420 protein-coding genes, 10 tRNA genes and 2 pseudogenes (2 of these 432 running past the window's edge) are annotated in these 443,594 nt (G+C 70.1%); 256 read left to right on the top strand and 176 right to left on the bottom strand.

The genetic code is table 11. The features are described from left to right. Both mmsB and hemA read left to right on the top strand, forming a co-directional pair. Nucleotides 1–435, top strand: the end of a protein-coding gene (mmsB, locus tag ACE3TA_RS02725) for a 3-hydroxyisobutyrate dehydrogenase (protein ID WP_374570202.1). The gene continues 453 nt to the left of window position 1, outside the view; 435 of the gene's 888 nt are visible here — the last part of the coding sequence; the start codon falls outside the window, past its left edge; its stop codon occupies nt 433–435. Between the two features lie 143 nt (nt 436–578). Next, nucleotides 579–1,808: a 5-aminolevulinate synthase gene (gene hemA, locus ACE3TA_RS02730; RefSeq protein WP_374570204.1), complete on the top strand. Its 1,230-nt coding sequence runs from the start codon at nt 579–581 to the stop codon at nt 1,806–1,808. Here hemA and ACE3TA_RS02735 read toward each other — a convergent pair. Further along, nucleotides 1,805–2,251, bottom strand: coding sequence for a MucR family transcriptional regulator (locus ACE3TA_RS02735; protein ID WP_374570206.1), 447 nt, complete (start codon nt 2,249–2,251; stop codon nt 1,805–1,807). The genes hemA and ACE3TA_RS02735 overlap by 4 nt on opposite strands. 176 nt (nt 2,252–2,427) lie before the next feature. Here ACE3TA_RS02735 and glyA point away from each other — a divergent pair, with 176 nt between their 5' ends. The 9 genes from glyA (at nt 2,428) to ACE3TA_RS02780 (ending at nt 10,155) form a co-directional block, all read left to right on the top strand. Beyond that, a complete protein-coding gene (glyA, locus tag ACE3TA_RS02740) occupies nt 2,428–3,726 on the top strand; it encodes a serine hydroxymethyltransferase (RefSeq protein ID WP_374570208.1) in 1,299 nt (432 codons plus the stop codon). 29 nt (nt 3,727–3,755) lie between these two features. Beyond that, nucleotides 3,756–4,229, top strand: a complete 474-nt coding sequence (nrdR, locus tag ACE3TA_RS02745; protein ID WP_374570210.1) for a transcriptional regulator NrdR — start codon at nt 3,756–3,758, stop codon at nt 4,227–4,229. Then, entirely contained in the window at nt 4,219–4,881 is a 663-nt protein-coding gene (locus tag ACE3TA_RS02750; protein WP_374570212.1) for a RibD family protein, read from the top strand. The genes nrdR and ACE3TA_RS02750 overlap by 11 nt, the downstream gene beginning before the upstream one ends. Further along, on the top strand, nt 4,882–5,472 hold the full coding sequence (locus tag ACE3TA_RS02755; RefSeq protein ID WP_374570214.1) for a riboflavin synthase: 591 nt from the start codon (nt 4,882–4,884) through the stop codon (nt 5,470–5,472). It begins immediately after the preceding gene. Nucleotides 5,473–5,508: 36 nt separating this feature from the next. After that, nucleotides 5,509–5,973, top strand: a complete 465-nt coding sequence (gene ribH, locus ACE3TA_RS02760; RefSeq protein ID WP_374570216.1) for a 6,7-dimethyl-8-ribityllumazine synthase — start codon at nt 5,509–5,511, stop codon at nt 5,971–5,973. Next, the gene (gene nusB / locus ACE3TA_RS02765) at nt 5,970–6,419 is read left to right on the top strand and encodes a transcription antitermination factor NusB (protein ID WP_374570218.1); all 450 of its coding nucleotides are present in this window, start codon (nt 5,970–5,972) and stop codon (nt 6,417–6,419) included. The genes ribH and nusB overlap by 4 nt, the downstream gene beginning before the upstream one ends. Continuing rightward, a complete protein-coding gene (thiL, locus tag ACE3TA_RS02770) occupies nt 6,406–7,365 on the top strand; it encodes a thiamine-phosphate kinase (RefSeq protein WP_374570220.1) in 960 nt (319 codons plus the stop codon). The genes nusB and thiL overlap by 14 nt, the downstream gene beginning before the upstream one ends. 41 nt (nt 7,366–7,406) lie before the next feature. Further along, nucleotides 7,407–7,844, top strand: a complete 438-nt coding sequence (locus ACE3TA_RS02775) for a hypothetical protein (protein ID WP_374570223.1) — start codon at nt 7,407–7,409, stop codon at nt 7,842–7,844. A 181-nt stretch (nt 7,845–8,025) separates the two neighbouring features. Continuing rightward, nucleotides 8,026–10,155 (top strand): sodium-translocating pyrophosphatase, encoded by a 2,130-nt coding sequence (locus ACE3TA_RS02780; protein ID WP_374570225.1) that lies wholly within the window; start codon nt 8,026–8,028, stop codon nt 10,153–10,155. Nucleotides 10,156–10,263: 108 nt separating this feature from the next. On the opposite strand, the gene ACE3TA_RS02785 is transcribed toward ACE3TA_RS02780, so the two are convergent. Continuing rightward, nucleotides 10,264–10,752, bottom strand: coding sequence for an outer membrane protein assembly factor BamE (locus ACE3TA_RS02785; RefSeq protein WP_374570226.1), 489 nt, complete (start codon nt 10,750–10,752; stop codon nt 10,264–10,266). Nucleotides 10,753–10,897: 145 nt separating this feature from the next. Between ACE3TA_RS02785 and ACE3TA_RS02790 the strand changes: the two genes are divergently transcribed. The 7 genes from ACE3TA_RS02790 to ACE3TA_RS02820 all read left to right on the top strand — a co-directional run bounded on the left by ACE3TA_RS02790 (nt 10,898) and on the right by ACE3TA_RS02820 (nt 15,093). After that, a complete protein-coding gene (locus tag ACE3TA_RS02790; protein ID WP_374570227.1) occupies nt 10,898–11,428 on the top strand; it encodes a ubiquinol-cytochrome C chaperone family protein in 531 nt (176 codons plus the stop codon). After that, nucleotides 11,425–11,955 (top strand): DUF177 domain-containing protein, encoded by a 531-nt coding sequence (locus tag ACE3TA_RS02795; protein ID WP_374570228.1) that lies wholly within the window; start codon nt 11,425–11,427, stop codon nt 11,953–11,955. The genes ACE3TA_RS02790 and ACE3TA_RS02795 overlap by 4 nt, the downstream gene beginning before the upstream one ends. 135 nt (nt 11,956–12,090) lie before the next feature. Continuing rightward, nucleotides 12,091–13,134 carry a phosphate acyltransferase PlsX gene (gene plsX, locus ACE3TA_RS02800; RefSeq protein WP_374570229.1) on the top strand — a complete coding sequence of 348 codons (1,044 nt, stop codon included), beginning with the start codon at nt 12,091–12,093 and terminating at the stop codon, nt 13,132–13,134. After that, complete coding sequence (locus ACE3TA_RS02805; protein WP_374570230.1) at nt 13,121–14,116, top strand: beta-ketoacyl-ACP synthase III; 996 nt, start codon at nt 13,121–13,123, stop codon at nt 14,114–14,116. The genes plsX and ACE3TA_RS02805 overlap by 14 nt, the downstream gene beginning before the upstream one ends. Before the next feature lie 90 nt (nt 14,117–14,206). Next, a complete protein-coding gene (locus ACE3TA_RS02810; protein WP_374570231.1) occupies nt 14,207–14,515 on the top strand; it encodes an integration host factor subunit alpha in 309 nt (102 codons plus the stop codon). A gap of 3 nt (nt 14,516–14,518) precedes the next feature. Beyond that, a complete protein-coding gene (locus ACE3TA_RS02815) occupies nt 14,519–14,938 on the top strand; it encodes a MerR family transcriptional regulator (protein WP_374570232.1) in 420 nt (139 codons plus the stop codon). Nucleotides 14,939–15,016: 78 nt separating this feature from the next. After that, a tRNA-Pro gene (locus ACE3TA_RS02820) sits at nt 15,017–15,093 on the top strand. A 9-nt stretch (nt 15,094–15,102) separates the two neighbouring features. On the opposite strand, the gene ACE3TA_RS02825 is transcribed toward ACE3TA_RS02820, so the two are convergent. Continuing rightward, nucleotides 15,103–15,300, bottom strand: a complete 198-nt coding sequence (locus ACE3TA_RS02825; protein WP_374570233.1) for a DUF2842 domain-containing protein — start codon at nt 15,298–15,300, stop codon at nt 15,103–15,105. A 67-nt stretch (nt 15,301–15,367) separates the two neighbouring features. Further along, a complete protein-coding gene (locus tag ACE3TA_RS02830) occupies nt 15,368–15,616 on the bottom strand; it encodes a GlsB/YeaQ/YmgE family stress response membrane protein (RefSeq protein WP_374570234.1) in 249 nt (82 codons plus the stop codon). Between the two features lie 143 nt (nt 15,617–15,759). On the opposite strand from ACE3TA_RS02830, the gene ACE3TA_RS02835 reads away from it, so the two are divergent. The 6 genes from ACE3TA_RS02835 to msrB (ACE3TA_RS02860) all read left to right on the top strand — a co-directional run bounded on the left by ACE3TA_RS02835 (nt 15,760) and on the right by msrB (ACE3TA_RS02860) (nt 19,945). Then, nucleotides 15,760–16,791 (top strand): COX15/CtaA family protein, encoded by a 1,032-nt coding sequence (locus ACE3TA_RS02835; protein WP_374570235.1) that lies wholly within the window; start codon nt 15,760–15,762, stop codon nt 16,789–16,791. Between the two features lie 175 nt (nt 16,792–16,966). Further along, entirely contained in the window at nt 16,967–17,440 is a 474-nt protein-coding gene (rplM, locus tag ACE3TA_RS02840) for a 50S ribosomal protein L13 (RefSeq protein ID WP_374570237.1), read from the top strand. Between the two features lie 3 nt (nt 17,441–17,443). Then, nucleotides 17,444–17,914 (top strand): 30S ribosomal protein S9, encoded by a 471-nt coding sequence (gene rpsI, locus ACE3TA_RS02845; RefSeq protein WP_374570239.1) that lies wholly within the window; start codon nt 17,444–17,446, stop codon nt 17,912–17,914. A gap of 92 nt (nt 17,915–18,006) precedes the next feature. Further along, the gene (gene argC, locus ACE3TA_RS02850; RefSeq protein WP_374570241.1) at nt 18,007–18,951 is read left to right on the top strand and encodes an N-acetyl-gamma-glutamyl-phosphate reductase; all 945 of its coding nucleotides are present in this window, start codon (nt 18,007–18,009) and stop codon (nt 18,949–18,951) included. Beyond that, complete coding sequence (locus tag ACE3TA_RS02855) at nt 18,948–19,385, top strand: N-acetyltransferase family protein (protein WP_374570243.1); 438 nt, start codon at nt 18,948–18,950, stop codon at nt 19,383–19,385. Before argC ends, ACE3TA_RS02855 begins: the two co-directional genes overlap by 4 nt. Before the next feature lie 59 nt (nt 19,386–19,444). Then, the gene (gene msrB, locus ACE3TA_RS02860; RefSeq protein WP_374570245.1) at nt 19,445–19,945 is read left to right on the top strand and encodes a peptide-methionine (R)-S-oxide reductase MsrB; all 501 of its coding nucleotides are present in this window, start codon (nt 19,445–19,447) and stop codon (nt 19,943–19,945) included. A gap of 10 nt (nt 19,946–19,955) precedes the next feature. Here the strand turns inward: msrB (ACE3TA_RS02860) and phaC are convergent, their stop codons facing one another. After that, on the bottom strand, nt 19,956–21,716 hold the full coding sequence (phaC, locus tag ACE3TA_RS02865; protein WP_374571107.1) for a class I poly(R)-hydroxyalkanoic acid synthase: 1,761 nt from the start codon (nt 21,714–21,716) through the stop codon (nt 19,956–19,958). 343 nt (nt 21,717–22,059) lie between these two features. On the opposite strand from phaC, the gene ACE3TA_RS02870 reads away from it, so the two are divergent. The 14 genes from ACE3TA_RS02870 (at nt 22,060) to ACE3TA_RS02935 (ending at nt 33,820) form a co-directional block, all read left to right on the top strand. Next, nucleotides 22,060–22,512 (top strand): hypothetical protein, encoded by a 453-nt coding sequence (locus ACE3TA_RS02870; RefSeq protein WP_374570247.1) that lies wholly within the window; start codon nt 22,060–22,062, stop codon nt 22,510–22,512. A gap of 113 nt (nt 22,513–22,625) precedes the next feature. Next, nucleotides 22,626–23,846: an LL-diaminopimelate aminotransferase gene (locus ACE3TA_RS02875; protein WP_374571109.1), complete on the top strand. Its 1,221-nt coding sequence runs from the start codon at nt 22,626–22,628 to the stop codon at nt 23,844–23,846. After that, nucleotides 23,843–25,132, top strand: coding sequence for a homoserine dehydrogenase (locus tag ACE3TA_RS02880; RefSeq protein WP_374570249.1), 1,290 nt, complete (start codon nt 23,843–23,845; stop codon nt 25,130–25,132). Before ACE3TA_RS02875 ends, ACE3TA_RS02880 begins: the two co-directional genes overlap by 4 nt. Before the next feature lie 58 nt (nt 25,133–25,190). Next, nucleotides 25,191–26,144 (top strand): class II fructose-bisphosphatase, encoded by a 954-nt coding sequence (glpX, locus tag ACE3TA_RS02885; RefSeq protein ID WP_374570250.1) that lies wholly within the window; start codon nt 25,191–25,193, stop codon nt 26,142–26,144. 52 nt (nt 26,145–26,196) lie between these two features. Continuing rightward, nucleotides 26,197–28,020: a single-stranded-DNA-specific exonuclease RecJ gene (gene recJ / locus ACE3TA_RS02890; RefSeq protein WP_374570252.1), complete on the top strand. Its 1,824-nt coding sequence runs from the start codon at nt 26,197–26,199 to the stop codon at nt 28,018–28,020. 82 nt (nt 28,021–28,102) lie between these two features. Further along, nucleotides 28,103–28,177: transfer RNA gene (locus ACE3TA_RS02895), tRNA-Glu, on the top strand. Nucleotides 28,178–28,322: 145 nt separating this feature from the next. Next, nucleotides 28,323–28,922 (top strand): cold-shock protein, encoded by a 600-nt coding sequence (locus ACE3TA_RS02900; protein ID WP_374570253.1) that lies wholly within the window; start codon nt 28,323–28,325, stop codon nt 28,920–28,922. Nucleotides 28,923–28,997: 75 nt separating this feature from the next. Beyond that, nucleotides 28,998–29,489, top strand: a complete 492-nt coding sequence (locus ACE3TA_RS02905) for a DUF192 domain-containing protein (RefSeq protein WP_374570255.1) — start codon at nt 28,998–29,000, stop codon at nt 29,487–29,489. After that, a complete protein-coding gene (locus tag ACE3TA_RS02910; protein ID WP_374570257.1) occupies nt 29,486–29,917 on the top strand; it encodes a PaaI family thioesterase in 432 nt (143 codons plus the stop codon). The genes ACE3TA_RS02905 and ACE3TA_RS02910 overlap by 4 nt, the downstream gene beginning before the upstream one ends. A gap of 104 nt (nt 29,918–30,021) precedes the next feature. Further along, nucleotides 30,022–30,098 (top strand) — tRNA-Pro (locus ACE3TA_RS02915). Between the two features lie 32 nt (nt 30,099–30,130). Beyond that, nucleotides 30,131–30,436, top strand: coding sequence for an ETC complex I subunit (locus ACE3TA_RS02920; RefSeq protein WP_374570259.1), 306 nt, complete (start codon nt 30,131–30,133; stop codon nt 30,434–30,436). A 14-nt stretch (nt 30,437–30,450) separates the two neighbouring features. After that, nucleotides 30,451–30,527: transfer RNA gene (locus ACE3TA_RS02925), tRNA-Arg, on the top strand. A gap of 83 nt (nt 30,528–30,610) precedes the next feature. Beyond that, nucleotides 30,611–32,071, top strand: a complete 1,461-nt coding sequence (locus tag ACE3TA_RS02930; protein WP_374570262.1) for an alpha/beta hydrolase domain-containing protein — start codon at nt 30,611–30,613, stop codon at nt 32,069–32,071. A 111-nt stretch (nt 32,072–32,182) separates the two neighbouring features. Then, the gene (locus ACE3TA_RS02935) at nt 32,183–33,820 is read left to right on the top strand and encodes an AMP-binding protein (RefSeq protein WP_374570264.1); all 1,638 of its coding nucleotides are present in this window, start codon (nt 32,183–32,185) and stop codon (nt 33,818–33,820) included. A 15-nt stretch (nt 33,821–33,835) separates the two neighbouring features. Here the strand turns inward: ACE3TA_RS02935 and ACE3TA_RS02940 are convergent, their stop codons facing one another. From ACE3TA_RS02940 to metC, 5 genes are all read right to left on the bottom strand, one after another. After that, nucleotides 33,836–34,462, bottom strand: coding sequence for a methyltransferase domain-containing protein (locus tag ACE3TA_RS02940; RefSeq protein ID WP_374570266.1), 627 nt, complete (start codon nt 34,460–34,462; stop codon nt 33,836–33,838). A gap of 11 nt (nt 34,463–34,473) precedes the next feature. Beyond that, a complete protein-coding gene (locus tag ACE3TA_RS02945; protein WP_374570268.1) occupies nt 34,474–35,361 on the bottom strand; it encodes an alpha/beta fold hydrolase in 888 nt (295 codons plus the stop codon). A 101-nt stretch (nt 35,362–35,462) separates the two neighbouring features. Further along, nucleotides 35,463–36,869: an aldehyde dehydrogenase family protein gene (locus ACE3TA_RS02950; protein WP_374570270.1), complete on the bottom strand. Its 1,407-nt coding sequence runs from the start codon at nt 36,867–36,869 to the stop codon at nt 35,463–35,465. Between the two features lie 56 nt (nt 36,870–36,925). Then, the gene (locus tag ACE3TA_RS02955; protein ID WP_374570272.1) at nt 36,926–37,810 is read right to left on the bottom strand and encodes a kinase; all 885 of its coding nucleotides are present in this window, start codon (nt 37,808–37,810) and stop codon (nt 36,926–36,928) included. Beyond that, a complete protein-coding gene (gene metC, locus ACE3TA_RS02960) occupies nt 37,807–38,970 on the bottom strand; it encodes a cystathionine beta-lyase (protein ID WP_374570274.1) in 1,164 nt (387 codons plus the stop codon). The genes ACE3TA_RS02955 and metC overlap by 4 nt, the downstream gene beginning before the upstream one ends. An 85-nt stretch (nt 38,971–39,055) precedes the next feature. Between metC and ACE3TA_RS02965 the strand changes: the two genes are divergently transcribed. Beyond that, nucleotides 39,056–40,159, top strand: a complete 1,104-nt coding sequence (locus ACE3TA_RS02965) for an amino acid ABC transporter substrate-binding protein (RefSeq protein ID WP_374570276.1) — start codon at nt 39,056–39,058, stop codon at nt 40,157–40,159. On the opposite strand, the gene ACE3TA_RS02970 is transcribed toward ACE3TA_RS02965, so the two are convergent. From ACE3TA_RS02970 to ACE3TA_RS02985, 4 genes are read right to left on the bottom strand one after another with little or no spacing between them, the layout of a single operon-like run. After that, nucleotides 40,156–40,662 carry a GNAT family N-acetyltransferase gene (locus tag ACE3TA_RS02970; RefSeq protein WP_374570278.1) on the bottom strand — a complete coding sequence of 169 codons (507 nt, stop codon included), beginning with the start codon at nt 40,660–40,662 and terminating at the stop codon, nt 40,156–40,158. The two genes, ACE3TA_RS02965 and ACE3TA_RS02970, sit on opposite strands and share 4 nt — an antisense overlap. Before the next feature lies 1 nt (nt 40,663). Next, entirely contained in the window at nt 40,664–41,506 is an 843-nt protein-coding gene (gene sseA, locus ACE3TA_RS02975; RefSeq protein WP_374570280.1) for a 3-mercaptopyruvate sulfurtransferase, read from the bottom strand. After that, nucleotides 41,506–42,507 (bottom strand): cysteine synthase A, encoded by a 1,002-nt coding sequence (locus ACE3TA_RS02980; protein WP_374570282.1) that lies wholly within the window; start codon nt 42,505–42,507, stop codon nt 41,506–41,508. The genes sseA and ACE3TA_RS02980 overlap by 1 nt, the downstream gene beginning before the upstream one ends. A gap of 44 nt (nt 42,508–42,551) precedes the next feature. Beyond that, nucleotides 42,552–43,811, bottom strand: coding sequence for a class I SAM-dependent methyltransferase (locus ACE3TA_RS02985; RefSeq protein ID WP_374570284.1), 1,260 nt, complete (start codon nt 43,809–43,811; stop codon nt 42,552–42,554). 225 nt (nt 43,812–44,036) lie between these two features. On the opposite strand from ACE3TA_RS02985, the gene kdsA reads away from it, so the two are divergent. The 8 genes from kdsA to ACE3TA_RS03025 all read left to right on the top strand — a co-directional run bounded on the left by kdsA (nt 44,037) and on the right by ACE3TA_RS03025 (nt 54,040). Next, entirely contained in the window at nt 44,037–44,906 is an 870-nt protein-coding gene (gene kdsA, locus ACE3TA_RS02990; protein ID WP_374570286.1) for a 3-deoxy-8-phosphooctulonate synthase, read from the top strand. Between the two features lie 33 nt (nt 44,907–44,939). Beyond that, the gene (gene rfaE2 / locus ACE3TA_RS02995) at nt 44,940–46,415 is read left to right on the top strand and encodes a D-glycero-beta-D-manno-heptose 1-phosphate adenylyltransferase (protein WP_374570288.1); all 1,476 of its coding nucleotides are present in this window, start codon (nt 44,940–44,942) and stop codon (nt 46,413–46,415) included. After that, nucleotides 46,412–47,413: an ADP-glyceromanno-heptose 6-epimerase gene (rfaD, locus tag ACE3TA_RS03000; protein WP_374570290.1), complete on the top strand. Its 1,002-nt coding sequence runs from the start codon at nt 46,412–46,414 to the stop codon at nt 47,411–47,413. The genes rfaE2 and rfaD overlap by 4 nt, the downstream gene beginning before the upstream one ends. Nucleotides 47,414–47,454: 41 nt before the next feature. After that, the gene (locus ACE3TA_RS03005; protein WP_374570292.1) at nt 47,455–48,636 is read left to right on the top strand and encodes a DUF3089 domain-containing protein; all 1,182 of its coding nucleotides are present in this window, start codon (nt 47,455–47,457) and stop codon (nt 48,634–48,636) included. Between the two features lie 69 nt (nt 48,637–48,705). After that, complete coding sequence (locus ACE3TA_RS03010) at nt 48,706–49,707, top strand: NADP-dependent oxidoreductase (RefSeq protein ID WP_374570294.1); 1,002 nt, start codon at nt 48,706–48,708, stop codon at nt 49,705–49,707. A 141-nt stretch (nt 49,708–49,848) separates the two neighbouring features. After that, nucleotides 49,849–50,880, top strand: a complete 1,032-nt coding sequence (locus ACE3TA_RS03015) for a helix-turn-helix domain-containing protein (RefSeq protein WP_374570296.1) — start codon at nt 49,849–49,851, stop codon at nt 50,878–50,880. 112 nt (nt 50,881–50,992) lie between these two features. Next, on the top strand, nt 50,993–53,158 hold the full coding sequence (locus ACE3TA_RS03020) for a TonB-dependent receptor (RefSeq protein WP_374570298.1): 2,166 nt from the start codon (nt 50,993–50,995) through the stop codon (nt 53,156–53,158). Between the two features lie 42 nt (nt 53,159–53,200). Continuing rightward, nucleotides 53,201–54,040, top strand: a complete 840-nt coding sequence (locus ACE3TA_RS03025) for an alpha/beta fold hydrolase (protein WP_374570300.1) — start codon at nt 53,201–53,203, stop codon at nt 54,038–54,040. Here the strand turns inward: ACE3TA_RS03025 and recG are convergent. Beyond that, nucleotides 54,037–56,109 carry an ATP-dependent DNA helicase RecG gene (recG, locus tag ACE3TA_RS03030; protein ID WP_374570303.1) on the bottom strand — a complete coding sequence of 691 codons (2,073 nt, stop codon included), beginning with the start codon at nt 56,107–56,109 and terminating at the stop codon, nt 54,037–54,039. The two genes, ACE3TA_RS03025 and recG, sit on opposite strands and share 4 nt — an antisense overlap. A gap of 2 nt (nt 56,110–56,111) precedes the next feature. Here recG and ACE3TA_RS03035 point away from each other — a divergent pair, with 2 nt between their 5' ends. From ACE3TA_RS03035 to aspS, 5 genes are all read left to right on the top strand, one after another. Beyond that, the gene (locus ACE3TA_RS03035; RefSeq protein WP_374570306.1) at nt 56,112–56,495 is read left to right on the top strand and encodes a succinate dehydrogenase assembly factor 2; all 384 of its coding nucleotides are present in this window, start codon (nt 56,112–56,114) and stop codon (nt 56,493–56,495) included. Nucleotides 56,496–56,523: 28 nt separating this feature from the next. Next, nucleotides 56,524–59,970, top strand: coding sequence for a transcription-repair coupling factor (gene mfd, locus ACE3TA_RS03040; RefSeq protein WP_374571111.1), 3,447 nt, complete (start codon nt 56,524–56,526; stop codon nt 59,968–59,970). A 74-nt stretch (nt 59,971–60,044) separates the two neighbouring features. Further along, entirely contained in the window at nt 60,045–62,300 is a 2,256-nt protein-coding gene (gene parC, locus ACE3TA_RS03045) for a DNA topoisomerase IV subunit A (protein WP_374570308.1), read from the top strand. 90 nt (nt 62,301–62,390) lie between these two features. Beyond that, nucleotides 62,391–63,716 carry a serine hydrolase domain-containing protein gene (locus tag ACE3TA_RS03050; protein ID WP_374570310.1) on the top strand — a complete coding sequence of 442 codons (1,326 nt, stop codon included), beginning with the start codon at nt 62,391–62,393 and terminating at the stop codon, nt 63,714–63,716. A gap of 101 nt (nt 63,717–63,817) precedes the next feature. Beyond that, nucleotides 63,818–65,650 carry an aspartate--tRNA ligase gene (gene aspS / locus ACE3TA_RS03055; protein ID WP_374570312.1) on the top strand — a complete coding sequence of 611 codons (1,833 nt, stop codon included), beginning with the start codon at nt 63,818–63,820 and terminating at the stop codon, nt 65,648–65,650. 43 nt (nt 65,651–65,693) lie between these two features. On the opposite strand, the gene ACE3TA_RS03060 is transcribed toward aspS, so the two are convergent. The 3 genes from ACE3TA_RS03060 to ACE3TA_RS03070 all read right to left on the bottom strand — a co-directional run bounded on the left by ACE3TA_RS03060 (nt 65,694) and on the right by ACE3TA_RS03070 (nt 69,744). Beyond that, the gene (locus tag ACE3TA_RS03060; protein WP_374570314.1) at nt 65,694–66,584 is read right to left on the bottom strand and encodes a pentapeptide repeat-containing protein; all 891 of its coding nucleotides are present in this window, start codon (nt 66,582–66,584) and stop codon (nt 65,694–65,696) included. Between the two features lie 86 nt (nt 66,585–66,670). Then, nucleotides 66,671–67,162: a pentapeptide repeat-containing protein gene (locus ACE3TA_RS03065; RefSeq protein WP_374570316.1), complete on the bottom strand. Its 492-nt coding sequence runs from the start codon at nt 67,160–67,162 to the stop codon at nt 66,671–66,673. Nucleotides 67,163–67,224: 62 nt separating this feature from the next. Continuing rightward, nucleotides 67,225–69,744 (bottom strand): ribonucleotide reductase, encoded by a 2,520-nt coding sequence (locus ACE3TA_RS03070; protein WP_374570318.1) that lies wholly within the window; start codon nt 69,742–69,744, stop codon nt 67,225–67,227. Nucleotides 69,745–69,933: 189 nt separating this feature from the next. On the opposite strand from ACE3TA_RS03070, the gene ACE3TA_RS03075 reads away from it, so the two are divergent. Together ACE3TA_RS03075 and ACE3TA_RS03080 are read left to right on the top strand one after the other, a co-directional pair. Then, on the top strand, nt 69,934–70,329 hold the full coding sequence (locus tag ACE3TA_RS03075; RefSeq protein WP_374570319.1) for an NADH:ubiquinone oxidoreductase subunit NDUFA12: 396 nt from the start codon (nt 69,934–69,936) through the stop codon (nt 70,327–70,329). 6 nt (nt 70,330–70,335) lie between these two features. Beyond that, nucleotides 70,336–71,001, top strand: a complete 666-nt coding sequence (locus ACE3TA_RS03080; RefSeq protein WP_374570321.1) for a DUF2155 domain-containing protein — start codon at nt 70,336–70,338, stop codon at nt 70,999–71,001. Here ACE3TA_RS03080 and aat read toward each other — a convergent pair. The 4 genes from aat to aroQ are packed head-to-tail and all read right to left on the bottom strand — an operon-like array spanning nt 70,956 to nt 73,978. After that, nucleotides 70,956–71,603: a leucyl/phenylalanyl-tRNA--protein transferase gene (gene aat / locus ACE3TA_RS03085; protein ID WP_374570323.1), complete on the bottom strand. Its 648-nt coding sequence runs from the start codon at nt 71,601–71,603 to the stop codon at nt 70,956–70,958. The two genes, ACE3TA_RS03080 and aat, sit on opposite strands and share 46 nt — an antisense overlap. Before the next feature lie 50 nt (nt 71,604–71,653). Continuing rightward, nucleotides 71,654–73,015: an acetyl-CoA carboxylase biotin carboxylase subunit gene (accC, locus tag ACE3TA_RS03090; protein WP_374570325.1), complete on the bottom strand. Its 1,362-nt coding sequence runs from the start codon at nt 73,013–73,015 to the stop codon at nt 71,654–71,656. Nucleotides 73,016–73,019: 4 nt separating this feature from the next. After that, entirely contained in the window at nt 73,020–73,508 is a 489-nt protein-coding gene (accB, locus tag ACE3TA_RS03095; RefSeq protein WP_374570327.1) for an acetyl-CoA carboxylase biotin carboxyl carrier protein, read from the bottom strand. Nucleotides 73,509–73,540: 32 nt separating this feature from the next. Next, on the bottom strand, nt 73,541–73,978 hold the full coding sequence (gene aroQ / locus ACE3TA_RS03100) for a type II 3-dehydroquinate dehydratase (RefSeq protein ID WP_374570329.1): 438 nt from the start codon (nt 73,976–73,978) through the stop codon (nt 73,541–73,543). Nucleotides 73,979–74,066: 88 nt separating this feature from the next. Here aroQ and thiS point away from each other — a divergent pair, with 88 nt between their 5' ends. Continuing rightward, on the top strand, nt 74,067–74,267 hold the full coding sequence (thiS, locus tag ACE3TA_RS03105) for a sulfur carrier protein ThiS (RefSeq protein WP_374570331.1): 201 nt from the start codon (nt 74,067–74,069) through the stop codon (nt 74,265–74,267). Nucleotide 74,268: 1 nt separating this feature from the next. Next, nucleotides 74,269–75,057 carry a thiazole synthase gene (locus ACE3TA_RS03110; protein WP_374570333.1) on the top strand — a complete coding sequence of 263 codons (789 nt, stop codon included), beginning with the start codon at nt 74,269–74,271 and terminating at the stop codon, nt 75,055–75,057. A gap of 4 nt (nt 75,058–75,061) precedes the next feature. Here the strand turns inward: ACE3TA_RS03110 and ACE3TA_RS03115 are convergent, their stop codons facing one another. The 4 genes from ACE3TA_RS03115 to ACE3TA_RS03130 all read right to left on the bottom strand — a co-directional run bounded on the left by ACE3TA_RS03115 (nt 75,062) and on the right by ACE3TA_RS03130 (nt 81,597). Next, on the bottom strand, nt 75,062–76,570 hold the full coding sequence (locus ACE3TA_RS03115) for an FAD-dependent oxidoreductase (protein WP_374570335.1): 1,509 nt from the start codon (nt 76,568–76,570) through the stop codon (nt 75,062–75,064). Nucleotides 76,571–76,673: 103 nt separating this feature from the next. Continuing rightward, nucleotides 76,674–77,402: a DsbA family protein gene (locus ACE3TA_RS03120; protein ID WP_374570337.1), complete on the bottom strand. Its 729-nt coding sequence runs from the start codon at nt 77,400–77,402 to the stop codon at nt 76,674–76,676. 23 nt (nt 77,403–77,425) lie between these two features. Then, nucleotides 77,426–78,838 carry a M48 family metalloprotease gene (locus ACE3TA_RS03125; protein WP_374570339.1) on the bottom strand — a complete coding sequence of 471 codons (1,413 nt, stop codon included), beginning with the start codon at nt 78,836–78,838 and terminating at the stop codon, nt 77,426–77,428. A 158-nt stretch (nt 78,839–78,996) separates the two neighbouring features. Beyond that, the gene (locus ACE3TA_RS03130) at nt 78,997–81,597 is read right to left on the bottom strand and encodes a ribonuclease E/G (RefSeq protein ID WP_374570341.1); all 2,601 of its coding nucleotides are present in this window, start codon (nt 81,595–81,597) and stop codon (nt 78,997–78,999) included. Between the two features lie 408 nt (nt 81,598–82,005). On the opposite strand from ACE3TA_RS03130, the gene ACE3TA_RS03135 reads away from it, so the two are divergent. From ACE3TA_RS03135 to prfB, 3 genes are all read left to right on the top strand, one after another. Beyond that, a complete protein-coding gene (locus ACE3TA_RS03135) occupies nt 82,006–83,184 on the top strand; it encodes an N-acetylmuramoyl-L-alanine amidase (protein WP_374570343.1) in 1,179 nt (392 codons plus the stop codon). Nucleotides 83,185–83,343: 159 nt separating this feature from the next. Next, nucleotides 83,344–85,683 carry a penicillin-binding protein 1A gene (locus tag ACE3TA_RS03140; protein WP_374570345.1) on the top strand — a complete coding sequence of 780 codons (2,340 nt, stop codon included), beginning with the start codon at nt 83,344–83,346 and terminating at the stop codon, nt 85,681–85,683. A 59-nt stretch (nt 85,684–85,742) separates the two neighbouring features. Continuing rightward, nucleotides 85,743–86,868, top strand: a protein-coding gene (gene prfB, locus ACE3TA_RS03145; protein WP_374570347.1) for a peptide chain release factor 2 whose coding sequence is annotated in 2 segments (ribosomal slippage) — nt 85,743–85,811 and nt 85,813–86,868 — 1,125 coding nt in all. Because the reading frame shifts where the segments join, the coding sequence is not laid out codon by codon here. A gap of 44 nt (nt 86,869–86,912) precedes the next feature. Here prfB and ACE3TA_RS03150 read toward each other — a convergent pair. The 4 genes from ACE3TA_RS03150 to tyrS form a co-directional block, all read right to left on the bottom strand. Continuing rightward, entirely contained in the window at nt 86,913–87,410 is a 498-nt protein-coding gene (locus tag ACE3TA_RS03150; RefSeq protein WP_374570349.1) for a polymer-forming cytoskeletal protein, read from the bottom strand. Continuing rightward, on the bottom strand, nt 87,391–88,554 hold the full coding sequence (locus ACE3TA_RS03155) for a M23 family metallopeptidase (RefSeq protein WP_374571113.1): 1,164 nt from the start codon (nt 88,552–88,554) through the stop codon (nt 87,391–87,393). Before ACE3TA_RS03155 ends, ACE3TA_RS03150 begins: the two co-directional genes overlap by 20 nt. Before the next feature lie 262 nt (nt 88,555–88,816). Then, nucleotides 88,817–89,281, bottom strand: coding sequence for a peroxiredoxin (locus ACE3TA_RS03160; protein ID WP_374570351.1), 465 nt, complete (start codon nt 89,279–89,281; stop codon nt 88,817–88,819). A gap of 75 nt (nt 89,282–89,356) precedes the next feature. Continuing rightward, nucleotides 89,357–90,682, bottom strand: a complete 1,326-nt coding sequence (gene tyrS / locus ACE3TA_RS03165; RefSeq protein WP_374570353.1) for a tyrosine--tRNA ligase — start codon at nt 90,680–90,682, stop codon at nt 89,357–89,359. Nucleotides 90,683–90,858: 176 nt separating this feature from the next. On the opposite strand from tyrS, the gene ACE3TA_RS03170 reads away from it, so the two are divergent. After that, nucleotides 90,859–91,974 carry an anhydro-N-acetylmuramic acid kinase gene (locus tag ACE3TA_RS03170; RefSeq protein WP_374570355.1) on the top strand — a complete coding sequence of 372 codons (1,116 nt, stop codon included), beginning with the start codon at nt 90,859–90,861 and terminating at the stop codon, nt 91,972–91,974. Here the strand turns inward: ACE3TA_RS03170 and ACE3TA_RS03175 are convergent. After that, nucleotides 91,971–92,618, bottom strand: a complete 648-nt coding sequence (locus ACE3TA_RS03175) for an alpha/beta hydrolase (RefSeq protein ID WP_374570357.1) — start codon at nt 92,616–92,618, stop codon at nt 91,971–91,973. The two genes, ACE3TA_RS03170 and ACE3TA_RS03175, sit on opposite strands and share 4 nt — an antisense overlap. A 158-nt stretch (nt 92,619–92,776) precedes the next feature. Here ACE3TA_RS03175 and ACE3TA_RS03180 point away from each other — a divergent pair, with 158 nt between their 5' ends. From ACE3TA_RS03180 to ACE3TA_RS03220, 9 genes are read left to right on the top strand one after another with little or no spacing between them, the layout of a single operon-like run. After that, on the top strand, nt 92,777–93,217 hold the full coding sequence (locus ACE3TA_RS03180; protein WP_374570359.1) for an Rrf2 family transcriptional regulator: 441 nt from the start codon (nt 92,777–92,779) through the stop codon (nt 93,215–93,217). After that, on the top strand, nt 93,214–94,356 hold the full coding sequence (locus ACE3TA_RS03185) for a cysteine desulfurase family protein (protein WP_374570361.1): 1,143 nt from the start codon (nt 93,214–93,216) through the stop codon (nt 94,354–94,356). Before ACE3TA_RS03180 ends, ACE3TA_RS03185 begins: the two co-directional genes overlap by 4 nt. A gap of 12 nt (nt 94,357–94,368) precedes the next feature. Continuing rightward, on the top strand, nt 94,369–95,838 hold the full coding sequence (sufB, locus tag ACE3TA_RS03190; RefSeq protein WP_374570363.1) for a Fe-S cluster assembly protein SufB: 1,470 nt from the start codon (nt 94,369–94,371) through the stop codon (nt 95,836–95,838). Further along, the gene (locus ACE3TA_RS03195; RefSeq protein WP_374570365.1) at nt 95,835–96,251 is read left to right on the top strand and encodes a hypothetical protein; all 417 of its coding nucleotides are present in this window, start codon (nt 95,835–95,837) and stop codon (nt 96,249–96,251) included. The genes sufB and ACE3TA_RS03195 overlap by 4 nt, the downstream gene beginning before the upstream one ends. Next, nucleotides 96,252–97,001 (top strand): Fe-S cluster assembly ATPase SufC, encoded by a 750-nt coding sequence (gene sufC / locus ACE3TA_RS03200; RefSeq protein ID WP_374570367.1) that lies wholly within the window; start codon nt 96,252–96,254, stop codon nt 96,999–97,001. After that, nucleotides 96,998–98,050 carry a Fe-S cluster assembly protein SufD gene (gene sufD, locus ACE3TA_RS03205; RefSeq protein ID WP_374570369.1) on the top strand — a complete coding sequence of 351 codons (1,053 nt, stop codon included), beginning with the start codon at nt 96,998–97,000 and terminating at the stop codon, nt 98,048–98,050. Before sufC ends, sufD begins: the two co-directional genes overlap by 4 nt. Beyond that, nucleotides 98,040–99,257 (top strand): aminotransferase class V-fold PLP-dependent enzyme, encoded by a 1,218-nt coding sequence (locus tag ACE3TA_RS03210; protein ID WP_374570371.1) that lies wholly within the window; start codon nt 98,040–98,042, stop codon nt 99,255–99,257. Before sufD ends, ACE3TA_RS03210 begins: the two co-directional genes overlap by 11 nt. 5 nt (nt 99,258–99,262) lie before the next feature. Continuing rightward, nucleotides 99,263–99,625, top strand: a complete 363-nt coding sequence (locus ACE3TA_RS03215; RefSeq protein WP_374570373.1) for an SUF system Fe-S cluster assembly protein — start codon at nt 99,263–99,265, stop codon at nt 99,623–99,625. Between the two features lie 4 nt (nt 99,626–99,629). Further along, on the top strand, nt 99,630–100,028 hold the full coding sequence (locus ACE3TA_RS03220) for a HesB/IscA family protein (protein WP_374570375.1): 399 nt from the start codon (nt 99,630–99,632) through the stop codon (nt 100,026–100,028). Between the two features lie 33 nt (nt 100,029–100,061). On the opposite strand, the gene ACE3TA_RS03225 is transcribed toward ACE3TA_RS03220, so the two are convergent. The 4 genes from ACE3TA_RS03225 to parE form a co-directional block, all read right to left on the bottom strand. Further along, nucleotides 100,062–100,862: an enoyl-CoA hydratase/isomerase gene (locus tag ACE3TA_RS03225; RefSeq protein WP_374570378.1), complete on the bottom strand. Its 801-nt coding sequence runs from the start codon at nt 100,860–100,862 to the stop codon at nt 100,062–100,064. An 80-nt stretch (nt 100,863–100,942) separates the two neighbouring features. Continuing rightward, complete coding sequence (locus ACE3TA_RS03230; RefSeq protein WP_374570380.1) at nt 100,943–101,998, bottom strand: diguanylate cyclase domain-containing protein; 1,056 nt, start codon at nt 101,996–101,998, stop codon at nt 100,943–100,945. A gap of 112 nt (nt 101,999–102,110) precedes the next feature. After that, on the bottom strand, nt 102,111–103,598 hold the full coding sequence (locus ACE3TA_RS03235; RefSeq protein WP_374570382.1) for a DEAD/DEAH box helicase: 1,488 nt from the start codon (nt 103,596–103,598) through the stop codon (nt 102,111–102,113). Nucleotides 103,599–103,764: 166 nt separating this feature from the next. Beyond that, nucleotides 103,765–105,819 carry a DNA topoisomerase IV subunit B gene (parE, locus tag ACE3TA_RS03240; RefSeq protein ID WP_374570384.1) on the bottom strand — a complete coding sequence of 685 codons (2,055 nt, stop codon included), beginning with the start codon at nt 105,817–105,819 and terminating at the stop codon, nt 103,765–103,767. Between the two features lie 251 nt (nt 105,820–106,070). Here parE and ACE3TA_RS03245 point away from each other — a divergent pair, with 251 nt between their 5' ends. After that, nucleotides 106,071–106,298 carry a hypothetical protein gene (locus ACE3TA_RS03245; protein WP_374570386.1) on the top strand — a complete coding sequence of 76 codons (228 nt, stop codon included), beginning with the start codon at nt 106,071–106,073 and terminating at the stop codon, nt 106,296–106,298. A gap of 121 nt (nt 106,299–106,419) precedes the next feature. Here ACE3TA_RS03245 and glnA read toward each other — a convergent pair whose 3' ends face one another. Continuing rightward, entirely contained in the window at nt 106,420–107,829 is a 1,410-nt protein-coding gene (glnA, locus tag ACE3TA_RS03250; protein ID WP_374570388.1) for a type I glutamate--ammonia ligase, read from the bottom strand. Nucleotides 107,830–107,867: 38 nt separating this feature from the next. Further along, nucleotides 107,868–108,206: a P-II family nitrogen regulator gene (locus ACE3TA_RS03255; RefSeq protein WP_374570391.1), complete on the bottom strand. Its 339-nt coding sequence runs from the start codon at nt 108,204–108,206 to the stop codon at nt 107,868–107,870. A 444-nt stretch (nt 108,207–108,650) separates the two neighbouring features. Here ACE3TA_RS03255 and ACE3TA_RS03260 point away from each other — a divergent pair, with 444 nt between their 5' ends. From ACE3TA_RS03260 to ACE3TA_RS03270, 3 genes are all read left to right on the top strand, one after another. Continuing rightward, complete coding sequence (locus ACE3TA_RS03260; RefSeq protein ID WP_374570394.1) at nt 108,651–109,220, top strand: histidine phosphatase family protein; 570 nt, start codon at nt 108,651–108,653, stop codon at nt 109,218–109,220. A 17-nt stretch (nt 109,221–109,237) separates the two neighbouring features. Beyond that, nucleotides 109,238–110,695, top strand: coding sequence for an NAD(P)H-hydrate dehydratase (locus tag ACE3TA_RS03265; RefSeq protein WP_374570396.1), 1,458 nt, complete (start codon nt 109,238–109,240; stop codon nt 110,693–110,695). Nucleotides 110,696–110,974: 279 nt separating this feature from the next. After that, entirely contained in the window at nt 110,975–111,595 is a 621-nt protein-coding gene (locus ACE3TA_RS03270) for a LysE family translocator (protein WP_374570398.1), read from the top strand. On the opposite strand, the gene ACE3TA_RS03275 is transcribed toward ACE3TA_RS03270, so the two are convergent. Next, nucleotides 111,582–112,820, bottom strand: a complete 1,239-nt coding sequence (locus ACE3TA_RS03275) for a glycosyltransferase (RefSeq protein ID WP_374570399.1) — start codon at nt 112,818–112,820, stop codon at nt 111,582–111,584. The genes ACE3TA_RS03270 and ACE3TA_RS03275 overlap by 14 nt on opposite strands. A gap of 86 nt (nt 112,821–112,906) precedes the next feature. On the opposite strand from ACE3TA_RS03275, the gene ACE3TA_RS03280 reads away from it, so the two are divergent. The 5 genes from ACE3TA_RS03280 to ACE3TA_RS03300 all read left to right on the top strand — a co-directional run bounded on the left by ACE3TA_RS03280 (nt 112,907) and on the right by ACE3TA_RS03300 (nt 117,230). Further along, nucleotides 112,907–112,991: transfer RNA gene (locus ACE3TA_RS03280), tRNA-Leu, on the top strand. Between the two features lie 54 nt (nt 112,992–113,045). Beyond that, nucleotides 113,046–114,434, top strand: coding sequence for an FAD-binding oxidoreductase (locus tag ACE3TA_RS03285; RefSeq protein ID WP_374570401.1), 1,389 nt, complete (start codon nt 113,046–113,048; stop codon nt 114,432–114,434). 119 nt (nt 114,435–114,553) lie between these two features. Beyond that, complete coding sequence (gene tig / locus ACE3TA_RS03290; protein ID WP_374570403.1) at nt 114,554–115,915, top strand: trigger factor; 1,362 nt, start codon at nt 114,554–114,556, stop codon at nt 115,913–115,915. A gap of 119 nt (nt 115,916–116,034) precedes the next feature. Beyond that, nucleotides 116,035–116,661 carry an ATP-dependent Clp protease proteolytic subunit gene (locus tag ACE3TA_RS03295; protein WP_374570405.1) on the top strand — a complete coding sequence of 209 codons (627 nt, stop codon included), beginning with the start codon at nt 116,035–116,037 and terminating at the stop codon, nt 116,659–116,661. Nucleotides 116,662–116,666: 5 nt separating this feature from the next. Further along, complete coding sequence (locus ACE3TA_RS03300) at nt 116,667–117,230, top strand: hypothetical protein (protein WP_374570407.1); 564 nt, start codon at nt 116,667–116,669, stop codon at nt 117,228–117,230. Here ACE3TA_RS03300 and ACE3TA_RS03305 read toward each other — a convergent pair. Together ACE3TA_RS03305 and ACE3TA_RS03310 are read right to left on the bottom strand one after the other, a co-directional pair. Then, a complete protein-coding gene (locus ACE3TA_RS03305; RefSeq protein ID WP_374570408.1) occupies nt 117,227–117,481 on the bottom strand; it encodes a hypothetical protein in 255 nt (84 codons plus the stop codon). The two genes, ACE3TA_RS03300 and ACE3TA_RS03305, sit on opposite strands and share 4 nt — an antisense overlap. Before the next feature lie 77 nt (nt 117,482–117,558). Continuing rightward, complete coding sequence (locus ACE3TA_RS03310) at nt 117,559–118,260, bottom strand: hypothetical protein (protein ID WP_374570411.1); 702 nt, start codon at nt 118,258–118,260, stop codon at nt 117,559–117,561. Between the two features lie 161 nt (nt 118,261–118,421). On the opposite strand from ACE3TA_RS03310, the gene ACE3TA_RS03315 reads away from it, so the two are divergent. Both ACE3TA_RS03315 and ACE3TA_RS03320 read left to right on the top strand, forming a co-directional pair. After that, a complete protein-coding gene (locus tag ACE3TA_RS03315; RefSeq protein ID WP_374570413.1) occupies nt 118,422–118,889 on the top strand; it encodes a hypothetical protein in 468 nt (155 codons plus the stop codon). Then, nucleotides 118,886–120,241: a GAF domain-containing protein gene (locus tag ACE3TA_RS03320; RefSeq protein ID WP_374570415.1), complete on the top strand. Its 1,356-nt coding sequence runs from the start codon at nt 118,886–118,888 to the stop codon at nt 120,239–120,241. Before ACE3TA_RS03315 ends, ACE3TA_RS03320 begins: the two co-directional genes overlap by 4 nt. Here ACE3TA_RS03320 and ACE3TA_RS03325 read toward each other — a convergent pair. Further along, a complete protein-coding gene (locus ACE3TA_RS03325; RefSeq protein WP_374570417.1) occupies nt 120,225–120,890 on the bottom strand; it encodes an HAD-IB family hydrolase in 666 nt (221 codons plus the stop codon). The genes ACE3TA_RS03320 and ACE3TA_RS03325 overlap by 17 nt on opposite strands. A 307-nt stretch (nt 120,891–121,197) precedes the next feature. Between ACE3TA_RS03325 and clpX the strand changes: the two genes are divergently transcribed. Further along, nucleotides 121,198–122,460 carry an ATP-dependent Clp protease ATP-binding subunit ClpX gene (gene clpX / locus ACE3TA_RS03330; protein WP_374570419.1) on the top strand — a complete coding sequence of 421 codons (1,263 nt, stop codon included), beginning with the start codon at nt 121,198–121,200 and terminating at the stop codon, nt 122,458–122,460. Nucleotides 122,461–122,524: 64 nt separating this feature from the next. Here the strand turns inward: clpX and ACE3TA_RS03335 are convergent, their stop codons facing one another. Continuing rightward, entirely contained in the window at nt 122,525–123,523 is a 999-nt protein-coding gene (locus ACE3TA_RS03335) for a 2OG-Fe(II) oxygenase (protein ID WP_374570421.1), read from the bottom strand. 289 nt (nt 123,524–123,812) lie between these two features. Between ACE3TA_RS03335 and lon the strand changes: the two genes are divergently transcribed. The 6 genes from lon to ACE3TA_RS03365 all read left to right on the top strand — a co-directional run bounded on the left by lon (nt 123,813) and on the right by ACE3TA_RS03365 (nt 130,179). Continuing rightward, nucleotides 123,813–126,209 (top strand): endopeptidase La, encoded by a 2,397-nt coding sequence (gene lon, locus ACE3TA_RS03340; protein ID WP_374570423.1) that lies wholly within the window; start codon nt 123,813–123,815, stop codon nt 126,207–126,209. A 160-nt stretch (nt 126,210–126,369) separates the two neighbouring features. Beyond that, complete coding sequence (locus ACE3TA_RS03345; protein ID WP_374570425.1) at nt 126,370–126,645, top strand: HU family DNA-binding protein; 276 nt, start codon at nt 126,370–126,372, stop codon at nt 126,643–126,645. A 114-nt stretch (nt 126,646–126,759) separates the two neighbouring features. Further along, a tRNA-Val gene (locus tag ACE3TA_RS03350) sits at nt 126,760–126,836 on the top strand. A gap of 23 nt (nt 126,837–126,859) precedes the next feature. Continuing rightward, nucleotides 126,860–127,780 (top strand): aldo/keto reductase, encoded by a 921-nt coding sequence (locus ACE3TA_RS03355; RefSeq protein ID WP_374570427.1) that lies wholly within the window; start codon nt 126,860–126,862, stop codon nt 127,778–127,780. A gap of 102 nt (nt 127,781–127,882) precedes the next feature. Then, complete coding sequence (locus ACE3TA_RS03360; protein ID WP_374570429.1) at nt 127,883–129,808, top strand: flavin-containing monooxygenase; 1,926 nt, start codon at nt 127,883–127,885, stop codon at nt 129,806–129,808. 86 nt (nt 129,809–129,894) lie between these two features. Further along, complete coding sequence (locus ACE3TA_RS03365; RefSeq protein ID WP_374570431.1) at nt 129,895–130,179, top strand: hypothetical protein; 285 nt, start codon at nt 129,895–129,897, stop codon at nt 130,177–130,179. Here the strand turns inward: ACE3TA_RS03365 and ACE3TA_RS03370 are convergent. Beyond that, nucleotides 130,176–130,739 carry a hypothetical protein gene (locus tag ACE3TA_RS03370; protein WP_374570433.1) on the bottom strand — a complete coding sequence of 188 codons (564 nt, stop codon included), beginning with the start codon at nt 130,737–130,739 and terminating at the stop codon, nt 130,176–130,178. The genes ACE3TA_RS03365 and ACE3TA_RS03370 overlap by 4 nt on opposite strands. Before the next feature lie 169 nt (nt 130,740–130,908). On the opposite strand from ACE3TA_RS03370, the gene ACE3TA_RS03375 reads away from it, so the two are divergent. After that, complete coding sequence (locus ACE3TA_RS03375; RefSeq protein ID WP_374570435.1) at nt 130,909–131,862, top strand: hypothetical protein; 954 nt, start codon at nt 130,909–130,911, stop codon at nt 131,860–131,862. Between the two features lie 7 nt (nt 131,863–131,869). On the opposite strand, the gene ACE3TA_RS03380 is transcribed toward ACE3TA_RS03375, so the two are convergent. Beyond that, a tRNA-Asp gene (locus tag ACE3TA_RS03380) sits at nt 131,870–131,946 on the bottom strand. A gap of 52 nt (nt 131,947–131,998) precedes the next feature. After that, nucleotides 131,999–133,540, bottom strand: a complete 1,542-nt coding sequence (locus tag ACE3TA_RS03385; protein ID WP_374570438.1) for an AbgT family transporter — start codon at nt 133,538–133,540, stop codon at nt 131,999–132,001. Nucleotides 133,541–133,763: 223 nt separating this feature from the next. Between ACE3TA_RS03385 and ACE3TA_RS03390 the strand changes: the two genes are divergently transcribed. The 23 genes and pseudogenes from ACE3TA_RS03390 to ACE3TA_RS03500 form a co-directional block, all read left to right on the top strand. Next, complete coding sequence (locus tag ACE3TA_RS03390) at nt 133,764–134,141, top strand: NADH-quinone oxidoreductase subunit A (RefSeq protein WP_374570440.1); 378 nt, start codon at nt 133,764–133,766, stop codon at nt 134,139–134,141. Then, nucleotides 134,111–134,692, top strand: a complete 582-nt coding sequence (locus tag ACE3TA_RS03395) for an NADH-quinone oxidoreductase subunit B family protein (RefSeq protein WP_374570442.1) — start codon at nt 134,111–134,113, stop codon at nt 134,690–134,692. Before ACE3TA_RS03390 ends, ACE3TA_RS03395 begins: the two co-directional genes overlap by 31 nt. Beyond that, on the top strand, nt 134,689–135,306 hold the full coding sequence (locus ACE3TA_RS03400; RefSeq protein ID WP_374570444.1) for an NADH-quinone oxidoreductase subunit C: 618 nt from the start codon (nt 134,689–134,691) through the stop codon (nt 135,304–135,306). The genes ACE3TA_RS03395 and ACE3TA_RS03400 overlap by 4 nt, the downstream gene beginning before the upstream one ends. Beyond that, the gene (locus ACE3TA_RS03405) at nt 135,306–136,520 is read left to right on the top strand and encodes an NADH-quinone oxidoreductase subunit D (RefSeq protein WP_374570445.1); all 1,215 of its coding nucleotides are present in this window, start codon (nt 135,306–135,308) and stop codon (nt 136,518–136,520) included. Before ACE3TA_RS03400 ends, ACE3TA_RS03405 begins: the two co-directional genes overlap by 1 nt. Beyond that, nucleotides 136,517–136,867, top strand: coding sequence for a nuclear transport factor 2 family protein (locus ACE3TA_RS03410; protein WP_374570447.1), 351 nt, complete (start codon nt 136,517–136,519; stop codon nt 136,865–136,867). Before ACE3TA_RS03405 ends, ACE3TA_RS03410 begins: the two co-directional genes overlap by 4 nt. Before the next feature lie 7 nt (nt 136,868–136,874). Next, complete coding sequence (gene nuoE / locus ACE3TA_RS03415) at nt 136,875–137,558, top strand: NADH-quinone oxidoreductase subunit NuoE (RefSeq protein WP_374570450.1); 684 nt, start codon at nt 136,875–136,877, stop codon at nt 137,556–137,558. Next, a complete protein-coding gene (gene nuoF / locus ACE3TA_RS03420; RefSeq protein WP_374570452.1) occupies nt 137,555–138,871 on the top strand; it encodes an NADH-quinone oxidoreductase subunit NuoF in 1,317 nt (438 codons plus the stop codon). The genes nuoE and nuoF overlap by 4 nt, the downstream gene beginning before the upstream one ends. 5 nt (nt 138,872–138,876) lie before the next feature. Next, nucleotides 138,877–140,919 carry an NADH-quinone oxidoreductase subunit NuoG gene (gene nuoG, locus ACE3TA_RS03425; protein WP_374570454.1) on the top strand — a complete coding sequence of 681 codons (2,043 nt, stop codon included), beginning with the start codon at nt 138,877–138,879 and terminating at the stop codon, nt 140,917–140,919. Between the two features lie 3 nt (nt 140,920–140,922). Beyond that, on the top strand, nt 140,923–142,002 hold the full coding sequence (gene nuoH / locus ACE3TA_RS03430) for an NADH-quinone oxidoreductase subunit NuoH (protein WP_374570456.1): 1,080 nt from the start codon (nt 140,923–140,925) through the stop codon (nt 142,000–142,002). 8 nt (nt 142,003–142,010) lie between these two features. Further along, nucleotides 142,011–142,211, top strand: a complete 201-nt coding sequence (locus tag ACE3TA_RS03435) for a hypothetical protein (RefSeq protein ID WP_374570458.1) — start codon at nt 142,011–142,013, stop codon at nt 142,209–142,211. Beyond that, on the top strand, nt 142,208–142,699 hold the full coding sequence (gene nuoI, locus ACE3TA_RS03440; protein ID WP_374570460.1) for an NADH-quinone oxidoreductase subunit NuoI: 492 nt from the start codon (nt 142,208–142,210) through the stop codon (nt 142,697–142,699). The genes ACE3TA_RS03435 and nuoI overlap by 4 nt, the downstream gene beginning before the upstream one ends. A 96-nt stretch (nt 142,700–142,795) precedes the next feature. Further along, nucleotides 142,796–143,413, top strand: a complete 618-nt coding sequence (locus tag ACE3TA_RS03445) for an NADH-quinone oxidoreductase subunit J (protein WP_374570462.1) — start codon at nt 142,796–142,798, stop codon at nt 143,411–143,413. Further along, the gene (gene nuoK / locus ACE3TA_RS03450; protein ID WP_374570465.1) at nt 143,410–143,718 is read left to right on the top strand and encodes an NADH-quinone oxidoreductase subunit NuoK; all 309 of its coding nucleotides are present in this window, start codon (nt 143,410–143,412) and stop codon (nt 143,716–143,718) included. Before ACE3TA_RS03445 ends, nuoK begins: the two co-directional genes overlap by 4 nt. 9 nt (nt 143,719–143,727) lie before the next feature. Continuing rightward, the gene (gene nuoL / locus ACE3TA_RS03455) at nt 143,728–145,818 is read left to right on the top strand and encodes an NADH-quinone oxidoreductase subunit L (protein ID WP_374570467.1); all 2,091 of its coding nucleotides are present in this window, start codon (nt 143,728–143,730) and stop codon (nt 145,816–145,818) included. Nucleotides 145,819–145,835: 17 nt separating this feature from the next. Continuing rightward, the gene (locus tag ACE3TA_RS03460) at nt 145,836–147,323 is read left to right on the top strand and encodes an NADH-quinone oxidoreductase subunit M (RefSeq protein WP_374570468.1); all 1,488 of its coding nucleotides are present in this window, start codon (nt 145,836–145,838) and stop codon (nt 147,321–147,323) included. A 14-nt stretch (nt 147,324–147,337) separates the two neighbouring features. Continuing rightward, nucleotides 147,338–148,768 carry an NADH-quinone oxidoreductase subunit NuoN gene (gene nuoN, locus ACE3TA_RS03465; RefSeq protein WP_374570469.1) on the top strand — a complete coding sequence of 477 codons (1,431 nt, stop codon included), beginning with the start codon at nt 147,338–147,340 and terminating at the stop codon, nt 148,766–148,768. Then, nucleotides 148,769–149,506 (top strand): biotin--[acetyl-CoA-carboxylase] ligase, encoded by a 738-nt coding sequence (locus ACE3TA_RS03470; protein ID WP_374570470.1) that lies wholly within the window; start codon nt 148,769–148,771, stop codon nt 149,504–149,506. It abuts the gene before it with no gap. Then, nucleotides 149,503–150,279 carry a type III pantothenate kinase gene (locus ACE3TA_RS03475; protein WP_374570472.1) on the top strand — a complete coding sequence of 259 codons (777 nt, stop codon included), beginning with the start codon at nt 149,503–149,505 and terminating at the stop codon, nt 150,277–150,279. The genes ACE3TA_RS03470 and ACE3TA_RS03475 overlap by 4 nt, the downstream gene beginning before the upstream one ends. After that, complete coding sequence (locus ACE3TA_RS03480) at nt 150,279–151,961, top strand: ribonuclease J (RefSeq protein ID WP_374570473.1); 1,683 nt, start codon at nt 150,279–150,281, stop codon at nt 151,959–151,961. The genes ACE3TA_RS03475 and ACE3TA_RS03480 overlap by 1 nt, the downstream gene beginning before the upstream one ends. Nucleotides 151,962–152,015: 54 nt before the next feature. Next, complete coding sequence (gene mce, locus ACE3TA_RS03485) at nt 152,016–152,438, top strand: methylmalonyl-CoA epimerase (protein ID WP_374570474.1); 423 nt, start codon at nt 152,016–152,018, stop codon at nt 152,436–152,438. A gap of 2 nt (nt 152,439–152,440) precedes the next feature. Then, complete coding sequence (locus tag ACE3TA_RS03490; protein ID WP_374571115.1) at nt 152,441–152,701, top strand: DUF1467 family protein; 261 nt, start codon at nt 152,441–152,443, stop codon at nt 152,699–152,701. A 403-nt stretch (nt 152,702–153,104) separates the two neighbouring features. Then, nucleotides 153,105–154,340 (top strand): lipoprotein-releasing ABC transporter permease subunit, encoded by a 1,236-nt coding sequence (locus ACE3TA_RS03495; protein WP_374570475.1) that lies wholly within the window; start codon nt 153,105–153,107, stop codon nt 154,338–154,340. Further along, nucleotides 154,333–154,863: pseudogene (locus tag ACE3TA_RS03500) on the top strand (ABC transporter ATP-binding protein); the annotation flags it as partial. The gene ACE3TA_RS03495 and the pseudogene ACE3TA_RS03500, both read left to right, overlap by 8 nt. Nucleotides 154,864–155,034: 171 nt before the next feature. Here ACE3TA_RS03500 and ACE3TA_RS03505 read toward each other — a convergent pair. Continuing rightward, nucleotides 155,035–155,451, bottom strand: a complete 417-nt coding sequence (locus ACE3TA_RS03505) for a VOC family protein (protein ID WP_374570476.1) — start codon at nt 155,449–155,451, stop codon at nt 155,035–155,037. A gap of 77 nt (nt 155,452–155,528) precedes the next feature. On the opposite strand from ACE3TA_RS03505, the gene sidA reads away from it, so the two are divergent. Both sidA and dnaE read left to right on the top strand, forming a co-directional pair. Further along, entirely contained in the window at nt 155,529–155,618 is a 90-nt protein-coding gene (gene sidA, locus ACE3TA_RS03510) for a cell division inhibitor SidA (RefSeq protein WP_374570477.1), read from the top strand. Nucleotides 155,619–155,643: 25 nt separating this feature from the next. Then, a complete protein-coding gene (gene dnaE, locus ACE3TA_RS03515; protein WP_374570478.1) occupies nt 155,644–159,081 on the top strand; it encodes a DNA polymerase III subunit alpha in 3,438 nt (1,145 codons plus the stop codon). Between the two features lie 11 nt (nt 159,082–159,092). Here the strand turns inward: dnaE and ACE3TA_RS03520 are convergent, their stop codons facing one another. After that, a complete protein-coding gene (locus tag ACE3TA_RS03520; RefSeq protein ID WP_374570479.1) occupies nt 159,093–159,452 on the bottom strand; it encodes a hypothetical protein in 360 nt (119 codons plus the stop codon). Between the two features lie 220 nt (nt 159,453–159,672). Between ACE3TA_RS03520 and rpsB the strand changes: the two genes are divergently transcribed. The 15 genes from rpsB (at nt 159,673) to lpxB (ending at nt 174,426) form a co-directional block, all read left to right on the top strand. Then, nucleotides 159,673–160,491 carry a 30S ribosomal protein S2 gene (gene rpsB, locus ACE3TA_RS03525; protein WP_374570481.1) on the top strand — a complete coding sequence of 273 codons (819 nt, stop codon included), beginning with the start codon at nt 159,673–159,675 and terminating at the stop codon, nt 160,489–160,491. A gap of 87 nt (nt 160,492–160,578) precedes the next feature. Further along, entirely contained in the window at nt 160,579–161,520 is a 942-nt protein-coding gene (gene tsf / locus ACE3TA_RS03530; RefSeq protein ID WP_374570483.1) for a translation elongation factor Ts, read from the top strand. Nucleotides 161,521–161,613: 93 nt separating this feature from the next. Continuing rightward, nucleotides 161,614–162,339: a UMP kinase gene (gene pyrH, locus ACE3TA_RS03535; RefSeq protein WP_374570484.1), complete on the top strand. Its 726-nt coding sequence runs from the start codon at nt 161,614–161,616 to the stop codon at nt 162,337–162,339. 31 nt (nt 162,340–162,370) lie between these two features. Then, a complete protein-coding gene (gene frr / locus ACE3TA_RS03540; protein ID WP_374570486.1) occupies nt 162,371–162,937 on the top strand; it encodes a ribosome recycling factor in 567 nt (188 codons plus the stop codon). Between the two features lie 39 nt (nt 162,938–162,976). Beyond that, nucleotides 162,977–163,753 carry a polyprenyl diphosphate synthase gene (gene uppS, locus ACE3TA_RS03545; protein WP_374570488.1) on the top strand — a complete coding sequence of 259 codons (777 nt, stop codon included), beginning with the start codon at nt 162,977–162,979 and terminating at the stop codon, nt 163,751–163,753. After that, a complete protein-coding gene (locus ACE3TA_RS03550) occupies nt 163,731–164,561 on the top strand; it encodes a phosphatidate cytidylyltransferase (protein WP_374570490.1) in 831 nt (276 codons plus the stop codon). The genes uppS and ACE3TA_RS03550 overlap by 23 nt, the downstream gene beginning before the upstream one ends. Further along, nucleotides 164,549–165,751: a 1-deoxy-D-xylulose-5-phosphate reductoisomerase gene (locus ACE3TA_RS03555; protein ID WP_374570491.1), complete on the top strand. Its 1,203-nt coding sequence runs from the start codon at nt 164,549–164,551 to the stop codon at nt 165,749–165,751. Before ACE3TA_RS03550 ends, ACE3TA_RS03555 begins: the two co-directional genes overlap by 13 nt. A 15-nt stretch (nt 165,752–165,766) precedes the next feature. Next, complete coding sequence (locus ACE3TA_RS03560; protein ID WP_374570493.1) at nt 165,767–166,984, top strand: RIP metalloprotease; 1,218 nt, start codon at nt 165,767–165,769, stop codon at nt 166,982–166,984. 32 nt (nt 166,985–167,016) lie between these two features. Next, a complete protein-coding gene (gene bamA, locus ACE3TA_RS03565) occupies nt 167,017–169,446 on the top strand; it encodes an outer membrane protein assembly factor BamA (RefSeq protein WP_374570495.1) in 2,430 nt (809 codons plus the stop codon). A 6-nt stretch (nt 169,447–169,452) separates the two neighbouring features. After that, a complete protein-coding gene (locus ACE3TA_RS03570) occupies nt 169,453–170,073 on the top strand; it encodes an OmpH family outer membrane protein (protein WP_374570497.1) in 621 nt (206 codons plus the stop codon). A 47-nt stretch (nt 170,074–170,120) separates the two neighbouring features. Further along, nucleotides 170,121–171,143 carry a UDP-3-O-(3-hydroxymyristoyl)glucosamine N-acyltransferase gene (lpxD, locus tag ACE3TA_RS03575; RefSeq protein WP_374570499.1) on the top strand — a complete coding sequence of 341 codons (1,023 nt, stop codon included), beginning with the start codon at nt 170,121–170,123 and terminating at the stop codon, nt 171,141–171,143. Next, the gene (gene fabZ, locus ACE3TA_RS03580) at nt 171,140–171,613 is read left to right on the top strand and encodes a 3-hydroxyacyl-ACP dehydratase FabZ (protein ID WP_374570501.1); all 474 of its coding nucleotides are present in this window, start codon (nt 171,140–171,142) and stop codon (nt 171,611–171,613) included. The genes lpxD and fabZ overlap by 4 nt, the downstream gene beginning before the upstream one ends. Further along, nucleotides 171,610–172,407 (top strand): acyl-ACP--UDP-N-acetylglucosamine O-acyltransferase, encoded by a 798-nt coding sequence (lpxA, locus tag ACE3TA_RS03585; RefSeq protein ID WP_374570503.1) that lies wholly within the window; start codon nt 171,610–171,612, stop codon nt 172,405–172,407. Before fabZ ends, lpxA begins: the two co-directional genes overlap by 4 nt. Before the next feature lie 7 nt (nt 172,408–172,414). Beyond that, on the top strand, nt 172,415–173,254 hold the full coding sequence (locus tag ACE3TA_RS03590; RefSeq protein WP_374570505.1) for an LpxI family protein: 840 nt from the start codon (nt 172,415–172,417) through the stop codon (nt 173,252–173,254). Next, complete coding sequence (lpxB, locus tag ACE3TA_RS03595; protein WP_374570507.1) at nt 173,251–174,426, top strand: lipid-A-disaccharide synthase; 1,176 nt, start codon at nt 173,251–173,253, stop codon at nt 174,424–174,426. Before ACE3TA_RS03590 ends, lpxB begins: the two co-directional genes overlap by 4 nt. Here lpxB and ACE3TA_RS03600 read toward each other — a convergent pair. From ACE3TA_RS03600 to gltX, 3 genes are all read right to left on the bottom strand, one after another. Beyond that, nucleotides 174,423–174,812, bottom strand: coding sequence for a hypothetical protein (locus tag ACE3TA_RS03600; RefSeq protein ID WP_374570509.1), 390 nt, complete (start codon nt 174,810–174,812; stop codon nt 174,423–174,425). The two genes, lpxB and ACE3TA_RS03600, sit on opposite strands and share 4 nt — an antisense overlap. Nucleotides 174,813–174,960: 148 nt before the next feature. Further along, complete coding sequence (gltA, locus tag ACE3TA_RS03605) at nt 174,961–176,241, bottom strand: citrate synthase (RefSeq protein WP_374570511.1); 1,281 nt, start codon at nt 176,239–176,241, stop codon at nt 174,961–174,963. Nucleotides 176,242–176,300: 59 nt separating this feature from the next. Next, complete coding sequence (gene gltX / locus ACE3TA_RS03610) at nt 176,301–177,710, bottom strand: glutamate--tRNA ligase (protein WP_374570513.1); 1,410 nt, start codon at nt 177,708–177,710, stop codon at nt 176,301–176,303. A 61-nt stretch (nt 177,711–177,771) separates the two neighbouring features. Here gltX and ACE3TA_RS03615 point away from each other — a divergent pair, with 61 nt between their 5' ends. After that, entirely contained in the window at nt 177,772–179,904 is a 2,133-nt protein-coding gene (locus ACE3TA_RS03615; protein WP_374570515.1) for a ComEC/Rec2 family competence protein, read from the top strand. On the opposite strand, the gene lexA is transcribed toward ACE3TA_RS03615, so the two are convergent. From lexA to ACE3TA_RS03635, 4 genes are all read right to left on the bottom strand, one after another. Then, nucleotides 179,885–180,580 (bottom strand): transcriptional repressor LexA, encoded by a 696-nt coding sequence (gene lexA / locus ACE3TA_RS03620; RefSeq protein WP_374570517.1) that lies wholly within the window; start codon nt 180,578–180,580, stop codon nt 179,885–179,887. The genes ACE3TA_RS03615 and lexA overlap by 20 nt on opposite strands. 155 nt (nt 180,581–180,735) lie before the next feature. Further along, nucleotides 180,736–181,527, bottom strand: a complete 792-nt coding sequence (gene trpC / locus ACE3TA_RS03625; RefSeq protein ID WP_374570519.1) for an indole-3-glycerol phosphate synthase TrpC — start codon at nt 181,525–181,527, stop codon at nt 180,736–180,738. After that, nucleotides 181,524–182,537, bottom strand: a complete 1,014-nt coding sequence (gene trpD, locus ACE3TA_RS03630) for an anthranilate phosphoribosyltransferase (protein ID WP_374570521.1) — start codon at nt 182,535–182,537, stop codon at nt 181,524–181,526. The genes trpC and trpD overlap by 4 nt, the downstream gene beginning before the upstream one ends. Nucleotides 182,538–182,541: 4 nt before the next feature. Further along, nucleotides 182,542–183,132, bottom strand: a complete 591-nt coding sequence (locus ACE3TA_RS03635) for an aminodeoxychorismate/anthranilate synthase component II (RefSeq protein WP_374570523.1) — start codon at nt 183,130–183,132, stop codon at nt 182,542–182,544. Between the two features lie 85 nt (nt 183,133–183,217). Here ACE3TA_RS03635 and ACE3TA_RS03640 point away from each other — a divergent pair, with 85 nt between their 5' ends. Together ACE3TA_RS03640 and ACE3TA_RS03645 are read left to right on the top strand one after the other, a co-directional pair. Then, nucleotides 183,218–183,421, top strand: a complete 204-nt coding sequence (locus ACE3TA_RS03640) for a hypothetical protein (RefSeq protein ID WP_374570525.1) — start codon at nt 183,218–183,220, stop codon at nt 183,419–183,421. A 26-nt stretch (nt 183,422–183,447) separates the two neighbouring features. Beyond that, entirely contained in the window at nt 183,448–184,659 is a 1,212-nt protein-coding gene (locus tag ACE3TA_RS03645) for a hypothetical protein (RefSeq protein WP_374570527.1), read from the top strand. Nucleotides 184,660–184,677: 18 nt separating this feature from the next. On the opposite strand, the gene trpE is transcribed toward ACE3TA_RS03645, so the two are convergent. Together trpE and ACE3TA_RS03655 are read right to left on the bottom strand one after the other, a co-directional pair. Beyond that, nucleotides 184,678–186,210: an anthranilate synthase component I gene (gene trpE, locus ACE3TA_RS03650; protein WP_374570529.1), complete on the bottom strand. Its 1,533-nt coding sequence runs from the start codon at nt 186,208–186,210 to the stop codon at nt 184,678–184,680. After that, nucleotides 186,207–188,168 (bottom strand): SurA N-terminal domain-containing protein, encoded by a 1,962-nt coding sequence (locus tag ACE3TA_RS03655; protein ID WP_374570531.1) that lies wholly within the window; start codon nt 188,166–188,168, stop codon nt 186,207–186,209. The genes trpE and ACE3TA_RS03655 overlap by 4 nt, the downstream gene beginning before the upstream one ends. A gap of 124 nt (nt 188,169–188,292) precedes the next feature. On the opposite strand from ACE3TA_RS03655, the gene tpiA reads away from it, so the two are divergent. Further along, nucleotides 188,293–189,036: a triose-phosphate isomerase gene (tpiA, locus tag ACE3TA_RS03660; protein ID WP_374570533.1), complete on the top strand. Its 744-nt coding sequence runs from the start codon at nt 188,293–188,295 to the stop codon at nt 189,034–189,036. Here tpiA and ACE3TA_RS03665 read toward each other — a convergent pair. After that, a complete protein-coding gene (locus tag ACE3TA_RS03665; RefSeq protein ID WP_374570535.1) occupies nt 189,033–190,742 on the bottom strand; it encodes a methyl-accepting chemotaxis protein in 1,710 nt (569 codons plus the stop codon). The genes tpiA and ACE3TA_RS03665 overlap by 4 nt on opposite strands. Nucleotides 190,743–190,830: 88 nt before the next feature. After that, nucleotides 190,831–191,370, bottom strand: coding sequence for a GNAT family N-acetyltransferase (locus ACE3TA_RS03670; RefSeq protein WP_374570537.1), 540 nt, complete (start codon nt 191,368–191,370; stop codon nt 190,831–190,833). 111 nt (nt 191,371–191,481) lie between these two features. On the opposite strand from ACE3TA_RS03670, the gene secG reads away from it, so the two are divergent. Together secG and ACE3TA_RS03680 are read left to right on the top strand one after the other, a co-directional pair. Further along, nucleotides 191,482–191,904, top strand: a complete 423-nt coding sequence (secG, locus tag ACE3TA_RS03675) for a preprotein translocase subunit SecG (protein ID WP_374570539.1) — start codon at nt 191,482–191,484, stop codon at nt 191,902–191,904. Nucleotides 191,905–192,056: 152 nt separating this feature from the next. Further along, the gene (locus ACE3TA_RS03680) at nt 192,057–193,694 is read left to right on the top strand and encodes a CTP synthase (RefSeq protein WP_374570541.1); all 1,638 of its coding nucleotides are present in this window, start codon (nt 192,057–192,059) and stop codon (nt 193,692–193,694) included. Nucleotides 193,695–193,701: 7 nt separating this feature from the next. On the opposite strand, the gene ACE3TA_RS03685 is transcribed toward ACE3TA_RS03680, so the two are convergent. Continuing rightward, nucleotides 193,702–194,343 (bottom strand): NrsF family protein, encoded by a 642-nt coding sequence (locus ACE3TA_RS03685; RefSeq protein WP_374570542.1) that lies wholly within the window; start codon nt 194,341–194,343, stop codon nt 193,702–193,704. Further along, nucleotides 194,340–194,882, bottom strand: a complete 543-nt coding sequence (locus ACE3TA_RS03690) for a sigma-70 family RNA polymerase sigma factor (RefSeq protein ID WP_374570544.1) — start codon at nt 194,880–194,882, stop codon at nt 194,340–194,342. The genes ACE3TA_RS03685 and ACE3TA_RS03690 overlap by 4 nt, the downstream gene beginning before the upstream one ends. Nucleotides 194,883–195,100: 218 nt before the next feature. On the opposite strand from ACE3TA_RS03690, the gene ACE3TA_RS03695 reads away from it, so the two are divergent. The 5 genes from ACE3TA_RS03695 (at nt 195,101) to rpmF (ending at nt 197,810) form a co-directional block, all read left to right on the top strand. Next, nucleotides 195,101–195,394 (top strand): DUF2282 domain-containing protein, encoded by a 294-nt coding sequence (locus ACE3TA_RS03695; RefSeq protein ID WP_374570546.1) that lies wholly within the window; start codon nt 195,101–195,103, stop codon nt 195,392–195,394. Nucleotides 195,395–195,399: 5 nt separating this feature from the next. Further along, nucleotides 195,400–196,248, top strand: a complete 849-nt coding sequence (locus ACE3TA_RS03700; RefSeq protein WP_374570549.1) for a DUF692 domain-containing protein — start codon at nt 195,400–195,402, stop codon at nt 196,246–196,248. Next, nucleotides 196,241–197,008 carry a putative DNA-binding domain-containing protein gene (locus tag ACE3TA_RS03705; RefSeq protein ID WP_374570551.1) on the top strand — a complete coding sequence of 256 codons (768 nt, stop codon included), beginning with the start codon at nt 196,241–196,243 and terminating at the stop codon, nt 197,006–197,008. Before ACE3TA_RS03700 ends, ACE3TA_RS03705 begins: the two co-directional genes overlap by 8 nt. An 18-nt stretch (nt 197,009–197,026) precedes the next feature. Continuing rightward, complete coding sequence (locus tag ACE3TA_RS03710) at nt 197,027–197,485, top strand: DoxX family protein (RefSeq protein WP_374570553.1); 459 nt, start codon at nt 197,027–197,029, stop codon at nt 197,483–197,485. A 142-nt stretch (nt 197,486–197,627) separates the two neighbouring features. Then, on the top strand, nt 197,628–197,810 hold the full coding sequence (gene rpmF, locus ACE3TA_RS03715) for a 50S ribosomal protein L32 (protein WP_091739612.1): 183 nt from the start codon (nt 197,628–197,630) through the stop codon (nt 197,808–197,810). Between the two features lie 88 nt (nt 197,811–197,898). Here the strand turns inward: rpmF and ACE3TA_RS03720 are convergent, their stop codons facing one another. After that, nucleotides 197,899–198,669, bottom strand: a complete 771-nt coding sequence (locus ACE3TA_RS03720) for an enoyl-CoA hydratase (RefSeq protein ID WP_374570556.1) — start codon at nt 198,667–198,669, stop codon at nt 197,899–197,901. Nucleotides 198,670–198,805: 136 nt separating this feature from the next. Here ACE3TA_RS03720 and eno point away from each other — a divergent pair, with 136 nt between their 5' ends. The 7 genes from eno to ACE3TA_RS03755 all read left to right on the top strand — a co-directional run bounded on the left by eno (nt 198,806) and on the right by ACE3TA_RS03755 (nt 206,410). Continuing rightward, nucleotides 198,806–200,086, top strand: coding sequence for a phosphopyruvate hydratase (eno, locus tag ACE3TA_RS03725; protein ID WP_374570558.1), 1,281 nt, complete (start codon nt 198,806–198,808; stop codon nt 200,084–200,086). A gap of 113 nt (nt 200,087–200,199) precedes the next feature. Continuing rightward, nucleotides 200,200–200,496: a septum formation initiator family protein gene (locus tag ACE3TA_RS03730; protein WP_374570560.1), complete on the top strand. Its 297-nt coding sequence runs from the start codon at nt 200,200–200,202 to the stop codon at nt 200,494–200,496. A gap of 70 nt (nt 200,497–200,566) precedes the next feature. Then, the gene (gene pdhA, locus ACE3TA_RS03735) at nt 200,567–201,601 is read left to right on the top strand and encodes a pyruvate dehydrogenase (acetyl-transferring) E1 component subunit alpha (RefSeq protein ID WP_374570562.1); all 1,035 of its coding nucleotides are present in this window, start codon (nt 200,567–200,569) and stop codon (nt 201,599–201,601) included. Next, a complete protein-coding gene (locus tag ACE3TA_RS03740) occupies nt 201,598–202,947 on the top strand; it encodes a pyruvate dehydrogenase complex E1 component subunit beta (RefSeq protein ID WP_374570564.1) in 1,350 nt (449 codons plus the stop codon). Before pdhA ends, ACE3TA_RS03740 begins: the two co-directional genes overlap by 4 nt. Nucleotides 202,948–203,000: 53 nt before the next feature. Continuing rightward, nucleotides 203,001–204,281, top strand: a complete 1,281-nt coding sequence (locus ACE3TA_RS03745) for a pyruvate dehydrogenase complex dihydrolipoamide acetyltransferase (RefSeq protein WP_374570566.1) — start codon at nt 203,001–203,003, stop codon at nt 204,279–204,281. A 10-nt stretch (nt 204,282–204,291) separates the two neighbouring features. Next, nucleotides 204,292–205,692 carry a dihydrolipoyl dehydrogenase gene (gene lpdA, locus ACE3TA_RS03750; protein WP_374570568.1) on the top strand — a complete coding sequence of 467 codons (1,401 nt, stop codon included), beginning with the start codon at nt 204,292–204,294 and terminating at the stop codon, nt 205,690–205,692. A gap of 109 nt (nt 205,693–205,801) precedes the next feature. Beyond that, entirely contained in the window at nt 205,802–206,410 is a 609-nt protein-coding gene (locus ACE3TA_RS03755) for a DUF6655 family protein (RefSeq protein ID WP_374570570.1), read from the top strand. 1 nt (nt 206,411) lies between these two features. On the opposite strand, the gene ACE3TA_RS03760 is transcribed toward ACE3TA_RS03755, so the two are convergent. The 3 genes from ACE3TA_RS03760 to ACE3TA_RS03770 all read right to left on the bottom strand — a co-directional run bounded on the left by ACE3TA_RS03760 (nt 206,412) and on the right by ACE3TA_RS03770 (nt 209,865). Then, nucleotides 206,412–207,089: a DedA family protein gene (locus tag ACE3TA_RS03760; RefSeq protein WP_374570572.1), complete on the bottom strand. Its 678-nt coding sequence runs from the start codon at nt 207,087–207,089 to the stop codon at nt 206,412–206,414. A 148-nt stretch (nt 207,090–207,237) separates the two neighbouring features. After that, the gene (locus tag ACE3TA_RS03765; protein ID WP_374570574.1) at nt 207,238–208,797 is read right to left on the bottom strand and encodes an AMP-binding protein; all 1,560 of its coding nucleotides are present in this window, start codon (nt 208,795–208,797) and stop codon (nt 207,238–207,240) included. Nucleotides 208,798–208,890: 93 nt separating this feature from the next. After that, nucleotides 208,891–209,865, bottom strand: a complete 975-nt coding sequence (locus ACE3TA_RS03770) for an alpha/beta fold hydrolase (protein ID WP_374570576.1) — start codon at nt 209,863–209,865, stop codon at nt 208,891–208,893. An 88-nt stretch (nt 209,866–209,953) separates the two neighbouring features. Here ACE3TA_RS03770 and lipA point away from each other — a divergent pair, with 88 nt between their 5' ends. The 3 genes from lipA (at nt 209,954) to ACE3TA_RS03785 (ending at nt 212,275) form a co-directional block, all read left to right on the top strand. Next, nucleotides 209,954–210,916: a lipoyl synthase gene (lipA, locus tag ACE3TA_RS03775; protein WP_374570578.1), complete on the top strand. Its 963-nt coding sequence runs from the start codon at nt 209,954–209,956 to the stop codon at nt 210,914–210,916. A 28-nt stretch (nt 210,917–210,944) separates the two neighbouring features. Then, nucleotides 210,945–211,397, top strand: a complete 453-nt coding sequence (locus tag ACE3TA_RS03780; protein ID WP_374570580.1) for a type II toxin-antitoxin system RatA family toxin — start codon at nt 210,945–210,947, stop codon at nt 211,395–211,397. A 236-nt stretch (nt 211,398–211,633) separates the two neighbouring features. After that, nucleotides 211,634–212,275 (top strand): AAA family ATPase, encoded by a 642-nt coding sequence (locus ACE3TA_RS03785; RefSeq protein ID WP_374570582.1) that lies wholly within the window; start codon nt 211,634–211,636, stop codon nt 212,273–212,275. Here the strand turns inward: ACE3TA_RS03785 and ACE3TA_RS03790 are convergent. Continuing rightward, on the bottom strand, nt 212,272–212,763 hold the full coding sequence (locus ACE3TA_RS03790) for a CinA family protein (RefSeq protein WP_374570584.1): 492 nt from the start codon (nt 212,761–212,763) through the stop codon (nt 212,272–212,274). The genes ACE3TA_RS03785 and ACE3TA_RS03790 overlap by 4 nt on opposite strands. A gap of 81 nt (nt 212,764–212,844) precedes the next feature. On the opposite strand from ACE3TA_RS03790, the gene ACE3TA_RS03795 reads away from it, so the two are divergent. Continuing rightward, nucleotides 212,845–215,079, top strand: coding sequence for a spermidine synthase (locus tag ACE3TA_RS03795; RefSeq protein WP_374570586.1), 2,235 nt, complete (start codon nt 212,845–212,847; stop codon nt 215,077–215,079). Nucleotides 215,080–215,106: 27 nt separating this feature from the next. Here the strand turns inward: ACE3TA_RS03795 and ACE3TA_RS03800 are convergent, their stop codons facing one another. Further along, nucleotides 215,107–216,252 carry a bifunctional 2-C-methyl-D-erythritol 4-phosphate cytidylyltransferase/2-C-methyl-D-erythritol 2,4-cyclodiphosphate synthase gene (locus ACE3TA_RS03800; protein WP_374570588.1) on the bottom strand — a complete coding sequence of 382 codons (1,146 nt, stop codon included), beginning with the start codon at nt 216,250–216,252 and terminating at the stop codon, nt 215,107–215,109. Between the two features lie 90 nt (nt 216,253–216,342). On the opposite strand from ACE3TA_RS03800, the gene dusB reads away from it, so the two are divergent. The 8 genes from dusB to hflX all read left to right on the top strand — a co-directional run bounded on the left by dusB (nt 216,343) and on the right by hflX (nt 226,080). Further along, on the top strand, nt 216,343–217,350 hold the full coding sequence (gene dusB / locus ACE3TA_RS03805) for a tRNA dihydrouridine synthase DusB (protein ID WP_374570590.1): 1,008 nt from the start codon (nt 216,343–216,345) through the stop codon (nt 217,348–217,350). A 29-nt stretch (nt 217,351–217,379) separates the two neighbouring features. Next, entirely contained in the window at nt 217,380–218,456 is a 1,077-nt protein-coding gene (locus ACE3TA_RS03810; RefSeq protein WP_374570592.1) for a nitrogen regulation protein NR(II), read from the top strand. Beyond that, the gene (gene ntrC / locus ACE3TA_RS03815) at nt 218,453–219,874 is read left to right on the top strand and encodes a nitrogen regulation protein NR(I) (RefSeq protein WP_374570594.1); all 1,422 of its coding nucleotides are present in this window, start codon (nt 218,453–218,455) and stop codon (nt 219,872–219,874) included. The genes ACE3TA_RS03810 and ntrC overlap by 4 nt, the downstream gene beginning before the upstream one ends. A 57-nt stretch (nt 219,875–219,931) precedes the next feature. Then, entirely contained in the window at nt 219,932–222,154 is a 2,223-nt protein-coding gene (locus ACE3TA_RS03820) for an ATP-binding protein (RefSeq protein ID WP_374570596.1), read from the top strand. 8 nt (nt 222,155–222,162) lie between these two features. Beyond that, nucleotides 222,163–223,554 (top strand): sigma-54-dependent transcriptional regulator, encoded by a 1,392-nt coding sequence (locus ACE3TA_RS03825; RefSeq protein WP_374570598.1) that lies wholly within the window; start codon nt 222,163–222,165, stop codon nt 223,552–223,554. Then, nucleotides 223,554–224,417 (top strand): D-amino-acid transaminase, encoded by an 864-nt coding sequence (locus tag ACE3TA_RS03830; protein WP_374570600.1) that lies wholly within the window; start codon nt 223,554–223,556, stop codon nt 224,415–224,417. The genes ACE3TA_RS03825 and ACE3TA_RS03830 overlap by 1 nt, the downstream gene beginning before the upstream one ends. A 104-nt stretch (nt 224,418–224,521) precedes the next feature. After that, the gene (gene hfq / locus ACE3TA_RS03835; RefSeq protein ID WP_332043542.1) at nt 224,522–224,767 is read left to right on the top strand and encodes an RNA chaperone Hfq; all 246 of its coding nucleotides are present in this window, start codon (nt 224,522–224,524) and stop codon (nt 224,765–224,767) included. After that, a complete protein-coding gene (gene hflX / locus ACE3TA_RS03840; protein ID WP_374570603.1) occupies nt 224,764–226,080 on the top strand; it encodes a GTPase HflX in 1,317 nt (438 codons plus the stop codon). Before hfq ends, hflX begins: the two co-directional genes overlap by 4 nt. On the opposite strand, the gene ACE3TA_RS03845 is transcribed toward hflX, so the two are convergent. After that, nucleotides 226,066–226,653, bottom strand: a complete 588-nt coding sequence (locus ACE3TA_RS03845; protein ID WP_374570605.1) for a TetR/AcrR family transcriptional regulator — start codon at nt 226,651–226,653, stop codon at nt 226,066–226,068. The genes hflX and ACE3TA_RS03845 overlap by 15 nt on opposite strands. Nucleotides 226,654–226,730: 77 nt before the next feature. Here ACE3TA_RS03845 and ACE3TA_RS03850 point away from each other — a divergent pair, with 77 nt between their 5' ends. Beyond that, entirely contained in the window at nt 226,731–227,165 is a 435-nt protein-coding gene (locus ACE3TA_RS03850; protein WP_374570607.1) for a PaaI family thioesterase, read from the top strand. Here the strand turns inward: ACE3TA_RS03850 and mazG are convergent. From mazG to ACE3TA_RS03880, 6 genes are all read right to left on the bottom strand, one after another. Beyond that, nucleotides 227,162–227,989 carry a nucleoside triphosphate pyrophosphohydrolase gene (gene mazG / locus ACE3TA_RS03855; RefSeq protein WP_374570609.1) on the bottom strand — a complete coding sequence of 276 codons (828 nt, stop codon included), beginning with the start codon at nt 227,987–227,989 and terminating at the stop codon, nt 227,162–227,164. The two genes, ACE3TA_RS03850 and mazG, sit on opposite strands and share 4 nt — an antisense overlap. After that, nucleotides 227,964–229,367 carry an MFS transporter gene (locus tag ACE3TA_RS03860; protein ID WP_374570611.1) on the bottom strand — a complete coding sequence of 468 codons (1,404 nt, stop codon included), beginning with the start codon at nt 229,365–229,367 and terminating at the stop codon, nt 227,964–227,966. The genes mazG and ACE3TA_RS03860 overlap by 26 nt, the downstream gene beginning before the upstream one ends. Before the next feature lie 65 nt (nt 229,368–229,432). Next, nucleotides 229,433–229,942 (bottom strand): hypothetical protein, encoded by a 510-nt coding sequence (locus ACE3TA_RS03865; protein WP_374570613.1) that lies wholly within the window; start codon nt 229,940–229,942, stop codon nt 229,433–229,435. 101 nt (nt 229,943–230,043) lie between these two features. Next, entirely contained in the window at nt 230,044–231,855 is a 1,812-nt protein-coding gene (locus tag ACE3TA_RS03870; RefSeq protein ID WP_374570615.1) for an acyclic terpene utilization AtuA family protein, read from the bottom strand. Between the two features lie 61 nt (nt 231,856–231,916). Beyond that, the gene (locus tag ACE3TA_RS03875) at nt 231,917–232,303 is read right to left on the bottom strand and encodes a DUF302 domain-containing protein (protein ID WP_374570617.1); all 387 of its coding nucleotides are present in this window, start codon (nt 232,301–232,303) and stop codon (nt 231,917–231,919) included. A gap of 23 nt (nt 232,304–232,326) precedes the next feature. After that, nucleotides 232,327–233,187, bottom strand: coding sequence for an MBL fold metallo-hydrolase (locus ACE3TA_RS03880; protein WP_374570619.1), 861 nt, complete (start codon nt 233,185–233,187; stop codon nt 232,327–232,329). Between the two features lie 68 nt (nt 233,188–233,255). On the opposite strand from ACE3TA_RS03880, the gene ACE3TA_RS03885 reads away from it, so the two are divergent. From ACE3TA_RS03885 to ACE3TA_RS03895, 3 genes are all read left to right on the top strand, one after another. Then, a complete protein-coding gene (locus ACE3TA_RS03885; RefSeq protein WP_374570621.1) occupies nt 233,256–233,582 on the top strand; it encodes an ArsR/SmtB family transcription factor in 327 nt (108 codons plus the stop codon). Nucleotides 233,583–233,584: 2 nt separating this feature from the next. Then, a complete protein-coding gene (locus ACE3TA_RS03890; RefSeq protein WP_374570623.1) occupies nt 233,585–234,364 on the top strand; it encodes a sulfite exporter TauE/SafE family protein in 780 nt (259 codons plus the stop codon). 67 nt (nt 234,365–234,431) lie between these two features. Next, nucleotides 234,432–235,712 carry a cation:proton antiporter gene (locus ACE3TA_RS03895; RefSeq protein WP_374570625.1) on the top strand — a complete coding sequence of 427 codons (1,281 nt, stop codon included), beginning with the start codon at nt 234,432–234,434 and terminating at the stop codon, nt 235,710–235,712. Between the two features lie 23 nt (nt 235,713–235,735). Here ACE3TA_RS03895 and ACE3TA_RS03900 read toward each other — a convergent pair whose 3' ends face one another. Beyond that, the gene (locus ACE3TA_RS03900; protein ID WP_374570627.1) at nt 235,736–237,679 is read right to left on the bottom strand and encodes an alkyl/aryl-sulfatase; all 1,944 of its coding nucleotides are present in this window, start codon (nt 237,677–237,679) and stop codon (nt 235,736–235,738) included. Nucleotides 237,680–237,884: 205 nt separating this feature from the next. Here ACE3TA_RS03900 and ACE3TA_RS03905 point away from each other — a divergent pair, with 205 nt between their 5' ends. Further along, nucleotides 237,885–239,513, top strand: coding sequence for an ABC-F family ATP-binding cassette domain-containing protein (locus ACE3TA_RS03905; protein WP_374570629.1), 1,629 nt, complete (start codon nt 237,885–237,887; stop codon nt 239,511–239,513). Nucleotides 239,514–239,744: 231 nt separating this feature from the next. On the opposite strand, the gene ACE3TA_RS03910 is transcribed toward ACE3TA_RS03905, so the two are convergent. Continuing rightward, nucleotides 239,745–240,788, bottom strand: coding sequence for a helix-turn-helix domain-containing protein (locus ACE3TA_RS03910; RefSeq protein ID WP_374570631.1), 1,044 nt, complete (start codon nt 240,786–240,788; stop codon nt 239,745–239,747). Nucleotides 240,789–240,964: 176 nt separating this feature from the next. Between ACE3TA_RS03910 and ACE3TA_RS03915 the strand changes: the two genes are divergently transcribed. From ACE3TA_RS03915 to ACE3TA_RS03940, 6 genes are all read left to right on the top strand, one after another. Next, nucleotides 240,965–243,169 (top strand): TonB-dependent receptor, encoded by a 2,205-nt coding sequence (locus ACE3TA_RS03915; RefSeq protein WP_374570633.1) that lies wholly within the window; start codon nt 240,965–240,967, stop codon nt 243,167–243,169. Nucleotides 243,170–243,175: 6 nt separating this feature from the next. Beyond that, nucleotides 243,176–244,042, top strand: a complete 867-nt coding sequence (locus tag ACE3TA_RS03920) for an alpha/beta fold hydrolase (RefSeq protein WP_374570635.1) — start codon at nt 243,176–243,178, stop codon at nt 244,040–244,042. Between the two features lie 17 nt (nt 244,043–244,059). Beyond that, nucleotides 244,060–245,250 (top strand): M20 aminoacylase family protein, encoded by a 1,191-nt coding sequence (locus tag ACE3TA_RS03925; RefSeq protein ID WP_374570638.1) that lies wholly within the window; start codon nt 244,060–244,062, stop codon nt 245,248–245,250. Then, complete coding sequence (locus ACE3TA_RS03930) at nt 245,247–245,684, top strand: Lrp/AsnC family transcriptional regulator (RefSeq protein ID WP_374570640.1); 438 nt, start codon at nt 245,247–245,249, stop codon at nt 245,682–245,684. Before ACE3TA_RS03925 ends, ACE3TA_RS03930 begins: the two co-directional genes overlap by 4 nt. 110 nt (nt 245,685–245,794) lie before the next feature. Continuing rightward, nucleotides 245,795–246,832: a homoserine dehydrogenase gene (locus ACE3TA_RS03935; RefSeq protein ID WP_374570643.1), complete on the top strand. Its 1,038-nt coding sequence runs from the start codon at nt 245,795–245,797 to the stop codon at nt 246,830–246,832. Next, nucleotides 246,829–248,241, top strand: coding sequence for an aldehyde dehydrogenase family protein (locus tag ACE3TA_RS03940; protein WP_374570645.1), 1,413 nt, complete (start codon nt 246,829–246,831; stop codon nt 248,239–248,241). Before ACE3TA_RS03935 ends, ACE3TA_RS03940 begins: the two co-directional genes overlap by 4 nt. Before the next feature lie 311 nt (nt 248,242–248,552). Here the strand turns inward: ACE3TA_RS03940 and ACE3TA_RS03945 are convergent. Next, nucleotides 248,553–248,723, bottom strand: a pseudogene (locus ACE3TA_RS03945) (acyl-CoA dehydrogenase family protein); the annotation flags it as partial. 54 nt (nt 248,724–248,777) lie between these two features. On the opposite strand from ACE3TA_RS03945, the gene ACE3TA_RS03950 reads away from it, so the two are divergent. The 14 genes from ACE3TA_RS03950 to ACE3TA_RS04015 all read left to right on the top strand — a co-directional run bounded on the left by ACE3TA_RS03950 (nt 248,778) and on the right by ACE3TA_RS04015 (nt 269,089). Beyond that, nucleotides 248,778–250,580: a PLP-dependent aminotransferase family protein gene (locus ACE3TA_RS03950; protein ID WP_374570647.1), complete on the top strand. Its 1,803-nt coding sequence runs from the start codon at nt 248,778–248,780 to the stop codon at nt 250,578–250,580. A 79-nt stretch (nt 250,581–250,659) separates the two neighbouring features. Next, nucleotides 250,660–251,580, top strand: coding sequence for a carbon-nitrogen hydrolase family protein (locus ACE3TA_RS03955; protein ID WP_374570650.1), 921 nt, complete (start codon nt 250,660–250,662; stop codon nt 251,578–251,580). Further along, nucleotides 251,581–253,938: a TonB-dependent receptor gene (locus tag ACE3TA_RS03960; protein ID WP_374570652.1), complete on the top strand. Its 2,358-nt coding sequence runs from the start codon at nt 251,581–251,583 to the stop codon at nt 253,936–253,938. A 7-nt stretch (nt 253,939–253,945) separates the two neighbouring features. Next, on the top strand, nt 253,946–255,337 hold the full coding sequence (locus ACE3TA_RS03965; protein WP_374570654.1) for a sulfotransferase: 1,392 nt from the start codon (nt 253,946–253,948) through the stop codon (nt 255,335–255,337). Nucleotides 255,338–255,423: 86 nt separating this feature from the next. After that, complete coding sequence (locus tag ACE3TA_RS03970; protein ID WP_374570656.1) at nt 255,424–256,986, top strand: hypothetical protein; 1,563 nt, start codon at nt 255,424–255,426, stop codon at nt 256,984–256,986. Then, entirely contained in the window at nt 256,983–258,176 is a 1,194-nt protein-coding gene (locus ACE3TA_RS03975) for an MFS transporter (RefSeq protein WP_374570658.1), read from the top strand. The genes ACE3TA_RS03970 and ACE3TA_RS03975 overlap by 4 nt, the downstream gene beginning before the upstream one ends. A gap of 23 nt (nt 258,177–258,199) precedes the next feature. Beyond that, a complete protein-coding gene (gene gabT, locus ACE3TA_RS03980; protein WP_374570660.1) occupies nt 258,200–259,480 on the top strand; it encodes a 4-aminobutyrate--2-oxoglutarate transaminase in 1,281 nt (426 codons plus the stop codon). After that, nucleotides 259,480–260,964: an NAD-dependent succinate-semialdehyde dehydrogenase gene (locus ACE3TA_RS03985; protein ID WP_374570662.1), complete on the top strand. Its 1,485-nt coding sequence runs from the start codon at nt 259,480–259,482 to the stop codon at nt 260,962–260,964. Before gabT ends, ACE3TA_RS03985 begins: the two co-directional genes overlap by 1 nt. A 361-nt stretch (nt 260,965–261,325) precedes the next feature. Then, nucleotides 261,326–263,653 carry a prolyl oligopeptidase family serine peptidase gene (locus ACE3TA_RS03990; protein ID WP_374570664.1) on the top strand — a complete coding sequence of 776 codons (2,328 nt, stop codon included), beginning with the start codon at nt 261,326–261,328 and terminating at the stop codon, nt 263,651–263,653. Nucleotides 263,654–263,765: 112 nt separating this feature from the next. After that, nucleotides 263,766–264,272 (top strand): RNA polymerase sigma factor, encoded by a 507-nt coding sequence (locus tag ACE3TA_RS03995; protein WP_374570666.1) that lies wholly within the window; start codon nt 263,766–263,768, stop codon nt 264,270–264,272. Next, entirely contained in the window at nt 264,269–265,297 is a 1,029-nt protein-coding gene (locus ACE3TA_RS04000; RefSeq protein ID WP_374570668.1) for a FecR domain-containing protein, read from the top strand. The genes ACE3TA_RS03995 and ACE3TA_RS04000 overlap by 4 nt, the downstream gene beginning before the upstream one ends. An 85-nt stretch (nt 265,298–265,382) precedes the next feature. Continuing rightward, complete coding sequence (locus ACE3TA_RS04005) at nt 265,383–267,923, top strand: TonB-dependent receptor domain-containing protein (protein WP_374570670.1); 2,541 nt, start codon at nt 265,383–265,385, stop codon at nt 267,921–267,923. A gap of 51 nt (nt 267,924–267,974) precedes the next feature. Beyond that, complete coding sequence (locus tag ACE3TA_RS04010; protein ID WP_374570672.1) at nt 267,975–268,379, top strand: hypothetical protein; 405 nt, start codon at nt 267,975–267,977, stop codon at nt 268,377–268,379. A gap of 152 nt (nt 268,380–268,531) precedes the next feature. Continuing rightward, nucleotides 268,532–269,089 (top strand): hypothetical protein, encoded by a 558-nt coding sequence (locus ACE3TA_RS04015; RefSeq protein ID WP_374570674.1) that lies wholly within the window; start codon nt 268,532–268,534, stop codon nt 269,087–269,089. A 160-nt stretch (nt 269,090–269,249) separates the two neighbouring features. On the opposite strand, the gene ACE3TA_RS04020 is transcribed toward ACE3TA_RS04015, so the two are convergent. Then, a complete protein-coding gene (locus tag ACE3TA_RS04020) occupies nt 269,250–270,560 on the bottom strand; it encodes an erythromycin esterase family protein (RefSeq protein ID WP_374570676.1) in 1,311 nt (436 codons plus the stop codon). A 144-nt stretch (nt 270,561–270,704) separates the two neighbouring features. On the opposite strand from ACE3TA_RS04020, the gene ACE3TA_RS04025 reads away from it, so the two are divergent. Then, entirely contained in the window at nt 270,705–271,388 is a 684-nt protein-coding gene (locus ACE3TA_RS04025; protein ID WP_374570678.1) for a dienelactone hydrolase family protein, read from the top strand. Here the strand turns inward: ACE3TA_RS04025 and ACE3TA_RS04030 are convergent. The 4 genes from ACE3TA_RS04030 to ACE3TA_RS04045 form a co-directional block, all read right to left on the bottom strand. Then, nucleotides 271,370–272,029, bottom strand: coding sequence for a phosphoribosyltransferase (locus ACE3TA_RS04030; protein WP_374570680.1), 660 nt, complete (start codon nt 272,027–272,029; stop codon nt 271,370–271,372). The two genes, ACE3TA_RS04025 and ACE3TA_RS04030, sit on opposite strands and share 19 nt — an antisense overlap. Before the next feature lie 31 nt (nt 272,030–272,060). After that, the gene (locus ACE3TA_RS04035; RefSeq protein ID WP_374570682.1) at nt 272,061–272,894 is read right to left on the bottom strand and encodes a universal stress protein; all 834 of its coding nucleotides are present in this window, start codon (nt 272,892–272,894) and stop codon (nt 272,061–272,063) included. A gap of 96 nt (nt 272,895–272,990) precedes the next feature. Beyond that, nucleotides 272,991–273,896 carry a copper resistance protein B gene (locus ACE3TA_RS04040; protein WP_374570684.1) on the bottom strand — a complete coding sequence of 302 codons (906 nt, stop codon included), beginning with the start codon at nt 273,894–273,896 and terminating at the stop codon, nt 272,991–272,993. Beyond that, the gene (locus ACE3TA_RS04045; RefSeq protein WP_374570685.1) at nt 273,893–275,713 is read right to left on the bottom strand and encodes a copper resistance system multicopper oxidase; all 1,821 of its coding nucleotides are present in this window, start codon (nt 275,711–275,713) and stop codon (nt 273,893–273,895) included. Before ACE3TA_RS04045 ends, ACE3TA_RS04040 begins: the two co-directional genes overlap by 4 nt. Before the next feature lie 140 nt (nt 275,714–275,853). Here ACE3TA_RS04045 and ACE3TA_RS04050 point away from each other — a divergent pair, with 140 nt between their 5' ends. Together ACE3TA_RS04050 and cueR are read left to right on the top strand one after the other, a co-directional pair. Continuing rightward, nucleotides 275,854–278,340 (top strand): copper-translocating P-type ATPase, encoded by a 2,487-nt coding sequence (locus tag ACE3TA_RS04050; protein WP_374570687.1) that lies wholly within the window; start codon nt 275,854–275,856, stop codon nt 278,338–278,340. Continuing rightward, nucleotides 278,337–278,756, top strand: a complete 420-nt coding sequence (gene cueR / locus ACE3TA_RS04055; RefSeq protein WP_374570689.1) for a Cu(I)-responsive transcriptional regulator — start codon at nt 278,337–278,339, stop codon at nt 278,754–278,756. Before ACE3TA_RS04050 ends, cueR begins: the two co-directional genes overlap by 4 nt. Here the strand turns inward: cueR and ACE3TA_RS04060 are convergent. The 6 genes from ACE3TA_RS04060 to ACE3TA_RS04085 all read right to left on the bottom strand — a co-directional run bounded on the left by ACE3TA_RS04060 (nt 278,753) and on the right by ACE3TA_RS04085 (nt 283,744). Then, nucleotides 278,753–279,370: a phosphoribosylglycinamide formyltransferase gene (locus tag ACE3TA_RS04060; protein WP_374570691.1), complete on the bottom strand. Its 618-nt coding sequence runs from the start codon at nt 279,368–279,370 to the stop codon at nt 278,753–278,755. The genes cueR and ACE3TA_RS04060 overlap by 4 nt on opposite strands. Continuing rightward, nucleotides 279,367–280,188 carry an MBL fold metallo-hydrolase gene (locus ACE3TA_RS04065; RefSeq protein WP_374570693.1) on the bottom strand — a complete coding sequence of 274 codons (822 nt, stop codon included), beginning with the start codon at nt 280,186–280,188 and terminating at the stop codon, nt 279,367–279,369. Before ACE3TA_RS04065 ends, ACE3TA_RS04060 begins: the two co-directional genes overlap by 4 nt. Beyond that, nucleotides 280,185–280,961: a TatD family hydrolase gene (locus ACE3TA_RS04070; protein ID WP_374570695.1), complete on the bottom strand. Its 777-nt coding sequence runs from the start codon at nt 280,959–280,961 to the stop codon at nt 280,185–280,187. Before ACE3TA_RS04070 ends, ACE3TA_RS04065 begins: the two co-directional genes overlap by 4 nt. 14 nt (nt 280,962–280,975) lie before the next feature. Continuing rightward, nucleotides 280,976–281,977: a DNA polymerase III subunit delta' gene (locus tag ACE3TA_RS04075; RefSeq protein WP_374570697.1), complete on the bottom strand. Its 1,002-nt coding sequence runs from the start codon at nt 281,975–281,977 to the stop codon at nt 280,976–280,978. After that, nucleotides 281,970–282,599 (bottom strand): dTMP kinase, encoded by a 630-nt coding sequence (gene tmk, locus ACE3TA_RS04080; protein ID WP_374570700.1) that lies wholly within the window; start codon nt 282,597–282,599, stop codon nt 281,970–281,972. The genes ACE3TA_RS04075 and tmk overlap by 8 nt, the downstream gene beginning before the upstream one ends. A 62-nt stretch (nt 282,600–282,661) precedes the next feature. Beyond that, nucleotides 282,662–283,744 carry a septal ring lytic transglycosylase RlpA family protein gene (locus tag ACE3TA_RS04085; RefSeq protein ID WP_374570702.1) on the bottom strand — a complete coding sequence of 361 codons (1,083 nt, stop codon included), beginning with the start codon at nt 283,742–283,744 and terminating at the stop codon, nt 282,662–282,664. 185 nt (nt 283,745–283,929) lie between these two features. Between ACE3TA_RS04085 and ACE3TA_RS04090 the strand changes: the two genes are divergently transcribed. Next, a tRNA-Ser gene (locus tag ACE3TA_RS04090) sits at nt 283,930–284,017 on the top strand. A 49-nt stretch (nt 284,018–284,066) separates the two neighbouring features. On the opposite strand, the gene ACE3TA_RS04095 is transcribed toward ACE3TA_RS04090, so the two are convergent. Further along, a complete protein-coding gene (locus ACE3TA_RS04095) occupies nt 284,067–284,426 on the bottom strand; it encodes a PadR family transcriptional regulator (protein ID WP_374570704.1) in 360 nt (119 codons plus the stop codon). 89 nt (nt 284,427–284,515) lie between these two features. Between ACE3TA_RS04095 and ACE3TA_RS04100 the strand changes: the two genes are divergently transcribed. Continuing rightward, complete coding sequence (locus ACE3TA_RS04100; protein ID WP_374570706.1) at nt 284,516–284,866, top strand: cupin domain-containing protein; 351 nt, start codon at nt 284,516–284,518, stop codon at nt 284,864–284,866. 56 nt (nt 284,867–284,922) lie between these two features. Beyond that, nucleotides 284,923–285,312: a cupin domain-containing protein gene (locus tag ACE3TA_RS04105; protein WP_374570708.1), complete on the top strand. Its 390-nt coding sequence runs from the start codon at nt 284,923–284,925 to the stop codon at nt 285,310–285,312. A 32-nt stretch (nt 285,313–285,344) separates the two neighbouring features. Here the strand turns inward: ACE3TA_RS04105 and ACE3TA_RS04110 are convergent, their stop codons facing one another. Next, nucleotides 285,345–286,088 (bottom strand): SDR family oxidoreductase, encoded by a 744-nt coding sequence (locus ACE3TA_RS04110; RefSeq protein WP_374570710.1) that lies wholly within the window; start codon nt 286,086–286,088, stop codon nt 285,345–285,347. A gap of 96 nt (nt 286,089–286,184) precedes the next feature. Between ACE3TA_RS04110 and ACE3TA_RS04115 the strand changes: the two genes are divergently transcribed. The 4 genes from ACE3TA_RS04115 (at nt 286,185) to ACE3TA_RS04130 (ending at nt 290,047) form a co-directional block, all read left to right on the top strand. Further along, nucleotides 286,185–287,099: an AraC family transcriptional regulator gene (locus ACE3TA_RS04115; protein WP_374570712.1), complete on the top strand. Its 915-nt coding sequence runs from the start codon at nt 286,185–286,187 to the stop codon at nt 287,097–287,099. A 98-nt stretch (nt 287,100–287,197) separates the two neighbouring features. Continuing rightward, a complete protein-coding gene (locus ACE3TA_RS04120) occupies nt 287,198–288,028 on the top strand; it encodes a cyclopropane-fatty-acyl-phospholipid synthase family protein (protein WP_374570714.1) in 831 nt (276 codons plus the stop codon). 92 nt (nt 288,029–288,120) lie between these two features. Next, nucleotides 288,121–288,981 carry a formyltetrahydrofolate deformylase gene (gene purU / locus ACE3TA_RS04125; RefSeq protein ID WP_374570716.1) on the top strand — a complete coding sequence of 287 codons (861 nt, stop codon included), beginning with the start codon at nt 288,121–288,123 and terminating at the stop codon, nt 288,979–288,981. A gap of 106 nt (nt 288,982–289,087) precedes the next feature. Then, nucleotides 289,088–290,047 carry a phosphoribosylaminoimidazolesuccinocarboxamide synthase gene (locus ACE3TA_RS04130; RefSeq protein WP_374570718.1) on the top strand — a complete coding sequence of 320 codons (960 nt, stop codon included), beginning with the start codon at nt 289,088–289,090 and terminating at the stop codon, nt 290,045–290,047. 33 nt (nt 290,048–290,080) lie between these two features. On the opposite strand, the gene ACE3TA_RS04135 is transcribed toward ACE3TA_RS04130, so the two are convergent. From ACE3TA_RS04135 to ACE3TA_RS04150, 4 genes are all read right to left on the bottom strand, one after another. After that, nucleotides 290,081–290,443 carry a YdbL family protein gene (locus tag ACE3TA_RS04135; protein ID WP_374570720.1) on the bottom strand — a complete coding sequence of 121 codons (363 nt, stop codon included), beginning with the start codon at nt 290,441–290,443 and terminating at the stop codon, nt 290,081–290,083. Nucleotides 290,444–290,453: 10 nt separating this feature from the next. Then, nucleotides 290,454–290,648: a YnbE family lipoprotein gene (locus ACE3TA_RS04140; RefSeq protein WP_374570722.1), complete on the bottom strand. Its 195-nt coding sequence runs from the start codon at nt 290,646–290,648 to the stop codon at nt 290,454–290,456. A gap of 44 nt (nt 290,649–290,692) precedes the next feature. Beyond that, nucleotides 290,693–293,617 carry a YdbH domain-containing protein gene (locus tag ACE3TA_RS04145; RefSeq protein ID WP_374570724.1) on the bottom strand — a complete coding sequence of 975 codons (2,925 nt, stop codon included), beginning with the start codon at nt 293,615–293,617 and terminating at the stop codon, nt 290,693–290,695. A gap of 67 nt (nt 293,618–293,684) precedes the next feature. Further along, nucleotides 293,685–296,165, bottom strand: coding sequence for an ATP-binding protein (locus ACE3TA_RS04150; protein WP_374570726.1), 2,481 nt, complete (start codon nt 296,163–296,165; stop codon nt 293,685–293,687). Between the two features lie 191 nt (nt 296,166–296,356). On the opposite strand from ACE3TA_RS04150, the gene ACE3TA_RS04155 reads away from it, so the two are divergent. Both ACE3TA_RS04155 and ACE3TA_RS04160 read left to right on the top strand, forming a co-directional pair. After that, the gene (locus ACE3TA_RS04155; protein ID WP_374570728.1) at nt 296,357–297,829 is read left to right on the top strand and encodes a CoA transferase; all 1,473 of its coding nucleotides are present in this window, start codon (nt 296,357–296,359) and stop codon (nt 297,827–297,829) included. A gap of 23 nt (nt 297,830–297,852) precedes the next feature. Beyond that, nucleotides 297,853–298,086 carry a sulfurtransferase TusA family protein gene (locus tag ACE3TA_RS04160; RefSeq protein WP_374570730.1) on the top strand — a complete coding sequence of 78 codons (234 nt, stop codon included), beginning with the start codon at nt 297,853–297,855 and terminating at the stop codon, nt 298,084–298,086. On the opposite strand, the gene ACE3TA_RS04165 is transcribed toward ACE3TA_RS04160, so the two are convergent. From ACE3TA_RS04165 to ACE3TA_RS04175, 3 genes are all read right to left on the bottom strand, one after another. Continuing rightward, entirely contained in the window at nt 298,058–299,023 is a 966-nt protein-coding gene (locus ACE3TA_RS04165) for a YihY/virulence factor BrkB family protein (RefSeq protein ID WP_374571117.1), read from the bottom strand. The two genes, ACE3TA_RS04160 and ACE3TA_RS04165, sit on opposite strands and share 29 nt — an antisense overlap. 220 nt (nt 299,024–299,243) lie before the next feature. Next, on the bottom strand, nt 299,244–300,389 hold the full coding sequence (locus ACE3TA_RS04170; RefSeq protein ID WP_374570732.1) for a CaiB/BaiF CoA transferase family protein: 1,146 nt from the start codon (nt 300,387–300,389) through the stop codon (nt 299,244–299,246). Nucleotides 300,390–300,446: 57 nt separating this feature from the next. Next, nucleotides 300,447–301,214 (bottom strand): SDR family NAD(P)-dependent oxidoreductase, encoded by a 768-nt coding sequence (locus ACE3TA_RS04175; protein WP_374570734.1) that lies wholly within the window; start codon nt 301,212–301,214, stop codon nt 300,447–300,449. Between the two features lie 120 nt (nt 301,215–301,334). On the opposite strand from ACE3TA_RS04175, the gene ACE3TA_RS04180 reads away from it, so the two are divergent. After that, on the top strand, nt 301,335–302,660 hold the full coding sequence (locus ACE3TA_RS04180) for a diguanylate cyclase domain-containing protein (RefSeq protein ID WP_374570736.1): 1,326 nt from the start codon (nt 301,335–301,337) through the stop codon (nt 302,658–302,660). On the opposite strand, the gene recO is transcribed toward ACE3TA_RS04180, so the two are convergent. Genes recO through lepB form a run of 4 tightly spaced genes read right to left on the bottom strand, consistent with a single transcriptional unit; the run spans nt 302,657 to nt 305,804 of the window. Further along, complete coding sequence (gene recO / locus ACE3TA_RS04185; protein ID WP_374570738.1) at nt 302,657–303,388, bottom strand: DNA repair protein RecO; 732 nt, start codon at nt 303,386–303,388, stop codon at nt 302,657–302,659. The two genes, ACE3TA_RS04180 and recO, sit on opposite strands and share 4 nt — an antisense overlap. A 9-nt stretch (nt 303,389–303,397) precedes the next feature. After that, entirely contained in the window at nt 303,398–304,330 is a 933-nt protein-coding gene (gene era, locus ACE3TA_RS04190) for a GTPase Era (RefSeq protein WP_374570740.1), read from the bottom strand. Continuing rightward, nucleotides 304,327–305,025 (bottom strand): ribonuclease III, encoded by a 699-nt coding sequence (gene rnc, locus ACE3TA_RS04195; RefSeq protein ID WP_374570742.1) that lies wholly within the window; start codon nt 305,023–305,025, stop codon nt 304,327–304,329. The genes era and rnc overlap by 4 nt, the downstream gene beginning before the upstream one ends. Next, complete coding sequence (gene lepB, locus ACE3TA_RS04200; protein ID WP_374570744.1) at nt 305,022–305,804, bottom strand: signal peptidase I; 783 nt, start codon at nt 305,802–305,804, stop codon at nt 305,022–305,024. Before lepB ends, rnc begins: the two co-directional genes overlap by 4 nt. A gap of 156 nt (nt 305,805–305,960) precedes the next feature. Between lepB and ACE3TA_RS04205 the strand changes: the two genes are divergently transcribed. Together ACE3TA_RS04205 and ACE3TA_RS04210 are read left to right on the top strand one after the other, a co-directional pair. Next, a complete protein-coding gene (locus tag ACE3TA_RS04205) occupies nt 305,961–306,857 on the top strand; it encodes an EamA family transporter (protein WP_374570746.1) in 897 nt (298 codons plus the stop codon). 150 nt (nt 306,858–307,007) lie between these two features. Further along, complete coding sequence (locus ACE3TA_RS04210; protein WP_374570748.1) at nt 307,008–307,574, top strand: TetR/AcrR family transcriptional regulator; 567 nt, start codon at nt 307,008–307,010, stop codon at nt 307,572–307,574. Here ACE3TA_RS04210 and acpS read toward each other — a convergent pair. From acpS to ACE3TA_RS04230, 4 genes are all read right to left on the bottom strand, one after another. Further along, nucleotides 307,571–307,975: a holo-ACP synthase gene (gene acpS, locus ACE3TA_RS04215; RefSeq protein ID WP_374570751.1), complete on the bottom strand. Its 405-nt coding sequence runs from the start codon at nt 307,973–307,975 to the stop codon at nt 307,571–307,573. The genes ACE3TA_RS04210 and acpS overlap by 4 nt on opposite strands. A gap of 13 nt (nt 307,976–307,988) precedes the next feature. Beyond that, nucleotides 307,989–308,747 carry a pyridoxine 5'-phosphate synthase gene (locus ACE3TA_RS04220; protein WP_374570753.1) on the bottom strand — a complete coding sequence of 253 codons (759 nt, stop codon included), beginning with the start codon at nt 308,745–308,747 and terminating at the stop codon, nt 307,989–307,991. Next, nucleotides 308,744–309,328, bottom strand: coding sequence for an orotate phosphoribosyltransferase (gene pyrE, locus ACE3TA_RS04225; RefSeq protein ID WP_374570755.1), 585 nt, complete (start codon nt 309,326–309,328; stop codon nt 308,744–308,746). Before pyrE ends, ACE3TA_RS04220 begins: the two co-directional genes overlap by 4 nt. 93 nt (nt 309,329–309,421) lie before the next feature. Beyond that, complete coding sequence (locus ACE3TA_RS04230; protein ID WP_374570757.1) at nt 309,422–309,724, bottom strand: ArsR/SmtB family transcription factor; 303 nt, start codon at nt 309,722–309,724, stop codon at nt 309,422–309,424. A 65-nt stretch (nt 309,725–309,789) separates the two neighbouring features. On the opposite strand from ACE3TA_RS04230, the gene ACE3TA_RS04235 reads away from it, so the two are divergent. The 3 genes from ACE3TA_RS04235 (at nt 309,790) to ACE3TA_RS04245 (ending at nt 313,598) form a co-directional block, all read left to right on the top strand. Beyond that, the gene (locus tag ACE3TA_RS04235; RefSeq protein WP_374570759.1) at nt 309,790–310,665 is read left to right on the top strand and encodes a PhzF family phenazine biosynthesis protein; all 876 of its coding nucleotides are present in this window, start codon (nt 309,790–309,792) and stop codon (nt 310,663–310,665) included. Nucleotides 310,666–310,738: 73 nt separating this feature from the next. After that, a complete protein-coding gene (gene ggt / locus ACE3TA_RS04240; RefSeq protein ID WP_374570762.1) occupies nt 310,739–312,424 on the top strand; it encodes a gamma-glutamyltransferase in 1,686 nt (561 codons plus the stop codon). Nucleotides 312,425–312,455: 31 nt separating this feature from the next. Beyond that, complete coding sequence (locus tag ACE3TA_RS04245) at nt 312,456–313,598, top strand: pyridoxal phosphate-dependent aminotransferase (protein WP_374570764.1); 1,143 nt, start codon at nt 312,456–312,458, stop codon at nt 313,596–313,598. Between the two features lie 113 nt (nt 313,599–313,711). Here the strand turns inward: ACE3TA_RS04245 and ACE3TA_RS04250 are convergent, their stop codons facing one another. Beyond that, nucleotides 313,712–314,494, bottom strand: a complete 783-nt coding sequence (locus ACE3TA_RS04250) for a DUF4350 domain-containing protein (RefSeq protein WP_374570766.1) — start codon at nt 314,492–314,494, stop codon at nt 313,712–313,714. 449 nt (nt 314,495–314,943) lie between these two features. Here ACE3TA_RS04250 and ACE3TA_RS04255 point away from each other — a divergent pair, with 449 nt between their 5' ends. After that, nucleotides 314,944–317,217 carry a calcium-binding protein gene (locus ACE3TA_RS04255; protein ID WP_374570768.1) on the top strand — a complete coding sequence of 758 codons (2,274 nt, stop codon included), beginning with the start codon at nt 314,944–314,946 and terminating at the stop codon, nt 317,215–317,217. A gap of 96 nt (nt 317,218–317,313) precedes the next feature. Here ACE3TA_RS04255 and ACE3TA_RS04260 read toward each other — a convergent pair whose 3' ends face one another. From ACE3TA_RS04260 to folK, 4 genes are all read right to left on the bottom strand, one after another. Then, entirely contained in the window at nt 317,314–318,549 is a 1,236-nt protein-coding gene (locus tag ACE3TA_RS04260) for an acyl-CoA dehydrogenase family protein (protein WP_374570770.1), read from the bottom strand. An 80-nt stretch (nt 318,550–318,629) separates the two neighbouring features. Further along, nucleotides 318,630–320,798: a bifunctional (p)ppGpp synthetase/guanosine-3',5'-bis(diphosphate) 3'-pyrophosphohydrolase gene (locus ACE3TA_RS04265; protein WP_374570772.1), complete on the bottom strand. Its 2,169-nt coding sequence runs from the start codon at nt 320,796–320,798 to the stop codon at nt 318,630–318,632. A gap of 95 nt (nt 320,799–320,893) precedes the next feature. Continuing rightward, nucleotides 320,894–321,253, bottom strand: a complete 360-nt coding sequence (rpoZ, locus tag ACE3TA_RS04270) for a DNA-directed RNA polymerase subunit omega (protein WP_374570774.1) — start codon at nt 321,251–321,253, stop codon at nt 320,894–320,896. Nucleotides 321,254–321,327: 74 nt separating this feature from the next. Further along, the gene (gene folK / locus ACE3TA_RS04275) at nt 321,328–321,828 is read right to left on the bottom strand and encodes a 2-amino-4-hydroxy-6-hydroxymethyldihydropteridine diphosphokinase (protein WP_374570776.1); all 501 of its coding nucleotides are present in this window, start codon (nt 321,826–321,828) and stop codon (nt 321,328–321,330) included. A 31-nt stretch (nt 321,829–321,859) separates the two neighbouring features. Between folK and ACE3TA_RS04280 the strand changes: the two genes are divergently transcribed. From ACE3TA_RS04280 to ACE3TA_RS04290, 3 genes are all read left to right on the top strand, one after another. Continuing rightward, on the top strand, nt 321,860–322,462 hold the full coding sequence (locus ACE3TA_RS04280) for an NYN domain-containing protein (protein ID WP_374570778.1): 603 nt from the start codon (nt 321,860–321,862) through the stop codon (nt 322,460–322,462). Beyond that, nucleotides 322,449–323,096, top strand: coding sequence for a uracil-DNA glycosylase (locus ACE3TA_RS04285; protein WP_374570779.1), 648 nt, complete (start codon nt 322,449–322,451; stop codon nt 323,094–323,096). The genes ACE3TA_RS04280 and ACE3TA_RS04285 overlap by 14 nt, the downstream gene beginning before the upstream one ends. A gap of 135 nt (nt 323,097–323,231) precedes the next feature. Then, nucleotides 323,232–324,176, top strand: coding sequence for an alpha/beta fold hydrolase (locus tag ACE3TA_RS04290; RefSeq protein WP_374570781.1), 945 nt, complete (start codon nt 323,232–323,234; stop codon nt 324,174–324,176). 218 nt (nt 324,177–324,394) lie between these two features. Here the strand turns inward: ACE3TA_RS04290 and ACE3TA_RS04295 are convergent, their stop codons facing one another. After that, nucleotides 324,395–327,400, bottom strand: coding sequence for a two-component regulator propeller domain-containing protein (locus tag ACE3TA_RS04295; protein ID WP_374570783.1), 3,006 nt, complete (start codon nt 327,398–327,400; stop codon nt 324,395–324,397). Nucleotides 327,401–327,690: 290 nt separating this feature from the next. Here ACE3TA_RS04295 and ACE3TA_RS04300 point away from each other — a divergent pair, with 290 nt between their 5' ends. Together ACE3TA_RS04300 and ACE3TA_RS04305 are read left to right on the top strand one after the other, a co-directional pair. Further along, complete coding sequence (locus ACE3TA_RS04300) at nt 327,691–328,326, top strand: response regulator (RefSeq protein ID WP_374570785.1); 636 nt, start codon at nt 327,691–327,693, stop codon at nt 328,324–328,326. A gap of 120 nt (nt 328,327–328,446) precedes the next feature. Beyond that, the gene (locus tag ACE3TA_RS04305; protein ID WP_374570787.1) at nt 328,447–328,983 is read left to right on the top strand and encodes a helix-turn-helix transcriptional regulator; all 537 of its coding nucleotides are present in this window, start codon (nt 328,447–328,449) and stop codon (nt 328,981–328,983) included. A gap of 48 nt (nt 328,984–329,031) precedes the next feature. Here the strand turns inward: ACE3TA_RS04305 and ACE3TA_RS04310 are convergent, their stop codons facing one another. After that, nucleotides 329,032–329,484 carry an Lrp/AsnC family transcriptional regulator gene (locus tag ACE3TA_RS04310; RefSeq protein ID WP_374570788.1) on the bottom strand — a complete coding sequence of 151 codons (453 nt, stop codon included), beginning with the start codon at nt 329,482–329,484 and terminating at the stop codon, nt 329,032–329,034. Nucleotides 329,485–329,592: 108 nt separating this feature from the next. Between ACE3TA_RS04310 and phhA the strand changes: the two genes are divergently transcribed. Continuing rightward, nucleotides 329,593–330,465, top strand: a complete 873-nt coding sequence (gene phhA, locus ACE3TA_RS04315; protein ID WP_374570790.1) for a phenylalanine 4-monooxygenase — start codon at nt 329,593–329,595, stop codon at nt 330,463–330,465. A gap of 8 nt (nt 330,466–330,473) precedes the next feature. Here the strand turns inward: phhA and ACE3TA_RS04320 are convergent, their stop codons facing one another. Next, nucleotides 330,474–330,842, bottom strand: coding sequence for a hypothetical protein (locus ACE3TA_RS04320; protein ID WP_374570792.1), 369 nt, complete (start codon nt 330,840–330,842; stop codon nt 330,474–330,476). Between the two features lie 157 nt (nt 330,843–330,999). On the opposite strand from ACE3TA_RS04320, the gene ACE3TA_RS04325 reads away from it, so the two are divergent. Further along, entirely contained in the window at nt 331,000–335,037 is a 4,038-nt protein-coding gene (locus ACE3TA_RS04325) for a hypothetical protein (protein ID WP_374570794.1), read from the top strand. A gap of 123 nt (nt 335,038–335,160) precedes the next feature. Continuing rightward, nucleotides 335,161–335,760: a hypothetical protein gene (locus ACE3TA_RS04330; RefSeq protein ID WP_374570796.1), complete on the top strand. Its 600-nt coding sequence runs from the start codon at nt 335,161–335,163 to the stop codon at nt 335,758–335,760. Nucleotides 335,761–335,805: 45 nt separating this feature from the next. Here ACE3TA_RS04330 and ACE3TA_RS04335 read toward each other — a convergent pair whose 3' ends face one another. Genes ACE3TA_RS04335 through dapA form a run of 3 tightly spaced genes read right to left on the bottom strand, consistent with a single transcriptional unit; the run spans nt 335,806 to nt 337,899 of the window. Further along, the gene (locus ACE3TA_RS04335) at nt 335,806–336,549 is read right to left on the bottom strand and encodes a GNAT family N-acetyltransferase (RefSeq protein WP_374570798.1); all 744 of its coding nucleotides are present in this window, start codon (nt 336,547–336,549) and stop codon (nt 335,806–335,808) included. Then, nucleotides 336,546–337,001 carry an SsrA-binding protein SmpB gene (gene smpB, locus ACE3TA_RS04340; protein ID WP_374570800.1) on the bottom strand — a complete coding sequence of 152 codons (456 nt, stop codon included), beginning with the start codon at nt 336,999–337,001 and terminating at the stop codon, nt 336,546–336,548. Before smpB ends, ACE3TA_RS04335 begins: the two co-directional genes overlap by 4 nt. A gap of 13 nt (nt 337,002–337,014) precedes the next feature. After that, nucleotides 337,015–337,899, bottom strand: a complete 885-nt coding sequence (gene dapA / locus ACE3TA_RS04345) for a 4-hydroxy-tetrahydrodipicolinate synthase (protein ID WP_374570802.1) — start codon at nt 337,897–337,899, stop codon at nt 337,015–337,017. A 122-nt stretch (nt 337,900–338,021) separates the two neighbouring features. Between dapA and ACE3TA_RS04350 the strand changes: the two genes are divergently transcribed. Beyond that, the gene (locus ACE3TA_RS04350; RefSeq protein ID WP_374570804.1) at nt 338,022–340,112 is read left to right on the top strand and encodes a lytic transglycosylase domain-containing protein; all 2,091 of its coding nucleotides are present in this window, start codon (nt 338,022–338,024) and stop codon (nt 340,110–340,112) included. 3 nt (nt 340,113–340,115) lie between these two features. On the opposite strand, the gene ACE3TA_RS04355 is transcribed toward ACE3TA_RS04350, so the two are convergent. Both ACE3TA_RS04355 and ACE3TA_RS04360 read right to left on the bottom strand, forming a co-directional pair. After that, nucleotides 340,116–340,487, bottom strand: a complete 372-nt coding sequence (locus ACE3TA_RS04355) for a hypothetical protein (protein ID WP_374570806.1) — start codon at nt 340,485–340,487, stop codon at nt 340,116–340,118. Between the two features lie 31 nt (nt 340,488–340,518). Then, entirely contained in the window at nt 340,519–341,151 is a 633-nt protein-coding gene (locus tag ACE3TA_RS04360; protein WP_374570808.1) for a TetR/AcrR family transcriptional regulator, read from the bottom strand. Between the two features lie 164 nt (nt 341,152–341,315). Between ACE3TA_RS04360 and ACE3TA_RS04365 the strand changes: the two genes are divergently transcribed. The 3 genes from ACE3TA_RS04365 to ACE3TA_RS04375 are packed head-to-tail and all read left to right on the top strand — an operon-like array spanning nt 341,316 to nt 343,507. Then, nucleotides 341,316–342,218, top strand: coding sequence for a class I SAM-dependent methyltransferase (locus ACE3TA_RS04365; protein ID WP_374570809.1), 903 nt, complete (start codon nt 341,316–341,318; stop codon nt 342,216–342,218). Further along, nucleotides 342,215–343,006 carry a TrmH family RNA methyltransferase gene (locus tag ACE3TA_RS04370; RefSeq protein WP_374570811.1) on the top strand — a complete coding sequence of 264 codons (792 nt, stop codon included), beginning with the start codon at nt 342,215–342,217 and terminating at the stop codon, nt 343,004–343,006. Before ACE3TA_RS04365 ends, ACE3TA_RS04370 begins: the two co-directional genes overlap by 4 nt. A 9-nt stretch (nt 343,007–343,015) precedes the next feature. Continuing rightward, a complete protein-coding gene (locus tag ACE3TA_RS04375) occupies nt 343,016–343,507 on the top strand; it encodes a flavodoxin family protein (RefSeq protein WP_374570813.1) in 492 nt (163 codons plus the stop codon). Between the two features lie 13 nt (nt 343,508–343,520). Here ACE3TA_RS04375 and ACE3TA_RS04380 read toward each other — a convergent pair whose 3' ends face one another. Then, nucleotides 343,521–344,141 carry a CAP domain-containing protein gene (locus ACE3TA_RS04380; protein ID WP_374570815.1) on the bottom strand — a complete coding sequence of 207 codons (621 nt, stop codon included), beginning with the start codon at nt 344,139–344,141 and terminating at the stop codon, nt 343,521–343,523. Nucleotides 344,142–344,228: 87 nt separating this feature from the next. Further along, nucleotides 344,229–346,673: an ATP-dependent helicase HrpB gene (hrpB, locus tag ACE3TA_RS04385; RefSeq protein WP_374570817.1), complete on the bottom strand. Its 2,445-nt coding sequence runs from the start codon at nt 346,671–346,673 to the stop codon at nt 344,229–344,231. A 146-nt stretch (nt 346,674–346,819) separates the two neighbouring features. Between hrpB and ACE3TA_RS04390 the strand changes: the two genes are divergently transcribed. The 5 genes from ACE3TA_RS04390 (at nt 346,820) to ACE3TA_RS04410 (ending at nt 351,659) form a co-directional block, all read left to right on the top strand. After that, the gene (locus tag ACE3TA_RS04390; RefSeq protein ID WP_374570819.1) at nt 346,820–348,361 is read left to right on the top strand and encodes an amino acid permease; all 1,542 of its coding nucleotides are present in this window, start codon (nt 346,820–346,822) and stop codon (nt 348,359–348,361) included. Nucleotides 348,362–348,464: 103 nt separating this feature from the next. Then, nucleotides 348,465–349,133: an MBL fold metallo-hydrolase gene (locus ACE3TA_RS04395; RefSeq protein WP_374570821.1), complete on the top strand. Its 669-nt coding sequence runs from the start codon at nt 348,465–348,467 to the stop codon at nt 349,131–349,133. Nucleotides 349,134–349,182: 49 nt separating this feature from the next. After that, complete coding sequence (locus ACE3TA_RS04400) at nt 349,183–349,923, top strand: response regulator (RefSeq protein ID WP_374570823.1); 741 nt, start codon at nt 349,183–349,185, stop codon at nt 349,921–349,923. Further along, entirely contained in the window at nt 349,920–351,266 is a 1,347-nt protein-coding gene (locus ACE3TA_RS04405; RefSeq protein ID WP_374570825.1) for an ATP-binding protein, read from the top strand. Before ACE3TA_RS04400 ends, ACE3TA_RS04405 begins: the two co-directional genes overlap by 4 nt. A 174-nt stretch (nt 351,267–351,440) precedes the next feature. Next, entirely contained in the window at nt 351,441–351,659 is a 219-nt protein-coding gene (locus ACE3TA_RS04410) for a general stress protein (RefSeq protein ID WP_374570827.1), read from the top strand. 27 nt (nt 351,660–351,686) lie between these two features. On the opposite strand, the gene egtB is transcribed toward ACE3TA_RS04410, so the two are convergent. Beyond that, entirely contained in the window at nt 351,687–353,954 is a 2,268-nt protein-coding gene (gene egtB / locus ACE3TA_RS04415) for an ergothioneine biosynthesis protein EgtB (RefSeq protein ID WP_374570829.1), read from the bottom strand. A 196-nt stretch (nt 353,955–354,150) separates the two neighbouring features. On the opposite strand from egtB, the gene ACE3TA_RS04420 reads away from it, so the two are divergent. Beyond that, nucleotides 354,151–354,684: a sigma-70 family RNA polymerase sigma factor gene (locus ACE3TA_RS04420; RefSeq protein ID WP_374570832.1), complete on the top strand. Its 534-nt coding sequence runs from the start codon at nt 354,151–354,153 to the stop codon at nt 354,682–354,684. An 11-nt stretch (nt 354,685–354,695) separates the two neighbouring features. Here the strand turns inward: ACE3TA_RS04420 and ACE3TA_RS04425 are convergent, their stop codons facing one another. From ACE3TA_RS04425 to ACE3TA_RS04435, 3 genes are all read right to left on the bottom strand, one after another. After that, nucleotides 354,696–354,869, bottom strand: coding sequence for a NepR family anti-sigma factor (locus ACE3TA_RS04425; RefSeq protein WP_374570834.1), 174 nt, complete (start codon nt 354,867–354,869; stop codon nt 354,696–354,698). Between the two features lie 134 nt (nt 354,870–355,003). Then, a tRNA-Ser gene (locus ACE3TA_RS04430) sits at nt 355,004–355,096 on the bottom strand. A 118-nt stretch (nt 355,097–355,214) separates the two neighbouring features. Beyond that, entirely contained in the window at nt 355,215–356,225 is a 1,011-nt protein-coding gene (locus ACE3TA_RS04435; RefSeq protein ID WP_374570837.1) for an SPOR domain-containing protein, read from the bottom strand. A 286-nt stretch (nt 356,226–356,511) separates the two neighbouring features. Between ACE3TA_RS04435 and ACE3TA_RS04440 the strand changes: the two genes are divergently transcribed. From ACE3TA_RS04440 to ACE3TA_RS04470, 7 genes are all read left to right on the top strand, one after another. After that, the gene (locus ACE3TA_RS04440) at nt 356,512–356,679 is read left to right on the top strand and encodes a hypothetical protein (protein ID WP_374570840.1); all 168 of its coding nucleotides are present in this window, start codon (nt 356,512–356,514) and stop codon (nt 356,677–356,679) included. A gap of 80 nt (nt 356,680–356,759) precedes the next feature. After that, a complete protein-coding gene (locus ACE3TA_RS04445) occupies nt 356,760–357,221 on the top strand; it encodes a VanZ family protein (protein WP_374570842.1) in 462 nt (153 codons plus the stop codon). A gap of 75 nt (nt 357,222–357,296) precedes the next feature. Then, a complete protein-coding gene (locus ACE3TA_RS04450) occupies nt 357,297–357,434 on the top strand; it encodes a hypothetical protein (RefSeq protein WP_374570845.1) in 138 nt (45 codons plus the stop codon). A gap of 349 nt (nt 357,435–357,783) precedes the next feature. Continuing rightward, on the top strand, nt 357,784–359,289 hold the full coding sequence (locus tag ACE3TA_RS04455; RefSeq protein ID WP_374570847.1) for an undecaprenyl-phosphate glucose phosphotransferase: 1,506 nt from the start codon (nt 357,784–357,786) through the stop codon (nt 359,287–359,289). A gap of 98 nt (nt 359,290–359,387) precedes the next feature. Beyond that, on the top strand, nt 359,388–360,833 hold the full coding sequence (locus tag ACE3TA_RS04460) for a polysaccharide biosynthesis C-terminal domain-containing protein (RefSeq protein ID WP_374570850.1): 1,446 nt from the start codon (nt 359,388–359,390) through the stop codon (nt 360,831–360,833). After that, the gene (locus ACE3TA_RS04465) at nt 360,830–361,765 is read left to right on the top strand and encodes a glycosyltransferase family 2 protein (RefSeq protein ID WP_374570851.1); all 936 of its coding nucleotides are present in this window, start codon (nt 360,830–360,832) and stop codon (nt 361,763–361,765) included. The genes ACE3TA_RS04460 and ACE3TA_RS04465 overlap by 4 nt, the downstream gene beginning before the upstream one ends. After that, entirely contained in the window at nt 361,765–362,532 is a 768-nt protein-coding gene (locus tag ACE3TA_RS04470; protein ID WP_374570854.1) for a polysaccharide deacetylase family protein, read from the top strand. The genes ACE3TA_RS04465 and ACE3TA_RS04470 overlap by 1 nt, the downstream gene beginning before the upstream one ends. Here the strand turns inward: ACE3TA_RS04470 and ACE3TA_RS04475 are convergent. From ACE3TA_RS04475 to ACE3TA_RS04485, 3 genes are all read right to left on the bottom strand, one after another. Next, on the bottom strand, nt 362,527–363,801 hold the full coding sequence (locus tag ACE3TA_RS04475) for an O-antigen ligase family protein (RefSeq protein WP_374570856.1): 1,275 nt from the start codon (nt 363,799–363,801) through the stop codon (nt 362,527–362,529). The genes ACE3TA_RS04470 and ACE3TA_RS04475 overlap by 6 nt on opposite strands. Beyond that, the gene (locus ACE3TA_RS04480; protein ID WP_374570859.1) at nt 363,798–364,361 is read right to left on the bottom strand and encodes a sugar kinase; all 564 of its coding nucleotides are present in this window, start codon (nt 364,359–364,361) and stop codon (nt 363,798–363,800) included. Before ACE3TA_RS04480 ends, ACE3TA_RS04475 begins: the two co-directional genes overlap by 4 nt. A gap of 206 nt (nt 364,362–364,567) precedes the next feature. Continuing rightward, nucleotides 364,568–366,067 (bottom strand): GumC family protein, encoded by a 1,500-nt coding sequence (locus ACE3TA_RS04485; protein ID WP_374570862.1) that lies wholly within the window; start codon nt 366,065–366,067, stop codon nt 364,568–364,570. 153 nt (nt 366,068–366,220) lie between these two features. On the opposite strand from ACE3TA_RS04485, the gene ACE3TA_RS04490 reads away from it, so the two are divergent. After that, on the top strand, nt 366,221–366,949 hold the full coding sequence (locus ACE3TA_RS04490) for a polysaccharide biosynthesis/export family protein (RefSeq protein ID WP_374570864.1): 729 nt from the start codon (nt 366,221–366,223) through the stop codon (nt 366,947–366,949). 15 nt (nt 366,950–366,964) lie between these two features. On the opposite strand, the gene ACE3TA_RS04495 is transcribed toward ACE3TA_RS04490, so the two are convergent. Next, nucleotides 366,965–367,240: a sel1 repeat family protein gene (locus ACE3TA_RS04495; protein WP_374570866.1), complete on the bottom strand. Its 276-nt coding sequence runs from the start codon at nt 367,238–367,240 to the stop codon at nt 366,965–366,967. Between the two features lie 312 nt (nt 367,241–367,552). On the opposite strand from ACE3TA_RS04495, the gene ACE3TA_RS04500 reads away from it, so the two are divergent. Continuing rightward, nucleotides 367,553–368,038 carry an RcnB family protein gene (locus ACE3TA_RS04500; protein ID WP_374570868.1) on the top strand — a complete coding sequence of 162 codons (486 nt, stop codon included), beginning with the start codon at nt 367,553–367,555 and terminating at the stop codon, nt 368,036–368,038. Between the two features lie 60 nt (nt 368,039–368,098). Here ACE3TA_RS04500 and gatB read toward each other — a convergent pair whose 3' ends face one another. Next, nucleotides 368,099–369,595 (bottom strand): Asp-tRNA(Asn)/Glu-tRNA(Gln) amidotransferase subunit GatB, encoded by a 1,497-nt coding sequence (gene gatB / locus ACE3TA_RS04505; RefSeq protein ID WP_374570870.1) that lies wholly within the window; start codon nt 369,593–369,595, stop codon nt 368,099–368,101. A gap of 122 nt (nt 369,596–369,717) precedes the next feature. Here gatB and ACE3TA_RS04510 point away from each other — a divergent pair, with 122 nt between their 5' ends. After that, a complete protein-coding gene (locus ACE3TA_RS04510; RefSeq protein ID WP_374570873.1) occupies nt 369,718–370,068 on the top strand; it encodes a hypothetical protein in 351 nt (116 codons plus the stop codon). A 48-nt stretch (nt 370,069–370,116) separates the two neighbouring features. Here the strand turns inward: ACE3TA_RS04510 and gatA are convergent, their stop codons facing one another. Both gatA and gatC read right to left on the bottom strand, forming a co-directional pair. After that, nucleotides 370,117–371,589, bottom strand: a complete 1,473-nt coding sequence (gene gatA, locus ACE3TA_RS04515; RefSeq protein ID WP_374570875.1) for an Asp-tRNA(Asn)/Glu-tRNA(Gln) amidotransferase subunit GatA — start codon at nt 371,587–371,589, stop codon at nt 370,117–370,119. After that, complete coding sequence (gene gatC, locus ACE3TA_RS04520; RefSeq protein ID WP_374570877.1) at nt 371,589–371,876, bottom strand: Asp-tRNA(Asn)/Glu-tRNA(Gln) amidotransferase subunit GatC; 288 nt, start codon at nt 371,874–371,876, stop codon at nt 371,589–371,591. Before gatC ends, gatA begins: the two co-directional genes overlap by 1 nt. A gap of 132 nt (nt 371,877–372,008) precedes the next feature. On the opposite strand from gatC, the gene ruvX reads away from it, so the two are divergent. The 11 genes from ruvX to rpmG all read left to right on the top strand — a co-directional run bounded on the left by ruvX (nt 372,009) and on the right by rpmG (nt 384,567). Continuing rightward, on the top strand, nt 372,009–372,482 hold the full coding sequence (gene ruvX / locus ACE3TA_RS04525) for a Holliday junction resolvase RuvX (protein ID WP_374570880.1): 474 nt from the start codon (nt 372,009–372,011) through the stop codon (nt 372,480–372,482). 45 nt (nt 372,483–372,527) lie between these two features. Further along, the gene (locus tag ACE3TA_RS04530; protein ID WP_374570882.1) at nt 372,528–373,505 is read left to right on the top strand and encodes an aspartate carbamoyltransferase catalytic subunit; all 978 of its coding nucleotides are present in this window, start codon (nt 372,528–372,530) and stop codon (nt 373,503–373,505) included. Beyond that, on the top strand, nt 373,505–374,095 hold the full coding sequence (locus ACE3TA_RS04535; protein ID WP_374570884.1) for a TIGR00730 family Rossman fold protein: 591 nt from the start codon (nt 373,505–373,507) through the stop codon (nt 374,093–374,095). Before ACE3TA_RS04530 ends, ACE3TA_RS04535 begins: the two co-directional genes overlap by 1 nt. Continuing rightward, nucleotides 374,092–375,384: a dihydroorotase gene (gene pyrC / locus ACE3TA_RS04540; RefSeq protein WP_374570887.1), complete on the top strand. Its 1,293-nt coding sequence runs from the start codon at nt 374,092–374,094 to the stop codon at nt 375,382–375,384. The genes ACE3TA_RS04535 and pyrC overlap by 4 nt, the downstream gene beginning before the upstream one ends. 102 nt (nt 375,385–375,486) lie before the next feature. After that, a complete protein-coding gene (gene plsY, locus ACE3TA_RS04545) occupies nt 375,487–376,164 on the top strand; it encodes a glycerol-3-phosphate 1-O-acyltransferase PlsY (protein WP_374570889.1) in 678 nt (225 codons plus the stop codon). Next, a complete protein-coding gene (dprA, locus tag ACE3TA_RS04550) occupies nt 376,161–377,267 on the top strand; it encodes a DNA-processing protein DprA (protein ID WP_374570892.1) in 1,107 nt (368 codons plus the stop codon). Before plsY ends, dprA begins: the two co-directional genes overlap by 4 nt. A 127-nt stretch (nt 377,268–377,394) precedes the next feature. Further along, entirely contained in the window at nt 377,395–379,995 is a 2,601-nt protein-coding gene (gene topA / locus ACE3TA_RS04555) for a type I DNA topoisomerase (protein ID WP_374570894.1), read from the top strand. Between the two features lie 9 nt (nt 379,996–380,004). Next, nucleotides 380,005–381,138 carry an AAA family ATPase gene (locus ACE3TA_RS04560; protein WP_374570896.1) on the top strand — a complete coding sequence of 378 codons (1,134 nt, stop codon included), beginning with the start codon at nt 380,005–380,007 and terminating at the stop codon, nt 381,136–381,138. Between the two features lie 53 nt (nt 381,139–381,191). Next, nucleotides 381,192–383,492: a ribonuclease R gene (gene rnr, locus ACE3TA_RS04565; protein ID WP_374570898.1), complete on the top strand. Its 2,301-nt coding sequence runs from the start codon at nt 381,192–381,194 to the stop codon at nt 383,490–383,492. Nucleotides 383,493–383,566: 74 nt separating this feature from the next. Continuing rightward, nucleotides 383,567–384,280, top strand: coding sequence for an NUDIX domain-containing protein (locus ACE3TA_RS04570; protein WP_374570900.1), 714 nt, complete (start codon nt 383,567–383,569; stop codon nt 384,278–384,280). Between the two features lie 119 nt (nt 384,281–384,399). Further along, nucleotides 384,400–384,567, top strand: coding sequence for a 50S ribosomal protein L33 (gene rpmG, locus ACE3TA_RS04575; RefSeq protein WP_111529313.1), 168 nt, complete (start codon nt 384,400–384,402; stop codon nt 384,565–384,567). A 68-nt stretch (nt 384,568–384,635) separates the two neighbouring features. On the opposite strand, the gene ACE3TA_RS04580 is transcribed toward rpmG, so the two are convergent. The 3 genes from ACE3TA_RS04580 to ACE3TA_RS04590 are packed head-to-tail and all read right to left on the bottom strand — an operon-like array spanning nt 384,636 to nt 386,804. Then, nucleotides 384,636–385,010 carry a hypothetical protein gene (locus ACE3TA_RS04580; protein WP_374570904.1) on the bottom strand — a complete coding sequence of 125 codons (375 nt, stop codon included), beginning with the start codon at nt 385,008–385,010 and terminating at the stop codon, nt 384,636–384,638. Between the two features lie 58 nt (nt 385,011–385,068). Then, nucleotides 385,069–386,433 (bottom strand): PleD family two-component system response regulator, encoded by a 1,365-nt coding sequence (locus ACE3TA_RS04585; RefSeq protein WP_374570907.1) that lies wholly within the window; start codon nt 386,431–386,433, stop codon nt 385,069–385,071. Nucleotides 386,434–386,438: 5 nt separating this feature from the next. Next, entirely contained in the window at nt 386,439–386,804 is a 366-nt protein-coding gene (locus ACE3TA_RS04590) for a response regulator (RefSeq protein WP_374570910.1), read from the bottom strand. A gap of 112 nt (nt 386,805–386,916) precedes the next feature. On the opposite strand from ACE3TA_RS04590, the gene ACE3TA_RS04595 reads away from it, so the two are divergent. The 6 genes from ACE3TA_RS04595 to ACE3TA_RS04620 all read left to right on the top strand — a co-directional run bounded on the left by ACE3TA_RS04595 (nt 386,917) and on the right by ACE3TA_RS04620 (nt 394,885). Then, nucleotides 386,917–387,606, top strand: coding sequence for a hypothetical protein (locus ACE3TA_RS04595; protein WP_374570912.1), 690 nt, complete (start codon nt 386,917–386,919; stop codon nt 387,604–387,606). Between the two features lie 29 nt (nt 387,607–387,635). After that, entirely contained in the window at nt 387,636–388,535 is a 900-nt protein-coding gene (locus ACE3TA_RS04600) for an ROK family protein (RefSeq protein WP_374570915.1), read from the top strand. Next, nucleotides 388,532–389,800: a DNA polymerase IV gene (locus ACE3TA_RS04605; protein WP_374570917.1), complete on the top strand. Its 1,269-nt coding sequence runs from the start codon at nt 388,532–388,534 to the stop codon at nt 389,798–389,800. The genes ACE3TA_RS04600 and ACE3TA_RS04605 overlap by 4 nt, the downstream gene beginning before the upstream one ends. A gap of 153 nt (nt 389,801–389,953) precedes the next feature. Continuing rightward, nucleotides 389,954–390,283, top strand: a complete 330-nt coding sequence (gene clpS, locus ACE3TA_RS04610; protein WP_374570920.1) for an ATP-dependent Clp protease adapter ClpS — start codon at nt 389,954–389,956, stop codon at nt 390,281–390,283. A gap of 10 nt (nt 390,284–390,293) precedes the next feature. After that, nucleotides 390,294–392,615, top strand: a complete 2,322-nt coding sequence (gene clpA / locus ACE3TA_RS04615) for an ATP-dependent Clp protease ATP-binding subunit ClpA (RefSeq protein ID WP_374570922.1) — start codon at nt 390,294–390,296, stop codon at nt 392,613–392,615. A 173-nt stretch (nt 392,616–392,788) separates the two neighbouring features. Then, nucleotides 392,789–394,885, top strand: coding sequence for a response regulator (locus ACE3TA_RS04620; RefSeq protein WP_374570925.1), 2,097 nt, complete (start codon nt 392,789–392,791; stop codon nt 394,883–394,885). Between the two features lie 21 nt (nt 394,886–394,906). Here the strand turns inward: ACE3TA_RS04620 and ACE3TA_RS04625 are convergent, their stop codons facing one another. Further along, nucleotides 394,907–395,344 carry an HIT family protein gene (locus ACE3TA_RS04625; RefSeq protein ID WP_374570927.1) on the bottom strand — a complete coding sequence of 146 codons (438 nt, stop codon included), beginning with the start codon at nt 395,342–395,344 and terminating at the stop codon, nt 394,907–394,909. A 282-nt stretch (nt 395,345–395,626) separates the two neighbouring features. On the opposite strand from ACE3TA_RS04625, the gene ACE3TA_RS04630 reads away from it, so the two are divergent. Beyond that, nucleotides 395,627–397,951: a TonB-dependent receptor gene (locus ACE3TA_RS04630; protein ID WP_374570929.1), complete on the top strand. Its 2,325-nt coding sequence runs from the start codon at nt 395,627–395,629 to the stop codon at nt 397,949–397,951. Here the strand turns inward: ACE3TA_RS04630 and ACE3TA_RS04635 are convergent. The 4 genes from ACE3TA_RS04635 to ACE3TA_RS04650 all read right to left on the bottom strand — a co-directional run bounded on the left by ACE3TA_RS04635 (nt 397,948) and on the right by ACE3TA_RS04650 (nt 400,889). Further along, the gene (locus tag ACE3TA_RS04635) at nt 397,948–399,108 is read right to left on the bottom strand and encodes a GNAT family N-acetyltransferase (RefSeq protein WP_374570932.1); all 1,161 of its coding nucleotides are present in this window, start codon (nt 399,106–399,108) and stop codon (nt 397,948–397,950) included. The genes ACE3TA_RS04630 and ACE3TA_RS04635 overlap by 4 nt on opposite strands. Continuing rightward, nucleotides 399,105–399,863, bottom strand: a complete 759-nt coding sequence (locus ACE3TA_RS04640) for a glycerophosphodiester phosphodiesterase family protein (RefSeq protein ID WP_374570935.1) — start codon at nt 399,861–399,863, stop codon at nt 399,105–399,107. Before ACE3TA_RS04640 ends, ACE3TA_RS04635 begins: the two co-directional genes overlap by 4 nt. Beyond that, nucleotides 399,860–400,321, bottom strand: coding sequence for a RidA family protein (locus tag ACE3TA_RS04645; RefSeq protein ID WP_374570936.1), 462 nt, complete (start codon nt 400,319–400,321; stop codon nt 399,860–399,862). The genes ACE3TA_RS04640 and ACE3TA_RS04645 overlap by 4 nt, the downstream gene beginning before the upstream one ends. A gap of 133 nt (nt 400,322–400,454) precedes the next feature. Next, nucleotides 400,455–400,889 carry a phasin family protein gene (locus tag ACE3TA_RS04650; RefSeq protein ID WP_374570938.1) on the bottom strand — a complete coding sequence of 145 codons (435 nt, stop codon included), beginning with the start codon at nt 400,887–400,889 and terminating at the stop codon, nt 400,455–400,457. A gap of 354 nt (nt 400,890–401,243) precedes the next feature. On the opposite strand from ACE3TA_RS04650, the gene ACE3TA_RS04655 reads away from it, so the two are divergent. Continuing rightward, entirely contained in the window at nt 401,244–402,467 is a 1,224-nt protein-coding gene (locus ACE3TA_RS04655; RefSeq protein WP_374570941.1) for a serine hydrolase, read from the top strand. Nucleotides 402,468–402,473: 6 nt separating this feature from the next. On the opposite strand, the gene ACE3TA_RS04660 is transcribed toward ACE3TA_RS04655, so the two are convergent. From ACE3TA_RS04660 to ACE3TA_RS04685, 6 genes are all read right to left on the bottom strand, one after another. Then, complete coding sequence (locus ACE3TA_RS04660; protein ID WP_374570943.1) at nt 402,474–402,902, bottom strand: molecular chaperone DnaJ; 429 nt, start codon at nt 402,900–402,902, stop codon at nt 402,474–402,476. Between the two features lie 5 nt (nt 402,903–402,907). Next, nucleotides 402,908–403,729, bottom strand: a complete 822-nt coding sequence (locus ACE3TA_RS04665) for a division plane positioning ATPase MipZ (protein ID WP_374570946.1) — start codon at nt 403,727–403,729, stop codon at nt 402,908–402,910. Between the two features lie 119 nt (nt 403,730–403,848). After that, a complete protein-coding gene (locus ACE3TA_RS04670) occupies nt 403,849–404,256 on the bottom strand; it encodes a DUF1489 family protein (protein ID WP_374570949.1) in 408 nt (135 codons plus the stop codon). Between the two features lie 9 nt (nt 404,257–404,265). Beyond that, complete coding sequence (locus ACE3TA_RS04675; RefSeq protein WP_374570952.1) at nt 404,266–406,152, bottom strand: biotin carboxylase N-terminal domain-containing protein; 1,887 nt, start codon at nt 406,150–406,152, stop codon at nt 404,266–404,268. A gap of 1 nt (nt 406,153) precedes the next feature. Continuing rightward, nucleotides 406,154–406,999: an enoyl-CoA hydratase-related protein gene (locus ACE3TA_RS04680; RefSeq protein WP_374570954.1), complete on the bottom strand. Its 846-nt coding sequence runs from the start codon at nt 406,997–406,999 to the stop codon at nt 406,154–406,156. 23 nt (nt 407,000–407,022) lie between these two features. Next, nucleotides 407,023–408,630: a carboxyl transferase domain-containing protein gene (locus ACE3TA_RS04685; protein WP_374570956.1), complete on the bottom strand. Its 1,608-nt coding sequence runs from the start codon at nt 408,628–408,630 to the stop codon at nt 407,023–407,025. A gap of 106 nt (nt 408,631–408,736) precedes the next feature. Between ACE3TA_RS04685 and ACE3TA_RS04690 the strand changes: the two genes are divergently transcribed. Further along, complete coding sequence (locus ACE3TA_RS04690; RefSeq protein WP_374570959.1) at nt 408,737–410,527, top strand: patatin-like phospholipase family protein; 1,791 nt, start codon at nt 408,737–408,739, stop codon at nt 410,525–410,527. 313 nt (nt 410,528–410,840) lie between these two features. Here ACE3TA_RS04690 and ACE3TA_RS04695 read toward each other — a convergent pair whose 3' ends face one another. The 7 genes from ACE3TA_RS04695 to ACE3TA_RS04725 form a co-directional block, all read right to left on the bottom strand. After that, nucleotides 410,841–411,941, bottom strand: a complete 1,101-nt coding sequence (locus ACE3TA_RS04695; protein WP_374570962.1) for a tetratricopeptide repeat protein — start codon at nt 411,939–411,941, stop codon at nt 410,841–410,843. Nucleotides 411,942–412,010: 69 nt separating this feature from the next. Beyond that, nucleotides 412,011–412,439, bottom strand: coding sequence for a DUF3574 domain-containing protein (locus ACE3TA_RS04700; RefSeq protein ID WP_374570964.1), 429 nt, complete (start codon nt 412,437–412,439; stop codon nt 412,011–412,013). Continuing rightward, the gene (locus tag ACE3TA_RS04705) at nt 412,436–413,602 is read right to left on the bottom strand and encodes an isovaleryl-CoA dehydrogenase (RefSeq protein WP_374570966.1); all 1,167 of its coding nucleotides are present in this window, start codon (nt 413,600–413,602) and stop codon (nt 412,436–412,438) included. The genes ACE3TA_RS04700 and ACE3TA_RS04705 overlap by 4 nt, the downstream gene beginning before the upstream one ends. A gap of 45 nt (nt 413,603–413,647) precedes the next feature. Beyond that, the gene (locus ACE3TA_RS04710; protein ID WP_374570968.1) at nt 413,648–414,730 is read right to left on the bottom strand and encodes a lysozyme; all 1,083 of its coding nucleotides are present in this window, start codon (nt 414,728–414,730) and stop codon (nt 413,648–413,650) included. Nucleotides 414,731–414,816: 86 nt separating this feature from the next. Continuing rightward, nucleotides 414,817–416,247, bottom strand: coding sequence for a magnesium transporter (gene mgtE / locus ACE3TA_RS04715; protein ID WP_374570970.1), 1,431 nt, complete (start codon nt 416,245–416,247; stop codon nt 414,817–414,819). Nucleotides 416,248–416,307: 60 nt separating this feature from the next. After that, nucleotides 416,308–416,392: transfer RNA gene (locus tag ACE3TA_RS04720), tRNA-Leu, on the bottom strand. A gap of 65 nt (nt 416,393–416,457) precedes the next feature. Further along, nucleotides 416,458–416,697 (bottom strand): FliM/FliN family flagellar motor switch protein, encoded by a 240-nt coding sequence (locus ACE3TA_RS04725; protein ID WP_374571119.1) that lies wholly within the window; start codon nt 416,695–416,697, stop codon nt 416,458–416,460. An 84-nt stretch (nt 416,698–416,781) separates the two neighbouring features. Between ACE3TA_RS04725 and lipB the strand changes: the two genes are divergently transcribed. Then, entirely contained in the window at nt 416,782–417,504 is a 723-nt protein-coding gene (lipB, locus tag ACE3TA_RS04730; RefSeq protein ID WP_374570972.1) for a lipoyl(octanoyl) transferase LipB, read from the top strand. Here the strand turns inward: lipB and ACE3TA_RS04735 are convergent. Together ACE3TA_RS04735 and ACE3TA_RS04740 are read right to left on the bottom strand one after the other, a co-directional pair. After that, entirely contained in the window at nt 417,501–417,995 is a 495-nt protein-coding gene (locus ACE3TA_RS04735; RefSeq protein ID WP_374570975.1) for a DUF805 domain-containing protein, read from the bottom strand. The two genes, lipB and ACE3TA_RS04735, sit on opposite strands and share 4 nt — an antisense overlap. Before the next feature lie 7 nt (nt 417,996–418,002). Further along, nucleotides 418,003–418,407 (bottom strand): DUF805 domain-containing protein, encoded by a 405-nt coding sequence (locus ACE3TA_RS04740; protein WP_374570977.1) that lies wholly within the window; start codon nt 418,405–418,407, stop codon nt 418,003–418,005. A gap of 100 nt (nt 418,408–418,507) precedes the next feature. Here ACE3TA_RS04740 and msrB (ACE3TA_RS04745) point away from each other — a divergent pair, with 100 nt between their 5' ends. Continuing rightward, a complete protein-coding gene (gene msrB / locus ACE3TA_RS04745; RefSeq protein WP_374570979.1) occupies nt 418,508–419,002 on the top strand; it encodes a peptide-methionine (R)-S-oxide reductase MsrB in 495 nt (164 codons plus the stop codon). Here msrB (ACE3TA_RS04745) and ACE3TA_RS04750 read toward each other — a convergent pair. The 5 genes from ACE3TA_RS04750 to ACE3TA_RS04770 form a co-directional block, all read right to left on the bottom strand. Continuing rightward, nucleotides 418,897–419,445 carry a hypothetical protein gene (locus ACE3TA_RS04750; protein WP_374570981.1) on the bottom strand — a complete coding sequence of 183 codons (549 nt, stop codon included), beginning with the start codon at nt 419,443–419,445 and terminating at the stop codon, nt 418,897–418,899. The two genes, msrB (ACE3TA_RS04745) and ACE3TA_RS04750, sit on opposite strands and share 106 nt — an antisense overlap. A gap of 58 nt (nt 419,446–419,503) precedes the next feature. Then, the gene (locus ACE3TA_RS04755; protein ID WP_374570983.1) at nt 419,504–420,295 is read right to left on the bottom strand and encodes an aminoglycoside phosphotransferase family protein; all 792 of its coding nucleotides are present in this window, start codon (nt 420,293–420,295) and stop codon (nt 419,504–419,506) included. A 50-nt stretch (nt 420,296–420,345) separates the two neighbouring features. Continuing rightward, entirely contained in the window at nt 420,346–421,053 is a 708-nt protein-coding gene (locus ACE3TA_RS04760) for a BON domain-containing protein (protein ID WP_374570985.1), read from the bottom strand. 81 nt (nt 421,054–421,134) lie between these two features. Beyond that, the gene (locus ACE3TA_RS04765) at nt 421,135–422,667 is read right to left on the bottom strand and encodes an acyl-CoA carboxylase subunit beta (protein ID WP_374570987.1); all 1,533 of its coding nucleotides are present in this window, start codon (nt 422,665–422,667) and stop codon (nt 421,135–421,137) included. A 77-nt stretch (nt 422,668–422,744) separates the two neighbouring features. Next, nucleotides 422,745–423,479 carry an ATP12 family chaperone protein gene (locus ACE3TA_RS04770; RefSeq protein ID WP_374570989.1) on the bottom strand — a complete coding sequence of 245 codons (735 nt, stop codon included), beginning with the start codon at nt 423,477–423,479 and terminating at the stop codon, nt 422,745–422,747. A gap of 83 nt (nt 423,480–423,562) precedes the next feature. On the opposite strand from ACE3TA_RS04770, the gene ACE3TA_RS04775 reads away from it, so the two are divergent. Together ACE3TA_RS04775 and ACE3TA_RS04780 are read left to right on the top strand one after the other, a co-directional pair. Next, nucleotides 423,563–424,984 (top strand): DUF1800 family protein, encoded by a 1,422-nt coding sequence (locus ACE3TA_RS04775; protein ID WP_374570991.1) that lies wholly within the window; start codon nt 423,563–423,565, stop codon nt 424,982–424,984. Continuing rightward, nucleotides 424,981–426,192, top strand: a complete 1,212-nt coding sequence (locus tag ACE3TA_RS04780; RefSeq protein ID WP_374570993.1) for a DUF1501 domain-containing protein — start codon at nt 424,981–424,983, stop codon at nt 426,190–426,192. The genes ACE3TA_RS04775 and ACE3TA_RS04780 overlap by 4 nt, the downstream gene beginning before the upstream one ends. Nucleotides 426,193–426,196: 4 nt before the next feature. Here the strand turns inward: ACE3TA_RS04780 and ACE3TA_RS04785 are convergent, their stop codons facing one another. After that, a complete protein-coding gene (locus ACE3TA_RS04785) occupies nt 426,197–427,693 on the bottom strand; it encodes a putative 2OG-Fe(II) oxygenase (RefSeq protein ID WP_374570995.1) in 1,497 nt (498 codons plus the stop codon). A 76-nt stretch (nt 427,694–427,769) separates the two neighbouring features. Then, nucleotides 427,770–428,738 carry an RluA family pseudouridine synthase gene (locus ACE3TA_RS04790; protein WP_374571121.1) on the bottom strand — a complete coding sequence of 323 codons (969 nt, stop codon included), beginning with the start codon at nt 428,736–428,738 and terminating at the stop codon, nt 427,770–427,772. Between the two features lie 168 nt (nt 428,739–428,906). On the opposite strand from ACE3TA_RS04790, the gene ACE3TA_RS04795 reads away from it, so the two are divergent. Next, the gene (locus tag ACE3TA_RS04795; protein ID WP_374570997.1) at nt 428,907–430,142 is read left to right on the top strand and encodes a hypothetical protein; all 1,236 of its coding nucleotides are present in this window, start codon (nt 428,907–428,909) and stop codon (nt 430,140–430,142) included. 2 nt (nt 430,143–430,144) lie between these two features. Here ACE3TA_RS04795 and ACE3TA_RS04800 read toward each other — a convergent pair whose 3' ends face one another. Further along, entirely contained in the window at nt 430,145–430,666 is a 522-nt protein-coding gene (locus ACE3TA_RS04800; protein WP_374571000.1) for a hypothetical protein, read from the bottom strand. Nucleotides 430,667–430,889: 223 nt separating this feature from the next. On the opposite strand from ACE3TA_RS04800, the gene ACE3TA_RS04805 reads away from it, so the two are divergent. Beyond that, nucleotides 430,890–432,056 (top strand): hypothetical protein, encoded by a 1,167-nt coding sequence (locus ACE3TA_RS04805; protein WP_374571002.1) that lies wholly within the window; start codon nt 430,890–430,892, stop codon nt 432,054–432,056. Here ACE3TA_RS04805 and ACE3TA_RS04810 read toward each other — a convergent pair. From ACE3TA_RS04810 to secY, 15 genes are all read right to left on the bottom strand, one after another. Continuing rightward, entirely contained in the window at nt 432,053–432,814 is a 762-nt protein-coding gene (locus ACE3TA_RS04810) for an RluA family pseudouridine synthase (RefSeq protein WP_374571004.1), read from the bottom strand. The two genes, ACE3TA_RS04805 and ACE3TA_RS04810, sit on opposite strands and share 4 nt — an antisense overlap. Further along, nucleotides 432,811–434,124, bottom strand: coding sequence for a replication-associated recombination protein A (locus tag ACE3TA_RS04815; RefSeq protein ID WP_374571006.1), 1,314 nt, complete (start codon nt 434,122–434,124; stop codon nt 432,811–432,813). The genes ACE3TA_RS04810 and ACE3TA_RS04815 overlap by 4 nt, the downstream gene beginning before the upstream one ends. A 31-nt stretch (nt 434,125–434,155) precedes the next feature. Next, nucleotides 434,156–435,571, bottom strand: a complete 1,416-nt coding sequence (locus ACE3TA_RS04820) for a Do family serine endopeptidase (protein WP_374571008.1) — start codon at nt 435,569–435,571, stop codon at nt 434,156–434,158. Between the two features lie 89 nt (nt 435,572–435,660). Further along, nucleotides 435,661–436,905, bottom strand: coding sequence for a TCR/Tet family MFS transporter (locus ACE3TA_RS04825; protein WP_374571010.1), 1,245 nt, complete (start codon nt 436,903–436,905; stop codon nt 435,661–435,663). A gap of 51 nt (nt 436,906–436,956) precedes the next feature. Then, nucleotides 436,957–437,424: an SRPBCC family protein gene (locus ACE3TA_RS04830; protein WP_374571012.1), complete on the bottom strand. Its 468-nt coding sequence runs from the start codon at nt 437,422–437,424 to the stop codon at nt 436,957–436,959. Further along, nucleotides 437,421–437,771, bottom strand: a complete 351-nt coding sequence (locus tag ACE3TA_RS04835; RefSeq protein ID WP_374571014.1) for an ArsR/SmtB family transcription factor — start codon at nt 437,769–437,771, stop codon at nt 437,421–437,423. The genes ACE3TA_RS04830 and ACE3TA_RS04835 overlap by 4 nt, the downstream gene beginning before the upstream one ends. Further along, complete coding sequence (locus ACE3TA_RS04840) at nt 437,762–438,223, bottom strand: VOC family protein (RefSeq protein WP_374571016.1); 462 nt, start codon at nt 438,221–438,223, stop codon at nt 437,762–437,764. The genes ACE3TA_RS04835 and ACE3TA_RS04840 overlap by 10 nt, the downstream gene beginning before the upstream one ends. A 10-nt stretch (nt 438,224–438,233) precedes the next feature. After that, nucleotides 438,234–438,686, bottom strand: coding sequence for a VOC family protein (locus ACE3TA_RS04845; protein ID WP_374571018.1), 453 nt, complete (start codon nt 438,684–438,686; stop codon nt 438,234–438,236). Between the two features lie 8 nt (nt 438,687–438,694). After that, on the bottom strand, nt 438,695–439,186 hold the full coding sequence (locus ACE3TA_RS04850; RefSeq protein WP_374571020.1) for a VOC family protein: 492 nt from the start codon (nt 439,184–439,186) through the stop codon (nt 438,695–438,697). Between the two features lie 157 nt (nt 439,187–439,343). Next, on the bottom strand, nt 439,344–439,760 hold the full coding sequence (gene rplQ, locus ACE3TA_RS04855; protein ID WP_374571022.1) for a 50S ribosomal protein L17: 417 nt from the start codon (nt 439,758–439,760) through the stop codon (nt 439,344–439,346). A 262-nt stretch (nt 439,761–440,022) separates the two neighbouring features. After that, nucleotides 440,023–441,039, bottom strand: coding sequence for a DNA-directed RNA polymerase subunit alpha (locus ACE3TA_RS04860; RefSeq protein ID WP_374571024.1), 1,017 nt, complete (start codon nt 441,037–441,039; stop codon nt 440,023–440,025). 79 nt (nt 441,040–441,118) lie between these two features. Next, nucleotides 441,119–441,508 (bottom strand): 30S ribosomal protein S11, encoded by a 390-nt coding sequence (gene rpsK / locus ACE3TA_RS04865; RefSeq protein WP_374571027.1) that lies wholly within the window; start codon nt 441,506–441,508, stop codon nt 441,119–441,121. 13 nt (nt 441,509–441,521) lie between these two features. After that, complete coding sequence (gene rpsM / locus ACE3TA_RS04870) at nt 441,522–441,890, bottom strand: 30S ribosomal protein S13 (protein WP_374571123.1); 369 nt, start codon at nt 441,888–441,890, stop codon at nt 441,522–441,524. A 228-nt stretch (nt 441,891–442,118) separates the two neighbouring features. Then, a complete protein-coding gene (locus ACE3TA_RS04875) occupies nt 442,119–442,685 on the bottom strand; it encodes an adenylate kinase (RefSeq protein ID WP_374571030.1) in 567 nt (188 codons plus the stop codon). A gap of 54 nt (nt 442,686–442,739) precedes the next feature. After that, on the bottom strand, nt 442,740–443,594 hold the 3' portion of the coding sequence (gene secY, locus ACE3TA_RS04880; RefSeq protein ID WP_374571032.1) for a preprotein translocase subunit SecY. 495 nt of this gene lie beyond the right edge of the window; only the last 855 of its 1,350 coding nucleotides appear in the window; its start codon lies beyond the right edge, outside the window; the stop codon is at nt 442,740–442,742.

A 443,594-nucleotide genomic window follows, 5' to 3' on the forward strand; every position in this document is an offset into this window, starting at 1 on the left:
TCGCGGGTGGTGTTCCGCGCCGGCGACCACGGAGCAGGGCAGGCGGCGAAGATCTGCAACAACATGCTGCTCGGCATTTCGATGATCGGGACGTGCGAGGCCATCGCGCTCGCCGAGAAGCTGGGCCTGGACCCGGCGCGGTTCTTCGACATCGCCGCCCAGTCGTCCGGCCAGTGCTGGAGCCTGACCAGCTATTGCCCCTGGCCGGGCCCGGTGCCCGCCGCCCCATCCAACCGCGACTACGCCGGGGGATTCGCCACGGCGATGATGTTGAAGGACCTGAAGCTGGCGCAGGAGGCCGCCGCCAAGTCGGGCGCCGCCGCGCCGATGGGCGCCCAGGCCGAGGGGCTCTATGCGCTGTTCGATCGTCTCGGCGGGGGCTCCAAGGACTTTTCCGCGATTCTGCAAATGCTTCGCGGCAACGCGCCGACCTAGCCGAACACCGTCGGCGGGCCCATTTTCTATTGATGCAGATCAAGCGCCCGCGACGCGCCGTCTTGTAGACAAGCCGGCATGGCGGTGCGAAAAGCCGTCACAAGGAAAAGGGGCCCGGCGCGCGCGACCGGAGTTTTTGTTCGATGGATTACAAGGCCGCCTTCCGTGACGCGCTGGACAAGGTCCGCGCTGAAGGACGTTACCGCGTTTTCGCCGATCTGAAGCGTCACCGAGGCGAGTTCCCCCGCGCCACCTGGACCCAGGCCGACGGCTCCCAGAGCGAGGTCGTGGTGTGGTGCTCCAACGACTACCTCGGCCAGGGGCAGAACCCGGTCGTGCTCGACGCCATGCACCAGGCCATCGAGGAAGCCGGCGCCGGTTCGGGCGGCACGCGCAACATCTCCGGCACCACCCGCTATCACGTCGAGCTGGAGCGCGAGCTCGCCGACCTGCATGGCAAGGACGCGGCGCTCCTGTTCACCTCCGGCTACGTCTCCAACGAGGCGTCGCTGTCGACCCTCTACAAGATCCTGCCGGGCCTGATCATCTTCTCCGACGAGTTGAACCACAACTCGATGATCTCCGGCATCCGGGCCGGCGGGCGCGAGCAGCGCCGCGTGTTCCGGCACAACGACCTGGAGCATCTGGAAAGCCTGCTGGCCGCCGCGCCGGCCGACGCGCCCAAGCTGATCGCCTTCGAGAGCGTCTATTCCATGGACGGCGACATCGCCGACATGAAGGGCACGGTGGCGCTGGCCAAGAAGTACGGCGCCATGACCTACCTCGACGAGGTGCACGCCGTCGGCATGTACGGCCCCCGCGGCGCGGGCGTGGCCGAGCGCGACGGGGTGATGGACCAGATCGACATCATCGAAGGCACGCTGGGCAAGGCGTTCGGCGTGATGGGCGGCTACATCGCCGCCGATCCGGTGATCGTCGACGCCATCCGCAGCTACGCCGACGGCTTCATCTTCACCACCTCGCTGCCGCCGGCCCTGGCCGCCGGGGCGGTGGCCTCGATTCGGTGGCTGAAGGAACACAACGAGGTGCGCGTCGCCCACCAGGCCCGCGCCGCGGCGCTGAAGGCGCGGCTGGCCCAGGCCGGCCTGCCGGTGATGCCCTCGGTCAGCCACATCGTGCCGGTGCTCGTGGGCGATCCCGTCCACTGCAAGATGATCTCGGACATCCTGCTCACCGACTACGGGATCTACGTCCAGCCGATCAACTATCCCACCGTGCCGCGCGGCACCGAGCGGCTGCGCTTCACGCCGTCGCCGGCGCACGACGACCGGATGATGGACGATCTGGCCGACGCGCTCGAGCGCCTGTGGGCGCACTGCAACATCAAGCGCGTGGGCGGCTACGCGGCCTAGCTGCGGCGGCGCACGCCCCGGCCCAGGCCGATCTTCTTGGCGAAATCGGAGCGGCGCGCCGCGTAGGCCGGCGCGACCATCGGATAGTCGGGCGCCAGGTTCCAGCGCCGGCGGTATTCCTCCGGGCTCATGTCATAGCGCGAGCGAAGGTAGCGCTTGAGCATCTTCAGGCGCTTCCCGTCCTCCAGGCAGACGATGTAGTCGTGCTGCACCGACTTGCTGATCGGCACGGCGGGGCGGGGGCGTTCTTCCGGCGTGGGGCTGGAGGCGGCGGCGGTCAGGCCCGAGAGCGCCTGATTCACCGAGCGGATCAGGTCCGGCACCGCTTCGGGCGCGACCGCGTTGCGGCTGACGAAGGCGGCCACGATCTCCGAGACCAAGCGGAGTTGATCCGCGCCAGAGGGCCCCTCGGCTTCGGCCTCCACACTCATCTGGTCCCCCATTGTCACTCCAGGGTTCGACTGCCTACGCGCGGGTCGACGGCGCCGCCATGCCGCCCAGCCACAACGTCGGCCACGTCCGATCGTTCCCGTGTTCAGTCGGCGGATTGGATCGCGGCCCGGTTGGGGGTAAAGAGCGCGCCTCAACGCGTTCCATGAATTCGCCTGAAAGGCCCGCCGTGACCGTCCATGCCCCCGCCGCGCCCTCGCTCGACGCCTTCTTCTCCGCCAACGTGGCCGAGACGGATCCGGCCCTGGCCGACGTGCTCGGTCGTGAACTGGCGCGTCAGCAGGACCAGATCGAACTGATCGCCTCCGAGAACATCGTCTCCCGCGCCGTGCTGGAGGCGCAGGGCTCGGTGCTCACCAACAAGTACGCCGAGGGCTATCCGGGCAGGCGCTACTACGGCGGCTGCGAGGTGGTCGACGTGGCCGAGAGCCTGGCCATCGAGCGCGCCAAGCAGCTCTTCGGCTGCGAGTTCGCCAATGTGCAGCCGCACTCCGGCAGCCAGGCCAACCAGGCGGTCTTCATGGCCACCATGCAGCCCGGCGACACCTTCATGGGCATGAACCTGGCCGCCGGCGGCCACCTGACCCACGGCATGGCGCTGAACCAGTCGGGCAAGTGGTTCCGGCCCGTGGCCTATACCGTGCGCACCCAGGATCACCTGATCGACTACGATCAAGCCGCCGAAATCGCGCTCGCCGAAAAGCCCAAGGTGATCATCGCCGGCGGCTCGGCTTACAGCCGTCACATCGACTTCGCCCGCTTCCGCGAGATCGCCGACAGCGTCGACGCCATCCTGATGGCCGACGTGGCGCACTACGCGGGCCTGATCGTGGCCGGCGCCTATCCCAATCCGTTCCCCCACGCCCACGTGGTCACCACCACCACCCACAAGACCCTGCGCGGGCCGCGCGGCGGGATGATCCTGACCAACGACAAGAAGCTGGCCAAGAAGATCGACTCGGCCGTCTTCCCCGGCCTGCAGGGCGGGCCGCTGATGCACGTGATCGCCGCCAAGGCGGTGGCCTTCGGCGAGGCCCTGCGGCCGGAGTTCAAGGTCTACGCGCGCCAGGTCAAGGAGAACGCCCAGGTCCTGGCCGAGGCGCTGGCCGCCGGCGGGCTGAAGATCGTTTCCGGCGGGACCGACAGCCACCTGATGCTGGTGGACCTGACGCCCAAGGAGGTGACCGGCGCGGCGGCCGAGGAAGCCCTGGAGCGGGCCCACATCACCTGCAACAAGAACGGCATCCCCTTCGACCCGCTTCCGCCCATGCAGACCTCGGGCCTGCGCCTGGGCACTCCGGCCGGCACGACCCGCGGCTTCGGGACCGCCGAGTTCAAGCGGATCGGCGAGATGATCGCCGAGGTGGTCGACGGCCTGGCCCAGGGCGGTGACAATTCCGCCGTCGAGGCCAAGGTGCGCGAGGAGGTGTTGGCGCTCACCAAGCGCTTCCCCATCTACAGCAGATAGTAGATGGTAGGCCGTAAGGGGGCTACATCATGCGCTGCCCATTCTGCGGCCACGCCGAAAGCCAGGTGAAGGACAGCCGCCCGTCCGAGGACGGGGCGGCGATCCGTCGTCGTCGTCTGTGCCCCGAATGCGGGGGGCGCTTCACCACCTTCGAGCGGGTGCAGCTTCGCGAGCTGACCATCGTCAAGCGCTCCGGGCGCCGCGCTCCGTTCGACCGCGAGAAGCTGCAGCGTTCGGTGGCCGTGGCCATCCGCAAGCGCGCCATCGAGCCGGAGCGGGTTGAGCGGATGATCTCCTCCATCGTGCGCCAGCTCGAAAGCATGGGCGAGACCGAGCTGCCGTCCTCCGTGGTCGGCGAGATGGTGATGAAGCAGCTCAAGGCCCTCGATGACGTGGCCTATGTCCGCTACGCCTCGGTCTATCGCGACTTCAAGGAAACCAGCGACTTCGCCCGCTTCCTCGGCGAGGAGGGCCTCAGCGAGGGCGCGGAGGATGACGACTGACGCGCCGGCGAGCCGGGCCGCGCACGTCACTCTCAAGCTCGCCACTTCCCTTGACGGCCGCATCGCCACCGCATCCGGCGAAAGCCGGTGGATCACCGGGCCGCAGGCGCGCGAGGCGGTGCATCGGCTGCGCGCCGAGCACGACGCGGTGGTGATCGGCGTGGAGACCGCGCTCGCCGACGATCCCGAACTGACGGTCAGGCTCGAGGGCTACGCCGGCCCGCATCCGGCCCGCGTGGTGCTCGACAGCCGCCAGCGCCTGCCGGCGCACAGCAAGCTGGCCGCCACGGCCAGGGTCACGCCCACCTATGTGGTCAGCTCGGCGCCGCCCCAGCCCGGCCTGGTGGAGAAGGGCGTCCGGGTGCTTGAGGTCCGGCGCATGGACAACCTGGACGCCGTGGTCGCCGCGCTGGCCGAGCAGGGGCAGAAGCGCCTTTTCGTCGAGGGCGGCGGGCGGGTCGCGGCGAGTTTCCTGCGCGCGGGCCTGGTCGAGCGGCTGGAATGGTTCCGCGCGCCGATGGTCATCGGCGGCGAAGGGCGGGCGGCGGTCGCCGATCTCGCCCTGGCGGCCCTGGCCGCCGCGCCCAGGTTCCGCAGGCTTGACGTCCGCAGCGTCGGCGACGACCTGTGGGAACGGTACGAAAGGATCTGAATGTTCACAGGCATCGTCACAGACGTGGGGCGCGTGCGCGCCGTGCGCGACACCAACCGCGACCGCCGTTTCGAGATCGAGACGAGCTTCGATGTCTCCACCATCGACATGGGCGCCTCGATCGCCCACGCTGGCTGCTGCCTGACCGTGGTGGAGAAGGGCGAGGGCTGGTTCGCGGTCGAGGTCTCCGGCGAGACCCTGTCCAAGACCACGCTGGGCGACTGGGACGAGGGGCGGGCGGTGAACCTGGAGCGCTCGGCCCGGGTGGGCGACGAGCTGGGCGGCCACATCGTCTCCGGCCACGTGGACGGGGTGGGCGAGGTGCTGTCGATCGACAGCGAGGGCGGCTCGCACCGCGTGCGCATCCGCGTTCCGCGGCCGCTGCACCGCTACATCGCGCCCAAGGGCTCCATCGCCGTGGAGGGCGTCTCGCTCACGGTCAACGAGGTGGACGACGACGTCTTCGGGGTGAACCTGATCCCGCACACCTGGGAGGTGACCACGCTCGGGGGGCTGAAGCCCGGTTCGCGCGTGAACCTGGAGATCGACATGTTGGCGCGCTATCTCGCCCGCTGGCGAGAAACGGCCTAAAGCGGTGCGGCGATCCGCGCCGGAAGGGACCTGCCGATGCTAGAAGACAAGATCCGCATCCTGATCGTGGAGGCGCGGTTCTATTCGGACCTGGCCGACGAGCTCTTGGCCGGCGCCGCCGAGGCGATCGAGGCCTTCGACGCCGAGTACGACGTGATCAGCGTGCCCGGCGCGCTGGAGATTCCGGCGGCGATCGCCTTCGCCGACGAGGGCGGCCATCGCCCGGCCGGCAAGTTCTATGACGGCTATGTCGCTCTGGGCACGGTGATCCGCGGCGAGACCTATCACTTCGAGGTGGTCTCCAACGAATCCGCCCGCGGGCTGATGGATCTGGCCGTCGCCAGGCGCCTGGCCCTGGGCAACGGCGTGCTGACCGTCGACGACGAAGAGCAGGCCTGGGCCCGCGCCCGGCGCAGCGAGGGCGACAAGGGCGGCGGCGCCGCGCGCGCGGCCCTCGACATGGTGGTGCTGAAGCGCCGCCTGCTGGGCGGCGCGCGATGAGCGTCAAGTCCGCCCGCAGCGTCGCCCGTCTCGCGGCCGTCCAGGCCCTCTACCAGATGGAGGTCTCCAGCGCCGGGGTCGAGGCGGTGATCCGCGAGTTCTCCGAGCATCGCTTCGACCGGGCGCTGGAGGACGAAGGCGATACTCTGGCGACGGCGGACGAGGCGTTCTTCGCCGAGCTGGTGCGCGGCGTGGTGAGCAGCCAGCGCGAAGTCGACGCCGCCGTGGTCAAGCGCCTGGCCAGCGGCTGGCGGCTGGAGCGGCTGGACGCCACGGTTCGGGCGATCCTGCGCGCCGGCGCCTACGAGCTCACCCACCGGGCGGACGTGCCGACCGAGGTGGTGATCAACGAGTACGTCGAACTGGCGAAGTCCTTCTTCGAGGGCCCCGAGCCCGGCTTCGTCAACGCGGCCCTGGACGGCGTGGCCCAGGATGTCCGGGCCTGATCAGCCGCCCGACGAGTTCGGCCAGATCGCGCGGTTGTTCCGCCCGCTCGCCCGCGGCGCGCCGGAGGCCCTGGACCTGTTGGACGACGCGGCGGTCATCCCGCAGCGGCCCGGCTTCGATCTCGTCGTCACCAAGGACGCGGTGGTCGAGGGCGTGCACTTCCCGAAGGGCGAGCGGCCGGAGCTGATCGCGCGCAAGCTGCTGCGGGTGAACCTGTCCGACCTGGCGGCCAAGGCCGCCGAGCCCTGGGGCTATTTCCTGGCCGTGAGCTGGCCGCCCGCCGCCGGCTGGCCGGCGCGCCAGGCGTTCGCCTCGGGGCTGGCGACGGACGGCGAAGCCTATGGCCTGACCCTGCTGGGCGGCGACACGACGTCCACGCCCGGTCCGCTCACGGCGTCGGTCACCATGCTGGGCTGGGTTCCGGCCGGCGCCATGGTGCGGCGCTCCGGCGCGCGGCCCGGCGACAAGCTGATGGTGTCCGGGCCGATCGGCGACGGCTGGCTGGGGCTGCGGGCCGCGCTTGGCGAGCTGGATGACCCGGACGGCTATCTGGCCGGCCGCTATCGCCTGCCCGAGCCGAGGGTGGACCTGCGCCAGGCGCTGCTGGACCACGCCAGCGCCGCGGCCGACGTCTCCGACGGCCTGATCGCCGACGCGGGCCACATCGCCGAGGCCAGCGGTGTGGGGCTGCGCATGGACCTGGACCTCGCGCCGTTGTCGGACGCGGCCCGCGCCTGGCTGGACCGCCAGCCCGACCGCGCCGCCGCGCGCCTGCGGCTCGCCAGCGGCGGCGACGACTACCAGGTGGTTTGCACCGCGCCTGCGGCCGACGCCCACGCCTTGGGCCTGACGGTGATCGGCGAGGTCACCGCCGAACCGGGCCTGGCCGTCGTGGCCGGTGGCGAGCGGATCGACCCCGGCCCGGGCGGATGGCGCCACGCCTGAGGCGCAAGTTTGCGGCAACCATATTCAGGCAGGATCTGCGCATGAACCGTCGCGCCCTGATCCTCGCCGCCGCCTTCGCCCTCAGCGGTTCGGCGGCCCTGGCCTCCGGCAAGCCCAAAGAAAAGCCGGCGCCCGTCGGCCAGTACGTGGAGCTGCTGCCGGTCGCCCTGCCGATCGTCGTCAGCGGCGTCGTGATCAACTACATCTTCGTCTACGTGCGCATCGACTTCGCCTCCAAGGCGGACGCGACCAAGCTGCGCGCGAAGGAGCCCTATTTCCGCGACGCGCTGGTGCGGGCGGCGCACCGAACGCCCTTCAATTCGGCCAAGACCTACGTCGGCATAGACGAGGCCAAGCTGAAGGCCGCCATGATGCGGGACGGCGCGGCGATCGCCGGGCAGGGGATGATCAAGGACGTGGTCGTGCTCTCCCAGTCGCCCAAGCGCACCACGGGCCTGCCCAAGCCGCCCGGCGCATAAGCATCCCCCAAGACGCTCGACATCGCGGCCCGTTGCGCCGGGCTGGCGTATTTGGCAAGGTCGCGCGTCAAATTAGGGGGGCGCTATTCCGGCGTCCCGTTGGGGAAACACGAGCCGGAACGCCGCCGCGTAATTAGAGCGGCTCCGGCTCGATGCGCAGTCGCAAAGGGGCGCTTACAACATGGGTCTTTCCACGCTTACGCTGGTGATTATCGCCGGCCTGCTGGCGGTGGTGTACGGCATCGTACAGTCCGCCTCGCTCCTGCGGGCGTCCGCAGGCAACGAGCGGATGCAGGAGATCGCAGCCGCCATCCAGGAAGGCGCGCAGGCCTACCTGAACAAGCAATACACGACCATCGCCGCCGTCGGCGTCGTGATCCTGGTCGCGGTCTTCTTCCTGATAGGCGCCCACGCGGCGATCGGCTTCGCGATCGGCGCCACCCTGTCGGGCCTGGCGGGCTTCGCCGGGATGCTGATCTCGGTGCGGGCCAACGTGCGCACCGCCCAGGCCGCTTCCGAGGGCCTAGCCAAGGGGCTGTCGCTGGCGTTCCGCTCCGGCGCGGTCACCGGGATGCTGGTCGCCGGCTTCGCGCTGCTTGGCGTGGCCGGCTACTACGCGATCCTCACCGGCCCCCTGGGGCTTGAGAACACCAGCCGCGAGGTGGTGGACTCCATGGTGGCCCTCGGCTTCGGCGCCTCGCTGATCTCCATCTTCGCCCGTCTGGGCGGCGGCATCTTCACCAAGGGCGCCGACGTGGGCGGCGACATGGTGGGCAAGGTCGAGGCCGGCATTCCCGAGGACGATCCGCGCAACGCCGCCACCATCGCCGACAACGTGGGCGACAACGTCGGCGACTGCGCCGGCATGGCCGCCGACCTGTTCGAGACCTACGCGGTGACCACGGTCGCCACCATGGTGCTGGCCGCGATCTTCTTCCGCGGCTCGGACGTGGTTGGGACCATGATGCTGCTGCCGCTGGCGATCTGCGGGATCTGCATCCTGACCTCCATCGTCGGCACCTTCTTCGTGCGCCTGGGCAAGTCCAACAACATCATGGGTGCGCTCTACCAGGGCCTGATCGTCACCGGCGTGCTGTCGGTGGGCGGCATCTGGTGGGTGACCAAGACGCTGGTCGCGGCGCCGGTCACGGTCAACGACCACACCTTCGACGCCACGAGCCTGTTCTACTGCGGCGTCGCGGGCCTGATCGTCACCGCCCTGATCGTGGTGATCACCGAGTACTACACCGGCACCGGCTTCCGCCCGGTGAAGTCGGTGGCCAAGGCCTCGGTCTCCGGTCACGGCACCAACGTGATCCAGGGCCTGGCCATGTCGCTGGAATCCACCGCGCTGCCGGCGCTGGTGATCATCGCCGGCATCATCGTCACCTACAGCCTGGCGGGCCTCTTCGGCATCGCCATCGCCGTCACCTCCATGCTGTCCCTGGCCGGCGTGATCGTGGCGCTGGACGCCTTCGGCCCGGTCACCGACAACGCCGGCGGCATCGCCGAGATGGCCGGTCTTCCCCCGGAAGTCCGGGTCTCCACCGACGCCCTGGACGCGGTGGGCAACACCACCAAGGCCGTGACCAAGGGCTACGCCATCGGCTCGGCCGGCCTGGGCGCCCTGGTGCTCTTCGCCGCCTACACCGAGGACCTGAAGTTCTTCTCGGCCAACGCCGCGCCGGGCTCGTTCTTCGACGGCCTGGGCACGGTGGCCTTCGACCTGTCCAACCCGTACGTGGTGGTGGGCCTTTTGTTCGGCGGCCTTCTGCCGTTCCTGTTCGGCGGCCTGTCGATGACCGCCGTGGGCCGCGCCGCTGAAGCGGTGGTCGCCGAGGTGCGCCGCCAGTTCAAGGAAAACCCCGGCATCATGACCGGCGAGGTCAAGCCCGAGTACGGCCGGGCGGTGAGCATCCTCACCGGCGCGGCTATCCGCGAGATGATCGTGCCGAGCCTGCTGCCGGTGGCCTCGCCCGTGGTGCTGTTCTTCGTGATCAACGCCATCGCCGGCAAGGTGAACGCCTTCGCCTCCCTCGGCGCCATGCTGATGGGCGTGATCGTCACGGGCCTGTTCGTCGCCATCTCGATGACCTCGGGCGGCGGCGCCTGGGACAACGCCAAGAAGCTGATCGAGGAAGGCAACTACGGCGGCAAGGGCTCCGAGGCCCACAAGGCCGCGGTCACCGGCGACACCGTCGGCGACCCCTACAAGGACACCGCCGGCCCGGCGGTGAACCCGATGATCAAGATCACCAACATCGTGGCGCTGCTGCTGCTGGCGGTGCTGGCCCACGGGGCGGTCGCCTAGGCCGCCGCGCCCGTCGCGGAAACGCGAACGCCCCGGAGAGCGATCTCCGGGGCGTTTTTCTTTGCGAAGCCGGCCGGCGCCGCGGCGCCGGACGAAAGGCCGGTCGGCCTAGCGGTTGTCGCCGGGGCGGTTGCCGGGCAGCGTCTCGTCGTCGTCGCGCGGCAGCAGGCCGCCGCGGCCGACGTTGCCGAGGATCTGCTCCAGGATCGTCATCTCGCGGCCGCGGGTCGGCGTCTCGCGGTTGTTGAAGGCCACCACCTTGCCGTCCTTCAGGCCCAGCACGTCGACGTGCGTCACCTGCTCGGTCTCCTTGTCGAAGGTGATGGCCGTCACCTGCCGGTCGGACACCTGCGGGCGGTGGAACGCGATGCGCTCCTTCACCTGGGTGATGTAGAACCAGACGTTCGGGTCGAAGGTCGAGGTGGTCGAGGGCGAGCCCAGGCGGGCGCGCACGCTGGACTTGGTGTCGGCGCCCACCTTCACGTCGGTGGGGCTGGCCTCAATCGCCTGGAAGCCGGAATAGCTGGTGATCGGGGCGCACGCGCTGACGGCGAGAAGGCTCGCGGTCAGGGCGGCGTAGGCGGCGCGACGAAGCATGGATGTTCCGAACCGGTTCGAACTAGCAGGCTTTGACCTATCGCCCGCCGGCCCTTAGTTCAATGGCGAGCGTTGACGCGGGCGCTGGGCCAAGTGGGCCTGCCGCTTGCGTCTAGCCGCGTTGCTGGGCGAAATCGAGGCCGAGATGATACTGGATCGACTGTTCCGCCCGCGGGGGCCCCAGGCCGCCGCCAAGCGCCTTTACGCCGCCGTGGTCGCCCAGGCGCGCACGCCCGGCCTCTATGTCGAGCTGGGCGCGCCCGACACGGTGGAGGGGCGATTCGAGCTCTACACCCTGCACGTCATGCTGCTGCTGGATCGCCTGCGCGGGCAGGGGCAGGCCGCGGCCGAGGCCTCCCAGGCCCTGTTCGACGCCTATGTCCAGGCGCTGGACGACGCCCTGCGCGAGATGGGCGTGGGCGACCTGTCGGTGGGCAAGAAGATGCGCAAGCTCGGCGAAGCCTTCTACGGCCGGGCCAAGTCCTATGAGGCCGCCTTCGCCGAGTTGCCGCAGACCGCGGCGCTGATCGCGCTCCTGGAGCGCACGGTCTATGCGGAGGCCGACATGGCCCAGGCGCCGCGGCTGGCCGACTATGTGCTCGCCCAGCGCGCCGGCCTCGCCGACCAGGAGTTGGGGCGGGTGATGTCCGGCGAGGTCGCGTGGGCGGTGCTGTGACCGATCTGCCGTGGGGCCGGCCGGTGGCCCTGCGCGAGCTGGCGCGCGGTCCGCTGCGCCTTCGCCTGGAGCCGGACGCCGCGACCCGCGCGTCCATCGCCCGGGAGCTGAGGCTGGAAAGCCTGCCCGCCTTGGTCGCCGAGGTGGAGGTTCGCCCCTGGCTTGACGGCGCGGAGATCGCCGGGCGGTTCGACGGGCGCGTGGAGCAGATCTGCGGCGTCAGCCTGGAGCCCTTCGAGCAGCCGATTTCCGGGACCTTCGACGTCAAGGCGCTGCCGCCGGGCAGCCCCAACGCTGTCGAGGAGGCCGAGCCGGGCGGCGAACTGACCCTGGACCTGGACGCCCCGGATCCGCCGGACCGCCTGGAGGGCGAGGAGCTCGACGTCACCGGCTATGTGCTTGAACATCTGGCCCTTGAGATCGATCCGTTCCCGAGAAAACCGGGCGCGACCTTCGACTATTCGCCGCCGCCGGACGAGGAATCGCCGTTCGCGGTGCTCAAGCAGTTGAAGAACAAGGAGGACTGACCCGCAGGTCGCAAGGCGGGCCGCTCTCGCGGCTGTGCTTTGCATTGCCGGAGGTGGACTGTATCGTCCGCGACTCTGACGGCGGAGGTCTTGAGTTTGGGGGGCTTATTGAGCGACGCCGCGAACAGATCCCTGGTGATTTCCGTTGATGCGATGGGCGGCGACCACGGCCCGCCCGTGGTGATCCCCGCCCTGGCGCTGGCCGCCAAGCGCGCGCCCGACGGCGTTCGCTTCCTGGCGCACGGCGACGAAGCCAGGCTCGCGCCGGAGATCGCGCGCCGGCCCGAACTGAAGGGCCGCGTGGAGATCCGCCACACCGACACCATCGTGGCGATGGACGAGAAGCCCGCTCAGGCCCTGCGCCGCTCCAAGGGCACCAGCATGTGGAACGCCGTGGAGTGCGTGAAGACCGGCGAGGCCGACGCGGCCGTTTCGGCCGGCAACACCGGCGCGCTGATGGCCATCTCCAAGCTGCAGCTTCGCATGAGCGTGGACATCGAGCGCCCGCCGCTGGTGGCCTCCTGGCCCACCGCCAACGGCGGCGTCTCCACCGTGCTGGATGTGGGCGCCAACGTCGATTGCGACGCCGAGCGGCTGGTGGAGTTCGCCATCCTGGGCGAGGCCTTCCACCGGGCGGCCCATGGGGTGGCCCGGCCGACGGTGGGGCTGCTCAACGTCGGCTCCGAGGACATGAAGGGCCACGAGGAAGTGCGCCAGGCCCACCGCATCCTGCGCGAGGGCCGCTTCGACATCGCCTACCACGGCTTCGTCGAGGGCGACGACCTGACCAAGGGCGTGGTCGACGTGGTGGTCACCGACGGCTTCACCGGCAACGTCGCGCTGAAGACCGCCGAGGGCGTGGCCCGTTTCATCACCGGCGAGCTGCGCGCGGCGCTTACGTCCTCGCCCCTGGCCACGCTCGGGGCGCTGCTGGCCCGCGGCGCATTGCGCGCGTTCCGGGCGAAGATGAACCCCGATCCGGCCGCGCCGCTTTTGGGCCTCAATGGCGTGGTGGTGAAGAGCCACGGCGGCGCGACCGATCAGGATTTCGCCGCCGCGATCCGCGTGGCCTGCACCCTGGCGAGAAGCGACTACGCAGCCGAGATCGAACGCAATATGAGGAAGCTGGTCGCCGCGGTGGGCGAGTCGTGTCCGCCGGCCGCCGATGGAGCCGGATGAATTGAGCCAAATCTTGCGTAGCGTCATCACCGGGGTGGGCGGCCACCTCCCGGCGAACGTGGTCACCAACGATGATCTGGCCAAGATCGTCGACACCAGCGACGAGTGGATCGTCGAGCGCACGGGCATCCGCAAGCGCTACAAGGCCGCCGACGACGAGCCGGTGTCCGACCTCGCCGTGGCCGCGGCGGAGAAGGCGCTGACGGCCGCCGGCCGCACCGCGGCCGACATCGACCTGATCATCGTCGCCACCACCACGGCCGACCTGACCTTCCCGGCCACCGCCGCGATCGTCCAGCGCAAGCTCGGCGCGCCGGTGGGCGTGGCCTTCGACGTGCAGGCGGTGTGCTCGGGCTTCGTCTATGCGCTGTCGGTGGCCGACGGCTTCGTCGCCCGCGGCCGGTCCAAGTGCGCCCTGGTGATCGGCGCGGAGACCATGACCCGGCTGATGGACTGGACCGACCGGGGCACCTGCGTGCTGTTCGGCGACGGCGCCGGCGCGGTGGTGCTGGAGCCCATGGAGGGGCAGGGCACGACCGCCGATCGCGGCCTTCTGGGCTTCGCCCTGCGCGCGGACGGGACCAAGCAGGACCTGCTCTACGTGGACGGCGGGGTCTCCACCAACGGCCGGATCGGCCACCTGCGGATGCAGGGCAACCAGGTGTTCCGCCACGCCGTGGTCAACATCTCCGAGGCCGTGCGGGCCGCCGCCGAGGACGCCGGCGTGGAGGTGGTCAGCGTGGACTGGTTCATCCCGCACCAGGCCAACCAGCGGATCCTGGAAGGCGTCGCGCGGCGGCTGGGAATCGACGAATCGAAGGTCATCTCGACGGTGGCCGAACACGCCAACACCTCGGCGGCCTCGATACCGCTGGCGCTGGCGCAGGGAATTTCCGACGGTCGTGTCAAACCAGGACAACTTCTGCTGTTGGAGGCGATGGGCGGCGGGCTCACCTGGGGCGCATGCGTGCTCCGGCTTTGAGCTGTCGCCGAAATTCGACGCAGAAGGTTTTGACCTGACGCGATAATCGCGTCATGACGGTTTGCCGACAAAATCCGGGGCAGGGGGATGATGAAAGGCGCTACCGTGACACGGGCTGACCTATGTGAGGCGGTCCACGAGGAAGTTGGTCTGACACGCCAGGATTGTGCAGAGCTGGTGGAGCGGACTTTGGAATTGATGGCCATGGCGTTGGAGAACGGCGAGCAGGTGAAGCTGTCCGGGTTCGGCGTCTTCCAGGTGCGCGCCAAGCGCGCGCGCATGGGCCGCAATCCGAAGACCGGCGAACCGGCGGCCATCGAGCCGAGGCGTGTGATCGGCTTTAGGGCTTCTCAGGTGATGAAGGCGCGCGTCGACGACGCGTTGTCCAAGGAGGACTAGGCCGTGGCGAAGGGCCCGGACGCCTTTCGCACGATCTCGGAAGCGGCCGACGAACTGGACGTGCCGCAGCACGTGCTGCGCTTCTGGGAGACCAAGTTCTCTTTCATCCGGCCGATGAAGCGCGCCGGCGGGCGGCGATTCTACCGCCCGCAGGACATCGCCGTGCTGCGCGGCGTGCGCCGGCTGCTGCACGACGAAGGCTACACCATCAAAGGCGTGCAGAAGCTGCACCGCGAGCATGGCCTGCGCCGGCTGGTCGCCGCGGGGGCCGTGGCTGCGTCCGCCGGCGATGCGGCCTCTGCCGAGCTGGTCGAGGTCACCGCCGCCGAGCTGGACGACGTCGGCCTGCGCCGGCTCGCCCTGGCGCTTCGCGACCTGGAGGCCGCCAAGCACCGGCTGGACGGGGCGCTGAACGGCCGCTGATCGGGCCGCCGCCGTCGCCCGGCTTTTTGCGATTGCCCCTCCTGAGGGCGCCGCCTATAAGGCGCGCCTTGCCGATGTCGGAGCGTAGCGCAGCCTGGTAGCGCACTTGACTGGGGGTCAAGGGGTCGTGGGTTCGAATCCCGCCGCTCCGACCATCGGCGGGCTCAGCGTCCCCGGTTCATCCACTTCACGAGCGGGATCATCGGGACGAACCAGCAGGTCCCCACCAGCACGAAATAGACGAGCTTCAGCACCGGCTGCTCGGGAACCTTGTCGGCCAGGGTGATCGCGGCCGCCACGTAGAAGAACAGGAACGCCAGGATCGCGACCATGCCGATCAGCTTGCGGACGCGCGCGCTCAAGTTCCTGCTCCACACCAGCCCCCGAAAGCGGGGGAAGGGGGCTCTATAGGCGCTTGGCCCGCGCGCGTCACCGTCGCTTGAGCGCGCCCAGGATCACCAGAAGCAGGATCGCCCCGAGGGTGGAGACCACCAGGCTGCCGACGAAGCCGGCGAAGTGGATGCCCGCCAGTCCGGCGACGAAGCCGCCCAGCAAAGCGCCCAAGAGACCCACGCCCAGATTCGTCCAAAGGCCGTGGTTGCGTTTCATCACCTTCTCGGCGATCCACCCGGCCAACAGGCCGATGATGATCGCGCCCAGGATTCCGACTCCGCTCATCGTGATTGCTCCTCCTCTCACGATCTTGATGGGGAATGCGGCCAAGCTTGGTTGGTTCCTGGGCGCGGCGCATGGACGCGAGGGCCGTATTGAGCTAGCCCGACGCCCAACTTAGGCCCTGAAAACGCGCAAATGCGGGCGTTATGACTTCATTCCTACGTTCCGACCGGTCACGTCCGGTCGCGATCTGGCTGTTCGCCGTCGCCGTCCTGGTGCTGGCCATGGTGATGGTGGGCGGCGCGACGCGGCTCACCGACTCCGGCCTGTCGATCACCCAGTGGAAGCCGGTGACCGGCGTCGTGCCGCCGATGTCGCAGGCCGACTGGACCGCCGAGTTCGTCCGCTACAAGCAGATTCCGCAGTACAAGCTCCTGAACCCGGACATGAGCCTGGCCCAGTTCAAGACCATCTACTGGTGGGAGTGGTCGCACCGGCTGCTCGGCCGGCTGGTCGGCCTGGTCTTCGCCGTTCCGTTCGTCTTCTTCCTGATCCGCGGCGAGATTCCGAGGCGGCTGATCCTGCGCTGCGTGGGCCTGTTCGCGCTCGGCGGGCTGCAGGGCCTGGTCGGCTGGTGGATGGTGGCCAGCGGGCTGGAGCATCGGGTCTCGGTGGCGCCGGAGCGTCTGATGACCCATCTGGGCCTGGCCTTCATCCTGCTGGCGGCCCTGGTCTGGACCGGCCTCGACGCCTGGTCGGGCCAGGCGCGGCAGACCCTGCCGAGCCCGTGGACGCGCCGCTCGGCCGCCTTCATCGGCCTCATCTATCTGCAGATCCTGCTGGGCGCGCTGGTGGCCGGCAATCACGCAGGCCTGGTCTATCGGGACTGGCCGCTGATGAACGGCGCCATTTTCCCGCGCGACTACCTGGGCGACGGCCTTTGGCAGACCATCGCGCACAGCCAGGCGGCCGTGCAACTGCACCACCGTGTGACGGCGTATCTGCTGACGGCGGCGGCGATCGCCCTGATCGTCGGCGCCAGGCGCTCGCGCTACCTGGCGCCGGAGGTGAAGGGCCTGGCGACGGTGGCCGGTTCGGCCGTGCTGTTCCAGGCGGCCTTGGGGATCATCACCTTGATGACCGGCGTGCCGCTGTGGCTCGGCATGCTGCACCAGGCGACCGCGGCGATCGTTCTGAGCCTGGCGGTGGCCTTCGCCTGGCGGGTGCGGCGGGTCTGACGAGGTTGGTGCGGTATTATAGTACCGCGCTCGCCAATCCCTTATCCCGTAAGGGTTTCCGCCGGGGTGCGCGCAAATCCTGTTGACAGGGCCGCGCGCGCGCCGTAACAGCCGCGCCTCACGCCGGATCGCGGGAATTCGCCCGTTCTCCGCTCAAGTTTACGGACCCGTTCCCATGATGAAGACCACGGCTTCGCTGAAGCCCGCCGAGGTCGAGAAGAAGTGGATCGTGATCGATGCGCAGGACGCCGTTGTCGGCCGTCTGGCTTCGTTCATCGCCATGCGTCTTCGCGGCAAGCACCGGCCCGACTACACCCCGCACGTGGACTGCGGCGACTACGTCGTCGTCGTCAACGCCGACAAGGTGAAGTTCACCGGCAAGAAGCTGCAGGACAAGACCTACTACTGGCACACCGGCTATCCGGGCGGCATCAAGGAACGCACCGCGGACAAGATCCTCGGCGGCAAGTTCCCCGAGCGCATCCTGGAAAAGGCCGTCGAACGCATGCTGCCCAAGGAAAGCCCCTTGGCCCGCAAGCAGATGACGCACCTGCGCATCTACGCCAGCGCCGAGCACCCGCACGAAGCGCAGAACCCCGAAGTCATCGCGTTCGCCGACCTGAACGCCAAGAACGTGCGGAGCCTCTAAGGCATGTCTGAAGCTCAAGGTTTCGAGGCCCTGCAAAGCCTCTCCTCGGCCCCGGAAGCCGCTCCGGCCGAGCCCAAGATCGACAAGTACGGCCGCGCCTACGCCACCGGCAAGCGCAAGAACGCCGTGGCCCGCGTGTGGATCAAGCCCGGCAAGGGCCAGATCACCATCAACGGCCGCGACCAGGAGGTCTACTTCGCTCGCCCGGTGCTGCGCATGATGATCGCCCAGCCCCTGCAGGTGACCGACCGCCTCGGCCAGTTCGACGTGATCGTCTCGGTGGAAGGCTCGGGCCTCTCCGGCCAGGCCGGCGCCATCCGTCACGGCCTGTCCAAGGCCCTGACCTACTACGAGCCGGGCCTGCGCCCGGTGCTGAAGCCGCACGGCTTCCTGACCCGCGACAGCCGCGTCGTGGAGCGGAAGAAGTACGGCAAGGCCAAGGCCCGACGCAGCTTCCAGTTCTCGAAGCGCTAGGATCGCGCGCGAAACATCGCGTGTTTGCGAAGGGCGCTTCGAGAGATCGAGGCGCCCTTTTTCCATGTCCGATCGGCTGGAGAGTTTGAAAGATGCGGACGGTATTCATCGACGGCGAGGCGGGCACCACGGGGCTGCAGATCCGCCAGCGGCTGGCGGGCCGCAAGGACCTGGAAGTCCTGTCCATCGACCCGGACAAGCGCAAGGACGCGGCGGCCCGCGCCGAGCTCCTGAACGCCGCCGACGCGGTGGTGCTGTGCCTGCCGGACGACGCGGCGCGCGAAGCCGTGTCGATGATCACCTCCAGCGCCGTGCGCGTGGTCGACGCCTCCACCGCCCACCGGGTCGCCGAGGGCTGGACCTACGGCTTCGCCGAGATGGACAAGGCCCAGCGCGCGGCCATCGCCGGCTCGACGCGGGTGTCCAATCCCGGCTGCTATCCCACGGGCTTCATCGCGCTCACCCGGCCGCTGACGGCCGCGGGGATGATCCCGGCCGACTGGCCGATCACGGTCAACGCCGTGTCCGGCTACTCCGGCGGCGGCAAGGGGATGATCGCCGAGTTCGAGGACGAGACGGCGGCCGACTACACCACCGCGCCCTATCGCATCTACGCCATGCCCCTGGCGCACAAGCACGTGCCGGAGATGGCCAAGTTCGGCGGCTTCACCCACCGGCCGCTGTTCGCGCCGGCCGTCGGCCGCTACGCCCAGGGCATGATCGTCGAGGTCCCGCTGCAGCTCTGGGCCCTGCCGGGCAAGCCGGGCCTGGCCGATGTGCACGCGGCGATCGCCGCGGCCTATGCGGGCGAGCCGTTCGTCGAGGTCGCCTCGCTGGAGGAGGCCGCCGCGGTCAAGACCCTGGATCCGGAGGGCCTGAACGGCACCAACCGCATGAAGCTCTACGTCTTCGGCAGCGTCGCCGAGGGTCAGGCGCGGCTGGTGGCCCTGCTGGACAACCTGGGCAAGGGCGCGTCCGGGGCGGCGGTGCAGAACCTCAACCTCATGCTGGGCCTCGACGAGGCCTCCGGGCTGTGATCCAGCGCCGCGCCCGGGCCGACGACGCCGAGGCCCTGGCGCGGCTGCACCGGCTGACGGTGCGCGCGAGCCTGCCGTTCCTGCCCGAGCTGCACACGCCCGAGGACGATCTGTGGTTCTTCGGCCATGAGCTGCTGCCCAAGCGCGAGGTCTGGCTTGCCGAGACCGAGGCGGCGGTCGTCGGCTACATCGCCTTCCGCCCCGGCTGGATCGACCACCTGTTCGTCCACCCCGAGCAGCAGGGCCGCGGGATCGGACCCCAGCTCCTGCGCCTGGCGCTGACCGAGGGCTCGGAGGTGCGGCTCTGGACCTTCCAGAAGAACCATCGCGCGCGGGCGTTCTACGAGGCGCGCGGTTTTGCGCTGGAAAAGCTCACCGACGGCGCCGGCAACGAGGAGCAGGAGCCCGACGCGCTCTACGTCTGGCGCGGCTGAAACGCGGATTTTGCGCTCGCCGCTGTAACCGAACGAGCGCCCGGGCCGTATTGGTAGGCATGACCCCCGCCCAAGCCCTCATCGACCGCCGCCGCTTCCTGATGGGATCGGCCTTTCTCGTGGCCGCCGCGCCTGGACTCGCCAGCGCCGCGTCCGATCCCTACGCCGGCGACAAGTGGCGCCAGCTCGCCGACGCCGATTGGAAGCAGCGCCTGCCTGAAGCCAGCTACGAGGTGCTGCGGCGCGAGGCGACCGAAAGACCCTTCACCAGCCCGCTGCTGAAGGAGCATCGCAAGGGGACCTTCGTCTGCGCCGGCTGCGGCCTGGCGCTCTTCAAATCGGACTGGAAGTACGACAGCGGCACCGGCTGGCCGAGCTTCTACACCGAGATCAAGGGCGCGCTCGGCAAGAAGAACGACTTCAAGATCGGCTACCTGCGCACCGAGTACCACTGCGCCCGCTGCCTGGGGCACCAGGGCCACGTCTTCAACGACGGCCCCAGGCCCACGGGCCTGCGCTACTGCAACAACGGCGTGGCGCTGAAGTTCGTCGAGGCGTGACGGCGCGCGCCTACGACTTCACCTTCACGTAGCTGCCCGGCGCCTCCTCGATCGGGTTGAACTTGCCGTGCGCCGGATCGCGCGCCGGGACCATCGGGCCGGAGCGGGACTTCAGCCATTCGGCCCAGTGCGGCCACCAGGAGCCGGGATGCTCGACCGCGCCGGCCTGCCACTCCTCCAGGGTAGGCGGCAGCTCCGGGTTGGTCCAGTGCTGGTACTTCTTGGCCGCCGGGGCGTTGATCACTCCGGCGATGTGCCCGGAGCCCGACATGGTGAAGGTGGTCGGCCCGCCGAACAGCCGCGCGCCCTTGTAGACCGAGCGGGCCGGCGCGATGTGGTCCTCTCGGGACGACTGCACGTAGACCGGCGTCTTGACCTTGGAGAGGTCCAGCTTGATCCCGCCCAGCTCCAGCTCGCCCTTGGCCAGGGCGTTGTCGCCGTAGAAGCGGCGCAGATAGAACATGTGCAGCGTCTTGGGCATGCGCGTCTGGTCGGAGTTCCAGAAGAGCAGGTCGAACGGCTTGGGCTCCTTGCCCATCAGGTAGTTGGACACGAAGAACGACCAGATCAGATCGTTGGAGCGCAGCACGTTGAAGGTGTCGGCCATGGCCTGGCCCGACAGCACCCCGCCGCCGGCGTCCATCTGCTGCTCCAGCGTCTTCAGCCAGTTGTCGTCGGTGAACAGCAACAGGTCGCCGGCCTCGGTGAAGTCCTGCTGGGCGGCGAAGAAGGTGGCCGAGCCGATGCGCTTGTCGTCGATGGCGGCCATGTGGGCCAGGGTCGCCGAGAGCAGGGTGCCGCCGATGCAGTAGCCGACGGTGTTCACCGTCTCCACGTCGCACTGCTTCATCACCGCCGAGGTCGCCGCGTAGATGCCCTCGACCATGTAGTCCTCGAAGGTCTTGGTCGCGAGCGAGGCGTCGGGGTTCACCCAGGAGACGACGAACACCGTGATCCCCTGGCCGGTCAGCCATCGGATCATCGAGTTCTCCGGGCGCAGGTCCAGGATGTAGAACTTGTTGATCCAGGGCGGGAAGATCACCAGCGGGATCTGGTGCACCTGTTCGGTCGTCGGATCGAACTGCAGCAGCTGGATGATGTCGTTCTGGAAGATCACCTTGCCCGGCGCGGTCGCGACGTTCTCGCCGATCTTGAACATCTCGTAGTCGGTCTGGCTGATCGCCAACTGGCCGCCGCCGCGCTCCAGGTCGCCGGCGAAGTTCTCCATGCCGCGCACCAGGCTCTCGCCGTGGCTGTTCATCACCTCCTTCAGGGCCGCCGGGTTGGAGACCAGGAAGTTGGAGGGCGAGAAGGCGTCGGTCAGCATCTTCATGAAGAACTCGACGCGCCGCTTGGCCATCGGCTCGATCTCGTCAACCTCCGAGATCAGCGTGTTCAGCCAGTCGGAGGTGAGCAGGTACGACTGCTTGATGGTGTCGAAGATTGGGTTCTCGGCCCACTGCGGGTCATTGAAGCGCTTGTCGCCCTTGGCCGGCGCGGCCACCGGCGCGCTGACCTCGCCGTCCATGGCGCGCTTGGCCGCCGACTGCCACAGGGCCATGTAGCGGGTGAACAGGTCGGCCTGGGCGCGCATCAGCCGGTCGGGCTGCGCCGCCAGGCGTCCCATCACCTGGTTAAACGCCGGCGCCACGTTGAACGGATCGGGCGACAGGGCCGAGGGCCGGTCGGCCTGGCGCAGGGCCGCCTCGGCGATCGCGCCCTGGGCGGTGAGGGCGGCCCGCGCCAGGTTCGCCGAGAGCTTCTCGATCATCTCCCGCTGCTGCGGCGTGAACGGCCCGGACGAGGAGGAGGCCGGCTCGGGCGCGGGCTCGGGCCGGGGCGGCGGCGCGGTTTGCGCCGCGGGGCCGGGCGCGGTCTCGACTTTGACCTCGACCTTCGGCTTGGTGGACGCCTTCGCCTCGCTCTTGGCCTTCGGCGCGGCCTTGGCCTTGCCGGGCTTCTTGGCGGCCTTCGGCTTGCCGGACGACGCCTTCGTCGGCCGCGACGGCTCTGCACTCATGTGGCCCTTCCTCCCAAGCCGGAACGCACGCTCTTTCGTTGAATGCGATCATCGCATAAGAGCAGCCCTAATGAACGCTCGGCGAGACCGATTTGTGAAGCCGTCACGGCGCGTTGCGGCGCCGATCGCGGCGCTGCGCGTCGGCCTGTGCCTGGGCGCGGCGATGCTGGCGGCCGGTTGCGCGGGCGCATCGGCCAACCCGTTCGCCGCCAAGCCGCTGGATCCGAACTCGCCGATCGCGCCGGAAGCGGCCAAGGCGGCGGCCGCCCGCGGGGCCTTTCCGAAGTTCTCCGACATTCCGAAGAAGCCCACGGACGACCGCTCGCCGAAGGCGTGGGGCCAGGCCGCCGCCAAGGTCGAGGCCGCGCGCGACAAGCTGGTGCGCGAGACCGCGCCGGACACCTGGAGCCTGGGCGGCACGGCCGCCTTCGCCGGCCAGGCCGCCAACACGGCCAACGCCGACACCGCTCCCAACGCCAACTCCGACGCCGAGGCTTTCGCCCGAGCCGCCCGCGAGCGAGCTACACCGCCTCCGTCGCCGAGATAACGGCCCGCGGAGGCGCAAAACCCACCGAACCTGCTTGGCGGACTCCCGGTCGGAGTCTATCCATGCGCGACTTCAGCTCCCACTCGCCGCCGGCCTGGCGGCCAGAGCTCAACATGACCCCCGAATTCCACCGCATCCGACGCCTTCCCCCCTACGTCCTCGAGGAGGTGAACCGCATCAAGGCGCGCTTGCGCGCCGACGGCGTCGACATCATCGACTTCGGCATGGGCAACCCGGACATGCCGACGCCCAAGCACATCGTCGACAAGCTGATCGAGACCGCCCGCGATCCGAAGGCCGGCCGCTATTCGGCCTCCAAGGGCATCATCGGCCTGCGCCGCGCCATGGCCGGCTACTATGACCGCCGCTTCGGCGTGAAGCTCAATCCGGACACCGAGGTGATCGCCACCCTGGGCTCGAAGGAGGGCTTCGCCAACCTCGCCCAGGCGCTGACAGCGCCGGGCGACGTGATCATCTGCCCGAACCCGGCCTATCCGATCCACGCCTACGGCTTCATCATGGCCGGCGGGGTGATCCGCCACGTGCCGGCGCTGTCGCCGGAGGACTATCTGTCGGGCATCAGCCGGGCGGTGAAGCACTCCGCGCCGCCGCCCAGCGTGCTCATCGTCAGCTATCCGTCCAATCCGACGGCGCAGTGCGTCGACCTGGACTTCTACCGCGAGGTCATCTCGCTGGCGCGCAAGCACGAGATGCTGGTGATCTCCGACATCGCCTATTCGGAGATCTACTTCGACGACAATCCGCCGCCCTCGATCCTGCAGGTCGAAGGGGCCAAGGACATCGCCGTGGAGGTCAACTCGCTGTCGAAGACCTACGCCATGGCCGGCTGGCGCGTGGGCATGGTCGTGGGCAACGAGCGCATGTGCAACGCCCTGGCGCGGGTGAAGTCCTACCTCGACTACGGCGCCTACACGCCGATCCAGGTGGCCGCCGCCACGGCCCTCAACGGCCCGCAGGATTGCGTCGCCGAGATCCGCGGCATCTACAAGGCCCGGCGCGACACTTTGGTCGGCGCCATGGCCCGCGCCGGCTGGGAGATCCCGTCGCCGGCCGCGTCGATGTTCGCCTGGGCGCCTGTGCCCGAACAGTTCAAGGAGGCCGGCTCCATGCTCTTCGCCAAGCTCCTGGTGGAAGAGGCCGGGGTGGCCGTCGCGCCGGGCGTTGGCTTCGGCGAATACGGGGAGGGCTATGTGCGCGTGGGTCTGGTCGAGAACGAGCACCGCATCCGGCAGGCGGCGCGCAACGTGAAGAAGTTCCTGGCCAACGCCGAGGAGATCCTGGGCCGCGCCCACAACACCATGGCCGCCCAATGAGCGGGACCTTCTGGCGCATCGGCGTCGCCGGCCTGGGCACCGTCGGCGGCGGCTTGCTCAACTTCCTGGCCGACAGTCCCGAGTTCGCCCCCGCCGGCGGGCGGGCCGCCGTGACCGGCGTATCGGCGCGCTCACGCTCGCGGCCGAGGCCCTTCGACATCTCCAACCTGCCGTGGTTCGACGATCCGGTGGCCCTGGCCCTGTCGGACGACAACGACATCTTCGTCGAGTTGATCGGCGGCTCCGACGGCCCGGCCAAGGCCGCGGTGGAGGCGGCCCTGAAGGCGGGCAAGCCCGTGGTCACCGCCAACAAGGCCCTGATCGCCGAGCACGGCGCCGAACTGGCGCGCCTGGCCGAGGAAACCGGCGCGCCGCTGCTCTTCGAGGCGGCGGTGATGGGCGGCACCCCGGCGGTGAAGATGCTGCGCGAGGCCATGGTGGGCGACACCGTCCGCTCGGTGGCGGGCATCCTCAACGGCACCTGCAACTACATCCTGACGGAGATGGAGGCCGGCGAGCGGGCCTTCGCCGACGTGCTGGCCGAGGCCCAGCGCCTGGGCTACGCCGAGGCCGAGCCGACGATGGACGTCGGCGGCTTCGACGCGGCGCACAAGATCTCCATCCTGGCCGCGCTCGCCTTCGGCTGCGCGCCCACCTACGCCGCCGCCGAGATCGAGGGGATCGACCAGATCGAGCTCCTGGACATCAAGCTGGCCAAGGACCTGGGCTACCGCATCAAGCTGGTGGCCTCGGCCGACTGGTCGCCGGACGGGGTTTCGGTGCGCGTGCATCCCTCGCTCGCGCCGCTCAGCCATCCGCTGGCCCAGGCGGGCGGGGCGCTGAACGCGCTGTTCATCGAGGGCGAGCGGATCGGCCGCATCTTCATCCAGGGGCCCGGCGCGGGCTCCGGGCCGACGGCCGCGGCGGTCGCCGCCGACATCGCCGACGTGATGACCAGGGCCGTGCGCCCGGTGTTCCAGAAGCCGGCCGCGGCGCTGCGCCCGTTCACGCCGGTCGATCCCAGCAAGACACAGACGCGGGCCTACGTGCGCTTCATGGTCAAGGACGAGCCCGGCGTGATCGCCGCGGTGTCCGAGACCCTGGCCGAGGCGGGCGTGTCGATCGAAAGCTTCCTGCAAAAGCCGGTCGAGAACGCCGACGGCGTGCCGATCGTGCTCACCACCCATGCCGTCAGCGAGTCCGTGCTGATGGCCGCGATCTTGCAGATCGAGCAGCTGCCGGCGGTCATCGCCAAGCCTCGGCTGTTGCGGATCGCGCGCATCTGAGAATCCTTCGATAATTCCGCGCTTGGGCAGCGCGGGCGGAACGTTCGGGAGACGTTTGATGAGTGGAGAGGTTTTGGACCGCGGTCTGGTGCTGGACGCGGTCCGGGTGACGGAGATCGCCGCCATCGCCGCCTGGAGCCTGGTTGGCCGCGGGGATGAGAAGGCCGCCGACCAAGCCGCCGTCGACGCCATGCGCACGGCGCTCAACGACCTCAACATCGACGGCGAGATCGTCATCGGCGAGGGTGAGCGCGACGAGGCGCCGATGCTCTACATCGGCGAGAAGGTCGGCGCGGGCAAAGGGCCGAAGATCGACATCGCCCTCGATCCGCTGGAAGGCACCACCCTGACCGCCAAGGCCATGGCCAACGCGCTGGCGGTGATGGCCTGGGCGCCCAAGGGCACGCTGTTGAACGCGCCCGACACCTACATGGACAAGATCGCCTGCGGTCCTGGCTATCCGGAGGGCGTGATCGACCTGGACGCCTCGCCGGCCGACAACGTCAAGGCGATGGCCAAGGCCAAGAAGGTCAAGCCGGAGGACATCACCGTCTGCGTCCTCGACCGGCCGCGCCACGCCGACATCATCGCCTCGGTGCGCTCGGTCGGCGCTCGGGTCTATCTGATCACCGACGGCGACGTGGCCGGCGTGATCAACACCGCCGACCCGGAGACGGGCGTGGACCTCTACATCGGCCAGGGCGGCGCCCCCGAGGGCGTGCTGGCCTGCGCGGCGCTGAAGTGCGTCGGCGGCCAGTTCCAGGGCCGCCTGGTGTTCCGCAACGCCGACGAGCGGGCCCGCGCCAAGCGCGTGGGCATCACCGACCTCGACAAGAAGTACGACCTGCACGAGATGGTCCGGGCCGACGCGATCTTCGCGGCCACCGGCGTGACCAAGGGCGCGCTGCTGGACGGCGTGCGCCTGTCCGGCGGCTTCGTGCACACCCACACGCTGGTCATGAACTCCTCCACGCGCACCGTGCGCGAAGTGCGGATGCGCAGAAAGGCCTGAGGCATGGCGCGCGCCGGCGCGGAGACGTCTGCGAGCGGGGAGGGCGGCTGACATGGCCGACGGCTCCCATCTGGCCGGCTACCTCGGCGTGGCGCGCTCGCTCTCGGGCCGGCGCTGGCGCGAGCGGGCGGCCGACCCGGAGACGGTCCGCCGCCATCAGCTCTCGCTCGGCCTGTCCGAGCCCCTGGCTCGCGCCCTGGCCTCCCGAGGCGTCGTCGAGGGGCAGGGCGAGGACTATCTCAGCCCCACGCTGAAGGCCCAGTTCCCCGATCCCTCCAGCTTCCTGGACATGGACCGGGCGGCCTCGATCCTGGTCGACGCCCTGGAGCGCGACCGGCCCATGACGGTCTTCGCCGACTACGACGTCGACGGCGCCTCCAGCGCCGCCCAGCTCGTGCGCTGGTTCCGCGCCATGGGCAAGGACCTGCCCATCTATGTTCCAGACCGCATCGCCGAGGGCTACGGGCCGTCTCCCGCCGCCTTCCGCCGCCTGAAGGAGGCCGGCGCGGAGCTGGTGGTCACGGTCGACTGCGGCGCGGCCGCCTACGAGGCGCTGGCCTGCGCCGCCGAGATCGGCCTGGAGGTGGTGGTGATCGACCATCACCTGATGCGCGGGGAGACGCCGGCCGCCGCGGCCCTGGTCAATCCCAACCGCCCCGGCTGCGCCTCCGGGCTCGGCCAGCTCGCCGCGGCGGGCGTGGCCTTCGTGCTGCTGGCGGCGATGAACCGCGAGGCCCGCCGCCGCGGCCTGTTCTCCGGGCGCGGCGAGCCGGACCTGAGGCAGTGGCTGGACCTGGCCGCCCTGGGCGCCATCTGCGACGTGACCCAGCTTGTCGGCTTCAACCGCGCCCTGGTGGCCCAGGGCCTGAAGGTGATGTCCGCCTGGCGCAATCCGGGCCTGAAGGCGCTGCTGGAGGTGGCCGCCAGCCAAGGGCCGGCCTCGACCTTCCATGCCGGCTTCATCCTCGGCCCGCGGATCAACGCCGGCGGGCGGATCGGCCGCGCCGACCTCGGCGCGCGGCTGTTGTCCACCGACGATCCACAGGAAGCCCACAACCTCGCCCTGGAGCTCGACGCGCTGAACGCCTCGCGCAAGGAGGTGGAGCGGCAGGTGCTGGACGAGGCCGTGCGCATCATCGAGCGCGAGAGCAACCAGGCCGAGGCGCCGCTGATCCTGGTGGCCGCCGACGACTGGCATCCGGGGGTGATCGGCATCGTCGCCGGGCGGCTGCGCGAGCGCTACCGCAAGCCGGTGATCGTCGCCGGGATCGACCGGGCGGCCAACGTCGCCAAGGGCTCGGGCCGCTCGCAGCCGGGGGTGAACCTGGGCCGCGCGGTCCAGGCCGCGTTCGAGGAGGGCCTGCTGCTCGCCGGCGGCGGCCACGCCATGGCCGCCGGCCTGACGGCGCGGCCGGACGTGATCCCCGAGCTGCGCGCCTTCCTGTGCGAGCGTCTCGCCGCCGAGGCCGACGCGGCGGCGGCCGAGGACGCGCTCGACATCGACGCCCTGGTCACGACGCGCGGCGCCGACCGGGCGCTGCTTTCGGATTTTCGCCGCCTGGAGCCGTTCGGTCCGGGCAATCCGGAGCCGGTGTTCGCCGCCGCCGACGTGCGCATCGAACGCCCGATCGCCATGCGGGGCGGTCACGTCCGCGTGACCTTGACGGACAACTCAGGCGGTCGGCTGAAGGCGGTGGCCTGGCGCTGCGAGGACACCGAGCTCGGCCGCCGGCTACTGGTGGAGGGGGGCGGGGCCGTGCACGTCGCCGGCCGTCTGAAGCCGGACGACTGGAAGGGCCGCGAGGGCGTCGAACTGGAGATCGAGGACGTCGCCGACCCCAGGGCGCGCCAGGGAGGCGCCTCGGCTGCGCAGTGATCCACAGGACGCGTCACATTTGCGAAACGAGGCGGGTTGCGCGCACTGGGGAAGGCGGATATAGAGCCGCCCTCGCGTCCGCGGTCCCTTCGTCTATCGGTTAGGACGTCAGGTTTTCAACCTGAAAAGAGGGGTTCGACTCCCCTAGGGACTGCCACGCAGAGTTCGCCCAAAGCGCGAAAAAATGCGGCAAACTCCTGCCTGCATTGAAAAAGCCCCATTGACGCCCGTTAACTTACGAGAACAGTGTTATAGCTGGTCCGTGTCCGTTCGGATCGGGGGAGGCCGGACCAGAGGGGCAAATGTCTGGTTACGACTTTGAAGGGGCTGGGACGCACGTAGAATCCGTGCGGATCAGCGGGCGCGTAAAGTGGTTCGACGCTGGGAAAGGCTACGGGTTCATCATTCCCGACGATCCCAGCCAGACCGACTTGAAGGACGTCCTATTGCATGTGACGTCGCTGCGCAACGCCGGGCGTGAGAGCGCGCTCGAAGGGGCGATCATCGTCTGCGACGTGGTTCGCCGTCCGAAAGGCTGGCAGGTGGCCGAGGTGGTCGAGCTCGACGAGAGCGCGGCGCCGCCGCCCACCGAGCGAAGACGGCAGGACGATCACGGCTTCCGCCGCGAGCGCGACAGCTTCGACCGCGGATTCCAGCAACGGCCGCCGCGCCGGCCGCTGGCCGCCCGCGGTCCGCTCGAGCGGGCGAAGGTGAAGTGGTTCAACCGGGCCAAGGGCTACGGCTTCGTCGTGCGCGACGCCGAGCCCGGCGACATCTTCGTCCATATCGAGACCCTGCGCCGCTCCGGCATCGAGGACCTGCAGCCCGGCGACGACGTGATGGTGCGTTTCGCCGAGGGGCCCAAGGGCCTGGTGGTCGCCGAGATCGAAGCGCACGCCTGACCGACGGACCGGGGCTCGCCCCGGCGCACGGCGCAGGCTAAGAGGGGCGGTCGTTCGATCGCCCCGAGGATGTCCATGTCCCTTCGATTGATGGGCCGCCGCGCCGTCCTGGCGCTCATGGCGGTCGCGGCGCTGGAAGCCGCATCCTGCGCCTCCGCCCAGCCGGCGCCCGCGCCGGGCCGGCTCGAGCCCCTGGAGGTGATCACGCCCCAGGGCCGCACGAAGTTCATGGTGGAGATCGCCGACACCGACGCTTCGCGCGAGCGCGGCCTGATGTTCCGCAAGTCGCTGGCGCCGGACCGCGGCATGCTGTTCGACTTCAAGAAGCCGCGCGAGGTGTACTTCTGGATGAAGAACACCCTGATCCCGCTGGACATCGTCTACATCAAGCCGGACGGACGGGTGCTCTCCATCGCCCACGCCCGGCCGATGGACGAGACGCCGCTGCCGTCCGGCGGCCCGATCCTGGGCGTGCTGGAGATCGCCGGCGGCCGCGCCGAGGAGATCGGCCTTCTGCCCGGCGACCGCGTCGTCCACCGCATCTTCGCCACGAGCAAGGCCCAGTGAGCGACAAGGATCAGGTTCCCGCGCCGCCCGAAGGATTCGTTCCGTCCTCCGGCCGGGGACCGTTCTCCAGCCACAACGGGCCGCTGTTCCACCGCGTGGTCGAGGGCGAGCCGGTCACCGAGCACGCCTTCTATGCGCTCACCCGCCACACCAACGGCGTCGGCCTGGTGCATGGGGGCATGCTCACCGCTTTCATGGACGGCCTTCTGGGCGCGGCGGTGTTCCGAGCCACGCGCAAGACCGGCGTGACCATCCACCTGTCGGTGGACTTCCTGCACATGGCCAGGGCCGGCGAATGGATTCTCGGCGAGGCCAAGGTGACGCGCGCCACCCGCGACGTCGTCTTCGTGGAGGGCCGCGCCCATGTGGGCCAGCGCGACGTGGTGCGCGCCTCTGGCGTCTTCAAGCTGATGCACAAGGGCGTCTAGGGGCGTTTAGGGGCGCCCGAGGGTGCTGGACGGCTTGCGGCCAAGCCGCGCGTTGCGGCGCAGCCGCTTGCATGGCAAGAGACGGCCGTCGCTGGCGCTTCACACGGGGCGTAGCGCAGCCTGGTAGCGCATCTGCTTTGGGAGCAGAGGGTCGCGTGTTCGAATCACGCCGCCCCGACCAGCGCGCCGGCGAGGTCTGAGGGTTGAACACGCATGCTCGCGCGCATCTATCGTCCATCCAAGAACGCCATGCAGTCCGGCAAGGGCAAGACCCACGACTGGGTCTTGGAGTTCGAGCCCACATCGGCCCGTGCTCCCGACCCCTTGATGGGCTGGACCGTCACCGCCGACACCGAAGGCCAGGTGCGCCTGAAGTTCGAGACCAAGGACGAGGCGGTCGCCTACGCCCAGGATCACGGCATCTCCTTCCAGCTCGTCGATCCCAAGCCGGTGAAGCGGATCATCAAGGCCTACGCTGACAATTTCGCCTTCAATCGCAAGATGCCCTGGACGCACTGAGCGCCGATCCAAGGGCGCCCGTAGCTCAACCGGATAGAGCATCCGCCTTCTAAGCGGACGGTTGCAGGTTCGAGTCCTGCCGGGCGCGCCAGGCTTTGAGCACCTGGCGCGAAAGCGGCTTTAGCCATCGTTCCCGGATCGGCTCTGGCGGGAGGCGCCACAAGGATTGTGTCGATGCAGTTCAGTCAAAGCCGCCGAGAGGCTCTGCTCGCCGGATCGGCGGCGTTGACCGCGCTCATGGCGACCGCATTGATGTCTACTGCTTCCCACGCCCAAACCGATTCCGCGGGCCCCGTCGTGACTGGTCCGATCACCGGCGGCGACAAGGGGTGGATTTACCGCGCCCCGGCGATGGACCTCGCAGCCGTCGGCTACGTCGTCGAGGAATTCTTCGTCTCGGGAACCGCCCGCTCGTTCAAATTCGCCGACGGCCATTCCGCCGAGTTCGACGGCGACTGGGCGGCCGAGCCGGATGAAGCGGCGCCGTTCGCGACGCGCATCTTCGTCGTGCGGCCATCCGACCCCGCCAGGTACAACGGCGTCCTGCTCGCTCATTGGCAGAACGTGTCGGCTGGCTACGAGAACGGCTGGCCCACGGGCGAGGAGATCTACAGCGGCTACGCCTGGATGGCCGTCTCGGCGCAGGCCGACGGCGTCAACGGCGGCCGCAACAAGGAGCAATACGGCCTTCGGCAATGGGACCCGGCGCGCTATGGCGCGCTCAGCCACCCGGGCGACGCCTATTCGTACGACATCTTCGCGAGCGCGGTGTCGCAGGCGCTGGCCCGATCGGCCGAGGGGCCCGGCGGTCCGCTGGCGGACCTGAAGACCGACAAGGTGCTCGCGCTCGGCGGCTCGCAATCGGCCCTGCGCCTGGCCACGTTCGTCAATGCGGTCCACCCGCACCGCAAGATCTTCGACGGCTTTCTCCTTCTGTCGCATTTTGGCGTGGCCTCGCCGCTGGAGGAGCGCAGCCTCGCCAGTCTCTTCGATCTGGCCGGCGGCACGCGCAACGCCGCGTGGAGCCGGGTCGCCGATCGCGGCGACGTGCCGGTGATGGTGGTCGACACTCAGGCCGAGTCCCTGATGCACTACCCGGCGCGCCAGCCGGACACCGACAGCTTCCGCACCTGGCAGATCGCCGGCGCGCCGCACGCCCCGCCTTCGGCGACGGCGATGAAGAACCGGGCGGGCGAGCGGGACGGCGTGGTCGACGCCGGCGGCGACCAGCAAGGCCGCAACCTCGTCGAGTGGGGCTATGTCTCTGACGCCGCGATCCGCTTCCTGGCGCGATGGATGAAAGAGGGCGAAGCCCCGCCGCGGTTCGATCTGCTGGCCATCGACGTCAGCGGCCCGCGGCCCGCCTACGCCCTGGACGCGGTGGGAAATGTGCTGGGCGGTATCCGACCGCCTGAGGTCGCCGCCGCGGTCGGCGTCCACTCCGCCGGCCTGGCTGACCTACTGGGGCGCAGCGTTCTCTTCGATCGCGCCCGGATGATCGAACTGCATGGCGATCGAGACGGCTTTCTGCGGTCCTGGGGCGCTGCGGTCGATGCGCTGCAGGAGGCTGGACTGCTCCTGCCGAAGCAGCGCGAGCCGCTGCTGGCTCGCGCCGGCGACTACTGGCCTGCCTGACGCACCATTCCCTCGAGCGCGCGCCTCTCCTCGCCGCGCTCTCCTCGCCGTTGACTTCCGTAGCGTGTTGTCCGCCAACTCGGACCCATAACGCGCCATAGGGAGGAGCGCATGACCGCATGGATGTTTGCGGACGTGTGGGAGGCGATCGCCGGGCGCACGCCGGATCGGCCGGCGCAGATTCAGGGCGAGCGGGTGGTGACGTGGGGCCAGTTCGACGCCCGCGCCGACGCCCTGGCGGCGGCCCTGGCGACCGCCCGGCTGGAGCGTCAATCCAAGGTCGCGGCCTATCTCTACAACGGCCCGGAGTACCTGGAGACCTACTTCGCCGCGTTCAAGGCGGGGCTGGCGCCGGTCAACACCAACTATCGCTACGGCGCCGAAGAGCTCTTCTACCTGTTCGACAACGCCGATGCGGAAGCCGTCGTCTTCCATGCGAGTTTCGCCGAGACGCTGGAGCCGATCCGCCCGCGCCTGACCAAGGTGAAGACCTGGATCGCGGTGGCCGAGCCGGGACACGCCGCGCCGGCCTGGGCCGCCGACTATGAGACCATCGTCGCCCGCCCGCCCGCCGAGCGGCCGTACCGCGCGCCGTGGGGCCGCTCGCCCGACGATCTGCTGCTGCTCTACACCGGCGGCACCACCGGCATGCCCAAGGGCGTGATGTGGCGCCAGGACGACCTCTTCAACGTGATCGGGTCCGGCGGTTACGCGGCGTTCGCGATCGAGCCGGTCGCCAGCCCCGAGGCGGCGGCCGCGCGCCTCGACCCGGCCGGGCCAAGCCCGTGGACCTCGCTGGTCGCCCCGCCGCTGATGCACGGCACAGGCCAGTTCTCCGCCTTCATCACCCTGAACCTGGGCGGGACCGTCGCCACCCTGCCGTCGCGCCACTTCAACCCCGTCGAGCTGTGGGACGAGGTGGTGCGCCTGAAGGCCGACGGCGTCGTCATCGTCGGCCTGGCCTTCTCCACGCCGATGCTGGAGGCGCTGCAGGCCAATCCGGGCCGCTGGGACCTATCCCACGTGCGTTCGATGAGCTCGTCCGGCTCGATGTGGAGCCAGGACAACAAGAAGGGTCTGCTGTCGTTCTGCCGCAACGCCATGATCTTCGACAGCCTGGGCTCGTCGGAGGCCGTGGGCCTGGGCGCGTCGGCCTCCACGGCGGGCGCCGAGGCGCAGACCGCCGCCTTCATGCTGGGGCCGACCTGCGCGGTCTTCACCGAGGACGGCCGGCGCGTGGAGCCCGGCTCGCCCGAGCGGGGGCAGGTGGCGGTGTCGGGCTTCCTGCCGGCGGGCTACTACAAGGACCCGGAAAAGAGCGCCAAGACCTTCAAGGTGATCGAGGGCGTGCGCTGGTCGGTGCCCGGCGACTGGGCCGAGGTCAATCCGGACGGCTCGCTCAAGCTTCTGGGGCGCGGCTCGCAGTGCATCAACACTGGCGGCGAGAAGGTCTTCCCCGAGGAGGTGGAGGAGGCGCTGAAGACCCATCCGGCCGTGCGCGACGCCGTGGTGGTGGGTGTGCCGGACAAGCGCTTCGGCGAGCGAATCTGCGCCGTCGTCGAGCTGGAGGAGGGCGCCGAGGCGCCCGACCTGCCGGAAATGGCCGAGCACGTCCGCGCCCACCTGGCCCACTACAAGGCCCCGCGCGAGCTGGTGCTGGTGGAGTCCATCGGCCGCGCGCCCAACGGCAAGGTCGACTACAAGGGCGTCAAGGCGCGGGCGCTGGAGGCCCTGGGCGCGCCGGCCTAGGGCGCTCGGCGGCGGCTATCGGCGCCGCGCCAGCCACACCGTGCGGCCGCCGCAGGCGGGATCTTCGGCCACGTGAGCCACGACATCGAAGTCGTGCTCCTCGAACAGGCGCCGGTACTCGGCCGGCGCCAGGCTGGCGTGGAACAGCGCCTCGCCCTCCAGGACGCCCATCGCCACCCCGTGCTTCGGGCCGCTGGTGAACATCAGCGGCGCGCCCGGCGCGGCGTGCGCGCGGAAGATCGGGAACATTCCGCGCTGGCTCGCGAAGTCCAGGTGGAAGAAGCTGTCCCAGGCGATCAGCCCGTCGAACTCCCGCCCGAGCGAAAGCGAGCGCATGTCGGCGATCTCGGCCCCTTCGTGCGGCAGGTTCGCTCGGAACAGCGCGATCATTTCGGGCGAACTGTCGATCCCGGTCACCCGATGGCCGTCGGCCGCGAAGAAGCGGGCGATCGGGACGCCGGAGCCGCAGCCGAGGTCGAGCACCCGCCCGCCGGCAGGAAGGAGACGCGTGAAGCGTTCCAGCCACCCGCCCTCGGCCAGGCGGTCGCCGCGCGCCGTGGTCCAGGCCAGGGCGTGGCGCCTGTAGATGCCGACGATCTCCGCGGCCGCGGAAAGCTCCGTCGCGTCCTCCGCGTCGTCCATATCTCGGCCCCTTACGCCACGCCGTGCTCATCGGCGAGGAAGGTCTCCACCTCGGCCATGAAGGGGTCGAGCTTGTCGTGGTGGACCCAATGGCCGGCGCCCTCGAAGTTCACAAGCCGGGCGTCGGCGAAGTTCTTGATGCGCCCGTCGACGACCGGGTCGGACGCCCAGGACTCGGCGCCGCGAACCAGCAGCACCGGGCAGGTGATGTTGCGCCACAGGGCGTGCTGGTCCTCGTGGGAGAGCCCGCCCACGCCGCCGCCCCAGCGCGCGTGGTTGTCGAACTTCCAGGAGTAGGTGCCGTCCTCGTTCTGGTGCGCGCCGTAGATCGTCAGGTGGCGCGCCTGTTCGGGCGACAGGTGGGGATTTTCCTCGGCCATGCGCGCGATCGCATCGTCCAGGCTCTTGTAGCGCCGCGGCGCGCGGCCGGAGTTCTCGCGCCGATCCTTGATCCAGGCGCGCAGGCGCTCGTCGATGGTGCGCTTGGCCTGCTCGGCCATCATCGCGGGCGAGGGGCCCAGGCCCTCGATGGCGACGATTTTCCTCACGCTGTCCGGGAAGGCGCCGCAGTAGTTCAGGGCGATGCCCGCGCCCAGCGAGTGGGAGATGATCGTCACCGGCGCCATGGCCTTCTGATGGACGATCTGGGCCAGGTCGTAGATGTAGGCGCCCATGTCGTAGCCGCCGCCGATCGCCCAGGCGCTGTCGCCGTGGCCGCGCAGGTCAGGCGCGATGACGTGGTAGCGGTCGCGCAGGCGCTCGGCGACCCAGTCCCAGTTGCGGCAATGGTCGCGCCCGCCGTGGACCAGCAGCATCGGCGGGGCGGTCTCGTTGCCCCAGTCCACGTAGTGCAGGCGAAGCCGCTGGGAGAAATAGAAGTGGGACGTGGGTCCTTCCATGGCGGCCTCCGGAAATGAACAGGCGCGTCCCTTAGCATCCGGGACGCGCCGGTCTCCAGGGCCGCGGGCCCGCCAGACGGAGCGTCTGGCGGGACCAGCCTCTACGCCCGCGCCATGTTGATCACGTGAGCCTGGGTGAACTCGGCCAGGCCGGCCTCGCCCAGCTCCGTGCCGATGCCGGACATCTTGGCCCCGCCGAACGGGATGTTGGGGGCCAGGTCGGCGTGCTTGTTGATCCACACCGTGCCGGTGTCCATGCGCGTGGCGAGGTCGTAGGCCTTGTCCAGGTCGGTCGACCAGATCGAACCGCCCAGGCCGTAGGACGAATTGTTGGCGCGTTTGAGGGCGTCTTCGCCGTCCTTGATCTTGATGAGCGGCAGCACCGGGCCGAACTGCTCCTCGTCCACCAGGCGCGAGCCGTCGTCGATGTCGCGCACGATGGTCGGGCGGATGAAGTAGCCCTTGCCGTCATGAGGCGCGCCGCCGGCGATGATCTTGCCGTCCTTGCGGCCTTCCTCGATGTAGGCCAGCACCTTGTCGTACTGGGCCTTGTTCTGCAGCGGCCCCATCTGCACGCCCTGCTGCAGGCCGTCGCCGACCACCGCCGCCTCGGCCAGCTTGGCGAGTTCGTCGCACATGGCGTCGTAGATGCTCTCGTGGACGTAGACCCGCTTCATGGCGATGCAGACCTGTCCGGAGTTCTGGAAGGCGGCGCCGAAGATCTTCGGCGCGGTCTCCTTGGGGTCGACGTCGCCCAGTACGATGCCGGCGTCGTTGCCGCCCAGCTCCAGGGTGATGCGCTTGAGCGCCTCGGCGGCGCCGGCCATCACCTTCTTGCCGGTCTCGGTGGAGCCGGTGAACGACACCTTGCGGATGTCCGGGTGCTTGGTGATCTCGCCGCCCAGGTCGTTGGCGTCGGAAATGACGTTGAGCACGCCCGGCGGCAGCAGGTCCTTGACCAGTTCGGCGATCTTCAGGGTCGACAGCGGCGTGGTCGCCGCCGGCTTCAGCACCACGGTGTTGCCGGCCAGCAAGGCGGCCGGAACCTTGAAGGCCATCAGGACCAGCGGGAAGTTCCACGGCACGATCGCGCCCACCACGCCCAGCGGACGGCGGCGCACCTCCACCTTCTTCTGCGGGCTGTCCTCGATCACCTGAGCGGGCAGGTCGAGGCTGGCGAAGTAGCGGAAGAAGGCCGAAGCGCCGAAGGCTTCGCCCATGGCGTCCTGCAGCGGCTTGCCCTGCTCCTGGGTCAGGATGCGGCCAAGCTCGGCCACATTAGCCTGGATCGCGTCGGCGATCGCGACAAGCGCGGCCTTGCGCTCGGCGATCGGCGTCGCCGCCCAGGCCGGGAAGGCGGCCTTGGCCGCGGCCACCGCCTCGTCAAGCTGAGCCTTGGAGGCGCGGGGACAGGCGCTCAGCACCTCCTCGGTGGCCGGATTGATGACGTCCATCGAAGACGCGCCGTCCACCAGACGGCCGTTGATCAAGAGCTTGAAGGGGCCCATGTGCGCTTGCTCCCATGATGTTTGGCCGCAACAGGGCGCCGATGACGCAGCGGCCGTCAAGGCCCGACGGGACGGCGATCGGCGTCCAGGCGGATCACCTCGTCGGCGCGGCCGGGCATTTCGGCCAGGATATGCCGCGTCACCCGCTCGTAGTACGCGATGAAGTCGGCGACCGCCTCGTCGCTCATGGCCAGCGCCGGGTCGCGCCCCTCGCGGGCCAGGCGTTCGCGCAGCTTGCGCTCCTGTTCCCGGCGCCAGGCGAGCACCGCCTTGAAGCCCGGGGCCTGGATCAGCACCAGGCGGTCGATCCGCTCGAACAGCTTGCGGTACGGCCCCTCGAGCTGGGCGTTCACATAGCCGCGCCATACGCCGTCCGGGTCGCGCTCGCGCTCCAGCGCGTTCACCGGCTCCGCCAGAGCCGCGCGCGGCTGGGCCCTGGCGCCGACGCACCAGCCTTCAAACAAGATCACGTCGACCGGGCCGCTCACCCGGTCCCACTGGTCTGGAGGCTTGCGGGTGTCGGCGGCCTTGTCGAACCGGGGCAGGGCCGTCTCGCCCGGCTTGGCGAGGGCGTCGAACACCGTGTGAGCGAGGGCGACGTCGTGGGCGCCGGGCGGGCCCCTCACCGCGAACAGGGGATGGACGCGCGCAGCCAGCTCCAGCCGCTCCTCGCGCGTCAGGTAGAAGTCGTCGATCGACAGGGAGACGGCCGTAAGGCCCTGGTCCTCGAGCAGGCGGACCAGGACCGCCGCGGCCGTCGACTTGCCGCTGCCCTGGGCGCCGCAGAGGCCCACGATGAAGCCGGGGCCGCGCCCCTCGGCCGCCTGGGCGATGCGCCCGGCCAGCGGGCGCCAGACCGCCTCGACGATATCGGCGAAGGCCGGCGGCAGGGCTTCGGCGGCCATGAAGGCGTCGAGCCAGGCGGCGTCGGCCGCGCTCACCGGGCCTGGGCGAAGGCGTCGAGCCCCCGGCGCAGGTCGGCGATCAGGTCGTCTGGGTCTTCCAGGCCCACGTGCAGGCGCACCAGCGGCCCGCCGTAGTCGCGCTTGACCACGCGATCCTTGAGCTGCGGGTCGACGGCGATGGCCAGGCTTTCGAAGCCGCCCCAGGAAAAGCCCAGGCCGAACAGCTCAAGCGCATCCAGCAGCGCGTTCACGGCCCCGGCGGGCGCAGGCGCGGCCAGGGCGAAGGCGAAGAGGCCGCAGGCGCCCGAATAGTCGCGGCTCCAGATCGCGTGGCCGCGATCGCCGGGCAGGGCGGGGTGCAGGACGGCGCTCACTTCGGGCTGCTCCGTCAGCCAGCGGGCGACCGCCAGGGCGCTCTCGCCGTGGCGGGCCAGCCGCGTCGGCAAGGTGCGCAGGCCGCGCAGCATCTGATAGGCGTCTTCGCCGTTCACCGCCCAGCCGATGTCGAGCACGCCTTCGGCCAGCCTGGCGGCGACGGCCGGATCGGCGGCGGACGCCGAGCCCATGAAGACGTCCGAATGGCCGCCGACGTATTTGGTGAGCGCCTGGACGCTGATGTCGACCCCATGCGCCAGCGGCTTGATGAGATAGCCCGCCCCCCAGGTGTTGTCGGCCAGCGTCAGCACGCCCCGCGCCTTGGCCAGGGCCGCGATCGCGCCGATGTCCTGCATCTCGAAGGTCAGCGAGCCGGGCGATTCCAGCACGATCAGCTTTGTCGCCGGCGTCGTCATGGCGATCAGCTCGTCCGGCGCCGTGTACGGATCGTAGTAGCGCACCTTGACGCCGTAGCGGCTCAGCACCCGGTCGCAGAACCGGCGCGTGGGCTTGTAGATGGTGTCGACCACCAGGACTTCGTCGCCGGCCGCCAGCACCGCGAGCATTGCGCCGGTGAGCGCGGCCAGGCCCGACGGATAGAGCGTGGTCGCGCTCGCCCCCTCCAGTTCGTTCATCGCCTCGATGAACGCGAACTGCGCCGACAGGCCTTGGCGGCCGTAGGTGAGGTGGTTGTGGTCGTCGTAGAGCGACGCGGCGTTGGGCAAGAGGACCGTGGAGCCCTTCTGCACGGGCGGGCCGACGGTCTTCACCAGGACGGGATCTGCCGATCCGGCGTGGATCAGGCGGGTTTCTTCTGACATGCGGGTTGACTGGCCGGAACGAACGGGGGCGAAACTGATCTTCGCAGTTAGACCCTCCCCAACCCCGGCGATCAAGGAGCCCGGCATGATCAGACGCCTTGCGGCGGTTCTGTCCCTCGCGCTGTCCCTCGGCGCCTGCGGAGAACAGGCCAAGAAGGCGCCCGAGCCGCCGCCCGCCCCGCCGCCGGCCGTCTCGACCACCACGACCGTGGAATACAAGGCCACGGCCAGCCCCACGCTGGAGGCGGTGAAGAAGCGCGGCTATCTGCGCTGCGGCGTGCATCCGGGCCTGCCGGGCTTCGCCTATCCCGACGTGAAGGGCGTGTGGCAGGGCTTCGACGTGGACGTCTGTCGCGCCGTGGCCGCCGCCGTGCTGGGCGACGCCGACAAGGTCCGCTTCACGGTCATCGACAACAAGAACCGCTTCGGGCCGCTGAAGAGCGGGGCGATCGACATCCTGTCGCGCAACACATCCTGGACCCTGGCGCGCGACGCGGGGCTGGGCCTCGACTTCGCCGCGATCACCTATTTCGACGGCCAGGGCTTCATGGCCCCGCGCTCGCTGAACCTGACCAGCGCCGACGAGCTGAACGGCGCGCGCATCTGCGTGCAGACCGGCACCGCCAGCGAGACGAACCTGGCCGACTATTTCGCCGCTCGCGGCCTGACCTACACCCCGGTGCCGGCCGCCTCGGAAGAGGAGGCGCGCAACGCCTATCAGGACGAGAAGTGCGACGTCTTCAGCGCCGACGTCTCGGCGCTGGCGGCCTCGCGCACCGTGCTGAACAACCCCGGCGCCCATGTGATCCTGCCCACGGTGATCTCGAAGGAGCCGTTGGGCCCGGTCGTGCGCGAGGACGATCCGGCCTGGACCGACATCGTGCGCTGGACGGTCTACGCCCTGATCCTGGCCGAGGAGCTGGGGGTCAACTCCAAGACGGTGGAGAGTTCGCTGCAGACCGTGTCCGATCCGCGCACGCGCCGGCTCCTGGGGCTGGAGGACGACTACGGCGCGCTCCTGGGCCTGAAGAAGGACTGGGCCTTCCAGGCGATCAAGCAGGTGGGCTCCTATGACGAGATATTCCGCCGCAACATCGGCGCGGATTCGGGCCTGAAGCTCGAGCGGGGGCTGAACGCCCTGTGGAGCGCGCCCAAGCCCGGCCTGATCTACGCCCCGCCGATCCGCTAGGCGAGGTCGCGCCGCATGGCGCAACGGCCGGTCAGGCCCCTGGCCGCCTCCCGCGCGAGCACGTCGCGCAGCCGTTGCGGCCGCTCGGCGCCGTCCAGCGCGCGGAAGCCAAGCTTGCGATAGAGCGGCGCGTTCCAGGCGATGTCGGCGAAGGTGGTCAGGGTGACGGCGGGCAGGCCCATCGTCCGGGCGGCGCGGACGGCGTCCTCGACCAGGGCCCGGCCGATGCCGCGCGCCTGATACGGCCGCGCCACCGCCAGCTCCCAGATGTGCAGGGCGTCGTCGAACGCCTCGCAGGCGGCGAAGCCGGCGATCCCGTCGCCGGCCTCGGCGACCCACACCAGGCCGGCCTCGGCGAGGGGGCGGTAGAACGGCGCCGGCGAGACCTCGCCGTCGGCGACGTGGTCCTGCGCTGATCCGCGGAACAGCTCGGCCGCCGAGCGCTCGACCGGCGGAAGCTGGTCGACCTCGTCGGGATAGGCGAGGCGGACCCTAAAGCCCATGTCAGGCGCCCGTGGCGACCGGCGTGTCCCCGCGCGCGCCCCATTCGGTCCAGGAGCCGTCGTAGACCGCCGCGCGATCATGTCCGAGACGGGCGAGGGCGAGCGCGACGCCGGAGGCGGCCACCCCGGAGCCGCAGGTGGTGATGATCGGCTGGTCGAGGTCGATCCCGGCCTCGGCGAACGCCTTGGCGAGCTCGTCGGCGGGCTTGAGCCGGCCGTCGGGCCCGAGGAGCGCGCTGAAGGGCAGGCAGGATGCGCCCGGCATGTGGCCGCCGCGCAGGCCCGCGCGCGGCTCCGGCGCCTCGGCGGTGAAGCGGGCCGCGGGCCTGGCGTCGACGATCTGGCGCGAGCGGTCCTCGACCACGGCGCGCACGTGCTCCAGGCTGCTCACCAGCGCCGGGTCGAAGGCGGCGGTGAACGTCTTCGGCTTGGGCTCGGCGGCGCCGGTCTCCAGGGGGCGGCCCTCGGCGATCCAGCGCGGCAGGCCGCCGTCCAGCACGAAGACGCGGCGAAAGCCCATGATGCGCAGGGTCCACCAGACGCGCGGCGCGGAGAACAGGCCCTGGGCGTCGTAGACCACCACCTCATGGTCGGGCGACAGGCCGAGCGCACCGGCGGCCTTTTCGAAGGCTTCGGCCGTCGGCAGCATGTGTGGCAGGTCGACGGTCTTGTCGGCGATCTCGTCGATGTCGAAGAAGACCGCGCCGGGGATGTGGCCCTTGAGGTAGTCGTCGCGGCCGAGGCGCTGTTCGGCCGGCATGTACCAGGTGGCGTCCACCACGCTGAGGTCGGCCGCGCCCAGGCGCGAGGCCAGATAGTCGGTGGAGACGAGCGGATCGGCCATCAGATGAGCCAGCCCGGCAGGGGCAAGCCCCGCTCCTTGAGGAACTCGGGATTGTAGATCTTGCTCTGGTAGCGCTGGCCGTAGTCGCAGAGCACGGTGACGATGGTGTGGCCCGGGCCGAGGTCCTTGGCCAGGCGGATGGCGCCGGCCACGTTCACGCCGGTGGAGCCGCCCATCACCAGGCCCTCGTGCTCGACCAGGTCATAGAGCGCCAGCAGCATCTCCTCGTCGCTGATGCGATAGGCGCGGTCGACGGAAAGCCCTTCCAGATTGGCGGTGATCCGGCCCTGGCCGATCCCCTCGGAGATCGACGAGCCCTCCGACTTCAGCTCGCCGGACGTGTAGTAGGAATAGAGCGCCGCGCCGTAGGGGTCGGCTAGTCCGATGGCGACGCCCGGATTGCGTTCCTTCAGGGCATGGGCGACGCCGGCCAGGGTGCCGCCGGAGCCGACCGCGCAGATGAAGCCGTCGACCTTGCCGCCGGTCTGCGCCCAGATCTCCGGACCGGTGGTCTCGATGTGCGCCTGGCGGTTGGCGACGTTGTCGAACTGATTGGCCCAGATCGCCCCGTTCGGCTCCTTGGCGGCCAGCTCCTCGGCCAGACGGCCGGAGTAGCGGACGTAGTTGGCGGGGTTGGAGTAGGGCGCGGCGTCCACCTGCACCAGCTCGGCGCCGAAGATGCGGATCGCGTCCTTCTTCTCCTGGCTCTGGGTGCGCGGGATGACGATGGTGGCCTTGTAGCCCAGCGCCATGCCGACCATCGCCAGGCCGATGCCGGTGTTGCCGGCGGTGCCCTCGACGATGCGTCCGCCCGGCCGCAACAGGCCCTTGGCCTCGGCGTCGCGGATGATGAACAGGGCCGCGCGATCCTTCACCGACTGGCCGGGGTTGAGGAACTCGGCCTTGCCGAGGATTTCACACCCGGTGGCCTCGCTGGCCCGGTTCAGGCGGATGAGCGGCGTGTCGCCGATGGCGTCCAGGACGCTGCGAGCAATGGTCATGGCTCGCTACTTAGGTGACGCTTGGCGATCCGGCCAGGGGGCGATCATCCCCGCGCGAGGCTCAGTTGCACGACATCGGTGCGCTCGGTGCGGAATCCGGCCTCGCAGTAGGACAGGTAGAATTTCCACAGGCGGCGGAACCGTTCGTCGAAGCCCAGGCGGCGGATGTCGTCCCAGGCGCCCTCGAACCGGCGGCCCCATTCGGCCAGGGTGTCGGCGTAATTCTGGCCGAACCGGCTGATCCCGCCCCAGGAGAGGCCGGCCTTGGCGGTCTCCTCCTTCAGCCGCCGCTCGGACGGCAGCATGCCGCCCGGGAAGATGTACTTCTGGATGAAGTCGGCGCGGCGGCGGTAGGTGGCGAACAGCTCGTTGCGGATGGTGATGATCTGCAGGCCCGCGCGGCCGCCGGCCTTGAGGGTGTCGCGCACCTTGGAGAAGTAGGCCGGCCAGTGCCGCTCGCCCACGGCCTCGAACATCTCGATGGAGGCGACGCGGTCGAACTGGCCCTCGACGTCGCGGTAGTCCACCAGCCGGATCTCGGCGCGCTCGGTCAGGCCCTGCTCGAACAGGCGCCTGGCGGCGAAGTCGTACTGTTCCTTGGAGATGGTGATGCCGGTGACCCGCGCGCCCAGGTCGCGGGCGGCGAACTCGGCGAAGCCGCCCCAGCCGCAGCCGATCTCCAGCACATGGTGTTCGGGGCGCAGGTCCATGCTCTGGGCGAGGGCCCGGTACTTGTTGCGCTGGGCCTCGGTGAGCGCCTGGCCCGGCCGCTCGTAGCGGGCCGAGGAGTAGGTCATGGTGGGGTCGAGCCAGCGCGAATAGAAGGCGTTGCCCAGGTCGTAGTGGGCGTGGATGTTGCGCTTGGAGCCCTTTCGCGTGTTGTCGTTCATCATGTGGGCGACGAAGTTGACCAGCCAGGCCAGCGGGCTGCCCAGGGCGACGCGCTGGATGCCGTCGAAGTTCAGGCTCATCGCCGACAGGAGGGCCGACAGATCGGGCGTGTCCCATTCGCCGGCCATGTAGCCTTCGGCGAAGCCGATGTCGCCGGCGCTCAGCACCCGGTTCATGAAGCGGTAGTCGTGGACCACGAGGCGGGCCTCGGGACCGGGCACTTCGCCCTCGACGCGCAGCTCGCGCCCGCTTGGCAGGACGAAGGACACCGCGCCGCGGGTCCAGCCCTTGGCGACCAGATTGACCGCGGTGCGGAACGCCGCCGGAGCCTTGGCCAGCTCCGGCGCTTCGGAGACCAGATTGGCCGTCGCTCCCCGAACGACGACGACTGATGGTTCATGCGCCAGCGCCATGGTCGCACCCCCTCATATGTTAAACGGACCATAACACTATTTCCGCGCGAGCGGCGAATCGGCTGGTCCGGGCGATCCAAGCGGGGCTTCGGCTTGGGTCCGGCGGATCGGCTTTCAGCCGGCCGGAGGAGGACGGCGAGGGGAGGCTCGGGGTCGCAGGTGGCGTTTCGGCCTTGTGAGCGCCACAGGTCCGGGCCACTTAAGCGCAAATCGCAAACCTGACGGATGGCGACCTTGACCCAGCCCAACGCCGTAATCGAGATCAAGACGCCGCAGGGCGCCCCGGTGCGCATCGGCAACGCCGAGCGCCTGTCGATCATCGCCGGCCCCTGCCAGATGGAGAGCCGCCAGCATGCGCTGGAGACCGCTCATGCGCTGAAGGAGGCGGCCCAGCGGCTGGGGATCGGGCTGATCTACAAGACCTCGTTCGACAAGGCCAACCGCACCTCGGGCAACGCCCAGCGCGGCATGGGCCTGGAAAAGGCGCTGCCGGTGTTCGCGGAGATCCGCGAGTCGGTGGGCCTGCCGACCCTGACCGACGTCCACGAGCGCGAGCAGTGCGCCGAGGTGGCCGAGGTGATCGACGTGCTGCAGATCCCGGCCTTCCTGTGCCGCCAGACCGATCTGCTGGTCGCCGCGGCCAAGACCGGGCGGGCGATCAACGTCAAGAAGGGCCAGTTCCTGGCGCCCTGGGACATGAAGAACGTGATCGCCAAGATCACCGACGCCGGCAACCCCAACGCCATGGCCTGCGAGCGGGGGGTCAGCTTCGGCTACAACACCCTGATCTCGGACATGCGCGCCCTGCCGATCATGAGCCAGATCGGCTGCCCGGTGGTGTTCGACGCCACCCACTCGGTGCAGCAGCCGGGCGGCCAGGGCGCGAGCTCCGGCGGCCAGCGCGAGTTCGTGCCGGTGCTGGCGCGCGCGGCGGTGGCCGTGGGCGTGGGCGCGGTGTTCATGGAAACCCATCCCGACCCGGACAACGCCCCTTCGGACGGGCCCAACATGGTGCCGATGAAGGACTTCGAGCCGCTGGTGCGCGAGCTCCTCGACTACGACGCCCTGGCCAAGCGCCGCGCGCAGGCCGCTTGACCCGCGCGGCGACGCGGGCGAGAGGCTGAGCCCATGGATCTATCGGCTCTGCAGCAGGTGCTGGCCGCCGTCTCCGGCGCGCGGGTGGTGTGCGTGGGCGACCTGATGGTCGACCGCTTCGTCTATGGCGAGGTCACGCGGGTCTCGCCGGAGGCGCCGATCCCGGTCCTGGCGCGCACGCGCGAGCTGGTGATGCTGGGCGCGGCCGGCAACGTGGCGCGCAACGTCGCGGCCCTGGGCGGCTCGGTGGCGCTGGTCGGCCTGATCGGCGGCGACGCCGAGGGCCACGAGGCGCTGCGCCTGGTGGGCGGCGAAAGCGGGGTCGAAGGCTTCCTGGTCAACGACCCGGACCGGCCGACCACCCTGAAGACGCGCTTCGTCTCCGGCGGCCAGCAGCTGCTGCGCGTGGACCTGGAAGAGAGCAAGCCGGCCGGCGGCGAGGTGGAGCAGCGCCTGGTGCGCACCATCCGCGACGTGGCTAAGGGCGCGGGCGTGATCCTGATCTCCGACTACGGCAAGGGCGTGGTGACGCCGGCGGTGATCGCCGCCTGCCATGCGGCCTCCAAGGACGGCGCCCAGGTGATCGTCGATTCCAAGGCGCGCAGCTTCGCCCGCTACGGCGAGGTGGACATCATCAAGCCCAACGCCGCCGAACTCGCCTACGCCACGGACATGCCGGTCTCCACCGACGCCGAGATCGAGGCGGCGCTGGCCAAGGCGCTGGAGCTTTGCGAGGCGCGCGCGGTGCTGGTGACGCGGGCGGCCAAGGGCATTTCGCTGGGCGTGCGCGGCGAGCCGGTGCGCCACTTCCCCGGCGTGCCGAAGGAGGTGTTCGACGCCTCCGGGGCGGGTGACACGACCCTGGCGGCGCTCGGCCTGGCGCTGGCCGCCCGTGCGCCCATGGAGGCGGCGGTGCAGTTCGCCCAGCTCGCCTCCGGCGTGGCCGTTGGAAAGATCGGCACGGCGACCGTTTCGCCCGAGGAGCTGGTGGAGGCCGCGCTCACCGCGCACATGGCCCCGGCCGAAGCCAAGATCGCCACGCCGCAGCGCATGGCCGAAGAGGTCGCCCGGTGGCGCGCCAAGGGGCTGAAGGTAGGCTTCACCAACGGCTGCTTCGACATCCTGCACCGCGGGCACGTGGCCTACCTGAACCAGGCCCGGGCCTGGTGCGACCGGCTGGTGGTGGGGCTGAACAGCGACGCCTCGGTGCGCGCGCTGAAGGGCGACGGCCGGCCGGTGAACGACCTGGAAAGCCGCGCCCTGGTGCTGGCGGGGCTCGGCGCGGTGGACCTGGTGGCGCCTTTCGACGAGGAGACGCCGATTAAGCTGATCGAGCTGGCGCGTCCGGACGTGCTCATCAAGGGCGCGGACTACACCGAAGAGCAGGTCGTCGGCGCCAGGGAAGTGCGCGGCTGGGGCGGCGAGGTGAAGCTGGCGCCGATCGTGGAGGGCTTCTCCACCACCGCGGCCATCGCCAAGCTCTCGAACAAGGAGACGGCCGGCTCATGAACCGCCGCATCGCATTCGTCACCGGCGGGGCCGGCTTCATCGGCTCCAACATCGTCGCCAAGCTGGCCGAGGATCGCGGCCTGGACGTGGTGGTGTGCGACCGCCTGCGCGAAGCTGAGCTCGGCAAGTGGCGCAACATCGCCAAGCATCCGATCGGCGATTTCGTCGCCCCGAACGACATGTTCGACTGGCTAGAGAAGCGCTGGCGCGAGGTGGAGGTGGTCGTCCACATGGCGGCGATCTCGTCGACCATGGAGCCGGACGCCGACAAGATCATCCATTCCAACTTTTCGCTGAGCCGCGACCTGTTCCGCTGGTGCACGGACCGCCAGCGCCGGTTCATCTACGCCTCCTCGGCGGCGACCTACGGCGACGGGGCGCTCGGCTTCGACGACGACGACAGGTACGACGCGCTGATGAAGCTGCGGCCGCTGAACACCTACGGCTGGTCCAAGGCGCTGTTCGACCTGTTCGCCGCGCGCCAGGCGGCCAGGGACTACGCGCCGCCGCAATGGGTGGGGCTGAAGTTCTTCAACGTGTACGGGCCCAACGAGGAGCATAAGCACTCGATGAAGTCCGTGGCTTCGCAGATCTGGCCGCATGTGCGCGACGGCCAGGGCGTGCAGCTCTTCAAGTCGTATCGCGACGACGTGCCGGACGGCGGCCAGAAGCGCGACTTCGTCTATGTGCGCGACGTGGCCGAGGTGGCCGAATGGCTGGTGGCCAATCCGCAGGTCAACGGCGTCTACAACCTGGGCTCGGGCCAGGCGCGGTCCTTCGAGGACATGGCCCGCGCGGTGTTCGCCGCCGCCGGCAAGAACGCGCAGATCGACTACACGCCGATGCCGCCGGCGATCCGCGACAAGTACCAGTACTTCACCGAGGCGAGGATGGAGCGCCTGCGCGCGGCCGGCTATCCGCGCGCCTTCACGCCGCTGGAGGAGGGGATCGCCGATTATGTGAAGGGCTACCTCTCCCAACCCGATCCGTATCGCTGACGGGGTTGGAGCGGTGGGGCCCCATCGTGTAGGCAGGGGCCATGGCTAAGCGGCCGAAGGGTTTCAGGCGCTGGCTCGTCATGAGCCTGACGGTGGTCGTCGCCGTGCTGGTCGCGGCGGGCTACGTCTGGCGTGACGACATCCAGCGCACGGCGCTGGATCCGAAGGTGCCGTTCCAAACCTACCAGCCGCCCCCGGCGCCCAACTACGCCATGCGTGCGTCCTGGTATCTGTTGCCCAATCCGGCCGACGCCGCGCGCCCGTCGGACCCGCCGGCAGACATCTTCTTCGTGTCGCCGACCACCTACGACGGCGGCGCCCAGTGGAACGCGCCGATCGACGACGATCAGGCCGAGCGCCTGTTCCGCCGCACCATGGCGCCGAACTACGCCGGCCCGTTCGTGCGGGTGGGGCGCCTGTTCGCCCCGCGCTATCGCCAGGCCAGCCTCTACACCCTGCTCACCCTGCGCGATGACGCCCGCGATGCGCGCGCGTTCGCCTATCGGGACGTGGCGGCGGCGTTCCGTCAGTACAGGGACGAATACAACAACGGGCGGCCCTTCATCGTGGTCGGGGTGGAGCAGGGCGGGACCCTGGCCGAGCGGCTGATCGCCGAGGAGATCGCCCCTGACGAGCGGATGCGCCGGCTGATCGCCGCCGCCTATCTGATCGACACGGCCGTGCCGGCGGGCGAAGCGCCGCTGCCGCCTTGCACGGCGCGCGGCCAGCCCGGTTGCCTGGCGGCCTGGACCTCGGTGCGCGAGGGCGACCTGGAAGGCGTGGCCGACATCCTCAACCGCTCGCTGGTGTGGGACAGGGCCGGCCAACTCGTGAACCTGAACGGGCGCAGGCCCATGTGCTTCAATCCGCTGCTGGGGAAGGTGAGCGACGAGCCGGCGCCGGCTCGGCTCAACCTGGGGGCCGCCAACGCCACCGGCCTGGAATGGGGCGCGCGCCCGCCGTTCATGACCCGGCAGGTCACGGCCGTGTGCAAGGACGGGGTGCTCAGGGTCTCTCGGCCGAAATCGACCTCGCTCAGGCGCATCGGCTCCTGGGCCGACCGGCGAAAGGCGCCCGGATACAATCTCTTCTATGGCGATCTTGAAGCCGACGCGAAGGCCAGGCTGGCGGCGCTGACGGCCGAGCCGGATTTTCCCAAGCCCGGCGCGGCGACCGCCGCGGCGCAGGCCATGGCCGATCACCCCTTGCGCCGCATCGATTGAGGGCTTGGCGGCGCCTGGCGCGCGGCCCATGTTCGCGCCCAATCAAGACCATGAAGGGAGGCTGGCGCCATGACCGCTTCGAACCGCCAGATCGTGCTGGACTCCATTCCGCAGGGAAGGCTCAGCCCTGAGCATTTTCGCCTGGAGGCGGCCGAACGGCCGAGCCCGGCGGAGGGCGAGCTCCTCCTGAAGGCCCGCTACATCTCGCTGGACGCCGCCAACCGGGCCTGGATGCAGGGGGCGACCTACCGCTCGGCGCTGACCTCGGGCCAGGTGATGGCCGGCGGGGCGCTGGCCGAGGTGGTGGAGAGCCGTGCGCCGGGGTTCTCGCCCGGCGACCTGGTGTTCGCCGACATGGGCTGGCGCGAATACGGAGCCGTGCCGGCCAAGGGACTTTCCAAGCTGCCGGCGATGGAGCCGCTCACCCACCTGCTCAGCGTCTACGGCGTGGCCGGGCTGACCGCCTATTTCGGCCTCCTGGAATGCGGCCGTCCGAAAGCGGGCGAGACGGTGGTGGTGTCGGCGGCGGCCGGCTCGGTGGGCTCGATCGTCGGCCAGATCGCCAGGATCAAGGGCTGCCGCGTGGTCGGCGTCGCCGGCGGGGCGGAGAAATGCGCCTGGCTGAAGGACGAGCTCGGCTTCGACGAGGCCGTCGACTACAAGGCCGGCGCCCTGCGCCAGGAGCTGAAGGCGGCGTGTCCGGGCGGGATCGACGTCTATTTCGACAATGTGGGCGGCGACATCTTCGAGACCTGCCTGTTCGCCATGAACACCCACGGCCGGATCGCCTGCTGCGGGGCGGTCTCGCAGTATGACGGCGCCGCGCCGGCGCACGGGCCCAGGGGCGTGCCCGGCCTGATCGTCACCAAGCGCCTGACCCTGCAGGGCTTCATCGTCTCGGACTTCTACGACAAGCGCGACGCGGCCCTGGCCGAGCTGAAGTCCTGGGTGGAGAGCGGCGAGCTGAAGGTGCAGGAGGACGTGATCGAGGGGCTGGAGAACACCCCGGCCGCTCTAATCGGCCTGCTCCACGGCGAGAACCGCGGCAAGCGCATGGTCAAGGTGGGCTGAGAACCTTCCGAACGCGTCGAATGTGAGGGGGTGTTCAAACCGGCGAGAAGGTGATCATCCTGTCCTCTCGAAAAGAGAGGCCGTGGCGCATGGGCCGGGCGCTCAAGCCACGCTCAGGCCAGTTGAGGGCGATCGGGAGGCATGACGTTTAGGCAGATCCCGCTGTCGTGGGCCGAGCGGCGCGCGGCCGGCGCCGTGGCGAGCGGGCTTTCGCTTGACGGCCTGTTCGAGCGCGCGCTGATCGCCCCGCGATTTGGCGACGATCGGGACCAGATCTCGCCGCTTCAGCTCATCCTGTTCTTCGCCGCGCTGGTGCTTGAAACCGATGACGGCACGCACGCGCTGCTGCGCCGGCGGGTGGCGCCGACGTTCGGCCCGCTTGGATTTCGCATCCTGTTCGGCGCGGCCAGCCTGGGCGACGGGCTGATCGCCCTGGCCAAATTCCATGAACTCTCCTCGTCTGCGATCCGGCTGCAGCTTTCCACCGAGGGCGAGCAGGCCTTCCTGGCGCTTCAGGTGGAGGACGACCGGGGCGGCGCGCATCTGCAGGAGGACATCCAGCTCACCTATCTCTACATGGGCCTGACCTGCTTCCTGGGGCGGCCTTTCCCGGCCCTGTGGGTCGGCACGCGCGACCCGGAGCACTGCTGCCTGGGCTCCACCCACTATGCGATCAGAGGGCCTGTGGGGGTCCACGCGTGCGCGGGCATAGCCTTTCCGAAGGCGCTGCTGGCCCGTCGCGCGGCCGGGCCGGGGCTGGACGAGTTCGCTTGGCGTCCGATGCAGGAGGCCATCAGCCTTCTGGAGATGACGCCGGACCATCCCCCGCCGGGCGTCAACAACCGTGATCTGCGCCTGGAGCGGCTCGCGGCCGAGCAGATGATGTCGCCGTCGACCTACCGGCGCATGCTGGTCAGGAACGGGTCGGGGTTTCGCCAGCTCCGAGAGCGCGCGCTGCTCGACGTCACCCTGGATCTGCTCAAGGCCGGGTCGCACAGCCTGGAAGCGATCGCGGCCGACCTCGGCTATGCGGACGCCCGCAGCCTCAGGCGGTTCGTGAAGCGCGCGACCGGGCGAACGCCAAGCGAGATACGGCAGGACTTCGCCAGCGCCGTCTCGCCGGAACTGCTGTGTGCGCGGATGAAGGAGATCGTCGGCCTCATGCAGCTTTGACCGGAAATGTCCCGGCTTTCCGCCGGGACCTGCGCGTTCCGGTCCTTTCTCGGCGCCCCAGCCGCCCTCATGGTCCCCGGCAAAAGACCAATGACGAGAGGGGAGGGCGTTCATGGGGGCGCACACGAAGATCCGCGCGCCGCGCAGGGCGGCGTTGCTGGCGGCGACCGCCGGCGCGGCGCTCGCCGCCGCGACTGGCGCGGCGGCCCAGACGGGCGGATCCGCCGATCATGCCCGGGAGCTGGGCGAGGTGGTCGTCACCGCCTCCCGGCGCGAGGCGAGCGTGCGCGACACGCCCATCGCGCTTTCCGCCTACGGCGGCGACCAGCTTGAGAAGGAGCACGTGGAGACGTTCTCGGCGCTGGTCACCCAAAGCCCGAACATCCAGCTCGGCACCAGCGGCGCGAACACCAACATCGCCATCCGGGGGATCGGCACGAACCTGCAGACGGCGGGCAACGATCCTGGGGTCGCGTTTCACGTCGACGGGATCTACGTGCCTGACACAGCGATCGCCCTGGCCTCGCTGTTCGACGTCAATCGCGTGGAAGTGCTGCGTGGGCCGCAGGGAACCCTGTTCGGCCGCAACGCCACCGGCGGCGCCGTCAACGTCATCTCCAATACGCCGACGGCGAGCCCGGCCTTCGGCCTCGACGCGTCGGTTGGAGCGCCTGTGGGCGAGCACGTCGCGATGTTCGCCAGCGGGCCGATCAACGCGGCCGGCACGCTGCTCGGCCGGGCGGCGGTGCAGCAGACCTACCGCCGCGGGGCGGTGGAGAACGTCGCTCCGGGCGGCCCGGATCGATTGGAGGGCAAGAACAACTACGGCGGCCGCCTGCAGTTAGAATGGAGACCCACGGCGGACTTCAGCGCCCGCCTGCTGGCCGACTACCAGAAGTCGGACGAGACGGGACCGGCCTACTATCTCGTCGGCACGCCGAACGCCGACCTGGGCTTGCCGGCCCTGCTTTCCAACACCTTCATCGCCACCCCGAGCGACGACAGGATCGCCGTCACCCATGGCGCCGCCAACCTGATGGAGAAGGGCGTGGCGCTGTTCGTTGATTGGAAGATCGTCGGCGGCGACCTGCGAGCCACCGTGTCCAGGCGCCATACGAAGGTCTACACGGAGAACGACGGCGACGGCACGGCGGTCGATTTCGACAGCACCATCTTCGACCAGTCCAGGGACACCACCTACGCCGAGCTGCTTTACAGCTCCGACGCAGACCGGCGCTTCTCCTACATCCTGGGCGCCAACTACATCGACGATTCCGAGACCCAGGCGATCGCCGTCCCCGTCATCTATCTGCCTGCGCCCGTCACCATCACCGGCGACGTCGACACCCGGTCCGCCGCCGTTTTCGGCCACGCCGAATACAAGCTGACCGACGCCTGGAAGGTCTTCGGCGGCGCGCGCATGTCGCGCGACAAGAAGCGGCTGACCGAAAGCAACAACTTCATCGGCGCGCTCACGCAGTCCGACCGCTGGTCGAAGCCCACCTTCGAGATCGGCACGTCCTACGAGTTCAGTTCGACCAGCACGGGATATCTGAAATACGCGACCGGCTATAAGAGCGGCGGCTACTCGGCGGGCGGCTTGGCCCCGGCGTTCGCGCCGGAAACCAGCAAGATGTGGGAGCTGGGCCTGAAGGGCGCCTATTTCGACGGGCGGCTGGAAGCCAATCTCGCGCTCTTCCGCACATCCTATCAGAACCTGCAGGTGAACCAGGTCGTAGGCGTCCTCTCGCAGGTCACCAACGCGGCGGCGGCGACCATCAACGGCGCCGAGATCGAGCTCGTCCAGCACGTGACGCCGGAATTCCGCATCGCCTTCGACGGCGGCTGGCTGGATGCGCGGTTTGATCGGTTCATCACTGAGGACAGCGCGCGTCCGGCGCTCGGCACGCTCAACCTGGAGGGCAACCGGCTGCCGCAGGCGCCTGAATTCACCGCCGGAATCGGCCCGGTCTACAGCCATGTCCTCGGCGACGGCGGCGAGCTCACCTTGGCGGCGCGATACGACTGGAAGTCGCGCGTCTATTTCTCCGAGTTCAACCTTCCGCTGATCTCCCAGGGCGCATCCGGCCGGGTGAACGCCTACGCGACCTACGAGGCGCCGGGCGGGCGGTGGCGGTTCGGCCTTTACGGGCGAAATCTGACCGACGAGCGCACCTACGCGACCATGGTGGTGGGCTCGGCCGTGATCAATTCGATCACCAACGGCACGATCCAGCCCCGGCGCGAGGTCGGGGTCGAGTTGCACTATCGGTACTAGGCGACAGACGGCGAAGCGAGGTGATCCGTGAAGGAAAGCGTGGTGGACCAGACGATCAGGACGATTTCGCTCAACGGCGTGACGCTCGGCTACAGCGTGCACGGCGACGGGTCCGGCAAGCCGCCGCTCGTGTTCGTGCACGGCTATTGCGTGCGCTCGACGGGCGGTCCCTATGAGCAGCTCATCGACCTGCTGGCGGACCGCTACACGGTCTACGCCCTCGACCTGCGGGGGCACGGCGCTTCGGCCGGGGCGCTGGAGGGCTGGTCGGTTGAAGCCCTCGCCGACGACGTCGTGGCCTTTTCACGCGCCCTCGGCCTCGGCGCGCCGGTCTACGTCGGCCATTCCCTGGGCGGCTTCACCGGCGTCTTCGCCGAAATCCGTCACCCCGGAGCCTTTGCGGCGCTATGTCTGCTGACCCCCGCGGCGGCGACCGTCACCGGCGACACGCCCGCCGAGACCATGCAGCTTCTCGTCGAGCACGGCCGCGACCGCGACATGATGCGCGAGATGTTCCGGCATATGTTCGTTCGCGCGCCGGGGCGGATGCTGGAGGCCGTGATCGACGCCGTGACCATGGTGGATGGCGAGGTGCATCGCATGTTCCTGGAAACCTCCGCGGACCTGTCGATCGACGAGCGGCTGGGCGAGGTTGAGGCGCCGGTGCTCCTGCTCAACGGCGAGCGCGACGTCGTCGTCGCGCCGGCCAGGCAGCACGACATGGCGCGCAGGCTCGCACGGTCCAAGGAGGTCGTGTTCTCGACCGAGGGGCACATGTTGCCGAATGAGGGCGCGGACGTGGCGGCGCGCGAGATCCTGTCGTTCCTGGACTTCGACCGCGCGCCGATGGCCGCCGCCGCCCTGGTCCCGGCGGCGGGCTAACCGGCGTCGTTCAGCTTGGCGCCCGGTCGCCAGTCGAACAGCTCCTGCAGGATGCGCAAGGCCTGGCCGCGCTCGCTGGTCAGGTCCGGATCGCGGGCGACGATCAGGCGCGCGTCGTCGCCGGCCGCGGCGATCAGGTCGCGGTGGGCGAAGGGGTCGGCGAAGACGTAGTCGGGAAATCCGGACTGGCGCAGGCCCAGCGCGTCGCCGCCGCCGCGCAGCTCCAGGTCGGTCTCGGCGATGACGAAGCCGTCGTCGGTGCGCCGCAGGATGTCGAGCCGCCGTTGGGCGATTTCCGACAGGGGCGGGTCGTAGAGCAGCACGCAGGCGCTCTCGCGATGGCCGCGGCCGACGCGGCCGCGAAGCTGGTGGAGCTGGGCCAGGCCGAAGCGCTCGGCCTGCTCGATCACCATGATCGTGGCGTTGGGCACGTTGACGCCGACCTCGACCACCGTGGTGGCCACCAGCACCTTGACCTCGCCGTCGGCGAAGGCGGCCATCACCGCGTCCTTCTCGGGGCCGGACATGCGCCCATGGATCAGCCCGACGCCGGGGCCGACGCGCTCGCGCAGCTCGGCGGCGCGGACCTCGGCGGCCTTCATGTCAACCACCTCGGACTCGGCGACCAGCGGGCAGATCCAGAAGGCCTGGGCTCCCTCGGCCACCGCCTTGCGCAGGCGCGCCTCGACCTCGGCGACGCGGGGCATGGGCACGGCGCGGGTGGCCACCGGCGTGCGGCCGGGGGGCTTTTCGTCGATGCGCGAGACGTCGAGGTCGCCGTAGACCGTCAGCTCCAGGGTGCGCGGGATCGGCGTGGCCGACATGGCCAGCAGGTGCACCGCCTGGCCCTTGGCCTGCAGGCGCTGGCGCTCGCCCACGCCGAACCGGTGCTGTTCGTCGATGACGGCGAGCTGCAGGCGCTGGAAATGCACGTCGTCCTGGAAGAGGGCGTGGGTGCCCACGGCCACCTGGATCGCGCCCGAGGCCAGGCCCCGAAGCTTGTCGGCGCGGCCCGCGCCCTTGTCGCGGCCGGTGAGCAGGACGGCGGCGATCCCATGGGCTTCAAGGGGTTGCGCCAGGGTCTCGAAGTGCTGGCGCGCCAGGATCTCGGTGGGCGCCATCAGGACCGCCTGGCCGCCGGAGGCGACCACGTCGGCGATGGCCAGCATGGCGACCACCGTCTTGCCGGAGCCGACGTCGCCCTGGAGCAGACGACTCATCCGCTCGCCGGAGGCGAGGTCGCCGCGGATCTCGCCGAGGGCGCGGTTCTGCGCCTCCGTGAGCTTGAACGGCAGATCGGCGCGGACGGCCTCGGCGACCGGGCTCGCCGGCGCCGGGCGGGCCGGCTCGGCCCGGCGGGCGGCCTTGCGCTGGGCCATGGCCAGTTGATGGGCCAGGAGCTCGTCATAGGCCAACCGACGCTGGTGCGGAGCCTGGGGCGAGAAGTCGGCCTCGCTCAGGGGCGCGTGCAGATGGGCCAGGGCCTCGCGCCAAGCTGGGAAGCGCTCGCGGGCGGCGAAGGCGGGGTCCTGCCACTCCGGCAGCTCGGGCGCGCGTTCCAGGGCCTCGTGGACGAAGCGGCGGACGCTGCGCGCCGGAAGGCCGGCGGAGGCGGGATAGACCGGCTCCAGCAGCGGGATGGCGTCGGCCTGTTCCGGCGGAACGATGTCCGGATGGGCGATCTGCAGCTCGGAGCCGAAGTGTTCCACCTTGCCGCTGACGACGCGCTTGGCGCCGATCGGATGGCGCGCCTCGAGCTGGCCGCCGTAAGCGCCGAAGAACACCAGCGTCAGGAAGCCGGTGCCGTCGTAGGTCCTGACCTTCCAGGGCTGGGAGGGCGAGCGGGGGCGCTGGTAGGCCTCGATCTCGACCTTGAAGATCTGCACTTCGCCTTCCACGGCCGTGGAGACCGTGGCCTGGTGGCGGCGGATCAGCCCGTGGGGCTTCAGGAACAGCACGTCGCGCACGACCGGCCCGGCGATCTTCTCCAGCACGGGCGCCACGCGCGAGCCCACCCCCTTCAGCGAGGTGATCGGCGCATAGAGCGGAAACAGAATCTCGGGCCGCATGGGTGCAGCTTATCGCCCATCCGCGGGCAAAAGGGCGCCGCCTGACGCGCGGGCTGGCGTTCGACCGCGAGCCGGCCTATATCCGCCGCTCCTTCATGACGATCGACGACGCACGCCTCCGACGACTGAAGTTCCGGGCCTGGCACCGTGGCTTCAGGGAAGCGGACCTCATTCTGGGGCCGTTCGCGGACAAGCACGCCTCGAGCCTGAGTCTCGAACAGATCGAGGAGTTCGAGCGCCTGATGCAGGCGCCCGACCACGACCTCTACAACTGGATCGTCGAGCGCGATCCGACGCCGCCGGAAATGGACGGCGAAATCATGCGCATGTTGAAGGCCTTCCGGGACGAGGCGCACAGCGCGCGGGGGCCGGACCGTGGCGGCTGACGACGCTCGGCCGGTCGGTCCCGGCCAGATGAAGCGGCTCGTGCAGGACGAGGGCCGCGTCGACCTGATCGGCGCGCCGGAAGGCTTCGACGCCCTGGTGATGGGCGACATCGCCCGGGGCCGGGGCGGGGTTTCGGTGTTCGTCGCGCGGGACGGCTCGCGCCTGTCGGCCTTCGTCGACGCGTTCGGCTTCTTCGCTCCCGAGATCGAGGTGCTGCCGTTCCCCTCGTGGGACTGCCTGCCCTACGACCGGGTGGGGCCCTCGCCGGCGATCGCCGCCCAGCGGATGACCACCCTGGCGCGCCTCGCGCACGGCTTGGATTCGGGCAAGCCGCAACTGATCGTCACCGCCGTGCCGGCGCTGATGCAGCGGGTGCCGCCGCGCTCGGCGATCAAGGACGCCAGCTATTCGGCGACCGTGGGCAATGCGGTCGAGATCGCCGACCTGGAGCGCTACTTCGCGGTCAACGGCTACACGCGAGCCTCGACGGTCTCCGAGCGCGGCGAGTTCGCCATCCGCGGCGGGGTGATCGACGTCTTCCCGCCTAACGCCGACGAGCCCGTGCGGCTGGATCTGTTCGGCGACACCCTGGAATCGATCCGCGCCTTCGATCCTGAGACCCAGCGCTCGACCAGGCAGCTCCGCGAGGTGCAGCTGCTGCCGGTGAGCGAGGCGTTGCTGGACGCCGACGCGGTGTCGCGCTTCCGCAGCGGCTACCTGGAGACCTTCGGCGCGCCTGGGGACGATCCGCTCTACGCCACGGTCAGCGAAGGCGGCCGGCGGGCGGGGATGGAGCACTGGCTGCCGCTGTTCTATCCGAAGCTCGAGACCCTGTTCGACTACCTGCCGGGCCACGCGGTGATCGGCGTCGACCACCTGGCCGAGGAGGCGAGGGACGAGCGCTGGGCGATGATCCAGGACGCCTTCGACGCCCGCGCCCAGGCCGAGCGGCGTGTGCACTACCATCCGCTGGAGCCGAAGGCGCTCACCCTGCCGGCCGAGGAGTGGAAGGCGCGCCTGGCCGAGCGCCCGACCCGGCGCTTCTCCGCCTTCCAGGAAGTGGAGAGCGAGACCGCGGTCGACATGGGCGCCAGGCTCGGGCGCACCTTCGCCGCCGAGCGCTCGCAGGACAGCGTGAATCTCTTCCAGGCCACGGCCGACCACGCCAAGGCGCTCTCGGCCCAGGGCAAGCGCGTCCTCTTCGCCTCCTGGACCGACGGCTCCTCGGAGCGGCTGGGGCTGATGCTGGCCGACCACGGCCTGACGCGCGTGCCCTTCGCGCCCTATTGGCAGGCGGCCAAGGCGGCAGACCCGAAGGTGCCGCAACGGGTGGTGCTGCCGCTGGAGTCCGGCTTCGAGACGCCCAATCTCGCCGTCATCTCCGAGACCGACATCCTGGGCGACCGGCTGTCGCGGCCCAAGCGCAAGCGCCGGGCGACCAACTTCCTGGCCGAGGCTTCGTCGCTGACGCCGGGCGACCTCGTCGTGCACATCGACCACGGCATCGGCCGCTATGAGGGGCTGAAGACCCTGGACGTGCAGGGCGCGCCGCACGATTGCCTGGAGCTGCAGTACGGCGGCGAAGCCAAGCTTTACCTCCCGGTCGAGAACATCGACCTTCTGACCCGCTACGGTTCGGACTCCGAGGGCGTGATCCTGGACCGGCTGGGCGGGGCGGCCTGGCAGGGCCGCAAGGCGCGCGCCAAGGCCCGCCTGCGGGAGATGGCCGAGGGCCTGATCCGCATCGCCGCCGAGCGGGCGACCAAGACCACCACGCCGGTGGATCCGCCGCATGGGGTGTTCGACGAGTTCTGCGCCCGCTTCCCCTACGAGGAGACCGACGACCAGCTCAACGCCATCGGCGACGTGCTGGAGGACCTGTCCGCCGGCAAGCCGATGGACCGGCTGATCTGCGGCGACGTCGGCTTCGGCAAGACCGAGGTGGCGCTGCGTGCGGCCTTCGTGGTGGCCATGAGCGGCGAGCAGGTGGCGATCGTCTGCCCGACGACGCTCCTGGCCCGCCAGCACTTCAAGACCTTCGCCGAGCGGTTCAAGGGCTGGCCGGTGCGGGTGCGCCGCCTGTCGCGCCTGGTTCCGGCCAAGGAGGCGGCCGAGACCCGCGACGGGCTGAAGAAGGGCGAGATCGAGGTGGTGGTGGGCACCCACGCGGTGCTTTCCAAGCAGGTCGAGTTCAAGAACCTCGGCCTCGTCATCGTCGACGAGGAGCAGCACTTCGGGGTCAAGCACAAGGAGAAGCTCAAGGAGCTTCGCGCCGACGTGCACATGCTGACCCTGACCGCCACGCCGATCCCGCGCACCCTGCAGATGTCGCTGTCGGGCATCCGCGAGATGTCGATCATCGCCACCCCGCCGGTCGACCGCCTGGCCGTGCGCACCTACGTCACCCCGTGGGATCCTGTGGCGCTGCGCGAGGCCCTGCTGCGCGAGAAGTATCGCGGCGGCCAGAGCTACTTCGTCACGCCACGGATCAATTATCTTCCGGAGCTGGAGCGTTTCCTGCGCGAGCAGGTGCCTGAGGTGAAGTTCGTGGTGGGCCACGGCCAGATGGCGCCGACCCAGCTCGAGGAGGTGATGAGCGCCTTCTACGACGGCCAATACGACGTGCTGCTCTCGACCACCATCGTGGAGAGTGGCCTCGACATCCCCACGGCCAACACCATGATCATCCACCGGGCCGACATGTTCGGCCTGGCCCAGATGTACCAGCTTCGCGGCCGGGTCGGCCGGGCCAAGGCGCGGGCCTACGCCTATCTGACCACGCCCGCGGAAAAGCCGCTGACCCTGTCCGCGGAGAAGCGGCTGAAGGTGCTGCAGTCGCTGGACAGCCTGGGCGCGGGCTTCCAGCTCGCCAGCCACGACCTGGACATCCGCGGCGGCGGCAACCTCTTGGGCGAGGAGCAGTCCGGCCACATCCGCGAGATCGGGGTGGAGCTCTATCAGCAGATGCTGGAGGACGCCGTCGCCGAGCTGAAGGAGCGCGGCGGCGAGGGCCTGGTCGACCGGGGCTGGTCGCCGCAGATCAACACCGGCGCGGCCGTGCTGATCCCCGAGGACTACGTGCCCGACCTCAACGTGCGGCTGGCGCTCTACCGGCGCCTGTCCGACGCCGAGAAGGCCGACGACCGCGAAGCCCTGGCCGCTGAGCTGATCGACCGCTTCGGCCCCTTGCCGCCGGAAGCCGGCCAGCTCCTGAAGGTGGTGGCGATCAAGGGCATGTGCCGCCAGGCGAACGTGGCCAAGATCGACGTGGGCCCGAAGGGCGCGGTGGTGAGCTTCCGCGGCGACGAGTTCAAGAACCCCGTCGGCCTGGTGGGCTACGTCCAGAGGCACGCGGCGGTCTGGCGCGTTCGTCCCGACAACAAGGTGGTCGTCAAGGGCGAGTGGGAGACCCCGACCGAGCGCCTGAACGCGGCCGAACGCATCCTGACCGAGCTGGCCAAGCTCGCGGCCTGAGGTCGCGCCCATTGCGGCTTTCGCCCGCGACGCGGGAAGGGCCTAATGCGAGCTGATTCTGAAATGACCCGCCCATGACCAAGCACACCCCGCCGCCGTCCGATGGGGACGGCGACCGCATCATCGAAGAGCCGCTTTCCGAGGCCCTGTCGCGGCGCTACCTGGCCTATTCCCTGTCGGTGATCACCGGCCGGGCGCTGCCGGACGTGCGCGACGGCCTGAAGCCCGTGCAGCGCCGCGTGCTCTACGCCATGAACGAGATGCGGCTGAACCCCGACACCGCCGCGCGCAAATGCGCCAAGGTGGTCGGCGAGGTGATGGGCCAGTACCACCCGCACGGCGACCAGGCGATCTACGACACCCTGGTGCGCATGGCCCAGACCTTCGCCCAGCGCTACCCGCTGGTGGACGGGCAGGGCAACTTCGGCAACATCGACGGCGATAACGCCGCGGCCATGCGCTACACCGAGTGCCGGCTGACGGACGCGGCCAAGCTGCTGCTCGACGGCATCGACGAGGACGCCGTCGATTTCAAGCCCACCTACGACGGCGAGGACGAGGAGCCCGTCGTCCTGCCCTCTGGCTTCCCGAACCTGTTGGCCAACGGCACCACCGGCATCGCCGTGGGCATGGCCACCTCGATCCCGCCGCACAACGCCGCCGAGCTGATCGACGCCTGCCTGGTGATCCTGGACAAGCCCGATTGCTCCACCGCCGACCTGATGGCCCACGTGAAGGGGCCGGACTTCCCCACCGGCGGGGTGATCGTCGAGCCGACGGCCTCGCTCCTGGAAACCTACGAGACCGGCCGCGGCGGCGTGCGCACCCGCGCGCGCTGGGAGAAGGAAGAGACCGGGCGCGGGACCTACCAGATCGTCGTCACCGAGATTCCCTACCAGGTGAAGAAGGCCGACCTGGTCGAGCAACTCGCCGGGCTGATCGAGGCCAAGAAGGCGCCGCTGCTGGGCGACGTGCGCGACGAGTCCGCCGAGGACGTGCGCCTGGTGCTCGAGCCGAAGAGCCGCAACGTCGAGCCCGAGATCCTGATGGAGAGCCTCTTCAAGCTCTCCGACCTGGAGACCCGGTTCTCGGTGAACCTGAACGTGCTGGACGCGCGGGGCACGCCCGGCGTGATGGGCCTCAAGCAGGCGCTGAAGGCCTTCCTCGACCATCGGCGCGAAGTGCTGGTGCGCCGGGCCCGCCATCGGCTCGGCAAGATCGAAGCGCGGCTGCACATCCTCGAAGGCCTGCTGATCGCCTACCTGAACCTGGACGAGGTGATCCGCATCGTCCGCTACGAGGACGAGCCCAAGGCCAAGCTGATCGCCGCCTTCGACCTTTCCGAGATCCAGGCCGAGGCGATCCTCAACACCCGCCTTCGCCAGCTCGCCAAGCTGGAGGAGATGGAGATCAAGCGCGAGCACGGCGAGCTTTCCGAGGAGCGCGACGGCCTGTTGAAGATGCTGGCCTCCGAGGCCCAGCAGTGGAAGCTGGTGGGCGTGGGGCTGAAGGACGTGCGCAAGGCGCTCTCGCCCGAGACCGAGCTGGGCCGCCGCCGCAGCCATTTCGCCGAGGCGCCGCAGGTGGACGCCGAGGCCGCCATCGAGGCGATGATCCCGCGCGAGCCGATCACCGTGATCCTGTCCGAACGCGGCTGGATCCGCGCGGCCCGCGGCAAGGTGGACGACCCGTCCGAGCTGAAGTTCAAGGAAGGCGACAAGCTGGGCTTCATCGTCCCGGCCGAGACGACCGACAAGCTGCTGATCTTCGCCTCCGACGGCCGCTTCTTCACCCTGGGCTGCGACAAGCTTCCCTCGGCGCGGGGCCATGGCGAGCCGCTGCGGCTGATGCTCGACCTGGACGACAAGGTCGAGATCATCGATGTCTTCGCGCACAAGCCCGGGACCAAGCGGTTCGTCGCCTCCCGGGCCGGCTATGGCTTCATCCTGCCCGAGGAGGAGGCGATCGCCTTCCGCAAGGCCGGCAAGCAGGTGCTGAGCGTCGACAAGAAGGGCTCGGCCTTCGCCATGCCGATCACCGGCGACCACGTCGCCGTCATCGGCGACAACGGCAAGATCCTGATCTTCGAGGTCGCCGAACTGCCGGAGATGCCGCGCGGCAAGGGCGTGAAGCTGCAGGCCTACCGCGAGGGGGGCTTGCGCGATGCGACGCTCTTCTCCGCCGAGGAGGGGGCGAGCTGGATCGACGGGGCCGGCCGCACGCGCACCTGGCCGGAGTGGGCCGAGTGGAAGGGCAAGCGCGCCGCCGCCGGCAAGCTCGCGCCCAAGGGCTTCCCGACGAGCAAGCGCTTCCGGCCGAAGGGCGCCTAGCCCTTCTCGCCCTTGCGGCCTCCGGTCGAGCCGATAAGGTCGGCGCAACCGCGCCGAAGTCGCGGAGCGTTCTTTTAGGGGCATTTTCAGATGATCGATTTTCGCGCGCGGCTGCTTGGCGCCGCCCTGGCCGCGAGCCTGGCGCTCGCGCCCGCCGCACCCGTCCTGGCCCGCGAACCGGCCGCCCTGCCGGCGGCGAGCCCCGAGAGCGTGGGCTTTTCCTCTGAGCGGCTGAAGCGCCTGGACGCGGCCATGCAGCAGGTGGTGGACGACGGCCGGGTGGCCGGCATGACCACGCTTCTGATGCGTCACGGCAAGGTCGTGGAGTTCAGGACCTACGGCAAGGCGAGCCTGGCCGCCGGCCAGGCCATGCCCAAGGACGAGATCTTCCGCATCTACTCGATGTCCAAGCCGATCACCGGCGTGGCGATGATGATCCTGTTCGAGGAGGGCAAGTGGAAGCTGGACGATCCGGTGACCAAGTTCATCCCCGAGCTGAAGGACCTGAAGCTCATGAAGATCGACGGGGCGGGTAATCAGACCCTTGTCCCGCTCGACCGGCCGCCGACCATGCGCGAACTGATGAGCCACACCGCCGGCTTCGGCTATGGCCTCAACGACAAGCACCCCGTGGACAAGATGTTCCGCGACAAGGAGGTGCTGGCCTCCAACGGCCTGCAGGACATGGTCGACAAGGTCGCGACCATCCCCCTGATGTTCGAGCCGGGGACCCAGTGGTACTACAGCGTCGCCGTCGACCTGCAGGGCTACATCGTCCAGAAGCTGTCGGGCGAGCCGCTCGGCCAGTTCATGGACGAGAAGATCTTCAAGCCCTTGAAGATGAACGACACTGGCTTCGTGGTTCCCAAGAGCCAGATCTCGCGGCTGTCGCCGGTCTATGTGGGCGATCCGAAGACCGGCAAGATCGAGGAGGCCAAGCAGCTCTTCGGCTATGACCTGCCCGACTACACCCAGCCCCCGCGCATGGAATCCGGCGGCGGCGGACTGCTCTCCACCACCACCGACTACGCCCGCTTCGCCCAGATGATCGCCAACGGCGGCGAACTCGACGGGGTGCGCATCCTCTCGCCGGCGACGGTGGAGCTGATGGGCACCAACATGATCCCCGACAAGGTGCTGGTCTCCTCCAACGGCACGGTCGCCACCAGCTTCAACGACGCGGTCGGCTTCGGCCTGGACTTCGCGGTGGTGAACGACCCGCGCAAGGCCGGGACCTTGCAGGGCAAGGGCACGATGAGCTGGGGCGGGGCGGCTGGCACCTGGTTCTGGACGGATCCGACCAACGACGTGGTGTTCGTCGGCATGATCCAGCGCCTGGGCGGCACCGGCGGCGAGGACCTGGGCACGGCGACGCGGACGCTGGTCTACCAGGCCCTGGTCGACCCGAAGAAGTAGGGGCGGGGGAAGGACGCGGGACGGCGGCCCCAGCGCCTTGACAAGGCGCCCCCTACGTGTCCCCTTCCGCGCCTCGATTTTCCAGACGTTTTGCGACTCCCATGCACGCCTACCGCACCCACACCTGCGGCGCGCTCCGCGCCGCCGACACGGGTTCCACCGTTCGAGTTTCCGGTTGGATCCACCGCAAGCGCGACCACGGCGGACTGATGTTCGTCGACCTGCGTGACCACTACGGCCTGACCCAGCTCGTCATCGACCCGGAGACCGCGGACTTCGCCGTCGTCGAGCGCCTGCGCGCCGAGAGCGTGATCCGCGTGGACGGCGACGTAGTGGCCCGCTCGCCCGAAACGGTGAACCCGAACCTGGCCACCGGCGAGGTGGAGGTGCGCGTGCGCGCCGTCGAGGTGCTGTCGGAAGCGGCCGAACTGCCGCTGCCGGTGTTCGGCGAGCCGGAATATCCCGAGGATATCCGCCTCAAGAACCGCTACCTGGACCTGCGCCGTGAGACCCTGCACCGCAACATCGTGCTGCGCTCCAACGTGATCGCCTCGATCCGCCGGCGCATGATCGAGCAGGGCTTCACCGAGTTCCAGACGCCGATCCTGACGGCCTCCTCGCCGGAAGGCGCGCGCGACTTTCTGGTGCCCTCGCGCATGCACCCGACGAAGTTCTACGCGCTGCCGCAGGCGCCCCAGCAGTTCAAGCAGCTCCTGATGGTCGCCGGTTTCGACCGCTACTTCCAGATCGCGCCCTGCTTCCGCGACGAGGACCTGCGCGCCGACCGCAGCCTGGAGTTCTACCAGCTCGACGTGGAGATGAGCTTCGTCACCCAGGAAGACGTGTTCGCCGCCATCGAGCCGGTGATGCACGGGGTGTTCACCGAGTTCGGCCAGGGCAAGCGCGTCTCGCCGATCGACGAGCCGATGTCCTACGTGGACGACTTCGGCAAGACCATCGAGCACAAGGGCTTCGAGCGGCTGACCTATCTGCAGTCGATGCAGCGCTACGGCACCGACAAGCCGGACCTGCGCAACCCCATCGTCATGCAGGACGTCTCCGAGCGCTTCCGCGGCGGCGGCTTCGGCCTGTTCGCGCGCATCCTGCAGGACGAGAAGAACGCCGTGTGGGGCGTGCCGGCGCCCAAGGGCGGCAGCCGGGCCTTCTGCGATCGCATGAACTCCTGGGCGCAGGGCGAGGGCCAGCCGGGCCTCGGCTACATCTTCTGGAGCGAGGACCAGGGCGGCTGGGGCGGCCCGATCGCCAAGAATCTCGGTCCCGAGCCCACCCAGGCGCTGATGGACCAGCTCGGCATGGGCAAGGGCGACGCGGCCTTCTTCGTGGCCGGCGATCCCAAGGTGTTCGCCAAGTTCGCCGGCCTGGCGCGGACCAAGGTGGCGACCGACCTTTCCCTGGTGGACGAAGACCAGTTCCGCTTCTGCTGGATCGTCGACTTCCCGATGTTCGAGTGGAACGAGGACGACAAGCGCGTCGACTTCTCGCACAACCCGTTCTCGATGCCGCAGGGCGGCCTTGAGGCCCTGAAGACGCAGGACCCGCTGACGATCCGCGCCTTCCAGTACGACATCGTCTGCAACGGCTACGAACTGTGCTCCGGCGCGATCCGGAACCACATCCCCGAGCTGATGCTGAAGGCGTTCGAGATCGCCGGCTACGGCGCCAACGTGGTCGAGGAGCAGTTCGGCGGCATGCTGAACGCCTTCCGCCACGGCGCGCCGCCCCACGGCGGCCTGGCGCCCGGCATCGACCGGATCGTCATGCTGCTGGCGGGCGAGACCGCCATCCGCGAAGTGATCGCCTTCCCGCTGAACCAGCAGGGCCAGGACCTGCTGATGAACGCGCCCTCCGAGGTGACGGACAAGCAGCTCAAGGAGCTCAGCATCCGCCTGGCCCCGCCGATCAAGACGGCCTGATCGCGCGGCGCCCGGCCGGCGGCGCGGAGCCAGCGCCAGCGGTCTACGGAATGTCGACGGCCACGAGGTGGCGGGGATTGGCCGGCGGCGCGGGCGGCGCAGGCGGGGCGGGCGGAGCCTCGGCGGCCTCGCGGACACGCACCATCACGCGCACCCCGCGGCAGCCGCGCGCCACGAGGCCCGAAGGCAGGCGCGTGGAGGCGTCCGCGCAGGCCTTGTCGATCTGTTCCTGGGTCAGATGCCGGGCGCGCGAAAAATCGGCGCCCGAGAGCATTGCGCCGCGCAGGTCCGTGTCTCGGAAGTCGGCGCCAACGAAGCTGGCCCCGGTGAGCGTCGCCCGGCGCAGGTCCGCGTCGCGGAAGTTCGCGCCGTCGAACCGGCTGCCGGACAGGTTGGAATCTTCGAGGTTGGCGTCGCTGAAGTCGGAATCGCGGCCGTCGGCGCGCACCATCATGACGCCTGGCAGGTTCGCGTCGGAGAACCTGGCGTTGCGCAGGCTGGCGCGCTCGAAGATCGAGCCCACGCCGGACAGGTCGGAGGCGTTGACGCCGTTCAGCGTGGCTTCGCGGAAGGAGGCGCCCTTGGCCTCGACGTCCTGAAGCTTGGCGTTGGACAGGGTGGCGCGGGTGAAGTCCGCGCCGAAGATCTGGGCGTCGCTGAGGTCGGCGCCGGAGAGGTCCGATCCGGTGAAGGCCGAGCCCATGAACTTGGCGTCGCGCAGGTCCGCGCCCACCAGGGACGCGCCGGAGAAGTCCGCGCCCATGAAGCGCGCGCCCGACAGCTTGCGTCCGGACAGCTCGCACTTGGCGCAGGACCCGCCGAACGCGACCACCCGCGCGACCTCCTTGTCGCCGGCGCCCATGGCCCGGGCCGCGCCGGGCGCGGCGAGCGCAAAGGCGCTGAAGGCCAGCAGGATGCGGACTAATCTGGTCATCTGCTCCATGGCGATTGGCTCATGACACCTTCGTGTGAGCTTTGCGCCGGCCGGACGCCACTTAATTCGCGGTAATTCTCAGCGGCTTAGCAGTGGGGAATATGCAATCCACGCGGGAGAAGCGTGCTTTCGTCGCCGCAGGCGTGGTTGAGCTGGGCCTGGGTCAGGCCGATCGCCCGGTTCATTTCGGCTCCGGCGAAGTTGGCGCCGTCCAGGATCGCGCCCTTGAAGTTGGAGCCCTGCAGGAACGCGCCGACGAAGGTGGCGTGGGTCAGGTTGGCGCCGGAGAAGTTGGCGCTGGAGAACACCGCGCCGTAGGCGTTGACGTCGCGCAGGTCGGCGCCGGCGAAGTTGGTGCGGTTGAGCACCGCAGCCGACATGTCCGCCTGCCGCAGCCGCGAGCCCGAGAAGTTGCGGCCGGCCATGTTCAGGCCGTTGAAGTCGGCCTGGAAGAGGTTGCACTTGGGGCAGCTCACGCCCTGGCGGGCCTTGGCGATCTGCGCGGCGTTCTGCGCGAAGGCGGGCGCGCCTGCGGCCAGGACGGCGGACAGGCCGACGATGGCGAGGATCTTCTTCACAGCTAACGCCTCCCGGGCTGGTGCATGGCTGAGCCGAGCGTGCAAGCTTGGGGCCAGCCGGATCAAGCGCTTGCGTCCCCGCCGCCATGGCGGCCGGCCCGCGCGCCGCACGTCTCGCAGATCAGGCTCATGCCCTTGCGCACCACCGCCACGTCGCCGCACTCGGCGCAGACGTCTGCGGCCTCGCGGTGCGTCGGTCCGCCCCCGCGCCGCGCCACGGGCGCCAGCATGACCAGGTTGTCCGGCGCCGCCCCGCGGGAAAAGCCGCGCGAGATGAACCGCGACGCCGGCTGCAGGGTCTCGCCCTCGGGATCGGGATCGGAATCGTCGGCCTTGCCCCGGCCCAGGCCGTCGGCGTTCAGCCGGGCGGGGTCGCCGTTGGCCAGGTCGTCGCGGCCCAGATAGGACACGCCGAGCTCGCGGAAGATGTAGTCCAGGATCGAGGTCGCCGACTTGACCGTGTCGTTGCCGGTCACCGGCCCGGCGGGCTCGAAGCGGGTGAAGACGAAGGCGTCGACGAATTCCTCCAGCGGCACGCCGTATTGCAGGCCGATGGAGATGGCGATGGCGAAGTTGTTCATCAACGAACGGAAGGCCGCGCCTTCCTTGTGCATGTCGATGAAGATCTCGCCGAGTTCGCCGTCGTCGTATTCGCCTGTGTGCAGATAGACCTTGTGGCCGCCGACGGCCGCCTTCTGGATGTAGCCCTTGCGCCGGTCGGGCAGCTTGCGGCGGGTGCGTTCGCGCTCGACGATGCGTTCGACGACGCGTTCCTCCACCTGCGGCGGCGGCGCGGGCTGGGCCTCGCGCCCCGGACGGGCGGCCGCCTCGGCGGGGCGGGGCAGGTCGAGCTTGAAATTGGCCAGCGGCGCGCTGCGGCGCACGCGCACGGCGCCTGCGCCGGCCTCGGCGGCGTCGGCGAAGAGCTGGCGGGCCTCCTCGGGCGAAGCGTCCCAGGACAGGGTGAACTCGGCCGTCCCCGGCCAGGCCAGGGTCGGCTGCAGGGTGGCGAGCATCGCCAGGTAGGGCCCGTGGCCCAGGTCCTCGCCGGTCTGCAGCACGCGCCGCTGCTCGGCCGTCAGGAACTCGGCGTCGGCGAGCGTGGGCCGGCCCAGCACGTGGGCCTCGGCCGCGGCGACGTCGGCCGGCGAGAAGCCCGCCGCGGCCAGCACGTCGAACCCCGGCGTCGTCAGGTCGTCCTCGGACAGGCCCAGCACGTCCCGCAGGAAGCCCTGGTCGATCACGTCGGGACCGAACGCCTCCGACAGGCCGGAGACGAAGGGCAGGGCGGCCTCGGCGGCCGAGATCTCGTGCTCGGTGAACCCGCGCGCGGTCAGTTCGCGATGGCTGACGCCCGGCGCCTGGGCCAGGTCCCCGGCGCCCAGCAGGTGGGCTCGCGCGGCGGCCGCGTCGACGCCCAGGCGCGCGAAGGCCTGCAGCGAGCTTTCCGAAAGCACGCGCACGATGCGCCCGTCCTCGGTCTCGGCCAGGGTGACGGGCCCCCGCCAGGGCTCGGCCGAAAGCTGGGCGCCGCCCAGCATGAGCTCCAGTTCGGCGTCCTCGAACACCGCCAGGCCGCCTTCGCCCTCCAGGCCGGCGGCGCGGATCACCGCCTCGGCGCGGGCGTGAAGGCCGCGCGCGGCGTTGCGGGCGGCTTCGGAATCGTAGGCCAGGCCCTGGGCCGCCAGCCATTCCGACAGGCCGCCGAGCGCCAGGGCGATCCGGCCGCCGGAAGCGCGCAGCGCCAGGGCCAGCAACCGCACGGCCGCCTCGAACCCCGCCGCGTCGAAATCGTCGCCGGCGCCGAAGGCCATCAGGTCCACCGCCCCGCGGACGACCCCGCCGGCCTGGGCCAGGCGCTGGGCGTCGGCGGCGGAGAAGCAGACGCTGAGCGCGCCCGTCTCCCATCCGGCCGCGGCGAGCGCCGCGCCGGCCTCGCCCGAGAAGGCGTTGCGCGCGGCCAGGACCACGAGGGCCTCATCCGGACCGAGCTCCGGGAGCTGCGCCTCGGCCACGCCGTCGCCGGCGCGCGCGCGGGTGATCGCCTCCAGGATCATCACGTCGGTGGCGCCGGCGGTGCGGGCCGCCTCGGCGGCGCGGGCGAGGCTCGTGTTGCGTTTCAGGTCGGCGCAGGCTTCGGCGTCGCCCTCGCAGCGCAGGATGGCGTCCATCACCGCCTGAAGGCGCGCGCCCAGTTCGACCGCGGCGGCCGCGGCGGCGATCCGGCCTCGGCGGCGCGCGCGGAACGCGGCGAGGGTGGCCTCGAACGCGGGGTCGCCGGCCTTGGCGACCAGCGGCGCATGGGCGGGCGAGGGGATGCGTGAAATGGCGAGCGCGCCGGACAGCATGGCCGCGCCCAGGTCGCGGCGGAAGGCGGCGCGCTCACGCGGCGCGGTGAACAGGCCCTGGGCGGCCGGGCGCTGGATCAGCTCCTCGGCGAAGCGGAACATGGCTTCGGGCAGGTCGGCCGCGCCATCGGCCCAGTCGACCCAGGCCTCGACCCTGGCGTCCGTCCAGGCCGACGGCGCCAGGACCTCGATCGCATCGCTCGCGCGTTCGAGAATTCGCCGTTCGATCCGCACCTTTTCGCCTCGCCGCAGCGTCCTGGTTGAACGCGCGAACAGCGTAAAGGATTCGTGGCAAGGTGAGGCAATAGATGTTGGGTGTGCGGCAAGACGTACGCCAAGATATGCGGCGCGAAGGCCGCTGGACCGCGTCGCCGACGGCGCCTATAGTCCGCGCCGTCTCCTGCCAGTCCGGGTTTTCCAAACGTGCTGAAAGCGATCTTCACCTGGTGGAACGGCGCAGCGTTCGGCGCTCGCTTCCACATCGGCCGCCGCGGCGTCCTCGTGGGCACGGACGATTACGGCAACAAGTACTACGAAGCGCGGGACGCCAAGGACAGCTACGACGGCCGCAAGCGCCGCTGGGTGATCTACGACGGCTACGCCGAGGCCTCGAAGGTGCCGCCCGAGTGGCACGGCTGGCTGCGCTACACCTTCGACGAGCCGCCCACCCGCCAGCCGCTGCTGCGCCGGGCCTGGGAGAAGGACCACATCCCGAACCTGTCGGGCACGGTCTACGCCTGGCGGCCGAAGGGCTCGCTGACGCGGGGCGGCGAGCGCGCCCGTGCGGCCGGCGACTACGAGGCCTGGAAGCCGGAGTAGGCGCCCGTGAAGCGGTCCGCCCTGCTTTCCATGGACCGGTCAAAGCTTCGCCGGATGCTGCCCGTGGCCGCCTGCGCCGCCGCCCTCGCGGCGGGCGCGGCGGGCGCTCAGACGGTCCCCGAGTCTTCAGCCCAGCCGCCGGCCGCCGCGCCCGCGGGCGAAGCCGCGCCGCAAAAGACTCTCGCCCTGCCGCCGGAAGAGCCGATTCCGTCCGCCGCGCTGAAGCCGGCCGAGCCGGCGCCGCCTCCCGCCGCCGAGCCGACGCCCGCGCCGGCCCCGGCGGTCGCAGTCCAGGCCGAGCCGGCGCCGCCGGCGGAGCCTGAACCGCCCGCCAAGCGCGCGCGCTACGACGTGGCCGTGCTGCAGGCGCTGGACAAGATCACCGCCGAGACCGTCCGCTTCGAGGCCGAGGTGGGCAAGCCGGTGCGCTACAAGAGCCTGGTGTTCACCGTGCGCGCCTGCGAGCGTTCCACGCCCGACGAAGAGACGCCGGACGCCATCGCCTATCTGACCATCCAGAGCCAGCCCAAGGCCGCGCCGGGCAAGCCGACGCCGGCCCCGCGCCAGGTGTTCCGCGGCTGGATGTTCGCCTCCTCGCCGGGGCTCGATCCGCTGGAGCACCCGGTCTACGACGCCTGGCTGATCACCTGCAGGGCCGCCGCGCCGTCATAGAGCGGCGGGGCGTTGAAGTCGGCGCTGACGGCAAGGGCCGCGCCCAGCCGGCGATGGTATTCGACGCGGGAGATCTCCTGGGCGCCGAACTGGGCCAGGTGCTCGGTGATGAACTGGGCGTCCAGCAGGACGAAGCCGGCGGCGATCAGGCGGGCCACCAGGTGCACCAGCGCCACCTTGCTGGCGTCGCGGGCGCGGGAGAACATGCTCTCGCCGAAGAAGGCGCCCGACAGGGCCACGCCGTAGAGCCCGCCGACGAGTTCGCCGTCCTTCCAGCATTCGACGCTGTGGGCGCAGCCGGTGGCGAAAAGGTCGGCGTAGAGCGACTCGATCGGCCGGTTGATCCAGGTCTCCGTGCGGCCCGGCCCCTCGGCCGCGCAGGCGCCGACCACCTCGGAAAAGGCCGTGTCCACCCGCACTTCGAACGGGTTCGAGCGCACGGTGCGCGCCAGCCGTCGCGAGACGTGGAAGCCGCGCAGCGGAATGACGCCGCGCCGCTCGGGGTCGATCAGGAAGATCCGCTCGTCTTCCCGCGCGTCGGCCATGGGGAACACCCCCCTGGCGTAGCAGGTCAGAAGCTCGCGCGGGCCGAAGACGGTCATCGCCAGAGCTTACAGTAAATCGGCCCGGCCGGCAGGCGCGGGGCGCGCGATCAGGCCGCCGCGTCTGCCGCGGCCTGGGCCTTCATCCAGTGTTCCAGCCAGTGGATGTTGTAGTCGCCGGCCAGGATGTCCGGGTTCAGCAACAGGTCCTGGAACAGGGGAATGGTGGTCTCCACCCCGCCCACGACCATCTCGCCGAGGCAGCGGTTCAGCCGCGCGATGCACTCCTCGCGGTCGCGCCCGTGCACGATCAGCTTGCCCGCCAGGCTGTCGTAGTAGGGTGGGATCGAATAGCCGGCGTAGAGCGCGCTATCGAGCCGCACGCCCAGGCCGCCGGGCGCGTGGAAGTCGGTCACCAGCCCCGGCGAGGGGGTGAAGGTGCGCGGGTTCTCGGCGTTGATGCGGCACTCGATGGCGTGGCCTTCGAAGACCACGTCCTTCTGGGCGAAGGACAGCGGCAGGCCCGCGGCGATGCGGATCTGCTCGCGCACCAGGTCGATGCCGGTGATGGCCTCGGTGACCGGATGCTCCACCTGCAGGCGGGTGTTCATCTCGATGAAGAAGAACTCGCCGTTTTCGTAGAGGAACTCGATGGTGCCGACGCCGAGGTAGCCGATCTTGCGGATCGCCTCGACGACGACGTGTCCGATCTTTTCGCGCGCCGCGGCGTCGATGGCCGGGGAGGGCGCCTCCTCCAGCACCTTCTGGTGTCGGCGCTGCAGGGAGCAGTCGCGTTCGCCCAGGTGGCAGACGTTGCCGAAGGCGTCGGCGATCACCTGGATCTCGATGTGGCGCGGGGTCTGGAGGTAGCGCTCCATGTAGACCGCGTCGTCGCCGAACGCCGCGCGGGCCTCGGCGCGGGCGGTGGCGACGGCCTCGGCCAGGTCTTCCTCGGTCTTGGCCACCTTCATGCCGCGTCCGCCGCCGCCGGCGGCCGCCTTGATCAGCACGGGAAAGCCGATCGCCTTGGCGGCGGCGAAGGCTTCTTCCTCGGTCGTGACCGCGCCGTCCGAGCCGGGGACCACGGGGATGCCGGCGTCCTTCACCGCCTGCTTGGCCGTGATCTTGTCGCCCATCATGCGGATGTGCTCGGGCTTGGGCCCGATGAACGTGAAGCCGTGCGCGCCGACGATCTCGGCGAAGCGGGCGTTCTCCGACAGGAAGCCGTAGCCCGGATGGATCGCCTGGGCGCCGGTGATCTCGGCCGCGGCGATGATCGAGGGGATGTTCAGGTAGCTCTTGGCGGCTGGCGCGGGGCCGATGCAGACGCTCTCGTCGGCGAGGCGCACCCACATGGCGCCGGCGTCGGCTTCCGAATGCACGGCGACGGTGGAGATGCCCATCTCCTTGCAGGCGCGGTGGACCCGAAGCGCGATCTCGCCGCGGTTGGCGATGAGGATCTTGTCGAACATCGTCCTACTCGATGACGACGAGCGGTTCGCCGAATTCGACGGGCTGGGCGTCCTCGACCAGGATTTCCACCACCTTGCCGCCCTTGGGCGCGGGGATCGGGTTCATGGTCTTCATCGCCTCGACGATCATGAGCGTCTGGCCGGCCTGGACCGTGTCGCCGACCTTGATGAAGGAGGGAGAGCCGGGCTGCGGCTGCAGGTAGACCGTGCCGACCATGGGCGAGTTGACCACGTCGCCCTTGCGCGGCGCCTCGGCGGCCGGCGCCGCCGTGGGCGCGCCGTCGACCACGGCCGCGGGGGCCGCCGCCGCGACGGGAGCGAAGACCGGCGCCTGCGCCGCGGCGGCGGCCATCAGCGTCTTGGCCACGCGGATTTTCAGGCCGTCGCGCTCGACCTCGATCTCGGACAGGCCGGTGTCGGTGAGGATGTCGGCCAGCTTGCGGACCAGACGCGCATCGATCGGATCGGCAGGGGCCTTGGGACTGCTGGCCATGGGAACTTCCTTAAAATTCGCGCGGAGCCCGCCTAGCGGGACTTGCCCGCCGCGGCCTCGACGGCCAGTTCATAGCTCGCCAAGCCGAAGCCGGAAACGACGCCGGTGGCGGCCAGGGACACATAGGTGTGACGGCGGAACGTCTCGCGCGCCGCCGGGTTGGACAGGTGGCATTCCACGATGGGAATGGAGAGCGTCTTCAGCGCATCGAGCAGCGCCACCGACGTGTGGCCGTAGCCGGCCGGGTTGATCACCAGGGCGCTGGCCGCCTCGCGGGCCTCCTGGACCCAGTCGATCAGGTCGCCCTCGTGGTTGGATTGGCGGAAAACGATGCTGCGGCCGAGCGCCTGCGCGCGCAGTTCGCAGGCCCTGCGGACATCGTCCAGGGTCTCTTTTCCGTAAATCTCGGGCTCGCGCTGGCCAAGGAGGTTGAGGTTCGGCCCGCTCAGCACATAGATCGGTTTCGACATTCGGCCCCATGGTCGATTCCGGGGTCTTGTACCGGGAGCGGGCGGGGGTCACAAGCGCTGGGGTCGAGAGGGAGCAGGAACGGGCTTGATGCAGCTCACGATCAACGGCGAGGAACGCAGCTTTTCAAGCGTCAGGGACGTGGCCGGCCTGGTGGCGGCGCTGGGGCTCGACGCGCGCAAGGTGGCCGTGGAGCGCAATCTGGAGATCGTGCCCAGATCGGCCTATGACACCACCGCGCTCGCCGACGGCGACCGGATCGAGATCGTGCATTTCATTGGAGGCGGCTGACATGGATGGCTCCGTTCACGCCGAGGACACCTGGAGCGTCGCCGGGCGCACCTTCCGCTCGCGCCTGATCGTCGGCACGGGCAAGTACAAGGACTACGCCCAGAACGCGGCGGCGGCGGAGGCGGCGGGGGCCGAGATCGTCACCGTGGCGCTGCGCCGGGTGAACCTGTCCGACCCCAGCCAGCCGATGCTGGTCGACTATGTGAAACCCGACCGCTTCACCTTCCTGCCCAACACCGCCGGCTGCTTCACCGGCGAGGACGCGGTGCGGACCCTGCGGCTGGCGCGCGAGGCCGGCGGCTGGGACCTGGTGAAGCTGGAGGTGCTGTCCAACACCAAGCACCTCCTGCCCGACATGGAAGAGACGCTCAGGGCGCTGAAGCTGCTGATCGCCGACGGCTTCCAGGTGATGGTCTACTGCACCGACGATCCGGTCTACGCCAAGAAGCTGGAGGAGGCGGGCGCTGCGGCGATCATGCCGCTGGGCGCGCCGATCGGCTCGGGCCGCGGCATCCAGAACCTGTTGAACCTGGGGCTGATCGTCGAGCAGGCCACGGTGCCGGTGCTGGTGGACGCCGGCGTCGGCACGGCCTCGGACGCGGCGGTGGCCATGGAGCTGGGCTGCGACGCGGTCTTGATGAACACCGCCATCGCCGAGGCGAAGGATCCGATCCGCATGGCCCGGGCGATGAAGCACGCGGTGATCGCCGGGCGCGAGGCGTTCCTGGCCGGGCGCATGCCCAAGCGGATGTACGCCGATCCGTCCTCGCCGCTGAGCGGTCTGATCTGAGGGTTCAGGACGCGCCGGCGGCCAGCCGCTCGACGTCGGCCTGCGGCGACAGGCCGAGCGCCCGCATCAGGGTCTCGCGCCCCGGACCGGGCCTGGGCGGATAGGCGGCCGCGTTGCGCGCCTTTCCGCGCGCCCAGTAGCCCAGCACCTTGGCGAGGTTGGCCGGCCGCCTGAGCCAGGCCGAGGGATGCTCCAGCATGTGGAAGCCGCGCAGGGCCTCGCGCAGGATGTCCGGGTCGGAGCGCACGGCGATGTTCACCCCGTCCTCGACGAAGCTCTTCAGCAGCCTGGCGCGCAGATCGGGGCTGTATCCGGGCGTCAGCATCCGCTGGGCGCGGCGCACGGCCGAGCGGTCCTGAGCGCGCATGGAGTCGTAGTAGGGGCGAAGCTCGCCGCGCACGGCCCGCTGGAACAGGACGAGCCGGTCGCCCGGATCGGCCGTCGCCTCGAGAACGTCGCGCAGGAGATAGGCCTCGATGGCGGCGAAGGAACAGCCGCGGCCGTAGAGCGGATTGGTGCGGATCAGGGCGTCGCCCACCGCGACATAGCCCAGCACCTGGGGCTCGCCGCGATCGACCAGCTCGCGCCAGCGGCTTTGCAGGTCGCCCATGCCGAAGACGCGGCTGACGCCCTGCGAGCGGGCCGGATCGATCCAGGGCGCCAGGCCCGGCATCTGGGCGCAGACCGCGTCGAACAGTTCGGGGCGCACGACGGCCTTTCTGAGCTCCATCTCGATCTCGGGCAGGCACAGGGTGATGGAGAAGCAGCCGTTGTCCGCGGGAAAGACGCCGAACTTCAGAAACCCCAGGTCCCCCGTGCCCGACGCCTTGCCGCGCGGCGGCTCGGCCTGGCCCGGCAGCAGCCGGTAGTGGCGGGTGAAGTAGAGGATGCCGCAGTCCTCGCTCTCTTCGCGGACCGAAACGCCGGCCTCGGCCAGTTGTTCGATCCCGGCGGCGGTGCGGCCGCCCGCCTCGACCACGAGGTCGGCCAGCACATGGCGCTCGCCGGAGCCGTCGGCCGCCGAGACGCCGGCGACCACCGGCGGCCCGAGGTCCGGGCGCTCGACCAGGAGGCGGCGCACGAAGGTCTCCGGGCGGATCTCGACGCCGGGCAGGCGCTCGACATAGCGGCGCATCACCGTCTCCAGCGTCGTGCGGCGGCTGGTGAGCACCACGAAGTCGGCGTCCTCAGGCCTGGGCGCATAGGTCTGGCGGTGCAGATCTGTGAGCATGCCGTCAAAGCCCAGCTCGCGGCAGCCGGCGGCGCGCAGGTCGGCCAGGAGCGCCGGGTGGGCGTCGCGGATGATCGCGCGCAGGCGGGCGAGGAAGGCGTGGCTGTGGCGCAGGTGCCCGACCCCTCGGCGCGCCCAGTCGGTGAAGGCCAGATCGGCGTCGCCCTCGGGCGGCGGCGGGTCGCGTTCGAGCAGCACGACCTGGCGGCCGGTCGGCGCGAGCGCGAGCGCCACGCTGAGGCCGGCCACGCCGGCGCCGATCACCAGCACACGTTCGGCCATCTCGCCTCCCTGCGTGGCCCAGGGGCGCATCCACGCCCCTGCGAGCCTAGGCATGAGCCGCGCCTTTGGGAAAGTCCTGGCGCGGAACAGGCGAGCCGATTCGTCAGGCGGGCTTGATGGTCTTCGCCCGGGCCTCGGCGATGGCGCGCTTGAGCGCGCCGATGTCCGCGCCGGAGATCATGGTGTCGCCGACCACGAAGGCCGGCGTGCCCTCGATCATCAGGTCCTGGGCGAGCTGGCGCACGTCGGCGATCTGCTTCTGCACGGCGGGCGTGGAGCCGCCCGCCTTGGCCGCGGCCGGATCGACGCCAACCTCGGTGAGGATGCGGTCGATGGCCGCCTCGTCGAGCGCCTTCTCGGCCATGAAGCGGCCGTAGAGCTCCAGGGACTTCGGCTTGGCCGCCGGCGAGAGCACGACCTGGGCGGCCAGGTCGGAGGCGTCGCCGAAGATCGGGAACTCCTTGAACACGAAGCGGACGTCCGGGTTCTCCTTGATCAGCTTGAGCACCTCGGGCGCGGCCAGCTTGCAGTAGCCGCAGCGGTAGTCGAAGAACTCCACCACCGTGATCGAGCCGTTGGGGTTGGCCACGAAGTCGCGGCTGTCGGCCACGAGCTCCTTGCGATACTTGGAGATGCCGTCCTGCGCGGCCTTGGCGGCGGCCGCCTGCTGCTTGGCCTGCAGCTTCTCCACGGCCTCCTGGATGACCTCGGGATGCTCCAGCAGATAGGCGCGGACCTTTTGGCCGAACGCCTGGTCGTCGATCTTCTGACAGCCGGAAAGAGTCAGGGCGGCGGTCGCGCCGAGCGCGATCAGGCGAAGGGTCTTGCGCATGTCTCTCGAAGTCTGGCCGCGGATCAGTGGATCGAACCGCGGGTGATGGAGCCCTCGCGGGCGAGGTCCTGCAGATCCTGCTTGGTGGGATCTGAGGTCAAGACGATGTCGGTGGCGCGCCGCCATTCGGGCGTGTCGCGCTTGAGCATTTCGCGCGCGCGCATGGCGAAGACGCGGGCCTGGCGGGAATCGCCGATGGCGAAGTTGTACTCGGCCGTGGCCAGCCGGGCGCGGCCGTCCTCGCCGAGCTTGTCATAGGCTTCGGCCAGCAGGCGCCAGGCGACGGCGTTGTCGCCTTCCTGGGTGAGGGCCTTCCTGAGCTCGGTCACGCCTTCCTCGGTCTTGGCCTTGTCGTCCAGGGCGATCAGCGTCTGGCCGAGATTGATGCGCAGCAAGGGGGCGTCGGGCTTCAGCTCCACGGACTTGCGCTGCGGCTCCTCGGCCTGATCGGCGTGGCCGTATTCGAAGAGGATCTGGCCTTTCAACTCCCACAGGTAGGGATTGTTCGGCTGCTCGGTGATCAGCTCGTCCACCCGCTTGATCGCCTTTTCGGGCTCCTTGAGCTGATAGTAGGCGATCGCGCGGGCGTACTTGGCCGGATAGGACTGGTCGGTGTCCGGGAAGTCGATCATCGCCTTCTGCGGCTCGATGAAGCCCTCGAGCTTGGCCTTCATGATGTTGTGCTCGGCGATGGCCTCGGGGCTGTCGACCTCGTTGTAGTGGGGCAGCTTCTCGACGCGGGCGCGCAGCGCCTCGATCCGGTCCGAGGAGATCGGGTGGCTGCGGAAGTAGGCGTACTTGCGCGCGTCCTGGAACACTTCCTGATAGCGGAAGTTGTCGAAGAACTCGACGAGGCCGCGGCCGGAAAGGCCGGCGTTCTCCAGGTTGGTGGCCCCGGCCTGGTCGGCGCGGGCCTCCTGTTCGCGGCTGTAGCCGAGCGCGCCGAGGGTGCCGAAATAGCTGGCGCTGCCTATCAGGCCCGCCGCCGCGTCGCCGGAGCCGGCGATGGCGGCCAGCACGCCCAGGCCCATGGTCAGCAGGAACGGCGTCATGCCGGCCTTGGTCATCTCTCCGGAGCGGGCGCTGTGGCCGCCGGCCAAGTGGCCGACTTCGTGGGCCATGACCCCCTGCAGCTCGTTGGGGTTCTTGGTCTCCATGATCAGTCCGGTGAACACCGCCATGGTGCCGGGCGCGGCGAAGGCGTTCAGCTCCTTGCTGCCGATCAGCAGGATGTTGATGTTGTCCGACGGAATGCCGGCCGCCTTGAAGATCGGCTCGGCGTCCTTGCGCAGGATCGCCTCGATCTCGGTGTCGCGGATCAGCGTCATGCCGCCGCTGCTGTCCTGGGCCTCGACGACGGCTGGCGCGGCGGCCAACCCGATCGACAGGACCGCGGCGAGCGCGGCGCGGGAGAAAGACCGGGCAGGGAAGCTCATGACTAAACTCCGAACGCCCCCTCCAGACCCAGATCAAGCATCCTAAAGCACGATGCGGTCAGGTGGAATCACCTGACCGCTGAATCGTACCCCCGAACGCAGGATCGAGGCGGCGTCCGGCGATCTGCTCACGCATTCGCCAGACGCGCCTGGACGCCTCAGCCCCGGCGCCACCAGCCCCGGCGCGGCTTGGCCGGCGGCGCGGTGATCTCGTTCGGGTCCGGTTCGGCCGGCTCCGGCGCGGCTTCGGCCATGGCCGGCTCCGGCGTCGGTTCAGCCGGCGCAGGCTCGGCCGGCTCGGCCTCGGCCGCGGCCGGCTCGGGCGCGGCTTCAACCGTCACAGTCTCGACGGCGGCTTCGGCCTTGGCGGCGGTCTTGCGGCGACGCGGCGCGCGGGCGGGCTTGGCCGGCGGCGGCTCGGCCGCAACCTCCGCCGCCAGCTCTGGGGCCGGTTCGGCGACGGCTTCGACCGCCTCGGCCGCGGGAGCTTCGGCCGCCGGCTCGGCGGCGGGCGCCTCGGCCGTCTTGCGGCTGCGCGAACGGCGGGCGCGCTTCGGCTTTTCCTCGACCGCGGGCAGTTCGACCCAGACTTCCTCGTCCTCGGACGACGCGGCGACGGCGGGCGGGCTCACGACCTCGGCGATCGTCTCGGCCTGCGGTTCGGGCGCGGCCGGAGCGACCGGCGCCTCGGCGGCGGCCTCGGGGACCGTCGGCAGGCGCATGTCTTCGGCCGGGTCGTACCAGACGAACGGATCGTCGCCGTAGGGCACCCACGGACGCACCCAGGAGAAGGCGTCCAGCGGACGCGATTCGTCGCGCATGCGCCGTCCGCCGCGCCGGCCTCGGCGCCGGCGGCGGCCGCCCGCGGCGGCATCCTCGGCGGTCTCGGCGGGCGTCGGGCGGCTCGCGGCCTCCTCGCGGCGGCCACGCCGACGGCGGCGGCGGCCGCGGCCGCCCCGGTCTTCGGCGTCTTCCTCGGCCTCTTCGGCTTCGGCGGCCTCCGGCTCTTCGTCCTCTTCCTCCTCCTCGAGCTCCTCGTCGAACTCGTCGAAGGCTTCAGCCTCGTCGGCGGCCGGCTCGTAGGCGGGCGTCGGGGCCGAGGCGTAGGTGATTTGGGCGTGCTCGGCGCGGGTCTCGCTGGCGGTGCGCTCGATCTCATGCTCGGCGTGGGGCAGGGCGTCGTCGATCTGCACCGTGACGAACAGGCCGAGCTTCTCGTGGATGCGGGCCAGGTGGCCGCGCTTCTCGTTGAGGATGTAGAGGCCCACCGCGCGCGGCACCTTCAGGGTCGCCTCGCCGCCGCCCTTCAGGGCTTCGATCTCCACCGCGCGCAGGGCCGCCAGGGCGCTGGACTCCACAGAGCGCACCCGGCCGGTGCCGCCGCAGTGTTCGCACACGTGCGTGGTGCCCTCCAGCACGCCGGTGCGGCGGCGCTGGCGGCTGATCTCCATCAGGCCGAAGGCGCTGATCTTGCCCATCTGCACGCGGGCCCGATCGTCCTTCAGGCAGTCCTTCAGCTTCTTCTCGACGGCCCGGTTGTTCTTGGCCTCGTCCATGTCGATGAAGTCGATGACGATCAGGCCGGCGAGGTCGCGCAGGCGAAGCTGGCGGGCGGCTTCCTCGGCCGCCTCCAGATTGGTCTTCAGCGCGGTCGCCTCGATGTTGCGCTCGCGGGTGGCGCGCCCGGAGTTGACGTCGATCGCCACCAGGGCCTCGGTCTGGTTGATCACCAGATAGCCGCCGGAGCGCAGGGGCACGACCGGGGTGTAGATCTGCGCCAGGTGGTCTTCGACCTTGTTCTTGACGAACAGCGGGACCACGTCGCGATAGGGCTGCACCTTCTTGGCCTGCGAGGGCATCAGCATGCGCATGAAGTCGCGCGCTTCCTTGAAGCCGGCCTCGCCCTCGACCCAGACCTCGTCGATGTCCTTGTCGTAGAGGTCGCGGATGGTCCGCTTCACCAGGTCCTCTTCCTCGTAGATCAGCGCAGGCGCGATCGAGTGGAGGGTGGTCTCGCGGATGTTCTCCCACAGGCGCAGGAGGTATTCGTAGTCGCGCTTGATCTCGGCCTTGGTGCGCTTGGCGCCGGCCGTGCGCACGATCAGCCCCATGCCCTCGGGCACGTCCAGGCTCTGCACCACGCCCTTCAGGCGCTTGCGGTCGGTGGCCGTGGTGATCTTGCGGCTGATGCCGCCGCCGCGGGCGGTGTTCGGCATCAGCACGCCATAGCGGCCGGCCAGGGACAGGTAGGTGGTCAGCGCCGCGCCCTTGTTGCCGCGCTCTTCCTTGACGACCTGCACCAGCATGATCTGCCGGCGGCGGATCACTTCCTGGATCTTGTAGCGACGCATCAGCCGCCGGCGACGCCGGGCGACCTCTTCCTCCATGACGTCGTCTTCGTCGTCGGAGACGGCGTCCTCGCCTTCCGCCTCGGCGTCGGCCTCGGCCGCCGAGATGGGCTCGTCGTCATCCTCCTCGGCTTCCTCGCGCAGCAGCGCTTCGCGGTCGGCCAGGGGGATCTGGTAGTAGTCGGGATGGATTTCGTTGAAGGCCAGGAAACCGTGCCGGTTGCCGCCGTACTCGACGAAGGCGGCCTGCAGACTCGGTTCTACGCGGGTGACTTTGGCGAGGTAGATGTTCCCTCGAAGCTGTTTGCGGTTCTGGCTTTCGAAATCGAAGTCTTCAACGCGGTTCCCGTCGACCACCACGACACGCGTCTCTTCGGCGTGTGCGGCGTCGATTAGCATCTTCTTTGACATTAAGCGGATCTCCAGGGCGCGCCACGGGCGCTAGGCCCAGGCGCTGCCGGAATGTGATGGGGGCGCGCGACGCCGCGCCGGCCGCGTCGTCGGGTCCGACGGCGCAGGCGGCCAAAAGCCGAAATGGGGCTTGAGCGGGGCGGCCCATGATGTGTTCCCAGGCGCGCCGCTATGGCGCGGATCGGATGATGATGCGCCGCCGCCGGGATCAATCGAACCCGACGCGGCCATGTCGCGCGGAACCGACCCTCGACTGGCGGGGCTCTTCTCGCGCGGCGCGACTTTGCAACACAAGGCGGAAAAAGAAAAGCCGCTGTCGCTCGCGCAGGGGGTTTAACCGTTTGTGCACAGAGCTGGAGCGTATATTCGTTCAAGGTTACTCCACATCGAGGCAGGGTTTTGCGGCGCATGTTGGCGCGCATCGGCGGGATGTTCAGGCGCAAGGGCGCGCGGGCGGCGGTCGTCGTCGGCGGCCTGATCTGCCTGGCCGCCGTGGCCGCTTCCCAGGCGGCGACGGCCGGCGCCGGCGTGCTGAAGGTGCGCCTGGGCGGCGACCTGAAGGAAACCCGTATCGTCATCGACCTGGACCGCTCGGCCTCCGGCAAGGTGGCTTCGGACGGCGCTGACGGGCAGGTGGTGCTCACCCTTGGCGGCGTGGACGTGCGCGGCGACCTGCAGGGCGACGGTCACGGCCTGGTCAAGAGCTGGACGCTGGACGACACGGCCGGCGGCGCGCGGCTGAAGGTCGAGCTGTCCGACGACGCCAAGATCAAGCGCCGGTTCCTGCTGCCGCCCGCCGACGGGGTGAACTTCTACCGCTACGTGATCGACGTGGCCGCGACGAACCCGCCGGCCAATCCCGACGTGAAGCTGACCTCGGCGCACATGACGGTTAAGGCTAAGGCCGTGTCGCTGAAGCGGGTCGTGGTGATCGACGCCGGCCACGGGGGCAAGGACCCCGGCGCCCAGGGCGCGCGCAGCCAGGAGAAGGACATCAACCTGGCCGCGGCCCGGGCCCTGAAGGCCCGGCTCGAGAAGTCCGGCCGCTACAAGGTGGTGATGACCCGCGACAGCGACGTCTACGTGCCGCTGGAAGAGCGCGTGCAGATCGCGCGGCGGGCCGATGCGGACCTGTTCATCTCGCTGCACGCCGACTCCGGGCCGACGACCGACATGCGCGGCGCCAGCGTCTACACCCTGTCCGACAAGGCCGCGAGCCGCTCGGCGCACTTCGTCAACCAGGACGACTGGTTCATGAAGGCCAGCCTGGCCGGGGGCGGCGTGAGCGACATCCTGCTCGACCTGACCCAGCGGGCCACCAAGAACCGCTCGGCCATGTTCGCCGAGGACCTGCTCGACCGGATCGACGACCACGTCCAGCTCCTGCGCCGCAGCCACCGCGAGGCGGGGCTGGTGGTGCTGCTGGCGCCGGACGTGCCGGCGGTGCTGCTGGAGATGGGCTTCGTCAACAACGACCAGGACGAGGCCTTGCTGCGCAGCGCCAAGCGGCGCGCGGTGTTCATGGATTCCGTCGGCGACGCGATCGACGACTACTTCAACCAACAGACGCGGCTGGCCGCGCGCTAGGGCCCGCCGGCCGACAGGCCGCGCGCCAGGGCGACGCAGGCCGCAAAACCGTCTTCCCCTTTGCCGGAACGCACTCTAGACCTCGGCGGGCGGGCGCAACACGCGCGCGGAGGTTTGCCAGTCTTGAATCCCCCTCAGAGATGGGTCGCGATCCTCGGCGTGGCCGTGCTGAGCGCTATCGCCGTGGCCGGTTTCGCCGTGGCGGTCTATGCGGCCTGGCTGTTTCGCGACATGCCCGACGCGGGCGATCTGGTGGACTATCGCCCGCCCACGGCCACGCGCGCCTATGCCTGGGACGGCACCCTGATCGGCGAGTTCTCGCGCGAGCGGCGCATCTACGTGCCCTATGACGCCATGCCGCCGCGGCTGGTCGAGGCCTTCATGGCCGCAGAGGACCGCAATTTCTTCCATCACGGCGGTGTCGACCCGATGGGCGTGGGCCGGGCGATGATCAAGAACGTGATGAACGCCGTGCGCGGGCGCCGGCTGGAGGGCGGCTCGACCATCACCCAGCAGGTGGCCAAGAACGTGCTCCTGACCAGCGACGCGACCATCGGGCGCAAGCTGAAGGAAGCGATCCTGGCCCAGCGCCTGGAACAGACGCTCGGCAAGACGCAGATCCTGGAGCTCTATCTCAACGAGATCTGGCTGGGCTATCGCTCCTACGGGGTCGGCGCGGCGGCCTACAACTATTTCGGCAAGTCGATCTCCGACCTTTCCCTGGCCGAGTGCGCCTATCTGGCCTCGCTGCCCAAGGGGCCGGACAACTACCACCCGATCCGCCACAAGGCCGCGGCCATGGCGCGGCGCAACTGGGTGCTTGGGCAGATGGCCGAGAGCGGCTGGATCACCCGCGCCGAGGCCGAGGCGGCGATGAAGGAGGACCTGAAGGTCCAGAACGCGCCGACGCGCGCCAAGTACCGGGACGCCGACTACTTCGTCGAGGAGGTGCGCCGCCGGGGCCTGGCGACCCTGGGCAAGCGGATCAACGAGGGCGGCTACTACATGCGCACGACGCTGGATCCGCGTCTGCAGACCGCCGCGCGCGTGGCCCTGATGCGCGGACTGGAGTCCTATGACCGCCGCCACGGCTGGCGCGGCGCCTGGGGCCATGTCGAGGTCGCGCCCGGCTGGGAGGCCCTGGCCAAGAAGACCTCTCCGCCTTCCGAGCGGCGTGGCTGGCGCGCCGCGGTGGTCACCCAGGCGCAAGGGGCCGTGCGCGTGCAACTGGCCGACAGCGGCGAGACCGGCGCGATCGTCGGCGAGGACGTGACCTGGGCCCGGGCGGGCAAGGGCTTGTCCGTGGGCGACCTGGTGTTCGTCGAGCCCGACGGGCAGGGGGGCTACCGCCTGCGCCAGGTGCCGACCGTCAACGGCGCCCTGGTGGCCATCGAGCCCTATTCCGGCCGCGTGCTGGCGATGGTGGGCGGCTATTCGTTCTCGCTGTCCAACTTCAATCGGGCGACGCAGGCGATGCGCCAGCCCGGTTCGGCCTTCAAGCCGATCGTCTACGCCACGGCGCTGGAGAACGGCTACACGCCCGCCAGCATGGTGCTCGACTCGGCCATCTCGCTGCCGGGCGCCAAGGAAGGCGAGGTCTGGAGCCCGGAGAACTACAATCGCAAGTACTACGGCGCGATGCCGCTGCGCCGCGGCCTGGAGCTGTCGCGCAACACCATGACCGTGCGCCTCGCCCAGGGCGTGGGCATGCGCAAGATCCGCGACATGGCCATCAAGCTGGGCGTGGTGAAGGACATGGCGCCGGTGCTGGCGATGTCGCTGGGCGCCGGCGAGACGACGCCCTTCAAGCTGACGGCGGCCTACGCCAGCTTCGTCAACGGCGGGCGCAAGGTCGATCCGCACCTGATCGAGCTGGTCGAGGACCGGGAGGGCAAGGTGATCTATCGCGCCGACCGCCGCGACTGCGATCGCTGCAAGGCCGGCTTCTCCGGCGAGGAGAGCCCGCACATTCCGCCCGAGGGCGAGCAGGTGATGGACCCGATCACCGCCTATCAGATCACCTCGATGCTGGAAGGGGTGGTGCAGCGGGGCACGGCCGTGTCCGCCCGGGTGCTGGACCGGCCGGTGGGCGGCAAGACCGGCACCACCAACGAGTACCGCAGCGCCTGGTTCGTCGGCTTCTCGCCGCAGATCGTCGCCGGCATCTTCGTCGGCTTCGACGACAACCGCTCGCTGGGCAATGCCGAGACGGGCTCGCGGGCGGCGGTGCCGATCTTCATCGACTTCATGAAGGAGGCGACCAAGGGCCTGCCCAAGACCGAGTTCAAGGCCCCGAAGAACGCAAAGTTCGCCTATGTCCACGGGATCGACGAGGCGTTCCGGCCCGGCACCGAGCCGCGGCTGGAGCCGATGGTCGTGCCCGAAGGGCCGCAGCCCTATTCGCAGGTATGGCCGGAGGGGCTGGTGACCGGCGCGCAATCGGGCGCGGCCGCCGTGCAGCCGAAGAAGCCCGTGGACGATATGAGCGGGTTGTATTGACCGGCCGGGCGCGCTATCCGGCCCGCCCTTGCTTCATGCAGGAATCCTGAGGAGTTTTCATGAGACCGGATGTCGAGGCCGCTGCGGCCGACATCGAGCAGTCGATCGGACTGCTCAGGAGGCGTCTTTGACTGGGAGCCTGCGCTCCGACGGCTCGATGAGCTGAACGCGCGGGTCGAGGACCCGACGCTCTGGGACGACGCCTCCGCCGCCCAATCCATCATGCGCGAACGCCAGCGCCTGGCCAGCCAGGTCGAGGCGGTGCAGTCGCTCGAGCGCGACCTGGCCGACGCCACGGGTTTCGCCGAGCTGGCCGACGAGGAGGGCGACGAGGCTTCGCTCGACGAGGCCCGCGCCCAGCTCAAGGCGTTGAAGGAACGCGCCGACCGGGCGGAACTGGAAGCCCTGCTGTCCGGGGAAGCCGACGGCAACGACGCCTTCGTCGAAATCAACTCCGGCGCCGGCGGCACCGAGTCCAACGACTGGGCCGGCATGCTGCTGCGCATGTACACGCGCTGGGCCAACGCCCACGGCATGAGCGTGGAGTTCCTGGAAGAGACGGCGGGCGAACAGGCCGGGATCAAGTCGGTCACCCTGCAGGTTAAGGGGACCAACGCCTACGGCTGGCTGAAGACCGAGGCCGGGGTGCACCGGCTGGTGCGCATCTCCCCGTTCGACGCGGCCGCCAAGCGGCACACCAGCTTCGCCTCGGTGTGGGTCTATCCGGTCGTCGACGACGCGATCGAGATCGACATCAATCCGGCCGACGTGCGCACCGACACCTACCGGGCCTCGGGCGCGGGCGGACAGCACATCAACAAGACCGACTCGGCCGTGCGCCTGACGCACATTCCCACCGGCGTGGTGGTGGCCTGCCAGGCCGGCCGCTCGCAGCACCAGAACCGCGACGAGGCCTGGAAGATGCTGCGCGCGCGGCTCTACGAACTGGAGCTGCAGAAGCGCGAGGCCGCCCAGCAGGCGCTGGAGGACCAGAAGACCGACATCGGCTGGGGCCACCAGATCCGCTCGTACGTGCTGCAGCCGTACCAGATGGTGAAGGACCTGCGCACCAACGTGGAGACCTCCGACACGCAAGGCGTGCTCGACGGCGATCTCGACCAGTTCATGGGCGCGTCGCTGGCCCAGCGGGTCGGCGCGACGCGGGACGGGGCGGCGGCCGGCTAGCCGGCGCCCGGTTCGGCCGGCGGCCAAGTCAGCCAGCGGCCAAGTCAGCCGGCGGGTTGCGTCGCCTTGCGCGCGGGCTCGGCGTCGGCCAGCAGGATTTCGCCCTTGGCTGGCGCGGCGGGGCCCGGCGTGGCGGCGGGCCGCTGGAACTTCAGGCTGCGGCCCTGGAAGAAGGCGCCGGCCTCGATCGATAGTTGCTCGTGGGTGATGTCGCCGTCCACGTAGGCGGTGCCGTACAGACGCACCTGCTTGGCGCTGAGCGTGCCGATCACGCGGCCGCGGATTTCGACCGTGTCGGCGACGATGGCGCCTTCCACGTGGCCGGTCTCGCCGATCGTGAGCTTGCTGACGCGCACGTCGCCGCGGACCGATCCGTCGAGGTGCAGTTCGCCGTCGCCGGCGATGGCGCCTTCGAGGGCCATGTGCTCGGCGATCAGCGAGGCCACCTTCGGCGCCTTGCGCGCGTTGTCGGAGGCCGACGCCGGCTGGCCCTCCGGCTTGGATTGGGCCTTGTCGCCGCCCTTAGCCGCTTTGCTGAACATACTCGCCGGCCCTCACGAAACGGTCCGGGTTTTGGGCGCGACCGTTCACCCAGACCTCGTAATGCAAATGGACGCCGGTCGAACGTCCGGTGGAACCCATGGCGCCGACGCGTTGGCCGACGGCGACGGGCTGGCCGGGGTGGACGGCGATCGCCGCCAGGTGGGCGTAGCGCGTCTTGAAGCCGTGCCCGTGGTCGATCTCCACGGTGTTGCCGTAGCCCGAGCGCACGCCGGTGAAGGACACGACGCCGGGGGCGGTGGAGAGCACGGGGGTCATGAAGCCGCCGGCGAAGTCCAGGCCCGAGTGGAAGGCCGGCCGGTGCGTGAACGGGTCGAGGCGCACGCCGAAGCCGCTGGAGCGCTCGCCGGCGCGCGTGGGCTTGGAGAGCGGCAGCTTGGCGGCGGCCTGGTCCAGGGCCTTGGCCTCGGAGATGTTCTGGGCGGCGTGCTGGATGCGCTCGGCGAAGCTCTCGTTCACGTCGAGCACGGCCGCCAGGGCGCGGGGATCCTTGGCCTCGATCAGCGGGCCGCCGAGGGCGCCGCCGCGGGGCATGAAGACGTCGGGCGACAGGCCGGCCAGGCGGAAGGCCAGGCGCAGGCGCTCGGCGCGGCCCTTGGCGTAGCTGTCGGCGGCGGCGATCAGGCGCTCCTGGCTGGTGCGCACCATCTCCACGCGATGCACCGGATCGGCGTCGGAGGGGATGGCGGCGGCCTTGTTGAGCGCGGGCGCGAGCGCCTTGGCCGCGCCGGGATCGTCCTTGAAGTCGGTCAGCAGCAGGGCCAGCGCCGCATGGCGCTTCTCGACCCGCGCGGCGAGATCGTCGATGGAGCCGTTGGCGGCGTTGAGCTGGGCCACGGCGCTGTTCAGCCGGGCCTGGCGGTCGGCGATCCAGCGTTCGTACTTGGCCTGGGTGCGCGCCACTTCCTGGTCGCTGGAGGACAGCGACATGGCGTTCACCAGCATGGCCGCCGTGCCCACGCCCAGCCAGAGCGCCGCGCCGGCCACGCACCCGGCGATCGTCAGTTGCCGACGAGTGGTGAGAACAAGCGCGCGCATTTCGCCGCGGGACCGAATGTAGAGGTGACGCTCCGGGAAGAGGTCCTCAAGCGATCGGCGAAGGCGCGCGAGGCGTGTCATGCGTATCGCTTCCCAACTGCACAACGGGTTTTGCGATATGCAATGACTTTTCTGAAACACGCAAGGGCCTTAAACGCCGCAACCGGGCGCAAGGCTGATTTGCCGAGTGTTCACTCGGGTGATGAACGAGAGCTTAACGCGGTCTGCCGACCGGCGAACGGCTCATCTGCGCCGCGACCCGAAAAGCCGCGAGCCGCGGCGTTTCTACAACAGTGGAATAGGGCGTCAGTTCCAGCGCGATGCTTCCATCTGCCTCGACGCACGAATTTTACAACTGGCGGGCGGCTTCAAGGACTGCCTCCACGTGGCCGGGAACCTTCACCTTCCGCCACACCCGGCGGACCTGGCCGGCCGAATCGATCAGGAAGGTGGAGCGGTCGATGCCCATGTACTTGCGCCCGTAGAGCGTCTTCTCGACCCAGGAGCCGTAACGCTCGATGACGACGCCGTCGGGATCGGACCCGAGCAGGACCTTCAGGTCGTACTTGTCGGCGAACTTGGCGTGGCGGGCGAGCGAGTCCTTGGAGACGCCGACGACGGCCGCGCCCGCGGCGGCGAAGTCGTCGATCGCGGCGGTGAATTCCTGGGCTTCGCGGGTGCAGCCGGAGGTGTCGTCCTTCGGATAGAAGTAGAGCACCAGGGCCTTGCCCTTGAAGTCGGCCAGACGGATCGGGCCGTTCACGCCCGCCAGTTCGAAGTCCGGCGCCGGCGCGCCCTCGACCAGATCGCTCATGGAATCCCCTTCGTCGTGCTGACGTGAGGAGTTAGGCGCGCCCGCCGCGCGCGGCAAGCGGGCGCGCCGATGAGCCTAGACGGGCTTGACCAGCACGATCTTCTTCTTGCCGGCGGCGAGCTTGATCACGCCGTCCTTCAGGTCGGCTGCGGTCACGACGCGGTTGGCGTCGGTCTCCTGCACGTCGTTCACGCGAAGCCCGCCGCCCTGGGCGAGGCGCCGCGCTTCCCCGCGCGAGCCGGCCAGGCCCGCGTCGGCGGCGAGCGCCGCCAGCACGATCCCGGCCTCGAGCTCGGCCTTCGGCGTCTCGTGGGTCGGCAGGTCGGCCGAGAGCTTGCCTTCCTCGAACGCCGCCTGGGCCGCCGCCGCGGCGTGCTGGGCGGCTTCCTCGCCGTGCAGCAGGGTGGTGGCGGCGTTGGCCAGCACCTTCTTGGCCTCGTTGATCTCGGCGCCTTCCAGGGCTTCGTACTTGGCGACCTCGTCCAGCGGCATGTCGGTGAACAGCCGCATGAAGCGGCCGACGTCGGCGTCCTCGGTATTCCGCCAGAACTGCCAGTAGTCGTACGGGCTGCGCATGTCGGCGTTCAGCCACACCGCCCCGCCCACGGTCTTGCCCATCTTCTGGCCCGAGGCGGTGGAGAGCAGCGGCGTGGTCAGGCCGAAGGCCGGCTTGGCGTCGACCCGGCGGATCAGCTCCACACCGTTGACGATGTTGCCCCACTGGTCGGAACCGCCCATCTGCAGCACGCAGCCGAATTTGCGTTCCAGCTCAAGGAAGTCCACCGACTGCATGAGCATGTAGTTGAACTCGAGGAACGTCATCGGCTGTTCGCGCTCAAGCCGCGTCTTGACGCTGTCGAAGGCGAGCATGCGATTGACCGTGAAGTGCACGCCGTAGTCGCGCAGGAACTGGACGTAGCCGAACTTGTCGAGCCAGTCGGCGTTGTTGACCATCACCGCGTCGGTGGGCCCGTCGCCGAAGGTCAGGAACCGGCTGAAGGTCGACTTGATCGAGTCGATGTTGGCCTGGATCTGCGCCTCGGTCAGCAGCGGGCGCTGGCCTTCCTTGTCAGTCGGGTCGCCCACCTTGGTGGTGCCTCCGCCCATCAGCACGATGGGCTTGTGGCCGGCCTGCTGCAGCCGCCGCAGCATCATGATCTGGATCAGGTGGCCCACGTGCAGGCTGGAGGCCGTCGCGTCGAAGCCGATGTAGGCGGTGATCACGCCGCTGACGCAGGCCTCGTCCAGCTCCGCCGGATGGGTGATCTGATGAATGTAGCCGCGATCCTGCATGGTGCGCAGGAACTGGGATCGGAAGGTCGGCTCAGCGGACATAGGCGATGACTCGGGCGAGGAAGGCTCGGCCTCTAGCATGCGGCCGGGCGGAATATCGAGGGGCATATGAGGTCTCCGGACGGGCGGCCGGGACCGATCTGATGGGGAAGGGCGCCGACCTGGGGTTGGCGCAAGGGATCGAGCTGCGCCTGCTTCAGGGCAGGCGGTAATAGCGGGCGACGAGGGCGCGGGGCTCGATCATGCGGCTAGCTACAAAGCCGGGGCCGTGGCAGTCAAGGCGAATGCGCGTTCTGGGATTCATGACTGGCACATCGCTCGACGCCGTCGACATGGCCGTGCTCGACACCGACGGCGAGACGATCGCCGGCTTCGGCCCGGCCGGGGAGCGCAAGCTGAGCGAGCCCCTGCGCGACCTGATGCTCAGGGCCACCGAAGTGGCCCTGAAGTGGGGGCGGGGCGAGCCCAGGCCCGACATCTTCGACGAGGCGGCGGTGGCCGGCGCCGAGGAGCACTACGTGGCCGGCGAGGCGTTCCTCAAGGCCAACGGCCTTTCCTGGAGCGACATCGACCTGATCGGCATGCACGGCCAGACCGTGCTGCACGAGCGGCCGAAGGACGGCGTCGTCGGCCGCACGGTGCAGCTCGCCGACGGCCAGTGGCTGGCGGACACGACCGGCGTCCCCGTGGCCTTCGATTTCCGCACGGCCGACGTGGCGGCGGGCGGCGAGGGCGCGCCGCTGGCGCCGGTCTATCACATCGCCCGCGCCCGGGCCTCGGGCATGGCGCCGCCGCTGGCGGTGCTGAATATCGGCGGCGTGGCCAATGTGACCTTCTGGTTCGGCGGCGACGACTTCGCCGCCTTCGACACCGGCCCCGGCAACGGCATGATCGACCTTCTGCTGCAAAGCCGCGGCGCCGGCCGCTATGACGAGATGGGGCGCTACGCCAGCGTGGGCATGGTGGACGAGGCGGTGCTGAACGCGCTCCTGGCCCATCCCTATTTCTCGGCGCCGCCGCCCAAGTCGCTGGACCGCTACGACTTTCCGCTGACGCCGCTGGAGCCTCTGAAGCTGGAGGACGCGGCGGCGACCCTGGTGGCCTTCACCGCCGAGGGCGTGCGCCGGGGCTTCGAGCTTGCGGGGGCCGATCCGAGCGAGGTGGTGGTGTGCGGCGGCGGCCGGCACAATCCGGAGATCATGAAGGCGCTGGCCCAGCGCCTCTCCATGCCGGTGCGCAAGGCCGAGGACGTCGGCTGGCGCGGCGATTCGATCGAGGCGGAGGCGTTCGCCTATCTGGCCGCCCGCACGGCCCGGGGCCTGCCGATCTCGTTTCCCAAGACGACGGGCGTTCCCAGGCCGCTGCCCGGCGGCCGGATCGTGCGGCCCTCGGCGAGCTAGGCTTCGACCGCCAGGCGGCGGTCGAGATAGGCGCCCACGCGCCGCTCCACTTCCGGCAGGTGCTCGGTCCAGAAGTGGTTGGCGCCCTCGACCAGCTCATGGTCGATGACGATGCCCTTCTGGGTGCGCAGCTTGGAGACCACGCGGTCCACCTCCACGGGCGGGACCACGGTGTCGGCCGCCCCGTGCAGGATCAGGCCGGAGGCCGGGCAGGGCGCCAGGAAGCTGAAGTCGTACATATTGGTCGGCGGCGAGACCGAGATGAAGCCGTCGGTCTCCGGCCGGCGCATCAAGAGCTGCATGCCGATCCAGGCGCCGAAGTCGTAGCCGGCGACCCAGCACTGCGCGGCGGCCGGATTGGTCGCCTGCAGCCAGTCGAGCGCGGTGGCCGCATCAGCCAGCTCGCCCACGCCGGCGTCGAACTCGCCCTGGCTGCGGCCCACGCCGCGGAAGTTGAAGCGCAGCACCGAAAAGCCGCGCTTCATGAACAGATGGAAGAGCTGCACGGCCACGGGATTGTTCATCTGACCGCCGGCCTTGGGGTGCGGGTGGAGGATTAGCGCGATCGGCGCGGTCTCGCTCTTGCCCTGCGAATATCGTCCTTCGATCCGCCCGGCGGCGCCGGTCAGAACCACTTCTGGCATGCCAACCTCTCTTGGTGCGCGCAGAATACTTGACTAGTGCGCTCGGTCTTCCTAGATCGCGACCATCCGGCCGTCTCGTCAGAGAGCCCCGCGCGAAGCCGCGGCTTGTAGCACAAGCGAAACCGGATGCGCGCGAAAACTGCAATCGGGTTCGCCAGATGCGCCTTAGCACAAAGGGACGATACGCGGTGATGGCCATGGCCGACCTGGCCCGGCGCGAGGACGACCGCGCCGTGTCGCTGGCCGAGATCGCCGTGCGTCAGGAAATCTCGCTGTCCTATCTGGAGCAGTTGTTCGCCCGCCTCAGGCGTCGCGGCCTGGTGAAGAGCTCGCGCGGCCCCGGCGGCGGCTACCGGCTGGCCAGGCCAGCCGAGGAAACCAACATCGCCGACATCGTGCTGGCCGTGGACGAGCCGCTGCGCGCCACCCGCTGCGGCGGCCAGGGCAGCCGCAAGGGCTGCATGCTGAAGGGCGAGCGCTGCCTGACCCACGACCTGTGGGAGCAGATGGGCCAGCGGATCCACGACTATCTGCAGTCGGTGAGCCTGGCCGACGTCGTCTCCGGGCGCCTGGCGGCCGACCACCAGGAGGCGGCATGAACGCCGTCTACCTCGACTACAACGCCACCGCTCCCGTCCGGCCCGACGCGGCTGCGGCGGTGGCGCGCGCGCTTGAGGTCGGGGGCAATCCCTCTTCGGTCCACGCCGCCGGCCGCGCGGCGCGGGCGATCGTCGAGGAGGCGCGCGGCGAGGTGGCCGCCCTGATCGGCGCGCCGGCGTCCACGGTCGTGTTCACCAGCGGCGGCACCGAAGCCAATGCGCTCGCCATCGAAAGCGCGGTCGCCGCCGGCTCGCGGCGGCTGATCGTCAGCGCTGTCGAGCACGCCAGCGTGCTGGAGGGCGCCAAGGCGACGGGCGTGGCGGTGGAGCTGGCGCCGGTCGATGTCCGAGGCGTGATCGACCTGGAATGGCTGAAGGCGCGCTTGGCCGGCTGGGACGCCGCGGACGGCCGCCCGTTCGTGGCGCTGATGGCGGCGAACAACGAGACCGGCGTGATCCAGCCGGTCGCCGAGACCGCGCGGATCGTGCGCGAGGCGGAGGGCTGGCTGCACGTCGACGCGATCCAGGCCGCCGGCAAGATCGCGCTCGACAGCCGCGCCATGGGCGCGGACACCCTGGTCGTCTCCTCCCACAAGCTGGGCGGCCCGCAAGGCGTCGGCGCGCTGACCTTCGGGCCGCGCGCCAGCCTGTCGCGCCGCCAACACGGCGGGGGGCAGGAGCGCGGCCGGCGCGGCGGCACCGAGAACACCCCCGGGATCGCCGGGTTCGGCGCGGCCGCCCGCGCGGCCCGCGAGGGCGTGGCGGCGATCCAGGCCCAGGCCGCCTGGCGCGACGCCGCCGAGGCCGAGCTCACCGCGATGGGCGCCGTCGCGATGGGGGCGGGCGCCGAGCGCGTCGCCAACACCCTGTGCGTGGCCTCTCCCGGCCATGGCTCGGAGCTGCAGGTGATGGCGCTGGACCTTGCCGGCGTGATGGTCAGCGCCGGCTCGGCCTGCTCGTCAGGCAAGGTCACGCCCAGCCACGTGCTCGCCGCCATGGGCCAGGGCGACCTGGCCGGCTGCGCCATCCGCGTCAGCGGCGGCTGGGCCACGACCAAGGAAGATTGGAACCGGTTCGTGGAGGCCTGGCGTCAGGCTCACGACCGCCACGCCGCGCGCCGCCGCGCGCCGGCCGCTTGAGGTAGTTCGCGTATGGCCGCCGTCAAACAGACCGTCGAGCACGTCGAAGCGCTGGAGAAGTACAAGCACGGCTTCGTCACCGCCATCGACCAGGAGTTCGCGCCCAAGGGGCTGAACGCCGACATCGTGCGCTTCATCTCGGCCAAGAAAAGCGAGCCGGAATGGATGCTGGCCTGGCGGCTGGAGGCGTTCGAGCGCTGGCAGGCCATGGACGAGCCGGACTGGGCCAAGGTGTCGTTCCCCAAGATCGACTACCAGGACGCCTACTACTACGCCGCGCCCAAGGAGAAGTCCGGGCCCAAGAGCCTGGACGAGGTCGATCCGGAACTCCTGGCCACCTACGAAAAGCTGGGCATCCCGCTGAAGGAGCAGGAGGTTCTGGCCGGCGTTCAGGGCGCGCCGCGCTACGCCGTCGACGCGGTTTTCGATTCCGTTTCCGTGGTGACCACCTTCAAGAAGGAGCTGGCCGAGGCCGGCGTCATCTTCTGCTCGATCAGCGAGGCGATCCGCGAGCATCCGGAGCTGGTGAAAAAGTACCTGGGTTCGGTCGTGCCGGTCTCGGACAACTACTTCGCCTGCCTGAACAGCGCGGTCTTCTCGGACGGCAGCTTCGTCTACGTGCCGCCGGGCGTGCGCTGCCCGATGGAGCTGTCGACTTATTTCCGCATCAACGCCGCCGAGAGCGGCCAGTTCGAGCGCACCCTGATCATCGCCGACAAGGGCGCCTACGTCTCCTACCTGGAAGGCTGCACCGCGCCGCAGCGGGACGAGAACCAGCTTCACGCCGCCGTGGTCGAGCTGGTCGCCCTGGACGACGCCGAGATCAAGTACTCCACCGTGCAGAACTGGTATCCGGGCGATCCGGAGACCGGCAAGGGCGGCATCTACAACTTCGTCACCAAGCGCGCCGACTGCCGCGGCGACCGCTCCAAGGTGTCCTGGACCCAGGTCGAGACCGGCTCGGCGATCACCTGGAAGTATCCGTCCTGCGTGCTGCGCGGCGAGGGCAGCGTCGGCGAGTTCTACTCCATCGCCATCACCAATGGCCGCCAGCAGGCCGACACCGGCACCAAGATGATCCACCTGGGGGCCAACACCCGCTCGCGGATCATCTCCAAGGGCATCTCGGCGGGCCGCTCGTCGAACACCTATCGCGGCCTGGTCTCGGCCCATCCCAAGGCCAAGGGCGCGCGCAACTTCACCCAGTGCGACAGCCTGCTGATCGGCAAGCGCTGCGCGGCCCACACCGTGCCCTACATCGAGGCCCGCAACGGCCACGCGGTGTTCGAACACGAGGCCACCACCACCAAGCTTTCGGAAGACCAGCTCTTCTATGCGATGCAGCGCGGTCTATCGCAGGAAGAGGCCGTCCAGTTGCTGGTCAACGGCTTCGTCAAGGACGTGCTTCAGGAGCTGCCGATGGAATTCGCCGTCGAGGCCCAGAAGCTCGTCGCCATTTCCCTGGAGGGTTCCGTCGGATGAGTTCTGACGCCGTCGCCAAGTCCCCGTCGATCTCGCTGGAGCAGGCGTTCGAGGCCGAGCACGCCCGGCGCGAGGCCGAGCGCCAGGCCCGGCTGGACGCCGAGCGCAAGCAGCAGGAGCTCGACCTGGCCAACGCCCAGGCGCTCTACGACCGCCTGAGCGGCGAGACCGCCTTCCTGGCGGAGAAGGGGCTGACGCTGCAGATGTCCGCCACCCGCTTCACGGTCACGCTGGAGCACGAGGAATTCCGCATCACTGCCTATTTCGAGGGCGGCAACGCCGACGTGCGCTCGGCCGACAAGCGCAACACCTCCGTTCCGGGCGCGAGCGCGCCGCGCAAGCAGCAAGCCGTGGAGGGCGTGGACGACGCCCTCCTGGTCATCGCCCAGTACCTCGCCGACGAGACCCGCTGAATGCTGAAGATCGAAAACCTCCACGCCTCGGTCGAGGGCAAGCCGATCCTGAAGGGCCTGTCGCTGGACGTGCCCGCAGGCGAAGTGCACGCGATCATGGGGCCGAACGGGGCGGGCAAGTCGACCCTGTCCTACGTGCTCACCGGCCGCGAGGGCTATGAGATCACCGAGGGCTCGGCCACCCTGGACGGCGAGGATCTCCTGGCCCTGGAGCCCAACGAGCGGGCGGCGCGCGGCGTCTTCCTGTCGTTCCAGTATCCGCTGGAGATTCCGGGGGTTCCGGCGCTGACCTTCATCCGCACGGCGATGAACGCCCAGCGCAAGGCCAGGGGCGAGCCGGAGATCACCGCGCCGGAGTTCCTGAAGCTCGCCCGCGAGAAGGCCGCGGCGCTGAAGATTGACTTCGACATGCTCAAGCGCGCGCTCAACGTCGGCTTCTCGGGCGGTGAGAAGAAGCGCATGGAAATCTTTCAGATGGCGATGCTTTCGCCGCGCCTGCTGATCCTGGACGAGACCGATTCCGGCCTGGACATCGACGCCCTGCGCATCGTCGCCGACGGGGTGAACGCCCTGCGCTCGCCCGAGCGCTCGATGCTGGTCATCACCCACTACCAGCGCCTCCTGGACTACATCAAACCCGACCGGGTCCACGTGCTGTCCGGCGGGCGGATCGTCGCCTCCGGCGGGCCTGAGCTGGCCCACGAGCTGGAGCGCGAGGGCTACGACAAGTACGCGAGGGCCGCCGCTTGAGTCTGGCCGCCGCTCTGCGCGATCGTGACGTCGCCCTGCTGCCCAGCCGCAGGGACGAGGACTGGCGCTGGACGGACCTGCGCGGCCTGCTGCGCGCCTTGCCGCCGGCCGCGCCGGCGTTCGACGGGCCGCTGCCCGCCGGGCCGTTCGGCGAGGCGGGCGAGGGCGAGGTCGCCTTCGTCAACGGCGTAGTCCGCGGCGACGCCGGCGCCCTGGCCGTGCCGGCGGGCGAGACGCGGGCGCTTCGCCTGCGCTTCGTGGCGGCCACCGCCGAGACCTCGCATGCAGTCGAGGCCAAGGTCCGGGTGGGCGCGGGCGCGCGCCTGATCCTGCTGGAAAGCCATGAGGCGCTGGGCGACGGCTATGTGGCCGACGTGGCGCTCGACATCGACATCGCCGAGGGCGGGGTGCTGGAGCGCGTCGTGCTGGCCGGCGACGGCGCCGAGGCCGTGCGCGTGGCCGCTGCCGACGTGGTGCTAGGACCGGACGCGAGACTCATGCAGACCAGCCTGACCGACGGGGCCAAGCGCCAGCGCCTGGAGACGCGGGTCACGCACCCCGGCGCCGGCGCGGAGGTGAGGCTCGACGCGGCCTATGTGCTGGCGGAGCGCCGGCACGCGGATCTGACCACCATCCTCGTGCACGCCGGGCAGGACGGGCGGACCGATCAACTCACCAAGGGCGTGGTCGACGGCCAGGCCCGTGGCGTGTTCCAGGGCCGCATCGTGGTCTCCGAAGGCGCCGACCAGACCGACGCGCGGATGGGCCACCATGCGCTGATCCTGTCGGACAGGGCCGAGGTCGACGCCAAGCCGGAGCTGGAGATCTATGCCGACGACGTGGCCTGCGCGCACGGCAACTCGATCGGCGCCCTGGACGAGGACGCCCTGTTCTACGCCCGCCAGCGCGGCATGCCCGAGGCTGAAGCCCGGGCGATGCTCACCAGGGCCTTCGTCGGCGAGGTGATCGAGCGCATCGAACACGAGGCCGCCCGCGAGGCCGCCCGCGCCTGGGCTGAGCGCAGGCTTGGAGGCGGCGATGGCGTTTGACGTCGAGGCCGTCCGGGCCGAGTTCCCGATCCTGCGCCGGCAGGTGAACGGCAAGCCGCTGGTTTACTTGGACAGCGCCGCCAGCGCCCAGAAGCCGCGGGCGGTGATCGAGGCCATGACCCGGGCGATGGAGCATTCCTACGCCAACGTGCACCGCGGGCTACACACCCTGGCCAACGAGACGACCGAGGCCTACGAGCAGGCCCGAAGGAGCGTCGCCCGGTTCCTGAACGCCGGGGAGGACGAGATCGTCTTCACCAAGGGCGGCACCGAGGCGATCAACCTGGTCGCCTCGGGCCTTGGGCTGTCGCTGCTGAAGGCCGGAGACGAGGTGCTGCTCACCGAGATGGAGCACCACGCCAACATCGTGCCCTGGCATTTCCTGCGCGAGCGGCAGGGCGTGGTGCTGAAGTTCATTCCGGTGACCGACGACGGCCGCCTGGACCTGGGCGCCCTGCCGCGCCTCCTGGGGCCCCGAACGAAGGTCGTGGCGGTCAGCCACATGTCCAACGTGCTCGGCACCATCAATCCGATCGCCGGGATCATCGCCCAGGCCAAGGCCGCCGGCGCCCTGACCCTGATCGACGGCTGCCAGGGCGTGGTGCACGCGCCCGTGGACGTGAAGGCGCTGGACGCGGACTTCTATGTCTTCTCGGCGCACAAGCTCTACGGGCCCACCGGGATCGGCGTGCTGTACGGCAAGGCCGGGCGGCTGGCCGCCCTGCCGCCCTATCAGGGGGGCGGGGAGATGATCGGTGCCGTCAGCCTGGAGGCGATCACCTACGCCGACCCGCCGCATCGCTTCGAGGCCGGCACGCCGCCGATCCTGGAGGCGATCGGCCTGGGTGCGGCGATCGAGTGGCTGTCGGGCCTGGACCGGGCGGCGATCGCCGAGCACGAAGCCAGGCTCTACGCCCGCGTGCGCGAGGGGCTGAGCGGCGCCAACTGGTTGAAGGTGATCGGCGAAGCGCCGGGGAAGGGGGCCGTGATGGCCTTCACCGTCGACGGCGCCCACGCCCACGACGTGGCGCAGATCCTGGACCGCTACGGGATCGCCGTGCGCGCCGGAACCCATTGCGCCGAGCCCCTGATGCGCCGCTTCGGGGTGACCTCGAGCGCCCGCGCGTCCTTCGCCCTATATAATACGGACGCGGAGGCCGACGCCTTCGTGGACGCGCTCAACCGAACTCAGGCTTTTTTCGCGTAGACGCCATGGATGACGCCGCCCACATCGAGCCGAACGCCCCGACGCCGCTGTCGCAGGCCGAACTGGACCAGATCACCGACCAGCTCATCGAGAAGCTGAAGACGGTGTTCGACCCGGAGATCCCCGTCGACATCTACGAGCTCGGCCTGATCTACAAGGTCGACGTGTCCGACGAGAAGGACGTGGCGATCGACATGACCCTGACCGCGCCGGGCTGCCCGGTGGCCGGCGAGATGCCCGGCTGGGTGCAGGACGCGGTCATGGAGATCCCGGGGGTGAAGTCGTGCACCGTCGAGCTGGTGTTCGATCCGCCGTGGGATCCCTCGCGCATGAGCGACGAGGCCAAGCTGCAACTGAACATGTTCTGACGCCATGAGCACCCTGCACGCCGCCCCGCAACCCCGCGCCCGCCGCCCCCGGCCCAAGGTGGTCACCCTGACCGACCGCGCCGCCGAACGCGTGCGCGAGATCATGGCCAAGGCCGAGAAGCCCTACGCCGGCCTGCGCGTGGGGGTGAAGAACGGCGGCTGCGCCGGCCAGGAGTACGTGCTGGAGTACGCCGAGACGGCCGACCCGCTGGACGAGGTGGTCGAGGACAAGGGCGTGACCATCCTGATCGAGCCCAAGGCGGTGCTCTTCCTGATCGGCACCGAGATCGACTACGAGGTCACGCGCCTGGCCGCCAAGTTCGTGTTCAAGAACCCGAACGAGACCGACGCCTGCGGCTGCGGCGAGAGCGTGACGATCCAGCCGGCGAAGCTGGAGAGCTGAGGCCGGCCCCGGCGGACCGGCCTCGAAGCGACCTCAGCGGCCCTTGAACTCGGCGGGGCGCTTCTGCAGGAAGGCGATCACGCCTTCGCGGGAATCCTCGGTGCGTCCGGCGTCGCGCTGGCCCATCCGCTCGGCCCAGAGCTGCTCGGCCCAGTCGGCGTCGAGACTGTCCCACACGAGCTTGCGGGTGGCCGCCAGCGACTTCGGGCCGGTGGCGAGCGCGCGGGCGATCTCCACGGCGCTTTCCATCAACTGGGCGTCGGGCACGCAGCGATTGATCAGGCCCCAGTCCAGCGCGGTCGCCGCGGGGATCTTGTCGCCCAGCAGCATCATCTCCATCGCCCGCGCCTTGCCGATCAGGCGCGGCAGCAGGTAGGTCGAGCCGCCGTCGGGCACCAGGCCGATGCGACGGAACGCCTGCAGGAAATAGGCGCTCTCGGCGGCCACGATGATGTCGCCCATCAGCGCCAGCGAACAGCCGACGCCCGCCGCCACGCCGTTGATCGCGGTGACGATCGGGGCGGGGAACTCCCGCAGCATCGAGACGAAGGGGTTGTAGACGGTGGCCAGGGCGGCGCCGGAATCCGGTCCCCCAGGCGGCGGCTCGGGCATGGCGCCGCCCCGGCCGGAAAGGTTCGCCCCGGAGCAGAAGCCGCGGCCCTCGCCGGTGATCACCAGGGCCCGCACGCCGGAGCCGTCCGCCGCGAAGGTCGCGCAGGCGTGCGTCAGCTCTTCCATCAGGTCCAGGCCGGCGGCGTTCAGCGTCGACGGGTCCGACAGGGTGATGATCCCGATGCCGTCGGCGACCTGCGCCTTGATCTTCTGATAGCCCAAGGAATCCTCCCGTTCAGATCGTCTTGCGGCGATCTTAAGGGGAGGCGCCCCCACGTCAGGCTAGCGGAAATCGCCCGCGGTCAGGCCGCGTTGGCGACCGGTTCGGCGTTGGTCACCCGGTTGCGGCCGCTGCGCTTGGAGGCGTAGAGCGCCGCGTCGGCCCGTTCCATCACGCTGTGGCCGTTTTCGCCCGGGCGGCGCTGGGCCACGCCCGCGGAGACGGTGATCGCGCCGAGGTCTTCGTTGGTGGAGCGGCGCTTGAGGATGCGCGAGGACACCTCTTCGCGGATCTCCTCGAGGGTGCCCGCGGCCATGTCCGCGCCCTCTCCCGGGAAGATCAGGGCGAATTCCTCGCCGCCGTAGCGGGCGGCGAAGCGGGGCGGGGCGCCCACGCGGCCGATCACGCTGGCGACGTAGCGGATCACCTGGTCGCCGGTCTGGTGGCCCCAGGTGTCGTTGAAGCTCTTGAAGTGGTCGATGTCGATCACCGCCAGGGTGAGCGCCTCGCCCTTGGCGTCGGCCTCGGCGCAGGCGCGGGCCAGTTCGTCGTCGAACGACTTGCGGTTGGCCAGGTTCGTCAGGCCGTCGGTCGTGGCGTCGCGGCGCACCTGCTCCAGGTGTTCGCGCAGCTTGGACACTTCGGCGCTGGACTCGGCCAGGCGCTTTTCCAGGGACTTGTTCTCGCGCTGCACGCGCTTGGTCGCGCTGGCCAGGTTGTCGACCGTCTTGCGCAGGGCGTCCACGTCGACCTGGGCGCCGAGGCTCTGGCTGGCGTCGGCCAGCGTCTGGCCATAGGCCTCGCTGGACTTCTGCGCCGACTGGATGGCCTGGGACACCGAGGCCAGTTCCTTGCTCAACTGGTCGCCCGCGTCGCGGATCTGTTCGTTCAGGCGGGCCTTGGGCAGATAGAGCGCGGCCAGTTCGTCGCTGACCTTGTCGGTGAAGGCTTCGCCCGTGGTGAGCAGGCGGGCCACCTCGCGGCCGAGCGCGCTGTCGGGCGCGGCCACATAGTACATCCAGATCTCGAAATTCAGCGCCGTCGGCCAGACGCCGTGCTTTTCCATCTGTTCGACAGCTTGGCGAGCCAAGGCGTAGGCGCCGGGCCCACGCAGCCTGATCTCGAGATCGTCCGACATCTTCGACTTTCCCCACCCTGCGGGGGCCGACGGATTCTCCGTCACGACCCAGCGTTCAGCTTGACGATAGGGGCGAGTCTCAAATGAGCGGTTAAAAGTCGCAGTGCGACGGTCAATTCTTTCCGGAGGTCGCCGGCGGCGGGCGCATCAGGAAGGCCGGCACGTCGGCGCCGAATCCCACGACGGAGTCGCGGTCTTCGTCGCGGCGACGCTCGCGCGGCGGGGCCTTGGCCTCGGCCGAACGCGCCTTGGGGGCCTCTTCGCGCCTGGCGCGGGCGGGCCGGGCCTCGGGCGCGGGGGCTTCGGCGGTCTCGGGCGCAGCGGGCGCCTCGGCGGCGGCTTCGCTGTCCTCACGGCGCGGGCGGCGCGAGGTGGTGCGGTCGCGATCGCGGTCGCGGGAGCGTGCGGAGCCGCGCTCGCGGGTGGAGGGGCGCCGGCTGCGGCCGCCCTCGTCCTTCAGGCTGTCCCAGTCCAGGTCCAGGCTCAGCGTCTCGGGCGTCTTGCCGATCAGCTTGAGCACCTTGTCCAGGTTCTTGGAGTCGGCCGGCGTGGTGATCATGTAGGCTTCGCCGGTGCGCCCGGCGCGCCCCGTCCGGCCGATCCGGTGGACGTAGTCGTCGGCGTGGTGCGGCACGTCGTAGTTGAAGACGTGGCCGACGGCGGGGATGTCCAGGCCGCGGGCGGCCACGTCGGAGGCCACCAAGAGCTTCAGCTCGCCCTTGCGGAAGCTGTCCAGGGTGCGCATGCGCGTGGCCTGGTCCAGGTCGCCGTGGATGGCCGCCGCGTCGAAGCCATGCTTCTTCAGCGACTTGGCGACGATGTCGACTTCGGACTTGCGGTTGCAGAAGACGATGCCGTTGACCACCTCGCCGCGCTCGATCAGGGCGCGCAGCGCCGTGCGCTTGGCCTTCGGCTCGGAGGTCGGCAGGGGAACGATGTGCTGGGCGATGGTCTCGGCCGTCGTGGCCGGACGGGCGACCTCGATCCGTGTCGGATCGTTCAGGAACTGCTTGGTGAGCCGGGTGATCTCCGGCGGCATGGTGGCCGAGAAGAACAGGGTCTGCTTCTTCGGCGGCGTCAGCTTGAAGATGCGCTCGATGTCCGGGATGAAGCCCATGTCGAGCATGCGGTCGGCTTCGTCGACCACCATGATCTGCACGCCGGTGAGCAGCAGCTTGCCGCGCTCGAAGTGGTCGAGCAGGCGGCCCGGCGTGGCGATCAGCACGTCGACCCCGCGGTCGAGCTTGGCTTCCTGGTCGCCGAAGGACACCCCGCCGATCAGCAGCGCCCACGAGAGCTTCTGGCCCGCGGCGTACTTCTCGAAGGACGAGGCCACCTGGTCGGCGAGTTCGCGGGTCGGCGCGATCACCAGCGAGCGCGGCATGCGCGCCTTGGAGCGGCCGGCGGCGAGCCGGTCGATCATCGGCAGGGTGAAGGCGGCGGTCTTGCCCGTGCCGGTCTGGGCGATGCCCAGCACGTCGCGGCCGGCGAGCGCGACGGGAATGGCCTGCTCCTGGATCGGAGTGGCGGTCGTATAGCCAGTTTCGGCGACAGCCTTGAGCGTCGCAGGCGAAAGGCCCAGGTCGGAAAAATCGGTCATCAGCGGCAATGTAGGCGGTCGGTCCGCCCAAGAAGGCATGCGATCCGCGGCGGCGCGCACGGCGATCGTCGCGCGGGCCGGAACATACGGGTTAGCACTTTCAAGTCAACGCGCTGAACGGAATTCTGCTGCGAAGACGCCGAAGGCGCCGCCAAAGCGGCAGACTTCAGACGTCCAGGTCGGCCGCAGCGAACTCGGCGTTCTCCTGGATGAAGCGGAAGCGCAGCTCCGGCTTGCGGCCCATCAGCGCCTCGACCAGCTCCTCGACCGCCTCTTCAGAGCGGGGCAGGGTGACCCGCGCCAGGATCCGCTTGTTCGGATCCATGGTGGTCTCCTTCAGCTGCGAGGGCATCATCTCGCCCAGGCCCTTGAATCGGCTGATCTCCGGCTTCTTGCCCTTGAACTCGCTGGCCAGCAGCTCCTCGCGGTGGGCGTCGTCGCGGGCGTAGACCACCTTGCCGCCGTGGCTCAGGCGGTAGAGCGGCGGCAGGGCCAGGTAGAGCCGTCCCGAGCGGATCAGGTCGGGCATGGTGCGGAAGAAGAAGGTGATCAACAGGCTGGCGATGTGCGCGCCGTCGACGTCGGCGTCGGTCATGATCACCACGCGCTCGTAGCGCAGATCCTCCTCGCGGAACTTCGAGCCGCCCTGGACGCCGAGCGCCAGCAAGAGGTCGGAAAGCTCGCGGTTGCCGCCGGTCTTGTCGCTGGAGGCCGAGGCCACGTTCAGGATCTTGCCGCGCAGGGGCAGGATCGCCTGGGTGCGGCGGTCGCGGGCCTGCTTGGCCGAGCCGCCGGCCGAGTCGCCTTCCACCAGGAAGATCTCGGTGCCGTCGGTCGCCTGGCCGGAACAGTCGGCGAGCTTGCCCGGCAGGCGCAGCTTGCGGGTGGCCGAGGCGCGGGCGACTTCCTTTTCGCGGCGCCGCTTCAGCCGCTCCTCGGCGCGGTCGATGACGAACTGCAGCAGCGCGCTGGCGGCTTTGGGCTGGGCGGTCAGCCAGTGGTCGAAGGGATCGCGCAGGGCGTTCTCGACCAGGCGCTGGGCGTCCGACGAGGAGAGCTTCTCCTTGGTCTGGCCCTGGAACTCCGGGTTGGCGATGAACACGCTGACCAGGGCGCCGGCCTGGGCGATCACGTCGTCGGCGGTGATCAGCCCGCCGCGCTTCTCGCCGGTGAGCTCTGCGTACTGCTTCAGGCCCCGGGTCAGGGCCGCGCGCAGCCCGGCCTCGTGGGTGCCGCCCTCGGGGGTGGGCACGGTGTTGCAGTAGGACTGCATGAAGCCGTCGGCCTCGCCGAAGCCGGCGCCGGTCCAGGTGACGGCCCACTCCACCTTGCCGGTCTCTCCCGGGCGCTCGTAGCGGCCGGCGAAGGGCTCGGGGGTGACGGTCTCCACGGACTTGACCCGCTCGGCCAGGAAGTCGGCCAGGCCGTTGGGGAAGCGGAACACCGCCTCGGGCGGCGTCTGGTCGTGGATGCGCGACGGATCGCAGGACCAGCGGATCTCCACCCCGCCGAAGAGGTAGGCCTTGGAGCGGGCCATGCGATAGAGTCTGGCCGGCTTGAAGGCGGTGTTGTCGCCGAAGATCTCCGGGTCCGGCTTGAAGCTGATCGCCGTGCCGTGTTTGCGGGTGGGGGCGAGTTTCTCGATCGCGCCCAGGGGCTTGCCGCGCGAGAACGACTGGCGCCACTCGAAGCCGTCCTTGAAGGCGACCACGTCGACGCGCTCGGACAGCGCGTTCACCACCGACACGCCCACGCCGTGCAGGCCGCCGGAGGTCTCATAGGCCTTGCCGGAGAACTTCCCGCCCGAGTGGAGCACCGTCATGATCACTTCCAGGGCGGACTTGCCTGGATGCTTGGGGTGCGGGTCCACCGGAATGCCGCGGCCGTCGTCCTTGACGGTGAGCACGCCCTCGGCGTCCAGGCGCACCTCGATCACCTTGGCGTGGCCGGCCACCGCCTCGTCCATGGCGTTGTCCAGCACCTCGGCGAACAGATGGTGCAGGGCCCGTTCGTCGGTGCCGCCGATGTACATGCCGGGGCGCTTGCGCACCGGCTCCAGGCCTTCCAGGACCTCGATGTCCTTGGCCGAATAGCCGCCCGACGGCTTGTCGCTCTGGGCCGGCGGCTCCGCGCGGGGCTCGTGGCTCTGCGCGAGCGGCGCGGCCGGCGCGGGGTTCAGGGCGTCGTCGAACAGGGAGGCTTGGGCGGTGGCCTTGGGCATGACTCTGGAAATTGATGCGATTCGGACCCCTGCCGTATGCGGCGCGCCGGCCGCCAGGGCAAGGGCCGCGCCGCGCCGCGGCGCCCGTCGCGCGGGCTTCTCGGTCGCGTCGCCCAGCGCACGTGCAAGGAACACTTGCCATGAGCGCTCGTTTTGCGTGACCATGCGTTAAGCGAACGGACATGCGTCGGCGTCCGCGTCCCCAGGGCGCGGCCGGACAAGAAGCGGCCGTCCGCGTTGGAGGAACATGAATGTCTGACGTCAGCAACCGCGGCCATCTTCAGCTCTTTCGCAGCCTGCCGCGCGAACTCATCAACATCATGGGCACGGCCCTGGCGATTTTCCTGACCGTGCTGATCGGCTCGACGATCGCGGCGGCGTTGCCGAGCAATCCGTCGCCCTGGCTGTTCGCCGGCTGCTACGCCGCGCCGGCGGCGGTGATGTTCGCCCTCTACTGGTACGTCGCCCAGAAGCTCTGAGCGCCTGGGCGGTCTGGGGGCGTCCGGAGGCGCGCGCCTGCGCGCGTCTCGCCTTTCGGCGATATGAAAAGGGCCGCGGATTGCTCCGCGGCCCTTCTCGCCCGACTTCAAGCGCTGAAGCTTAGCACTTGAAGTACATGTCGAATTCGACCGGGTGCGGGTGCAGTTGCAGCCGCATGACTTCTTCCATCTTCAGCTCGATGTAGCTGTCGATGAAGTCGTCGTCCATGACGCCGCCGGCCTTCAGGAAGGCGCGGTCCTTGTCCAGGTTCTCGAGCGCTTCGCGCAGCGAGCCGCAGACTTCCGGGATCTTCTTCTGCTCGCGCGGCGGCAGGTCGTAGAGGTTCTTATCGGCCGGGCCGCCCGGATCGATCTTGTTGATGATCCCGTCCATGCCGGCCATCAGCAGCGCGACGAAGGTCAGGTAGGGATTGCCCATCGGATCGGGGAAGCGCGCTTCGATACGCTTGCCCTTGGGGCTCTCGACGTGCGGGATCCGGATCGAGGCCGAGCGGTTGCGGGCCGAGTAGGCCAGCTTCACCGGGGCTTCGTAGCCGGGCACCAGGCGCTTGTAGCTGTTGGTGGTCGAGTTGGAGAAGGCGTTGATCGCCTTGGCGTGCTTGATGATGCCGCCGATGTAGTAGAGGCAGGTGTCCGACAGGCCGGCGTACTTGTCGCCGGCGAACAGCGGCTTGCCGTCGCCCCAGATCGACTGGTGAACGTGCATGCCCGAGCCGTTGTCGGCGAACATCGGCTTGGCCATGAAGGTGGCCGTCTTGCCGTAGGCCGCGGCCACGTTCTGGATGACGTACTTATAGAGCTGCAGACGGTCGGCCATGGTGATCATGGTGTCGAACTTCAGGCCAAGTTCGTGCTGGGCCGGCGCCACTTCGTGGTGGTGCTTTTCCGGCTTCATGCCCAGTTCGCCCATGACGGCCAGCATTTCGCCGCGCAGGTCCTGGCAGCTGTCGACCGGATTGACCGGGAAGTAGCCGCCCTTCGGGCCCGGGCGATGGCCCATGTTGCCTTCCGGATATTCCTTGGCTGAGTTCACCGGCAGCTCGGTCGAGTCGTAGGTGTAGCCGGTGTTGTTAGGTTGGACGGACCAGCGCACGTCGTCGAAGATGAAGAACTCGGCCTCGGGGCCGAAGTACACCGTGTCGCCGACGCCGGAGGACTTGACGAAATTCAGCGCCGCCTTGGCGATCGAGCGCGGGTCGCGGTTGTAGGGGGTGTTGGTGTCGGGGTTCAGTACGTCGCAGAACAGGCACAGCGTGGTCTGCTGGTAGAACGGGTCGATGTAGGCCGTGTCCAGGTCGGGACGCAGCTTCATGTCGGACTCGTTGATCGCCTTCCAACCCGCGATCGACGAGCCGTCGAACATCGTGCCGTCGGTCAGGAAGTCGTCATCGACGAGATCGATGTCGAAGGTGACGTGCTGCATCTTGCCGCGCACGTCGGTGAAGCGGACGTCTACGTATTTGACTTCCTTTTCCTTGATCAGGTGCAGGATGTCTTTTGCGGTGGCCATGTTGTCATCCCCTTTTGGAATTCGGTGTTCGTCTCAAATCAGATCGCTTGCGCGCCGCTTTCCCCTGTCCGGATACGCAGGACATTGGAAATCTCGGACACGAAGATCTTGCCGTCGCCGATGCGGCCCGTGCGGGCGGCCCCGGTGATGGCTTCGAGAACCGGCTCTAGCTGATCGTCAGCGATCACGATCTCGACTTTTATCTTGGGCAGGAAATCGACCACGTACTCGGCGCCGCGGTAGAGCTCGGTGTGCCCTTTCTGGCGCCCGTAGCCCTTGGCCTCCATCACCGTCATCCCCTGAACCCCAAGCTCCTGAAGGGCTTCCTTCACTTCGTCCAGCTTGAACGGTTTGATGATGGCTTCGACTTTTTTCATAGCTCAATTCGCACTCGGCCGACCGCCCCGAAACGGTCGCCGCGACGGAGCACGTCGCAGCCGGGCCGCGCAAGGGGGCGTCGGCGCCCCTCCTGGTCGGGATGGTTACGCTCCTGACTGGCGCCTATATGGCGGGCGCCAAGCGCACATAATTTGCTCATGTCGCAATTCGCCTCGGGTTTGGGCCGTGGAAGGGGTGCGAGCGGCTCTCAGCAGCGCTCCGCGCGGCTTGATCATGCAACTGGATGACCTGTCGGGCTCGCGAATCGGCGATCCGCTGCGCGGCCATGCGGCGCCGGGCGCATCGCCACAGTGAAAGTTGCTGAAGATTGCGGCGCGTAGGCTGCGTCGGGAAACCGACGGGCCGGCGCGAAACGGGGGTGACAAGCCGGCCCAGTCATGGCCCTTACGGCGCGTCCACGCCGCAAGACGCCGGAGCCCGCGATGCCGCGCCTGTATCTCATTCGCCATGGCAAGCCCGCCGCGACCTGGGGCGACGCGGACGAGGATCCGGGGCTCGACGACCAGGGCAGGGGCCAGGCGGAGGCGGCGCGCGACGTCCTGCTCGGCCTGCCGCCGGCCGAACGGCCCTCGCTGGTGGTCAGTTCCCCCCTGCGCCGCTGCCGCGAAACCGCCGCGCCCCTGGCCGCGGCGCTGGGCGTGACGGCCGAGGTCGACCCCAGGGTCGGCGAGATCCCGACGCCGGCTGCGGTGCCGATGAGCGATCGCGGCGCCTGGCTGCGCAAGGCGTTCGGCGGCCTGTGGCGCGAGATCGAGGGCGACCTCGACTACGACGCCTGGCGCCGCTCGATCGCCCAGTCGCTGTTGGCGCGCGGCGACACGGCGGTGTTCAGCCACTTCGTGGCGATCAACGCGGTGATCTCCACGCTCACGGGCGACGAGCACGTGGTCAACTTCCGGCCCGATCACGCCTCGATCAGCGTCCTGGAGACCGACGGACGGTCCTTGACCCTGATCACCAAGGGGCGCGAAGCCTCCACCCAGGTTCTCTGACGTCTGCGGAGCGGGCCGTGGCGGCGCGTACAATTCTCACCGTCGCGGAGATCGGCGCGGCGGACCAGGCGGCGATCGCGGCGGGAACGCCCGGAAGCGTGCTGATGGAGCGGGCCGGCGCGGCGGTGGCCGACGCGATCGTCGAGCGCTTCGCCCCCCGGCCGGTGACCGTGCTCTGCGGCCCCGGCAACAACGGCGGCGACGGCTATGTGGTCGCCAGGCTGCTGAAGGCGCGGGGCTGGCCGACCACCGTGAAGGCCCTGGCGGCGCCGGCCACGGCGGACGCCAAGGCGGCGGCCGCGCTCTGGGACGGCGAAACCGGCCCGCTGAACGGCTTCGTGGCGCAGGACGGAACGCTGGTGGTGGACGCCCTGTTCGGCGCGGGCCTGTCGCGTCCGCTCGACGGGGCGGCGGCGGCGGCGGCGCAGCGGCTGGCCGAGCATCCGGAGCGGGTGATCGCCGTGGACATGCCGAGCGGCGTGCGCGGCGACCTGGCCGAGACGGCCGGGCCGGCGGCGGCGGCGGCGCTGACGGTCACCTTCCATGCCAAGAAGCCGGCGCATGTGCTTGAGCCGGCGCGCGAACGGTGCGGCGAGGTGGTGGTGGCCGACATCGGCCTGGGGCCGACGCCGGCCACCCTGTTCGAGAACACGCCGGAGCTTTGGCTGACGCGCTTTCCCTGGCCCGACGCCAGCTCGCACAAGCATGCGCGCGGCCGGATGATCGTGGTCAGCGGGCCGGCCTGGCGCACCGGGGCGGCCAGGCTGGCCTCGCGCTCGGGCCTGCGGCTGGGGGCGGGGCTGGTCACCGTGCTGTCGCCCCCCGACGCGCTGGCGGTCAACGCCGCCCACCTGGAGGCGGTGATGCTGCAGCCGTTCGAGACCGACGGCGAACTGGAGGCCGCCGCCGCCGACGTCGACGCTGCGGTCATCGGCCCGGCGGCGGGCGTCAACGAGACGACGCTGCTGAACGTGCTGGCCCTGGCGCGCACCGGCTCGGCGCTGGTGATCGACGCCGACGCCATCACCGTGTTCCGCGACGATCCGGAGGAGCTGTTCTCCGTGCTCGACCGCGACGACGTGCTCACCCCGCATCCCGGCGAGTTCGAGCGGATCTTCCCCGGCCTCCTGAAGGCGGGGCCGGAGCGGATCACGGCGGCGCGCACGGCCGCGAAGCGCGCAGACGCGGTCGTTCTGCTCAAGGGGGCCGACACCGTGATCGCCGCGCCGGATGGGCGCGCGGCGGTGAACGTCAACGGCTCGCCGTGGCTGGCGACGGCGGGTTCGGGCGACGTGCTGGCCGGCTTCATCGGCGGACTGGTCGCCCAGGGGATGGAGAGCTTCGAGGCGGCCTGCGCGGCGGCCTGGATCCACGCCGAGGCGGCCGACCTGCACGGACCTGGCCTGATCGCCGAGGACTTGCCGGGCCTGGCGCCCGCGATCCTGCGCAGGCTCTATGGCGCGGGCGCGATCTGAAGGCTTGGCCGTGGCGCGCCGCCGCGGTTCGTGCTAGGCGGCTGAGCGACGCAGACGCGTCCTTCGGCCTAGAGACCATGCTCCGCACGACCGTATCCGCCGCCGCACTTATCGCCTGCCAGGCCAGCGCCTGGTGGATGGCGGCTGGCATGCGGAAAGGACGCGGACTCTAGGATCGATCCCACGATCATCAGTCATCGACCCCTTTCCGGCGACGGAACGGGGATCCTTGCGATGTTCGCTCCGCCGGACCGGCCAGCCCAGCGGAGCAATCCTGCCATGACCACACCGCCGACGTCCTTCACGCCCGACTTGCTCGCGGCGCTCGCCCTGTTCGCCTTCGTCTCGTCGATCACGCCGGGGCCGAACAACGCCATGCTGATGGCCTCGGGCGCCAATTTCGGCCTGAAGCGCACCCTGCCGCACATGGCCGGCGTGTCGCTGGGCTTTCTCGTGCTGATCCTGGCCGCGGGCTTCGGGCTGGGCGGTCTCTTCACCGCCTATCCGGTGCTGCACGTCGTCCTGAAGGCGCTGGGCGGCGCCTACCTCTTGTGGCTGGCCTGGAAGCTCGCCACCGCCAAGGGCCTGGGGCAGGCCGCGGCCGCGGGCCGGCCGATGAGCTTCCTGCAGGCGGTCGGCTTCCAGTGGGTCAATCCCAAGGCCTGGGCCATGGCGGTGAGCGCGGTGAGCGCCTACACGCCCCAGGCCGGATACCTGGTCAACCTCGCCATCATGGGCCTGGTCTTCTGGGCGGTGAACCTGCCCTGCATCGGCGCCTGGACGGGCTTCGGCGTGGGCATGCGGCGTTTCCTCGACCGGCCGGCGGCGCTGCGCGCGTTCAACCTGACGATGGCCGGCCTTTTGGTGCTGTCGCTCTGGCCGATGCTCAGCCACGCCTAGGCGTGGCCGTCACCTCGTCGATCAGCGAGAGCCAGGCCGCCCGGCCGGCTGCGGCGTCGAAATGCTCGACCGCCGTGGCGCGGGCGGCCGCGCGCAGGGCGCCGAAGGCCTCCGGCCGGCGGCAGGCGTCGATCAGGGCGGCGGAGAGCCCGTCCACGTCGAAGAAGTCGACAAGGCGGCTGTTCACCCCGTCCGCCAGCGCGTCGCGCACCGGCGCGGTGTCCGAGCCGATGATGTAGCAGCCGCTGGCCATGGCCTCCAGCAGCGACCAGGAGAGCACGAAGGGATAGCTGTAGTAGACGTGGGCGGTGGAGGCGCGCAGCACCGTCAGCATCTGGTTGTGGGGCAGGCGGCCCAGGAAGTGGACCCGCGACCAGTCGAGCCTGTCCTCCAGCCCGTCCAGGCAGACTTCCTTCCAACTGCGGCCGTCGAGCGGCGAGCCGCCGTAGCCGCGCTTGGCCTCGGCGCCCACGATCAGCACCCGGGCGTCGGGCGCCTCGTCCAGCACGCGGGGCAGGGCCCGCAGGAAGACGTGCAGCCCGCGCAGGGGCTCCAGGTTGCGGTTGACGTGGGTGATGAGCGGCGTCTCGGGCTCGATCGGCGTGCGGTCGGGCAGGATGATGCGGGTGCGCGGCGCCGGCCGGATCGCCTGGGTGTCGACGCCCTCGTGGATCAGGCGCATGCGCGGCCGGAAGATGTCCGGATGGGTCGAGGCCTGGAACTCGGTCGGGCAGACGATGGCGTCGGCCTGGGTCAGCGCCAGCGACAGCACGGCGTTCTTGGCGGTCGCGCCGATGATGGTCTCGAAGCTGGTGGGCAGGAACTCGTCGTCGAAGCCGACGTCCGCGCCGCGGCCCTTGTAGAAGAACTCCGAGAAGAGGATGCGCCGCGCCTTGGGGAACGGCTCTTCGAGGAACACGGTCTCGCCCCAGCCGGGATGGCCGATGATCAGGTCCGGCTCGAAGCCCTCGGCCTTCAGCTCCAGGGCCGCGTCCAGCGCCGCGCGACCTCGGATCAGGTCCGCTTCCGCGCGGACGGCCAGCGGCAGGATGCCGGGCGTCGAGGCCTTGCTGTTGGACCATTTGGCAAGGCGCACGCCCTCCAGGCCCGGCGAGGTCTGGCCGCCGATCGCCGCGCAGGCGACGCCCCGCGCGACCAGCTCGCGCGCCAGGTCGCGAAACTGGGCCGGGAAGTTGGAATGGACGAACAGCACGCGCTCAAGCATCGCCGCCTTCTGGCCGAGCCGTAGGGCGCTGTCATCTGCTATCGCGCTTGACGAGCCTGCCGCCGCCGTCGCAAGGCTGCGCCCGCGCGGGTGTGGCGGAACTGGTAGACGCACTGGATTTAGGTTCCAGCGCCGCAAGGCGTGGAGGTTCGAGTCCTCTCACCCGCACCATGGCGAGCGCGCCCGCCATCGGCCATAGTCCCCGGCAAAAGGGAGGACACGCCGATGGACAAGGTCATGGCCGACATCGCCGCCGCGCTCGGACCAGGGGGCCTCTTGACCGGCGAGGAGGCCAAGGCCGCCGCGCACAGCGTCTGGACCCGCCTGGGCGAGCCCGCCGCCGTGGCCCGCCCGAAATCGACCCAGGAGGTCGCCGCGGTGCTGCGCATGGCGAACGCCGCCGGGATCGCCGTCGTCCCCTGGGGCGGGCGAACCGGGCTGGTCGACGGCGCCTACGCCCAGGACGCGATCGCCCTGTCGCTGGAGCGGATGGCCGCCGTCGAGGAGATCGACCGCGAGGGGGCCACCATGACCGTTCAGGCCGGCTGCCCGGTGCAGGCCGCGGCGGAGGCGGCGGAAGGGGCGGGGCTCTTCCTGCCGCTGGACCTCGGCTCGCGCGGCTCGGCGACCGTCGGCGGGACCATCTCCACCAACGCCGGCGGCAACCGCGTGCTGCGCTTCGGCATGATGCGCGACATGGTGCTGGGGCTGGAGGCGGTGCTGGCGGACGGCACGGTGGTCTCCGCGCTCAACCCGCTGATGAAGAACAACACCGGCTACGACATCAAGCAGCTCTTCATCGGCTCGGAGGGTACGCTCGGCGTGGTCACGCGCGCGGTGCTGCGGCTGCGCCCGCAGGCGGCCAGCCAGAACACCGCCTTCCTGGCCGTCGGCGACTTCGAGGCCCTGCCTAAGCTCCTGCGCCGCCTGGAGCGGGACCTGGCCGGCGGGCTCTCGGCCTTCGAGGTGATGTGGCCGGAGTTCTATGAGCTGGTCACCACGCCGCCGGCGGCCGGCAAGCCGGTGCTGCCGCCCGGTTCGGCCTTCTACGTGTTGGTGGAGACTCTCGGCGGCGACCAGGCGGCCGACGCCGAGCGGCTGGAGGCCGTGCTCGGCGCGGCGCTGGAGGAGGGACTCGTCGAAGACGCGGCCATCGCCAAGTCCGAGGCCGAGCGGCGGAGGATGTGGGCCCTGCGCGACGACGTGGCCCAGGTCGCCCGCAACGGGCCGATCTTCACCTTCGACGTCAGCCTGAAGCTCTCGGCCATGCCGGATTACCTGGCCGGCCTGCGCCAGGCGCTGACCGCGCGCTGGCCGCAGGCGAGCCTGGTGGTGTTCGGCCATCTGGGCGACGGCAACCTGCACCTGATCGTCGGCGTCGGAAGCCGCGAGGCCCGCGACGAGGTCGAGGACATCGTCTATGGCCGGCTGGCCGAGGCGCACGGCTCGATCTCGGCCGAGCACGGCATCGGCCTGCAAAAGCGCGCCTATCTGGACCGTTCGCGCTCGCCTGCCGAGATCGCCCTGATGCGCACCCTGAAGAGCGCGCTCGACCCCAAGGACATCCTCAACCCGGGCAAGGTGCTGGCCCAACCTTTGGGCTTGGAGGCGTGAAGGCGGCGTGACATAAGGGCGCCGCCCGCCGCCGCTCGTCCGGCGGCGATCCTCTTTTCATGTGAAGGCGGACCCAGACGCGCGGCAGACGCGCCGAGTCCGAAAACTCAAGAATGTCGATGCAGATCGTTGAAAAGTCCGGTGAAGGCCTGAGCCGCGTCTATGGCGTCACGGTTCCCGTGGCGGAGCTCGCCCAGCGCCTCGACGCCCGGATCGCCGAGATCACCCCGCAGCTCCGGATCAAGGGCTTCCGCCCCGGCAAGGTGCCGCCGGCCCACGTGCGCAAGCTGCACGGCAAGGCGCTGATGGCCGAGGTGGTGCAGGAAGCGCTCAACGAGTCGACCCAGAAGGTCCTGAACGACAACAACCTGCGCCCGGCCGGCGAGCCGGACCTGAAGCCCGAGGGCGACATCGAGCAGGTGATCGAGGGCAAGGCCGACCTGGCCTATGAGCTGGCCGTCGAGCTGATGCCGGAGTTCGAGCCGGTCGATCCGGCCACGCTGGAGCTGAAGCGCCCGGTCTACAAGCCGAGCGACGCCGAGGTGGACGAGGCCGTCGAGAACCTGGCCAAGCAGAGCCGCAACTACGAGCCGCGCACCGGCAAGACCGTGAAGGCCAAGGACGGCGACCAGGTGGTCATCGACTTCATCGGCCGCATCGACGGCGAGGCCTTCGAGGGCGGCTCGGCCACCGACACCCCGCTGGTGCTGGGCTCGGGCCAGTTCATCCCCGGCTTCGAGGAACAGCTCGTGGGCGCCAAGCCCGATTCCACCGTGATGGTGAAGGTGAAGTTCCCCGACGACTATCAGGCCGAGACCCTGAAGGGGAAGGACGCCGAGTTCGAGGTCACGGTGAAGGAGGTCAAGGCCCCGGTCGAGACCGCCATCGACGACGAGCTGGCCAAGCGCCTGGGCCTGGAGAGCCTGGACGCGCTGAAGGACCTGCTGCGCAAGAACCTGGAAGAGCAGTACGCCGGCGCCTCGCGCTTCAAGGTCAAGCGCGCCCTGCTGGACGTGCTGGATTCCAAGCACGACTTCCCGCTGCCGCCGAAGATGGTGGACGCCGAGTTCGCCGCGATCTGGCAACAGGTGCAGCAGGACAAGGAAGCCGGCCAGCTCCCGCCGGAAGACGCCGACAAGACTGACGACCAGCTCCAGGCCGAGTATCGCAAGATCGCCGAGCGCCGCGTGCGCCTGGGCCTGGTCCTGGCCGAGATCGGCCGGGCCGCCAACGTCCAGGTGAGCGAGCAGGAACTGCTGCAGGCGATGCGCCAGGAAGCCATGCGCTACGGCGCCCAGGCCCAGCAGATCTTCGACATGTTCCGCCAGAACCCGAACTTCCAGGCCCAGCTTCGCGCCCCGATCTTCGAGGACAAGGTGGTCGACCTGATCGTCTCCAAGGCCAAGGTCGAGGACGAGGAGGTCTCCAAGGAGGAGCTCCTTAAGGAAGACGAAATGCCGGAAGGCTACGGGGCGGGCTGATCGGCTCCTGACGATCCCAGCGACGGCCGGCCGCCTTGCAACGGGGCGGTCCGCACGCGATATCGAAAGGGAGCACTGGCGCGACTCAACGCGCCCGCACGGAGAAGGGTTCTTTCCACATGCGTGACCCGCAAACCACCGCGCTGAACCTCGTGCCGATGGTGGTCGAACAGACCAGCCGCGGCGAGCGCGCCTTCGACATCTTCTCGCGCCTCCTGAAGGAGCGGATCATCTTCCTGAACGGCCCCGTCGAGGACGGGATGTCGGCGCTGATCTGCTCGCAGCTCCTCTATCTGGAGTCCGAGAACCCGAAGAAAGAGATCTCGATGTACATCAACTCCCCGGGCGGAGTGGTGACCTCGGGCCTCGCGATCTACGACACCATGCAGTACATCAAGAGCCCGGTCTCGACGGTGTGCATGGGCATGGCCGCCTCGATGGGCTCGTTCCTCCTGATGGCTGGCGAGAAGGACATGCGCGTCTCGCTGCCGAACGCGCGCATCATGGTGCACCAGCCCTCGGGCGGCTTCTCGGGCAAGGCCTCGGACATCGAGCGCCACGCCGAGGACATCATCAAGACCAAGCGCCGGCTGAACGAGCTCTACGCCAAGCACACCGGCCAGAGCGTCGAGGAGGTCGAGAAGACCCTCGACCGCGACTACTTCATGACCGCCGAAGAGGCCAAGGCCTGGGGCCTGGTCGACCACGTCTTCGAAAAGCGCGCCGACGCCGAAACCCCGGCCTAGAGGCCATGAGCGGCGCCGGCCACGCCTTGATGGTCGGCGCCACGGGCATGCTCGCGCCGGCCGCGCGTGAGCTGGCGGGGCGGGGCTGGCGCGTCAGCGTGCTCGCCCGCCGCGCCTCGGCCTTCGCCAGCCATGAGCCGGTCAGCGGCTACGATTGCGACTATTACGATGAAGCCTCCTTCCGGGCGGCGCTGGCCAGGGCCGTGGCCCGGGACGGTCCGGTCGGGCTCGCGGTCGCCTGGTTCCATGATGTGAAGCTCGCCGCCGCCCGGCGTCTGGCCGAGGCGGTGGGCGAGCCGGGCGCGCCCGGGCGCTACATCCAGGTGTTGGGCTCGGCCGTGGCCGATCCGGCTCGCCCGGACCGGCTGGCGACCGCGGCGGCTGTGGCCGAGGGGCTGGACGGGCGCCTGCTGCGCCAGGTGGTGCTGGGCTTCCGCGTCGAGGACGGCTGCGCGCGCTGGAACACCAACGCGGAAATCTCGGCCGGCGTGCTGGCGGCGATCGAATCCGACGCGCCGCTCGCCACCGTCGGCGTCACCAGTCCCTGGTCGATGCGGCCCGGCGGCTAGAGCCGCTCGCTCACCGCCGCGATCAGCGCGGCGCGCCCCGCCGCCTCGGTGACCTCCATTCGCACGAAGTCCGGATCGGCCGCGCCGCGCAGGTCGGCGAACAGGCCCGCGGGATCCTCGTGGAAGTGCAGGAACGCGCGGCCCTTTCGATAGAAGACCCCGCGCGAGGCCTCCTTCAGGCCGCCCAGCGCGCGGACCTGCGCCAACAGCGGCTCGAGCTGATCCAGGGCCTGGGCGCCGGCGTGCTTCATCCCATCCAACGAAAACGGAGTTCGGAACGGTCTGCGTTCCGAACTCCAGTCTAGGCCGAGGGACGGCGCCCGGCCAGTCAGGCGGCCAGGGCCAGGTCGCGGCCGAGCTCGGCGAATTCGCCGTCGCTGAGGGTCGGGCGCGCGGCCGCCTCCAGCACGGCGGCGAACGCCTCGGGCGGCGCCGAGGCCTTCACGCCGCCCAGCAGGGCCGCGCGCTCCTGGCGGTTCATCGCCGGGATCATCAGGCGCATGAAGCCCACGTTCTCCTCGGGCGAGAGCGTGGCGATGATGCTCATCTCGATCTCGGCCAGCTGTTCGTCGCTGAACAGCGCGCAGAGCAGCGGCCAGGTGACCGTCTCCTCCTCGTGCATGTGGACGAGGTCGTCGGCGACGAACGCCGAGAACGCCAGGTAGAGCTCGCGCATGCGCGCGGCCGCGGCGTGCGGAGCGGCCAGCGCCGCCGCGCCGATCAGGCGGTCGAGCTCGGCGAAGGCCGTGCGGTGATCGGCGTGCTGGCTTGAAAGCCGGGTCGCCGCCGCGGCGTTGCGTTCGGCCAGGGCCGGGTGGATGTGGGCTTCTTCATGGGCGAGGTGGGTTGCGGCCAGCGCCAGGTGCGCGGCGAGGTCGCCCAGCACCGCCTTCATCGCCTCTTCGTCGAGGGGATCGGCGCGGCCCAGCCGGATCATCAGGTCGGTGGCGGCCAGGCGGAGCCCCTTGTGGACGGGCCCGTAGATGTCCCACCGGCCGTGCGGCAGGCTCGTGGCGTTCGAATTGGTCATGGTGATCTCCCGATTGGCGCGGGCCGTCGTCGGCCGGCTTCGGGTCGAGGCTTCTAAGGTCGGCGAACGCCGTCAGCTTCCTAAATGGTTCCTAAGCGCACAGGCTGTTCCTAAGAGATTCCTATGCGGCTAGGGTCGCGCCGGATTCAATCGGTGCGGGCATGATCGACGATCGGCTGGGAGCCTTCATCGAAAGCTCGGTGATGATGGTGGTCGCCTCGCGGGGCGTCGACGGTCGCGCCGCGCTCGCCCGCGGCCTTGGCGCCCGGCGTGAGCCGGACGGCCGCCTGGGCGTCGTCACCTCCGAGACTCAGTGGCCGCGGGCGGTGACACACCTGGCGCCGGGCGCCGCCGTGGCCTTCACGGTGTGCCGTCCCACCGACTACGTCACCTATCAGATCAAGGGCGAGTTGGCCGACATCGCGCCGGCCGACGCGGCCGACCGCGACATGGCCGGCCGATACGTCGAGCGGATGACGGGCGTCCTGATGGGCCTGGGGGTCGGGCCCCGCCAGATCGCCTGCTGGCTGACGAGTGAAGGGCTGCTGCGCCTCACGCTTTCGCCTCGCATGGTTTTCCAGCAGACGCCGGGCCCCAGCGCCGGCGAGCCCATGGGGGCGGGCCGATGAGCGCCTCGCTGCGCGACATCCGAAACTGCTTCGAGGGCGTGATCCCCTCGATCATCGCGACGGTGGACGCCGACGGCCTGCCCAACGTCTCCTACCTGTCGCACGTGCACTTCGTGGACGACGAACACGTGGCGCTGTCCAACCAGTTCTTCTCGAAGACGGCGGCGAACGTCCGCACGACGGGCGGCGCGACGGTGCTGGTGGTCGACGCGCGCACAGGCGACCAGCACATGCTCGATCTGCGCTACGTGGGCGCGGTGGCCGAGGGCGAGCTCTTCCAGCGGATGGCCGCGCAGCTCGAGGCGGCCAGCTCCGAGCAGGGGATGGGCGAGGTGATGGCCCTGCGCAGCGCCGACCTCTACCGCGTCGTCGATCACTGGCCGGTGCCGAATCCTCAGGCGGCCGGCCCGACGCCATCGGAGCCGACCCGCCCGGACCGCCTGGCCGCCGCCGCCGACCTCGCGGCCGTGATCGCCGCCGAGCCCGACGCCGACGCCATGCTGGATCGGGCGCTGGACGGACTGGTCGAACTGTTCGGCTACGCCAACGCCATGGCCCTGACGCCCGATGAGACCGGCCGGAGGCTATTGACCCTGGCCAGCCGCGGCTACGCGACGGCGGGCGTCGGCTCGGAGGTCGAGGTGGGGCGGGGGGCCATCGGCATCGCGGCCCGGACGGGCCGTCCGGTGCGCTTCAGCGACATGAGCCGGGGGCGGCGCTTCAATGCGGCGGTCGCCGCCGAGCTGGACACCTCCCGGCTCATCCCCCTGCCGCGACTGGGCGAGGCCCAGAGCCAACTGGCGGTGCCGATGATCAGCCGCGAGCGCCTGTTCGGTGTGCTCTTCCTGGAATCGACGGAACGCTTCGCCTTCTCCCACGACGACGAGAACGCTCTGGTCCTGGTGGCCGGGCAGGTGGCCGCGGGGCTGCGGCTCCTGGAGCTGGAGGGGCGCGGTCCCGACGCCGCGCCGGCGGCGCGAGCGGCGGCGCGCGGCACGGGCGCGCCCTTCGGCGTGCGCCACTACAGCTTCGACGACAGCGTGTTCATCGACGGCGCCTATGTCATCAAGGGCGTGCCTGGCCGGCTGCTGTTCCACCTGCTGAGCGTCTATGTCGCCACCGGCCGGCGCGAATTCACGAACCGTGAGATCCGGCTGGAACAGAGCCTTCGCCTGCCGGACATCAAGGACAACCTGGAGACCCGGCTGATCCTGTTGCGCCGGCGCCTGGAGGAACGCGGCGCGCCGGTTCAGCTCCGCCGCCTGGGGCGCGGCCTGATCGGGCTGGAGGTGGTCGGGGCGCCGTCGCTGGAGACGGCCGAGGGGCCGGGGCGGCCTACGGCTTCTCCGTGAACACGCGGTAGCCCTTCTCCTCGGCGAGGGTGAGCATCTCGCGGTCGCCGCTGGTGTCGCCGTAGGCGGCCTTCAGGCGCAGGTCAGCGCCGAACACCTCGCGCAGGCGGCGCACCTTTTCCGCGGCGCGGCAATTCGCCCCATCGAAGCCGCCGGCCACGCGATCGTCGGCGTCGAAGGCGAGCTTGGTGGCGATCAGCGTGTGGGCGGCCAGGCCGCGCGCGAAGGGCGCCACCAGCACGTCCGGGGAGGCGGTGACGATGACGAGCTTGGCCTCGCGCGAGCGCCATTCGCGCCAGACCCGCAGGGCGTCGGGCCGCAGGAGGTCGCCCGAGGTGGTCTCGGCGAAGCGGCGCGCCTCCTCCTCCAGCGTCGCGCGGGGAACGCCCTTCAAGAACTCGCGCACGGCCGCGGCTTTCAGCCGCCCGCGGTTGCGGTCGAACAGATAGGCGAAGGCCGCCGGCGCAAGGCGTACAAGGCCGAGGGCGTAGCGCGCGCCGCCGGAGCGCCAGCGCAGGAAGGCCATGAAGCTGTCGCGGATCGTCAGGGTGCCGTCGAAATCGAAAGCCACCACGCCGCCCATCAGCGCCGGCTCGTTCACCTGACCGCCGCGCGCGTGAACGCCCCGCCGCAAGACGCGTCTGCCCATCACTATCCCCATCGCCCCCAGGCGGCCCCGTCCGCCGATCGCCCCGACCGACGCATCCCGAATTGGGGACGCAATCTTGTGCCGTATCGGCGCAACACCATCTATATCTCGGACGTGCCTGCCTGGCAGGCGCCACGAAATCACGCACCGAATGAGCGATCCAAGGGTTGTGATCGGGGCGTGGATCGAGGAATGTCAAGGATTAGACAACCTGCGGCGCGTATCCTGCATTGATGGGTTCAGGAACGCCTCGGGGGCGGGCCTGCGTCGGATCCCTCCGGCGTCGACCACAGAGTGAGAAACGACCATGACCAAGGCCGCGAGCGGGGATTCCAAGAGCACGCTGTATTGCTCCTTCTGCGGCAAGAGCCAGCATGAAGTCCGCAAGTTGATCGCCGGCCCGACCGTGTTCATCTGTGATGAATGCGTGGAGCTGTGCATGGACATCATTCGCGAGGAGCACAAGATCTCCTTCGTGAAGTCCAAGGACGGGGTGCCGACTCCCAAGGAGATCCGCGAAGTCCTCGACGATTACGTGATCGGGCAGGACCACGCCAAGAAGGTGCTCTCGGTCGCGGTGCACAATCACTACAAGCGCCTGAACCACGCGACGAAGAACAACGACGTTGAGCTGGGCAAGGCCAACATCCTGCTGATCGGCCCGACCGGCACCGGCAAGACGCTGCTGGCCCAGACGCTGGCCCGAATCATCGACGTGCCCTTCACCGTGGCCGACGCCACCACGCTGACCGAAGCCGGCTACGTGGGCGAGGATGTCGAGAACATCATTCTGAAGCTGCTGCAGGCCGCCGACTACAACGTCGAGCGCGCGCAGCGCGGCATCGTCTACATCGACGAAGTCGACAAGATCAGCCGCAAGTCGGACAACCCCTCGATCACCCGCGACGTGTCGGGCGAGGGCGTGCAGCAGGCGCTGCTGAAGATCATGGAAGGCACCGTCGCCTCCGTGCCGCCGCAGGGCGGGCGCAAGCATCCGCAGCAGGAATTCCTGCAGGTCGACACCACCAACATCCTGTTCATCTGCGGCGGCGCCTTCGCCGGCCTGGAGAAGATCATCTCCGCGCGCGGTCAGGGCACCTCGATCGGCTTCGGCGCCAAGGTGGCCGATCCGGACGAGCGGCGCACGGGCGAGGTGTTCCGCCAGGTGGAGCCGGACGACCTGCTGCGCTTCGGCCTGATCCCGGAATTCATCGGCCGTCTGCCGGTGATCGCCACCCTCGACGATCTCGACGAGACCGCCCTGGTGAAGATCCTCACCGAGCCGAAGAACGCCTTCATCAAGCAGTACCAGCGCCTGTTCGACATGGAGAACGTGGGGCTGACCTTCACTGACGACGCCCTGCGCGCCGTGGCCCGCAAGGCCATCGCCCGCAAGACCGGCGCGCGCGGTCTGCGCTCGATCCTCGAAGGCATCCTGCTCGACACGATGTACGAGCTGCCGACCTACGACGGCGTCGAGGAAGTGGTGGTCAACGCCGAGGTGGTGGACGGTCGCGCCCAGCCGCTGATCATCTACGCCGAGCGGCGCGACAAGGGCGGCGCGGCCTAAGCCTCGTCTCTCAACTGAACTTCGAGACGCCCGCGGCTCCGCCAGGACCGCGGGCGTTTTCGCATCAGGCCTTCACGCCGGTGAAGGTCTGGTTCTGGATCCACTGGGACAGTGTCCATTTCTCGCCGGTGATCGGCGGCACGCCGGCGTGCAGGGTGGCGCGGTCGGGCCGGCCCTCCAGGTCGACGTTGGCGAAGAACAGGGCGTCGCCCTTGGCCCCGCGGAACTTGACGCCCGCGCGCGGGAACTCGGTCTCGCCGCCGGTGAAGTCGTCGTTCAGATAGAGCAGGAACGTCACGATCCGCTGGCCCTCGTAGGGCGCGCCCGTGCGCACGTCGATCATCTCGCGCTTCTCCAGGAAGTCGAAGTGCGGGGCGATCTGCTCGCCGACCCGGTAGTGCAGCACCTGCGTCGGCTCGAAGCAGGCTTCCGGGATCTTCAGGGTCAGCGACATCTTCATCCGCACCAGCGAGATGACGACGTCGGTCGTGTGCACGTCCAGGAAGACGCCGCTGTTGGTGCGGCCCGGATGCGGCTCGTCCTGCTTGGTCTCTGGATTGTACATCATCGCCCGGCTCATCCGGTCGCGCACGGCGGTGATGATCCAGTCGCACACCTCCGGCGAGGCGAAGCCCTTGATCGAGCGGACCCGCGGCGCCTCGCAGACGGGAATGCGCTCGGCCGGCTGCATCCAGGCCAGGATGTCGATGTGGGCGCGCAGGTCGCGCCACGACGCGTCCGGCCCCGCGGCCGCGCCGAGGGCGCGAAGCTGGCCTTGGGCGCGCGGATCCCCGCGTTCGGCGCCGACGACCAGGAGGTCCAGCGCCTCGTTGAGCTCGCGCGGCAGGCCGATGCCTCCCGCCGACAGGGTGGCGGCCAGGCCGATGGCTTCCAGCGAGCCGGCGGCGGCCGCGCGTCGGACCCAGGCGGCGCCTTCCTCGGGCGCGAAGGCCGCGCCTTCGCCTGTGAGGAGAGCGCGGCCCAGGCGAAGCTGCGCCTGGGGATCGCCCTGTTCGGCCTCCCTGCGCGCGTCGGCGGCCAGGTCGCGGATGTCGGAAACCATGATGTCGCGGGCCTTTCACACGTCCGGGGCAGATTAGGACAGGCGCGCCGGCCTTCGCCAGGGCCGGCGGTCGCGCTCGCGGCGCCGGCGAACCGACGCGACGACGCTGCGCCGCAGCGAAACGGCTCGGCCGAGCTTGAACGCCCGCGCAAAACGTCCACATAAATGACCAACGAAGCCGTCGAAGCCCGGCGGACGGAACGCGCGACTCAGGCGCATCGTTTGAGTGACGGCGTTCCGAGGACCTGGTCTTTCGTGCGCGAGAGGCTGGTCAGGAGTGTGAAGCATCATGTCCGAGATTAAGACCCTACCGATTCTGCCCTTGCGCGACATTGTCGTGTTCCCGCACCAGCCGGTGCCGCTCTTCGTCGGACGCGACAAGTCGGTGCGCGCGCTCGAGGAGGCGATGCGCACCGAGGGCAAGGAAATCCTGCTGGCGACCCAGAAGGACAAGGACGACGACGATCCGGCCCCCGAGGCCATCTACGACGTCGGCGTCGTGGCCACCGTGCTGCAACTGCTCAAGCTGCCCGACGGCACCGTGAAGGTGCTGGTGGAGGGCAAGGCGCGCGCGGGCGTCGCGCGGTTCACCGACCGCGAGGAGTTCTATGAAGCCGAGATCGCCCTGATCTCGGAGGACGGCGGCGCGTCGGCCGAGGCCGAGGCGCTGTCGCGCGCGGTCGTCGAGCAGTTCGAAAACTATGTGAAGCTGAACAAGAAGGTCCCGCCCGAGGCGCTGGCCGCCATGCCGCAGGTGGACAACCCCGGCGAGCTGGCCGACCGCATCGCCTCGCACCTGTCGGTGAAGATCGGCGAGAAGCAGAACTTGCTCGAGATCTTCAACGTCGTGAAGCGCCTGGAGAAGGTCTACGCCCTGATGGAGGGCGAGATCAGCGTCATGCAGACCGAGAAGAAGATCCGGTCGCGCGTGAAGCGCCAGATGGAGAAGACCCAGCGCGAGTACTACCTGAACGAACAGATGAAGGCGATCCAGCGCGAGCTGGGCGAACAGGACGACGCGCGCGACGAACTGATCGAGCTCGAGAAGCGGATCAAGAAGACCAAGCTCTCCAAGGAGGCCCGGGCCAAGGCCGAGGCCGAGGTGAAGAAGCTGCGCAACATGAGCCCGATGTCGGCCGAATCCACGGTCGTGCGGAACTACCTGGACTGGCTGCTGTCGATCCCGTGGGGCAAGGCGCGCCAGAAGCCCATCGACCTGGTCAAGGCCGAGGCGATCCTGGAAGAGGATCACTACGGCCTGGAGAAGGTGAAGGAGCGCATCCTGGAGTATCTGGCCGTGCAGGCGCGCACCGGCTCGCTGAAGGGCCCGATCCTGTGCCTGGTCGGCCCGCCCGGGGTCGGCAAGACCTCGCTCGGCCGCTCGATCGCCAAGGCGACGGGCCGCGAGTTCGTGCGCGTGTCGCTGGGCGGCGTGCGTGACGAGGCCGAGATCCGCGGCCACCGGCGCACCTACATCGGCTCCATGCCCGGCAAGATCATCCAGTCGATGAAGAAGGCCAAGACGACCAACGCCTTCTTCCTCCTGGACGAGATCGACAAGATGGGCTCCGACTGGAGGGGCGATCCGTCCTCGGCCCTGCTGGAGGTGCTGGACCCGGCGCAGAACGGAACCTTCGCCGACCACTACCTGGAGGTCGACTACGATCTGTCGCAGGTGATGTTCGTCACCACGGCCAACAGCCTGAACATGCCCCAGCCGCTGCTGGACCGCATGGAGATCATCCGCATCCCCGGCTACACCGAGGACGAGAAGGTGGAGATCGCCAAGCGCCACGTGCTGCCGAGGCTGATGAAGGACCATGGCCTGTCGGCGAGCGAGTTCGTGGTGCCCGACCAGGCGATCCGCGACCTGATCCGCTACTACACGCGTGAGGCCGGCGTGCGCTCCCTGGAGCGCGAGCTGGGCAACCTGGCGCGCAAGACGGTGCGCGATCTAGCCCGCGAGAACGTCAAGTCGATCACCATCGACGACGAGCGGCTGGCCAAGTACGCCGGCGTTCGCCGGTTCCGCTACGGCGAGACCGACGAAGAGGATCAGGTGGGCATCATCACGGGCCTGGCCTGGACCGAATTCGGCGGCGACATCCTGACCATCGAGGCCGTCAAGATGCCGGGCAAGGGACGCATGTCCATCACCGGCAACCTGAAGGACGTGATGAAGGAGTCGATTTCGGCGGCGAACTCCTACGTGCGCAGCCGCGCGACCAAGTTCGGCATCCAACCGCCGGTGTTCGAGCGCACCGACGTGCACATCCACGTGCCGGACGGCGCCACGCCCAAGGACGGCCCCTCCGCGGGCGCGGCCATGGCCACGGCGATCGTCTCGGTGCTGACGGGCATCCCGATCCGCAAGGACATCGCCATGACCGGCGAGGTCACGCTGCGGGGCCGGGTGACCGCGATCGGCGGGCTGAAGGAAAAGCTCCTGGCGGCGCTGCGCTCCGGCGTGAAGACCGTGCTGATCCCGGAAGAGAACGAGAAGGACCTGGCCGACATCCCGGAAAACGTGAAGAAGGCCCTGGAAATCATTCCCGTCTCGACGATGGACGAGGTCCTGTCGCGGGCCCTCACCAGCCAGCCCGAGCCCATCGAATGGACCGAGCCCGAACCGTCCGCACGCGTCACAGCCGAGGACGATGGGGTGGAGTCCGTCGTCACGCACTAAATTGGGCACTTATCTACGTTAAATTTGGCGGCGCGGGGCGTTTCCCGCGCCGCTGTCGTTTGACGCGAACCGCGAAGCTCGCATAATCGCGCGAAGCGAAGCAGCGTCGTCAAAGGCGAGGCGCGACGCCATTTGCCAAAATGGGCTGGAGATACAACAAATGACCAAGGCCGAACTCGTGACGGCGATCGCCGACAAGGCGGGCCTCAACAAGGCGCAGGCGAAGGATGCGTTGGAAGCGTTCATCGACTCCGTCACGGCGTCGCTGAAAGCGGGGCAGGAAGTGCGGCTTGTCGGTTTCGGCAGTTTCGTGCCGGTGAAGCGCGCGGCCGGCACCGCGCGCAATCCGCGCACGGGTGAAACCGTGAAGCGGCCTGCGTCCTCCACGGCGCGTTTCCGCGTCGGCGAGGGCCTGAAGGGCGCGCTGAACAGCTAAGGCTTTCGAGCTCAGCGACACAGCTATCTTGGAAAGGGCGGTCGTCTCCGCGGCGGCCGCCCTTCTTCATGGGCGCTCCCCGCGGGCGCGAAATGCACTATGACGTGGCCCGACGGGCGGCTAGCTCAGCTGGTCAGAGCACCTGGTTTACACCCAGGGGGTCGGGGGTTCGAACCCCTCGCCGCCCACCACTTGCTCCACGCGGACGATTTCCATGCGCTATAGGCCGCTCGGCGCCACGGGACTTGCGGTCTCCGAGATCGGCTTCGGGGCGGCGAGTTACTGGGGGCTGAGGCGCTTCGACGAGGCCAGGGCCCTGTCCCTCGTCCACGCCGCCCTGGACGGCGGGATCACCTTCTTCGACACCGGCGCGGCCTATTCGCGGGGCGAGGCCGAGCCGCGCCTGGGGCGGGCGCTGAAGGGCAGGGCGACGGACGACCTGGTGGTCGCCACCAAGGCCGGCACGCGGCACGCCGGCGGGCGCACCGTGCGCGACTTCTCGCCCGCGGCCGTCGTCGCCAGCGCCGAGGCCAGCTTGAAGCGTCTGGGGCTGGAGCGGCTGGCGCTCCTGCAGCTGCATGGTCCGGCCGCGGTCGAACTCACCGACGATCTGCTCGAAGCGCTGGAGCGCCTGCGCGAGCGCGGCCTGGTGCGCGCCTTCGGCGTCAACAGCTTCGATCCGGCCGTGATCGAGCACGTGATCGGCCTGCCGACGTTCGACGCGGTGATGATCGACTACAACGTCCTGCGCCCCGAGCGCGAGCCGCTGATCGCCAGGGCCGCCGCGGCGGGGAAGGGGGTGCTCGCCGGCATGGCCCTGGCCATGGGCCATCCGGGCCGCCAGGCTCTGAGGCTGCGCGGGCCGCAGGACGTCTGGTATGCGCTGAGGGCCCTGAAGAACCATCGCGCCGACATCGGCCGGGGCGCACGCTTCTCCTTCCTGGAGCAGACCCCCGGCATGACCGGGGCCCAGGCGGCGCTGGCCTTCGTCTTGGCCAATCCGCACGTGGCCTGCGCGGTCACCGGCACCACGCGCCTGGCGCACCTTGAAGCCAACATGGCCGCCTCGGGGCTGGTCCTGCCTGACGAGGTCATGGCGCGCGTGCGGCAGGTTCAGGCGGGCCTCTCGTCCTGACGCCACGGAACCGCGCGGCTTTGTGTTCGGGCGAGACTTCCGTGATCCCGCGAGACGCGTATTCTGCTCCGCATAACAACGATAACTTAGGCAGGAAGCTCCATGACCCAGGTCCAGGCCACCCTCGACGAGGCGCTCGAGGCCGCCCACTTGCCCGCGCTTGTGATGAGCCTCGTCCACCTGAGCGGCGATGACCGCTACCTGCGCCCGGAGTGGCGGCCGCAATACGACCCGCTGGACCGCAACCAGATCGGCGTGAGCGCTGAGGAGCAGGCCAATATCCGCGCCGAGGCGCGCAAGCTGCTGCAGGCCTACCTGGACGGCGAGATCAAGCCTAAGGCCGACCTGCCGCTCGACCTCCTGCGCAAGATGATCGACTTCTTCATCGGCGCCGAGATTCCGGCGGGTTACAGCGACTTCCTGACCGACGAGCTGGCCATCACGGGGGCCAGTTCCAAGGACCCGCAGTTCGACGCGCCGAAGATCAGGGCCGCCGCCGGGCAGATGAAGGTGCTGGTGGTCGGCGCCGGCATGTCGGGCCTGCTCTCCGGCATCCGCCTCGCCCAGGCGGGCGTGCCGTTCGAGATCATCGAGAAGAACCCCGAGGTCGGCGGCACCTGGTACGAGAACACCTATCCGGGCTGCCGGGTCGACAGCTCCAACCACATGTACTCCTACTCGTTCGAGCCGAACCACATGTGGCCGCAGCACTTCTCCACCCAGCCGGTGCTGCTGGACTACTTCCGCGGCGTGGCCGACCGATACGATCTGCGCAAGCGCATCCGCTTCGAGACCACGGTCGTCGACATGGCCTGGGACGAGACGGCCATGGTCTGGAAGGTGCGCCTGAAGACCGGGGACGGCCGCGAGGAGGTGGTCGAGGCCAACGCCGTGATCACCGCCGTCGGCCAGCTCAACCGGCCGAAGATCCCCGACATCAAGGGCCGCGACAGTTTCGAGGGGATCGCCTTCCACTCGGCCGAATGGCGCCACGACGTCGACCTGACCGGCAAGCGGGTGGCGGTGATCGGCACCGGCGCCAGCGCCTTCCAGTTCGTGCCGGAGATCGCGCCGAAGGTGGCCGAGCTGACCGTGTTCCAGCGCACGCCGCCCTGGGCGTTCCCGGCCGAGCACTACCACGAGAACGTGCCGGAGGGCGTCAAGTGGCTGCTCGAGCACGCACCCATGTACGACAAGTGGTACCGCTTCTACCTGTTCTGGATGGCCACCGACGGGTTCCTGCCGGCGGTGAAGGCCGATCCGGGCTGGAACGGGCCGTCCAATGCGGTGGGGGCCGACAACGCCATGTTCGGCGAGATGCTGGCCCAGGCGCTGGCCGCCCAGGCCCAGGACCGCCCTGATCTGGTGGAGAAGATCGTTCCCCGCTACCCGCTGGGCGGCAAGCGCGCCCTGTTCGACAACGGCGTGTGGATCAAGGCGCTGAAGCGCGACAACGTCGAGCTGACCACTTCCAGGATCGTGGAGATCACGCCCAAGGGCGTCGTCACCGAGGACGGCGCGACCCACGAGGTCGACGTGATCATCTACGCCACCGGCTTCCACGCCAGCCGCTTCCTGTGGCCGATGAAGATCAAGGGGCGTGGCGGCAAGGACCTGCACGAGACCTGGGCGGGCGAGCCCCGCGCCTATCTGGGCATGACCGCGCCCGGGTTCCCGAACCTCTTCATGATCTACGGGCCCAACACCAACATCGTGGTCAACGGCTCGATCATCTTCTTCTCGGAGTGCAGCGTCCGCTACATCGTCGGCTGCCTGAAGCTCCTGGCCGAGACGGGCGCGGCGGCGCTGGAGCCGAAGCAGGCCGTGCACGACGCCTTCAACCGGAAGGTCGACGAGGGCAACAGGCTGATGGCCTGGGGCGCGCCGCAGGTGACCAGTTGGTACAAGAACGAGGCCGGCCGGGTGACCCAGAACTGGCCCTTCGCCCTGGTCGACTACTGGCGCGCCACGCTGAAGCCCAATCCCGACGACTTCATCCTCGAACGCAAGCCGGAGCTGGTCGCCTGAGGCCGGGGCGGCTTTGATGGCGGTCAAGGCCGCTGGGCGGTCTTGCGATGAGAATGGGCCTCACGGCGTCCGAGGGAGATCGCGCGATGAGCTACGACAAGACCCAATCCACGCCCGCGGCGACGGCAGGGGCGCAAGCGCCGGCCGTGCGGCCGGTCGCGGCGCCGGCCGGCGCCCTCGGGGCTGCGGCGGTCGGCGCGATGGCCCTGGGCGCCGTGGCGCTGGGAGCCTTGGCGATCGGCCGCATCGCGGTCGGGCTGATGGCTGTCGGCCGGCTGCGGGTGAAGCGTCTGGAGGTCGACGACCTGACGATCAAGCGCCTGCACGTGGTCGACCAGGCCGCCCCGCGCGACAAGAGGGCCAAGGCCTAGGGCGCGGCGGGAGCGGGCTGGCGTTGCGGGGCCGCGGGAGGCGTGCAGCCTTGCTTTTCACCCAGGCCCTTCAGGTAGGCGCGCCGCACCGCGCCGGCGAGCACGGCTTCGCGAACGGCCTCGGCGTGGGCTTCCGCCCCCGTCAGATGGCGCAGAACGCCGCGGAAGGGGATCCAGCCCGTGGTGAGGCTGCGCAGCGCGCCGGCGGCGAGCTTCACGCCCTGGCCGGGCTCCGCGGGCGCGGCGGCGTCGAGGTCGGGGCCGAGCGCCCCGTCCAGGCGGCCGATCTCCTCGGCGATGGCGGCGCAGGGACCGTCCGCCGGCGCGGCGTAGGGCGCCGCGGCGGCCTCTTTCAGCGCCGTCGGGATCTCTTCAGGGGCGATGTTGAGGTCGGTGAGCGGCTGGCGCATGGCGTCGCCCATGGTGTCCGTCGTGGTGGCCGCTTCAGGCGCGGGCGGCTCGCGGGCCTCGGCGCCCTGCGTCGTCTGGCAGGCGACGGCCAGCGCCGCGCCCGCCAGGATGATGAAAATGCGGGCGGAAGCGGCTCGGCTCGGGATCACTTCGTTCTCCTTGGCGGAAAGTCTTCCGCGCGGCTGCGACGCCTAGCGTCGCGAAGCGTTGCGCTAGCACGCAGGCGATCCCCAGGGGAGGGCGCGGCGGCGTTCGCGTGGCGATCGCCGTGCGGCCTCGCTTCGAACATTCGCCGTGTCGTCGATGATGTCTTTGAAAATGCGCAATGACCCGGCGGCGAGGGCCGCGATCTCCACGCTTCACGTCTCCTGCGACCTGATCCTGGACCTCTTGCGTGCGAGCCAGGGGCCGTTGAACGTGATCGACACGCTGATCCGCGCGGGCGTGGTGCAGGCCAACATCGCCGCGGCCACCGGCGAACTGGACGCCCAACTGCTCTATGGCGACCTCGACGCGATTCCGCCGGATGCGATGCGGCGGCCCGTCAGCATCTCGCGGCTCGCGCAGGGGCTGCGCCTTCCGTTCGAGACCGTGCGGCGGCATGTGAAATCGCTCTGCGACCGCGGATTTTGCGAGATGCATCGCCGGGGCGTGATGGTGCCGGCCGCCTATTTCGAGCAGCAGCAGAGCAAGGTCGCCGTCGCCGCCGTGAACGCCATGACGGCGCAGACCTTCCACCGGCTGGCCGCGGGGGGCTTCTTCGAGGCCCGCGCCCTGCCGGAGCCGTCGGGCCAGCCGGCCATGTCGCCGCCGCGCGCCGTCACGCGCCTGGTCACCGACTATTCGCTTCGGGCCGCGGAGATGTTGCGCGAGGCTTGGAGCGACAACCTCACGGCCCTGCTGCTGATGCAGATGATGCGGATGAACGCCACGGACGGCGCGGCCTTCGATCAGCCGGTGACGGCCTCGCGGATGGCCGAGGAGGTGGACATGAAGCTAGAGACCGCCCGCCGGCGGCTCGTTCGCCTCGCCGAGGTCGGCCTCTGCAAGCAGACCGGCGACGGCTACGTCGTGTTCGAAGGCACGTTCGCCCCGTTTTCGAGCGAGGCGCTGCAGACCAACGAGATGAACCTGTGGCGGCTCTACCGGAACTGCGCGCTGGTCGGCGCGGTCGAGGCCTGGCGCGCCGAAGGCGGACCGTCGACGGCGGATGCTCCAGACCAGGCCGATTCAGCAGAAGGAGGGCGGGGGCTTCGGGAAAGCGGCTCTTGAAGCCGAATGGCGCGAGTGACGGGGCTCGAACCCGCGACCTCCGGCGTGACAGGCCGGCGCTCTAACCAACTGAGCTACACCCGCGTAGGGCTCGCGAAGCGCGAGGCGCGCTTGATAGGTTCGCGCCGGAATCGTGTCAACCGGCCTTTGCGGGCGGAGCCGAATAATGCACAGGCGCCGCCGGGCCGGTCGGCAGCTCCAGGGCCGCCCAGACGCCGGTGAGCAGCATGCCCGCGGTCATCATGGCGATGGAGTAGGGCAGCATGGCGCTGATCAGGCCGCCGACGCCGAAGCCGGGCTTCCATCGCTGGCAGAAGCCGAGCACCAGGCCGAAGTAAGGCATCAGCGGCGAGGCCATGTTCACGCTGGAATCGCCCATCCGGTAGGCGGCCGTGGTCATCTCCGGGCTCACGCCCAGCAGCATCAGCATCGGCACCAGCACCGGCGCCAGCGCCGCCCACTTGGCCGAGGCCGAGCCGATCAGCATGTCCAGGGCCGCGGTCAGGATGACGATCGCCATCAGCAGCACCGGAATCGGCAGGCCCGAGGCGCGCAGGCCGTCGGCCCCGTGGATGGCGATGATCACGCCCAGGTTCGACCAGGTGAACATGGCGATGAAATGGGCCGCGGCGAAGGCCAGCACGATGTAGGGCGCCATCGCCGCCATGGATTCGGATGCCAGGCGCACGATGTCCCGGTCGCTCCTGATCACCCCGACGATGACGCCGTAGACGACGCCCGTCGCCAGGAAGAGGACGAAGAAGCCGGAGACCAGCGAGCGGAAGAACGGCGTCCAGCGGGCCGGCCCCTCGACGGCGTGGTCCACCAGGGGCGCCCCGGGCAGGAAGGCCAGGGCGGCCCAGAGGCCGGCGACGCAGAGCCCCGTCAGCGCGGCCCAGCCGAGGCCCCGGCGTTCCACCGGCGAAAGCGGCGTGTCGTGGGGCGTCACGCCGGCCGGCGGCTCCCAAGGGCCCAGGCGTGGTTCCACGACGTTGACCGTCACCCACCAGGCCACAGGCACGAACACCGCCGCGCCCGCGGCCGTGAACCACCAGTCGCCCACCAGGTTCGCGGTCCAGTGCGCGTCGATCAGCCGCGCCGCCGGTTCCGACAGGCCGAGGATCAGGGCGTCGAACTGGCCGGGCAGGGGATTGCCCGCGAAACTGCCGACCACGCCGGCGAAGGCCGCGGCGATCCCGGCGATCGGGTGGCGGCCCACCGCGGCGAAGGCCGCGCCGGCCAGCGGCAGCAGGATCACGAAGCCGGAATCGGCGGCGTGATTCGAAAGCAGGCCTAGCAGGATCACCATCGGCGTGACCAGCACGCGCGGGCTCGCGCCCATCATCACGCGGATCCCCGCCGACAACAGGCCGACCCGCTCGGCCACGCCCGCGCCCAGCATGATGAGCAGCACATAGCCCAGCGGCGCGAAGCCGGTGAGCGTCCTGGGCATCTCCACCAGGAGCGTGCGGATGTTCGCCGGATCGATCAGGCTCTGGGCGCGCAGCACCTCGCCGTCCACCGGATTGACCGCGCTGACGCCGAGGGCGGCGCACACAACGCTCGCCAGGACAAGGGCTGCGATGATCCAGGCGAAGATGAACACCGGGTCCGGCAGCCGGTCGCCGAGGCGCTCGATGGCGTCCAGCGCCCTGTGTACGACGGATTTTCGGCTCACACGCGCCTCCCCGGTGAGCGAAACCCTAGAGCGGTTTGTCGCCCGGTTGAAGGCCGGGCGCGGCCGCCCGAAGGCGCGGCGCCGCGGCGCCGAGAAACCGACCAATGTTCGTTGATCGGCCGGAATGAGCGTCGATAGTTGCGAGCGCTTCGCATCAACGCTTGGGGTGTTTGAACCCCGGCCATTGCTGGTCTAGAAGGTCCGCGACTCCGTCGAGGACTCCATGAACGCGTTTCTCCTGCAGTACCTGCCGATCGTGATCTTCCTAGGGATCGCGGGGGCTCTGGGGCTGGTCTTCGTACTGGCCGCCGCCGTCCTGGCGCCTAAGGCGCCCGACCCAGAAAAGCTCTCTTCCTATGAGTGCGGCTTCAATGCGTTCGACGACGCGCGCATGAAGTTCGACGTGCGGTTCTACCTGGTCTCGATCCTCTTCATCATCTTCGACCTCGAAGTGGCCTTCCTCTTTCCGTGGGCCGTGTCGCTGATGAAGTTGCCGGCCGAGGCCTCGCAGTTCGCCTTCTGGTCGATGATGACCTTCCTGGGCGTGCTGACCGTCGGCTTCATCTACGAATGGAAGAAGGGAGCCCTGGAATGGGAGTGATCGTTCCCGCCGGCTCCGCCGCGCGCTCGAGCGTCGAGGGCTATGATCCCAAGGTCCACGACCCGTTCTTCGACGGCGTGACCAACCAGCTCGCCGACAAGGGCTTCATCACCGCCGCGGCCGACGACCTGATCACTTGGGCCCGCACCGGCTCGCTGATGTGGATGACGTTCGGCCTGGCCTGCTGCGCCGTGGAGATGATGCAGGCGTCGATGCCGCGCTACGACCTGGAGCGCTACGGCTTCGCGCCGCGCGCCAGCCCGCGCCAGTCGGACGTGATGATCGTGGCCGGCACCCTGTGCAACAAGATGGCTCCGGCCCTGCGCAAGGTCTACGACCAGATGCCGGACCCGCGCTACGTGATCTCCATGGGCTCGTGCGCCAACGGCGGCGGCTACTACTACTTCAGCTATTCCGTCGTGCGCGGCTGCGACCGGATCGTGCCGGTCGACATCTACGTGCCCGGCTGCCCGCCCACCGCCGAGGCCCTGGTCTACGGGGTGCTGCAGCTGCAGAAGAAGATCCGCCGCACGGGGACGATCGAACGATGAGCCACTGGTTCACCCCCGACGTGGATTTCGACGCCATCGGCCAGAAGATCGTGGCCGAGGGGCACGGCTTCATCGGCCACCATGTGGCGTTCGGCGAGCTGACGCTCACCACCACGACCGCCCATGTGGTCGAGGCGCTGATCTGGCTGCGCGACGCGGCCGACCTGAAGTTCAACCTGCTGATCGACCTGACCAGCGTGGACTATCCGGACCGTCACGCCCGCTTCGACGTGGTCTATCACCTGCTGTCGATGGCCAAGAACCTGCGCGTGCGGGTCAAGCTGTCGGTGGACGAGGACACCGCCGTGCCGAGCGTGACCGGGGTGTTCCCCAACGCCGACTGGTACGAGCGCGAGGCGTTCGACATGTACGGGGTGTTCTTCGACGGGCACCCGGACCTGCGCCGCATCCTCACCGACTACGGCTTCCACGGCCATCCGCTGCGCAAGGACTTCCCGATGACGGGCTTCGTCGAGCTGCGCTACGACGACGAGCTCAAGCGCGTGGTCTATGAGCCGGTGAAGTCCGTCGAGTTCCGCAACTGGGACTTCCTCTCCCCGTGGGAGGGCGCTCACTACGCCCTGCCGGGCGACGAGAAGGCGGAGACCAAGTGATGGCCGACGACGCCAACATCCCGGCCGTGGCCGGCGAGACCAAGATCCGCAAGTTCAACATCAACTTCGGCCCGCAGCACCCGGCCGCGCACGGCGTGCTGCGTCTGGTGCTGGAGCTGGACGGCGAGGTGGTGGAGCGGGTGGACCCGCACATCGGCCTGCTCCATCGCGGCACCGAGAAGCTGATGGAGTACCGCACCTACCTGCAGAACATCGGCTACTTCGACCGCCTCGACTACGTGGCGCCGATGAACCAGGAGCACGCCTTCTGCCTGGCCATCGAGAAGCTGATGGACGTGGAGGTGCCGATCCGCGGCCAGCTCATCCGGGTGCTCTATTCGGAAATCGGCCGCATCCTGAACCACCTCCTGAACGTCACCACCCAGGCGATGGACGTCGGCGCGCTCACGCCGCCCCTGTGGGGCTTCGAAGAGCGCGAGAAGCTGATGATCTTCTACGAGCGCGCCTGCGGGGCCCGGCTGCACGCCAAGTACTTCCGTCCCGGCGGTGTCCACCAGGACCTGCCGCCGCAGCTCATCGAGGACATCGACGCCTGGGCCGAGCACTTCCCCAAGGTGTGCGACGACATCGAGGGCCTGATCACCGACAACCGCATCTTCAAGCAGCGCAACGTCGACATCGGCGTGGTGCCGAAGGACCAGGCCTTCGCCTGGGGCTTCTCCGGCGTGATGGTGCGCGGCTCTGGCATCCCCTGGGACCTGCGCCGCAACCAGCCCTATGAGTGCTACTCGGACCTGGAGTTCGAAATCCCGCTGGGCGTCAACGGCGACTGCTACGACCGCTACCTCTGCCGCATGGAAGAGATGCGCCAGTCGACCAAGATCATCCGCCAGTGCTGCGAGCGCCTGCGCAAGACGCCGGGGCCGGTGCTGAGCGAGGACAACAAGGTCGCTCCGCCTCGGCGCGGGGAGATGAAGCGGTCGATGGAATCGCTCATCCACCACTTCAAGCTCTACACCGAGGGCTTCTCCACGCCCGAGGGCGAGGTCTACGCCTGCGTCGAGGCGCCGAAGGGCGAGTTCGGCGTCTATCTGGTCTCCGACGGCACCAACCGGCCGTACCGCTGCAAGATCCGCGCGCCGGGCTATCCGCACCTGATGGCCATGGACTGGATGAACCGCGGCCACATGCTGGCCGACGTGTCCGCCATCCTCGGCTCGCTGGACATCGTGTTCGGGGAGATCGACCGGTGACGATCCAGACCGGCCTTTCGCCCGCCGACCTCGTCGCGTGCCAGCTCGACACCTACAACGCTCAGGACGTGGAGGGGCACTGCGCCTGCTACGCCGACGACCTGATCGCGACGAACCTGAACGGCGAGGTGACCTTGCGGGGCGTTCCGGCCCTGCGCGCCATGCTGGAGCAGATGTTCGCGGAGTTCCCTCAGAACCACGCCGAACTGAAGACGCGGATCGTGATCGGCGACGTCGTGATCGACCACGAGCACGTGACCCGCGGCCCCGACGGGCCGCAGTTCGAGGTCGCCGCCATCTACACCATCGCGAACGGCAAGATCGTCCGCGTCGATTTCGTGAAGTGAGGGCCTCTTGAGCGTCCGTCGCCTATCGCCGAACCAGCCGGAAAGCTTCGCCTTTTCGCCCGAGACCTTGAAGCTCGCCAAGTGGTGGATCGACAAGTTCCCGCCCGGGCGCCAGCGCTCGGCCGTGATCCCGCTGCTGTGGCTCGTCCAGAAGCAGGAAGGCTGGGTCAGCGAGCCGGCTATCCGCGCGATCGCCGAAATGCTGGACATGGCCCAGATCCGGGTGCTGGAGGTGGCGACCTTCTACACCATGTTCATGCTGGAGCCGGTCGGCTCCAAGGCGCTGGTTCAGGTGTGCGGCACCACGCCCTGCATGTTGCGCGGCTCGAACGAGCTGATGGCGGTGTGCAAGAAGAAGCTCGGCCCGAAGGACCACCTGTCGGCCGACGGCAAGTTCTACTGGCAGGAAGTCGAGTGCATGGGCGCCTGCGCCAACGCGCCGATGGCCGCCATCAACGACTACTACTACGAAGACCTGACGGCCGAGAGCTTCGAGGCCCTCCTGGACGACTTCGCCGCCGGCAAGTCGCCCAAGCCCGGTTCAGCGATCAAGCGCCAGGGCTCCGCGCCCGAGGGCGGCCCGCAGGCGCTGACCGATCCGAAGCTCTATGACGGCTCGCGTTCCAAGGCGATCAAGAAGCTGCCGAACGCCGAGCCCAAGCCCAAGGCCAAGAAGGAGCCCGCGGCGTGACCGGCGTTCTCGAAGACAAGGACCGGATCTTCACCAACCTCTACGGCCTGCATGATTTCGGGCTGGAGGGGGCCAAGGCGCGGGGCGCCTGGCACCTGACCCGGGAGATCCTGCAGCAGACGCCGGAGTGGATCTGCGACCAGGTCAAGGCTTCCGGCCTGCGCGGCCGCGGCGGGGCGGGCTTCGCCACCGGCCTGAAGTGGACCTTCATGCCCAAGCAGGAGAGCGAGCGGCCGCACTACCTCTTGGTCAACGCCGACGAATCCGAACCGGGCACCTGCAAGGACCGCGAGATCCTGCGCAACGACCCGCACAACCTGATCGAAGGCTGCCTCATCGCCGCCTACGCGATGCGGGCGCACACCGCCTACGTCTACATCCGCGGCGAGTACGTCTACGAGCGCGAGCGCCTGGAGGCTGCGATCAAGCAGGCCTACGAGGCCAAGCTGGTCGGCAAGAACAACGTCCACGGCTGGGATTTCGACATCCACGTCAGCCATGGCGGCGGGGCCTACATCTGCGGCGACGAGACCGCGCTGATGGAGAGCTTCGAGGGCAAGAAGGGCCAGCCGCGCCTGAAGCCGCCGTTCCCGGCCGGCGCGGGCATCTACGGCTGCCCGACCACGGTGAACAACGTCGAGACCATCGCCGTCGTGCCCACCATCCTGCGCCGCGGCGCCGAGTGGTTCGCCGGCTTCGGCCGTCCGAACAACACCGGCACCAAGCTGATGGCCATCTCCGGCCACGTGATGAAGCCCTGCGTCGTCGAAGAGGCCATGTCGATCCCGCTCAAGCAGCTCCTCGAGGACCACTGCGGCGGCGTGCGCGGCGGCTGGGGCAACCTCAAGGCGGTGATCCCCGGCGGCTCGTCGGTGCGGATGATCCCGGCGCACGAGGCCGAGACCGCGCTGATGGACTTCGACTCGCTGTCGGCCCTGAAGTCGGGCCTCGGCACGGCCGCCGTCATCGTGATGGATCAGTCCACCGACATCATCAAGGCGATCGCCCGGCTCTCCTACTTCTACAAGCACGAGAGCTGCGGCCAGTGCACGCCGTGCCGCGAGGGCACCGGCTGGATGTGGCGCGTCATGGAGCGCATGGTCACCGGCGAGGCGGAGATGAAGGAGATCGACATGCTCCTCGACGTCGCCAGCCAGGTGGAAGGTCACACCATCTGCGGCCTGGGCGACGCGGCCGCTTGGCCGATCCAGGGCCTTTTCCGCCACTTCCGCCACGAGGTGGAGGAGCGCATCACCCAGTACCGCGCCGGCAAGCCCCACGTGCAGGGCGCCAGCCTGGCGGCGGCGGAGTAACCGGGATGCCCAAAGCCAAGGTCAACGGGGTCGAGGTCGAGTTCGAACCCGGCATGAACGTCCTGCAGGTGGCGGAGCTGGCCGGGGAGGAAATCCCGCGGTTCTGCTACCACGAGCGCCTGTCCATCGCCGGCAACTGCCGCATGTGCCTGGTCGAGGTGAAGCCCGGCCCGCCGAAGCCGCAGGCGTCCTGCGCGCTGCCGGCCGCCGAGGGCCAGGAGATCTTCACCAACACGCCGATGGTGAAGAAGGCCCGCGAAGGGGTGATGGAGTTCCTGCTCATCAACCACCCGCTGGACTGCCCGATCTGCGACCAGGGCGGCGAGTGCGACCTGCAGGACCAGGCCATGGGCTATGGCCGCGACGATTCCCGCTACGCGGAGAACAAGCGCGCGGTCGAAGAAAAGCACATGGGTCCGCTGATCAAGACGGTGATGACCCGCTGCATCCAGTGCACCCGCTGCGTGCGCTTCATCACCGAGGTGGCCGGCACGCCTGAGATCGGTCTCATCTCTCGCGGCGAAGACGTTGAAATCACGACCTATCTCGGCTCGGCGGTGACGAGCGAGCTGTCGGCCAACGTCATCGACCTGTGCCCGGTCGGCGCGCTGACGTCGAAGCCCTACGCCTTCAACGCCCGTCCCTGGGAGCTGAGGAAGACCGAGAGCGTCGACGTGATGGACGCCCTGGGCTCGTCGATCCGCGTGGACGCTCGCGGCCCTGCTGTGCTGCGCGTGCTGCCGCGCACCAACGACGACATCAACGAAGAGTGGATCAGCGACAAGACGCGCTACGCCGTCGACGGGCTGTCCCGCCAGCGGCTGGACAAGCCCTATGTGCGCGAGGCCGGCAAGCTGCGCGCCGCGACCTGGGCCGAGGCCCTGGAGCTGGTGGCGTCCAAGCTGAAGGCCGCCCAGCCGGAGCGCATCGGCGTGATCGCCGGCGACCTGCAGGACGCCGAATCCATGAAGGCCGCGCTCGACCTGTTCGGCGGTCTCGGCGTGAAGAACCTCGATTGCCGCCAGGACGGCATGGCGCTGGGCGACGGCCCGCGCGAAAGCTGGCTCTTCAACTCCACCATCGCCGGGATCGAGGACGCCGACGTCATCCTCCTGGTCGGAACCAATCCGCGGCTCGAGGCCCCGGTGCTGAACGCGCGCCTGCGCAAGCGCTGGCTGGCCGGCGCCCTGCGGGTGGGCGTGATCGGCGAGCAGGCCGACCTGACCTATCCCTACGACTACCTCGGCGCCGGGCCTGACACCCTGGCCGGGCTTTCCAAGTCCCGCGGCGACTTCGCCAAGGCCCTGAAGGGCGCGAAGAAGGCGGCGATCATCGTCGGCGCCGGCGCGCTGAACCGTGCGGACTCCGCGGCCGTGCTCAAGGCGGCGGCCGGCGCAGCCAAGACCTTCGGCGCGACCTGGAACGTGCTGCACACGGCGGCGTCCCGCGTCGGCGGCCTGGATCTGGGCTTCATCCCCGGCGAGGGCGGCAAGAGCGCCAAGGAAATGGTCGCCAAGGGCGCGCTGGACGTCCTGTTCCTGCTGGGCGCAGACGAGATCGACGCGACCTCGTCCGACGCCTTCACCGTCTACCTCGGCACGCACGGCGACGCCGGCGCGCACAAGGCCGACGTGATCCTGCCGGGCGCGGCCTACACCGAGAAGAACGGCCTCTACGTCAACACCGAGGGCCGGGTGCAGATGGGCCAGCGGGCCGTGTTCCCCAAGGGCGACGCCCGCGAGGACTGGGCGATCCTGCGGGCGCTGTCCGAACGGGTCGGCGCCAAGCTGCCCTACGACAGCCTCGACGAACTGCGCGCCAAGCTGTTCGCCGACCATCCGAGCTTCGGCCAGATCGACTATGCGCCGGCGGGCGAGGGGGCCTCGCTCGACCTGGCCGCCCTCGGCGGCGCCGGCGAGCTTTCGGACGCGCCGTTCGAGAGCCCGGTCAAGGCCTTCTATCTGACCAACCCCGTCGCGCGCGCCAGCGTGACGATGGCCGAATGCCAGGCGCTGGCGTCCGGCCAGACCAAGATCGCGGCGGAGTAGGGCATGGACGCGACGACCAACTTCTGGGCCACGCCGGGCGGCTGGACCCTGATCACCCTGGGCCAGATCCTGGCCGTGATGATCTGGATCCTGCTGTCGCTGGCCTTCCTGCTGCTGGCCGACCGGAAGATCTGGGCCGGCGTGCAGATGCGCAAGGGCCCCAACATGGTGGGCCCGTTCGGCCTGCTGCAGTCCTTCGCCGACTTCCTCAAGTTCGTGCTGAAGGAGATCGTCATCCCCGACGGGGCCGACAAGGCGGTCTTCCTGCTCGCGCCCCTGATCAGCTTCACCCTGGCCTTCGCCGCCTGGGCGGTGATCCCGCTGGCGCCGGGCTGGGTGGTGTCGAACATCAACGTCGGCGTGCTCTACCTCTTCGCGATCTCCTCGCTCGGCGTCTACGGCATCATCATGGGCGGCTGGGCGTCGAACTCGAAGTACCCGTTCCTTGGCAGCCTGCGCTCGGCCGCGCAGATGGTCTCCTACGAGGTCTCCATCGGCTTCGTGATCATCACCGTGATCCTGCTGGCCGGTTCGATGAACCTGCAGACCATCGTTGAGAAGCAGGCCGGCGGCTTCTGGAACTGGAACGTCTTCGGCGGCGGCCTGCAGAACCTGCCGATGATCATCGTCATGGTGCCGATGATGGTGGTGTTCTTCATCTCGGCCTTGGCCGAGACCAACCGCCCGCCGTTCGACCTGCCCGAGGCCGAGTCCGAGCTCGTGGCCGGCTATCAGGTGGAGTACTCGTCCACGCCGTACCTGCTCTTCATGATCGGCGAGTACGCGAACATCGTCCTGATGTGCGCGATGATCTCGATCCTGTTCTTCGGCGGCTGGCAGGCGCCGTTCCCGACGCCGTTCCTCGATAGCTGGAACCCCACGGCGGCGAGCTTCTTCGCCTTCATGTGGTTCTTCCTGAAGATCATTTTCTTCTTCTTCATGTTCGCGATGGTGAAGGCGATCGTGCCGCGCTACCGCTACGACCAGCTCATGCGGCTGGGCTGGAAGGTGTTTCTGCCGACCTCGCTGGTGGCGGTGGCCCTGGTGGCGGCCTGGCGCGTGTTCGGACCGGGGGCGGCATGAGGGCGCTGATGATCCTCTCCGCGGCGCTGGCGCTCAGCGCCTGCGCCTCGTCGGTCGAGCCCAACGGCGGCTATGCGACCTATGACGACCTGGCGCGGGCGACGGCGGTCTGCAACGCCAAGGGCGGCCACCTGGCGCTGGTGAAGGACGGCAACGCCCGCAAGATCCAAGACTACTCGTGCGAGAAGACGAAGGCTGACGCGCAATGATGCAACGTATCGGACAAGCCATGCGGGGCGCGGCCCTGCTGGACTTCGCCGGCGCCTTCGGCCTGGCCTGGAAGTACATGCTGCGGCCCAAGGCGACGGTGATCTATCCCAACGAGCGCGGGCCCCAATCGCCGCGCTTCCGCGGCGAGCACGCCCTGCGGCGCTATCCCAACGGGGAAGAGCGCTGCATCGCCTGCAAGCTGTGCGAGGCGATCTGCCCGGCCCAGGCCATCACCATCGAGGCCGAGCCGCGCGCGGACGGCAGCCGGCGCACGACGCGCTACGACATCGACATGGTCAAGTGCATCTACTGCGGCCTGTGCCAGGAGGCCTGCCCGGTGGACGCCATCGTCGAGGGGCCGAACACCGAGTTCGCCACCGAGACGCGGGAAGAACTGTACTACGACAAGGAACGCCTGCTCGAAAACGGGGACCGTTGGGAGCGGGAAATCGCGAAGAATCTGGAACTCGACGCGCCGTATCGCTAAGACACGCGCGCGATTCCGGAGGCTGTTTTGATCCTCGACCAAGCCGGCTCGGCCGGCGCTGGACGGGCATCGCATTGAGGGGAGCTTGATCCGCCGATGGCCTTGCAGGCGATCGCTTTCTATCTGCTGGCGACGATAACCGTCGCGGCAGGGCTGGCCGTTGTGTCGGCGAGGAACCCCGTGCACTCGGTGCTGTTCCTGATCCTGGCCTTCTTCTCGGCCGCGGGGCTGTTCGTGCTCCTCGGCGCCGAGTTCCTGGCCATGCTTCTGGTGGTGGTCTACGTGGGCGCCGTCGCGGTGCTCTTCCTGTTCGTCGTGATGATGCTCGACGTGGACTTCGCCGCGCTCAGGCAGGGCTTCGCCCGCTACATGCCGCTAGGCGGCCTGGTGGGCGGGATCCTGGCCATCGAGATGATCGTCGTCTCCACGGCGGTGGCCGGGCACGGAGCCGCGGCCGCCAACGCCGCGCCGGCCGCCTCGCTGCCGGACGTGACCAACGCCGAGACGATCGGCCGGGTGCTCTACACCGACTACGTCTACTTCTTCCAGGCCGCGGGCCTGGTGCTGCTGGTCGCCATGATCGGGGCGATCGTGCTGACCCTGCGCCACAAGCCGGGGGTCCGCCGCCAGGTCATCGCCGACCAGGTGGCGCGCTCGCCCAAGACCGGCATGCGCGTGATCACCATCAAGCCCGGCGAGGGGATCGGCGAATGACCATCGGACTGGAGCACTATCTGGCGGTGGCCGCGATCCTGTTCACCATCGGGGTTTTCGGCATCTTCGTGAACCGCAAGAACGTCATCATCATCCTGATGTCGATCGAGCTCATTCTGCTCGCAGTGAACATCAACCTGGTGGCCTTCTCGGTCTATCTCCACGACGTGGTGGGCCAGATCTTCGCCATGTTCGTGCTGACCGTCGCTGCGGCCGAGGCCGCCGTCGGGCTGGCGATCCTGGTGACCTTCTTCCGCAACCGCGGCGACATCGCCGTGGACGACGCCTCGATGATGAAGGGCTGAGCCGAGCACATGACCCCTCAGTCCCTCGTCACGCTTCTCGTCTTCGCGCCGCTTACGGGCGCCGTCATCGCCGGCCTCTTCGGCCGCCGGATCGGCGACGTGGCCTCGCAGGCGATCACCACGGGCCTCTTGTTCCTGGCCTGCGCCCTGTCCTGGACCATCTTCTCGATGTGGACCTGGGGCGGGCTGGAGCCCTTCACCGTCACGCTCGCGCCGTTCATCGACGTGGGGGCCTTCCAGTCCAACTGGTCGATCCGCATCGACGCGCTGTCGTCGGTGATGCTGGTGGTGGTCACGTCGGTCTCGGCGCTCGTCCACCTCTATAGCTGGGGCTACATGGCCGAGGACGACTCCAAGCCCCGGTTCTTCGCCTACCTGTCGCTGTTCACCTTCGCCATGCTGTCGCTGGTGACCGCGGCCGACTTCATGCAGCTCTTCTTCGGCTGGGAAGGCGTGGGTCTGGCCAGCTACCTGCTGATCGGCTTCTGGTTCAAGAAGCCCAGCGCCAACGCCGCCTCGATCAAGGCCTTCGTGGTCAACCGGGTCGGCGACTTCGGCTTCGCCCTGGGCATCATGACCACCTTCTGGGCGTTCGGCTCGATCCAGTTCGCCGACATCTTCCCGCAGGTCGCCGGCGCGGCCGGCCGCACCTGGGAATTCGCCGGCCAGAGCTTCCACCTGATGGACCTGGCCTGCGCGCTGCTCTTCGTCGGCGCCATGGGCAAGTCGGCGCAGTTCTTCCTGCACACCTGGCTGCCGGACGCCATGGAGGGCCCGACCCCGGTCTCGGCCCTGATCCACGCGGCCACCATGGTGACCGCCGGCGTCTACATGGTCTGCCTGCTCTCGCCGATGTTCGAGTACGCCCCGGTGGCGCGCGAGATCGTCACCATCATCGGCGCGGTGACGGCCCTGTTCGCCGCCACGGTCGGCCTGACGCAGAACGACATCAAGCGGGTCATCGCCTATTCGACCTGCTCGCAGCTCGGCTACATGTTCTTCGCCGCGGGCGTCGGGGCCTATCAGGCCGCGATGTTCCACCTGTTCACCCACGCCTTCTTCAAGGCGCTCCTGTTCCTGGGCGCCGGCTCGGTGATCCACGGCATGCACCACGAGCAGGACATGCGGCGCTACGGCGACCTGGCCAAGTATCTGCCGATCACCTTCGCGGCCATGACCATCGGCACCATCGCCATCACCGGCCTCGGCATTCCCGGGCTGGAGTGGGGCTTCGCCGGCTTCTACTCGAAGGACGCGATCATCCACGCCGCCTTCGTCGCCGGCCAGGACAACCCGGTGGCCTACTTCGCCTTCGTCATCGGCGTGCTGGCCGCGGGCCTGACCGCCTTCTACTCCTGGCGCGTGGCCTTCTTCACCTTCAACGGCCACGCCCGCTGGGGCCATGAGGCCGAGCACGCGGCCGCCCATGGCGACCACGCTCATGACGACCACGCTCATGACGACCATGGGCACGACGCGCACGCGCACGACGATCACGCCGCCGCGCATGACGATCACGGCCACGGCCATGACCACAAGCCGCACGAAAGCCCCTGGACCATGCTGGTCCCGCTGATCCTGCTGTCGGTGGGCGCCGTCGCCGCCGGCTTCGCCTTCGAGGGCCGCTTCGTCGGCCACGAGCAGGCCGAGTTCTGGCGCGGCGCCATCTTCAACGCCCCGGCCAACCACGTGATGGAGCATCACGAGGCGCCGACCTGGGCGGTCTGGGCGCCGCTGGTGGTCTCGCTGATCGGTCTGGCCTACGCGGCCTACATGTACCTGATCAAGGAAGGCCTCGGCGCTCGCCTGGCCGCCCGCGGCGGGCCGCTCTACACCTTCTTCTACAACAAGTGGTTCTTCGACGAGCTGTACGACGCCACCTTCGTGCGCGGCGCGCGGCTGCTCGGCGACCTCTTCTGGAAGGGGGGCGATCAGAAGCTCATCGACGGCCTGGGGCCGGACGGCGTCTCGTCCGTGTCCTACGAGGTCGGCCGCCGGACCGGCAAGCTGCAGACCGGCTACGTCTATCACTACGCCTTCGTGATGCTGCTCGGCGTCGCAGGGCTCCTGACCTACGCCCTCTGGGCGTGGGCGGCCTGAGAAGGGGGCTCTAGGCCATGACCGGCATCCTGTCGCTCACCACCTACGCCCCGCTGGTCGGGGTCCTGGCGATCCTGATCCTGCGCGCGTTCGGCCGTTCGGACGACGCCAAGACGGTCGACGCGGCCAAGTGGATCGCGCTCGTCACCACCTTGGCGACCCTGGCGCTCTCCATCCTGCTCGTGGCGCAGTTCGATCCGAACGTGGCCGGCTTCCAGTTCCTGGAGGATGCGCCCTGGTTCGCGGGCCTGCGCTACACCATGGGCGTGGACGGCATCTCGGTGCTGTTCGTCCTGCTGACCGCGTTCCTGATGCCGCTGTGCATCGTGGCCTCGTGGAAGTCGGTGGAGAACCGCGTCCTTGAGTACATGATCGCGTTCCTGATCCTGGAGACGCTGGTCATCGGCGTGTTCTGCGCCCTGGACCTGGTGCTCTTCTACGTCTTCTTCGAATTCAGCCTGGTGCCGATGTTCCTGATCATCGGCATCTGGGGCGGCAAGCGGCGGGTCTACGCGGCCTACAAGTTCTTCCTCTACACCCTGCTGGGTTCGGTGCTGATGCTGGCCGCGATCCTGGCCATGATCGGCATTTCCGGGACCTCCTCGATCCCGGAACTGATGAACTACAAGTTCGATCCGGGCCTGCAGACCTGGCTGTGGCTGGCCTTCTTCGCCTCGTTCGCGGTGAAGATGCCCATGTGGCCGGTGCACACCTGGCTGCCCGACGCCCACGTCGAGGCGCCGACGGCCGGCTCGGTGATCCTGGCGGGGATCCTCCTGAAGATGGGCGGCTACGGCTTCCTGCGCTTCTCGCTGCCGATGTTCCCGCAGGCGTCGCTGGAGTTCACGCCGCTGATCTTCGCCCTGTCGGTGATCGCCGTGATCTACACCTCGCTGGTGGCGTTCCGGCAGACCGACATCAAGAAGCTGATCGCCTATTCGTCGGTGGCCCACATGGGCTTCGTGACCATGGGCATCTTCTCGGGGAACCTGCAGGGCGAGCAGGGCGCGATCTACCAGATGCTGAGCCACGGGGTGATCTCCGGCGCGCTCTTCCTCTGCGTCGGCGTGGTCTACGACCGCATGCACACCCGCGAGATCGCCTTCTACGGCGGGCTGGTGAACCGCATGCCCTGGTACGCGGCGGTCTTCATGCTGTTCACCATGGGCAACGTCGGCCTGCCAGGCACCTCCGGCTTCGTCGGCGAGATCCTGACCATGACCGGGACCTACCGCGCCTCGACCTGGACGGCGCTGTTCGCGGCCTCCGGCGTGATCCTGTCGGCGATGTACGCGCTCACCCTCTATCGGCGGGTGATCTTCGGGGAGATGACCAATCCGGCCCTGGCACAGATCACCGATCTGGACTGGAGGGAGGTGGCGATCTTCACGCCCCTGATCATCGCCACCCTCGTGCTGGGCGTGCAGCCCAATCTTATCACCAACCTGACGGCCGCGTCGGTCGACCAGCTCGTGACGGTCTATCAGGCCGCGATCGGCGGGTGAGGGGCTTCTAGGCTATGACGTTTCAAAATTCCCTCGGCCTTGCGGTCCCTGAGCTGATCCTCGCCGCCTCGGCGATGGTGCTTCTGGTGTGGGGCGCCTTCCAGCCGCGCGCCGGCGCGGTCTTCACCCTGGCGTCGGTGGCCGCCCTCGTGCTGGCGGCCGTGGCCGCGGCGATGAGCCCGTTCGGCCGCGCCTTCTCGGGCGGGCTGGTGACGGACGCGGCCTCCACCTTCGCCAAGGTGGCGATCTATCTGGCGAGCGCCGTGGCCATTCCGCTGGGCCAGGGCTGGTTCGCCCGGCGCAACATCAAGCACTTCGAGTTCCCGGTGCTGGTGATCCTGGCCGCGCTCGGCATGGGCATGATGGCCTCGGCCGGCGACCTGATCTCGCTCTACGTGGGCATCGAACTGCATTCGCTGGCGCTTTACGTCCTGGCCGCGATGAACCGCGACGACGCCAAGGCGTCCGAGGCCGGACTGAAGTACTTCGTGCTCGGCGCGCTCTCCTCGGGGATGCTGCTCTACGGCGCCTCGCTGGTCTACGGCTTCGCCGGCTCCACCCGCTTCGACGCCATCGCCGTGGCCGTGCACTCCGGCGCGGGCGTGGGCGCTCTGTTCGGCCTGATCTTCCTGATCTGCGGCCTGGCCTTCAAGGTGTCGGCCGCCCCGTTCCACATGTGGACCCCCGACGTCTACGAGGGCGCGCCCACGCCGGTCGTCGCCTTCTTCGCCGGGGCGCCGAAGCTGGCCGCCATGGTGCTGTTCGCCCGCTTGCTGGCCGAGGGCTTCGCCGGCGCGGTGGAGCAGTGGCGCCAGGTGCTGATCCTGCTGGCTCTGCTGTCGATCGGCTGGGGCGCCTTCGCCGGCCTCGTGCAGAAGAACCTGAAGCGCCTGTGGGCCTATTCGTCGATCGCCAACGTCGGCTACGCCGTACTGGGGCTCGCCGCCGGCGACACCCAGGGCGTGCAGGCCATGCTGATGTTCATGATCCTCTACATGATCGACGTCACCGGCTTCTTCGCCTGCCTGGCGGCGCTGTCGCGGCAGGGCAAGCCGATGGAGACGATCGAGGACATGGCCGGCCTCTTCAAGGAGCGGCCCGGCATGGCCCTGGCCATGACCGCCTTCTCGCTCTCGGCGCTGGGCCTGCCGCCGTTCTCCGGCTTCTGGGCCAAGGTCTATGTGTTCAAGGCCGCCATCGGCGCCGGCCTGGGCGCGCCGGCGGTGCTGGGCCTGATCGGCAGCGTGGTGGCCGCGTTCTACTACCTGCGCCTGATCAAGGTGATGTGGTTCGACGCGGCGCCCGGCGGCGTGGACGCCCCCGCGCCGGAAGCGCGCATCGTCGCCCTGGCTTCGGCGCTGTTCGCCTTCCCCGTGGTGATCGTGGCCCTGACGTTCCTGGATCCGCTCGCCAAGGCCGCGGCGGCCGCGCTCGGCCTGGCCTAGGTGGCGCGTCCGCCCGTCGAGGCTTACGAGGAACTGGACTCCACCAACGCGGAGGCCCGCCGCCGCGCCGAGGCGGGGCAGGGCGGGCCGGTCTGGATCACGGCCGCCCGCCAGACCGCGGGCCGGGGCCGGCGGGGCCGGGCCTGGTCCACCGTGACGGGCAACCTGGCGGCCACCTTGCTCTTCCTCACCGACAAGCCGGCCGCCGAGGCCGCGCAGGTCTCGTTCATCGCGGCGCTGGCGGCGACCGATCTGGCGGACGCCTGCCTCGGCCCCGGCGCGGCGCGGCTGAAATGGCCCAACGACGTGCTGGTCCATGGCCGCAAGGCCGTCGGCATCCTCATCGAGTCCGGCGCGCGGCCGGACGGGAAGCTGTGGATGGCCGTGGGCATCGGCGTGAACCTGGCCCACGCGCCCGATGACGTCGAGCGCCCGGCCACGGCCTTCGCCGACTTCATGACCGGCCCGCCGCCGAAGCCGCTCAACGCCCTCGAGGTGCTGGCCGGCGCCTTCGAGCGCTGGCGCGCCCTTTGGGAGCAGAAGGGCTTCGCGCCCATCGCCGAGGCCTGGACCGAGCGTGCCATCGGTCTTGGCGAACATTGCCTCGCACGCCTGCCCAACACCACATTGAGCGGCGTGGCCGAGGGGCTGGAGGGCGACGGCGCCCTCAGGCTGCGGCTCGACGACGGAGCCGTGGCGCGCGTCACCGCAGGCGACGTCTTCTTCGGAGAAGCTTGATGCTGCTGGCCATCGAACAGGGCAACACCAACACGCTGTTCGGCGTGCACGACGGAACCGAGTGGATCGCCCAGTGGCGCTCGGCCACCGATTCCAGCCGCACGGCCGACGAATACGCCGTCTGGCTCGCCCAGTTGCTGTCGATGAACGGCCTGCAGCTCTCCGGGCTGAACTCCTGCATCATCTCCAGCGTCGTGCCGCAGTCGATCTTCAACCTGCGCAACCTGTCGCGGCGCTACCTGCACGTGGAGCCGCTGGTGATCGGCGAGAACGCCGAGCTCGGCATTCCGATCCGCATCGACAAGCCCTCGGAGGCCGGCGCGGACCGCCTCGTCAACGCCATCGGCGCGCACGTCGTCTATCCGGGCACGCTGATCGTCATCGACTCCGGCACGGCCACCACCTTCGACGTCATCGCCGAGGACGGCGGCTTCGAGGGCGGGGTGATCGCGCCCGGCATCAACCTGTCGATGGAAGCCCTGCACCAGGCCGCCGCCAAGCTGCCCCGCGTCGCCATCCAGAAGCCGCAGCGGGTGCTGGGCAAGGACACCGTCGGCGCCATGCAATCGGGCGTCTTCTGGGGCTATATCGCCCTGATCGAGGGGCTGATCTCGCGGCTGAAGGCCGAATGGGGCGCGCCGATGACCGTGGTCGCCACCGGCGGCGTCGCCTCGCTGTTCCACGGAGCCACCATGGCCATCGACCACTTCGACCCCGACCTGACGATCCGCGGCCTGCTGGAGATCCACCGCCGCAACTCGGCCGCGGCCTGATGGCCAGATCCGAGGCCCCCGACGAACTCGTCTTCCTGCCGCTCGGCGGGTCGAACGAGATCGGCATGAACTTCAACCTCTACGGCTTCGGCCCGCCGCACGCGCGCAAGTGGATCGTGGTGGACCTGGGCGTCACCTTCGGCGACCTGACCACGCCCGGCGTGGAGGTGATCCTGCCGGACCCGCAGTTCATCGCCGAATACGCCGACGACATCCTCGGCATCGTCCTGACCCACGCCCACGAGGACCACATCGGCGCGGTGGCCTGGCTGTGGCCCAAGCTGCGCGCGCCGCTCTACGCCACGCCGTTCACCGCCTTCCTGCTGCGCGAGAAGCTGCGCGACGTCGGGCTGGAGGGCGAGGCCCAGATCACCGAGATTCCGCTGGGCGGCAAGCTGACGCTCGGCCCCTTCGATCTGGAGCTGATCACGCTCACCCACTCGATCCCCGAGCCCAACGGCCTGGCGATCCGCACGCCGCTCGGCTCGGTGCTGCACACCGGCGACTGGAAGATCGACCCGGACCCGCTGCTCGGCGGCGTGACCGACGAGGACGCCATCCGCCGCCTGGGCGACGAGGGCGTGCTGGCGATGGTGTGCGATTCCACCAACGTCTTCGTCGACGGGACGGCGGGCTCCGAGGCCGACGTGCGCACGGCGCTCACCGAGCTGATCGGCGGGCTGAAGGGCAAGGTGGCCGTGGCCTGCTTCGCCTCCAACGTGGCGCGGATGGATTCGGTGATCCGCGCGGCCGAGGCGGCGGGACGGCGCGTGTGCCTGGTGGGGCGCTCGATGCACCGCATGAGCGCGGCGGCCAAGTCGGTCGGGCTGATGGCCGACGTGCAGCCGTTCCTCAGCGAACAGGACGCCGGCAACGTGCCCGAGGACCGCATCCTCTATCTGTGCACCGGCAGCCAGGGCGAACCGCGCGCGGCGCTGTCGCGCATCGCCGCCGGCGCGCATCCGCTGGTGAACCTGGGGGCGGGGGACGCCTGCATCTTCTCCTCGCGGGTGATCCCGGGCAACGAGGTGGCGATCCGCAAGCTGCAGGATCATCTCGCCGACCGCGGCGTGCGCCTCTACACCGACCGCGACCACCCGGGCATCCACGTCTCCGGCCACCCGTGTCGCGACGAGCTCGCCCAGATGTACCATTGGGCGCGCCCCGAGATCGCCGTGCCGACCCACGGCGAGCGCCGCCACCTTCTGGAGCACGCCGCCTTCGCCCGCGATCTGCAGGTGCCCCAGCAGGTCACCCCGCGAAACGGCGACATGGTGCGCCTGGCGCCGGGACGCGCCGAGATCGTCGACGAGGTGCCGGCCGGCCGGCTGTTCGTCGACGCTGGCGTGCTCACGCCCGAGAACGGCGAGGCGCTGCGCGAGCGGCGCCACGCCGCGCACAACGGCGTCCTCAGCGTCGCCATCGCGCTCGACGGGCGCAACCGGCTGATCTCCGGGCCGCAGTTGCGCGCCATCGGCCTGCCGACCGAGGAGGACTATCCCCTGGATGAGGCGCTGGACGACTTGGCCGATGCGGCCGAGACGGCGCTCGGGCGGCTGAGCGGCGGCGAGCGCGACGACGACGAGGCCGTCGAGACGGCGGTGTCGCGGGCCGTGAAGAAGGCGAGCCAGCGGATCTGGGGGCGGCGGCCGGTCGTGGAGACCATCGTCCTGCGCACGTGAGACCTGTCGTCGCGTGATCTCGCGCCCGCCCGCGGAGAGGTCTATAGGAAGCCCATGATCGGCAAACTCAATCACGTGGGCGTGGCGACGCCCTCCATCGACGAGTCGGTGAAGCTCTACCGCGACGTTCTCGGCGCGACCTCCATCGGCGAGAAGTTCTCCATGCCCGAACAGGGCGTGTGGGTGTGTTTCGTGAACCTGCCCAACAGCCAGATCGAGCTGATCGAGCCCTATGGCGAGGCCTCGCCGATCCACGGCTTCCTGGCCAAGAACCCGGCCGGCGGGCAGCACCACGTCTGCTTCGAGGTCGAGGACATCATCGCCGCGCGCGACGACATGCGCGCCAAGGGCGCCACGGTGCTGGGCACGGGCGAGCCGCGTATCGGCGCGCACGGCGTGCCGGTGATCTTCATCCATCCGAAGAACATGGGCGGCGTGCTCGTCGAGCTCATGGAGACGCCGAAGGAGCCGCACTGATGATCACCCCGTTCACGGGCGTCGCGCTCTATCTGACCATCTGGTGGACGGTGCTTTTCGCCGTCCTGCCGATCGGCGTGCAGAGCCACTACGAGGCCGGCATCGACCGCGGCGACGGGACCGATCCGGGCTCGCCGGTGGACCCGAAGCTGAAGCGCAAGTTCATCACCACCACCTGGGTGTCGGCGGTCGTCTTCGTCTTCATATGGCTCCTGGTGCACTTCAAGGTGATCCCTCTGCCCAGCCTGCCGTCCGGCCGCTGAAACGCCCGTTCGTTCCGCAGGGGCGCTGGCGGGCGCGCTCAAAAGTTGAGCGAACGACCAGTTCCTACGCCATCGAGCCGTCACATTCCGCGGCGGGACCCGTAACCTGCGTTACGACGGAGCCACCGCGACGGATCAAGTACGGTTCGTCCCGTGGCGTTTTCCCCGATGACCTTGAGGGCCGCCCGCCAAGAGCAGGCGGCCCTCTTTCTTGGCGAACGCCATCATTTCGCCCGCGACATTGCCAAGGTGTTCGGCCCGGCGCTATCTGGCGCGCCATGGAGGGCAGAAACGCCGACATGCCTGAGTCCAATCGCACAAAGCGTCTGAAGGTCCGCCGCGGAGCCGAGCGCGCGTGAACGGGCTGAGCGGGCGCGCGCCGCCCTTCGGACAATGGGAGCGCATGCTCGCGGGGCGCTACCTGCGGGCCAAGCGCAGCGAGGGCGGGGTGGCGATGATCTCCATCATCGCCTTCATCGGCATCATGCTGGCCGTCGCCGTGCTGATCATCGTCATGTCGGTGATGAACGGCTTCCGCGCCGAGCTGCTGGACCGGATGCTGGGCTTCAACGGCCACCTCTACATCTCCGGCGACATCCTCTCCACGCCGGACCGCGACCGCATCGTGCGCGACGTGCGCAAGCTGCCCGGCGTCGTCCAGGTCACGCCCGTGGTGGAGGCCCAGGCCATGGCGCTCGGCATGGGGCAGATCTCCGGCGCCATCGTGCGCGGCGTCACGCCCAAGGACCTCGCCGACACGACGATCATCTCGCACAACATCGTCCAGGGCTCGCTCGACGGCTTCGGCGAGGGCGAATACGGCGGCGACCTGATCGTGGTGGGCCAGAAGCTGGCCGAAACCCTCGGCGTGCAGCCGGGCGATCCGCTGACGCTGATCTCGCCCACCGGCGGGGCGACCGCCTTCGGCGCGACGCCGCAGCGCAAGACCTACACCGTGGCCGCCACCTTCAGCGTCGGCATGAGCGAGTACGACGCCTCGTTCATCTACATGCCCCTGGAGCAGGCCCAGCTCTTCTTCGGCCGCGACACCGCCATCGACTTCGTCGAGATCCGCGTGGCCGACGCCGACCGGGCGATCGCCATGAAGCCGCAGGTCGCCCGCGCCGCCGGTCCGGCGGCGGTGATCACCGACTGGACCGAACGCAACGCCGCCTTCTGGGGCGCGCTGAAGGTGGAGCGCAACGTCATGCGCCTGATCCTGATGCTGCTGGTGGCGATCGCGGCCATGAACATCATCTCCGGCCTGATCATGCTGGTGAAGAACAAGGGCCGCGACATCGCCATCCTGCGCACCATGGGCGCGGGGCGCGGGGCGATCCTGCGCATCTTCTTCATGGCCGGCGCCTCGATCGGCGCGCTCGGCACGCTCGCCGGCTTCGGCCTGGGCACGCTCTTCTGCATCTTCATCGAGCCGATCCAGAAGGCCGTGGAGTGGGTCACCGGCGCCCAGGTGTTCAATTCCGACGTCTATTTCCTCTCGCACGTGCCGGCCAAGGTGGACTGGACCGAGGTGGCGGTGATCGTCGGCTTCTCCCTGGCCATGTCGTTCCTGGCCACCCTACCGCCGGCCTGGCGGGCCTCGCGCCTCGATCCGGTGGAGGCGCTCCGCTATGAGTGAGCACGTCCTGTCCATCCGCGGCCTGGAGCGCACCTATACGACCGGGGCGGGGCCGCTGACCGTGCTGCGCGGCGTCGATCTGGACGTGGCGCCGGGCGAGATCGTCGGCCTCGTCGGGCCGTCGGGCTCGGGCAAGTCCTCGCTGCTCCACGCCGCCGGGCTCCTGGAACATCCCAACGCCGGCCGCATCATCATCCAGGGGCGCGACTGCTCGGACCTGGGCGATCGGGCGCGCACGCGCGTGCGGCTCGCCACCATCGGCTTCGTCTACCAGTTCCACCACCTGCTGCCGGAGTTCTCGGCGCTCGACAACGTGGCCCTGCCGCAGATGATCGCCGGCGCCTCGCGCAAGGCCGCGCGCCGGCGGGCCGCCGACCTGCTGGGCGAACTGGGCCTGGCCCAGCGCGTGACGCACCAGCCGGCCCAGCTTTCCGGCGGCGAGCAGCAGCGGGTGGCCATCGCCCGGGCCCTCGCCAACGGCCCGCGCCTGCTCCTGGCCGACGAGCCCACCGGCAACCTCGACCCGCACACCTCAGCGGGCGTGTTCGAAAGCCTCTATGCGCTCGCGCGGGAGGAGGGGGTCGCCGCCGTCGTGGCCACCCACAACTTCGAGCTCGCCCGGCACATGGACCGCGTCTACGCCCTGACCGACGGCCGCCTGGAGCCGCATCGGTTCTAGGTGCCCGCGCGGCGCCTAGAATGTCGTGCGCCCGTCCGGGTGGATGGTGCAGCCGGGGTTGTGCGCCACTTCCCAGACGTGGCCGTCCGGGTCGGCGAAATAGCCCGAATATCCGCCCCAGAACACCGGCTCCGGCGGCTTGAGCGCCGTCGCGCCGGCCGCCAGGGCCTCGGCGAACAGCCGGTCGACGTCGGCCGGGGAGGGCTCGTTGATGGCGATGGTCACGCCGCTGAAGCCGCCGTCGACCGGGCGGCGCGCGTCCTCGGCCAGCGCCTGGCGGCCGAACAGCGCCAGGGCCAGCCCCGGCAGCTGGTAGAAGCACACGTCGTCCTGGGCCTGCAGCGGGCTCCAGCCCAGGCCGTCCTCGTAGAACCGCCGCGCGCGGGGCAGGTCGTCCACGCCAAGGGTGATCAGGCTGAGCCGTTGGTCCACGTCGCGTCTCCGGGCTTGACGATGAGAACAAAACCAGAATAAGAACATACAAGGAACATTTTCAAGGGGGTTCGGCCATGGTTCGTCTGGCGCGGGAATCGCTGGCATTTGCGTCTGTGACGGGGTTCGTTTGGATGGTCTGCACGATGGCCCACATGGTGGGCTGAGCGTGTCAGCAGCGAGGAGGCGGCGATGAGCGCGGGCGGCGAGGGATTTGTCCATCTGCGCGTGCGCTCGGCCTATTCGCTGCTGGAAGGCGCGATCAAGGCCGACGCCATCGGCAAGCTCGCCGCCAAGGGCGAGATGCCCGCCGTCGCGCTCACCGACCGGGCCAATCTGTTCGGCGCGCTGGAGTTCTCCGTCGTCACCAAGGATGTGGGGGTCCAGCCGATCGTCGGCTGCGCCCTGCCGGTCAGCGGCATCGGCGAAGGCCCGCCCGAGCGCTGGGCGCGCACGCCGACCATCGTGCTGCTGGCCCAGAGCGAAGAGGGCTATCTGAACCTGTCGGCCCTGTCCTCGGCCGCCTTCCTGGACGTGGAGGCGCACGAGGAGCCGCATGTGCCGTGGGAGAAGGTGGCCGCCCATTCGGCCGGCCTGATCCTCTTGTCCGGCGGGACCGACGGGCCGGTCGATCCCTTGATGGCGGCCGGCAAGGTCGAGGAGGGCCGCGCAGCCCTGGCCGAGATGGCCGCGGTGTTCGGCGACCGCTTCTATGTGGAGCTGCAGCGCCACGGCCTGCCGGTGCAGGCGGCCGCCGAGCCGGAGCTGGTGGCCTGGGCCTACGAGTTCGACGCGCCGCTGGTCGCCACCAACGACGCCTATTTCGCCACGCCGGACATGCACGCCGCGCACGAGGCGCTGCTCTGCATCGCCGACGGCGCCTTCATCGGCCAGGACGAGCGCCGGCGCGTAACGCCCGAGCACTGGTTCAAGCCAGCCCACGACATGCGGGCGCTGTTCGCCGACCTGCCCGAGGCCTGCGACAACACCCTCGACATCGCCCGGCGCTGCGCCTTCATGGTCAAGAAGCGCAACCCGATCCTGCCGCGCTTTCCCACCGAGGGCGGGCGCAGCGAGGACGAGGAGCTGGCCCACCAGGCGCGCGAGGGCCTGAAGGCCCGGCTGGCCTCGGTCCGCCAGACCGCCGCCTCGCTGGACGACTATGAGGCCCGGCTGGAGCGCGAGATCGGCGTGATCTGCCACATGGGTTTTTCCGGCTACTTCCTGATCGTGTCGGACTTCATCAAGTGGGCCAAGGCGCGCGGGATTCCGGTGGGGCCGGGACGGGGCTCGGGGGCCGGCTCGCTGGTGGCCTGGTCGCTGACGATCACCGACCTGGACCCGTTGCGCTACGGCCTGCTGTTCGAGCGCTTCCTGAATCCGGAGCGGGTGTCCATGCCCGACTTCGACATCGACTTCTGCCAGGAGCGGCGGGAGGAGGTGATCAGCTACGTGCAGCAGCACTACGGTCGCGACCGGGTGGCCCAGATCATCACCTTCGGCACCCTGCAGGCGCGCGCGGTGCTGCGCGACGTGGGCCGGGTGCTGCAGCTTCCGCTCGGGCTGGTGGACCGCCTGGCCAAGATGGTGCCGGCCAACCCGGCCAATCCGGTGACGCTCGCCAAGGCCATCGAGATCGAGCCGCGCCTGCGTCAGGCCAAGGACGACGACGAGGCCGTCGCCCAGCTCCTGGACATCGCCCTGCAGCTCGAGGGGCTCTACCGCAACGCCTCGACCCACGCCGCCGGCGTGGTGATTGGCGACCGCCCGCTCACCGAGCTCACCCCGCTCTATCGCGATCCGCGCTCGGAGCTGCCGGCCACCCAGTTCAACATGAAGTGGGTGGAGAGCGCCGGCCTGGTGAAGTTCGACTTCCTGGGCCTGAAGACGCTGACGGTGATCGACCGGGCGCTGAAGTACCTGGAGCAGCGCGGCGCGCGGGTGGTGATGTCCGACCTGCCGCTGGACGACGAGAAGACCTACGAGCTGATGAGCCAGGCCCAGACGGTCGGGGTGTTCCAGCTTGAAGGGCAGGGGATGCGCGACACCCTGCGCCAGCTGCGGCCGAACTCCATCGAGGACGTCACCGCCGTGGGCGCGCTCTATCGCCCGGGCCCGATGGACAACATCCCGGCCTTCATCGACTGCAAGTTCGGCCGCAAGCCCATCGACACCCTGCACCCGTCGCTGGCGCCGGTGCTGAAGGAGACCTACGGCATCATCGTCTACCAGGAGCAGGTGATGCAGATCGCCCAGATCCTGGCGGGCTACTCCCTGGGCGAAGCCGACCTTCTGCGGCGCGCCATGGGCAAGAAGAAGAAGGAGGAGATGGAGCAGCAGCGCGCCCGCTTCGTCTCCGGCGCCGCCGAGAAGGGGGTCAGCGCCGACCAGTCCGGCGCGATCTTCGACCTCGTCGACAAGTTCGCCGGCTACGGCTTCAACAAGAGCCACGCGGCCGCCTACGCCGTCGTCAGCTACCAGACCGCCTGGCTCAAGGCGAACGCGCCGGTGGAGTTCTTCGCCGCCTCGATGAGCCTGGACATCTCCAACACCGACAAGCTGGCGGTGTTCTACCAGGACGCCAAGCGCTTCGGCGTGAAGATCCAGCCGCCCTGCGTGAACCGCTCCGGCGCCGACTTCGAAGTGGCGGGCGGCGAGGTGCTCTACGCCCTGGGCGGGGTGCGCAACGTGGGCCTGCAGGCCATGGAGCACCTGGTCGAGGTGCGCCGCGCGGGCGGGCCGTTCCGCGACCTCTTCGACTTCGTCGAGCGGGTCGACCCCAAGCTGGTGAACAAGCGCGCCCTGGAGACCCTGGCCCGGGCTGGCGCCTTCGACAACATCCACCCCAATCGCGCCCAGATCGTCGCGGCCGCCGACGCCCTCACCGCCTACAGCCAGAGCGTGGCGGCCGAGCGGGCCTCGGCCCAGGCGAGCCTGTTCGGCGGCGATCAGGCCGAGGCGGGCCGCCCGCGCCTGCCCAAGATCGAGCCCTGGAACCCGGTGCAGCGGCTCGACGAGGAACTGGCCGCGGTGGGCTTCTATCTCTCCGGCCATCCCCTGGACGACATGGTCGAGGCGCTGCGCCGCAAGCGCACTGACCTCTACACCGACGCGGTGACCAAGGCTGAGGCCGGGGCGGAGGCCTTCCGCATGGCCGGCGTCGTGCGTCGCAAGCAGGAGCGGGCCTCCCAGTCCAGCGGGGAGAAGTTCGCCTTCGTCACCTTCTCCGACCCGACCGGCGAGTACGAGGTGCTGTTCCCGCCGGAGTCCCTGCGCAAATGCCGCGACCTGCTGGAGCCGGGCAAGGCGGTGGCCATCCGCGTGCGCGCCAAGGCCCGCGACGGGGAGGTGCGCTTCTTCGGCGATGACGCCGAGCCGGTGGACCGCGCGATCGAGAACGCCGTCGCCGGGCTTCGGGTGCACATGACGCCGCGTAGCGCCGAGATCGACGTGCTGAAGAGGCGCCTGGAGGAGATGAGCAGCCAGCGGGGCGGCGAGATCGTGCTGGTGGCCGGCGTCGGCGGCGGGCGCGAGGTCGAACTGAAGCTGCCCGGCCGCTACAGCCTGAACGCCAATGTGCGGGGGGCCTTGAAGGTCACGCCGGGCGTGTCGTTCATCGAAGATCTCTAGGCGCGGACCGGTCAGTAGGTGCTGGAATAGCCCTTCGGCCTGGGCGCGCCTGGCGAGTTGCTGGACCGGCCGGGTTCATCATAGGTCGAGCGGGCTTTGAACGGCTTGAAGCCGGCGGCGGGCTGAGGCTCGGGGATCTTGGCGATCGGAGCGGCCGGGGCGTAGTACGGTCGGCGGGTCGGCAGGTTGGACGAGTCGGCCGGTTGAGCGCGCGGCGCAAGCGGCGCGCCGAGGCCGGGCGAGGAACGTCCTGACGTTCCAAGGCCCGGCGAAGGCTGGCCGGCGGTGCCCAGGCCCGGTCCGGCGGCGGTCGCGGCCGAAGCGGCCGTCAGGGCCATGGCGCCCGCCGCGAGGATGAGTGAAATGCGCATGCGCCCTCCGATCGCGCATGGGTATAGTTCGTGCGCCAATACCCGTACAGAGGGTTCGCGCCTGGCGGGTGCGGCTTGCATTGACGGCGGTTTTCGCCTAAATGCGCGCCCATTCCACACGCAGGCGTTTGGGTATCACGGGGAGACATCCCGCGGTTTCCATTCCGGTCCTCATTCGAGGGTTGCCTGCGGAGGCCAACCGGAAAAAGGACAAAGCCCGATGGCGCTTCCTGAATTCTCCATGCGTCAGCTCCTGGAAGCTGGCGCCCACTTCGGCCACCAGACGCACCGCTGGAACCCGAAGATGGACCGCTACATCTTCGGCAGCCGCTCGAACATCCACATCATCGACCTGTCGCAGTCGATCCCGCTGCTGCACCAGGCCCTGGTGAAGGTGCGCGAAGTCGCCGCCTCGGGCGGCCGCGTGCTGTTCGTCGGCACCAAGCGCCAGGCGTCCGAGCCGGTGGCGACCGCCGCCAAGCGCTGCGCCCAGTACTACGTCAATCACCGCTGGCTGGGCGGCACGCTCACCAACTGGCGCACCGTGTCCCAGTCGATCGCGCGCCTGCGCGAACTGGAAGGCGTGCTCGACGGCGAGGCCCTGGGCCGCTCCAAGAAGGAGCTGCTGCAGCTCACCCGCGAACGCGACAAGCTGGAGCTGTCGCTGGGCGGCATCAAGGACATGGGCGGCATCCCCGACCTGATGTTCGTGATCGACACGAACAAGGAAGCGATCGCCATCCAGGAAGCGCGCAAGCTGAACATCCCGGTGATCGCGATCCTGGACACCAACTGCGATCCGGACGGCATCACCTACCCGATCCCGGGCAACGACGACGCCGCGCGCGCCATCCAACTCTACTGCGACCTGATGGCCGATTCGGTGCTCGACGGCCTGGCCGCCGGCCAGGTCGAGGCCGGCGTCGATCTCGGCGCCTCCGAGGCTCCCGTCGAGCCGACCCTGGCGCGCGAACTGACGCCGGAGGCCCCCGCGGCCGAAGAGGCGGCGCAAGCTCCCTCCGAAGAAGCCGCCGGCTGACGCCCAATTTCACGGGCGTCGTGAAATCGTTATGGCGAGGCCCCATCTAGGGCCTCGCCGAACACCATTAGACTGAAGGAGCTGACCATGGCGGAGATCACCGCTGCGCTGGTCAAAGACCTGCGCGAGAAGTCCGGCGCAGGCATGATGGACTGCAAGAAGGCCCTGCAGGAGACGAGCGGCGACATGGAAGCCGCCATCGACTGGCTGCGCACCAAGGGGCTGTCGAAGGCCGCCAAGAAGGCCGACCGCGCCGCCGCCGAGGGCCTCGTGGCCGGCAAGGTCAGCGCCGACGGCAAGACCGGCGTGCTGGTCGAGCTGAACGCCGAGACCGACTTCGTCTCCAAGAACGAGATGTTCCAGACCGCCGCGCGCGACTTCGCCGACGTGGCCCTGGGCGTCGACGGCGACGTGGACGCGATCCTGGCCGCCAAGACCGCCAAGGGCGAGGTTGTCTCCGACACGATCACCAACCTGATCGCCACCATCGGCGAGAACATGCGTCTGCGCCGCTCGGCCCGCCTAAGCGTCGGCTCCGGCGCGGTCGCGCTCTACCTGCACAACAGGCAGGGCGACGACGTGGCCAAGCTGGCCGTGCTGGTGGCGCTCGAGTCCGCCGGCGACGCCGAGGCGCTGAAGGACGTGGGCCGCAAGATCGCCATGCACGTGGCCGGCACGCCGACCCCGCCGCTCGCGCTGACCACCGCCGAGCTTGACCCGGCGGTCGTGGCCAAGGAGCGCGAGATCCAGACCCAGACGGCGATGGAATCGGGCAAGCCCCGCGAGATCGCCGAGAAGATGGTCGAGGGCCGCATCCGCAAGTGGCAGGAAGAAGTGGTCCTGCTGCAGCAGCCGTTCGTGATGAACCCCGACCAGACCATCGCCCAGCTCGTCGAGGAAACGGCCAAGGCCGTCGGCGCGCCGGTGGCGGTGAAGGGCTTCGTCCGCTTCGCCCTGGGCGAGGGCGTCGAGAAGGCCCCGGAAGGCGACTTCGCCGCCGAAGTGGCCCAGATGACCGGCCAGGCCTGAGCCCGGCCGATCTAGCCGAATAGGGGCGCGGCGCGTTCGACGCGCGCCGCGCCCTTGCGCTATCTTGCCCTCCAGAATCGGAAAGCCGCCGCGATGCCCGAACCCGCCCTGAACCTCCGCTACCGCAAGATCCTCTTGAAGGTGTCGGGCGAGGTCCTGATGGGAGAGTCCAAGTTCGGCATCGATCCCAAGACCCTGGAGGCGGTGGCCGAGGACATCGCCGAGGTGGTCCGCCACGGGGTGGAGCTCTGCCTGGTGATCGGCGGCGGCAACATCTTCCGCGGCGTGTCGCTGGCCGGCAAGGGCATCGAGCGGGCCAGCGCCGACTACATGGGCATGCTCGCCACGGTGATGAACGCCCTGGCGCTGCAGGGGGCGCTCGAGAAGATCGGCGTCTTCACCCGCGTGCAGTCGGCGATCCCGATGGACGCGGTCTGCGAGCCCTACATCCGCCGCCGGGCCATCCGCCACCTGGAGAAGGGCCGCGTGGTGATCTTCGCCGCCGGCCTCGGCGCGCCGTTCTTCACCACCGACACGCCCGCCGCGCTTCGGGCGGCGGAAATGGGCTGCGACGCCCTGTTCAAGGGCACCAGCGTCGACGGCGTCTATACGGCCGACCCGAAGAAGGATCCGTCCGCCGAGCGCTACGAGAGCCTGAGCTATCAGGAGGTCCTGGCCAAGGACCTGCGCGTGATGGACGCCTCGGCCATCAGCCTGATGCGCGACAACCAGATCCCGATCGTGGTCTTCTCGATCCGCGAACGGGGCAACTTCCTCAAGGTTTTGAAAGGCGAGGGGGTCTACACCACCATCGCCTGAGCCAACGACCTGCAAGATTGGAGAAGCGCCCATGGCCACCGCAGAAAAGCCGGTGCTTTCGAAATACAAGGCCCGCATGGACAAGGCCGTCGCCGCCCTGAAGGAGGAGTTCGGCAGCCTGCGCACGGGCCGCGCCTCCGCCAGCCTGCTGGACCAGGTGCACGTCGAGGCCTACGGGTCGACCGTTCCGCTCAACCAGGTGGCCGCCGTCAGCGTGCCCGAACCGCGCTCGATCTCCGTGAACGTCTGGGACCGCGGCGTCGTGGTCTCGGTCGAGAAGGCGATCCGCGCCTCCGGGCTCGGCCTCAACCCGGTCGTCGAAGGTCAGAACCTGCGCATCCCGATCCCGCCGCTCACCGAGGAGCGCCGCCGCGACCTGGCCAAGCTGGCCGGCAAGTACGCCGAGCAACAGCGCGTGGCCGTGCGCAACGTGCGCCGTGACGCCATGGACGACCTGAAGAAGGCCGAAAAGGACGGCGTCATCACCCAGGACGAGCACAAGCGCATGGAGGGCGAGGTCCAGAAGATCACCGACGAGGCGATCAAGCGTGTGGACGAAGCCTTGAAAACCAAAGAACAAGAGATCATGCAGGTCTGACCGTCGGCAGACGTTGAGAAAGGACGCCCGGGACTCCCCATGGCCGTCGCCCGAACACAGCCGTTGACCGGTGCGCCCGCCGCCCGCGAAGCCCCGGCGCCGCTGCATGTGGCGATCGTCATGGACGGCAACGGCCGCTGGGCCAAGCGCCGCGGCCTGCCGCGCACCCTGGGCCACCGGGCCGGGGTGGAGGCCCTGAAGCGCACCGTGGCCGCCGCGCCCGATCTCAACATCCGCTGGCTGACGGTGTTCGGCTTCTCCACCGAGAACTGGAGCCGGCCGGCCGCCGAGGTGGCCGAGCTGATGGCCCTGCCCAAGCGCTACTTCGAGTCCGAACTGGGCCGGCTGGAGCGCGACGGCGTGCGCGTGCGCATCATCGGCCGCCGCGAGGGCCTGTCGCAGGATCTCGTCGACATCTGCGACGAGGCCGAGGCGCGCACGGCCGCCAACGACCGCTTCTTCCTGCAGATCGCCTTCAACTACGGCGGACAGGCCGACATCTCCGAGGCCGCGCGCAAGCTGGCCGGGGACGTGGCCGCCGGCAAGGTGGCGGCCGACGACATCGACGAGGCGCTCTTCGCCAGCTACCTCAGCACCCGCGACACGCCCGCGCCCGACGTGATCGTGCGCCCCTCCGGCGAGCAGCGGCTCTCCAACTTCATGCTCTGGGAAGCCGCCTATGCGGAGTTCGTGTTCCAGGACGTGCTGTGGCCCGACTACGGCCCTGAGCACCTGAAAGCCGCGATCGACGAGTTCCACACCCGCGAGCGGCGATACGGCGGAGCCGTCGCCGATGACGTTCTTGCCACAGGCTAAGCGTTTCGACTGGTCCAACCTCTGGATCCGCGTCGCCTCCGCCGCCGTGCTGGTGCCCGCAGTGCTGTGGGCCGTGTGGACAGAGGCGAGCTGGCCCTTCCTGCTGATGGTCTCGATCGCCGCGGCGCTGCTGGCCATCGAGTGGGGCGGCATGAGCGCACCGCGCGCGCCGGCCCGCGTGTCGGCCGCGATCACCGTGGCGGTCCTGTGCGGCGTGTTCCTGGCCCATGACGGCCAGTTCCCGCTGGGCTGGGCGGCGGTCGGGGTGGGCGCGCTCCTGGCCGCCCTGATCGCGCGGGGCATCTCCGAGCATCCGGCCGACGCGGCCTTCGGCGTGGTCTATGTGGGCGCGCCGTGCCTGTGCCTGATCTGGGTGCGCTCCACCCCGCAAGGCCAGTGGTGGACCCTGATGCTGTTCGCGGTGACCTGGGCCGCCGACATCGCCGCCTTCGGCGTCGGCAACGCCCTGAAGGGCCCCAAGCTCTGGCCGCGCTTTTCGCCCAACAAGACCTGGTCCGGCTTCGTCGGCGGGCTGATCGGCGCCTTCGCCGTCGGGGCGCTGATGACCTTCGCCCCCCCGTTCCGGCTGAACCCGGTGGCCGCCGGCGTGATCGGCCTGCTCGGCGGCCTGGCGACCATGGCCGGCGATCTTTGGGAATCCATGCTCAAGCGCCGCTTCGGCGTGAAGGACTCCGGCGACCTGATCCCCGGGCACGGCGGTCTTCTGGACCGGGTCGACGGGCTGATGTTCGCCGTCGTCGTCGTGGCCGCCGCGCGCCTCGTCAACCACCTGGGATGGGACCATTGAGCCTGCCGCGCAAAGTCACCGTCCTGGGCTCCACCGGCTCGGTCGGCGTCAGCACCCTGGACCTGCTGGAGCGGGCGGGGGGAGAGGTCGAGATCGTCGCCCTGGTGGCCGGCCGCAACGTCGAGAAGCTAGCCGAACAGGCGCTGAAGTGGCGCCCCGCCGTGGCGGTCATCGAGGACGAGGCGGCGCTGCCGGCCCTGCGCGAGCGGCTCGCCGGCTCCGGCGTCCGTTCGGCGGGCGGGCCGGCGGCGGTGATCGAGGCGGCCGCCATGGAGGCCCAGTGGGTGATGTCGGCGATCGTCGGCGTCGCGGGCCTTGCGCCCACCCTGGCCGCGACCGCCACCGGCGCGATCATCGCCCTGGCCAACAAGGAAAGCCTCGTCTGCGCCGGGCCCGAGCTGCTGCGGATCGCCAAGCTTGCCGGCGGGATGGTGATCCCGGTCGATTCCGAGCACTCGGCGATCTTCCAGGTGTTCGAGCGCGAGAACGTCCAGCGTATCGCGCGGCTGATCCTGACCGCCTCGGGCGGGCCGTTCCGCACCTGGAGCCGACAAGCGATGGCGTCGGCGACACGTGAACAGGCCATCGCCCATCCAAATTGGTCGATGGGCGCCAAGATTTCGGTCGATTCAGCAACCATGATGAACAAAGGCCTGGAGATGATCGAGGCCGCCTACCTGTTCGCCATGCCGCCGGAGCGCGTCGACGTCTTGATCCATCCGCAGTCCATAATTCACAGCATGGTCGAGTACGCCGACGGATCGACGCTGGCCCAAATGGGCGCGCCGGACATGCGCACCCCCATCGCCTGCGCCTTCGCCTGGCCGGACCGGCTGCCTTGGGACGCCCCGGCGCTGGACCTCACCAAGAGCGGCCCGCTCACCTTCGAGACGCCCGACCTGGACCGCTTTCCGGCCCTGGCGCTGGCCAAGCACGCCCTGCGCACGGGCGGGATGGCGCCGGCGGCGATGAACGCGGCCAACGAAGTGGCCGTGAGCGCCTTCCTTGACCGCCGGATCGGCTTTCTCGATATTGCCGCCACCGTAGCCGAGACCCTGGAACGTCTCGATGCGGATGGCGCTCTCGACGGAGGCGGCGACGCCTTGGAGCGGGCCCGGGATGCCGATGCGGCGGCGCGACGCGTGGCCGGCGGCCTCGTGGCGGCTCCGCTCCGGTCGCAGACAGCCTAGAGGAGCACTCGCCGCATGCTCGGCTTCGCACAGGGCGCGCTGACCTACATCATCCCGTTCCTGCTGGTTCTCACGCTGGTGGTGACCGTCCACGAGCTGGGCCACTTCCTGGCCGCGCGCGCGTTCGGCGTGGCGGTGGACCGCTTCTCCATCGGCTTCGGCCGCTCGATCGCCAAGTGGACCGACAGGGCCGGCGTGCAATGGCGCATCGGCTGGGCGCCGCTGGGCGGCTACGTGCGCTTCGCCGGCGACGCCAATGCGGCCAGCGTGCCGGATGGCGACGACCTGGAGGCGCTGCGCCGCGAGATCGTCGCCCGCGAGGGCGTGGGCGCGGAGAAGCGCTACTATCATTTCAAGCCGATCTGGCAGCGCGCCGTGATCGCCGCGGCCGGCCCCCTGGCCAACTTCGTCCTGGCGATCGTGCTCTTCGCCCTGCTGCTGACCGCCTTCGGCAAGGTCATCTATCCCGCGCGCGTCGACGGCGTCGTCCCCGGCAGCCCGGCCGAGCGCGCCGGCTTCCATGTGGGCGATGTGGTGGTGCGCGCCGACGGGCGGCGCATCGACAGCTTCCTGGACCTGCGCCAGGTCGTGTTCCTGCGCGCCGGCGCGCCGACGGCCTTCGTCGTCGAGCGCGATGGCCGCAAGCTGACCCTCACCGCGACGCCGCAGCGCCAGACGGTGAGCGACGAGATGGGCGGCCAGGCGCGGGTAGGGGTGCTCGGCATCGAAAGCCGCGAGAGCCTGCGCGACCGGCAGGTGCGCCGCTACAATCCCGTCCAGGCCGTCGGCGGTGGCGTCGAGATGACCTGGAACATCCTCGACACCACGGTCTACTACCTGGGCCGGCTGGTGAGCGGCCAGGAGACGGCCGACCAGCTCGGCGGCCCGCTGCGCATCGCCCAGGCCTCGGGCCAGGCGGCGAAGGAAGGCGCGGCCGGCGCGGGCGACGTGGGCTCCATGCTGCTGGGCGCCGGAGTGGCGCTGTTGAACCTGGCGGCTGTGCTTTCAGTGGGAATCGGCTTCATGAACCTGCTTCCGGTGCCCGTGCTCGATGGCGGCCACCTCCTGTTCTACGCCTACGAGGCTGTCGCGCGCCGCCCCTTGGACGCCAGGGTCCAGGCCGCCGGCTATCGCGTAGGTCTTGCGCTGTTGGTGGGATTGATGTTGTTCGCCACCTGGAACGATCTGCAACAACTGCGCGTGTTCAAATTCCTCGGCGACCTTCTCTCCTGAAGCCCGCCCTTTTCCCTTTGACGGCTGACCCGATGCATAGACCTAGCGCCCGCCGCGCCGCGCTCGCCACTGGCCTCGCCCTGTTGTTCGGGTCGACCGCGCTTGCAACGCCGCAACTGGCCCTGGCGCAGGACGCCGGGGCCGCGCCCCCCGAAGCCGCGCCCGAGTCCGCGCCAGAAGCTGCCGCCCCGCCTCAGGCGCAGGGCCAGCAGAGCGGCGTGGTCCAGCGGATCCTGGTGCAGGGCAACGAGCGGATCGAGCAGAGCACGATCGTCTCCTACCTGCCGATCCAGCCCGGCGACACGGTCGACGCGGCCCGCCTCGACCTGGCGCTGAAGACGCTCTACCGCACCGACCTGTTCTCGGATGTGAAGATCAACCTGAACAACGGGGATCTGACCATCACCGTCGTGGAGAACCCGATCATCAATCGGGTGATCTTCGAGGGCAACAAGGGGATGAAGGAAGACAAGCTGCGCGACGAGGTGACCGTGCGCCCGCGCGGCATCTTCACCCGCGCCAAGGTGCAGCAGGACGTCCAGCGCATCATCGAGCTCTACCGCCGCTCGGGCCGGATCTCGGCGACGGTGACGCCGCAGATCGTCGAGCTGCCGCAAAAGCGCCTGGACCTGATCTTCAAGATCGACGAAGGCCCCAAGAGCGGCGTGCTGCGGGTCAACTTCCTCGGCAACAAGGAGTTCTCCGACAACGACCTGCGCGACGTGGTCGTGACCGAGCAGAGCACCTGGTACAAGTTCTTCTCGAACAACGCCAACTACGACCCCGACCGGATCGAGTACGACAAGGAGCAGCTGCGGAAGTACTACCGCAATCGCGGCTTCTACGACTTCCGCGTCATCTCGGGCGTCGCCGAGCTGTCTCCCGACAAGAACGGCTTCGTGGTCACCTACACCCTGGACGAGGGTCCGGAGTACAAGTTCGGCAAGGTCACCGTCGAGACCGAGCTGAAGAAGCTGAACAAGGACATCCTGCAGCAGCTCCTGCCGATCCATTCCGGCGAGACCTACCAGGACGAGAAGATCGAGCAGGCGACCGACGCCCTGACCTTCGCCGCTGGCGCGGCCGGCTTCGCCTTCGTCGACGTGCGGCCCCGCTACACGGCCAACAAGGAGACCAAGACGGTCGACGTGACCTTCGACGTGAAGGAAGGCCCGCGCGTCTACGTCGACCGCATCGACATCGTCGGCAACACCCGCACCCTCGACTACGTGATCCGCCGCGAGATGAACGTGGTGGAGGGCGACGCCTACAACCGCGCCCTGGTCGACCGCTCGCGCAATCAGATCCGTGCGCTGGGCTTCTTCAAGGACGTCACCATCGACGAGACGCCCGGAACCGCGCCCGACCGCACGGGGCTGCAGGTGAAGGTCGAGGAGCAGCCCACCGGCGAGCTGTCGTTCAGCGCCGGCTACAGCTCCGTCGACCAGGTGGTGCTCGACCTGGGCGTCACCGAGCGCAACTTCCGCGGCCGCGGCCAGAACGTCCGCGCCCGGGTCTCGGTCGGCTCCCTGCGCAAGCAGGTGGACTTCTCGTTCACCGAACCGCGCTTCCAGGGCCGCGACCTGCAGGCCGGCTACGACCTCTACTACTACGTCTACGACCTGACCGACTATTCGGCCTACAAGACCAGCACCGTCGGCACCGGCCTGCGGTTGGGCTTCCCGCTGACGCTGAACTCGCGGCTGGGCCTGCGCTACACCCTGCGCTCGGACGACGTGGAGATCGACGCCAGCTACTGCGATCCCTCGGCCCTGCTGGTCTCGCTGGCCCTGTGCTCGCAGCGCGGCTCCTACCTGACCTCGCTGGTCGGCTACAGCTGGAGCCTCGATCGCCGCAACGACCCGGTCAATCCGACCCGCGGCTTCTACACCAACTTCAGCCAGGACCTCGCCGGTCTCGGCGGGGACGTGAACTACCTGCGCACCGAGGCCCAGGCCGGCTGGTATCACGGCTTCAACAAGGACTTCATCCTCAGCCTGACCGGCTCGGCCGGCTACATCGAGGGCTGGAACGGCGACGTGATCCGCGTGAACGACCGCTTCTACAAGGGCGGCAACAGCTTCCGCGGCTTCCAGACCGCCGGCATCGGGCCGCGCGACACCACCTACAGCCGCTCCGACGCCCTGGGCGGCAAGGCCTATGCGATCGGCACCGTCGAGCTCACCGTGCCGACGTTCCTGCCTGAGCAGTACGGCATCAAGGCCGCGCTGTTCAGCGACTTCGGCTCGCTGGGCGTGCTCGACGACAAGGACAAGCGCGCCGCCGACGGAACGATCGACCCGAACATCAAGGACGACTTCTCGCTGCGCGCCTCGGCCGGCATCAGCATCTTCTGGAAGTCGCCGATGGGTCCGATCCGTTTCGACATCAGCCAAGTTTTGGCCAAAGAAGACTACGACAAGACCGAAACCTTCAAGTTCTCCACCTCAACCAGGTTCTAGACTCTCATGATCAACAAACCGCTCGTCGCGGCGACTCTGGTCGCGGCCCTATCGCTGTCCGCCGGTTCGGCGGCGCTGGCCCAGGCCGCCGCGCCGGCCGCCCCGGCGGTGACCCACGGCCCGGCGATCCCCGGCGTCTGCATCTTCTCCATGGAAGGCGCCATCGCCTCCTCCACGGTGGGCAAGTACGTCAACACCCGGATGGAGCAGATCATCACCCAGGTGAACTCCGAGCTGAACGCCGAGAAGACCGCAATCGACAACGAGGCCAAGGCGCTCGACGGCCAGCGCGCCACGATCGACCAGAACGCCTACGAGCAACGCGCCGCGGCCCTGCAGGTCCGCGCCAACGCCCTGCAGCGCAAGGCTCAGCTTCGTGACCGCGAAGTCCAGGCCACCCAGCAGAAGGCCGTCGGCCGCGTGGTGCAGGAACTGGAGCCGTTCATCCGGCAAGTCTACGAGCAGAAGAAGTGCAGCATGCTCGTGTCGCGCGACGCCCTGGTGATCGCCAATCCGGCCATGGACATCACGCCGCAAGTGATCACCGGCCTCAACGGCAAGATCACCCAGTTCGCTTTCGACCGCGAGCATCTGGACCAGCCGGCCGCCCCCGCCCAGACTAAGTAATCGGCGACTCGCTGCTTCAGCGAGGCGGGTCGCGTTCAGGGAACTGCATGCCCGATCCGCGCTTCTTCGAAAACCTGGGCCCCGTGTCCCTGGCCGAGCTGGCCGAGGTCACGGGCGCCCGGCTCGCCCGGCCCGAGCTGGGCGAGGCCCTGGTGCAGTCCGTGGCGATCCTGGCCAAGGCGACCGCCGACAGCGTGACCTACCTGTCGGATCGCAAGCTGGCCGGGCTCTTGTCCGAAACGCATGCGGGCGCCTGCTTCGTCACCGAACGCGACGCCGCCGCCGTGCCCGAGACCTGCGCGGCGCTGGTCACGCCGGCGCCCCAGGCGGCCTACGCCCTGGCGGCGGGCCGGCTGCATCGGCCGCGGCTCCTGGGGCCGGGGCCCGCCGTTTCGCCGGAGGCCGTGCTCGAGGAGGACGTCGTCCTCGCGCCGAACGTGGTGATCGGGCCGGGCGTGCGGATCGGCGCGCGCACGACGATCGGCGCCGGCGCTGTCATCGGGCCCGGCGTGGCGATCGGGCGCGACTGCATGATCTCGGCGGGCGCCGTGATCGGCTTCGCCCTGATCGGCGACCGGGTGAAGATCCTCGCCAACGCGGCGATCGGCGAGGCCGGCTTCGGCGCGACGCCGGGACCCAAGGGGCTGATCGACATTCCCCAGCTCGGCCGCGTGATCCTGCAGGACGGCGTGACGATCGGCGCGACCAGTTGCGTCGACCGCGGGGCCTGGGAGGACACGATCGTCGGCGAGAACACCAAGATCGACAATGTCGTGCATATCGCCCACAACGTGCGGGTGGGTCGCAATTGCGCCATGGCCGCCTACACGGGCATTTCCGGAAGCGTGACGATCGGCGACGGCGTCATGTTCGGCGGTCGCGCCGGCGTGGCCGATCATGTGAACATCTCCTCCGGCGCGCGCGTGGGCGCGGCGGCGGGCGTCATGCGGGACATCCCTCCGGGCGAGACCTGGAGCGGATACCCCGCCAAGCCGCTTAGGGAATGGATGCGCGAAACCGCCTGGCTGACGAAGATGGCCCGGCGCCGCAAGGAAGGATCGGAGGAATGAGCCGCAAGGCCCCCGTCAACGAAACGCCGGACGTGATCGACATTTCCGAGATCCTCGCGCGCATCCCGCACCGCTATCCCTTCCTGCTGGTCGACCGCGCCGAGGAGTATCGGCCCAGCCAGTCGATCGTCGGGATCAAGTGCGTGACCTTCAACGAGCCGTTCTTCCAGGGCCACTTCCCGGGCTTCCCCGTGATGCCGGGCGTGCTGATCGTCGAGGCCCTAGCCCAGACCGGCGCGGTGCTGATGTCGAAGTCCCTGGACGTGGACGTGGCCGGCAAGACCATCCTGTTCATGTCGGTGGACAACTGCCGCTTCCGCCATCCGGTGCGGCCGGGCGACGTGGTGCGCATGCCCGTCGAGGTGCTGCGCGCGCGCGGCGACGTGTTCAAGTTCCGGGGCCAGGCCCTGGTCGGCGACAAGCTGGCCGCCGAGGCCGAGTTCGCGGCGATGGTGGTGGAGACCCAGTGAGCGCGAACATCCATCCCACTGCGCTCGTCGCGCCGGGCGCGGTCCTGGCCGACGACGTGAGCGTGGGGCCCTATTGCGTGATCGGCGAGCACACGGTCATCGGCCCGGGCACGCGGCTCTTCTCCCACGTGGTGATCGAGGGGCGCTGCGAGATCGGCGCGGGCAATTCGATCTATCCCTTCGCCATGCTGGGCGGCCCGCCGCAGCACACCGCCTACAAGGGCGAGGACACCCGCCTGGTCATCGGCGACAACAACATCATCCGCGAACACGCCACCATGAACATCGGCACGGCGGCCGGCGGCGGCGTGACCTATGTGGGGTCCGACGGCTTCTACATGATCGAGTCCCACGTGGGGCACGACTGCAAGGTCGGCGACAACGTCATCCTCACCAAGCAGGCCACCCTGGGCGGGCACTGCCAGATCGGCGACTTCGTGATCGTTGGCGGGCTGGCGGCGGTGCACCAGTACACGCGCGTCGGCCGTCATGCGATGATCGGCGGCCTCGCGGCCGTGGTGAAGGACGTCATCCCCTACGGTTCGGTGTGGGGCAACCACGCCCACCTGGAGGGGCTGAACCTGGTGGGCCTCAAGCGCCGCGGCTTCTCGCGCGAGACCATCAACACCATGCGCGCGGCGTACCGCCTGCTGTTCGCCGACGAGGGCACCTTCCAGGAGCGGCTCGACGATACGGTCGAAACCTATTCGGACTGCGCCGAGGTGATGGAGATCATCGACTTCATCCGCGCCGAGGCGGGCCGTCCCCTCTGCCTGCCCGAGCGCGAGGTGTGAGGCCGCCATGCGAAAGCTCGGCCTGATCGCCGGCGGCGGTTCGCTTCCCGTCGAGATCGCTGAAGCCTGCGAGCAATCGGGGCGCCCGTTCTTCGTCGTGCGCCTGAAAGGCATCGCCGGGACCGAGCTCGACGCCTTTCCGGGCGCGGAGGTGGGCCTCGCCGAACTCGGCAAGTGCTTCAAGACCTTGAGGCGCGCCGGCTGCCAGGCGGTCTGCCTGGCCGGCAATGTGGCGCGGCCGGACTTCGGCGCGCTTAAGCCCGACCTGCGGGGCTTGGCGCTGCTGCCCCAGGTGATCGCCGCGGCGCGCAAGGGCGACGACGCGCTCTTGCGCATGCTGATCGGCGAATTCGAGAAGGAGGGCTTCTCGGTCGAGGGGGCGCACCAGGCCATGGGCGAGCTGGCCCTGCCGGCCGGGCCGCTCGGCCGCCATGCGCCGAGGTCCGACCAGATGGCCGACATCGACCGGGCCCTGACGGTGGCGCGCGAAATCGGGCGGCTGGACGTGGGGCAGGGCGCCGTGGTCTGCGACGGCCTCGTCCTGGCCGTGGAGGCCCAGGAGGGCACCGACGCCATGCTGCGCCGCGTGGGCGAGCTGCCGAGCCAGCTCCGCGGCACGGCGGAGCATCCGCGCGGCGTCCTGGCCAAGACGCCCAAGCCGATCCAGGAAAAGCGGGTGGACATGCCCACCATCGGGCTCAGCACCGTCCAGCGCGCCGCCAAGGCCGGCCTGGCGGGCATTGTCGGCGAGGCCGGCCACATGCTGGTGCTCGACCGCGAGGCCGTCGTCGAGCTGGCCGACGACCTGGGCCTTTTCATCTACGGCGTGGAGCCGCAGGTCCCGTGACCCGGCCCCTGTGCGTCATGCTGGTGGCGGCCGAGGCGTCGGGCGACGACCGCGGCGCGGGCCTGGCGCGGGCGCTGAAAGCCCGGCTCGGCGCCGACGCCGTGCGCTTCGTCGGCGTCGGCGGCGCGCGCATGGCCGAGGAGGGGGTGCAAAGCCCGTTCGACATCTCCGAGCTGTCGATCCTGGGGCTGCTGGAGGGCCTCCTGGCCTATCGCAAGGTGGTGCGCCGGGTGGCCGACACCGTGGCCCTCGCGGCCCGTGAAAAGCCCGACGTGGCGGTGCTGATCGATTCCTGGGGCTTCACCCTGCGCGTCGCCCAGGAGCTGCGCCGGCTCGATCCGGCCCTGCCGCTGATCAAATACGTCGGCCCCCAGGTCTGGGCCTCGCGCGCGGGGCGCGCCAAGACCCTGGCCAAGACGGTGGATCATCTGCTCTCGATCCACGTCTTCGACGCCCCCTATTTCGAGAAGGAGGGCCTGCCGGTCACCTTCGTGGGCAACGCGGCCCTGGCGGTGGACTTTTCCCGCGCCGATCCGCAGCGGCTGCGCGACGGCCTGGGGATCGCCGCCGGCGAGCCGATCCTGCTGGTGCTGCCGGGCAGCAGGCCCAGCGAAATCAAGAACGTGCTCCCGGCTTTTGAAGCGGCGCTGAGCATCCTCAAGGAGCGCCGGCCGGACCTGCAGATCGTCATCCCTGCCGCGCCGACGGTCGCCGAGACGGTCAAGGCCCGCGTCGCCGGCTGGCCCCATCGCGTCTTCGTCGTCGAGGGCGAGACGGCCAAGCGCGACGCCATGCGCGCGGCGACGGTCGCGCTGGCGTGCTCGGGCACCGTGACCACGGAGCTGGCGATCGCCGGCTGCCCGATGGTGATCGGCTACCGGCTGGGCCGGATGACCCATGCGATCATGCAGCTCCTGATCCGCACGCCCTACATCACGCTTTTCAACATCGCCGCCCAGGACTTCGTCGCGCCCGAATTCGTCCAGAACCACTGCAACGGCCCCGAACTGGCTGCGGCGCTGGCCGCGCGGCTGGACGATCCGGCGCTGCGCGCGCGCCAGGTCGCCGCCCAGAACGCGGCGCTGGACAAGATGGGGCGCGGCGGGCCCGATCCCTCGGACGCGGCGGCCGAGGCCGTGCTGAAGGTCCTGGAGGCCCGCGCCGGCGGCTAGATCGGGCGTTCCGGCGTCGAGGTCTGGAAGGCGGCGAGGTCGATCGCGTGATGCGGCGCCGAAACGCGCGGCGGCGTGAACACCGGCAGGATGAAGGTGTCGATGTCGGGTGAAGCCGCCGCCACGGCGATCTCATAGATCTCGGGCGCCGGCGAGACGACGCCGAGCTTACGCACGGTCGGCTCGAACCGGTCGTGCAGGTACGCCTCCAGCCGCTCGCGCGAGTCCCACAGGTCGACCGACTGCAGGCCGCCCGCCTCGTCGAAGGCGGCGAGGTGAAGCAACGCGCCCGCGGGCGGATCGGCGTCCCAGTTGATGGCTTTACGGACCGACGCATAGACGTCGCGCGTGACGTTGGGCGCGGCGTACTTGACCATGATCGTCATGGCCGCCTCCTGTCAGCTTGGCCGGGCTGCACGCCCGACAAGGCGAGCCTACGCCCGTTTCGCCCGGTCGTAACGCCGCGGCGCGCATGAAAAACCCCGCCTGGCGGAACCAGGCGGGGCTTGTTCGAGGCGAAGGCGCCGGAGCGGCTTAGCGCTTGTCGACCGCCACGTAGTCGCGATGCGTCGCGCCCGTGTAGATCTGGCGCGGACGGCCGATCTTCTGGTTCGGGTCCTCGATCATCTCCTTCCACTGGGAGATCCAGCCCACGGTGCGGGCCAGGGCGAACAGCACCGTGAACATCTCCGGCGGGAAGCCGAGGGCGCGCAGGGTGATGCCCGAGTAGAAGTCGACGTTCGGATAGAGCTTGCGTTCGATGAAGTAGGGATCGTTGAGCGCGATCTTCTCCAGCTCCATCGCCACCTTCAGCAGCGGGTCGTCCGAATGGCCGACCTCGGCCAGCACCTCGTGGCAGGTCTGCTGCATGACCTTCGCGCGCGGGTCGTAGTTCTTGTAGACCCGGTGGCCGAAGCCCATCAGGCGATAGCGGCGGTCCTTCACGCCCTGCACGTACTCGGGGATGCGGTCCACCGAGCCGATCTCGGCCAGCATGTTCAGCGCCTCTTCGTTGGCGCCGCCATGGCTGGGGCCCCACAGGCAGGCGATGCCGGCCGCGATGCAGGCGAACGGATTGGCGCCCGACGAGCCGGCCAGACGCACCGTCGAGGTCGAGGCGTTCTGCTCGTGGTCGGCGTGCAGGATGAAGATCCGGTCCATCGCCCGGGTCAGCACCGGGTTCGGCTTCCAGTCCTCGGCCGGCACCGAGAAGCACATGCGCAGGAAGTTCTCCGAGTAGGAGAGGTCGTTGCGCGGATGCACGAACGGCTGGCCGCGGAAGTACTTGAAGGCCCGCGCGGCGATCGTCGGCATCTTGGCGATCAGGCGGTGCGAGGAGATCATCCGCTGCTGCGGATCATCGATGTTGGTGCTGTCGTGGTAGAAGGCGCTCAGCGCGCCGACCGCGCCCACCATGATCGCCATCGGGTGGGCGTCGCGCCGGAAGCCCATGAAGAAGCGATCGAACTGCTCGTGCAGCATCGTGTGGTAGGTGATCGTGTGCTCGAACTCGGCGAGTTCGGCCGCGTTGGGCAGCTCGCCGTGCAGCAGCAGGTAGCAGACTTCCAGGAAGCTGGACTGCTCGGCCAGTTGGTCGATCGGATAGCCGCGGTGCAGCAAAACGCCCGCATCGCCGTCGATGAAGGTGATCTTGCTCTCGCAGCTCGCAGTCGAGGTGAAGCCCGGGTCGTAGGTGAAGACATCAGCTTCGGCGTAGAGCTTTCGCACGTCGACGACCTCAGGGCCGGCCGAACCCTTCAAGACCGGGAGTTCAACGGTCTTCGAGCCGATGCTCACTTTCGCCGTATCGCCCATGCCATCCCCTTTCAGATCTGCGGAAAATCAAACACGAGTTTGGGTCGCCTTATAGCGCTTTACGCCGCGTGGGAAAGGGCGTCGTCGATCCGGCCCAGGCTTTCGTCCCGCCCGGTCGCCACCAGGGCGCTGGCCAGGTCCGGCGCCGGCGAGCCGCCCGACAGGCAAGCGCGCAAAGCCGGGCCGAACTTGCCGATCCCGACGCCTTCGGCCTCCGCGAAGCCCCGGATCAGGGCCTCCAGCGACGTTACGTCCCAGTTCGCACTCGCGGTAAGTTGATCTCGCAGGCGCGAGAGCCGCGCCCGGGTTTCGTCGGTCAGCAGGCCCTTGGCCTTGTCCGGCAGCGCCAGCGGCCGGCGCTTCAGGACGAAGACCGTCATGTCGGCCAGCTCCAGGGTGGTCTTGGCGCCGTCGCGCACCAGCGGGATCGTGCGGGCCAGGCGCGCGCGGTCGCCGTCGTGCAGCGGCCAGTCGCGGCTGGCGTGCACCTTCATCACCAGGTCGGTCAGCCGCTCGGGGTCGGCCTGGCGGATGTAGTGGTTGTTCAGGTGGTTGAGCTTGTCCCAGTCCAGGCGGGAGGGGGCGGCCACCACGTCGCGGATGTCGAACCAGTCGATCGCCTGGGCGTCGCCGAAGATCTCGTCGTCGCCGTGGCCCCAGCCCAGCTTGGCCAGGTAGTTGCGCATGGCCTCGGGCAGATAGCCCATGTCGTCGAATTCGCTGACCGCCTGGGCGCCGTGGCGCTTCGACAGCTTGGTCCCGTCCGGGCCGTAGATCAGCGGCAGGTGCGCCCACACCGGAACGTCCCACCCCAGCGCCTGATAGATCAGCGTCTGGCGCGCGGCGTTGGCCAGGTGGTCGTCGCCGCGGATCACGTGGGTGACGCCCATCTCGTGGTCGTCCACCACCACGGCGAGGTTGTAGGTGGGCGTGCCGTCCGAGCGCAGCAGGATCAGGTCGTCCAGGTCCTTGTTGTGGAAGGTGACTTCGCCCTTCACCTGGTCGTCGATCACCGTCACGCCCTCCAGCGGGCTCTTCAGGCGCACGACGTAGGGCTGGGTCTCGTCGTAGTTGCCCGGCCCGCGGTCGCGCCACGGCGAGCGGATCACCCGGCCCTCGGCGCGGGCGAGCTCGCGTTCGTGCGCCAGTTCGTCGGGGGTCATGTAGTCGCGGTAGGCCGCGCCGCGCTCCAGCATGGCCTGCGCGGCCGCCACGTGCCGGTCGGCGCGCTGCGCCTGGAACACCGGCTCGGCGTCGGCGTCGAGCCCCAGCCAGGCCATCCCGTCGAAGATCACCTGCACGGCCTCGGCCGTGGACCGCTCTCTGTCGGTGTCCTCGATGCGAAGAAGGAACTTCCCACCCGTATGGCGGGCATATAGCCAGTTGAACAACGCCGTGCGGGCCGTGCCGATGTGCATCATGCCGGTGGGCGAGGGGGCGATACGGGTGACGACGGGGCGGTCGGACATCGAACTCGAGATTGCAGAGGGTGGCGAGGGCCATGGGCCCGAAGCGGCGGCTCTTAGCACGTTGCGCCGCGGCCCTCCTAGCCTGGGGGCTGTTACGGCATGGCTGCGGGCGCAGACCCGGCTGCAGGCCGACCGCTGGACCTTGTGGACGCCGGTGGCGCTCGGCGGCGGCGCGGCGGTCTATTTCGCCCTGCCGAGGGAGCCCGTCGCCGCCGTCGCCTGGGGCCTGCTCGCCCTGGCCGCGGCGGGCCTGCTGGCCGCGCGCAGGCTCGCGCCCAATCGCGCGGTCCTGGCGCTCGGCGTGCTCTGCGCCCTGTTCGCGGCGGGCTTCGGCGCGGCGAAGCTGCGCACCGAGCGGGTTCGCGCGCCGGTCGCGCCGGCGGACCTGCGCGTGACGAGCCTGGAAGGCTGGGTGGTCGATGTGGCGAGCCCTGGCCGCGGGGGACAGCGGCTGCTGATCGCGCCCGTGCGGATCGCCGGTCTCGCGCCGGAGGCCACCCCCATCCGCGTGCGCGTCACCTTGCGCGGCGACGTCCCGGTTCCGACGCCGGGGTCGGCGGTGCGGATGCGCGCGCTGATCAACCCGCCGCCGCCGCCGGCCTCGCCCGGCTCCTACGACTTCGCCCGCGACGCCTTCTTCGAGGGCGTGGGCGGGGTCGGCCTTGCGCTGACGCCGCCGGCGCCGGCGACGCTGGATGCGCCGCCCTGGCGTCTTCGCGTGCAGATGGCGGTCAACCGGGCGCGCTGGAATCTGGCCCGGCGGATCGTCGAGGAGATGGGCCCGCAGACCGGCGGCCTCGCCGCCGCGATGGTCACCGGGCACAAGGCGTTCATCCCCCAGGCCCAGGTCGACGACATGCGCGCGGCGGGGCTGGCGCACATCATCGCCATCTCCGGCCTGCACATGGCGATCGTCGGCGGCTTCGCCTTCGCCGCGGTGCGCCTGCTGGTCGCCGCCTGGCCCTGGGCCGCCCTCAGGGTGTCCGGCAAGAAGGTCGCGGCCCTGGCGGGGCTCGCGGCCGTCTGCGGCTATCTGGTGATCTCCGGGGCGCCGCCGCCGGCCGAACGGGCGGCGATCACCGCCGCCGTGGCGTTCGGCGCGATCCTGGCGGACCGGCGGGCGATCAGCCTGCACGCCCTGGCCCTGGCGGCCATGGCGATCCTGATCCTGCAGCCCGAGGCGGTGACCGAACCGGGCTTCCAGATGTCGTTCTCGGCGACGGCGGCCCTGGTGGCGCTGGCCGAGGCCTGGCGCGCGCCGGCGCGGGAGATCAACACGCCCTGGCCGATCCGCGCCGTGCAGGCCGTCGGCGTCTGGATCGCCGCGAGCCTGGCGGCGAGCTTCGTGGCGGGCCTGGCCACCGGGCCCTTCGCCATCCAGCACTTCAACCGCGTCGCCACCCTGGGCCTCCTGGCCAACCTGGCGGTCGCGCCGATCGTCTCGTTTCTGATGATGCCCGCCCTGGCCCTGGGCGCGGCGCTGGCGCCCCTCGGGCTCGGCGCCTGGCCCCTGGCGGCGGCGAGGTTCGCCATCGGCCTGATGACGAAGGTGGCCGCCACGGCCGCCGGCGCGCCGCATTCGGTGCTGCTGGTCCCCAGCGCGCCGAACTGGGCGCTGGCGGCGGCGTTCCTCGGCATCCTCTGGCTATGCCTGTGGCGCGGCCCGCTCAGGCTGGCGGGCCTTCCCCTGGCGCTGGCGGTCAGCCTGGCGCCGCGCGGGCCGCCGCCGGACGCCTGGGTGGCCGCCGACGGCGCGGCCATGGCGGTGCGCGTCGGCGGCGAGGCGGTGCTGTTGAGGCCGGACGTGAAGCGCTTCTCCGCCGAGGCCTGGGCGCAGCGGCGCGGCCTGCAGGTGCGGGAGACCGACGCGCGGGAAGGGCGTTTCGCCTGTACGCGCTGGAGCTGTTCGCCGCTGGCCGGGGTCTCTCCCGTCGCCGCCAGTTGGTCGGTGCGCCCGCCGGGCCTGCGCGGCCAGGAATCCCTGTGCGCCGGCGCCGAGGTGCTGGTCATGCGGGCGAAGGCCAATCCGCGCGGCTGCGTCGGCGTGGCGGTGCTCGCCGCCGACGACTTCCGCCGCGGCGGCGCGGTGGAGCTCTATCGCACGGCGGGCGGCTGGCGCGCGCTCTGGGCCCAGGACCTGCGCGGGGACCGGCCCTGGACCGCCCGAGGCGGGCTTAGTGATAGCGGCGGATGAGGCCCACCAGCTTGCCCTGCACCGAGACCTGGTCGGGCCCGAAGATGCGGGTTTCGTAGGCCGGGTTGGCGGCTTCCAGCGCGATCGAGGCGCCCTTGCGCCGCAGGCGCTTCAGGGTGGCTTCCTCGCCCATCACAAGGGCCACGACGATGTCGCCGGAATTGGCGGTGTCCGTGCGCCGGATCACCACGTAGTCGCCGTCGAGGATGCCGGCGTTGATCATGGAATCGCCCTGGATCTCCAGGACAAAGTGCTCGCCGGCGCCCAGGATGGCCTCGGGCACAGGCAGGCGGTCGCGCTCCTGCTGGATCGCCTCGATCGGCGTGCCGGCGGCGATGCGGCCCAGCACCGGAAGTTCGCGGGTGTCGTTGGCGGCCGGCGGCAGCGCCGGCGCCTCGCCCGGCTCGACGAGTTGCGGCTTGAAGGGCGCGCGGCCCTTGGGCGGCGCGGCGGTCGTGGCCTGCTGCGGCAGCTTCACCACCTCCAGCGCGCGGGCCCGGTGGGGCAGGCGGCGCAGGAAGCCCCGTTCCTCCAGCGCGGTGATCAGCCGGTGGATGCCCGACTTGGAGGCCAGGTCGAGCGCCTCCTTCATCTCGTCGAACGACGGCGAGACGCCGGTTTCCTTGATCCGCTCATGGATGAACATAAGCAGTTCATGTTGCTTGCGGGTGAGCATGGCTGTCGAGCCCTCGAAGAACAAAGCGCAAACGCTGACGATGTTCTCTAGGTGTTCTTGTTTAATGTCAAGTTACCGCCGACCGCATTGTTTTTATGAGGGATTTTTGACGGCTTGCGCGTCGCTTCGCGGTCGCGCGCGGCCCAGGGGCCGACTCAGGCGCCGGTGAGGATTCGCGCGGCGGCGGCGACGTCGGGCTGGCGCATCAGGCTTTCGCCCACCAGCATGGCCTTGGCGCCGCTCCTTTCCAGGCGAACCACGTCGTCGCGGGTGAAGATCCCGCTCTCGGTCACCAGCAGGGCGCCGCTTGGCGCGGCGGCCGCCAGGCGCTCGGTGATCGACAGGTCCACCTCGAAGCTGCGCAGGTCGCGGTTGTTCACGCCCACCAGGTCGGCGCCGAGCCGGCCGGCCCGTTCCATCTCGGCGGCGTCGTGCACTTCCACCAGGGCGTCCATGCCCAGCCGGCGCGCCTCGCTCATCAGCGCCGCGGCCAGGGCGTCGTCCACCATGGCCAGGATCACCAGGATCGCGTCGGCGCCGAGCGCGCGCGACTCGGCCACCTGCCAGGGATCGACCAGGAACTCCTTGCGGATGGCCGGCAGGGCGCAGGCCTCGCGCGCGGCCACGAGATAGGCGTCCGCGCCCTGGAAGCTTGGCGCGTCGGTGAGCACCGAAAGGCAGCTCGCGCCGCCCTCGGCGTAGGCGCGCGCCAAGGCCGGCGGATCGAAGTCCGCGCGGATCAGGCCCTTCGACGGCGAGGCCTTCTTGATCTCGGCGATCAGCGCCAGCCGGCCCGGGCCGTGGCCCCGCTCCAACGCCGCGCGAAAGCCGCGGGGCGGGGAGGCGGCGGCCGCGACGGCCTCCACCTCGGCGCTGGTGCGTGCGGCCTTGCGCTCGGCGACTTCGTCGCGCTTGTAGGCGGCGATGCGCTGCAGGATGTCGCTCATGCCGACGTCGCCGCGGCGAGGCGCTCCAGCGCTTTGAGCGCGCGTCCGTCGTCGATCACCTGGCCGGCCAGTTCGACGCCCTCGCGCAGGGTCTCCACCTTGTCGCCGATCAGCAGCGCGGCGGCGGCGTTGAGCAGCACGATGTCGCGGTACGCCCCCTTGCGGCCCTCCAGCAGCTCGCGCAGCGCCTTGGCGTTGACGCTCGCGTCGCCGCCCTTCAGCTCGGAGATGTCGGCGCGCGGCAGGCCCACGGCCTCGGGGGTGATGCGGAACAGGCGCACCTGGCCGTCGCGCCATTCAGCCACCTGGGTCTCGCCCGTGGTGGTCATCTCGTCCATGCCCGCGCCGTTGACCACCCAGGCGCGCTCGGAGCCCAGCGCCCCCAGCACGTGGGCCAGCGGCTCCACCCAGCGCTCGGCGTAGACGCCCAGGAGCTGGCGCTTGGCCCGCGCGGGGTTGGAGATCGGTCCCAGCAGGTTGAAGACCGTGCGGAAACCGAGCTCGGCGCGGATCGGCGAGACGTGCCGCATGGCGCCGTGGTGCGCCTGGGCGAACAGGAAGCAGATGCCGGCCTCGTCAAGGGCGCGCAGTTGCCGCTCCGGCCCGGCGTTGATGTCCACGCCCAGCGCCGTGAGCACGTCTGCGGTGCCGGTCTTGGATGACAGCGCCCGGTTGCCGTGCTTGGCCACCTTCAGCCCGCCGCCGGCGACCACGAAGCCCACGGCGGTGGAGATGTTGTAGGTGTGCAGCCCGTCCCCGCCGGTGCCGCACACGTCGATCACGTCGAACGGATGCTCCAGGATGACCGCCGCGCCCAGCATCGCCTTGGCGCAGGCGGTGATCTCGCCCACGGTCTCGCCGCGCATGCGCATGGCCGTGATCGCCGCGGCCACCTGGGCCGGCGTCGGCTCGCCGCGCAGGCAGGCGCCGAAGAAGGCCTCGGCGTCCTCGCTGGACAGCGTGGCGCCGTCGGCGAGGCGGCCGAGGAGCGGCTTGAAGGCGTCGGACATGCCGCTAAGCGTCGGCCAGGCGCTTGGCGCCCGCAAGCTCGAGGAAGTTGGCGAGAAGCTGGTGGCCGCCCTCGGTGGCGATGGATTCGGGGTGGAACTGCACCCCGAAGATCGGCCGGGTCTTGTGCTGGAAGCCCATGATCTCGCCGTCGTCGGTCCAGGCGGTCACCTTCAGCACGTCGGGCAGGGTGTCCTTGGCCACCGACAGGCTGTGATAGCGCGTGGCCGTGAACGGGTTGGGCAGGCCCTTGAAGACGCCTTCGCCGGTGTGGTGGATCGGGCTGGTCTTGCCGTGCATCAGGTGCTGGGCGCGCACGACCTGGCCGCCGAAGGCCTGGCCGATCGCCTGGTGGCCCAGGCACACGCCCAGGATCGGCAGCTCCTGCGGCGCGCCGGCGATCAGGTCCAGGCAGACGCCCGCCTCGTTGGGCGTGCACGGGCCCGGCGACAGGAGCACGCCTTCGGGCTTCAGGCCCAGCGCCTCCTGAACGCTGATCGCGTCGTTGCGATAGACGTCCGTCTCCGCCCCAAGCTCATTCAGATAGTGGACGAGGTTGTAGGTGAAGCTGTCGTAGTTATCGATCACCAGGATCATGCCGGTTCTCTAGAACGCCTATGCCCAAAGGGGAAGCCGCTTTGGCCGCATTGCGCGGGGCCGACGATGAGGCGATCCTGAAGCCATGCCTCCCGCCGACTCGACGCTCGACCGCCAGGAACTGAACCGCGCCCGCGCCCTGCTGCGCCAGCCTCAGGAAAAGGCTTCGGCGCTGCCCGCGCTCGGGGCGGCGGCCTTCATGGCGCTTTGCGCCCTAATGCTCGCCACGGCGATGGTCATGGCGCCGCCGACCACGCTTTCGCACACGGTCAAGGACGCGGCGCCCTAGGGCGCCGTGCGGGCGGGGCTCCAATCATGACGGCGACGAACGTCACCCTGATCGTCGCCTCGCTGATCCTGGCGGGCGCGCTCTTCCAGCCTCGGCTGCTGAAGGCCGAGCTGTGGCAGGCCACGGTCACGCCGCTGGCCTCGATCATCGGCTCCGGCTTCCTGGTGGCCGGGCCGATCCTGGCCCACGCCTCGGGCAACGCGGCCTGGGCGGCGATGCTCGGCCTGTGCGCCGTCGGCTACCTGTTCGGGGCGGCGATCCGGCACAACATCCGCTACGTCGAGCCGCATCTGGCCCACGACGCCACCAAGCTGGAGGCCGGCCTGGAGCGGGCCTCGGAGCTGACGCTGTCGCTCGCCTACTTCGTGTCGGTCGCCTACTACCTCAACCTGTTCGCCGCCTTCGGCCTGCGCGTCGGCGACATCGTCAACCCCGTCTGGATCAAGATCGCCGCCTCGGTCGTGATCGCCGTGGTCGGGACGGTGGGCCTGCGCGGCGGGCTGGACGCGCTGGAGCGGCTGGAGGTGGGCGCGGTGGCGCTGAAGCTGTCGCTGATCGGCGGCCTCTTCGTGGCCCTGGGCTTCGCCGCGTTCATGGCCGTGCGGGGCGGAACCTACGGCTGGGCGCACGAGCCCCATCCGCACGGCTTCGACGAGGCGCGCATCCTGTTGGGCCTGGTGATCCTGGTGCAGGGCTTCGAGACCTCCCGCTACCTGGGCGCGGCCTACGACGCCGACACGCGCATCAAGACCATGAAGTGGGCCCAGTGGATCGCCACCGGCGTCTATCTGACCTTCATGCTGCTGATCACGCCCTATTTCCGCGACGGCCTGCCGGCGGAGGGCGGCGAAACGGCGATCATCGACATGCTCAAGCCGATCGGGACGGCGGTCGGCCCGCTGATCATCCTGACGGCGCTGGCCTCCCAGCTCTCGGCGGCTGTCGCCGACATGAACGGCGCCGGCGGGCTCCTGGCCGAGGCGTCCGGCCGGCGGCTGAAGGTGCGGCTCGGCAACCTGATCACCGCCGTCGCCGCCATCGGCGTGACCTGGTCGGGCGACATCTACGAGATCATTACCTACGCCTCGAAGGCGTTCGTCGCCTACTACGCCCTGCAATGCCTGCAGGCGACGGTGTCGGCCGTAAAGCTGCGCCGCCCCTGGACCGCGGGGCTCAGCGCCTTCGGCCTGGTCCTGGCCGTGATCGTGATCGTCTTCGCCGTGCCGGCCGAGGCCTAGGGCCGGACCGGGCGCCGTTCAGATGAAGCGCCAGGACTCTTCGACCGCTTGGCGGATCGAGCGGGCCTTGTGCAGGGTCTCGTCGTACTCGGCGTCGGGATCGGAATCGGCCACCACCCCGCCGCCGGCCTGGACGTAGATCTGCCCGTCCTTGAAGGCGGCCGTGCGCAGCACGATGCAGGTGTCCACCGAGCCGTCGGCGCCGAAGTAGCCCACCGCGCCGGCGTAGGTGATGCCGCGCTTTTCGATCTCCAGCTCGTCGATGATCTGCATGGCCCGCACCTTGGGCGCGCCGGAGAGCGTGCCGGCGGGCAGGGCGGCCATCAGCACGTCCACCGGGTCCAGCCCCTCGGGGGCGTCGCCCTCGACGTTGGAGACCAGGTGCATCACGGTGCTGTAGCGCTCGACGAAGAAGCTGTCGGTGACGCGCACGCGCGGGCCGGTCTGCTTCTCGCGCGGCGCGTTGGCGCCGGGGTGCTTGAGCATGGCCACGCGGCCCACGTCGTTGCGCCCCAGGTCCAGCAGCATCAGGTGCTCGGCGCGCTCCTTCGGATCGGCGATGAGCTCCTGCTCCAGCGCCAGGTCTTCCTCGGGCGTGGCGCCGCGCCGCCGGGTGCCGGCGATCGGGCGGATCGTGATCTTGCCGTCGCGCAGCCTCACCAGGATCTCCGGGCTGGAGCCGGCGAGCTGGAAGTCGCCGAAGTTCAGGTAGAACAGGAACGGCGAGGGGTTCATCCGCCGCAGCGAGCGGTAGAGCGCGAAGGGATCGTGCGCGAAGGGCGCGCGGAACCGATGGCTGGGCACCACCTGGAAGATGTCGCCCGCGCGGATGTAGGCCTTGGCCTTCTCCACGATCTCCCTGTAGGCCTCGCGGCTCACCGGCGTGGTGAAGCGGTCCGGCTCGGGGCTGCCGGCGTGCGACAGCGGCGGCGCCGGCTTGCGCAGATCCATCATCACCGCGTCGAGCCGCGCCTGGGCCGCCTCGTAGGCTTCGCGGGCGGTGATCGCCGTCGGGCGCACCGTGGTGGCCAGCAGGATCTCCTGGGCGATGGCGTCGAACACCGCCACGATCGAGGGGCGCGTCATGAGGCCGTCCGGCAGGCCCAGCGGGTCCGGATTGATGTGGGGCAGGCGCTCCACCAAGCGGATCATGTCGTAGCCGATGGCGCCGAACACGCCGGCCACCATCGGCGGCAGGCCCTTGGGCAGGTCGATGCGCGAGGCGGAGACGAGGTCGCGCAGGGATTCCAGCGCCCCGCCGGCCTGCTCGGTGAAGCGGCCCGCGGCGATGTCGTCGCCCTCGGCGATCTCGGCCTTGTCGCCCCAGCAGCGCCACACCAGGTCCGGCTTCAGCGTGACCACCGAGTAGCGGCCGCGCCAGGCGCCGCCTTCCACTGACTCGAAGAGGAAGGCGTAGGGCCGCCCGTGGCCGATCTTCAGATAGGCCGAGACGGGCGTCTCCAGGTCGTCGATCAGGCGCGTCCAGACGACCTGGGGCGCGCCGCTGCGATATCGAGCCTCGAAGTCGTCGAAAGCGGGCTCCAGGGTCACTTGCTCTTCTCCGGCGCCGCCTTCTTCGCGGGCTCGGCCGTGGAGGCGGCGGGCGCCGCCTTGGCCGGCTCGATCGGATCCAGGCCCAGCGCCTGGCGGGCGCGGTTCTGGTTGGTCTGCACCTTGGTCAGCGTGCGCGCGCCGCGCTCGGCGGCCAGGCCGAACTCGCGGAACAGCGCCATGGTCACCTGCGGACGGCTCTGCTCGGTGAGCCTGGCCACGTCCTCGCCGGTGGGTTCGCGGATCGCCTCGAGCTTGGCGACGATGATCTCGAACTGCTGGCCGCGGGCGGTGAACACGTCGCCGGCCTTGACGCTGAAGGTCTCGTTGATCGCCTCGGGCGCCAGCGACTTGTTGTTCTCGGCCGTGGCGCGGTCCAGGCCCACCGTGCGCGTCACGTGCGAGCCGACGGACGCGGCGACCTTCTCCAGGCTCTCGCCCTTGCGCACGCGCTCGGCCAGCTCGTCGGCCTTGGCCTGCATGCGCTCGACCATCTGGCGCACCATCCAGGCGCGAGTCAGGTCCGGCTTGACCTCCTCGAGCGGTGGCAGGGCGGAGGGCGTGATCCGGTCGACCTTGAGGGCGTAGTAGGCGCCGTCGCCGTCCTCCTCGATGTCGCTTTCCTCGCCCTGGCTGAGCTCGAAGGCCTTCTTGACGATCTTCGCCGAGAGCCCGGTCACCGGCGCGCCGTCGGGACCGCGGCCCTGTTCGGAGAACGGACCGATGGTGAGCGCCGCCACGCCGGCCTTCTGCGCCGCCTCGGTCAGGCTGGCGCCGCCGGTCTGGGCGTCCTCGAACTTTTGGCTTTCGGCGTAGACCTTCTCGGTGGCCGCGTCCTTGCGCAGTTCCGCCTCGATCTGCGGGCGCACTTCCTCGAGCGTGACCTGATGGCCGGGATTGACCTTGGTCACCTTGATGACGGCGTAGCCCAGGTCGCCCTGCACCGGCCCGCTGACCTCGCCGTCCTTCAGGGCGAAGGCGGCGGCGGCCGCCTTGTGGTCGACGATGGCGCTCTGCGGCTTGTCCTCATAGGTCACGGCGTCGACGCCCAGCGACTTGGCGACGGCGGCCGGATCCTCGCCCTTCTTCAGGCGATCGGAGATGGTCTGCGCCGTGGCGGCGTCCTTGGCGGGGATCTGGACCAGCGAGCGCGTCTCCGGCTTGGACAGCGTGTCCTTGCGGAAGTCGAAGCGCTTCTTCACGTCCTCTTCGTTCACCTTCATCGACGAGGCGAACTGCGCCGGATCGAAGCGCACCAGGGTGACGATCCGCGTCTCCGGCCGCATCAGCCGCGCGGCGTTGTCCTGCATGAACTTCTTCAGCTGCTCGTCGGTGGGCAGGTCGGGCTGCTTCACCATCGCCGCCGTCACCGGGAAGCTGCCCACGTCGCGGGCCTCCAGGCCGTAGAGCGCCCCGAGGGCGGTGTAGGCGCGCGGAACCTTCAGGCCGTTCACGACGGCGGTGGCGAACTGATTCTGCGCCAGCTCGTCGCGCAGCGTCCGCTCGAAGGACGCCTCGGTCATGCCGTTTTCGGCCAGGCGCTGCTGGTACTGGGCCTTGTCGAACTGGCCGCTCACCGGATTGAAGAAGCCCGGGATCTGCTTGAGCTGCTCGGCGACGAGCTTGTCGGACGGGCGCACGCCGGCCTTGTCCAGCGCCCCGGCGAAGGCCGCCTGGGTGGCCAGCTCGTCCAGCAGGCGGATGTCGAGCCCGGCGTCGGCGGCCTGTTGGGCGCTGATCTGCTGGCCGTACTGCTGCTCGGCCTGCTTGCGGAAGTTGTCGAACGCCTGGCGGAACTCGGTCGGGCTTACCGTGCGCGATCCGGCCTGGATCACCCAGGTGCTGAGCTTGGCCCGAAAGACGTCGCGAACGCCGAAGACGGCGAAGCTGATGATCAGAAGGCCGATGAGGAGCCCTGCGACCCAGGTCTTGGCGAGAGCGCGGATGGTGGAGAGCATGTGACCCTTTCCGGGGCGAGCGAGCGTCTGGCGGGTATAGTGGAGGCCCCTTCGCCACTGCAAGCACGTGACAGACGCCGCCCGGCGCCTTAACCGGCCCGAGAACACGACGAAGGTGAAGCTGATGACCGCTCCAATCCCCCTCATCGCCGGCAATTGGAAGATGAACGGCCTGGCTGCGGCCCTGGGCGAGGCGCGCGCGGTGGCCGCCGGCCTGGGCTCCGCCGCCGCGCGGGTGGCGCTGTGCCCGCCGGCGACGCTCCTGGAACGGATGAGTTCGGCGCTCTCCGGAACGGCCGTGCTGACGGGCGGGCAGGACTGCCACGCCGAGGCGTCCGGCGCCTTCACCGGCGACGTCTCGGCCGAGATGCTGGCCGACGCCGGCGCTGCGCTGGTGATCCTCGGCCACTCCGAGCGCCGCGCCGGCCACGGCGAGACCGACGCGATCGTCGCGGCCAAGGTGCGCGCGGCCCTGCGTGGCGGCCTGGAGCCGATCATCTGCGTCGGCGAGACCCTGGAGGAGCGCAAGGCCGGCTGGGCGCTGGCGGTCGTCACCGGGCAGGTGAGGGGCTCGCTGCCCGCCGAACTGGCCGGGAAGGACTTCGCCGTGGCCTATGAGCCGGTGTGGGCGATCGGCTCGGGCCTGACGCCGAGCCTGGCCGAGATCGAGGAGATGCACACGGCGATCCGCGCGGCCCTCCTGGAGCTGTTCGGCGACGAAGGCGCGGCGCGGCCGATCCTCTACGGCGGCTCGGTGAAGCCGGCCAACGCCGCCGAGATCCTGAAGGTCAAGGACGTGGGCGGGGCCCTGGTGGGCGGCGCCTCGCTGAAGGCCGCCGACTTCCTGGGGATCGTCGGCGCGCTCTAGGCGCGGCCGCCCGCGGCGAAGCGCTCGATTCGCGACCGGGCCGCGTGCACCTGGTTGCCCGAGGGCTGGACGACCTCGACCTTGAAGCGGCGCACCAGGCTGGTCAGCTCCTCGGCCTCGGTGTTCAGCGCATGGGTGGCGGCCGTGGACTGCTGCACGACCGCGGCGTTCTGCTGCACCACATGGTCCATCTCGGTCACCGCCGAACTCACCTGATTGACGCCGACCGCCTGCTCCTGGGCCGAGCGGCTGATCTCGGTGACGAGTTCGTGGATCTCGGCGACCTGGCCGACGATACGCTGCAGGGCCTCGCCCGTGCGGCCCACCAGCTCTACGCCGGCCTCGACCTGGGCGGTGGACGCGCTGATCAGGTCCTTGATCTCCTTGGCCGCTTCGGCCGAGCGCTGGGCCAGCGCGCGAACTTCCGAGGCGACCACGGCGAAGCCGCGCCCGGTCTCGCCGGCGCGGGCCGCCTCGACCCCGGCGTTCAGGGCCAAAAGGTTGGTCTGGAAGGCGATCTCGTCGATCACCCCGATGATCTGGTTGATCTGGTGCGAGGACTGCTCGATCTGGCCCATGGCCGCCACGGCCTGGGCGACCACCTGGCCGGACTCCTCGGCGTCGCGGCGGGCGGCCTGCACCACGCCGGCGGCCTGCTGGGCGCCTGAGGCGGTGCGCTTGACCGTGGTGGCGATCTCCTCGAGCGCCGAGGCGGTCTCCTCCAGGCTGGCGGCCTGGCGCTCGCTGCGGCGGGAGATCTCGTCGGACGCCTGGGCGATCTCGCCGGCGCCGGAGCGGATGCCGCCGGTGGCCGAGACGACCGCGCCGATCGCCGCCTCCAATTGCGCGATGGCGCTGTTGAAGTCGCGCTTCAGCTCGTCGTACTCGGCGGCCACGTTCTCGTTCAGCCGGGCGGAGAGGTCGCCGTCGGCGAGGCGCAGGAACTTGTGGGCCAGGGCGTCGACCACCCGCTTCTGTTCGCGCCCGGCCACCTCGAAGGCGGCCTCGGTCTCCTTCAGCTTGCGGTCCAGGTCGTCCTGGAAGCGGGCGGCTTCGGCCTCCAGCTTGGCGCGGGCCTGGCCGTTCTCCTTGAACACCAGCACGCTCCTGGCCATGTCGCCGACCTCGTCGCGGCGATCGGCGCCTTCCACGGCCACGCTGTAGTCCGCGCCGGCCAGCTTGCGCATCGTCGCCGCCAGCCGCACCAGCGGGGCGACCACCAGCCGTTCGAAGAAGGCCGCGCCGACGACGACGCCGATCGCCATCAGCACCCCCGCGGCGATCGCCAGGCTGAAGACGCGCTTGTAGAGCGTGTCGCCCGCCGAGGCCGCGGCGGCGGCCCTGGTCTCGGCCTTGCCGGACAGGTCGGACAGGGCTGCGCGCACCGGGGCCAGCGCGGCCGGATTCTTCGCCTCGACGAAGCCGTCCCAGGCCGTCTGGAAGCTGGCTGCGTCGTCGTGCAGCGCATCGCCGCGGAGGGTCTCCTCCAGGCGTGCGACGTGAGGCCGCACGGTCTCGTCGAGCTTGGCGATGTCGCTGGTCTGACCGGCGTCCAGGGCGATGGAGATCGAATCGAGGTCGCGCAGGGCCGGCAGCCACCGCGCATTGACCTCCTGGCCGCGTCCGTGGACGCCGCTCAAGGCCATCAGACTTGCGACAAGGACGGCGATGATCGCGAGAAAGCCGCCCGTCCACGACGCGCGCATACGCGTCTTGATCGTCGAAAGCATAAGCATCCCCAGGAACCTGATCGGAAGGTGCCCCGGTAGGCTTAAGCAGGCGTGAACACCGGGGCTAAAGCAGCAGGCCGAACAGGCGGCAGTCGCGCCGCTCGCCGTCGCGCAGGACATGGCCGCGCAGAAGGCCCTCGCCCCTGAATCCGAGCCGCTCCAGCAGGGCCTCGGAGCGGCGGTTGCCCAGGTGCGTGCGCGCCGCCAGCCGGCGCAGCCCGGACACCGCCGCATAGGCCACGACCGACTGCATGGCCTCCAGCGCGTAGCCGTAGCCCCAGGAGCCGCGCTCCAGCATGAAGCCGACTTCGGCCCGGCGGTGCCAGCGGTCGATCTCGCTGAGGTCGCAGCAGCCCTTGAAGGCGTCGTCATCCAGGGTGCGGATCGCCCAGTAGATGGCGCGGCCCTCGCGCATGGCGGCCACCTGGCTTTCCACGATGGCCGCCACCAGGGCCGGATCCTCGATCTCGGGCACGTCCCAATGGGCCATGACCTCCGGATCGCTCATGATCGGAAACAGCAGTTCGGCGTCTTCCTGCGCCAGGGGCTGCAGGCGCAGACGCTGGGTCTCCAGGATGGGCGGGTTGTCGAAGCCGAGAATCATGGCTTGCCTGCGGGCTTGAACGTCCTAGCTATGGCCTTTGCGCCCTCGCAGTGGTAGAGCGCCCGCTTCTTTTCGGCGGGCTGTGTCCGCCCGAACGCACCGGAACTGTTCATGCTCCTCGGCATCCTGCTTACGATCCACATCCTGGTCGCCATTCTCCTGATCGGCGTGGTGCTGCTTCAGCGCTCCGAAGGCGGCGCCCTGGGCATGGGCGGCGGCCCGTCGGGTTTCATGACGGCGCGGGGCGCGGGCGACCTTCTGACGCGGACCACCTGGGTGCTGGCGGCGATCTTCTTCGGGCTGAGCCTGCTGCTGACCATGCTGGCGGGCCGCGAACACGGCGCGACCTCCGTGGTGGACCGGGTGAAGATCGACGCGATCGACCCGAGCAAGCTCAATCAGCCGGCCTCTCCGGCCGCCGCCGCGCCCGCTCAGAATGGCGGCGAGGCGCCGATCGAGGCGCCGACCCCGCAGGTGCGCAACCCGCTGCTGGGTGAAGGCGGCGGCTCCGACTCCGCGCCCGCCAAGCCCTGATCCCTTTGACACGACGCCCCCGTTCCGGACCGCGCCAGCGGCCCGAGGAGACCCTGCTGTTGCCTGACCGTCCCGACGCCGCCCGCCCATCCACAGACACTGGCGAATCGACGCAGGGCGCCCGGCCCGAATCACGGCTAATCTGAACGCCCATGGCCCGGTACATCTTCATCACCGGAGGCGTGGTCTCCTCCCTTGGAAAAGGTCTAGCGTCCGCCGCTCTCGGCGCGCTGCTGCAGGCTCGCGGCTACAAGGTCCGCCTGCGCAAGCTGGACCCCTATCTGAACGTCGATCCGGGGACGATGAGCCCCTATCAGCACGGCGAGGTCTTCGTCACCGACGACGGCGCCGAGACCGACCTGGACCTGGGCCACTACGAGCGCTTCACCGGGGTGAACGCCACCAAGGCCGACAACATCACCACGGGCCAGATCTACAAGACCATCATCGAGAAGGAGCGCCGGGGCGACTACCTGGGCGCGACCGTGCAGGTGATCCCGCACGTCACCGATGAGATCAAACGCTTCGTCCTGTCCGATCCGGGGGAGGGGGTGGACTTCGTCCTCGTCGAGATCGGCGGCACGGTCGGCGACATCGAGGGCCTGCCGTTCTTCGAGGCGATCCGCCAGCTCGGCCAGGAGCTGCCCCGCGGCCACGCCTGCTACATCCACCTCACCTTGCTGCCGTTCATCAAGACCGCCGGCGAGATGAAGACCAAGCCGACGCAGCACTCGGTGAAGGAGCTGCGCTCGATCGGCATCCAGCCGGACGTGCTGCTGTGCCGCTGCGAGCAGCCGATCCCGCCCGGCGAGCGGCGCAAGATCGCGCTCTTCTGCAATGTGCGCGAAACGGCCGTCATCCAGGCGATGGATTCGGCCAACATCTACGCCGTGCCGCTGGACTACCACGCCCAGGGTCTGGACGCCGAGGTGCTGGACGTCTTCGGCCTGACCGACGCGCCGGCGCCCGACCTGTCGCGCTGGGAGAGCATCTCCAACACCCTGTCCAACCCGGACGGCGAGGTGAACATCGCCATCGTCGGCAAGTACACGGGCCTGACCGACGCCTACAAATCGCTGGTCGAGGCGCTGGTGCACGGCGGCGTGGCCAACACCGTGCGGGTGAAGTTCGACTGGATCGAGGGCGAGGCCTTCGAGCGGGACGTCGAGATGATCAGCGAGCGGCTGACCGGCGTGCATGGCGTCCTGGTGCCCGGCGCCTTCGGAGAGCGGGGATCGGAGGGGATGATCCGCGCCGTCCAGTTCGCCCGCGAACACGCCATCCCGTACTTCGGCGTGTGCTTCGGCATGCAGATGGCCATGATCGAGGCCGCGCGGAACCTGGCGGGGATCAAGGACGCCTCGTCCACCGAGTTCGGCCCCACCTCCGAGCCCATCGTCGGGCTGATGACCGAGTGGACCCGCGGCAACAACCGCGAGTTCCGCCGCGCCGGCGACGACCTGGGCGGCACCATGCGGCTGGGCGCCTACGAGGCCGTGCTGAAGCCGGGCTCCAAGGTGGCCGCGATCTACGGGACGACCACCATCAGCGAGCGCCACCGCCACCGCTACGAGGTGAACATCACCTACCGCGAGGCGATCGAGGCCACGGGCCTGGTGTTCTCCGGCCTGTCGCCCGACGGGGTGCTGCCGGAGATCTGCGAGCGCGAGGACCATCCCTGGTTCGTCGGCGTGCAGTACCATCCGGAGCTGAAGAGCCGCCCGTTCGCGCCCCATCCGCTGTTCGCCAGCTTCATCGGCGCGGCCAAGGAACGCAGCCGGCTGGTCTAGCCGGCGCCTACCAGCGCAGCAGCCTGGGGCCGGTCAGCGCGCCGAGCAGGCCGGCCGCCGCCATGCCCAGGGTGTACCAGATGGCCAGGAACGCGGCGGCGTATTCGGTGCAGGCCAGGCCGTAGACCGTCGCGCCGACCGCCCCGGCCGTCAGCCCCGCGGCCAGGCCGGCCAGCCGCAGCCGCGTCGGCGCCAGCCGGCGAAACGCCCAGATGAGCCCGACGAACACCGGCGCGGCGAATCCCAGGATGCGCCAGGGGCAGAGCATCCAGCTATGGCCCATCATCAGCCCGTGGCGCGCCGCCGGCGCGGCGGACGCCAGCTCCAGCGCGGCCAGGGCGAACACCAGCACCGGCAGCGCCGCCACGGCGATCCAGGCGGCCCCGCCGCTTCCGCCCGGCCGGGCCACGCGCATCAGGGTCAGCAGGGCGGCGAGCGACAGCGCGCCGGTATAGCCGGCCTTCATCCAGAACGAGCCTTCGCCCATCGCCTGGGCCAGGTCCGGCCTTGGACCAAGCACGACGAGCAGGGCGACGAGCGCCGCCGCCGCGCCCAGGCAGATGGCCATGAGCAGCCGTCCCAGCGCCGCGTTGGGCGGCGTGCGCGCCGTATCGGCGCTCAGGCGCGAGATCAGGTCGTCGGTGTTCACGAGCCGTCTCCGCGCAGGCGCGCCATCAGGGTCTTCAGTCCCCGGTGCACGCCCACCTTGACCGAGGATTCCGACTGGCCGCTGCGCTCGGCCGCCTCGGCGACCGACAGGCCCTCCAGGCGCGTCAGCCGGATCGCCTCCTGCTGCTTGGGCGGCAGCTCGCCCAGCAGCCGGTCCACGTCGGCGCCGGCGGTGGCGGCCTCCGTGTCTTCCGGCGCGAACAGCGCGCCGGCGTCCTCCAGCGGCACGGCCCTGCGGGTGCGGCGGCGGCGGTAGTGGTCGATCAGCTTGTAGCGCGCCATCGCATAGGCCCAGGCCGTGAACGGCTGGGCGCGGTCGTAGCTCGCGCGGCGCACATGGACGGCGATCAGCGTCTCCTGCACAAGATCCTCCAGGTCCGCCGTCTCGTCGCCGAGCCGACGGGCGTAGTAACGGCGCAGCAGACGCGCCAGCTCGCTGAGCAGCTCACGCTGAGCGGCCGCGTCGCCGTCCAGGCCGCGGAGCATCAGGGACTTCAGTCGGTCCTCGACAGCCGTCACTCGAGCTCCTCGCCCCCCAATTCGCGCGTGCGCGGCCTTTGGTTACACCGCGCGCAGCCTGCGGCCAGTGTTTCCCGCTGGCCGAAGATTCTTCCAGGGCCAATGTAACCGATCCGGACGGGGCGCCGAATTGGCGAAGGTGACCGCCGTGGCCCGCTGGGCCGGGCGGCGCCGCGGCGGCGAACAGTCGGCGCGCCAACCTCACGGAGACAGACCCCATGAAGACCGCCCAGACCGCGCTCGCCGCCGCCGCCTTCGCCGCCCTGGCCTTCGGCGCCGCCCACGCCGCCGAGAAGGACAAGATGGCGTCCGACAGCATGGCTCCGGCCATGGAGAAGTGCTACGGCGTGGCCAAGGCCGGCCACAACGACTGCAAGGCCGGAGCCGGCACCACCTGCGCCGGCACCTCCAAGGCCGACTACCAGGGCAACGCCTGGAAGAACGTGCCGGCCGGCACCTGCACCTCGATCAAGACGCCGAAGGGCATGGGCTCGCTGACGCCCAAGGCCTGACGACGATGACCCCGACCGCCGGACTGGGCTTCAAGCCCGAACATTTCAAGACGGCGCTGGCTTCGCCGGCGGTCGGCCTCTGGTTCGAGGTTCATCCCGAGAACTACATGGCCGCCGGCGGTCCGCGCCCGGCCATGCTGGAGGCGCTGCGCCGGGAGCGGCCCCTGTCGCTCCACGGCGTGGGCCTGTCCCTCGCCGCCGACGCCGATCCCGACGCCGACCACCTGGCCAGGCTGAAGGCCATGGTCGACCGCTACCAGCCCCAGCTCGTGTCCGAGCACCTGGCCTGGAGCGCCTGGCGCGGCGCCTACCACCCGGACCTGTTGCCATTCCCGCGGACCCGCGCGGCGCTGGAGCGGATCGTGCGTAACGTCGACATCGTCCAGACGGCCTTGCGCCGCCCGATCCTGGTGGAGAATCCCTCGCTCTATATCCCGCTGGAGGGCCACGAGCTCTCCGAGACCGAGTTCCTGGCCGAGCTCGCCCGCCGCACCGGCTGCGGCCTCCTCATGGACGTGAACAACGTCCACGTCAGCGCGAACAACCTCGGCTTCGACCCGCGAGCCTATCTGGACGCCATCCCCGCCGCGGCGGTGGGCGAGATCCATCTCGCCGGCCACAGTGCCGATCCCAACCTCGGCGAGGCGCTGCTGATCGACACCCACGGCGCGCCGATCGCCGAAGCGGTCTGGGCGCTCTACGAGCGCCTGATCGGCCGCATCGGGCCCAGGCCGACGCTGATCGAGCGCGACGACGACATTCCCGCCTTCGAGGTGCTGCTGGCCGAGCGCGACCGCGCCCAGGCTGTGCTGCACGCCTGCGAGGCCCTCTCCCGCGAGCCAGCCCATGTCTGAACTGGCGAAGTTCCAGGACGCCTTCGCCAAGGCCCTGCGCGGCGACGACGCCTTGCCCGGCCAGCGCGACGTGGCCGCCGTCGCCGCGGGCCTGCGCGTCTACCGCAACACCACCTTCAAGGGCATGGTTGACGCGCTCGCCGCCAACTTTCCGACGGTCCGCCGGCTCGTCGGGGAAGACTGGTTCGCCGACTGCGCCAGGCTCTACGCCGCTTCCAGCCCGCCGGCCATTCCGCCGCTCCTGGCCTATGGCGAGGACTTTCCGAGTTTCCTGGCGCGGTTTCCATCGGCCGCCGAACTCGCCTACCTGCCGGACGTGGCCTTGCTCGACCGGCTCTGGAGCGAGACCCACGCCGCCGCCGACGGCGTCGCCCTGGACGGGGAGGCCGCATCCACGCTCGGACCGGAGCGCCTCTTCGGCCTGCGCCTTGGCCTGCACCCGGCCGCGCGCTTCGCCTGGTCGCAGACCCCGGCGGCGACCATCTGGCGGCTGAACCGTCCGCCGGCCGAGCCGACCGGCGAGGAACTGCAGATCGAGTGGCGCGGGGAGGGGATGCTGCTCACCCGGCCGCACGGCGAGGTGTTGAGCATGGTGCTCGACCGGCCGGCCTTCGAGTTCCTCGACGCCGTCGACCAGGGCGCGCCCTTGGGCGAGGCGGCGCAGATCGCGCTTTCCGTCGATCCGGCCTTCGACCTCGGCGCGCGCTTCGCCGAGTTCATCTCACACGGGGCTTTCGCCAGGCCCCACGATTTGCTTTAGGAACAAGGACATAGCCCCATGACTTCCGTCGTCGCGGGCGCCGCCTGGCGCGCGCCGTTCTCCGGTCTTGGCCGCATCGCCTCGAAGGTGCTGCCGGATTCGCTGCTGCTGCTCGCCGCGCGCCTGGGCGCGGCGGCCGTGTTCTTCCAGTCGGGACGCACCAAGGTGGAGGGGATCCTGACGATCACGCCCTCGACCTACGAGCTCTTCCGCACCGAATACGCCTTGCCGCTGATTCCGCCTCAGATCGCCGCCCACCTGGCGGCCTATTCGGAGCACCTGTTCCCGATTCTGCTGGTCCTGGGCCTCTTCACCCGCGTCGCGGCTGCCGCGCTCCTGGGCATGACCCTGGTCATCGAGATCTTCGTTTATCCGGACGCCTGGCCGACGCACCTGAGCTGGGCGGCGCTGTTCCTGCCGCTGATCGCCAAGGGCGGCGGGGCCTGGACGCTGGACCGTCTGCTGCGGATTCCGTAGGGGCGGGGCCGCGCCGCCCGGCCGCCTTGTCAAAGCGCAAGGCGATGCTTGATCCGGCGCGGCGTTTGCGGCATACACCCGCGCTCACGTCGGCGGCCCGCACGGCCGCCGTCTCCATTTTTCACGCCTGAGAGATTCTCCCGTGGCCGTTCCTAAAAGAAAAGTCTCGCCCTCGCGTCGCAACATGCGTCGTTCGCACCATGCCCTGGGCGCCAACTCCTACGTCGAAGACAAGGAAACGGGCGAACTGAAGCGGCCGCACCACGTCGATCTGAAGACCGGCATGTACAAGGGCCGCCAGGTTCTGACGCCGAAGGAAGACTAAGGGCCGGGCGCGAGCGCGCCTTGCCTTCGGTCTGACGAGTCCAAGCGCACCCGTCCGGGCGACCGGGCGGGTGCGTTCGTTTGTCCGGCTACTGCGTGCGTCCCCGCGCCAGGATGCCGGCGCGGCGCGCCTCGACCATCTGCGGGCTCACCGCCTTGTTGTGCGCGCGCGAGCGGGTGTCCTCCAGCGCCAGGCCCTCGCCGAAGGCCAGGGCGTAGCCGTCGTCGATCATCGCCTTCAGCTCGGCCAGCATGTCCGGCTCGACCTGGCTCATGTCGCGGGCCAGGCCCATGGCCGCCTCCATCAGCTCGCCCGGCGCCACCACCCGGTTGACCATGCCCCAGTCGAGCGCCGTGGCCGCGTCCAGGAAGTTGCCGGTCAGCGACAGCTCCTTGGCCCGATAGGGGCCGATCACCCGCGACAGCCGCTGCGACAGGCCCCAGCCGGGGGTGATGCCGACCCGCCCGTGGGTGTCGGCGAAGCGGGCGTTGGTCGAACAGATCAGGACGTCGCAGGCCAGCGCCAGCTCGAACCCGCCGGTGATCGCCACCCCGTTGATCGCCCCGATCACCGGCTTGCGGCAGGCGTTGAGCGCGGTGACCGGATCGGGGCTCGTCCCGTCCGGGTTGGCCGCCGACAGCGCGCCGGGGTCCGTCCCCAGCTCCTTCAGGTCCAGCCCCGCAGTGAAGGCCCGCTCGCCAGCCCCCGTCAGGATCATCACCCGCACCGCCGGATCGGCGTCCATCGCGGCCAAGGCGCCGGCCAGCTCCGCGCGCAGCCCCTTGGAGAGCGCGTTCATCGCCTCCGGCCGGTTCATGGTGATGATCGCGATCGCGTCGATGATCTCGGTCTTGAGCATGCGGTCCTCCTTCGGGCGGCGCAGCCAGCCCGCCGCGCGCCGCGGAAGTCAACCGCCACATACGCGAGGTTGCGAAGCCGGCGGACGGCGCGCTAAAGCCTGCGCGCCGGAAAACCTAGCCGCGACAGGACCCTCCATGACCGAGATCGTCGACATCACCGCCCGCGAAATCCTGGACAGCCGGGGCAACCCGACGGTCGAGGTCGACGTGGTGCTGGAGGACGGCTCCCTCGGCCGCGCCGCGGTGCCCTCCGGCGCGTCCACCGGCGCCCACGAAGCCGTCGAAAAGCGCGACGGCGACAAGTCGCGCTATCAGGGCAAGGGCGTGCTCAAGGCCGTCGAGGCCGTGAACGGCGAGATCTTCGACGCCCTGTCCGGCATGGACGCCGAGGACCAGCGCCGCATCGACAACCTCCTGATCGAGCTGGACGGCACGCCGAACAAGAGCCGGCTGGGCGCCAACGCCATCTTGGGCGTCAGCCTGGCCACGGCCAAGGCCGCCGCCGGCAGCGCCGCCCTGCCGCTCTACAAGTATGTCGGCGGGGTCTCGGCCCGCGCCCTGCCGGTGCCGATGATGAACATCATCAACGGCGGCGCCCACGCCGACAATCCGATCGACGTACAGGAATTCATGATCCTGCCCACCGGCGCGCCCACCTTCGCCGAGGGGCTGCGCATGGGCGCGGAGATCTTCCACGGCCTGAAGAAGGCCCTGAAGGACGCCGGCCACAACACCAACGTCGGCGACGAGGGCGGCTTCGCGCCCAACCTCGCCAGCGCCGAGGACGCGCTGGCCTTCATCGTCAAGGCGGGCGAATCGGCCGGCTACAAGGCCGGCGAGGACTTCCATCTCGGCCTGGACGTGGCCTCCACCGAGTTCTTCAAGAACGGCAAGTACGTGATGGAAGGCGAGGGCAAGACCCTCGATCCGGCCGGCATGGTCGACTACCTGGCCGGCCTGGCCGCCAAGTTCCCGATCGTCACCATCGAGGACGGCTGCGCCGAGGACGACTTCGACGGCTGGAAGATCCTCACCGACAAGCTGGGCGGCAAACTGCAGCTCGTCGGCGACGACCTGTTCGTCACCAATCCCGTGCGCCTGGCCGATGGCGTCGAGCGGGGCCTGGCCAACTCGATCCTGGTCAAGGTCAACCAGATCGGCACCCTGTCGGAGACCCTGGACGCGGTCGATATGGCCCACCGCGCCGGCTACACGGCGGTGATGAGCCACCGCTCGGGCGAGACCGAGGACTCCACCATCGCCGACCTGGCCGTGGCCACCAACTGCGGGCAGATCAAGACCGGCTCGCTGGCCCGCTCGGACCGCACGGCCAAGTACAACCAGCTCCTGCGCATCGAGGAGGAGCTGGGCGACCAGGCCATCTATCCCGGCCGCAAGGCGATCAAGCGCCTCTGAGCTTCCGGCGGCCCGGGTTTCTGGCGGGCAGGGCGCCGAAAGGCGCCCGCTCGCAACCCAAAATTAAGCATGGCGGCGCGAAATGGGCGGGTCCAGGAGCTGCTCGATTCGCCGTGCTCGCCCGTCTTCGTCCATATCTGCCGACGGCCGCCCTGGCCTTCCTGATCTTCTACTTCGGATTCCACGCCTTCACCGGCGACCGCGGGATTCTGTCCACGCGCCAGCGCGACGAGACCCTGGCCGTGAAGACCAAGGAACTGGCCGATCTGCGCAAGCAGCGTGAGTCCCTGGAGGCGCGCGCCCATCTCTTGCGCGACACGAGCCTGTCCGCCGACTTGTTGGAAGAACGGGCGCGGTCTCTGCTAGGCTTCTCCGACCCGAAAGATTATGTGATCCGCCTGAAGCGTTGAGGCGCCTTGCTCGTTTCACAGGCGTGACGCCTGGCGAGGCGCAACGACGACGGCATCGACGGAGAAGCGGATGGCGCGCGGGCAAGAGAGCTCAACGTCGCGGAAAAAGAAGGCCGATGAGGCGGTGTCCGCCGAGTGGGGCAAGGACGAGCTGATCGGCGCCTATCGCAACATGCTGCTGATCCGCCGCTTCGAGGAGCGCGCGGGCCAGCTCTACGGCATGGGCCTGATCGGCGGCTTCTGCCACCTCTACATCGGCCAGGAGGCGATCGCGGTCGGCGTCCAGTCGGTCAAGCAGCCGGGCGACCAGGTGATCACCGGCTATCGCGACCACGGCCACATGCTGGCCTGCGGCATGGACCCGCGCGAGGTGATGGCCGAGCTGACCGGGCGCTCGGGCGGCTCGTCCAAGGGCAAGGGCGGCTCGATGCACATGTTCTCGACCGCCGCCGACTTCTACGGCGGTCACGGCATCGTCGGCTCCCAGGTCAGCCTGGGCACGGGCCTGGCCTTCTCCAACCACTATCGGCAGAACGGCAAGGTCGCCTTCGTCTACTTCGGCGACGGCGCCGCCAACCAGGGCCAGGTCTACGAGAGCTTCAACATGGCCGAGCTCTGGCGCCTGCCGGCCATCTACATCATCGAGAACAACCAGTACGCCATGGGCACCTCCATCGAGCGGGCCTCCTCGGAGACGCACCTGTTCAAGCGCGGCGCCTCGTTCCGCATTCCCGGTGAAGAGGTCGACGGCATGGACGTGCTGGCCGTGCGCGAGGCGGCCGGCCGCGCCGCCGAGCACGCCCGGAACGGCGGCGGGCCCTACATCCTGGAAATGAAGACCTACCGCTATCGCGGCCACTCCATGAGCGACCCGGCCAAGTACCGCACCCGCGAGGAGGTCGAGGCCGTCCGCAAGACGCGCGATCCGATCGACCACCTGCAGGAGCGCCTGGTCAACGAAGGCTACGCCGACGAAGCCGCGCTCAAGGCGATCGACGCCGAGGTCAAGAAGGTGGTGGCCGACGCCGCCGAATTCGCCCGCACCAGCCCCGAACCCGAAGCCTCCGAGCTCTACACCGACGTCTACGTGGAGGCCGCGCAGTGACCGACGTACTGATGCCCGCGCTGTCTCCGACGATGGAGGAGGGCACGCTGGCCAAGTGGCACGTGAAGGCCGGCGACAAGGTGTCCTCCGGCGACGTGATCGCCGAGATCGAGACCGACAAGGCGACCATGGAGGTCGAGGCCGTCGACGAAGGGGTGGTCGAGGCCATCCTCGTGCCCGAGGGCTCCGAGGGCGTGAAGGTCAACACCCCCATCGCCAGGCTTTCCGGAGACTCCGCGCCGGCCGCGGCTCCGCCGCCGCCCGCCGCCGTGGAGGCGCCGGTTCCGTCCGCCGCCGAGCCCGCGGCGGTCGCGCCGCCGCCGGCCCCCGCGCCGGCCGATCCGGAGCTGCCGGACGGCGTGAAGATGGTGAAGATCACCGTGCGCGACGCCCTGCGCGACGCCATGGCCGAGGAGATGCGCCGCGACGAGGCGGTGTTCCTGATGGGCGAGGAAGTCGCCCAGTACCAGGGCGCCTATAAGGTCAGCCGCGACCTCTTGCAGGAGTTCGGCGACCGCCGCGTGGTCGACACCCCGATCACCGAGCACGGCTTCGCCGGCATGGGCGTCGGCGCGGCCATGGGCGGGCTCAAGCCGATCGTCGAGTTCATGACCTGGAACTTCGCCATGCAGGCGATGGACCAGATCATCAATTCGGCGGCCAAGACCCACTACATGTCCGGCGGCCAGGTGCGCTGCTCGGTCGTCTTCCGCGGCCCCAACGGCGCGGCCGCCCGCGTGGCCGCCCAGCACAGCCAGGACTATTCGTCGTGGTACGCCCACGTGCCGGGCCTGAAGGTGGTCGCCCCCTATGACGCGGCCGACGCCAAGGGCCTGCTCAAGGCGGCCATCCGCGACCCGAACCCGGTCGTCGTGCTGGAGCACGAGATGCTCTACGGCCACGAGTTCGAGATCCCGGACGTCGAGGACTGGGTGGTGCCGATCGGCAAGGCCAAGGTGCGCCGCGTCGGCGCCCATGTGACCATCACCGCCCATTCGCGCATGGTCGGCCTGGCCCTGGCGGCCGCCGAGCAGCTCGCCGCCGAGGGCCTGGAGGCGGAGGTCGTCGACCTGCGCAGTCTGCGCCCGCTGGATCACGAGACGATCGTCGAGAGCGTCAAGAAGACCAACCGCCTGGTCACGGTGGAGGAAGGCTGGGGCCCGATGGGCGTCGGCGCCGAAGTCGTCGCCCGGGTGCTGGAGCACGCCTTCGACTACCTCGACGCCCCGCCGGCCCGGGTCTGCCAGGCCGACACGCCCTTGCCCTACGCGGCGAACCTTGAAGCCATGGCGCTGCCGTCGGTCGACCAGATCGTCGCCGCCGCCAAGGCCGTCGCCTATCGCTGAGCCCGGCGGCCCCGGCCGCCGACGCCTGATGAACGCCTGACGGAAACGGATTCATGTCGATCGACGTACTGATGCCCGCGCTGTCCCCGACGATGGAGGAGGGCACGCTGGCCAAGTGGCACGTGAAGGCCGGCGACAAGGTGTCCTCCGGCGACGTGATCGCCGAGATCGAGACGGACAAGGCGACCATGGAGGTCGAGGCCGTCGACGAGGGGGTGGTCGAGGCCATCCTCGTGCCCGAGGGCTCCGAGGGCGTGAAGGTCAACACCCCCATCGCCAGGCTCTCCGGCGAAGGCGACGCCGCCCCGGCGCCGGCGCAAGCCCCGGCCGATCCGCCCAAGGCGCCGGCGGTGGAAGCGCCCAAGGCCGCCGCGCCGGATCCCGCGCCCGCGGCCAAGCCGGCGCCGGCCGCGCCCAGCCGGGCGGGGGGGCGCATCTTCGCCTCGCCGCTCGCCCGGCGGCTGGCCGAGCAGAAGGGGATCGACCTGGCCGTGGTGCAGGGCTCGGGCCCGCACGGCCGGATCATCAAGCGCGACATCGACGCGGCCAAGCCGGGCGCCCGCGCCCCGTCCGCCGCTCCAGGCGCCGCGCCGGCCGCCGCGCCGCGCCCGGTGCTGTCGCTGCAGCAGATGGGCATCCCCGAGGGCAGCTACGACCTGATCCCGCTGGACGGCATGCGCAAGACCGTCGCCCGGCGCATGGCCGACAGCTTCCGCGACGTGCCGCACTTCCCGCTGAACATCGACATCGAGATCGACAAGCTGCTGGAGGGCCGCACGCGCATCAACGCTATGCTTGAGAAGCAGGGCGTGAAGGTCAGCGTCAACGACATGGTGATCAAGGCCTCGGCCATCGCCCTCAAGCAGGTGCCGCAAGCCAACGCCTCCTATTCCCCCGAGGGGATCGCCATGCACCACCACGCCGACATCGCCATGGCCGTGGCGATCGACGGCGGGCTGATCACGCCGATCATCCGCGCGGCCGAGACCAAGGGCCTGGCGCAGATCGCGACGGAGGCCAAGGACCTGGCCGAGCGCGCCCGCACCCGCAAGCTCAAGCCCGAGGAGTTCCAGGGCGGCACCTTCTCGGTCTCCAACCTGGGGATGTTCGGGATCAAATCGTTCGGGTCGATCATCAACGAGCCGCAGGGCTGCATCCTGTCGGTCGGCGTGGGCGAGAAACGGCCCGTGGTGCGCGGCGACCAGATCGCCATCGCCACGGTGATGACCGTCACCTTGACCTGCGATCACCGCGTGGTGGACGGCGCCACCGGCGCGCGCTGGCTGCAGGCCTTCAAGATCCTGCTGGAAGACCCGATCACGATGATCGTCTGAGGGAGTGCTTATGGATTTCGACCTCATCGTCGTCGGCGCGGGGCCGGGCGGCTATGTCACGGCCATTCGCGCCGCTCAGTTGGGCCTGAAGACCGCCATCGTCGAGCGCGAGCTGCTGGGCGGGATCTGCCTGAACTGGGGTTGCATCCCCACCAAGGCGCTCCTGAAGTCCGGCGAGGTCTATGAGCAGCTCGGCCATCTGGCCGACTACGGGCTGAAGGTGGAGAAGGCGAGCTTCGATTTCGCCAAGGTGGTTGAGCGTTCGCGCAAGGTGGCCGCGCAGCTCAACTCCGGCGTCGCCTTCCTGATGAAGAAGCACAAGATCGAGGTGATCGAGGGCTCGGCCCGGCTGGAGAAGGGGCAGGGCGCGCCCAAGGTGGTCGTCGCGCTCAAGGCCGGCGGCTCGCGCTCGCTGCAGGCCAAGCACGTGATCCTCGCCACCGGCGCGCGGGCCCGCACCATCCCGGCGATCGGCCTGGAGCCGGACGGCGAACGCGTCTGGACCTACCGCGAGGCGCTCGCGCCCAAGGCCGCGCCCAAGTCGCTGGTGGTGATCGGCTCCGGCGCCATCGGCATCGAGTTCGCCAGCTTCTACCGGGCGCTGGGGTCCGACGTGACGGTCGTCGAGGCGCTGCCGCGCATCCTGCCGGTGGAGGACGAGGAGGTCTCCAAGGCCGCGCACAAGGCGTTCGAAAAGCGCGGGATCAAGTTCCGCGTGGGCGCCGGCGTCAAGCAGCTCTCCAAGTCCAAGACCGGCGTCACCCTGGCCCTGGAGGCCGGCGGCAAGGCCGAGACCCTGGAGGCCGAGGTGGCGATCGTCGCCGTCGGCATCGTCGGCAACGTGGAGAACCTGGGGCTGGAGGCCCTGGGCGTGAAGATCGAGAAGACCCACGTGGTCACCGATTCCCACGGCGCCACGGGCGTGCCCGGCCTCTACGCGATCGGCGACGTCGCCGGCCCGCCCTGGCTGGCGCACAAGGCCAGCCACGAGGGCGTGCACTGCATCGAGCACATCGCCGGGCTGAAGCCGTCGAACCTGACGGCTCCGATCCCCGGCTGCACCTACGCCCAGCCGCAGATCGCCTCGGTCGGCCTGACCGAGGCCCAGGCCAAGGAGAAGGGGATCGCCGTCAAGGTCGGCCGCTTCCCGTTCCGCGTGAACGGCAAGGCCATCGCCGCCGGCGAGACCGAGGGCTTCGTCAAGACCGTGTTCGACGGGGCCACCGGCGCCCTGATCGGCGCGCACATGATCGGCGCCGAGGTGACCGAGATGGTGCAGGGCTTCGCCATCGCCATCACCATGGAAGCCACGGAGGCCGAGCTGCAGGGCACGGTCTTCCCGCATCCGACCATGAGCGAGGCCATGCACGAGGCGTCCTTGGACGCTTTCGGCAAGGTGCTGCACATCTGAGCCGGCGGCGTGTCGCCCAGCGACAGCGCCGCCAATCGCCTTCAAACCGCCCAAGACCAGTGGGAGGCACGCCCCCGTGTTCCGCCCAAACGCCCCTTGCAGCATCCGCTTGGCCGCGCTCGGCGCCGCCGCCCTTGCGCTGAGCGCCTGCGCGACGGCCACCCAGACCACGCCGCCCCGCACGGCCACCGAACAGCTCCTGATCTCCCACGCCGCCGAACAGGCGGCCAAGAAGCTCGACATTCCGCTCAAGCCTGGCACGCGGGTGTTCCTGCGGCCGGCCGGATTCACCGGCTCGGAAGGCGACTATGCGGTCAGCGCCCTGCGCGCGGCCCTGTCGGCGCGGGGCATGGCCCTGCCGCCGCGGCCCGAGGACGCCGACGTGGTGCTGGAGGTGCGCGAGGCGGCCCTCTCCATCGACGAGATGAACCGGCTGGTGGGCGTGCCGTCGGTGACATTGCCCAACATCTCCACCCTGGGCCTCTTCACCATCCCCGAGCTGCCGCTCTACGCGCGCCGCGACCGCACCGGGATCGCCGAATTCCTGCTGTTCGCCTACGACGCCAAGACCGGCGCGCCGCTGCACATGGCCGACCGGGTCGAGGGCGCGACCATGATCCGCGCGCACAAGGCGTTCATCGTCTTCTCCTGGGGCAAGCAGGAGGTGCGTCCGGGCGACCCGGCGCTGGAATCGGCGCCCTGGTGGAAGGTCTGGTGAGTTAGCCGGCCTCGACCGCGCGCGCCGCCGCCAGCGCGGCCGCGGCGGCCTCCCGCCGCACGTGGCGCGCCCGAAGCACGCCCAGCAGCGCGAAGGCGCCGACCAGCATGGCGACGCCGGCGATGATGGCGATGGTCATCGGGTCGGCCTCGCCCAGCGCCTCCAGATGGGCCAGGCCCTTGGCCGCGAAGTAGCCGGGCGCCAGCACCGCGGGGACCCACACCGCCGCGGAGACGGCGTTGGCGGCCTGGAACGTGCTGCGGCGCATCTGCAGCATCCCCGCCAGCAGCGGCACGAACGCCCGCGCCGGGCCGAAGAAGCGGCCGATGAAGATCGACGCGGTGCCATGGCGGCGCGTGAAGAGCCGCGTGCGCGCCAGCTTGCGGCGATGGCCGCGGAACAGCCGGCCGCGCAGCGCCCTGGGGCCCAGCCGCCGGCCGAGCGCATAGGAGAAGGCGTCGCCCAGGATCGCCCCGGCGATGCACCAGGCCAGCACCGAGGCCGGATCGAGCACGCGCGCGGCCACCAGCCCGCCGGCCATGACCAGCAGCGGCGTCGCCGGCACGAAAGCGCCCACAAGAACGATCGATTCCAGAAGCGTCACTGCGCCCAATACGGGCCCCGCCCACAGATGATGCCTGGCGATGAACTCGGCTACGGTTTGAAACAGGACGTCCATGAGGCTCCTTACGCCGCCTCAAGATGGGAACGCGAATGAGTCGGCGCGAGGGCGCCTGCGTCTATTCCTTCGCGCCGTTGCGTCCGTGCATCAGGCGCCCCTCAGCGCGAGCCCCCGACAACCGCCGCTTGCGCCCGCCGAGCGGCCGTTACGCCGCCCGCGACCGCCCGTCGGCCTCGGCCATCCGCTGGATCGCCACATAGTCGGTCTTGCCGGTGCCCAGCACGGGCACCTCGGGCACCTTGATGATCTTGCGCGGCACCGCCAGCTCCGGCGCGCCGATCGACTGGGCGTGGCGCACCAGCGGCGCGGCGGCCGCGTCGCGCCGGTCGGTCACCAGCACCAGCCGCTCGCCCTTCTTGTTGTCGGGCATGGCGATCACCGCATGGCGCGAGTCCGGCCAGACCGCGGAGGCGAGGTCCTCGGCGGCGGTGAGCGAGACCATCTCGCCGGCCACCTTGGCGAAGCGCTTCACCCGCCCCAGGATCGTGATCCAGCCGTCCTCGGTCAGGTCGACGACGTCGCCGGTGTCGTGCCAGCCGTCCGCCGGCGCCTCCAGCGCCCCGTCGGCGTTGATGTAGCCGGTCATCACATTGGGGCCGCGCACGAACAGCCGCCCGCCGCCCGGAATGCCTTCCACCGGCTCCAGGCGGGTCTCGATCCCCGGCAGCAGGCCGCCCACCGTGCCCCGGCGGTTGTCCTCGGGCTTGTTCACCGCGATCACCGGCGCGGCCTCGGTGGCGCCGTAGCCTTCCAGCACCGGCACCGCGCCGAATCGCTCGTTGATCAGGTTGTGCGTCTCGTCGCGCACCTTCTCGGCGCCGCAGACGATGAAGCGCAGGCCCGACAGCTCGTCCGGCTCGGCCGAGCGGGCGTACTGGTTCACGAAGGTGTCCGTGGCCAACAGGATCGAGGCGTGCGTGTCCTTCACCAGCGGCGGGATCTGCTTGATGTGCAGCGGCGAGGGGTACTGGAACGCCTTCATGCCGGTCAGCACCGGCAGCAGCGCCCCGCCGGTCAGCCCGAAACAGTGGAAGGTGGGCAGGGGATTGAACATCACCCAGTCCGGGTCCAGCGCGATGTGGGCGGCGATCTGCTCGACGTTGGCGATCAGGTTGCCCTGGCTCAGCACCACGCCGCGCGGCGCGCCGAAGCTGCCCGAAGTGAACAGGATCACGCCCGGATCGTCCGGCCCGGTCTCGGCGCGGAAGCGCTTGGGGAAGAGGGCGGCGGCGGCGGCGAACGCCTTGTCGGCCAGACCGACCTTCTCGCGCACGTCCTCCAGGTAGGTGACGACGGCGATCTGCTCCAGGGCGTCGGTCAGGTCGTGCAGCTTGCCCTGTTCGATGAAGCGATGGGAGGTCAGCACGCGCTTGACCTTGGCCGTCGCGCAGGCGGCCTTCAGGTTCCGGATGCCGGCGGTGAAATTGAGCATGGTCGGCACGCGGCCGAAGGCGTGCAGGGCGAAGAAGGTGACCACCACGGCCGAACTGGCCGGCAGCATCACGCCCACCCGTTCGCCGGGCTGGGTCATGGCGGCGATCTTGCGGCCGAGCGCGAACGCGGCTCGCACCACGTCGGTGTAGCTGAGCGGATTGCGCTCCTGGTCCTCGAGGATCAGCTTCTTGGCGCCGTACTTGGCGCGGGCGTCGAGCAGGGCGTCGAACAAGGAACGCCGGCTGGAAGTCAAGTCAAACGAACGCGGCAAAAGCGAACGCCTCCCAATTGTTACGCCGTTGTTTTTCGTCGGAGCCTAGCCATAGGCTCAACCATTGAAAAGATCGGTTACGATACGTGAAACCTAGCGCAAGGGCTCGTCGTCCACCATCGGCGATCTGCTGAGCGCGAAACCGGCCACCGCCTTGAGCCAGGCGGAGCGCGCCGCGTCGTCCGCCAGGTGCGGGCTGGATGCGGGCCTGACGGAGGCGTGCAGGCAGCGGGGAAGGCGCTCGCACGGATCGCTCCCGCTCGCCGCGCCCACCTCGAGCACGGGCGTGCGCACCTCGCCGGCCCTGTCGAGCGCGGCCCTGCTCGCGGCCTGCAGCGCCAGCCGCCAGCCGCGGCTGGGCCCGGCCATGCGCAGGTCCGGGTTGGCGAGCTGCCAGTCGGCGGCGAGGTCCGCGCGCGAGGCCCAGGGGCGGGACCGGCGCCACGGCCGCCAGCCAGCCGGCGGCCGTTGGTCGCTGCGCAGCAGGCGCTCCAGCATGGACAGCGGCCGCTCGCCGGAGGGCCGCACGAGCGGGGCGCTGAGCACTGCCCCGTCCGCCGGCAGGCCGTCCTCCAGCGCGAGCAGGGCGACGACCGCCCCGTCGCCGTGGCTGAGGATCGTCACCGGCGCGTCCGGCGTTGGACGCACGATCTGGCGCACCAGGGCCTCCAGCGCGCGGCGGTCGGGATCGAAGCTCGGAGCGTGGCCCAGGTCGCGCGGTTCGACGAACCGCTGTGAGCCGCCTTGGCCGGCGCGGTCCAGCACCCAGACTGTCAGCCCGGACGCCTCCAGGTCGCGCACGGTCTCGAACCAGATCTCTGCGGTCTCGCCGTAGCCGGGCACGATCACCACCTGGCCCTTGGGCACGACGTCGGGACTGGCCACGCCGTAGCGCTGCACCGGATCGTCGCCCACCTGCAGCGCCCCCCAGGCCCACCCCTCGGGCTCCAGGTAGCGGGTCGCCAGGCCCGGCGGCGCCCGGCTTTCGATGAACGCTTCGCGCGAGCCGCCCCGGTCGCAGGCGGCGAGCAGCAGCAGCGCAGCGACGAGTCGAAACGCGCGGTTCATGGCCAAATCTGTTCCCGTCCCGCCATTGGAACGCAAGGGCGCGCATTCGCGCCTTGATCCGCGCCTCGCGACGGACGATTTAGACTCCATGACCGTCGTCATCGACCGCCTGGGGCCCGGCCGGCCGCGCCACCCGGAAAAGCAGCACAGGCCGGACACGCCCATCCTGCGCAAGCCTGAGTGGCTGCGCGTCCGCGCGCCCGGTTCCGCCGGCTATTCGGCGACGCGGGACATCGTCAAGACGCACGGCCTGGTCACGGTGTGCGAGGAGGCGGCCTGTCCCAACATCGGCGAGTGCTGGACCCAGAGCCACGCCACCATGATGATCATGGGCGAGGTCTGCACGCGGGCCTGCGCCTTCTGCAACGTCACGACCGGCAAGCCCCAGCCGCTGGACCCGACAGAGCCGGCGCGCGTCGCCGACGCCGTCGCCAAGATGGGCCTGAAGCACGTCGTCATCACCTCCGTCGACCGCGACGATCTCGATGACGGCGGGGCGGCGCACTTCGCCGAGGTCGTGCGCGCGATCCGCGCGGCGGCGCCCGGCACGACCATCGAGATCCTGACGCCCGACTTCCTGCGCAAGCCCGCCGAGGCCGCCGCCCTGGTGATCGACGCCAGGCCGGACGTCTTCAACCACAACCTGGAGACCGTGCCGCGGCTCTACCTGTCGATCCGCCCCGGCGCGCGCTACTACCACTCCCTGCGCCTGCTCGAACGCGTGAAGGAACGCGATCCGCAGCAGTTCACCAAGTCCGGCCTGATGGTCGGGCTCGGCGAGGCCAAGGAGGAGGTGATGCAGGTGATGGACGACATGCGTTCGGCCGGCGTCGACTTCCTGACCATCGGCCAATACCTGCAGCCGACGCGCAAGCACGCCGCGGTCGACCGCTTCGTCACGCCCGAGGAGTTCAAGGCCTACGAGGAGATCGCCCGGGCCAAGGGCTTCCTGATGGTCTCGGCGAGCCCGCTGACGCGCTCCTCGCACCATGCCGGCGAGGACTTCGCCAAGCTGCAGGCGGCGCGGCGCGCGCGCGAGGCCGCGGCCTAGACGCGCCTTGCGCCACCAGCTCTCAAAGATGCTGCCCTACCGGCCGGACGACCTCTTCCGGCTGGTCGGCGACGTGGAGGCCTATCCCGAGTTCGTCCCCTGGGTGCAGGCGATGCGCGTCTGGAACAAGCGGCCGGAAGGCGAGGGCGTCGAGGGCCTGGACGCCGAGGTCCGCGTCGGCTTCTCCGTGCTGAAGGAGAAGTTCGCCACCCACGTGCGGCGCGACGCCGCCGCGCGCACCATCGACGTCACCCTGCTGTCCGGTCCCTTCCGCAAGCTGCAGAACCATTGGGCCTTCCACGAGGCCGAGGGCGGAACCCGCGTCGAGTTCGATATCGACTTCGCGTTCAAGTCGCGGTTGCTCGAGGCGGTGCTGGCGGCGAATTTCCATACCGCCGTGGAACGACTCATGGGTTGTTTCGAGGCGCGGGCGCGGACGCTCTATCCGCCGAATGCTGCCGAGGAACTGTGCAACTCCTAGACTTGTCGCGACTTTCCTCAGCGATTGAATCCCGACTCGCCTGACGGTTGCGCGGTGTAGTTCGCCAGCTCGCCTCAAATCAGAGCGCGCTCGTCAAGATAATGACGTGAAGATACAGTATCCAAGTACGAGCAATTATTGAGCAGTGCTAATGCAGATTGCGGCTAGGGCGGCTGCAATCTGTTGTGCTGTTTGGTTCTGTTTGCCCGCTGCGGGTGAGGGGGACAGCCGGGCAGATGCGAACGATCGCCGTGATCGCCCGCAAAGGCGGATCGGGGAAGACGACGCTTGCGACGCACCTGGCGTTGGCGGCCCATCTGCGGGGGCGCCAGGCGATGCTCGCGGACGCCGACCCCCAGCGCTCCTCCACCGAGGTGCTGAGGCTTCGCCAGATTCCGGGTCCGCAGGTGGTCGAGACCGCCGGGCCCAAACTCTTCGCCCTGAAAGTGGCCGCGCTGCGCGACGGCGTCGAAACCCTGGTGATCGACACCCCGGCCGGCCCGGAGACCGAGGTCTGCCACGCGATCGTGCTCGCCGAGCTGTCCCTGGTGGTCGTCCGCCCCACCTACCTGGATCTCGTCATGGCCGTGCGGACGGTCGAGATCCTGCATCGCCTGGGCCGGCCCGGGCTGATCGTGCTGAACCAGGCGCCGTTCTCCCGCGCCGGGGCCGAGCCGCCGCCGGTGCGCAAGGCGCTGGACGCGCTGAAGCTGCTGCACACGCCGATCGCGCCGGTGATCATCCGCGCGCGCATGGCCTATCAGGAGGCGCTCAGCATGGGCCTGTCGGTGGAGGAGCTCACGCCCCCCGGACCGGCGGCCCAGGAGATCGACCAGCTATGGAGCGCGGTGGAGGACCGCATGGCCGGTCGGCTCTAGCGCATCCGCTCGCGCAGCATCTCCAGCGCCGATTGCACGGCGGCCAGTTGCACGGCCTGGCGGGTCTCGCCCTCGAACAGCTCGGCGCGGTGCATCAGCCCCTGGTTGGCCCGCGCGGTGGCGATGTGCACCGTGCCCACCGGCTTCATCGGCGTGCCGCCGCCGGGGCCGGCGACGCCGGTGATCGCCACGGCGACGTGGGCGTTGGAGTTCTCCAGCGCGCCCTCGGCCATCATCCGCGCCACCGGCTCGGACACCGCGCCCAAGTCGGCGATCAGGTCTCCGGGCACGCCGAGCAGCTCCTGCTTGGCGCGATTGGTGTAGGTCACGTAGCCGCGCTCGAACACGTCCGAGGCCCCGGCGATGGAGCAGATCGCCCCCGCCACGAGCCCGCCGGTGCAGCTTTCGGCGGTGACGATCCGCAGTGAACGCGAGCGCGCCTCGTCGATCAGCAGCCGGGCCAGGGTTTCGATCTCGAGAGGAAACATCGACGCGCGCTCCGGAGCTAGGCAATCTGGAGGCGTGACCAGAGCATCGCGCCGCCCTCCAGTTCAAGCCGAAAGCCGCCCATGACCGCGCTGGACGCCTCCCAGGCGCCCGCCCCCAGGGGCGCCCAGGCCCTTTTCGCCGCGACCGTGTTCGCCAGCGCCCTGCTGGTGTTCCTGGTCGAACCGATGATCGCCAAGCTCGTGCTGCCCCTGCTGGGCGGCGCGCCCTCGGTGTGGAACACCAGCCTGGTGTTCTTCCAGGCCTGCCTGCTGGCCGGCTACGGCTACGCCCACGCCGTCCAGAAGATTCGCAGCCTCAAGGCGCAGGCGGCGCTGCACGGGGCGGTGCTGCTGCTCGCCGCGCTCGCCCTGCCGCTCCGGGTCACGGGCCTCTTCGGCGAGCCGTCGTCCGCGCATCCGGCGCTCTGGCTGCTGGGCGTCTTGACCGTGTCGGTGGGCGCGCCGTTCGCCGCGCTCTCGGCCACTGCGCCGCTGGTGCAGGCCTGGCACGCGCGCATCATGCCCGCGGCCGACGCCAAGGAGCCCTACAGCCTCTACGCCGCCAGCAACCTCGGCAGCCTGATCGCGCTCTTGGCCTATCCGGCGCTGGTGGAGCCCACCCAGACGCTCGGGGCGCAGAGGACCGAGTGGTCGATCGGCTACGGCGGCTTCGTCCTGGTGATCGCCGCCCTGGCCCTGGTGGCGCTGCGCGTCCGCGCCGTCGCCGCGCCGGCCGAGCACGCGAGCGGGCCGGCCACGCCCTGGCGCGAGCGGGCGCTGTGGGTGGTCCTGGCGGCGATCCCCTCCAGCCTGATGCTGGGCGTCACCACCCACATCACCATGGACGTGGCCTCCGCGCCGCTGCTCTGGGTGCTGCCGCTCGCGCTCTACCTCGTCACCTTCATCATCGCCTTCCAGGACCGCCCGCTGATCTCGTCCGACAGCGTGCTGCTGTTCCAGGCCGCGGCGCTCGCCGGCTGCGTGATCGAGCTGCCGTTCGCCGGCACCGAGATCCTGCTGGTCCTGTTCCTCAACCTCACGGCCTTCTTCTTCACCGCGCTGATGTGCCACCAGGCGCTGGTGGCCCGCCGGCCACCGCCGTCGCGGCTGACGGACTTCTACCTGTGGATGTCGGTGGGCGGCGTGCTCGGGGGCGCCTTCAACGCGCTCCTGGCGCCCGTGATCTTCAACGCGGTCTACGAGTATCCGCTGGTCCTCGCGCTCGCCTGCCTGGTGCGTCCCTGGGGCCGCGGAGGGCTGGAGGCCTGGCGCTGGGCCACGATCGCCGTCGGCGTCGCGGCGGGCGTGGCCGCGCCGATCTGGACGACGTTCCACGGCGTGGACCTGGTCGCCAAGCTGCTCTTGGCCACGGTGACAGTGATGGCGTTCATCGTGCGCCGCCGGGCGCTGGCGTTCTTCTGCCTGATCTCGGTGCTCGTCATCAGCGCCAACGGCGTCGGCGACCGGCGCGACGTGGAGCATAGCTGGCGCAGCTTCTTCGGCGTCCTGCGCCAGTCGGTCTACAACTCTCCGCCGATGGGCGGGACGGTGCGGATGCTGTCGCACGGCACCACCCTGCATGGCGCCCAGGCGCTCGATCCGCGCTACCGCTGCCGGCCTCTGACCTACTACGCGCCGGAGACCCCGATCGGCCAGGTGTTCAGCGCCATGCGCACCATCCACGCCGACTTCACCGCCGGGGCCGTCGGCCTGGGGACGGGGTCGGTGGCCGCCTACACCCGGCCCGGCGATTCCCTGACCTTCTTCGAGATCGACCCCCAGGTGGTGCGCGTCTCCACCGACCCCAAGCACTTCAGCTACACGACCGCCTGCGCCAAGGGCACGATCCGCTACGTGCTGGGCGACGCGCGCCTGACCCTGGCCAAGCAGCCGAAGGACAAGTTCGACGTCCTGCTGATCGACGCCTTCTCGTCCGACAGCATCCCCACGCACCTGCTGACGACCGAGGCGATCCGGGGCTACCTGACGCACATCAAGCCGGACGGCTTGCTCATGCTGCACCTGTCCAACCGCCACCTGGAGTTGGTCGAGCCGGCGGTGGCCGCCGCCAAGGCGGCCGGCGGCCTGGCCATGGTGCAGAACCATACCGCCGCCGCGTCCTCGCCGCCGCTCTGGGAATCCTCGGAGGACGTGGTGATCATCGCCCGCGGTCCCGCCGGCCTGTCGCCGTTCGAGAACGACGTGCGCTGGGACTACGCCCATCCCACGCAGGTCCGCCCCTGGACCGACGACTATGTGAACCTCGTCGGCGCGGTCTACCGGCGCCTGCAGCAGCGCTGGACCTGGCTGCCCTGAACGGAGGGCCGGATACGGAGGGCCGGATCAGGCCGGGGTCTCGACCGCCACGACCGCCTGGGCGAGCAGGCCCTCCTGGCGTCCGGTGAAGCCCATGCCCTCGGTCGTGGTGGCCTTCACGCTCACGCGGTCGACCGGCAGGCCCAGCAGTTCGGCCAGGCGCGCCCGCATGGCCTCGCGGTGCGGGCGGATCTTCGGCCGCTCGCACACCAGGGTCACATCGGCGTTCAGGATCCGCGCCGAGCGGGCGTGGGCCAGCGCCACCGCGTGCGCCAGGAAGCGGTCGGAGGAGGCGCCCTTCCATTGCGGGTCGCTCGGCGGGAAGTGCTCGCCGATGTCCCCCGCGCCGATGGCCCCCAGGATCGCGTCGGTCAGGGCGTGCAGGCCCGCGTCCGCGTCGGAGTGGCCGATCAGGGCCTGGTCGTGGTCGATGCGCACGCCGCACAGCCAGACGGCCTCGCCAGGGCCCCAGCGGTGGGCGTCCACTCCCTGGCCGATCCGCGTGATGCGCGCCGCGCCCGCCAGCCGCTCGGCCATGGCGAAGTCCTCCGGATAGGTGAGCTTCAGCAGCATCGGATCGCCCGGCGCCAGGGCGACGCGCCCGCCGAACCGTTCCATCACGCCGGCGTCGTCGGTCGGCTCCTCGCCGGGCGGCCAGGCCTGATAGGCGGCGCGCAGCCGTTCCAGGTGGAAGGCCTGCGGGGTCTGGGCGCGCCACAGGCCCTCGCGCGGGACCGTCGCGCTGATCACGCCGTCCCCCCGCTTGAGCGTGTCCGGGACGGGCAGGGCGGGAACGGCCCCGTCGCAGCCGTCCAGCGCGGCGACCAGGGCCCTCACGTGCGCGGACGTGACAAACGGTCGCGCCGCGTCGTGGATCAGCACCGCCTCGGGGGCGTCGTCGCCCAGAGCGGCCAGCCCGGCCTGCACCGAAAGCGCTCGGGTGGCCCCGCCCGCCACGCACGCCGCGCCGGGGATGTTCGCGATGAGCCGCTCGGCGTCGGCGACGCGGTCCAAGGCCGCCACCACAACGATCCGCCGCGCCCCGGCCGCGTTCAGCGCCTCCACCGACCAGGCCGCGACAGGGCGGCCGGCGAGGTCCCGCCAGGCCTTCGGCGCGCCGGGGCCGGCCCGGGTCCCGCTGCCGGCGGCGACGATGACGGCCGAGAATTCCATGCCGGCTGTTTAGTTCACGGCGGTCACTTGTCCAGGCTTTACGGCGGTGCACAAATTGCCTAAAAAGCCGGCGGTGGGGATGATCATAAAATGAGCAATGCGCTCAGCGTAGGTAAAATCGAAGTTTCCGGGCGGACCTGGATCGCGCCGATGACCGGCGTATCCGACCTGCCGTTCCGGAAAGCCGCGAGTCGCCTGGGGGCGGCCTATACCGCGACCGAGATGGTGGCTTGCGCCGAATTCGCGCGCGGCCGCCCGGACGTGGTGCGGCGCGCGGCGGTGGGCGAGGGCCTGCCGCTGATGGTGATGCAGCTCATCGGCCGCGAGCCGGAGCAGATCCGCCAGGGCGCGCGCCTGGCGGCCGAAGCCGGCGCCCAGATCATCGATCTCAATTTCGGCTGCCCCGCGCGGGAGGTCACCGGCGCGCTCTGCGGCTCGGCCCTGATGCGCGACCTCGACCTGGCCGAGCGCCTCGTCGGCGCGGCGGTGGACGCCGTCGACCTTCCCGTCACGGTGAAGATGCGCCTGGGCTGGGACGACGCCTCGAAGAACGCCCCGGAGTTCGCCGCGCGGGCCGAGGCCCTGGGCGTGGCCGCCGTCACCGTCCACGGGCGCACCCGCTGCCAGTTCTACAAGGGCCGGGCCGACTGGGCCGCGGTCCGCGCGGTGAAGGACGCCGTGTCCATCCCGGTGATCGTCAACGGCGACATCGTCGACGGCGCCAGCGCCCGCCAGGCCCTGGCCGCCTCGGGCGCTGACGGGGTGATGATCGGCCGCGGCGTCTACGGCCGGCCCTGGATCGCCGCCGAGATCGACGCGGTCCTGGCCGGCCGGCCCTACGCCGCCCCGGACGCGGAGACGCGGCTGGGCGTCGTGCTGGATCACTTCAGAGACAGTCTCGCCTTCTACGGCGAGCGGCTGGGCCTGCGGATCTTCCGCAAGCACCTGGCCGCCTACATCGAAAACGCGCCTTGGCCCACGCAGGCCGAGGCCAGGCGCACGGCGCGCTCCGCCCTGTGCCGCACGGAGGAAGCCCGGGAGGTCGAACGCAGCCTGGTCGCGCTCTGGCGCGACCCTCAAACGAGATTGGCGGCATGAACGGCCAAATCAAAACATCAAAATCGGGGATGAGCCTGGACACGTTGAAGGCCGCGGCCTTCGACCTCAGTCCGGAACCGGCCATGGTGGTCAGCGCCGACGGCGCGCTGGTCGCGGCGAACGAGGCGGCGGAGGCCCTGTTCGGCCAGGGCCTGGGCCTCCTGGCGCGCGGCCGCTTCCTGGCGGCCCTGCCGCCGGGCTCGGCGCTGGTCTCGCTGATCAATCGGGCGGTGGAGGAGGGCGGCCCTGTCCGCGAGCGCGGGGTGGAGATCTCGCTCTTCGGCCTGCCGCCCTTCGAGGCCGACGGCGCGGCCGCCCCGCTGGGCGACGGCTCGATCCTGCTCAGCCTGCACATCAGGGCCAACAACCTGGGCGCCGAGCGCGCCGAGAGCCTGCGCTCGATCGTCGGCCTGGGCCGGATCATGGCCCACGAGATCAAGAACCCGCTGGCCGGCATCCGCGGGGCCGCGCAGCTCCTGAAATCCGGCGCCAAGGCCGAGGACGCGCCGCTCGCCCAGCTCATCGTCGATGAGACCGATCGCGTGCGCCGCCTGGTGGACCGCATGGAGGCCTTCTCCGACGACGCGCCGCCCGTGCGCGCGCCGGTCAACATCCACCAGGTGCTCGACCGCGTCCGCGCCCTGGCCGCCAACGGCGTCGCCGACGGTCTGATCCTGCGCGAGACCTACGACCCCTCGCTGCCGCCCACCCTGGGCGACGAGGACCAGCTCATCCAGATCTTCCTGAATCTGGTGAAGAACGCGGCCGAGGCGGCCCATTCGCGGGGCGATGGCCGCGGCGCGATCACCATCACCACAGCCTATCGCCACGGGGTGCGGGTGCGCGCGGCCAAGGGCCAGGCGCTCCACGGCGCGCCGCTGGAGGTGCGGGTGGTGGACAACGGGCCGGGCGTGCCGCCGCACCTGCGCGACAGCCTGTTCCAGCCCTTCGTCACCACCAAGACCTACGGCGCGGGCCTGGGCCTTGCGCTGGTGGCCAAGCTCGTCGCCGGCCACGGCGGCCTGATCGACTTTGAATCCGAGCCTGGGCGCACCTCTTTCCGGGTGCTGTTGCCCATCGCTTCCCAGGAGGACCTCACGGCATGAACGCCGCGACCAAGAAAATCCTGATCGCCGACGACGACTCGTCCATCCGGCTGGTGCTGAGCCAGGCCTTCACCCGCCTGGGCTATCAGGTGCGCGCCACCGGCAACGCCTCGACGCTGCTCAAGTGGGTGTCGGACGGCGAGGGGGACCTCGTCGTCACCGACGTGGTGATGCCCGACGAGAACGCCTTCGACGTGCTGCCGCGCATCCGCAAGGAGCGCCCCAAGCTGCCCGTCATCGTCATGAGCGCCCAGAACACCTTGCTCACGGCGGTCAACGCCGCCGAGATCGGCGCCTTCGACTACGTGCCCAAGCCGTTCGACCTGGACGACATGACCTCGGTCGCGCGCCGCGCGCTCGCCCGGCCCGCCGACGCCGAGGCGTCCAAGGCCCAGGCCCGCGCCCTGCGCGACGAGCGTCTGCCGCTGATCGGCCGCTCAGGGCCGATGCAGGACGTCTACCGCACCATCGCCCGGCTGGTCGGCGCGGACCTGACGGTGCTGATCCTCGGCGAATCCGGCACCGGCAAGGAGCTGGTGGCCCGCGCCCTGCACGACATGGGCCGCCGCCGCGACGGCAAGTTCGTGGTCATCAACCTGGCCGCCGTGCCGCGCGAGCGGGTCGAGGCCGAGCTGTTCGGCCGCGAGGACGGGGCGCCGGGCAAGCTGATCGAGGCCGACGGCGGCACCCTGTTCCTCGACGAGATCGGCGACATGCCGCTGGACGCCCAGACCCGCCTGCTGCGCGTGATCGACGGCTCCGAGCAGGCGATCAATCCCAAGACCGGCCGCCGGCCCAACGTGCGCATCATCGCCGCCACCAACCGCGACCTGCGCGCCCTGATCCAGCACGGCCTGTTCCGCGAGGACCTGTTCTTCCGCCTGAACGTCGCGCCGATCCGCCTGCCGCCCCTGCGCGACCGGGTGGAGGACATTCCCGACCTCGCCCGCGCCTTCCTGCTGCGCGCCAACCGCGAGGGCCTGCCGGCCAAGACCATCGACGCCAGCGCCCTGGAGCGGCTGAAGCTGCACGCCTGGCCGGGCAACGTGCGCGAGCTGGAGAACCTGATCCGCCGGATCTGCGCCCTCTACGCCGAGGAGCTGATCACCGCCCGCATCGTCGAGCGCGAGCTGCAGGACCACACCCCGGCCGCGCCTGGCCAGGAAGGGCCGGTCACGCTCTCCACCCTGGTCGAGCGCCACCTGGCGGGCCACTTCGCCGAGCAGCCGGACGGCCTGCCGCCGCCGGGGCTCTATGATCGCGTGCTCGAGGAGGTGGAGCGTCCGCTGATCCAGCTCACCCTGGCCGCGACCCGTGGCAATCAGGTGCGCGCGGCCGAGATTCTGGGCCTGAACCGCAACACCCTGCGCAAGAAGATCCAGGATTTGGGCGTGGAGATGAATCGCGGCCGTCGCTGAAGCTTCAGCGCAACAACGCTGTTGAATTTGAGGCACAGTCACGCCTAATCTGCGCCTATGGCGTCGCCGGCTCCCGATGGTGGACCTGATGATGCGCCGACCACGAATCTGTGGCGTGCGCTCCAGTCCCGCTATGTGGTCGGCGGCGGCTACGCCTTCGCCGCGATCCTGACGGCGATCGCCATTCTCATGGCGGCTTCGCCGCCGGAGACGGGGCCGCTGGGCCCGGCCAGCCACCTGATCCTGACGATCCTGGGCTTCAATCTGATCCTGATCCTGGGATTGGCCGCGCTCACGGTGCTGCGCCTGCGCGACCTCTTGCGCGCCCGCGCGCGGGACGCCGGCGCGCGGCTGCACCTGCGGTTCGTCACCCTGTTCGCCCTGGCCGCCGTCGCGCCCGCCGTCGTCGTCGCCTTCTTCTATGGCGTCCTCGTCAACCGCGGCGTGGAGAACTGGTTCAGCCAGCGGGTGCAGACCGTGGTGGAGAACTCCGCCACGGTGGCGCGCTCCTACTTCGAGGACCAGACCGCCTACATTCAGCACCACATCGGCCTGATGGCGGTGGACCTCAACCGCGCCGCGCCGGCGCTGGGCTCCAGCCCGATCACCTTCAGCCAGTTCCTGGCCTACCAGGCTTCCTACCACGCCTTTCCGGCGGCCTATCTGATCGACCGGGACGGGCGCGTGCTGGCCCGGGCCGAGACGCCGGACGCCCCGGCCTTCGTCGTGCCGCCCGAGCGCAGCTTCAAGGCCGCGGACGACGGCGAGATCTCGCTGCGCGCCTTCGATTCGGCCGACCTGATGCGCGCGCTCTACCGGCTGAAGGACTATCCGGACGCCTATCTCTACGTGGCTCGCCCCGTGGAGCGGGGGATCATCGCCCACCTGAAGGAGACGCAGGATTCGCTCGCCTCCTACCGCGAGGCCGAGCAGAACCGCGCGCGGATCCAGGCGGCCTTCGCCCTCAGCTATTTCGAGACGGCCCTGCTGGTGCTCGTCGGCGCGGTGCTGCTGGGCATGTCCGCGGCCAACGCCATCGCCCGGCCGGTGGCGCGGCTGGTGCAGGCGGCCGGGCGCGTGGCCGCCGGCGACCTCACCGCGCGCGTCGACGCCGAGCACGACCCGCCGGAGATCGGCGTGCTCTCCCACGCCTTCAACAGCATGACCAACGACCTGCAGGTCCAGCAGGCCGCGCTCAGCCGCGCGCGGGAGGAGGCCGAGACCCGCAGCCAGTTCATCGAGACCGTGCTGGCCGAGGTCAGCGCCGGCGTGATCGGCCTGGACGTGGACGGCCGGATCTCGGCGGTCAACCGGGCCGCGGCGGCGCTGCTGCACCTGCCGCGCGACCAGGGCCGCGGCCGCGCGCTGGCGGACGTGGCGCCCGAGCTGGCGGGCGTCGCCGAGCGCGCCGGCGCCACCGGCGAGGCCGAGGAGGAGGTCGACGTCTCGCGCGACCGCGAGACCTATCGCCTGCGCGTGCGCGCCAACCAGAGCGAGGGCGGCCTGGTGTTGACCTTCGACGACATCACCCGGCTCGTGGCCGCCCAGCGCAACGCCGCCTGGAAGGACGTGGCCCGGCGCATCGCCCACGAGATCAAGAACCCGCTGACCCCGATCCAGCTCTCCGCCGAGCGCCTGCGCCGCAAGTTCCGCAAGAATGTGGCCAGCGGCGACCTGGAGACCTTCGACCGCTGCACCGACACCATCGTGCGGCAGGTGGGCGACATCGGCCGCATGGTGGACGAGTTCTCGGCCTTCGCGCGGATGCCGGCGCCGGTGTTCGCCGAGCAGGACGCCGCCGAGCTGCTGCGCGCGGCGGTGTTCGCCCGCCGCGTGGCCTCGCCGGACATCAAGGTCGAGCTGGTCGAGCCGACGCCCGAGGCGACCATCGTCGCTGATGGCCGCATGCTCTCCCAGGCCCTGACCAACGTCCTGAAGAACGCCGCCGAGGCGGTCGCCGCCCGGCGCGAGGCCGAGCCGAAGCTGAAGGGCCAGATCACCGCCCAGCTGGTGGTGGACGACGACGGCGTGGCGTTCGAGATCGAGGACAACGGCGTGGGCCTGCCCCCCAAGGACCGCGACCGCCTCACCGAGCCCTATGTGACGACCCGCGAGAAGGGCACCGGCCTTGGCCTGGCGATCGTCAAGCGGGTCATGGAGGACCACGGGGGCGAACTGATCCTGACCGACGCGCGCGGCGGGCAGGGGGCCCGGGCGATCCTGCGGGCGCCGACGACGGCCCGGGCGGCCCAGGCCGCGCGCACGACTGAAACTGTCTGAGGTGGATGATGGCGGCTGACATCCTGGTGGTCGACGACGAAGCGGACATCCGCGAGCTCGTGGCGGGCATTCTGTCGGACGAGGGCTACGCCGTGCGCACGGCCGCCGACTCCGAACAGGCGCTCGGCGCGATCCGCGCGCGCAAGCCGTCGCTGCTGATCCTGGACATCTGGATGCAGGGCGGAGGGATGGACGGCCTGGAGCTTCTAGATCTGGTCAAGAAGCTCGACGCCGACCTGCCGGTGATCATGATCTCCGGTCACGGCAACATCGAGACGGCGGTGTCGGCGATCAAGCGCGGGGCTTACGAGTTCCTGGAAAAGCCGTTCAAATCCGACCGCTTGCTGCTGGTTGTGGAACGCGCGCTTGAAGCGGCGAACCTGCGCCGGGAGAACCGGCGCCTGCGCACCCAGGCGATCGAGCCGGAGGGCCTGCTCGGCCGCTCGATGGCCGCCCAGCAGATGCGCCAGATGATCAGCAAGCTCGCCTCGGCCAACAGCCGCGTGCTGATCGCCGGCCCGCCCGGCTCGGGCAAGGAGACGGTGGCCCGCCTGATCCACCAGGACAGCCCGCGCGCCCATGGCGAGTTCGTCGCCATCAGCGCCGCCGGCATGACCCCCGAGCGGATGGACGTGGAGCTGTTCGGCGAGGACGCCGCGGGCGGCCGCCCCGCCAAGATCGGCGTGTTCGAACGCGCCCACGGCGGCACGCTCTACCTCGACGAAGTGGCCGACATGCCGCGCGAGACCCAGAGCCGCATCCTGCGCGTGCTGGTCGACCAGCGGTTCCGCCGGGTGGGCGGGGATTCCGACGTGCAGGTCGACGTGCGCGTGATCTCCTCCACCTCGCGCGACCTGCGCGAAGAGATCGAGGCCGGTCGCTTCCGCGAGGACCTGTTCCATCGCCTCAACGTCGTGCCGGTGAACGTGCCGGGCCTGGCCGAGCGGCGCGAGGACATTCCCGAGCTGGTCGACTACTTCATCCAGCGCATCTGCGAGGCCACCGGCATGGCCCGCCGCCAGCTCGCCGACGACGCCCTGGCCGCCTTCCAGGTCCGCGCCTGGCCCGGCAACCTGCGGCAACTGCGCAACAACGTCGAGCGCATGCTGATCCTGGCTTCGGGCGATCCGGCCGAGCCGATCACCGCCGACATGCTGCCGCAGGAGCCCGCCCAGACCGAGCAGGGCTCGACTCTGGGCGCCGAGCGCATCATCGCGCTGCCGCTGCGCGAGGCCCGCGAGGTGTTCGAGCGCGAGTACCTGAACGCCCAGATGCTGCGCTTCTCGGGCAACATCTCGCGCACGGCGGCCTTCATCGGCATGGAGCGCTCGGCCCTGCACCGCAAGCTGAAGTCATTGGGTCTGTCCGGCGCGCGCGCCGTTGAAGAGGATGTCGGTTGATGGGGCGTGTCGCCTATGTGAACGGACGGTTCGTTCCCCATGCCGAGGCCGCGGTGCACATCGAGGATCGCGGCTACCAGCTCGCCGACGCGGTCTATGAGGTCTGGGCCCTGTTCGACGGCAAGATGGGCGACGCCGAGGGCCACTTCGCCCGCCTGGAGCGCAGCCTGGCCGAGCTGCGCATCCCGATGCCGATGAGCCGGCGGGCGCTGACGATCGTCCTGCGCGAGACCGTGCGCCGCAACCGCGTGCGCGAAGGACTGCTCTATCTGCAAATCAGCCGCGGCGTCGCGCCGCGCGACCACGCCTTCCCCGGCGCGGAGACGCCCCCCTCGATCGTCATCACCTGCAAGGCGGTCGACCGGTCCGCGGCCCAGGCCAAGGCCGAGAAGGGCTGCGCCGTGATCACCGTGCCGGAGAACCGCTGGGGCCGCTGCGACATCAAGACCGTGGGCCTGTTGCCCAACGTCCTGGCCAAGCAGGCCGCGCGCGAGCGCGGCGCGGTGGAGGCCTGGTTCGTCGACGAGCTCGGCCTCGTCACCGAAGGCGCCTCGTCTAACGCCTGGATCCTCGATTCCGACGGCGTGCTGCGCACCCGCGACACCAACGCCAACATCCTGCGCGGCGTCACCCGGCGCACCTTGATGGACGTGATCGCCGAGACAGGCCTGAAGGTTGAGGAGCGCCCCTTCACCGCCGAAGAGGCGCTGCACGCCCGCGAGGCCTTCATTACCGGCGCCGGCAGCCTGGTGACGCCGATCACCGCCATCGACGGCAAGCCGGTGGGCGACGGCGCCGTGGGCGAGGTGGCGCTGAGGCTTCGCAGCCTCTATATCGAGCGTGCGAAGGCCACGGCTGTCTGAACGGCGCGCCTGCGATTGCGCCGGTCACGAAACACGGTCTAGCCTCAACTTGCGTGTGTGGAGGGCGGTGTCGTCCTCCGATCAAAACAAAGGGCGAAAAGCCAATGAGCGACAAGAAACAGAACCTGCAGGACACGTTCCTCAACAGCGTGCGCAAATCCAAGACGCCGCTGACCATCTTCCTGGTGAACGGCGTGAAGCTGCAGGGTGTGGTGAGCTGGTTTGACAACTTCTGCGTGCTTCTGCGCCGGGACGGCCAGTCGCAACTGGTCTACAAGCACGCCATTTCCACCATCATGCCGGCCCAGCCCGTGCAGCTCTACGAGCCGGCGGAAGACGAGGCGGATTGACCGCGAAATTCATTGACCGCGAGGCGCCGCCCCAGCGCGCCCTCGTGATCCACCCGGACCGGGAGGAGCGTGGCTTCTCCCGCACGGCTGAGGCCCGGCTCGAAGAAGCCGTCGGCCTGGCGATGGCGCTCGACCTGGTGATCGAGGGGCGTCTGATCGCGCCCCTGCGCCGGCTGACGCCCGCCACCCTGTTCGGCAAGGGCAAGGTCGCCGAGATCGGCGAGGCCGTTGAAGCCGACGAGATCGACGTCGTGGTCGTCGACGACGCGCTGACGCCGGTGCAGCAGCGCAACCTGGAACGCGCCTGGAAGGCCAAGGTGATCGACCGCACCGGCCTGATCCTGGAGATCTTCGCCCGCCGCGCGCGCACCCGCGAGGGCCGCCTGCAGGTGGAGCTGGCGCGCCTGTCCTACGAGCGCTCGCGCCTGGTGCGCACCTGGACCCACCTGGAGCGCCAGCGCGGCGGCTTCGGCGTGATGGGCGGGCCCGGCGAAACCCAGATCGAGACCGACCGGCGCCTGCTTGCCGAGAAGATCGGCAAGCTGAAGCGCGACCTCGTCGAGGTGCGCCGCACGCGCACCCTGCAGCGGGGCGCGCGCCAGCGCCACCCGTACCCGGCCGTGGCCCTGGTCGGCTACACCAACGCCGGCAAGTCGACCCTGTTCAACCGGCTCACCGCCGCCGAGGTGGTGGCCCAGGACATGCTGTTCGCCACCCTGGACCCCACCTTGCGGATGCTGAAGCTGCCCGACGGCCGCCCGGCGATCCTGTCCGACACCGTGGGCTTCATCTCCGACCTGCCGCACGAGCTGGTCGAGGCCTTCCGCGCCACCCTGGAGGAGGTGCGCGAGGCCGACGTGATCCTCCACGTTCGCGACATCGCCAGCGAGGAAAGCGATGCGCAGGCGCAGGACGTGCGCGGCGTGCTCGATCGCCTGGGCGTGGACATCGAGGAGCGCAACGTCCTGGAGGTCTGGAACAAGATCGACCAGGTTCCGGCCGATCAGCGGGCCCTCTTGGAAGGCGACGCGCGCCGCGCCCATCCGCCGGCGATCCTGGTCTCGGCGGTCACCGGCGAGGGCTGCGACGCCTTGCTGGCCGCCGTCGCCGACCTGGTCGACGAAGCCGCCCCCGTCGAGGCGCACGTGCCGGTGGGCGAGGGGGCGGCCATCGCCTGGCTCTATCGCCACGGCCGGGTGATCGACCGCACCACCGAAGACGACGGCGCCGTGCGCCTGGCCGTGCGGCTGACGCCCCAGGCCCTCGGCCAGTTCGAGCAGCTCTTCCCCAGCGCCGAGCTACGCGGCGGCTGACCGCGCCGCCGCAAGCGCCCGCACGCCGTCCACCAGGGTCATCAGCGCCTCTTCGAACTCGGGCTCATAGAGCTCGGGCCGCTCCTCCAGCACCGCCGCGCGGATCGCGCCGATGACCGCGCGGCTGATCGCGTAGGCTTCGGTCCTGGTCAGCCCCTCGATCGGCGGCAGCAAGGCGCGCGTGCGGTCGGTCTCGCCGCCCAGGGCGCGTGCGCTCTCCTCGGCCATCGCCGCGCGCACGACCGCCTTGCGCAGGGTCGGCCGGCCTTCGAAGGCGTGGATCTGGCGATGGATGATCACGCGCACCGGATCGGCCGCCCCGGCGATCTCCGCCGCCATGCGCTCGCGCATCCGGCCGACCTCGCGGCGCGACAGGGCCACCAGAATCGCCTGCTTGTTGGGGAAGTACTGGTAGAGCGAGCCGATGCTCACGCCGGCCCGCTCGGCGACCCGGTTGGTGTTGAAGCCGGCCTCGCCGGCCTCCTCCAGAATCTGAGCCGCCGCCTCCAGCACGGCCGTCTCGGTGGCCTTCGAGCGCTCCTGCTTCGGCCTGCGCCTTGGCTCCGCGGCCATCGTCCCTCCCACGCGCTCAAAGGCGAGTTTCGAAACCTGAGCTTAGCTCGGAAAGTCGCCGCGCAAAGGAGACCCGCATGAATTGGTGGACCGAACGGCTCGACGCCCTGAAGGCCGGCGCGGCCGATGTTCCCCTGGTGACCCGCACCCTGCGCATGGGCCTGCTGGACGACTGGGGCGAGGGCTGGACACGCAAGACCTGGGAGCCTGACCCGGCGGTGATCGGGCCTGACGGGACGCTGTTCGGCGGCCACCTGGCTGCGCTCGCCGACCAGTCGGCCGCCTTCGCCGCCATGACCGTGATGGCCGAAGACGAGGTGTTCCGCACCACCAATCTGGCGGTGCAGTACTTTCGCGTCAGCCCGGCGCTCGCCCTGCGGATCGAAGGGCGCGTCGTGGCCCGCACCAGGCGGCTGGTCTCGGTGGAGGTGGATTTCCGCCGCCCCGACGGCCAGCTTGTCGCCAAGGCCACGGCGCAGCAGGTCGTGCTGCCGGCCGGCGCGCCGCCCTAGGCTTTCTCGGCCGCCTTGGCCGCGTTCCAGAGGGCGTCCATCTCCTCCAGGCTCGACTCGTCCGGCGTCTTGCCGCGCTCGGCCAGCGCCGCCTCGATGAAACGGAAGCGGCGCACGAACTTGGCGTTGGTGAAGCGCAGGGCGTCCTCCGGCTCGATGTCGAGCTTGCGGGCGAGGTTGGCCATCACGAACAGCACGTCGCCCAGCTCCTGGCGGGCGAGCTCGGCGTCGCCGGCGGCGATCTCGGCGCGCAGTTCGCCGATCTCCTCCTCCAGCTTGGCCAGCACGAAGTCCACGTGCGGCCAGTCGAAGCCGACGCGGGCGGCCCGCTTGGTCAGCTTCACCGCGCGGGTGAGGGCGGGCAGGCCGGCCGGCACGTCGTCCAGCAGGCTGCCGTCGCGGCCCTTGCCGGCGCGCTCGGCGGCCTTCACCACCTCCCAGGCCTCGGTCTGCTCGGCGCTGGTGCGATAGTCGGCCTCGCCGAACACGTGCGGGTGGCGGCGGATCATCTTCTCGGAGATGACCTCGGCCACGTCCTCGAAGTCGAACTGGCCGGCCTCCTCGGCCATGCGCGCATGGAACACCACCTGCAGGAGCAGGTCGCCCAGCTCCTCCTTCAGGTCCTTCAGGTCGCCGCGCTCGATCGCGTCGGCCACCTCGTAGGCTTCCTCGACAGTGTAGGGCGCGATGGTGGCGAAGGTCTGCTCCAGGTCCCACGCGCAGCCGCCCTCGGGATCGCGCAGCCGCGCCATGATGGCCAGCAGGCGATCGATCGGGCGCTCGGCCTCGGCCTGCGCCCTATTCGGCGAGGCGGGCGGCGACATGGATCTCCTCGGTGACGACGACTTCGCTCATGGCCAGCGCCTCGCCTTCGGCCAGGTCGCGCTCGGCCAGGGCCATGCGGATCTCGGCGTGGCGCTCGGCGGTGAGCGGGAAGCCGATGACGATCCAGCTCGCCATCAGGGCCAGGGCCGCCGGGATCGCCGCGAACAGGAACGACAGGCCGGCCAGGCCGGTGTCGACGCCCTCGGCCTTGGCGTCGAAGCCCATGGCCTGCAGCGCGGTGAAGCTCGCGCCCACGGCGGCGGCGGCGGCCACCTTCACCGTGCCGTTCAGCAGGGCGTAGAGCAGGCCCGTGCGGTCCTCGCCGCTCTCGAGCCGCTCCTCGTCGCCGATGTCGGCCATCATCGCCCGCAGCAGGAAGGCCCCGGCGGCGTAGGGCACGCCGATCATGAACATCAGGATCGCCGCGATCGGCAGGTTGCCCGGCGGGATTAGCAGGGCCGACATGGTCATGGTCGCGTAGACCACCCCGGAGATCGCCAGCGCCCGGTGCTTGCCGATGCGCATGGAAAGCCAGGTCCACACCGGCGCGCCGACCAGCCCGCCGATGAAATAGATCAGCAGCAGCGCGCTCGCCTCGCCCTTCTCGAAGTCCTTCACCCGCTGGAAGAAGAAGAAGAACAGCGCCCCGGTGATCGACGGGCCCGTGCCGATCAACAGGTCGGCGACCAGGATGCGCACCACGGACGGCCGACGGATCAGCGCCAGGTATTCCTTGAGGCCGGCGTGCTTGGGCTTGGTGGTGATCCGTGGCTCCGGCACGCGCCACAGCGCCAGGCCCACGAACACCGGCATCAGGATCACGATGAACCAGCCCATGGCCGCCACGCCCTGGGCGTGGCCCTTCACCCCGACCAGCGGCAAGAGCGCCGGCAGGGTCAGCACCAGGATCATGCCCACGACGTTGCCGGCTTGCCAGAAGCCGTAGATCCGCGACCGCTGGTCGTAGTTGGGCGACAGCACCGCGGCCCAGGCCAGGTGGGCGAGGGTGGCGATCGAGAAGCCGGCGTAGACCACCAGCAGCCAGAACCACAGATAGAGCTCGCTGACGCCCGCCTTGGCCATGAACAGCATGTACGAGGCCAGCATCAGCATCGGCGTGGCGATGGCGAACCACAGCTTGAAGCGGCCGAGCGGCGTGCGCGTGCGGTCCATCACCGAGCCGATGAACGGGTCGAATCCCATGTCAAGGAAGCGCACCGCCATGAAGGCCGTGCCGACCGCGGTCAGGCTGAGCCCCAGCTCGCTGGCGTAGAACTCCGGCAGATAAACCACCAGCGGCAGGCCAAGGCCGGCCAACGGAAGACAGGGGGAGGCCAAAGCCGCCAGGGTCCAATTCGACCGCCGCTCGTTCGTCATGCAAATCCCTCAATGAACGCGCGGATCAGACCCTGCGGCGCTCGCTGGGGCAAGCCATATCGGCGTTATCGGGACGCGAGCAGCTCCCCGCGCGCCACGCGGCGGGCGAAGCGGTCGATGGTCCAGTTGGCGTCCGACCAGGTGGTTTGCATCGGCGCGTTGCGGATGTCGGTCTCGTACCAGCTGTACTTGATCGGCGTCTCCACGCCGTCGGCGCTCACCGCCTTGCCCTCGATCCGCGCGCCGCCGACGCCGAAGCTGAGGAACGACAGCCCGGGCTTGTCGGAAAGCTGCTTGAAGGTCGGCCGGTTCGGCACCGCGTCCACCAGCACCAGGTCCACGTGGCCGCCGGCCAGGGCGCCGGTGCGGCCCAGTTCGCGCTGCACGTCGCGCTGCAGTTCGGCGGCCAGCTCGTTGATGTCCCGCTCGCCGTACTTGTCGTGCGCCAGCTTCTGCAGCTTCGGCCCGACGGAGACGGTGACCTCAGGCGCCGGCGCCTGGCTGGAATAGACCTCGGCCGAGGCGCTGGTCGCGAAGGCGACGGCGGCGAGGGCGGCGATGGGCAGGACACGCATGGCGGACTCCTGAAACGCGTTCGATCGGCCCTGAACATAAGGCGTCGCTCGCGGCCAAACGAGGGCCGGCTTGTTTCATGACCGCGATTTCATTTCGCCGGTCAGGTCTGCGGCGCCAGCTCCGCGGGAACCGCCAGCTCCATGTCCAGAAGCTGCTGGGCCTTGCCCTTGGCGAGCGGGTCGAGCCGCAGGCTGGCGAACTGCCCGCCGCCCAGCGCCTGGATGCAGTGGAGATTCAGCGCGTCCAGGCCGGGAACCTCGTAGCGGATCACCTGCGGGTTCGGCGCGCCCTCGAACTCGTGCGCGAAAAAGGTCTTCACCGCGGCCTCGCTCAGCGCCTCGCGGATCCAGGGCAGATATTCGGGGCGTCGGGCGATCACGCCCACGTTGAAGGCGTCGCCCTTGTCGCCGGACCGGGCCCAGGCCAGGTCGATCAGCCGCACGCTCGCCATCTCGCCCTCGGCCTTCGGCGCGGCCGGCGGCTGCGGCCGCTCGACCATCTCGGCGCTGAACGGCGTTTGCGGCGGCGTCACCGCCACCTCCAGGCGCTCGCCGTCCAGGTCCACGGCGGCGGGAACGTCCTGTCGCGGGATCAGCACCGAGAACACCCGGCTCACCGGCGAGATCGTCGGCTGGCCGCCGAACCAGCCGGTCGAGCCCACGCTCATCGAGGTGGTCGGCGAGGCGAATTCGCGGGTCATCAGCTTCAGGGCGGCGGCGTCCTCGTGCTCCGCGCCCACGCGGCAGACCACCTCGCGGGTCGCCCGGGCCTCGGGCCGGGCGTTGGCGCCGTAGCTCGACTCAGCGCCCAACACCTCGATGCGCGTGTCGCGGAACGGCGGCAGGTTGCGGTCGCGCAGCATCTCGCTCACCCGCTCCAGCACCGCGGCCGCCTGGCGCTCGGCCTTCCTGGCCGCGTCGCGCCCGACGACCGGCATGGCGCCCAGGAAGCGCGAGCCGTCCTGGAAGGTGACGCACACCTTGTAGCTTCCGCTCGGCGGATAGCCCTTGGCGCCGGTCACCCGCACCCGCTGCGGCCCGGCCGCCTCGACCTTCACCTGGGCGAAGTCGCACACCACGTCGGGCAGGGCGTAGGCCTGGGGATCGCCCACCTCGTAGAGGATCTGCTCGGCCACCGCCGCCGGCGACACCAGCCCGCCGGTCCCGGCCGGCTTGGTCACCACGAAGCTCCCGTCGGCGTGGCATTCGATGATCGGATAGCCGATGTGCGCCCAGTCCGGCACGTCCTCCCAGTCGGTGAAGAGCCCGCCGGTCGCCTGGGCGCCGCACTCGATCACGTGGCCGGCCAGCGATCCGGCCGCCAGCCGGTCCAGGTCGGCCTCGGTCCAGCCGAACTCGTGCATCAAGGGGCCCAGGGTCAGGGCGCTGTCGACCACCCGTCCGGTGATCACCATGTCCGCGCCGGCCGCCAGCGCCGCGGCGATCGGCTTGGCGCCCAGATAGGCGTTGGCGGTGAAGACCTTGGCGGTGTCGGGGAAGGGCGCGCCGGTGAACATTTCGGTCAGGCCCCGGCCGGCCAGCTCCGCCAGCCGCGGGGTCAGGTCGTCGCCCTCGACGACCGCGATCTTGAAGTCCAGCCCGGCCTCGCGGGCCAGGGCCTCCATCCGCGCGCGGCAGGCCCGCGGGTTCACCCCACCGGCGTTGGTGACCATGCGCACGCCCTGCGCCTTCAGCTCACGCAGGTTGTCCTTCCACACCCATTCGGTGAAGTCCCGCGCATAACCCTCGTCAGGACTTGCGGATTTCATCCGGCCGAGCGCAGCCATCGTCGCTTCGGCCAGGTAGTCGAGGATGATGTAGTCGAGGCCGCCGGCGGCCAGCAGTTGCGGCGCGGCGACCGAGGAATCGCCCAGGAATCCGCCCCCGCCGCCGATCTTCACCACCCTGGCCATGCCGCATCCTCCCTGTGTGCGCCAAGGAGACCGCGGCTGCCCGCACGGAAGGCAAGCCGGCTCAGAGCCGGGCGATCGCCGCCTTCAGCTTGTCGGCGACGAGTTGGGCCTTCTCCTTCAGCGCCGGATTGTCGATCGCCTGCATCGAGGCCACCGGGTCGATCGCGGCCACCTCCGCGCGGCCTTCGCCCAGGTCCTGCACCACGACGTTGCAGGGCAGCATGGCGCCGACCTTGTCCTCCAGCTTCAGCGCCTCGTGGGCCAGCCCCGGATTGCAGGCGCCCAGGATCAGATACGGCCGGAAATCGACGCCGATCTTGGTCTGCAGGGTCTTCTGCACGTCGATCTCGGTGATCACGCCGAAGCCCTCGGCGGCCAGGGCCTCGCGGGCCTTGGCGACGGCGTCGGCGAACGGCGCCTGCAGCGTCTTGGCGAAATAGTAGCTCATGGCTTGCTCCTGGGATCGGGGGCTCAGACGACCTTGACCGGCAACCGCAGGAAGACCTTGCCGTCGGCGGCGGGCGGGGGCAGGGCGCCGGCGCGGATGTTCACCTGCAAGGAGGGCAGGATCAGGACCGGCGGCGCAAGGGTCGCGTCGCGCGCCTGGCGGCGCTGCACGAACTCGGCCTCGCTCACCCCCTCATGGACGTGCACGTTCCTGGCCCGCTCGTCGGCCACCGTGGTCTCCCAGGCGAAGCTCTTGCGCCCCTCGGGCAGGTAGTCGTGGCCGACGAAGATCTTCGTCTGCGGCGGCAGCGACAGGATCCGCTGGATCGACCGGTAGAGCGTGGTCGCGTCCCCGCCGGGAAAGTCGGTCCGCGCCGTGCCGTAGTCAGGCATGAACAGGGTGTCGCCGACGAACGCCGACCCGTCGATCAGATAGGTCACGCAGGCGGCGGTGTGTCCGGGCGTGTGCATCACGCCGATGGTCGATTCGCCGAGCTGCAGCTCGTCGCCGTCGGCCACCAGCCGGTCGAACACCGAGCCGTCGGGCGTGACGTCGTCGGCGTCGAAGATCGGGGCGAAATGGGCCTGCACCTGGCCGATGTGGTCGCCGATCACCACCTTCGCGCCGGTCGTCTTGCGGATGTGGTCGGCGGCCGACAGGTGGTCGGCGTGGGCGTGGGTCTCCAGCACGTAGCGCAGCTTCAGCCCGCGCTCGGCTGCGTATGTCATGACGGCGTTGGCCGAGACGGTGGAGACGGTCGCCGACTTCGGCTCGTAGTCGAGCACCGGATCGATGACGGCGGCGTCCTTGGTCTGCTCGTCCCACACCAGATAGGTGATGGTCGAGGTGGCCTCGTGGAAGAAGGCGTGATGCTGAACGGACATGCCAGGCTCCTTTTCACCGCCAATATATGCACCATTGCTAAATTAGCAACATGGCATATATTCGTCACATGGCGAAACCAACGCACGTCGTCAGCGACCTGGAAACCAACGCCCGCGAGGCGGCCGATCTCCTGCGCGTGATGGCCAACGAGCATCGCCTGCTGGTGCTGTGCGCCTTGCGTGGCGGAGAGCTTTCCGTGGGACAGCTCGCCGAGCTGGTCGGCCTGTCGCAATCGGCCCTGTCGCAGCATCTGGCCCGCCTGCGCAGCGACCGCGTCGTCGCCACCCGCCGCCAGGGCCAGACGATTTTCTACAGCATCGCCGACGAGGACGCCGCCGCCCTGCTCGAGGCCCTGGCCGGCGTGATGAGCCGGCGGCGGGAGAGGGGCGCCTGACCATGGACCTGACCGTCACGACGATCGTGCTGGCCGTGCTCAGCGGCTCGGCGGTGGGCCTGCTGCTCGCCCTGTTCGGCGGCGGCGGCTCGGTGCTGGCCACGCCGCTGCTGCTCTATGTAGTCGGCGTGAAGGACCCGCACGTGGCCATCGGCACCTCCACCGCCGCCGTGGCGGTCAACGCGGCGATGAACCTGATGGGGCACGCCCGCGGCGGGCGGGTGAAGTGGCCCTGCGCCAGCGTGTTCGCCGCGGCCGGGCTCGCCGGCTCCTTCGCCGGCTCGACCGTCGCCAAGATGGTCGATGGCCAGCGGCTCTTGCTCTTCTTCGCCTTCGCCATGGCGGCCATCGCGCTTTCGATGCTGCGCAGGCCGAAGGACGAGGGCGACCCGGCCGTCCACATCACCGCCCGGCTGATGGCGCGGCTCGCGCCCATGGGCCTGGTCACCGGCTTCGCCGCCGGCTTTTTCGGCATCGGCGGCGGCTTCCTGATCGTGCCGGGCCTGATGGCGGCCACTGGCATGACCCTGGCCAACGCCACGGCCTCCTCGCTGTTGTCGGTCGCCATCTTCGGCGCGGCGACCTCCACCAACTACGCCCTGTCGGGCCTGGTCGACTGGCCGGTGGCCGGCCTCTTCATCGCCGGCGGCGCGGTCGGCGGCTGGATCGGCCTGCAGGGCGCGCGGTTCCTGGCGGGCAGGGCCCTCTTGGGCCGCCGGCTGTTCGCCGCCCTGGTGCTCGTCGTCGCCGTCTACGTCGCCTACCGCGCGCTCGGCGGGTGACGCCCGCGGCGGGCTCGGCTACTTCGGCGGGGCGGCGAGGCGAAGCGCCGCGTTTCGGGGATGAGCCATGGACCTGATCGCCTTGTCGGCGTTCGACGCGGCCGCGATCGTCATCGTGCTGGTCGCGGTGCTCGGCTATCTGAACCATCGCTTCCTGCGCATGCCCCAGACCATCGCGCTCACCATCGTCGGCGCGCTGGCCTCGCTGGTGGTCATCGGCATCGACCGCGCCCTGCCGGGCAGCGACCTGGCGGGCCTGACCCGCGACTTCCTCGAGCGCGTCGACTTCCAGTCGACCCTGATGGACGGGATGCTCTCGTTCCTCCTGTTCGCCGGCGCCCTGCACGTGGACCTGGCCCAGGTGCGCCTGGGGCGCGGCCCGATCATCGCGCTCAGCACCCTGGGGGTGGTCGTCTCCACCGTGCTGATCGCCGCCGGCTTCAAGCTGATCAGCCTGCTCATCGGCGTCGAGGCGCCGTTCATCTGGTGCCTGGTGTTCGGCGCCCTGATCAGCCCCACCGATCCGGTCGCCGTGCTCGGCATCCTGAAGGGCGCCAGCGTGCCGCCCACGCTCGAGGCCACCGTCGGCGGCGAGAGCCTGTTCAACGACGGCGTCGGCGTGGTGGTCTTCACCATCCTGCTCGCCGCCGCCACCGGCGGCGAGGCGCTGACCTTCAGCCACGCCGGCCAGCTCTTCCTGGAGGAGGCCGGCGGCGGCGCGCTCCTGGGCCTCGTCATCGGCTGGATCGCCTTCCGCGCCATGCGCTCCATCGACAACTACAACGTCGAGGTGCTGATCAGCCTGGCCGTGGTCATGGGCGGCTACGCCCTGGCCCATCCGCTGCACGTCAGCGGCCCCGTCGCCATGGCCGTCGCCGGCCTGGTGATCGGCAACCACGGGGTCGCCTACGCCATGAGCGACACCACCCGCGACTACCTCATCAAGTTCTGGGCGCTGATCGACGAGATCCTGAACGCCGTGCTCTTCCTGCTGATCGGCCTGGAGGGCGTGGCGCTGAGCGCCCGCGTGGGCCTCTTGGGCGCGGGCCTGCTGGCCGTGCCGATGATCCTGCTGGCCCGCGGGCTTTCGGTCGCCGGGCTGCTGGTCTTCTGGCGAAAGCTGCTGCCGTTCAACCTGTCCCTGCCGATCCTCACCTGGGGCGCGCTGCGCGGCGGCATCTCCATCGCGCTCGCCCTGTCGCTGCCCGCGGGGCCGGTGAAGGACCTGATCGTGGCGACCACCTACGTCGTGGTGATGTTCTCGGTCGTCGTCCAGGGCTCGACCATGGGCCCGCTGGTCGGCCGGCTGACGGCCAGGGCGCAGAAGGGCGCCGGGCAGGGGGCCTGAGCCCCCGCCGCGGCTGAGCGCCGCTAGGGCGTGACGATCGCGAAGCCGGGCGTCGGCTTGTCGAGCCAGCTCACGAACTTGGCCAGGGCCGCCGGATCGCCGGAGATCTTCGCCTCGCCCGAGGCGATCTTGCCGGCCAGCGGCTCGCCCGTCACCAGCGCCTTCAGAAGATCGCCGCGGTTGACGGTGAGGGTGGCGTCCACCGGACCCTTGGGCGGCGCCTCGCGGTGGATCAGCACGCCGTTCTCCACCGTCACCGAGACCTGCTCGTTGCGGTTGGGGAAGACGAAGGCGAGCTTGACCGCGCCGTCGCCGGCCTTGGCCGGATCGATGCGCGTCGCCATCAGGCTGAAGATGTCCGCCGTGGGCAGGGCCGCGGCCATGCCGCCGCCGGCCAGGCCCTGGGCCTTGGCCACGCCTTCACGCAGTTCCTGAGAAGCCGTCAGGTACATGTTGCGCCACAAGGCGTTTTCGCTTTGCCAGGCGAGCTGGTCGTACGACCGGGCCAGGAGCTCGCGCGCCGCCTTGTCCCCGGCGTCGGCGAACACCTCGCGGTTCAGCAGTTCGGCCGCCCAGGCGTAGTCGCCCTTGTCGAAGGCGGCCTTGGCCAGCTCGCGCACCCGCTCGGCGCCGCCCAGCGCCTCCACATAGCGCTTGCCGCCGTCCTGCGGCGTCAGCGGCGCCAGGTGCACCGGATTTCCGTCGTACCAGCCCATGTAATACTGGTAGACGGCCCGCGAATTGAAGCTGAACGAGCCGTAGTAGGGGCGGTCGTACCAGGCCTGCTCGAGCGCCGGCGGCAGCTTGATCGCCGCGGCGATCTCGTCGCCCGTCATGCCCTGGTTCATCATCCGCACGGTCTGGTCGTGCAGATAGGCGTAGGCGTCGCGGTGCTTGGCCAGGAACTGGGCCACTGCGTCGGCGCCGAACCGCGGCCAGGCGTGGCTGGTGATCATCACGTCGTAGCCGGCGAACATGTCGGCCGCCTCGGTCAGGCCGTCGGCCCAGCGCTTGGCGTCGCGCACCACGGCGCCGCGCGGGGTCAGGATGTTGTGCTGGGTGGCGTTGGCGTTCTCGGCCATGTCCACGACCTTCCAGTCGGGGAAGGCGATGTTCATCTCGGCCGGCGCCTCGGTGCCCGGCGTCACCTGGAACAGGAGATGTACGCCGTCCAGGGTCAGTTCGGTCCCGGTCGTCTCGATCTCCCGGGTCGGCGGCAGCAGCGACTGCGTGCCGATCGCCAGCCCCTGGCCGATGCCGGAGTTGACCGTGCCGGTCGGCCCGCGCGCCAGCGGCGTGCCGAGCTGGTACTGGGCGCGGCGGCCCATGGCCGGGCCGGCGATCACGTTCTCGCTGACCGCGGCCTCCATGAAGCCCTTGGGCGCGATGATCGGCGCGTCCGCCGTCATGAACGGCTTCAGACCGCCCGTGCCGCCGAAATGGTCGCCGTGCGAATGGGTGATGATGATCGCCGTGATCGGCCGCTTGCCGAGCTTCTCGCTGACCAGGTCATAGGCCGCCTGCGCGGTTTCCTCGGACGTCAGGGTGTCGATGACGATCCAGCCGGTGTCGCCCTGCACGAAGGTGATGTTGGCCAGGTCGAAGCCGCGCACCTGGTAGATGCGGTCGGTCACCTTGAAGAGGCCGCTCTTGGCCAGCAGCTCGGCCTGGCGCCACAGGCTGGGGTTCACCGTCGCCGGCGCGTCGCCCTTGGCGAAGGAAAAGGCGTTGAGATCCCACACGACGCGTCCGTCCGCCGCGCGGATCAGCGGGTCCTTCAGCGTGCCCATGTAGCCGCGGCTGGCGAAATCGAAGTCCTGGCGGTCGGCGAAGGGGGCGGCGGCCGCCACGGCCTTGTTGTGGGCGATCGTCGCGGCGGTCGGCGGATCGCTCTCAGCCAGCGCCGGCGCGCCGAGGACGAAGACGGATGCGCCGGCGACAGCCGTCGCGGCCAGGGAACGAAGCACGGGCGTTTCTCCCAGATCTCATTGTCGGCGCGACGCAGGCGCGCGAGCGCATCAAGCCGAAGTCGGCGGTGGAGAATGTCCAGGAAGTGACAATTGAGCCGAGGGGACGTCCGAGGGATGGGGGCGGTCGCGCTGCGGCCCTGGGGCGATCTGCCCATAGGCTGAGGGTGGTGTTCGCCTCGCTCCCGCGCTAGCAGGCCGACCCATGATCCGCCTCGACAATATCTCCAAGCAGAACGGCCACCAGATCCTGTTCATCGAAGCCTCGATGGGCGTCCAGAAGGGCGAAAAGGTCGGGCTTGTCGGCCCCAACGGCGCGGGCAAGACGACGCTCTTCCGCATGATGACCGGTCAGGAGCAGCCCGACGACGGCTTGGTCGCGATCGATCCTGGCATGACGATCGGCTATTTCAGCCAGGACGTCGGCGAGATGGCGGGCCAGAGCGCGGTCGCCGCGGTGATGGATGGCGTGGGTCCCGTCAGCGCGCTGGCCGCCGAAATGGCCAGGCTCGAGGCGGCCATGGTCGATCCGGATCAGGCCGACGACCTTGACGCCAACATGGAACGCTATGGCGAGGTGCTGGAGCGCTTCCAGGAAATGGACGGCTACGCCCTGGAAGCACGGGCGCGTGAAGTGCTGGCCGGCCTGAGCTTCAGCCAGGAACGCATGGACGGCGATGTCGGCCTGCTGTCAGGCGGCTGGAAGATGCGGGTGGCGTTGGCCCGCATCCTGATCATGCGTCCCGACGGCATGCTGCTGGACGAACCCAGCAACCACCTCGACCTGGAAAGCCTGATCTGGTTGGAGGCCTTCCTCAAGACCTACGACGGCGCGCTGCTGATGACGTCGCACGACCGCGCCTTCATGAACCGCATCATCGGCAAGGTGGTGGAGATCGACGCCGGTTCGCTCATCACCTATTCGGGCGATCTCGACTTCTACGACCAGCAGCGCGCGCTCGGCGAGCAGCAGCGCCAGGCGCAGTACGAGCGCCAGCAGGCCATGCTGGCCAAGGAAATCAAGTTCATCGAGAAGTTCAAGGCGCGCGCCTCGCACGCCGCCCAGGTCCAGAGCCGCGTCAAGAAGCTCGACAAGATCGAGCGCGTAGAGCCTCCGCGCCGCCGCCAGTCGGTTCGGTTCGAGTTCAGGAGCCCGCCGCGGTCGGGTGAGGACGTGATCAGCCTGCGCAATGTCCACAAGGGCTACGGCGCCCAGCCGATCTATGAAGGCCTCGATTTCCTGGTGCGCCGCAAGGAACGCTGGTGCGTGCTCGGCGCCAACGGCGCCGGCAAGTCGACGCTGTTGAAACTGGTGGCCGGCGCCACCGCGCCCGACCAGGGCGCGGTCAACATCGGCGCCAGCGTCAAGATGGGCTATTTCGCCCAGCACTCGATGGACCTGCTGGACGGCGAGGACACCATCTTCGAGTCTCTTGACGACGCCTTCCCGCAGGCGGGGCAGGGCGCGTTGCGCACGCTGGCGGGGTGTTTCGGCTTCTCCGGCGACGATGTCGAAAAGCCTTGCCGCGTCCTGTCCGGCGGCGAGAAGGCGCGTCTGGTCATGGCCAAGATGCTGTTCGATCCGCCGAATCTGCTGGTGCTCGACGAGCCGACCAATCACCTCGACATGGCGACCAAGGAGATGCTGGTCGCGGCCCTGGCGGACTTCGAGGGCTCCATGCTCTTCGTCTCGCACGACCGCCATTTCCTGGCGGCCCTGTCGAACCGCGTGCTGGAGCTGACGCCGGAGGGCGTCCATCAGTACGGCGGCGGCTACACGGAATATGTCGCCCGCACGGGCCAGGAAGCGCCGGGTCTGCACCCTGAAGGGTGAGCGGCCGACATCCGGCCCATGCTCGAAGTCCGGACCTGGCGCCCGGCCTCCATCTCCCGAGGTTCGATTCCCCCGGGCTGGTCAGGGATCGAACCTGCGGCTTCGGACACTCGACAAGGCCGACCGATGGCGATCCGCGGGGACGGGTTCCTGTTCAGCCCGGCGGCGGGCCGACGCCGTGGGGCTCAGCGAGGTCGCAGAGCCAATCCTGCGCGCGCCCGGCTCGGCGCGTCATGCCTGCAGTTCGGGCGCGCGCAGGATCGGACGGGGCGGGCGGCCTTGCTGGCGAAAGACGATGGGCGAGACGCCATATCGCGCCTTGAACGCCGTGGAGAAGTTGCACTGATGGCGGAAGCCCGCCATCGCGGCGATGTCGGAGACGGGCACGTCGGTCGTCGCCAGCAGGTTTCGGCCCAGCTCGATCTTGCGGCTCTGGACGTACTCCGAAACGCTCATCTGGAAGAGGTTCTTGAAGCCGTAGTACAGCTTGTTGCGATTGATCCCGACCCGCTGGCTCAGCGCCTTCATCGTCGGGGGATGGGCCAGGTTCTCGTCCAGGATCATGCGCGCGGCCTGGATCGCCTCGAGGTCGCGATCCGTGAGCCGCACCTGCAGCGACTCGATGCTGTGATCATTGAGCAGGTGGTCCAGCGCAAGGATCAGCAACTCGTCGGCCTTGCGCGCCACGTAGGCGCGGCCCAGTCCGCCGCGCGGCCGCACGCCGCCAATGAGATTGGTCGTCAACGCCTTCAGCGCCGGCGTGAGCGCGAACGGCCGATAGATGATGTCGTCGTCCGCGGTCGGCGCGCCCTTCAGGCGGAACGGCAGATCGTCAGGGTCGATGCCCGCCAGATGGCTCAGCCGTTCGGGCTTGCAGCAGATGGTCACCCACTGCAGACGCGAGCTGGGTGAGACGACCTCCACGGCCACGTCGGTCGGCGGCATGCGGATCAACCGCCAGGACGGCTGCAGCTCCTGGACGCTGAGCTGCGAGCCGAACGCCATGTCGATGTAGATGTCGAGGCTGAAGTTCAGCCGGATCCAGTCGCCGTCGCGCACATAGAAGGTGCGGCCCGCGCGAAAGGCGCAGTCGAACATAAGGACGCGCAGATCGTCGTCGGCGTAGTACTCGATCTCCCCGGCGCCGTCCTGAGGGTGCAGTTCGATGCGGCTGAGGCTCGAGCCCTGACCTTCCTCGCTGCTGGTCGTGGAGAACTCGCCGACCTTGGCGCAGGCCAGCAGGTCGTCGATATCTCCCCATTGGAACTCGTGCATCGCGCGGCGGCTTTCGGCTGATGTCGTCATCAAGCTGACGATAGCCGACCGGCGCGCGCAATCGATCCAGGCGAAAGAGTGGCGCGCCAAAAAAAGGTAGTGTGACAGCCAAAAGACGCCGTGACGACAGATGTGCACCCTGGCTCGGCTTAAAGCGCCGAAGGGGGATCCTCACCATGCGTCTGCCAACCGAACTCGTCGTGCCGCATCGCAAGGCCATGCTGATGCTGGGCGTCAGTCTGGCCGCCTGGCTGGGCGCGGCGCAGATGGCGGCCGCCCAGTCCGCGCCGGCCGAGGCCGGTCAGGTCGAGGAGATCGTCGTCACCGCCCGCAAGGTGACCGAGCGTCTCCAGGATGTGCCGGCGTCCATCAGCGCGATCACGGCCAAGCAGATCCAGGCGGCCGGCATCAACGACTTCCAGCATCTCACGGCCACCTTGCCCAACGTGGCGATGAGCGGCGGCATCGCCGGCGTTCTGCAAGGCCAGGTCGGCATCCGGGGCATATCGACTTTGGTGCGCAACATCGGCGTGGAATCCGGGGTCGGCTTCTATGTGGACGGCGTCTATCTGGGGCGGCCGGACAACTACAATCAGGAACTGATCGACGTGGACCGCGTCGAGGTCCTTCGCGGCCCGCAAGGCACGCTGTTCGGCAAGAACACCATCGCCGGCGTCTTCAACATCACCACCAAGACGCCTTCCAGCGTTCCCGAGGGCGAGCTGAAGGTGGAGGTCGGCGACTACGGCCTCTTCCGCGCGCAGGGCTATGTCATGGGCCCGCTGATCGCCGACACGCTCTCCGGGAAGCTGTCCGTGGGCTACGTCAAGCGCGACGGGGTCTATAAGAACCTGTCCGGCGGCCAGGATGGCGACGCGCTGGACCTGGCGTCCTATCGCGCGCAGCTCTACTTCACGCCGAGCGACCGGGCCGAGGTCGTCCTGTCGCTGGACGGGCTCAACGACAGAGGCAATCCGGCCTTCTTCCAGGTCACGGATCTGGCCGGCTACACCTCGCCCAACGCGACGATCCAGGAGACCACGCCGCACAAGATCGACAACAACCGCCCCGATTCACTGTCGCGGGACAACTACGGCGCCTCGCTGACGGGGACCTACAGGTTCGACTTCGGGACCCTGACGTCGATCACCGCCTACCGCACCTCGTCCTATGACGCCTCGCTCGACGACGACCAGAACCAGGTCGACTACCTGTCGTCCGACCTGTGGAGCGACACCACCAAGGTCTTCTCCCAGGAGCTGCGCCTGGCGGGGAACCTGGGTGAGCGGGTCAACTACATCGTCGGCGCCTACTACGCTCGCCAGACCATCAAGACCGATCGCATCCTGACCATCGGCCTGGGCTTCGGCATTCCGGGCGATCCGGCGTTGACCACGGTGGGCTCGGTCAAGACCACCAGCTACGCGGCCTTCGGCAATGTGGACTACCACGTCACCGATCGCCTGACCGCTTCGCTCGGGCTGCGCTATTCGAAGGAGGACAAGTCGGTCGACTTCGTTCAGGACGACCGCGACGGCGTCTTCCAGCTGCTCGGCCTGCCCAGCCTGAGCTACGCCAACGATACGTCGGACGAAGACCTGTCGCCCACGGTCTCGCTCTCCTACAAGTTCAACGACGACGTCATGGCCTATGGCCGCGTCGCCCGCGGCTTCAAGAGCGCGGCGTTCAATGTGGACCTGGTCAGTTCCACCCAGGGTCTCGCGGCGGGACCGGAGAGCGCCACGACGACCGAAGCCGGCGTCAAGTCTGACCTGTTCGGCCGGCGCCTGCGCGCCAACGTCAGCGTCTTCACGACCAAGTACGATGACCTGCAGGTCTCCCAGCTCCTGGGGTCCGGCGTGACGCTCAGCAACGCCGGCAAGGCCACGATCAACGGGGCGGAGGTCGAGCTGACCGGCTATGTCTCTCCGGCCCTGCGCTTGGAGGCCTCCGCGGGCTACATCGACGCCACCTACGACAGGTTCCAGAACTGCGGGGTCCCGACCTCTCTGGGCGGCGGCTCGACCGACTGTTCGGGCAATAGGGTCATCGGCGCCCCGGAGTTCACCTTCCACGCGGCGGCCGAATACACGCATCCGGTTTCGATGGGCGACGTGGTGGCGCGCGTCGACTTCAATTCGCAGTCGTCGACCTACTTCGAGGCGACCAACTCGACGCGGTTCGAGAGCGACGCGCGCAGCGTCGTGGACGCCCGGATCGGCCTTCGGACCGAGCGCTGGGACGCCTTCGTCTGGGGCAAGAACCTGACCGACGAGGTCTATGAGACCTACAAGGACGACCGTTCGTCCGTCGGGGTGCTGCAGACGACCGCCTACGGCGAGCCGCGCACCTACGGCGTCACCCTGACGGGGCGGTTCTAGACGGTCATGAGCGTGCAGGGCGACCTCGTCGAAACCCCGCCGGCCGGCGTCACGGCCCGCCGGCTCGAAACCTCCGCGGGCCCCGTCGCGGTGTGGGACCGGCCCGGAGCCGGGCCGACGCTGCTGATGATCCACGGCAACAGCGCGTCCAAGGGCGTCTTCGCCGGGATGTTCGAGGCGCCGGCGCTCAGCGGGCGCCATCTGGTCGCCATGGACCTGCCCGGGTGCGGCGAGGCGGCGAACGCCGCCGACCCGCAGAGCGCCTACACCATCCCCGGCATGGCCCGGACAGCGGCCGAGACGATCGCGGCGCTGGGGCTCGCCAATCCGGTGGTGCTCGGCTGGTCCCTGGGCGGGCACGTGGCGATCGAGGCGGCCGGACAGGGCGTCGGCATGGCCGGCATGATCCTGACCGGCACACCGCCGTGCGGGCCCGGTCCTGACGAGGTGGCCGAGAGCTTTCACGAGAGCGAGGAAATGGAGGTCACCTTCATGGAGGACCCGTCCGCCGACCAGCTGAGCGCCTATGTGCGGCATGTCTACGGGCCGCGCCGGCCGATCCCGGAGGCCTTCTTCGCCGCCGCGCGCCGAAGCGACGGGCGCTTGCGTTCCCGCTTCGCCGAGCACTGGCTGGCGGCCCAGGAGGGGTTTCATCAGCGCACGGTTGTGGCCGAGTGGGCGAACCCCATCGCGGTCATCCAGGGTGAGCTGGAGCCGTTCTTCGATCCCTCGCGTCTCGACGACCTGAGCTGGAAGAACCTATGGCGCGGCGCGGGCCAGATGGTCGCCGGCGGCGGCCACGCGCCGTTCTTCGATCAGCCGCAGGCCTATAGCGAGCTGGTCGCGCAATTCCTCGACGACCTCGGCGCCTGAACCGCGGGAGGCTTGGCATGGACGACTTTCGCCGTTGGTACGAGGAGCGCCGCGACGAGATCGTCGCCTGGCGGCGTGACCTGCACGCGCATCCGGAGCTGGCCTTCGAGGAGACCCGCACCGCCGCCTTCGTCGCCGAGCGGCTGAACGCCTGGGGCCTGGAGGTCCATACGGGCGTGGCCCGGACCGGCGTGGTGGCGGTCCTGCCGGGCGGCCAGGCGCCGGCGATCGGTCTTCGCGCCGACATGGACGCCCTGCCCATCGAGGAGGCCAACAGCTTCGCGCACGTCTCGCGCCACCCCGGCCGAATGCATGCCTGCGGCCACGACGGCCACACCACCATGCTGCTGGCGGCCGCGCGCTATCTGGCCGAGCATCACGCCCGCGTCGGGCCTCCGCCCGGACCGATCCGCTTCGTCTTCCAGCCCGCCGAAGAGAATGAAGGCGGGGGCCGTCGCATGGTGGAGGAGGGGCTCTTCGAGCGCTTTCCCATGCAGAGCGTCTTCGCCATGCACAACATGCCCGGCCTGGAGGTGGGCAGGTTCATGGTTCGGGGCGGACCTGTCGCGGCCGGCTTCGACACCTTCGACATCGTCATCGGCGCGCCCGGCGGACATGCGGCGATGCCCGCGGAGGGCGGCGACGCCGTCACGGCCGCCGCGGCCCTCGCGCTCAACCTGCAGACTATCGTGCCGCGCCACGTCGACGCCAATGAGGCTGCGATCCTGGCGGTGACCCGCATCCACGGCGGCTCGGCCTACAACGTGCTGCCCGACGAGATGCGGCTCGCCGGCTCCGTCCGCTGGTTCAATCCGAAGGTCCGCGACGAGATTCGCCGCCGCATCGAGATGCAGTGCGCCGGCCTGGCCCAGGCCTACGGCGTCGCGGCGTCCCTGACCTATCAGCTGCGCTATCCTTCCGTGATCAACGCCGAGGCCCCCGCGGCCCTGGCCGCGCGCGCCGCAGTCGACGTGGTCGGGCCCGAACGGGTCGCCACGGAATTTCCGCCGCTCATGGGCTCGGAGGACTTCGCCTTCCTGCTGGAGCGAAATCCCGGCGCCTACTTGCTGCTCGGCAACGGCTCGGGCGAAGGCGGATGCCTGCTCCACAACCCGCACTTCGACTTCAACGACGAGGCCATCGGCCACGGCGCGGCCCTGTGGGTCGCCCTGTGCCGGCGCTTTTTCGACGAAGCCCAGGCCGGGTGACGGCGCTCGACGCCTACGACCGCGAGATCCTGCGGGAGCTGGCCCGCAACGCCCGCTTGCCCGTCCAGACCCTGGCCAACCGAGTGGGGCTGTCGCGCAACGCGGTGCGCTTGCGCATCCAGCGGATGGAGCGCGACAAGGTGATCGGCGGCTACACCCTGCGCGCGCCGCCGCCGACCGCCGAGGTGCTGACCTCGGTCCTGCTGATCCAGCGCCGCGACCGCATGCGGGGCGGCGACGTGCTGGCCTTTCTGAAGAAGACGCCGGAGGTCCGGGGCTGCTGGGTGCTGAGCGGCCAGCTGGATATCCTGGCGGTGCTGCAGGCGCCGTCACAGCAGCGCCTGCGCGAGATTTGGCAGGGCCTGGCGCGGCTGGAGGGCGCCGCAGACATCACGACCGCCTTCGCCCTGGACAGCCCGGTCGAACTGACCTGATCCGAGCGGATCGCTCATCGGCGGTGCGGTGATGAGCGCATCGCTCGGCGTTCACGGTCGTGTCCGCGCCGCAAGCTCAAGCCTTCGATCCATCAGCGGAGGAGAGGGCGATGACCATCCGTCTTGGACTTGTGGGCTTTGGCGGCGTCAATCGGGCGCTGGTCGACATGCTGCGCGCGCGCCGCGACGACGTGGGCCGGGATTTCGCTGTGACGGCGGTGTCGGATCTCTACCAGGGGTCGGCGTTCGCCGCCGGCGGGTTGGACCTCGACCTGCTGCGCGAGGCGCCGCTCCAGCGGGGCGGTCTGGAGTCGGCGCCGGGCGGCTCGGCCGAAGCGGACAACGCCGCCCTGGCGTCGAGCCCGGATGTGGACGTCGTCGTCGAAGCCTCGGTCACCGACCCGCTGCGCGGCGAACCGGCGCTGGCGCTCTGCCGGGCCGCGCTGTCGGCCGGCAAGTCGGTCGTCGCGGCCAACAAGGGGCCCGCGGTGTTTGGCGCGGGGGAGCTCCTGGCTCTCGCTGCGGCGCGGGGCGGCCACTTCCTGTTCGAGGGCGCGGTCATGAGCGGCACGCCGGTCCTGCGCTCGGCGCGCCTGGCCTATCCCGGCGCGCGGTTCCGCGGTTTCTGGGGCGTGCTCAACGGCACCTCCAACTACGTGCTGGGCCGCATGGAGGCTGGCGCGTCCCTGGCTGAGGCGGTCGCGGAGGCGCAGCGCGAGGGCTACGCCGAGGCCGACCCCACGGCCGACATCGAAGGATATGATGCGCGGCTGAAGGTGGTCATCCTGGCCAATCTGCTGCTGGGCGCCGACCTTCGGCCCGACGACGTGGCCTGCACGGGGCTGAGCGGCCTTGATCCGCGTCAGGTGGCCGACGCGCCCCACGGCGCCCCGCCCGGACGCTGGAAGCTGATTGGCCGGGCGTCGCGCCGTCCGGACGGGCGGATCGAGGCCGAGGTCGCGCCGATGCGGCTGGAGCTCAGCGATCCCCTCGCTGGCGTTAGCGGCCCGACCAACGCCTTGACCCTGGACGCCGACGACCTGGGCCCGACGACGATCGTCGGGCCGGGCGCGGGGCGGGCCCAGACCGCGTTCGCGCTCCTCTCCGACCTTCTGGAGTTGAAAGCCCGGATCGGGGGACGTTCATGACCGCGCCGGCCTGCGTTTCGCGTCCCGGCGTCATGGTCGTCCGCAATCCCTGGTCCGGCGCGGTGCTGGCTGAACTGCCGGCGGCGGGCGCACCGCAGGTCGAGGCCGCGCTCGAGCGCGCCCGCGCCGGCGCCGTCGCCGCCGCCGGTCTCAGCCGCGCCGCCCGGGGCGACATCCTCGATCGCACGGCCGCCAGCCTGGAAGCCGACGCCGAGGGGGCCGCATGCCTGATCACCCAGGAGGCGGGCAAGCCGATCGCCCAGGCGCGCAAGGAGGTGCGCCGAGCCGTCAATACGCTGCGTCTCTCGGCCGCCGAGGCCCGGCGCCTGTGCGGCGAGACCCTGCCGTTCGATTCCTTCGCCGGGGCCGAAGGCGTGACGGGCTTCTTCGAGCGCGAGCCCCTGGGGGTGATCCTCGGCGTCACACCGTTCAACGATCCGCTGAACCTGGTCTGCCACAAGGCCGGCCCAGCCATAGCCGGCGGCAACGCCCTGATCCTCAAGCCGTCGGAGCTCGCGCCGCTCAGCGCCATGGCCCTGGCCTCGCGTCTGGAGGCGGCCGGGTTGCCGCCGGGCGTCTTCACGGTGATCAACGGCGGTCCCGAGGCGGTGCGCCATCTGGCGGGCGATCCCTGCGTGCGCATGATCTCCTTCACTGGGGGAACGGCGGCGGCCGAGGCGATCGTCAGGGCGGGCGGCGTGAAGCGCTACGCCATGGACCTGGGGGGCGTCGCGCCAGTGCTGGTGATGGCCGACGCCGACCTGGACGCCGCGGTCGCGTCCTGCGTGTCTGGAGCCTTCTGGGCCGCAGGCCAGAACTGCGTGGGCGTGCAGCGCATCCTCGTCGAGCGCCCGATCGCAGAGGCGTTCACCAGCGCCTTCGCCGCGGCGGCCGGCGCGCTCAGGCTGGGCGATCCCATGGACGAAACCGTCGACGTCGGCCCGATGATCAACGCCGACCACGCCAGCCGGGTGGAAACGCTGATCGGCGAGGCGACCGGGCTGGGCGCGCGGCTGCTGACGGGCGGCGCGCGGCGCGGCGCCCTGCTGGCGCCCGCCGTGCTCGCCGACACGCCGGCGCAGGCCAGGCTGTCAGTTGAAGAGGCGTTCGGCCCGGTGGTCTCCATCGTCGCCGCGGACGATCTCGACGAGGCGCTCGCTCTGGCCAATTCCACCGAGATCAGCCTGCATGCGGCGATCTTCACCGGCAGCCTCGATCAGGCGCTGGCGGCCACACGCCGGCTTCAGGCGTCCAGCGTCATGGTCAACATGTCGTCGGACTTCCGGCACGACGCCATGCCGTTCGGCGGTTTCAAGGCCGGCGGCTTGGGGCGCGAAGGCGTCCGTTTCGCGCTCGAGGAAATGACCCAGACCAAGGTGACGGCGTTCGCGCCGCTGACCCGCCGTTGATCTTCGCCGCGCGCGCCGCCAGGCCGCCGGCAAGCCCTCGACCTCGGCCATGGACGCGTCGAGCCTATCGTGGTGGACCCCGTGGCTGGCGCCGCGCCTAGGGTCGACTGAGACCGATCAGCGAGCGCCGCTGCTGGGGCCTCGGTCCGCCTGGGCGGTGACGGCGACCATGACGACAGGAAGACAGGTTCGACACGGTCCGAATATCTTGGAAGTTGCGCGATCACGAGGCGCCGGATATCGGACGCGCCTTCGTAGACTTGGCGAACGCGCAAGTCGCGATAGATTCTGGCGAGGTCGAACTCCTCCAACTAGCCGTAGCCGCCCAGCGTCTGCAGGGCGCCGCGCGCGACGGCTTCCGCCGTTTCCGAAGCGAAGAGCTTGGCCATGGACGCTTGGACGGGGCAGGGTTGGCCGGCGTCCTTCAAAGCAGCCGCCGGCGGCACGAGCTGACGGGCGGCCTCAAGGCGGATGGCGAGGCGTGCATGGCGGAAGCTCTATTCCATTTGGACAGGGATGGGCCGCAGAGCCTGCAGATGCAGCTGCGGCAACGGGTGATCGACGCCATCGTCTCCGGCAGCCTGCAGCCGGGGGTGCGAATGCCCTCGACGCGCCGCCTGTCCGTCGACCTGGGGATCGCGCGCAATACGGTCTCGCTCGTCTATCAGCAGCTGGTCGCCGACGGATATCTGACCGGCCGCGAGCGCAGCGGCGTGTTCGTCAGCGACGCCCTGTTCGAAGCGGTGCGCACGGGACGCTATCGCGAGGAGCGCCACCCGCCGGCCGCTTCGCCCTGGCGTCCGCGGCTGCAGGCTGTGGTCCGAGCCGAGGGGGAGGGCCGCGCGCCGCCAAGCTGGGAGCTCAATCCCTATCCGTTCTTGGATGGGGCCTATGACGCTTCGCTGTCGCCGGGCTCGGAATGGCGTGATGCGGTGCGTTCGACCTTGAGCACGCGGGAGTTCGCCGAGTGGAGCCAGGATGGCGGAGAACTCGACGATCCGCGCCTGATCCACGAGATCCGCACCAAGATCCTGCCACGACGCGGCGTCCAGGCGGGCGCTGACGAGGTGCTGGTCGTGGGCGGGCGACGCGCGGCGTTCAGCCTGCTGATCCGAGCCTTTGTGAACCGGGGCACGCGAGCGGCGGTCGAGGAGCCAGGCTTCCCCGACCTTGTGCAGCTTCTGCGGCTGCAGGGCGCCGAGGTCGCGCCGACGGCGGTGGACGCCGAAGGGATCGTCGAGGATGAAGTCGACCGCGGCGCTGGGCTCGTCTTCGTCACCCCAGCCTGCCAGTTCCCGACCGGCGCGCGTCTTTCGCAGAAGCGCCGACGGCGTCTGCTGGAACAGGCCGAGGCCGACGACCGGCTCATCATCGAATACGACCTGGCGGCCAGCGGCGGCTTCACCGACCAGGCCGCGCCGGCGCTGCGCGGCATGGATCAAGCAGGGCGGGTGATCTACGTCGCCGATCTTTGTGACGTCCTGGGGCCCGGATTGGGCCTCGGCTTCATAGTCGCCGACGCCGACCTCGTGCGCGAGCTGCGACGCCTCAGGACCCTGATCGCCGGACCGGCGCCCCGCGCGGCGCAGCGGACGGCGGCCTTCTTTCTGTCGCTCGGCCACTACGACGCCATCCTGGGCCGGCAGCAGCGGGTGCTGCGCGAGCGGCTGAACGCCCTGCGCGACGCCCTGAACTACCACCTGCCGCAGCTGGTCGCGATCGACCCACGTTCGAACGGCACGGCGATCTGGGTGGAGGGGCCGGCGGAGCTGTCGGCGCGCCAGCTCGCCAACGAGGCGGCCAGGCGCGGGGTGCTGATCGAGCCGGCGGACCGCTTCTACGCTACGCCGGGAGCGGCTCCGAACCAGTTCCGCATGGGGGTGACCGCCATTGCGGCCGGCAACATCCGCGATGGCGTCGCCATCCTGGCCGAGGTGATCCGAAGCCTGACGCAACCCAGCCTCGACCAGCTGGACCCGCAGGCCCACGCCTGGATGGACGGGGACGCGCTGCGAACGAAGATGTCGGGCGCCAAGCTTCTGTGCCGCACGGCCTATGGCGATCCCTACGAGGTCGACGTGCTGCCGGACGGGCGGCTGATCGGCAAGGCGGGCTACGCCCACGAGGACTGCGACGTCGGCTCCTGGTGGATGGAGGGCGACTTCTGGTGCCGGCGATGGAAGGAGTGGTCCTACGGCGAGACCGCCCGGTTCCTGACCGTGGTCGAGGGTGACCAGATCCGCTGGTATCGATCCGACCGGCTTCTTTTCAACCGCGGCGTGATCAAGCCGAACGCCGCGACCGATGACGACGCGCTTAGGGCGAATCTGGCGCCATAGATTTCGAGAACTGGACCTACGCTGAAGCGCTCAAGGCCGTCACCTTCCCTTCACATCACGCGGGTGGAGGGACTTTCGCATGTCGCATCTGGCCGTCGCCGGGCTTCAGCTCGACCTTCAGGCCGGCGACAACCTCGATAGGATTTCGGACGAGGTCGCGGCCGCCAAGCGGCGGCTGTCATGGGTGGATCTCATCGTCCTTGGCGAACTCGCCGCCTACGGGCCTTCGGTGGCCTACGCCCAGGAGCCCGGCGGTCCGGCCGAGACGCGGCTGCGCGCCGTGGCCCGGGACAACCGTGTCTGGCTGGTCGGCGGATCGATCTTCGAGCGGGTCGGCGACCAGGTCTTCAACACCTGCCCGGTGATCGACCCGACCGGCGAGGTGGTGCTGAAGTACCGCAAGATCTACCCGTTCCGGCCCTATGAGGCGGGCGTCGCCGGCGGCTCGGAATGCATGACCTTCGATATCCCGAAGATCGGGCGGGTCGGCGTCTCCATCTGCTACGACATGTGGTTCCCGGAGACCTCGCGCACGCTCGCCTGGATGGGCGCGGAGGCGATCGTCCATCCGGGTCTGACCAACACCATCGACCGCGATGTCGAGCTCTCGATCGCCCGGGCGAGCGCGGCGCAGAACCAGTGCTACTTCGTCGACGTGAACCTGGCAGGCCAACTGGGCAACGGCCGCTCGGCCGTCTACGGGCCGGGCGGCGAAGTGATCTATCAGGCTGGCTCCGGCCGCGACGTCATCGCCGCAGAGCTCGATCTCGGTTACGTGCGCCGCGTGCGCGAGCGCGGCTGGCACGGCCTGGGCCAGGTGCTGAAGAGCTTCCGCGACGGCCCGTCCACCTATCCGCCCTACCGCGAGGGCGCCGTCTCGGCGCCGCTGACCGCGCTGGGGCCGCTGGAGAAGCCCGGGGCGAACCTTGACCGGGCGGGCGGTGCAGACGCCCCCGCGTCGTCGCCCCGGCCAAGCCAATACGACAAGAAGGAGGGGTAGATGTTGAGGTCCATTCTGATGACGACGACCGCAGTGTCGTTGTCGCTCATCGCCTCCCAGGCGATGGCCCAGACGGCGGCGAAATCCGGCGAGCCGTCGATCGTCTCGGAAATCGTGGTCACGGCCACCCGGCGCGAAGAGCGTGTGCTCGACGTGCCCTACAACATCTCGGCGGTGTCCGGTCAGGCGATCGACCAGGCCAAGGTGCAGAACTCGGCGGAACTGCTGCGCACGGTGCCGGGCGTGTCGGTCGTCGACCGCGGCTACCGCAATCAGGGCGTTTCCAACAGCATCCAGATCCGCGGGTTGAACGTCGACAGCGCCATCCTCGGCGACTACGCGGTCTCGGCGGTCGCGCCGGTGTCGAGCTACGTCAACGACACGCCGGTCTATGCGAACTTCGCCCTGAAGGACGTCGACCGGGTCGAGGTGCTGCGCGGCCCGCAGGGCACGCTCTACGGCTCCGGCTCGCTGGGCGGCACGATCCGCTACATCCTGCGATCGCCGCAGCTCGGCGAGTTTGGCGGCAAGGCCAGCGCCACGGCCTCGAAGGTCGATGGTTCGGGCGGCGTGGGCTGGGCCGGCGACGTCACGCTGAACATGCCGCTCGGCGAGAAGGCCGCGCTGCGGCTGACCGGCAGCGTGCAGGACTATCCGGGCGTCACCGACTACGTGAACGTCTACAAGCTCGACGCCTCGGGAATTCCGGTGGCCCCGTCGGGCGTGCTGTCGCCCGACGCCGTCTACGAGCGCCACAAGGACGCCGACACGGTCAACATCTGGTACGGCCGCGCGGCCCTGCGCCTGCAGCCGACCGATTGGCTCGACCTGACGCTGTCCTACACCCAGCAATCCGACGAGATCGGCGGCCGCCGCCAGGTGACGCGCGGGGTCGACGGCTATGGCCGGCCCTATGGCAAGTACGACAACGGCTCGGTCCAGCTGGAGCCCTCGTCGCGCGACGTCGCCCTGACGGCGCTGGAGGCCACGGTGGACCTTGGCTTCGCGACCCTGACCTCGTCCACCTCGTCGTACGACCACCACGGCGAGAGCGTCAGCGAGAACACCGGCTACTACGCCCAGAACGGCTGGCTGAGCTTCTACTACAACTTCCCGCGGCCGATGGCCTCGGCGGTGCGCACCTATTCCGACAAGGCCTTCATCCAGGAATTGCGGCTGGTGTCGAACACCGAGGGGCCGGTCGACTACGTGGTCGGCGCCTTCTATGCGAAGCAGAAGCTGGGCGCGACGCAGGCGAGCTATCTGCGCGGCTTCAAACGCTGGTGGGACGCCGCCTATCCGGCGTACGCCTCGGCGGTGCAGTCGGATCAGGACTTCATCTACAACCGCCACGAGGACTTCACGGACAAGGCGCTGTTCGGCGAGCTGACCTACCACTTCACCGACCGCCTGCAGGCGACTGGCGGGGTTCGCTGGTTCGACAACGAGTCGAAGAGCGCGACCTTCATGGACGTGCCGGTCTACACGGCGCTTTCGGCGCCGACGAACGCGCGCTTCCAGTCCTCGGACAGCAAGGCGCTCTTCAAGGCCAATGTCTCCTGGAAGTTCGGCGCGCGCGGGTTGGCCTACGCCACCGTGTCGGAAGGCTACCGGCGTGGCGGGGCCAACGCCGTGCCGACAGTGGGCCGCTACGCCGAGGACCCGCTCTGGCAGCAGTACGGGCCCGACCGGGTCGTCAACTACGAGGCAGGCTTGAAGGGGATCTCCCACGGGATCACCTACAACGCGGCCCTCTTCTACATCGACTGGAAGGACATCCAGATCAACACGGTGACGCCGAACTGGGGCTTCTTCGTCGCTCAGAACGGCGGCAAGGCCCGCTCAGCGGGGCTTGAGGCGCAGGTCGACGGCCGCCTGGCCGGCGTCCACTACAACCTCGGCTACACCTACACCGACGCCAAGCTCACCGAGGACACCTATCCTCCGACCGGCGGAACCCGCCCCGTCGCGCTGAAGGGCGCGCGTCTGCCGGGCGCGCCCGAGCACGCCGTGACCTTCGCGGTCGACCACTCCACGACCCTTTCGAACGGGGTGGTCCTGACCGGCCGGCTGAACGGCTACTACCAGTCGTCGACGCGGAACGCGGTGACCACCTCGACCCGGATCAATGTCGGCCTGCCGCCGTTCCAGATCTGGAACGCATCGGCGACGGCCGCCTTTGACAAGTGGTCGGCGACGCTTTTCGTGAAGAACATCTTCAACGCCGACGGCGTGACGGGGCGCTTCACCGAGAGCTACATGGGCACGGATCCTGCGGCGGGCTACTACGGCGACGGCGCGAAGGATCTGATCACCCTTCCGCGCACGGTCGGGCTGACGCTCGACTACGCATTCTGACGCCGCGATGACCCAGCCAGGGCTCTCACCGCCGATCCGCCATGGCGCCGCCTCCTGGGGCGGAGCGGGGTTGGACGCCGTGCGGGCCCTGACGCAGCGAGGCCGGCGCGGCGAGGCCGACGAGGCGCTGCGCCGGCTGGAGCCGTCCCTGGCGGGCGACGCCCAGGCCTTGCAGGGCGCAGGCGAAATCCACCTGGCCAACGGCCGCTACGCCGACGCCGTCCGGTGCTACAGGCAGGCCGTGGCGCTCGCCCCGAATTCGGCGGGCGCGCTCTACAACCTGGCCGCCGCGCTGGTGGCCACGGGCGACCACGCCGAGGCCGAAGCGCTTTTCGATCGGGTGATCGTGCTCGATCCGTCCGACGCCGACGCCTTCTACAACCGCGCGATCCTCAAGCGCTGGACGCCGGAGACGAACCATGTGGCGGCGCTGATCGAGGCCGTCTCGCGCGCGCGGCGTCCGGGGGGCCAGGCCGTGCTCAGCTATGCGCTCGCCAAGGAGCTCGAGGATCTGGGCGACCATCCGGCCGCATGGGAGTGGCTGGCGCGTGGGGCGGCCCTCCGCCGCAGCCTTCTGAGCTACCGGGTCGAGGCCGACCTGGAGACCATGGCCCAGATCGCAGAGGCCTTCAGCGCCGAGCTCCTGAAGTCTGCGCCGACGCCGCAAGGGGGGGCGGGGCCGATCTTCGTGCTGGGCCTGCCGCGCTCGGGCACGACGCTGGTCGATCGCATCCTGAGCGCCCACAGCCAGGTGGAGAGCCTGGGCGAGATCAGCGACTTCGCCCTGGCGCTGACCGAGACGGCGGGGCCGGCGCCCGACAAGGCCGCTCTGGTCGCACGGTGCGCGCGGCTCGACTTCGGCGCGCTCGGGCAGACCTATCTTGGTCGACAGCGGACCTACGGGGCCAGGGCGCCGTTCCTGATCGACAAGACGCCGGCCAACTTCCTCTACATCGGCCTGATCGCGCTCAGTCTGCCGAACGCGCGGATCGTGCATGTGCGGCGCGACCCGATGGACAACGGCTATGCGCTGCTGAAGACGATGTTCCGCACGGGCTGCCCCTACTCCTACAGCCAATCGGACATCGCCCGGTACACCGGCGCCTACCGGCGGCTGATGGAGCACTGGCGGACAACGCTGCCTGGCCGGATGATCGAGATCGACTACGAGGCGCTCATCGACAACCAGTCCGGCGAGAGCCGACGGCTCGTCTCGGCGGCGGGGCTGGATTGGGAGCCCGGGTGCCTAGCGTTCCACGCCAACCGGGCGCCGGCGGCGACGGCGAGCGCGGCCCAGGTGCGCCGGCCGATCTATCGGGACTCGCTCGGATTGTGGCGGCGCTACGAGGCGCAGCTTGCGCCCCTGGCCCAGGGGCTGCGGGCCGAGGGCGTGCTGTGAGGCGCTGGCTCGCTATCGGCGTGGCGCTCGCGAGCGCGGGCTGGGGAGCCTTCGCCTGGGCCACGCCGGCCTCGCGCCCGGAGCCCATGGCCGCGTTCACCCCGCCTCCGGGCGCCGAGGCGCCTGCCTCGCCGCTGGAGGGGCGGCTTGAGGTCGTCTTCGGCCCCGCGCCCGACGGGATGAACGTGCTGCGCGACGACACGCCGCCGCTGGGGCGCGACCCGCGGTCGGCTTGGCCGGCGTTCGTCGCCGACGTCGTCGAGGATGGCGGGCGGCTGATCCCCAGGGTCGTCCACGTCGACGCGGCGGCGGGCGAATGGGACTGGTCGGCGGGGCCAGGGCGGATCTGGGCGGCGGGCGAAGGGAGCGTCGCCGTCTTCCCGGTGGCGCTTCGCGAGATCAACGCCAACTGCGTGCACAACGGCCTTCTGCGGCTGGAGTTGGCCTCCGGCGGGGCGGTCCGAAGCGCCAAGGTGCAGATCGGGGCGGAGACCTGCGTCTATTACAAGTTCGACGCCTGGGCGGCGGGCGCGGCGCACTTCGTCGCCGGACCGGTCGACGGCCGCCAAGCCCTGGTCGCGCGCGACCGGGAGAACCGCGTCGCGCAGTTGCCGGTCGCACCGATCGCTGCTCTCCCCGAGGCCTACCCGGGCGTCGACCTGGCGAGGCTGGCCAAGGCGGCGGGCGACGACCAGGCCGTCTACGGTCTGGTGGTCGACGGAGTGAACTACGCCGCGCCCTGCCGGATGAGCTTCGGCGAAGACCCCTACTGCGAGGGCCGGACCCTGCCGTCCTATTCGCTCGCCAAGTCGCTCGTGGGCGGACTGGGGCTGATGCGGCTGGAACGGCTGCAGCCGGGCCTGGCCGGGCGGGCGGTGGCCGAACTCGCGCCGGACTGCCTGGCGCATGAGCCTTGGACCGACGTGCGCCTTCTCGACCTTCTCGACATGGCGACGGGCCGTTACCGCTCGGCCGCCTTCGAGGCTGACGAGGACGCCGCCGGCACGCTGCCGTTCTTCCTGTCGCGCACGCACGCCCAGAAGCTGGCCTTCGCTTGCCGACGCTTTCCTCGGCGCGAGCCGGCCGGCCGGACGTGGGTCTACCACACCTCCGACACCTACCTCCTGGGGACGGCGATGACCGGGGCGCTGCGCGCCGGCGGGAAGGCCGACCTTTACGACGACGTGCTGCGCCCGATCTGGCGGGGGCTGAAGCTCAGCCCCGCGCTCGACGAGACCCGGCGCACCCTCGACGAGGCCCGTCAGCCTTTCACCGGCTGGGGATTGTTCCTCACCCGTGACGACGCCGCGCGGCTCGGCGTGTTCCTGTCGCGCGCCAACGCCGCCGAGCAGGACCGATTGTTCGATCCGGCGCTTATCGGCGAGGCGCTGCAGCGGCCCGGGCAGGAGAGGGGGCTGGCCGCTGGCTCGACGGGCCTGCGCTACGCACACGGCTTCTGGGCGCGGGACGTGGCGCCGCTGGTCGGCTGCGCGCGGCCGGTGTGGACGCCGTTCCTGTCCGGCTACGGCGGAATCTCCATCGTGGTCTTTCCCAACGGCGTGGTCTTCTACGCCTTCGGCGACGAGAACGTGTTCGACTGGGGGCCGGCCGCCGAGGTGGCGAACCAGGTGAAGGCGCTCTGCTCATGACGGCGCGGCTGAACACTTCGCCCAGCCGCTTCGCGGTGCGGAAGGTCGCGCCCGATGGGCTGGTCGCCAGCATCCTGCTGTCGTTCATCGCCACGGCGGGCCTGTTCTACGTGAACATCATGGCCGCCCTTGTCAGCGGCCTGCAGGACGGACTTGGCTTCTCGGCCCGCAGCGCGGGACTAGTGGCTTCGATGAACGTCTACGGCGCCGCGATCGGCGCCTTGGCCGCGGTCTTTTTTGTCGCGCGGGTCCGTTGGAAGCCCGTCGCGCTCGTGCTGATCTGCGCCCTGATTTGCATCGACCTCGTCTCGACTCGAGTCACGAGCCCCGGCGCGCTGATGACGCTGCGCTTCGTGCATGGCCTTGTCGGCGGCATGCTGGTCGGCATCGGCTTCGCGGTCATCGCCCGCACGCGGACGCCGGACCGGACGTTCGGCATGCTGCTGGTGGTGCAGTTCGGCCTGGGCGGGCTGGGCCTGCTGGTGCTTCCGGGGCTGGTGCCCAAGTTCGGAACGCCGGTGCTGTTTCTAGCGCTCGCGGCCTTCAGCCTCTGCGCGGGCCTCATGCTGCCCTTCACGAGCGACTATCCGCCCCGCGAGGCGTCGCCGTCGCCCGCGGCCTCGCCCGCGGCGGCTTTGGCCCGATGGGCGCCGCTCAGCGCGGCCCTGCTGGCGGTGTTCACCTTCCAGGCGGCCAACATGGCGCTCGGCGCCTATATCATCGGCCTTGGCCGCCACTACGGCCTGTCGCTGCGCTTCATCAGCGACACGCTGGGCGCGGCTAACTGGATTGGCGCGCTGGGCTCGGCGCTGGTGGTCGCCGTAGGGCTGCGCTGGGGACGGCTTTGGCCGATAGTGCTCGGCGCGGCGGTCACGGTCGCCGGCACGCTGGCGTTCCTGCGCAGCGACCTGGCCTGGGTGTTCGTCGCGGCCAACATCGTCACCGCCGCCGTCTGGGCGTTCGTCATCCCCTACCTGCTCGGCCTGTGCGCGGCCTTCGACGTCGGCGGTCGCAGCGCGACCTTGGCGGGCTTCTCCTCCAAACTCGGGCTCGCCTCCGGGCCCGCGCTGGGCGGCGTGCTCTTGGGCGAGACCCATTTCCCCCGCCTGGTGGTCCTCGCTGTTGTCGGCCTCTGCCTTTCCGCGGCGTTCGCCTCGCCGCCAGCCCGCAGGCTCGACCAAACCACCTGACCTCAAGAATGCGAGTATCCGATATGACTGCAAACTCGGACCTGCTGGCCCGCCGCGCCGCCGCCGTGCCGCGCGGCGTGTCGACCGCCGCTCCGATCTTCGCCGCCCGCGCCGAGAACGCGGAGCTGTGGGACGCGGACGGACGGCGCTTCATCGACTTCGCCGCCGGGATCGCGGTGCTCAACACCGGGCACCGCCACCCCAAGGTGATGGCCGCCGTCGCCGAACAGCTCGGGCTCTATACCCACACGGCCTTCCAGGTCGCCGCCTACGAGCCCTATGTGGCGCTGGCCGAGCGGCTGAACGCGCTGGCGCCCGTGGCGGGGCCGGCCAAGACGATCCTTTTCACCACGGGCGCCGAGGCGGTGGAGAACGCCGTGAAGATCGCCCGCGCGGCCACCGGCCGGTCGGCCGTGATCGCCTTCACCGGCGGATTCCACGGCCGAACCATGCTGACCATGGCGATGACCGGCAAGGCTCTGCCCTACAAGCATAAGTTCGGGCCGATGCCGGCCGAGGTGTTCCACGCCCCGTTCCCGATCGCCCACTACGGCGTGACGGTCGAGGACAGCCTGCGCGCCTTGGAATTCATCTTTCGCGCCGACGTGGAGCCCGGCCGGGTGGCTGCGATCACCCTGGAGCCGGTGCAGGGAGAGGGCGGCTTCCATCCGGCGCCGCCGGAATTCCTGCGCGCGCTGCGCGAGCTGTGCGACCGGCATGGGATACTGCTGATCGTCGACGAAGTTCAGGCAGGTTTCGCGCGCACGGGCCGGATGTTCGGCGTCGAGCACAGCGGCGTGAAGCCGGACCTGATCACCGTGGCCAAGGCGCTGGCGGGCGGCTTCCCCTTGTCGGGCGTCGTGGGGCGCGCCGAGGTGATGGACGCGGCCGAGCCGGGTGGGCTCGGCGGCACCTACGCCGGCTCGCCGGTGGCCTGCGCCGCCGCTCTGGCCGTGCTTGACGTGATCGTGGAGGAGGGGCTCCTGGCTCGCGCCGAGGCCTTGGGCGAGCGCACACGGGCGCGTTTGGCCTCGTTCGAAACGCGCAACGACCTTCTACCCATCGCCGGAATTCGCGGCCCTGGCTCGATGGTCGCCTTCGATCTTGTGGCGTCGCGGGGCGGGCGCGAGCCGGACGGCGCCGCAGCCAAGCGGGTGACGGGCAGGGCGCTGGAGGGTGGGCTGATCCTGCTGTCGTGCGGCGTCCACGGCGAGACGATCCGACTGCTCTATCCGCTGACGATCCCCGACGCCCTTCTTGACGAGGGCCTGGATCGCCTCGAAGACGCGTTGAGGATGGACTGATGCCTGAGACAATGGAAACTGCCGCCGAGCGCACGCGCCTGGCGCTGAAGCGCACGGATCTGCTGCGCGAGGCGGGATACGTGGGCGGTCGCTGGGTCGAGGCTGGGCAGACGATCGTCGTGGTCAATCCAGCGACGGGCCGGCCGATCGGCCATGTGCCGGACCTGGATGGCGCAGCCACCGAGCGGGCGGTCGCGGCGGCGGCCGAGGCGCAAGGGGCTTGGGCGGCCCGGTCGGCCAAGGCGCGGGCCCAGGTGCTGCGCCATTGGTTCGACCTGATAATGGCCCACCAGGAGGATCTCGCCCGCCTGATGACTGCGGAGCAGGGCAAGCCGCTGGCCGAGGCGCGCGGCGAGGTCGCCTATGCCGCCTCCTTCATCGAGTGGTTCGGCGAGGAGGCCAAGCGGGCCTACGGCCAGGTGATCCCGGGCCATCAGGCCGACCGCCGCATTCTGGCGCTGAAGCAGCCGGTGGGCGTGGTCTCGGCCATCACACCCTGGAACTTCCCGGCGGCGATGATCACCCGCAAGGTGGGGCCGGCGCTGGCGGCGGGCTGCACAGTGGTGCTGAAGCCCTCGGAACTGACGCCGTTCTCGGCGCTGGCGCTGGCCGTGCTGGCCGAGGAGGCGGGCGTGCCGCCGGGCGTCTTCAACATCGTCACGGGGCGGGCCGCGCCCATCGGCGAAGTGCTCACCGCCGATCCCCGTATCGCCAAGTTCACCTTCACCGGCTCCACGCCCGTTGGGAAGATGCTGGCGGCCCGGTGCATGGAGACGGTCAAGCGCGTTTCGCTGGAGCTGGGCGGCAACGCGCCTTTCCTCGTGTTCGACGACGCCGACCTGGACGCCGCGGTCGAGGGCGCGATCGCGTCCAAGTTCCGCAACACCGGCCAGACCTGCGTCTGCGCCAACCGCTTCTACGCCCAGGAGGGGATCGCCAAGGCCTTCGCCGAGAAGCTGGCCGCGCGCGCGGCGCAGCTCCGCGTGGGCGACGGCCTGGCTGGCGAGACCGACCAGGGGCCGCTGATCGACGACCGGGCCCTGGCCAAGGTGGAGCGCCACGTGGCCGACGCCGTGGCGGGCGGTGCCCGGGTGTTGACCGGCGGCGAGGCCAGGCCTGGCCCCGGGGACTTCTACGCCCCCACGGTGCTGGCCGGGGTGGATCCCTCGGCCCTGCTGGCGCGCGAAGAGACCTTCGGCCCGGTGGCCGGGATCGTCACTTTCAGGACCGAGACCGAGGCGGTCGCGCTGGCCAACGCCACGCGGGCCGGACTCGCCTCCTACGTCTACACCACCGACGCCAAGCGCGCCTGGCGCGTGCCCGAGCAGCTGCAGTACGGCATGGTGGGCCTCAACACCGGCCTGATCTCCACGGAAGTCGCGCCCTTTGGAGGGGTGAAGGAATCCGGCCTGGGCCGTGAGGGCTCGCACTTCGGCCTCGATGAATACCTCAACCTCAAGGCCGTCGTCGCGGCGCTGGACTGATTGGGGCATGCGCAGCCTCAAGCCTGCCGCCGCCGCCGCCGTGGAAGAGTTGGCCGCTCTCCGGTCTGACCCCAACGTCCGCTCATGGCGCATCGCCGAAATGTTTACGCCCGAAAGAGGGGGCGCAGGCTGTGATCCATGGGTTCGAATCCCCACAAGCGGGAGCTGAGGAATTCCGGCGTCTGTTCGCCGAGCCCGGATGGAGCAAACAGGGCCAGGCGGACGAAGAGCGCTTAGCCAACTCACCTGATGGCCGGCGACCGCTTTGCACGCGCCTGTGCATTCGCCCCCGTCGCCCGTCTAAGCCCCTAGGCGGGACGCAGCTTCGACTGCAGCCGCCCTTGCGCCGGCTGGAGACTCCATGCGTCCACACTTCCGATCGACATTCGCCCTTTGCGCCGCTGCGGCCATGACCTTCGCGGGCGCGGCCCTCGCCAGTCCGCCGCGCGCCTTCACGGTGGCTGACGACGTCGGCTATTCGACGTTCCTGCCGCCCGAGAACGAGAACCTGCAGGCCACGCCCAGAGTCGTGCGATCGCCCGATGGCAAGCGATATCTGGTTGTCACCCTGAAGGGGGACCTGTCGCAGGACCGGCGCGTGGCGAGCTTCTGGGTGTTCGACGCCGCCGCCATGGCCGGGCCCGGAGGCGCCGGGGCGGCGCCGGAGCCGGTCGGGCGATGGGCGAGCGCCTCCAACATCGCTCCGGTGAGCCACTTCCGTTGGAGTTCCGACGGCGAGGCGATCGTCTTCCTGGGAGCTGACGACGACGGGGCGCGGCGCGTCTATCGCCTTCCCGTCAGCGGCGGGGAGATCACCCCTCTCACCCCGAAGGGGCAGGATGTCACCGCCTATGACGAGCGGGCAGGACAACTCGTCTTCCTGTCCCATGACGCCGTGCCCGCCGAGGCGCTCCTGCAGACGGGCGGCCAAGGCCTGGCTGACGTGGTCGAAGCCCGTGGCGAGAGCCTTCTCAGCCTGCTCTTCCCGACAGCCCTGGACCAGTTGCTGGACACCTGGACCGATACGCTCTGGCAGGCGGGCCCCGACGGTCAGCCGCACCCGCTCGCCGACCCTGACGGGGCGCCCATCCATCTGAAAGGCTCGCGGCTGGTCCTGTCCGCCGACGGGCGAAAGCTCCTCGTCACGCCCTTCGCCAAGGTCGTCCCGGCCTCCTGGGAGCGCTACCGGCCGCCCGGCTACGCCACCCCGGCCTTCAAGGCGGACAAACCCGGCGAGCCGGTTGTCGAGGGGGTCTTTCGTCCACGGCGATACGCCGTCCTCGACCTGGACACCGGTCGGGTGCGGCCCGTGCTGGACGCGCCCTTCGATATCGACGCCACGTTCGTCGACATCGGCGCGGCCTGGGGCCCTGGCGGGCGCCTGGCCCTGGTGGGCGCCTATCCGCGGCTCGCTCCGGCCACGAACGGCGATGACGGGGGCGTCCTGCCGTGCGCGCTCGCCGTCGTCGAGGCCTCCGGCGAAGGCTTCAGCTGTCTTCAGACGGCCCATGCCCGCCCGCCAGGGGGGCCTGGATGGGGTGATCGTCCGCAGATCGTGGCCATGGCCTTCTCCGCCGACGGCCGCGCCCTGACCGTGCGGCGCGCCACAGCAAACGCGCCCCACGAGGTTGAAACGAGCGTCTATGTCGAGCGAGGCGGGCGATGGGCGCGCACGCCGGACAGGGCGCGGGCCGGGGGGCTCCAGGTCGAGATCGAGGAGGCGATGGACCGCCCGCCTGTGCTGAGCGTCAGGACGGGGGAGGGCGATCTGCGCACGGTCTTCGATCCCAACCCGCAACTGGCGGGCGTCGCGCTCGGCGCCGTCGAGCCCTACGCCTGGACCGCGCCGGATGGGCGACGATGGGAGGGGGCCCTGGTGAAGCCCGCGGGGTTCGAGCCGGGGCGGCGCTATCCGCTGGTCGTCCAGAGCCACGGCCTGGATCGCTCGCGTTTTCTCATCGACGGGCCCTCGGCCACCGGCTTCGCCGCCCAGGCCCTGGCCGGTCGCGGTTTCCTCGTGCTGCAGGTCAGTGAACCGAGCCAGGGCGCTGGAACGCCGCAGGAATCGGAGATCGCCTCGGCCGGCTACAGGGCCGGCGTGCGTAGCTTGGTGGAGCAGGGCCTGGCCGATCCCAAGCGCGTGGGGATCAGCGCCTGGAGCCACTACGGCCCCCATGTGATGTCGGCCCTGCTTGACGACCCTTCCGGTTTCGCCGCGGCCGTGTTCGCCGAGGCCTCCTACAACTCCTATCCGATCTACCTGAACAACATCGACTACATGGGCCAGGCCCGCGAACGGATGTTCCGCGACGTGATCGGCGCCAAGCCCTTCGGGGCCGGCCTCAAGCTCTGGCTCGATCGGGCGGAAGGTTTCCGCACCGAGGGGCTCTGCACGCCCTCGCTCATCGAGATCAACAGCCCCGTGGCCCTGGCCTACGGCTGGTCGAGCTACGCGGCGCTTCGGGCCCAGGACAAGCCCGTGGACCTGCTCTACATCCGCAACGGCGCCCACATGCTGGTCCGGCCGTCGGAGCGCCTGGCGGCGCAGGGCATGCTGGTCGACTGGTACGACTACTGGCTGAACGGCCACAAGGACCCGGACCCGGCCAAGGCGGCCCGCTACGCACGCTGGGACGCCATGGCCGCCCCGCCGCGATGCGGCGCCCCGGCGCCTGCCAAGGCGCCCTAGACGGGCGCACCGGCCCGATCGTGCGCGCGCAGGCGTTTTCTGATGCGCACTTTGGGGGGATGGTCGTCTTACCCCATGCGGCGCCCTCAGCGCTGCGGGGGCGAGGTGAAGCGTGCGGCCGAGCGCGGAACAGGAGCTGGAGGCGCTGGATCGACGGTTTCGACCGGCGCTGATGGGGTTTTTCCTGCGCCGGCTGCGCAATCACGCCGACGCAGAGGACCTGACGCAGGAGGTTTTCATCCGCCTGGCCCGCACCGGCGCCCATATCGAACAGCCGCAGGCCTTCGTCTTCCAGGTCGCCGCAAATCTCCTGCGCGATCGCCTGCGCCACGACCATGTGCGCCGCGAGCACCGTCAGGGCCTTGGCGCGCTGGAGGCGCGGCGGGTCGAATGGCTCGATCCGGCGCGGGTGCACGCCGCGCGTGAGGACCTGCAGATCCTCACAAGGGGCCTGGCGGAGCTTCCAGAGCGAACGCGCAACATCTTCCTGCTCTACAGGCTGGAGAAGATGACGCGCATCGAGATCGCCGCCGAACTGGGGGTCAGCGTCAGTGCGGTGGAGAAGCACTTGGCGCGGGCGATGGCGCACCTGACCTTGAAGCTGGAGGGCCGGCCATGAGCTCGCCCGGCGACCGCGAGGAGCGTGCGCGGCTCGAAGCCGCGGGGCTGTGGCGACTGCGCCTGGACGCCGGCGACCTTGCGCCCGACGAGCGCGCGGAGCTGGAGGCCTGGCTTCAGGCCGACCCGGCGAACGCCGAGGCCTTCGGCCGGGCGTCGGCCGTCGCCCAGGCCCTGGACCAGATCGCCGCTTCGCCGGAGCTGACGGCGATGCGCCGCCGCGCCGTCGGCTCCATCGCCCGTCCCCGCCTTGGCCGGGGGCGGCGCGCATCGGTCGGCTGGGCCGTCGCCGCGGCCGTGCTGTTGATGCTCGGCGCCGGCGTCTGGGTCTGGCTCGCGCCGACCCGCTACGCCACGGCCGTCGGCGAGCGCCAGGTCGTGGTGCTTGGCGACGGTTCGCGCCTCAACCTGGATGGAGACAGCCGCGTCGACGTCAGGCTGCGACCGCACCGGCGCGAGCTGTGGCTGCGCCGCGGGCGCGCGACCTTCACCGTGGCGAAGGACCCGCTGCGTCCGTTTTCGGTAGCGGCCGGGGGACGCGTCGTCGTGGCGACCGGCACCGAATTCAGCGTTGAGCTCCTGCGCCAGGACGTGCGGGTCGTTCTCTTCCAGGGCCAGGTGGCGGTCCTGCACGACGCGGGCGGGCCGAAGCCGGCGGCTTCGGCGTCGTCGCGCCCGCATCGCCGCGACGAGCTGACGCTCAGACCCGGTCAGGAGCTGATCGCATCCACGACGGCGGACGAGGTCAAGATCGCTCCGGCAGATCCCGCGCGAGCCCGGGCCTGGGAGACCGGCCAGCTGATCTTCGATGACGAGCCCCTCGGCTCGGCCGTCGAGCGGCTGAACCGCTACAGCGCCGAGCAGTTGTCGATCGGTGACGCCGCCGCCGCCCAGGTGCGCGTCAGCGGGGTGTTCGCCGCCGGCGACACGGCCGCGTTCGTCACGGGTGTCACAACCGTCTGGCCGGTCCGCGCCGAGCCCACCGAGGACGGCGGCTGGCGCTTCGTGAGCGTCGATCGCGGGTAGGGGGGTGTGCAGTTGGCGTTGAGCCACGTCTCACGTGCCGAGAGCGTCATCTGATCGTCATGATGGCCTCGGGGGATCTGTCTTGATGAACCATCACCCGCTTTCCGCCGCCGCCGTCGTCGCCGCCGTCGGCATGGCCGCGCCCGCCATGGCCCAGGCGCAGACGCATAGTTTCAACATTCCCGCCCAGGACCTGGGCTCGGCGCTGCGTGCCTTTGGTCAGCAGTCCCGCCAGCAGATCGCGTTCGACGCCGCCGACGTCGGCGCGCGCAAGAGCGTCGCGCTCGTCGGCGAATTCACCGCCGAGGACGGGCTCGCCCGGCTGCTCGAGGGCAGCGGTCTGAAGTCTCGACGGGTCGGGGCGGTCATCGTGGTCGGATCACCCGCGCGCCTCAAGGGCGGTTCGGCCTCGGCCGACGAACTCTCGGCCGTGGTGGTGACCGGCACCCGCATCCGAGGCGCGCCGCCCACCTCGCCGGTGATCGTGCGCTCGCGCGAGCAAATGCGCGAGGAAGGACAGAACACCCTTGCCGATCTCCTGCGCGACATCCCGCAGAACTTCGGCGGCGGGCAGAACCCTGGCGTCGGCGTCGGCGTGCCGGCCGCCAACGGCGTGAACGTCAACGGCGCCTCATCCATCAATCTGCGCGGGCTGGGATCGGACGCGACCCTGACCCTCCTCAACGGTCGTCGCTTCTCCTACGCCGCTTCGCGCCAGAGCGTGGACGTGTCCACCATCCCGATCGACGCGGTCGATCGCATCGAGGTCGTCGTGGACGGCGCCTCGGCGCTCTACGGCTCGGACGCAGTCGCCGGCGTCGCCAACATCATCCTCAAGCGCGACTACGATGGCCTGGCCGTCTCGGCGCTCCTTGGCGGGTCGACCGACGGCGGCGGCTTCCAGCAGCGTTATGGAGTGACGACAGGGCGCAGATGGGGCTCGGGCGGGGTCATCGCGGCCGCCGAATACGGCCGGCAGGAGCCCGTGGTGTCCTCGCAGCGCGACTATTCAAGCCAGAAGCCCGGGATCACGCTCTATCCGCTGATGGAGAACTACAATCTCCTTGTCAGCGGCCATCAGGACCTGACCGAGGTCCTGACCTTCGAGCTCGACGCGCTCTTCAACCACCGCCGCAGCAGTTTCGATTTCCCCACCGACACCAGCGGACAGCCGCTCTACAACGGCCAGACGGTCTGGTCCGACACGCGCTCGATCCTGATCGCCCCGGCGCTGAAGGCCGAACTCGGGGGCGGCTGGCAAGGCGAGGTCTTCGGCGCCTACGGGGACGACAGGGCGCGCTTCGCGAACCGCTCGCACGTGCAGGGCGTGATGAGCGAATACAACGGCTGCTACTGCAACAACTCCACCCAGCTGGAGGCGACCGCCGACGGCCCGCTCATGTCATTGCCCGCGGGGCCCGTGCGGGCCGCCTTTGGCGGCGGCTACCGCAGCAACCACTTCGACGCGCGCCGGCCGATCTATCCGATCCTGAAGACGCAGGAGGACTACTACGCCTATGGCGAGCTGAACCTGCCGCTGGTCTCGGAGGCGCAGGACCTGGCCTATGTGCGGCGGCTGTCGCTGAACCTCGCGGCCCGGTACGAGAAATACGTCGACATCGACGAAGTGGTCACGCCAAAGATCGGCCTGTCCTTCGCGCCGACGGACGCGCTGGAGTTCAAGGCGGCCTGGGGCAAGTCCTTCAAGGCCCCGACGCTCTTCCAGCAATACAATGTGCGTCAGACGATCATCTATCCGGTGGCGCGCCTGGGGGCGAGCGGCTACCCGGCCGGCGCGACGGCCGTCCTGCTGTCGGGCGGCAACGCCGACCTCAAGCCCGAGCGGGCGACCACCTGGACCGCGGGCGTGGTCTGGAGGCCGGATGCGGTCCCGGGGCTCAAGCTCGAGGTCAGCTACTTCCACGTGGTCTACAAGGACCGCATCGTCACCCCGATCCCGTCCTCCTCGCAGGCGCTGGCCAGTCCGATCTACGGCTCCCTCGTCACCTACGCGCCCACGACGGCGCAGGTGGCGGCGGCCATGGCCACCACGGAGCTGACCACCAGCCTTGTGGGGACACTGGATCCCGCGACCGTCGTCGCCCTCATCGACAACACCAACCGAAACGCAGCCGAACAGCGTATCCAGGGCGTCGACGTGAACTTCCGATGGAGCCTGGAGGGGCTGACCTCTGGGGCCCTGACGGTCCTGGGCGACGCGAGCTACCTGGACAGCCAGCAGGACCTCCTGGCAGGCGCACCCACAGAGTCTCTGTCGGGCCAGGTGTTCAATCCGCCAAAGCTGCGCGGCCGCGTGGGTCTGCTATGGCGGCGCGACGCCCTGGCCCTGAGCGGCTTCGTCAACTACACCGGCGCGCTGAAGGACCAGCGGGGCGCCGTGGCCGCCGACGTCAAGGCCGTCGCGACCCTGGATCTCAACGCCGTCTACCGCTCCTCACGCGACGGGCCGCTGCACGGCGTCGAGCTGACCGCGTCGGTCCGCAATCTCTTCGATACGGATCCCGACACCATCGCCACCACCTTGCCCTACGAGCCGCCATTCGACTCGACCAACTACACCGCCCTTGGCCGGGTGGTCAGCGTGTCGGCGACCAAGCGCTGGTAGCCGCATGGCCCGTTCCGCGCCCAACCTGACGCTCCGCTGACGGCGCTCGGGTTGGGCTGGCGCCAGGCGCGCTTTGATTTCGAAAATCGCGGCGAGGGTGTCGAGGCGGCGGCAAGCCACGAACTGGCGGTCGCCGACGTCACGAGGAGGCCGGCTCAGGCCGAACGGGGCGGCCTCGAGCATCCGCATCATCGGGAATGGCGCTGGGCGCATTTGGCCGTCCTCCGCCGAGGTGATTGTCGGCTTCTGGTCCCGCAGGCTTGGGAGTTCCGCAGCGTCATCCGCTCGGGTGCTTCGGAAGGGGACGGATGGCAGGCGGCGCGCGGATTCGACTGCCTGCAGCGCAGCGCTCGCGTCTCGGGCGCGCGGGTATTGGAGTCGGAATTTTCCGGATTCGAGAACGCCAGGGCGACTCGTGGCGGCGAGGGGGCGATTCGCAGCTTTTGGAGTCGGTGACAGCCGACGCGGGCGCGTCACCACGCCAATATCTCGCCTAAGGAAGATTATCGGAAATATGAGCTATCGACGAAATGGAACTTGATCCCGCTCAATGTCTTTTCGCCACGCAATCTCATTGTGACGCCGCAATCATTCAACGGAGCCGATCTATGCCTCAGTTCAAGGTAGCCTACACCGTCGCCGCCGCCACGGCGCTGCTGGCCGTGGCCGGATGCGGTCCCAAGGCCGCCAAGACCGAAGCCGCCGCGGAGTCGACGGCGCCGCTCGGCGCCGTGCCGCCGAATCTCTGGCGCGTCGACGTGATGGATGGCGACAAGGTCACCGACACCATCGACATCTGCGCCGACAAGGACACCCAGGCCGGCTTCATCCGCCCGGCGCCCTCGGTCGACGGCAAGGAATGCGTCCGTGTCGACGACGCCGTGGAGACCGCCGACACCTATTCGGTGCGCTGCCGCGTCGGCGACCAGCTCTATCGCGCCGGCTCCTCGGTCACCGGCGACCAGGCCAAGGACTTCACCGTCGACATGGCGGTCACCCGCCAGGACGAAAAGGCCCCGATGTACGAACAGGTGCGCCACTACACGCTGCAGGGCGCGTGCCCGGCCGGCTGGCGCGTGGGCGATTCCGGCAAGCCCGGCGCCACGACCGTCACCGACGGCGTCACCGGCCAGCCCCGCGCCCTGGAGCCCGCCAAGGGCGAATGAACAAACGGCCGCAAGGCCCGATTCCGACCCAGGAAGCGTCCGGCCCGTCCGGGCGCTTCTTTGCGTTCTGGGCCCGCTTCACGCAGGACATGAAGTCGCCTGAAGACGCAGGAATATCCAGTAAATACAAAATACTTTGAGGTGATCCTCAAATCGCGCGTCACACGCCGAACGGATAGATGTCGGGCGCGCCCTCGGGCGGCGCGCCGGCCAGGGGCGTCACCGGCGCCGTCTCCTCGAACCAGAGGAAGGCGTCGAACTGCCGCGACAGCCGCGCGTTGAAATAGTGGCTCTGCAGTTCGGTTTGCGGCCGATAGATCACCCCGATCGCCCGTTCCAGCCTGGGCCGCGACAGGGCCGCCGCCAACTCGCGATCGCGCCGCCAGTCCACCAGGGCGCGCGGATGGCCCGCCTGCAGGAACGCGTGCTCCCAGCTTCCGCGCCGGCTGGGCAAGATGTCCTTGATCCGCACCGGCCCGCCCCAGTCGTCGGCGGCCGCGACCCGGCCGTGGTCGGTCCCAAGGCCGATGGCCACGCAGCGGGGTCCGAACGCCTCGCGGCAGAGCTGGCCGATATTGAACTCGCCCGCCTCGCCCATCGCCGTGGCCGAGGCGTCGCCGATGTGGGAGTTGTGCGCCCAGACGACCGCCTTGGCCTCGGGCCCCCTCGCCTCCAGCAGCCGCAGCAGGGTGGCGAACATGTGCCCGTCGCGGCGGTTCCAGCTCTCGATCGAGCTGCGGTACATGGCCCGGTAGTAGGTCTCGGCGGCGGCCACGACCCGGGCGTTCTGCTCGGCGTCCAGATAGTCCTCGCCGTCGAGCGCGGCGTAGGCGTAGCGCTGGCCGACCACGGCGACGAGCTGGTCGACGACGGAGTCCTCGCAGTCCGCCTCCCCCAGCCGCGCGGCCGCGCCATAGAGCTGCGGCTCGCTCATGAACGGCGTCAGGCAGCCGTAGCGCGCCCTCGCCTGCGCGGCGGCGGCCGGGTCCACGCGGTCGAGGTAGCGGATCACCTCGGCGGCCGACTGCGACAGGCTGTAGACGTCCAGCCCCCGCACCTCCACCCGGTCCTGCGCCGGCCGGTGCAGATTCCAGGCGCGCAGCCCGTGCAGAAAGGCGCCGAACTCGGCGTTGCGCCACATCCAGCGCGGAAAGTTGACGAAGCTGTCGTGCTGGCCCCAGACGCCGCGGTTGCGCGCGAACCGGTCCAGGTCCGCCACGTCGGGCCAGTCCGCCTCCAGGGCCACGATGCGGAAGCCGTGGCGCTCCACGAGCCGGCGGGTGATCGCCGCCCGCGCCCGATAGAACTCGGCCGTGCCGTGGGTGCATTCGCCGAGCAGCACGACGCGCGCGTCGCCGAAGGAGTCGAACGCGGCGGCGAAGTCCGGGTCGTCGATGTCGGGCAGCGGCCTGGCGGCCGAACGCAGCACCCCGGCGAGATCCAGGACGGCTGGCGCAGCGGGCGTCGACATGGCGGCCTCCTTCGGCGCCCTCCCCGCAAGCAGGGCCCTTTCCGGCCGCCCACCAGAGCGCGATCGGCGACCGCAAGCCTTGACGACGGTCAAAGCTCCGGCCCGCCGGATTGATTAACGTGATGAGCGGAGAGGAGACGCTCAATGACCATGTCGGCCCGCTTCGTCCGCATCCCGCCGCTGCAACTGGGTGCGGAGCTTCGCATCCCCGACAAGCCGCGCGGCTTGGTGATCTTCGCCCACGGCAGCGGCTCCAGCCGCTTCAGCCCGCGCAATCAGAGCGTCGCACAAGCTCTTGTCGCGTCGGGATTTTCAACTCTCCTTCTGGATCTGCTGACCGAGGACGAAGCCCAGCATCGCGCCAATGTCTTCGACATCGACCGCCTGGGCGCGCGCCTGGTGGATGCGATCGACTGGGCCGGCTCTCAGCCCGAGCTCGCCGACCTGCCGATCGGCCTGTTCGGCGCCAGCACCGGCGCGGCCGCGGCGTTGCAGGCCGCGGCCCTGCGTCCTCGCCGGGTGCGCACGGTGATCTCGCGCGGCGGCCGGCCGGATCTGGCGCACGACCGCCTGGCCGAGGTCGAGGCGCCCGTCCTGCTGATCGTCGGCTCCCAGGATGAGCCGGTGCTCACCTGGAACCGCGAGGCGCTGATGGAGCTGAACGCCGCCTCGCGGCTGGAGGTGGTGGACGGCGCCACGCATCTCTTCGAGGAGCCCGGCGCGCTCTACGAGGTCGTGCGCCTGGCCATCGACTGGTGCCAGGACACCCTGGCCTCGCCCGCCCGTCCCGGCCGCCAGCAGCCCGGCGCTCAGTCGGCCGCGTCCTGAGCGAGCAGCCGCACCACGTCCTCGTCCGATAGCTGGTGGAAGTCGCGATAGAAGCCGCCGACGCCGAAGAACGGCTGCGGCTGCTCCAGCACGGCCACCTCGTAGCCCGCCGCCTCCATCTCGGCCACGGTGTCCGGCGGCGCCACCGGCGCGGCGATGATGACGCGGGCCGCCCCCTGCGCGCGCAGGGCCGTCGCCGCCGCCCGCGCCGTGGCGCCGGTCGCCAGGCCGTCGTCGACGATGACCGCCGTGCGCCCGCGCGGATCGATCCTGGGGCGGTCGCCCAGATAGAGCGCCCTGCGCCGCTCGATCTCGGCCAGTTGCTCGGCCCGGGCGCGCTCCAGATAGGCGTCGCTCGCGCCGGTCATCCGCTTGACCTCGGGATTGACGACGGTGAACGGTTCCGCGCCGTCGGCGACGGCCCCAAGGGCCAGTTCGGGCGAGCCGGGCGCGCCGATCTTGCGCACCAGCACGAGATCGACCGGCGCCTTCAGCCGCCGGCCGACGGCCACCGCCAGCGGCACGCCGCCGCGCGGCAGGGCGTAGACGGCCGGGTGGTCCAGGGCGAGCCCGCCCAGGGCCTCGCCCAGTTCCCGGCCCGCCTCCTCCCGGTCGGCGAAGATTCGGCTCTGCTCACGCATGATCGCCCTCCCCGCCCCGCCTGCGCGGGGGCTAGTGCGACACGAACACCGGAATCGGCGGCCGGCTGAGCACGTGCCGGCTCACGCCGCCCAGCACCAGCTCCTGCAGCCGCGAATGGCCGAACAAGCCCATCACCAGGAGATCGGCGTCGTATTCGGCGATGTTCCTCTCGATCACCTCGGCGGCGGTCTCGTCGGGGCCCGGATCGACGATCAGGTTGGCCTTGCAGCCGTGACGCTCCAGATAGCGCTGCAACATGCCGTCCGGCCCGGCTTCGCTCTGCGGCGATACGGCCAGCACATGCACCTCGTCGGCCTCGGCGATCAGCGGCCAGGCGTCGCGCAGGGCCCGCGCGGCCTCGCGCTTGCCATTCCAGGCGACGAGCACCCGCTTGCCCACCGGCGGCGCATAGCCCTGCGGCGGCAGGATCAACGCCGGCCCGCCGCTGGCCAGCACCACCCGCGCGGCGGCCACCGCATGTTCGCTGAGGCAGGCGCGGGCGGACAGCGGCATGATCGTAAGGTCGGTGCGCCGCGTGCAGGCGATCAGGTTCTCGGGGTTGTCGCCGCCGATCTTCATGAAGTCGATCTTCGCGCCGGTCTCGCCGGCCGCGGCCTCCAGGCGCTGGCGGGCCGTCTCGCTGGCCGCGTCGATCGCCTTGGCGTGGTCGCTGAGCACCTGTTCGACGGTGTCCGGCGGCAGGAACGACAGCCCGTCGGCGGCCATGTATTGGCGCAGGAAGTCGCTCGTCAGGAACACGCCCGTGAGATGGGCGCGCCAGCGCGCCGCCAGCTCCGCCGCGGTCCGCGCCCGGACGATGCACTCCTCGGTCTCGTCGACCACCACCAACATGTCGCGGAACACCGGCCGCCTCCTTGCTCTTGATTTGCACAATCCTCGGGCCCGACGGCGGGGCCCGCCTTGACTGGCGTCAAGCGCGCAGGCGGTTCCGGCCGGCGGTCAGAACCAGGCCCGCACCCCGACGACCAGCGAGGTCCGTGTCGGATCCTCGCCGGCGGCGCGGGCAAGGTCCGCGGTTCCGCCGTATCTGCGCAGATGCACGACGCCGATGTAAGGGGCCAATTCCCTGGCCAGGTGATAACGCAGGCGCAGTCCGTACTCGGCGTCGCTGAGCCCCGAGGCCAGGCCGCGTTCGGGCGCGTCGCGCGCGACCAGGTTGATCTCGGTGCGGGGCTGCAGGACGAGCCTCTGGGTGATCCTGAAGTCGTAGGCCGCCTCCAGCCGCGCTGAGGCCTCGCCGCGGTTCGAGACGAAGCCGGCCAGCGACAGTTCCGCGCCATAGGGCGTCAGCCCTTCCAGGCCGAGCACGGCGAAGGTGCGCGACGGCTCGGGCCGGAAGTCCTGCCGAAGCCCCGCCTGCAGGTCGAAATAGGGGCTGATCGCGCGCGAGTAGACCGCCTGCGCCTCGGCCGCCTCCGGCCGCTCGCCGGACGCGCCCTCCCCCTCGGACTTGACCACGAGGCGGTTGATGTCGCCGCCGATCCAGGCCTCGCCGCGCCAGGCGTAGTCGTCCGTCCCCGAATGCGCGCGCATCTCGGCGGTGTTGACCATCACCTTCCAGAAGGGATGGCCGCCGTGCTCGTCGGTCAGCACCGCCCGGGCGTGGGCCATCCGGCCGGCGGGGAACACCGTGTCGGCGGCATGGTCCTTGGGCGCCGGCGGCGGCGCGGCGGCGGACGCGCTTGGGGCCTTCATGGACGACATGTCGTGGTCCATCGCCGGCATGTCGTCGCCCATGGCGCCTCCCATGGCGCTCATGTCGTGGCCGGCGTGCGGATCGGTCTGGGCCAGCGCCGGAGCGGCGGCCGCGGACGACAACAGAATCAGGAAAATCAAACGGTTCACGCCGCTTCTCCATCCAGCGGCCGAACCGTGACCACGTTAAACATGCCCGCGTGCATGTGGTAGAGCAGGTGGCAGTGGAAGGCCCAGTCCCCGGGAGCGTCGGCGGTCAGGTCGAACGTCGCCTTGGCGCCCGGCTGCACCGTCACGGTGTGCTTGCGCGGATGGCGCCCGTCATGGCCGTTCACCACCTCGAAGAAGTGGCCGTGCAGGTGGATCGGGTGGGCCATCATCGTGTCGTTGACCAGGGTGACGCGCACGCGCTCGTCGCGCCGGAACGGGATCGGCTCGGTGAAGGGCCCGTAGCGTTCGCCATCGAAGCCCCACATGAAGCGGTCCATGTTGCCGGTCAGGTGGATCTCCATCTGTCGGGACGGCGGCCGCGGGTCGGGCCCCGGCTCCAGGGCCACGAGGTCGGCGTAGACCAGGACGCGGTGACCGACGTCCCGCAGGCCGACGCCGGGCTCGCCCGTGCGATCCGCGGGCATGGGCGAAATCATCTGCACGCCCGGCCCCGGCTTGACCTCGGGCGCGGCGGAGAGGTCGCGCATCGACATCGTCCCATGGCTCATCGCCGTCTGCGCCGCCCCATGATCCATCGAGGCGTGATCCATCGCGCCATGGTCCATGCCGCTCATGGTCCCGTGGTCCATCCCGGCCATGTCCATTCCGGGCATCTCCATCCCGGCCATGCCGCCCTCCATGCCGGTGGTCATGTCCATGCCCATGTCGCGCATGCCCAGCACCGGCCGCGCGCGCAGCGGCGGGACGGCGGCGGTCATTCCCGGGCGCGGCGCAAGCGTCGCCCGGCCCATGCCGGAGCGGTCCGCGCTCTCGGCGACGAGGGTGTAGGCGCGATCGCCAGGCGTTACGACGATGTCGTAGGTCTCGGCCGGTGAGATTTGAAACTCATCGATTTCTACTGGCACGACGTTCTGTCCGTCGGCCTGGACGACGCTCATCGCCAGGTCCGGAATGCGCACGTTGAAGATGGTCATGGCCGCCGCGTTGATGATGCGCAGGCGCACGCGCTGGCCCGGCTCGAACAGGCCCGTCCAGTTGTCCTGCGGCCCATGGCCGTTGATCAGATAGGTGTAGGCCGAGGCGGTGACGTCGAGGATGTCGGTGGGGTCCATGCGCATGCCCGCCCAGGTCACGCGCTCGGCCAGCGGCTGGTCCCGCCCCGCCAGCAGGCCGGCGATCGTCTGGCGCTGGCGGTTGAAGTAGCCGGGCTCGGCCTTCAGCTTGCGCATGATCTCCTGCGGCCGCATGAAGCTGTAGTCCGACAGCACGACCACATGTTCGCGATCGGCGGCCACCGGATCGTCCCCCGCCGGGTCGATGATGATCGGCCCGTAGTGGCCCTCCTGCTCCTGCAGGCCCGAGTGGCTGTGGTACCAGTAGGCGCCCGACTGCCGCACCGGCAACTCGTAGACGAAGGTCTCGCCCGGCCGAATTCCCGGAAAGCTCAACCCCGGCACGCCGTCCATCTGGAACGGCACCAGCAGGCCGTGCCAGTGCACCGAGGTGTCTTCGGCCAGGTCGTTGGTGACGGCGATGCGCACCGTGCGGCCTTCCTTCAGGCGCAGCAGCGGCCCCGGGATCGCGCCGTTGAGCGTCACCGCCGTGCCCTTGCGGCCGTCGATGCGCACCGGCGTGCGCGCGATCTTGAGGGCGATGTCGTCGCCCGAGAGCGTGGCGCCCGGCCCCGCCTGCGCGTCCGCCGCCCTCGCCCAGGCCGGCAGCAGGCCGGCCAGCGCCGCCGAGCCGCCGAAGGCGGTGGCCGCACGCAGCAGGCGCCGGCGATTCAGGTCAGTCATCTTCGACAATCCCAGTTCTGGTTCGCCGACCTGATGCAGGTTCCCGCCGTTGGAAGGTCAAGCCGCCTTCCGGCCCTTGACCTTCCCATGATGGGAATCCCTAGCTTGTCGAGGACGGCCAGTTCCAGGAGCGTCCAGACATGCCGAATTCGCCCACCGCCCCGCTCGACATCGCCATCCGCGGCATGACCTGCGCCGGATGCGTCAGCCGCGTCGAGCGCGCCATCAAGGCCGCGCCCGGCGTCACCGACGCCAGCGTGAACCTCGCCACCGAGCGCGCCCACGTCGAGCTCGCGAGCCAAGGCGACGCCGCCGCCGTGGTCGAGGCCATCCGCAAGGCCGGCTACGAGCCGCAGGTCGACACCGTCGACCTGAAGATCGGCGGCATGAGCTGCGCCAGTTGCGTCAACAAGGTCGAGGCCGCGCTGCGCAACGCGCCGGGCGTCGTCGGCGCCTCGGTCAACTTCGCCACCGAGCGCGCGCAGGTCTCCGTGCTCCACGGCGCGGCCACGGAAAAGGCGCTGGAGGCCGCCGTGGCCAAGGCCGGCTACAAGGCCCATGCGCCGCACGCCGGCGGCCACATGCACGACCACATGGGCGGCGACGACGCCTCCCGCGCCAGGGAGATCGCCGGCCTCAAGCGCGACACCCTGATCGCGGCCCTGGCGACGGCGCCGCTGCTCGTCGTGGAGATGGGCGGCCACGTCGCGCCGGCCATCCACCACTGGATCGCCGCCTCCATCGGCGAACAGACCTGGAGCTATGTCAGCTTCGCGCTCGCCGCCGTGGCCCTGTTCGGCCCGGGGCTCAGGTTCTTCAAGGCTGGCCTTCCCAACCTCCTGCGCCTGTCGCCGGAGATGAACTCCCTGGTCGTGCTGGGCACGAGCGCGGCCTTCCTCTATTCGGCCGCCGTCACCTTCGCGCCGGGCCTGTTCCCGGCGAACGCGCGCAACGTCTACTACGAGGCCGCCGCGGTCATCGTCACCCTGATTCTCCTGGGCCGCCTGTTCGAGGCCCAGGCGCGCGGCCGCACCGGCGTGGCGATCCGCAAGCTCATGAAGCTGCAGGCCAAGACCGCCCGCGTGGTCCGCGACGGCGCCGAGCAGGAGGTCCCGATCGACCAGGTCGTGGCCGGCGACGTGGTCGCCGTTCGCCCGGGCGAGCGCGTGGCGGTGGACGGCGAGGTGGTCGACGGCGGCTCCTTCGTCGACGAATCCATGGTCACCGGCGAGCCGATCCCGGTGGAGAAGGCGCCCGGCGCCAAGGTCACCGGCGGCACGCTCAACACCACGGGCGCCTTCCGCTTCCGCGCCGAGAAGGTCGGCGCCGACACCATGCTGGCCCAGATCGTGCGCATGGTGGAGCAGGCCCAGGCCGGCAAGCTGCCGGTGCAGGCGCTGGTCGACAAGGTCACCGGCTGGTTCGTCCCCGCGGTGATCGCCGCGGCAGTGCTCACCTTCGCCGTCTGGCTGGTGTTCGGCCCGGCCCCGGCGCTCACCTTGGCCCTGGTCAACGCCGTGGCGGTGCTGATCATCGCCTGCCCCTGCGCCATGGGGCTGGCCACCCCCACCTCGATCATGGTCGGCACCGGCCGCGCCGCCGAGCTCGGCGTGCTGTTCCGCCGGAGCGACGCGCTGCAGGCCCTGCAGGGCGTCAAGGTGGTCGCCTTCGACAAGACCGGCACCCTCACCCTGGGCCGCCCGGCCCTGACCGACCTGGAGCCCGCCGAGGGCTTCGGCGAGGCCGAGGTCCTCGCCCTGATCGCGGCCGTGGAGCGCCGCTCCGAGCATCCGATCGCCCGCGCGGTGGTCGAGGCCGCCGACGCCCGCCAGCTGCAGATCCCCGAGGTCGAGGGCTTCGAGACCACGACCGGCGCCGGCGCCCAGGGGAAGGTGGGCGGCAAGCGCGTGCAGATCGGCGGCGCTCGGTTCATGCAGGATCTGGGCATCGACGTCTCGCCGCTGATCGGGCGCGCCGAGGCCCTGGCCGGCGAGGCCAAGACCGCCCTCTACGCCGCGGTCGACGCCCGCCTGGCCGCCGTGGTCGCCGTGGCCGACCCGATCAAGCCCAGCGCCGCCGAGGGCCTGAAAGCGCTGAGCGCGCTCGGCGTGAAGATCGCCATGGTCACCGGCGACGGCGCGGCCACCGCCGCCGCGGTGGGTCGCGCGCTCGGCGTCGACGACGTGGTCGCCGAGGTGCTGCCCGCCGGCAAGGTCGAGGCGATCGAGAACCTGCGCCGCCGCCACGGGCCGATCGCCTTCGTCGGCGACGGGGTCAACGACGCTCCGGCCCTCGCGGCCGCCGACGTGGGGATCGCCATGGGCGCGGGCACGGACGTGGCCATCGAAAGCGCCCAGGTGGTGCTGATGCGCGGCGATGTGCGGGCGGTGGCCGCCGCCGTGGCGCTGAGCCGCGCGGTGATGGGCAACATCGGCCAGAACCTGGCCTGGGCCTTCGGCTACAACGCCCTGTTGATCCCGCTGGCCGCGGGCGCCCTCTATCCGGCGTTCGGCGTGCTGCTCTCGCCGGTGTTCGCCGCCGGCGCCATGGCGCTCTCCAGCGTCAGCGTGGTGCTGAACGCCCTGCGCCTGCGCGCCTTCAAACCGCCTGTCGGGAGTCTTTCATGAACATCGGCCAGGCCGCCAAGGCCAGCGGCGTCACCGCCAAGATGATCCGCTACTACGACGAGATCGGCCTGGTGCGGCCCACCAGCCGCACCGACGCCAACTACCGCGAATACGGCGAGCGCGAGATCAATGAGCTGCGGTTCGTGCGGCGGGCGCGCAGCCTGGGCTTCTCGGTAGCCGAGATCACCCTGCTCCTGTCCCTGTGGCGCGACCGCAACCGGCCGAGCCGCGAGGTCAAAGCGATCGCCGACCGCCACCTGGCCGATCTCGACACCCGCATCGCCGAGATGACCGCCATGGCCGACACCCTGCGCGAGCTCTCGCGCTGCTGCGCCGGCGACGACCGGCCCGACTGCCCGATCCTGGCCGATCTCACCGGTGAAGGCCGCGTCACGGCGGCCGCGGACCAGGGCTAGGCGGCCGGCAGTTCGAGCGCGCCGCTGGCGATCTTCTTCAGGGTCTCGACGAAGAACACCGGCTCCAGCGCGGTGATCCGCGCCTCCAGGCTCTCGGCCGTCTCGCCGGGCTCGAGCGTCAGCACGCGCTCGGCGACCACCGGGCCGTGATCGTACTCCTCGTCCACCAGGTGGATGGTCGCCCCGCTCTGGTTCGCGCCGGAGCCGATGATCGCCTCGTGCACCCGCCGGCCGTACATGCCCTCCCCGCCGAACCGCGGCAGCGGCCCGGGGTGGATGTTCAGCACACGGTTGCGGTAGCGCGTCAGCGTGCGCGGCCCCAGCCGCCGCAGGTAACCGGACAGCACCACCAGATCGACCCCGGCGGCCTCCAGCGTCTCGCAAAGCCGCGCGTCGGCGGCCTCGGCGTCGTCCTTGGTGGGGATGCAGACGGCGCTCACCCCGTGCTCGCGGGCGAACTCCAGCGCGGCGGACGAGCGGTTGTTGCTGATCACGACGGCCGCTTCGGCGGGCAGCTCCCCCGCCTCGATGGCGGTGACGACCGCGCGCAGGCTCGAGCCGTTGCGCGACGCCAGGAATCCGAGGCGAAGGGGCTTTCTATTCAACGCGTTCATTCGTCCAGCTCATGCACGAACGAAAGTCCGTCGAACGCCGGCTCGACCCCGCTCGGCAGCCTGGCGGCCAGGTCGGCGAAATCCAGGTCGATGTGCATGTTGGTCAGGATCGCCCGTCGCGGCCTGACCCGTTCGATCCATTCCAGCGCCAGCTCCACATGGGCGTGGGTCGGGTGCGGACGCCAGCGCAGGGCGTCGAGGATCCACACGTCCAGGTCCGCCAGCGCCTCGAAGGCCGCCTCGTCCAGCCCCACCACGTCGCTGGAATAGGCCACCCCGCCGAAGCGGTAGCCGACCGAGCGGATCGCGCCATGGTCCTGGTCGAAGGTCACGACCGGCACCGCGCCGGACGGCCCTTCGATCGCGAAGCTCTGGCCGTGCGGCGGCAGGCGATGATCGGTGCAGATCGCCGGATAGCCGGCCTCCGGCGCGAAGATGTAGCCGAAGCGCCGGTGCAGCGACACGTGGGTCGCCTCGTCCATCCAGCAGGGAATGCGCGCCCGCTGGCGGATGAAGAAGGCGCGCACGTCGTCCAGCCCATGCGTCTGGTCGGCATGGTCGTGGGTGATCAGCACCGCATCCAGCCGCTTGGCCCCAGCCCGCGCCGTCTGCAGCCGCAGGTCCGGCGAGGTGTCCACCAGCACGGTGGTCTGCTGCTCGGCCTGCCCCGCCTCGTCCAGCCGCCGCACCAGGAGCGAGCAGCGCGAGCGGGCGTTGCGCGGATCGTTCGGATCGCACGCGCCCCAGTCGCCGTCGGCCCGCGGCACCCCGCCCGAGGAGCCGCACCCGAGAATGGTCACCTCCAGCGCGCCGGTCATGGGCGCGGGATCCTGTCGAACAGGGCGAAGAAGGCGTCCTCTGTCCGCGCCTCGGCCTCGGCCATCGACCAGCCGCGGATCTCCGCCAGCTTGGCCAGCACATGCGGCAGGAACGCCGGCTCGTTGCGCCGGCCGCGGAACGGCACGGGCGCCAGATAGGGGCAGTCGGTCTCCACGATGATCCGGTCGGCCGGCATCTGCGCCACCACCTCGCGCACGTCCTCGGCGGCCTTGAAGGTGGCGATGCCCGACACCGAGAACCAGGCCCCCAGCGCCGCGGCCCGCGCCGCCAGCTCCGCGCCGGAGGTGTAGCAGTGCATCAGCATCCGGAACGGGCCGCGCGCGTACTCCTCCTCGATGATCTGGCTCATCACCGCGTCGGCCTCGCGGGTGTGGACCACCAGCGGCAGGCCGGTCTCCCGCGCCGCCGCCACGTGGGCGCGGAACACCTGCGCCTGGATGTCCCGCGGGCTGAGGTCGTAGTGGAAGTCCAGGCCCGTCTCGCCGACGCCCACCACCTTGGGATCGCCTGCGACATCGATCAAGGTTTGCGCCGCAAGCTCAGGATTTTCCTTGGCTTCGTGTGGATGCGTACCGATCGTGCACCAGATGTCGTCCGCCTCGGCCACGGCGCGCACGGCCGCGTAGTTCGACACCCGGTCGCAGATGTTGACCATCAGCGCGATCCCGGCGGCGCGCGCCCGCTCGATCACCTCGGCCCGGTCCTCGTCGAACTGCGGAGCGTGGAGGTTGACGTGGCTGTCGATCAACATGCGGCGAAAGGGGTTCAGGCGCGCGCGGCGGCGCGCAGTTCGGCTAGGGCGGTGAAGAAGGCGTCGGTGCGGTCGAGATTGACCGCCTCCACCTCGCGGGGCAGGCGCTGGAGCGTCTCCCACGCCGCGGCCCATCGATCAAGCGTCGGCGCGCCCTGCTGGGCCCGGTCCACCAGATGGTCGTGCACCCGGTCGGCCAGCCGCTCGAGGAGCAGGTTGAACTGGGCCTGCCCCTCCCCCCCGCGGAACTTGTCGGCCAGCGCCAGGGCGGCGGCCTCGTCCAGCGCCGGCAACTCGTGCAGAATGTGGCGCGCGGCGTCGTCCAGGCCGATGGCGTCGGCCGCCGCCAGCGCCACCGCCCGGCCCGGCGCGCCGCCGCTCATCGCCGCCAGCCGCAGCGCGTCCTCCGCGGTCACGTCGGCGCGCGCCCGCACGAAGTCGGCGACCACGTGCTCGTCCAGCGGCTGGAAGGTCAGCCGGCGGCAGCGCGAGCGGATCGTGGCCAGAAGCCGGCCCGGCGAATGGGAGATCAGGAAGAGCACGCCCCTGGGCGGCGGCTCCTCCAGGGTCTTCAGCACCGCGTTGGCCGCGTTGATGTTCAGGTCGTCGGCCGCGTCGATGATCGCCACCCGGTGCGCGGCCACGGCCGGCGACTTGGAGAAGAACTCCGAAAGCGCGCGCGCCTCGTCCACCGGGATCGCCCTGCGCGGCTTGCCATCCTCGCCGACGCGCTCCAGCACCATCAGGTCCGGATGCGAGCGGGCGATGATCTGGCGGCAGACCGGATGGGCCGGATCGGCGCCCAGCGCCCCATGCCCGTACGGCGGCGCGCCCAGCAGCCGCCGCGCCGCGCGATAGGCGAAGGTCGCCTTGCCCACGCCCTCCGGCCCCACCAGCAGCCAGGCGTGGTGCAGCCGCCCGCGCCGCCGGGCCGCCTCGAACGCGTCCTCCGCGCCGTCGTGGCCCATGAATTCGAAGGTCTCGCGCGGATGGGGCATGGCCGGCCGCTCAGCCATGGCCCCGCGCCTCGACGACGCGCCAGATCGCCGCGCCCACCGCGTCCATGTCGGCGCCGGCGTCGATCACCGCGCAGCGCTGCGGCTCGGCCTCGGCGATCGCCAGGAAGCCCTGGCGCAGCCGCTCGTGGAAGGCCGCGCCCTTGGATTCGAAGCGGTTCTCCCCGCCGGCGCGGCTGGCGGCCCGCGCCAGGCCCGTCTCCACCGGCAGGTCCAGGATCAGCGTCAGGTCCGGGCGAACCTCGCCCAGCACATGGGCCTCCAGCGCCGCGATCAGCCCCGAATCGGCGCCGCCCGCCGCCCCCTGGTAGGCCCGCGTGGAATCGGCGAAGCGGTCGCACACCACCCACTCGCCCCGCTCGAGGGCCGGGGCGATCACCCGCTCGATGTGGTCGCGCCGCGCGGCGTACATCAGCAGCGTCTCGGTCACCGGCGACCAGCGGTCGGCCGCGCCGTTCACCAGCAGGCCCCGGATGGTCTCCGCCCCTGGCGAGCCGCCCGGCTCGCGCGTGGCGACGACCGTGCGCCCGGCCGCGCGCAGCCGTTCGACCAGCCGCTTCACCTGGGTGGACTTTCCGCCCCCCTCGCCGCCTTCGAAAGTGATGAACCGCCCGCGCGCCACGGGCTCAAATTGGCCCGTTCGCCGGCAAAGTCCAGAGCCGGGCGGCCTGGAACGGGCCCCGCCTAGAAGGGCCCGATGACCTTGGCGTCGAAGAAGCCGTTGTCGGCGATCAGGTCGCGGGTGGCCCAGGCCTGGGCCTCGTCCGGCCCGGCCGGCGCGACCACCCGGTAGAGCGTCGTGCCGCCGCGCTCCATCGGCTCGATCACCGCCTGCACCCCTGCCTTCGAAAGGGCCGCGGCCGCGCGCTGGGCGTTGACGAGCTGGCCGAAGGCGCCGGCCTGCACACGAAAGCCGTTCGAGGCGGCCTCAACCGGCCTCGGCATGGAAATGACGTGCTCGTCCGGCGGATTGATCGGCGGCGGCGCCATCGAGGCCACAGGCGGCAGCTCGGACTGGGTGATCGCCATATCCGGCGCGGCGGGCGCCGCCGGCTCGGCCCAGGCCACGTCACGCTCCGGCGCCGCCTCGGCCGGCGCGCTCACCTGCGCCACGGGCGGCGGGGCGATCGGCGGGACGACGGCTGGCGCAGCCGGCGGCGGAGAGGTGGGCGCGGCGGCGCGCCAGGCCTCTTCCTCCATCCGGGCCGAGCGCTCGCCCTTCAGCGGCGCGGGCCCGACATAGCGCACGCGCACCTTGGCCAGTCCCTGGCGGTCGTAGCCCAGTTCGCGCGCGGCCTCGTGCGACAGGTCGATGATGCGCCCGCCCACGAACGGGCCGCGGTCGTTCACCCGCACCCGGATCGAGCGGCCGTTCTCCAGATTGGTCACCTCGACGATGCTAGGCAGCGGCAAGGTCGGATGGGCGGCCGACAACTGGTTCTTGTCGAAGATCTCGCCGTTGGCGGTCTTCTGGTTCTGGAACTGGTCGCCGTACCAGGAGGCCACGCCGCGCTTGTCGTAGTTCGGGTCCTCGCGCGGCACGTACCAGATGCCGCCCACCTGATAGGGTTTGCCCACCTTGTAGCGGCCGCCGGCGCCCGACGGCATGGCGCCGGGCGTCCGCCCCGCGGGGCCGGCCCCGCTCGCCTGCGGGAACCGCGCCGGATATTCCGGCCGCGGCGTGGCGCAGGCCGCCAGACTCGCACCGGCCAGCAGGACGATCGCCAGGTTGCGAGACGCAGCGACGGACCTGGGTAGCGCGATCATGAGCCATCCTTCACGGCGCGCCGTTCAGGCGCAGGTGAAGCCTCATGATGGCCCGGCTGCGTTTGGTTGACGTTAAGGCGGATGGTTAACGGCTAGGCTGTGGAGGCGCGCCCGCCGGGCTGCTATAGCGCCGGGTCCGGACGGGTGGCCGAGTGGTTTAAGGCAGCGGTCTTGAAGCCTAATGCGGATGGGTGGCCGAGCGGTTTAAGGCACCGGTCTTGAAAACCGGCGAGGCGCAAGCCTCCGTGGGTTCGAATCCCACCCCATCCGCCAGCGCCGATCTTGCCGCCGCGCCCTGGTGGAATCGCAGACCTCGCGGCTGTCAGTCCCCGCGTCCCGGCGGTAGCTGCTCATAAGCCTCGATGAAGCGGTTGAGGTTCTCCAGCCGCTCGGCGATGTCCGCGCGCCAGTAGTCGAGCTTGTCCCAGCCCGCGATGGTGAGCTTGTAGACGCGGATCGCCGGGCCGCTGTCGGCCGTCACCCAGGCCGATTCCACCTCCCCGTCCTTCTCCAGTTGCTTGAGCGTTCGATAGACCGCCGCCGAGTCCGCCTTCAGGGACGGAAGCTTCTCATTCAGGGCGGACTGCAGCGCGCCCCCGTGCATCGGGGTCTCCGCCAGAAACAGCAGGACGAAAGCGGGAAGGTGCCGCGACTGCTGTCGTGTCGACCTGCTGTTTGACATAGTACTGTTTCTCGCAGTATGCTGTTTCAATCATACATCGGCGGGGCGCATCGCGCTCGTGAGTCCAGCCAACATCCGGAAGCCCCATCATGCCCGATCTCATTTCGCGCGCCGACAGCCAGATGGTTTGGGTTCCCCACCCTCGCTTTCCTGGCGTGCGCTTCTCCTGGCTGATGGAAAAGGCGCGCGGCGAGGCGCCGTTCGACTGCGCCCTGGTGCGGATGTCCCCGGCGGCGGAGGTCTTCGAGCACGTCCACGAGACCGAGAGCGACGTGCTCTACGTGCTTTCCGGCGCGGCGGTCATGTCGGTGGCCGGCGTCGGCGACATCCCCCTCCGCCGGGGCGCGTTCCTGCGCATCCCGCCGGGGGTCGCGCACCGCCCGCACAGCTTCACGGACGACTTCACCCTCTTCAACTTCTGGCCGGCGACGCCGGCGTGACCACGGACGGGCCGCCATCGGCGAGCCCGCGCCCATTCAAGCCCATGGAGTGACAGATGATCAGAAAGCCCTACGCCCAGGTTCCCGGCGTCGCGATCGACAAGCCCGGATTTCAGGGGATGACCGCCCGCTTCGCGCTCACCGGCGACGACGGCATGCCGCACTACGCCCTGCGGGTCATGGAGTTCGCCCCGGGCGGCCACACCTCCCTGCATGCTCACGCCGAGGAGCACGAGTTCTTCTTCCTCGAGGGCGAGCCCGCGATCGTCGACGGCGAGGGCAAGGAAACCCGCCTCGCCCCCGGCGACGCCGTCTACACCGCCCCTCACGAGGCCCATCAGATCCGCAACGTCGGGGACACCGTGATGCGCATGGTCTGCACCATCCCGATCCTGGCCGGCGGCGACGGAAAGACCACCACCCAGCAGAGCGGCGGGACCTACTAGGTCCGCCCGCGCCGGCCGGGTTCTCCCGCCGCTCAGGCCGCCCCGGCCAGGGCGACGGCGTCGGGCCCGGCCGGATAGCGCAGGCGGTCGGTGGCGTCGGTCGCCGCGCGCCAGACCGCCTCGGCCACGTCGGCCTCCCTGGTCGTCAGCGCGGGATTGGCGAAGCCCTCGAACACCGGCCCGGCGTAGGCGGCGTAGGCCTCGGGGATGAGATCGGCGACGGGAACGTCGGTGTTCTGCGCGAACCGCGTCGTCGGCGCATAGCCGGGCTCCACCAGCTTGACCCGCACGCCGAAGGCGCCGAGCTCATGCGCCAGCGAACCGCTGAACCCTTCAATCGCCTGCTTGCTGGCCGTGTAGGCGGCGACTAGCGGCATCGGCGCCAGCGTCGCGCTGGAGGTCACGTTCACGATCACGCCCGAGCCGCGCGCGCGCATCTGCGGGATCACCGCCTGGGTCATCGCCATGACGCCGAAGGTGTTGGCGTCGAACACCTTGCGCACCAGCGCCATCGGCGTCGCCTCGAACGCGCCGGCCAGGCCGATCCCGGCGTTGTTGACCAGCACGTCGATCCGCCCCGCCGCCTCCAGGGCCGCGGCGATGCTCTCCGGCGCGGTGACGTCGAGCGCCAGCATGCGCATGCGCTCCGAGGCGGGCAGCAGTCCCTCGCGCGGGCGCCGCATCGTGGCGATCACGCTCCAGCCTTGCGCATGGAACCGCAGCGCGGTCTCCAGCCCGTAGCCGGACGAGCAGCCGGTGATGAGGACGGTGTTCATGTCGATCTCCGCTTTCATGTTGACGCCGCGGAGATAACCGGCACGATCAGGATCATCATCAATCGATAGTCTGGTTTTCGTTGGCGATAGTCCGAAATGACTGATCCGCTGTCCCAGGTGATCGCGCTGCTGCGCCCCCGCGCCGTCTTCGCCAAGACGATCAGCGGCGCCGGTCGCTGGGCTGTGCGCTACGCCGCATTCGGCCAGCCCGGCTTTTGCGCCGTCACCGAGGGCCGCTGCCGCCTCCTCGTCGACGGCGAAGAGCCCGCCGTGCTGGAGGAAGGCGACTTCGTGCTCCTGCCGGCGACGCCGGCCTTCACCATGTGCGGCTTCGAGCCGGCCGCGCCCGTGCGCCTCGATCCCGACCTGCAGCTCGCCGCGGGCCAGGAGGTGCGCCACGGCCGCCCGGACGGGCCCGCCGACGTGCGCCAGTACGGCGGCTATTTCGCCTTTGAATCGCCCGACGCCGCGCTGCTGGTCTCGTTGCTGCCGCGGATGATCCATGTCCGCGGCGTTCCCAGGCTGGTGCAGTTGGTCCGCCTCGTCGGCGAGGAGGCGGCCAGGGACGGGATCGGCCGCGAGCTGATCCTGGAGCGCCTGGTGGAGATCCTGCTGATCGAGGCGCTGCGCTCGGTCCCGGCCGAGGCGGCGCAGCCGGGCCTGCTGCGCGGCCTGGCCGATGCTCGCGTCGCCGCCGCCCTGCGCGGCATGCATGGCCAGGCCGCTCGGCCGTGGACCGTGACCGACCTGGCGCGCGAAGCCGGCATGTCCCGATCCGCCTTCTTCGAGCGCTTCGCCCGCACGGTCGGGGTCAGGCCGATGGAATACCTCCTGGCCTGGCGCATGGCGGTGGCCAAGGACCTGCTGCGCGCCGGCGGAGTGGCGCTCGACGAGGTGGCGCAGCGGGTCGGCTATGGATCGGCGAGCACCTTCAGCACCGCCTTCAGCCGCCATGTCGGGCTGCCGCCCGGCCGCTTCATGCGCACGGCCGCCCTGCGCGAGGCGGCGTAGCGCCCATTGGCCAAGACGGGCGCGCCGCGATGGCGTAACAAGGATGATCGCGCCCGTCCGGCGGGGCCGGCGCGTCCTGACGGGACGGGAGGCCTGCGATGGACAACGAACGCTCGGTCGCCGCGCACTACGCCCACGGGGCGCTGGAGGAGGCGATCCTCGGCGGGCTCCAGGCGGCCGGCAAGGACCTGGCCCATCTGGTCCCCGCCGACCTTTCCCCCGTCGACGAGTTCCACATGGGCGGGCGCCAGGCCACCGAGGACGTGGCCGCCCAGCTCGACCTGAAGCCGGGCATGCGCCTGATCGACATCGGCTGCGGCCTGGGCGGCGCCTCGCGCTACTTCGCCGAGACGCACGGCTGCCAGGTGAGCGGCGTCGACCTCACCGAGGAATATGTCGCCACGGCCCGCGCCCTCGCCGCCCTGGTCGGCCTGCAAGGCAAGGTGAGCTACGAACAGGCCAGCGCCCTCGCCCTGCCCTTCGACGACGCGGCGTTCGACGGCGGCTACATGTTCCACGTCGGCATGAACATCGCCGACAAGCCGGCCCTGTTCGCCGAGATCCGGCGGGTGTTGAAGCCCGGCGCCGTCTTCGCCGTCTACGACGTGATGGCCGAGCCCGGCGAGGGCGAGGTCGCCTACCCCGTCGCCTGGGCCTCCAGCCCGGCGACCAGCTTCCTGGCCGACGCCGCCGGCTATCGCCGGGCGCTGGAGAACGCGGGCTTCGCCGTCGACGCCACGCGCAGCCGCCGCGCGTTCGCCCTGGAGTTCTTCAAGGCCATGCGCGCCCGCATGGCCGCCAACGGCCCGCCGCCGCTCGGCCTGCACATCGTCATGGGCGCCGACGCCGGCGTGAAGTCGGCGAACATGGCCGCCAACCTCGAGCGCGGGGTGATCGCGCCCACCGAAATCTTCGCCCGGGCGGTCTAGCCGGCCGCGCCTGTCCGAGCGGGAACTTGACCGCGGCGGCCCGCAGCCGTCATTGCGCACGCCAGTAAGCCGTAACGACCGCCGCGAGTCCCATGAAAGACGTCTACATCCTCACCCTGTCCTGCGACGACCGGCCCGGCCTGGTGGCCCAGGTCACCGGCCTCCTGTTCGAGCTGGGGGGCAACATCATGGAGGCCCAGCAGTTCAACGACCGCGAGACCGGCCGCTTCTTCATGCGGGTGGTCTTCGACCTCGGCGCCAATCCGGGGATCGTCGGCGAGCTGCGCCTCAGGCTCGGCGTCCTGGCCGGGCCTCTGGGCCTGACCTGGCGGCTGCGTCCGGCCGACGAGCGCCCGAAGGTGCTGATCCTGGTCTCCAAGTTCGACCACTGTCTGGTCGACCTGCTCTATCGCCGGCGCACAGGCGAGCTGCGCATGGACGTGGCCGGCGTCGTCTCCAACCACCCGCGCGAGGCGCTCAGGCACGCGGTCGGCGACGACGCGCCCTACCACCACCTGCCGATCACCCGGGAGACCAAGGCCGAGCAGGAGGCCCAGATCAAGGCGATCGTCGAGGAGAGCGGCGCCGAGCTGATCGTCCTGGCCCGCTACATGCAGATCCTCTCCGACGACTTCTCGCGCTACCTGGCCGGCCGCTGCATCAACATCCACCACAGCTTCCTGCCGGGCTTCAAGGGCGCCAGGCCCTACCACCAGGCCCACGCCCGCGGCGTGAAGATGATCGGCGCCACCGCCCACTACGTGACGCCCGACCTCGACGAGGGTCCGATCATCGTCCAGGACGTCGAGCCGATCAGCCACGCCGACAGCCCCGACGACCTGATCCGCAAGGGCCGCGACATCGAACGGCGCGTGCTGGCCAGGGCCGTGGCCTACCACCTGGAGGACCGCGTCCTCCTGAACGGCGCCAAGACCGTGGTCTTCACCGACTGACGGCCCCGAGGCGGCTGCGTCCCAAGACACCCTCGGCGCGACGCGCAAGCTGGTGTAAGGAAGCGCCCTTCCCGGCCGGAGGTGAATTCGATTCATGGATTTGGCGGTGCTTCGCGCCCACGCGCATCAGGTTCTGAACGACGCGACCATTCCGGAGCTGCCCGGCGCCTATCACGGCAAGGTGCGTGACAACTACGACCTGCCCGACGGGCGGCGCATCATCATCGCCACCGACCGGATCAGCGCCTTCGACCGCATCCTGGCGGCGATCCCCTTCAAGGGACAGGTGCTGACGCAGACGGCGCGGTTCTGGTTCGAGGCGACCGCCGACATCTGCCCGAACCACGTGCTGGACTATCCCGACCCCAACGTGGTGGTCGGCCGCCGCCTGGACATCCTGCCGGTGGAAATCGTCGTCCGCGACTATCTGGCGGGCACGACCGGCACCTCGATCCTGACGCTCTACAAGACCGGCGCGCGCCAGATGTACGGCGTCACCCTGCCGGACGGCCTGAAGCCCAACCAGCGCCTGCCCGAGCCGATCATCACCCCCACCACCAAGGCCTTCGACGGCGGCCACGACGAGCCGCTGTCGCCCGAGGAGATCCTGGACAAGGGCCTGCTCACGGCCGAGCAGTGGGAGACCTTGAGCCGCTACGCCTTCGCCCTCTTCGCGCGCGGCCAGGCGATGGCCGCCGAGCGCGGGCTGATCCTGGTGGACACCAAGTACGAGTTCGGCCTGGACCCGGAGGGCCGCATCGTGCTGGCCGACGAGATTCACACGCCGGACTCCAGCCGCTACTGGTTCGCCGAGGGCTATGAGGCGGCGTTCGAGGCCGGCGGCCGGCCGCCGAGCTTCGACAAGGATTTCGTGCGCAGTTGGGTCGCCGACCGCTGCGATCCCTACAAGGACCCGATCCCGGAGATTCCGGCCGAGCTGATCCTGGAGACCGCCGCGGTCTATGTGCGCGCGTTCGAGATGATCACCGCAAAGGCGTTCGAGCCGCCGGCGCCGGACGAGCCGATCCTTCAGCGCATCCGGCGCAACCTGGCGGCCTATTTCTGAACTGAGCCTACGAACTGGGCCTACGAACTGGGCCTACTTCTTCACCCAGGCGCCCTCGGGGGTCTTGTAGTACTCGCCAGGCGCGAGCTTGGCCTGCACCACGGTCTTGAAGGCCGAGATGCCCGCGGCTTCGGGGGTCACGTTGTTGCGCGCGGCCGCCTCGCGGTAAAGCTGGGCGCGGCCGGCGTTGATCTCGGCGACCGCGGCCTTGAGCGCGGCGTCCGACGCCGGCTTCACGAAGCCCAGATAGCCGTCGTATTGCTCGCCCACGTCGCCACGGCTCTTGGCCGCGTCGACCAGCGCCTTGGACTGCGCCGGGTCGGCCAGGGCCGCGCCCGTCAGCATCAGCGCGCCGACGGCGCCGGCGAGGATGGCGGTGAAGGTCTTGCCAGTCATCAGCAGGTCCTCAGAACAGATTGGGGTTCTGCTGGATCAGCGCCTTGACGTCCTCGTCGAGGCGCACGCGGACGTCCGCATCCAGCTTGGCGTAAATGGTGATCGGCTGCACGTCGAGCTTGACCGTGTAGGCGCATCCCGCAAGCGCGGTTCCCGCACCTGCGACAGCCAGGCTCAGGGCCAGCGATCTCCGCGTCAAATTCATCTGCCTCGCCCTTTCCCTGGGGTGGTTGCGCTGGTTCTCGCAGGTCACGGCTGAACGGAGCCTGAACCGGCTCGCTGAGTCTGCGCGAAGTCCTGCAGCAGTTGATCGAGGTTCAGCGTGGTGTCGAGCGTCAAATTCACCTTGGTGTGCGACGGCAATGGCAGGCGCCGATTGAGGAAGTCCTTCTTCAGGAGATCCCCCACCCGGATCTTCAGGTCCTGCTCCTTGGGCGGCTCATAGGCGCCCTGGATCTTGAACAATACGCCCAGGCGCCCGTTCGGCAGGCTGTTCACCTCGGCGGCCAGATCGTCGAAGGCCAGGTACTCCAGCGCCTGGAAGGCGAACTCGGTCACCGTGTTGGTCTCCTGCGGCGCGGCCGGCGCGGGCAGTCCGTCGGCCACCGCCGCCTGCCCGCCCTTCGCCGCCACGTCCACCAGGGCCTCGCGGTGGATCGACAGCCGTCCGGGCTGGTCGGCGTCGAGCTTGCCTTCGATGAACCGCACGCCGTCCTTGGAGATCACGAACGGCAGCCGCCCGCTGACCTTGGCGTCGATGGAGACCCGGTCGGCGAAGGGCGACTTGGCGACGATCCCGGCCAGTTGCACGCCCTCGATCTTCGCCGCGCCCTCGAACGGCTTGCCGTCCAGCGGCGCGGTGGCGGGCTCCAGCTCCACGCGTCCGCCGCCCACGTCGACCGAACCGGCCGCGATCTTGAGCTCGGTGTCCACCAGTTGGAAATCCAGCGAGGCGTTGGTCAGGGCCGCCATGCTGTCGATGCGGTCGACGTGCAGGTGCTGGCCCGGCGCGGTGACCAGGGGAATGAGGCTGTCGAAGCGGACCGTTCCGGAAAGGCCGGCGACGGGGCCGGCCACGCTCTTGAAGTCGAGCCCCGGCACGGTGAGCACGCCCTGGCTCGTCGTCGTTTCGCCCGCCCAATGCAGCCCGCCCTCGAAGCGCGCCTTGCCGGTCGTCGGCGAGGCGATCATCGAGGCCGCCAGCGGCGACAGCGCGCCCGGCTGCAGGCCGCCCTCGGCGAAGGTCAGCTCGCCGGTGTCGAAGGTGACGCCGCCCGAGCCGTCGACCAGGCTGGTGTCCAGCTCGGCCTTGCCGAGCGCGCGCCCGGCCCCGTCGGACACCTGGAATGCGCCGCTCACCGCCTTGGTCGTCATCGTGGCCTCGCCCGCGGCGCGCACCGGATGGAAGCGGGTCTCCTTGGCCGTGTCGATGAGGCGCGCGGCGGCCAGGTGCAGGCTGGCGCCCAGCGTCTCCCCGCGCCCCTTGGCGTCGAAATCGGCGCTCACGTCCTCGGCGCGGGCCTCAAGGAACGGCGCTAAGCCCTTGCCTTCGCTCAGCCTGCCCCGCGCGCGCCAGGCGCCGGCCTTGCTGATCGTCAGCAGCGGCGCGTCCGCCGGACAGAGGCTCGCGTCCAGGCGCTCGACGTCGTTGTCGCCCATCTCCAGCTTGGCGATGCTCACCGGCCGGCAGTCCTCGGCGGCGTAGGTCGTCTCGCCGTTCTTCAGCGTCAGGGCGCCGGCGGTCTCGATGGTCGCATCCTGCGCCGGGCCGAACGAGCCCGCCGCCTTGGCCGACAGGTTGGCGACCAGGCCGTCGGAGGTGAGCCTGTAGCGCTCGACGGCCAGGTCGACGTCCGGCGCGCCGCCCCCGCGCACCTGGGCGTTGAAGGCGCCACGGTCAGCGTTGAACAGCGGACTGCGCGGCCGCGACGACAGGGTCGCCGTCAATCCGGACCGGGCGTTCACGCGCACCGGCGCGGGCACGCTCAGCTGCAGCATCCTCGGGCTCGCCGAGACCGCCAGGGCCGGGGCGGACAGGTCGAAGTCGGCCGCCGCCCGCTTGACCGCGGCCACCGCCGGCTCGTCCCCGCGCGCGGGCGCGCCGAGCCCGCTCCACGAGCCGCGCGTCGCGCCCGAAAGCGTCCCCTGCGCCAGCCAGTCGGCCTTGGCCACCCGCACCTGGCCGGCGAAGCCCATCTTCAGGCCCGAAGCCTTGGCGTCGGCGCCTTCGAGCTGGGCGGCGCTCAGGCTGGCCTGCAGCGGTCCGGCCAGCGCGACGGTCGCGAAGGGACCGCTCGCGCGGCCGTCGAAATTGGCGGTGACCGCCACGTCGCGGGCCGAGGCCTCGGCGTCGCGCGCCTGGCCGATCTGCGCCTCGGTCGTCAGCGAGACCGGGCCGTCGGCGCGGCCGGCCTGAAGATCCGGATAGGGCAGCCGTCCGGTCACGCTCACCGTGGCGTCGTCCGCCTGATAGGGCCCCGAGGCCAGGCTCTTGGCCTTCAGCGAGACGGCCGCGTCCACCGACGCGCCGCGGCTGACCATGGACAGGCTGCCGCCCTCCACCTCGGCCTTGAAGTCGTCGCCGCCCAGCACCGCCGGCCCGAGCCGCGCCTCCAGCCGCTCCAGCTTGTCGTCGGCGATCCGCGCGTCGCCCTGCAGCGCGACCGCGCCATAGGGCGTGGAAAGCCGCGCCTTGGCGTCCTCGATCAGGATCAGCGGCTTCACCGCCTGCGGCTCCGGCGGCAGCTTGCGCAGTTCCTCGATCACCGGATCGAGCGACCCCAGGCTCAGGGTTCCGTCGCGCCAAGCCGCGCGCAGCACCGGCCGCACCAGCCGCACCCGGCTCACGTCGGCGCCCAGCGGGCGGCCGGACCAGAAGCCGCGCAGCCGGTAGTCCGCCTCGACGCGCTCGATGCTCAGTTCCGGGTCGTCCGGCGAGCCGACGCGCACGCGCGCGACGGCCCCGTCCAGATCAAGCTTCTCGAAGGTCACCTCGGAGCGCACGCCCCGCGCCTCGAGCCAGCTGATCAGCACCTCCTTGGCCACCAGCCGCCGGGCCAGGTAGAGCGCCAGCACGGCGACCACCAGCAACGTCAGGATCGCCGCGGCGAGGCGCAGAGCGCCAAAACGCCGGGCGCGCCGCGCGCGCGGTGAAGAAGTCGGTACGTCGCTCAAGATACGCCTGCTGGACTGAGGCGACGAGCTTAACGCATGAGCCGAGCCAAGAGGCCAGCACCAAAGCTCAGGCGGCGCCCGCGGCGCGCTCCGGATCGGCGTCCTTCGCCGCCACCGCCGCGATCGCCGAGATCAGGCTCGCCGCCCGGATCGGCTTGGACAGATGCAGGTCCGCCCCCGCTTCCAGGCTCGCGCGAACATGTTCGTCCAACGCATTGGCGGTCAACATGATCACCGGCGTGCGCGGCAGGCCCTTGGCCCGCTCCATCCGCCGAAGCTCGGTGGTGGCCGACAGGCCGTCCAGCTCGGGCATCTGCATGTCCATCAGCACCACGTCGAAGCGCCCGGCGGCGAGCCGCTCCAGCGCCTGGACGCCGTTTTCGACGATCTCCGGCTCCACGCCCATCGACTGCAGGATCAGTTGCACCACCTTCTGGTTGGTGGGGTGGTCCTCGGCCAGCAACACGCGAAGGCCGGTGATGTCGCCGGGCGCCGGCGCGTCGGCCCGCTGCGGCGCCGCGCCCTCGCCGCCCCGCTCGAGCGGCAGGGTGACGACGAACGTCGAGCCGCGCCCGGGCTTCGAGGCCACCTCGATCCGTCCGCCCATCAGCTCGATCAGCGAACGGCTGATGGCCAGCCCCAGGCCGGTGCCGCCGAACCGGCGCCTGATCGAGGCGTCGGCCTGCTCGAACCTGCGGAACAGACGGGCCTTGACCTCGTCGTCGAAGCCGATGCCCGTGTCGGTGACGGTGAACCGCGTCTCCTCGCCGCTGCGGGTCACCGCCAGGCGCACCGCGCCGGTTTCGGTGAACTTCACCGCGTTGCTCAAGAGGTTCGACAGCACCTGGGTCAGGCGCACCGCGTCGCCGATGAAGGCGCCGCTGGCCTCGGGCGCCACGCTCCACTCCAGCGCCAGCCCCTTGGCCTCGGCCGCGGCCCGGTGCAGCTCGGCGATGCGGCTCACCAGGCGCTCCATCGAGAACTCGTCGCGGCTGAAGGTGATCTCCCCCGCCTCGATCTTCGAGAAGTCCAGGACGTCGGTCAGCACCCGCTCCAGGAGGCGGCCGGACGAGACGATCAGCTCGGCCAGCTCGCGCCCGCGCTGCGTCGTCTGCTCGCGCGCCAGGGTCTCGGAAATGGCGATCACGCCATTAAGCGGCGTGCGAAGTTCGTGACTCATATTCGCGAGAAAACGGGACTTTTCCGCGTTGGCGCGTTCCAGTTCGGCGGTCCGCTCGTGCACCCGGTCCTCCAGCGAGGCCAGCACGTCCTCCACCTTCTCGCGCTCGGCGCGCAGGGCCGTGGCCAGCACGCCGATCTCGTCGTTGCGCCGCTCGACGTCGCTCACGTCGACGCGCTCGGCCTGCCCGGCGTCCTCGGCCTCGCAGGAGGCGGCCAGCCGGCTGATCGGCCGCACGATCGCCCCGCGCGCCAGCCCCGTCGCCAGCACGGCCTGGACCAGCGAGGCCAGGGCGCCCAGCAGCAGCACCCACGAGGCCGACCAGGCCGCCGAGGCGGCGACGGCGGCCTTGGGATAGCTCAGCAGCAGATACCAGTTGGGCCCCGAAAGCCGGCCGTAGGCGACGATGTTCTTGCCGTCGCCGCCGTCGATCACGCCGTAGGGCGCGTCCTGCTTGCGGATCCGGGCGATCACCTCCGCCAGGCCGAGCCGCTTCTCGACGCCGGCGATCACCTCGTCGGACACGCGCCCCGAGCCGGCCTTGCCCGGCACGATCAGCCCCGGATAGGCGATCAGCTTGCCGGCGTCGGTGACGATCATGCTGGAAGCCCCTGGCAGCGTGTTCTCCACCGCCTCCAGGAAAAAGCCGGTCAGCTCGATCGACGAGCCGAACGCGCCGATGTAGCGGCCATGCACATAGGCGGGCGTCACGCAGCCGGTGCCGACGCGCACGCCCTCCTTGTCCTGCACCAGGCGCTGCAGGTTGGTGCAGCGGGTGAGCCGGCGCGGGTTGTTCTCCGGCAAGGCGATCTGCGCCATCTCCTCGTGGCTGACGTCGAGGTCCGGCGGCGCGTCATGGCGATAGAACATCAGCCGGTCGGGCCGGTCCGGGCCGTACATCACCAGCCGCGTGGCCGGCGTGAAGAAGTAGAAGTTGTCGTAGTCGTGCCGGGCGGCCTGGCCGAAGCTGGCCACCAGCGGAAAGGCCGCCACCAGCGCCTTCAGTTCCTCCGGCGGGGTGGAGTCGGCGTGGGCGAGGTAGGCGCCCATGCCGGACACGTAGCCGCCGGCTGCGTCCTTGGCGCCGTCGAAGTATTCCGGCCGGCTGCGGCGCGTGCCGTCCGGCTGTCTTGGGAAATAGGCGTCGGCGAGCCGGCGGGCCTCGTCGTCCGACAAAAGGTCCACGCGCCGCTCCAGCTCCTGCGCGGCCGAGCGCTGCAGCGACGCCAGGTTCGAAAAGCGGCGGTCGATGTTGTTGCTGCGCTCGCGCACGTAGTCGGCCAGATAGGCGATCTGCCGGTTCGACAGCTCGCGCTGGAACACGACGAACGCGCCCACCGTGGCCAGCACCGTCACGGCCAGGGACATCAGCCCAACGCTGATCAGGAACCGTCTTGAGAGTGAATTCATTCCGTGGAGTCGCCCCAAGTCGTTGGTGACGTTACGGAACCATTCTTGCAGACCTGTTTACGCGGCCCTCGCGGCCCGCCCCTGCGACGATTGTGCTCAGGTGCGCCCTCCGCCCATACTGGCGCGACAGCCAGTCGCCGGAGCCGAACATGTCCCCAGCCTACGCCGCCCTGGACGCCCTGATGCAGATCGCCGGGCGCGAGCGTCCGCAATGGGCGGTGATCGAGGGCGGCGCCAACGCGATGAAGACGCGCTTCTACGCCGAGGAGGCCGCCGCGGCGGCCCTGGCGGCGATCGGCGTCGCGGCGGCCGACCTCTGGACCCTGCGGACCGGCGAGACCCAGGAGGTGCGCGTCTCCACCCGCGAGGCCGCCGCCGCCCTGGTGAGCTTCGCCCTGCAGACCTTCGGCGATCCCGCCCTGGCGCCGCCGGCCCGCCCGGACGACGCCGGCGCCGGCTCCGCGCGCGGCACCCCGGCCATGGGCTTCTTCCCCACCAGCGACGGCCGCTGGGTCTTCCTGCATCCGAGCTTTCCCGATAGCGCCGCCCGGCTGCACGCCATGCTGGGCGCGCCGGCCGACCGCGACGCGGTGGCGGCCGAGGCCATGCGCTGGACCGCCCAGGACCTGGAGAACGCCATCGCCGACGCCGGCTTGTGCGGGGCCATGGCGCGCAGCCCCGAGGAATGGGACGACAGCGAACAGGGCCGCATCCTGGCGGCCACGCCGGTCGTCGAGGTCGTCCGCTTCGCCGACAGCCCGCCCGAGGCGCTCTCGCCCGCCCCCGACGCGCCCCTCTCGGGCTTTCGCGTGCTGGACCTGACCCGCGTGCTGGCGGGCCCGACCTGCGCGCGCACCCTGGCCCAGCATGGCGCGGAGGTGCTCTACGTCTCCTCGCCGAACCTGCCGACGACGGAATGGTTCGTCTCCGACACCAATCCGGGCAAGCGGGCCTGCTATCTGGACCTCGCCGCGCCCGGCGACGCCGACCGCCTGCGCGAGCTCGTCCGCGGCTGCGACGTGTTCAGCCAGGGCTACCGCGCCGGAGCGCTGGCGCGCATGGGCTTCGGCCCGCTGGAGCTGGCGCGGCTGCGCCCGGGGGTGATCTGCACCTCGGTCAACGCCTATGGCCACGAGGGCCTCTGGGCCGGACGCCCCGGCTGGGAGCAGCTCGCCCAGACCGTCACCGGCATGGCCGTCGAGCATGGCCAGGATCTGTTCGACAGCGCCCGCGGCCCGGTGCTGCAGCCGGGCGCCGTGACCGACTACACCACGGGCTTCCTGGCGGCCCTGGGCTCGATGATCGCGCTTCGGCGGCGTGCGCTCTATGGCGGCAGCTATCTCGTGCGGGTGTCCCTGTCGCGCACCGCCATGTGGGTGCGTTCGCTCGGCCGCGGGCCGGCCTCGCGCCTCCAGACGGCCGAGGCGCACGCGCCCGCCGAGCTCGCGTCCTGGATGATCGACATGCCGCAGGGCGGCTTCGGGCCGATCCGCCGCCTGCGCCCGACCGTGCGGATGTCGAAAACCCCGGCCGAATGGCGCCTGCCCGTCTCGCGGCTGGGCGCGCACCCGGCCGAATGGGAGCGCGAGCGCGCCGCCGCGTCGGCCGCATCGCCAAACTGAGCAAAACCGCCTAGTGGGGCGCCATGGACGACGATGAGATCCTGGTGGACGCCCGCGGCCACCGCTGCCCCGTGCCCACCCTTCGCCTGCGGCGCGCCCTGGAGCAGGCCGGCCCCGGCGCGCGCCTGCGCCTGCTGGCGGACGATCCCCTGGCGCGGATCGACGTGCCGCACTTCCTGAGCGGCGTCGGCGCCGAGCTCCTGGAGACGGCGGACGCGGACGGCGTCCTCAGCTTCCTGATCGCGAAACCAGCCTAGGCTTGGCCTCGTCGGCCGCCTGGGCGTCCTCCGGGACCGGCGGCGTCACGTGGAAGGTGTCCAGCGCGATCTCGATCTCGGTAGCCAGGGCGCCGCCGAAGAACACGGCGTTCACGTTCCACGACAGCCAGATCAGGAACACCACGACCGCCGCCACCGAGCCGTAGGTCGCGCCCAGGTGGGCCACCTGCTCCACGTAGAAGGCGCTCGCCCACGAGGCCCCCAGGCACAAGAGCGTCGCGCAGGCCCCGCCCGCGATCGCCGCGCGCCAGGCCACCGGCGAGCTCGACATGGCGAAGCGGTAGATCAGGCTCATGGCCAGGGTCAGGCTCGCGCTGGTCCAGGTCCATTCGCTGTAGAGCCAAGAAACCCCGGCGAGCGGGCGAAGGTCGAAGGTGGCCGAGATCAGCCGCAGCCCCAGGAACAGGGCCGAGACCAGCGCCATCAGGGCGAAGGCGGCGATCAGCACGCCGAGCGCCAGCAGATTGAAGCCCACGAAGCCGCGCGGCCGATCCTCCTCGTGGATGAACGACAGGCCCGCGAGCAGCGCCTTGAAGCCGCGGTGCGCGGCGTAGCCGCCGATCACCAGCGCCAGGCCGCTCTGCGTCGACACCGCCTGGCTCGGCGCGTGCGTCAGCCGGGTGAGTTCGGCCTCGAACAGCGCCCTGGCCCCCGCGGGCATCAGCCGGGTGACCACCTCGGCCTCGGCCGCCGCCCGCGAGGGGTCGGCCAGCAGGCTGTAGAGCCCGATCAGGATCGCCAGTCCCGGGAACACCGCCAGCATGACGAAGAACGAAACGCCGCCGACGTAGAGCATCACGTCGCGGCCCCACAGGCGCACCAGCGCCTTGCCGAAAATCTGCAGGGCCCGTCTCAGCCAGTGGATCGGATCCCATTCGATCCGGCGCGCTCGCTCAAGAATCCTCGGGATCGCCATGGCCGGACCGTGGGCAACTCGGGCCTGCAACGCAAGCCGAGACTCCAAAATGGACACGGCGCGCCGCCCGCGAGAGAGGCGACGCGCCGCCGATGGGCGTGTCTGTCCACCGGGCCGGGCGTCGCTTCGAGGGACGAGAGATCGCGACGACCAACCTGGGTCGAATTTGAGACTCCCCGCCTGAACCCTGCCTGAACGCGGCTGACAGGCGTTGGAGGGGCTAGGCGCCCACCGGCTCGCCGATCGCGCCGGCCGCTTGCAGCGCTTCGATGTCGGCCGCCGAGAAGCCCCAGTCGCCCAGCGCCTCGCGGTCGTGCGCGCCGATCGCCGGCGGCGGGCCCTGGATCGCTCCGGGCGTCGCCGAGAACCGGGGCGCCGGCGCCGGCTGGGTCACGCCGCCGATCTCCACGAACGTCTGGCGCGCCACGTTGTGCGGATGCTTCGGCGCCTCGTCCAGGTCGAGCACGGGCGCGAAGCACACGTCGGTGCCGCCCATGATCTCGGTCCACTCGGCCTGGGTCTTGGTGGCGATCGCCGCGGCGAGCTTGGTCCGCAGGTCGTCCCAGCCCTCGCGCTTCATCTGCGCCGCGAACTCAGGATCCTTGACCCCTGTTTTTTCGAGCAAAAGCGCGTAGAACTGCGGCTCGATCGAGCCGATCGACACCCACTTGCCGTCCTTGCACTGGTAGGTGTCGTAGAAGTGCGCGCCGCCGTCGAGCAGGTTGGCCCGGCGCTCTTCCTTCCAGGCGCCGCCGGCCTTGAAGCCGTAGAACATCGACATCAGCGAGGCCGCGCCGTCGCTCATCGCGCAGTCGATCACCTGGCCCCGTCCCGTCTCCCGCGCGTGGATCACGCCGGCCAGCAGGCCGAAGGCGAGGTAGAGCGCGCCGCCGCCGAAATCGCCCACCAGGTTGAGCGGCGGCACCGGCTTGTCCTTGGTGCCGATGGCGTTCAGCGCGCCGGTGATGGCGATGTAGTTCATGTCGTGGCCGGCGGCCTGGGCGTAGGGGCCGAACTGTCCCCAGCCCGTCATCCGGCCGTAGACCAGCTTCGGATTGCGCTTCAGCGCGACGTCGGGCCCCAGGCCCAGGCGCTCCATCACCCCCGGCCGGAAGCCTTCGAACACCGCGTCGGCCGTCTCCATCAGCTTCAGGCAGGTCTCGGTCGCCGCCGGGTTCTTCAGGTCCAGGCCCACCGAGCGGCGGCCGCGGCTGGTGATGTCGCTCGGCGAGGCGCGCCCGGCGCCCTTGCGGTCGATCCGCACCACGTCGGCGCCCAGATCGGACAGCAGCATGCCGCAGAACGGCCCGGGGCCGATGCCGGCGAATTCGACCACCTTCAGTCCGGTCAGCGGTCCCTGGCGCATGGCTTCCTCCCTTTGTTCGCGGCCATCTAAGCGGACTGACGCGCGGTCAACCAAGCCTCAGGACAGGGACTGGCCGTCGTCGATGGTGATCAGCGTGCCGGTGATCGCTCGCGCCGCCGGACCGGCCAGCATCAGCAGCGCCGCGTCCAGATCCTCCGCCTCGGCCAGGCGGCGGCGCGGAAAGCTCTTGAGCTGCTTCTGGCCGCCCTCGGTCTTGAACCAGTCGGCGTTGATGTCGGTTTCGATGTAGCCGGGGCAGATCGCGTTCACCGCGATCATCTGGCGGGCCCATTCGCGCGCCAGCACCTTGGTCATCATCCCCACCGCCGCCTTCGAGGCGCAGTAGGCGGCCAGCCCGCCCTTGGGCTCGAAGGTGTGGATCGAGGCGATGTTGACGATCCGCGCCTGCCCGCGCGCGGCCACGCCCGAGGCGATCATCCGCCGGGCCGCCTCGCGGGCGCATAGGAAGACCCCGCGCACATTGACGTCGAAGGTGCGGTCCCAGTCCTCCACCGAGATCTCCAGCGCCAGCCCCTCGCCGCCGACGCCGGCGTTGTTCACCAGGATCGCGATGGGGCCGAGCCGGGCCTCCACCTCGTCCATCGCCGGGCCGATCGCCGCCGCGTCCGACACGTCCAGAGGCAGGGCGATCGCCTGGCCGCCCGCCGCGCGGATCGCCTCGGCCCGCGCCTCCACCATCGACACGCGCCGCGCGGCGAGCGCCACCGACGCGCCCTGGGCGGCGAGGAATTCGGCGAAGTGCGCGCCCAGCCCGCCCGAGGCTCCAGTCACCAGCGCAGTCAGGCCCTTAAGCGTCGATTCCATCCCCATCTCTCAATCTTCCATGCCTGTCACACTTGCATCGCCGCGTATAAGCTGCGTTTCGATTCTCCAACGGCGCAAGCGCGTGTGGAGACCGCAGGGGCGTGCGTCAAGGATGAGGCAATGGCAGGGATCCAAGCGCGGGTTCTAATCGTCGCGCGCGACGATGCGCTCGCCGGTCCCCTGGCCGAGGGACTTGACCGCCTGGGCTGGCGCACGATCACGGCGCGCGGTCCCTACGCGGCGGTCGCCGCCCTCGCGGATCTGAAGATCGAGGCGGCCATCGTCGACCTGGCCAGCGCCGGGCACGAGGCGATGAACCTGCCCAAGCGCCTGCGCGAGGTCTACGCCCCGCGCCGCCTGCCGGTGATCGCCATCGGCGACCTGGAGACCGACGCCGCCCACGACTTCGACCTGGTGCTCTCCGCGCCGCTGCACCCGGCCCAGGCCGTCATGCGCCTGGAAAGCCTGGTGCGCATGGCCGTGGCCGAAGAGGAGTTCGAGCTGCGGGCGCAGACCCTGGCCGAACGCGGCCGCAGCCTGGATCCGATCGAGACGGACGACGCCCCGTTCCGCGTCCTCGCCATCGGCGAGCCGGCGCCCCAGTTCCTGGCGCTCTCCAACGCCCTGTCGCGCAGCGGGGCCGAGATCGTCGGCGCCTTCACCGCCTACACGGCCTTCGACTATCTGCACGAGCGGCCGTTCGACGCCGTGGTCCTGTGGGCGGGCGACAATTCCCAGGAAGCCCTGTCGATCGCCGCGGGCATGCGGCGCAACACGCGCCTCTACCACGTGCCGGCGCTGCTCTACATGCGCGAGGAATCCTACGTCACCGCGGCGGAGGCTTATCATCGCGGCGTGTCCGACGTGGCCTCGCCCGAGACGCCGGAGCGCGACACCGCCCGGCGCGTGATCGAGCTGGCCCGCTGCTATCGCCGCCAGATCTCGATCCGCAAGGCGCTGGAGAAGGCGCGCAGCTCCGGCCTGATGGATTCCGCCACGGGCCTGTTCACCCGCGACCTCTTCGCCCACCACCTCATCCGCCTGGCCGTGGCGGCCAAGGAGCGCAGCCGGCCGCTGTCGGTCTGCGTCCTGCGCGTCGCCGACCGGCCGGAGGTGGCCGCCGCCCGCGCCACCGGCTGGCTGGACCGCGCCATCCCCCAGATCGGCTCGATGATCGGCCGCCTCGTGCGCGTGGAGGACACCGCCGCGCGCCTGGGACCGGAGGTCTTCGCCCTGGCCCTGCCGGCCACGCCCCAGGCCGCCGCGCGTTCGGCGGGCGAGCGGATCGGCGCGGTGATCGGCTGCACCGCCTTCGAGGCCGGCGACGGCAAGCCGCCGTTCGTGGTGGAGTTCGACATCGGCGTCGCTGAGGTCGCCTCGCCCGAGGCGGCCGGCCGCGCGCTGGAGGAAGCCGCCGCCCGCGCCCTCACCCGCCAGGCCAGCTAGAGCTTTCCGGCCTCCGAAAGCCGGTCGATCAGCCACAGCCGCGCCGGCGGCAGCGGCCGGTTCAGCGGGCCGAAGACGAACGCCTCCAGGAAGTGGGCCGTCAGGTCCAGCCCCGCGCGCACGTCGCCGGGCATCAGGCGCGACTGCGCTCCCAGCATGAACGGCGGCAGGGTCAAGAGCCGGTCCTTGTAGGGCTCGCCCGCCTGCCGGCTCACCGCCCGGCCGGTGCGCGGGCTCACATAGATCAGCTCGTCCACCGCGCCGGTGGCCGCGCACTTGGACAGGTCCAGGCCGAAGCCCAGCTCCTGCAGCAGGCCCGCCTCGAACCGCACGAACACCGCCGGCCAGATGTCCGGATCGGCGAGCGCCAGGCTCAGCGCCTCGAAGGCGAGGAAGGCGCCCGGGTGCGGCTCGCGTTCCGGCAGCGCGCCGGCCGCCACCGCCGCGGCGGCCGACAGCCCCGCCAGCGCCATGGCGTCGTCGAACAGCGCCGCCGGCCCCTCGCCCACCGGCTCCAGGCTGGCCGCGCCGAGCTGGTCGGACACCCGCGAGCGGTAGCGCACCCGCGCCCGCGCCCCGGCCTGCAGGAACGGGCGCAGCCGCCGCGAGCCGCCGCCGGCCACGTGGGCGGCGTACTTGCCGTGCTCGGCGGTCAGGAACTCGACGATCGCGCCGGACTCGCCGAAGGCGCGGGCGGAGAGCACGAAGGCGTCGTCTTCGAATTCCATCGCGCGGCCTCAGGCGTCGAAGTCGAGCCCCACGTCGCCGTAGAGCTCGCGCCGGTCCTGCCAGCGCTCGTCGACCTTCACGTGCAGGAACAGGTGCACCTTGCGCTCCAGGAGCTGCTCCAGCTCCTCGCGGGCGTGCTGGCCGATCCACTTCAGGGTCTGGCCGTTCTTGCCCAGCACGATCGGCCGCTGGCTCTCGCGCTCGACGTAGATGTTCTGCTCGATGCGCACCGAGCCGTCCTTGCGCTCCTGGAAGGCGGCCGTCTCCACCGCCGCCGCATAGGGCAGCTCCTCGTGGACGCGCAGGTAGAGCTTCTCGCGGGTGATCTCGGCGGCCAGCAGCCGCGCCGGCAGGTCGGCGGTCTGGTCCTCCGGATAGAGCCAGGGCCCCTCCGGCATCAGCGCCGCGAGCCTCGCCTTCAGGTCGTCGACCCCCGATCCGGTGCTGGCGGAGATCATGAAGGCTTCGGAATAGACGCCTGTATCGAAAAGACTCTGGGCCACTTCGAGCAGCCGTTCGCGCTTGACGCTGTCGACCTTGTTCAGCGCCAGGATCGCGGTCTGGCCGTTGGCCTTCAGCCCCTCGATGATCGACTGCACGTCGTGCACGGCGCGCTTGTCGGCCGACTTCGCGCCCGGCTCACGCGCGGCCAGCTCGGCGGCGGCGTCGACCAGGTGCACGATCGCGTCGGCGTCCTGCGCCCCGGTCCAGGCCGACTGCACCATCGCCCGGTCCAGCCGCCGGCGCGGCGCGAAGATGCCGGGGGTGTCCACCAAGATGATCTGCGTGTCGCCGGCCATGGCCACGCCCCGCACCGGAAAGCGCGTGGTCTGCACCTTCTGGGTGACGATGGAGACCTTCGCCCCCACCAGCCGATTGGTCAGGGTCGACTTGCCGGCGTTCGGCGCGCCGATCACGGCCACGAAACCTGCTCGCGTCATAGGCCCGCCTCCCGCAGGTCCAGCATTCGTCGGGCGGCGGCCTTTTCCGCCGCCTGCTTGGACGTTCCTTCCGCCGAGACCGGCGCGAAGCCCTCCACGGCCACCTCCACCGTGAAGGTCGGCGCATGGTCGGGGCCCGACCGCTCAGCCACGCGGTAGGCCGGCAGGCCGAGCCCGCGGCCCTGCGCCCATTCCTGCAGGGCGGTCTTGGCGTCCTTGGCGCGCGGCTCGTCCAGCCGCGACACCTCCTCGCCCCAGAAGCGGGCGAAGAAGTCGCGCGCCGCCTCCAGGCCGGCGTCCAGGTAGATGGCGGCGATCACCGCCTCGCAGGCGTCGCCGAGCACCGCGTCGCTGTCGCGCGCGCCGACCTTGGTGGCGCTGGCCGACAGGCGCAGCGCCTCCGAAAGGCCGATCCGCCGGGCCACCCTGGCGCAGGCCTCGTAGTTCACCAGCGCCGCCACCATGCGCGACAGCTCGCCCTCCCGCGCCTCGGGCCGCTCGCGCATCAGCGCCTCGGCGGCCAAGAGGTTCAGCACCCGGTCGCCCAGGAACTCCAGTTGCTCGTTGTGGGCGACCTTGACCGCGCCCTCGCCGACGCTGGCGTGCGTCAGGGCGCGCTCCAGCAGCTCCGGATCGCCGAAGGAGCGGCCGATCCGCGCTTCCAGCGCCGAGACCGCGGCTTCGCGCCTGTTCATTTCAGGATGTTGAAGAACCGGCCGGGCCGCGCGTCGGTGAACCAGGTCCAGGGTTTGAACACCGACACGCCCTTGTTCCACGACAGCAGGATGATCTGCGCCTTGCCCACAAGGTTCTCGGCCGGCACGTAGCCCACCCCCTCCTCGGCCGGCGGCACGCGGCTGTCCAGCGAGTTGTCGCGGTTGTCGCCCATGAAGAAGTAGTGGCCTTCGGGCACCACGTAGACGCCGGTGTCGTCCTCCTGGCCGTCGGGCCCGAAGTCGTAGGTCACATAGGTCTTGCCGTTCGGCAGGGTTTCGCGAAAGCGCTCGACCTCGCGGGAGAAGCCGTAGCCGGTATCCACCATCTCCGGCGACATCGGCGTGCGCGGCACGGCCTTGTCGTTGATGAACAGCACCCCGCCCTTCACCTGGATGTGGTCGCCGGGCAGGCCGATCAGGCGCTTGATGTAGTCGGTGTGGCCGTCGCGCGGCAGCTTGAAGACGATGATGTCGCCGCGGGTCGGCGTGCGCTCGAAGATCCGGCCGTGGAAGATCGGCGGGCTGAACGGGATCGAATGGTGCGACCAGCCGTAGGAGTACTTGGAGACGATGATGTAGTCGCCCTCCAGGAGCGTCGGCTCCATGGAAGCGGAGGGGATAGTGAAGGGTTGGAACAACACGACGCGCAGGAACAGCGCGATCAAGAGCGCGTAGACGACCGTCTTCACGATCTCGATGAGTTCATTCACCGCGCCGGACTTCTCGGAGTGCTCGGCGCTCTGCGCGTGTTCGCTCATGAAGGTACCTTGATAGCGGCCGGGAACGCCGGACCGGCAGTTAGCTAGACGCTCGATACGCCAGGAGCAAGCTTGGCGCCCGTGAACTCTCCGACATGGGGCGCTTGGCCGCGATGAGTGGCGAAAGCGTGGCCGCGGCTCTATCTAGCCGAAATCATGAGTCGCTCCGCCCTGCCCTGGCCGCATGTCGTTCTCGCCCTGGCCGTCGTGGCGGTCTGGGGGACCAATTTCGTGGTGATTAAGGCGGCGCTGGCGCATCTGCCGCCGCTCACCCTGGCCACGCTGCGCTTCACCCTGGTCATTTTCCCGGCGATCTTCTTCCTGAAGCGCCCGCCGGTGTCCTGGCGCAACCTGGCCGGCTACGGCCTGTTGATCGGCGCGGGCCAGTTCGGCCTGCTGTTCCTGGCGATGAAGGGCCACATCTCGCCGGGCCTGGCCTCGCTGGTCATCCAGATGCAGGTCTTCTTCACCATCGGCCTGTCCATGCGCCTGACCGGCGAGCAGGTGCGCCCGTTCCAGCTCGCCGCCCTGGGCCTGGCGGCGGCGGGCCTCGTCGTGATCCTCACCCACACCAACGGCGACGTGACCCCGCTGGGCCTCGTCCTGGTGCTGGCCGCCGCCATGAGCTGGGCCGGCGGCAACACCGTTTCGCGCGCGGCCGGGCCGGTGAACACGGTCGCTTACGTGGTCTGGTCGAGCCTTTTCGCCGTGCCGCCGCTGTTCGCCCTGTCCCTGGCGGTCGAGGGCTGGCCGGCCATCGCCGCCGGGGTGCGCGCCGCCGACGCGGCCACCTGGGCGGCGGTGATCTGGCAGTCGGTGGGCAACTCGCTGTTCGGCTACGCGGCCTGGAGCTGGCTCTTGGCGCGCCACCCGGCCGCCACCATCACGCCGATGGCCCTGCTGATCCCGGTGTTCGGCATGGGCGCCTCGACGCTGGTCCTGGGCGAGCCCATGCCCGTCTGGAAGATCGCCGCGGCGGGGCTGGTGATGAGCGGGCTCGCCGTCAATCTGCTCTGGCCGATGCTGCGCCGGGTGATCCGCACGACCGTCTAGCAGGCGTCGGCGCCGCCAACGGTCGCGCCGACGGCGAAAATCACCTGTCCGTTGGGGCGGTTGCTCGCAATTTCCCCGGACCGCGGGCTAAGCTCCGCCGTCCGGACCTTCCCGGACCAGACTACAGACCACGTGTCGCGGGGGCGAGACATGGGCACACGCCTGGCCATGGTCGAGGCCGCCGCGGGCTTGCTTGATCGCGAGGGGCCCGCGGGCGTCACCCTGCGCGCCGTGGCCAAGGCCGTCGGCGTCTCGCACAACGCGCCCCTGAAGCATTTCCGGGACAAGGAAGCCCTGCTCGCCGCGGTGGCCGCCGCCGAGCTGCGCAAGCTCGCCGAGGCCCGGCTCGCGGTCTCGCCCACCCTGGCGCCGCTGACCCGCGTCAAGCGCATGCTGATGGTCAAGATGCGCTGGGCGCTGCTGCGCCCGCAGCGCTTCAAGCTCACCTACGGCGCCTGGAGCCGCCCGGACGAGGACCTCAGCCACGCCGCCCACGAGGCCCGCGAGATCTTCGTGCAGGCCGTGGCCAACGCCCAGAGCGCGGGCGAGCTGCCCAAGGGCGATCCCGAGCGCGTCGCCTCGCTGATGCGCGCCATCACCCACGGCGCCGTCGACCTGGCCCTGTCCGGCCACCTGGACCGCAAGGGCAAGGGCCGCGCCGATCCCCAGGACCTGATCGAGGATCTGTTCGTGCTGCTGGCCGCCCGCAAGGGCTAGCCGTTCGCCGGCCGCGCCTCGATGATCACGAACGCCTGGGCGTAGGGATGGTCGTCGGTCAGCGACAGGTGGATCACCGCCTCCATCCCCGCCGGCATGATCTCGTTCAACCGCGCCAGCGCCCCGCCGGTCAGCGCCATGGTCGGCTGGCCCGAGCGCATGTTCACCACGCCCATGTCGCGCCAGAAGACGCCCCGGCGCATGCCGGTGCCCAGCGCCTTGGCGCAGGCCTCCTTGGCCGCGAACCGCTTGGCGTAGCTCGCCGCTGCGTCCGGCTTCCTGTCCGAGCGGGTGCGCTCGATCTCGGTGAACACCCGGCGCCTGAACCGGTCGCCGAAGCGATCCAGGCTCGCCTGGATCCGGCGGATGTCCGACAGGTCCGAGCCGATCCCGACGATCACGACGGACGCCCCGTCACGCCGCCCGCTCGGCGCGGGCCTCGTCCATCAGCGCGCGCATCCGCTGGATCGCCGCCGGCAGGCCCATGAAGATCGCCTCGCCGATCAGGAAGTGGCCGATGTTCAGCTCCATCAGCTCCGGGATCTCCGCCACCGGCTTGACCGTCTCGTAGTCGATGCCGTGGCCGGCGTGGACCTCCAGGCCCAGCCGCGCGGCCTCCTTGGCGGCGGCCTTCAGCGCCTCCAGCCGGGCCTCGGCGTCGGGCCGGCGATGACGCACGGCGTCGCAGTAGGCGCCGGTGTGCAGCTCCACCACCTGGGCGCCGACGCTCTTGGCGGCCGCCACCTGGGCCACGTCCGGATCGACGAACAGCGACACGCGGATGCCCGCCGCGGCCAGGCGGCCCACCACGGGCGCGATCGCGTTGTGGCCCTTCACCACGTCGAGGCCGCCCTCGGTCGTCACCTCCTCGCGCCGCTCGGGCACCAGGCAGGCCGCGTGCGGCCGGTGGGCCAGCGCGATGGACTCCATCTCGGCGGTCACCGCCATCTCCAGGTTCAGCGGCCGGCCGCGGCGCTTCACGATCACCGCCAGGGCGTCGATGTCCGCGTCGGAGATGTGCCGGCGGTCCTCGCGCAGGTGCGCGGTGATGCCGTCGGCGCCGGCGGCGATCGCCATCTCGGCGGCCCGCACCGGGTCCGGATAGCTCTCGCCGCGGGCGTTACGGATCGTCGCCACGTGGTCGATGTTCACACCCAGGCGCAGGCGGCTCATGCGTGCAGTCTCCGGCTGCCGGGATCTTCCACCGGAATGGCGGCCAGCTCCGGCGGAAGCTGGTCGGCCGGATAGGCCGGCACGTCCAGCCGCGCCAGGGCGACCATCGGCGCGCCGGGATCTGCCCGCCCGCCCGAACGGTCCACCAGGCAGGCCGCGCACACCACGTTCCCGCCCGCCGCCTTGATGGCGTCCACGCACTCGCGCGACGACAGGCCCGTGGAGACGATGTCTTCCACCATGGCGATCCGCGCCCCCGGCTTGATCGAGAAGGCCCGGCGGAACTTGAAGACGCCCCCTTCCCGCTCGACGTAGATCGAGGGCACGCCCAGGTGCCGCGCGGTCTCGTAGCCGGGGATGATCCCGCCCACCGCCGGCGAGACGCACACGTCCACCTCGCCCACCGCCTCGCGGATCTTCGCCGCCAGCGCCTTGCACAGGCGCTCGGTGCGGTCCGGATACTGGAACACCAGGTTCTTCTGCAGGAAGACGCCGGAGTGCAGCCCCGAGGACAGCACGAAATGGCCTTCGCGCAGCGCGCCCGCCGCACGGAATTCCTCAAGGACCTCTTCAGTCGTCATGCGCATCCTCCTGGCCTGACGCCGATTAGCGAACCCGGCCTCGCCTGTCATCTGGGATGCGGGCCCAAGCGGCGCAATCGAGCCCCGCGCGGCTCAGACGCCCGCGGCGATGGCCTGCTTGACCTCGGCGATGCGCGCTTCGTTGCGCCGATAGAACGTCCACTGCTTGATGCGCTTGGGCGTGACCAGGCCCGCGGCCGCCAGCACCCTCATGTGCTCGCTGAGCGTGGGGTGCGAAACCCCAAGCTTTTCGGCCAGGAACACGCCGCACACGCCGTCCTCCACGAGGTCGCCGTCCACCTGCGGCGGAAAATTCGCCACCGGGTCCTTCAGCCAGTCCAAAATCTGCAGGCGCCGCTCGTTGGCCAGGGCGCGCAGGGTGTCCGCCATTTCCATTTTGGCACTTTGCCAACTGACTAAATCATGTCAACTAGGCCGCCTCCCATTGCAGAGGTTTGGCCATGCCGAGCTATCCCTTCGTCACCGTCGACGTGTTCACCGACACCCGCTTCGGCGGCAACCCGCTGGCCGTGTTCACCGACGCCCGCGGCCTGTCGGACGCCGACATGCAGTCTCTGGCCAACGAGATGAACCTCAGCGAGACCACCTTCGTCCTGCCGCCGTCCGATCCGGCCCACACCGCGCGGGTGCGCATCTTCAACACCACGGCAGAGATGCCCTTCGCCGGCCATCCGATGATCGGCACGGGCTGGGTGCTGGCCCAGCGGGGCCTTGGCCAGGACGGCCTCCTCACCTTCGAGGTGCCCGCCGGCCTGGTGGAGGTGCGCGCCGGCCCCCAGGGCGCCGACATCTCCGCCCCGCGCCCGCTCGCCACCGGCCTTGAGCTGCCCGTCGAGGCGATCGCCGCCTGCGCCGGCCTGTCACCGGGCGATCTGGTGACCTCCAACCACAAGCCGGTCGTCGCCTCCGTCGGCATCGACTTCGTCTTCGCCGAGGTCGCGGCCGAGGCCCTGTCCCGCGCCACGCCGGACGTGACCGCCTTCCGCAAGACCGTCGCGGCGACGGCGGGCCTCGATCCCCAGCGCCTGTCGATCCACCTCTACGCCCACGACGGCGCCGGCAAGCTGCGCGCGCGCATGTTCGCGCCCCTGGCCGGCACCTTCGAGGATCCGGCCACCGGCAGCGCCAACGCCACCCTGGCGGCCCTGCTCCTGTCGCTCAGCGAGGCCGAGGCGGCCGAGTTCGACATCGTTCAGGGCGTGGAGATGGGCCGGCCGAGCCGCCTGCACGCCGCCGCCCGCTGGACCGCCGACGGCGTGCGCGCCACCATCGGCGGCGGCTGCGCGCCCATGCTGCGCGGCGAAGCCGAGCTCTGATCGTCACCGGCGGGCTGCGGGACGCGCCCGGCCGGGCTAAGGTCGAACGATTCCAACGAGGAGCGTTCACGCCTTGAAGCTTCTAGCCCGCCTCGCCTTCGCCCTGATCCTGGCGCTCGCCGCGCCCGCCGCCGCCGTCCTGGCCGCCGAGGCGCCGAGCCCGCTGTCGGCCGGCGCGGTCGCCGCCCCCGACCGCTACGGGGCCGAGGCCGCCGAGGAGATCCTCAAGGCCGGCGGCAACGCCGTGGACGCGGCCGTCGCCACCGCCTTCGCCCTGGCCGTCACCTATCCGGAGGCCGGCAACCTCGGCGGCGGCGGGTTCATGACCCTCTACGTCGACGGCAAGCCCTACTTCCTGGACTATCGCGAGCGCGCGCCCGCCGCCGCGACGGCGACCATGTACCTGGACGACAAGGGCGAGGTCGTGCCGGACCTCAGCATCATCGGCGGCCTGGCCTCCGGCGTGCCCGGCACGGTCCGGGGCCTGGCCGAGGCGCACGCCCGCTTCGGCAAGCTGCCGTGGAAGCGCGACCTGGCCCCGGCCATCCGCCTGGCCCGGCGCGGCTTCCAGGTCTCGCCCCAGCTCATCGGCATCCGCGACGAGGCTCACGCCGAATTCAACGGCAAGACCAACTTCGACGGCTACTTCGGCGCCATGAAGGCCGGCCAGACCTTCAAGCAGCCCGAGCTGGCCGCCACCCTGGAGCGCATCGCCAAGCTGGGCGCCGACGAGTTCTACACCGGCCAGACCGCCGACCTGCTGGTGGCCCAGATGGCCCGTGGCGACCGGCCCGGCCTGATCACCAAACAGGACCTGGCCGACTATCGCGCGGTCTGGCGCGATCCCCTGCTCGCCACCTGGAACGGCTATCAGGTGATCACCGCCCCGCCGCCCAGCTCCGGCGGGATCGCGCTGATGCAGCTCCTGACCATGAAGGCCGACGCCAAGGACCTCTTCAAGGACGTCCCGCTCAACTCGGCCCAGTACATCCACCTGGTCGCCGAGATCGAAAAGCGCGTCTTCGCCGACCGCGCCCAGTACCTCGGCGATCCGGACTTCGTGAAGGTTCCGGTCCAGCGCCTGCTCGATCCGGCCTACCTGGCCAAGCGCGCCAAGGCGATCAGCCCGGACCGGCCCTCCCCCATGAAGGCGATCTCGCCGGGCCTGGAAAAGCCGCAGACCACCCACTTCTCCGTCGTCGACCGCTGGGGCGACGCGGTCTCCAACACCTATACGCTGAACGGCTGGTACGGCTCGGGCGTGGTCGTCGAGGGCGCGGGCTTCCTGCTCAACGACGAGATGGACGACTTCTCCTCCAAGCCTGGCGCGCCGAACATGTACGGCGTGGTCGGCGGCGACGCCAACGCCATCGCCCCCGGCAAGCGGCCGCTCTCCTCCATGACCCCGACGATCCTGGTCAAGGACGGCCTGCCGGCCATGGTGCTGGGCACGCCGGGCGGCTCGCGCATCTTCACCTCGGTCTTCCAGGTGCTGGCCAACGTCTACGACTTCGACCTGCCGCTCGACGCGGCGGTGACGGCCATGCGCTTCCACCACCAGCTCCTGCCGGTGAACACCATCTTCTTCGAGCCCTACGCCCCCGCCCGCGGCGACGTGGCCCGCCAGCTCATCGCCCGCGGCTACCGCATCCAGACCCAGGACTTCAACGGCGACATCGAGGCGGTTCAGGTGCTAGGGCGTACGCCGGTCGTCGCCCCCGATCCCCGGGCCCGCGGCTACGGCATCGTCATCCCCTAACCGGCTCCTCCCGGCCTGCGAGTTCCTGCCCATGCGCCTGTCCCGCCGCGGCGACATACCGCCCTTCGTCGTCATGGAGATGAGCAAGGCCGCCTTCGAGATGCAGCGCGCCGGCCGCCGCGTCTTCCACATGGAGGTCGGCCAGCCCTCCACCCGCGCCCCGGTGCTGGCGCGCCAGGCCGCCGCCAAGGCGCTGGACGAGGATCTGTTGGCCTACACCGACGCCCACGGCATCCCGCCGCTGCGCAAGCGCATCAGCCGCTTCTACGCCGAGCGCTACGGCGTCAGCGTCCCCGCCGACCGGATCATCGCCACCACGGGCTCGTCGGCCGCCTTCGTGCTGACGTTCCTGGCCGCCTTCGACGCCGGCGCGCGGGTGGCCATCGCCGCTCCGGCCTATCCCTGCTACCGCAACGTCCTGGGCGCGGTGGACGTGGAGGTCGTGCCGATCCCGGTCGGGCCGGAGACCCACTACCAGGTCACGCCGCAGCTTCTGGAATCGGTCGGCCCGCTGGCCGGCGTGATGGTCGCCAGCCCCTCCAACCCCACCGGCTCGATCATCGACGACGCGGCGATGAAGGCCCTGGCCGGCTACTGCGCCGCCGCTGGGATCACCCTGATCTCCGACGAAATCTACCACGGCCTGGAATACGCCGCCCCGGCCGTCACCGCGGCCGCCTATGACGAAAACGCCATCGTCATCAACAGCTTCTCGAAATACTTTTCCATGACGGGTTGGCGCATCGGCTGGATGATCGCCCCGCCCGCCTTCGTGCGCCCGATCGAGAAGCTGGCGCAGAACCTCTTCATCTCCCCGCCGACCATCTCCCAGATCGCCGCCACGGCCGCCTTCGAGGCGTCCGAGGAGCTGGACGGCCACGTCGCCCGCTACCGCGAAAACCGCCAAATCGTGCTCGCCGGCCTGCCGGACCTGGGCGTGACCACCTTCGCCCCGCCCGACGGCGCCTTCTACGTCTACGCCGACGTCAGCCACCTGACCGGCGACAGCGTGCAGTTCTGCAAGGACCTCCTGGACGCCACCGGCGTCGCCGTCACCCCCGGCGTCGACTTCGACCGCGAGCGTGGCCACACGAGCATCCGCATCAGCTACGCCCGCGATCCGGCCACGGTCGCCGAAGCCATGCGCCTGATGGCCGAGTTCAGCCGGCGCTGACGGCGCCGACCAGATGCTCCCCCTCTGGGGAGCTGTCGCTCAGCGACTGAGGGGGACTTTGACCCTGCTCGGCCTCCCTTCGAGAAACGCCAGGGTTTTCTCGCCCGGCCCACTTATGGCGCGCGCCCGAGCCATTCGACCACGTTGAGCAGGAACTGCTTGTCCTGCGCCGCCGTGGGCAGGCCGAAGCCGTAGGGCGCGCCGTTGACGATCTGGTTGGTGAGGAACGCCGCCTCGCTGATCACGACCACGCGGCCCTCGCCAAACGCCAGCGCGGCGCCGCGCAGGTCCTGGCTCGTGGCGGCGCGGCGGGGCGTCGTTTCGTTGAACTTGCCCGCCGCGCTGGGCTCGAAGAGCGTCCAGCCGTCGTCCATCAGCATGAGCGGGATCGCGCCCGCCGGCGCCCGGAACGACGAGCCGATGAAGGTCTGCACCTCGGTCACCCCGGCGCCCCCGCGCGTGCCGCGCGTGATCTCGTTCTCAGGCAGCGTCCCCGCCGAGCGGGAGAACACTTCGGGCGCCGATCCGTCGCCCTTCGCCGCATAGTCGTTGTCGAACGCGAAGCCGAACGCCGCCGCGAGCTTCTGGATGGCTCCGGCGAACGGCATGTGGTCGGCGATGACCAGCACGGAGCCGCCCTCGCTCACCCACTGGCGAAGCGTCTCCACCTCCTCGTCTGTGAAGGCCGACGGCGTCGGCAGCTTCCAGCTCTTCACATTGGACGCGTCGAGCGCGTTGGCGATCACCAAGACCTGGACTGGCGCCAGGCTGGCGCGCGTGATCGTTTCGTCGAGGGAGACGACCCTGAAGCCGTCGTTCCTCAGCACCGTGGCGAACGGCGCGTAGCGCCCGTCGGCGGTGTGGAAGTTATGGTGCGCGGCGTCGATCGCGACCACGGGACCTTGCCCTCGCCCATACTTCGCCGCCGCGACGGACAGGTCGCCGCCCATGTCCGCGGTCTGCTCCGCCACGGCCGTGGAACAGGGCAACGCAAGGAAGAGAGCGATCAGCCACCTGCGCACGGTCCGCCTCCAGGTCTCTGGCGAGGCTAGCGGAGGAAAGCCGATCGATACAACCGGGCATGGTGAAGAGCTGACTTGGCCACGGTCAGGTGAGCACGGATAGGCGGCATGCGAGGGGCCGTCTCCCGCAACAGGCGACAAAGCGACTCTAGCGACGATTGCAACCCCTTCCCGTTGCAACAATAGCGCTGCATGGGTCGCTTGGCCGTCGATTCTGACGGGTGGGGCGTCGCACTTGTCCGCCGAATTGGCGCGGATCGCGGCGAGTGGGTGGGCGACGGCGCTTGGACGCTCCGCCTCGAGGCGAATACGGGGGAAGTCCTTTGAGCACCATTGTCGGCACCTCGGGCGATGACTCGCTGACGGGCAGCGCGGACGGCCCCGGCAACAACATGGACTACCTCATCGGCCTGGAGGGGAACGACACCCTGACCGCAGGGGGCATCTTGCACACGCTCGACGGCCAGGCCGGCGACGACGTGCTCATCGGCACTCAGGGAACGACCGGCTTCGGCGGCGACGGAAACGACCTGATCCAGAACGTCGAGAGCGGCTATGGCGACGCCGGAAACGACACCCTTATAGCTGCGGAGCCCTGGCACGGCGTCTTTGGCTCCAACCTGCACGGCGGTGCGGGCGACGACAGCATCATCGGCAGCAGCGGCGAGGATTTCCTGTCCGGCGGCGGCGGATCCAACGTGATCGACGGCGGCGACGGGAATGACGTCTTCATGCCGTTCGACACCTACTTCCATACCGCGATGTCCGGCTACGGCAGTCCGGTGAACGGGGACGGCGATCCAGGCTTCAGCACGATCGACGGCGGCGCGGGCAGCGATGACCTGCGGCTGTCCGCGTTCTGGAGCTACAACAGCCCGACGTCCGGGAACATGACGGTCGACATGGAGGCCGGCGTCGCCACCACGTCGGCCTTCACCCATGGGGACGCCGTCATTCCGGCAGGCCGCATCACCTTCACGAATATCGAGGTGGTTGAAACCGGCTCCGGGAACGACTCCATCAATGGGTCATCGGCCGCCGACTCCCTGAACGGCGGGCTCGGCTCCGACACCGTCACTGGCGGAGCGGGCGACGATTCCATCGACGGCGGCGGCGGCGCCGATCGGCTGGAAGGCGGGTCGGGCTCGGACAAGCTCGTGGGCCATGACGGCGCCGACGTGCTCCTGGGCGGAGATGGCGACGACACTCTGGACGGCGGCACGGGCGCAGACACCCTGACGGGCGGCGCGGGCGACGACACCTTCACCTTCACCTACACCGACGATCGGGACGCGCACGCGGCCGCCGCCAAGGTCGTCACCGACTGGTCGCCGGGCGACATTTTGGACTTCACGAACTCCGGCGGCTACACGGAACGCACGGCGGCGAGCTTCCAGGCCGCCTACGATGACGCCCAGAACCTGGTCCGCAATGCGCCGGTGACCTTTGTCGCAACCCAGGTGGGCTCTGACGTCATTGTCTTCGCCAACAACAACCACGCCGACTCTTCGACCTATGTGCGGCTGCCGAGCGCCGGGGGCTACGCCGTGGGCTACTACGTCTATGACGAGTCGCCGGACAAGCCGCTCGACGTCGCCGTCATCCTGCAGGGGCGCACTCTCGACGACATATCCGCCGCCAATGTCGTGGACGCCGTCCAGGTGGACGTCGGCGCCGTGCCGACAAGTCCGCCCTCCACCCCCAGCCAGCCGACCAGTCCGCCATCCACCCCCGACCAGCCGGCCGAGACATCGGCGTTCTCCAGCATCGCGTCCTCCGCGGCGCTGAACATCAGCGCGACGGACAAGGTCTCGTTCCCGGACGGCGCGACAGGGCTCAGCATCCAGTATGGGACCGACACCATCACCGTGACGATGGCGGGAACGACCGTCACCTTCGGAGCCAACATCTCGGCGGTCTCCAAAGCCGGCGGCCTGTTGATGGCGGACGGCTCGAAGGTCTTCATCGGCGATACGGGCGATGAGAGCTTCACGGGCGCGGCGACCGGTGACGCGGCCTTCGGCGGCCAGGGAAGCGACACGTTGGATGGGGGCGCCGGCGGCGACGTGCTGCAGGGCAACCAGGGATCGGACCATCTGCTGGGCGGCGATGGGAACGACACCATCTACGGCGGCCAGGACGCCGACTACCTCAGCATGGGATCGGGCGCGAACTTCGGCCAGGGCAACCGCGGCGATGACCTTGTCGTGGGCGGCGAGGCGACGGACACCCTGTTGGGCGGAAAGGACAACGACACGGTCCAGGGGGAAGCGGGGAACGACTACCTGAACGGCAACCGGGGCGACGACTCCGTATCGGGCGGCGCCGGCAATGACACCCTCTTTGGCGAGAGCGGCGCCGACACCCTGGCCGGCGGCGCTGGCGCAGATGTATTCCACGCCTTCGCGGGCCAAGAGATCGACCGGATCATCGACTTCAGCCGGGCGGAAGGCGATCGCATCGTTCTCGACCCGGGAATGACGCACAGCGAGAGCCAAGTCGGCGACGACGTGGTGGTCGATCTCGGCGGCGGGGACGAGTTCGTGCTGGTCAACGTCACGCTTGCCGAACTCACGGGTGAGTGGATCGGGACATAGGGCGTGTCGCCGTGGGGTCGCTTCGCCGAGCCCGATGGGCGCCCGCCCCCTGGCCTCGCCCCCTCCCCCGAAAGGGAGGGGCCAGGTCACCCGCTCCTACAATAGATCCCCGCCCGCCGCTGCGGCCGTCGTGCCGTCTCGCTCGAACGCCTTGATCACGTTGCGGCCCACGGTCCAGCGGTGCACTTCGTCCGGGCCGTCCACCAGGCGCTGGGAGCGGATGTGCGTGTACCAGCGGGCCAGCGGCGTATCCATCGAGTAGCCGAGCGCCCCGTGAAGCTGGATCGCCGTGTCCACCACCTTGTGCACCATGTGCGCCAGGAACACCTTGGCGATGGAGTTCTCCTGGCGCAGGTCCATGCCCTTCTCGGCCTTGTAGGCGATGTGCAGCAGCATCAGCCGGGCCATGTAGAGCTCCGAGGCGCAGTCGGCGAGCATCCACTGCACGCCCTGGCGCTCCGACAGCTTCTTGCCGAAGGTCGAGCGCTGGGTCACGTGCGCCGTGGCCATGTCCAGCGCCCGCTGGGCCATCGCCACATTGTGCATGCCGTGGCGCAGCCGCCCGTAGGCGAGGCGATGCTGGCCCATGTTGAAGCCGGCGCCCTCCCCGCCCAAGAGGTCGTCGGCCGGCACCACCAGGTCCTTGATCTCCACCTCGGAATGGCCGCCGCCCATGATGTGCGAGAGCGGCCCCTCGGCGGCCATGGTCTCGATGTCTCGCACGATGCGGTAGCCGGGGTTGGGCAGCTCGACGATGAAGGTGGAATAGCGCTGGTGGCGCGGGGCGTCCGGGTCGGTCATGGCCATCACCAGGGCGATGTCCGCCACGCTGGCCGCCGATGAGAACCACTTCTCCCCGTTCAGCACATAGTTCTCGTTGCCGTCCTTCACCGCGCGGGTCTGCATGCCGGTGGCGTCGGCGCCGGCCGCCTTCTCGGTCATCGAGTAGCAGATGCGCTTTTCGCCGTTCAGCAGCGGCTTCAGGTACTTTTCCTTCTGGTGCTCGGTGCCGTGCGCCAGAAGCGTCATCATGGTCGCGTCGTCCGGCCCCTGGGTGTTCATCGACAGGGCGCCCAGGTGGCTTTGGCCCAGCTCCATCTGCACCAGGGCGTTGGCCAGCGGCCCCAGCCCCATGCCGCCGTACTCCTTGGGGATGAACGGGCACCACAGGCCCTGGGCCCGGGCCTTGGCGCGCAGCTCGGCGAGCACGGTCTTGTAGTCCGCCCCCTCGATCAGCCGCTGCTCGGCCGGGATGCACTCGTCCTGCACCCACTGGCGCACCTTCTCGCGCACCGCCTTGGCCTCTTTCGGGATCTCGAAGTCGATCGACATGCCTGCTTCCTCGCCTTGCGTTCTTGATTGGGCGGCAGGCTCGCGCGTTACGGCGCGTCAACGCAAGGCCGGCGGGGGCGTCAGCCCTTGGCGCGCTCGACGGTCTCCACGCTGGGATTGGCCCGCAGCGCGGCGGCGATGTTGGTCAGGTGCTTGGCGTCGCGCACGTCGATGTCGAAATCGACGTCGAAGAAGTGCTGCTGGCGGTGATGCATGCGCAGGTTGACGATGTTGCCGCCGGCCTCGCCGATGATGGTGCAGGCCTGGCCCAGCACGCCCGGCGCGTTCTTGATCGTCGCGGTCAGCCGCGCCCGCGCCACGGTGTTGCGCTCGGCCTCCGGCGTCCATTGCAGGTCGCGCCAGAGCTCCTCCTGGTCCTCGAACTCGGCCAGCCGCTCGCAGTCGATGGTGTGCACCGCCAGGCCCGAGCCGTCGTGCTGCAGGATGCCGACGATCCGGTCGCCCGGCACCGGACTGCAGCACTCGGCGAAGTGCAGCGAGACCCCCGGCGTCAGGCCGCTGCCGCGCACATAGAGCCGGGCGCCCTTGCCGTCCTCGATCCGCCGCAGCGCCGCGGCGGCCTCGCGCTCGGCGCTGTTGAGGCCCGGAAAGGCGATGTCGAGCAGTTGCGAGGGCGTCACCCGCCCGCGGCCGACCGCCTCGAACAGCTCGTCCTCGCCGCTCACGGCGAAGCGTTCGATCGCCGGCCGCAGCGACACGTCCCGGCGGCTCTTGCCGGCCCGCTCGAAGGTCTGGTCCACCGTCGCCCGGCCGAGCCTGGTGAACTCCTCCTTCTCGGTCTGGCGGATGTGCCGGCGGATCGCCGAGCGGGCGCGCCCGGTCACCGTCAGCGAGCGCCAGTCGGGCGGCACCACCGGCTTCGGCCCGCGGATCACCTCCACCACGTCGCCGTTGGAAAGCTGCGTGCGCATCGGCTTCAGCTCGCCGTTGATCTTCACGCCGATGCAGGTGTCGCCCACGTCGGTGTGCACGGCGTAGGCGAAGTCCAGCGGCATCGCCCCGCGCGGCAGGCTGACCAGCCGGCCCTTGGGCGTGAACACGAACACCTGGTCGAGGAACATCTCGAGCTTGGCGTGCTCCATCAGTTCCTCGGCGTCGCCGCCGTGCTCCAAGACCTGCACCAGGTGGCGCAGGTTGACCAGCGGGTCGCGCCCGCCGGCCGCCGCCTGGGCCTCGGCGTCGAAGCCGTAGGACTGGTCCTTGTAGCGCCAGTGCGCGGCCACCCCCTCCTCGGCCACCCGGTCCATGGCCTCGGTGCGGATCTGCATCTCGATGCGCATGCCCTTGGGACCCACCACGGTGGTGTGCAGCGAGCGGTAGTTGTTGCGCTTGGGCGTGGAGATGAAGTCCTTGAACCGCTCGGGCACGCTCGGCCAGGCGCGATGGATCACCCCCAGCGCCCGGTAGCAGTCGTCCTCGGTGTCGACGATCACCCGGAAGGCGTAGATGTCCGAAAGCTGCGAGAAGCCGATCGACTTGCGCTGCAGCTTGCGCCAGATCGAATAGGGATGCTTCTCGCGCCCGAAGACGCGGGCCGGAACGCCGGCGTCCTCGAGCCGCGCGGCGATCTCCTGGGAGACCAGCGACACCGCCCCGCCCTGTTCGAAGCGCAGCGCCTCCAGCCGCCGGCCGATGGCGTCGCGGGCCACCGGGTTGAGGTGCTCGAACGCCAGCTCCTCCAGCTCAGAGCAGATGCGGTGGCAGCCGATCGAGCGCGCCAGCGGCGCGTAGATGTCCAGGGTCTCGCGGGCGATGCGCTCGCGCTTGGCGGGGCTGGGGATGTATTCCAGCGTGCGCATGTTGTGCAGCCGGTCGGCCAGCTTGACCATCAGCACGCGCACGTCCTTGGAGATGGCCAGGATGAACTTGCGCAGGTTCTCGGCCTGGCGCGTCAGCTCGCTGGAGAGCTCCAGCTTGGAGAGCTTGGTGACGCCCTGCACCAGCTCGCTGATCTCCGCGCCGAACAGCTCCTCGATGTCCTGCGGCGTGACCGGGCAGTCCTCGATCACGTCGTGCAGCAGGGCGGTCACGATCGTCGCCGTGTCCAGCCGGTAGTCGGTCAGGATGCCCGCCACCTCGATCGGGTGGGCGAAGTAGGGGTCGCCCGAGGCGCGCTTCTGCGAGCCGTGCATGCGCATGGCGTAGACGTAGGCGCGGTTCAGCAGCGCCTCGTCGGCGGTGGGATCGTAGGAGCAGACCTTTTCGATCAGCTCGTACTGGCGGAGCATCTTCGGCCGCTTGGACGCGGCGGGCGCGCCTTTAGCGGGCGCGGCGACGGGTTGCGCCGCCGTGTCTATGGAGAGGGGTTCTGCGCCTTCAGGGCTCAGTACCGCTCCTCCTGGCCGCCGTCGCGGTCGCTCTGCAGCGCGCGCACCAGCTCCAGCTCGCTCATCTGCATGTGCGTCGGATCGGCCAGCAGCGCCAGGGTTTCGGCCTCTTCCTCGGCTTCGGAGCGCTCGTCGACCCGCTGCAGCGTGCCGATCAGGTTTTCGCGCAGGTCCTCGGCGTCGACCACGTCGTCGGCGATCTCGCGAAGGGCCACCACCGGGTTCTTGTCGTTGTCGCGGTCGACCAGGAGCTGGGCGCCGGCCGAGATGGCGCGCGCGCGATGGGCGGCCAGCAGCACGAGGCTGAAGCGGTTCGGGACCTTTTCGATGCAGTCTTCGACGGTGACGCGAGCCATGGAGTCTCTCAGAAGCGGGATAGAACAGTGGAAAATAGAGACTCCCGGCCCATTGTGCAATGCCGCGAACGTGCTCAGAGCGGCCGGGCGTCGGCGCCCACGCTCGCCTGGGCGGCGAGTTCGGCCGCCGTGCGGCCCAGCACCGGATGACGCCAGCCCGGCGCCACTTCAGCGAGCGGTCCCATCACGAACAGCCGATCGTGCGCGCGCGGGTGCGGCAGCGCCAGCTCGGGGGTGTCCAGCACCGTGCGGCCATGGGCGATCAGGTCCAGATCCAGCGTACGCGGAGCATTGGCGGCGCCGCGGCGGCGCTTGAAAGCCGCCTCGATCCTGAACAATGTTCGAATCGTTTGTTCCGCGTCCATCTGCGCCTCGACAAGGACGACGCCGTTGCGATACTCAGGCTTGCGAGGATCGGGCCAGGCGGTGGAAACCCACCACCTCGAACGACTTAACACAGGCAATCCCGCCTGGGCGAAACGCGCGAGCGCAGCTTCGAGTAGAGCTTCGGACGAACCATAGCCGCCGGCGAGATTGCTGCCCAAGGCGACGACGACTGCTTCGTCCAGATTCATCAGCCCGCCCATTAAAGGAATTTCCGATCTAATGACTTTCTACCCCACGGACAGGTTGGCGCTCTTCATCGACGGGGCGAACCTCTATTCCGCCGCGAAGGGGCTGGGGTTCGACATTGACTACCGCAAGTTGCTTGAAGAGTTCCGCAAGCGCGGCGTGCTGGTGCGCGCCTACTATTACACCGCCCTGGTCGAGGACCAGGAGTACTCCCCCATCCGCCCCCTGGTCGATTGGCTCGACTACAACGGCTTCCGCCTGGTGACCAAGCCGGCGCGCGAATACACCGACAGCCAGGGCCGCAAGCGCTGGCGCGGCGACATGGACGTGGAGATCGCCGTCGACATGCTGTCGATGGCCGACCACGCCGACCACATGGTGCTGTTCTCCGGCGACGGCGACTTCCGCTGCCTGGTCGAGGCGGTGCAGCGCAAGGGCGCGCGGGTGACCGTGGTCTCCACGGTCAAGTCGCAGCCGCCCATGGCCTCCGACGACCTGCGCCGTCAGGCGGACAACTTCGTCGACCTGGCCGACCTGGCCGACATCATCGGCCGGCCCTCGCGCCTACCCAAGTTCATCCAGGAAAGCCGCACCAACCTCACCGACCGCGAGAGGGAGGCGGATGCCGACGTCTAGGACGCCGGCCGAGCCGCCTCGCGACTGCCCGCTCTGCCCCAGGCTCGTGGCCTACCGCGAGGCGAACCGCGCCGCCCATCCCGATTGGTTCAACGGCCCGGCGCCCTCGTTCGGCGATCCGGCCGCGCGTCTGCTGGTCACGGGCCTGGCCCCCGGCCGCACCGGCGCCAACCGCACGGGCCGCCCGTTCACCGGCGATTTCGCCGGCGTGTTGCTCTACGAAACCCTGATCAAGACCGGCTTCGCCGAAGGCCGCTATCAGGCGCGCCCCGACGACGGCCTGAAGCTGGTCGACTGCATGATCACCAACGCCGTGCGCTGCGCCCCGCCCGGCAACAAGCCGGAGACGGCCGAAGAGGCCCATTGCCGCCCCTTCCTGACCGCCCGCATCGAGGCCCTGCCCCGCCTGAAGGTGATCGTCACCCTGGGCGACGTCGCCCGCCGCAACGTCCTGCGCGCCCTCGGCCTGAAGGCCTCCGCCGGCGTCCCCGGCCACGGCTCCGAATTCCGGGCCGGCCCCTACGTGGTGCTCAACAGCTACCACTGCTCGCGCCTCAACACGAACACCGGCCGCCTGACGCCGCAGATGTTCGAGACCGTCTTCGCCCGCGCCCGCGCGCTGCTCGACGGCTAGACGGCAGACGGGCGTCGCCCTCCACGCCCGACGCGGGAGATTGCAGGGCAGACCGTGCCAAATACGCGAAGCGGCGTTCAATACCCGCCGGACGGGCAAGGCGAGATTGCGAGGCTCTAACAAGAGGAGTCTCCAATGTCCCAAGACCAATCGGGCGCGACCCGGCGTACGGTGTTCGCCGTGGGGGCCGCGGGAGCGGCGCTCTCCGTCGCCGCCTCCGCCGCGGAGGCCGCGCCGTCGAAGCCCGCGGCCGGCAGCGGCTACGTCACCGCCGCCGACGGCGCCGAGATCTTCTATAAGGACTGGGGGTCGGGCCAGCCGATCGTGTTCAGCCACGGTTGGCCGCTGACGGCGGACGACTGGGACCCCCAGATGATGTACTTCGCCGACAAGGGCTATCGCGTCGTCGCCCATGACCGCCGCGGCCACGGCCGCTCGACCCAGACCTGGGGCGGTCACGACATGGACACCTACGCCGACGACCTGCGCGCCGTGGTCCTGGCGCTTGACCTGAAGGACGCCATCCACGTCGGCCACTCCACCGGCGGCGGCGAGGTCGCCCGCTATCTGGGCCGTCACGGAACCGATCGGGCGGCCAAGGCCGCGCTCATCGGCGCGGTGCCGCCGGTGATGGTGAAGAAGGACAGCAACCCCGAGGGCCTGCCGATCGAGGTGTTCGACGGCTTCCGCCAGGCGCTGCTCGCCGATCGCTCGCAGATGTTCCTCGACGTGCCGGCCGGCCCGTTCTTCGGGTTCAACCGGCCGGGCGCCAAGGTCAGCCAGGGCCTGATCCAGAAGTGGTGGCTCCAGGGCATGGTCGGCAGCGTCAAGGCCCACTACGACTGCATCAAGGCCTTCTCCGAGACCGACTTCACCGAGGATCTGAAGAAGATCGACGTGCCGGTGCTGGTCATGCACGGCGAGGACGACCAGATCGTGCCCATCGCCGACTCCGCGCTCAAGACCATCAAGCTGGTGAAGCACGGCACGCTCAAGACCTACCCCGGCTATCCGCACGGCATGGCCTCGACCAACCCCGACGTGATCAACGCCGACCTGCTCGCGTTCATCCGCTCCTAGGCGCGGGCGATGCGCGGCGCCGGCCAAGGAGCTTCCCGGCCGGGCCCGATCTGGGCCTGGCGTCAGGTCGGCGTGGCCCTGTGCCGCGTCGACGGGCGCACCCTGGTCGGCGCCGTCGAGATCTGGTGCTCGGCCCCTGATCTTTCCGGAGAGGCCGGGCGGGGCGCCGCGGCGCCGTTCGCCCGGCCTCGGCGCGGTCCCTCCCCGCGCCTGGACGCCTAGGCTTCGCCGCCGAACCGGCGCCTTCGGCCCTTCGACGGCCGAAGGCGCGCCACGCGCATGGGCACGACGAGCCGAACCAGCGTTCCGCCGGGCGCGCTGGCGATCTTCAGCGTCGCGCCGAGCTGGCGCGTCCGCTCCTCCATGCCCCGCAGCCCCCAGTGGCCGTCGCGCCCGCCGGCGCGCAGCAGCGCCGGGTCGATCCCCACCCCGTCGTCGCGGCATTCCAGCACCAGCTTGCGTCCGGTGGCGGTCAGTTCGCAGACGATCTCCTGCGCCCGCGAATGCCGGCAGGCGTTGGTCAGCGCCTCGCGCGCGATCGCCAGGATCTCGCGATGGGCGTCGACGTTCAGCGGCTCGGCCAGGCCCGAGGCGCGGATGTCGATCGGGATCGCATAGTCGCGCTCGAGCTCGTAGGCGAGCCGCTCCAGTTGCCGCGTCAGCGGCGAGGCCGAATCCTCCTCCGTGCGCAGGTCGCGCACCCGGTCGCGGCCCTCGACCAGGATCTCGTCCGCCCGATCCAGCACCGAGTCCATCATCGGCTTGGCCGGGTCGCCCTCGGCCATGGCGTTGGCCACCACCTGGAAGCGCACCAGCAGCCCCTGGAAGCCCTGCAGCAGCGTGTCGTGCAGCTCGCGCGCGATGCGCACTCGTTCGGCCTGGCGCTCGGACAGCCGCGCCACCGCCGCCGCGGTCTCCGCCCGCACCCGCCAGCGCAGCCCGAGCCAAAGCGCCAGCGCCGCGAGCGCGGCCAGCGCGCCGCGGAACCACCACGACTGCAGCAGCGTCGGCGGAATCCTCAGCTCCACGCTCGCCCCGGACGGATTCCAGACCCCGTCGTTGTTCATCGCGGTCACCTGGAACCGGTAGCGCCCCGGCCCCAGCCCCGCGTAGAGCGCGCTGCGGCGCGCCCCCGCCTCCACCCAGCCGCGGTCCACCCCCTGCAGCCGGTAGCGGAAGCGCACGCGGTCGGGCGCCGAGAGGCTGGGCGCGGTGTAGTCGATCGTCACGCTGGTCGCGCCGGCCGGCAGCACCGCCGACGCCGGATCGGCGAAGCGCCGCGATCCGGCCGAGACCGCGCGGATATGGACCGGCGGCGCCAGCCTGTTGACCGCCAGCCGCGCCGGATCGATCCGCACCACGTTGCGCCGGGTGAGGAACCAGACCCGGCCGTCGCCGCCGACCGCCACCTGCGCCCCGGGGGCCTTCTGCACGAAGCTGTTCAGCCCGTCGCGGAAGTCGAACACGCGGTGCGGCAGGGCCCCGCCGGAATCGAAGGCCCGGCCCAGGTCCTCGGTGGACATGCGCACGATGCCCGCGTCGCCGATCGTCCAGGTGTCGCCGGCCGGCGTCTGCACCAGGCCGTTGACCGAGGCCAGCCAGGGATAGCGCTCGGCCGACAGCGTCCGCACCTGGCCGTTGCTCAGCCGCGCCAGCCCCTTCGCCCCGCCGACGAACAGCCCGTCGCGCCCCTCGGCCAGCCCTTCGACGCCGCCCACGCCGAACCGCTCGGCGAACACCGGCGTGAAGAGCTCGCCCGCCGGCGCCGGCGGGCGGCGGCGAAAGACCACGGCCGCCTTGCCGGAGGGATCGACCGCGGCGTTGGCCGGCAGCCCCGCCTCGCCCCCCTCGGCCGGCCAGCGGCGCCAGGCGCCCTTCTCCCATCGGAAGAGCCCCTGCTCGAGCGCCGGCATCCAGAGCCGCCCCGCCCCGTCCTGCGCGCAACCCAGGGCGCGGGTCGAGGGCGGCGTCGGCGTCTCGGTCGCGTGTCCGTCGCCGATCCGCAGCATCCTGTCGGCGAGCGCCACCCACACCGCCCCGTCCGAGCCGGCGCACAGCGCCTGCGCCGGCGATCCGGTCCGCATCACGCGGCTGGGCGCGGCGCCCGGCCGGATGGCGTAGAGCGCGGACGCGTCGGCGATGTAGACCACGCCGTCGTCGGCGGCGGCCATGCGGTAGCTGGTCGGCGAGTTCGCCGGAACGCCCGGCTCGACGATCACGCTCGCCGGCCGGAACATGTCCAGGCCAAGCTCGGTCCCGACCCAGATGTTCCCCTCGCGGTCCTGGAACACGGCCCGCGTCTGCTCCGAGGTCAGCCCGTCCCCGGCCGTATAGGTCTGCAGGCTCGCCGGCCCCGCGCCGGGATCGGCCAGCGCCGCGGCGGGATCGGCCAGGCGGAACACGCCCTCGTTCCAGGTCGCGCCCCACAGGTCGCCGGCCTCGCCGATGATCGTCCAGACCCCGCCCACCTGCCCCACGGGCGAGCGCGCCGCCAGGCCGAACCGGCGCCCCTTCGCGGAATCCGACAACAGCCGCACGCCCGTGGCGTCGGTCAGCCAGACCCGCCCGCGCGGGTCCTGCGACAGGCTGGCCCGCGGCGAAGTGCTGACGCCGACGTCCTCGAACCGCTCCGCGCCGGGCCGCAGCACCATCACCCGGTCGCTGAGCGCGGCCCACAGGGCGCCGTCGCGCGCCGCCAGGAGCCGCCAGACCTCCTGCGCCGGCAGGCCCGAGGCGGGGCCGAACTCGCGCCAGCGTCCGCGCCAGTAGCGGGCGAGCGTGTTGCTGGTGCGCCCGCCGCGCGCCACCCAGAGGCCGCCCGCGCCGTCCTGGGCCAGGTCGTTCACCTGGCGCGAGGGATTGGGCAGGCCCGCGTCCGCCAGCCGCCCGTTCCGGTAGACGGCCACGCCGCCGCCGCGCGCGAGCCCCACCCACAGCGCCCCGTCCCGCGCGCCGAGCAGGGCCGAGACCACCAGCCGCCCGGCGCCCTTCGGCCGCTCGCCCACCGGCTCGAAGATCACCCCGTCGAAGCGGAACAGCCCCTCCACCCCGCCGATCCACAGATAGCCGTCCGTGGTCTGGGTGATGGCGTTGATCCGGCTCGGCGCGCCCTCGCCATAGGCCCAGCGCACGTGCTTGAAGTCGCCCAGCGGCCCGGCCGCCGCGGCGCCGCAGATCCCGGCCGCCAGCGCGAGCGCCAGGGCTAGGCGCGCCAGGCCCGTCACCGGCCTCGCCTCCGGGCCTTGTCGTGCGCCCTCGCCATGCCGCGGCGTGTCCCCCGATCGCTGCAATGGACTCCTTCCTAGGCCGACGGCGCCGGTCCGCGAAGCCGCCGCCCGAAATGACTATCCGCGAATGGGGCTTTGGAAGCAGCCGGCGGGCGGGCCTCGGGCTAGGCTGCCTGCGGCGGGCGCGCAGAACCCGGGGGCGAGTGATGCTAGCTCCCCCGAGCGACGGAGGGCTAGTCTCCGCACATGACGACCACGCTTCGTCCCGAACCGGGCCCGAACCCGCCATGAGCCAACGCGATCAGAAGATCCGCGTGCTGGCGGTGGACGACCACGCCATCCTGCGCGAGGGCGTCGCCGCCCTCATCAGCAGCCAGTCCGACATGGAGCTGGTGGCCGAAGCCGCCAGCGGCCGCGAGGCGCTCGCCCTGCATCACGCGCACAATCCGCATGTGACGCTGGTGGACCTCGCCCTGCCCGACATGAGCGGCGTCGACGTGATCCGCGCCATCCGCCAGCAGCTGCCCAAGGCGAAGTTCGTCGTGCTCACCACCTTCCGCGGCGACGTCCAGGCGCTGCGCGCGCTCAAGGCCGGCGCCTCCGGCTATCTCTTGAAGAGCATGCTGCGCAAGGACCTGCTGGAGACCATCCGCACCGTCCACGCCGGCGGCAAGCGCATCCCGCCGGAGATCTCCTTCGACATCGCCGCCCACGCCACCGGCGAGGAATTGTCGGAGCGCGAGATCGAGGTGCTGGCCTGGGTGGCCGAAGGCTCCTCCAACAAGGTCGTGGCCGCGCGCCTGGGCATCAGCGAGGACACCGTGAAGAACCACATGCGCACGATCCTGGCCAAGCTGGGCGCCAACGACCGGACCCACGCGGTCACCATCGCCATCCGCCGGGGTTTTCTCGACCTGCGTTGACCCGGCCGCCCGCATGGGCGTCTACTCGAATTAGCTATTGCGGATCAGTCGCTCCGAGCGAGGCGGCGGCCGCGGCCATGGTTAGCCTTGTCGGTGAGTTCGCAGACTGGGAGCCTGGGGATGAGCGTGCAATCGGCCGTCGTGACGACCACAGCGGGGCCGCGCCCGCCCGGCGACGCCGCGCCGCCCGTGATGGTGCTGCGACGCCTGATCGACGAGGCCACCCGCGCCCTGGACGCCGACCGCGACGCCGCGCGGGGCCTGCTGCATCGGGCCGCCGCCCTGCTGGGCCCCGAGCCCTCGGCCGCCGACCTGCCCAGCGGCCTGGCGCCCTGGCAGGCGCGCAAGGTGCTCGCCCATATCGACGACAATCTGGACGGGCCGATCGCGGTCGGCGACCTGGCGCGCGCCGCGCGCCTCAGCGTCAGCTACTTCTCCCGGGCCTTCAAGGAGACCTACGGCGAGCCGCCCCACGCCTTCATCCTCGGCCGGCGCGTCTCGCACGCCCAGCTCCTGATGATCTCCGGCGACGAGGCGCTCAGCCAGATCGCCGTCGCCTGCGGCTTCGCCGACCAGGCCCACTTCTCCCGCGTCTTCAAGCGCGCCACCGGCGCCAACCCCAAGGCCTGGCGCCGCACCCGCCGCTGCGCGCCCTAGGCGCGGCCGCCGTCCGCCTAAAGCCCACCGCCGGCCTCGGCCCTCCGATCAGACCGGAACCGCGGTCGTGTACTTGACCCGGCTGAGCGCGAAGTGGGACGCCGAGGTGGCGACGTTGGGCTGGTTCAAGAGCTCGCGCATGAGGAAGCGCTCATAGGCCGTGACGTCGGCGGCGACCACGCGCATCAGGTAGTCCCACTCGCCCGACATCGAATAGCATTCCATGATCTCGGGCCGGCGCTCCACGAAGGCCTCGAAGTCCCGCCGCGCGTCCATGGAGTGGGACTTCATGCGCACCTGCAGCATGACGTTGACGCCCCGTCCCACGCTTTCGGGATCCACCAGCCGCACCTGCCGCAGCAGCACGCCCGCCGCCTCCAGCGCGCGGATCCGCCGCCAGCACGACGTCGGCGCCGCCCCCACCCGTTCGGCCAGCGCGGCGTGGCTCAGGCTCGCGTCGTCCTGCAGGGCGCGGAGAATCTTCCTGTCGACCTCGTCCAAGACGGATTCCTTTCACATTCCCGCACGACGCGGAACGTTCGTTCTCCATCAGCTCACCCTGAGCGTCGATTGAAAAGAATATCCAGCGGATTCGGTCATTTTATATCCATGACCCAGACCAAGGCCTCGCCGCCGCAACCGCCGCCTGGCGCGGCCGCCGATTGGACCATCCCGCAGGCGTGGGAGAGCTACACGCCGGCCGAGCACGCCATGTGGGACCGCCTGTTCGAGCGCCAGTCGCGCCTGCTGCCCGGGCGCGCCGCGCCGGAGTTCCTGCGGGGGATCGAGGTGCTGCGGATGTCGAGGCCCGGCATCCCCGATTTCGCCGAGCTCTCCGACCGGCTTCACGCCCTGACCGGCTGGCGCGTCGTCGCCGTCCCCGGCCTGGTGCCCGACGAGGACTTCTTCCGCCATCTCGCCAACCGCACGTTCGTCGCCGGCCGGTTCATCCGCACGCCCGCGCAGATCGACTACCTGCAGGAGCCCGACGTCTTCCACGACGTGTTCGGCCACGTGCCGCTCCTGGCCGATCCGCGGTTCGCCGACTACATGCAGGCCTACGGCGAGGGCGGCCTGCGCTCGCTCCGGTTCGACGCCATGCCCCGGCTGGCGCGCCTCTACTGGTACACCGTCGAATTCGGCCTCGTCCGCTCCGACGCCGGCCTTCGCATCTTCGGCGCCGGCATCGTCTCCAGCTCGGGTGAATCGGTGTTCGCCCTGGACGATCCCTCGCCCAACCGGATCGGCTTCGACCTCCGGCGCCTGATGCGCACGCGCTATCGCATCGACGACTACCAGCAGACCTATTTCGTCATCGACAGCTTCGAGGACCTGCTGCGCCAGACCCTGGAGACCGACTTCGCCCCGCTCTACGCCGAGCTCGCCGAAGCCGCCGACCTCGACACCGACGCGGTGCTGCCGACCGACGCCGTGCTCCACCTGGGCACGCAGGCCTACGCCCGCTCGCGCAAGGCGTCCTGACGCGAACGCTACGGCTGCGGCCTGGCTCCCAGCAGCGGCATCACCTCGACCCCGTCGCACGGAAAGATCGTGAAGTGCGGATGATTCTCGAACAGCCTCGCCGCCGCCTCGTGCGACGGCGCGCGGACGACCACGAACACCGTCAGCAGGTTCACCACGTCCGCCACGCCCTCGGCCGTGGTGCGCTTGGTCGGCCCCAGCGGCCCGCCCGGATAGACGATCGCGTCGCGGTGCGCCTCGTCCCACGCCGCCAGCGCCGCCAGCCCCTCCCGGTCCTTCGCCTCGCGCTCCGCGTCCGACATCGCGTACCAGGCCCGCCAGCGCGGCCCGGTCTTGTCGCTGGTGAAGACCGCCAGGTAGTGACCGCCGCCGCTCATCCGATCCTCCTTCGCCTGCTGCCGGCTTCGCGCCATGAGCGGGGGTTGGCGTCGTGGCCGGATTCCGACCTTACCAGGCTAACGCCATCGCACCGACAATGATCGCTGCAGCCGCGATTCGCGGTAGGCTGCGACCGGAGGTAGCGTCGCGTTCACAATGAGCACAGAACTCGCGGACCTAGACCGACGCGTCGAGGTCATCGAAGGTACAGCGGATCAAAAGGCGAGCTGCCGGAGGGTTAGCGACCTTCGACTGCTGCCGTTCGTTGTGCTGCTTGGCGAACCCGGCATTGGGAAGACTTCGGCCTTTCAGCGCGAAGCAACCCACGCTGGCGTTCCAGTGCTCAAGGTGCGCGCCCTCATGACCGGCGCGATTCCAGACGATAGTGGTCCCCTATTCTTGGACGCCCTTGACGAGTACCGCGTCGACGGGAGTCCCGCCGACAAGGCATACGGTCTCGCAAGTGCGATCCAGGCGACAGGTGCCGACCAATGGCGCATTTCCTGCCGTTCAGAGGACTGGCGCAAGGCAGCCGACATTGAGCCCATTAAGCAAACGACTCGAGGCACCGACATCGTAGTCGCCCAACTGCTGCGGCTGGACGAGGATGAAGCGGTCGCAATCTTGGCCAATTCTGGCGAGGAGCGCCCGCAAGAATTCCTCCAAAAAGCGGTGAGGTTGGGAGCGTTGGCTTTCACTGAAAGCCCATTGAGCCTGACCCTGCTTCACAAGGCGGTTGCCGAGCGCGCATCATGGCCCCCCAACCGGTTCTCGTTGTTCTTAGCAGCCGTGAAGCGGCTAGCCTTCGAGCGCAACGCGGAGCACCGACGGAAGGACCGTCGGTCTCCCGACGAAATCTTGCGAGCCGCAGAAGATGTCTGCCTAGTTCTACTTGCTTCTGGAAGTCGGGCGGTATGGCGCGCTCATGACGAACCTCCGGATGGGAAAGACGAACGGGCGTTTGTCACGTCGCATGAACTGGGGGTTCACTACGACCTCCTCACCGACGTGCTCGACACGGCCCTATTTCGTGGCGAGGGGGATGCCTTCGAGCCGATGCACCGGGCTGTGGCGGAGTTCCTAGCTGGACAAAGCCTAGCGCGCGCTGTCCGGGGAGAGAATGGCCGCGCGGCACTCCCATTGATGCGCGCCCTAGCCATGATCACTGGCGATGATGGAAAGCCGCCGACCGAATTGCGCGGCCTATTTGCGTGGTTTGCAGCCCACCTAGCCCAACTCGGGGAAGCCCAGGGAGCCGACCGACTAATTCAAACGGACGCCCTGAGCATCCTCGCTTACGGTGACGCCGCAGCATTCGACACTGACAGCCGACGCGCAATTCTGCAGAATCTCGACCGTGACGACCCATACTTCCGCATGTCCGACAGAGGGCTTACGGCCCTTGGAGGACTCGCCGGGGAAGACCTCGCGCTAGACTTTCGTCGCGTGTTGCTCGATGGGGCCGACGGCTCTCACCGCTTCATCACTATCATGGACGCACTGACCACGGGTTCGCCTGTTCAATCGTTGCGCCCATTGCTCCGAGAGATCGCGCTAGATGCAGGCCGCTCCTTGTGGGAGCGAAGCCGCGCTCTGGAAGCTTGGCTCAATGGAGCCGAAGATCCTGCCACTGCTCAGCGCGGAGTTTTCGACGAACTGACCGCGCAACCGCTGACGCGTGCGAGGGAGGTACTACGCGCGAACTTGGCTGCCGATCTTCCTGACACGTTGCTTCCAGTGGCGGACATCAGGGGTGTAATCAGCGGGTTCAATGTGACGCGCGAAGACAACACGATCGGGTATCTGTGGCGATTGCAGCGCCGCCTTGAACGCGAACCGCGTCCTGACCTTTTTGACCTCTCTATCACCGACTGGCTTGAGCGTTCCGAGGACGGGCGGGTTTCCCTAGAGGTTGGCAGTCTCCTCGATCACGCGCTCGGTGCCGCAATTGCGGGCACGCCGAACCTCGACGCCAAGCGACTGTTGACATGGTCCCGCAATCGGCGACTCGCCACTTACTCAAATCAAGATGAAGAGACGCGCGGCGCCGTCACCAAGTGGTTGGATGCCGTCCCAGGTCGCGACGTTGCTCTCTTCGGTGAGATAGTGGCCCAGGCAGACCCAAACGAAGGAGCATGGATCCCTGCGAACACCTACACCCAGGTGACGCATCGAACGCCGACGCCGTCCATGGTGCACTATATTCTGGATCAGGCCCGGAGAACGCGTGACCGGAACCTCTCGAAGCGCATGTACGAAATCGCGGTCAACCTAGGGCATCGCTCTGACCTTGATCCGAATGCGTATTGGTCAATCTACAACGCTCTTGCTGGCGAGAGGGGTAGGAAGAGACTGCTTGCGCAGCTGACGACCGTCCCGATTCCAACGTGGAAGCGCCAAGAGTACGGATATGCGCGAAAGCGGAAGCGCAAGAAGGAGGTGGAGCGCCGGAAGAACATTGAAGCCCTCGCTCCAATCCGAGAGGAAATGGCGGCTGGCGTGCGCACCGGGCCCCTTACGTGGGCTGCCAACCACTATCTTCAGGACTCGAACGGGCCAAGGGATCGTGCAAGCCGGCTGGCACGAATCCGATCGCTTGTAGATGAGTCTACCGCCGAGGCGATCTTCCAAGGTTGGGAGAACATCGCCCTCAGTGAGCAGCAAGCGTTTGATGCCGCCCATCTTGGGCGACTGGAAGCCAACAATCAGTACAATACACTTGAGTATACTGCTCTGGTCGGGCTGATCGGACTTACCTCTGACGACCGCCTGCCTGCACTCCATGACATTCCGCTCACCCTCGCGCTCGTGGCCTTGCGGCAGGTATGGGTCTTCCCCGAGGATCAACGTAGGGAATTCCAGCAGTGGGCCGCGCGGCGGCTCGACGCCGACCTAGATTTGGGTACCGCTGCTTTGCTTCAATATGCGGGTGCGGTCCTCGACAGCGGCGGCACGCGGCTCGACGCTTTCTTGCGGCTGGAAGACGAGCAATGCCACAGCCTTTCGTCTGCAATTGAACAACTGCTGGCCGAGCGGCCTACGGCACCCGCCGAGACACTCGACTTTCTGTTGCGCCTTGCGGCAAGCAGACTGCCGCGCGCTCTCCTTGCCGACTATTCAGCGATGGCGCTCGATCTGCCGTCCCTAACGGACTCACAAAGGCGGATTTGGACCTTTATCGCCTACGCCACGAACCCGCAAAAGTACACCGACGCGTTCATCGCTTCACATCGGGACGAGGCGGCCATCGATCTGTTCGACCAGGACGTTGATCGAGGGCTAATGGGCGCGTACGCGCCACACGATCCTGATACCTGGGCCAGACGCGAAGAATTGGTGATTGTCATCCTGGGGGCCCGGTACGTTCCCGTAGACTTCATCGGCGATGAGGACGACGAGGGAGGCATCACTCGCAACAGGCGTATGAGCGAACGCATACGCCGGTCGATTGACTGGCTGTCGAGGATGCCGGGTACAGAAGCCGGTCGGGTTCTTGCGCGTCTAGCGGACGAAGCGAGCCTAGCGGCATGGCGGGCAACGATCCGACACGCAGTCGCCGTACAGGCGCGCATTCAGCGAGATCAGACCTACGCCTATGCCCCGCCCCAAGCGCTGCGTTCCGCGCTATCGGGTGGACCTCCGGCAAACGGTGCCGACTTGGCGGCCGTGGTCAAGGAAGAGCTTCTGAGAGTGCGTGACGGCCTTCACGCCGCGGATGTCACGCCGTGGAAGCACTTTTGGAACACTGACTCTGCCGGCAAGCCGGAGACGCCAAAGGTCGAGAACCAATGCCGAGATATTCTATTGGACAAGCTGAGGCCCCGGCTAGGCACCTATCATATCGCAGGCGCGTTCCCGGAAGGCCGACAGGCGGAGGAGAGACGGGCCGACCTCCTAGTCCTCACCGGAGCCGGCAAGAGCCTGCCTGTGGAGATCAAACGGCACTTCCACCCCAACCTCTGGAGCGCGCCAGCTGCGCAGCTGCAAGGCTACGTGAGCTCAAGCGGAAGCGCGGGTCGTGGCATCTACTTGGTCTTTTGGTTTGGCACCGCCGTGCGAAAGACACCTACGCGGAGAGACCGCAAGGTGCCGCAGTCTGCATCAGAGTTGGAAGCCATGCTGCGAGCCGACCTGAGCCCGCAACATGAGAAGCAGATAGACGTGATTGTCCTCAATGTGTCGCCCCCAGGCTAGTAGAAACTATTTTCGTCCAGTGCCGGAAACCAGACCTTTCCAAAGCCCGCAATGAGCCCAATTCCGCCCCTTGTCCCCGGCCGCGCCTGCACGGCCACGCCCTGAAAATCCTTGACCTCGGCCTTGACCTATGTTCTCCTTTTGTTCATGTCGAGCGCGGTCACGGACATGGAGGAGCGGCGCGGCGGGATGCTCGCCGAGGTGGCCGACATGTGCCTGGGGCTGGCGCGCAAGCTGCATGAGCAGGCCATGGCCGCCGAGACGCCCGAGGAGACCCGGGCGGCGGCCGGCGCCTTCCACCGCATCTCCCGGTCCCTGCGCCAGACCCTGGCGCTGGAGGCCCGGCTGGAGCGCGAGCGCGCGCGCCAGGCGCGCGAGGACGAGCGCTGCGCCGCCGAGGCGCGGCGCGAGCGGCTGCGGGCCCGCAAGAGCCATGTGGGCCAGGTCGGCTCGCGGCTGATCTGGACCGAGGCCGAGCGCGACGAGGTCGGCGCCCTGCTGGTCGATCTGAGCCGCTGGCTCGACGAGGAATCCTTCTTCGAGGACGCGTTCCTGGAGGGCCCGGTCGAGGATCTGATCGCGCGCCTGCGCGGCGACCTGGGCCTGGCCGAGGCGCCCGATCCGCCGTCTGGCCCGCGGCCCGACCCGCCGGCGGGCGAGAACGACGACCTGGCCTTCGACGACGCCCCCGCGCCCGCGGCCCGGCGGCGAAGCTCGGCCTGACCCGCCGCCCGCACCGCCCCCGCGTCCCGGCCGCCTCGCCCGGCCCTAGCCCCGGCTCCAGTAGAAATAGCGCCACACGCGCTCGAACCCCGCCCGGCGGTAGAGCGCGCGCGCCGGGGCGTTGGCCTCCTCCACCTGCAGGAACACCTTGTCGATCCCGCGCGCCTGCGCCGCCTCGGCCAGGCCCGCCAGCACGCGCCCGGCCAGGCCCTCGCCGCGCCGGTCCCTGGCCGTGCGCATGCCGTGCACGCTGGCCCAGCCGTGGCCGAACGCGGCCGCGCCCACCGCCAGGGTCCCTTCCCCTTCCCTCACCGCGCCATAGGCGGCGTCGGGCGAGCGGGTCAGGGCCGCCACCCGATTGGCCCCGTCCACCGGGTCGAAGCCCTCGCCGGTGAACACCTTGGCCCAGCCCGCGTCCGGCCGCTCCAGCACCTCGGCCGGTTGGGCCGTGCTCACCGCGCGCATGGCCGCGGCGTCGGCGGTCTTCACCAGGGTGGGCTGCTCGAAGCGATAGCCGCGGCGGGCGAGCTCGGCCCGCACGCCCTCCAGCCCCGGCGCGTCGGCCAGGCGGAAGGCCGGCGCCATGCCGGCCTCGGCGAAGGCCGCCTCGATCTGGTCCAGCACGGCCGGATCGCCCGGCAGGTCGTGGGCCAACGGCGCGGCGCTGGCCGCCCGCCGGATGGTGCCGGGCTCCAGGGCCAGCAGCCAGCCGCCGATCTCGGCGGTCCGGCGCGGGGCGACGGCGGCGACGGTGGCCCGCTCGACCGCCTCGATGCCCTCCGGGCTCATCCCTTTTCCCGCAGGAGCCGGGCCTTGTCGCGCTGCCAGTCGCGTTCGGCGGTCGCCTCGCGCTTGTCGTGGGCCTTCTTGCCCTTGGCGAGCGCCACCTCCAGCTTGGCGATCCCCTTGTCGTTCCAATAGAGCTTCACCGGCACCAGGGTGCGCCCCTCGCGCTGCACCGCCCCGATCAGCCGGTTGATCTGCTTTCTGTGCAGCAGGAGCTTCCGCGGCCGGCGCGGGTCGTGGTTGAAGCGGTTGGCCTGGGCGTAGGGCGGGATGTCGGCGTTGATCAGCATGATCTCGTCGCCTTCCACGCTGGCGTAGGACTCGGCGATGTTGGCCCGCCCGTTGCGCAGCGACTTCACCTCCGTGCCGGTCAGCGCCAGGCCGGCCTCGAAGCTGTCCTCCAGGAAATAGTCGAACCGCGCACGCCGGTTCTCGGCGATCACCTTGCCTGCCATCGGATGGGCGCCGTCAGTTGAAGCCGGCTTCGCGCATGGCCGCCAGCACCTCGGCGCGCGCGGCCTCCGAGCACGGGATGATCGGCAGGCGCGCGTCCTCCAGGCACAGGCCCAGGTGCGACAGGGCGTACTTGGTCGGCGAGGGCGAGGCGTCGACGAACAGCGCCTTGTGCAGCCGGATCAGCCGGTCCTGCCAATAGAGCGCGGTCTTCCAGTCGTCGTTGAAGATCGCGTTGAAGAAGGTCGCCGTCAGGTCGGGCGCCACGTTGGCCGTCACCGAGATACAGCCGTGGCCGCCGTGGGCCATGTAGCCGAGGGCGCTGGGGTCGTCGCCCGACAGCATCACCCAGCCCTCGCCGCACATCAGCCGCTGCTGGCTGGCCCGGGGCAGGTCGCCGGTGGCGTCCTTGATGCCGACGATGTTGGGCAGCTTGGCCAGCCGGGCCAGGATCTCGTTGGAGATGTCCACCCCGCACCGCGAGGGCACGTTGTAGACTAGCACCGGCAGCTCGACGGCCTCGTTGATCGCCGCGTAGTGGGCGTAGAGCCCCTCCTGGCTCGGCCGGTTGTAGTAGGGCGTCACCACCAGGGCCGCGTCGGCGCCGATCGCCTTGGCGTGGCGGACCAGCTCGATCGCCTCCTCGGTGGAGTTGGAGCCGGCGCCGGCGATCACCGGCACGCGGCCGCCGGCCGTGGCCACGCACAGCTCCACCACCCGGCGGTGCTCGTCGTGGCTCAAAGTGGCGGTCTCGCCGGTGGTGCCCACGGGCACCAGGCCGTGAACGCCGCCGGCGATCTGACGCTCGACGAGGGCGACGAACGCGGTCTCATCGACTGCGCCGTCGCGGAACGGCGTCACCAGGGCGGGCATCACGCCCCCGAACAAGGGATCGGACATGGTCAACGAAAAGCCAAGAAGGACGCCGCTTGTTATTGCGGCCTAAAGATTTGCGCGGACAATATGGTGGCAAGGCCCGCCGCCGCAACGTCCGTTTTCCTCCGAGCCAGCGGAGACCGTTCTTGATAGCCAAGGCCCGCAAAGCGCTTCTGAGTTCCGCCGCCCTGCTCCTGCTCGCCGGCGTGGCCGACGCCGAGCCCGCTGATTCGCCCGCCGCCACCGCGCCCGCGGGCGCGCCGCAGGTCTACACGCCGCAGACCGCGAGCTATCAGCCGCTGTCCGACGCCCAGTCCCAGGCCCTGCGCCAGGCGCTCGATGCGGCGCGCCGCGCCGACATCTCCGGCGCGCAGGCGGCGATCGCCTCCCTGACCGACCCGGTGGCCAAGAAGATCGCCGTCTGGGCCCTCACCGACGCCAATTCCGATTCCCTGGGCTTCTTCGACGTGGAGCGCGCCCGCTCCGACCTGTCCGGCTGGCCCCGCGGCGCGCGCCGCCAGGCCGCCGCCGAGAAGCTGGTGGCCACCTCGGGCATGTCGCCCACGCGCATGATCGAATGGTTCGGCGGCGCCGAGCCCGCCACGGCCGAGGGCGCGATGGCGCTCGCCTCGGCCTTTCAGGCGGCCGGCCGGCCCGACGACGCGGCCAAGCTGATTCGTCACGTCTGGCGCACCAAGGTGTTCGAGGCCGACGCCCAGCGCGCCATGCTGGCCCGCTTCGGCTCGCTGCTCACCGTCGACGACCACATCCAGCGCGCCAACATCCTGCTCTACGGATCCCAGGGCCCGGCGGCGCGGGACATGCTGGACCTGCTGCCCGCCGACCAGCGCGCGGCGGCAGAGGCGCGGATGGCCCTGCGCGCCAACGCCGCCAACGCCAACGACCTGGTCGCCGCCCTGCCCGCCTCCGTCGCCGGCCAGCCGGGCGTGATGTTCGAGAAGGCCGCCTATCTGCGCCGCCGCGGGCTGGACACGCTCGCCCTGCAGATCGTCGACCAGTTGCCGCACGACATCCCCACCGACGACGCCGCCGACCGCATCTGGAACGAGCGCTACCAGCTCACCCTGAAGGCCCTGCGCAACGGCGACGCCCAAGGCGCCTACAAGGCCGCCGCCGACACCGGCCTGACCGACGGCTCCGACGCCGCCGAGGCGGAATTCTACGCCGGCTGGATCGCGCTCACCCGGCTGAACAAGCCGGGCGTGGCGGACAACCATTTCGCCGCCATCGAACGCATCGGCTCCTCGCCGATCACCCGCGGGCGGGCGCTCTACTGGCGCGGCCGCGCCGCCGAGGCGCGGGGCGACCAGATCCAGGCCAAGCTCTTCTATTCCCAGGCCGCCCAGTACAACACCACCTTCTACGGCCAGCTCGCCGGCGAGAAGGTGGGCGACGGGGTGATGCAATTGGGCAGGGACCCGGTGATCACCCCGGCCGACCGCGCCCGCTTCGAATCCCGCGAAACGGTGCGCGCCGCGCGGATGCTGCACGACATCGGCGAAGACAACCTCTTCCGCGTGTTCGTGCTGTCGCTGGACGACGTGCTGCCGAGCGCCGAGGAAGAGGCTCTGCTGATCGACCTGGCCCGCGGCTACGGCGATCAGGACGTGTCGATGAAGGTGGCCCGCAAAGCCGCCCAGCGCGGCTTCGTCCTGCCCGAGCGGGGCTATCCGATGCGCAGCCCGCCGCAGGTGGCCCAGGCGCCCGAGCCGGCGCTGGTGCTGGGCATCACGCGCCAGGAAAGCGGCTTCGACCCGAACATCCGCTCCGGCGCCGGCGCGCGCGGGATGATGCAGCTCATGCCCGCCACGGCCCAGCTCGTCGCGCGCAGCATGGGCGTGAGCTACACGGCCGACAAGCTCTATGAGGCCGACTACAACATGCGCCTCGGCTCGACCTATCTGGGCCAGATGATCGACCGCTTCTCCGGCTCCTACGTCATGGGTGTGGCCGCCTACAACGCTGGGCCCGGCCGGCCCACGCAGTGGTCCAGCTTCTGCGGCGATCCGCGCGGCTCCGGCACCGATCCCATCGACTTCATCGAGTGCATCCCGTTCTCCGAGACGCGCAACTACGTCATGCGCGTGCTGGAGGGCGCCCAGGTCTACCGGGCGCGGCTGAACGGCGGCTCGGCGAAGATCACCCTGTCCCAGGACCTGGCCCGCGGCTCATACGGCTTCACGCCGGACCTGATGACCGCCTCGTCCGAGCAGTAGGCCTCAGGCCGTCGGTCTCGTCCGCAGCCAGCTCGCCGCGAACAGGACGCCGAGCAGCAGGTCGATCGCGGCGAACGGGGCGACGCCGGCCGCCACCCGCCCCCGCAGGCACAGGACCAGTACGGGCGCGGCGAACAGCAGCTTCTCCAGGACCGAGGGGATCATCGCCGGGCGATACCGCGCCGGATCGGTCGAGATCACCAGGAACATCGCCTGGAAGGCCAGCGCAGCGCCGACGAAGCCGTAGTAGTACTCCAGGTGCGCGATCGGCTGGGCCGAGGCCGCGCTGATCTGCGGCTCCAGGAAGTAGAACGGCGTCATCACGATCAAGCCGTAGACGCCGGCCAGCCGGAACACCCACTTCGCAAAGCGCATCATCGCCCCCCAAAGGCGCAGCCCCGGAACGTCAGTCGGTGATCAGCCCATGCAGCAGTCCGTCGAGCGTGACGTCGATCAGCTCGTCCTGGGCGGCCCAGTCGAAGTGGGGACGGTGGATGACCAGATGCACCACCCCGTGGCAGGCGCCCCACAGCGCCTGGGCGGCGCTGTCGGCCGTGCCCCGGCGCAGGCGGCCGGCCGCGGCGATCTCGCGCACAACGCCGCTGAAGATCTGGTAGCAGCGGTCGCCCAGGTCCTGCATGCCCTCGTTCCACAGGCTGCTCACCGCAGGCCCGGGCGCGAACACCAGCTCGTAGGCGTTGGGATGTCCGAAGCCCCAGCGCATGTAGGCCTCGAGCATCATCTGCACCCGGGTCACCGGATCCAGCGGCAGGGCCGAGAGCTCGCTGTTGCGCTCCAGAAGCTGCTTGATCGTCGCTTCGCAGATCTCGAGCAGGATGCTGCCCTTGTCCTGGAAGTGCATGTAGAGGGCCGTCGAGGAGACGCCGACCTCGTCGGCGATCTTCCGAATCGTGGCGCCCTCGTAGCCCTCGGCGACGAAAATGCGCTCGGCCGCATCCAGAATCTCCGCTCGGCGCAAGTGGCCGTCGCCCTTGGGTTTGCGGGCCGATCTACGCGGGGTGGTGGTTGCTGCCGTCAAAACCCCAGTTCCCTCCCATTCCTGAACACTGTCAGGGGACGGCAAAACGCCCGCTGTTGCAAGTCCGTAACACCGGTTTCGCCGGCTGAGACCTCTTGCCGCGCCCGGCCCCGCCCGCCGGGCGGACTGGACGGGCGAGCCGCGCGGCGGCTAAAGCACGGCCCATGAGCGCCCGCCGCCCCGTTGTCGCCGACGCCCCAGAGGTGATGCGCACCCGCGGGTGGCCGGACTACGCCCTGATCGACTCCGGCGACGGCCGCAAGCTGGAGCGATACGGTCCCTACTCGGTGGTCCGGCCCGAGCCGCAGTGCCTGTGGCGCCCGCGCCTGGACGCGGCGAGGTGGAACGGCGCCGACGCCGTGTTCGACCCCGCCGACGAGGAGGACGCCGGCCGCTGGCGCTTCGGCGGCAAGCCGGTCGAGGCCTGGCCCCTGGCCTGGAACGGCGTGCGGTTCAACGGCCGCTTCACCGCCTTCCGCCACCTGGCGTTCTTTCCCGAGCAGGCCGCCAACTGGACCTGGCTCGACCAGCGCGTCCGCGCCCACGGCGGATCGCCCCGCGTGCTGAACCTCTTCGGCTACACCGGCGTCGCCAGCCTGGTCTGCGCCGCCGCCGGCGCGGCGGTGACCCATGTGGACGCCTCGAAGAAGGCGATCGGCTGGGCGCGGGAGAACGCCGCCCTCTCCGGTCTGGACGACCGGCCGATCCGCTGGATCTGCGAAGACGCGCGCCGCTACGTGCAGCGCGAGGCCCGGCGCGGCTCGCGCTACGAAGGGATCATCCTCGATCCGCCCAAGTACGGCCGGGGCCCCACCGGCGAAGTGTGGCGCCTGTTCGAGGATTTGCCCGAGCTTTCCGCGCTTTGCGCTGAACTCCTGTCGGATCAGGCCTCGTTCCTGATCCTCAACGCCTACGCCGCGCGCATCTCCGGCGCAGCCCTGGCGGGCCTGCTCGCCGACCGGCTGGACGGGCGCGGCGGCTCGATCCAGTGGGGCGAACTGGCGCTGGTGGAGGAGAGCGGCGAGCGCGAGATCGGCCTGTCCTTCTTCGCCCGGTGGACGTCGTGAACGCCCGCCTTGTCACCTCGCTGACCAATCCGACGGTCAAGGCCGTCCGCGCGCTCCATCTGCGCAAGGAGCGGGAGGCCACGGGCCTGTTCGTCGCCGAGGGCCTAAAGATCGTCACCGAGGCGGTGGAGCTGGGCCGCGCCCCGAAGATCCTGCTCTATGGGCGCGAGGCCGCCGGCCACCCGCTGCTGAAGAAGGCGATCCAGGCCACCGAGGCGGCCAAGGGCGAGGTGATCGAAGTCACCCAGGACATCCTGGCCAAGGTCTCCCGCCGCGACAATCCGCAGGCCGTGGTGGGCGTGTTCGCCCAGGTGTTCACGCCGCTGGAGGCGATCCGGCCGCAGGCGGCGGACTGCTGGGTGGCCCTGCACCGGGTGCGCGATCCCGGCAACCTGGGCACGATCGTGCGCACGGCCGACGCCGCCGGCTGCGGCGCGGTGATCCTGGTGGGCGAGTGCTGCGATCCGTTCTCCGTGGAGGCCGTGCGGGCGACCATGGGCTCGATCTTCGCCGTGCCGATCGTGCGCGCCGACGAGGCCGCCTTCGCCGCCTGGCGCGAGAGCTGGCCCGGATCGGTGGTGGGCACCCTGCTCACCGCCACCAAGGCGCATCACGAGGCGGCCTATCGCAAGCCCGCGCTGATCCTGATGGGCAACGAACAGCAGGGCCTGCCGCCGGAGATGGCCGCCCTGCCCGACGTGAACGTGAAGATTCCCATGCGCGGGCGGGCCGACAGCCTCAACCTCTCCGTCGCGACCGGGATCATGATCTACGCCGCGACGGCCTAGGCGCGCGCGGTGAAGACCCTGCTGATCGTCTGGCACTCGCGCACCGGCGGCTCGCGGCAGATGGCCGAGGCCGCGGCGCAGGCGGCCCGCGCCGAAGGCGAAGTCGATGTGCGGCTGCGCCCAGCACATGAGACGACGGCCGACGAGGTGCTGGCCGCCGACGGCTACCTCTTCGTCTGCCCGGAGAACCTGGCGGCGATGAGCGGCCAGATGAAGGAGTTCTTCGACCGGACCTACTATCCGGCGCTGGAGCGCCTGAACGGGCGGCCCTACGCGGCGATGGTCTGCGCCGGCAGCGACGGGGAGAACGCCGTGCGCCAGATCGCCCGCATCGCCACCGGCTGGCGGCTGAAGGCGGTGGCCGACCCGATCATCGTGGGGACCTCGGCCCAGACGCCCGAGGCGATCCTGGCGCCCAAGACGATCGGGCAGGACGATCTTTCCCGCTGCGCCGAACTGGGTGCGGCGCTGGCCGCGGGCCTGGCCTTGGGCGTCTTCTAGCCCCCGGCCCGCCTCAGCGCGCGACCAGGGCGCCGGCGAAGTCGATCACGCACATGGAGGCGTAGACGGCGTGGCGGCCGCAGCCGACGCCCGCCGCCTGATAGGCGCGGCCGAAGATGTTCTTGCGGTGCCCGCGGCTGGCGACGCCGCTGTCGATGACGAGCTGGGCGACCACGCCGCGCGGATCGGCGAAGCCGTAGGAGATGTTCTCGGCCATCAGCCCGGCCCAGACGCCGCGGCGCTGCAGGCGCTGGCCAAGGGTCTCGCCGCCGGGCCCGGCGTGTCCGACGCCGCCCTGGCCGCCCTGTTCGCGCACGTGGTCGCGGGCGGCCGCGGAGAGGCGCGCGTCGAGCTTCAGCGGCGGCAGCGGCGACTGGTGCATCAGGAAATCGATCGCCTCGGCGAAGGCGCCGGGATCCCAGTCGGCGTAGCTCTCGAAGCCGCCTCGCGAGGCGCCGGCGTCGGCGGCGCTGCGCAGTTCCTCGGCGTACTGCCTGGGATGGGCGCGGGCGAAGTTGATCTCGTCGAGAACCCCGCCCTCCAGGCCCTCGGCGCGGGCGCCCTGCGGCTGAACGAGGAGAAGGGCGAACCCGGCGGCCACGGCGAGGACCGCCGCGCGAAAAGGCGTGCGCATTGCTGCACCTGTCGTTTCACGCCCCTCGCCATGAGGTCTAGCACGACAGGGTTTCGCAGACGTAAGCCCGCGGCGTGCGACAGCGCGTCACGTGCCGCGCGGCTTGGCCCGCGTGGTCGCCGCCGCCGCGGCCGGATCCTCGGGCCAGACGTGCTTGGGATAGCGTCCGCGCATTTCGGCGCGCACGTCCTTCCACGAGCCGCGCCAGAAGCCGGGCAGGTCCTTGGTCATCTGGATCGGCCGATGGGCGGGCGAGAGCAGCGCCAGGGTCAGCGGAACCTTGCCGCCGGCGACCGCCGGGTGCTCGGAAAGGCCGAAGACCTCCTGCACGCGCACGTCCACGCGCGGCCCGCCCTCGGCGGCGTAGTCGATGGGCAGGCGCGAGCCGGTGGGCGCGGTCCAATGGCTGGGCAAGGCCGCTTCGAGGCGCTGCAGCCTGTCCCACGGCACGAGCGTGCGCACCGCGCCGTCCAGCACGTCGGGCCTGAGCTCGGCCAGCGAGCGCACGCCGTCCAGCAGCGGAGCGAGCCATTCGTCCAAGCGATCGGCGAGCGCGGCGTCGGAGAGGTCGGGCCAGTCGGTTTCGCCGAGGTCGCGCAGGAAGGCGATGCGGCGGCGCAGGGCCTTCGCCGCCGGCCCCCAGGGCAGAGCCCCCACGCCCTCGGCGCGCACGCGCTCCAGCAGCGCGCGCGTGATGACGGCCGGATCGGGATTGTCGTCGACGGTCTCGCGCACGACGATGCGGCCGAGCCGGGCGAGCCGCTTGGCGCGCAGCTTGCCGCCGCCGGTCTCCTCGACGCGGTCTTCATATGAAAGTTGACCGGCGAAGGCGGCCAGCAGTTCGGCCTCGTCCACCGGCGCGGCCAGCAGGATGCGGTCGCGCCGCTCGCCACCGCCCAACTCGGCGACGGCCAGCCAGCGCGCCTTGGCCAGGGCGTCGGTCGGCTCGACGAAGGCGCCGCGTCCGCTGACGAGCTGGAATTCGCCGGCGCCGCCCCGCGCGCGGGCGATGCGCTCCGGATAGGCGAAGGCCAGGAGCAGGCCGTCGTCCAGCGCCCCGCCCTTCCCTTCCGGGCCGGCCAGGCGGGTCCAGCGCTCGGCGAGCGCGCGGGCGTCGCGGGCGCGCGGGCTCCGGTCGCGGGTCAGGTTCTCCAGGCGGTGGCGCAGGTCCACGTCGCGGCCGCCCAGGCCGCGCTCGGTGACGAGGGCGGCGATCTGCGCCGCGCGGGCCGCCTGGCCGCTCTCGGCCGCCTTGATCACCATGTGCGCCAGGCGCGGCGGCAGGGGGAACTCGCCCAGGCGCTCGCCGTGCGCGGTCAGCACGTCCGCCTCGTCCAGCGCCTCCAGGCGGCGCAGCAGGGCGCGGGCCTCGGCGAAGGCGGCGGCCGGCGGCGGATCCAGGAAGGCCAGGTCGGCGGGGTCCCTCGCCCCCCAGCGCGCCAGGTCGAGGGCGAGGCTGGAGAGGTCGGCGTCCAGGATCTCCGGATCGGCGAAGGCCGGCAGGGCGCGGGTCTCGGCCTCGTCCCACAGCCGGTAGCAGACGCCGGGCTCGGTGCGTCCGGCCCGGCCCCGGCGCTGGTCGGCGGCCGCGCGGCTCACCCGCACGGTGGCCAGGCGCGTGAGGCCGCTGGCCGGATCGAACCGCGGAACCCGCGCCAGGCCGCAGTCGATCACCACGCGCACGCCCTCGATGGTCAGGCTGGTCTCGGCGATGGAGGTGGCCAACACCACCTTGCGCCGGCCGGGCGGCGAGGCGGCGATGGCGCGGTCCTGGTCGCGGGGATCGAGGGCGCCGTAGAGCGGGTCGATATCCACCTCGGGCCGGCGCACGCGCTCGCGCAGCAGCGCCTCGACCCGGCGGATCTCGCCCTGCCCGGGCAGGAAGACCAAGAGGCTCCCCGTTTCCTCGGCGAGGCCCCGCTCGACGGCGCGGACGACGCGGTCCTCCAGGCGCAGGCGCTCGTCGCGGCCGAGGTAGCGGGTGTCGACCGGATAGGTCCGCCCCTGGCTCTCGACCACGGGGGCGTCGTCCAGCAGGCGCGCCACCGCCGCCCCGTCCAAGGTGGCCGACATCACCAGGATGCGCAGGTCCTCGCGCAGCAGGCCCTGGGCCTCGCGGGCGAGGGCCAGGCCGAGGTCGGCGTCCAGGCTGCGCTCGTGGAACTCGTCGAACACCACCGCGGCGACGCCGGAGAGGCCGGGATCGGCGAGGATCATGCGGGTGAAGACGCCTTCGGTGACCACCTCGACGCGGGTGCGGGCCGAGACGCGCGACTGCATGCGCACGCGAAAGCCGACGGTTTCGCCGACCGGCTCGCCCAGGGTCTTGGCCATGCGCTCGGCCGCGGCGCGGGCGGCCAGGCGCCGGGGCTCCAGCACGATGATGCGGCCGTCCGCCCGCCAAGGCGCCTGCAGAAGCGCCAGAGGAACCACGGTGGTCTTGCCCGCGCCGGGCGGCGCGACGAGCACGGCGCAGCGATTTTCGGCCAGCGCCGCCTCAAGCTTCGGCAAAATCTCGTGGATCGGGAGCATCGAGGCGGTCTAGCCGGGCGCCAAGCCATCGCCAAGCCGTCCGGCGAGCGCCTCGGGCGCTTGTCGCTTGACCCCGGCGTGACAACCACGCAACGCTCGCGCCCAGTTTTGAGCGGCGCGGGGGTCGCTCTCTCTCAGGAGGTAATATGTGGCGCGTTAAGCCGCTCGACGCGATCCTGGCGACCGCGGAAAAGAAATCGCTGCACCGCTCGCTGGGTGCGTTCCAACTCACCATGCTGGGCGTCGGCGCCATCATCGGCACCGGGATCTTCGTTCTGACGGCCGAGGCGGCGCAGAAGGCGGGCCCGGGGATGATCGCGGCCTTCGTCATCGCCGGTTTCGTCTGCGCGGTCGCCGCGCTCTGCTACGCCGAGATGTCGGCGATGGTGCCCGTCTCGGGCTCGGCCTACACCTACAGCTACGCCGTGATGGGCGAGATGATGGCGTGGATGGTCGGCTGGGCGCTGATCCTGGAATACGCCGTCGCCGCGGGCGCGGTGTCGGTCGGCTGGTCCGGCTACGTCGTCGGCCTGATCCAGAACGCGTTCCACATCCAGATACCCCTGGCCTACGTGCGCGGCCCCTTCGACGGGGGGCTGGCGAACCTGCCGGCGGCGGGCATCGCCCTGGTGGTGACCGCCCTGCTGGTGATCGGCACGCGGGAGTCGGCGACGGTGAACGCCGTGCTGGTGGCCATCAAGGTGGCGGCCCTGACCCTGTTCATCGCGCTGGCCCTGCCCGTGCTGAAGATGCAGAACTTCACCCCCTTCGCCCCGCTGGGCTTTGGCGGGATTTCGGCGGCGGCGGCCTCGATCTTCTTCGCCTACGTCGGCTTCGACGCGGTCTCGACGGCGGCCGAGGAGACCAAGAACCCGCAGCGCAACATGCCGATCGGCCTGATTGGCTCGCTGGCCATCTGCACCGTGTTTTACATCCTTGTGGCCTCGGGCGTGATCGGCACGGTCGGCGCCCAGCCGCTGCTGGACTCCGCCGGCCACGGCCTGCGCCCCGGCAGCCCCGCGCTGAGCCAAGCCTGCCAGGCGATCGGCGACGCCAAGGTGGTCTGCTCGAAGGAGGCCCTCGCCTGGACCATGCGCGAGATCGGCTGGCCGCAGATCGGCAACCTGATCGGCCTGGCCGCCGGCCTGGCCCTGCCCTCGGTGATCCTGATGATGATGTACGGCCAGACCCGCATCTTCTTCGTGATGAGCCGCGACGGCCTGCTGCCGAACGCCCTGTCCAGCATTCACCCGAAGTTCCACACGCCGCACGTGATCACCATCATCACCGGCGTGTTCGTGGCCCTGTTCTCGGCCTTCTTCCCGGTGGGCATCCTGGCGGACATCTCCAACTCGGGGACGCTGTTCGCCTTCCTGGTGGTGGCGATCGCCGTAGTGGTGCTGCGCAGGACCGACCCGGACCGCCACCGGCCGTTCCGCACGCCGGCCGTGATGTTCGTGGCGCCGCTGGCCGGGGCCGGCTGCATCTACCTGTTCTTCAGCCTGTCGATGGAGACGAAGCTCCTGTTCGTCAGCTGGGCCGTGATCGGGCTGGTGGTCTATTTCCTCTACGGCTACCGCAACAGCCACATCGCGCGCGGCATCGTCGACGTGCCCGAGCTGGCCAGCGACGCGCCGCCGGAATCGGTGCCGCCGATGCCCGGCGCGCCGCCGCCCGGCGCCCACTAGGCGCTGCGCCAGATCGACGCCAAAGGCCCGGGGCTCGCGCCCCGGGCCTTTTCATATGGCCTGCGGCGTCCGATGCTAGGCGCTCAAACGCCAAGGACGCGCCGTGACCGCCGAGCTCCCCATCCACGCCCTGATCGCCCCCGTCACCCCGCTGCAGCAGAACTGCACGATCGTCTGGTGCGCCAAGACCAACCGGGCGGCGATCATCGACCCCGGCGGCGAGGTTCCACGGCTCCTGAAGGCCGTCGAGGAGAAGGGCCTGACCCTGGAGAAGATCTGGATCACCCACGGCCACCTCGACCACGCCGGCGGCGCCAGCGCGCTGAAGGACGCCACCGGCGCGCCGATCGAGGGACCGCATCCAGACGACGCCTTCTGGATCGACCAGATCACCGCCGACGGCGGCCGCTGGGGCATGCCCGAGGCCAAGTCTTTCACCCCGGACCGCTGGCTGGCCGACGGCGAGAAGGTGACGGTGGGCGAGACCGAGTTCGAGGTGCTGCACTGCCCGGGCCACACGCCGGGCCACGTGGTGTTCTTCCATCGCGGAGCGCGCTTCGCCCAGGTGGGCGACGTGCTCTTCCAGGGCTCGATCGGCCGCACGGACTTCCCGCGCGGGAACTACAAGCAGCTCATCGAATCGATCACCGGCAAGCTCTGGCCGCTGGGCGACGACGTGCAGTTCGTGCCCGGCCACGGCCCGATGTCGACCTTCGGCCGCGAGCGCCGCACCAATCCCTTCGTCGCCGACGAGGTGCTGGCCGACAGCTAAGCTGAGCCGTTTCAAGCGTGAAATCTGGTCGTCACTCCTGGGTCTGACAATGGCGCGCATGGACACCCGCACGGAACAGGCTTCCGAGAACGCCCGCATCCTGATGGTCGACGACGACCCGGGCATCCGCGACGTCGTTTCCGACTTCCTGGGCAAGCACGGCTACGCGGTGGAGACCGCGGCGGACGCGCGCGAGATGGAAGTGGTGCTGGAGAAGGGCGCCGTCGACCTGATCGTGCTCGACGTGATGCTGCCCGGCGAGGACGGCCTGGCGATCTGCCGGCGCCTCGCCGCTTCCGGCGGGCCGCCGATCATCATGCTCTCGGCCATGGGCGAGGACACCGACCGGATCGTCGGGCTCGAGCTGGGCGCGGACGACTACCTGGCCAAGCCCTGCAATCCGCGCGAGCTCCTGGCGCGGGTGCGCGCGGTGCTGCGGCGGGCCGAGCAGCGCGGCTCCGCCGGCGGCATCGGCGCCGGCTGCGAATTCGCCGGCTGGCGGCTGGACCTGGTGCGCCGCGAGCTGCGCTCGCCCCAGGGCGTGGTGGTGAACCTGTCGAGCGGCGAGTTCTCGCTGCTGCGGGCCTTCGTCGAGCGGCCGCAGCGCGTGCTGACCCGCGACCAGTTGCTGGACTTCGCCCGCGGGCCGGATTCGGACGCCTTCGACCGGGCCATCGACGTGCAGATCAGCCGCCTTCGCCGCAAGCTCGACGACGGCGGCGGCCAGGACCTGATCCGCACCATCCGCAACGAGGGCTACATGTTCACCCCCAAGGTGAAGCGCACATGAAGGCGCTCGGCGCCGGCAAGCCCACGGCGTCCCTGTTCGGTCAGCTTCTGGCGCTGATCATCGTCAGCCTGATCGCGGCCCAGGCGATCAGCCTGTTCCTGGTCTTCAACCTGCCGCCGCCGGTGCCGGACTTCTACCGGCTGAGCGAGGTGACCGAGACCTTCCAGGGCCATCCGCCGCGCTTCACCGTGCGCCGTCCCCTGGTGGTGTCGACGAGCCGGCGCGCGCCCTCCCCGCCCCTGGAATCGCGCATGACGCCGCTCATGCGGGCCGAACTGGCCCAGGCGCTCGGGGTTCCGGTCGACCGCGTGGTCATCTCGTCGGACAAGGGCCGCTTCTCAGACCGGCGCGCCTACCGGCTGGTGCGCGACCGGATCGAGCGCGAGGGCGGCGACCGCGAGGGGCCGGTGCTGGTCACGCCGTTCGAGGTGGGCGTTCAGCAGGCCGACGGAACCTGGCGCGTGGTGCGGCCGATCAAGGGCTTCGGCCTGAGCAGCTGGCAGCAGCGTATCGTGCTGTGGTTCGTGCTGTCGGCCATCGCCATGGCGCCGATCGCCTACCTGTTCTCGCGGCGGCTGTCGGCGCCGATCAGCCTGTTCGCCGAGGCCGCCGAGCGGCTCGGCCGCGACCCCGGCGCCGAGCCGCTGACGCTCAAGGGTTCGGCCGAGATCGACGTGGCCGTGCGCGCCTTCAACGGCATGCAGGAGCGCCTGCGCCGCTACGTCGACGACCGCACGGCGATGGTGGGCGCCATCGCCCACGACCTGCGCACGCCGCTCACCCGCCTGCGGTTCCGGATCGAGAACGCCCCGGAAGACCTGCGCGGCAAGATGGCCAGCGACCTGGATCAGATGGAGGAGATGATCTCGGCGGCGCTGACCTTCGTGCGCGACGCCACCCGGCCCAGCGAGCGCACGCCGCTGGAGCTGTCCTCACTGCTGGAGAGCCTCTGCGACGAGATGGCCGAGACCGGCGCCGACACCGAGGTCGAGCAGAGCGACAAGGTGATCATCCACGGCGATCCGGTGGCCCTGCGCCGGCTGTTCACCAACCTCCTGGAAAACGCCGTGAAGTTCGGCGGCCGGGCCCGCACCCGCGTCTTCCGCGAGGGCGACACCGCCATCGTCGAGATCGCCGACGACGGCCCGGGCATTCCCAAGGACGACGAGGAGAAGGTGTTCGAGCCCTTCTACCGCCGCGAGCCCTCCCGCAGCCGCCAGACCGGCGGCGCGGGGCTCGGCCTGGCCGTGGTCCGCTCCGTGGCGCGCGGACATGGCGGGGACGTGCTGCTGCGCAACCGCCACGCCGGCGGCCTCACCGCGCGGGTGCAACTGCCCCTCTGAACGGCCCGCGCCGGAATAAAGTTTTTGCAGCGCAACCGTTTGCGCCCTTTGCGGGTTTGCTTAGCTGTAGCCGCCGCGTGACCGCGCCGCGCTCCAGCCCGCCGCCGAAGCGGCCGTGGCCGGACCCGACGTCCAGGGCCGCGCAGCGGCGTGCCAAGCCGCGAGGAGCATGTGATGGCAAGCCTGGAAACCCCTTCGAAGCCTAGGGCCCGCCGCGGGTTCGCCGCGATGAATCCGGAGCGCCGGCGCGAGATCGCGCGCAAGGGCGGCGCCAGCGTGCCCGGTGAAAAGCGCAGCTTCGCCAAGGACCGCGACCTGGCCGCCTCGGCCGGCCGCAAGGGCGGCGAGGCCTCGCGCGGCGGCGGCCGGCGCGGCGCGCACCTGGAAAGCTGATTCCCGGCGGCGAGACGCCCGCGCCGCTCAGGCGCGGGCCGTTCCCGCCGCGGTCTGGGTGAGAAGCATGACGGCGAAGGCCGGATCGGGGCTGCGCCAGCTCCGCGCCAGGGTCCAGCCCGCCCGTCCGGCCAGATCGGCGAAGCCCTCCAAGGTGAACTTGTAGGAGTTCTCCGTGTGCAGGTGCTCTCCGGCCTCGAACGAGAAGACCCGGCCCGCCACGCGCACCTGCTGGGCGACGCGGCTCACCAGGTGCATCTCCACCCGGCTCTCCTCCGCGTTCCAGACGGCGCGGTGATCGAAGGCGTCAAGATCGAAGTCGGCGCCCAGCTCGCGGTTCATCCGGGCCAGCAGGTTCTTGTTGAAGGCGGCCGTCACTCCCTGGGCGTCGTCGTAGGCGGCTTCGAGCACGTCGGCGGGCTTGACCAGGTCGGCGCCCACGATGAACGCCGCGCCCGGCCCCAGCAGCCGCCGCGCCGCCGACAGGAAGGCCTGGGCCTCGCTCGGCGTGAAATTGCCGATGGTGGAGCCGGGGAAGAAGCCGACGCAGGACAGGCCCGCCACGGCGTCCGGCAAGGCGAGCGCCCTGGTGAAGTCCTCGGCCAGCGGCGCGACCTCCAGGTCGGGATAGTCGCGCCGGATCGCCGCCTCGGCCGCCGCCAGGGCGTCGGGGCTGATGTCGATGGGCGCGTAGGCGCTGATCTGCGGCGCGGCGTCGAGCACCAGGCGCGTCTTGACGCTGGCGCCGCTGCCGAACTCGACCAGGGCCGCGCCCCTGGGGATCGCCTGGGCGATCTCGCCGGCCACGCTTTCCAGGAGGGCGATCTCGGTGCGCGTGGGATAGTACTCCGGCAGCTCGCAGATCGCCTCGAACAGGCGCGAGCCCTCGGCGTCATAGAAATACTTGGGCGAGATCGCCTTCTGCGGCTGCGACAGGCCCTCGACGACATCATCGGCGAAGCCTGGCGCTTCGGACGCCTCCTCGGCCGCCGGCCCGTCGTCGGCCAGCCGCACCCCAGAGAACATCCAGCGCTGATGGGGATGGAAGAAGTTGCGGTATGTGGCGCGCACGTGCCCGTCGGGCGTCACGCAGGCGCCGCCGCGCAGCACCATCTGGCCGGACATGAACTTGCCGTTGTATTCGCCCACCGCGCCGGGCGCGGCCTTGAACCCCGGATAGGCCGCATAGGCGCTGCGCGTCCACTCCCAGGCGTCGCCGAACATCTGGCGCGGACCGGAGCCATGATAGGGCGCGGCCGGCGCCAACCGCCCCCGCGCCAGGAACGCGCCGCGCACCGGCAGCCCCTCGGCCGCATGCTCCCACTCCGCCTCGGTGGGCAGCCGCTTGCCGGCCCAGGCGGCGTAGGCGTCGGCTTCGTAGTAGCTCACGTGCGTGACCGGGGCGTGCGGGTCCAGCGGGCGAAGCCCATAGAGCGTCATGGCGCTCCAGCCGCCCTCGCCGTCGGCCTGCCAATAGAGCGGCGCCTCCCATCCGTCGGCCTGCGCCAGGGCCCAGCCGTCCGACAGCCAGAACTCGGGGCGGCGGTATCCGCCGTCGGCGATGAAGGCCAGCCATTCGCCGTTGGTGACCAGCCGGTCGGCCAGCCGATAGGGCTGCAGATAGACCTTGTGGCGCGGCCCTTCGTTGTCGAAGGCGAAGCCCGGGCCGTCGTGGCCGATCTCGCAAAGGCCGCCGCCGAACTCCAGATAACGCAGCGGGCCAGGGTCGGCCGACGCCGCGGCCGGCGCCGGGGCGTAGGCCGGCTTCAGCGGCGACTGGGCGAACAGGTGCAGCACGTCCATCAGGATCAGCTCCTGATGCTGCTCCTCGTGCGCCAGCCCCAGGTCGAGCAGGTCGCCGAGCGCCTCGGCGTCCGGGCTCTCCAGCAGGCGCGCCATCGCTGCGTCGACATGGGCGCGGTAGGCCATCACGTCCGACACACCCGGCCGGGTCAGCAGCCCCCGCTGCGGCCGCGGCTGACGCGGGCCCAGGGCCTCGTAATAGGAGTTGAAGAGGTAGGCGAAGCGCGTGTCGAACACCTTGTAGCCGGCCAGGTTCGGCCGCAGCAGGAAGGTCTCGAAGAACCAGGTGGTGTGCGCCAGGTGCCATTTGGTGGGGCTGGCGTCGGGCATCGACTGGGCGGCCTGATCCTCGGCCGACAGGGGCAGCGCCAGGGTCTCGGACGCCTTGCGCACCGCCCGGTAGCGCTCGAGCGGGCTCAAGCTGAGATCGCGCTGGGCTCCGCCGCCTTGCAGCCTCGCGGTCGACGACAAATCCTGGGTGAACGGCGCCATCGTCTGTCTCCACGTCGGTTGTTCTGGAACGGGTGCAAGCACGTGCGCCGCGACCGCGGCCGGGGCTGCAACCCAGATAGGCGCCCCGCCTGAGCGATCCAAGACGCGCGCGGCGCATCCAGCGGAACAGTTGGACGGCCGGAGCGTTGAACGACCGCCGCCGGGACGGGCTGGCCCCGGCGGGATGGGAGAGCCCGTGACCGCCTCGGCCGAATGGCGCGACCTCATCGTCGCGATGATCCCGACGCTTCGGGCGTTCGCCTGGTCCCTATGCCGGAACGGCGCCGAGGCGGACGATCTGGTGCAGGACACCCTGGCCAAGGCCTGGGCCGCGCGCGACCGCTTCGCGCCGGGCACCAACCTGCGGGCGTGGCTGTTCACGATCCTGCGCAACACCTACTACACCAGCGCCGCGCGCCGCCGACGCGAGGTGGCCGATCCGGACGGCGCCTACGCCGCCTCGCTGCGCACGCCGCCGAATCAGGAATGGAGTGTCGCCGTGCGCGCGCTGCGCCAGGCGCTGGACCGGCTGCAGCCCGACTACCGCGAGGCCCTGGTCCTCGTCGGCGCGGCCGGCCTCAGCTACGAGGAGACCGCCGAGATTTGCGGGTGCGCGGTGGGCACGATCAAGAGCCGGGTGAACCGGGCGCGCATCCGCCTGTTGAAGGAGATGGAGGCCGATGAGCCGGCCGACGTCATGGCCGAGCCGCAGACCCTGGAGCGCGGCTGACCCGCCGCCCCTCAGCCGCCGCGGCGGCGCTGGAGCGCCGGAGCGTCCTGGCGCTCGTCGGCGGCGTCGAGCTGCTCGAGCACCGATTTCAGGCGATCCGGCAGCGGACGCTGGGCGATCGTGCGGTACATGGTCCGCAGCGCCTCATCGATCGCCTTGTTCCTGGCCGCGCGCCCCGCGCTCATGCCGCCCTCCCGGATAGCGGGTTTGAGATAGCATGGGCGCCTAAGGTTAACGCCGTCCTTCGCCCGCCAGGAGATCGGCCCTCGCCCGCGGCAGGGTCCGGCCCGCGGCCGTTCGTAGACTGAAGGATGTTGGATGGCGGTGACGGAGGGATTCGAACCCTCGGTACGGCTTTACACCGTACAACGGTTTAGCAAACCGCCGCCTTCAGCCACTCGGCCACGTCACCGGCATTGTTTCTTGTGCGGGTTGTCTCCCGCCCCGCCGCACCCCGCTGCGTCGCCGGGTTTGGAAAGGACGCCCTCCATAGCCGAAACCACCCGGCCGGAGCAACGGCGTATGACGCCCTATCGCGATGCGATCGTGTGGGCGCCCGGCGGCAGCGAACTGCGCACGAAGCAATCATGCCCCGAAGCCTTGTAGGCGGCGCAGAATCCCTGGGCGTCGCCCGAGGTGGGGAAGCCGTGCACCAGGGCGCGATAGAGGGTGCGCCCGCCCACGTCCACCTTGACCGTGGCGAACGAGGTTCCGGCCAGGCGGTCGCCGAAGCGCGCCGCCGCCGACTGGAGCGCCTTGATCGCGCCGGCTTCGCTGTCGGACGCGCCGATCTGCACCGCCACGGGCGAGCGTGGGCCCGGCGCGACCGGACGGGGCGGCTGCGGCGCGGGCGCGGCGACCGGCGGACGCATCGCCGGGGCCGGGCTCGGCGCCGCCTGCCTGGCCGGCGCCGGCTGCGGCGCGCTGGCGGGCGCCTGTTGCACGGGCGGCGGCGCGATCGGCGCCTGGGGCCGAGGCTGGGGTTGGGCCTGGGCTTGGAGTTGGGGCTGCTGTTGCGGCGCCTGGGCGAGCTGTTGCACCGGCGCCAGCGGACGCCGGAAGCCCTGGTCGCAGACGGCCGAGACCACGGTGAACAGGTGCGTGCCCGACGGCGGGGACACCCATTCGGCCGAACCGCCCGCCTCCCGCGGCGGCCCGCGCAGGTTGCGCAGAGGGAAGTCGAGGATCCGATTCACCTTGCCCTTGCGGCTCTGGCAATCGACCTCGACGTCGGCCGCCCAGGAGTAGTTGCCGGTTTCGCCGATCGTCTCGGCGCTGATCACCTCGGAGCGAATCTGGGCGCGAAAGACGCTGCCCGACGGCGCGTCGGTGCGGTTGACGGCCATCACGCCGATGACGTTCGCCGGGCTGACCGAGATCACGCTGTTGGGGTCGAGATTGGTGTTGGCCTGCAGCCAGGCGACCAGGGTGTTGCGGTCCAGCGAACTCGGAAGGACGACGGCCTGCTGCGCCCACGCCGCGCCGGCCATCGCGGCGCAGACCGCCGCTCCGCTCATGAACGCCAAGAGTTTCAGCCGCACGCGACGCGCCCCTTCACCAAATCCCATGAGCTGGCGCGAAACAACCGGCTCGCGAACGACCCTAGCCAGAGTTCGCCTGAAAGGCCAGCTAGCCCAAGGCATTGCAGCGATCCGCGCACCCCGGCCGCGCCAGGCGCTGCGGCGAACCAGCGCATCTGTCGCAGGGTGACGGTTCGCCGTCTTCCCAGACAAAATTAAGCCCAACTTGCCGTTAATCGTAAACGAGCTGGGGCAAGGGCGTGAAACTGGCGGACCCGCGCTGGTTTCAGCGGAGGAGAATTGCGGGATGGTTTCGCTGCCATACGCGGATACCGGCTTGCGCCGCAGCGCGCCGCTGGTGCGTCACACAAGTACTTGGGCCTCGTTGTTCAATTGGAGGCTGGCGCTCGTTCTTGTCCTGAACGTCGCGCTCTGGGCCGGCGTCGCGAAGCTCTTCGCCGCCGCGACCGCCTGACCGAGGTCTCCGCGCGCGCTGACTTCGTGGGGCAACGAAGTCTTCACGGCGGAGGTCCAGCGTAGGAGCGGAGGTCGTTCATGACACGCCCCGCTCCGCACGTTGTCGCGCGCATAGTCCTGGCCGCCGCCGCCCTGGTGTGCGGCGTGGGCATGATCGGCCCGTTCCAGGGCGTGGAAGAGGCGTTCGTCCCCTGGGACAAGGCCGCCCACTTCCTGGCCTTCTACGGGCTGACCGCCCTGCTCTTCCTGTCGTTTCCGAACCGCCGTCGGGTGGACCTGGCCTTCATCGCGATCTGCGCCGGCGCCGCGGTCGAGGTGCTGCAGGCGATGACCGGCCGCGACGCGGACATCGGCGACATCGCCGCCAACGCCGTGGGCGCGTTCGCCGTGCTCGGGCCGACCTTCATCGAACCGCTGCGCGCCCTGTCGCGGGCGCCGCAAGCGCGGCCGATCGAGCGCCGCCGCCCCGGAGCCATGGCGCCGGCCGGCGGCGATCCGGCGGACGACGAGGACGCCGCCCCGGCGACGTCGCGCGCCTAAGCAGTAAAATCGCCCGCCTTTACGAAGCCTATACTTTGAAAGGATAGGCTTTTTTGTAGATCGGGGGTAGCGGCGATGCCGAGATTCGATCTCTACGAGAAACGGGCGGGAGCCGCGCGGCGCGCGCGGCCGTGGAACCCCCTTCGCGTCTTCATCTGGATGCTGCTGTTCGTGAGCCTCGCGCTCTGGCTCTACAGTCTCTGGCGGCGCTGAGCCGCCGCCGTCCAGGCGCAGCCGAACAATTTCGCCTTCAGCGTCGCGCCGCGACGAAGCCCACGTAGATCATCATCGCCCAGACCGCCGTAGACAAGGCGATCGACGCCAGACGTGACCAGCGCACCACACCCATAAGATCGCCCCCGAGAACTTGCGGATACCGCGTCGCTTCCTGCGAATATCACTGTAGATCACGCTTGGACGGCCTGTCCCCGGCGATCAACTCCCGCGTGAAGTCGCGCCGGCCGGCAAGACCGCAAAGCGCGCGCCGCCACGCCGCGCATTAACCTGACAATCAGACGCCCGGCGCATCTTGCGACGCCAGCCGAGCCGAATCCTCAATCCGATGAACCCCGTAGCCGACCTTCAGCGCCCGTCCGCCCCCGCCCCGACACCGGGTGACGCCGCAGCGGCCTCGGGCGCGGATCGGCGCGGGCCGTTTCGGCCGGAACGCCTGATTCCCGCCCGCACGCGCCTGCACGGCCGGCTGCTGGCGCGCCTGTTCCAGCTCGGCGACGCGATGGTGGTCGCGGCCGCGACGGCGGCCGTCGGCCTGCGCCTGCACGCCGGACCGGGCGGCGCCGCGGCCCTGCTGGCGTCGGCCCTGGCGATCCTGGCGGCCCTGGGCATCTTCAAGGCCTATGAATTCGGCCGCCGCGAGGGGCTGGCGCGCCACCTGGTCCGCATCGCCATCGCCTGCGCAGTCGGCCAGGCGGTCGGCTACCTGGCGATCGCGCTCTCGGTTCCGCCCGACGTCCTCGCCGCGGCGATCGGCGCCTGGGCGCCCGGCGTCTTCGCCACGCTCCTCATCCTGCATACGGCCTGGTGGGCGGCCGTGCGCCGCTGGCGCGCGAGCGGCCGGTTGGTGCCCAACATCGTCATCGTCGGGGCGACCGGCGCGGCCGAACGGCTGATCGAGTCCCTGCTGGCGAGCCGCGAGGTCAATGTGCTGGGGGTGTTCGACGACCGGCACGCCCGCGCGCCCGGCGCGATCCGCGGCGTGCCGGTGCTGGGCGACACCCAGGCCCTGCTCGACCATCGCATCATGCCCTATGTCGACCGCATCGTGATCACCGTGCCCTCGCGGGCGCGGGCGCGGGTGCGCGAGCTGATCGAACGCCTGCGCGTCCTGCCCAACGAGATCTCGCTGCTGCTCGACGGCGCGGCCGCCCAGGACGAAGCCGACGCCATCTCCCGCGTCGCCGACGTGCCGCTGGCCCACATTTCCGGCCCGCCGATGAACCACGCCCGCGCCTTCGTGAAGCGCGTGCAGGACATCGTGTTCGGCGTGCTGGCGCTGATCGTGGCCGCGCCGGTGATGCTGATCATCGCCATCGCCATCCGGCTCGACAGCCCAGGGCCGGTGCTGTTCCGCCAGCGCCGCCACGGCTTCAACAACGAAGAGATCGTGGTCTGGAAGTTCCGCTCCATGCGCGTCGCCGAGCAGGACCTGCACGCCAGGCGCCAGGTGAGCGCCGAGGACGACCGCGTGACGCGGGTGGGCCGGTTCATCCGCCGCACCAGCCTGGACGAGCTGCCGCAACTGCTGAACGTGCTGAAGGGCGAGATGTCCCTGGTGGGGCCGCGCCCCCACGCCATCGGCATGATGACCGGCGACGTCGAATCCGCGCGGCTGGTCGCCGAATACGCCCATCGCCACCAGATGAAGCCCGGCATGACCGGCTGGGCGGCGATCCACGGCTCGCGCGGCCCGGTGGACACGCCCGACGCCGTGCGCCGGCGCGTGGCGCTGGACGTCGAGTACATCGAGCGCCAGTCGTTCTGGCTCGACCTCTACATCATGGCCATGACCCTGCCCTGCCTGCTGGGCGACAGCCAGGCGGTGCGCTGAAAGGGCTTCGGGCGGCCCGGCTTTATGAAGCTGAAATGGGTCTTCGCCCAGGTTGCTCTAAACTGCGGGCGCGTGTCCGCTGGATCGAGGGACGGGGAATGTTCTGGCGCGGGGTGCTGGGGTACCTGCCGGTCAATATCGTGCAGGGGATCGTGGGGCTGCTCACGATCGTCACCTTCACGCGCCTGCTCACGCCCGCCCAGTTCGGCGACTACGCCCTCGGCTTTTCGGTGATGAGCCTGACGCACACCGCCCTGTTCACCTGGAACGAGGCCGCCATGGCCCGGCTCTGGGCCGCCGAGGAGGTGAAGGGCCGCGCCGCCGACCACGCCGCCACCATCTACCGCACCTGGCTGACGCTGCTGATCACCCTGCCCGTCGCCGGCTTCGTCGCAGCGGTCTGGCCGATGTCGGCGGGCCTGAAGCTCGCGGTGCTGGCGGGCCTGGCGGCCGTCGTGCCGCGCACCTTCGTCAAGCTCGTCCAGGAGCGCCAGCGCGCGGCCGGCGAGGTCTCCGGCGCGGCGAGCCTGGACATGGCCCAGACCATCGGCGCCTTCGCCATCGGCGCGGGCTTCGCCTGGGCGGGCTTCGGCGGCGCCTCGCCGCTGATCGGCCTGGGCCTGGCCGCGCTAGCCTGCCTGATCTGGCGCGCGCCGGCCGAACGACGGCTGGCGACGGCGGGACGGTTCGAGGCCGCCCGCCTGAAGCCCCACGCGGCCTTCGGCGTGCCGGTGGCGATGTCGCTGATCCTGGCGCTGGTGCTGTCCAGCACCGACCGCTTCCTGCTGGCCGCCTTCCTCGATTCGGAGGCGGTGGGCGTCTACCACGCCGGCTACAGCCTGGCGAACCGCACCCTGGACGTGGTGTTCATCTGGCTGGGCGCGGCCGGCGGGCCGGCCATGGTGATGGCGCTGGAGCGCGGCGGCCGCGAGGCCCTGGCCAAGGCCGCCCGGGAACAGGTCTCGGTGATGTTGCTGCTGACGCTGCCGGCCGCCGTCGGCCTGGCGCTGGTCGCCGCGCCGCTGTCGCAGCTCATGATCGGCGAGGGCCTGGCGGCGCGGGCCGCCCACGTCACGCCCTGGATCGCCGCCAGCGGCCTCTTGGCCGGCCTGACCACCTACTACTTCCACCAGGCCTTCACCCTGGGCCGCAAGACCGTGCTGCTGCTGGTCGCCATGACCATTCCGGCCGGCGCCAACCTGGCGCTCAACCTGGTGCTGATCCCGCGCTTCGGCCTGGACGGGGCGCTCTACGCCACCCTGGCCAGCTACGCCCTGGGGCTGGCGGCGTCGGCGGCGCTCGGCCGGCGGGCCATGCCGCTGCCCATCCCGTGGCTGACCCTGGCCCAGGCCCTGGGGGCGAGCGCGATCATGGCGTTCGTGGTGACGCGCCTGCCCGCGTCCGGCGGCCTGATCGAACTGGCCCTGAAGGCCGGCGCGGGCGCGCTGGTCTACGGCGCCGTCGTCGCCGTGCTCGACGCCGGCCGGCTGCGCAGCCGCGCGCTGGCGATGCTCAAGGCGCGCCGCGCGGAGGCGCACGCGTGAGCCAGACGGAGAGCCTGGCGGACAACGCCGCCTGGCCGGGCGCGACGCCGGCGCTGTCGGTGCTGATCCCGTTCAAGGGCGACGACCCGCGCCGGCTGCTGCAGGCGCTGGGCGACGGCGCCGGCCAGGCCGCAGGCCAGGTCGAGATCGTCGTGCTGGACGACGGCACGGCCGATCCCGAACTCACCGCAAACGTCACCGAGACCCTGGCGGGCCTTTGCCTTCCCGCCCGCCTGGTGACCCTGGCCTCGAACGAGGGCCGCGCCAAGGGCCGCAACCGTCTGGTCGCCCATGCGCGGGGCGGCTGGTTCCTGTTCCTGGACAGCGACATGCTGCCCGACGCGCCCGACTTCCTGGCCGTCTGGCTGGACGAGACGCGCCAGGACACGGCCGTGGCCTTCGGCGGCTTTTCCCTCAAGCAGGCCCCGCCCCTGCCCGAACACGCCCTGCACCGGGCCATGGCCACGCACAGCGACTGCCTGGACGCCGCCGAGCGGCGCCATGCGCCGGAAAAGCACGTGTTCACCTCCAACCTCTTGGTCCGCCGCGACGTGTTCGCCGCCGAGGCGTTCGACGAGGGGTTCGCCGGCTGGGGCTGGGAGGACGTGGAATGGGGCATGCGGGTGGCGCGCCGCTGGCCGATCCGCCACATCGACAATCCGGCCACGCACCTGGGCCTCGACACCGCCCGGACCATGGCCGCCAAGTACGAGCAGTCGGCGGCCAATTTCGCCCGCGTCGTCGCCGCCCACCCCGAGGTCGTCGCCGGCTATCCCAGCTATCGCGCCGCGCGGCTGCTGAAGCGCGCGCCGCTGCGGGGGCTGTGGCGGCCGGCGCTGAAGGCCTTCGCCCTGGCCGAGGCCGCCCCGGTGGCGGCGCGCGCCTTCGCCATGCGGCTCTACCGCGCCGCCCTCTACGCCGAGGCCGTCTGATGACGACGAACTACGCCGACGCCTACCAGCCCGACCGCTCGCTGAGGGGCAAGCTGCGCCGCCGGCTGGTGCGCCTGCAGCACCGGCGGCCGCTGGCGCGCGGGCCTGACCGGCCGATGGTCTCCTTCGCCTTCGACGACGCTCCGCTCACGGCCGCGCAGGCGGGCGCGCGGATCCTGGAGGCGCGCGGCGCGCGCGGCTGCTACTTCGTCTCCGCCGGACTCGCCGGGACCCACGCGCCGATGGGCGTGTGCGCCCGCGCCGAGGACTACCGCGCCCTCGCCGCGGCGGGGCACGAGATCGCCTGCCACACCTTCTCGCACCTGGACTGCGGCAAGGCGCTCGCCGCCGAGGCCGCCGCCGACGTGTCGCGCAACGCCCTGGCCATGACCGCCTGGGGCGTGGCCGCCCCGCGCACCTTCGCCTACCCCTACGGCGACGTGGCCGCCGGCCCCAAGCAGGCGCTGGCCGGACGCTTCTCCATCCTGCGGGCCCTGCATCCGGGGGTGATCGAGCGCGGCAGCGACCTGAACCAGGCGCCGGCCGTGGGCGTCGAGGGCGAGCATGGCGAGGCGACGGCGCTTCGCTGGCTGGCCGAGGCGCTCAAGCGGCGCGCCTGGCTGATCCTCTACACCCACGACGTTCGCCCGGACCCGTCGCCATGGGGCTGCACGCCGCAGACGCTGGAGCGGCTGGTCGATAAGGCCAAGGCCGACGGCTTCGACATCGTCACGGTGGAGGAAGGCGCGCGGCGGCTCGGCCTATAGGGCGCGCTCGGGAATCTCGTCGTCGGGCCAGGCGAGCTTGACGGCGACGATCACGAACAGCACCCAGCGGAAGTCGTGGTAGGTGACCGCCACGCTCTCCGTCAGGGTCTCCAGGCTGTAGACGGCCAGGAACGGGATCGCCAAGAACGCGCCCGGGCCGCGGAACAGCGCCACCACGGCCAGCGCCAGGGTCTGCAGATAGAACAGAGCGAAGGCGCCCAGGCCGAACACCCCCATGCCGAGCCATTGTTCGAGCCAGGAATTGTGGGCGTGCTGCGGGCGAAAGCCGGCCTGCTTGATGATCCAGGCCAAAGGCCCCCAGGGCCCGGCCTCATCCCAGACCGCCCCATAGCCGTAGCCGGTCCAGGGACGTAGCTGGATCTGCCGCCAGACGGCCGCCCAGATCTTGGTGCGCCCGGTCAGGGTGGCGTCCTTGCCGAGCAGCTCGAAGACGGCGTCGGCGGCGAAGAGCGCGATCCCGCCCACGGCGACCAGGCCGACCACCGCCATCCAGATCACCACGACCCGCGTCGCCGGCCCGCGCCGCGCTAGGGCGACGAACACCAGCGCCGCCATGCCGACGATGAGCGAGACCAGCGAGGTCTTGGAGGTCGACATCAGGACCAGGAACACGCTGAGCGCGGCGAAGGCCCACCACAGCCTCGCCCGCACCGGATTGAGCGCGCCGGCCGCGGCCAGGACGACGAAGCCCAGGGTCATGATGCCGCCGAACGCGTTCTTCTCGGGCCACAGCCCGCGCCAGGCGCCGGGGAAGAGTTCGTGCATCACGCCGATGGATGGGACCGCCACGCACGTCGCCAGGGACAGGACGGCGAGCAAGGCGAAGCAGGCCGCCAGGATCTCCGTCAGTCGCGCCCAGCGCCAGCGCGCGGCCACGGCCACGCCGCCAAGGGTGGTGAAGCCGATGGCGATGATCCGGCGCGCCGTCTGGTCGGGCGAGATGGACCAGAAGGTCGAGGCGGCGACGATCGCCATCAGGACCAGCAGGAACGGCTGGCGCGCCGCCGCGGCCAGCGTCTCGCGCGGCGAAAGCGCCGCGACCATCACCGCCGCGCCGTAGGCCGGCAGAAACAGCAGGCGGAGCAGGCCGCCCTCAGACGCGCTCATCTGCTCGCCGAACAGCGGAAAGACCCAGAACTGGCTGTAGATCAGGAACAGGCCGGCGGCCGAGGCGAGCCCGGCGACATCCCAGGCCGTCGCTCGGCGGGGCGCGGGCGCCGCTTGGCCTCCCAGCGCCGAATAGGTCACGGCAGGATCGCCTTGAGGAACGGCGGCTCCTCCACCACGGCGCGGTTGAAGAACAGTCCGGCCACGTCCGCGCCGGTGGCGACGAGGGCGTCGCGCAGCAGCGCCGGCGCCTTGACGTCGGGCTCGTCGGCCGAGACGACCAGGACCGTCTGATCCATGAACGGCGCCACGGTCAGGGCCGCGTCGGAGCGGTCGGCCGAGGGGCAGTCGACGATGATCAGGTCCGCGTGCTTGCGAAGCGCGTTCCAGTAGTCGCGGCTGGGCGAGATGGCGACGGTCTGGCGTCCGCCCAGGGCCTCGGCGCGGAAGCGGGTGACCCACCAGTTCAGTTCGCCGACCTGGTGAGCGGTCAGGTAGCTCGCGGCCGGGGTGATCCGCCCGTCGGCGCCCGCATCCGGCGGCTCCACGGTGAAGAAGATCGATCCGTCAGGGCTGGCGGCCAGGGCCGGGCCGAGTTCGCCGTAGCGGCCGGCCTCGGCGTTCAGCGCCGCGTACTGCGACGAGGCCATCAGGTCGAGGTCCACGAGCCACACCGACAGACGCCCGCGGCCCGCGGCCATGAAGGCCAGTTCGCGAGCGATGGAGGAAGCCCCCTCCCCGCGCCGCGCGGCGACGAACTGGACGAGGCGGCCTCGCCCGGGCGCGTGGCCGCCGAGCGACCTCCACAGCTCCCTTGCCTCGACGCTTAAGTCCACCATGTCTCGAATCGCCGCACGCCCAAGGGGCACAGGCTAGCGCAAGCCGCGCCGATGCGAACCGCGCGCGCTCACGCGCCCTTCAGGCGGGCGGAGGCCAGCACCGGCAGTTGAAGCGTCCGCGCGGCCGTGCGCGGCGTCGGCAGGCCCGGACGCAGGTACATGCGCACCAGACCGGCGCACAGGGCGGTGAAGCCGGCGAACAGCAGCGCCAGCACGGCCACCGGCTTCTTCAGGCTCTTGCCCCTGGTCGGCGGAATGGCCCGGGCGACGATGCGGACGTTGTCGTTGGTCTGGGCCGCGATCTGCTGCGCCGCGCGGCTTTCCTCCTCCTTGACGGTGAAGTCGCGCACGTTGGCCTGCAGCACGTCGCGATCGAGGCTCAGCTCCTGGAAGCGCGGCTCGAGCTGGGCCAGGCGCAGGCGCCGTTGCAGGAGCTGGTCGAGCTGGCCGGCCAGGGCGGTCTGCTGCTCGCGCAGGGCCGCGACCTCGGCGGTGAGCTGGATCTTGTCGGTCTGCAGGGTCTGGTAGACCGGATTGACGCCGTAGCGCTTGGCGCTGTCGCCGGTGGTCCGGCCCGCGTTGATCGCCTGCTCCATGTGGGCGATCTGGGCGTCGAGCTCGCGCACCGGCTGGGAATCGGGACGGTAGCGGGACAGCAGGTCCTCGCGCTGCACCTTCAGGTCGACCAGCTTGTCGGCGCCGGCCGGATTGACGTCGCGATAGATGCGCACCTCCGGCGAGACCTGGGCGAATTGGCGATTGAGGGCGCTCAGGCGGCCGACGCGGTCCTGCAACTGGGCGTCGACCTGCAGCTTCTGCTGCTGGACCTGGGCCTGAAGCTGCGACAGCGAAGCCTTCTCCGAGGCGAAGTCGCCGATGCGGTTGTAGTTGAGGAAGTCCTCGTAGGCGGCGTCGGCGGCGGCGAGCCGGCTCTCGAACGCCTGGCGCTGCTGCTCCAGCACCGGCGAGGCCGAGTCGCCCAGGATGTCGCGCCGGTAGATCAGGTACTCCTCGAGCACCGTGTTCAGCACCAGGGCGGCCGTGCGCGGATCGGGATGCTCGAAGCCCACGCGGATGATCGGCGTGTCGGGCGCGGTCTCGATCGCCAGGCTCGATTCCAGCGCCTTGAGCGCCTCGCCCATGATCAGCCGCCGCTCGGCCGGATCAGCCTTGGCGTACTTTTTCCCCAGCTCCGGATAGATGCGCGTCAGCCCCAGGCGGTTGATCACCCGCTGCTTGACCTGGACGCTGCCCAGGATCTCGGTCTCCGACTGGATGAGCTGGTCGGAGTCCGGCACCGCGCCGCGGGCGGCGTCGCCGGCGCGCGGCTCATAGACGTATTCCTGGCCCAGGCGCACCAGCACGCTGGCGTAGGCCGGATACTTGGTCTTCATGCTGAAGGCGGCGGCCATGCCGAGGATGAAAAGCACGGCGAAGACCGCGCCGATCAGGACCCGCTCGCGCCACAACAGGGTGGCGAAGTCGGCCAGGGCGTAGCGGGGACGGTTCGCCCATCCGGCGCCGACCTGCGCGTCCCGCCGAGTTGTCCAGACGCCGGGCGTCGTCATGGGAATCCGATCGATCGAACCTTAAGGGGGCAAGCTCGCCCCGCGCACTTAACGATCCGTTACCCATAACAAGGCGAGGTGATTCAGGCTCGCGCCGCGCCGCGCGGCCCGCCTGTTAACCCGCGATTACCCATAAGCGCTATCTTCCGACTCATGCGCGCACCCGTGTCCCACGCCCTGCCGGCGGCTCTCGCAGCGATCCTGGCCCTTTCGGCCTGCGCCAGCGGGCCGCCCCGCGCGCCGGCGTCGGCCTCGGCCAAGTTCACGAACATTCCCTACGCGGCCTGGGAGGACTACGAGCCGCCCTACCGCTTCTATCCGGGCGACGACGTCGACGTGACGGTGCCCTCCGCGCCGGAATTGTCCAAGACCGTGACCGTGCAGCCGGACGGGCGCATCGCCATGCCGCTGATCGCGCCGGTGATGGCCGCGGACCGCACGATTCCCGAAGTCGAGGCCGAGCTGTCGCAGGCCTACGCCGGCCAACTGCTGCGGCCGCAGGTCTATGTCGCGGCCAAGGCGGCGCCCTTGAAGGTGTATGTCGGCGGCGAGGTCGGCAATCCGGGCATCTACGACATGGCCGGCGACACCGACGCCCTGCGCGCCATCGTCCAGGCCGGCGACTTCAAGTCCAGCGCCGACCGCAGCGAAGTGATCGTCATCCGCCGCGGCCCGAACGGCGCGGGCATGATGCGGCGGGTCGACCTGCTCAATGGATTGAAGAGCCCGGCCGCGGATCTCGTGCCCCTGCGGCGGTTCGATATCGTCTACGTGCCCCGCAGCGGCGTGTCGGCCGCGGGCGTGTTCGTTCAGCAATACTTCCGCGACCTGTCGCCGATCCAGTTCGGCTTCAGCTATGCGGTCAACGGCCAGAACCGATAGGCTCCGGCGCGCGGATCAGCCGTGGGCCAGCCACTCGCGCGCGGCCCGCTGGGCCTCGGCGATCTCGTCGGAGGCCATCTCCTGGCTCAGTTCCTTGCGGTAGACCTTGGCTTCGGTCGAACCGCGCATGGCCGCCAGGTTGAACAGCATGTGGGCCGACACGTAGTCGAGCGGCGCGCCGCCCTGGCCGGTGGAGTAAAGCAGCCCCAGGCGGAACAGCTCGTCCCCCGTGGCGTGCGCATCCGGCAAGGGCAGGCCTTCGGCGTTCCCCATCTCAATGCTCGCAGGCATCGTCTTCAGTCCCCTCTCCGGTCGCCGAACTCCGTTCTGGAGCCACGCACGACCATCCATGGGAGAAGGAAAATCGCGCCGGGCTGAACATATGGTTAAGCCCGATCGCGAAGGGTGCACGCGTCGAACCGCCTGAATTTCAAGAATTTACGCGCCGGCAACACCCCTTGACGGGGCGTTAGCGCCCGGCCAGGCGGACAGCGGCTTAGATAACGGCCCCGTTCAGCGCCAGTTCAGCCGGCCCCCGCCATCCTGATCGCGATTTCGAGGGATGCGCCCGCCCCGGCGGGCCAAGACAAGGAGCCGACGAGCATGAAACGTCTGGTCATGACGCTCGCCGCCGCCGCGGCCGTGGCCGCGCCTGTCGCCGCCACGGCGACGTCCGCCCAGGCCGATCCGCGCTGGGGCCACTACGACGACCACCGGCGGGACGACCGCTGGGATCGCCGGGACGACCGCCGCGACGACCGCAGGGACGATCGCAGGGATTATCGCCGCGACTACCGCCACTATGAGCGGTGGGACGGCGGCCGCTACAACGGCTACTACTACCGCAACCGCTGGTACTATGGCCCGCCGCCGGCCGCCTACTACGGCAGCCCCTACTATCGCCCGGGCTACGCGGCCTGGCGCCGCGGCGCCTATCTGCCGCCCGGCTACCGCGGCTACGTCGTGAACGACTACTACCGCTACCACCTGCGGCCGCCGCCGCGCGGCTACGAATGGCGGCGGGTCGGCGACGACTATCTGCTGGTGGCGCTGGCCACGGGCCTGATCTTCGAGATCATCAACAACTGACGGCCGCCAAAGGCGCCGTGCGGGCCCCCGCCGCGAGGCGGGGGCCCTTTGCGTTTCGGCCTACTCGACGCCGAGCTTGGCGCGCAGGAGCTGGTTCACCGCGCCCGGATTGGCCTTGCCGCCGGTGGCCTTCATCACCTGGCCGACGAACCAGCCGATCGCCTGGGGCTTGGCCTTGACCGCCTCGGCCTGGCCGGGGTTCCCGGCGATCAGGTCGTCGATGATCTTTTCCAAGGCGCCGGTGTCGGACACCTGCTTGAGGCCCTGCTTCTCGACGATCTCGCGCGGCGCGCCCTCGCCGGCCCACATCCGCTCGAAGACGTCCTTGGCGATCTTGGACGAGATCACCCCTTCCTCGATCAGCGCGACCAGCTCGGCCACGGCCTGCGCCGAGATCGGGCTGGAGGCGATGTCGTGGCCGTCGGCGGTCAGCTTGGCGGCCAGGTCGTTGGTCACCCAGTTGGCGACGAGCTTGGCGTCGCGCCCCTTGGCGGCGGCCTCATAGAAGTCGGCTCGGGCCTGTTCGGCGATCAGCACGCCCGCGTCGTAGGCCGTCAGTCCGTACTGCGACTGGAAGCGCGTCTTCTTGGCGTCGGGCAGTTCGGGCAGCGACGCCTCGATCTCTTTCACCCAGGCCGAATCGATGACCAGCGGCAGGAGGTCCGGATCGGGGAAGTAGCGGTAGTCGTGCGCCTCTTCCTTGGACCGCATCGAGCGGGTCTCGCCCTTGGTCGGGTCGAACAGGCGGGTCTCCTGGTCGATGGAGCCGCCGTCCTCGAGGATCTCGATCTGCCGGCGGGCCTCGTACTCGATGGCCTGCTGGATGTAGCGGTAGGAGTTGACGTTCTTGATCTCGCAGCGCGTGCCGAGATGGCTGAAGTCGCCGGTCTCGCGGAACTTCTCGTAGGCGCCGGGACGGCAGACCGAGACGTTCACGTCGGCGCGCAGGTTTCCCTTCTCCATGTCGCCGTCGCAGGTGCCCAGGTAGACCAGGATGGTCCGCAGCTTCTTCACATAGGCCGCCGCCTCTTCGGCGCAGCGCATGTCGGGCCGCGAGACGATCTCCATCAGCGCCGTGCCGGCCCGGTTGAGGTCGACGTAGGTGGCGTTGGGATCCTGGTCGTGCAGGCTCTTGCCGGCGTCCTGCTCCAGGTGCAGCCGCTCGATGCGCACGGCGAAGGTGGAGCCGTCGTCACGCTCGACGACGACCTCGCCCTCGCCGACGATCGGATCCTTGAACTGGCTGATCTGATAGCCCTGCGGCAGGTCCGGGTAGAAGTAGTTCTTCCGGTCGAAGCGGGACCAGTGGTTGATCTGCGCCTTCAGGCCCAGGCCCGTCTTGATCGCCTGCTCCACGCAGCGGCGGTTGATCACCGGCAGCATGCCCGGCATGGCCGCGTCCACCAGGCTGACCTGCTCGTTCGGGCCCGCGCCGAAGCCCACGGCCGCGCCGGAGAAGAGCTTGGCGTTGGAGGCGACCTGGGCGTGGACCTCCAGGCCCAGGACCATTTCCCACGGGCCGGTGCGGCCCTCGATCTGCTTGGTGTTCTCGGTCATGACCGCCTTCTAGATGGGCGTGGGCGTTCGCGAAAGCCACCCCGTCAAAATCCCTTGCGCGGCCGCTTCGAACAAGGCTTTGCTCGCCGCCGCCCGGACAGTCGGGGATAGGAAACACACCCATGAACAAGACGCTTCTGGCGGGCCTGGCGGGCCTGTCGCTCGCCGCCGCCGCCAGCGCGGCCCTGGCCGCCGACGAAAACGCCACGGCCTCGCCGCCCGCGCCCGCCGCCGCGGCGCCCGCCCCGGCCCCGTCGGTCGACAACACGCCGATCTACGAGTTGGTTGACAATGCCCAGACCAAGGCCGTGCTGGAAAAGCACGTCCCGGGCATCTCCGAGCATCCCTCCTACGAGATGTTCAAGACCATGACCCTGCGGCAGGTCGAGCCGATGTCGGGCGGCGCGCTGACCGACGACATGCTGACCGCGATCCAGGCCGACCTGGACGCGCTGGCCAAGGCCACCGACTGAACGCCATAGCTCCGGGCGGGCGCTCGCGCGCCGCCCGGACGGGCCGCCTCACCACCAGCGCTGGGGCTTGGCCTTGAAGTCCGCCGCCTTCTCCAGGGCGCCGCCCAGGGAGAAGAGCGTGCCCTCGTCGAGCGCGCGGCCGATGAGCTGCAGGCCGAGCGGCAGGCCGGCCGCGTCGACGCCGGCCGGAAGGCTCATGCCGGGCAGGCCGGCCAGATTCACCGTCACCGTGAAGATGTCGTTCAGGTACATGGCGATCGGATCGTCGGCGTTCTCGCCGAGGCCGAAGGCCGCGCTGGGCGCGGTGGGCGTGAGCAGGGCGTCGACCTTCTGGAACGCCTGGTCGAAGTCGTCGGCGATGCGCCGGCGCACCCTCAGCGCCTTCAGATAGTAGGCGTCGTAGTAGCCGGCCGAGAGCACGTAGGTGCCGATCAGGATGCGGCGCTTGACCTCGGTCCCGAAGCCCTCGGCGCGGGTGTTCTCATAGGTCTCGGTCAGGTTGGCGCCGTCGACGCGCAGGCCGTAGCGCATGCCGTCGTAGCGGGCCAGGTTCGAGGACGCCTCGGCGGGCGCGACGATGTAGTAGGCTGGCAGGGCGTACTTGGTGTGCGGCAGGGACACCTCGACGATCTCGCAGCCGGCCTCCTTCAGCCAGGCCACGCCCTTTTCCCAGAGCGCGTCGATCTCGGCGGGCATGCCGTCGACCCGATACTCCTTGGGAATACCGACCCTGAGCCCCTTGACCGAACGGCCGACGAAGCTCGGGAAATCCGGCACGTCGACCGGCAGGCTGGTGGAGTCCTTCGGGTCGTGGCCGGACATGGACTTCAGGAGGATCGCCGCGTCCTCGACCGTGCGGGCGATCGGCCCGGCCTGGTCGAGCGAGGAGGCGAAGGCCACCACGCCCCAGCGCGAGCAGCGCCCGTAGGTCGGCTTGATGCCCACGGTGCCGGTGAAGGCCGCCGGCTGGCGGATGGAGCCGCCGGTGTCGGTGGCCGTGGCGCCCAGGCACAGCTCGGCGGCGACGGCCGAGGCCGATCCGCCGGAGGAGCCGCCGGGGGTGAGCTTGGCGTTGCCGCCCTCGCGCCGCCAGGGATTGACCACCGGGCCGAACGCCGAGGTCTCGTTGGACGAGCCCATGGCGAACTCGTCCATGTTGAGCTTGCCCAGCATCACCGCCCCGTCGCGCCACAGGTTGGCGGTGACGGTGGATTCGTAGGTGGGCACGAAGGGCTTCAAGATGTTCGAGCAGGCCGTGGAGCGCACGCCCTCGGTGCAGAACAGGTCCTTGATCCCCAGCGGCGCGCCCTCCAGCGGCCCGGCCTCGCCCTTGGCGCGGCGCTCGTCGGCGGCCTTGGCCATGTCGAGCGCCTTGTCCGGCGTCTCCAGCACATAGGCGTTGAGCGCGCGGGCGCTCTCGACCGCGGCGACGTGGGCCTTGGTGAGCTCCACCGAGGAGAACGACTTGCCGTCCAGGCCGTCGAGGGCGGCCTTCAGCGTCAGGGAGGTCAGTTCGCTCATCACTCGACCACCTTGGGCACGACGAAGAAGCCGTTCACGGTCTTGGGGGCGTTGGACAGCACCTTGGCCGGGTCGCCGCCGTCGGTGACCACGTCCTCGCGCATCGGCAGTTCGGCGGCCACGGCCGAGGTCATCGGCTCGACCCCGGTGGTGTCGACCTCGTTGAGCTGCTCGATCCAGTTCAGGATCCCGGACAGTTCCTTCGCCAGCGGCTCGAGGCGGTCTTCCGCCTCGGCGATGCGCGCCAGTTTGGCGACCTTGCGAACGGTCGCCGCGTCGATGGCCATGGGGCCCTCCTCGTCTTCGCCGGGTGGGTTAGCCGCGCAAGGCGGGCTTTGACAAGCGCGAGCCGCAGAAAGTGGCCTTAAGCGGCGGCGACGGCGCGAGACGATCGGCGGCTTTGCCGCTATGCAGCGGCCATGGCCGTCGTCGATCTTCTCGAGCTTCCCGCGCTCCTGCCCCGCTTCGGCGCGCTGGCGGGGTTGGACCTGGGCGAGAAGACCATCGGGGTGGCGGTGTCCGATTCCAGCCGCACGGTCGCCTCGCCGCTGGAGCTGATCCGCAAGACCAAGTTCACCCAGGACGCCGAAGCGCTTTTCAAGCTGATGGAAAGCCGCGAGGCCGCCGGGATCGTCATCGGCCTGCCGGTGAACATGGACGGCACCGAGGGGACGCGCTGCCAGTCGAACCGGGCGTTCGCGAGAAATCTGCTGCGGCTGCGGCCCGATCTGCCGATCGCCTTCTGGGACGAGCGGATGTCGACCATGGCGGTCAATCGCCTGTTGATCGACGAGGCCGACGTCACCCGCGCGCGGCGCGCCGAGTTGGTGGACAAGATGGCGGCGGCCTGGATCCTCCAGGGCGCGCTTGAGCGCCTGCGCGCGGAGGCGTAGAGGCCCCTTCCCTCGCCGGGCAAAGCCGCCTATGACCCGCCTTTAATGAGCGCGCTGCCCACCGGAATGACCGAGGTCCTGGCCCGGACCTTCCCGTTTCCGAGACGCCATTTCCTGTCGGTCGTCGATCTGAACCCGGTGGAGGTGAACGACCTCCTGAACCTGGCCGACGGCTTCGTCTCGCTGAACCGCCAGACCTCGAAGAAGCTCGACCTGCTCAAGGGTCGCACGCTGATGAACCTTTTCTTCGAGAATTCAACGCGCACGCAAAGCTCGTTCGAGCTGGCGGGCAAGCGGCTGGGCGCCGACGTGGTCAACATGAGCCCGCGCTCCTCGTCGATCTCCAAGGGCGAGACGCTGATCGACACGGCGGTGACCCTGAACGCCATGCAGCCGGACCTGCTGGTGGTGCGCCACGCCTCGTCGGGCGCGGCCTCGCTGCTGTCGCAGAAGGTGACCTGCTCGGTGATCAACGCCGGCGACGGCCAGCACGAGCACCCGACCCAGGCGCTCTTGGACGCGCTGTCCATGCGCCGGGCGTTCGGCCGGATCGCGGGGCTGAAGGTGGCGATCTGCGGCGACGTGCTGCACAGCCGCGTCGCCCGCTCCAACGTGGGCCTCTTGCAGATGATGGGCGCGGAGGTGCGGCTGGTGGGCCCGCCGACGCTGATGCCCGCCGAGGCCGACCGCTGGGGCGTGGAGGTGTTCCACGACATGCGCAAGGGCATCGCCGGCTGCGACGTGGTGATGATGCTGCGCCTGCAGCTCGAGCGGATGGACGGGGTGATGGCCCCCTCGCAGCGCGAGTATTTCCGCTTCTTCGGCCTGGACCGCGAGAAGCTGGCCCACGCCGCCCCGCACGTGCGGGTGATGCACCCCGGGCCGATGAACCGGGGCGTGGAGATCGATTCGGACGTGGCCGACGACCTGTCGGTAAGCCTGATCCAGAACCAGGTGGAGATGGGCGTGGCCGCACGCATGGCGGTGCTGGCCTCGCTGGCCGCGCGGCTGGAAAACGCCTGATGGCCGGCCTGAAATCGGTCTGCGTCTTCTGCGGCGCCAACTTCGGACGCCGCGAGGCCTACGCGAGCGCGGCGCGCTCGTTCGGACGGCTCGTCGCCGAGCGCGGCCTGACGCTGGTCTACGGCGGCGCCAAGGTCGGCCTGATGGGCGAGCTCGCCGACGCGGCGCTCGAAAGCGGCGGCGAAGTGGTGGGCGTGCTGCCGCGGGCGCTGATGGAGCGCGAGATCGGGCACCCGGGCATAACGCGCCTGGAAGTCGTGAACGACATGCACACCCGCAAGGCGCGCTTGGCCGAACTGTCCGACGCCTTCATCGCCCTGCCCGGCGGCATCGGCACCATGGAAGAGGTCTTCGAGGTCTGGACCTGGGGGCAGCTCGGTTTCCACAAGAAGCCCGTCGGCTTCCTGAACGTGGCCGGCTACTACGACTCCCTCGCCGCCTTTCTGGCCCACGCCGTCAGCGAGGCGTTCCTGCAGCAGGCCCATCGCGACATGCTGATCGTCAGGACCGACGGCGAGGACATGCTCTCGGCGCTGGACGACTACGTTCCGCCGACCGTCGAGAAATGGATCGGACGCGCCCAGCTATGACCGCCCGCCCCCTCGCCTTCGTCAATGTACGGCTGGTGGACCCGGCCAGCGGCTGGGACGGCCCCGGCGCGCTGCTGATCCAGAACGGCAAGATCGCCGAGGTCGCCCAGGGCCATGACCTGGGCACGCTGGGCGCCGACGTGGAGGTGGTCGACGGCCACGGGGCCATGCTGGCGCCCGGCCTGGTGGACATCCGGGTCAAGACCGGCGAGCCGGGCACGGAGACCAAGGAGACGCTGAAGTCGGCCTCGCGCGCGGCGGCGGCCGGCGGGGTGACCTCCATCGTCCTGCAGCCGGACACCGATCCGGTCGTGGACGAGCCCTCGGTGGTGGACTTCATCCTGCGCCGGGCCCGCGACATCGAGCTGGTGCACGTCTATCCGGCCGGCGCGGCGACCAAGGGCGCCGAGGGCAAGCGGATGGCCGAGATCGGCCTGATGCGCGAGGCCGGCTGCCTCTATGTGACCGACGCCGACCGGCCGATCGTCGATTCCAAGGTGCTGCGGCGGGTGCTGGCCTACGCCAGGGGCTTCGACACCCTGGTGGCGCACCGGCCGGCCGACCCGTGGCTGGCCGCCGGCGCGGCGGCCACCGAAGGCGAGTTCGCCGGGCGCATGGGCCTGCCCAGCGTGCCGCCGGTGGCCGAGAAGATCATGCTGGAGCGCGACCTGGCGCTGGCCGAGCTGACCGGCGGGCGGCTGATGGTCGACCAGATCACCACCGCCTGCGCCCTGGAGAGCCTGGAGCGCGCCAAGGCCCGCGGCGTCAGCGTGGTCGCGACGACCTCGATCAACCACCTGTCGTTCAACGAGGTGGACATCGGCGACTACCGCACCTTCCTGAAGTTCGACCCGCCGGTGCGCGGCGAGGACGACCGCCAGGCAACGATCCAGGCGCTGGCGACGGGGCTGATCGACATCGTCGTCTCGGCCCACGCCCCGGCCCCGGCCGAGGACAAGCGCCTGCCCTACGACGAGGCCGCGCCCGGCGCGGTGGGGCTGCAGACCCTGCTGCCGGCGCTGCTGGCCTTCCACCACGAGGGACGCATTCCGCTGATCGACCTGATCGGCGCGGTCAGCCACCGGCCGGCGAGCCTTCTGGGCCTGAACGCCGGGCGCCTGGCCAAGGGCGCGCCGGCGGACCTGGTGCTGTGCGACCTCGCCGCGCCGCAGGTGGTGGATGCGGCCAAGCTGGTCTCCAAGTCGAAGAACTCGCCCTTCGACGGCCGCCGCCTGCAGGGCGAGGTGCGCATGACCCTGGTGGACGGACGCGTCGTGCACCAGGCTTGAGACGCCTGCCGATCATCTGTATTCGTTTTGTTCCACGGCAACGTCCGCTGGCGGCGAGTCCGCGGAAGCGCTAGGACTCCGCGCAAAATCGGGGACGCGTCCATGTTCGACAACCTCACCCAGACCCAGCTCATCGCCGCGGTCGCCGGCGGCTACCTGCTGGGTTCGATCCCCTTCGGCGTGATCGCCACGCGACTGGGCGGCGCCGGCGACGTGCGCAAGATCGGCTCGGGCAACATCGGGGCGACCAACGTGCTGCGCACCGGCCGCCGGGACCTGGCGCTGATCACCCTGATCGGCGACGGCGGCAAGGGCGCGCTGGCCGTGTTCCTGGCCTGGTGGTTCACCCGCAACAACACCGAGGAGGCGCAGGCGGTGCTGACCTCGCTGGCCGGCGGCGCGGCGTTCCTGGGGCATATCTTCCCGGTCTGGCTCGGCTTCCGCGGCGGCCGGGGCGTGGCGACCTTCTTCGGCACGCTGCTGGCGGCGGCCTGGCCCGTCGGCGTGCTGGCGGCCCTGGCCTGGATCGTCTTCGCGGTGATGTTCCGCATCTCCTCCATGGCGGCGCTGGCGGCCGCGGCGCTCTCGCCGATCTTCGTGCTGATGGTGGCCCGCCCCTATCCGATCCTGGCGCTCTCGGCGTTCATGGCGGTGCTGATCTACATCCGCCACATCCCCAACATCCGCCGCCTCTTGAAGGGCGAGGAACCGCGAATCGGCGACAAGAAGCCCGAGGCGGCGGCCAACGACGAGGAATCGGCGGCGGATCCGGCGGCGTGAGCCAAGGCCTGTCGGATCGCGAACGGGTGGCCTGGCTGCGCCTGGCGCGCACGGACACGGTCGGCCCGGTCGCCTTCGAACAGCTCCTCGCCCGCTTCGGCGACCCCGCCGCCGCCCTGGCGGCCCTGCCCGACCTTGCGCGCCGCGCCGGACGGTCGGGCCCCTTGCGCATCCCCTCCGAGGCCGAGGTCGAGGCCGAACTCGCCGCCGGCGCGGCGCTGGGGGCGCGGCTGATCTGCGCCTGCGAGACGGCGTTTCCCCAGGCGCTGGCCGCCCTGGATCCCCCGCCGCCGGTGATCTGGGCCCTGGGCCGCGCCGAGCTCTTGGACCGCTCCGCCGTGGCGGTGGTGGGCGCGCGGGTGGCCTCGGCCGCCGGCCAGCGCTTCGCCCGCGGACTGGCCGCGGACCTCGGACAGGCCGGCCAGGTGGTGGTCTCGGGCATGGCGCGCGGAATCGACGCAGCCGCCCACGAAGGCGCCCTGCCCCACGGCACCGTCGCGGTGCTGGGCGGCGGGATCGACGACGTCTATCCGCCCGAGCACCGGCCGCTCCATGAGCGCATCGCCGAGGCCGGCTGCGTGGTTTCGGAAAGCCCGCCGGGCCGGCGCGCCCAGGCCAAGGACTTCCCCAGGCGCAACCGCATCATCTCGGGCCTGTCGCGGGCGGTGGTGGTGGTCGAGGCGGAGGTCCGCTCCGGCTCGCTGATCACCGCGCGGCTGGCCGCCGAACAGGGCCGCGAGGTGTTGGCCGTGCCGGGCTCGCCGCTCGACCCCAGGGCCAAGGGGACCAACGATCTGATCCGCCAGGGCGCGGCCCTGTGCGAGGGCGTCGAGGATGTGCTGCGCGCGCTGGAGGGCTTCCCCGGCCTGCGCGAGCGCGAGCGGCCCTATCAGCCCCCGCCGCCGGCGATGGACGACGCCGCTGACTCCGGCCTGCGCGAGCGGATCCGCGCCCTGCTATCGCCGACGCCGGTCTCCCGCGACGAGATCGCCCGCAGCGCCGGCGCCGGGGCCGCGGCGACGGCCGCGGCGCTGGTGGAGCTGTCCCTGGCCGGGCGGGCCGAGCTGCTGCCCGGCGGCTGGGTGGTCGCCGCGGAGGCATGAGGGCCGCCCCAGGGGCTTCATCAAACATTGATATCCGATGCGGCGTTGACAGGGGCGTGAGCCCGCCACACCTTTCGCGCCCTCTCGTTTCGGGCGATCCGCCCGCGGACCGCTCCAAAGATCGCGCATGAACGTCGTCGTCGTCGAAAGCCCGGCCAAGGCCAAGACCATCAACAAATACCTGGGCTCGGACTTCACCGTCCTGGCCTCGTACGGCCATGTCCGCGACCTGCCGGCCAAGGACGGCTCGGTGCGTCCCGACGAGGACTTCGCCATGTCCTGGGACGTGGACGCCAAGTCGGCCAAGCGGCTGAGCGACATCGCCGAGGCGGCGAAGAACGCCGACCGGCTGATTCTGGCCACCGACCCCGACCGCGAGGGCGAGGCCATCTCCTGGCACGTGCTGGAGGTGCTGCAGAAGAAACGCGCGCTGAAGACCGCCAAGGTCGAGCGGGTGGTGTTCAACGCCATCACCAAGACCGCCGTCACCGAGGCGATGAAGCATCCGCGCCAGATCGACATGGAGCTGGTGGACGCCTACCTGGCCCGCCGCGCCCTGGACTATCTGGTGGGCTTCACCCTGTCGCCGGTGCTCTGGCGCAAGCTGCCGGGCTCGCGCTCGGCCGGGCGCGTGCAGTCGGTGGCGCTGCGCCTGATCGTCGACCGCGAGATCGAGATCGAGCGGTTCAAGACCCAGGAGTACTGGACCGTCGAGGCCGACGTCTCGGCCGGCGCCGACCCGTTCCTGGCGCGCCTGGTCAAGCACCAGGGCAAGCGGCTGACCAAGTTCGACCTGGGCAGCGAGGCCTCGGCCCAGGCGGCGCAGGCGGCGGTGAAGGCGGCCGAGTTCCGCGTCGCCTCGGTGGAGAAGAAGCCCGGCCGGCGCTCGCCGCCGCCGCCCTTCACCACCTCAACCCTGCAGCAGGAGGCCGCGCGCAAGCTCGGCTTCTCGGCCCAGCGCACCATGCAGGCCGCCCAGAAGCTCTACGAGGGCGTCGACATCGGCGGCGAGACCGTCGGCCTGATCACCTACATGCGGACCGACGGCATCCAGTCGGCCCCCGAGGCGATCGAGGAGGCCCGCCAGGTGATCGGCGGGATCTACGGCAAGGAGTACGTCCCCGAGAGCGGACGCATCTACAAGACCAAGGCCAAGAACGCCCAGGAAGCGCACGAGGCGATCCGCCCGACCAGCCTGGCGCGCAATCCCGGCTCCCTGCGGCTGGATTCGGACCTTGGCCGGCTCTACGAGCTGGTCTGGAAGCGCATGATCGCCTCGCAGATGGAGGCCGCGCGCATCGAGCGCACCACCATCGAGCTGGAGAGCGCCGACGGCCAGACGGGCCTAAGGGCCACCGGACAAGTGGTGCTGTTCGACGGCTACCTGGCCGTCTACGAGGAAGGCCGCGACGACGCCGAGGACGAGGAAGGCGGCCGCCTGCCGGTGGTGCGCGAGGGCGCCGACGCCAAGGTGCTCGCCGCCCGGGCCGACCAGCACTTCACCGAGCCGCCGCCGCGCTATTCGGAAGCGAGCCTGGTCAAGAAGATGGAGGAGCTGGGCATCGGCCGGCCCTCGACCTACGCCTCGATCCTGACCGTGCTGCGCGACCGCGCCTATGTGCGCATGGACAAGAACCGCTTCGTGCCCGAGGACAAGGGCCGGCTGGTGACGGCCTTCCTGGAGGAGTTCTTCAAGAAGTACGTCGAATACGACTTCACCGCCGACCTGGAGGAGAAGCTCGACCAGGTCTCGGCCGGCGACCTCGACTGGAAGACGCTGCTGCGGGAGTTCTGGAACGACTTCCACGGCGCGGTGGGCGAGATCGCCGAGCTGCGCGTGACCAACGTGCTGGAGGCGCTGAACGAGGCGCTCGGCCCGCACATCTTCCCCGACAAGGGCGACGGCGTGGACCCGCGTGTCTGCCCGACCTGCGGAACCGGGCGGCTGTCGCTGAAGACCGGCAAGTTCGGCGCCTTCGTCGGCTGCTCCAACTATCCGGAATGCCGCTACACCCGCCCGCTGGCCGTGCCCGAGGGCGAGGAGGCCGAGGCGGCGAGCGGCGACCGCGAGCTGGGCGTCGATCCGGAGACGGGGATGACCGTCTTCCTGAAGGCCGGCCGGTTCGGCCCCTACGTGCAGCTTGGCGAGGGCGAGAAACCCAAGCGCGCCAGCCTGCCCAAAGCCTGGCCGGCGGCGGCGATGGACCTGGAGAAGGGCCTGCGCCTCCTGCGCCTGCCGCGCGAGGTGGGCGCGCACCCGGAAGACGGCGGGATGATCCTGGCCGGCATCGGCCGCTACGGCCCGTTCGTGCAGCACAACGGCACCTACGCCAACCTCGAGAACGTGGACGAGGTGTTCGAGGTGGGGCTCAACCGGGCGGTCGACCTGCTCGCGCAGAAGCGGGCCGGCGGCAAGGGCCGGCGCGGCGAGGCCGCGGCGCTGAAGGAGCTGGGCGCCCACCCCGGCGACGGCCAGCCCGTGCGCGTGCTCTCCGGCCGCTACGGCCCCTACATCAAGCACGGCTCGACCAACGCCAACGTGCCCAAGGGCTCCGATCCGCAGGAGCTGACCCTGGACGAGGCGGTCAAGCTGCTCGCCGAGCGCGAGGCCAAGGCCGGGAACGGCAAGAAGAAGCCGGCCAAGGCGGCGAAGGCCAAGGCGCCCGCCAAGGCCAAGGCCGCGCCGAAGGCCAAGAAGGCGCCGGCGAAAAAAGCGGCCGGCGCCTGAGGCGAGGCTATGGCGCTGGCCCTGAAAGGCTTCACGGTCAGAGGCTACCGCTCGCTTCGCCGGATCTCCTATCCGGTGTCCCAGCTCGACGTGTTCGTCGGCGCCAACGGCGTCGGCAAGTCGAACCTGTTCCGCGCGCTGTCGCTGGCGCGCGCCGCCGCCGCCAACACCCTGGGACGCGAGCTCGCCGCCGAAGGTCTGCGTGCAGCCCTGTGGGCCGGCCCGCGGCGCAAGGACGAGCCGAGGGGGCTCGAGCTCTCGATAGATCTCGCCGCGCCGGGCAAGGCGGGCGTGTTCCGCTATGAGGCCCGCGTCGGCTATCCGCCGCCGACCGCCGGCGCGTTCCCCGAGGAGCCCCAGGTCAAGGGCGAGACCCTGAGCTACGTGACCGGGACCAGAGCCCATCGGCTGGTGGACCGCAAGGGCGCCTCGGTGATGGTGCGCCACAGCTCCGGCCGGCCGGTCGACCTGGACATCGACGTGCTGCCCTCCGAGACCATCCTCGGCCGGCTGGAAGACCCGGCCAGCCATCCCGAGCTGGACCTGGTGCGCCGCACCCTGCTCGAATGGCGCTTCTACCACGACCTGCGCACCGACCCGGCCTCGCCGCTGCGCCGGCCCTGCGTCGCAGTCGCCTCGCCGACCCTGGCGGCGGACGGCTCCAACCTCGCCGCGGTGTTCGCCACCCTGGCCGAGATCCGCCAGGACACCGCCGCCCTGGACCAGGCGGTCGAACGGGCGTTCCCAGGATCGCGGCTCGTCTGCGAAGCTGGGGCCGAGGCGCGCTTCGCCCTGGCCTCGCCCGACTTTCCGCATCGGCCGTTCGACGCTTCGGAGCTTTCCGACGGGACGCTGCGCTTCCTGGCCCTGGCCGGCGCGCTGATGGCCTATCGCCTGCCGCCGTTCGTCGCGCTCAACGAGCCGGAGACCAGCCTGCACCCGGACCTGATGGAGCCGCTCGGCGAAATGATCGTCGAGGCCGCCCGGCGCACCCAGGTCTGGCTGGTGACCCATTCGCAGCGCCTGGCCGACGTGATCGCCCGCTCCGGCGAGGGGGCAGTGCGCACGGTGGTGAAGGACGGCGGCGGCACGACGGTGCAGGGGTTGACCCTGATGCGGACCTTCCGCGACGAGGACGACTGAAGCGGCCGCATTTCACCCGCCCGTCCGTCCGCATTCCGCGCTAAGAGAGCGCGATGGCCAGACCGCCCCGCACGCCGAAGTCCGACCGCTTCGCCAAGAAGGCCGCCGCGCGCCCGCCGCAGGGCTTGCCGGACCGCGACACCCTGATCGCCTTCATCCGCGACGCCGGCGAGACCGACAAGGCCGAGATCGCCCGCGCCTTCGGCCTGAAGGGCGCCGACCGCAAGGCGCTGCGGGTGATGCTGCGCGAGCTGGAGGAGAGCGGGCGGCTCGGCAAGCGTGGACGCAAGGGCTTCGCCGAATCCGGCGCCCTGCCCCCCGTCGGCGTGGTCGACGTGGTGGAGCGCGATCCGGACGGCGAACTCCTGGTGCAGCTCGCCAAGGCGGAGGACGCGCCTCTGGTGCGCCTGGCCCCCGACCGGCGCGAGGCCGCGGCCGGCGCGCCGGGGCTGGGCGACCGCCTGCTGGTGCGCTTCGAGACCCTGGAGACTGGCGAGACCGAGGCGCGGCTGATCAAGCGCCTGGGCCAGAGCGCACACCGCGTCCTGGGGGTGATCCGCAAGGGCCGCCGGGAGGTCCGCGTCGAGCCGGTGGACCGGCGCAGCAAGGAAAGCCTGGTGCTGCCCGAGCACGAGGCCCGCGAGCTGAAGGACGGCGACCTGGTGGTGGCCCAGGTGGGGACCGCCCACCGCCGCTATGGCCCGCACATGGGCAAGCTCCTGGAAGTCGTCGGCCGCGAGGACCAGCCGCGGGCGGCCTCGCTGATCGCCATCTACGCCCACGGCATCCCGACCGGCTTTCCGGCCGAGGCCGAGCAGGAGGCCGGGGCGGCCGAGCCGCCGACGCTGTCCGGCCGCGAGGACCTGCGCGACACGCCGCTGATCACCATCGACCCGGCCGACGCCCGCGACCACGACGACGCCGTCTACGCCCAGGCCGACGACGATCCGAAAAACCCCGGCGGCTGGATCGTCTGGGTCGCCATCGCCGACGTGGCCGCCTACGTCCGCTCCGGCTCGGCGCTGGACCGCACCGCGCGGGACAAGGGCAACAGCGTCTACTTCCCCGACCGGGTGGAGCCGATGCTGCCGGAGGTGCTGTCCAACGGCCTGTGCTCGCTGCGCTATGGCGAGGCCCGCGCCTGCGTGGCGGTGCGCATGGTGTTCGGCGCGGACGGGCGCAAGCGCTCGCACCGCTTCGTGCGCGGCCTGATGCGCTCGGCCGCCAAGCTCGCCTACGAGCAGGCCCAGGCGGCGATCGACGGGACGCCGGACGAGACCACGGGGCCCCTGCTGGAGCCGATCCTGAAGCCCCTGTGGGCGGCCTACGAGACCATGAAGAAGGGCCGCGACGCCCGCTCGCCGCTGGCCATCGAGAGCCTGGAGCGCAAGATCGTCATCGGCGCCGACGGCGAGGTCGCCTCGATCACTCCGCGCGCCTCGCTGGAGGCCCATCGCCTGATCGAGGAGATGATGATCCAGGCCAACGTGTGCGCCGCCGAGAGCCTGGAGGCCAAGAAGACGCCGCTGATCTACCGGGTGCACGACGCGCCGAGCCAGGAGAAGCTGCAGTCCCTGGGCGAGTTCCTGGGCACCTTGGGCATCGCCTGGAGCAAGGGCGAGAACGTCCGCACCGACCGTTTCAACCGCCTCCTGGAGATGACCCGGGGCGGCCCGCACGCCGACATCGTCAACGAGGTGGTGCTGCGCACGCAGATGCAGGCGCACTATTCCACCGAGAACATCGGCCACTTCGGGCTGAACCTGATGCGCTACGCGCACTTCACCTCGCCGATCCGCCGCTACGCCGACCTGATCGTGCACCGGGCGCTGATCCGGGCGCTCGGCCTGGGCGACGACGGCCTGACCGAGCGCGACATCGCGCAGATGAAGGACACCGCCGAAGTGATCACGCACGCCGAGCGCCGGGCGATGGCGGCCGAGCGGGACGCCACCGACCGCTATGTGGCGAGCTTCCTGGCCGACCGGGTGGGCGCCGAGTTCGCCGGGCGCATCACCGGGGTCACGCGATTCGGCCTGTTCGTGCGGCTGGACGACACCGGGGCCGACGGCCTCGTGCCCGTCTCCAACCTGGGCGGGGAGTTCTTCATCCACGACGACCGGGCCCACGCGCTGGTGGGCGAGCGCACCGGAGCGCGCTGGCCGCTGGGCATGCCGGTGGAGGTGCGCCTGCGCGAGGCGACGCCGCTCACCGGCGGGCTGCTCTTCGAAATGCTGAGCGAGCCGGCCGCGCCCGACGCCACCGCGCCGCGCCCGCGCCTGGGCGTGCGGCGGCGGGTCGAGAGCCGCCGGGGCGGACCGCCCAAGGGCGTGCGGCGCGGCAAGCGGCGCTGACGGCGGAAGCCGCCGGCCAGGGTGACGCTAGGGCAGCCTTCCCAGCGGGCGCGGCGGGGTCATACACTTGTTTCATGACCGACACCGTGATCGCCAAGCGCGCCCCTGAGGGGCCGATCCGCCAACCCGGCGTCCGCGCCGTCCGCCCGCGCGACGCGGCCACCCTGCTCATCGTCCGGCGCGACGGGCCCAAGCCCCGCGTGCTGATGGGCAAGCGCCACGGCGGCCACAGCTTCATGCCCAACGCCTGGGTGTTTCCCGGCGGCCGGGTCGACCGCTCCGACTTCCGCGCGCCGCACGCCACCGACCTGAAGCCCGAGGTCGCGGCCATGTTCGAGGCGCACCGCAAGGGCCCGCGCGGACGCGCGCTGGCGCTCGCGGCGATCCGCGAGACCTTCGAGGAGGCCGGCCTGCTGCTGGCCAAGCCGGCGCCGCCACGGCCCGCGTCGGGGCCTTGGCGCGATTTCATTGGCCAGGGCGCCCTGCCCGATCTCTCCGCCCTGGACATCGTGGCCCGCGCGATCACCCCGCCGATGGTGGCCAAACGCTTCGACACCTGGTTCCTGATGGCGAGCGCCGAGGACCTGATGAGCCTGGAGCGCCAGGCCGACTGCGGCGAGCTGGAGGAGATCGCCTGGGTGGACTTCGACGAGGCGCTCGGCCTGAACCTGCCGACCATCACGCGCACGGTGGTCAAGGAGACCGTTCTGCGCCTGGAGGACCCTGACCGCCCCAAACCGTTCGCGCGGTTCCGCCGGGGCGAGCAGTTCACGCAGACCCACCTGTAGCGCCGCGGCGCTCAAAGAACGCCCTGCGCATTGACTTTGCGGCCGCGATTCGTATTGTCCGCGGCTCTTTCGAACATCCGCCGGCGCGATCCGCTTCGCCGGCCCCGCGAGGACCGACCATGGCGAAGCCCGCTTCCATCAAGATCCGCCTGAATTCGTCGGCGGACACCGGCTTCTTCTACGTGACCAAGAAGAACGCGCGCACCAAGACCGACAAGCTCGTGCTGAAGAAGTACGACCCGATCGCGCGCAAGCACGTCGAATTCCGCGAAGGCAAGATCAAGTAAGCGCCTAGCGCCCGATTACCCAGACAGGAAGACGCCCGGTCGCAGGACCGGGCGTTTTTCTTTTTGGCTCAAGCTCGCCTATCGCCGCTTCGCGCCGTCAACGAAGCGCTCAACCCGAACAGAGTGATGGCGAACATCACTCCGATGATCCACGTCAGGCGCAGTTCGCGGCCGCCGGCAGCCGACCCAGCTTCCAGAACGCCCTTGTAGTGGCCGAAGAACGACATCCAGAACATCGCGCAGGTAAAGCCCCATCCGGCCGTAAGAACGTGGCTCGTTCGGCGGCGAATGGTGAACATGCCCCCAGCGACAAGGAGTGCGGCGGCGACGTAGTCGACGACCCAGAAGGGCCACCACTCCCAATCGCCCCAGTTTCTCACGACCTCGAGAACGCCTAGCGCAAGGCCGAAGACCACCGCGGTCCAAGCTGAAATTCTCAGCACTTCTCCACCCTCCCTTCGGAAGGAGGAGCCTACACCACTTCTGGCTGTGGGGCGCGACTCAGGCCGCGCGGGCCACCACGCGGTTGCGGCCGGCGGCCTTGGCCTCGTAGACGCCCTCGTCGGCGCGCTTGAGCAGCGCCTCGGGGCGGTCGGTCGGGCCGGAGGTGGCGGCCACGCCGATGGAGATGGTCACGGTGAGCAGCTCTGCGCCGCCCATCACCCGGAAGGGCGAGCCGGCCACGTGCAGCCGGATGCGTTCGGCGATGCGCTCGGCGTCGGACAGGCGCGTGTCGGGCATGACCACCACGAATTCCTCGCCGCCGTAGCGGCACGGCAGGTCGATGGCGCGCACGTTGGAGGCCAGGCGCACGGCGAACTCGCGCAGCACCTCGTCGCCCACGTCGTGGCCGTAGCCGTCGTTGATCTTCTTGAAGTGGTCGATGTCGATCAGCAGGCACGCGACCGGATCGCCGCCGTGGGTCGCCCGGCGCACCAGGGCCTCGAGCTGGCCGGTCATGTAGCGGCGGTTGTGCAGGCCGGTGAGCTGGTCGGTGACGGCCAGCTCCAGCGACTGGTCGAGGTTGTCGCGCAGATAGTCGGTGTAGCGCTTGCGCCGGATCTGGGTGCGCGCGCGGGCGGCCAGCTCCTGCGGGTCGATCGGCTTGGCCAGAAGGTCGTTGACGCCGATCTCCAGCGCCTTGACCAGGCGCGGACGCTCGTCGAAGTCGACGACGGCCAGCACCGGCAGGTGGCGCGTGGCCTCGTCGGTGCGAAGCTGGGCGGCGAAACGCAGGCCGTCGAAGCTGCGCGCCGTGGCGTTGACGATCACCAGGTCCACCGGCCCGCGGGCGGTGAGCAGGGCCTTGTCGACGTCGCTCTCGATCACCGGGCGGTGCTCGACCGCCAGCTCGGAGGAGACGCGCTGGGCCTGGCGCTCGTTGTCGTCGACGATCAGCACCCGCCCGCCCGAGCCGCCCAGGCGCGAGGCCGCGCCGGCGATCACGCCCATGCGGCGGCCCGAAGCCTCGCGCTCGCGCAGCTCGTCGATCACCATCTTCAGGCGGGTCAGGCTGCGCACGCGGGCGAACAGCATGACGTCGTCGATCGGCTTGGTCAGGAACTCGTCGGCGCCGGCCTCCAGGCCGGCGATGCGGTCGGCGCGGCCGTCGAGGGCGGTGACCAGCACCACGGGCACGTGCCGCGTCTCCGGATCGTCCTTCAGCCGGCGGCAGACCTGGAAGCCGTCCATGCCCGGCATCATCACGTCCAGGAGGACGATGTCGGGCTTTTCCTTCGCCGCCAGGGCGAGCGCGGTGGGACCGTCGTAGGCCGTGAGCACCTCGTAGTACTCCGCCGTCAGCTTGGCCTCCAGCAGCCGGACGTTGGCTTCGATGTCGTCGACGACGAGGATACGGGCGGACATGACGGCTAGCCCAGCAAGCGGCGGATGGTGTCCAGGAAATGCGAGACCGAGATCGGCTTGGAGATATAGGCTTCGCACCCGCCTTCGCGGATGCGCTCTTCATCGCCCTTCATGGCGAAAGCCGTCACGGCGACGACCGGAATGCTGGCGAGCTGCTCGTCTTCCTTGAGCCACTTGGTGACTTCGAGGCCCGAGATCTCAGGAAGCTGAATATCCATGAGGATCAGGTCCGGACGATGCTCGCGAGCCAGCGCGAGCGCCTGCAGCCCCTCGCGGGTTTGCAGGGTCACGTAGCCCTGGGCGTCGAGCAGATCATGAAAGAGCTTCATGTTCAGCTCGTTATCCTCGACGATGAGGACCTTCTTGGCCATTGTCGTCCCGACGATGCTTATGATCGGGCGGCGAATCGAGCGCCGGCCCCACCTTCATTCGGTTTGATCGCACGGATATCCTTAAACCAGCGTTAGCCGCAAAGGACCTGCATTGGCACACCTCGCCGCACCCGCCCCGGACGCCCGGGCCCCGGACATCGCCACCCTCGGCCTGGATCCGCAGCGCCCGCTGGTGATCGTCGACGTGGACGAGGTGCTGGGCCTGTTCATGGAGGGCTTCGGCAGGTTCCTGGAGGAGCGCGGCCTGGAATTCCGGGTCGATCGCTTCGCGCTGTTCCAGAACATCTACCGCCCCGGGGAGACCGAGCACCTGGATATCGCCGAGGGCAAGCGGCACTACGACGATTTCTTCCGCTACGGCGCCGGCGACATGGAGCCCGCCCCGGGCGCGGCCCGGGCGCTGGCCGACCTGGCCCGGCAGGCCGGCGTGCTCATCCTCTCGAACGCCCCGGCGCAGGCCAGGCTCGCCCGCTCGCGCTGGCTCGGCCGGCACGGCCTGGACTATCCGCTGATCCTGAACAGCGGGCCCAAGGGGCCGCTCGCCTCGGCGCTGGTGCGCCAAATCCACGGGCCGTCCGCCTTCATCGACGACCTGATTCCCAATCTGGATTCGGTGGCCGAGGCCGCGCCGCAGGTGGCGCGCTTCCAGATGGTCGCCGACCAGCGCCTGCGCGACCTGGCGCCCAGCGCGCCAGAGCGGCACACGCGGATCGACCAGTGGCCCGAGCTTTCCGAGGCCGTGGCCGAAACCCTGCGGCGCGGCGCACGCGACGCCGCCTGAAACGGAACAAATCGAGTATATAGAGTCGCATGATCCGCATCGGCGTGGATTTCGGCGGCACCAAGATCGAGGCGGCGGCCCTGGACGCCCAGGGCCGCTTTCTCGCGCGGGTCCGCGCGCCGACGCCGCCCGGCTACGACGAGGGGCTGGAGGCCGTGCGCGGCCTGGTGGACGAGGCCGAGCGGCAGGCCGGCGCGCGCGCCACGGCGGTGGGCGTCGGCGGACCGGGCTCGCCCTCCCCCGCGAGCGGGCTGATGCGCAACGCCAACTCCACCCAGCTCAACGGCCGCCCGTTCCCGGCGGACCTGGCCCGCGCGCTGGGCCGGCCGGTGCGCTACGCCAACGACGCCAACTGCCTGGCGCTGTCGGAGGCGACGGACGGCGCGGGTCGGGGCGCACGGGTGGTGTTCGCCGCGATCCTGGGCACCGGCTGCGGCGCCGGGATCGCCGTGGACGGCCGGCTCGTGGAGGGACGCAGCGCCGTGGCCGGCGAATGGGGCCACATGCCCCTGCCCTGGCCCTCGGACGCCGAGCATCCGGGGCCGGCCTGCTGGTGCGGGCGGCGGGGCTGCCTGGAGCTGTGGGTCTCCGGGCCCGGCCTGGCGCGAGACCACGGCGCGGGGCTGACGGCCCTGGAGGTTGTCGAACGCGCCGGACACGGCGACGCGGCCGCCGCCGCCGCGCTGGACCGCTACGTCGAGCGCCTGGCGCGCGGGCTGGCGGTGATCGTCGACGTGATCGACCCGGACATGGTGGTGCTGGGCGGCGGCATGTCCAACGTCTCCGCGCTCTATGAGCGCCTGCCCGACGCGATCGCCCCGCACGTCTTCACCGACGCCTGCGAGGTGACGGTCCGCCCGGCGCTGCACGGCGATTCCTCGGGCGTGCGCGGGGCGGCCTGGCTCTGGCCGCTGGAGGCCGCGCCGTGAGGGCGTTCTGCCGCGACTGCTTCCATGTGGGCGAGCCGGCCAGGCGGTGCGCGGCCTGCGGATCGCCGCGCATGGTGGTCCACGAGGAGCTGGGCCGGCTCTCCATCGCGCACATGGACTGCGACGCCTTCTACGCCTCGGTGGAGAAGAGAGACCGGCCCGAGCTGCGCGACCAGGCGGTGATCGTCGGCGGCGGCAAGCGCGGGGTGGTGACCACCTGCTGCTACATCGCCCGGATCTCGGGCGTGCGTTCGGCCATGCCGATGTTCCAGGCGCTGCGCGCCTGCCCGCACGCCGTGGTCATCAAGCCGGACTTTCCCAAGTACCGCGCCGAGAGCAAGCGGATCATGGCGCTGATGGCCGAGCTGACGCCGCTGGTGCAGCCGCTGTCGCTGGACGAGGCCTGGATGGACCTGTCGGGCACCGAGCGGCTGCACGGCGCGCCGCCGGCCCTGACGCTCGCCCGGCTGCAGGCGCGCATCGAGGCGCAGATCGGCATCACCGTCTCCATCGGCCTGGCGCCCAACAAGTTCCTGGCGAAGATCGCTTCGGACCTGGACAAGCCGCGGGGCTTTTCAGTGATCGGCGCGGCGGAGGCGCAGGCGTTCCTGGCGCCGCGCCCGGTGAACATCCTGCCCGGCGTCGGCCCGGCGATGGTCAAGTCGCTCAACGGGGCCGGGCTCTTCACCGTGGGCGACCTGGCGCGGGCCGAGGCCAAGCGGCTGGGCGAGCTCTTCGGCGCGCACGGCCTTCGCCTGCACGCCCTGGCGCACGGGCGCGACACGCGGCCGGTGGACCCGGACCAGGCGCGCAAGGCGATCAGCTCGGAGACCACCTTCAACGAGGACCTGAGCCGGCCAAGCGACCTGGAGGACAAGCTCGCGCCGCTCTGCGACAAGGTCGCCCGCCAGGCGCGGGCGGCGGGCGTGGCCGGCCGGGTGGTGACGCTGAAGCTGAAGACCGACGACTTCAAGACGGTCACCCGCCGCCGGGCCCTGCCCGTGCCGACCCAGACCGCCAAGACCCTGTTCTCGGTCGCGCGCGAGCTGCTGGCCGGCGAGGCGACCGGCCGGCGATGGCGCCTGATCGGGGTCGGGGTGACCGAACTGGTCGATGCGGAGGCGGTGGAAGGCGACTTCTTCGCGGGCGACGAGCGCCGCGCCCTGGCCGGGGAGCGGACGATGGACTCGATTCGCGCTCGATTCGGCTCGGACGCCCTCACTTCGGGCCGCGCTTTGCGCGCAAAGGCTCGATTCAGCGATTGAGCGCGGTTGGCTCATTCCTTTACGGGTGTGCTAAAAACGATCACGGAACGGTGGTCTACGCCCTCGCGACGATTTCGACCCTTCCAATACCGACTTATTTCCATATCTAATTCCAACGAGGCGGGGCGAACGCCCAGCCAGGAGACCCGTTCGATGGCCGAGCGCAAGCAAGGTGATCAGGCGACAGGCGTCAGATCGGCGGTTGTCACTCAGACCAAGCCGAAGACGCAGAAGCCGTCGATGTATCGCGTTCTGTTGCTGAACGACGATTACACGCCGATGGAATTCGTCGTGTACGTGCTTGAGCAGTACTTCAACAAGTCGCGCGAAGACGCGACGCGGATCATGCTGCATGTCCACCAACATGGGGTCGGCGTGTGCGGCGTGTTCACATATGAGGTGGCGGAAACGAAAGTAGCTCAGGTGGTTGATACCGCCCGCCGGCATCAACATCCCCTTCAATGCACCATGGAAAAGGATTGAGAGGCCTAGATTGCCCTCGTTTTCGCGCCCCCTAGAAGAGTCCCTGCACCGCGCCGTCGCCTACGCGAACCAGCGTAAGCACGAGTACGCCACGCTCGAGCACCTGCTGCTGTCGTTGATCGACGACGAGGACGCCGCCGGCGTGATGCGCGCCTGCGACGTGGACCTGGGCGCGCTGCGCACCACGCTCACCAACTACGTGGACAATGAGCTGCGCTCGCTGGTCGTCGACGACGGCGAGGACGCCAAGCCCACGGCGGGCTTCCAGCGCGTGATCCAGCGCGCGGTGATCCACGTGCAATCGTCCGGCCGCGAGGAAGTGACCGGCGCCAACGTGCTGGTGGCCATCTTCTCCGAACGGGAGAGCCACGCCGCCTACTTCCTGCAAGAGCAGGACATGACCCGCTACGACGCGGTCAACTACATCGCCCACGGCATCGCCAAGAAGGCCGGCGCCTCCGAGGCCAAGGCCGTGAAGGGCTCCGAGGACGAGGAAAAGCCCTCGGTGAAGACCGGCGGCGAAGCGCTCGAAGCCTACTGCATCAACCTCAACGAGAAGGCCAAGCAGGGCAAGGTCGACCCCTTGATCGGGCGGTCGGCCGAGGTGGAGCGCTGCATCCAGATCCTGTGCCGGCGCACCAAGAACAACCCGCTCCTGGTGGGCGATCCCGGCGTCGGCAAGACCGCCATCGCCGAGGGCCTGGCGCGCAAGATCGTCAACAACCAGGTCCCCGACGTCCTGGCCGGCTCGACCATCTTCTCGCTGGACATGGGCGCGCTGCTGGCCGGCACCCGCTATCGCGGCGACTTCGAGGAGCGCGTGAAGCAGGTCGTCAAGGAGCTGGAGAACCACCCCGACGCGATCCTGTTCATCGACGAGATCCACACGGTGATCGGCGCCGGCGCGACCAGCGGCGGGGCGATGGACGCCTCCAACCTGCTCAAGCCGGCCCTGGCCTCCGGCACCCTGCGGTGCATGGGCTCGACCACCTACAAGGAGTTCCGCCAGCACTTCGAGAAGGACCGCGCCCTGGTGCGCCGGTTCCAGAAGATCGACGTGAACGAGCCGACGATCGAGGACACGATCAAGATCCTCAAGGGGCTGAAGAGCTACTACGAGGACTTCCACAAGCTCCGCTACACCAACGACGCCATCAAGGCGGCGGTGGAGCTGTCGGCCAAGTACATCACCGACCGCAAGCTGCCCGACAAGGCGATCGACATCATCGACGAGGCCGGCGCCAGCCAGATGCTGCTGCCCGAGACCAAGCGGAAGAAGACGATCGGCGTGAAGGAAGTGGAGGCCGTGGTCGCCAAGATCGCGCGCATCCCGCCCAAGTCGGTCTCCAAGTCCGACACCGAGGCGCTACGTCAGCTCGAAACCGACCTGAAGCGGGCGGTCTACGGCCAGGACGACGCGATCGAGCAGCTCTCGGCGGCCATGAAGATGGCCCGCGCGGGCCTGCGCGACGCGAACAAGCCGATCGGCTGCTACCTGTTCTCGGGCCCCACCGGCACCGGCAAGACCGAGACGGCGCGGCAACTGGCCTCGACGCTGGGCATCGAGCTGCTGCGCTTCGACATGAGCGAGTACATGGAGCGCCACACCGTGAGCCGCCTGATCGGCGCGCCTCCCGGATACGTGGGCTTCGACCAGGGCGGCCTCTTGACCGACGCCGTCGACCAGCACCCGCACGCCGTGGTTCTGCTCGACGAGATCGAAAAGGCGCACCCGGACGTCTACAACATCCTCCTGCAGGTGATGGACCACGGCCAGCTCACCGACTCCAACGGCAAGAAGATCGACTTCCGCAACGTGGTCCTGATCATGACCACCAACGCGGGGGCCGCCGACGCCCAGCGCAACTCCATCGGCTTCGGCCGCGGCAAGGCCGATCACGAGGCCGAGGAAGCGATCAAGCGCGTCTTCACGCCGGAGTTCCGCAACCGTCTGGACGCCATCGTCGCCTTCCGCGCCCTGACGCCGGAGATCATCCGGCAGGTGGTGCAGAAGTTCGTCATGCAGCTTGAGGCGCAACTGGCCGACCGCCACGTCACCATCGAGGCGTCGGACGAAGCCACCGACTGGCTGGCCAAGAACGGCTTCGATGAACTCTATGGCGCCCGGCCGCTGGCCCGGGTCATCCAGGAGAACATCAAGAAGCCCCTGGCCGACGAGATTCTGTTCGGCCGGCTGGTCAAGGGCGGCCACGTCAAGGTGGTGCTCAAGGACGGCAAGCTGGCCTTCGAGATCGAGGACGACGAGCGCGAGCCCGGCGCCCCGGTCATCGAGGATCCCGCGGCCGAGAACGCCGCGGAACTGGCCGACTGATCCGGCGGCCCCGGCTCGCGCCGGGGCCAACGCCGACCTCCGCCTGGACGACGGATCGCGCGGCGCCCGCCGCGCGGCGACTCGACGCAGCCCGCCGGCCCTGCCAAGGTCCGCATGACCGGCAGGGGCGATCCAGGCCGAACCGACGGCCTCCGACAATGGCCCGAACACGATTGTTCCGAAACGCACAGGCCCGGCGCTCGCCGCTGCTGCCGGCCGGCCTGCTGCTCACCTACGCCGCCGCCACGGCGCTGGCGACGTTCTGGGCGCTCGGCACCAACGGCCTGGCGGTCTTCTGGGTGGGCAACGGCATCCTGGCGGCGACCCTGCTGCTGCTGCCCGCGCGGCAGGCCTTGCCGCTGGCCGCCTGCTATCTCGCCATCGACCTCGTCAGCTCGTTCGCCAGCGGCGCGCCGCCACAGCGGGCGGTGCTCATGGCGGCCTGCGACTTCACCGAGGCGTTCCTCGCGGCGGTGCTGATCCGGCGCTATTGCGGCGCGGCGCTCGACATGACCGACCTGCGGCGGCTGCGCAACCTGGCCCTGTGCGCCGCCCTGCCCGCCTCGATTCTCGTCGGCTCGATCGGCGCGGCGGTCTCGCACTACCTGATGGGCGGGGCGGCCTTCGCCCACCTGTGGCGCGTCTGGGCGCTGGGCGACTTCCTGGGCATGATGATCGCCGCCCCCGCCGTGCTGACCCTGGCCAGGTTCCGCCGGCACGACGCGGGCGGCCTGGCCAGCCCGCTCGAGCGGACCGCCTGGCTGGCGCTGATGGGCGCGGCGAGCATCGCGGTGTTCAGCCAGAACGCCCTGCCCATCGCCTTCATCCTGTTTCCGCTGGGCCTGATCACGGTGACGCGGGTCAGTCCGCCCTACGCGACCCTGAGCGTGCTGCTGGTCGCCTTCATCTCGGCCGCCGCGACGGTCGCCGGCTCCGGCCCCTTCGCTTCGGTGGAACAGGCCGATCCCTCGACCGGCGTGCTGCTGATGCAGGCCTATGTGGCCTGCACCCTGTTCTCGGCCCTGGCCCTGTCGAGCCTGCTGGCGCAGCGCGCGCGGGCCGAGACGCGGCTCATGAACGCCCTGGCCCAGGCCCGCCGCGCGCGCCGGGACGCCGAACACGCCGCCGGGGCGAAGACGCGCTTCCTGGCGGTGATGAGCCACGAGATGCGCACCCCGCTCAACGGCATCGCCGGCCACGCCCAACTGCTGGCGGCGCGCAAGGACCTGCCGCCCGCCGCACGCCACCAGATCAACACCATGCAGGCCTCGGCCGACGTGCTGCTGGCGCTGATCAACGACGTCCTGGACTTCTCGCGCGGCGAGGCGGGCACCTCGCTGCCGGTCGATGCGCCGTTCTGCCCCGCCGACGTCGCCGCGCGGACGGCCGACATGATCCGGCCGGTGCTGGAAGGCCGGCCGATCAAGTTCGGCGTGCATGTCGACGACGGCGCGCGGCGGCGGCTGATCGGCGACGAGCGGCGCATCGCCCAGATCCTGCTCAACCTGCTGAGCAACGCGGTGAAGTTCACCCAGGCCGGCCGCATCGACCTGTCGGTGGCGACGCACGAGCCGGCGGACGGCGGGCCGGTCCGCGTGCGCTTTTCGGTGCGCGACACCGGGCCCGGGGTGGCGGCGGACAAGCTGCAGGTGATCTTCCAGCCCTTCGTCCAGGCCGACGCCAGCAGCACGCGCAACTTCGAAGGCGCCGGCCTGGGCCTGGCCATCTCCAAGTCCCTGGCCGAGGCGATGGGCGGGCGGCTCGTCCTGACCAGCCTGGAGGGGGAAGGCTCGGAGTTCCTGTTCGAGGCGAGCTTCCCGCCGGCGCCGCAGCCGTCGGCGAGCCCCGTCGAGCAGCACGCCGGTACGGCCGCCGCCCGCTTCGGCGGCACGCGCGTGCTGGTCGTCGACGATCATCCGATCAATCGCGAAGTGGCCGCGCTCATGCTGATCGAGGCCGGCTTCGAGACGAGCACCGTCGACAGCGCGACCGCCGCCATCGAGGCGGTGCGCGACGACGCCTACGACCTGGTGTTCATGGACATCCACATGCCCGGCATGGACGGCATCCAGGCCTGCCGGGCGATCCGGGCCATGGGGGCGCAGAAAGAGACGCTGCCGATCATCGCCATGACCGCGGCGGCCATGCCCGAGGACGTGGAGCGCTGCCTGGCGGGCGGCATGAACGACCACCTGGCCAAGCCGATCCGCCAGGAAGAGATGATCGAAAAGGCGCTGCGCCTGCTGCGCGGCGGACGCCGCAGCGCCTGAACCGCGAGCGGCGGCGCGGCCCTAGGCGATCTTGTCGGAGATCTGTTCGGCCAGGGCCTTCAGCTCGTCCATGTCGGCCATGCCGCCGCCGGCATGACGGCCGAGCGGCACGCCCTCCCAGCGCGGGATGATGTGGACATGCAGGTGGTAGATGGTCTGGCCGGAGACCGCGCCGTTGAACTGGCTGACCATGATGCCGTCGGGCTCGAGCGCGGCGCGCACGGCGCGCGTCACCCGCTGGACGCCCAGGATCAGGTGGCTCAGGCGCTCCGGCTCCTCCTCCAGCAGGTTGCGCGCGCGGGTGTGCTTGGGAATCACCAGCGTGTGGCCGCGCGACTGGGGAAAGACGTCCATGAAGGAGAAGACGTGCTCATCCTCGAACACCCGCGCGCACGGGATCTCGCCGCGCAGGATCTTGGCGAAGGTGTTGTCGTCGTCGTAGGTCCCGTCCAAGCTCATGTCCTGCTCCCTGATGGCGGCGACCGTCCTATCAAATCCCCCGGGAGGGGGGAACGCGGGCCGTGCATGCTGACGGCCGCCGGCGAGCGTGCATCCTGAGCGTCAAATCCGGTCTTCAACGCACCGTCCAAACCGACACTTCGTCCAAAATTTCTAGTTGTGCGCGCGGCGTTTTTGGCGGGCCGGATAAAGACAGACGATTCATGGGGTTTTCGCCAAACCGTCGTCGAACAGTCACCCCCGATCCATACAGCGCCGCGACCACAAGTAGGGGGACCTGTGATGAAGATGAGATTTTGGCTGCTGGCCGGCGCCTGCGCGTCGGCCATGGCTTCGGCTGGGACGGCGTGGGCTGACGACGCGGGCGGCGTCGACGCCCAGATCGAGGAACTGATCGTCACGGCCCAGAAGCGCGAACAGAAGACGCTGGACGTGCCGATCGCCATTACGGCCTACAACGAAGACGCGCTCGACCGCATCGGCGTGCAGGAGTTCGAGGAGCTGTCGCTCTACGTGCCCGGCTTCGAGGTGCAGAACCAGTCGCCGAACAACCCCGGCTTCGTGATGCGCGGCATCACCTCCGATTCCGGCGAGGCGACCAACGAGCCGCGCGTGTCGGTGTTCCAGGACGGGGTGTCGATCTCCAAGTCGCGCGGGTCCTACATCGAGCTGTTCGACCTGGACCGGGTGGAGATCGCCAAGGGTCCGCAATCGACGCTCTACGGCCGCGGCGCCCTGATCGGCGCGGTGAACCTCGTCCAGGCCAAGGCCGATCCGTCGAAGCTGGCGGCGCGCTCGCGGGTCGAGGTCGGCAACTACGACTACCGCATGTTCGAGGGCATGCTGAACCTGCCGGTGGGCGACACCTTCGCCATCCGCTTCGCCGGGCGGCTGAAGGCCCGCGACGGCTTCGTGAAGAACCTGCTGGGCGGCAAGGACTTCAACTCCACCGACACCCAGGCCTTCCGCGTGGCCCTGAAGTGGCGGCCGAACGACCGCTTCAACGCCGACCTGATCGCCAACTACGAGCAGGACAGCCCCTCGGGCACGTCCTTCAAGTCGCTCACCTTTCTGCCCACCGACCCGACGACCGGCGCGGTGATCGGCGACCTCAGCCGCTATTCCGGCGCGGCGCTGTCGGCCGGCGGCGGCTTCCTGGGCGGCAAGGACCTGGGCCTGGACCGTTCGGTCTGGGGTGTGACGGGCCTGGCGACCTACGTCATCAACGACGCCCTCACCCTGTCGTCGATCAGCGCCTATCGCGAGTTCGACAGCCTGGAGGTGTTCGACCCGGACGGCTTCTCCCTGCCGCTGTTCGTCTTCGCCGAGGACGCGGTGGGCAATCAGACGAGCCAGGAGTTCCGGCTGAACTACGACGCGGGCGGCCGCGTCACCGCCTTCGGCGGCGTCAGCTACTTCCACGAAGACGGCTCGCAGACCGTGCCGCTGCAGTTCAACGAGAAGATCTACGCGCTGTACGCCGCCGGCGTGCTGAAGCCGCCGGTGGGCCTGTCTCTGCCGGTGATCGAGGCGCTGGCCCCGGCGGCGCTGAAGTCGGCCCACCGCGAGACCTACGCCAACTACGGCGAGACCACCGCCTACGACGCCTTCGCCGACATGACCTTCAAGGTCACCGACAAGCTCGAGCTGACCGCGGGCCTGCGCTACAGCACCGAGGACAAGACCAGCGGCTACAGCGCCGTCCTGGTGAACGGCGGCTCGACCCTGACCAGCACGCCGACGGTGGCGCGCGGCCTGTTCGTGCAGCCCACGGCCGGCGGCGCGGTGATCTCCAAGGATCTGTCCGATTCCGGCCTGACCTACCGCCTGGTCGCCCGCTACGCCGCGAGCGAGCACGTCAGCCTTTATGCGTCGTACGCGCGCGGCCGCCGGCCCAAGGTGCTCTCCGTCGGCTCGCCGACGACGCCCGGCGGCGACGTGACCTTCACCGAACTGCCGGCCGAGGAGGTGGATTCCTACGAGGTGGGCGCCAAGAGCGAGCTCTTCGATCGCCGCCTGGCGCTGGAAGGCTCGATCTATCACTACAGCTACTCGAATTTCCAAACCTCGGTGATCAACGACGCCGGGCAGATCATCAGCGCCAACGCCGGCGAGGCCGACGCGACCGGCTTCGAGGGCCAACTGGTCTACAAGCCGATCCGCGCGATCGAGGTGTTCGCCACCTACAGCTACAACCACGCCCGCTTCGGCAACGGCCTTTTCAAGGGCAACAGCTTCCGCCTGTCGCCGGACCACTCCCTGTCGCTGGGCGTGCAGGCCTCGGTGCACGTGGCCGGCGGCGAGCTGAGCTTCACGCCGACCTACACCTGGCAGTCGAAGGTGTTCTTCGACAGCAACAACGACCTGCCGCAGTTCCAGTCGCTCGATAAGATCCAGGACGAGGTGCAGAAGGCCTACGGCCTCCTGAACCTGCGGGTCGCCTATCAGCGCGACAAGGCGCCGTGGAAGGTCGAGGCGTTCGTCACCAACGCGCTGGACCAGGACTACATCAAGGACGCCGGCAACACCGGCGACGCCTTCGGCATGGCCACCTTCATCGACGGCGAGCCGCGCTACTACGGCCTCAGCCTGTCGATGAGGTACTAGTCCTTCCTGAAGGGCGAATACTCGTCGGCGAGCCATTCCATCTCGCCCTCGACCGCGGCCCGTTCCTGCTCGACGAAGCGGTGAACGGGCCCGCGCAGGGCCGGATCGGCGATATAGTGGGCCGAGCGAACGGCGACCGGCAGGTAGCCGCGGGCGATCTTGTGCTGGCCCTGGGCGCCGGCCTCCACACGCTGCAGGCCCCGCGCGATCGCCCATTCGATGGCCTGGTAGTAGCAGAGCTCGAAGTGCAGGAAGGGCACGTCCTCGACGCAGCCCCAGTTGCGCCCGTAGAGGCAATCCTCGCCGATCAGGTTGAGGGCGCCGGCGATCCAGCGGCCGCCCCGGCGGGCCATGACCAGCAACACGCGGTCGGCCATCCGCTCGCCCAGCAGCGAGAAGAACAGGCGGTTCAGATAGGGCCGGCCCCACTTGCGCGAGCCGGTGTCCATGTAGAAGGCGAAGAAGGCGTCCCAGCAGTCCTCGGTCAGATCCTCGCCCGTCAGCGCCAGGATCTCCAGGCCGGCCTGGGCGTCGCGCCGCTCGCGCCGGATCGTCTTGCGCCGCCCCGAGGACAGCGCGCCCAGGAAGTCCTCGAAGTCGCGGTAGCCCGCGTTCAGCCAGTGGTACTGCTGGCCCTGGCGCAGGGAGAGCCCCTGCTCGCCCATCCACACCCACTCGTCCTCGGTGGGGAAGTTCACGTGCAGCGAGGAGGCGCCAAAGCGCTCGCACACGGTGAGCGCCCCGCCCAGCAGCATGCGCCGGGCCTCGTCGACATCCACGTCCGGACGCGACATCAGGCGCGGGCCGGTGGCCGGCGTGAACGGCACGGCCGCCAGCAGCTTGGGATAGTAGCGCCCCCCTGCCCGCTCATAGGCGTCGGCCCAGGCGTGGTCGAAGATGTATTCGCCCTGGCTGTGGGACTTCAGATAGAGCGGCGCGACCGCGCCGACGCGGCCCTCCTCGTCGGCCACCGCCAGGTGCTGCGGCCCCCAGCCGGTGCGCTCCACGGCGCAGCCGGCCTCCTCCAGGATGTCCAGGAAGTCGTAGCTGACGAACGGATTGCCGGCGTAGTCGGGATTGCCGGCGCAGGCGTCCCAGGCCTCGCGGCCGATTTCGGCGATGCGGCGGTGGATACTGACCGCCGGCTTCAGGCTCACGCCGCGAAGCCCTCGAAGATCAGGTTGTCGCAATGCTCGCGCACGGCCTCCCACTGTGCGGGCTCGCGCACGGTCCAGCCGACCACCGGCATGCCGCCGGCCCGAAACGCCGCCGCCCGCTCGTCCGGCAGCATGTCGATGTGGAGCGCCAGGAAGTGCGGCCGGGCGATCTCCACGTGCTCCAGCCGCGCGAACGCCTGGCGCTGCTCCTCGGAGAGGTGCTCGGGCGGCTTGATCGCGCCGGAATAGCTGTAACTGTCCAGCCCGCGCAGCACGCCCGGGAACCGCTCGGCGAACCAGGCGTGCGAATAGGGATTGAAGCCGATCACGCAGACCGGGCCGGCATGGTCGATCAGCAGGTCGTGGACTCGCTGCTCCAGCGGGCCGACCTGGCCGTAGGGCGTCTTCAGCTCGGCGTGGATCATGGCCCTGCGGCCGACCAGCGCCAGGGTCTCCAGCAGGGTGGGAATGCGCTCGTCGGAGCCGGCCAGGCGCAGTTCGGAGAGCTCGGCCGCGGTGTAGTCGCCCAGGCGGCCCTCGGCGCCGGTCATCCGCTTCAGCCGGCTGTCATGGAAGACCATGGCCTCGCCGTCGGCGGAGAGCTGGACGTCCAGCTCGATGCCGTAGCCGGCCGCGCAGGCCGCCTGGAAGGCCGCCAGGGAATTTTCCGGCGCGCCGTCCTTGGTCCACAGCCCCCGGTGCGCCACCGGCGGGTGGAACAGAAGATCCCAGGCCTCGCCGAATCGCGCGTTCACGAAAGCTCCACCACCGCATCGACCTCGACGGAGAAGTTCATCGGCAGGCGATAGACCCCGACCGCCGAACGGGCGTGCCGGCCGGCGTCGCCGAAAGCCTCGACCATCAGGTCGGACGCGCCGTTCACCACCTGGGGAATCTCGAAGAAGCCGGGGCCGGCCTGGACGAAGCCGCCCAGCTTGACCACCCGCGCCACGCGGTCGAGGTCGCCGTCGGCGGCGGCCCGCATCTGGGCCAGCAGGTTCACGCCGCACAGGCGCGCGGCGCCCTTGGCGGTCTCCAGGTCGATCTCCTCGCCGATGATTCCGCGGACCCCGCCGGAGGCGTCGAGCGACACCTGGCCGGAGATGTGGACCAGCGAGCCTACGCGCACGAACGGCACGTAGTTGGCGACGGGGGCGACCGGTTGCGGGAGGGTGATCCCGAGCTCGGCGAGACGTTCTTCGACCTTTGACATGGCCTACCGTCTAGCGCGGGTTCCCCATCCTGTGAACGGCCCGCAGACATGCCGGCAAAGAGAAAGCCCCGGACCGTCGCCGGTCCGGGGCCTCACTCAGACGTCAGGGAGGAATTGACGTCCTTACTTACGCTCAGCGAGCGGCTTGCAGGCGCTCGACGGCGGCCGTGACGCGCTCGTTGATCGGCTTCATCGAGTCCTTCACCGACGAGGCGACGGTTTCCGACATCTTGCCGACTTCGGCCATGTAGGATTCCAGGGCGCCCTTGGCGAAGGTCGTCTGCAGCTCGATCACTTCCTGAATGCTCTTCGCGCCGGCCAGCGACTTGGCGGCGGCGACTTGGTCTTCCACCGACTTCTTGGAGAAGGCCATCGCCTGGGCGCCCAGGGTTTCGACGCCCTTGGTGGCGGCGGTGATCGAGGCGATCATCGCTTCCAGGTTGCTCTTCGAATAGCTGTTGGCGTCGTTCAGGGCGCCAAGCGTCTTTTCGACGGCGTCCTTGAAGGCTTGGTTGCTGGCGGTGGTGAACTGTTCGACGGTGGTCTTCATCGCTTCGGCGGCGGCCATGGGTGCGACTCCTGGTGAATGCGGGGCTAGCGGCTTACGCCGCGATCGGGACTGGGCAGGTGCAATGCGGCTACACCGGCATTTTGATGCCATGTTGCAGTGCAGCAGTCAAGTAATTTTGTGCACTGCACAATCGCCGATCACGCGAGTTGTGATCGCAGGCGTCCGCGACAAAACGGCGCCGTCAAACTCTGTTTACCATCGGGCAACGGCGCGAGGAGCATGATAAGGTCTTCAACGGTGGCTCGGGGGCCGCTGCAACTCGTTCTAATTCGACGGTCGACGCCCATGTTCGGACACGCCCGCCAGTTTCTGGTCTCGCTCGGCATCGCAGCAATGGTCGCGATCGCGACCTTGACCGCGCCTCCCTCGGCCCAAGCCGCGTCGTTCATACCGACCAGCCAGCCGAAGTACGCGGCCATCGTCGTGGACGCGACCAGCGGCGAGGTGCTCTACGCCAAACGCGCGGACAGCCCGCGGTATCCCGCCTCGCTCACGAAGATCATGACGCTCTATCTGACGTTCGAGGCGTTGGATTCGGGCAAGCTGAAGCTCACCGACCGCATCCCGATCTCGCCCCACGCCGCAGCCCAGGCGCCGACCAAGCTCGGTCTTCGCGCCGGCGACTCGATCACCGTGGAAGACGCGATGTATGCGATCGCGCTGAAGTCGGCCAACGACATCGCGGTCGCCATGGCTGAAAAGCTGGGCGGCACCGAAAGCCGCTTCGCCGCGCTGATGACCCTGCGCGCCCAGGAACTGGGCATGACCAACACGCGCTTCGTCAACGCCAACGGCCTGCCGGACAGCCGCCAGATCACCACGGCCCGCGACCTGGCGATCCTGTCGCGCGCGGTGATGCGCGACTATCCGCAGCACTACAAGCTCTTCAGCGTCCAGCAGTACACGGTGCGCGGCCAGGTTCTGCGCAACCACAATCACCTGCTGGGCAAGATGGCCGGCGTGGACGGCATCAAGACCGGCTTCACCAACGCCTCCGGCTTCAACCTGGCCGCCTCCGCCGTGCGCGACGGCCGCCGGCTGATCGCGGTGGTGATGGGCGGCCCCTCCACCGCCGTGCGCGACGAGAACGCCCAGGACCTGCTGCTGACCGGTTTCGACGTGGTCGCCCGCCGCGCCCGCGGCGAGAACATCACCATCGCCCAGAACCTGTTCGAGCCCGAGCCGTCCGGCGACGTGGTCCGCCCCTCCGTGGAGCAGGGCGACGGCGACCAGGATGAGCTGAAGATCGTGCTGGCCTCGGCCGATCCGCCGCCGGCCCACACCGCCTCGGTCGCCAAGGACGCCAAATCCGCCAAGGTCGCCAAGCCGGCGTCCGGCCGCTGGGTCGTGCAGGTCGGCGCCTTCAAGTCCAAGTCCGACGCGCACAAGCAGCTCGGCTTCGTGAAGAGCCGCTTCGGCAAGCAGTTCGCCGGCGCCGAGGGCTTCATCGCCCCGCCGATCCACGGCGCCTATCGCAGCCAGTTCAAGGGCTTCTCGGAAGCTTCGGCCAAGGCGGCCTGCAAGGCGATGCAGGCTAAGCGCCTGGCCTGCATGGTCGTCGGCCCGTCGGCCTGATCGCGCCTACTTCTTCAGAAGCCTGTCGCGCGCGGCGTTGAGCTGCGCGGCCAGGCCGCTGGTGCCGCCCTTGTCGGGGTGGGCCATCCGCATCAGCCGCGAATGGGCGGCCCGGATTTCCTCGGGCGTGGCAGACGCCCCTACCCCCAGGATCGAGCGGGCCTCGTCGAGCGACATGCCGGAGACGGGACGAGCCGGCGCGCCGGGCCCCAGGCCCGTGCGCCGCGCCGAAGACGCCAGCCACAGGCCGATCACGATCAGGACGATCGCCTTGCCCCAGCCGCCGCGCAGCCCCACGAAGGCGGCGGCCGAGAAGGACGCCAGGGCGAAGGCCGCCGAGAGCAGCCGCCATTCGCGCCGCTTGAAGACCGGCTTGCCGCCGCTGAGCCACACCAGGAGCGTCAGGGCCGCAAAGCCGATCGCGAGGTAGATCATGCCCCCTATTCGGCGGCCATCAGCGTCGTGTCCAGCCCGGTCAGGCCGAGCGAGCTCATGAGGGCTCGCAGCTCCTGGCGCGCGGCCACGTGCTGCAGCGACATGGCCACCGGCCGGATGGACGGCGACAGGTCGGCGATGGTCAGGCCGAAGGGGAAGAGCTCGCGGTAGATCACCCGGTCGCGCAGCCCGGGCCCGACGCGGAAGCCGACCCGCTTGGACAGGGCCTGCACGCGCTGATCCAGCCGCCGGCGGTTGCGCGCCTCGGTGGGCGCCAGACGGTTGCGCAGCACCACCCAGTCGATCATCCGGCCGTTGGCGGCGGCGCGCGTCTTGCGGCTGTCCCACACGGTCTCGGAATAGAGGCTCGGGCGCTTCAGCTCGAGCGACACCGGATCGACCACGCCCAGCATGTCGAAGTCGACGAAGCTGTCGTTCATCGGCGTGACGATCAGGTCGGCCGAACCGTGGGCCATGCGGCTGACCGCCGTGTCGCCGCCGGGCGTGTCGATGACGACGAAGTCGGCCTCCTCGGACGCCCGCTCGAAGGCCTCCTGGAAGCGCGCCAGGGCCTCGGCGTCGGGCGCCTTGGCCAGCTCGATGCTCAGCGGATATTCCAGCGGCATGGGCGCATCGGCCTTGTTGGCCGTGAGCCAGGCCCTGCGGCTGGCGAAGAAGTGGCCCATCGACTGCTGGCGCAGGTCCAGATCAAGGACCGCCACCCGCGCGCCGCCGTGCAGCAGCGCGGTGACGAGGTGGATGGCGATGGTCGACTTGCCGGCCCCGCCCTTTTCGTTGCCCACGACGATAACGCTCGCCTGGCCCATGATTTCCCCCAACTCCCAGACGGCCGTACGGCCACCGATTCGCAAAGGTTAACGTGGAGCGTGCGGGCCTTTTGCGTCAACGAGGCGACAGTCGCCGGCTGTGGACGGATCGCCGCAGCCTACCAGGCGCCGACTTCGCGCAACTGCCGCGCCAGCTCGGGCGGGATCTCGCCGTCCGCTCCGCGCTCCAGATCCGGCGGCGCGTCCTTGCCCTCCAGATAGCGCCACCCCTGGAAGGCGCGCCGGGGCGTCGGCGCCACGCGCACGCAGTCCGGATCGAGCGTCACCTCGCAACGGGCGTTGACGCCCTCGCCCACGGTGTCGACGGCCAGGATCTTCTGGCGGCACAGGATCACGCCCTTGAACACGCGAAAGAGCGAGCCGGTCTCCACCAACTCGGCCGCGCGCTTGGGCGTCTGGCGGGTGCGCATGATCCAGGGGCCCGCAGGCTCGCGGTTCGCCTGCCACTCCACGAGTTCCTCGACCGTGTCGCAGCCGACGCAGAGCTTGATCATATGCAGCGCCATGGCTTCGACCTACGCCGGCTCGGCCAACTCCACAAGCAACGCGCCCTCGCTGACCTGGTCGCCGAGCGCCACGGCCAGGTTCTCCACCACCCCGTCGAACGGCGCGGTCAGGGCGTGCTCCATCTTCATGGCCTCGAGCGTCAGCAGCGGATCCCCCTTGGCCACGGACGCGCCGGCCTCGACCGCCACGGCGACGACCTTGCCCGGCATGGGTGCGCGCACCTGGCTGTCGCCGCCGGCCTCGCCCACGTGGGCGGCCGGCGGCGTCAGGGAGAAGCTGAACGCCTCGCCGGCGTCAAACACCACCAGGTCGTCCTCGTCGGTGACCAGCACGTCGCGGCCGCCACCTTCGGTCCACAGCGGCGCCTCGACCGCACGGCCGTCCAGGAACAGGCGCACCTGATCGGCCGGCGCGGCGTTGAGCCGGAAGCCCACCAGATCGCGCCAGGGCGTGGCGGCCTCGTTGGTGGGCGCCTCGCGCAGGGTCAGCGCCGCCGTCGCCGCCGCCGCCGACAGGGCCGCGTCCGACGGCTCGCCCGCAGCCAGATCGCCGAGGCGCGCATCGATGAAGCCGGTGTCCATCTCCGCGGCGATGAAGTCCGGGTGTTCCAGCAGGCGCGTGAGGAAGCCCGCGTTGGTCTTCACCGGCCAGACCTCGACCCCCGCGCAGGCGCCCGCGAGCGAGGCCAGGGCGTCCTCCCGCGTCTCGCCCCAGGCGATCAGCTTGGCGATCATCGGGTCATAGAAGGGGCTGACCTCGCCGCCCTCCTCCACGCCGGAATCCACGCGCACGCCCGGCGGCAGGCGCAGGTGCTCCAGCGCCCCGATCGAGGGCAGGAAGCCGGTGGCGGGGTTTTCCGCATAGAGCCGCGCCTCGGCGGCGTGGCCGGACAGGCTGATCTGGTCCTGCGCCAGGGGCAGCGGCTCGCCGGACGCGACGCGAAGCTGCCATTCGACGAGGTCGAGCCCCGTGACCGCCTCGGTCACCGGATGCTCCACCTGCAGGCGGGTGTTCATCTCCATGAACCAGATGCGGTCGCCGCGAAGCCCCTGGGAGGCGTCGGCGATGAACTCGACCGTGCCGGCGCCCACGTAGCCGACCGCCTTGGCCGCGCGCACGGCGGCCTCGCAGACGGCGGCGCGGGCCTCCTGGCTCATGCCCGGCGCCGGCGCCTCCTCGACGACCTTCTGGTGGCGGCGCTGCAGGGAGCAGTCGCGCTCGAACAGGTGGACCACGTTCCCGTGGGAATCGCCGAACACCTGCACCTCGATGTGGCGCGGGCGCAGGACGTAGGTCTCCAACAGCACCCGGTCGTCGCCGAAGGACGCCGCCGCCTCGCGCTTGCAGGAGGTCAGGGCCGCGGCGAAGTCCTCGGGCCGGTTGACCCGGCGCATGCCCTTGCCGCCGCCGCCAGCCACGGCCTTGATCAGCACCGGATAGCCGATCGCCTCGGCCTCGGCCGCGAGCCTCTGCTCGGACTGGTCCTCGCCGAGATAGCCGGGGGTGACCGGCACGCCGGCCTTGGACATCAGCGCCTTGGCCGCGTCCTTCAGGCCCATGGCGCGGATCGCCGAGGGCGGCGGGCCGACCCAGACGAGGCCCGCGGCGGCCACCGCCTCGGCGAACTCAGCGTTCTCGGACAGGAAGCCGTAGCCCGGATGGATCGCCTGGGCGCCGGTGGCCTTGGCCGCGGCGATGATCTTGTCGGGGACGAGGTAGCTCTCCCTGGCCGCGGCCGGCCCGATCAGCACCGCCCGGTCGGCCTCGCGCACGTGGGGCGCGCCGGCGTCGGCCTCGGAATAGACCGCCACCGTGGCCAGGCCCATGCGCCGGGCCGTGCGGAAGACGCGGCGGGCGATCTCGCCCCGGTTGGCGACCAGAACCGAGGTCAGCATCTCAGCCCTGCTGCGCCCAGCTCGGCTTGCGCCGCTCCAGGAACGCGCGCACGCCCTCCTGGCCTTCCGGGCTCACCCGGGCGGCGGCGATGCGCCTGGCGGTGTCCTCCATCAGGGCGCGGTCGATGTGCCGGCCGACGATGTCGCCGACCAGGCGCTTGGAGGCGGCCACGGCCTCGGGCCCGCAGGCCATGATCTCGTCGACGATCTTCTCGGCGCGGGCGGCCATCGCCTGGGCGTCGTCGGCGACCTCGGTGATCAGGCCGATCCGCTCGGCGTAGTCGGCGCCGAACACCTTGCCCGTGGCGAACAGGGCGCGGGCCGTGCGCGGGCCGACGGCGGCCACGACATAGGGGCTGATGGTCGCCGCGATCAGGCCCAGGCGCACCTCCGAGAAGCTGAACCGGGCGTCGGCGGTGGCGAGCGCGATGTCGCAGGCCGCCGCCAGGCCCGCGCCGCCGCCGTAGGCGCCGCCCTGCACCATGGCGACGGTCAGCGCCGGAAGGTCCCACAGGGACTTCAGCATCTTGGCCATCTCGTAGGCGTCGTCGCGGTTCTCCGCCTCGGTGTAGTCGGCCGCGTCGCGCATCCACTCCAGGTCGGCGCCGGCGCTGAAGATGCTGCCCGCGCCGCGGATCAGCACCACGCGCACGCCCTCGGCCCCGCGCAGGGTCTCGAAGGCCTCATGCAGGGCGGAGATCAGCTCGGCGTCGAAGGCGTTCTTGCGCTCGGGCCGATTGATGGTGACCACCTCCACGCCTTCCAGCGAGGAGTCGATGTGCACCAGGGGCGAGTTGGCGTTGCTGTCGACCACTTCGACAAGCGGATCGGCGATGGGATTGGACATGGTTCGAACTCCCGCCTCTTGGGCTACATCCTGAAGACGCCGAAGCGCGTCTCCGGAACCGGCGCGTTCAGCGCCGCAGATATGGACAGACCGAGCACGTCTCGGGTTTGCGCCGGATCAATCACCCCGTCGTCCCACAGGCGCGCGGTGGCGAAATAGGGATTGCCTTCGTCCTCGTAGCGCTGGCGCACGGGGGCCTTGAAGGCTTCCTCCTCCTGGGCCGTCCACTTGCCGGCGTCGCGGTGGACGGTGGCCAGGACGCTGGCGGCCTGCTCGCCGCCCATCACGCTGATGCGGCTGTTGGGCCAGGTCCACAGGAAGCGCGGCGAATAGGCCCGCCCGCACATGCCGTAGTTGCCGGCGCCGAAGGAGCCGCCGATCAGCACGGTGAACTTGGGGACCTCGGCGCTGGCGACGGCGGTGACCAGCTTGGCGCCGTCCTTGGCGATGCCGCCGGCCTCGTACTTGCCGCCCACCATGAAGCCGGAGATGTTCTGCAGGAACACCAGGGGAATCCGCCGCTTGCAGGCGAGTTCTATGAAGTGGGCGCCCTTCAGCGCGCTCTCGGAGAACAGCACGCCGTTGTTGGCCAGGATCGCCACCGGATAGCCCCAGATGCGGGCGAAGCCGGTGACCAGGGTGGAGCCGTAGAGCGGCTTGAACTCGTCGAAGGAGGAGCCGTCGACGATGCGGGCGATCACCTCGCGCACCTCATAGGGCGCGCGCACGTCGGGCGGCACGATCCCGTAGAGCTCGGCCGGGTCGTAGGCCGGCGGCCGGGGTTCGGCGAGGTCCAGGTCGACGCGCTTGACGGTGTTGAGGTCGCCAACGATGCGCCGGACGATGGCCAGGGCGTGCTCGTCGTTGGCGGCCACGTGGTCGACCACGCCGGAGCGGCGGCCGTGGGTGTCGGCCCCGCCGAGCTCGGTGGCGGTGATGACCTCACCGGTGGCGGCCTTCACCAAGGGCGGGCCGCCCAGGAAGATGGTGCCCTGGCTCTCCTCGCCGACGCCGCGGACGATGATCGTCTCGTCGCTCATGGCCGGCACATAGGCCCCGCCGGCGGTGCACGAGCCCATGACGCAGGCGATCTGAGCGATCCCCTCGGCGCTCATCCGGGCCTGGTTGTAGAAGATGCGCCCGAAGTGCTCGCGGTCGGGGAAGACCTCGGCCTGGTGCGGCAGGTTCGCCCCGCCCGAATCGACCAGGTAGACGCACGGCAGCCGGTTCTGCAGCGCCACTTCCTGGGCGCGCAGGTGCTTCTTCACCGTCATCGGGAAATAGGCGCCGCCCTTCACCGTGGCGTCGTTGGCGATGATCAGGGTCTCGCGGCCGGACACGCGGCCGATTCCGGTGATCACCCCCGCGCCGGGCGCCTCGTCGTCGTACATGCCGGATGCGGCGAGCGCGCCCAGTTCCAGGAACGGCGCGCCCGGATCGATCAGGCGCATCACCCGCTCGCGCGGCAGAAGCTTGCCGCGGGCGACGTGGCGCTGGCGGCTGCCTTCCGGCCCGCCAAGGGCCGCGGCGGCCGCGCGGGCGCGCAATTCCTCCACGAGGGCGCGGTTGACCGCCGCATTGGCGGCGAATCCCGCCCCGTTCACATCGATGGCCGTCGAGAGCTTCGGCATGGGAGAGGCATAGCCGCCCCGCTCGCCCGGCGCCAGAGCACGATCGATGCGCGGCGAAAGCTAAAAGCGGACTCCACAATCGGCGCGCCGGGCCTAGGCTCGCGCCGTGCCCAGATTGCCGGACATCCCCGTCGATTCGGCGCTCGCGCGCCTGTTCGCCAAACCTCGCGTGGAGGAGGAGGCGACGTGGTTTTCCCTGCCCGGCGGCGCGACGCTCTACAAATCCGGCGAACCGGCCGACCAGCTCTTCCTCGTGCGCGCCGGCCGGCTGGGCGCGATCCGGCGCGAGGCCGACCACGAGCCGCAGTTCCTGGGGGTCATCAAGCCGGGGGAGCCGGCCGGGGAAATGGCGCTGATGGCGGGCACGGCGCATTCCGCCGACGTGGTCGCGCTGCGCGATTCGGAAATCTTCGCCCTGCCCCGCGAGGTGTTCTTCGACGCCGCCGAGCAGGACCCTGGCGTGATGACCGAGCTGGCGCGGCTGATGATCCTGCGCACGCGCCAGGCGGCTACGCGCGCCGGCGGGGGCGTGCCCTCGGTGTTCGGCTTCGTCACCGTGGGCAAGCCGGTCGCCCTGCGCCCGCTGGTCGACCGCATCGGCCGGGCGATCGGGCGGCTGGGCTACACCGTCACCGTGATCGGCGCCGAGGCCACCCACGCGCCGACAGAGTGGTTTTCCGAGGTCGAGCGCACCCACGACTTCGTGCTCTATCTGGCCGAGGCCAACGAACTGAGCTGGCGCGCGCTGGTGAGCCGCCAGGTGGACCGGCTGTTCCGCGTGGGCCTGGGCGACATGGCCCCGCCGCACGTCACGCCGAACCCGGGCCTGGCCGCGCCGCTGGAGGCGCAGGACCTGGTCGACCTGATCCTCATCCAGCCGACCGACCGGAAGATGCCCCAGGGCTCGGAGGCCTGGGCCAAGGCCATCAACCCCTCGCGGGTGTTCCATGTGCGCCGCGACGGCGAGGCGGACATCGAGCGCCTGGCGCGGGTGATCACCGGCCAGTCGGTGGGGCTGGTGCTGTCCGGCGGCGGCGCGCGCGCCTACGCCCACATCGGCGCGATCCGGGCGCTGCGCGAACGCGGCGTGCCGATCGATTTCGTCGGCGGCGCCTCGATGGGCGCCGTCGTCGCGGCGGGCGTGGCCATGGGCTGGGACGACGAGGAGCTGGACCACCGGATCCGCAAGGCCTTCGTGGACTCCAGCCCGCTGGACGACATCGCCATCCCGCTGCTGGCGATGACCCAGGGCCTGAAGGTGAGCGAGCGGCTCGCCGAGCACTTCGGCGAGGCGGCGATCTCGGACCTGTGGCTGCCGTTCTTCTGCGTCTCGTCCAACCTGACGACGGGCACCTACCACCTGCACCGGCGCGGACGGCTGACGCGGGCGCTGCGCGCCACCATCGCCCTGCCCGGCATCCTGCCGCCGGCCACCGACGACAACGAGGTGCTGGTCGACGGCGCGGTGCTGAAGAACTTCCCCGCCGACATCATGCACGCGATCCAGTTGGGGCCGGTCGTCGGGGTGGACGTGACGCGCGGGCGCAGCATCACGGCCACCGACGTGGCGCGGCCGGAATCGGTCTGGCGCTGGATCTTCTCGGGCCAGTGGCGCAAGGGCCCGCCGATCGTCTCGCTCTTGATGCGCGCGGCCACCGTCTCCACCGGACGCGACCTGGTCGCCGCGCGGGAGGCCACCGACGTCCTGGTGACGCCGGACGTGGCGGGCGTGGAGATCCGCGACTGGGAAGCCTACGAGCCGGCCGTGGAGAACGGCTACGCGGCCATGTCGGCGGCGCTGGACGCGCTGGACCGGCCGGTGACCGACCTGCGCCGCCGAGCGAGCCTGGAGGAACTGGCCGCCGCCCCGCGCACGCTCGGCGCGGCGGTTCGCTGACCCGCCGCTTCGCCTGAACTTTCGGCGAGGTCCCGCGGCCGGGCGCCCAGCGTCACGGCGCCGCAGCCGGCGATGCGCTCCAGCATTTGCGACTCCTTCAGGGTCGGCCCATATTCTCAGGGTCTGTTCAACAGCTGAAAGGAGGTGATCCAGTGTCTCATGTCGAAAGCCGTAGCTCGGTGACCGTGACCTGGACCTCCGCGAACGAGGTCCGCGCCTAAGCCACGCTTTGGCATAGGTTCGGTAACCGCGATGCGGTCCGACTATGGAAAGGCCGCCCCCGACAACGGGGCGGCCTTTCGCGTTTCCGGGCTCAGGCGAACCGCCGCTCGAGGTCGCGCCGGACCTCGGCGATGACACCCGCCCAATCGCCCGGACGCCGCTGGCGATAGAGCCTCGCCGATCCGTACCAGGGACTGTCGGCGCGCTCGCGCAGCCAGCGCCAATCGGTGTCGATGGCCGACAGCAGCACCCAACAAGGCTTGCCGAGGGCGCCGGCGGCGTGCGCCACCGAGGTGTCGACGGCGATCACCAGATCAAGCCCGCCGATCAGGGCCGCGGTGTCGGCGAAGTCCTTGGCGCCGGTGAGTTTGGGGTCGAGGTCGACCACCTCGCCCGGCAGGGACAGCAGGGCGTCTGCCGCCCCGGGCGTCAGCGAACGGTTGGCGTCATTGCGGTGGCTGGGATTGCCGCGCCAGGCCAGGCCGATCCTCGGCGCGCGGCCGCCTTCCGCCACAGGCGCGCCCGGCCAGCGGAGGTAGGGCGCGCCGTCCAGCTCCTCCAGCGTCACGCCGAGCTTGGCCGGCAGCGAGGTGATGGTCGTCCAGTAGTCCGGATCGGGGAACTCCACCATTCCCTCGCCAGCGAACACCTCCGCATCGAGGCTGGCTTCGAAGAGCCGGACCAAGGCGGGATGGCACAGCAGCACCACGCGCGCGCCCCGATCCCTCAGCGTGCGCACGAACCGCGCGAACTGGATCTGATCGCCCAGCCCCTGCTCGGGAAAGATCGCGATGGTCTTCCCGGCCACGGATTCGCCGCCCCACTCGGGAAACGGCAGACCCGGCTTGGGGACGTTCAGCCCCGGCACGTCGTAGCGCGCCTCGTACAGGGGCCAGCCCTCCGCGTAATGTCCCAGGCTGAGCAGGGCCGAGCCGACCGCGAAGCGGAGCCGCGGTTCGTTCGGCGCGAGCGTGAGCGACTTGCGGAAGGCCGCCTCGGCCTCCTCAAGCCGGCCGGCGCTGCGCAGGGCCGAGCCGAGATTATGGCGCAGGTCCGCGCGACGGGGCTCGACGCGGATGGCGGACTCGTAAGCCCGCACCGCACCCGCGTAGTCGCCCGCAAGCTGCAAGGCCGAGCCCTTGGCGATGGCTTCGGCGCCGCCCGCCCCGCGTTTTCCCGCTCTGGAAGACATCAGCCACCCTTAGCCCATGCCGCGCCAGGGCGGGTAGCGCCGAACGCGCCGGCCGGCGGCGGCTTCCGCCTAGAAGGACACGCAGGTCTGCTGGGTCACCAGGAGCACGGAATCCTGATGGAAGCGCGTCTTGTAAGCCTGGCGCACCTCGTCGAGCTTGGCGCGGTCGCCCTTGCCCGGCATGACGATCAGCACGATCTTCGACGCCTCGCGGATGAGCTGGTTCTCGGGCCCGCGCCATTGGCCGCCGCCGTCGAGCACGGTCAGGCCGGCCGGAAAGCGCGGCGTGACCTCCTGGTCGACGAACGCCTGGAAGTCGGTGTCGCTGACCACGCCGTCGCCGGCCTCCTTGCGGCCGAAGAAGAGCTGGGCCATGCGCATGGACTCCTGGCCCTGCGGACAGGCGACGGCCACCGGAGCCGGCGGCGGCGGCGGAACGCTCGCACAGCCGCCCAGCGCCAACGCGCCGATCAACCCGGTCCCCCAGCCCAGCTTCATGCCCCGATCAGCTCCCGTCCGATGAGATAGCGCCGGATCTCGTTGGTGCCGGCGCCGATGTCGTAGAGTTTGGCGTCCCTAAGCAGACGCTCGACGGGATAATCTTTCGTATATCCGGCGCCGCCGAGGGCCTGGATCGCCTCCAGGGCGCATTTCACGGCGTTCTCGCTGGCCATCAGAATCGCGCCGGCCGCGTCGAAGCGCGTGGTGAGGCCCGCGTCGCACGCCTTGGCCACCGAATAGACGTAGGCGCGCGAGGAATTGAGCGCCACGTACATGTCGGCGACCTTGGCCTGCATGAGCTGGAACGAGCCGATCGGCTTTCCGAACTGCTTGCGCTCGCGCACGTAGGGCAGGACCACGTCCAGGCAGGCCTGCATGATGCCGAGCGGGCCGCCGGAGAGCACGGCCCGCTCGTAGTCGAGGCCGCTCATCAAGACGCCGACGCCGCCGTTCTCCTGGCCGAGCACGTTCTCCTCGGGAACCTCGCAGTCCTCGAACACCAGCTCGCCGGTGTCGGAACCGCGCATGCCGAGCTTGTCGAGCTTCTGGGCGCAGGAGAAGCCCTTGAAGTCCTTCTCGATCAGGAAGGCGGTGACGCCGCGGCTCGCTCCGTCGGGGTCGGTCTTGGCGTAGACCACCAGGACGTCGGCGTGCGGGCCGTTGGTGATCCAGAACTTGGTGCCGTTGAGCACGTAGCGGTCGCCGCGCTTGTCCGCGCGCAGGCGCATGGAGACCACGTCGGAGCCGGAGCCGGCCTCGCTCATGGCCAGGGCGCCGACGGATTCGCCGCTGATCAGGCCCGGCAGATATCGCCGCTTCTGCTCCTCCGAACCCCAGCGGCGGATCTGGTTGACGCAGAGGTTGGAGTGGGCGCCGTAGCTGAGGCCGATGGAGGCGGAGGCGCGGCTCACCTCCTCCATGGCCACCACATGCTCCAGGTAGCCCAGGCCGAGACCGCCATACGCCTCCTCCACGGTCACGCCGTGCAGGCCGAGCTCGCCCATCCGGGGCCAGAGTTCGCGCGGGAAGCTGTTGGCCGCGTCGATGTCGGCGGCCATGGGCGCGATGACGTCGGAGGAAAAGCGCGCCGTGGTCTCGCGGATCATGTCCGCAGCGTCGCCCAGGGCGAAGTCGAGGGAAGGACCGTGGTTCGGGATCATGCGCGCAGCCCTAGCACGGCGCCGCGCGCGTCGGGAGCCCCGCGCCTAGCCGAGGGGGCCGGGGCGGTCGAGCCGGTCGTCCTCGCCGCCGAGGCGCTCGAGCATCAGATAGGCGGCCACGCCGAAGCAGCCGATGCCGATCACGCCGATGAACCAGCTGATCGCCAAGGGGCTGAGGATGCCGCCGTCTTCCGTGGGCTGGGCGCTGAACGCCCAATAGAGAGCCCAGCCGAACAGCATCAAGCCCACGGCGGCGAGCAGCAGCAGCGGCGGCGTGGCCACGCGCGCCGGCGTGGCCGCGGGCGCGGCGGGTTGCGGCTCGGAGCGCGGCACCATGCGGAGGGGCGCGGCGGCCGTCTCGCCGACAGGCTCGGCCGTTTCCGGCTTGGCGGACTCAGCAGAAGGCGCTTCAGGTTCAGGCTCGGCTTCGGCGGCCGGCTTCGGCTCGATATCGGGCAGGATGGCCTGCAGGCGCTGCGTCAGCGCGGCGGCCGCGGCCACGACCGGGCTTTCTTCTTCAGTCTCGTCCGGCGGCGCGGGTCTGGGCGCTGGCGTCTCGTCACGGGTCAGGACGATGCGCTCGCCCTCGGCCGCTTCACGCAGGGCCACCGGCGCCTGCGAAGGCACCAGGCCGGTGCGGTCGGCGTCGAGCTTGGGCGGCAGGAGCGGCGTCGGGGCCGCCAGCCAGCCCTCGGCCGGCGTCAGGAACAAGGTCTTCTCGGCGGCCCGGCGGCGCACGAGCGCGTCGACGATGATGCGCTCGCCCTCGAAATCGGCGCGGCGCCACAGCTCCATGGCGCAGGCGGCCTCGATCAACGCGCCCTCGTTGATCCGGCGCAGCACCCCCGAATGGCGGAAGTTCTCAAGGCCGATGTTGAAGGCGAAGGCGCACAGGGCGTCGAACTGGTTCTGGGTGAGCGGCGTGAAGATCCACTCGTTGACCGCATGGGCCACGCCGATGAGGTCGTAGATCAGCAGGGCCTCGGCGTCCTGTTCGGAAACCTCGGCGCCGGCGCGCGCGGTCTGGGTATGGCCGTAGCCGATCGTCCAACGCCCGTCAGGCGCCTGCGCCGCCTTGCGGCGATAGCCCTCGAACCGCTTGATCAGTTCGATCGCGGCTTTGGACACCTGATGACGCACCTTGTGGGCCCCGCTTGCCTCAGAATGGAACAGGCGCTCGCGCGCCTACACTCAAGCCGCAAGATAAGGGCCGCTCACAACAGAATGAGGGCGGCGAGTCCCAAGAATGAGAAGAAACCCGTGAAATCGGTGGTGAAGGTCACGAACACGGCGGACGAGACCGCCGGGTCGCGTCCCATCCGGTCAAGCGCCAGGGGCACCAGCGCCCCGGCAAGGCCGGCCATGAAGAAGTTGGCGACCAGGGCCATGCCGAACGTGAGGCTGAGCCGCGCATCGTGAAACAGGAAGAAGATCACCGTGCCGGTGATCGCGGCCAGGGCCAGGCCGTTCAACACGCCGACCAGGATCTCGCGCCCCACGGTGCGCACGGCGTTGTAGGCCGACAGCTCGCGGCTCGCCAGGGCGCGCACGGCGACCGCGAGCGTCTGGGTGCCGGCGCTGCCGCCGAGGGAGGCGACGATCGGCATCAGCATGGCCAGGGTGACGAGCTTGGCGATCTCGCCCTCGAAGGCGTGGATCACGCTGGCCGAGACCGAGGCCGTCACCGTGTTGATCATCAGCCAGGGCAGGCGCGAGCGCACCATGTCGGCGATGTCGGCGTTGCGGCCCGCGTCGGACACGCCGGCCAGGGCCAGGATGTCCTCTTCGCTTTCCTCGTGGATGACGCCGACGATGTCGTCGACGGTGATCTGGCCCACCAGCCGCCCGCCCGGCTCCACCACCGGCGCGGAGATCAGGTGGTACTTGTCGAAGATGTAGGCCACCTCCTCCTGGTCCATGTCGACCGGGATTTCGGTGACCGGCTCCATGATCTGGGCCAGGGGGATGTCGCGCCTGGAGCGCAGGAGGTGGCTGACTGGCGCGGCGCCCACCGGCTTGTAGGACGGGTCGATCACATAGACGTCGAAGAACAGCTCCGGCAGCTCGTCGCCTTCGCGGCGGAAGTGGTCGATGGCCTGGCCGACGGTCCAGAATTGCGGAGCGGCCACCACCTCGCGCTGCATCAGGCGCCCGGCGGTCTCGTCGCCGTAGGCCAGCGAGGTCTCGATGGCCGCGCGCTCGACCTCGGGCATGGCGGCCAGCACCTGGGCGCGCTTGTCGGCCTCAAGGTCGTCGACGACGTCGGCCGCGTCGTCCGAATCCAGCTCCTCCAGGGCCTTGGCCAGGGTGGCCGGCGCCACGGTCTCCAGCACTTCTTCGCGGATCTCGGTGTCCAGCTCGGACAGGATCTCGGCCAGCGCCTCCGGATCGAGGTGCGCCAGGACCTCCTCGCGATAGTCGGCGGACAGGAAGCCCATCAGGTCGGCCACGTCGGCCGGGTGCAGCGCGCCCAGGAGTTCGCGCAGCCGCTCGGCGTCGCCACGGTCGGCGGCGTCGACCACCATGTCGACGAATTCCGGATTGAGGGCGTAGTCCTCGGTGAGCGCGAGGTCTTCCAGATCCTCTTCCGCTTCGGGAATCTCCAGCTCGGTCGGTTCGGAGGGGTCGGCCACATCTCGGCTCATGGAGACCTCCCTTCCCTCGACGGCTTACGATTCCTGACGGTTCTGACGATCCTGATTCACTGGTGCGGTCGAGAAGACTCGAACTTCCACGGGTTGCCCCACAGCGACCTCAACGCTGCGCGTCTACCAATTCCGCCACGACCGCTCGTGGTGAGGCGCGGGGCGTAGCAAACCGCCGCGCATTTGTGAAGAGCGCCTTCGAAGACGGCGTCAGCCCGCCCCGGCCATGAAATCGTAGACGTCCGCCGCCCGGGTCACGGCGATGGAGATCTTCTCGTCGTTGATCTGGATTTCGCCGCGCGCCACCGGATGGTTGTTGGCCAGGATCCAGACTTCTTCGTTCACCGACGCGTCGAGCGGAATCACCGCGCCGCGGCCCATGCGCAGCAACTGCTGCATGGGCAGGGTCGAGCGCCCGAGCACCACGGCGATCTCGACATTGACGGCCATCACCTGACTCACGAACGAAATCCCCTACATTGACGCGCGGCCCGCCTTGCTCCACGGGCCGTCCGATCCCCACATTGGGCCGACATGCTTGACCGCTCGTTAAACGCCGACACCCTGCCCGCCTTCGGCCGCGAAGACGGTCTGCCCGCCGGATGGGCCGTGAGCCGCGGGCTCGTCGACTATCCCGCCGCCGTCGAAGCCATGGAGGCGCGCGCCCAGGCGATCTTCGAGGGCCGCGCCGGCGAACTGGTGTGGCTGCTGGAGCATCCGCCGCTCTACACGGCGGGGATTTCGGCCAAGCCGGGCGACCTGATTGATCCCGAGCGGTTTCCGGTCTTCCAGACGGCGCGCGGCGGGCAGTTCACCTACCACGGGCCGGGCCAGCGGGTGGCTTATGTGATGCTCGACCTGACCAAGCGCCGCCGCGACGTGCGCGCCTTCGTCGCAGCCCTGGAAGCCTGGGTGATCGGCGCGCTGGCCCGATTCAACGTGGAAGGACAGATTCGCGAGGGCCGGGTCGGCGTCTGGGTCGAGCGGCGCGCGCCCGGCGTTCCGGCCCGCGAAGACAAGATCGCCGCGATCGGCGTGAAGCTGCGCCGATGGGTCTCGTTCCACGGGGTGTCGCTGAACGTCGAGCCGGACCTGGGCCATTTCGGCGGCATCGTGCCCTGCGGCGTCACCGAGCACGGCGTCACCAGCCTGGTCGACCTGGGCCTGCCGGTGACCATGGACGAGGCCGACGACGCCTTGCGGGCGAGCTTTCGGGAGATCTTCGGCGAGGTTGAGCCGGCGGCGCCGCCGCTCTAGGCGCGGGCGGCGGCCAGTCGCGTGTCGCGGCCGCGCGGATCGGCGCCATAGCGATTCGGGCCGATCTGGCCCGGCACGAAGATCATGACCAGGTAGATCATCCAGGCGCCGATGCCTGGCAGCAGCACCAGCGCGCTCAGCCAGCCGCTCCAGCCGGCGTCGTGCAGCCGCTTGGCGGTCAGGGCGAAGAACGACCAGGCCGCCGCCAGGGCGCCGATGGCCAGCAGCGGCAGGAACATCAGCAGCGACTCGCCCCAGCCGACGACCGTGCGGTCGGCCTCGACATTGGCCCGATGCAGCCCCTCCAGGACGATCTGGTGCAGCCCTTCCTGCACGCCGGGCGCGAGGCGCGAGACCGGCGCGGAGATCAGGTGGATCGCGATCAGGCCCAGCACCGCGAACACCGCCGGCGAGACGATCAGGAACAGGCCGCCCAGAGCATAGTCCCGCCGGCGCACGCGCCCCTGGCCGCTGAACAGGAACTCGACCACCGCCGCCTCACGCCGGCTGCGGGCGCAGGGGATTGGCCCCGTAGCGGTTGAAGCCCTGTTCGCCCGGCAGCACGCCGAGTTCGACCACGGCCCAGAGCACGACGAGCCCGAACAGGAAATCGAAGAAGCCGACGGGCTGGGGCCAGACCGCCACCAGCGCGAACAGGATCAGGCCCGCCCACCAGCCAGACCGGCCGCGGTCGTGCAGCCGCTTGGACAGCACGCAGGCGCCGCAGAACAAGAGCGCCGGATAGACGAACCAGCCGGTGATCCAGTGCAGGGTCGGCCCGACCACGGCCTCGTAGACAGCCGCCGCGGTCACCAGGATCGCCGAGGCGATCAGGAACGGAGCGCGCGCGATGCGGCCGGCCCCCGAAAAGAAGAGCTCGCCCCAGTCGATCCCCCCGCCCATGCTCCATCTCCGCAGAATCTGAAGCTAGATACTATAGCGCCCCCTGCGCTCGCGCGCGCGGCGCTTCCGATCGGCCGGCTGCGACCCTAGATAGGATTCCATGACCATGCCCGCCACGTCCCCTTCCGGATTCGATCTCACCCCTCCCACCGCCGAGGAGCGCGCCCGCCTGGAGGCCGACCTCACGCAGGAGGAAGCCGACGTCCTCTTGCACCACGGCACCGAGGCGCCGTTCTGCGGCGGCCTCCTGGATAACAAGGAGGACGGCGTCTACTGCTGCCGGCTGTGCGGCCTGCCGCTGTTCAAGGCCAAGACCAAGTTCGAAAGCGGCACCGGCTGGCCGAGCTTCTGGGCGCCGTCCGACGAGGCCCACGTGATCGCCGTGCGCGACACCAGCTACGGCATGGTGCGCATCGAAACCCGCTGCGCCCGCTGCGACAGCCACCAGGGCCACGTGTTCCCCGACGGGCCGCCGCCGACGCGCCTGCGCTACTGCATCAACTCGGTGTCCCTGGAGTTCGTGCCGGACGGCGAGCCCCTGCGCGATCCCCTCGGCCGAGGCGACGGGCGGGCGATGGCGCCCCTGGGGAGCTGATCCCCCCGCGGGCCGGCGCCCAGATGCGCCAGGATCTGAAAGAGAAACGCCGTCGACCAGCCGATCAGCAGCATGCCGTTGACGGCCTCCAGCACGCCGACCATGCGCCAGGCCCGCGGCAGCACCGCGCCCGTCTCGCCCAGGGTGGAATAGGCGCTGGTGGAGAAGTAGAGCGCCGCTTCGAAGGTCGGCAGCATCTGCATCCACCAATAGAGGATGGCGTAGGCCCAGATCTCCAGGCCGTGGATCACGAAGAGGCCCAGCACGATCGCCATCGGCGTGAGCATGCGGTCCAGCGCGCCGAAGGACTTGATGCTTGAGAACCGCCAGCGGGTGAGTTCGAACAGCACGTCCTGCCCGACGAGGTGGATCACCACCGTCAGGCCGACCATTCCGGTGGAGATGGCCAGTTCATGCAGGAGATTGGTGGTCGGGGAGCTCATGTCCATCGGGCGGCAGGTCGGCGCAGGGGAGCGGCGGCCCCGATCCAGGGCGCGCCGATCAGCCCGCCAGCCGGTCCAGGACGGCGAAGGACCGCTCCGGGTTCATCTTGTCCTCGATCTCCCAGACGGCGGCAAGACCGGCGTGGGCGAAGCTCCAGCGCCGCAGACGCTCGCGGTCCAGCCCCGCCCCCGCGGAAAGCAGTTCAAGCCGCCGCTCGATCCGTCCCGGCGCGCAGACGAGCTCGAGGTCGGGATTGCGCACGATGTTGGCGTAGTCGTAGGCGCGCTCGCCGATCACGCCCCAGGGGTCGATGGCCAGCCAGCCGACCTCCCCGAAATCCAGAATGTTCTCGTGGTGCATGTCGCCATGCAGCACGACCACGTCGCGCGGCTCGGCCAGGAGCTCGCCGGCCGTGCGCGCCGCCTGCGCGAGCCGCGGATCGGCGTGGCCGGCGCCGAGGAGCTTGGCGAACAGGCTCCGGAGCGGCGGCAGTCCTTCCGGCGGCGGCAGGTCTCGGGGCCGGTGCAGCGCCCCGACGACGTCGCAGATGATCGCCGACGCCTCGTCGTCGCGCCCGGAACGCGCCAGTGCGGCAAGGTCGCTCCCTTCGGCCCGCGCGACGAGGACGGCGTCGGCCTCCCTGGCCAGCAGCGGCGCGGCGCCCTGCCCGTTCCACCACTCCAGGAGCCGGCCGCCGCGGGCCTCGTCCGCCGACCGGCCGACCTTGAGCATGGCCGCGCGGCCTTCGAAGCGGACGGGGGCGAGCCTCCCGTTCAGGCTGTCGAAAGGCTCGCCGTCGGGCTCCAGCCGCCAGCGTTCGATCCAGGGCGTCAGCGGGTCGGGCGCCATGAGCCGAGGCTAGCCCGGCCGCCAAGCCAAGTCCCGGCGAAAGGCGCGGCTCAGGCGCCCTCGCCCTCGACCATGCCGATGCGCAGGTTGTTCTGCACATGGCCGACGCCGGAGACGTGCTCGGCGATGTGCTCGGCCCGATGCTTGTCGTGGCGGCTGCGCACGACGCCGTCCAGGGTCACCTCGCCGTCCTTGACCGCGACCGTCATCCCCGAGGCGTCCAGGTGGCGGTCCTCGGTCAGGCGATCGTTCACGTCCTCGCCGATCCGTTCGTCGGAACGGTGATAGCCCTTGGGCCCCAGCCCGCGGTGATCGGCCTCGCGGCGCGCCCGCGCGTAGCGGTCGCCGAACCACGAGGCGGCCTCATCGGACATGCGGTCCCAGAAGCCCCGCTCCTCCGGCGCCATGCCGGGCTGGACGTAGGGCCCCGCCCCGTGGCCGAAGGTCGGCTTGGGCCGGGGGCGGAACATGCCGCGCCGCTCCAGGGCGTCGTACCAGGCGTCGGAGCCATAGGCGGGGGCGCCGAAGTTGTAGCCGTCCCAATAGCGCTGCCGCTCGAGCTGGTCGGCGAAGGCCGCCTCGGGACCGAGCGCCTCGCCGATCCCGCTCTCGGGCTCATAGGCGCCGCGGGGCGGCCCGAAGGCGCGCTCCTCGTCGACGGCGGCGCGATCCTCGCCGTCGCGGCCCGCCGCTTCGCCGCGCGGACGACGGATGCGGGCGGGCCGCCCATCGCTGCGCTCGTACCATTGATTGTCCATGTGACCGTCTCCCTGCACTGGATGTCCGGTGCAGGAAAAACGGCGCTCAGGCGCAGGCGTTCCGACACGCCCGCGTGAGCGTCACAATGGAATGTTGTCGTGCTTTTTCCAGGGGTTCTCGAGCGCCTTGCCGCGCAGGTTCTTCAGCGCCCGGGCGATGCGGCGGCGCGTGCCGTGCGGCATGATCACGTCGTCGATGTAGCCGCGGCTGGCGGCGACGAACGGGTTGGCGAAGCGCGCCTTGTACTCGGCCTCGCGCGCGGCGATGGCGTCCGGATCGCCGATCTCGGAGCGGAAGATGATCTCCACCGCGCCCTTGGAGCCCATCACGGCGATCTCGGCGGTGGGCCAGGCGTAGTTCACGTCGCCGCGGATGTGCTTGGAGCTCATCACGTCGTAGGCGCCGCCATAGGCCTTGCGGGTGATCAGGGTGACCTTCGGCACGGTGGCCTCGGCGAAGGCGAAGAGCAGCTTGGCGCCGTGGCGGATCAGCCCGCCCTGTTCCTGGCGCGTGCCCGGCATGAAGCCCGGCACGTCGACGAAGGTGACAAGCGGGATCTCGAAGGCGTCGCAGAAGCGCACGAAGCGCGCGGCCTTGCGCGAGGCGTCGATGTCGAGCACGCCGGCCAGCACCTGCGGCTGGTTGGCGACGATGCCGATGGTCGAGCCGTCCATGCGGGCGAAGCCGCAGACGATGTTCTTGGCGTAGTCCGGTGAAATCTCGAAGAAGTCCGCCTCGTCGACGACCTTCAGGATCAGCTCCTTCATGTCGTAGGGCTTGTTCGGATTGGCCGGCACCAGGGTGTCGAGCGAGGGCTCCTCGCGGGCCACGTCGTCGAAGCTCTCGCGCACCGGCGGCGCCTCGCGGTTGGACAGCGGCAGGAAGTCGATCAGCCGGCGGACCTGGGTCAGGGCCTCCAGGTCGTTCTCGAAGGCGCCGTCGGCCACGCCGGACTTCAGCGCATGCACCCGGTAGCCGCCGAGCTCCTCGTGGGTGACCTCCTCGTGGGTGACCGTCTTCACCACGTCCGGGCCGGTCACGTACATGTAGGAGGTGTCCTTCACCATGAAGATGAAGTCGGTGATGGCCGGCGAATAGACGTCGCCCCCGGCGCAGGGGCCCATGATCACGCTGATCTGCGGGATGACGCCCGAGGCCAGGGTGTTCTCCAGGAAGATGTCGGCGTAGCCGGCCAGGCTGTCGACGCCCTCCTGGATGCGCGCGCCGCCGGCGTCGAACAGGCCGATGATCGGCGCGCCGACCTTCAGGGCTTGGCGCTGGACCTTCAGGATCTTCTGCGCGTGCGCGCTGGAAAGAGAGCCGCCGAAGACCGTGAAATCCTTTGAGAAAACGAAGACGACGCGGCCGTTGATCGTACCCCAGCCGGTGACCACGCCGTCGCCGGGAATCTTCTGCTCGGCCATGCCGAACTCGGTGGCGCGGTGCTCGACGAACATGTCGAACTCCTCGAAGGAGCCCTCGTCGAGCAACAGGTCGATGCGCTCGCGCGCGGTGAGCTTACCCTTGGCGTGCTGGCTCTGGATCCGCCGCTCGCCGCCGCCGACCCGCGCCTCGGCCCGCCTGCGTTCCAGTTCTTCGAGGATATGCTTCACGCCTGGCTCCAATACGCCCGTTCCGGATGAAGCCGTAGTCGCGCCTGGGATCGCTGACAAGTTGCCCGGAGGGAAGCTCAGCCGGCGTCGAGCGCCCGGAACCAGCGGTCCAGCAACCGGGCCTCGTCCATGAGCCGGGCCGTCCGTTCGGCCGCCTCGGCGTCCACGCCCCACTTCTCTTCCTGGTAGGCTTCGTCCAGGCGCGACAGCTCGAAGGCCTGTTCGCCGCTGAGCCAGCCGCGCAGGACGCCGAGCGCCAGGATCGCCGAGCCGAACAGCGCCGCGCCGAACGCCAGGCCGGTCAGCCGGAAATCGTCCAGCGCCTCGGCGAGTTCGCGCACGCGCTCCAGGGTCTCGGCCGGCTGCTCGCGGTGGATGATGCCCGAGGCGCGCACGAAGGCGCTGGCGATCTCGGCCTCGGCCCGCGCGAGCACCGGCTCCCAATGCAGGGCCTGACGCTCGGCCAGCGTCTGGGGTTCGTCGGCGAAGTAGCAGATGAGATCGGAGGCGGCGTACTGCACCACGCTCTGAGCCGTCGCCTGGCGCGCCGACGGCAGGGCCTCCAGCGCCGTGTTGGCCAGGCGCGTGGCGTGCATCGTGGCCAGTTCGATCACGTCGGTCTGGGCGGCCCATTCGGCGGCGACCAGGTCGGCCAGCGCCCGCGTCGGCGCGACGAGCTTGCCGCCCTTGGGCGTGCGCACGGTGCGCCCGTCCAGCTTGACCGCGAAGCCGGCGCCCTCGGGCTCGACGGCGACCTCCTTGTAGAAGCGCTTCGGCTTGTCGACCGGCTCGTGAAAACCCTTGGAGACCATTCATTCCACCCTGCCCGCGACGGATACTGCGGGCCGAACGCGTGCAATGGAGGCAGGAACGAGATTGCGCAAGGAGGTCGTGCATGGCGCTGACCGACCGTGACCTGAACGCCGCCCTCGCCGTGACCCGCTTCGGCCTGGGCGCCAGGGCCGACGAGATCGCCCAGGCGCGGGGCGATCCGCAGGGGTTCCTGCGCGCCCAGATCCGGCCGGAGGGCGCCGAGCTCTTCCAGTCCAACGGGGAGTCGGCCGCCCAGCGCATCGCCCGGCTGCGAACTTTCCGCGAGGCCCGCGAGGCGCAGCGCAAGCAGCCCGCCGCTCAGGCCGCCGACGGCGACGACGACGCCCGCGATCCCCTGAAGATGGCCCAGCGGGAGCTGCGTGAGACCACCGCCGAGGATTTCCTAGCCCGCTTCCAGCTCGCCGCCACGACGCCGGCGGGGTTCCGCGAGCGCTGGGCGCTGTTCTGGGCCAGCCATTTCACCGTGTCGGCCAACAAGCTGCAGACGGCCCTGGTGGTCGGCCCCTACGAGGTCGAAGCCATCCGGCCCCACGTATTCGGCGCGTTCCACGACCTGCTGCTCTCGGCCGAGACCCATCCGGCGATGCTGCTTTACCTGGACCAGGTGCAGTCGGTCGGCCCGGACAGCCGCGCCGCGAGCTTCCTGAAGCGGCGCGAGGGCGCCAAGCGGACGGTGGGCCTGAACGAGAACCTGGCCCGCGAGATCATGGAGTTGCACACCGTGGGCGTGGACGGCGGCTACGACCAGGCCGACGTCACCGAATTCGCCCGCGCCATGACCGGGCTCAGCATCGGCGGGCCGCGCGAGGGCCCGCAGATGGCCGGGGTTCCGATCTTTCGCGATCCCGCCCACGAGCCCGGAACGCGGACGGTGATGGGCGTGCGCTATCCGCAGCAGGGCGAGGCCCAGGCCGAGGCGATCCTCGCCGACCTGGCGGCCAAGCCGCAGACCGCCCGGTTCGTCTGCACCAAGATCGCCCGCCACTTCGTCGCCGACGATCCGCCGCCCGAACTGGTCGGCCGGCTGGAGCGGAGCTGGATGGAGAGCGGCGGGCGGCTGGACCAGGTGGCCGAAACCCTGATCGCCTCGCCCGAGGCCTGGACGCCGCAGGCGGCGAAGCTGAAGACGCCCTATGAGTTCCTGGTCTCGTCCTGGCGCGCCGCGGACGCCTCACCCAGCCGGATCCGTCAAGTGGCCCCCGCCCTCAACATGCTCGGCCAGAAACCCTTCGGTCCGCCCTCGCCCAAGGGCTGGCCCGACGACGCGGCGACCTGGGCCGCGCCCGACGCCCTGGTGAAGCGGATCACCTGGGCCCAGGACTTTTCGGCCGCGACCGTGCAGGGGCGCGATCCCAGCGGCTTGGCATCCCAGGCGCTGGGGGCGCGGCTGTCGCCCGCCGCGGCGACCGCGATCGCCCGCGCCGAGTCCCGGCCGGAAGGCTTCGCCCTGTTGCTGATGAGCCCGGAGTTCCAACGCCGATGATCTCTTCCCTTCAGATCAGCCGCCGACGCGCCCTGGCCCTCGCGGCCGGACTGGGCTTCTCGGTCTCCTTCCTCGGCGCCTCGGCGCGGGCGGCCGACGCCGGGCTCGCCGGGCGCAAGCTCGTGGTGATCGTCTGCAGAGGGGGCATGGACGGCCTGTCGGTGTCGCCGCCGATCGGCGATCCGGACTACGCGCGGCTGCGCGGGCCGATCGCGCTCGGTGAAGAGGCGCTGCGCCTGGACGACACCTTCGCCCTGCACCCTTCCCTCGCTTCGGTCCACGCCCTGGCCCAGGCCGGCCAGGCGCGGATCGTTCCGGCGGTGGCCAGCCCTGACCGGGCGCGCTCGCATTTCGAGGCCCAGGACGTGCTCGAGAGCGGCGCGGCGGTGGTCTACGGGACCTCCAGCGGCTGGCTGAACCGCGCGATCGGCGACCTGGCGGCCGTTCGCAAGGTCAAGGCGCTGTCAGTCGGCGCCACGGCCCCGCTGATCCTGCGCGGGCCGGCCGCGACGGATTCCTGGTCGCCCGGCCGTGCCCTGGACGCGGACAGCCGCCTGCCCGGCCTGCTGCAGGACCTCTACAAGGACGACCCGTTGCTGGGGCCGGCCCTGGCGCGCGGGCTGGAGACCGAGGCCATGGCCGAGGCGGCGACGGGCGGCATGGACGCCTCGCCCAAGGCCGGCCTGCGGCCCGGCCCCGAGGCCGCCCGCAGCCTGGGCGCGACGCTGGCCGGCTTCATGCGCGAACCCGGCGGGCCGCAGGTGGCCGCCGTCGAACTGGACGGCTTCGACACCCACGCCAACCAGGGGGCCGCCCAGGGCCAGCTCGCCACGCGCCTAGCCTATCTCAACGCGGCGCTGGACGGCCTGCACAAGGGCCTGGGGCCTGCCTGGAGCGACACGGCCGTGGTGGTGGCCACCGAATTCGGCCGCACGGCCCACGTGAACGGCACCAACGGCACCGACCACGGCACGGCCTCCACGGCGCTGGTGCTGGGCGGCGCGCTGAAGCCGGGCGGCATCGTCGGCGACTGGCCGGGGCTGAAGGAAGCGGCGCTCTTCGAAGGGCGCGACGTGGCGCCGACGCTGGACATGCGCGGCCTCTTCAAGGGCCTGCTGGCCGACCACCTCGGCGTCGACCGTCGCGCGCTCGACACCACCGTGTTTCCCGACAGCGCCTCGGCCCGGCCGGTGGCCCGCCTGGTCTGAGGCGCTACTTCGGCGTGACGTCGAAGGCGATGGTCATCCGCGCCTCGTCGGTCGTGAAGGGCACGGTGCCGTGCCACATGTACGACGGGAACAGCACCAGCCGGCCAGGCTTGGGCCGGATGTAGCGCTCAGCCGGCAGGGGCGGATCGGCGGCGACCGGCGGCTGGCCGAAGCGGATCCAGCCCTCCTTGTCCTCCCGGTCCAAGGCCGCGTCGGGGGTCTCGACGTAGAAGGCCGAGGACAGCCAGCCCTCCGGATGGAAGTGGTCCTTGTGGAAGCCCTCGGGCTCCAGCCGCACCGACCAGGCGCCCTGGAAGCGGTAGTCGCCGGTGTTGCGGCGGCGCAGCACGTCGGTCCCCGGGCCGAGGCGGGCCATGTGCTGGCGGATCGGCGCGTCGAACGCCTTGAAGGCGGCCTGGATCGCCGGATCGTCGGACCCGGTGAGCAGGTAGAGGGTCTGGCTGCCGTGGCGCAGCGACTGGGTGGTCGGGTGCTCGACGTGGCCGTGCAGCTTATTCAAGGACTTGGCGAGATCGCCTAAGAAGGCCTCGAGGCTCGTCCAGCCGTCCGGTGTGGCGATGTCGTAGGCGGCCACCACCTGGTCGTAGTCGCAAAGCTCGCCATAGAGCGGATCGCCGGCGGCGCGGGCGGCGGTGGCCGCCCAGCCCCACAGGGACTGATCGTCGGGATAGAGCGCCAGGCCCTCGCGGGCCTTGGCCAGGGCCTCGCCGGGGCGGCCGGCCGCCAGGTGGACGATGGCCCACTGGTTGAAGACCTTCGATTCCGCTGGCGCGATCAGTTCGGCCCGGCGGGTCAGCTCCTCGGCGTCGGCGATCCGACCCACGTCGACCATCGCCTGCGCGGCCGAGAGCAGCAGCGCCGGGTCGCCGGGGATGCGGGCCGCGCCGGCGGCCAGAAGGTTCGCCGAGCGCGCGGCGTCGCCCGAGGCTTCATAGAGCTTGGCCTTGGCCGACAGCAGCAGGCCCGGATGGCCGCCGCCGCGGAAGCAGGCGTCGATCACCCGCTCGGCCTCGGCCAGGTCGCCGCGCCGCATCCAGATCACGTTGGCGTATTCGGCCGCCGTCACCACGTTGGCCGGCTGGCGCGCCAGGCTCTGGCGATAGGCCTCCTCGGCGCGATCGCGCTCGCCCACGGCGAGCAGCGCGCGGGCGTAGACGGCCCAGGTTTCGGCGGCGTCGAGCTTCAGGGCGAAGGCCCGCTCGCAGGCGGCAATGGAGGCCGCGCCCTTGCCCATGTCGCCCAGGGTGGAGGCGTAGTTGTGCCAGGCCACGCCGCTGGTGGCGTATCGCTCGATGGCGCGCTCGTTGAACGGCAGCGCCTCGTCGCGCCGGCCCAGGGCCTTGAGCGCCGTGGCGTGGGTCGCAAGCGCCCGGTGCGGCGCGTCGGCGGCCTCGGCGAGCGGGCGGGTCAGCGCCTCGGCTTCGGCCGGCCGGCCCCGCGCCAGCAGCGCATCGGCCTCATCCAGGATGTCTTTGGTCATGCTCGTCTCGCATCAGATCGGGCCGTGAATGCAGCCCCTGGACGCTGTCCGCAACCCCGCGCGGCCGGGACGCGCCTCAACGCCGCTTGCGCGCGAAGGGCTCCGGGTCGGCCTCGTGTTCGTCGAATCCGAAGCGGGCGAAGCCGGCCTTCATCTCCGGGCTGAGCGGCGCCTCCAGGATCAGGGTCCCGCGCGAGGGGTGCGGCAAGGTGAGGCGCCGGGCGTGAAGCTGCAGCTTCAGCCCCTCGGACAGGGCCTCGGAGGCGTCGTTCTTGTACTTCGGATCGCCGAGGATCGGGTGGCCCATGGCCAGCATGTGCGCGCGAAGCTGGTGGGTGCGGCCGGTGTGCGGACGAAGCGCCATCCAGGTCACCTTCTGGCCGGCGCGGCTGACGGTGACGAACTCGGTCTCGGCCGGCTCCGCGCCCGGTTCCTTGGGATCGGCCGGCACGACCATCTCCCGGTCGCCGACGCCCTTCTTCACCAAGGGCAGCTCCAAGACGCCCTCCCCCGGCTTCGGCTGGCCGGCGACCAGGGCCCAGTAGGTCTTCTGCGCGCGGCGGCGGGCGAAGGCGCCGGAAAGCTTGGCGGCCGCGCCCGGCGTCTTGCCCAGCACCAGCACGCCGGAGGTGTCGCGGTCGAGCCGGTGCACCAGGCGCGGGCGCTCCAGCCCCTCGCCCCAGGCGCCCAGCAGCCGGTCGACGTGTTTGGTGGTCTTGGTGCCGCCCTGCACCGCCAGGCCGGAGGGCTTGTTGAGGGCGAGCACCTCCTCGTCCTCATAGAGCACCAGCGAGCGGGCGAAGGCCGCGTCGCGCGCATCGAGCGTCTTGGCGCGCTCGCCCGGCGCGGGGGCGTCCGGCAGCGGCGGCACGCGGATCATGGCGCCGGCGCCGAGACGGGTGTCGGACTTGGCCCTGGCGCCGTCCACCCGGATCTGCCCCGAGCGGATCAGCTTCTGGAGCTGACCCTGGCTGAGGTGCGGCCAGCGGCGGCGGAACCACCGGTCCAGGCGCACGCCGTCCTCGCCCGCGGCCACGGCGATCATCTGGACTTGCCTCACGCGAGCCGCCGTCCGCGGGCGACCGATGCACGCCTGTTCATGCCCCCTTATGCGACGCCGGGCCGCATCCGCAAAGGCCCGTGAAGAGCGCGCCGAAACCGGGCGTTAAATGCAAGGCCGCAACCTAGGGCGTCACAACGTGCGGCTGTAGACATGCAATTCCCCTTCGAAGGTCCTTCCGCCGACCGCCTCGCCGCCGCGGAGTTCGCGCCGGCCATGGCGCGGTTCGCGGCCGGAGACCTGATCGAGCGCGGCTGCGTGGTGTTGATCAGCCTGGACGCCATTCGCGAGCGCACCGGCCGGCGCTGGCCGATGTGGCGAGACGAGGTCTGGGCGCTGCTGGCGGAAAAGGCCGAGGACTGCCTGTCCGGCGGCGATCTTCGCCAGCAGATCAATGAGACCGACCTTTTGATCGGCATGCCGCGCGAGGACGCCATCGGCGTGCAGGCGGTCGCCCTTCGCATCCTCGAGGAAGTGGTCGCCCATTTCCTGGGCGTGGCCGAACCCGTCGACCTGAAGGTGTGCGTGGTCGACGCCATCGAGGGCATGATGGTCTCGACCACCGATCTCGACCCGCTGCGCATTCCCACGGCCTGGCGATCGGCCTCCAGCGTCAACGAGCTGCGGCCGCCGGTGGATTTCCACGCCGAGCGGGAGCGCAACCCGGTGCTGGCGCCGACGACGGGCGACGAGCGCCTGCGCGTGCGCTTCGCCCTGGAGGCGGTGACGAGCCTGCGCCACGACAAGGTCGCCGCCCTGCGCGTGCAGCCCATGATCTCCTACGCCGGCTCGGGCGCGGCCGTCTCGGCGAGCCACCTCGGCATGCTGGGCGACAACGAGATCGCCGCGATCGACGCCGCCGCCCTGGCGTTCGCCGCCCTGTTCCTGCCGACGGAGGGCGACGGGCGCCCGCCGCTGATCGTGCCGGCCTCGTTCCGCACGCTCGGCGGCCGGCGCGGGCGCCGGCTGCTGACCGACCTGCCCGACGCCAGCCCCGAGCAGATCAAGCATGGCCTGTTCATCGAGCTCCTGGAGGTGGACCGGGGCACGCCGCCCGGACGCCTGGCGGAGGTGGCCTCCCTGGTGGGCGCGCTCTGCCGCGGGGTCTTCGCGCGGATGCCGTTGACCAAGCGCGCGGCCGAACCAATGCGCGAGGCGCGCCTGCATGGCCTGTCGCTGGACATGTCGGACCTGGCTTCCAGCGATTCCGACCTCGCCCACGAACTGCTGGCCTCGGCGGCGCAGGCCCGCACGGTGGCGCCCGCGGTGCTGGCGCTGGGCCTGCCCAGCCGCGACTTCTTCCCGATCGCCGAGGTGGCCGGCTGCACCCATGCGGCCACCCGCGCCCTGGGGGCGCTGCATCACGCCCGGCCCGCGGCCGCGGCCTAGCCTCAGGCGCTGACGCCGGCCTTGTCGCCCAGATTGCGGCGCACCTCGCGCGCGTCATAGACGTCCGGCTCGCGTGGGGCCGGCCCGTGGCCCATGACGATCTCCAGGGTCTGGGCGACCGCCGCGCCGCCGCCCAGGTCGAAGCTCGTGCCCAGGCCGACGCTGACGCCGCTGTGGCGGCCGTAGTTCCCCGTGCCCATGCCCACGCCGACCCGCGGCCCCTTGCTCGGCTCTCCCTGCACCTGGCGGTCGGCCACCCGGAACCAGTCGTAGCCCTGAGCCAGGGTCAGGTCCGCCGCGCGCAGCAAGGCGTAGTCGGCCACCTGTTGCAGCGAGGCGCCCGGCCCGCCCTGGAAGGTCACGCGGAACCTGTCTGGCTCGATGCGGTAATCCGACCAGCCCACGGCGCCCGGCGACGCGGCCGGGCCGTAGAACGTCGGCGCCGTCGCGCACGCCGCCAGGGCCAGGGTCGCGGCGGCCAGCGCGAGCCGGACAAGACCTCGGTTCAAGCCTGACCTGGACATCTGCTGCTCCTTGCTCCGCCGCGGCTTCAACACCGATCGCCGCCAGCCGTTCCTACGGTTCGCGCCATATGATCGGCCTGCGACGTTTGCGCGCAACCTCGCGTTAAGCCCCACTGCGCCAACGTGGATGCAGAGACCCTTTGTGACCCTCATGACCAGTTCTGCCGAAGGCGCGACGATTGATCGGATAGCCTCCGCGACCGCCGCGGCGGCGCTTGAGCGCTTGGCGGGTTCGGACCTGGTGGAGCGCGGCTGCGTCACCGTCATCAGCGTCGAAGCGATCCAGGAGCGGGCCGGCGACCGCTGGCCCCGCCGGCGCGACGACGTATGGGCTTATGTCGCGCGCAAGCTGGACGAACACCTCTCGCACCAGGACATCCGCCAGCGGCTCAACGAGACCGATTTCCTGATCGGCATGACCCAGGAAGAAGGCGTCGCGGCCCAGGCCGTCAGCCTGAAGATCCTCGAGGAGGTGCTGGTCTTCTTCCTCGGCTCGGCCGACCCAGCCGACTTCCGCGTGCGCTCGGTCAGCCGCATCGACGGGATGCACGTCTCGGCCGCCGAGCTCGACCCGACCCGGATCGCCGTGGCGCGGCAGAAAATTCCGGAGACGGGCGGCCCCTCCCCCTACCGGCGCGAGATCGATCCGGAGGAGGAGCGCAAGCGCAACCCTGTCTCCTTCGTCACCGCCGGCGGCGAGACCATGAGCGTGCACTTCGCCCTCGAGCACGTGGTCAGCCTGCGCCACAACGTGACCGCCGCCCTGCGCGTGCAGCCGACGGTGAGCCGGATAAGCACGGGCCACGTTGTGCCGTCGCGCCATTTCAGCCGGCTGACGGACGACGAGATCGCCTTCATCGACCGGTCGGCCCTGGATTTCGCCTCGCTGTTCATGCCCAAGGACAGCCGCAGCCAGCCGCCGCTGATCGTGCCGGCCTCGTTCCGCTCGCTTGGCGGCCGCAAGGGCCGGCGCGAGCTCGTCGGCCGCGAGGACATCACGGCAGAGCAGATCAAGCGCAGCCTGTTCATCGAGCTGATCGACGTGGACCGCGGCACGCCGCCGGGACGGCTGGCCGAGGTGAACGCCCTGGTCAGCGCCCTCAGCCGCGGCGTGTTCGTGCGCCTGCAGCCGGTCAAGCGCGCGGCCTCCCCCGTGCGCGACGTGCGCCTGCGCGGGCTGACGCTGGACGCCTCGGACCTGGTGGGCTTCGATTCCCATCTGGCCAGGCTGCTGGTCGCGGTCTCGATGGAGGCCAAGGGGCTCAGCCCGGCGCTGGTGGTGCAGGGCTTGCCCAGCGCCGACTACTTCGGCATGGCCCAGGTGGCCGGCTTCACCCACGCGGGCCGCCGGGCCGTGGCCGCCACGGCCGGCGAGCGCTCGGCCGCCTAGATCTCCAGCCCGACGGCCCCCGCCAGCGACGCCATGTCGGCTGGGATCGGCGCCTCGATCCGCCGGGTCCCGCCTTCTGGATGCGGGAACTCCAGGGCGCGGGCATGCAGCATCAGCCGGGGCACGGCGTGGCCGTCGAGCACAAGCGCGCCGCCGTAGCGCGCGTCGCCGGCGATTGGCCGCTGCAGCGACGCCAGGTGCACACGGAGCTGGTGCATGCGCCCGGTCTGCGGCGACAGCTCCACAAGCGCGGCGGCGGCGTTGGCCGAAAGGGTGCGGTAGCGCGTGCGCGCGCTCTCGGCCTCAGGATGATCGGGCGGGCACGCGCGCATGTAGGCCTCGCGGCCGATCTCCTCGCGGCGCAGGGGCTGGTCGATCAGGCCGGCCGGCGGCGACGGCGCGCCGGGCGCGACGATGGCGACATAGGTCTTGCCGATCCGCCGGCCCATCATCGCCTTGCCGAGGAAGGCGGCGGCCGGCTTGGTCTTGGCCGTCAGGATCACGCCGGAGGTGTCGCGGTCCAGGCGATGGATCAGCCGCGGCCGCGCCTTGCCGGGCCTGGCGAAGGCCCAGAGCAGTTCATCGAGCGTGTGGGCCGGCGTGCGGCCCGCCTGGCTCGACAGGCCCGCCGGCTTGTTCAGCGCCAGGAGCTGGGCGTCCTCATAGATCACCAGGCCGCGCACGAAGGCGCTCTCGGCCTCGCTGAGCGCGATCGGGGTCTCGTGCGCGCGCGGGCGGCGCGTGGCGCGGGGCTTCATCCCGGACGGCCGCCCCGGCGCTGACGCTCGGCCGCCCAGCGGTCCAGGCGCTCCTTGATGCGCGCCTCCACGCCTTCGCCCCTCGGCGCGTAGAACACCTGCCGGTCCATGCCGTCGGGGAAGTAGTTCTGGCCGGAGAAGCCGCCCTCGGCGTCGTGGTCGTAGGCGTAGCCCTTGCCGTAGCCCAGCTCCTTCATCAGCTTGGTCGGCGCGTTCAGGATGTGGGCCGGCGGCGTCAGCGAGCCGGTCTCCCGCGCGGCCCGTCGCGCCGCGCCGAACGCCTTGTAGACGGCGTTGGACTTGGGCGCGCAGGCCAGATGCACGACGAGCTGGGCGATGGCGAGCTCGCCTTCCGGCGAGCCCAGGAAGTCGTAGGTGTCCTTGGCGGCGTTGGCCAGCACCAGCGACATGGGATCGGCCTCGCCGATGTCCTCGGACGCGGCGCGGATCAGCCGGCGGACGACGAACAGCGGCTCTTCGCCGCCCTCGAGCATGCGCGCCAGCCAGTAGAGCGCGGCGTCCGGGTCCGAACCGCGGATCGACTTATGCAGGGCCGAGATGAGGTTGTAGTGCTCCTCGCGGTCCTTGTCATAGGCGGGGCTGCGCTTCTGCAGGAGCTGGCCCAGCTCCTTGGTCGTCAGCGGCTTGGCCGAGCCGATGTTGAACAGGGTCTCGGCCAGGGTGAGCAGGTAGCGGCCGTCGCCGTCGGCGAGCGCGATCAGGGCGGCGCGCGCCTCCGGCTCCAGGGGCAGCAGGCGGCCCTCGAACGCCTCGGCCTTGGCCAGGAGGCTCTCCAGCGCCGCCTCGTCCAGGCGCTTCAGCACATAGACCTGGCAGCGCGACAGGAGCGCCCCGTTGAGCTCGAACGACGGGTTTTCCGTGGTCGCGCCCACCAGGGTGACCACGCCCTCCTCGACGAAGGGCAGGAATCCGTCCTGCTGGGCGCGGTTGAAGCGGTGGATCTCGTCGACGAAAAGCAGCGTCGACTGGCCGGCCGAGCGGCGCGCCCGCGCCATCTCGAAGGCCTTCTTCAGGTCGGCGACGCCGGAGAAGACCGCCGAGAGCTGCTGGAACTCATAGCCCGCCTCCTTGGCCAGCAGCCGGGCGATCGTCGTCTTGCCGGTGCCGGGCGGGCCCCACAGGATCATCGACGACAGGCGCTTGGCGGCCGCCATGCGGTGGATGGGGCCGTTCTCGCCCAGCAGGTGGTCCTGGCCGACGACCTCGTCCAGGCGCTGAGGGCGGAGCCGGTCGGCCAGGGGCGACGGCGCCTGCGGCGTGAGGCCCGCGGCTTCGAAGAGGTCGGTCATGCCCTAATCTAGCAGCAAGCCTCGCCCGCGGTCAGGTGCGGAACTGCGCTGTGATGGTCTGTCCGTTGCGTTCGACGGTCACCTGCCAGGTCGAGCCGCCGCCGCCGACGATGTCGGCGAGCTGGCGCGTGCTCTGGATCTTCTGGCCGTTCACCTGGCGGATGATGTCGCCCGGGCGCAGGCCGGCGTTCATCGCAAAGCCGCGGCCGACGCCGGAGACCATGACGCCGGGGCCCAGGAACGGATCCAGGCCCATTTCGTCGGCCACGGCGGGCGACAGGTTGACCACGGTGGCGCCGTCGAACGGATTGCGTCCGCTGAGCGTGCGCTGGTCGCGCGGCGGGGTCTCCGGCGCGGGCTCAGCCTTCACCGTCAGCGTGATCGGCGCGCCGGCGCCGCGGTGCACGCCGAGCTTGATCTCGTCGCCCGGCTTGTGGGTGCTGATCGCATAGTTGAGCCCGCCCGCGTCGACGACCGGCTGGCCGTCGACCGAGACGATCACGTCGCCCTGCTTGACGCCGGCCCGCGCCGCAGCACCGCCGGGCCACACGTCGGCCACCAGCGCGCCCTGAGGAATGGCCAGGCCCATGCTGCGGGCGATCTCGCCGGTGACGCTCTGGGTGTGGGCGCCGAGCCAGGGGCGCACCAGGGTGTGGCCGCCGCCGACGGCGGTCTCCACCACGCGGCGCACCATGGCCGCCGGAATGGCGAAGCCCACGCCGCTGGAGGTGCCCGAACGCGACAGGATGAAGCTGTTCACGCCGATCAGGTCGCCGTCCATGTCCACCAGGGCGCCGCCCGAGTTGCCCGGATTGATGGCCGCGTCGGTCTGGATGTAGCTGGAGGCGGCGTCGCCGCTGGGATCGGCCGTGCGGTTCAGCGCCGAGACGATGCCGTTGGTCACCGTCTGGCCCACGCCGAAGGGATCGCCGATGGCCAGCACCAGGTCGCCGACCTGGGCGTCGGCGGAATCGTCGATCGCCAGGACCGGCAGGCGCTCGTCGCCCACGTCGATCTTCAGCACCGCCAGGTCGGTGCGCGGATCGGCCAGCAGCACCTTGGCGGGGAATTCGCGCCGGTCGGCCAGGGCCACGGTGATCTCCTGGCCGCCCTCGATCACGTGGTTGTTGGTGATGATCACGCCGTCGGAGCGGACGAGCACGCCCGAGCCCAGCGAGCCCTCGATCCGGTCCTGCGGCGCGCCGAGGCCGAAGAGCTGCCAGAACGGGTCGGCCTGCTGGCGCACCAGGCGCTTGGAGGAGATGTTGACGACGGCGGGCGCGGCCTTCTTCACGACCGGGGCGAAGGACGCGCGCATGGTCATGGAATCCGCCGGCGGCGAGCGCGTCGGCTGGCTCAGCGCCGGCTGCGCCGACGAGCGGCTGGTGGGGTCCGAACAGGCGGCCAGCAGGACGAGAACGGGAATCAGGACGCGCGGCGCGTGCATGGCGGCTCCAGTGTTTTTCGGAACGTCGCCAATCTGCGAAGGTTTCGGGCGCAAAAAAGGCGACGGCGCAGAACGATCCGCGCGCGGTCTCAGGCCATGGCCTCGGCCGGCGCGCGCGCCACCTTCAACGACAGCAGGAAGGCCGCCGTCAACAGGGCTGCGGCGATGAAGATCGGCAGGCCGGGCGCGTGCAACACCGCCTCCTGGCGCACGGCCCAGGCGAAGGTCGGGCCGAAGATGAGCGGGCCGGCCACGGAGGCCACGCCCTGCAGGCTCTGGTTAGCGCCCTGGAGCTGGCCCTGCTGGTGCGGACCCACGCGGCGGGTCATCAGGCCCTGCAGCCCCGGCTGCAGGAAGTTCAGCCCGGCGAACACCGGGATGACGGCCAGATACATCCAGCCCTGCGAGGCCAGGCCATAGGCGGTGAAGCCGGCCGCACCGGCGAAGGCGCCGAGCAGCAGCGAGCCGCGCTCGCCCAGTCTCGCCACGACCGGGCCGACCAGCAGCGTCTGCACCAAGACGCCAGCGATCCCCGTGCCCGCCATGGTCAGGCCGATCACCGCCGGGCCCCAGCCGTAGCGGTAGCCCATGTAGAGCACGAAGATCGACGGCAGGACCGTCTGCGCGAGCTGGAACAGGAAACCGACGGTGGCCAGGCCCAGAAGCTCGCCATGGGCCTTCAGGAAGCCGAGCGAGCCCACCGGGTTGGCGCGCCGCCAGTCGAACCGGGTGATCCGCTTCTCCGGCGCCAGGGATTCCGGCAGGACGAAGAAGCCGTACAGCCAGTTGATGGCGGTGAGCGCCCCGGCCACGATGAACGGCAGGCGAAGGTCGAACCCGGCCAGCCAGCCGCCGAACGCCGGCCCCAGGAGAAAGCCGAAGCTGAAGGCCGAGCCCATCCAACCGAAGGTCTTGGCGCGATCCTGCGGCGCCGTGACGTCGGCCACATAGGCGTTGGCGGTGGAGAAGCTGGCCGCCGTCAGGCCGTTCAGCACCCGGCCGACCAGCAGCCAGCCGAGCGTGGGGGCGAAGGCCATGAACATGAAGTCCACCGCCAGACCGAACAGGGAGATCAGCAGCACCGGCCGCCGGCCGATCCGGTCCGACAGCATGCCCAGGACCGGACCGCAGAAGAGCTGCATCACCCCCCAGGTGACGGCGAACACGGTGTTCCACAGCGAGGCCGAGGCGGTGTCGCCCCCGGCGAACGCCTTGATCAGGTTGGGCAGCACCGGGATCATGATGCCGAACGAGACCGAGTTCATCAGGGCGCAGGCGAAGATGAACCCGAACGCGGCGCGGCGGCCCCCCGGCCTTTCGGTTGCATCAGCCATCAGCGATCCCCAGCCCAATCTCGGAACAATACCGGAACAACGCCTGCGCGTTCAACCGGCTTGACCGCCATAGGCCGCCAGCAGCGTCCGCCACCACTCGGCCAGCCGCATGAGGAGGGCGCTGTCCGGGAAGCCGTGCCGCGCGGCGCTGTCGGCCGGAACCTGGTCGAAGCCGCGATGCTCGACGCTGACCCGCGTCTGCTCGCCGACCGGCTCGAAGCGCACCTCGACCTCGGTCTTCAGATCGGGCGGGAAGCTCGCCTGGCGCCAGGAGAACACCAGACGGGCGGGCGGCTCCCAGACCAGGATGCGGCCGATCTCGAACACCTTGCCGTTGGCCAGGGTCTCGGTGAGCCGGCCGCCCTCCCCCGGCTCGAAGGCTAGACGTCCCGGCGCGCGGGGCGTGGTCTGGAACAACAGGTTGGGCCGCCACCAGGCGCCGATTTCCTCGACGAAGGCCTGGAAGGCGCGCTCGGGCGAGGCCTTCACGCGCAGGGCGACGAACACCTTGGAGGTCACGCCTCGTCCTCACCGGCGTCGACGTGGGCCTTGAAGGCGGCGAGCTGCTCGCTCCAGAGCCGTTCGGCCTCCTCCAGCCATCGCAGCAGATGCACCATCGGCTCGGGCCTCAGGGCGTAAACGCGCACGCGGGCGTCGAACGCCGGGTGGGATTCCTCCACGAGCCCGCCCTCGCGCAGGGCGCGCAGGTGGCGGCTCATGGCCGGCGGCGACAGGCCAAGCTCGCGCGCCAGCTCGCCGGCCGGCCGGGGCCCGCGGCTGAGCAGGTCGACGACGCGGCGCCGATGCGGCTCGGCGAGCGCCGCCAGGGTGCGGTCGATCGTCTGGGCCTGGGCGCTCACAGCCACCCCGTGATCTTCGCGCCGCCGCCGAGCGCGGCCTCCGCCTCCTCGCGGCTGACGGTCCTGACCGTCTGGGCGACCGTCCAGATGTGACCTTCCAGGTCCCGGCAGCGATAGGTGCGCGCGCCGTAGAACTGGTCCTCCGGCTCGGTCAGGATCTCCGCGCCGGCCGCCCGCGCCCGCGCGCAATGGTCGTCGACGTCGCTGTCGACGGCGATGTGGACCGACTGGGTGACCTTGCCGCCGATGGACGCCGGGCTCTTGTATTCATCCGACCATTCCGAGCCCACCATGACGGCGGCGTCGCCGAAGCGCATCTCCGAGTGCAGCACCTCCCCGTCCGGCCCTTCGATCAGCATGAAGGTCTCGAAGCCGAAGGCGTTTTCCAGCCAAACCAGGGCCGCCCGCGGATCGCGGTAGCACAGCGCGGGCGCAAGCGCTGGGCGCCAATCTTTCATGGCCGTCCTCCTAGAGACTGGTTTCAATCTTGTGGCCGGTCGCGGCCACGGTTTCGTCCAGCGACATCACCTTGACGGTCTGACCGAACGACCAGGCGTGGCCCTCCAGATCCGTGCAGGTGTAAACCCGATCCCCATAGGGTTGGGTGGCCGGCTCGCGGTCGATGCGCGCGCCGGCGGCGCGGGCCCGCTCGCAATGGGCGTCGAGGCCGTCGGCGAGCTGGACGTGCACCGACTGGGTGTTGCGCCCGCCGAAGGCCGCCGGGCTCGCCGCCTCGCCACGCGGCGGGCCGACCACATAGAGCCGGTCGTCGCCCAGCACCAGTTCGGAATGGATCACCCCGCCCTGGCCGTCGTCGACCACCAAGGCGGTTTCGAAGCCGAACGCCTGCTCCAGCCAGGCGAGCGCCTTGCGCGCGTCCACGTACCAGAGCAGCGGAATGACCATCGCCTTCGTCGCCATGGTCGCGCTCACCGATCGCTTGGCGGCTTCGAGACGTTCTTCAGGCCGCTGGCCGCCTCCATCTGATCGACGGTGAGGCTGCGCACCTCCTGGCGGAAGCACCAGACCTGACCCTCCGGGTCGAGCGCCCGATAGATCCGCGCGCCATAGAACTGGTCCTCCGGCTCCTGGGCGATCTTCGCGCCGGCGGCGCGGGCGCGCTCGCAGTGGCCGTCGATGTCGGCTTCCAGTTCGAACCAGATGAACTGGCTGCTGGCGCCGCCGAGGCTCGCCGGACTCTTCATCGCCGCGCCGCCGAGCTGGGGGCCGGCCCACTCCCCGCCCACGCCGATCGTGCAGCCGCGGAAGGTCATCTCGGCGTGGCCGATGTTGCCGGCGTCGTCTGTCACCAGGAAGGCGATCTCGAAGCCGAACGCCCGTTCCAGCCAATCCAGCGCGGCCTTGGGGTCCTTGTAGAAGACGGTCGGCGTGCAGGCACGCTTGGCGGCGGCGTCTGCCATGGCGGCTAATCCCCTTACGATTTTCCACAATATTTAACTCATATCGCAATCACATCGTCAAGGGCGCACCGTCGCGGGCGGGCGAACGCGACCGCCAAACGCGAAAAGGCCCCGGACTTTCGTCCGGGGCCTTCGAATTCCAGCGCTCAGGCGTCGATCAGTCTTCGCCGAACTCGGCCACCTGAACCGGACCGGAGTCCTTGCCCTTTTCGGCCGGGTCGCGATCGACGAACTCGATCACGGCCATGGCGGCGTTGTCGCCGTAGCGATAGCCGGCCTTCAGGACGCGGATATAGCCGCCGTTACGGTCCTTGTAGCGCGGGCCCAGGGTCGAGAAGAGCTTGCCGACCTGCTCGACGTCGCGGACCTGGCTGATCGCCTGGCGGCGAGCATGCAGGTCGCCGCGCTTGGCGAGCGTCACCAGCTTCTCGACGAAGGGGCGCAGTTCCTTGGCCTTCGGCAGAGTCGTGACGATCTGCTCGTGCTTGATCAGGCTCGCCGACATGTTGGCGAACATGGCGGTGCGGTGGGCGGCGGTCCGCCCCAGTTTGCGGTGCGCTTTACCGTGGCGCATATCTCATCTCCTGGGCTGACAGCCCGCTGGACGCTCCCGACTTGCCGGGACAGACGTCTACCTGACCAATCCCAGCCTGCTCCCGCCTGGGTCAACACGAAGCGCCGGGGGCCTCCACCGCTGTTGCGGCTTCATCGGTCCCAGACCGCGCAAGCGGCCCGGAGTCGGCGCGCGGAGCCCGTCAGGCGGAAGTGTTTGCGGTTCCGCCGCCCGAACGGGCCCCAACTTCAAATTCCAAAATCCGCTGACGGATTTTGGGGTCTTACATCTGGTCTTCGAACTTCTTGGCCAGTTCTTCGATGTTCTCGGGCGGCCAGTTCGGCACGTCCATGCCGAGGTGCAGGCCCATGCCGGCCAGGACTTCCTTGATCTCGTTCAGCGACTTGCGGCCGAAGTTCGGAGTGCGCAGCATCTCCGCCTCGGTCTTCTGGATCAGGTCGCCGATGTAGACGATGTTGTCGTTCTTCAGGCAGTTGGCCGAGCGGACCGACAGCTCCAGTTCGTCGACCTTCTTCAGCAGCGCCGGGTTGAACGGCAGTTCCGGCTTGGCCTCGCCCTCGACCTTCTTCTTCGGCTCTTCGAAGGTGATGAAGATCTGCAGCTGGTCTTGCAGGATGCGGGCGGCGTAGGCCACGGCGTCCACCGGCGTCACCGCGCCGTTGGTCTCCACTTCCATGATCAGCTTGTCGTAGTCCAGGCTCTGGCCCTGACGGGTCGGCTCGACCCGATAGGCGACCCGCTTGACCGGCGAATAGAGCGCGTCGACGGCGATCAGGCCGATCGGCGCGTCTTCCGGACGGTTCTGGTCGGCCGGCACGTAGCCCTTGCCGTTCTGCACGGTGAACTCCATGCGCACGGTCGCGCCCTCGTCGAGGGTGCAGAGCACATGGTCGCCGTTCAGGATCTCGATGTCCGACGGGGTCTCGATCTGGTCGGCGGTCACCGCGCCCGGGCCGGTGGCGCGCAGGGTCATGCGCTTCGGCCCTTCGGAGTGCATGCGCACGGCCAGTTGCTTGATGTTCAGGACGATGTCGACGACGTCCTCGCGGACGCCTTCGAGCGACGAGAACTCATGCACGACGCCGTCGATCTGGACGGCGGTCACGGCCGCGCCCTGAAGCGAAGAGAGAAGCACGCGACGCAGGCTGTTGCCGAGCGTCACGCCGAAACCGCGCTCGAGCGGCTCGGCCACCAGACGCGCCTTGCGGCTAGCGTCGGCGCCGGTCTCGATCAGCGGCTTCTCGGGACGGATGAGCTCGTTCCAGTTTCTTTCGATCACGGATGGGGGTCCCTCGAAACGCAGGATCGCCGGACTGCGAAGTGCGGTCCGGCGCGGGGAAGATCAAGCACTCAAAAACTCAGACGCGCCGGCGCTTGGGCGGGCGGCAGCCATTGTGCGGGATCGGCGTCACGTCGCGGATGGTGGTGATCGTCATGCCCACGGCCTGCAGCGCCCGAAGCGCCGACTCGCGGCCCGAACCCGGACCGGAGACGCTGACCTCCAGGGTTTTCACGCCATGCTCGGCGGCCTTGCGGCCGGCATCCTCGGCCGCCATCTGGGCCGCATAGGGGGTCGACTTGCGCGAACCCTTGAAGCCCATCATGCCGGCGGACGACCAGGAGATGGTGTTCCCCTGCGCGTCCGTGATGGTGATCATGGTGTTGTTGAACGAGGCGTTCACGTGCGCCACGCCCGAGGTGATGTTCTTACGCTCGCGGCGTTTGACGCGAGCCGGTTCCTTGGCCATCGGCTAAGCTCTCTTACTTCTTCTTGCCGGCGATCGGCTTTGCCGGGCCCTTGCGCGTGCGGGCGTTGGTGTGCGTGCGCTGACCGCGGACCGGCAGGCCCTTGCGGTGACGCAGGCCGCGATAGCAGGCCAGGTCCATCAAGCGCTTGATGTTGACCGCCGTCTCGCGGCGCAGGTCGCCTTCGACCGTGTAGTCGCGGTCGATGGCTTCGCGGATTTGCAGCACCTCCGCGTCGGTCAGCTGGTTGACGCGGCGCGCGTCCTCGATGCCGACCTTCTCGACGATCTCCCGGGCTTTCGCCTGGCCGATGCCGTGGATGTACTGAAGCGCGATGACGACGCGCTTGTTCGTGGGAATGTTGACGCCAGCGATGCGGGCCACGCGGGTAATCTCCTGGTCACGCAGAGAAGCGCGAACGGCGCCCGGCCCCATGACCCGAAGGCCCCAGGCCGGCACGTCCTTCGCGCCCTTTCGCGGAAGCGCTCCCTTATAGGGATAGTTGCGCTTCCGTCAATGCCGGAACGGTAAGTTTTCACCGTATCCGACGGGCGGATGGGCGGTTGCAGCCCGAAGGCCAGCTCAACCGCCCGATGACCCCGGGCCGACGCGCTATCCGCGCGCCGCGTCCAGGGCCTTGTCGATGGCCGAAGCCACTTCTTCGATCGTTCCCATGCCGTCCACCTCGACCAGCTTGGACTGGTAGTAGGGCAGAAGCGGCGCGGTCTGGTCGTTGTAGGCGGCCAGACGAACCTTGAAGCTCTCCGGATTGTCGTCCGGACGCCCCGACTCGGCGAATCGGCCGGCGATCCGTTCCATCAGGGCCGCGTCGTCCACCTTCAGGCGCACGACGATGTCGATCTTCGCGCCCCGGCCGGCCAGCATGCGGTCCAGCGCCTCGGCCTGGGCGAGCGTGCGCGGGAAGCCGTCGAAGATCGCGCCGCCGGCCGCTTCGGCCTCAGGCAGGCGCTCCTCGATCAGGGCGATGACGATGTCGTCGCTGACCAGCTCGCCGCGCTGCATGATTCCCTCGACCTTCAGGCCGAGCTCGGACTTGGAGGCGATCGCCGCGCGCAGCATGTCGCCCGTGGAGAGCTGCACCATCCCTCGCCCGTCCACCAGCCGCTTGGCCTGAGTTCCCTTGCCCGCAGCGGGCGGTCCGAAAAGAATCAAATTCATGAGTAAAATGCCCCTCCCCGACCGGCTCTGACGGCCGGACGAACCCCGTGCTCCCTAGCGATTGCGACCGCCGCGCAGCCGCGACTTCTTGATCAGTCCCTCATACTGGTGCGCCAGCAGGTGCGACTGGATCTGGGTCACCGTATCCATGGTCACGCTCACCACGATCAGGATCGAGGTGCCGCCCAGATAGAACGGCGCGTTGTAGAAGCCGATCAGCGCTTCAGGCAGCAGACACACCGCGGCGATGTAGGCCGCGCCGATCACCGTCAGGCGCGTCAGCACGAAATCCAGGTATTCGGCCGTGCGCCGCCCCGGACGGATGCCGGGCAGGAAGCCGCCGTACTTGCGCAGGTTCTCCGCCGTCTCCTCGGGATTGAACACGATCGACGTGTAGAAGAACGAGAAGAAGATGATCAGGAACGCATAGAACGCCATGAACAGCGGCCGGCCGTGCTGAAGCTGGCCCACCAGGCCGGGCAGCCATTGCGCCCAGCTCGGCAGGTCGGCCGTGGCCAGGAAGCCCATCGCCGTGGTCGGCAGCAGCAGCAGCGACGAGGCGAAGATCGGCGGGATCACGCCGGCGGTGTTGATCTTCAGCGGCAGGAACGAGGTGTCCCCGCCGACCATGCGGTTGCCCTGCTGGCGCTTGGGATACTGCACCAAGAGCCGGCGCTGCGAGCGCTCCATGAAGACGATGGCGAAGATCACCGCGATGGCCAGGGCGACGATCAGGAACAGGGCCGTCCCCGACAGCGAACCCGTGCGGGTCATCGAGAACATCTGCCACAGGCCGCGCGGCAGGACCGCGACGATGCCGGCGAAGATCAGCAGCGAAACCCCGTTGCCGACGCCGCGGGCGGTGATCTGCTCGCCCAGCCACATCAGGAAGAGCGTGCCGCCGGTGAG

This window comes from Phenylobacterium sp. (assembly GCF_041916435.1).
Classification (GTDB): domain Bacteria; phylum Pseudomonadota; class Alphaproteobacteria; order Caulobacterales; family Caulobacteraceae; genus Phenylobacterium.

What these genes read in the sequence shown, in the direction of transcription:
- ACE3TA_RS04220 (WP_374570753.1), bottom strand. Translation starts at nt 308,747, where the DNA reads ATGAGCCGCCTGCGCCTGGGTGTGAACATCGACCACGTGGCGACGATC.
- ACE3TA_RS03910 (WP_374570631.1), bottom strand. Translation starts at nt 240,788, where the DNA reads ATGCACGAGTTCCAATGGGGAGATATCGACGACCTGCTGGCCTGCGCC.
- pdhA (WP_374570562.1), top strand. Translation starts at nt 200,567, where the DNA reads ATGGCGCGCGGGCAAGAGAGCTCAACGTCGCGGAAAAAGAAGGCCGAT.
- ACE3TA_RS04810 (WP_374571004.1), bottom strand. Translation starts at nt 432,814, where the DNA reads ATGAAGCCCCGCGCCACGCGCCGCCCGCGCGCGCACGAGACCCCGATC.
- ACE3TA_RS04160 (WP_374570730.1), top strand. Translation starts at nt 297,853, where the DNA reads ATGGACGACGATGAGATCCTGGTGGACGCCCGCGGCCACCGCTGCCCC.
- ACE3TA_RS03175 (WP_374570357.1), bottom strand. Translation starts at nt 92,618, where the DNA reads ATGCCAGAAGTGGTTCTGACCGGCGCCGCCGGGCGGATCGAAGGACGA.
- ACE3TA_RS04820 (WP_374571008.1), bottom strand. Translation starts at nt 435,571, where the DNA reads ATGCACGCGCCGCGCGTCCTGATTCCCGTTCTCGTCCTGCTGGCCGCC.
- ACE3TA_RS04780 (WP_374570993.1), top strand. Translation starts at nt 424,981, where the DNA reads ATGATCTCTTCCCTTCAGATCAGCCGCCGACGCGCCCTGGCCCTCGCG.
- ACE3TA_RS04140 (WP_374570722.1), bottom strand. Translation starts at nt 290,648, where the DNA reads ATGAATTTGACGCGGAGATCGCTGGCCCTGAGCCTGGCTGTCGCAGGT.
- ACE3TA_RS03965 (WP_374570654.1), top strand. Translation starts at nt 253,946, where the DNA reads ATGACCCAGCCAGGGCTCTCACCGCCGATCCGCCATGGCGCCGCCTCC.
- bamA (WP_374570495.1), top strand. Translation starts at nt 167,017, where the DNA reads ATGCATAGACCTAGCGCCCGCCGCGCCGCGCTCGCCACTGGCCTCGCC.
- ACE3TA_RS04450 (WP_374570845.1), top strand. Translation starts at nt 357,297, where the DNA reads ATGCCGAGATTCGATCTCTACGAGAAACGGGCGGGAGCCGCGCGGCGC.
- ACE3TA_RS03570 (WP_374570497.1), top strand. Translation starts at nt 169,453, where the DNA reads ATGATCAACAAACCGCTCGTCGCGGCGACTCTGGTCGCGGCCCTATCG.
- ACE3TA_RS04325 (WP_374570794.1), top strand. Translation starts at nt 331,000, where the DNA reads ATGAGCACAGAACTCGCGGACCTAGACCGACGCGTCGAGGTCATCGAA.
- aroQ (WP_374570329.1), bottom strand. Translation starts at nt 73,978, where the DNA reads ATGTCGAAACCGATCTATGTGCTGAGCGGGCCGAACCTCAACCTCCTT.
- ACE3TA_RS02750 (WP_374570212.1), top strand. Translation starts at nt 4,219, where the DNA reads ATGACGACTGACGCGCCGGCGAGCCGGGCCGCGCACGTCACTCTCAAG.
- eno (WP_374570558.1), top strand. Translation starts at nt 198,806, where the DNA reads ATGACCGAGATCGTCGACATCACCGCCCGCGAAATCCTGGACAGCCGG.
- msrB (WP_374570979.1), top strand. Translation starts at nt 418,508, where the DNA reads ATGACCATGCCCGCCACGTCCCCTTCCGGATTCGATCTCACCCCTCCC.
- ACE3TA_RS03215 (WP_374570373.1), top strand. Translation starts at nt 99,263, where the DNA reads ATGGATGACGCCGCCCACATCGAGCCGAACGCCCCGACGCCGCTGTCG.
- tsf (WP_374570483.1), top strand. Translation starts at nt 160,579, where the DNA reads ATGGCGGAGATCACCGCTGCGCTGGTCAAAGACCTGCGCGAGAAGTCC.
- ACE3TA_RS04075 (WP_374570697.1), bottom strand. Translation starts at nt 281,977, where the DNA reads ATGGCTGAGCGGCCGGCCATGCCCCATCCGCGCGAGACCTTCGAATTC.
- ACE3TA_RS02980 (WP_374570282.1), bottom strand. Translation starts at nt 42,507, where the DNA reads ATGACCATTGCTCGCAGCGTCCTGGACGCCATCGGCGACACGCCGCTC.
- ACE3TA_RS04095 (WP_374570704.1), bottom strand. Translation starts at nt 284,426, where the DNA reads ATGTCAAACAGCAGGTCGACACGACAGCAGTCGCGGCACCTTCCCGCT.
- aat (WP_374570323.1), bottom strand. Translation starts at nt 71,603, where the DNA reads ATGACCGTCTTCGGCCCGCGCGAGCTTCTGACCTGCTACGCCAGGGGG.
- rplM (WP_374570237.1), top strand. Translation starts at nt 16,967, where the DNA reads ATGATGAAGACCACGGCTTCGCTGAAGCCCGCCGAGGTCGAGAAGAAG.
- ACE3TA_RS02735 (WP_374570206.1), bottom strand. Translation starts at nt 2,251, where the DNA reads ATGGGGGACCAGATGAGTGTGGAGGCCGAAGCCGAGGGGCCCTCTGGC.
- ACE3TA_RS03670 (WP_374570537.1), bottom strand. Translation starts at nt 191,370, where the DNA reads ATGATTCTCGGCTTCGACAACCCGCCCATCCTGGAGACCCAGCGTCTG.
- fabZ (WP_374570501.1), top strand. Translation starts at nt 171,140, where the DNA reads ATGAGCCGCAAGGCCCCCGTCAACGAAACGCCGGACGTGATCGACATT.
- ACE3TA_RS04700 (WP_374570964.1), bottom strand. Translation starts at nt 412,439, where the DNA reads ATGAAGCTGGGCTGGGGGACCGGGTTGATCGGCGCGTTGGCGCTGGGC.
- smpB (WP_374570800.1), bottom strand. Translation starts at nt 337,001, where the DNA reads ATGGCAGGCAAGGTGATCGCCGAGAACCGGCGTGCGCGGTTCGACTAT.
- ACE3TA_RS03940 (WP_374570645.1), top strand. Translation starts at nt 246,829, where the DNA reads ATGACCGCGCCGGCCTGCGTTTCGCGTCCCGGCGTCATGGTCGTCCGC.
- ACE3TA_RS03915 (WP_374570633.1), top strand. Translation starts at nt 240,965, where the DNA reads ATGCGTCTGCCAACCGAACTCGTCGTGCCGCATCGCAAGGCCATGCTG.
- ACE3TA_RS04650 (WP_374570938.1), bottom strand. Translation starts at nt 400,889, where the DNA reads ATGGCCGCCGCCGAAGCGATGAAGACCACCGTCGAACAGTTCACCACC.
- ACE3TA_RS04020 (WP_374570676.1), bottom strand. Translation starts at nt 270,560, where the DNA reads ATGTCGACGCCCGCTGCGCCAGCCGTCCTGGATCTCGCCGGGGTGCTG.
- accB (WP_374570327.1), bottom strand. Translation starts at nt 73,508, where the DNA reads ATGGCCAGCAGTCCCAAGGCCCCTGCCGATCCGATCGATGCGCGTCTG.
- ACE3TA_RS04000 (WP_374570668.1), top strand. Translation starts at nt 264,269, where the DNA reads ATGAGCTCGCCCGGCGACCGCGAGGAGCGTGCGCGGCTCGAAGCCGCG.
- dnaE (WP_374570478.1), top strand. Translation starts at nt 155,644, where the DNA reads ATGAGCGCGGGCGGCGAGGGATTTGTCCATCTGCGCGTGCGCTCGGCC.
- ACE3TA_RS03395 (WP_374570442.1), top strand. Translation starts at nt 134,111, where the DNA reads ATGGAAGAAGGGAGCCCTGGAATGGGAGTGATCGTTCCCGCCGGCTCC.
- lipA (WP_374570578.1), top strand. Translation starts at nt 209,954, where the DNA reads ATGACCGTCGTCATCGACCGCCTGGGGCCCGGCCGGCCGCGCCACCCG.
- ACE3TA_RS03125 (WP_374570339.1), bottom strand. Translation starts at nt 78,838, where the DNA reads ATGAGCTTCCCTGCCCGGTCTTTCTCCCGCGCCGCGCTCGCCGCGGTC.
- ACE3TA_RS04115 (WP_374570712.1), top strand. Translation starts at nt 286,185, where the DNA reads ATGACTGATCCGCTGTCCCAGGTGATCGCGCTGCTGCGCCCCCGCGCC.
- glnA (WP_374570388.1), bottom strand. Translation starts at nt 107,829, where the DNA reads ATGGCCACCGCAAAAGACATCCTGCACCTGATCAAGGAAAAGGAAGTC.
- ACE3TA_RS03345 (WP_374570425.1), top strand. Translation starts at nt 126,370, where the DNA reads ATGACCAAGGCCGAACTCGTGACGGCGATCGCCGACAAGGCGGGCCTC.
- ACE3TA_RS04170 (WP_374570732.1), bottom strand. Translation starts at nt 300,389, where the DNA reads ATGCGCCAGGGACCGCTGACCGGACTGAAGGTGGTCGAATTCGCCGGC.
- ACE3TA_RS02805 (WP_374570230.1), top strand. Translation starts at nt 13,121, where the DNA reads ATGGAGCCGGATGAATTGAGCCAAATCTTGCGTAGCGTCATCACCGGG.
- dusB (WP_374570590.1), top strand. Translation starts at nt 216,343, where the DNA reads ATGAGCAATGCGCTCAGCGTAGGTAAAATCGAAGTTTCCGGGCGGACC.
- mfd (WP_374571111.1), top strand. Translation starts at nt 56,524, where the DNA reads ATGAAGCGGCTCGTGCAGGACGAGGGCCGCGTCGACCTGATCGGCGCG.
- ribH (WP_374570216.1), top strand. Translation starts at nt 5,509, where the DNA reads ATGCTAGAAGACAAGATCCGCATCCTGATCGTGGAGGCGCGGTTCTAT.
- ACE3TA_RS04740 (WP_374570977.1), bottom strand. Translation starts at nt 418,407, where the DNA reads ATGGGCGGGGGGATCGACTGGGGCGAGCTCTTCTTTTCGGGGGCCGGC.
- ACE3TA_RS03325 (WP_374570417.1), bottom strand. Translation starts at nt 120,890, where the DNA reads ATGGGCAGACGCGTCTTGCGGCGGGGCGTTCACGCGCGCGGCGGTCAG.
- sidA (WP_374570477.1), top strand. Translation starts at nt 155,529, where the DNA reads ATGGTTCGTCTGGCGCGGGAATCGCTGGCATTTGCGTCTGTGACGGGG.
- ACE3TA_RS03245 (WP_374570386.1), top strand. Translation starts at nt 106,071, where the DNA reads ATGTCTGACGTCAGCAACCGCGGCCATCTTCAGCTCTTTCGCAGCCTG.
- folK (WP_374570776.1), bottom strand. Translation starts at nt 321,828, where the DNA reads ATGAATCTGGACGAAGCAGTCGTCGTCGCCTTGGGCAGCAATCTCGCC.
- ACE3TA_RS03015 (WP_374570296.1), top strand. Translation starts at nt 49,849, where the DNA reads ATGACGTTTAGGCAGATCCCGCTGTCGTGGGCCGAGCGGCGCGCGGCC.
- ACE3TA_RS04380 (WP_374570815.1), bottom strand. Translation starts at nt 344,141, where the DNA reads ATGCGCACGCCTTTTCGCGCGGCGGTCCTCGCCGTGGCCGCCGGGTTC.
- recJ (WP_374570252.1), top strand. Translation starts at nt 26,197, where the DNA reads ATGGCCGACGGCTCCCATCTGGCCGGCTACCTCGGCGTGGCGCGCTCG.
- ACE3TA_RS03150 (WP_374570349.1), bottom strand. Translation starts at nt 87,410, where the DNA reads ATGTTCAGCAAAGCGGCTAAGGGCGGCGACAAGGCCCAATCCAAGCCG.
- ACE3TA_RS03115 (WP_374570335.1), bottom strand. Translation starts at nt 76,570, where the DNA reads ATGGCCGAACGTGTGCTGGTGATCGGCGCCGGCGTGGCCGGCCTCAGC.
- ACE3TA_RS03885 (WP_374570621.1), top strand. Translation starts at nt 233,256, where the DNA reads ATGGCGAAACCAACGCACGTCGTCAGCGACCTGGAAACCAACGCCCGC.
- nrdR (WP_374570210.1), top strand. Translation starts at nt 3,756, where the DNA reads ATGCGCTGCCCATTCTGCGGCCACGCCGAAAGCCAGGTGAAGGACAGC.
- ACE3TA_RS04305 (WP_374570787.1), top strand. Translation starts at nt 328,447, where the DNA reads ATGAGCGTGCAATCGGCCGTCGTGACGACCACAGCGGGGCCGCGCCCG.
- rplQ (WP_374571022.1), bottom strand. Translation starts at nt 439,760, where the DNA reads ATGCGCCACGGTAAAGCGCACCGCAAACTGGGGCGGACCGCCGCCCAC.
- ACE3TA_RS03130 (WP_374570341.1), bottom strand. Translation starts at nt 81,597, where the DNA reads ATGTCAAAGAAGATGCTAATCGACGCCGCACACGCCGAAGAGACGCGT.
- ACE3TA_RS04875 (WP_374571030.1), bottom strand. Translation starts at nt 442,685, where the DNA reads ATGAATTTGATTCTTTTCGGACCGCCCGCTGCGGGCAAGGGAACTCAG.
- ACE3TA_RS02875 (WP_374571109.1), top strand. Translation starts at nt 22,626, where the DNA reads ATGACCCCCGAATTCCACCGCATCCGACGCCTTCCCCCCTACGTCCTC.
- ACE3TA_RS04630 (WP_374570929.1), top strand. Translation starts at nt 395,627, where the DNA reads ATGAAGATGAGATTTTGGCTGCTGGCCGGCGCCTGCGCGTCGGCCATG.
- recO (WP_374570738.1), bottom strand. Translation starts at nt 303,388, where the DNA reads ATGGAATTCGAAGACGACGCCTTCGTGCTCTCCGCCCGCGCCTTCGGC.
- ACE3TA_RS03180 (WP_374570359.1), top strand. Translation starts at nt 92,777, where the DNA reads ATGCGCCTTAGCACAAAGGGACGATACGCGGTGATGGCCATGGCCGAC.
- ACE3TA_RS03135 (WP_374570343.1), top strand. Translation starts at nt 82,006, where the DNA reads ATGTTGGCGCGCATCGGCGGGATGTTCAGGCGCAAGGGCGCGCGGGCG.
- ACE3TA_RS04245 (WP_374570764.1), top strand. Translation starts at nt 312,456, where the DNA reads ATGCGCCTGTCCCGCCGCGGCGACATACCGCCCTTCGTCGTCATGGAG.
- gltX (WP_374570513.1), bottom strand. Translation starts at nt 177,710, where the DNA reads ATGTCCGACCGCCCCGTCGTCACCCGTATCGCCCCCTCGCCCACCGGC.
- ACE3TA_RS03600 (WP_374570509.1), bottom strand. Translation starts at nt 174,812, where the DNA reads ATGACGATCATGGTCAAGTACGCCGCGCCCAACGTCACGCGCGACGTC.
- ACE3TA_RS03880 (WP_374570619.1), bottom strand. Translation starts at nt 233,187, where the DNA reads ATGTCCGTTCAGCATCACGCCTTCTTCCACGAGGCCACCTCGACCATC.
- ACE3TA_RS03825 (WP_374570598.1), top strand. Translation starts at nt 222,163, where the DNA reads ATGGCGGCTGACATCCTGGTGGTCGACGACGAAGCGGACATCCGCGAG.
- ACE3TA_RS04770 (WP_374570989.1), bottom strand. Translation starts at nt 423,479, where the DNA reads ATGGTCTCCAAGGGTTTTCACGAGCCGGTCGACAAGCCGAAGCGCTTC.
- hfq (WP_332043542.1), top strand. Translation starts at nt 224,522, where the DNA reads ATGAGCGACAAGAAACAGAACCTGCAGGACACGTTCCTCAACAGCGTG.
- gabT (WP_374570660.1), top strand. Translation starts at nt 258,200, where the DNA reads ATGACTGCAAACTCGGACCTGCTGGCCCGCCGCGCCGCCGCCGTGCCG.
- ACE3TA_RS03895 (WP_374570625.1), top strand. Translation starts at nt 234,432, where the DNA reads ATGGACCTGATCGCCTTGTCGGCGTTCGACGCGGCCGCGATCGTCATC.
- ACE3TA_RS03255 (WP_374570391.1), bottom strand. Translation starts at nt 108,206, where the DNA reads ATGAAAAAAGTCGAAGCCATCATCAAACCGTTCAAGCTGGACGAAGTG.
- sufC (WP_374570367.1), top strand. Translation starts at nt 96,252, where the DNA reads ATGCTGAAGATCGAAAACCTCCACGCCTCGGTCGAGGGCAAGCCGATC.
- ACE3TA_RS03635 (WP_374570523.1), bottom strand. Translation starts at nt 183,132, where the DNA reads ATGATCCTGGTGATCGATAACTACGACAGCTTCACCTACAACCTCGTC.
- ACE3TA_RS03220 (WP_374570375.1), top strand. Translation starts at nt 99,630, where the DNA reads ATGAGCACCCTGCACGCCGCCCCGCAACCCCGCGCCCGCCGCCCCCGG.
- ACE3TA_RS04670 (WP_374570949.1), bottom strand. Translation starts at nt 404,256, where the DNA reads ATGGCGCTGCATATGATCAAGCTCTGCGTCGGCTGCGACACGGTCGAG.
- ACE3TA_RS03305 (WP_374570408.1), bottom strand. Translation starts at nt 117,481, where the DNA reads ATGAAGCACGCCGGCGCCCAGGCCCTGGATCAGCTCGAGCCGCTGTTG.
- ACE3TA_RS02780 (WP_374570225.1), top strand. Translation starts at nt 8,026, where the DNA reads ATGGGTCTTTCCACGCTTACGCTGGTGATTATCGCCGGCCTGCTGGCG.
- rpoZ (WP_374570774.1), bottom strand. Translation starts at nt 321,253, where the DNA reads ATGGCTCGCGTCACCGTCGAAGACTGCATCGAAAAGGTCCCGAACCGC.
- ACE3TA_RS04685 (WP_374570956.1), bottom strand. Translation starts at nt 408,630, where the DNA reads ATGCCGAAGCTCTCGACGGCCATCGATGTGAACGGGGCGGGATTCGCC.
- ACE3TA_RS04480 (WP_374570859.1), bottom strand. Translation starts at nt 364,361, where the DNA reads ATGGCCGCGGGCCGCGGGCGTCTGTCGGTGTGGCTCGTGGACCTCGAC.
- aspS (WP_374570312.1), top strand. Translation starts at nt 63,818, where the DNA reads ATGCACGCCTACCGCACCCACACCTGCGGCGCGCTCCGCGCCGCCGAC.
- ACE3TA_RS03390 (WP_374570440.1), top strand. Translation starts at nt 133,764, where the DNA reads ATGAACGCGTTTCTCCTGCAGTACCTGCCGATCGTGATCTTCCTAGGG.
- uppS (WP_374570488.1), top strand. Translation starts at nt 162,977, where the DNA reads ATGGCCGTCGCCCGAACACAGCCGTTGACCGGTGCGCCCGCCGCCCGC.
- ACE3TA_RS03230 (WP_374570380.1), bottom strand. Translation starts at nt 101,998, where the DNA reads ATGTCGGACGATCTCGAGATCAGGCTGCGTGGGCCCGGCGCCTACGCC.
- frr (WP_374570486.1), top strand. Translation starts at nt 162,371, where the DNA reads ATGGCCACCGCAGAAAAGCCGGTGCTTTCGAAATACAAGGCCCGCATG.
- ACE3TA_RS04260 (WP_374570770.1), bottom strand. Translation starts at nt 318,549, where the DNA reads ATGTCGATCGACTTCGAGATCCCGAAAGAGGCCAAGGCGGTGCGCGAG.
- ACE3TA_RS04135 (WP_374570720.1), bottom strand. Translation starts at nt 290,443, where the DNA reads ATGACTGGCAAGACCTTCACCGCCATCCTCGCCGGCGCCGTCGGCGCG.
- ACE3TA_RS04120 (WP_374570714.1), top strand. Translation starts at nt 287,198, where the DNA reads ATGGACAACGAACGCTCGGTCGCCGCGCACTACGCCCACGGGGCGCTG.
- pyrC (WP_374570887.1), top strand. Translation starts at nt 374,092, where the DNA reads ATGACCGCCCGCCCCCTCGCCTTCGTCAATGTACGGCTGGTGGACCCG.
- rpsB (WP_374570481.1), top strand. Translation starts at nt 159,673, where the DNA reads ATGGCGCTTCCTGAATTCTCCATGCGTCAGCTCCTGGAAGCTGGCGCC.
- ACE3TA_RS04790 (WP_374571121.1), bottom strand. Translation starts at nt 428,738, where the DNA reads ATGATCGCCGTGGCCGCGGGCGAGGACGGCGTGCGCCTGGACCGGTGG.
- ACE3TA_RS03810 (WP_374570592.1), top strand. Translation starts at nt 217,380, where the DNA reads ATGAGCCTGGACACGTTGAAGGCCGCGGCCTTCGACCTCAGTCCGGAA.
- ACE3TA_RS03020 (WP_374570298.1), top strand. Translation starts at nt 50,993, where the DNA reads ATGGGGGCGCACACGAAGATCCGCGCGCCGCGCAGGGCGGCGTTGCTG.
- ACE3TA_RS03800 (WP_374570588.1), bottom strand. Translation starts at nt 216,252, where the DNA reads ATGGAATTCTCGGCCGTCATCGTCGCCGCCGGCAGCGGGACCCGGGCC.
- ACE3TA_RS03295 (WP_374570405.1), top strand. Translation starts at nt 116,035, where the DNA reads ATGCGTGACCCGCAAACCACCGCGCTGAACCTCGTGCCGATGGTGGTC.
- ACE3TA_RS04490 (WP_374570864.1), top strand. Translation starts at nt 366,221, where the DNA reads ATGCGCGCACCCGTGTCCCACGCCCTGCCGGCGGCTCTCGCAGCGATC.
- rfaD (WP_374570290.1), top strand. Translation starts at nt 46,412, where the DNA reads ATGAACCGCCGCATCGCATTCGTCACCGGCGGGGCCGGCTTCATCGGC.
- ACE3TA_RS04585 (WP_374570907.1), bottom strand. Translation starts at nt 386,433, where the DNA reads ATGTCCGCCCGTATCCTCGTCGTCGACGACATCGAAGCCAACGTCCGG.
- sufB (WP_374570363.1), top strand. Translation starts at nt 94,369, where the DNA reads ATGGCCGCCGTCAAACAGACCGTCGAGCACGTCGAAGCGCTGGAGAAG.
- ACE3TA_RS03925 (WP_374570638.1), top strand. Translation starts at nt 244,060, where the DNA reads ATGGACGACTTTCGCCGTTGGTACGAGGAGCGCCGCGACGAGATCGTC.
- ACE3TA_RS04795 (WP_374570997.1), top strand. Translation starts at nt 428,907, where the DNA reads ATGCAATTCCCCTTCGAAGGTCCTTCCGCCGACCGCCTCGCCGCCGCG.
- ACE3TA_RS02830 (WP_374570234.1), bottom strand. Translation starts at nt 15,616, where the DNA reads ATGAGCGGAGTCGGAATCCTGGGCGCGATCATCATCGGCCTGTTGGCC.
- ACE3TA_RS03990 (WP_374570664.1), top strand. Translation starts at nt 261,326, where the DNA reads ATGCGTCCACACTTCCGATCGACATTCGCCCTTTGCGCCGCTGCGGCC.
- lpdA (WP_374570568.1), top strand. Translation starts at nt 204,292, where the DNA reads ATGGATTTCGACCTCATCGTCGTCGGCGCGGGGCCGGGCGGCTATGTC.
- ACE3TA_RS03960 (WP_374570652.1), top strand. Translation starts at nt 251,581, where the DNA reads ATGTTGAGGTCCATTCTGATGACGACGACCGCAGTGTCGTTGTCGCTC.
- tyrS (WP_374570353.1), bottom strand. Translation starts at nt 90,682, where the DNA reads ATGCCCCTCGATATTCCGCCCGGCCGCATGCTAGAGGCCGAGCCTTCC.
- ACE3TA_RS03010 (WP_374570294.1), top strand. Translation starts at nt 48,706, where the DNA reads ATGACCGCTTCGAACCGCCAGATCGTGCTGGACTCCATTCCGCAGGGA.
- ACE3TA_RS03335 (WP_374570421.1), bottom strand. Translation starts at nt 123,523, where the DNA reads ATGGTTTCCGACATCCGCGACCTGGCCGCCGACGCGCGCAGGGAGGCC.
- ACE3TA_RS04280 (WP_374570778.1), top strand. Translation starts at nt 321,860, where the DNA reads ATGACTTTCTACCCCACGGACAGGTTGGCGCTCTTCATCGACGGGGCG.
- ACE3TA_RS02950 (WP_374570270.1), bottom strand. Translation starts at nt 36,869, where the DNA reads ATGGGCCCCTTCAAGCTCTTGATCAACGGCCGTCTGGTGGACGGCGCG.
- ACE3TA_RS03770 (WP_374570576.1), bottom strand. Translation starts at nt 209,865, where the DNA reads ATGAACCGCGCGTTTCGACTCGTCGCTGCGCTGCTGCTGCTCGCCGCC.
- ACE3TA_RS04445 (WP_374570842.1), top strand. Translation starts at nt 356,760, where the DNA reads ATGACACGCCCCGCTCCGCACGTTGTCGCGCGCATAGTCCTGGCCGCC.
- ACE3TA_RS03695 (WP_374570546.1), top strand. Translation starts at nt 195,101, where the DNA reads ATGAAGACCGCCCAGACCGCGCTCGCCGCCGCCGCCTTCGCCGCCCTG.
- egtB (WP_374570829.1), bottom strand. Translation starts at nt 353,954, where the DNA reads ATGGCGCCGTTCACCCAGGATTTGTCGTCGACCGCGAGGCTGCAAGGC.
- gatA (WP_374570875.1), bottom strand. Translation starts at nt 371,589, where the DNA reads ATGAGCGAACTGACCTCCCTGACGCTGAAGGCCGCCCTCGACGGCCTG.
- ACE3TA_RS03950 (WP_374570647.1), top strand. Translation starts at nt 248,778, where the DNA reads ATGCAGCTGCGGCAACGGGTGATCGACGCCATCGTCTCCGGCAGCCTG.
- ACE3TA_RS04390 (WP_374570819.1), top strand. Translation starts at nt 346,820, where the DNA reads ATGTGGCGCGTTAAGCCGCTCGACGCGATCCTGGCGACCGCGGAAAAG.
- ACE3TA_RS02930 (WP_374570262.1), top strand. Translation starts at nt 30,611, where the DNA reads ATGCAGTTCAGTCAAAGCCGCCGAGAGGCTCTGCTCGCCGGATCGGCG.
- ACE3TA_RS03355 (WP_374570427.1), top strand. Translation starts at nt 126,860, where the DNA reads ATGCGCTATAGGCCGCTCGGCGCCACGGGACTTGCGGTCTCCGAGATC.
- ACE3TA_RS04210 (WP_374570748.1), top strand. Translation starts at nt 307,008, where the DNA reads ATGGGCACACGCCTGGCCATGGTCGAGGCCGCCGCGGGCTTGCTTGAT.
- ACE3TA_RS04285 (WP_374570779.1), top strand. Translation starts at nt 322,449, where the DNA reads ATGCCGACGTCTAGGACGCCGGCCGAGCCGCCTCGCGACTGCCCGCTC.
- ACE3TA_RS03655 (WP_374570531.1), bottom strand. Translation starts at nt 188,168, where the DNA reads ATGCTCTCCACCATCCGCGCTCTCGCCAAGACCTGGGTCGCAGGGCTC.
- tig (WP_374570403.1), top strand. Translation starts at nt 114,554, where the DNA reads ATGCAGATCGTTGAAAAGTCCGGTGAAGGCCTGAGCCGCGTCTATGGC.
- thiS (WP_374570331.1), top strand. Translation starts at nt 74,067, where the DNA reads ATGCAGCTCACGATCAACGGCGAGGAACGCAGCTTTTCAAGCGTCAGG.
- ACE3TA_RS03860 (WP_374570611.1), bottom strand. Translation starts at nt 229,367, where the DNA reads ATGACGAACGAGCGGCGGTCGAATTGGACCCTGGCGGCTTTGGCCTCC.
- rpmG (WP_111529313.1), top strand. Translation starts at nt 384,400, where the DNA reads ATGGCGAAGCCCGCTTCCATCAAGATCCGCCTGAATTCGTCGGCGGAC.
- ACE3TA_RS04025 (WP_374570678.1), top strand. Translation starts at nt 270,705, where the DNA reads ATGACCATGTCGGCCCGCTTCGTCCGCATCCCGCCGCTGCAACTGGGT.
- trpC (WP_374570519.1), bottom strand. Translation starts at nt 181,527, where the DNA reads ATGAGCGACATCCTGCAGCGCATCGCCGCCTACAAGCGCGACGAAGTC.
- ACE3TA_RS02835 (WP_374570235.1), top strand. Translation starts at nt 15,760, where the DNA reads ATGACTTCATTCCTACGTTCCGACCGGTCACGTCCGGTCGCGATCTGG.
- ACE3TA_RS02810 (WP_374570231.1), top strand. Translation starts at nt 14,207, where the DNA reads ATGAAAGGCGCTACCGTGACACGGGCTGACCTATGTGAGGCGGTCCAC.
- ACE3TA_RS04110 (WP_374570710.1), bottom strand. Translation starts at nt 286,088, where the DNA reads ATGAACACCGTCCTCATCACCGGCTGCTCGTCCGGCTACGGGCTGGAG.
- gatB (WP_374570870.1), bottom strand. Translation starts at nt 369,595, where the DNA reads ATGACCGAGAACACCAAGCAGATCGAGGGCCGCACCGGCCCGTGGGAA.
- ACE3TA_RS04100 (WP_374570706.1), top strand. Translation starts at nt 284,516, where the DNA reads ATGCCCGATCTCATTTCGCGCGCCGACAGCCAGATGGTTTGGGTTCCC.
- ACE3TA_RS03480 (WP_374570473.1), top strand. Translation starts at nt 150,279, where the DNA reads ATGGCCAGATCCGAGGCCCCCGACGAACTCGTCTTCCTGCCGCTCGGC.
- ACE3TA_RS03785 (WP_374570582.1), top strand. Translation starts at nt 211,634, where the DNA reads ATGCGAACGATCGCCGTGATCGCCCGCAAAGGCGGATCGGGGAAGACG.
- ACE3TA_RS04015 (WP_374570674.1), top strand. Translation starts at nt 268,532, where the DNA reads ATGCCTCAGTTCAAGGTAGCCTACACCGTCGCCGCCGCCACGGCGCTG.
- ACE3TA_RS03890 (WP_374570623.1), top strand. Translation starts at nt 233,585, where the DNA reads ATGGACCTGACCGTCACGACGATCGTGCTGGCCGTGCTCAGCGGCTCG.
- rpsK (WP_374571027.1), bottom strand. Translation starts at nt 441,508, where the DNA reads ATGGCCAAGGAACCGGCTCGCGTCAAACGCCGCGAGCGTAAGAACATC.
- ACE3TA_RS04085 (WP_374570702.1), bottom strand. Translation starts at nt 283,744, where the DNA reads ATGATCGCGCTACCCAGGTCCGTCGCTGCGTCTCGCAACCTGGCGATC.
- ACE3TA_RS02935 (WP_374570264.1), top strand. Translation starts at nt 32,183, where the DNA reads ATGACCGCATGGATGTTTGCGGACGTGTGGGAGGCGATCGCCGGGCGC.
- ACE3TA_RS03680 (WP_374570541.1), top strand. Translation starts at nt 192,057, where the DNA reads ATGGCCCGGTACATCTTCATCACCGGAGGCGTGGTCTCCTCCCTTGGA.
- phaC (WP_374571107.1), bottom strand. Translation starts at nt 21,716, where the DNA reads ATGATCGAGAAGCTCTCGGCGAACCTGGCGCGGGCCGCCCTCACCGCC.
- topA (WP_374570894.1), top strand. Translation starts at nt 377,395, where the DNA reads ATGAACGTCGTCGTCGTCGAAAGCCCGGCCAAGGCCAAGACCATCAAC.
- lepB (WP_374570744.1), bottom strand. Translation starts at nt 305,804, where the DNA reads ATGAGCGAACACGCGCAGAGCGCCGAGCACTCCGAGAAGTCCGGCGCG.
- ACE3TA_RS03315 (WP_374570413.1), top strand. Translation starts at nt 118,422, where the DNA reads ATGATCGACGATCGGCTGGGAGCCTTCATCGAAAGCTCGGTGATGATG.
- ACE3TA_RS04775 (WP_374570991.1), top strand. Translation starts at nt 423,563, where the DNA reads ATGGCGCTGACCGACCGTGACCTGAACGCCGCCCTCGCCGTGACCCGC.
- ACE3TA_RS03970 (WP_374570656.1), top strand. Translation starts at nt 255,424, where the DNA reads ATGGCCGCGTTCACCCCGCCTCCGGGCGCCGAGGCGCCTGCCTCGCCG.
- ACE3TA_RS02755 (WP_374570214.1), top strand. Translation starts at nt 4,882, where the DNA reads ATGTTCACAGGCATCGTCACAGACGTGGGGCGCGTGCGCGCCGTGCGC.
- ACE3TA_RS04230 (WP_374570757.1), bottom strand. Translation starts at nt 309,724, where the DNA reads ATGGAAATGGCGGACACCCTGCGCGCCCTGGCCAACGAGCGGCGCCTG.
- ACE3TA_RS03365 (WP_374570431.1), top strand. Translation starts at nt 129,895, where the DNA reads ATGAGCTACGACAAGACCCAATCCACGCCCGCGGCGACGGCAGGGGCG.
- mazG (WP_374570609.1), bottom strand. Translation starts at nt 227,989, where the DNA reads ATGTCGCCGCCCGCCTCGCCGAATAGGGCGCAGGCCGAGGCCGAGCGC.
- ACE3TA_RS04535 (WP_374570884.1), top strand. Translation starts at nt 373,505, where the DNA reads ATGGCCGGCCTGAAATCGGTCTGCGTCTTCTGCGGCGCCAACTTCGGA.
- ACE3TA_RS03975 (WP_374570658.1), top strand. Translation starts at nt 256,983, where the DNA reads ATGACGGCGCGGCTGAACACTTCGCCCAGCCGCTTCGCGGTGCGGAAG.
- ACE3TA_RS03495 (WP_374570475.1), top strand. Translation starts at nt 153,105, where the DNA reads ATGCTCGCGGGGCGCTACCTGCGGGCCAAGCGCAGCGAGGGCGGGGTG.
- ACE3TA_RS04845 (WP_374571018.1), bottom strand. Translation starts at nt 438,686, where the DNA reads ATGGCGACGAAGGCGATGGTCATTCCGCTGCTCTGGTACGTGGACGCG.
- nuoI (WP_374570460.1), top strand. Translation starts at nt 142,208, where the DNA reads ATGATGCAACGTATCGGACAAGCCATGCGGGGCGCGGCCCTGCTGGAC.
- ACE3TA_RS04410 (WP_374570827.1), top strand. Translation starts at nt 351,441, where the DNA reads ATGGCAAGCCTGGAAACCCCTTCGAAGCCTAGGGCCCGCCGCGGGTTC.
- ACE3TA_RS02900 (WP_374570253.1), top strand. Translation starts at nt 28,323, where the DNA reads ATGTCTGGTTACGACTTTGAAGGGGCTGGGACGCACGTAGAATCCGTG.
- ACE3TA_RS03560 (WP_374570493.1), top strand. Translation starts at nt 165,767, where the DNA reads ATGCTCGGCTTCGCACAGGGCGCGCTGACCTACATCATCCCGTTCCTG.
- ACE3TA_RS03760 (WP_374570572.1), bottom strand. Translation starts at nt 207,089, where the DNA reads ATGGACGTCCTGTTTCAAACCGTAGCCGAGTTCATCGCCAGGCATCAT.
- clpX (WP_374570419.1), top strand. Translation starts at nt 121,198, where the DNA reads ATGACCAAGGCCGCGAGCGGGGATTCCAAGAGCACGCTGTATTGCTCC.
- ACE3TA_RS04060 (WP_374570691.1), bottom strand. Translation starts at nt 279,370, where the DNA reads ATGAACGCGTTGAATAGAAAGCCCCTTCGCCTCGGATTCCTGGCGTCG.
- pyrE (WP_374570755.1), bottom strand. Translation starts at nt 309,328, where the DNA reads ATGACGACTGAAGAGGTCCTTGAGGAATTCCGTGCGGCGGGCGCGCTG.
- ACE3TA_RS03550 (WP_374570490.1), top strand. Translation starts at nt 163,731, where the DNA reads ATGACGTTCTTGCCACAGGCTAAGCGTTTCGACTGGTCCAACCTCTGG.
- ACE3TA_RS03985 (WP_374570662.1), top strand. Translation starts at nt 259,480, where the DNA reads ATGCCTGAGACAATGGAAACTGCCGCCGAGCGCACGCGCCTGGCGCTG.
- kdsA (WP_374570286.1), top strand. Translation starts at nt 44,037, where the DNA reads ATGGCGACCTTGACCCAGCCCAACGCCGTAATCGAGATCAAGACGCCG.
- ACE3TA_RS04030 (WP_374570680.1), bottom strand. Translation starts at nt 272,029, where the DNA reads ATGCGTGAGCAGAGCCGAATCTTCGCCGACCGGGAGGAGGCGGGCCGG.
- nuoK (WP_374570465.1), top strand. Translation starts at nt 143,410, where the DNA reads ATGACCATCGGACTGGAGCACTATCTGGCGGTGGCCGCGATCCTGTTC.
- msrB (WP_374570245.1), top strand. Translation starts at nt 19,445, where the DNA reads ATGACCCCCGCCCAAGCCCTCATCGACCGCCGCCGCTTCCTGATGGGA.
- ACE3TA_RS03270 (WP_374570398.1), top strand. Translation starts at nt 110,975, where the DNA reads ATGACCACACCGCCGACGTCCTTCACGCCCGACTTGCTCGCGGCGCTC.
- ACE3TA_RS04560 (WP_374570896.1), top strand. Translation starts at nt 380,005, where the DNA reads ATGGCGCTGGCCCTGAAAGGCTTCACGGTCAGAGGCTACCGCTCGCTT.
- lpxD (WP_374570499.1), top strand. Translation starts at nt 170,121, where the DNA reads ATGCCCGATCCGCGCTTCTTCGAAAACCTGGGCCCCGTGTCCCTGGCC.
- ACE3TA_RS03050 (WP_374570310.1), top strand. Translation starts at nt 62,391, where the DNA reads ATGATCGATTTTCGCGCGCGGCTGCTTGGCGCCGCCCTGGCCGCGAGC.
- ACE3TA_RS04470 (WP_374570854.1), top strand. Translation starts at nt 361,765, where the DNA reads ATGACGACGAACTACGCCGACGCCTACCAGCCCGACCGCTCGCTGAGG.
- ACE3TA_RS04180 (WP_374570736.1), top strand. Translation starts at nt 301,335, where the DNA reads ATGGCAGGGATCCAAGCGCGGGTTCTAATCGTCGCGCGCGACGATGCG.
- ACE3TA_RS03645 (WP_374570527.1), top strand. Translation starts at nt 183,448, where the DNA reads ATGACGGCGACGAACGTCACCCTGATCGTCGCCTCGCTGATCCTGGCG.
- ACE3TA_RS03905 (WP_374570629.1), top strand. Translation starts at nt 237,885, where the DNA reads ATGATCCGCCTCGACAATATCTCCAAGCAGAACGGCCACCAGATCCTG.
- ACE3TA_RS03920 (WP_374570635.1), top strand. Translation starts at nt 243,176, where the DNA reads ATGAGCGTGCAGGGCGACCTCGTCGAAACCCCGCCGGCCGGCGTCACG.
- ACE3TA_RS03260 (WP_374570394.1), top strand. Translation starts at nt 108,651, where the DNA reads ATGCCGCGCCTGTATCTCATTCGCCATGGCAAGCCCGCCGCGACCTGG.
- ACE3TA_RS04755 (WP_374570983.1), bottom strand. Translation starts at nt 420,295, where the DNA reads ATGGCGCCCGACCCGCTGACGCCCTGGATCGAACGCTGGCGGCTGGAG.
- ACE3TA_RS04840 (WP_374571016.1), bottom strand. Translation starts at nt 438,223, where the DNA reads ATGAAAGATTGGCGCCCAGCGCTTGCGCCCGCGCTGTGCTACCGCGAT.
- ACE3TA_RS02970 (WP_374570278.1), bottom strand. Translation starts at nt 40,662, where the DNA reads ATGGGCTTTAGGGTCCGCCTCGCCTATCCCGACGAGGTCGACCAGCTT.
- glpX (WP_374570250.1), top strand. Translation starts at nt 25,191, where the DNA reads ATGAGTGGAGAGGTTTTGGACCGCGGTCTGGTGCTGGACGCGGTCCGG.
- ACE3TA_RS04320 (WP_374570792.1), bottom strand. Translation starts at nt 330,842, where the DNA reads ATGAGCGGCGGCGGTCACTACCTGGCGGTCTTCACCAGCGACAAGACC.
- ACE3TA_RS03955 (WP_374570650.1), top strand. Translation starts at nt 250,660, where the DNA reads ATGTCGCATCTGGCCGTCGCCGGGCTTCAGCTCGACCTTCAGGCCGGC.
- ACE3TA_RS04590 (WP_374570910.1), bottom strand. Translation starts at nt 386,804, where the DNA reads ATGGCCAAGAAGGTCCTCATCGTCGAGGATAACGAGCTGAACATGAAG.
- secG (WP_374570539.1), top strand. Translation starts at nt 191,482, where the DNA reads ATGCTCCTCGGCATCCTGCTTACGATCCACATCCTGGTCGCCATTCTC.
- ACE3TA_RS04800 (WP_374571000.1), bottom strand. Translation starts at nt 430,666, where the DNA reads ATGTCCAGGTCAGGCTTGAACCGAGGTCTTGTCCGGCTCGCGCTGGCC.
- ACE3TA_RS02985 (WP_374570284.1), bottom strand. Translation starts at nt 43,811, where the DNA reads ATGGCGCTGGCGCATGAACCATCAGTCGTCGTCGTTCGGGGAGCGACG.
- trpD (WP_374570521.1), bottom strand. Translation starts at nt 182,537, where the DNA reads ATGTCCGACGCCTTCAAGCCGCTCCTCGGCCGCCTCGCCGACGGCGCC.
- ACE3TA_RS04300 (WP_374570785.1), top strand. Translation starts at nt 327,691, where the DNA reads ATGAGCCAACGCGATCAGAAGATCCGCGTGCTGGCGGTGGACGACCAC.
- ACE3TA_RS03435 (WP_374570458.1), top strand. Translation starts at nt 142,011, where the DNA reads ATGATCCTCTCCGCGGCGCTGGCGCTCAGCGCCTGCGCCTCGTCGGTC.
- accC (WP_374570325.1), bottom strand. Translation starts at nt 73,015, where the DNA reads ATGTTCGACAAGATCCTCATCGCCAACCGCGGCGAGATCGCGCTTCGG.
- ACE3TA_RS04045 (WP_374570685.1), bottom strand. Translation starts at nt 275,713, where the DNA reads ATGACTGACCTGAATCGCCGGCGCCTGCTGCGTGCGGCCACCGCCTTC.
- ACE3TA_RS03120 (WP_374570337.1), bottom strand. Translation starts at nt 77,402, where the DNA reads ATGCGCAAGACCCTTCGCCTGATCGCGCTCGGCGCGACCGCCGCCCTG.
- ACE3TA_RS03745 (WP_374570566.1), top strand. Translation starts at nt 203,001, where the DNA reads ATGTCGATCGACGTACTGATGCCCGCGCTGTCCCCGACGATGGAGGAG.
- parC (WP_374570308.1), top strand. Translation starts at nt 60,045, where the DNA reads ATGACCAAGCACACCCCGCCGCCGTCCGATGGGGACGGCGACCGCATC.
- ACE3TA_RS03845 (WP_374570605.1), bottom strand. Translation starts at nt 226,653, where the DNA reads ATGGCCGCGGAGCCAAGGCGCAGGCCGAAGCAGGAGCGCTCGAAGGCC.
- ACE3TA_RS04750 (WP_374570981.1), bottom strand. Translation starts at nt 419,445, where the DNA reads ATGAGCTCCCCGACCACCAATCTCCTGCATGAACTGGCCATCTCCACC.
- gatC (WP_374570877.1), bottom strand. Translation starts at nt 371,876, where the DNA reads ATGGCCATCGACGCGGCGACCGTTCGCAAGGTCGCCAAACTGGCGCGC.
- ACE3TA_RS03935 (WP_374570643.1), top strand. Translation starts at nt 245,795, where the DNA reads ATGACCATCCGTCTTGGACTTGTGGGCTTTGGCGGCGTCAATCGGGCG.
- ACE3TA_RS02920 (WP_374570259.1), top strand. Translation starts at nt 30,131, where the DNA reads ATGCTCGCGCGCATCTATCGTCCATCCAAGAACGCCATGCAGTCCGGC.
- parE (WP_374570384.1), bottom strand. Translation starts at nt 105,819, where the DNA reads ATGCCCAAGGCCACCGCCCAAGCCTCCCTGTTCGACGACGCCCTGAAC.
- ACE3TA_RS04205 (WP_374570746.1), top strand. Translation starts at nt 305,961, where the DNA reads ATGAGTCGCTCCGCCCTGCCCTGGCCGCATGTCGTTCTCGCCCTGGCC.
- ACE3TA_RS03705 (WP_374570551.1), top strand. Translation starts at nt 196,241, where the DNA reads ATGTCTGAACTGGCGAAGTTCCAGGACGCCTTCGCCAAGGCCCTGCGC.
- ACE3TA_RS04705 (WP_374570966.1), bottom strand. Translation starts at nt 413,602, where the DNA reads ATGATCCCGAACCACGGTCCTTCCCTCGACTTCGCCCTGGGCGACGCT.
- ACE3TA_RS03780 (WP_374570580.1), top strand. Translation starts at nt 210,945, where the DNA reads ATGCTGCCCTACCGGCCGGACGACCTCTTCCGGCTGGTCGGCGACGTG.
- ACE3TA_RS04105 (WP_374570708.1), top strand. Translation starts at nt 284,923, where the DNA reads ATGATCAGAAAGCCCTACGCCCAGGTTCCCGGCGTCGCGATCGACAAG.
- ACE3TA_RS02790 (WP_374570227.1), top strand. Translation starts at nt 10,898, where the DNA reads ATGATACTGGATCGACTGTTCCGCCCGCGGGGGCCCCAGGCCGCCGCC.
- ACE3TA_RS04660 (WP_374570943.1), bottom strand. Translation starts at nt 402,902, where the DNA reads ATGATCTACCTCGCGATCGGCTTTGCGGCCCTGACGCTCCTGGTGTGG.
- ACE3TA_RS02940 (WP_374570266.1), bottom strand. Translation starts at nt 34,462, where the DNA reads ATGGACGACGCGGAGGACGCGACGGAGCTTTCCGCGGCCGCGGAGATC.
- ACE3TA_RS03005 (WP_374570292.1), top strand. Translation starts at nt 47,455, where the DNA reads ATGGCTAAGCGGCCGAAGGGTTTCAGGCGCTGGCTCGTCATGAGCCTG.
- ACE3TA_RS03285 (WP_374570401.1), top strand. Translation starts at nt 113,046, where the DNA reads ATGGACAAGGTCATGGCCGACATCGCCGCCGCGCTCGGACCAGGGGGC.
- ACE3TA_RS02965 (WP_374570276.1), top strand. Translation starts at nt 39,056, where the DNA reads ATGATCAGACGCCTTGCGGCGGTTCTGTCCCTCGCGCTGTCCCTCGGC.
- hemA (WP_374570204.1), top strand. Translation starts at nt 579, where the DNA reads ATGGATTACAAGGCCGCCTTCCGTGACGCGCTGGACAAGGTCCGCGCT.
- ACE3TA_RS03710 (WP_374570553.1), top strand. Translation starts at nt 197,027, where the DNA reads ATGACTTCCGTCGTCGCGGGCGCCGCCTGGCGCGCGCCGTTCTCCGGT.
- ACE3TA_RS03790 (WP_374570584.1), bottom strand. Translation starts at nt 212,763, where the DNA reads ATGTTTCCTCTCGAGATCGAAACCCTGGCCCGGCTGCTGATCGACGAG.
- ACE3TA_RS03460 (WP_374570468.1), top strand. Translation starts at nt 145,836, where the DNA reads ATGACCGGCATCCTGTCGCTCACCACCTACGCCCCGCTGGTCGGGGTC.
- ACE3TA_RS04440 (WP_374570840.1), top strand. Translation starts at nt 356,512, where the DNA reads ATGGTTTCGCTGCCATACGCGGATACCGGCTTGCGCCGCAGCGCGCCG.
- lon (WP_374570423.1), top strand. Translation starts at nt 123,813, where the DNA reads ATGTCCGAGATTAAGACCCTACCGATTCTGCCCTTGCGCGACATTGTC.
- ACE3TA_RS03875 (WP_374570617.1), bottom strand. Translation starts at nt 232,303, where the DNA reads ATGAGCTACTATTTCGCCAAGACGCTGCAGGCGCCGTTCGCCGACGCC.
- ACE3TA_RS03870 (WP_374570615.1), bottom strand. Translation starts at nt 231,855, where the DNA reads ATGGCCAGGGTGGTGAAGATCGGCGGCGGGGGCGGATTCCTGGGCGAT.
- clpS (WP_374570920.1), top strand. Translation starts at nt 389,954, where the DNA reads ATGGCCGAGCGCAAGCAAGGTGATCAGGCGACAGGCGTCAGATCGGCG.
- ntrC (WP_374570594.1), top strand. Translation starts at nt 218,453, where the DNA reads ATGAACGCCGCGACCAAGAAAATCCTGATCGCCGACGACGACTCGTCC.
- ACE3TA_RS02945 (WP_374570268.1), bottom strand. Translation starts at nt 35,361, where the DNA reads ATGGAAGGACCCACGTCCCACTTCTATTTCTCCCAGCGGCTTCGCCTG.
- ACE3TA_RS04290 (WP_374570781.1), top strand. Translation starts at nt 323,232, where the DNA reads ATGTCCCAAGACCAATCGGGCGCGACCCGGCGTACGGTGTTCGCCGTG.
- ACE3TA_RS04665 (WP_374570946.1), bottom strand. Translation starts at nt 403,729, where the DNA reads ATGGGCCAGGCGAGCGTTATCGTCGTGGGCAACGAAAAGGGCGGGGCC.
- ACE3TA_RS04335 (WP_374570798.1), bottom strand. Translation starts at nt 336,549, where the DNA reads ATGAGCCCGGAGGGCATCGAGGCGGTCGAGCGGGCCACCGTCGCCGCC.
- nusB (WP_374570218.1), top strand. Translation starts at nt 5,970, where the DNA reads ATGAGCGTCAAGTCCGCCCGCAGCGTCGCCCGTCTCGCGGCCGTCCAG.
- nuoL (WP_374570467.1), top strand. Translation starts at nt 143,728, where the DNA reads ATGACCCCTCAGTCCCTCGTCACGCTTCTCGTCTTCGCGCCGCTTACG.
- plsY (WP_374570889.1), top strand. Translation starts at nt 375,487, where the DNA reads ATGTTCGACAACCTCACCCAGACCCAGCTCATCGCCGCGGTCGCCGGC.
- ACE3TA_RS03300 (WP_374570407.1), top strand. Translation starts at nt 116,667, where the DNA reads ATGAGCGGCGCCGGCCACGCCTTGATGGTCGGCGCCACGGGCATGCTC.
- argC (WP_374570241.1), top strand. Translation starts at nt 18,007, where the DNA reads ATGCGGACGGTATTCATCGACGGCGAGGCGGGCACCACGGGGCTGCAG.
- ACE3TA_RS04600 (WP_374570915.1), top strand. Translation starts at nt 387,636, where the DNA reads ATGATCCGCATCGGCGTGGATTTCGGCGGCACCAAGATCGAGGCGGCG.
- mce (WP_374570474.1), top strand. Translation starts at nt 152,016, where the DNA reads ATGATCGGCAAACTCAATCACGTGGGCGTGGCGACGCCCTCCATCGAC.
- ACE3TA_RS04355 (WP_374570806.1), bottom strand. Translation starts at nt 340,487, where the DNA reads ATGCGCTTTGCGAAGTGGGTGTTCCGGCTGGCCGGCGTCTACGGCTTG.
- pyrH (WP_374570484.1), top strand. Translation starts at nt 161,614, where the DNA reads ATGCCCGAACCCGCCCTGAACCTCCGCTACCGCAAGATCCTCTTGAAG.
- ACE3TA_RS04460 (WP_374570850.1), top strand. Translation starts at nt 359,388, where the DNA reads ATGTTCTGGCGCGGGGTGCTGGGGTACCTGCCGGTCAATATCGTGCAG.
- ACE3TA_RS04825 (WP_374571010.1), bottom strand. Translation starts at nt 436,905, where the DNA reads ATGGCTGATGCAACCGAAAGGCCGGGGGGCCGCCGCGCCGCGTTCGGG.
- ACE3TA_RS03820 (WP_374570596.1), top strand. Translation starts at nt 219,932, where the DNA reads ATGGCGTCGCCGGCTCCCGATGGTGGACCTGATGATGCGCCGACCACG.
- ACE3TA_RS04785 (WP_374570995.1), bottom strand. Translation starts at nt 427,693, where the DNA reads ATGACCAAAGACATCCTGGATGAGGCCGATGCGCTGCTGGCGCGGGGC.
- rfaE2 (WP_374570288.1), top strand. Translation starts at nt 44,940, where the DNA reads ATGGATCTATCGGCTCTGCAGCAGGTGCTGGCCGCCGTCTCCGGCGCG.
- ACE3TA_RS03640 (WP_374570525.1), top strand. Translation starts at nt 183,218, where the DNA reads ATGCCTCCCGCCGACTCGACGCTCGACCGCCAGGAACTGAACCGCGCC.
- ACE3TA_RS03060 (WP_374570314.1), bottom strand. Translation starts at nt 66,584, where the DNA reads ATGACCAGATTAGTCCGCATCCTGCTGGCCTTCAGCGCCTTTGCGCTC.
- rpsI (WP_374570239.1), top strand. Translation starts at nt 17,444, where the DNA reads ATGTCTGAAGCTCAAGGTTTCGAGGCCCTGCAAAGCCTCTCCTCGGCC.
- ACE3TA_RS04400 (WP_374570823.1), top strand. Translation starts at nt 349,183, where the DNA reads ATGGCGCGCATGGACACCCGCACGGAACAGGCTTCCGAGAACGCCCGC.
- ACE3TA_RS03405 (WP_374570445.1), top strand. Translation starts at nt 135,306, where the DNA reads ATGGCCGACGACGCCAACATCCCGGCCGTGGCCGGCGAGACCAAGATC.
- ACE3TA_RS03555 (WP_374570491.1), top strand. Translation starts at nt 164,549, where the DNA reads ATGGGACCATTGAGCCTGCCGCGCAAAGTCACCGTCCTGGGCTCCACC.
- ACE3TA_RS04625 (WP_374570927.1), bottom strand. Translation starts at nt 395,344, where the DNA reads ATGAGCTTGGACGGGACCTACGACGACGACAACACCTTCGCCAAGATC.
- sseA (WP_374570280.1), bottom strand. Translation starts at nt 41,506, where the DNA reads ATGGCCGATCCGCTCGTCTCCACCGACTATCTGGCCTCGCGCCTGGGC.
- metC (WP_374570274.1), bottom strand. Translation starts at nt 38,970, where the DNA reads ATGTCAGAAGAAACCCGCCTGATCCACGCCGGATCGGCAGATCCCGTC.
- ACE3TA_RS04495 (WP_374570866.1), bottom strand. Translation starts at nt 367,240, where the DNA reads ATGCCTGCGAGCATTGAGATGGGGAACGCCGAAGGCCTGCCCTTGCCG.
- ruvX (WP_374570880.1), top strand. Translation starts at nt 372,009, where the DNA reads ATGGCCGTCGTCGATCTTCTCGAGCTTCCCGCGCTCCTGCCCCGCTTC.
- ACE3TA_RS03375 (WP_374570435.1), top strand. Translation starts at nt 130,909, where the DNA reads ATGCGCAATGACCCGGCGGCGAGGGCCGCGATCTCCACGCTTCACGTC.
- ACE3TA_RS03590 (WP_374570505.1), top strand. Translation starts at nt 172,415, where the DNA reads ATGCGAAAGCTCGGCCTGATCGCCGGCGGCGGTTCGCTTCCCGTCGAG.
- nuoG (WP_374570454.1), top strand. Translation starts at nt 138,877, where the DNA reads ATGCCCAAAGCCAAGGTCAACGGGGTCGAGGTCGAGTTCGAACCCGGC.
- era (WP_374570740.1), bottom strand. Translation starts at nt 304,330, where the DNA reads ATGACGCGAGCAGGTTTCGTGGCCGTGATCGGCGCGCCGAACGCCGGC.
- cueR (WP_374570689.1), top strand. Translation starts at nt 278,337, where the DNA reads ATGAACATCGGCCAGGCCGCCAAGGCCAGCGGCGTCACCGCCAAGATG.
- ACE3TA_RS04695 (WP_374570962.1), bottom strand. Translation starts at nt 411,941, where the DNA reads ATGTCTTCCAGAGCGGGAAAACGCGGGGCGGGCGGCGCCGAAGCCATC.
- ACE3TA_RS04675 (WP_374570952.1), bottom strand. Translation starts at nt 406,152, where the DNA reads ATGCTGACCTCGGTTCTGGTCGCCAACCGGGGCGAGATCGCCCGCCGC.
- ACE3TA_RS04725 (WP_374571119.1), bottom strand. Translation starts at nt 416,697, where the DNA reads ATGGCCGTCAATGTCGAGATCGCCGTGGTGCTCGGGCGCTCGACCCTG.
- ACE3TA_RS04510 (WP_374570873.1), top strand. Translation starts at nt 369,718, where the DNA reads ATGAACAAGACGCTTCTGGCGGGCCTGGCGGGCCTGTCGCTCGCCGCC.
- ACE3TA_RS02905 (WP_374570255.1), top strand. Translation starts at nt 28,998, where the DNA reads ATGTCCCTTCGATTGATGGGCCGCCGCGCCGTCCTGGCGCTCATGGCG.
- recG (WP_374570303.1), bottom strand. Translation starts at nt 56,109, where the DNA reads ATGCGGCCCGAGATTCTGTTTCCGCTCTATGCGCCGATCACCTCGCTG.
- ACE3TA_RS03720 (WP_374570556.1), bottom strand. Translation starts at nt 198,669, where the DNA reads ATGCTCAAGACCGAGATCATCGACGCGATCGCGATCATCACCATGAAC.
- ACE3TA_RS04050 (WP_374570687.1), top strand. Translation starts at nt 275,854, where the DNA reads ATGCCGAATTCGCCCACCGCCCCGCTCGACATCGCCATCCGCGGCATG.
- phhA (WP_374570790.1), top strand. Translation starts at nt 329,593, where the DNA reads ATGACCCAGACCAAGGCCTCGCCGCCGCAACCGCCGCCTGGCGCGGCC.
- ACE3TA_RS04500 (WP_374570868.1), top strand. Translation starts at nt 367,553, where the DNA reads ATGAAACGTCTGGTCATGACGCTCGCCGCCGCCGCGGCCGTGGCCGCG.
- dapA (WP_374570802.1), bottom strand. Translation starts at nt 337,899, where the DNA reads ATGTCCGATCCCTTGTTCGGGGGCGTGATGCCCGCCCTGGTGACGCCG.
- ACE3TA_RS02775 (WP_374570223.1), top strand. Translation starts at nt 7,407, where the DNA reads ATGAACCGTCGCGCCCTGATCCTCGCCGCCGCCTTCGCCCTCAGCGGT.
- ACE3TA_RS03160 (WP_374570351.1), bottom strand. Translation starts at nt 89,281, where the DNA reads ATGAGCGATCTGGTCGAGGGCGCGCCGGCGCCGGACTTCGAACTGGCG.
- ACE3TA_RS03850 (WP_374570607.1), top strand. Translation starts at nt 226,731, where the DNA reads ATGAATTGGTGGACCGAACGGCTCGACGCCCTGAAGGCCGGCGCGGCC.
- ACE3TA_RS03520 (WP_374570479.1), bottom strand. Translation starts at nt 159,452, where the DNA reads ATGCGCATTTCACTCATCCTCGCGGCGGGCGCCATGGCCCTGACGGCC.
- ACE3TA_RS04485 (WP_374570862.1), bottom strand. Translation starts at nt 366,067, where the DNA reads ATGACGACGCCCGGCGTCTGGACAACTCGGCGGGACGCGCAGGTCGGC.
- ACE3TA_RS03310 (WP_374570411.1), bottom strand. Translation starts at nt 118,260, where the DNA reads ATGACCAATTCGAACGCCACGAGCCTGCCGCACGGCCGGTGGGACATC.
- ACE3TA_RS03170 (WP_374570355.1), top strand. Translation starts at nt 90,859, where the DNA reads ATGCGCGTTCTGGGATTCATGACTGGCACATCGCTCGACGCCGTCGAC.
- ACE3TA_RS04150 (WP_374570726.1), bottom strand. Translation starts at nt 296,165, where the DNA reads ATGTCCCTGGCCGTGACGGTGCTGGCCACGGTGGGCGCGTTCGTCGTG.
- ACE3TA_RS04530 (WP_374570882.1), top strand. Translation starts at nt 372,528, where the DNA reads ATGAGCGCGCTGCCCACCGGAATGACCGAGGTCCTGGCCCGGACCTTC.
- ACE3TA_RS04175 (WP_374570734.1), bottom strand. Translation starts at nt 301,214, where the DNA reads ATGGAATCGACGCTTAAGGGCCTGACTGCGCTGGTGACTGGAGCCTCG.
- ACE3TA_RS03185 (WP_374570361.1), top strand. Translation starts at nt 93,214, where the DNA reads ATGAACGCCGTCTACCTCGACTACAACGCCACCGCTCCCGTCCGGCCC.
- ACE3TA_RS04165 (WP_374571117.1), bottom strand. Translation starts at nt 299,023, where the DNA reads ATGGCGATCCCGAGGATTCTTGAGCGAGCGCGCCGGATCGAATGGGAT.
- ACE3TA_RS03320 (WP_374570415.1), top strand. Translation starts at nt 118,886, where the DNA reads ATGAGCGCCTCGCTGCGCGACATCCGAAACTGCTTCGAGGGCGTGATC.
- ACE3TA_RS04680 (WP_374570954.1), bottom strand. Translation starts at nt 406,999, where the DNA reads ATGTCCAATCCCATCGCCGATCCGCTTGTCGAAGTGGTCGACAGCAAC.
- ACE3TA_RS02880 (WP_374570249.1), top strand. Translation starts at nt 23,843, where the DNA reads ATGAGCGGGACCTTCTGGCGCATCGGCGTCGCCGGCCTGGGCACCGTC.
- ACE3TA_RS04070 (WP_374570695.1), bottom strand. Translation starts at nt 280,961, where the DNA reads ATGTTGATCGACAGCCACGTCAACCTCCACGCTCCGCAGTTCGACGAG.
- hrpB (WP_374570817.1), bottom strand. Translation starts at nt 346,673, where the DNA reads ATGCTCCCGATCCACGAGATTTTGCCGAAGCTTGAGGCGGCGCTGGCC.
- lexA (WP_374570517.1), bottom strand. Translation starts at nt 180,580, where the DNA reads ATGCTCACCCGCAAGCAACATGAACTGCTTATGTTCATCCATGAGCGG.
- ACE3TA_RS03275 (WP_374570399.1), bottom strand. Translation starts at nt 112,820, where the DNA reads ATGCTTGAGCGCGTGCTGTTCGTCCATTCCAACTTCCCGGCCCAGTTT.
- nuoN (WP_374570469.1), top strand. Translation starts at nt 147,338, where the DNA reads ATGACGTTTCAAAATTCCCTCGGCCTTGCGGTCCCTGAGCTGATCCTC.
- ACE3TA_RS04570 (WP_374570900.1), top strand. Translation starts at nt 383,567, where the DNA reads ATGACCGACACCGTGATCGCCAAGCGCGCCCCTGAGGGGCCGATCCGC.
- ACE3TA_RS03400 (WP_374570444.1), top strand. Translation starts at nt 134,689, where the DNA reads ATGAGCCACTGGTTCACCCCCGACGTGGATTTCGACGCCATCGGCCAG.
- ACE3TA_RS04065 (WP_374570693.1), bottom strand. Translation starts at nt 280,188, where the DNA reads ATGACCGGCGCGCTGGAGGTGACCATTCTCGGGTGCGGCTCCTCGGGC.
- nuoH (WP_374570456.1), top strand. Translation starts at nt 140,923, where the DNA reads ATGGACGCGACGACCAACTTCTGGGCCACGCCGGGCGGCTGGACCCTG.
- ACE3TA_RS03210 (WP_374570371.1), top strand. Translation starts at nt 98,040, where the DNA reads ATGGCGTTTGACGTCGAGGCCGTCCGGGCCGAGTTCCCGATCCTGCGC.
- ACE3TA_RS03665 (WP_374570535.1), bottom strand. Translation starts at nt 190,742, where the DNA reads ATGCGCGCGTCGTGGACGGGCGGCTTTCTCGCGATCATCGCCGTCCTT.
- ACE3TA_RS03235 (WP_374570382.1), bottom strand. Translation starts at nt 103,598, where the DNA reads ATGACCGATTTTTCCGACCTGGGCCTTTCGCCTGCGACGCTCAAGGCT.
- ACE3TA_RS03110 (WP_374570333.1), top strand. Translation starts at nt 74,269, where the DNA reads ATGGATGGCTCCGTTCACGCCGAGGACACCTGGAGCGTCGCCGGGCGC.
- rnc (WP_374570742.1), bottom strand. Translation starts at nt 305,025, where the DNA reads ATGAACAGGCGCGAAGCCGCGGTCTCGGCGCTGGAAGCGCGGATCGGC.
- ACE3TA_RS04455 (WP_374570847.1), top strand. Translation starts at nt 357,784, where the DNA reads ATGAACCCCGTAGCCGACCTTCAGCGCCCGTCCGCCCCCGCCCCGACA.
- ACE3TA_RS04850 (WP_374571020.1), bottom strand. Translation starts at nt 439,186, where the DNA reads ATGGCAGACGCCGCCGCCAAGCGTGCCTGCACGCCGACCGTCTTCTAC.
- ACE3TA_RS03865 (WP_374570613.1), bottom strand. Translation starts at nt 229,942, where the DNA reads ATGCGTGTCCTGCCCATCGCCGCCCTCGCCGCCGTCGCCTTCGCGACC.
- mgtE (WP_374570970.1), bottom strand. Translation starts at nt 416,247, where the DNA reads ATGAGCCGAGATGTGGCCGACCCCTCCGAACCGACCGAGCTGGAGATT.
- ACE3TA_RS04815 (WP_374571006.1), bottom strand. Translation starts at nt 434,124, where the DNA reads ATGACCGACCTCTTCGAAGCCGCGGGCCTCACGCCGCAGGCGCCGTCG.
- ACE3TA_RS04425 (WP_374570834.1), bottom strand. Translation starts at nt 354,869, where the DNA reads ATGAGCGCGGGGCGCGCGGCCAGGAACAAGGCGATCGATGAGGCGCTG.
- ACE3TA_RS04645 (WP_374570936.1), bottom strand. Translation starts at nt 400,321, where the DNA reads ATGTCAAAGGTCGAAGAACGTCTCGCCGAGCTCGGGATCACCCTCCCG.
- ACE3TA_RS04405 (WP_374570825.1), top strand. Translation starts at nt 349,920, where the DNA reads ATGAAGGCGCTCGGCGCCGGCAAGCCCACGGCGTCCCTGTTCGGTCAG.
- ACE3TA_RS04155 (WP_374570728.1), top strand. Translation starts at nt 296,357, where the DNA reads ATGTCCCCAGCCTACGCCGCCCTGGACGCCCTGATGCAGATCGCCGGG.
- ACE3TA_RS04235 (WP_374570759.1), top strand. Translation starts at nt 309,790, where the DNA reads ATGCCGAGCTATCCCTTCGTCACCGTCGACGTGTTCACCGACACCCGC.
- thiL (WP_374570220.1), top strand. Translation starts at nt 6,406, where the DNA reads ATGTCCGGGCCTGATCAGCCGCCCGACGAGTTCGGCCAGATCGCGCGG.
- ACE3TA_RS03445 (WP_374570462.1), top strand. Translation starts at nt 142,796, where the DNA reads ATGGCCTTGCAGGCGATCGCTTTCTATCTGCTGGCGACGATAACCGTC.
- gltA (WP_374570511.1), bottom strand. Translation starts at nt 176,241, where the DNA reads ATGGGCGATACGGCGAAAGTGAGCATCGGCTCGAAGACCGTTGAACTC.
- ACE3TA_RS04365 (WP_374570809.1), top strand. Translation starts at nt 341,316, where the DNA reads ATGAGCGCCCGCCGCCCCGTTGTCGCCGACGCCCCAGAGGTGATGCGC.
- ACE3TA_RS04760 (WP_374570985.1), bottom strand. Translation starts at nt 421,053, where the DNA reads ATGGACAATCAATGGTACGAGCGCAGCGATGGGCGGCCCGCCCGCATC.
- tpiA (WP_374570533.1), top strand. Translation starts at nt 188,293, where the DNA reads ATGACCGCTCCAATCCCCCTCATCGCCGGCAATTGGAAGATGAACGGC.
- ACE3TA_RS04005 (WP_374570670.1), top strand. Translation starts at nt 265,383, where the DNA reads ATGAACCATCACCCGCTTTCCGCCGCCGCCGTCGTCGCCGCCGTCGGC.
- lipB (WP_374570972.1), top strand. Translation starts at nt 416,782, where the DNA reads ATGCTTGACCGCTCGTTAAACGCCGACACCCTGCCCGCCTTCGGCCGC.
- ACE3TA_RS04265 (WP_374570772.1), bottom strand. Translation starts at nt 320,798, where the DNA reads ATGCTCCGCCAGTACGAGCTGATCGAAAAGGTCTGCTCCTACGATCCC.
- ACE3TA_RS03700 (WP_374570549.1), top strand. Translation starts at nt 195,400, where the DNA reads ATGACCCCGACCGCCGGACTGGGCTTCAAGCCCGAACATTTCAAGACG.
- rnr (WP_374570898.1), top strand. Translation starts at nt 381,192, where the DNA reads ATGGCCAGACCGCCCCGCACGCCGAAGTCCGACCGCTTCGCCAAGAAG.
- ACE3TA_RS02785 (WP_374570226.1), bottom strand. Translation starts at nt 10,752, where the DNA reads ATGCTTCGTCGCGCCGCCTACGCCGCCCTGACCGCGAGCCTTCTCGCC.
- ACE3TA_RS03795 (WP_374570586.1), top strand. Translation starts at nt 212,845, where the DNA reads ATGACCGCGCTGGACGCCTCCCAGGCGCCCGCCCCCAGGGGCGCCCAG.
- ACE3TA_RS03195 (WP_374570365.1), top strand. Translation starts at nt 95,835, where the DNA reads ATGAGTTCTGACGCCGTCGCCAAGTCCCCGTCGATCTCGCTGGAGCAG.
- ACE3TA_RS03360 (WP_374570429.1), top strand. Translation starts at nt 127,883, where the DNA reads ATGACCCAGGTCCAGGCCACCCTCGACGAGGCGCTCGAGGCCGCCCAC.
- purU (WP_374570716.1), top strand. Translation starts at nt 288,121, where the DNA reads ATGAAAGACGTCTACATCCTCACCCTGTCCTGCGACGACCGGCCCGGC.
- ACE3TA_RS03830 (WP_374570600.1), top strand. Translation starts at nt 223,554, where the DNA reads ATGGGGCGTGTCGCCTATGTGAACGGACGGTTCGTTCCCCATGCCGAG.